The organism is Kribbella sp. VKM Ac-2571 (genome assembly GCF_004362255.1).
Taxonomy (GTDB): Bacteria; Actinomycetota; Actinomycetes; order Propionibacteriales; family Kribbellaceae; genus Kribbella; species Kribbella pratensis.
Genome location: NZ_SNWS01000001.1, coordinates 141,134 through 599,146 on the forward strand (window position 1 = coordinate 141,134; position 458,013 = coordinate 599,146).

At 68.4% G+C, this 458,013-nt stretch carries 424 protein-coding genes, 4 tRNA genes, 1 other RNA gene, 3 pseudogenes and 1 riboswitch (2 of these 433 only partly in view); of the genes and pseudogenes, 225 read left to right on the forward strand and 207 right to left on the reverse strand.

Annotated elements, in window-relative coordinates; all coding sequences use genetic code 11:
• A protein-coding gene (locus EV651_RS00750; protein ID WP_133780876.1) for an SDR family oxidoreductase crosses the window boundary here: on the reverse strand, positions 1-794 show its 5' portion. It extends 58 nt beyond the left edge of the window; only the first 794 of its 852 coding nucleotides appear in the window; its start codon is at positions 792-794; its stop codon lies beyond the left edge, outside the window.
• Positions 795-914: 120 nt separating this feature from the next.
• On the opposite strand from EV651_RS00750, the gene EV651_RS00755 reads away from it, so the two are divergent.
• Positions 915-1,814 carry an AraC family transcriptional regulator gene (locus EV651_RS00755; protein WP_133780878.1) on the forward strand — a complete coding sequence of 300 codons (900 nt, stop codon included), beginning with the start codon at positions 915-917 and terminating at the stop codon, positions 1,812-1,814.
• Here the strand turns inward: EV651_RS00755 and EV651_RS00760 are convergent.
• Entirely contained in the window at positions 1,801-2,841 is a 1,041-nt protein-coding gene (locus EV651_RS00760; RefSeq protein ID WP_238156570.1) for a helix-turn-helix transcriptional regulator, read from the reverse strand. The two genes, EV651_RS00755 and EV651_RS00760, sit on opposite strands and share 14 nt — an antisense overlap.
• Positions 2,842-2,963: 122 nt before the next feature.
• On the opposite strand from EV651_RS00760, the gene EV651_RS00765 reads away from it, so the two are divergent.
• The 4 genes from EV651_RS00765 (at position 2,964) to EV651_RS00780 (ending at position 6,703) form a co-directional block, all read left to right on the forward strand.
• Positions 2,964-3,401: a cupin domain-containing protein gene (locus EV651_RS00765; protein WP_133780880.1), complete on the forward strand. Its 438-nt coding sequence runs from the start codon at positions 2,964-2,966 to the stop codon at positions 3,399-3,401.
• A complete protein-coding gene (locus EV651_RS00770) occupies positions 3,398-3,772 on the forward strand; it encodes a DUF1304 family protein (RefSeq protein ID WP_133780882.1) in 375 nt (124 codons plus the stop codon). Before EV651_RS00765 ends, EV651_RS00770 begins: the two co-directional genes overlap by 4 nt.
• 127 nt (positions 3,773-3,899) lie before the next feature.
• Entirely contained in the window at positions 3,900-5,459 is a 1,560-nt protein-coding gene (locus EV651_RS00775) for an alkaline phosphatase (protein WP_133780884.1), read from the forward strand.
• Positions 5,460-5,461: 2 nt separating this feature from the next.
• Positions 5,462-6,703 (forward strand): hypothetical protein, encoded by a 1,242-nt coding sequence (locus EV651_RS00780; protein ID WP_133780886.1) that lies wholly within the window; start codon positions 5,462-5,464, stop codon positions 6,701-6,703.
• A gap of 1 nt (position 6,704) precedes the next feature.
• Here EV651_RS00780 and EV651_RS00785 read toward each other — a convergent pair whose 3' ends face one another.
• From EV651_RS00785 to EV651_RS43175, 3 genes and pseudogenes are all read right to left on the reverse strand, one after another.
• Positions 6,705-7,307 (reverse strand): anti-sigma factor, encoded by a 603-nt coding sequence (locus tag EV651_RS00785; protein WP_133780888.1) that lies wholly within the window; start codon positions 7,305-7,307, stop codon positions 6,705-6,707.
• On the reverse strand, positions 7,304-7,513 hold the full coding sequence (locus EV651_RS42130) for a sigma factor-like helix-turn-helix DNA-binding protein (RefSeq protein ID WP_238156639.1): 210 nt from the start codon (positions 7,511-7,513) through the stop codon (positions 7,304-7,306). Before EV651_RS42130 ends, EV651_RS00785 begins: the two co-directional genes overlap by 4 nt.
• A 121-nt stretch (positions 7,514-7,634) precedes the next feature.
• Positions 7,635-7,799: pseudogene (locus tag EV651_RS43175) on the reverse strand (sigma factor); the annotation flags it as partial.
• A gap of 87 nt (positions 7,800-7,886) precedes the next feature.
• Here EV651_RS43175 and EV651_RS00795 point away from each other — a divergent pair.
• On the forward strand, positions 7,887-8,378 hold the full coding sequence (locus EV651_RS00795) for a hypothetical protein (protein WP_133780890.1): 492 nt from the start codon (positions 7,887-7,889) through the stop codon (positions 8,376-8,378).
• On the opposite strand, the gene EV651_RS00800 is transcribed toward EV651_RS00795, so the two are convergent.
• The 9 genes from EV651_RS00800 to EV651_RS00840 form a co-directional block, all read right to left on the reverse strand.
• Complete coding sequence (locus EV651_RS00800) at positions 8,372-10,402, reverse strand: beta-galactosidase (RefSeq protein WP_133780892.1); 2,031 nt, start codon at positions 10,400-10,402, stop codon at positions 8,372-8,374. The genes EV651_RS00795 and EV651_RS00800 overlap by 7 nt on opposite strands.
• Before the next feature lie 39 nt (positions 10,403-10,441).
• Positions 10,442-11,293, reverse strand: a complete 852-nt coding sequence (locus tag EV651_RS00805; RefSeq protein WP_133780895.1) for a carbohydrate ABC transporter permease — start codon at positions 11,291-11,293, stop codon at positions 10,442-10,444.
• Entirely contained in the window at positions 11,290-12,231 is a 942-nt protein-coding gene (locus EV651_RS00810; protein ID WP_133780897.1) for a carbohydrate ABC transporter permease, read from the reverse strand. The genes EV651_RS00805 and EV651_RS00810 overlap by 4 nt, the downstream gene beginning before the upstream one ends.
• Positions 12,228-13,610, reverse strand: a complete 1,383-nt coding sequence (locus EV651_RS00815; RefSeq protein WP_202870105.1) for an extracellular solute-binding protein — start codon at positions 13,608-13,610, stop codon at positions 12,228-12,230. Before EV651_RS00815 ends, EV651_RS00810 begins: the two co-directional genes overlap by 4 nt.
• Positions 13,611-13,703: 93 nt before the next feature.
• Positions 13,704-14,759 carry a LacI family DNA-binding transcriptional regulator gene (locus EV651_RS00820; protein ID WP_133780900.1) on the reverse strand — a complete coding sequence of 352 codons (1,056 nt, stop codon included), beginning with the start codon at positions 14,757-14,759 and terminating at the stop codon, positions 13,704-13,706.
• A gap of 98 nt (positions 14,760-14,857) precedes the next feature.
• Positions 14,858-15,391, reverse strand: a complete 534-nt coding sequence (locus EV651_RS00825) for a YbhB/YbcL family Raf kinase inhibitor-like protein (protein WP_133780902.1) — start codon at positions 15,389-15,391, stop codon at positions 14,858-14,860.
• A 20-nt stretch (positions 15,392-15,411) separates the two neighbouring features.
• Positions 15,412-16,695 carry a phosphodiester glycosidase family protein gene (locus EV651_RS00830; protein WP_133780904.1) on the reverse strand — a complete coding sequence of 428 codons (1,284 nt, stop codon included), beginning with the start codon at positions 16,693-16,695 and terminating at the stop codon, positions 15,412-15,414.
• A 76-nt stretch (positions 16,696-16,771) separates the two neighbouring features.
• On the reverse strand, positions 16,772-17,233 hold the full coding sequence (locus tag EV651_RS00835; RefSeq protein ID WP_133780906.1) for a nitroreductase/quinone reductase family protein: 462 nt from the start codon (positions 17,231-17,233) through the stop codon (positions 16,772-16,774).
• Positions 17,230-17,658, reverse strand: coding sequence for a PPOX class F420-dependent oxidoreductase (locus tag EV651_RS00840; RefSeq protein WP_133780908.1), 429 nt, complete (start codon positions 17,656-17,658; stop codon positions 17,230-17,232). Before EV651_RS00840 ends, EV651_RS00835 begins: the two co-directional genes overlap by 4 nt.
• A gap of 72 nt (positions 17,659-17,730) precedes the next feature.
• On the opposite strand from EV651_RS00840, the gene EV651_RS00845 reads away from it, so the two are divergent.
• Both EV651_RS00845 and EV651_RS00850 read left to right on the forward strand, forming a co-directional pair.
• A complete protein-coding gene (locus tag EV651_RS00845; RefSeq protein WP_133780910.1) occupies positions 17,731-18,252 on the forward strand; it encodes a MarR family winged helix-turn-helix transcriptional regulator in 522 nt (173 codons plus the stop codon).
• 68 nt (positions 18,253-18,320) lie between these two features.
• Positions 18,321-19,247, forward strand: a complete 927-nt coding sequence (locus EV651_RS00850; protein ID WP_133780912.1) for an AEC family transporter — start codon at positions 18,321-18,323, stop codon at positions 19,245-19,247.
• A gap of 1 nt (position 19,248) precedes the next feature.
• On the opposite strand, the gene EV651_RS00855 is transcribed toward EV651_RS00850, so the two are convergent.
• Both EV651_RS00855 and valS read right to left on the reverse strand, forming a co-directional pair.
• Complete coding sequence (locus tag EV651_RS00855) at positions 19,249-19,989, reverse strand: hypothetical protein (RefSeq protein ID WP_238156571.1); 741 nt, start codon at positions 19,987-19,989, stop codon at positions 19,249-19,251.
• Between the two features lie 156 nt (positions 19,990-20,145).
• The gene (valS, locus tag EV651_RS00860; protein WP_133780914.1) at positions 20,146-22,686 is read right to left on the reverse strand and encodes a valine--tRNA ligase; all 2,541 of its coding nucleotides are present in this window, start codon (positions 22,684-22,686) and stop codon (positions 20,146-20,148) included.
• A 74-nt stretch (positions 22,687-22,760) separates the two neighbouring features.
• Between valS and EV651_RS00865 the strand changes: the two genes are divergently transcribed.
• The 12 genes from EV651_RS00865 (at position 22,761) to EV651_RS41755 (ending at position 34,875) form a co-directional block, all read left to right on the forward strand.
• A complete protein-coding gene (locus tag EV651_RS00865) occupies positions 22,761-24,119 on the forward strand; it encodes a folylpolyglutamate synthase/dihydrofolate synthase family protein (protein ID WP_133780916.1) in 1,359 nt (452 codons plus the stop codon).
• On the forward strand, positions 24,116-24,451 hold the full coding sequence (locus EV651_RS00870; protein WP_133780919.1) for a DUF4233 domain-containing protein: 336 nt from the start codon (positions 24,116-24,118) through the stop codon (positions 24,449-24,451). The genes EV651_RS00865 and EV651_RS00870 overlap by 4 nt, the downstream gene beginning before the upstream one ends.
• A 38-nt stretch (positions 24,452-24,489) precedes the next feature.
• On the forward strand, positions 24,490-24,900 hold the full coding sequence (gene ndk, locus EV651_RS00875; RefSeq protein ID WP_131343263.1) for a nucleoside-diphosphate kinase: 411 nt from the start codon (positions 24,490-24,492) through the stop codon (positions 24,898-24,900).
• Positions 24,901-24,910: 10 nt separating this feature from the next.
• On the forward strand, positions 24,911-25,306 hold the full coding sequence (locus EV651_RS00880) for an NUDIX hydrolase (RefSeq protein ID WP_133780921.1): 396 nt from the start codon (positions 24,911-24,913) through the stop codon (positions 25,304-25,306).
• A gap of 834 nt (positions 25,307-26,140) precedes the next feature.
• Positions 26,141-27,157, forward strand: a complete 1,017-nt coding sequence (locus EV651_RS00885) for a rod shape-determining protein (protein WP_130383542.1) — start codon at positions 26,141-26,143, stop codon at positions 27,155-27,157.
• 11 nt (positions 27,158-27,168) lie between these two features.
• On the forward strand, positions 27,169-28,128 hold the full coding sequence (gene mreC, locus EV651_RS00890; protein ID WP_133780923.1) for a rod shape-determining protein MreC: 960 nt from the start codon (positions 27,169-27,171) through the stop codon (positions 28,126-28,128).
• A 1-nt stretch (position 28,129) separates the two neighbouring features.
• Positions 28,130-28,663, forward strand: a complete 534-nt coding sequence (gene mreD / locus EV651_RS00895; protein ID WP_133780925.1) for a rod shape-determining protein MreD — start codon at positions 28,130-28,132, stop codon at positions 28,661-28,663.
• Between the two features lie 73 nt (positions 28,664-28,736).
• Positions 28,737-30,791: a penicillin-binding protein 2 gene (gene mrdA / locus EV651_RS00900; protein ID WP_133780927.1), complete on the forward strand. Its 2,055-nt coding sequence runs from the start codon at positions 28,737-28,739 to the stop codon at positions 30,789-30,791.
• Between the two features lies 1 nt (position 30,792).
• Positions 30,793-31,959, forward strand: a complete 1,167-nt coding sequence (gene rodA / locus EV651_RS00905) for a rod shape-determining protein RodA (RefSeq protein ID WP_133780929.1) — start codon at positions 30,793-30,795, stop codon at positions 31,957-31,959.
• Between the two features lie 66 nt (positions 31,960-32,025).
• The gene (locus tag EV651_RS00910; RefSeq protein WP_133780931.1) at positions 32,026-32,754 is read left to right on the forward strand and encodes a hypothetical protein; all 729 of its coding nucleotides are present in this window, start codon (positions 32,026-32,028) and stop codon (positions 32,752-32,754) included.
• 55 nt (positions 32,755-32,809) lie between these two features.
• Positions 32,810-33,253, forward strand: coding sequence for a carboxymuconolactone decarboxylase family protein (locus EV651_RS00915; protein WP_202870106.1), 444 nt, complete (start codon positions 32,810-32,812; stop codon positions 33,251-33,253).
• Entirely contained in the window at positions 33,202-34,875 is a 1,674-nt protein-coding gene (locus EV651_RS41755) for an inositol monophosphatase family protein (RefSeq protein WP_202870107.1), read from the forward strand. Before EV651_RS00915 ends, EV651_RS41755 begins: the two co-directional genes overlap by 52 nt.
• 49 nt (positions 34,876-34,924) lie before the next feature.
• Here the strand turns inward: EV651_RS41755 and EV651_RS00930 are convergent, their stop codons facing one another.
• Positions 34,925-35,335, reverse strand: a complete 411-nt coding sequence (locus EV651_RS00930; RefSeq protein WP_166658455.1) for a DUF2000 domain-containing protein — start codon at positions 35,333-35,335, stop codon at positions 34,925-34,927.
• 79 nt (positions 35,336-35,414) lie between these two features.
• On the opposite strand from EV651_RS00930, the gene EV651_RS00935 reads away from it, so the two are divergent.
• Complete coding sequence (locus EV651_RS00935; RefSeq protein WP_133780935.1) at positions 35,415-35,873, forward strand: Lrp/AsnC family transcriptional regulator; 459 nt, start codon at positions 35,415-35,417, stop codon at positions 35,871-35,873.
• Positions 35,874-35,900: 27 nt separating this feature from the next.
• On the opposite strand, the gene EV651_RS00940 is transcribed toward EV651_RS00935, so the two are convergent.
• Positions 35,901-36,839 carry a TIGR03560 family F420-dependent LLM class oxidoreductase gene (locus tag EV651_RS00940; protein WP_133780937.1) on the reverse strand — a complete coding sequence of 313 codons (939 nt, stop codon included), beginning with the start codon at positions 36,837-36,839 and terminating at the stop codon, positions 35,901-35,903.
• A 57-nt stretch (positions 36,840-36,896) separates the two neighbouring features.
• Between EV651_RS00940 and pcaD the strand changes: the two genes are divergently transcribed.
• Both pcaD and EV651_RS00950 read left to right on the forward strand, forming a co-directional pair.
• Positions 36,897-37,640, forward strand: a complete 744-nt coding sequence (pcaD, locus tag EV651_RS00945; RefSeq protein ID WP_133780939.1) for a 3-oxoadipate enol-lactonase — start codon at positions 36,897-36,899, stop codon at positions 37,638-37,640.
• A gap of 64 nt (positions 37,641-37,704) precedes the next feature.
• Entirely contained in the window at positions 37,705-39,636 is a 1,932-nt protein-coding gene (locus EV651_RS00950; protein WP_133780941.1) for a TIGR03960 family B12-binding radical SAM protein, read from the forward strand.
• A gap of 34 nt (positions 39,637-39,670) precedes the next feature.
• Here the strand turns inward: EV651_RS00950 and EV651_RS00955 are convergent, their stop codons facing one another.
• From EV651_RS00955 to EV651_RS00975, 5 genes are all read right to left on the reverse strand, one after another.
• Positions 39,671-40,039 (reverse strand): hypothetical protein, encoded by a 369-nt coding sequence (locus EV651_RS00955; protein WP_133780943.1) that lies wholly within the window; start codon positions 40,037-40,039, stop codon positions 39,671-39,673.
• A gap of 50 nt (positions 40,040-40,089) precedes the next feature.
• Positions 40,090-41,409 carry an HAD-IA family hydrolase gene (locus EV651_RS00960; protein ID WP_133780945.1) on the reverse strand — a complete coding sequence of 440 codons (1,320 nt, stop codon included), beginning with the start codon at positions 41,407-41,409 and terminating at the stop codon, positions 40,090-40,092.
• Positions 41,410-41,451: 42 nt separating this feature from the next.
• Entirely contained in the window at positions 41,452-42,762 is a 1,311-nt protein-coding gene (locus EV651_RS00965) for a M28 family metallopeptidase (protein WP_166658456.1), read from the reverse strand.
• A gap of 110 nt (positions 42,763-42,872) precedes the next feature.
• Positions 42,873-43,052 carry a hypothetical protein gene (locus tag EV651_RS00970; RefSeq protein ID WP_133780949.1) on the reverse strand — a complete coding sequence of 60 codons (180 nt, stop codon included), beginning with the start codon at positions 43,050-43,052 and terminating at the stop codon, positions 42,873-42,875.
• A gap of 110 nt (positions 43,053-43,162) precedes the next feature.
• On the reverse strand, positions 43,163-45,445 hold the full coding sequence (locus EV651_RS00975; RefSeq protein WP_238156572.1) for a M43 family zinc metalloprotease: 2,283 nt from the start codon (positions 45,443-45,445) through the stop codon (positions 43,163-43,165).
• A gap of 328 nt (positions 45,446-45,773) precedes the next feature.
• On the opposite strand from EV651_RS00975, the gene EV651_RS00980 reads away from it, so the two are divergent.
• Together EV651_RS00980 and EV651_RS00985 are read left to right on the forward strand one after the other, a co-directional pair.
• Positions 45,774-46,355 (forward strand): phosphatase PAP2 family protein, encoded by a 582-nt coding sequence (locus EV651_RS00980; protein ID WP_133780951.1) that lies wholly within the window; start codon positions 45,774-45,776, stop codon positions 46,353-46,355.
• The gene (locus EV651_RS00985; RefSeq protein WP_133780953.1) at positions 46,352-46,957 is read left to right on the forward strand and encodes a DedA family protein; all 606 of its coding nucleotides are present in this window, start codon (positions 46,352-46,354) and stop codon (positions 46,955-46,957) included. The genes EV651_RS00980 and EV651_RS00985 overlap by 4 nt, the downstream gene beginning before the upstream one ends.
• Here EV651_RS00985 and EV651_RS00990 read toward each other — a convergent pair.
• Positions 46,954-47,934, reverse strand: coding sequence for a GNAT family N-acetyltransferase (locus EV651_RS00990; protein ID WP_133780955.1), 981 nt, complete (start codon positions 47,932-47,934; stop codon positions 46,954-46,956). The genes EV651_RS00985 and EV651_RS00990 overlap by 4 nt on opposite strands.
• A gap of 162 nt (positions 47,935-48,096) precedes the next feature.
• Here EV651_RS00990 and EV651_RS42140 point away from each other — a divergent pair, with 162 nt between their 5' ends.
• Positions 48,097-48,405, forward strand: a complete 309-nt coding sequence (locus tag EV651_RS42140; protein ID WP_238156640.1) for an NUDIX domain-containing protein — start codon at positions 48,097-48,099, stop codon at positions 48,403-48,405.
• Positions 48,406-48,622: 217 nt separating this feature from the next.
• On the opposite strand, the gene EV651_RS01000 is transcribed toward EV651_RS42140, so the two are convergent.
• The gene (locus EV651_RS01000) at positions 48,623-49,501 is read right to left on the reverse strand and encodes a prephenate dehydratase (protein WP_133782039.1); all 879 of its coding nucleotides are present in this window, start codon (positions 49,499-49,501) and stop codon (positions 48,623-48,625) included.
• Between the two features lie 189 nt (positions 49,502-49,690).
• Positions 49,691-50,503 carry a 1-acyl-sn-glycerol-3-phosphate acyltransferase gene (locus tag EV651_RS01005; protein ID WP_133780960.1) on the reverse strand — a complete coding sequence of 271 codons (813 nt, stop codon included), beginning with the start codon at positions 50,501-50,503 and terminating at the stop codon, positions 49,691-49,693.
• A gap of 166 nt (positions 50,504-50,669) precedes the next feature.
• Between EV651_RS01005 and EV651_RS01010 the strand changes: the two genes are divergently transcribed.
• From EV651_RS01010 to proB, 9 genes are all read left to right on the forward strand, one after another.
• The gene (locus EV651_RS01010) at positions 50,670-52,910 is read left to right on the forward strand and encodes a M64 family metallopeptidase (protein WP_133780962.1); all 2,241 of its coding nucleotides are present in this window, start codon (positions 50,670-50,672) and stop codon (positions 52,908-52,910) included.
• 101 nt (positions 52,911-53,011) lie between these two features.
• Positions 53,012-53,512 (forward strand): DUF1772 domain-containing protein, encoded by a 501-nt coding sequence (locus EV651_RS01015; protein ID WP_133780964.1) that lies wholly within the window; start codon positions 53,012-53,014, stop codon positions 53,510-53,512.
• A gap of 59 nt (positions 53,513-53,571) precedes the next feature.
• A complete protein-coding gene (locus tag EV651_RS01020; protein WP_133780966.1) occupies positions 53,572-54,447 on the forward strand; it encodes a hypothetical protein in 876 nt (291 codons plus the stop codon).
• A gap of 23 nt (positions 54,448-54,470) precedes the next feature.
• Positions 54,471-55,298 (forward strand): TIGR03936 family radical SAM-associated protein, encoded by an 828-nt coding sequence (locus EV651_RS01025; RefSeq protein ID WP_133780968.1) that lies wholly within the window; start codon positions 54,471-54,473, stop codon positions 55,296-55,298.
• A gap of 155 nt (positions 55,299-55,453) precedes the next feature.
• Positions 55,454-58,876 carry an Rne/Rng family ribonuclease gene (locus EV651_RS01030; protein ID WP_133780970.1) on the forward strand — a complete coding sequence of 1,141 codons (3,423 nt, stop codon included), beginning with the start codon at positions 55,454-55,456 and terminating at the stop codon, positions 58,874-58,876.
• Positions 58,877-59,048: 172 nt separating this feature from the next.
• A complete protein-coding gene (rplU, locus tag EV651_RS01035) occupies positions 59,049-59,366 on the forward strand; it encodes a 50S ribosomal protein L21 (RefSeq protein WP_133780972.1) in 318 nt (105 codons plus the stop codon).
• Between the two features lie 12 nt (positions 59,367-59,378).
• Positions 59,379-59,639: a 50S ribosomal protein L27 gene (gene rpmA / locus EV651_RS01040; RefSeq protein WP_132405181.1), complete on the forward strand. Its 261-nt coding sequence runs from the start codon at positions 59,379-59,381 to the stop codon at positions 59,637-59,639.
• 109 nt (positions 59,640-59,748) lie between these two features.
• A complete protein-coding gene (obgE, locus tag EV651_RS01045; RefSeq protein WP_133780974.1) occupies positions 59,749-61,332 on the forward strand; it encodes a GTPase ObgE in 1,584 nt (527 codons plus the stop codon).
• 3 nt (positions 61,333-61,335) lie between these two features.
• Positions 61,336-62,448, forward strand: coding sequence for a glutamate 5-kinase (gene proB / locus EV651_RS01050; protein WP_133780976.1), 1,113 nt, complete (start codon positions 61,336-61,338; stop codon positions 62,446-62,448).
• On the opposite strand, the gene EV651_RS01055 is transcribed toward proB, so the two are convergent.
• Positions 62,445-62,885, reverse strand: a complete 441-nt coding sequence (locus EV651_RS01055; protein WP_133780978.1) for a hypothetical protein — start codon at positions 62,883-62,885, stop codon at positions 62,445-62,447. The two genes, proB and EV651_RS01055, sit on opposite strands and share 4 nt — an antisense overlap.
• Positions 62,886-63,021: 136 nt before the next feature.
• Between EV651_RS01055 and EV651_RS01060 the strand changes: the two genes are divergently transcribed.
• From EV651_RS01060 to EV651_RS01075, 4 genes are all read left to right on the forward strand, one after another.
• Positions 63,022-63,528 carry a flavodoxin domain-containing protein gene (locus tag EV651_RS01060; RefSeq protein WP_133780980.1) on the forward strand — a complete coding sequence of 169 codons (507 nt, stop codon included), beginning with the start codon at positions 63,022-63,024 and terminating at the stop codon, positions 63,526-63,528.
• A gap of 9 nt (positions 63,529-63,537) precedes the next feature.
• Positions 63,538-63,963, forward strand: coding sequence for a spore germination protein GerW family protein (locus tag EV651_RS01065; protein ID WP_202870108.1), 426 nt, complete (start codon positions 63,538-63,540; stop codon positions 63,961-63,963).
• A complete protein-coding gene (locus tag EV651_RS01070; RefSeq protein ID WP_133780982.1) occupies positions 63,960-64,433 on the forward strand; it encodes an HXXEE domain-containing protein in 474 nt (157 codons plus the stop codon). The genes EV651_RS01065 and EV651_RS01070 overlap by 4 nt, the downstream gene beginning before the upstream one ends.
• A 248-nt stretch (positions 64,434-64,681) precedes the next feature.
• A complete protein-coding gene (locus EV651_RS01075) occupies positions 64,682-66,022 on the forward strand; it encodes a glutamate-5-semialdehyde dehydrogenase (protein ID WP_133780984.1) in 1,341 nt (446 codons plus the stop codon).
• Here EV651_RS01075 and EV651_RS01080 read toward each other — a convergent pair whose 3' ends face one another.
• The gene (locus tag EV651_RS01080; RefSeq protein WP_133780986.1) at positions 66,023-66,394 is read right to left on the reverse strand and encodes a 4'-phosphopantetheinyl transferase superfamily protein; all 372 of its coding nucleotides are present in this window, start codon (positions 66,392-66,394) and stop codon (positions 66,023-66,025) included. It abuts the gene before it with no gap.
• 302 nt (positions 66,395-66,696) lie between these two features.
• On the reverse strand, positions 66,697-67,275 hold the full coding sequence (locus EV651_RS01085) for a PadR family transcriptional regulator (protein WP_202870109.1): 579 nt from the start codon (positions 67,273-67,275) through the stop codon (positions 66,697-66,699).
• 65 nt (positions 67,276-67,340) lie between these two features.
• Here EV651_RS01085 and EV651_RS01090 point away from each other — a divergent pair, with 65 nt between their 5' ends.
• The gene (locus tag EV651_RS01090) at positions 67,341-68,228 is read left to right on the forward strand and encodes an alpha/beta fold hydrolase (RefSeq protein ID WP_133780990.1); all 888 of its coding nucleotides are present in this window, start codon (positions 67,341-67,343) and stop codon (positions 68,226-68,228) included.
• Here EV651_RS01090 and EV651_RS01095 read toward each other — a convergent pair.
• Positions 68,215-69,078, reverse strand: coding sequence for a winged helix-turn-helix transcriptional regulator (locus EV651_RS01095; protein ID WP_133780992.1), 864 nt, complete (start codon positions 69,076-69,078; stop codon positions 68,215-68,217). The two genes, EV651_RS01090 and EV651_RS01095, sit on opposite strands and share 14 nt — an antisense overlap.
• An 87-nt stretch (positions 69,079-69,165) precedes the next feature.
• Between EV651_RS01095 and EV651_RS01100 the strand changes: the two genes are divergently transcribed.
• Positions 69,166-70,365 carry an MFS transporter gene (locus tag EV651_RS01100; RefSeq protein WP_238156573.1) on the forward strand — a complete coding sequence of 400 codons (1,200 nt, stop codon included), beginning with the start codon at positions 69,166-69,168 and terminating at the stop codon, positions 70,363-70,365.
• On the opposite strand, the gene EV651_RS01105 is transcribed toward EV651_RS01100, so the two are convergent.
• Complete coding sequence (locus EV651_RS01105) at positions 70,298-70,747, reverse strand: Lrp/AsnC family transcriptional regulator (protein ID WP_133780994.1); 450 nt, start codon at positions 70,745-70,747, stop codon at positions 70,298-70,300. The genes EV651_RS01100 and EV651_RS01105 overlap by 68 nt on opposite strands.
• A gap of 144 nt (positions 70,748-70,891) precedes the next feature.
• Here EV651_RS01105 and EV651_RS42890 point away from each other — a divergent pair, with 144 nt between their 5' ends.
• The 6 genes from EV651_RS42890 (at position 70,892) to EV651_RS01125 (ending at position 73,544) form a co-directional block, all read left to right on the forward strand.
• Entirely contained in the window at positions 70,892-71,020 is a 129-nt protein-coding gene (locus tag EV651_RS42890) for a hypothetical protein (protein ID WP_255512140.1), read from the forward strand.
• 87 nt (positions 71,021-71,107) lie between these two features.
• Positions 71,108-71,266, forward strand: coding sequence for a hypothetical protein (locus EV651_RS41145; protein WP_165546626.1), 159 nt, complete (start codon positions 71,108-71,110; stop codon positions 71,264-71,266).
• Positions 71,267-71,287: 21 nt separating this feature from the next.
• Complete coding sequence (nadD, locus tag EV651_RS01110) at positions 71,288-71,899, forward strand: nicotinate-nucleotide adenylyltransferase (RefSeq protein WP_133780996.1); 612 nt, start codon at positions 71,288-71,290, stop codon at positions 71,897-71,899.
• Between the two features lie 8 nt (positions 71,900-71,907).
• Positions 71,908-72,294, forward strand: a complete 387-nt coding sequence (gene rsfS, locus EV651_RS01115; RefSeq protein ID WP_131343193.1) for a ribosome silencing factor — start codon at positions 71,908-71,910, stop codon at positions 72,292-72,294.
• On the forward strand, positions 72,291-72,935 hold the full coding sequence (locus tag EV651_RS01120; RefSeq protein ID WP_133780998.1) for a histidine phosphatase family protein: 645 nt from the start codon (positions 72,291-72,293) through the stop codon (positions 72,933-72,935). The genes rsfS and EV651_RS01120 overlap by 4 nt, the downstream gene beginning before the upstream one ends.
• Before the next feature lie 536 nt (positions 72,936-73,471).
• Positions 73,472-73,544: transfer RNA gene (locus EV651_RS01125), tRNA-Ala, on the forward strand.
• A 216-nt stretch (positions 73,545-73,760) separates the two neighbouring features.
• Here EV651_RS01125 and EV651_RS01130 read toward each other — a convergent pair.
• The 5 genes from EV651_RS01130 to EV651_RS01150 all read right to left on the reverse strand — a co-directional run bounded on the left by EV651_RS01130 (position 73,761) and on the right by EV651_RS01150 (position 77,045).
• Entirely contained in the window at positions 73,761-74,135 is a 375-nt protein-coding gene (locus EV651_RS01130; RefSeq protein WP_133781000.1) for a hypothetical protein, read from the reverse strand.
• A gap of 197 nt (positions 74,136-74,332) precedes the next feature.
• Positions 74,333-75,181 (reverse strand): helix-turn-helix transcriptional regulator, encoded by an 849-nt coding sequence (locus EV651_RS01135; RefSeq protein WP_133781002.1) that lies wholly within the window; start codon positions 75,179-75,181, stop codon positions 74,333-74,335.
• Positions 75,162-75,680 carry a DUF6879 family protein gene (locus EV651_RS01140; RefSeq protein WP_133781004.1) on the reverse strand — a complete coding sequence of 173 codons (519 nt, stop codon included), beginning with the start codon at positions 75,678-75,680 and terminating at the stop codon, positions 75,162-75,164. The genes EV651_RS01135 and EV651_RS01140 overlap by 20 nt, the downstream gene beginning before the upstream one ends.
• Before the next feature lie 7 nt (positions 75,681-75,687).
• The gene (locus tag EV651_RS01145; RefSeq protein WP_133781006.1) at positions 75,688-75,894 is read right to left on the reverse strand and encodes a hypothetical protein; all 207 of its coding nucleotides are present in this window, start codon (positions 75,892-75,894) and stop codon (positions 75,688-75,690) included.
• A 245-nt stretch (positions 75,895-76,139) separates the two neighbouring features.
• Positions 76,140-77,045, reverse strand: coding sequence for an aminoglycoside phosphotransferase family protein (locus tag EV651_RS01150; protein WP_133781008.1), 906 nt, complete (start codon positions 77,043-77,045; stop codon positions 76,140-76,142).
• 148 nt (positions 77,046-77,193) lie between these two features.
• Here EV651_RS01150 and EV651_RS01155 point away from each other — a divergent pair, with 148 nt between their 5' ends.
• The 3 genes from EV651_RS01155 (at position 77,194) to EV651_RS01165 (ending at position 80,334) form a co-directional block, all read left to right on the forward strand.
• Positions 77,194-77,781, forward strand: coding sequence for a GNAT family N-acetyltransferase (locus EV651_RS01155; RefSeq protein ID WP_133781010.1), 588 nt, complete (start codon positions 77,194-77,196; stop codon positions 77,779-77,781).
• Between the two features lie 77 nt (positions 77,782-77,858).
• Positions 77,859-78,803, forward strand: a complete 945-nt coding sequence (locus EV651_RS01160) for a cyclase family protein (protein WP_133781012.1) — start codon at positions 77,859-77,861, stop codon at positions 78,801-78,803.
• A gap of 58 nt (positions 78,804-78,861) precedes the next feature.
• A complete protein-coding gene (locus EV651_RS01165; protein ID WP_133781014.1) occupies positions 78,862-80,334 on the forward strand; it encodes a serine hydrolase domain-containing protein in 1,473 nt (490 codons plus the stop codon).
• Between the two features lie 206 nt (positions 80,335-80,540).
• Here EV651_RS01165 and EV651_RS01170 read toward each other — a convergent pair whose 3' ends face one another.
• The 7 genes from EV651_RS01170 to EV651_RS01200 are packed head-to-tail and all read right to left on the reverse strand — an operon-like array spanning position 80,541 to position 85,606.
• The gene (locus EV651_RS01170) at positions 80,541-80,975 is read right to left on the reverse strand and encodes a GNAT family N-acetyltransferase (protein ID WP_133781016.1); all 435 of its coding nucleotides are present in this window, start codon (positions 80,973-80,975) and stop codon (positions 80,541-80,543) included.
• Entirely contained in the window at positions 80,975-81,583 is a 609-nt protein-coding gene (gene vanX / locus EV651_RS01175; protein WP_133781018.1) for a D-Ala-D-Ala dipeptidase VanX, read from the reverse strand. Before vanX ends, EV651_RS01170 begins: the two co-directional genes overlap by 1 nt.
• On the reverse strand, positions 81,580-82,641 hold the full coding sequence (gene vanA / locus EV651_RS01180) for a D-alanine--(R)-lactate ligase (RefSeq protein ID WP_133781020.1): 1,062 nt from the start codon (positions 82,639-82,641) through the stop codon (positions 81,580-81,582). The genes vanX and vanA overlap by 4 nt, the downstream gene beginning before the upstream one ends.
• Positions 82,634-83,629, reverse strand: coding sequence for a D-isomer specific 2-hydroxyacid dehydrogenase family protein (locus EV651_RS01185; RefSeq protein ID WP_202870110.1), 996 nt, complete (start codon positions 83,627-83,629; stop codon positions 82,634-82,636). Before EV651_RS01185 ends, vanA begins: the two co-directional genes overlap by 8 nt.
• Positions 83,630-83,638: 9 nt before the next feature.
• Positions 83,639-83,887, reverse strand: coding sequence for a hypothetical protein (locus EV651_RS01190; RefSeq protein ID WP_133781022.1), 249 nt, complete (start codon positions 83,885-83,887; stop codon positions 83,639-83,641).
• A gap of 1 nt (position 83,888) precedes the next feature.
• The gene (locus EV651_RS01195; protein WP_133781024.1) at positions 83,889-85,019 is read right to left on the reverse strand and encodes a peptidoglycan bridge formation glycyltransferase FemA/FemB family protein; all 1,131 of its coding nucleotides are present in this window, start codon (positions 85,017-85,019) and stop codon (positions 83,889-83,891) included.
• Positions 85,016-85,606, reverse strand: a complete 591-nt coding sequence (locus EV651_RS01200) for a M15 family metallopeptidase (RefSeq protein ID WP_238156575.1) — start codon at positions 85,604-85,606, stop codon at positions 85,016-85,018. Before EV651_RS01200 ends, EV651_RS01195 begins: the two co-directional genes overlap by 4 nt.
• 87 nt (positions 85,607-85,693) lie before the next feature.
• Between EV651_RS01200 and EV651_RS01205 the strand changes: the two genes are divergently transcribed.
• Positions 85,694-86,419, forward strand: coding sequence for a response regulator transcription factor (locus tag EV651_RS01205; protein WP_238156576.1), 726 nt, complete (start codon positions 85,694-85,696; stop codon positions 86,417-86,419).
• Positions 86,412-87,539, forward strand: a complete 1,128-nt coding sequence (locus EV651_RS01210; protein ID WP_133781025.1) for a HAMP domain-containing sensor histidine kinase — start codon at positions 86,412-86,414, stop codon at positions 87,537-87,539. Before EV651_RS01205 ends, EV651_RS01210 begins: the two co-directional genes overlap by 8 nt.
• Here the strand turns inward: EV651_RS01210 and EV651_RS01215 are convergent.
• Positions 87,526-88,173: a dihydrofolate reductase family protein gene (locus EV651_RS01215; RefSeq protein WP_133781027.1), complete on the reverse strand. Its 648-nt coding sequence runs from the start codon at positions 88,171-88,173 to the stop codon at positions 87,526-87,528. The two genes, EV651_RS01210 and EV651_RS01215, sit on opposite strands and share 14 nt — an antisense overlap.
• Before the next feature lie 187 nt (positions 88,174-88,360).
• On the opposite strand from EV651_RS01215, the gene EV651_RS01220 reads away from it, so the two are divergent.
• Positions 88,361-89,695, forward strand: coding sequence for a family 43 glycosylhydrolase (locus EV651_RS01220; RefSeq protein ID WP_133781029.1), 1,335 nt, complete (start codon positions 88,361-88,363; stop codon positions 89,693-89,695).
• 11 nt (positions 89,696-89,706) lie between these two features.
• Positions 89,707-90,876 carry a hypothetical protein gene (locus EV651_RS01225; protein WP_133781031.1) on the forward strand — a complete coding sequence of 390 codons (1,170 nt, stop codon included), beginning with the start codon at positions 89,707-89,709 and terminating at the stop codon, positions 90,874-90,876.
• A 37-nt stretch (positions 90,877-90,913) separates the two neighbouring features.
• Here the strand turns inward: EV651_RS01225 and EV651_RS01230 are convergent, their stop codons facing one another.
• The 6 genes from EV651_RS01230 to EV651_RS01255 all read right to left on the reverse strand — a co-directional run bounded on the left by EV651_RS01230 (position 90,914) and on the right by EV651_RS01255 (position 97,169).
• Positions 90,914-92,401: a sulfatase-like hydrolase/transferase gene (locus EV651_RS01230; protein ID WP_238156577.1), complete on the reverse strand. Its 1,488-nt coding sequence runs from the start codon at positions 92,399-92,401 to the stop codon at positions 90,914-90,916.
• The gene (locus tag EV651_RS01235; RefSeq protein WP_133781033.1) at positions 92,398-93,414 is read right to left on the reverse strand and encodes an aliphatic sulfonate ABC transporter substrate-binding protein; all 1,017 of its coding nucleotides are present in this window, start codon (positions 93,412-93,414) and stop codon (positions 92,398-92,400) included. Before EV651_RS01235 ends, EV651_RS01230 begins: the two co-directional genes overlap by 4 nt.
• Positions 93,415-93,423: 9 nt before the next feature.
• Positions 93,424-94,236 carry an ABC transporter ATP-binding protein gene (locus EV651_RS01240; RefSeq protein WP_238156578.1) on the reverse strand — a complete coding sequence of 271 codons (813 nt, stop codon included), beginning with the start codon at positions 94,234-94,236 and terminating at the stop codon, positions 93,424-93,426.
• Complete coding sequence (locus tag EV651_RS01245; protein ID WP_133781037.1) at positions 94,233-95,051, reverse strand: ABC transporter permease; 819 nt, start codon at positions 95,049-95,051, stop codon at positions 94,233-94,235. The genes EV651_RS01240 and EV651_RS01245 overlap by 4 nt, the downstream gene beginning before the upstream one ends.
• Positions 95,035-96,306 (reverse strand): ROK family transcriptional regulator, encoded by a 1,272-nt coding sequence (locus tag EV651_RS01250; RefSeq protein ID WP_133781039.1) that lies wholly within the window; start codon positions 96,304-96,306, stop codon positions 95,035-95,037. The genes EV651_RS01245 and EV651_RS01250 overlap by 17 nt, the downstream gene beginning before the upstream one ends.
• A 188-nt stretch (positions 96,307-96,494) precedes the next feature.
• Entirely contained in the window at positions 96,495-97,169 is a 675-nt protein-coding gene (locus EV651_RS01255; protein ID WP_133781040.1) for a DUF4097 family beta strand repeat-containing protein, read from the reverse strand.
• Between the two features lie 139 nt (positions 97,170-97,308).
• On the opposite strand from EV651_RS01255, the gene EV651_RS01260 reads away from it, so the two are divergent.
• Both EV651_RS01260 and EV651_RS01265 read left to right on the forward strand, forming a co-directional pair.
• The gene (locus tag EV651_RS01260) at positions 97,309-98,244 is read left to right on the forward strand and encodes an ATP-binding cassette domain-containing protein (RefSeq protein WP_133781042.1); all 936 of its coding nucleotides are present in this window, start codon (positions 97,309-97,311) and stop codon (positions 98,242-98,244) included.
• Complete coding sequence (locus EV651_RS01265) at positions 98,241-98,984, forward strand: ABC transporter permease (RefSeq protein ID WP_133781044.1); 744 nt, start codon at positions 98,241-98,243, stop codon at positions 98,982-98,984. Before EV651_RS01260 ends, EV651_RS01265 begins: the two co-directional genes overlap by 4 nt.
• On the opposite strand, the gene EV651_RS01270 is transcribed toward EV651_RS01265, so the two are convergent.
• The 4 genes from EV651_RS01270 to EV651_RS01285 all read right to left on the reverse strand — a co-directional run bounded on the left by EV651_RS01270 (position 98,968) and on the right by EV651_RS01285 (position 105,498).
• Positions 98,968-102,090 (reverse strand): BTAD domain-containing putative transcriptional regulator, encoded by a 3,123-nt coding sequence (locus EV651_RS01270; RefSeq protein WP_133781047.1) that lies wholly within the window; start codon positions 102,088-102,090, stop codon positions 98,968-98,970. The genes EV651_RS01265 and EV651_RS01270 overlap by 17 nt on opposite strands.
• A gap of 93 nt (positions 102,091-102,183) precedes the next feature.
• Entirely contained in the window at positions 102,184-102,606 is a 423-nt protein-coding gene (locus tag EV651_RS01275; RefSeq protein WP_133781049.1) for an iron chaperone, read from the reverse strand.
• 89 nt (positions 102,607-102,695) lie between these two features.
• A complete protein-coding gene (locus EV651_RS01280; RefSeq protein WP_133781051.1) occupies positions 102,696-103,184 on the reverse strand; it encodes an SRPBCC family protein in 489 nt (162 codons plus the stop codon).
• 4 nt (positions 103,185-103,188) lie between these two features.
• Positions 103,189-105,498 carry a PQQ-dependent sugar dehydrogenase gene (locus tag EV651_RS01285; protein ID WP_202870111.1) on the reverse strand — a complete coding sequence of 770 codons (2,310 nt, stop codon included), beginning with the start codon at positions 105,496-105,498 and terminating at the stop codon, positions 103,189-103,191.
• Positions 105,499-105,621: 123 nt separating this feature from the next.
• Here EV651_RS01285 and EV651_RS01290 point away from each other — a divergent pair, with 123 nt between their 5' ends.
• Positions 105,622-106,131, forward strand: a complete 510-nt coding sequence (locus tag EV651_RS01290) for an NUDIX hydrolase (RefSeq protein WP_133781053.1) — start codon at positions 105,622-105,624, stop codon at positions 106,129-106,131.
• A 93-nt stretch (positions 106,132-106,224) separates the two neighbouring features.
• Here EV651_RS01290 and EV651_RS01295 read toward each other — a convergent pair whose 3' ends face one another.
• From EV651_RS01295 to EV651_RS01315, 5 genes are all read right to left on the reverse strand, one after another.
• On the reverse strand, positions 106,225-107,040 hold the full coding sequence (locus EV651_RS01295) for a MauE/DoxX family redox-associated membrane protein (protein WP_133781056.1): 816 nt from the start codon (positions 107,038-107,040) through the stop codon (positions 106,225-106,227).
• A 1-nt stretch (position 107,041) separates the two neighbouring features.
• On the reverse strand, positions 107,042-107,644 hold the full coding sequence (locus EV651_RS01300) for a cell wall protein (RefSeq protein WP_133781058.1): 603 nt from the start codon (positions 107,642-107,644) through the stop codon (positions 107,042-107,044).
• 12 nt (positions 107,645-107,656) lie between these two features.
• Entirely contained in the window at positions 107,657-107,968 is a 312-nt protein-coding gene (locus EV651_RS01305; RefSeq protein ID WP_238156579.1) for a hypothetical protein, read from the reverse strand.
• Positions 107,969-108,177: 209 nt separating this feature from the next.
• Positions 108,178-109,674: an MFS transporter gene (locus EV651_RS01310; protein WP_238156580.1), complete on the reverse strand. Its 1,497-nt coding sequence runs from the start codon at positions 109,672-109,674 to the stop codon at positions 108,178-108,180.
• Between the two features lie 11 nt (positions 109,675-109,685).
• Complete coding sequence (locus tag EV651_RS01315; protein ID WP_202870112.1) at positions 109,686-110,234, reverse strand: TetR/AcrR family transcriptional regulator; 549 nt, start codon at positions 110,232-110,234, stop codon at positions 109,686-109,688.
• Positions 110,235-110,534: 300 nt separating this feature from the next.
• Here EV651_RS01315 and EV651_RS01320 point away from each other — a divergent pair, with 300 nt between their 5' ends.
• Positions 110,535-111,521, forward strand: coding sequence for a TerC/Alx family metal homeostasis membrane protein (locus EV651_RS01320; protein ID WP_133781066.1), 987 nt, complete (start codon positions 110,535-110,537; stop codon positions 111,519-111,521).
• Between the two features lie 11 nt (positions 111,522-111,532).
• On the opposite strand, the gene EV651_RS01325 is transcribed toward EV651_RS01320, so the two are convergent.
• Positions 111,533-112,774 carry an MFS transporter gene (locus EV651_RS01325; RefSeq protein WP_133781068.1) on the reverse strand — a complete coding sequence of 414 codons (1,242 nt, stop codon included), beginning with the start codon at positions 112,772-112,774 and terminating at the stop codon, positions 111,533-111,535.
• Between the two features lie 302 nt (positions 112,775-113,076).
• Between EV651_RS01325 and EV651_RS01330 the strand changes: the two genes are divergently transcribed.
• From EV651_RS01330 to EV651_RS01355, 6 genes are all read left to right on the forward strand, one after another.
• Positions 113,077-113,961, forward strand: coding sequence for a phosphotransferase enzyme family protein (locus EV651_RS01330; protein ID WP_133781070.1), 885 nt, complete (start codon positions 113,077-113,079; stop codon positions 113,959-113,961).
• 346 nt (positions 113,962-114,307) lie between these two features.
• Positions 114,308-115,306 carry a sugar ABC transporter permease gene (locus EV651_RS01335; protein WP_133781072.1) on the forward strand — a complete coding sequence of 333 codons (999 nt, stop codon included), beginning with the start codon at positions 114,308-114,310 and terminating at the stop codon, positions 115,304-115,306.
• Positions 115,303-116,247 (forward strand): carbohydrate ABC transporter permease, encoded by a 945-nt coding sequence (locus EV651_RS01340; protein ID WP_133781074.1) that lies wholly within the window; start codon positions 115,303-115,305, stop codon positions 116,245-116,247. Before EV651_RS01335 ends, EV651_RS01340 begins: the two co-directional genes overlap by 4 nt.
• 20 nt (positions 116,248-116,267) lie before the next feature.
• Complete coding sequence (locus tag EV651_RS01345) at positions 116,268-117,929, forward strand: extracellular solute-binding protein (protein ID WP_133781076.1); 1,662 nt, start codon at positions 116,268-116,270, stop codon at positions 117,927-117,929.
• On the forward strand, positions 117,930-120,206 hold the full coding sequence (locus tag EV651_RS01350) for a glycoside hydrolase N-terminal domain-containing protein (protein WP_133781078.1): 2,277 nt from the start codon (positions 117,930-117,932) through the stop codon (positions 120,204-120,206).
• Positions 120,207-120,326: 120 nt separating this feature from the next.
• Complete coding sequence (locus tag EV651_RS01355; RefSeq protein WP_133781080.1) at positions 120,327-121,340, forward strand: ABC transporter substrate-binding protein; 1,014 nt, start codon at positions 120,327-120,329, stop codon at positions 121,338-121,340.
• Positions 121,341-121,447: 107 nt separating this feature from the next.
• Here EV651_RS01355 and EV651_RS01360 read toward each other — a convergent pair whose 3' ends face one another.
• The 3 genes from EV651_RS01360 to EV651_RS01370 are packed head-to-tail and all read right to left on the reverse strand — an operon-like array spanning position 121,448 to position 123,050.
• Positions 121,448-121,999, reverse strand: coding sequence for a dihydrofolate reductase family protein (locus EV651_RS01360; protein WP_133781082.1), 552 nt, complete (start codon positions 121,997-121,999; stop codon positions 121,448-121,450).
• Between the two features lie 5 nt (positions 122,000-122,004).
• Positions 122,005-122,427, reverse strand: coding sequence for a carboxymuconolactone decarboxylase family protein (locus EV651_RS01365; RefSeq protein ID WP_133781084.1), 423 nt, complete (start codon positions 122,425-122,427; stop codon positions 122,005-122,007).
• 20 nt (positions 122,428-122,447) lie between these two features.
• The gene (locus tag EV651_RS01370) at positions 122,448-123,050 is read right to left on the reverse strand and encodes a hypothetical protein (protein ID WP_133781086.1); all 603 of its coding nucleotides are present in this window, start codon (positions 123,048-123,050) and stop codon (positions 122,448-122,450) included.
• A 222-nt stretch (positions 123,051-123,272) separates the two neighbouring features.
• Between EV651_RS01370 and EV651_RS01375 the strand changes: the two genes are divergently transcribed.
• Positions 123,273-124,202 (forward strand): endonuclease/exonuclease/phosphatase family protein, encoded by a 930-nt coding sequence (locus tag EV651_RS01375; protein ID WP_370352007.1) that lies wholly within the window; start codon positions 123,273-123,275, stop codon positions 124,200-124,202.
• Here EV651_RS01375 and EV651_RS01380 read toward each other — a convergent pair.
• The 3 genes from EV651_RS01380 to EV651_RS01390 are packed head-to-tail and all read right to left on the reverse strand — an operon-like array spanning position 124,191 to position 126,419.
• Complete coding sequence (locus EV651_RS01380; RefSeq protein ID WP_133781090.1) at positions 124,191-124,832, reverse strand: response regulator transcription factor; 642 nt, start codon at positions 124,830-124,832, stop codon at positions 124,191-124,193. The two genes, EV651_RS01375 and EV651_RS01380, sit on opposite strands and share 12 nt — an antisense overlap.
• Positions 124,825-125,937: a sensor histidine kinase gene (locus EV651_RS01385; RefSeq protein WP_133781092.1), complete on the reverse strand. Its 1,113-nt coding sequence runs from the start codon at positions 125,935-125,937 to the stop codon at positions 124,825-124,827. The genes EV651_RS01380 and EV651_RS01385 overlap by 8 nt, the downstream gene beginning before the upstream one ends.
• Positions 125,934-126,419 (reverse strand): hypothetical protein, encoded by a 486-nt coding sequence (locus EV651_RS01390; protein ID WP_133781094.1) that lies wholly within the window; start codon positions 126,417-126,419, stop codon positions 125,934-125,936. The genes EV651_RS01385 and EV651_RS01390 overlap by 4 nt, the downstream gene beginning before the upstream one ends.
• Before the next feature lie 164 nt (positions 126,420-126,583).
• On the opposite strand from EV651_RS01390, the gene EV651_RS01395 reads away from it, so the two are divergent.
• From EV651_RS01395 to EV651_RS01430, 8 genes are all read left to right on the forward strand, one after another.
• Entirely contained in the window at positions 126,584-128,263 is a 1,680-nt protein-coding gene (locus EV651_RS01395; protein ID WP_133781096.1) for a sodium:solute symporter family protein, read from the forward strand.
• Positions 128,264-128,286: 23 nt separating this feature from the next.
• Positions 128,287-128,550 (forward strand): hypothetical protein, encoded by a 264-nt coding sequence (locus EV651_RS01400; protein WP_133781098.1) that lies wholly within the window; start codon positions 128,287-128,289, stop codon positions 128,548-128,550.
• Between the two features lie 97 nt (positions 128,551-128,647).
• Positions 128,648-129,415 (forward strand): phytanoyl-CoA dioxygenase family protein, encoded by a 768-nt coding sequence (locus tag EV651_RS01405; RefSeq protein WP_133781100.1) that lies wholly within the window; start codon positions 128,648-128,650, stop codon positions 129,413-129,415.
• The gene (locus tag EV651_RS01410; protein WP_133781102.1) at positions 129,412-130,335 is read left to right on the forward strand and encodes an AraC family transcriptional regulator; all 924 of its coding nucleotides are present in this window, start codon (positions 129,412-129,414) and stop codon (positions 130,333-130,335) included. Before EV651_RS01405 ends, EV651_RS01410 begins: the two co-directional genes overlap by 4 nt.
• 213 nt (positions 130,336-130,548) lie before the next feature.
• Complete coding sequence (gene leuS / locus EV651_RS01415; RefSeq protein ID WP_202870113.1) at positions 130,549-133,029, forward strand: leucine--tRNA ligase; 2,481 nt, start codon at positions 130,549-130,551, stop codon at positions 133,027-133,029.
• A gap of 12 nt (positions 133,030-133,041) precedes the next feature.
• Positions 133,042-133,446 carry a YjbQ family protein gene (locus tag EV651_RS01420; RefSeq protein WP_133781104.1) on the forward strand — a complete coding sequence of 135 codons (405 nt, stop codon included), beginning with the start codon at positions 133,042-133,044 and terminating at the stop codon, positions 133,444-133,446.
• Positions 133,447-133,547: 101 nt separating this feature from the next.
• Positions 133,548-133,742, forward strand: coding sequence for a hypothetical protein (locus tag EV651_RS01425; RefSeq protein WP_133781106.1), 195 nt, complete (start codon positions 133,548-133,550; stop codon positions 133,740-133,742).
• A 161-nt stretch (positions 133,743-133,903) separates the two neighbouring features.
• Positions 133,904-136,501, forward strand: a complete 2,598-nt coding sequence (locus EV651_RS01430) for a helix-turn-helix domain-containing protein (RefSeq protein WP_133781108.1) — start codon at positions 133,904-133,906, stop codon at positions 136,499-136,501.
• 627 nt (positions 136,502-137,128) lie between these two features.
• Here the strand turns inward: EV651_RS01430 and EV651_RS01435 are convergent.
• Complete coding sequence (locus tag EV651_RS01435; protein WP_133781110.1) at positions 137,129-137,647, reverse strand: pyridoxamine 5'-phosphate oxidase family protein; 519 nt, start codon at positions 137,645-137,647, stop codon at positions 137,129-137,131.
• 53 nt (positions 137,648-137,700) lie between these two features.
• Here EV651_RS01435 and EV651_RS01440 point away from each other — a divergent pair, with 53 nt between their 5' ends.
• The 3 genes from EV651_RS01440 (at position 137,701) to EV651_RS01455 (ending at position 143,561) form a co-directional block, all read left to right on the forward strand.
• On the forward strand, positions 137,701-138,543 hold the full coding sequence (locus EV651_RS01440) for a DegV family protein (protein ID WP_133781112.1): 843 nt from the start codon (positions 137,701-137,703) through the stop codon (positions 138,541-138,543).
• Between the two features lie 1,495 nt (positions 138,544-140,038).
• The gene (locus EV651_RS01450) at positions 140,039-140,842 is read left to right on the forward strand and encodes a ComEA family DNA-binding protein (RefSeq protein ID WP_133781114.1); all 804 of its coding nucleotides are present in this window, start codon (positions 140,039-140,041) and stop codon (positions 140,840-140,842) included.
• A gap of 325 nt (positions 140,843-141,167) precedes the next feature.
• Complete coding sequence (locus EV651_RS01455) at positions 141,168-143,561, forward strand: ComEC/Rec2 family competence protein (RefSeq protein ID WP_238156581.1); 2,394 nt, start codon at positions 141,168-141,170, stop codon at positions 143,559-143,561.
• Positions 143,562-143,628: 67 nt separating this feature from the next.
• Here the strand turns inward: EV651_RS01455 and EV651_RS01460 are convergent, their stop codons facing one another.
• A complete protein-coding gene (locus EV651_RS01460; RefSeq protein ID WP_238156582.1) occupies positions 143,629-144,234 on the reverse strand; it encodes an isochorismatase family protein in 606 nt (201 codons plus the stop codon).
• Positions 144,235-144,304: 70 nt separating this feature from the next.
• Here EV651_RS01460 and holA point away from each other — a divergent pair, with 70 nt between their 5' ends.
• Positions 144,305-145,303, forward strand: a complete 999-nt coding sequence (holA, locus tag EV651_RS01465) for a DNA polymerase III subunit delta (protein ID WP_133781118.1) — start codon at positions 144,305-144,307, stop codon at positions 145,301-145,303.
• A gap of 346 nt (positions 145,304-145,649) precedes the next feature.
• Here the strand turns inward: holA and rpsT are convergent, their stop codons facing one another.
• Together rpsT and EV651_RS01475 are read right to left on the reverse strand one after the other, a co-directional pair.
• Complete coding sequence (gene rpsT, locus EV651_RS01470; protein WP_133781120.1) at positions 145,650-145,910, reverse strand: 30S ribosomal protein S20; 261 nt, start codon at positions 145,908-145,910, stop codon at positions 145,650-145,652.
• Positions 145,911-146,055: 145 nt separating this feature from the next.
• A complete protein-coding gene (locus EV651_RS01475) occupies positions 146,056-146,619 on the reverse strand; it encodes an SRPBCC family protein (protein WP_133781122.1) in 564 nt (187 codons plus the stop codon).
• A 154-nt stretch (positions 146,620-146,773) separates the two neighbouring features.
• Here EV651_RS01475 and EV651_RS01480 point away from each other — a divergent pair, with 154 nt between their 5' ends.
• Entirely contained in the window at positions 146,774-149,770 is a 2,997-nt protein-coding gene (locus EV651_RS01480; RefSeq protein ID WP_133781124.1) for a S8 family serine peptidase, read from the forward strand.
• 48 nt (positions 149,771-149,818) lie between these two features.
• On the opposite strand, the gene EV651_RS01485 is transcribed toward EV651_RS01480, so the two are convergent.
• From EV651_RS01485 to EV651_RS01495, 3 genes are read right to left on the reverse strand one after another with little or no spacing between them, the layout of a single operon-like run.
• The gene (locus EV651_RS01485) at positions 149,819-150,937 is read right to left on the reverse strand and encodes a hypothetical protein (RefSeq protein WP_133781126.1); all 1,119 of its coding nucleotides are present in this window, start codon (positions 150,935-150,937) and stop codon (positions 149,819-149,821) included.
• Complete coding sequence (locus tag EV651_RS01490; RefSeq protein ID WP_166658459.1) at positions 150,934-151,443, reverse strand: SigE family RNA polymerase sigma factor; 510 nt, start codon at positions 151,441-151,443, stop codon at positions 150,934-150,936. Before EV651_RS01490 ends, EV651_RS01485 begins: the two co-directional genes overlap by 4 nt.
• 33 nt (positions 151,444-151,476) lie before the next feature.
• Positions 151,477-152,391: a phosphotransferase family protein gene (locus EV651_RS01495; RefSeq protein WP_133781130.1), complete on the reverse strand. Its 915-nt coding sequence runs from the start codon at positions 152,389-152,391 to the stop codon at positions 151,477-151,479.
• 114 nt (positions 152,392-152,505) lie between these two features.
• Here EV651_RS01495 and lepA point away from each other — a divergent pair, with 114 nt between their 5' ends.
• The 6 genes from lepA (at position 152,506) to EV651_RS01525 (ending at position 159,249) form a co-directional block, all read left to right on the forward strand.
• The gene (gene lepA / locus EV651_RS01500; RefSeq protein WP_202870114.1) at positions 152,506-154,395 is read left to right on the forward strand and encodes a translation elongation factor 4; all 1,890 of its coding nucleotides are present in this window, start codon (positions 152,506-152,508) and stop codon (positions 154,393-154,395) included.
• Positions 154,396-155,304 (forward strand): aminoglycoside phosphotransferase family protein, encoded by a 909-nt coding sequence (locus EV651_RS01505; protein WP_133781132.1) that lies wholly within the window; start codon positions 154,396-154,398, stop codon positions 155,302-155,304.
• Between the two features lie 72 nt (positions 155,305-155,376).
• Positions 155,377-155,955, forward strand: coding sequence for a TetR/AcrR family transcriptional regulator (locus EV651_RS01510; RefSeq protein WP_202870115.1), 579 nt, complete (start codon positions 155,377-155,379; stop codon positions 155,953-155,955).
• On the forward strand, positions 155,952-157,337 hold the full coding sequence (locus EV651_RS01515) for an MFS transporter (protein WP_133781134.1): 1,386 nt from the start codon (positions 155,952-155,954) through the stop codon (positions 157,335-157,337). The genes EV651_RS01510 and EV651_RS01515 overlap by 4 nt, the downstream gene beginning before the upstream one ends.
• Before the next feature lie 24 nt (positions 157,338-157,361).
• The gene (locus tag EV651_RS01520) at positions 157,362-157,988 is read left to right on the forward strand and encodes an MOSC domain-containing protein (protein ID WP_133781136.1); all 627 of its coding nucleotides are present in this window, start codon (positions 157,362-157,364) and stop codon (positions 157,986-157,988) included.
• A gap of 49 nt (positions 157,989-158,037) precedes the next feature.
• Positions 158,038-159,249: an MFS transporter gene (locus EV651_RS01525; protein ID WP_133781138.1), complete on the forward strand. Its 1,212-nt coding sequence runs from the start codon at positions 158,038-158,040 to the stop codon at positions 159,247-159,249.
• On the opposite strand, the gene EV651_RS01530 is transcribed toward EV651_RS01525, so the two are convergent.
• Genes EV651_RS01530 through kduI form a run of 3 tightly spaced genes read right to left on the reverse strand, consistent with a single transcriptional unit; the run spans position 159,228 to position 161,580 of the window.
• Positions 159,228-159,983, reverse strand: a complete 756-nt coding sequence (locus EV651_RS01530) for an IclR family transcriptional regulator (RefSeq protein ID WP_133781140.1) — start codon at positions 159,981-159,983, stop codon at positions 159,228-159,230. The two genes, EV651_RS01525 and EV651_RS01530, sit on opposite strands and share 22 nt — an antisense overlap.
• A 20-nt stretch (positions 159,984-160,003) precedes the next feature.
• On the reverse strand, positions 160,004-160,759 hold the full coding sequence (locus EV651_RS01535) for an SDR family oxidoreductase (RefSeq protein ID WP_133781142.1): 756 nt from the start codon (positions 160,757-160,759) through the stop codon (positions 160,004-160,006).
• On the reverse strand, positions 160,756-161,580 hold the full coding sequence (gene kduI, locus EV651_RS01540; RefSeq protein WP_238156583.1) for a 5-dehydro-4-deoxy-D-glucuronate isomerase: 825 nt from the start codon (positions 161,578-161,580) through the stop codon (positions 160,756-160,758). Before kduI ends, EV651_RS01535 begins: the two co-directional genes overlap by 4 nt.
• Positions 161,581-161,730: 150 nt before the next feature.
• Here kduI and EV651_RS01545 point away from each other — a divergent pair, with 150 nt between their 5' ends.
• The 3 genes from EV651_RS01545 (at position 161,731) to EV651_RS01555 (ending at position 164,722) form a co-directional block, all read left to right on the forward strand.
• A complete protein-coding gene (locus tag EV651_RS01545) occupies positions 161,731-163,230 on the forward strand; it encodes a sodium:solute symporter family protein (protein ID WP_133781147.1) in 1,500 nt (499 codons plus the stop codon).
• 66 nt (positions 163,231-163,296) lie between these two features.
• Positions 163,297-163,482, forward strand: coding sequence for a tautomerase family protein (locus EV651_RS01550; RefSeq protein WP_133781149.1), 186 nt, complete (start codon positions 163,297-163,299; stop codon positions 163,480-163,482).
• Between the two features lie 214 nt (positions 163,483-163,696).
• On the forward strand, positions 163,697-164,722 hold the full coding sequence (locus EV651_RS01555; protein ID WP_133781151.1) for an aspartate-semialdehyde dehydrogenase: 1,026 nt from the start codon (positions 163,697-163,699) through the stop codon (positions 164,720-164,722).
• Between the two features lie 97 nt (positions 164,723-164,819).
• Here EV651_RS01555 and EV651_RS01560 read toward each other — a convergent pair whose 3' ends face one another.
• Positions 164,820-166,430: a peptide-N4-asparagine amidase gene (locus tag EV651_RS01560; protein ID WP_133781153.1), complete on the reverse strand. Its 1,611-nt coding sequence runs from the start codon at positions 166,428-166,430 to the stop codon at positions 164,820-164,822.
• A gap of 108 nt (positions 166,431-166,538) precedes the next feature.
• On the opposite strand from EV651_RS01560, the gene EV651_RS01565 reads away from it, so the two are divergent.
• Positions 166,539-168,374: a long-chain fatty acid--CoA ligase gene (locus tag EV651_RS01565; protein ID WP_133781155.1), complete on the forward strand. Its 1,836-nt coding sequence runs from the start codon at positions 166,539-166,541 to the stop codon at positions 168,372-168,374.
• Between the two features lie 3 nt (positions 168,375-168,377).
• On the opposite strand, the gene EV651_RS01570 is transcribed toward EV651_RS01565, so the two are convergent.
• Together EV651_RS01570 and EV651_RS01575 are read right to left on the reverse strand one after the other, a co-directional pair.
• A complete protein-coding gene (locus tag EV651_RS01570; RefSeq protein WP_133781157.1) occupies positions 168,378-169,055 on the reverse strand; it encodes an IMP cyclohydrolase in 678 nt (225 codons plus the stop codon).
• A gap of 280 nt (positions 169,056-169,335) precedes the next feature.
• A complete protein-coding gene (locus tag EV651_RS01575; RefSeq protein WP_133781159.1) occupies positions 169,336-170,688 on the reverse strand; it encodes an amidohydrolase family protein in 1,353 nt (450 codons plus the stop codon).
• 120 nt (positions 170,689-170,808) lie between these two features.
• On the opposite strand from EV651_RS01575, the gene EV651_RS01580 reads away from it, so the two are divergent.
• The 7 genes from EV651_RS01580 (at position 170,809) to EV651_RS01610 (ending at position 181,459) form a co-directional block, all read left to right on the forward strand.
• Positions 170,809-171,069 (forward strand): hypothetical protein, encoded by a 261-nt coding sequence (locus EV651_RS01580; protein ID WP_133781161.1) that lies wholly within the window; start codon positions 170,809-170,811, stop codon positions 171,067-171,069.
• 9 nt (positions 171,070-171,078) lie between these two features.
• Complete coding sequence (locus EV651_RS01585; protein WP_133781163.1) at positions 171,079-172,137, forward strand: serine protease; 1,059 nt, start codon at positions 171,079-171,081, stop codon at positions 172,135-172,137.
• Positions 172,134-173,231 carry a hypothetical protein gene (locus EV651_RS01590; protein ID WP_133781165.1) on the forward strand — a complete coding sequence of 366 codons (1,098 nt, stop codon included), beginning with the start codon at positions 172,134-172,136 and terminating at the stop codon, positions 173,229-173,231. Before EV651_RS01585 ends, EV651_RS01590 begins: the two co-directional genes overlap by 4 nt.
• Entirely contained in the window at positions 173,228-175,891 is a 2,664-nt protein-coding gene (locus tag EV651_RS01595) for an AAA family ATPase (protein ID WP_133781167.1), read from the forward strand. The genes EV651_RS01590 and EV651_RS01595 overlap by 4 nt, the downstream gene beginning before the upstream one ends.
• Positions 175,892-176,272: 381 nt before the next feature.
• A complete protein-coding gene (gene hemW / locus EV651_RS01600) occupies positions 176,273-177,538 on the forward strand; it encodes a radical SAM family heme chaperone HemW (RefSeq protein ID WP_133781169.1) in 1,266 nt (421 codons plus the stop codon).
• Between the two features lie 94 nt (positions 177,539-177,632).
• Positions 177,633-180,011 carry a polysaccharide lyase 8 family protein gene (locus EV651_RS01605; protein WP_133781171.1) on the forward strand — a complete coding sequence of 793 codons (2,379 nt, stop codon included), beginning with the start codon at positions 177,633-177,635 and terminating at the stop codon, positions 180,009-180,011.
• Positions 180,012-180,106: 95 nt separating this feature from the next.
• A complete protein-coding gene (locus EV651_RS01610) occupies positions 180,107-181,459 on the forward strand; it encodes a M60 family metallopeptidase (RefSeq protein WP_133781173.1) in 1,353 nt (450 codons plus the stop codon).
• A gap of 82 nt (positions 181,460-181,541) precedes the next feature.
• Here EV651_RS01610 and EV651_RS01615 read toward each other — a convergent pair whose 3' ends face one another.
• From EV651_RS01615 to EV651_RS01630, 4 genes are read right to left on the reverse strand one after another with little or no spacing between them, the layout of a single operon-like run.
• Complete coding sequence (locus EV651_RS01615; RefSeq protein WP_133781175.1) at positions 181,542-182,798, reverse strand: alpha-L-fucosidase; 1,257 nt, start codon at positions 182,796-182,798, stop codon at positions 181,542-181,544.
• Positions 182,795-184,447, reverse strand: coding sequence for an extracellular solute-binding protein (locus EV651_RS01620; RefSeq protein WP_133781177.1), 1,653 nt, complete (start codon positions 184,445-184,447; stop codon positions 182,795-182,797). The genes EV651_RS01615 and EV651_RS01620 overlap by 4 nt, the downstream gene beginning before the upstream one ends.
• A gap of 10 nt (positions 184,448-184,457) precedes the next feature.
• The gene (locus EV651_RS01625) at positions 184,458-185,324 is read right to left on the reverse strand and encodes a carbohydrate ABC transporter permease (protein ID WP_133781179.1); all 867 of its coding nucleotides are present in this window, start codon (positions 185,322-185,324) and stop codon (positions 184,458-184,460) included.
• Positions 185,325-185,359: 35 nt separating this feature from the next.
• Positions 185,360-186,361: a sugar ABC transporter permease gene (locus EV651_RS01630; protein ID WP_238156584.1), complete on the reverse strand. Its 1,002-nt coding sequence runs from the start codon at positions 186,359-186,361 to the stop codon at positions 185,360-185,362.
• A 152-nt stretch (positions 186,362-186,513) separates the two neighbouring features.
• Between EV651_RS01630 and EV651_RS01635 the strand changes: the two genes are divergently transcribed.
• The 5 genes from EV651_RS01635 (at position 186,514) to EV651_RS01655 (ending at position 193,464) form a co-directional block, all read left to right on the forward strand.
• Positions 186,514-187,557: a hydroxyacid dehydrogenase gene (locus tag EV651_RS01635; RefSeq protein WP_238156585.1), complete on the forward strand. Its 1,044-nt coding sequence runs from the start codon at positions 186,514-186,516 to the stop codon at positions 187,555-187,557.
• A gap of 367 nt (positions 187,558-187,924) precedes the next feature.
• Entirely contained in the window at positions 187,925-189,742 is a 1,818-nt protein-coding gene (locus EV651_RS01640) for a DUF2264 domain-containing protein (protein WP_238156643.1), read from the forward strand.
• The gene (locus EV651_RS01645) at positions 189,702-190,802 is read left to right on the forward strand and encodes a LacI family DNA-binding transcriptional regulator (RefSeq protein WP_133781183.1); all 1,101 of its coding nucleotides are present in this window, start codon (positions 189,702-189,704) and stop codon (positions 190,800-190,802) included. Before EV651_RS01640 ends, EV651_RS01645 begins: the two co-directional genes overlap by 41 nt.
• Before the next feature lie 213 nt (positions 190,803-191,015).
• Positions 191,016-192,338 carry an ABC transporter substrate-binding protein gene (locus tag EV651_RS01650; protein WP_133781185.1) on the forward strand — a complete coding sequence of 441 codons (1,323 nt, stop codon included), beginning with the start codon at positions 191,016-191,018 and terminating at the stop codon, positions 192,336-192,338.
• A gap of 106 nt (positions 192,339-192,444) precedes the next feature.
• Entirely contained in the window at positions 192,445-193,464 is a 1,020-nt protein-coding gene (locus tag EV651_RS01655) for a LacI family DNA-binding transcriptional regulator (RefSeq protein ID WP_133781187.1), read from the forward strand.
• 16 nt (positions 193,465-193,480) lie between these two features.
• Here EV651_RS01655 and EV651_RS01660 read toward each other — a convergent pair whose 3' ends face one another.
• From EV651_RS01660 to EV651_RS01670, 3 genes are read right to left on the reverse strand one after another with little or no spacing between them, the layout of a single operon-like run.
• Positions 193,481-193,888 carry a VOC family protein gene (locus EV651_RS01660; protein WP_166658460.1) on the reverse strand — a complete coding sequence of 136 codons (408 nt, stop codon included), beginning with the start codon at positions 193,886-193,888 and terminating at the stop codon, positions 193,481-193,483.
• A gap of 36 nt (positions 193,889-193,924) precedes the next feature.
• The gene (locus tag EV651_RS01665) at positions 193,925-194,791 is read right to left on the reverse strand and encodes a hypothetical protein (RefSeq protein ID WP_133781191.1); all 867 of its coding nucleotides are present in this window, start codon (positions 194,789-194,791) and stop codon (positions 193,925-193,927) included.
• Between the two features lie 3 nt (positions 194,792-194,794).
• Positions 194,795-195,430, reverse strand: a complete 636-nt coding sequence (locus tag EV651_RS01670; protein WP_133781193.1) for a hypothetical protein — start codon at positions 195,428-195,430, stop codon at positions 194,795-194,797.
• 133 nt (positions 195,431-195,563) lie between these two features.
• Between EV651_RS01670 and EV651_RS01675 the strand changes: the two genes are divergently transcribed.
• Entirely contained in the window at positions 195,564-198,131 is a 2,568-nt protein-coding gene (locus tag EV651_RS01675) for a DUF3376 domain-containing protein (protein ID WP_166658461.1), read from the forward strand.
• A 198-nt stretch (positions 198,132-198,329) separates the two neighbouring features.
• Here the strand turns inward: EV651_RS01675 and EV651_RS01680 are convergent, their stop codons facing one another.
• From EV651_RS01680 to EV651_RS01695, 4 genes are all read right to left on the reverse strand, one after another.
• Positions 198,330-199,154, reverse strand: coding sequence for a DUF3097 domain-containing protein (locus EV651_RS01680; protein ID WP_133781197.1), 825 nt, complete (start codon positions 199,152-199,154; stop codon positions 198,330-198,332).
• A gap of 180 nt (positions 199,155-199,334) precedes the next feature.
• Positions 199,335-200,873 carry an NCS1 family nucleobase:cation symporter-1 gene (locus EV651_RS01685; RefSeq protein WP_133781200.1) on the reverse strand — a complete coding sequence of 513 codons (1,539 nt, stop codon included), beginning with the start codon at positions 200,871-200,873 and terminating at the stop codon, positions 199,335-199,337.
• A gap of 91 nt (positions 200,874-200,964) precedes the next feature.
• Positions 200,965-201,735 carry an MBL fold metallo-hydrolase gene (locus tag EV651_RS01690; protein ID WP_133781202.1) on the reverse strand — a complete coding sequence of 257 codons (771 nt, stop codon included), beginning with the start codon at positions 201,733-201,735 and terminating at the stop codon, positions 200,965-200,967.
• Positions 201,736-201,758: 23 nt separating this feature from the next.
• Positions 201,759-202,148, reverse strand: coding sequence for an EF-Tu/IF-2/RF-3 family GTPase (locus EV651_RS01695; RefSeq protein WP_133781203.1), 390 nt, complete (start codon positions 202,146-202,148; stop codon positions 201,759-201,761).
• Between the two features lie 93 nt (positions 202,149-202,241).
• On the opposite strand from EV651_RS01695, the gene EV651_RS01700 reads away from it, so the two are divergent.
• The 5 genes from EV651_RS01700 (at position 202,242) to EV651_RS01720 (ending at position 207,056) form a co-directional block, all read left to right on the forward strand.
• Positions 202,242-202,892: a ThuA domain-containing protein gene (locus tag EV651_RS01700; RefSeq protein ID WP_238156586.1), complete on the forward strand. Its 651-nt coding sequence runs from the start codon at positions 202,242-202,244 to the stop codon at positions 202,890-202,892.
• Positions 202,893-202,900: 8 nt separating this feature from the next.
• On the forward strand, positions 202,901-203,992 hold the full coding sequence (locus EV651_RS01705) for a Gfo/Idh/MocA family protein (protein ID WP_238156587.1): 1,092 nt from the start codon (positions 202,901-202,903) through the stop codon (positions 203,990-203,992).
• A gap of 51 nt (positions 203,993-204,043) precedes the next feature.
• Entirely contained in the window at positions 204,044-205,066 is a 1,023-nt protein-coding gene (gene hrcA / locus EV651_RS01710; RefSeq protein WP_133781207.1) for a heat-inducible transcriptional repressor HrcA, read from the forward strand.
• A 25-nt stretch (positions 205,067-205,091) separates the two neighbouring features.
• A complete protein-coding gene (dnaJ, locus tag EV651_RS01715) occupies positions 205,092-206,234 on the forward strand; it encodes a molecular chaperone DnaJ (protein ID WP_133781209.1) in 1,143 nt (380 codons plus the stop codon).
• Positions 206,235-206,351: 117 nt separating this feature from the next.
• A complete protein-coding gene (locus tag EV651_RS01720) occupies positions 206,352-207,056 on the forward strand; it encodes a 16S rRNA (uracil(1498)-N(3))-methyltransferase (RefSeq protein ID WP_238156588.1) in 705 nt (234 codons plus the stop codon).
• A gap of 3 nt (positions 207,057-207,059) precedes the next feature.
• Here EV651_RS01720 and EV651_RS01725 read toward each other — a convergent pair whose 3' ends face one another.
• Entirely contained in the window at positions 207,060-207,545 is a 486-nt protein-coding gene (locus tag EV651_RS01725) for a nuclear transport factor 2 family protein (RefSeq protein WP_133781213.1), read from the reverse strand.
• 65 nt (positions 207,546-207,610) lie between these two features.
• On the opposite strand from EV651_RS01725, the gene EV651_RS01730 reads away from it, so the two are divergent.
• Positions 207,611-207,940, forward strand: a complete 330-nt coding sequence (locus tag EV651_RS01730; protein WP_133781216.1) for a helix-turn-helix transcriptional regulator — start codon at positions 207,611-207,613, stop codon at positions 207,938-207,940.
• 4 nt (positions 207,941-207,944) lie between these two features.
• Here EV651_RS01730 and EV651_RS01735 read toward each other — a convergent pair whose 3' ends face one another.
• Complete coding sequence (locus EV651_RS01735) at positions 207,945-209,078, reverse strand: Gmad2 immunoglobulin-like domain-containing protein (protein ID WP_133781218.1); 1,134 nt, start codon at positions 209,076-209,078, stop codon at positions 207,945-207,947.
• Positions 209,075-209,584, reverse strand: a complete 510-nt coding sequence (locus EV651_RS01740; RefSeq protein WP_238156589.1) for a SigE family RNA polymerase sigma factor — start codon at positions 209,582-209,584, stop codon at positions 209,075-209,077. Before EV651_RS01740 ends, EV651_RS01735 begins: the two co-directional genes overlap by 4 nt.
• Before the next feature lie 103 nt (positions 209,585-209,687).
• Between EV651_RS01740 and EV651_RS01745 the strand changes: the two genes are divergently transcribed.
• The 7 genes from EV651_RS01745 to EV651_RS01775 all read left to right on the forward strand — a co-directional run bounded on the left by EV651_RS01745 (position 209,688) and on the right by EV651_RS01775 (position 215,468).
• Positions 209,688-210,644 (forward strand): hypothetical protein, encoded by a 957-nt coding sequence (locus tag EV651_RS01745; protein ID WP_133781220.1) that lies wholly within the window; start codon positions 209,688-209,690, stop codon positions 210,642-210,644.
• A 147-nt stretch (positions 210,645-210,791) separates the two neighbouring features.
• Complete coding sequence (locus EV651_RS01750) at positions 210,792-211,718, forward strand: PhoH family protein (RefSeq protein ID WP_166679889.1); 927 nt, start codon at positions 210,792-210,794, stop codon at positions 211,716-211,718.
• Positions 211,715-212,194: an rRNA maturation RNase YbeY gene (gene ybeY / locus EV651_RS01755; protein ID WP_133781224.1), complete on the forward strand. Its 480-nt coding sequence runs from the start codon at positions 211,715-211,717 to the stop codon at positions 212,192-212,194. Before EV651_RS01750 ends, ybeY begins: the two co-directional genes overlap by 4 nt.
• Before the next feature lie 5 nt (positions 212,195-212,199).
• Complete coding sequence (locus tag EV651_RS01760; RefSeq protein WP_133781226.1) at positions 212,200-213,504, forward strand: hemolysin family protein; 1,305 nt, start codon at positions 212,200-212,202, stop codon at positions 213,502-213,504.
• Between the two features lie 50 nt (positions 213,505-213,554).
• Entirely contained in the window at positions 213,555-213,887 is a 333-nt protein-coding gene (locus EV651_RS01765) for a cytidine deaminase (RefSeq protein WP_133781228.1), read from the forward strand.
• Entirely contained in the window at positions 213,871-214,800 is a 930-nt protein-coding gene (era, locus tag EV651_RS01770) for a GTPase Era (RefSeq protein WP_133781230.1), read from the forward strand. Before EV651_RS01765 ends, era begins: the two co-directional genes overlap by 17 nt.
• A complete protein-coding gene (locus EV651_RS01775) occupies positions 214,800-215,468 on the forward strand; it encodes a GNAT family N-acetyltransferase (RefSeq protein ID WP_133781232.1) in 669 nt (222 codons plus the stop codon). The genes era and EV651_RS01775 overlap by 1 nt, the downstream gene beginning before the upstream one ends.
• A 16-nt stretch (positions 215,469-215,484) precedes the next feature.
• Here EV651_RS01775 and EV651_RS01780 read toward each other — a convergent pair whose 3' ends face one another.
• Positions 215,485-216,471: a GNAT family N-acetyltransferase gene (locus tag EV651_RS01780; RefSeq protein WP_238156590.1), complete on the reverse strand. Its 987-nt coding sequence runs from the start codon at positions 216,469-216,471 to the stop codon at positions 215,485-215,487.
• 126 nt (positions 216,472-216,597) lie between these two features.
• On the opposite strand from EV651_RS01780, the gene EV651_RS01785 reads away from it, so the two are divergent.
• Both EV651_RS01785 and katG read left to right on the forward strand, forming a co-directional pair.
• Positions 216,598-217,026, forward strand: a complete 429-nt coding sequence (locus EV651_RS01785; RefSeq protein ID WP_133781234.1) for a Fur family transcriptional regulator — start codon at positions 216,598-216,600, stop codon at positions 217,024-217,026.
• A 28-nt stretch (positions 217,027-217,054) separates the two neighbouring features.
• Entirely contained in the window at positions 217,055-219,262 is a 2,208-nt protein-coding gene (katG, locus tag EV651_RS01790; RefSeq protein WP_133781236.1) for a catalase/peroxidase HPI, read from the forward strand.
• Between the two features lie 50 nt (positions 219,263-219,312).
• On the opposite strand, the gene EV651_RS01795 is transcribed toward katG, so the two are convergent.
• From EV651_RS01795 to EV651_RS01805, 3 genes are all read right to left on the reverse strand, one after another.
• On the reverse strand, positions 219,313-219,732 hold the full coding sequence (locus tag EV651_RS01795; RefSeq protein ID WP_133781238.1) for a PPOX class F420-dependent oxidoreductase: 420 nt from the start codon (positions 219,730-219,732) through the stop codon (positions 219,313-219,315).
• A 127-nt stretch (positions 219,733-219,859) separates the two neighbouring features.
• Positions 219,860-220,270, reverse strand: coding sequence for an alpha/beta fold hydrolase (locus EV651_RS01800; RefSeq protein ID WP_133781240.1), 411 nt, complete (start codon positions 220,268-220,270; stop codon positions 219,860-219,862).
• A gap of 26 nt (positions 220,271-220,296) precedes the next feature.
• Complete coding sequence (locus EV651_RS01805; RefSeq protein WP_133781242.1) at positions 220,297-221,085, reverse strand: hypothetical protein; 789 nt, start codon at positions 221,083-221,085, stop codon at positions 220,297-220,299.
• 113 nt (positions 221,086-221,198) lie between these two features.
• Between EV651_RS01805 and EV651_RS01810 the strand changes: the two genes are divergently transcribed.
• Both EV651_RS01810 and EV651_RS01815 read left to right on the forward strand, forming a co-directional pair.
• Positions 221,199-222,548, forward strand: a complete 1,350-nt coding sequence (locus EV651_RS01810; protein ID WP_133781244.1) for a DUF1800 family protein — start codon at positions 221,199-221,201, stop codon at positions 222,546-222,548.
• 7 nt (positions 222,549-222,555) lie between these two features.
• Entirely contained in the window at positions 222,556-223,806 is a 1,251-nt protein-coding gene (locus tag EV651_RS01815) for a DUF1501 domain-containing protein (protein ID WP_133781246.1), read from the forward strand.
• A gap of 93 nt (positions 223,807-223,899) precedes the next feature.
• Here EV651_RS01815 and EV651_RS01820 read toward each other — a convergent pair whose 3' ends face one another.
• Together EV651_RS01820 and EV651_RS01825 are read right to left on the reverse strand one after the other, a co-directional pair.
• Entirely contained in the window at positions 223,900-225,183 is a 1,284-nt protein-coding gene (locus EV651_RS01820; RefSeq protein WP_133781248.1) for a cell wall metabolism sensor histidine kinase WalK, read from the reverse strand.
• On the reverse strand, positions 225,180-225,842 hold the full coding sequence (locus EV651_RS01825; protein WP_133781250.1) for a response regulator transcription factor: 663 nt from the start codon (positions 225,840-225,842) through the stop codon (positions 225,180-225,182). Before EV651_RS01825 ends, EV651_RS01820 begins: the two co-directional genes overlap by 4 nt.
• Before the next feature lie 333 nt (positions 225,843-226,175).
• On the opposite strand from EV651_RS01825, the gene leuA reads away from it, so the two are divergent.
• The 11 genes from leuA to recO all read left to right on the forward strand — a co-directional run bounded on the left by leuA (position 226,176) and on the right by recO (position 238,555).
• Entirely contained in the window at positions 226,176-227,849 is a 1,674-nt protein-coding gene (gene leuA, locus EV651_RS01830) for a 2-isopropylmalate synthase (RefSeq protein ID WP_202870146.1), read from the forward strand.
• Positions 227,850-228,096: 247 nt separating this feature from the next.
• Positions 228,097-229,197 (forward strand): ABC transporter permease, encoded by a 1,101-nt coding sequence (locus tag EV651_RS01835; protein ID WP_238156591.1) that lies wholly within the window; start codon positions 228,097-228,099, stop codon positions 229,195-229,197.
• A gap of 7 nt (positions 229,198-229,204) precedes the next feature.
• The gene (locus EV651_RS01840; protein ID WP_133781254.1) at positions 229,205-230,101 is read left to right on the forward strand and encodes an ABC transporter permease; all 897 of its coding nucleotides are present in this window, start codon (positions 229,205-229,207) and stop codon (positions 230,099-230,101) included.
• A 5-nt stretch (positions 230,102-230,106) separates the two neighbouring features.
• A complete protein-coding gene (locus EV651_RS01845; RefSeq protein ID WP_133781256.1) occupies positions 230,107-231,204 on the forward strand; it encodes an ABC transporter ATP-binding protein in 1,098 nt (365 codons plus the stop codon).
• A complete protein-coding gene (locus EV651_RS01850) occupies positions 231,201-232,262 on the forward strand; it encodes an ABC transporter ATP-binding protein (RefSeq protein WP_133781258.1) in 1,062 nt (353 codons plus the stop codon). Before EV651_RS01845 ends, EV651_RS01850 begins: the two co-directional genes overlap by 4 nt.
• A complete protein-coding gene (locus EV651_RS01855; protein WP_133781260.1) occupies positions 232,262-232,468 on the forward strand; it encodes a hypothetical protein in 207 nt (68 codons plus the stop codon). Before EV651_RS01850 ends, EV651_RS01855 begins: the two co-directional genes overlap by 1 nt.
• 61 nt (positions 232,469-232,529) lie before the next feature.
• Positions 232,530-234,395: an ABC transporter substrate-binding protein gene (locus tag EV651_RS01860; protein WP_133781262.1), complete on the forward strand. Its 1,866-nt coding sequence runs from the start codon at positions 232,530-232,532 to the stop codon at positions 234,393-234,395.
• A gap of 58 nt (positions 234,396-234,453) precedes the next feature.
• Complete coding sequence (locus EV651_RS01865) at positions 234,454-235,911, forward strand: GNAT family N-acetyltransferase (protein WP_133781264.1); 1,458 nt, start codon at positions 234,454-234,456, stop codon at positions 235,909-235,911.
• Positions 235,912-235,991: 80 nt separating this feature from the next.
• Positions 235,992-236,981, forward strand: coding sequence for an aldo/keto reductase (locus EV651_RS01870; RefSeq protein ID WP_133781266.1), 990 nt, complete (start codon positions 235,992-235,994; stop codon positions 236,979-236,981).
• On the forward strand, positions 236,978-237,799 hold the full coding sequence (locus tag EV651_RS01875) for an SDR family oxidoreductase (protein ID WP_133781268.1): 822 nt from the start codon (positions 236,978-236,980) through the stop codon (positions 237,797-237,799). The genes EV651_RS01870 and EV651_RS01875 overlap by 4 nt, the downstream gene beginning before the upstream one ends.
• Positions 237,800-237,811: 12 nt before the next feature.
• Complete coding sequence (recO, locus tag EV651_RS01880; RefSeq protein ID WP_133781270.1) at positions 237,812-238,555, forward strand: DNA repair protein RecO; 744 nt, start codon at positions 237,812-237,814, stop codon at positions 238,553-238,555.
• A gap of 243 nt (positions 238,556-238,798) precedes the next feature.
• On the opposite strand, the gene EV651_RS01885 is transcribed toward recO, so the two are convergent.
• The 5 genes from EV651_RS01885 to EV651_RS01905 form a co-directional block, all read right to left on the reverse strand.
• The gene (locus EV651_RS01885; RefSeq protein ID WP_133781272.1) at positions 238,799-239,044 is read right to left on the reverse strand and encodes a hypothetical protein; all 246 of its coding nucleotides are present in this window, start codon (positions 239,042-239,044) and stop codon (positions 238,799-238,801) included.
• Positions 239,045-239,107: 63 nt separating this feature from the next.
• Positions 239,108-239,875: a PIN domain-containing protein gene (locus EV651_RS01890; RefSeq protein WP_166658462.1), complete on the reverse strand. Its 768-nt coding sequence runs from the start codon at positions 239,873-239,875 to the stop codon at positions 239,108-239,110.
• 5 nt (positions 239,876-239,880) lie between these two features.
• Positions 239,881-240,282: a hypothetical protein gene (locus EV651_RS01895; RefSeq protein ID WP_133781276.1), complete on the reverse strand. Its 402-nt coding sequence runs from the start codon at positions 240,280-240,282 to the stop codon at positions 239,881-239,883.
• Between the two features lie 92 nt (positions 240,283-240,374).
• Complete coding sequence (locus tag EV651_RS01900) at positions 240,375-241,355, reverse strand: hypothetical protein (RefSeq protein WP_133781278.1); 981 nt, start codon at positions 241,353-241,355, stop codon at positions 240,375-240,377.
• On the reverse strand, positions 241,349-241,960 hold the full coding sequence (locus EV651_RS01905) for a hypothetical protein (RefSeq protein WP_133781280.1): 612 nt from the start codon (positions 241,958-241,960) through the stop codon (positions 241,349-241,351). The genes EV651_RS01900 and EV651_RS01905 overlap by 7 nt, the downstream gene beginning before the upstream one ends.
• A gap of 357 nt (positions 241,961-242,317) precedes the next feature.
• Between EV651_RS01905 and EV651_RS01910 the strand changes: the two genes are divergently transcribed.
• A complete protein-coding gene (locus EV651_RS01910; protein WP_305000109.1) occupies positions 242,318-243,172 on the forward strand; it encodes an isoprenyl transferase in 855 nt (284 codons plus the stop codon).
• A gap of 41 nt (positions 243,173-243,213) precedes the next feature.
• The gene (locus EV651_RS01915) at positions 243,214-243,858 is read left to right on the forward strand and encodes a hypothetical protein (protein WP_133781282.1); all 645 of its coding nucleotides are present in this window, start codon (positions 243,214-243,216) and stop codon (positions 243,856-243,858) included.
• On the opposite strand, the gene EV651_RS01920 is transcribed toward EV651_RS01915, so the two are convergent.
• Genes EV651_RS01920 through EV651_RS01935 form a run of 4 tightly spaced genes read right to left on the reverse strand, consistent with a single transcriptional unit; the run spans position 243,855 to position 247,526 of the window.
• Positions 243,855-244,496 (reverse strand): response regulator transcription factor, encoded by a 642-nt coding sequence (locus EV651_RS01920; RefSeq protein ID WP_133781284.1) that lies wholly within the window; start codon positions 244,494-244,496, stop codon positions 243,855-243,857. The two genes, EV651_RS01915 and EV651_RS01920, sit on opposite strands and share 4 nt — an antisense overlap.
• Complete coding sequence (locus EV651_RS01925) at positions 244,493-245,821, reverse strand: sensor histidine kinase (protein ID WP_238156593.1); 1,329 nt, start codon at positions 245,819-245,821, stop codon at positions 244,493-244,495. The genes EV651_RS01920 and EV651_RS01925 overlap by 4 nt, the downstream gene beginning before the upstream one ends.
• Complete coding sequence (locus tag EV651_RS01930; RefSeq protein WP_133781286.1) at positions 245,821-246,633, reverse strand: ABC transporter permease; 813 nt, start codon at positions 246,631-246,633, stop codon at positions 245,821-245,823. Before EV651_RS01930 ends, EV651_RS01925 begins: the two co-directional genes overlap by 1 nt.
• Entirely contained in the window at positions 246,633-247,526 is an 894-nt protein-coding gene (locus EV651_RS01935) for an ABC transporter ATP-binding protein (protein ID WP_133781288.1), read from the reverse strand. Before EV651_RS01935 ends, EV651_RS01930 begins: the two co-directional genes overlap by 1 nt.
• 262 nt (positions 247,527-247,788) lie before the next feature.
• On the opposite strand from EV651_RS01935, the gene EV651_RS01940 reads away from it, so the two are divergent.
• Positions 247,789-248,883, forward strand: a complete 1,095-nt coding sequence (locus tag EV651_RS01940; RefSeq protein ID WP_133781290.1) for an S-(hydroxymethyl)mycothiol dehydrogenase — start codon at positions 247,789-247,791, stop codon at positions 248,881-248,883.
• Here EV651_RS01940 and EV651_RS01945 read toward each other — a convergent pair.
• Complete coding sequence (locus EV651_RS01945; protein WP_133781292.1) at positions 248,834-250,213, reverse strand: MFS transporter; 1,380 nt, start codon at positions 250,211-250,213, stop codon at positions 248,834-248,836. The two genes, EV651_RS01940 and EV651_RS01945, sit on opposite strands and share 50 nt — an antisense overlap.
• Before the next feature lie 148 nt (positions 250,214-250,361).
• Between EV651_RS01945 and EV651_RS01950 the strand changes: the two genes are divergently transcribed.
• Positions 250,362-251,312 (forward strand): sigma-70 family RNA polymerase sigma factor, encoded by a 951-nt coding sequence (locus EV651_RS01950; RefSeq protein ID WP_133781294.1) that lies wholly within the window; start codon positions 250,362-250,364, stop codon positions 251,310-251,312.
• Here the strand turns inward: EV651_RS01950 and EV651_RS01955 are convergent.
• The 7 genes from EV651_RS01955 to EV651_RS01985 all read right to left on the reverse strand — a co-directional run bounded on the left by EV651_RS01955 (position 251,298) and on the right by EV651_RS01985 (position 256,624).
• Positions 251,298-251,792 (reverse strand): GNAT family N-acetyltransferase, encoded by a 495-nt coding sequence (locus tag EV651_RS01955; protein ID WP_133781296.1) that lies wholly within the window; start codon positions 251,790-251,792, stop codon positions 251,298-251,300. The genes EV651_RS01950 and EV651_RS01955 overlap by 15 nt on opposite strands.
• 84 nt (positions 251,793-251,876) lie before the next feature.
• Positions 251,877-252,851 carry an aldo/keto reductase gene (locus tag EV651_RS01960; protein ID WP_202870118.1) on the reverse strand — a complete coding sequence of 325 codons (975 nt, stop codon included), beginning with the start codon at positions 252,849-252,851 and terminating at the stop codon, positions 251,877-251,879.
• Between the two features lie 71 nt (positions 252,852-252,922).
• Complete coding sequence (locus EV651_RS01965) at positions 252,923-253,402, reverse strand: MerR family transcriptional regulator (protein ID WP_133781300.1); 480 nt, start codon at positions 253,400-253,402, stop codon at positions 252,923-252,925.
• A gap of 50 nt (positions 253,403-253,452) precedes the next feature.
• Complete coding sequence (locus tag EV651_RS01970; RefSeq protein ID WP_238156594.1) at positions 253,453-253,848, reverse strand: Fur family transcriptional regulator; 396 nt, start codon at positions 253,846-253,848, stop codon at positions 253,453-253,455.
• A gap of 75 nt (positions 253,849-253,923) precedes the next feature.
• On the reverse strand, positions 253,924-254,928 hold the full coding sequence (locus EV651_RS01975; protein ID WP_133781304.1) for a metal ABC transporter permease: 1,005 nt from the start codon (positions 254,926-254,928) through the stop codon (positions 253,924-253,926).
• On the reverse strand, positions 254,925-255,680 hold the full coding sequence (locus EV651_RS01980) for a metal ABC transporter ATP-binding protein (protein WP_133781306.1): 756 nt from the start codon (positions 255,678-255,680) through the stop codon (positions 254,925-254,927). Before EV651_RS01980 ends, EV651_RS01975 begins: the two co-directional genes overlap by 4 nt.
• The gene (locus tag EV651_RS01985; protein WP_238156595.1) at positions 255,680-256,624 is read right to left on the reverse strand and encodes a metal ABC transporter substrate-binding protein; all 945 of its coding nucleotides are present in this window, start codon (positions 256,622-256,624) and stop codon (positions 255,680-255,682) included. Before EV651_RS01985 ends, EV651_RS01980 begins: the two co-directional genes overlap by 1 nt.
• A gap of 51 nt (positions 256,625-256,675) precedes the next feature.
• Here EV651_RS01985 and EV651_RS01990 point away from each other — a divergent pair, with 51 nt between their 5' ends.
• Both EV651_RS01990 and eboE read left to right on the forward strand, forming a co-directional pair.
• Positions 256,676-257,959, forward strand: a complete 1,284-nt coding sequence (locus EV651_RS01990; RefSeq protein ID WP_133781310.1) for a YibE/F family protein — start codon at positions 256,676-256,678, stop codon at positions 257,957-257,959.
• A gap of 109 nt (positions 257,960-258,068) precedes the next feature.
• Positions 258,069-259,217, forward strand: a complete 1,149-nt coding sequence (gene eboE, locus EV651_RS01995; RefSeq protein WP_133781312.1) for a metabolite traffic protein EboE — start codon at positions 258,069-258,071, stop codon at positions 259,215-259,217.
• On the opposite strand, the gene EV651_RS02000 is transcribed toward eboE, so the two are convergent.
• Positions 259,176-260,414: an FAD-dependent monooxygenase gene (locus EV651_RS02000; protein ID WP_133781314.1), complete on the reverse strand. Its 1,239-nt coding sequence runs from the start codon at positions 260,412-260,414 to the stop codon at positions 259,176-259,178. The genes eboE and EV651_RS02000 overlap by 42 nt on opposite strands.
• Before the next feature lie 97 nt (positions 260,415-260,511).
• Between EV651_RS02000 and EV651_RS02005 the strand changes: the two genes are divergently transcribed.
• On the forward strand, positions 260,512-261,054 hold the full coding sequence (locus EV651_RS02005) for a TetR/AcrR family transcriptional regulator (protein ID WP_133781316.1): 543 nt from the start codon (positions 260,512-260,514) through the stop codon (positions 261,052-261,054).
• A gap of 14 nt (positions 261,055-261,068) precedes the next feature.
• Here EV651_RS02005 and EV651_RS02010 read toward each other — a convergent pair whose 3' ends face one another.
• The gene (locus tag EV651_RS02010; RefSeq protein WP_370352010.1) at positions 261,069-261,494 is read right to left on the reverse strand and encodes a DUF6703 family protein; all 426 of its coding nucleotides are present in this window, start codon (positions 261,492-261,494) and stop codon (positions 261,069-261,071) included.
• On the opposite strand from EV651_RS02010, the gene EV651_RS02015 reads away from it, so the two are divergent.
• The 4 genes from EV651_RS02015 to dusB all read left to right on the forward strand — a co-directional run bounded on the left by EV651_RS02015 (position 261,402) and on the right by dusB (position 264,975).
• Positions 261,402-261,686 (forward strand): antibiotic biosynthesis monooxygenase, encoded by a 285-nt coding sequence (locus EV651_RS02015; RefSeq protein ID WP_238156596.1) that lies wholly within the window; start codon positions 261,402-261,404, stop codon positions 261,684-261,686. The genes EV651_RS02010 and EV651_RS02015 overlap by 93 nt on opposite strands.
• A gap of 108 nt (positions 261,687-261,794) precedes the next feature.
• Entirely contained in the window at positions 261,795-263,180 is a 1,386-nt protein-coding gene (locus EV651_RS02020; protein WP_133781322.1) for a glycine--tRNA ligase, read from the forward strand.
• 2 nt (positions 263,181-263,182) lie between these two features.
• Positions 263,183-263,851 carry a hypothetical protein gene (locus EV651_RS41150; RefSeq protein ID WP_166658463.1) on the forward strand — a complete coding sequence of 223 codons (669 nt, stop codon included), beginning with the start codon at positions 263,183-263,185 and terminating at the stop codon, positions 263,849-263,851.
• A gap of 2 nt (positions 263,852-263,853) precedes the next feature.
• Entirely contained in the window at positions 263,854-264,975 is a 1,122-nt protein-coding gene (dusB, locus tag EV651_RS02035) for a tRNA dihydrouridine synthase DusB (RefSeq protein WP_133781326.1), read from the forward strand.
• Positions 264,976-265,006: 31 nt separating this feature from the next.
• Here the strand turns inward: dusB and EV651_RS02040 are convergent, their stop codons facing one another.
• Genes EV651_RS02040 through EV651_RS02050 form a run of 3 tightly spaced genes read right to left on the reverse strand, consistent with a single transcriptional unit; the run spans position 265,007 to position 266,807 of the window.
• Positions 265,007-265,501: an ATP-binding protein gene (locus tag EV651_RS02040; RefSeq protein WP_238156597.1), complete on the reverse strand. Its 495-nt coding sequence runs from the start codon at positions 265,499-265,501 to the stop codon at positions 265,007-265,009.
• A 24-nt stretch (positions 265,502-265,525) separates the two neighbouring features.
• A complete protein-coding gene (locus tag EV651_RS02045; RefSeq protein ID WP_133781331.1) occupies positions 265,526-265,909 on the reverse strand; it encodes a PPOX class F420-dependent oxidoreductase in 384 nt (127 codons plus the stop codon).
• Between the two features lie 10 nt (positions 265,910-265,919).
• The gene (locus EV651_RS02050) at positions 265,920-266,807 is read right to left on the reverse strand and encodes an NAD(P)-dependent oxidoreductase (protein ID WP_133781333.1); all 888 of its coding nucleotides are present in this window, start codon (positions 266,805-266,807) and stop codon (positions 265,920-265,922) included.
• 83 nt (positions 266,808-266,890) lie between these two features.
• On the opposite strand from EV651_RS02050, the gene ligD reads away from it, so the two are divergent.
• Complete coding sequence (ligD, locus tag EV651_RS02055; protein ID WP_133781335.1) at positions 266,891-267,868, forward strand: non-homologous end-joining DNA ligase; 978 nt, start codon at positions 266,891-266,893, stop codon at positions 267,866-267,868.
• A gap of 3 nt (positions 267,869-267,871) precedes the next feature.
• Here ligD and EV651_RS02060 read toward each other — a convergent pair whose 3' ends face one another.
• The 3 genes from EV651_RS02060 to mug are packed head-to-tail and all read right to left on the reverse strand — an operon-like array spanning position 267,872 to position 272,248.
• The gene (locus EV651_RS02060) at positions 267,872-271,159 is read right to left on the reverse strand and encodes a hypothetical protein (protein WP_133781337.1); all 3,288 of its coding nucleotides are present in this window, start codon (positions 271,157-271,159) and stop codon (positions 267,872-267,874) included.
• A gap of 55 nt (positions 271,160-271,214) precedes the next feature.
• A complete protein-coding gene (locus tag EV651_RS02065; RefSeq protein ID WP_133781339.1) occupies positions 271,215-271,700 on the reverse strand; it encodes an AAA family ATPase in 486 nt (161 codons plus the stop codon).
• 41 nt (positions 271,701-271,741) lie between these two features.
• Positions 271,742-272,248 carry a G/U mismatch-specific DNA glycosylase gene (gene mug, locus EV651_RS02070; RefSeq protein ID WP_202870120.1) on the reverse strand — a complete coding sequence of 169 codons (507 nt, stop codon included), beginning with the start codon at positions 272,246-272,248 and terminating at the stop codon, positions 271,742-271,744.
• A gap of 76 nt (positions 272,249-272,324) precedes the next feature.
• Between mug and EV651_RS02075 the strand changes: the two genes are divergently transcribed.
• The 7 genes from EV651_RS02075 to EV651_RS02105 all read left to right on the forward strand — a co-directional run bounded on the left by EV651_RS02075 (position 272,325) and on the right by EV651_RS02105 (position 282,097).
• Positions 272,325-273,041, forward strand: a complete 717-nt coding sequence (locus tag EV651_RS02075) for a Clp protease N-terminal domain-containing protein (protein WP_133781341.1) — start codon at positions 272,325-272,327, stop codon at positions 273,039-273,041.
• Between the two features lie 9 nt (positions 273,042-273,050).
• Complete coding sequence (locus tag EV651_RS02080) at positions 273,051-274,328, forward strand: serine hydrolase (protein WP_133781343.1); 1,278 nt, start codon at positions 273,051-273,053, stop codon at positions 274,326-274,328.
• 45 nt (positions 274,329-274,373) lie between these two features.
• Positions 274,374-275,771, forward strand: a complete 1,398-nt coding sequence (locus tag EV651_RS02085; protein WP_133781345.1) for an ATP-binding protein — start codon at positions 274,374-274,376, stop codon at positions 275,769-275,771.
• 120 nt (positions 275,772-275,891) lie between these two features.
• Positions 275,892-277,850, forward strand: a complete 1,959-nt coding sequence (locus EV651_RS02090) for a VWA domain-containing protein (protein ID WP_133781347.1) — start codon at positions 275,892-275,894, stop codon at positions 277,848-277,850.
• A gap of 218 nt (positions 277,851-278,068) precedes the next feature.
• The gene (gene ppdK, locus EV651_RS02095; protein WP_133781349.1) at positions 278,069-280,801 is read left to right on the forward strand and encodes a pyruvate, phosphate dikinase; all 2,733 of its coding nucleotides are present in this window, start codon (positions 278,069-278,071) and stop codon (positions 280,799-280,801) included.
• Between the two features lie 89 nt (positions 280,802-280,890).
• Positions 280,891-281,670: a trans-aconitate 2-methyltransferase gene (locus EV651_RS02100; protein ID WP_133781351.1), complete on the forward strand. Its 780-nt coding sequence runs from the start codon at positions 280,891-280,893 to the stop codon at positions 281,668-281,670.
• 148 nt (positions 281,671-281,818) lie between these two features.
• Positions 281,819-282,097 carry a YciI family protein gene (locus EV651_RS02105; protein WP_133781353.1) on the forward strand — a complete coding sequence of 93 codons (279 nt, stop codon included), beginning with the start codon at positions 281,819-281,821 and terminating at the stop codon, positions 282,095-282,097.
• Here the strand turns inward: EV651_RS02105 and EV651_RS02110 are convergent.
• Genes EV651_RS02110 through EV651_RS02115 form a run of 3 tightly spaced genes read right to left on the reverse strand, consistent with a single transcriptional unit; the run spans position 282,094 to position 284,587 of the window.
• Positions 282,094-283,329: an acyl-CoA thioesterase/bile acid-CoA:amino acid N-acyltransferase family protein gene (locus EV651_RS02110; protein WP_133781355.1), complete on the reverse strand. Its 1,236-nt coding sequence runs from the start codon at positions 283,327-283,329 to the stop codon at positions 282,094-282,096. The two genes, EV651_RS02105 and EV651_RS02110, sit on opposite strands and share 4 nt — an antisense overlap.
• Positions 283,330-283,368: 39 nt before the next feature.
• The gene (locus EV651_RS42150) at positions 283,369-283,521 is read right to left on the reverse strand and encodes a hypothetical protein (RefSeq protein WP_238156598.1); all 153 of its coding nucleotides are present in this window, start codon (positions 283,519-283,521) and stop codon (positions 283,369-283,371) included.
• Positions 283,522-283,534: 13 nt separating this feature from the next.
• Positions 283,535-284,587 carry a hypothetical protein gene (locus EV651_RS02115; RefSeq protein WP_238156599.1) on the reverse strand — a complete coding sequence of 351 codons (1,053 nt, stop codon included), beginning with the start codon at positions 284,585-284,587 and terminating at the stop codon, positions 283,535-283,537.
• 174 nt (positions 284,588-284,761) lie between these two features.
• On the opposite strand from EV651_RS02115, the gene EV651_RS02120 reads away from it, so the two are divergent.
• Entirely contained in the window at positions 284,762-286,288 is a 1,527-nt protein-coding gene (locus EV651_RS02120; protein ID WP_133781357.1) for a UDP-N-acetylglucosamine 1-carboxyvinyltransferase, read from the forward strand.
• Here the strand turns inward: EV651_RS02120 and EV651_RS02125 are convergent.
• The gene (locus EV651_RS02125) at positions 286,253-287,122 is read right to left on the reverse strand and encodes an alpha/beta hydrolase (RefSeq protein WP_133781359.1); all 870 of its coding nucleotides are present in this window, start codon (positions 287,120-287,122) and stop codon (positions 286,253-286,255) included. The genes EV651_RS02120 and EV651_RS02125 overlap by 36 nt on opposite strands.
• Positions 287,123-287,207: 85 nt before the next feature.
• On the opposite strand from EV651_RS02125, the gene EV651_RS02130 reads away from it, so the two are divergent.
• On the forward strand, positions 287,208-287,834 hold the full coding sequence (locus EV651_RS02130) for a TetR/AcrR family transcriptional regulator (RefSeq protein WP_238156600.1): 627 nt from the start codon (positions 287,208-287,210) through the stop codon (positions 287,832-287,834).
• Here the strand turns inward: EV651_RS02130 and EV651_RS02135 are convergent.
• Both EV651_RS02135 and EV651_RS02140 read right to left on the reverse strand, forming a co-directional pair.
• Positions 287,774-289,045: an MFS transporter gene (locus tag EV651_RS02135; RefSeq protein WP_133781363.1), complete on the reverse strand. Its 1,272-nt coding sequence runs from the start codon at positions 289,043-289,045 to the stop codon at positions 287,774-287,776. The genes EV651_RS02130 and EV651_RS02135 overlap by 61 nt on opposite strands.
• The gene (locus tag EV651_RS02140) at positions 289,042-289,584 is read right to left on the reverse strand and encodes a helix-turn-helix domain-containing protein (RefSeq protein ID WP_133781365.1); all 543 of its coding nucleotides are present in this window, start codon (positions 289,582-289,584) and stop codon (positions 289,042-289,044) included. The genes EV651_RS02135 and EV651_RS02140 overlap by 4 nt, the downstream gene beginning before the upstream one ends.
• Before the next feature lie 72 nt (positions 289,585-289,656).
• On the opposite strand from EV651_RS02140, the gene EV651_RS02145 reads away from it, so the two are divergent.
• Complete coding sequence (locus EV651_RS02145) at positions 289,657-290,256, forward strand: dihydrofolate reductase family protein (RefSeq protein WP_133781367.1); 600 nt, start codon at positions 289,657-289,659, stop codon at positions 290,254-290,256.
• A 14-nt stretch (positions 290,257-290,270) separates the two neighbouring features.
• Here the strand turns inward: EV651_RS02145 and EV651_RS02150 are convergent, their stop codons facing one another.
• From EV651_RS02150 to EV651_RS02165, 4 genes are read right to left on the reverse strand one after another with little or no spacing between them, the layout of a single operon-like run.
• A complete protein-coding gene (locus EV651_RS02150; protein ID WP_133781369.1) occupies positions 290,271-291,221 on the reverse strand; it encodes a YihY/virulence factor BrkB family protein in 951 nt (316 codons plus the stop codon).
• The gene (locus EV651_RS02155) at positions 291,221-291,853 is read right to left on the reverse strand and encodes a DUF3618 domain-containing protein (protein WP_133781371.1); all 633 of its coding nucleotides are present in this window, start codon (positions 291,851-291,853) and stop codon (positions 291,221-291,223) included. Before EV651_RS02155 ends, EV651_RS02150 begins: the two co-directional genes overlap by 1 nt.
• Positions 291,829-292,254: a phage holin family protein gene (locus EV651_RS02160; protein WP_133781373.1), complete on the reverse strand. Its 426-nt coding sequence runs from the start codon at positions 292,252-292,254 to the stop codon at positions 291,829-291,831. The genes EV651_RS02155 and EV651_RS02160 overlap by 25 nt, the downstream gene beginning before the upstream one ends.
• A 1-nt stretch (position 292,255) precedes the next feature.
• A complete protein-coding gene (locus EV651_RS02165; RefSeq protein ID WP_133781375.1) occupies positions 292,256-292,942 on the reverse strand; it encodes a CsbD family protein in 687 nt (228 codons plus the stop codon).
• Between the two features lie 301 nt (positions 292,943-293,243).
• On the opposite strand from EV651_RS02165, the gene EV651_RS02170 reads away from it, so the two are divergent.
• Positions 293,244-294,470 (forward strand): deoxyguanosinetriphosphate triphosphohydrolase, encoded by a 1,227-nt coding sequence (locus EV651_RS02170; protein ID WP_133781377.1) that lies wholly within the window; start codon positions 293,244-293,246, stop codon positions 294,468-294,470.
• A gap of 797 nt (positions 294,471-295,267) precedes the next feature.
• On the opposite strand, the gene EV651_RS02175 is transcribed toward EV651_RS02170, so the two are convergent.
• Positions 295,268-297,133, reverse strand: a complete 1,866-nt coding sequence (locus tag EV651_RS02175) for a sialidase family protein (protein WP_133781379.1) — start codon at positions 297,131-297,133, stop codon at positions 295,268-295,270.
• Positions 297,134-297,230: 97 nt separating this feature from the next.
• Here EV651_RS02175 and EV651_RS02180 point away from each other — a divergent pair, with 97 nt between their 5' ends.
• On the forward strand, positions 297,231-298,472 hold the full coding sequence (locus EV651_RS02180; RefSeq protein WP_133781381.1) for an NAD(P)/FAD-dependent oxidoreductase: 1,242 nt from the start codon (positions 297,231-297,233) through the stop codon (positions 298,470-298,472).
• Here EV651_RS02180 and EV651_RS02185 read toward each other — a convergent pair.
• Complete coding sequence (locus EV651_RS02185) at positions 298,469-299,317, reverse strand: PD40 domain-containing protein (RefSeq protein ID WP_133781383.1); 849 nt, start codon at positions 299,315-299,317, stop codon at positions 298,469-298,471. The two genes, EV651_RS02180 and EV651_RS02185, sit on opposite strands and share 4 nt — an antisense overlap.
• A gap of 40 nt (positions 299,318-299,357) precedes the next feature.
• Here EV651_RS02185 and dnaG point away from each other — a divergent pair, with 40 nt between their 5' ends.
• A complete protein-coding gene (gene dnaG, locus EV651_RS02190) occupies positions 299,358-301,265 on the forward strand; it encodes a DNA primase (RefSeq protein WP_133781385.1) in 1,908 nt (635 codons plus the stop codon).
• Between the two features lie 3 nt (positions 301,266-301,268).
• Here the strand turns inward: dnaG and EV651_RS02195 are convergent, their stop codons facing one another.
• A complete protein-coding gene (locus tag EV651_RS02195; RefSeq protein WP_238156601.1) occupies positions 301,269-301,877 on the reverse strand; it encodes a TetR/AcrR family transcriptional regulator in 609 nt (202 codons plus the stop codon).
• Positions 301,878-301,968: 91 nt separating this feature from the next.
• On the opposite strand from EV651_RS02195, the gene EV651_RS02200 reads away from it, so the two are divergent.
• Positions 301,969-303,081: an NAD(P)/FAD-dependent oxidoreductase gene (locus EV651_RS02200; protein ID WP_133781389.1), complete on the forward strand. Its 1,113-nt coding sequence runs from the start codon at positions 301,969-301,971 to the stop codon at positions 303,079-303,081.
• Here EV651_RS02200 and EV651_RS02205 read toward each other — a convergent pair.
• Both EV651_RS02205 and EV651_RS02210 read right to left on the reverse strand, forming a co-directional pair.
• The gene (locus tag EV651_RS02205; RefSeq protein ID WP_133781391.1) at positions 303,065-304,075 is read right to left on the reverse strand and encodes a phosphotransferase; all 1,011 of its coding nucleotides are present in this window, start codon (positions 304,073-304,075) and stop codon (positions 303,065-303,067) included. The two genes, EV651_RS02200 and EV651_RS02205, sit on opposite strands and share 17 nt — an antisense overlap.
• Positions 304,065-304,607: a DUF664 domain-containing protein gene (locus EV651_RS02210; RefSeq protein ID WP_133781393.1), complete on the reverse strand. Its 543-nt coding sequence runs from the start codon at positions 304,605-304,607 to the stop codon at positions 304,065-304,067. The genes EV651_RS02205 and EV651_RS02210 overlap by 11 nt, the downstream gene beginning before the upstream one ends.
• An 82-nt stretch (positions 304,608-304,689) precedes the next feature.
• On the opposite strand from EV651_RS02210, the gene EV651_RS02215 reads away from it, so the two are divergent.
• From EV651_RS02215 to EV651_RS02225, 3 genes are all read left to right on the forward strand, one after another.
• Positions 304,690-305,358: an RNA polymerase sigma factor gene (locus tag EV651_RS02215; protein WP_238156602.1), complete on the forward strand. Its 669-nt coding sequence runs from the start codon at positions 304,690-304,692 to the stop codon at positions 305,356-305,358.
• Entirely contained in the window at positions 305,355-306,464 is a 1,110-nt protein-coding gene (locus EV651_RS02220) for a CU044_5270 family protein (protein WP_133781395.1), read from the forward strand. Before EV651_RS02215 ends, EV651_RS02220 begins: the two co-directional genes overlap by 4 nt.
• A gap of 108 nt (positions 306,465-306,572) precedes the next feature.
• The gene (locus EV651_RS02225) at positions 306,573-306,848 is read left to right on the forward strand and encodes a YggT family protein (protein WP_133781397.1); all 276 of its coding nucleotides are present in this window, start codon (positions 306,573-306,575) and stop codon (positions 306,846-306,848) included.
• 4 nt (positions 306,849-306,852) lie between these two features.
• Here EV651_RS02225 and EV651_RS02230 read toward each other — a convergent pair whose 3' ends face one another.
• The 3 genes from EV651_RS02230 to EV651_RS02240 form a co-directional block, all read right to left on the reverse strand.
• A complete protein-coding gene (locus EV651_RS02230) occupies positions 306,853-307,593 on the reverse strand; it encodes a hypothetical protein (protein WP_133781399.1) in 741 nt (246 codons plus the stop codon).
• Positions 307,594-307,674: 81 nt separating this feature from the next.
• Positions 307,675-308,535, reverse strand: coding sequence for a helix-turn-helix transcriptional regulator (locus tag EV651_RS02235; RefSeq protein ID WP_166658464.1), 861 nt, complete (start codon positions 308,533-308,535; stop codon positions 307,675-307,677).
• Positions 308,536-308,849: 314 nt separating this feature from the next.
• On the reverse strand, positions 308,850-309,791 hold the full coding sequence (locus tag EV651_RS02240; RefSeq protein WP_133781403.1) for an NADP-dependent oxidoreductase: 942 nt from the start codon (positions 309,789-309,791) through the stop codon (positions 308,850-308,852).
• A gap of 96 nt (positions 309,792-309,887) precedes the next feature.
• On the opposite strand from EV651_RS02240, the gene EV651_RS02245 reads away from it, so the two are divergent.
• The 4 genes from EV651_RS02245 to EV651_RS02260 all read left to right on the forward strand — a co-directional run bounded on the left by EV651_RS02245 (position 309,888) and on the right by EV651_RS02260 (position 315,505).
• Positions 309,888-310,466, forward strand: coding sequence for a TetR/AcrR family transcriptional regulator (locus EV651_RS02245; RefSeq protein ID WP_202870151.1), 579 nt, complete (start codon positions 309,888-309,890; stop codon positions 310,464-310,466).
• Positions 310,467-310,878: 412 nt separating this feature from the next.
• Positions 310,879-312,603, forward strand: coding sequence for a S8 family serine peptidase (locus EV651_RS02250; protein ID WP_133781406.1), 1,725 nt, complete (start codon positions 310,879-310,881; stop codon positions 312,601-312,603).
• Positions 312,604-313,388: 785 nt separating this feature from the next.
• Positions 313,389-313,958: a GNAT family N-acetyltransferase gene (locus EV651_RS02255; protein WP_255512143.1), complete on the forward strand. Its 570-nt coding sequence runs from the start codon at positions 313,389-313,391 to the stop codon at positions 313,956-313,958.
• A 776-nt stretch (positions 313,959-314,734) separates the two neighbouring features.
• Positions 314,735-315,505 (forward strand): nuclease-related domain-containing protein, encoded by a 771-nt coding sequence (locus tag EV651_RS02260; protein WP_133781410.1) that lies wholly within the window; start codon positions 314,735-314,737, stop codon positions 315,503-315,505.
• A gap of 170 nt (positions 315,506-315,675) precedes the next feature.
• On the opposite strand, the gene EV651_RS02265 is transcribed toward EV651_RS02260, so the two are convergent.
• Together EV651_RS02265 and EV651_RS02270 are read right to left on the reverse strand one after the other, a co-directional pair.
• Positions 315,676-316,869 (reverse strand): IS481 family transposase, encoded by a 1,194-nt coding sequence (locus EV651_RS02265; RefSeq protein WP_133782082.1) that lies wholly within the window; start codon positions 316,867-316,869, stop codon positions 315,676-315,678.
• Between the two features lie 116 nt (positions 316,870-316,985).
• A tRNA-Ile gene (locus tag EV651_RS02270) sits at positions 316,986-317,059 on the reverse strand.
• A 128-nt stretch (positions 317,060-317,187) separates the two neighbouring features.
• On the opposite strand from EV651_RS02270, the gene EV651_RS41155 reads away from it, so the two are divergent.
• The gene (locus EV651_RS41155; RefSeq protein WP_166658465.1) at positions 317,188-317,325 is read left to right on the forward strand and encodes a hypothetical protein; all 138 of its coding nucleotides are present in this window, start codon (positions 317,188-317,190) and stop codon (positions 317,323-317,325) included.
• A 121-nt stretch (positions 317,326-317,446) separates the two neighbouring features.
• Here EV651_RS41155 and EV651_RS02275 read toward each other — a convergent pair whose 3' ends face one another.
• The 7 genes from EV651_RS02275 to EV651_RS02305 form a co-directional block, all read right to left on the reverse strand.
• Entirely contained in the window at positions 317,447-318,109 is a 663-nt protein-coding gene (locus EV651_RS02275; RefSeq protein ID WP_133781412.1) for a hypothetical protein, read from the reverse strand.
• A gap of 396 nt (positions 318,110-318,505) precedes the next feature.
• A tRNA-Asn gene (locus tag EV651_RS02280) sits at positions 318,506-318,578 on the reverse strand.
• A 94-nt stretch (positions 318,579-318,672) separates the two neighbouring features.
• Entirely contained in the window at positions 318,673-319,212 is a 540-nt protein-coding gene (locus EV651_RS02285) for a hypothetical protein (protein WP_133781414.1), read from the reverse strand.
• 33 nt (positions 319,213-319,245) lie between these two features.
• Positions 319,246-320,130 (reverse strand): RNA polymerase sigma factor RpoD/SigA, encoded by an 885-nt coding sequence (locus EV651_RS02290; RefSeq protein ID WP_133781416.1) that lies wholly within the window; start codon positions 320,128-320,130, stop codon positions 319,246-319,248.
• Between the two features lie 97 nt (positions 320,131-320,227).
• Entirely contained in the window at positions 320,228-320,770 is a 543-nt protein-coding gene (locus tag EV651_RS02295; protein ID WP_133781418.1) for an SRPBCC family protein, read from the reverse strand.
• The gene (locus EV651_RS02300; RefSeq protein WP_133781420.1) at positions 320,763-321,086 is read right to left on the reverse strand and encodes a helix-turn-helix transcriptional regulator; all 324 of its coding nucleotides are present in this window, start codon (positions 321,084-321,086) and stop codon (positions 320,763-320,765) included. The genes EV651_RS02295 and EV651_RS02300 overlap by 8 nt, the downstream gene beginning before the upstream one ends.
• Before the next feature lie 47 nt (positions 321,087-321,133).
• Complete coding sequence (locus EV651_RS02305; RefSeq protein ID WP_166658466.1) at positions 321,134-322,651, reverse strand: amidohydrolase family protein; 1,518 nt, start codon at positions 322,649-322,651, stop codon at positions 321,134-321,136.
• Positions 322,652-322,722: 71 nt separating this feature from the next.
• Here EV651_RS02305 and EV651_RS02310 point away from each other — a divergent pair, with 71 nt between their 5' ends.
• The 3 genes from EV651_RS02310 to EV651_RS02320 are packed head-to-tail and all read left to right on the forward strand — an operon-like array spanning position 322,723 to position 325,529.
• Positions 322,723-323,499, forward strand: a complete 777-nt coding sequence (locus tag EV651_RS02310; RefSeq protein WP_133781424.1) for a uracil-DNA glycosylase family protein — start codon at positions 322,723-322,725, stop codon at positions 323,497-323,499.
• 31 nt (positions 323,500-323,530) lie between these two features.
• Entirely contained in the window at positions 323,531-324,400 is an 870-nt protein-coding gene (locus tag EV651_RS02315) for an exodeoxyribonuclease III (protein ID WP_133781426.1), read from the forward strand.
• Between the two features lies 1 nt (position 324,401).
• Positions 324,402-325,529, forward strand: a complete 1,128-nt coding sequence (locus tag EV651_RS02320; protein WP_133781428.1) for a hypothetical protein — start codon at positions 324,402-324,404, stop codon at positions 325,527-325,529.
• Here the strand turns inward: EV651_RS02320 and EV651_RS02325 are convergent.
• Positions 325,522-326,022: a DUF664 domain-containing protein gene (locus tag EV651_RS02325; protein WP_133781430.1), complete on the reverse strand. Its 501-nt coding sequence runs from the start codon at positions 326,020-326,022 to the stop codon at positions 325,522-325,524. The genes EV651_RS02320 and EV651_RS02325 overlap by 8 nt on opposite strands.
• Before the next feature lie 292 nt (positions 326,023-326,314).
• Here EV651_RS02325 and EV651_RS43180 point away from each other — a divergent pair.
• From EV651_RS43180 to EV651_RS02340, 3 genes and pseudogenes are all read left to right on the forward strand, one after another.
• Positions 326,315-326,527: pseudogene (locus EV651_RS43180) on the forward strand (aldo/keto reductase); the annotation flags it as partial.
• Positions 326,528-326,823: 296 nt separating this feature from the next.
• Positions 326,824-328,344, forward strand: coding sequence for a phospholipase C (locus EV651_RS02335; RefSeq protein ID WP_133781434.1), 1,521 nt, complete (start codon positions 326,824-326,826; stop codon positions 328,342-328,344).
• Between the two features lie 98 nt (positions 328,345-328,442).
• Positions 328,443-329,195, forward strand: coding sequence for a DUF5995 family protein (locus tag EV651_RS02340; protein WP_133781436.1), 753 nt, complete (start codon positions 328,443-328,445; stop codon positions 329,193-329,195).
• Here the strand turns inward: EV651_RS02340 and EV651_RS02345 are convergent.
• Complete coding sequence (locus EV651_RS02345; RefSeq protein ID WP_133781438.1) at positions 329,192-329,896, reverse strand: M50 family metallopeptidase; 705 nt, start codon at positions 329,894-329,896, stop codon at positions 329,192-329,194. The genes EV651_RS02340 and EV651_RS02345 overlap by 4 nt on opposite strands.
• 157 nt (positions 329,897-330,053) lie before the next feature.
• On the opposite strand from EV651_RS02345, the gene EV651_RS02350 reads away from it, so the two are divergent.
• The 3 genes from EV651_RS02350 to EV651_RS02360 all read left to right on the forward strand — a co-directional run bounded on the left by EV651_RS02350 (position 330,054) and on the right by EV651_RS02360 (position 333,797).
• A complete protein-coding gene (locus EV651_RS02350; RefSeq protein ID WP_133781440.1) occupies positions 330,054-332,084 on the forward strand; it encodes a S41 family peptidase in 2,031 nt (676 codons plus the stop codon).
• A gap of 109 nt (positions 332,085-332,193) precedes the next feature.
• A complete protein-coding gene (locus EV651_RS02355; protein WP_133781442.1) occupies positions 332,194-333,408 on the forward strand; it encodes an aconitase X catalytic domain-containing protein in 1,215 nt (404 codons plus the stop codon).
• A complete protein-coding gene (locus EV651_RS02360) occupies positions 333,405-333,797 on the forward strand; it encodes an aconitase X swivel domain-containing protein (RefSeq protein WP_133781444.1) in 393 nt (130 codons plus the stop codon). The genes EV651_RS02355 and EV651_RS02360 overlap by 4 nt, the downstream gene beginning before the upstream one ends.
• Here the strand turns inward: EV651_RS02360 and EV651_RS02365 are convergent.
• Positions 333,762-334,958: an MFS transporter gene (locus EV651_RS02365; protein WP_238156603.1), complete on the reverse strand. Its 1,197-nt coding sequence runs from the start codon at positions 334,956-334,958 to the stop codon at positions 333,762-333,764. The genes EV651_RS02360 and EV651_RS02365 overlap by 36 nt on opposite strands.
• 229 nt (positions 334,959-335,187) lie before the next feature.
• Here EV651_RS02365 and EV651_RS02370 point away from each other — a divergent pair, with 229 nt between their 5' ends.
• Entirely contained in the window at positions 335,188-336,015 is an 828-nt protein-coding gene (locus EV651_RS02370; RefSeq protein WP_202870121.1) for a phosphatase PAP2 family protein, read from the forward strand.
• Between the two features lie 14 nt (positions 336,016-336,029).
• On the opposite strand, the pseudogene EV651_RS02375 reads toward EV651_RS02370, so the two are convergent.
• Positions 336,030-337,970: pseudogene (locus EV651_RS02375) on the reverse strand (bifunctional SulP family inorganic anion transporter/carbonic anhydrase); the annotation flags it as partial.
• Positions 337,971-338,126: 156 nt separating this feature from the next.
• Positions 338,127-339,470, reverse strand: a complete 1,344-nt coding sequence (locus tag EV651_RS02380; RefSeq protein ID WP_133781450.1) for a nuclear transport factor 2 family protein — start codon at positions 339,468-339,470, stop codon at positions 338,127-338,129.
• 103 nt (positions 339,471-339,573) lie between these two features.
• Between EV651_RS02380 and EV651_RS02385 the strand changes: the two genes are divergently transcribed.
• Positions 339,574-339,954 (forward strand): helix-turn-helix domain-containing protein, encoded by a 381-nt coding sequence (locus EV651_RS02385; RefSeq protein WP_133781452.1) that lies wholly within the window; start codon positions 339,574-339,576, stop codon positions 339,952-339,954.
• Positions 339,955-339,962: 8 nt separating this feature from the next.
• The gene (locus EV651_RS02390) at positions 339,963-340,736 is read left to right on the forward strand and encodes an SDR family NAD(P)-dependent oxidoreductase (protein ID WP_133781454.1); all 774 of its coding nucleotides are present in this window, start codon (positions 339,963-339,965) and stop codon (positions 340,734-340,736) included.
• 1 nt (position 340,737) lies between these two features.
• Here the strand turns inward: EV651_RS02390 and EV651_RS02395 are convergent, their stop codons facing one another.
• Entirely contained in the window at positions 340,738-341,505 is a 768-nt protein-coding gene (locus tag EV651_RS02395) for a DUF427 domain-containing protein (RefSeq protein WP_133781456.1), read from the reverse strand.
• Positions 341,506-341,578: 73 nt separating this feature from the next.
• A complete protein-coding gene (locus EV651_RS02400; protein ID WP_133781457.1) occupies positions 341,579-343,618 on the reverse strand; it encodes a fibronectin type III domain-containing protein in 2,040 nt (679 codons plus the stop codon).
• A 206-nt stretch (positions 343,619-343,824) separates the two neighbouring features.
• Here EV651_RS02400 and EV651_RS02405 point away from each other — a divergent pair, with 206 nt between their 5' ends.
• Positions 343,825-345,282 (forward strand): lysyl oxidase family protein, encoded by a 1,458-nt coding sequence (locus EV651_RS02405; RefSeq protein ID WP_133781459.1) that lies wholly within the window; start codon positions 343,825-343,827, stop codon positions 345,280-345,282.
• Positions 345,283-345,377: 95 nt separating this feature from the next.
• Here the strand turns inward: EV651_RS02405 and EV651_RS02410 are convergent, their stop codons facing one another.
• Complete coding sequence (locus tag EV651_RS02410) at positions 345,378-345,674, reverse strand: N,N-dimethylformamidase beta subunit family domain-containing protein (RefSeq protein ID WP_133781461.1); 297 nt, start codon at positions 345,672-345,674, stop codon at positions 345,378-345,380.
• 89 nt (positions 345,675-345,763) lie between these two features.
• Between EV651_RS02410 and EV651_RS02420 the strand changes: the two genes are divergently transcribed.
• The gene (locus EV651_RS02420; RefSeq protein ID WP_166658467.1) at positions 345,764-347,377 is read left to right on the forward strand and encodes a N,N-dimethylformamidase beta subunit family domain-containing protein; all 1,614 of its coding nucleotides are present in this window, start codon (positions 345,764-345,766) and stop codon (positions 347,375-347,377) included.
• A 133-nt stretch (positions 347,378-347,510) separates the two neighbouring features.
• Here the strand turns inward: EV651_RS02420 and EV651_RS02425 are convergent, their stop codons facing one another.
• Positions 347,511-349,040 carry an MFS transporter gene (locus tag EV651_RS02425; protein ID WP_133781465.1) on the reverse strand — a complete coding sequence of 510 codons (1,530 nt, stop codon included), beginning with the start codon at positions 349,038-349,040 and terminating at the stop codon, positions 347,511-347,513.
• Between the two features lie 124 nt (positions 349,041-349,164).
• On the opposite strand from EV651_RS02425, the gene EV651_RS02430 reads away from it, so the two are divergent.
• Complete coding sequence (locus EV651_RS02430; RefSeq protein WP_133781467.1) at positions 349,165-350,037, forward strand: LysR substrate-binding domain-containing protein; 873 nt, start codon at positions 349,165-349,167, stop codon at positions 350,035-350,037.
• 96 nt (positions 350,038-350,133) lie between these two features.
• Here the strand turns inward: EV651_RS02430 and EV651_RS02435 are convergent, their stop codons facing one another.
• Positions 350,134-350,937 carry a UbiA family prenyltransferase gene (locus tag EV651_RS02435; protein ID WP_238156604.1) on the reverse strand — a complete coding sequence of 268 codons (804 nt, stop codon included), beginning with the start codon at positions 350,935-350,937 and terminating at the stop codon, positions 350,134-350,136.
• Positions 350,938-350,955: 18 nt separating this feature from the next.
• Between EV651_RS02435 and EV651_RS02440 the strand changes: the two genes are divergently transcribed.
• The 3 genes from EV651_RS02440 to EV651_RS02450 are packed head-to-tail and all read left to right on the forward strand — an operon-like array spanning position 350,956 to position 353,527.
• Positions 350,956-352,002, forward strand: a complete 1,047-nt coding sequence (locus EV651_RS02440) for a type III polyketide synthase (protein ID WP_133781469.1) — start codon at positions 350,956-350,958, stop codon at positions 352,000-352,002.
• Positions 352,002-352,514 (forward strand): isoprenylcysteine carboxyl methyltransferase family protein, encoded by a 513-nt coding sequence (locus EV651_RS02445; RefSeq protein ID WP_133781471.1) that lies wholly within the window; start codon positions 352,002-352,004, stop codon positions 352,512-352,514. The genes EV651_RS02440 and EV651_RS02445 overlap by 1 nt, the downstream gene beginning before the upstream one ends.
• Complete coding sequence (locus tag EV651_RS02450) at positions 352,511-353,527, forward strand: NAD(P)/FAD-dependent oxidoreductase (RefSeq protein ID WP_133781473.1); 1,017 nt, start codon at positions 352,511-352,513, stop codon at positions 353,525-353,527. Before EV651_RS02445 ends, EV651_RS02450 begins: the two co-directional genes overlap by 4 nt.
• A gap of 245 nt (positions 353,528-353,772) precedes the next feature.
• Here the strand turns inward: EV651_RS02450 and EV651_RS02455 are convergent, their stop codons facing one another.
• Entirely contained in the window at positions 353,773-355,311 is a 1,539-nt protein-coding gene (locus tag EV651_RS02455; protein ID WP_133781475.1) for a CdaR family transcriptional regulator, read from the reverse strand.
• Between the two features lie 102 nt (positions 355,312-355,413).
• Between EV651_RS02455 and EV651_RS02460 the strand changes: the two genes are divergently transcribed.
• Together EV651_RS02460 and EV651_RS02465 are read left to right on the forward strand one after the other, a co-directional pair.
• Positions 355,414-356,679, forward strand: a complete 1,266-nt coding sequence (locus tag EV651_RS02460; protein ID WP_133781477.1) for an FAD-binding oxidoreductase — start codon at positions 355,414-355,416, stop codon at positions 356,677-356,679.
• Between the two features lie 243 nt (positions 356,680-356,922).
• Positions 356,923-357,324, forward strand: coding sequence for a VOC family protein (locus EV651_RS02465; RefSeq protein ID WP_133781479.1), 402 nt, complete (start codon positions 356,923-356,925; stop codon positions 357,322-357,324).
• A 61-nt stretch (positions 357,325-357,385) separates the two neighbouring features.
• On the opposite strand, the gene trxA is transcribed toward EV651_RS02465, so the two are convergent.
• Entirely contained in the window at positions 357,386-357,775 is a 390-nt protein-coding gene (gene trxA, locus EV651_RS02470) for a thioredoxin (RefSeq protein WP_133781481.1), read from the reverse strand.
• Positions 357,776-357,927: 152 nt separating this feature from the next.
• Positions 357,928-358,803 carry an aldo/keto reductase gene (locus EV651_RS02475; protein ID WP_133781483.1) on the reverse strand — a complete coding sequence of 292 codons (876 nt, stop codon included), beginning with the start codon at positions 358,801-358,803 and terminating at the stop codon, positions 357,928-357,930.
• 454 nt (positions 358,804-359,257) lie between these two features.
• Here EV651_RS02475 and EV651_RS02480 point away from each other — a divergent pair, with 454 nt between their 5' ends.
• The 15 genes from EV651_RS02480 (at position 359,258) to EV651_RS02550 (ending at position 377,481) form a co-directional block, all read left to right on the forward strand.
• Entirely contained in the window at positions 359,258-360,535 is a 1,278-nt protein-coding gene (locus EV651_RS02480) for a conjugal transfer protein (protein ID WP_133781485.1), read from the forward strand.
• A 49-nt stretch (positions 360,536-360,584) separates the two neighbouring features.
• Positions 360,585-360,872: a hypothetical protein gene (locus EV651_RS02485; RefSeq protein WP_130380595.1), complete on the forward strand. Its 288-nt coding sequence runs from the start codon at positions 360,585-360,587 to the stop codon at positions 360,870-360,872.
• Positions 360,872-361,435: a hypothetical protein gene (locus EV651_RS02490; protein WP_133781487.1), complete on the forward strand. Its 564-nt coding sequence runs from the start codon at positions 360,872-360,874 to the stop codon at positions 361,433-361,435. Before EV651_RS02485 ends, EV651_RS02490 begins: the two co-directional genes overlap by 1 nt.
• Positions 361,432-364,443, forward strand: a complete 3,012-nt coding sequence (locus EV651_RS02495) for an ATP-binding protein (RefSeq protein ID WP_133781489.1) — start codon at positions 361,432-361,434, stop codon at positions 364,441-364,443. Before EV651_RS02490 ends, EV651_RS02495 begins: the two co-directional genes overlap by 4 nt.
• Positions 364,440-366,437 carry a type IV secretion system protein gene (locus EV651_RS02500; protein ID WP_133781491.1) on the forward strand — a complete coding sequence of 666 codons (1,998 nt, stop codon included), beginning with the start codon at positions 364,440-364,442 and terminating at the stop codon, positions 366,435-366,437. Before EV651_RS02495 ends, EV651_RS02500 begins: the two co-directional genes overlap by 4 nt.
• A gap of 174 nt (positions 366,438-366,611) precedes the next feature.
• Positions 366,612-367,235 carry a hypothetical protein gene (locus EV651_RS02505; RefSeq protein ID WP_133781493.1) on the forward strand — a complete coding sequence of 208 codons (624 nt, stop codon included), beginning with the start codon at positions 366,612-366,614 and terminating at the stop codon, positions 367,233-367,235.
• A 117-nt stretch (positions 367,236-367,352) separates the two neighbouring features.
• Positions 367,353-368,405 carry a hypothetical protein gene (locus EV651_RS02510; protein WP_238156605.1) on the forward strand — a complete coding sequence of 351 codons (1,053 nt, stop codon included), beginning with the start codon at positions 367,353-367,355 and terminating at the stop codon, positions 368,403-368,405.
• Positions 368,406-368,646: 241 nt separating this feature from the next.
• Positions 368,647-369,567 carry a M48 family metalloprotease gene (locus EV651_RS02515; RefSeq protein WP_166658468.1) on the forward strand — a complete coding sequence of 307 codons (921 nt, stop codon included), beginning with the start codon at positions 368,647-368,649 and terminating at the stop codon, positions 369,565-369,567.
• Positions 369,564-371,225, forward strand: a complete 1,662-nt coding sequence (locus EV651_RS02520) for a type IV secretory system conjugative DNA transfer family protein (RefSeq protein WP_133781499.1) — start codon at positions 369,564-369,566, stop codon at positions 371,223-371,225. Before EV651_RS02515 ends, EV651_RS02520 begins: the two co-directional genes overlap by 4 nt.
• Before the next feature lie 421 nt (positions 371,226-371,646).
• Positions 371,647-371,877, forward strand: a complete 231-nt coding sequence (locus EV651_RS02525; protein WP_133781501.1) for a hypothetical protein — start codon at positions 371,647-371,649, stop codon at positions 371,875-371,877.
• 319 nt (positions 371,878-372,196) lie between these two features.
• Entirely contained in the window at positions 372,197-373,615 is a 1,419-nt protein-coding gene (locus EV651_RS02530) for a M36 family metallopeptidase (protein ID WP_202870124.1), read from the forward strand.
• Between the two features lie 38 nt (positions 373,616-373,653).
• The gene (locus EV651_RS02535; RefSeq protein WP_133781505.1) at positions 373,654-374,583 is read left to right on the forward strand and encodes an oxidoreductase; all 930 of its coding nucleotides are present in this window, start codon (positions 373,654-373,656) and stop codon (positions 374,581-374,583) included.
• Positions 374,584-374,642: 59 nt separating this feature from the next.
• On the forward strand, positions 374,643-376,232 hold the full coding sequence (locus EV651_RS02540; RefSeq protein WP_133781507.1) for an alpha/beta fold hydrolase: 1,590 nt from the start codon (positions 374,643-374,645) through the stop codon (positions 376,230-376,232).
• 88 nt (positions 376,233-376,320) lie between these two features.
• Positions 376,321-377,136 (forward strand): aldo/keto reductase, encoded by an 816-nt coding sequence (locus tag EV651_RS02545; RefSeq protein WP_166658469.1) that lies wholly within the window; start codon positions 376,321-376,323, stop codon positions 377,134-377,136.
• A gap of 3 nt (positions 377,137-377,139) precedes the next feature.
• A riboswitch (guanidine-III (ykkC-III) riboswitch) is annotated at positions 377,140-377,208 on the forward strand.
• A gap of 24 nt (positions 377,209-377,232) precedes the next feature.
• Entirely contained in the window at positions 377,233-377,481 is a 249-nt protein-coding gene (locus EV651_RS02550) for a hypothetical protein (RefSeq protein ID WP_133781511.1), read from the forward strand.
• Here EV651_RS02550 and EV651_RS02555 read toward each other — a convergent pair.
• Positions 377,478-378,326, reverse strand: coding sequence for a hypothetical protein (locus tag EV651_RS02555; RefSeq protein WP_133781513.1), 849 nt, complete (start codon positions 378,324-378,326; stop codon positions 377,478-377,480). The genes EV651_RS02550 and EV651_RS02555 overlap by 4 nt on opposite strands.
• 194 nt (positions 378,327-378,520) lie before the next feature.
• On the opposite strand from EV651_RS02555, the gene EV651_RS02560 reads away from it, so the two are divergent.
• The 4 genes from EV651_RS02560 to EV651_RS02575 all read left to right on the forward strand — a co-directional run bounded on the left by EV651_RS02560 (position 378,521) and on the right by EV651_RS02575 (position 382,372).
• Positions 378,521-379,555: a MoxR family ATPase gene (locus EV651_RS02560; RefSeq protein WP_133781515.1), complete on the forward strand. Its 1,035-nt coding sequence runs from the start codon at positions 378,521-378,523 to the stop codon at positions 379,553-379,555.
• Positions 379,556-379,718: 163 nt separating this feature from the next.
• Positions 379,719-380,711 (forward strand): DUF58 domain-containing protein, encoded by a 993-nt coding sequence (locus EV651_RS02565; RefSeq protein WP_238156606.1) that lies wholly within the window; start codon positions 379,719-379,721, stop codon positions 380,709-380,711.
• Positions 380,711-381,664 carry a VWA domain-containing protein gene (locus EV651_RS02570; protein ID WP_133781517.1) on the forward strand — a complete coding sequence of 318 codons (954 nt, stop codon included), beginning with the start codon at positions 380,711-380,713 and terminating at the stop codon, positions 381,662-381,664. Before EV651_RS02565 ends, EV651_RS02570 begins: the two co-directional genes overlap by 1 nt.
• A 210-nt stretch (positions 381,665-381,874) precedes the next feature.
• Entirely contained in the window at positions 381,875-382,372 is a 498-nt protein-coding gene (locus EV651_RS02575; protein ID WP_130380557.1) for a DUF3145 domain-containing protein, read from the forward strand.
• A 218-nt stretch (positions 382,373-382,590) separates the two neighbouring features.
• On the opposite strand, the gene EV651_RS02580 is transcribed toward EV651_RS02575, so the two are convergent.
• From EV651_RS02580 to EV651_RS02605, 6 genes are all read right to left on the reverse strand, one after another.
• On the reverse strand, positions 382,591-384,015 hold the full coding sequence (locus EV651_RS02580) for an acyl-CoA carboxylase subunit beta (protein ID WP_133781519.1): 1,425 nt from the start codon (positions 384,013-384,015) through the stop codon (positions 382,591-382,593).
• A 133-nt stretch (positions 384,016-384,148) separates the two neighbouring features.
• Positions 384,149-385,384 (reverse strand): beta-ketoacyl-ACP synthase II, encoded by a 1,236-nt coding sequence (fabF, locus tag EV651_RS02585; protein WP_133781521.1) that lies wholly within the window; start codon positions 385,382-385,384, stop codon positions 384,149-384,151.
• Between the two features lie 128 nt (positions 385,385-385,512).
• Entirely contained in the window at positions 385,513-385,761 is a 249-nt protein-coding gene (locus EV651_RS02590; protein WP_130380551.1) for an acyl carrier protein, read from the reverse strand.
• Positions 385,762-385,836: 75 nt separating this feature from the next.
• Complete coding sequence (locus tag EV651_RS02595) at positions 385,837-386,826, reverse strand: beta-ketoacyl-ACP synthase III (RefSeq protein WP_133781523.1); 990 nt, start codon at positions 386,824-386,826, stop codon at positions 385,837-385,839.
• The gene (locus EV651_RS02600) at positions 386,823-388,016 is read right to left on the reverse strand and encodes an ACP S-malonyltransferase (protein ID WP_133781525.1); all 1,194 of its coding nucleotides are present in this window, start codon (positions 388,014-388,016) and stop codon (positions 386,823-386,825) included. The genes EV651_RS02595 and EV651_RS02600 overlap by 4 nt, the downstream gene beginning before the upstream one ends.
• Before the next feature lie 79 nt (positions 388,017-388,095).
• Positions 388,096-389,334: a CdaR family transcriptional regulator gene (locus EV651_RS02605; protein WP_133781527.1), complete on the reverse strand. Its 1,239-nt coding sequence runs from the start codon at positions 389,332-389,334 to the stop codon at positions 388,096-388,098.
• Positions 389,335-389,344: 10 nt separating this feature from the next.
• Here EV651_RS02605 and EV651_RS02610 point away from each other — a divergent pair, with 10 nt between their 5' ends.
• Together EV651_RS02610 and EV651_RS02615 are read left to right on the forward strand one after the other, a co-directional pair.
• Complete coding sequence (locus EV651_RS02610; RefSeq protein ID WP_166658470.1) at positions 389,345-390,388, forward strand: PHP domain-containing protein; 1,044 nt, start codon at positions 389,345-389,347, stop codon at positions 390,386-390,388.
• The gene (locus EV651_RS02615; protein WP_133781530.1) at positions 390,385-391,392 is read left to right on the forward strand and encodes a pirin family protein; all 1,008 of its coding nucleotides are present in this window, start codon (positions 390,385-390,387) and stop codon (positions 391,390-391,392) included. The genes EV651_RS02610 and EV651_RS02615 overlap by 4 nt, the downstream gene beginning before the upstream one ends.
• Here EV651_RS02615 and EV651_RS02620 read toward each other — a convergent pair.
• On the reverse strand, positions 391,367-391,891 hold the full coding sequence (locus EV651_RS02620) for a hypothetical protein (RefSeq protein WP_133781533.1): 525 nt from the start codon (positions 391,889-391,891) through the stop codon (positions 391,367-391,369). The two genes, EV651_RS02615 and EV651_RS02620, sit on opposite strands and share 26 nt — an antisense overlap.
• Before the next feature lie 35 nt (positions 391,892-391,926).
• Positions 391,927-392,568: a TetR/AcrR family transcriptional regulator gene (locus EV651_RS42895; protein ID WP_133781535.1), complete on the reverse strand. Its 642-nt coding sequence runs from the start codon at positions 392,566-392,568 to the stop codon at positions 391,927-391,929.
• A 50-nt stretch (positions 392,569-392,618) separates the two neighbouring features.
• Between EV651_RS42895 and EV651_RS02630 the strand changes: the two genes are divergently transcribed.
• Positions 392,619-394,115, forward strand: coding sequence for an FAD-dependent monooxygenase (locus tag EV651_RS02630; protein ID WP_133781537.1), 1,497 nt, complete (start codon positions 392,619-392,621; stop codon positions 394,113-394,115).
• Here EV651_RS02630 and EV651_RS02635 read toward each other — a convergent pair.
• The 9 genes from EV651_RS02635 to EV651_RS02670 all read right to left on the reverse strand — a co-directional run bounded on the left by EV651_RS02635 (position 394,100) and on the right by EV651_RS02670 (position 404,918).
• On the reverse strand, positions 394,100-395,734 hold the full coding sequence (locus EV651_RS02635) for a helix-turn-helix transcriptional regulator (RefSeq protein ID WP_133781539.1): 1,635 nt from the start codon (positions 395,732-395,734) through the stop codon (positions 394,100-394,102). The two genes, EV651_RS02630 and EV651_RS02635, sit on opposite strands and share 16 nt — an antisense overlap.
• 34 nt (positions 395,735-395,768) lie before the next feature.
• Positions 395,769-396,854 (reverse strand): NAD(P)/FAD-dependent oxidoreductase, encoded by a 1,086-nt coding sequence (locus EV651_RS02640; RefSeq protein ID WP_133781540.1) that lies wholly within the window; start codon positions 396,852-396,854, stop codon positions 395,769-395,771.
• Entirely contained in the window at positions 396,851-397,159 is a 309-nt protein-coding gene (locus EV651_RS02645) for a hypothetical protein (protein ID WP_133781542.1), read from the reverse strand. Before EV651_RS02645 ends, EV651_RS02640 begins: the two co-directional genes overlap by 4 nt.
• A gap of 69 nt (positions 397,160-397,228) precedes the next feature.
• The gene (locus tag EV651_RS02650) at positions 397,229-398,719 is read right to left on the reverse strand and encodes a peptide MFS transporter (protein ID WP_133781544.1); all 1,491 of its coding nucleotides are present in this window, start codon (positions 398,717-398,719) and stop codon (positions 397,229-397,231) included.
• Positions 398,720-398,775: 56 nt separating this feature from the next.
• On the reverse strand, positions 398,776-399,780 hold the full coding sequence (locus EV651_RS42160; RefSeq protein ID WP_238156607.1) for an ABC transporter ATP-binding protein: 1,005 nt from the start codon (positions 399,778-399,780) through the stop codon (positions 398,776-398,778).
• Positions 399,770-400,831, reverse strand: coding sequence for an ABC transporter ATP-binding protein (locus tag EV651_RS42165; RefSeq protein ID WP_238156608.1), 1,062 nt, complete (start codon positions 400,829-400,831; stop codon positions 399,770-399,772). Before EV651_RS42165 ends, EV651_RS42160 begins: the two co-directional genes overlap by 11 nt.
• Positions 400,828-401,934, reverse strand: a complete 1,107-nt coding sequence (locus EV651_RS02660) for an ABC transporter permease (RefSeq protein WP_133781546.1) — start codon at positions 401,932-401,934, stop codon at positions 400,828-400,830. The genes EV651_RS42165 and EV651_RS02660 overlap by 4 nt, the downstream gene beginning before the upstream one ends.
• Complete coding sequence (locus EV651_RS02665; protein WP_133781548.1) at positions 401,931-402,926, reverse strand: ABC transporter permease; 996 nt, start codon at positions 402,924-402,926, stop codon at positions 401,931-401,933. Before EV651_RS02665 ends, EV651_RS02660 begins: the two co-directional genes overlap by 4 nt.
• 15 nt (positions 402,927-402,941) lie before the next feature.
• The gene (locus EV651_RS02670; protein ID WP_133781550.1) at positions 402,942-404,918 is read right to left on the reverse strand and encodes an ABC transporter substrate-binding protein; all 1,977 of its coding nucleotides are present in this window, start codon (positions 404,916-404,918) and stop codon (positions 402,942-402,944) included.
• A 157-nt stretch (positions 404,919-405,075) separates the two neighbouring features.
• On the opposite strand from EV651_RS02670, the gene EV651_RS02675 reads away from it, so the two are divergent.
• The 3 genes from EV651_RS02675 to hisD all read left to right on the forward strand — a co-directional run bounded on the left by EV651_RS02675 (position 405,076) and on the right by hisD (position 408,641).
• Positions 405,076-405,876, forward strand: coding sequence for an IclR family transcriptional regulator (locus EV651_RS02675; RefSeq protein WP_133781552.1), 801 nt, complete (start codon positions 405,076-405,078; stop codon positions 405,874-405,876).
• Between the two features lie 89 nt (positions 405,877-405,965).
• The gene (locus tag EV651_RS02680) at positions 405,966-407,363 is read left to right on the forward strand and encodes a hypothetical protein (protein ID WP_133781554.1); all 1,398 of its coding nucleotides are present in this window, start codon (positions 405,966-405,968) and stop codon (positions 407,361-407,363) included.
• A gap of 15 nt (positions 407,364-407,378) precedes the next feature.
• Positions 407,379-408,641, forward strand: a complete 1,263-nt coding sequence (hisD, locus tag EV651_RS02685) for a histidinol dehydrogenase (protein WP_133781556.1) — start codon at positions 407,379-407,381, stop codon at positions 408,639-408,641.
• A gap of 42 nt (positions 408,642-408,683) precedes the next feature.
• On the opposite strand, the gene EV651_RS02690 is transcribed toward hisD, so the two are convergent.
• The 9 genes from EV651_RS02690 to aceE form a co-directional block, all read right to left on the reverse strand.
• Complete coding sequence (locus EV651_RS02690) at positions 408,684-409,643, reverse strand: dihydrodipicolinate synthase family protein (protein ID WP_133781558.1); 960 nt, start codon at positions 409,641-409,643, stop codon at positions 408,684-408,686.
• 1 nt (position 409,644) lies between these two features.
• Complete coding sequence (locus EV651_RS02695; protein ID WP_133781560.1) at positions 409,645-410,430, reverse strand: amidohydrolase family protein; 786 nt, start codon at positions 410,428-410,430, stop codon at positions 409,645-409,647.
• Complete coding sequence (locus tag EV651_RS02700) at positions 410,427-411,302, reverse strand: amidohydrolase family protein (protein WP_133781562.1); 876 nt, start codon at positions 411,300-411,302, stop codon at positions 410,427-410,429. Before EV651_RS02700 ends, EV651_RS02695 begins: the two co-directional genes overlap by 4 nt.
• Complete coding sequence (locus EV651_RS02705) at positions 411,299-412,399, reverse strand: mandelate racemase/muconate lactonizing enzyme family protein (protein ID WP_133781564.1); 1,101 nt, start codon at positions 412,397-412,399, stop codon at positions 411,299-411,301. Before EV651_RS02705 ends, EV651_RS02700 begins: the two co-directional genes overlap by 4 nt.
• On the reverse strand, positions 412,396-413,154 hold the full coding sequence (locus tag EV651_RS02710) for an amidohydrolase family protein (RefSeq protein ID WP_133781566.1): 759 nt from the start codon (positions 413,152-413,154) through the stop codon (positions 412,396-412,398). The genes EV651_RS02705 and EV651_RS02710 overlap by 4 nt, the downstream gene beginning before the upstream one ends.
• Positions 413,151-413,879, reverse strand: a complete 729-nt coding sequence (locus EV651_RS02715) for a creatininase family protein (protein WP_133781568.1) — start codon at positions 413,877-413,879, stop codon at positions 413,151-413,153. The genes EV651_RS02710 and EV651_RS02715 overlap by 4 nt, the downstream gene beginning before the upstream one ends.
• On the reverse strand, positions 413,876-414,835 hold the full coding sequence (locus tag EV651_RS02720; RefSeq protein ID WP_133781570.1) for a Gfo/Idh/MocA family protein: 960 nt from the start codon (positions 414,833-414,835) through the stop codon (positions 413,876-413,878). Before EV651_RS02720 ends, EV651_RS02715 begins: the two co-directional genes overlap by 4 nt.
• Before the next feature lie 78 nt (positions 414,836-414,913).
• Positions 414,914-415,435, reverse strand: a complete 522-nt coding sequence (locus EV651_RS02725) for a GNAT family N-acetyltransferase (RefSeq protein WP_133781572.1) — start codon at positions 415,433-415,435, stop codon at positions 414,914-414,916.
• 99 nt (positions 415,436-415,534) lie between these two features.
• The gene (gene aceE / locus EV651_RS02730; protein ID WP_305000110.1) at positions 415,535-418,264 is read right to left on the reverse strand and encodes a pyruvate dehydrogenase (acetyl-transferring), homodimeric type; all 2,730 of its coding nucleotides are present in this window, start codon (positions 418,262-418,264) and stop codon (positions 415,535-415,537) included.
• 308 nt (positions 418,265-418,572) lie between these two features.
• Here aceE and EV651_RS02735 point away from each other — a divergent pair, with 308 nt between their 5' ends.
• Both EV651_RS02735 and EV651_RS02740 read left to right on the forward strand, forming a co-directional pair.
• On the forward strand, positions 418,573-419,016 hold the full coding sequence (locus EV651_RS02735; RefSeq protein WP_130380525.1) for a DUF3052 domain-containing protein: 444 nt from the start codon (positions 418,573-418,575) through the stop codon (positions 419,014-419,016).
• Positions 419,013-419,483, forward strand: a complete 471-nt coding sequence (locus EV651_RS02740; protein WP_133781576.1) for a peroxiredoxin — start codon at positions 419,013-419,015, stop codon at positions 419,481-419,483. The genes EV651_RS02735 and EV651_RS02740 overlap by 4 nt, the downstream gene beginning before the upstream one ends.
• 26 nt (positions 419,484-419,509) lie before the next feature.
• Here the strand turns inward: EV651_RS02740 and EV651_RS02745 are convergent.
• Positions 419,510-419,586, reverse strand: a tRNA-Val gene (locus tag EV651_RS02745).
• A gap of 219 nt (positions 419,587-419,805) precedes the next feature.
• The gene (locus EV651_RS02750) at positions 419,806-420,918 is read right to left on the reverse strand and encodes a serine hydrolase (RefSeq protein WP_133781578.1); all 1,113 of its coding nucleotides are present in this window, start codon (positions 420,916-420,918) and stop codon (positions 419,806-419,808) included.
• Between the two features lie 444 nt (positions 420,919-421,362).
• Here EV651_RS02750 and EV651_RS02755 point away from each other — a divergent pair, with 444 nt between their 5' ends.
• Positions 421,363-431,061: a non-ribosomal peptide synthetase/type I polyketide synthase gene (locus tag EV651_RS02755; protein WP_133781580.1), complete on the forward strand. Its 9,699-nt coding sequence runs from the start codon at positions 421,363-421,365 to the stop codon at positions 431,059-431,061.
• Positions 431,062-431,507: 446 nt separating this feature from the next.
• On the opposite strand, the gene EV651_RS02760 is transcribed toward EV651_RS02755, so the two are convergent.
• Positions 431,508-432,437 (reverse strand): ROK family protein, encoded by a 930-nt coding sequence (locus EV651_RS02760; RefSeq protein WP_133781582.1) that lies wholly within the window; start codon positions 432,435-432,437, stop codon positions 431,508-431,510.
• Between the two features lie 223 nt (positions 432,438-432,660).
• Between EV651_RS02760 and nagZ the strand changes: the two genes are divergently transcribed.
• Positions 432,661-434,145 carry a beta-N-acetylhexosaminidase gene (gene nagZ, locus EV651_RS02765; RefSeq protein ID WP_133781584.1) on the forward strand — a complete coding sequence of 495 codons (1,485 nt, stop codon included), beginning with the start codon at positions 432,661-432,663 and terminating at the stop codon, positions 434,143-434,145.
• A 99-nt stretch (positions 434,146-434,244) separates the two neighbouring features.
• Here the strand turns inward: nagZ and EV651_RS02770 are convergent, their stop codons facing one another.
• The gene (locus tag EV651_RS02770; RefSeq protein WP_133781586.1) at positions 434,245-435,453 is read right to left on the reverse strand and encodes an ROK family transcriptional regulator; all 1,209 of its coding nucleotides are present in this window, start codon (positions 435,451-435,453) and stop codon (positions 434,245-434,247) included.
• Positions 435,454-435,562: 109 nt separating this feature from the next.
• Here EV651_RS02770 and EV651_RS02775 point away from each other — a divergent pair, with 109 nt between their 5' ends.
• From EV651_RS02775 to EV651_RS02795, 5 genes are all read left to right on the forward strand, one after another.
• Entirely contained in the window at positions 435,563-437,200 is a 1,638-nt protein-coding gene (locus EV651_RS02775) for a glycoside hydrolase family 13 protein (protein ID WP_202870125.1), read from the forward strand.
• 139 nt (positions 437,201-437,339) lie between these two features.
• Positions 437,340-438,467: a Nif3-like dinuclear metal center hexameric protein gene (locus tag EV651_RS02780; protein WP_238156609.1), complete on the forward strand. Its 1,128-nt coding sequence runs from the start codon at positions 437,340-437,342 to the stop codon at positions 438,465-438,467.
• A 16-nt stretch (positions 438,468-438,483) separates the two neighbouring features.
• Positions 438,484-439,242, forward strand: a complete 759-nt coding sequence (locus EV651_RS02785) for a zinc ribbon domain-containing protein (RefSeq protein WP_133781590.1) — start codon at positions 438,484-438,486, stop codon at positions 439,240-439,242.
• Positions 439,200-440,357: a bifunctional RNase H/acid phosphatase gene (locus EV651_RS02790; protein ID WP_238156610.1), complete on the forward strand. Its 1,158-nt coding sequence runs from the start codon at positions 439,200-439,202 to the stop codon at positions 440,355-440,357. The genes EV651_RS02785 and EV651_RS02790 overlap by 43 nt, the downstream gene beginning before the upstream one ends.
• A gap of 176 nt (positions 440,358-440,533) precedes the next feature.
• Positions 440,534-441,970 carry an RNB domain-containing ribonuclease gene (locus EV651_RS02795; protein WP_133781592.1) on the forward strand — a complete coding sequence of 479 codons (1,437 nt, stop codon included), beginning with the start codon at positions 440,534-440,536 and terminating at the stop codon, positions 441,968-441,970.
• 42 nt (positions 441,971-442,012) lie between these two features.
• On the opposite strand, the gene EV651_RS02800 is transcribed toward EV651_RS02795, so the two are convergent.
• Both EV651_RS02800 and EV651_RS02805 read right to left on the reverse strand, forming a co-directional pair.
• Positions 442,013-442,960 (reverse strand): hypothetical protein, encoded by a 948-nt coding sequence (locus EV651_RS02800; protein WP_133781594.1) that lies wholly within the window; start codon positions 442,958-442,960, stop codon positions 442,013-442,015.
• Positions 442,961-443,149: 189 nt separating this feature from the next.
• Positions 443,150-443,707 (reverse strand): TetR/AcrR family transcriptional regulator, encoded by a 558-nt coding sequence (locus tag EV651_RS02805; protein ID WP_133781596.1) that lies wholly within the window; start codon positions 443,705-443,707, stop codon positions 443,150-443,152.
• 52 nt (positions 443,708-443,759) lie between these two features.
• Between EV651_RS02805 and EV651_RS02810 the strand changes: the two genes are divergently transcribed.
• Positions 443,760-444,245 (forward strand): GNAT family N-acetyltransferase, encoded by a 486-nt coding sequence (locus EV651_RS02810; RefSeq protein WP_133781598.1) that lies wholly within the window; start codon positions 443,760-443,762, stop codon positions 444,243-444,245.
• Positions 444,246-444,406: 161 nt separating this feature from the next.
• Here the strand turns inward: EV651_RS02810 and EV651_RS02820 are convergent, their stop codons facing one another.
• Both EV651_RS02820 and EV651_RS02825 read right to left on the reverse strand, forming a co-directional pair.
• Positions 444,407-445,540: an alpha/beta hydrolase gene (locus tag EV651_RS02820; RefSeq protein WP_166658471.1), complete on the reverse strand. Its 1,134-nt coding sequence runs from the start codon at positions 445,538-445,540 to the stop codon at positions 444,407-444,409.
• Positions 445,541-445,689: 149 nt separating this feature from the next.
• Positions 445,690-446,037, reverse strand: a complete 348-nt coding sequence (locus EV651_RS02825) for a hypothetical protein (protein ID WP_133781602.1) — start codon at positions 446,035-446,037, stop codon at positions 445,690-445,692.
• 97 nt (positions 446,038-446,134) lie between these two features.
• Between EV651_RS02825 and EV651_RS02830 the strand changes: the two genes are divergently transcribed.
• Entirely contained in the window at positions 446,135-446,866 is a 732-nt protein-coding gene (locus EV651_RS02830) for a DUF899 domain-containing protein (protein WP_133781604.1), read from the forward strand.
• 9 nt (positions 446,867-446,875) lie between these two features.
• Here the strand turns inward: EV651_RS02830 and rnpB are convergent.
• Together rnpB and EV651_RS02840 are read right to left on the reverse strand one after the other, a co-directional pair.
• Positions 446,876-447,274: RNase P RNA component class A (gene rnpB, locus EV651_RS02835), an RNA gene on the reverse strand.
• A 10-nt stretch (positions 447,275-447,284) separates the two neighbouring features.
• A complete protein-coding gene (locus EV651_RS02840; RefSeq protein ID WP_133781606.1) occupies positions 447,285-447,653 on the reverse strand; it encodes a DUF952 domain-containing protein in 369 nt (122 codons plus the stop codon).
• A gap of 44 nt (positions 447,654-447,697) precedes the next feature.
• On the opposite strand from EV651_RS02840, the gene EV651_RS02845 reads away from it, so the two are divergent.
• Together EV651_RS02845 and EV651_RS02850 are read left to right on the forward strand one after the other, a co-directional pair.
• Positions 447,698-449,194, forward strand: coding sequence for a S10 family peptidase (locus EV651_RS02845; RefSeq protein WP_133781608.1), 1,497 nt, complete (start codon positions 447,698-447,700; stop codon positions 449,192-449,194).
• Positions 449,191-449,646, forward strand: coding sequence for a GNAT family N-acetyltransferase (locus EV651_RS02850; RefSeq protein ID WP_133781611.1), 456 nt, complete (start codon positions 449,191-449,193; stop codon positions 449,644-449,646). The genes EV651_RS02845 and EV651_RS02850 overlap by 4 nt, the downstream gene beginning before the upstream one ends.
• Here the strand turns inward: EV651_RS02850 and EV651_RS02855 are convergent.
• Positions 449,634-450,017 (reverse strand): GNAT family N-acetyltransferase, encoded by a 384-nt coding sequence (locus EV651_RS02855; RefSeq protein ID WP_133781613.1) that lies wholly within the window; start codon positions 450,015-450,017, stop codon positions 449,634-449,636. The two genes, EV651_RS02850 and EV651_RS02855, sit on opposite strands and share 13 nt — an antisense overlap.
• Positions 450,014-450,862: a type I methionyl aminopeptidase gene (gene map, locus EV651_RS02860; RefSeq protein ID WP_133781615.1), complete on the reverse strand. Its 849-nt coding sequence runs from the start codon at positions 450,860-450,862 to the stop codon at positions 450,014-450,016. Before map ends, EV651_RS02855 begins: the two co-directional genes overlap by 4 nt.
• 55 nt (positions 450,863-450,917) lie before the next feature.
• Between map and EV651_RS02865 the strand changes: the two genes are divergently transcribed.
• Positions 450,918-451,106, forward strand: a complete 189-nt coding sequence (locus EV651_RS02865; RefSeq protein WP_133781617.1) for a hypothetical protein — start codon at positions 450,918-450,920, stop codon at positions 451,104-451,106.
• Positions 451,107-451,191: 85 nt separating this feature from the next.
• On the opposite strand, the gene EV651_RS02870 is transcribed toward EV651_RS02865, so the two are convergent.
• Complete coding sequence (locus tag EV651_RS02870; protein ID WP_133781619.1) at positions 451,192-451,782, reverse strand: histone H1-like repetitive region-containing protein; 591 nt, start codon at positions 451,780-451,782, stop codon at positions 451,192-451,194.
• A 295-nt stretch (positions 451,783-452,077) separates the two neighbouring features.
• Between EV651_RS02870 and EV651_RS02875 the strand changes: the two genes are divergently transcribed.
• Positions 452,078-452,824 carry a helical backbone metal receptor gene (locus tag EV651_RS02875; RefSeq protein WP_133781621.1) on the forward strand — a complete coding sequence of 249 codons (747 nt, stop codon included), beginning with the start codon at positions 452,078-452,080 and terminating at the stop codon, positions 452,822-452,824.
• A gap of 63 nt (positions 452,825-452,887) precedes the next feature.
• Positions 452,888-453,064: a hypothetical protein gene (locus EV651_RS41165; protein WP_166658443.1), complete on the forward strand. Its 177-nt coding sequence runs from the start codon at positions 452,888-452,890 to the stop codon at positions 453,062-453,064.
• Position 453,065: 1 nt separating this feature from the next.
• Here the strand turns inward: EV651_RS41165 and EV651_RS02880 are convergent, their stop codons facing one another.
• Positions 453,066-453,575 (reverse strand): NUDIX hydrolase, encoded by a 510-nt coding sequence (locus tag EV651_RS02880; protein ID WP_133781623.1) that lies wholly within the window; start codon positions 453,573-453,575, stop codon positions 453,066-453,068.
• Positions 453,576-453,664: 89 nt separating this feature from the next.
• Between EV651_RS02880 and EV651_RS02885 the strand changes: the two genes are divergently transcribed.
• Positions 453,665-454,564 carry an aldo/keto reductase gene (locus tag EV651_RS02885; RefSeq protein WP_133781625.1) on the forward strand — a complete coding sequence of 300 codons (900 nt, stop codon included), beginning with the start codon at positions 453,665-453,667 and terminating at the stop codon, positions 454,562-454,564.
• On the opposite strand, the gene panB is transcribed toward EV651_RS02885, so the two are convergent.
• Positions 454,561-456,909, reverse strand: a complete 2,349-nt coding sequence (gene panB, locus EV651_RS43185; protein WP_370351939.1) for a 3-methyl-2-oxobutanoate hydroxymethyltransferase — start codon at positions 456,907-456,909, stop codon at positions 454,561-454,563. The two genes, EV651_RS02885 and panB, sit on opposite strands and share 4 nt — an antisense overlap.
• Before the next feature lie 170 nt (positions 456,910-457,079).
• Positions 457,080-458,013 carry the 3' portion of an NAD+ synthase gene (locus EV651_RS02895; protein ID WP_238156612.1) on the reverse strand. 797 nt of this gene lie beyond the right edge of the window, so the window shows 934 of its 1,731 coding nt (coding positions 798-1,731); the start codon falls outside the window, past its right edge; it ends in the stop codon at positions 457,080-457,082.

Consider the following 458,013-nt stretch of genomic DNA (forward strand, 5'->3'; position numbering starts at 1 on the left):
AGGCGGGTGAGGTCGCTGCCGCGGCCGGCGAGGAGGCCGCGCTCGATGGCTTTGTCGACGCCGACGAGTACCGGTACGAACGGTGCCGGGATCCCGGCAGCTGTCAGCACCTGGGTGAGATCCTCGGGGGAGAGGTTGTTGTAGGCAACATCCTGGCCCGACTGCTTGGACAGCTCGGCGGCGTACTCAGCCAGCGTGAATGCCGTGTCGCCGTTCAGCTCGTACGCCTTCTTCTCGTGCCCTTCGCCGGTCAGTACGGCGGCAGCCGCCGCCGCGTAGTCCCGCCGCGCGGCCGACGCGATCCGCCCGTCGCCCGCGCTACCGACGACCCCGTTCGCCAGCTGTACGGCGATCTGGTCCGTGTAGACCTCGCTGTACCAGCCGTTGCGCAGGAACGTGTACGGCAGGCCGGAATCGAGGATCGCCTGCTCGGTGGCGATGTGGTCGGCAGCCAGCTCGAAGTCCGCGTCAGGTCCGCCGAGCACGCTGGTGTACGCGATCCGCGCGACCCCGGCGTTCTTGGCGGCCGTGATGACGGCCTGGTGCTGCTCCAGGCGGTTCGGGTCGAGGCCCGAGATGAGCAGGACCGTGTCACCCGCGCCGAAGGCCTTCGCCAGCGCGTCCGGGTCGTTGTAGTCGGCGACCCGGACCTCGACGCCGCGGTCCGCGATCGGGGCCGCCTTGGCGGCGTTGCGCACGACCGCGACGACCTGATCGGCGGGGACCCGCTGCAGCAGCTCGTCGATGACGAGCGTGCCCAGGTGCCCGGTGGCGGCGGTGACGACGATGCTCATCGATACTCCTTGTCGTTGGATTCTGTCACCGACATTAGGCCAGCCTCGCGAGCGGATCTATGTCCATTGAGCGCATCTTTATGTCCGATCGTCTTGACCGGTGCGCGTATGATGACGTGCATGGATGTGCTCGCCGATGTCGTCTCCGCGATGAGGACCGGTCCGGCCACGTCCGGACGCACCGATGTCCGGGGGCCGTGGGGACTGCGCTTCGTGCACTCCTTCGGCGCCACCTTCCACCTGGTCCTGCAAGGTACGGCGTGGTTGCTGCCGCCGGAGAGCGACCCCATCCCGCTCGGCCCGGGCGACGCGGTGCTGCTGCCGCGCGGCGTCGAGCACGCGATCGCCGACCACCCCGATTCGCCGCTGGTCGACTTCGACCCGTCGGTCGAGGAGCCGCCGCAGGGTCAGGGTGCGCGGTCGTTGCTGCTGTGCGGTACCTACCGGCTGGATCGCGAGCGCCTGCACCCGGTGCTGAGCAGGCTGCCCGACGTGGTCGTCGTACCGGCGAACCCTGGACGCCACCGTTCGTTGCATACGGCAATCAGCATCCTCGGCGAGGAGCTCGACGCGCAGCGGCCCGGCGCGGCCGCCGTCGTACCGGCGCTGGTGGATGCGTTGCTGGTGCTGATCTTGCGGGCCTGGTTCGAGGAGAGTGACTGCCCGGCGGATCGGGGCTGGTCGCGGGCGCTGACCGATCCCGCGGTCGTGCAGTCGCTCGAGCTCCTCCACGAGCGGCCGGGCGCCGCATGGACGGTCGCCGACCTGGCATCGGAGGTCGGGTTGTCGCGGGCTGCCTTCGCGCGGCGGTTCACGGAGGCGGTCGGGGAGCCGCCGCTGACGTACCTGTCCCGTTGGCGGATGACGACCGCGGCGCGGCTGCTGCGGGACTGTGATCGCCCGATCGCCACGGTGGCGAAGGAGATCGGCTACACGTCGGAGTTCGCGTTCGCGAAGGCGTTCAAGCGCGACTTCGGCGTACCGCCGGGGACCTATCGCAAGCAGGTCATCCCGGCCTGAGCGTCGCCACCAGTTCGCCACGGCTCCGGACGCCGACCTTGGCAAACGCCGACTTCAGATGGTCCTGGATCGTGTGCGGCGAGATCGACAACCGGTCGGCGATCGCGGCGGTGGTGTGGCCGGAGATGATCTCCAGACAGATCTCCCGCTCCCGCGTGGTCAGGCCGTAGGCCGCGAGCAGCATGCCGACCAGGTGCTGACCCGAGGCAGGCTCGATCGTCACCACCACCTCGTCCTCGCTGTCACCCAGCAGTCGGCTGCCCTGCATCAGCACCCACTCGCCGGAAGCGGTCTGCACCCGCGCCTGAAATGTCCCAGAGGCTTGGGCGCCCGTGACAATGGCCCGGAGCAGTACGCCGAAGCGTCCCGGCGCGATCTCGTCCAGCTCGTCCTGCCAGGTCCGGGCGGCCGCGGTGATCGCCCGCGGCTCGCCGCTCGGGCCGGTGACGACGATCGACGGGCCGACCCCTCCGCGATACCCGTGTGCGTCGGTGCGTACGGCGACCCGCGTCGCGGCGCCGATGACCGGCGCCACCGACCCCAGGAACTCCATCTCACGCTCACTGAAGTCGGGACCGCTGCGGACGAACCCGGCCGCGCCCCAGCAGTCCCCGTCGACGACGAACGTCGTCCGGACCTCGTGCTCGATCCCGAGCGGCCGCCACACCTCGTTCAGCCGCCGATGACCGACGACCTCGCGGTACGGCAGGTCCGACAAGCGCGCGACCTGGTGTGAGGTCCGGGCCAGTTCGGCGAACGAGTTCGGCACGGTTCCGGCGTACTCCGTCTCCGCCAGCCGCGGCTCGTACTCCGACGGGATGCGGGCCGCGCCGCTCGTCATCGAACTGATCACCAGCGTGCCCGGGTCCATCCCGGCCCAGCAGGTGAGCTCGCTGCCGACGACCTGTCCGACCACCTCGATCGCGGCCGCGTGCAGTTCGGCGACGCCCATCCCCGAGGTCGCCAGTGCCGCGATGTCCCGGCGCGCGGCCCGCGCCCGCCCCTCCCACATGCGCCCCTCCCACATGCGCTCAGTATGCGCCGACGTACCCCGGCCGCCTATCCCCGAAATGTGGGGATTCGGGTGGCTGCGACGAGCCCAGCCGCACGGGATACCTCCGCCGTACGTCGCTTCCTACCGTCGCAGTCATGAACGAAACAGTGCATCTGAGCAATGCGGGCAGCGGTGTCGAGTACGCCGCCCCGGACGCGACCGTGACGGTGAAGATCGGCGCCGAGCACACCGGCGGGCAGTACGAGCTGTTCGAGATCGACGCACCGCGCGCCGACGCCTCGCCGCCGCACAGCGAGTCGTGGAGCAAGGCGTTCTACGTCCTGCAGGGCCGGATCCTCGTCCAGGCAGGGGATCAGGGCTACGACCTCGGACCTGGCGCCTCGATCAGCATTCCGGCCGGCACCGTGAACACGTTCTCGGTGCTGACGCCGTCGGCGAAGTTCCTCGCTGTCAGTCAGACCGGGCGGATGGGCGCCTTCTTCGCGGACCTGGCCGGCGCCGATCCGACGGACTACGCCGCGCTGGGCGAGATCACGAGCCGGCACGGGGTCCAGCTCGGGGCGGAAGCATGAGTACGGCGGCGCAGATCCTCGCGATCGCCATCGCCGTGATGCTGGGGTCGGTCTGGCTGATGGAGTCGTTCTTCTACCGGCATCCGCGGCTGTATCCGCTGTTCCTGCTGGAGCGCCGGGACTTCGACGCGGTCAGGTTGTGGATCGTGAACCTCGGGTTCTACAACTTCACGACCGGTGTCGCGCTGGCGCTCGGGGTCGTCCTGGCCCGGACCGGGCATCTGCCGCAAGGTGAGGCGCTGGTCGCGTTCACCGCGGCGCAGCACGTCTTCCTGGCGCTCGTCCTGCTCGCGACGGAGCGGCGACTCTGGTTGAACACGCTGCTGGAGGGGGTTCCGGCCGCCGTACTGCTGCTGCTCGTTCTGCTGTAGGAAATTTACCAATTCTGCGCCATCATGGGCACGGAGCACCGCACACACTCAAGGTTCCCGAATGGTCACCTGCAGTTCGACCGATCCGGGGGCCTACCGCCCTGAGTACCCGTGAAGGTGAGGCCTCATGAGCCCAATCAGTCGCAGGACCCTTGTTTTCGGCGGACTCGCCGCGGCCGGGGCCGGCGCCCTCCCGGCTATCCCGTCAGCAACAGCCCAGTCGTCCGTGATCACCGCCACCGCCGCCGTCCCGTACCCGTTCCAGCTCGGTATCGCGTCCGGTGAGCCAGACGCCAACAGCGTCGTGCTCTGGACCCGCCTGGCACCCTCGCCGCTGAATGCCGACGGTCAAGGCGGCATGGCGAACGCCGACGTCGCCGTTGACTGGCAGGTGTCGACCACCGACACCTTCAGCACGCTGGTCGCGTACGGCACGGTGACAGCGCAGTACGCTTCCGCCCACTCGGTGCATGTCATCGCGGGCGGCCTCAGCCCGGACTCGGACTACTTCTACCGCTTCCGTGCGCAGGGCCATCTGTCACCCGTCGGCCGCACCCGGACCGCTCCGGCCGTGGGCACCAACGGGCGTGACCTGGTCATGGCCTTCACCTCCTGTGCGCACTACGAGGAGGGCTACTACACGGTCTACCGACGCATGGCCGAGGAGAACCCGGGCCTCATCCTCTTCCTGGGTGACTACATCTACGAGTACGGCGCCACCACCGGCAGGCCTCGTCTGCACGCGGGTGCGAGCGAGATCGTGTCGCTCGCGGACTACCGTCGCCGGTACGCGCAGTACAAGTCGGACCCCGATCTGCAGGCAGCACATGCGGTCGCCCCGTGGCTCGTCGTACCTGACGACCACGAGGTGGAGAACAACTACGCCAACATGGTGCGGGCGGACAGTACGCCGTCTCTCACGACAGCGCAGTGGACCGCTCGGCGGACCGCGGCGTACCAGGCGTACTACGAGAACATGCCGCTGCGGCCGGCCCAGGCGAACAGCGGCAACTCGATCCCGCTCTATCGCCGGCTGCGCTGGGGGAGTCTCGCGACCTTCCACATGCTCGACACACGGCAGTACCGCAACGACCAGGCCTGTGGCGACGGCTGGAAGGTGTGCTCCGACGCTGACCTCGCCAGCCGCAGTCTGCCGGGCAACACCCAGGAGACCTGGCTGCTCGACGGTCTCAACCAGCACTACGGCACGTGGGACATCCTTGGGCAGCAGGTCTTCTTCGCTCGCCGGTTCGACTCGGCCGGTGCGGGGAGCATGGACTCGTGGGACGGCTACCGCGCCTCGCGGGCCCGCATCCAGCAAGGTTGGATCGACCGCGGAACCCGCAACCCGGTCGTCCTGACCGGTGACGTCCATCGCGCGTGGGCCAGCGACCTGAAAGCCGACTACAGCAACGCGAACTCGGCCGTCATCGGGTCCGAGCTGGTGACGAGCTCCGTCACCTCGAGCGGCGACGGCGACGGAGCCACCACGATCCCGAACCTCGCGGAGAACCCGTGGCTGCGGTTCTACCAGAACCGTCGCGGCTACGTCCGGACGACGATCAGCCCGACCCAGTTGCGGGCCGATTTCCGTGCTGTCGCGAAGGTTTCGGAGCACGGCGCCGCGGTGAGTACGGCGAAATCGTTCGTCATCCAAGAGGGTCAACCCGGACTGCAGGCGGTGTGACGATGAAGAAGACGCTTGCTGTTACAGCGATCGCGGCGACGGTGCTGACCTTCACCGCGACCACCGCCGAGGCGCACATTGCTGCTCCCACCTGGGTGACGGCGAACAGTGTCTCCACCGGCGACCAGGACGCGGCCTCCGTTGCGATCAACCGCAACGGGTACGTCGCGGTGGCGTGGGAGGACGACCGCGACACCGACAACGCGACCGACAACGTGCACAGCGAGATCTACCTGCGGCTCTTCCGCAACGGCACCGCGGTGTACGAGACGAAGCTGTCCGCGGGTGGCAGTAGCGGTGTGACGAACTGGCGACACCTGCACCCGGACGTCGGCCTGGACGACAAGGGCAACGCGGTCGTGGTGTGGCAGGACGACCCGGACGGCAACGGGTACTACAACATCCCGTACCGCGTCGTGAACACCGCCGGTACCGTCACAGCGTCCGGCAACTCCAACAGCAGCTCGACCGGCCAGCAGATCAACCCGCGAGTCGCTGTCGACCCGGACGGCGCACCGTCCGGTGCTGCAGTCGCGTTCACCGTGGCGTGGGAAGACATCCAGACCGGTACGCCGGCAACAGTGAAGGCAGCGGGCTTCACCGGACCGACCACACGCGCCTGGGAGGTGACCGCCTCGCAGACCACCGGTCAGCACCACAACCCGGATGTGGCCGTGTCGGCGTCAGGCGACGCGGTCGTCGTGTGGGACGAGGACGGCGACGCCAATGGCGACTACAACATCGGACTGATCCGGCTGGGCCGCACCAACGGTGCAGCCACGCTGTCGCGCCGCGTCGCCAACTCGAGCACCACAGGTCAGCAGACGCATCCAGCTGCGGCAGCCAACTTCAACGGCGACTTCGCGGTCGCCTGGGAGTCGGCCGGTGCCGTCGCGACGCGTGCGTTCAACACCGCGGGCACTGCTCGGTACGCCGACGTACAGGTCGCGGCTGCTGGTGTGGCACCGTCGATTGGCATCGACGACCAGTCGCAGACGGTCGTTGGCTGGACAGTGGCCGGTGCTGATCCGGACGTGTGGGTACGTGGCTTCGGTACCGACGGCACCGACACGGGTCGGCTGTCGGCGCAGCGGCTGAGCTCCGTGGCTACAGGTAGGCAGGAGCAGATGACGGTCGCGGTGTCGCCGTTCGCCGAAGTAGCGGTCGCCTACACCGACGACAACGACGGAAACACGTACGACCAGGTCTACCTAGGCACGGGAATCTCCAACAACAGCTGGTGAGTCAGCGCGTCGTGGGGGACACCGTGCTCAGTACGGTGTCCCCTGCGTCGACGACTTCGAGGTGGTCGATGTCGCGGAGCGGGATCGACGTACTCGCGGGAACCTGTGCGTGGTAGCTGCCGTTAGCTGCCCACCAGCCGGCTGTCTCTACAGTTCCGTCGCGGCCGTGGACGACGAGCATGCAGTGCTCGTACGGCTTCAGGTCGGTCAACCGGAGCTGGATGTCCGTACCCCAGCCACGGCTGACCAGCTTGGCCGTGGTGTCCAGACCGCCAACCCCGTCCGTCGCTGTCCACGTTGCTGACGCCGGCGCGGACAGCAGGCCCCAGCTGGCGACACCAGCCATCGCTGACGCTGCCGCGGCGGCCAGCACCCACTGCGGCCGCCTCTTCTTGCTCAGCTGGAGCGGTGCGGGTTCCGGCTGCTCCACTTCGATGTCCTCGACCGGTACGGCGTGCAGCAGCCCCGGCAGAGGCGCGAACTGGAGCAACGTCTCGCGGCAGGCCGTACAGGTCACGAGGTGCTCCTCGACCGCGCGACGCTCGGATGCCTCCAGCGCACCGAGCACAAAGGCGCCGATCGACATCGTCTCCGGGCACGTCATGAGCCAGTCACCCCTCGTTCCTCCAGTGCGGCGCGCAACGCGTGCAGCGCGTAGTAGCTGCGCGACTTCACCGTTCCCGGGGGTACACCGAGGACGGCGGCCGCCTCGTTGACGGTGAGCCGACGGTAGAACAGCTCGACGATCACCTGCCGGTGGTCCTTGCTGAGTCCCCGCAATACGTCGATCACCTGCCAGACCTGCAGCACGCGATCGATGTCGTCGCCGAGCGCGGGGAACTCGCGGTCCTCGATCGGCCGTCACCCGCGCGCTCTGCCTGCGTCGCCCGGAGATCACCAGGTTGCGCGCAACCGTGAACAGCCAGCGTCCGGCCCGGTCCGGGTCCAGGTCGGCCGCATGCGTCCAGGCGCGCGTCATCGTCTCCTGCACGATGTCCTCGGCGTACTGCCGGTCGCCCACGGAGCGCAGGACGTACCCGAACAGCGGCCGCCGGTACTTGTCGTACAGCGCGCGGATCACCGTGTCGTCATCCACACCCGGGGAATACGCGGTACGGCGGTGAAAGGTTCAACTGAACCGCCGGGCCGGATCTCGCGTATCTGTGGAGGAGAGGAGATCTCGATGAAAACCACAATCTTGTTGCTAGGAGCAACGGTGGCGGCGCTCGGCGCGCTCACCGCCTGCGGTGCCGACGCACAACCTTCCGGTGGTGGCGGTCCCGCGGCGGCCGCTGTCTCGGTGAAGGACGTCAGCGGTGTCGGTCAGACGCTGGTCGACGCTTCCGGGAAGACGCTGTACTTCGCCGACCAGGAGGCCGGCGGCGCGATCAAGTGCACCGGCAACTGCCTGAGCTTCTGGATGCCCGCGACCGGCGACGCGCAGGCGGTGAAGGGCTTGGCGACGATCAAGCGCTCCGACACCGGCGCAGAGCAGCTCACCTTCCAGGGCAAGCCGCTCTACACCTTCAAACTCGACACCGCCGCCGGCGAGGCCAAGGGCAACAACTTCGCCGACGCCTTCTCCGGCGTCGACTTCACCTGGCACGCCGCGACCACCTCGGCCGCGGCCACCCAGGCACCCTCGTCCTCTGGCGGAGGCAACTACGGCTACTGAACCAACAGCACCCGGACGTCCCAAGGCCCGAGGTGGAGCTTGTCCCCGGGCGAGGCGGCGGCCAGTACGTCGTACACCGGGTCTTGCAGGTCGATGCTCACGCTGTCCCAGGACCAGTTGTGCACGAACCGCAGCCGGCGTCCGTCCGTGGTTGTGGCCGACGTGACCGTCACACTGCTCGGTAGGTCCTGCCAAGGGCTTGGCTTGATCCACCGCAGCAGGGCGGCGGCCAACGGCGCGTTGGGAACGGTGCCGACGTACGTGATGCGGCCGTCGCCATGGGCGCGGGTGGTGATCGCCGGCCATCGACCGAAGTGTGGGTGCTCGTAGCTCGCGAGCACGTCGGCGCCCTCCACCTGGAGGCCGTCGACCCACCGGGTCGCGGCCGCGTCGTCACCGAGGTCCAGGGTCGTTGACCGGACCGGCAGCTCCGCGCTGACGTTGCTGTACTCGTCGTACCAGACACCGGCCGCGTCAGCGAGTCCGGCCGGCATTGTCGCCGTACGCGCCCGCGCCTCGTGGTCCGCATAACCAGTCCGCGGACCGACCACCAGATGGCCGCCGGCCGCGGCGTAGGCCAGCAGGCGGCTCAGCAGTTCGTCGTCCGCGAGGTACAGCCCTGGTACGACGAGCACCGGGTGCTCGTCGACCGCACCGGTGAACTGACTGACATGCAGGATGCGCACCTGCAGCCCGGCGTCGAAAGCCCCACGGTAGAAGGGATCGAACAGCCCGTGGTACGACTGGTGGTCCGGGCTGCCGTCCTCGCGCGAGAGCGGCGGGTACTTCTCCATGAGCCACTTGCTCGGCAGCGAGAAGAGCATCGTCACGTCACTGTCCGGCGTGAGACCTGTCACCAGCGACCCGGCGGTCTCCAGTTCCGCACCGAGACGGGCGATCTCGCGATAGGTGCGGCCCGGCAGCCCGTTGTGCGGCAGCACTCCGCCCCAGTAGGTCTCGGCGCCGAAGTGCAGGGTGTGCCAGTGCCAGTACTCGATCATGCTGGCTCCCCGCGAGACGAGCGCCCAGGCGGCCTGGCGCCACTGCCCGTCGTACGCGGGCCGGTTGTCCCACGGAGAGCCGATGGACTGTGCGTTCGTCTCGGTGACGAGGAACGGCCGTTGTTGCGACGAGTACATGCGGTCCGCGCTCTGGTACAGCGCCCACACCCCGTTGGTGGTCCAGGTCTGCGACGTGTGTCCGGTTTGCGGATGGAGCAGACCGTCCTGCATCGCGTAGTACGGATTGCCGGCCGTCACGTCGAGACGTCGTACCAGCTCCTCGTCGTCCGCAGCAGGCCGCCCGTACGAGATGCAGGTGGTGACGAACTGGTCCGGGCGCGCGTACTCGCGGACGATGTCGGCCTGCCACCCGATGAAGTCGGTGGTCTGCTCGGCCTGGAACTGCCGCCACGCGACGTCGTACTGCGGCTGCACGTTGCCGTCCGGCGTCCACAGGTCCGCCCAGTCCGAGAGGCGATGTGACCAGTACACCAGGCCCCACGCGTCGTTGAGCGTCTGTACGTCGCCGTACTTGTGCCGCAGGCTGTCCACGAAGCGCTGGAACACCCCGTGATTGTGGAGCAGCTCGTTCCCCGGCTCGTTGTCGACCTGGAACCCGATCACGGCCGGGTGATCGGCGTACCGCTCCACGATCTTGCGGACCACCCGCTCGGCGTGAAAGCGGAAGCCGGGGTGAGTGAAGTCCACCTCCTGCCGCGCGCCCCACCCGATCCGCTGACCCGTCTTACGCTCCCCGGTGATCTCCGGGTACAGGCGGGCCAGCCACGGCGGGACGGCGTACGTCGGGGTGCCGAGGAGCACCGCGATACCGCGGGAGTGCGCGCCGTCGAGAACGGGCTGCAGCCAGTCCAGGTCGAACCGCCCGTTCTCCGGCTCCCACGTCGACCACACCGACTCGCCCACCCGGATCACCGAGAACCGCGCCTCGGCCATCAGGTCGAGATCGAGCTCGAGCCGGTCGTTCGGTTGATATTCGTGATAGTACGCAGCTCCGAAAAGCACACGTTCGTGCACAGTAGTTTCTCCAAGCTCAGAAGGGAATCAGGCTTTGATGCCGCCGGAGGCCAGCCCCGACTGCCAGTACCGCTGCAGCAGCAGGAACGCGGCGATCAGCGGGATCACCGACAGGAACGAACCGGTGATCACCAGGGACAGCACGGCACCGGTCGTCCCGCCGCCGGCACTGGCCTGCGACGACCACTGCGCGAGGCCCAGCGTGACCGGGTAGAGATCGGGGTTGTTGAGCATGATCAGCGGCAGGAAGTAGTTGTTCCAGGTCGCCACCAGCGTGAACAGCACCACCGTGACGATGCCCGGGGCAAGCATCCGGGCCGCGACCTGGAAGAAGATCCGGAACTCGCCCGCGCCGTCGATCCGGGCGGCCTCGATGATCCCGTCCGGAACCGCGTCCTGGGCGTAGATCCGCATCAGGTACAGGCCGAACGGGCTGACCAGGGACGGCAGGATGATCGCCCACGGCGTGTTCACCAGCCCGGCCTTGCTGAACAGCAGGTACGTCGGGATCGCGAGAGCCGTGGTCGGCACCATGATCGCGCCGAGCACGAGTCCGGACATCGCGGCGTTCCCCCGGAACCGGTACTTGGCGAAGCCGTACCCGGCGAGCGCGCAGAGGAACGCCGCCCCGCCCGCGCTGACCACCGCGTAGAAGACCGTGTTGGCCATCCAGCGGGAGAACACCCAGTCGCCGTTCGTCACGGTCGCGCGGATGTTGGACCACAGCGAGAAGTCGCCGGCGAACCACAGGCCGAAGCTCGAGAACAGGTCGCCCACCGTCTTGGTCGAGGCGACGAACAACCAGAACAACGGCAGCAGGAAGTAGATCAGCAACGCCACCATGAAGATCGTCAGCACGTTGCTGTGTCGTGCCCTCATGAGCGGCTCCTTCGGGTCGTGACCAGCAGGACGGCGTACGACGCGACGACTATGACCGCGCCGAGCAGGAACGAGACTGCCGCGGCGTAGTTCACTTCCTGACCGGTGAAGGCCAGCGTGTACGCGTAGAGGTTCGGTGTGTAGCCGCTGTCGATGACGCTGGGCGCGAGCCGCTGCATCAGCTGCGGCTCGCTGAACAACTGGAAACTGCCGATGACCGAGAAGATCAGGCAGACCAGCAGGGCCGGCCGGAGCGCCGGGATCTTGATGCTCCACGCGGTCCGGATCGCCCCGGCGCCGTCCACCGCGGCGGCCTCGTACAGGTCGTGCGGCACGGCCCGCAGAGCGGCGTACAGGATGATCATGTTGTAGCCGGTGAACTCCCAGGTGACGATGTTCGCGATCGAACCGAGCATCCAGTCGCTGCTGAGGAACTTCGGCGGCGACATGCTCAGCTTGTCGGCCAGTTGGGCGAACGGGCCGAAGTCCTGGCCGTAGAGGTAGCCCCACATCAGGGTGGCGACCACGGCCGGGACGGCGTACGGCAAGAAGATGCCGAGCCGGAAGCTCTTCGCCACCCGGAGCAGACCGCTGTCGATGGCCAGCGCCGCGAACAAGGCGATCGCGAGCATGATCGGCACCTGGATCAGGAAGAACAGCCCGACCCGGCCGACTCCGTGCAGCAGCCGCGGATCGGTCAGCGCCCGGGTGTAGTTGCTGAGCCCGGCGAACACCGTGCCGCCGATCAGCCGCTCCTGGAACAGGCTCAGGTACGCCGCATAGGCCAGTGGCAACACCAGCAGGCCGAGGAAGACCAGCATGAACGGAGCGACGAAGAGGTAACCGGTCCGGGCGCGGCTCACGCCACGCGCTCGCCGGCGAACCTCGGCACGACTCGGCGCCCGCGCGCCGAGCCGATCGGTCGTGTTGACGCTCATTGCCCGACCTTGAAGCCCTGGTTCTTCGCGTACTTCGTGGTTCGGTCCTGCCACTGGTCGAGTGCGGCGCTGGTGTCGCTCTTGTTCGCGAACGACTTACCGACGGTCTCGCCCCAGTCGCTGTAGGCCTGGTCCAGGAACGGCGGCCACTGGAACTTCGTGTCCACGGTGTCGCTGATCCCGGCGAACAGCTTGTTCACCGTCTGGCCGCCGTAGAAGGGCAGCGGGCGGTCGACGAACGACGTGTCCGCCAGCAGGGACTTCGTCACCGGGAAGAGGAACTGCTGGGTCGCGAACATCTTCGTCGACTCGGGATCGGTGTTGATGAACTCGGCGAGCTTCGCCGCCGCGATCGGGTTCTTCGTCCCCTGCACGACCGCGGTCGTCGAGCCGCCCCAGTTGCCGGAGACGTTCTTGCCCGCCTCCCACTGCGGGAGCGGTGCCGCGCGCCACTTGCCGCTGGTCGCCTTCGCACTGCCTTCGAGGAAGACCGGGCCCCACGCGGCGGTGATCCAGGTGGCGTACTTGCCACGGTTCAGCGCCTGGTACCACTGGTCGTTGAAGTCGGCGTCGGTCGAGACCGAGCCGTCCTTGATCAGTCCGCTCCAGTAGTCGGCGACCTTCTTGGACTCCGCGCCGTTCAGATCGACCTTGACCGAGTCGGCACCGGTGTTCTCGAACGGCTTCACGCCGGCCTGCCAGAGCAGGCCGAACCACACGCCGGCCTGGCTCTGCGCGAGGTTCGTCAGGTAGACCTTGGGATCCGCGGCGTGCAACTTGCGGGCCGCCGCGGCGAACTCGTCCCAGGTCTTGGGTACGGCGATGCCGTACTTGTCGAAGATGTCCTTGCGGTAGAGCATCCCCATCGGTCCGCTGTCCTGCGGGACCGCCCAGACCTCGCCTCCTGCGCCGACCACCTGCTGCCAGGTCCACCCGACGAACTTGTCCTTCAGCGCCTCGGCGCCGTACGGGCGCAGGTCCATCAGGCTCTTGGTGAGCGAGAACGTCGGGATGTACTGGAACTCGATCTGAACGGCGTCCGGGAAGCCGGCCTTGGCTTTCAGGGCAGTGCGCAGCTTGGTGTACTGCGGCCCGCCCTGCCCGGCGTTGACCACCTTCACCTTGATCGCGGGGTACTTCTTCTGGAACAGGTCGACTTCCTTCTGGATGTTCGGTACCCAGGTCCAGAACGTGAGGTCGGTGGGCGTGGACATGGCCTTGTCGATGTCGGCCTGGCTGACGGTCTTGGCCGCCGCGGGCTGGCCGCCGGAGCTGTCACCGCCACCGCCGCAGGCGGCCAGGGCGAGACTGCCGCTGAGGACGAGTGCCGCGGCGAGCGCAACGCGGCGCCGCAGGGATGTGCGTTGGGAACGGAACACGTGGAACAACTCCTTGGGATCTGAGCAGACTTCACCCGGGATCGCGGCCTCGGCCGACCGGTGCGGACCGCCCGTCAGGGCGGACGTGTGGGTTCAGCGGTGCCGCTCGGGTGGAGCGGCGGTGGAGTGGCGGATGACCAGCCGGAGCGAGGGTCGCTCCGGCGCGGGGAACCGGCCGCCGGTAGGCGACTCGATCTCCTTGACGAGGCTTTCGATCCCGCGGGCGACGTGGAGGTCGAAGTCCTGCGGGACGGTGGTCAGTGGGGGAGTCAGGAACGCCGCCGTCGGGATGTCGTCGAATCCGACGATGCTGACGTCGTCGGGGACCGATCGGCCGGCCTCAGTGAGCGCGCGCAGGACACCGATGGCCATGTCGTCGTTGGCGACGAAGATCGCGGTGACGTCGTCGTCGGCTGCCAGCTGCTGACCGGCCGCGTAGCCGGAAGCGGGGAGCCAATCACCTTCCAGCACAGGTGGTTCCGGGGCGCCGGCGTCGGCAAGAGCCTCTCGCCAGCCGGCCATCCGTTCCCGGGCGGCCCACCAGCGATGCGGGCCGGCGACGTGCCAGACCGTCCGGTGTCCGAGGCCGAGCAGATGTTCGGTCGCGGCCCGGCCGGCGTCGACGTTGTCGCCGCCGGTGTCCAGGCTCGGCTTCGCGGTGAGGCCCGGGAGCCGTCCGAAGCTGAGCACCGGGATGTCGACGTCGATCGGCCGGGCATCGCCGCCCTCGTCGATCGGTTCGGACAAGATGATGCCGTCCACCCCTTGCACGAGCAGGTGCTCGATCGCGTCGGCGACGGTGTCGCCTTCGAGGGTGTTGACGATGCTGACCGAGTAGCCGGTGGTGCGGAGGGTGCGTTCGATCGCCACCAACTGCGTCGCCGGCCCGAACAGCGCCGTACCGAGGCAGACGACGCCGATCCGTTGGGTGCGGCCGGAGTTCAGCGCTCGCGCGGCATCGTTGCGGCGGTACCCGAGCTCCCGCATCGCGGCCTGGACCCGGAGCCGGACTTCCTCCTTGACGTACGGCTCGCCGTTGATGACCCGGGACACGGTCTTTTGCGACACACCGGCGAGCCGGGCGACGTCCGTACTCCCGGGACGACGGCGCGTCCGACCGTCCTCGAAGCCCGGTTTCGCCACGGTCATGGAGCCTCCAGCTCGACACGTTCTGACTACGCAGTCAGGTTCTGTCTACGTAGTCAGAACGTCAATGACTGGGGTTGTGTGACCTGCATCACACAAGCTCAGCGGGAGTACAGGGCGGTGATCCGGCCGCGAGCGATGGTCTTGGCGTCGATCGCCTTCAGGGCTTCGTCGAGGCCGGCGCCGTCCAGGAGGCCTGTCGCGCCGGACAGCGCGTAGACGGTGAAGCGGTAGTGGTGCGTACCGCTCGGCGGACAGGGGCCGTAGTACCCGGTCTTGCCGGCGGAGTTCTTGGCCTGCTTCACGCCCGGCAACACGCCCCCTTCAGCCAGGGACGCGGCAGCCGCTTCGAGGTCGAGCACGATCCAGTGGGTGAAGGTGCCGTGCGGTGCATCGGGGTCGTCGACGACCAGAGCCAACGCTCCGGAGTTGGCGGGGATGTCCCTCCAGGCCAGCGGTGGCGGAACACCCTCGCCGTCGCAGGTGTACTTGCGTGGGATCATCTCGCCGTCGTGGAATGCCGGACTGGTCACTGTGATGCTCGAGGGTGCGGTCACGGCAGGCTCCTTCCCGGACCCGGCGCCGCTGCAGGCGGCTGCGCTCATCAGCACAGCCACCAACAGCAGCAGTCGCATGCTTTCAACGTACTACCGGATCAGCGGTTGGGGACGAAGACGATCGCGTCGCCGACTGCGCGCTCGGCGCCGCCGGTGTTGCTCGGGTGGTTGACGACGGTGCCGTCGCCGAGTGCCATCGTGGTGGAGCCGCCGCCGTCGAGGTTGATGGCGTCGTACAGGCCGAGCGCCTTGGCGACCGCGGCGGTCTCGTCCATCGTGGTGCCGACGCTCGTGGTCTGGCGGCCGTCGATGGTGGCGAGGACGATCTTGCCGCCCCGCGTGGTGCCGGCGATCGTGCGCGGGTTGCGATCGAAGAAGCTGCCGGTGCCGTCCGGCACGACGATCTCGCCGTTCTTCGTCAGCTGGTAGCGACCGGTCGCGCCGTACAGACCGCTGCGCAGCGGGACCTTTCGGCCGTTCTCGTCCGACACCGCGAGGTCCGTACGCAGGCAGCCCTTTGCCAGCTTCAGGAGCGCGACGGTGTCCTGGCCGGTCGCCTGCAAGGACGTCTGGCTCGGGCTGAGCGCCGTACCGCGCGTGGTCGACGTACGGACGACGCAACCGCGGCGGTCGAGTACGACCTCGACGCCGGCGCCGGCCGGAGTCGCGGCGGCGAACTCGGGTGTGAACCGGACGACGTCACCCGGCGCCGTGCAGGCGGTCTGGTCGGGAAGCGTGGCGCACGCGGCCGGGATCACCGGCGGGTGGTTGAGGAACTCGAGCGGGAGCTCAGTCCCGGTCAAGAGATTGCGGACGGCGCCGGTCCAGCGCAGGTGACCGGTCACCACTTTGTTGCTCTTGGCATCGATTACGAGGTTGGCCTCGGTCGGATCGGCGAGCGGCTCGCTGAGCAGCTTGCCGTCGAAGAGGCCGAGACCGACCGGGTCGCCCGGGTACTGCGGGTTCGCGGTGAAGGTGAAGAACGACGCGTTCACGCCGGCCAGCGCGCCGGACGACTTCACCAGGTCCGAGGTCTTCTCGACCCGGGCCAGGTCAGGGCCGTACGTCGTCTTCAGGCGGCCGTCGGCGGTCCGCGGGTCGATCGTGAGCACGTTGACGACCCAGGGGCCGCGCGGCGTGGTGTTGATCTGGTCGGCCGGCGCCGGGTCGGTGCCACGGACGATCCGGGTCAGCGTCACGCCGCGCGCCAGCGTGCGGTCTGTCCGGGTCTCGACGAGATCGGCGTCCCCGATCGGCAGGCCCTGCAGGATCGTTTGCTGGCGCGCCGGTGCGGCGCCGGCAGTCGACAGTCCAGTCGCCAGTACGCCGAACACCGCGGCCGTGCTGAGGGCAGCCTTGAACACTCGAGCGGAAGTAGTCATGCCGCCTATCCTCCGAGCAGGCGGTGGAATCTTTCTAGACCTCGCTCTGACTTGTCAGCATCTTCCAGGTGACCGTTCAGCGCCACTCGAGAAGCCGGATGACCGGGAGCTCGCGATCGGTCTGTTGCTGGTACTTCGCGAAACCGGGCGCTGCTGCGGTGATGCGCTCCCATGCCTCCGCACGCTCCGCTCCGTGCAACTGCTCGGCGCGGACCTCGATCGCCTCGCCGGCGACCTCGATGCGGACCCGGTCAGGGTTCGCGGCCAGGTTGTAGTACCACGCCGGGTTGCCGGCCGCGCCGGCCGCGGAGGCGACGATCAGCCGGTTGCCGTCCGCGTCCGCGAACCAGGCGACCGGCGTCGCTCGCTCGGTGCCGGACTTCCGCCCGATCGTCCGCAGTACCAACGCGTCGCCGCCCCGGAACTTGCCGCCGCCGCGGCGCCGGATGCGACGGGCGTTGAACCTGTTGAACCAGTGCAGGAGCCGGCCGCCGGGCTGCCGAGCGCCGCGAGAGCCAGGGCGAGTGTCGAAGCTCATCGGCTCGTCACCGCCTCGGACGTGTGGACGGTGCGCGTCGTGATGAGCTTGGTGTCGTGGGTGAACGGGCGGCCCTCGAGGTTGAAGCTCCAGGACACGGTCGGCGTGATCCGCAGGTACGTCGACGTACCGAACTGACCGTCGCGCTCGACGAGCTCCGCCTCGCCGTAGATCCGCAGATAGCGCGGGATCCACGGACGTGTGGACACCAGATCGTCGACGACGAAGGCCACCTTGGTGTTGCCGTCACGGACGTTGCGGTACTTGCGGGTGCGGACCGGGTCGATCCCGCCGATGTAGAGGTGCGTCCCGTCGTACTCAAAACCGACCGGGACGGCGTCCGGCTGACCGTCGCCCGAGACGGTGGCGAGGCGGCCCAGGGGCTGGGACCGCAGATAGGCGATCTCCGCTTCGCTGAAGGACATCGGTTCTCCTCTGATAGTTAATAGCATTTACTGTATGTGTCATTAACTATACATCCCATGTACCGTGGAGAGGTGAGCAAGACGGAAACTTCCCCGGAACGCGCCCGCCCCCGCGGCGGGCGATTCGCTGGGTTCGCCCAGGTCCATGGCGCCGGCGTGGATCCCGCGGAGCTGGATGTCGCCGGCGGACTGGTACAGCTCACCGGGGTGATTCAGGGGCTCTACGCGGGCATCTCCGAGGGGCATGACCTGACGCCGGTGCAGGCGAAGCTGCTGTGCGTCCTGCTCGACGGGCCCAAGGGCATGGCCGAGCTCGCGCAGTGCTTCGGGGTCGAGAAGGCCGCGCTCACCGGTCTGATGGACCGCGCCGAGAAGCGCGGCCTGGCCGAGCGCTCGCCGGTCCCGGGCGATCGGCGCGCCGTTCAGGTGACGCTGACCGACGTCGGCCGTCGCGCCGCGATCGCCTTCCACGCCGAGGTCGGCGAGGCCCTCAATGACCTGATCGGGCATCTCAGCGCTGCCGATCGGGAACAGTTCCGGGCAGTCATGGCCGGCATCATCACGAGGTGCCGCACGTCACCATCCAGCTCCTGAGCACCCACCTGTCGCGGACAGCGGTTACCCCTACGATCGACAGGTGTCCATCCCGCTGAGTAGCTGAGATGTCCGCCGTCGTCGGTGCCTTCGGCGCGTTGGTCGCTGTGGCCGTGCTCGGGTACGTCGTCGGCCTCTTCGGCGTACTGCGGAAGGACGACGAGCTCGTTCTGTCCCGGCTGGCGTTCTTCGTGGCGACTCCGGCGCTGCTGTTCACGACCGTCGCGCGGGCGGATCTGCGGGCGATCTTCTCGGTGGTGCTCGTCACCAACCTGGTGAGCCTGTTCGTGGTGCAGGCGTTGTTCCTGTTGATCGCCGCGGTGATCTGGCGGCGCACGCGGTCCGAGGCGACGATCGGTGTGCTCGCGTCGTCGTACGTGAACGCGGGGAATCTCGGCGTACCGGTGGCGGCGTACGTGCTGGGGGACGGTGCGTTGGTTGCGCCAATCGTGTTGTTCCAGGTGCTGATCATGGCGCCGGTGGCGTTCGCCGTACTGGACGGTGACCGGCAGGGGAGTAGCCGACGGGTGTCGCTGCGGACGATCGTCACGCGGCCGTTCCGCAATCCGTTGACGGTGGCATCGCTGCTCGGGCTGCTGGTGTCGGTGGTCGGCGTACGGCTGCCGGAGCTGGTGATGCGACCGATCGACCTGGTCGCGGCAGCAGCGGTTCCCGTCGCGCTGGTGGCATACGGCCTCAGCCTGAGCGCAGGCACCAAGGATTCGATCATCGTACGGCGGGACGTGGTACTCGCCGTTGCGCTAAAGACGTTCGTGCAACCACTGGCGGCGTACACAATCGCCCGCTGGGCCCTGGACCTCCACGGCACGGCCCTCCTGGCCCCAACCCTCCTGGCCGCCCTACCCACAGCCCAAAACGTCTACGTCTACGCCGTCCATTACCGAGCCAGCCGAACCCTGGCCCGCAGCGCAGTCCTCCTCAGCACCCTGCTCTCAATCCCCGTAATGATCCTCATAGCCGGCCTACTCACCTGACTCAGCGCATGGCTTTGAAGGCTTGTTCGGCTATGGGTTCTACCTGGTCTACTGCTACGCCTTCGTTGGCGGACTGGGCTATGACGGTGAGGGTGTTGGAGCCGCGGTAGCACTGGGTCGGCAGGTTGCCGGCGGCTTCGATGCAGGTGGAGTTGCCGATCTTCTTGACCTTGTCCGCGCTCGCACCGGAGTCCGCGACGACCTTGTCGATGTCGACCCGGCCGCGGAGCGCGATCAGCACGTAGAACCGGTCGCCCTCCAGGCTGCCGTACGCCTCGACCATCACCTTCTTGCCGTCGTTGATCCGGCTCAACGCGTCACGGGTCTGATCGAGCTGTGCCTGGCTGCGGATCTCGGGGTCGGTGATCCGGTCGAGGCCCGCGACGTTGGCGGGCGGGGTGATCGCACGCTCCGCGTTCAGCCGGCTGAGCGGACCGAGGCCCCACACGTACCCGAGCAGTGCCAGCACGATCAGCACCACGACCGCACTACCAACCGTCACCCAAGGCCCACGAACCTTGAACCGCCGCAACAACTTCTTCTTCGGCTCCGCACCCGCCGACCCATCCTTCGCCGCAACAGCCGTCCCCCCGGCCGCCTTCGCCTCGGCTGCCTTCGGTTCGGCTGCCGTCGGCTCGGCGGGCTTCGGGTCGACTGGTGGGACGGGAGCCAGTTCGGTGGTGTCCGCGCCGGCGTCGTCGGTCCGGTTCTCGGGACCTGCCGGGTTGGTGGGGTCGCTCATCGATTGGCTCCTCGGACGTCAGGGTCACGGGGTGCGGCGGTCGGCTCGTCCCGATGGTTCCACATCAGGACAAACCGTAGTCGAACCTTCGAACGCACAAATGCCCGCCTCCCCAGCGGAAGACGGGCACTTGTGCGTGACATCAGATCTCTGCCATCAGAGCGTCGCCACGACCTTCACGTCGTCGGAGTCGTCGGCGTGCCAGACGATCTCGCCGGTGATCCGCCCGGCGGCGCGCAGATCGGGCTCGGCGCGCTCGGCGAGCGCGAGTCGCGCGGCCGGCCCGGTGACCTCGACCTTGGAGACCTCGGTCTTCATCGAGACCTTCTCCTCGGACTTCGCGCCGCGGATGCCCGCAAGCACCTCGGCGACCGCGTCCAGCACCTCAGGCTCCTGCGCCGCGACCGGCAGGTCGCCGTCCGGCGTCGGCCATTGCGAGGTGTGGATCGAACCCTCCTGCCACCACGACCAGACCTCTTCGGTCGCGAACGGCAGGTACGGCGCCAGCAGCCGGAGCTGCACCGACAACGCAACCGCGAGCGCCGCCTTCGCCGAGGCAGCGCCGGCGTCACCCTGACCGCCGTACGCGCGCTCCTTGACCAGCTCGACGTAGTCGTCGCAGAACGTCCAGAAGAACCTCTCGCTGATCTCGAGCGCGCCGGTGTAGTCGTACCGCTCGAAGGCCGCCGTGGCGTCGGTGACGACCGCCCGCAGCCGCTGCAGCATCGCGAGGTCGACCGGCTCGGTGACCGCGGACGGGTCGACCGTGGTCGCCCCGAACCCGAGAACGAACTTCGACGCGTTCAGGACCTTGATCGCGAGCCGGCGCCCGACCTTCATCTGCGACTCGTCGAACGGCGAGTCCAGCCCCGGCCGTGCCATCGCGGCCCGCCAGCGCACCGCGTCCGAGCCGAACTTCTCCAGGATCTCCGACGGGATGATCGCGTTGCCCTTGGACTTCGACATCTTCTTGCGGTCCGGGTCGACGACGAACCCGGAGATCATCGACCGCGCCCACGGCAGCGAGCCGTTCTCGAAGTGCGCCCGGACGACGCGCGAGAACAGCCAGGTGCGGATGATCTCGTGCGCGTGCGTGTTCAGGTCCATCGGGAAGGTACGGCGGAACAAGTCGTCGTCCCGCTCCCACCCGCAAACGATGTGCGGCGTCAGCGACGACGTCGCCCAGGTGTCCATCACGTCGGGGTCGGCCTCGAACCCGCCCGGCTTGCCGCGCTGCGACTCGTCGTACCCGCGCGGCGCCTGCGAGGTCGGGTCGATCGGCAGCTCGGCCTCGGACGGCATCAGCGGGTGCTCGTAGTCCGGCTCGCCGTCGTGGTTCAGCGGGTACCAGACCGGGAACGGGACGCCGAAGTACCGCTGGCGGGAGATCAGCCAGTCGCCGTTCAGGCCCTCGACCCAGTTCAGGTAGCGGTGCCGCATGTGCTCCGGGACCCAGGCGAGCTCGTTGCCGCGCTCGAGGAACTCCTGCTTGAGCCCGGCGTCGCGGCCGCCGTTGGTGATGTACCACTGCCGCGTGGAGACGATCTCGAGCGGCTTGTCGCCGTTCTCGTAGAAGTTCGCCATCCGCTCGGTCTTCTTCGGCTCGCCGTCCAGGTCGCCGGACTCGCGCAGCTTGGTGACCATCAGCTCGCGCGCGCTGAAGACGGTCTTCCCGGCGAGTTCGCCGTACAGCTCCGAACCCTCGAGCCACGCCGGGGTGTCGCGCAGCAGCCGGCCGTCGCGGCCGATGACCGTGCGGACCGGGAGTTGCAGCTCGCGCCACCACTGGATGTCGGTCTGGTCGCCGAAGGTGCAGCACATCGCGATGCCGGCGCCCTTGTCCATCTCGGCGGCCTCGTGCGCCAGGACCGGGACCTCGACGCCGAACAGCGGCGACTTCACCGTCGTACCGAACAGGTGCTTGTAGCGGTCGTCGTCCGGGTGCGCGATCAGCGCGACGCAGGCCGGGATCAGCTCTGGGCGGGTGGTCTCGATGTAGATCGGGCCGTCGGCGCCGTGGAAGGAGATCCGGTGGTAGGCGCCCGGATACGGCCGGGCCTCCATCTCGGCCTGCGCGACCGCGGTCTGGAACGTGACGTCCCAGACCGTCGGCGCCTCGGCCAGGTAGGCCTCGCCGCGCGCGAAGTTGCGCAGGAACGCGCGCTGCGACGTACGCCGGGAGTCCTCGGAGATGGTGGTGTAGAGGTAGGACCAGTCGACGCTCAGGCCGACCTGACGCCACATCGCCTCGAACGCCTGCTCGTCGATGTGCGTGAGCTCACCGCACAGCTCGACGAAGTTCTGCCGGGAGATCGGGATCTGCTTCTTCGGGTCCGGCTTGGCCGGCGGGGTGAAGTCCGGGTCGTACGGCAGCGAGGGGTCGCACTTGACGCCGTAGTAGTTCTGGACCCGGCGCTCGGTGGGCAGGCCGTTGTCGTCCCAGCCGATCGGGTAGAAGACCTTCTTGCCGCGCATGCGCTGGTACCGCGCGACCAGGTCGGTGTGCGTGTAGCTGAAGATGTGCCCGACGTGCAGCGAGCCCGAGACCGTCGGCGGCGGCGTGTCGATGGAGTACACATCGGCACGCTCGGCGGTGCGGTCGAAGGCGTAGGTCTGCTGCTCCTTCCATACGGCAGCCCACTTCTCCTCGAGACCGTCGAGGCTGGGCTTGTCTGGAACACGGGACGTCTGGCTCATGCGCACAATGTTAGTGGTTGTCAAGGGGTGCTCCGACCGCTTTATCCACAGCCCTCTCTAGACTTGGCTTCCTGATGAGCGACCTTTCCTTCGCCGAGGTATCGGCACGGCTCCAGCAGCGCTGGCCGGAGCACAAGATCGAGCCCACCCTGGAGCGCGTGCGGCGGCTGGTCGAGCTGCTCGGCGACCCCCAGAAGGCCTACCCGGTGGTGCACCTGACGGGGACCAACGGCAAGACGTCCACGGCCCGGATGATCGACACCCTGCTGCGCGAGGCCGGGCTGCGTACCGGCCGGTTCACCAGCCCGCACCTGGAGTCGGTCCGGGAGCGGATCACGCTGGACGGCGAACCGATCAGCGAGCAGCGCTTCGTCGAGGCGTACGAGGAGATCGCGCCGTACCTCGACGTCGTCGACGCCGAGCAGGAGCACCCGCTGACCTTCTTCGAGGTGATGACCGGCATGGCGTACGCCGTGTTCGCGGACGCGCCGGTCGACGTCGCGGTGATCGAGGTCGGCCTCGGCGGAAGCTGGGACGCCACCAACGTCGCCGACGGCACGGTGTCGGTGATCACCCCGATCGCGGTCGACCACGCGCACCTGCTGGGTGCGGATCCGGTCACGATCGCGGGCGAGAAGTCCGGCATCATCAAGCCCGGTGGTACGACGGTGATGGCCCAGCAGAGCCTGGAAGTCTTCGAGGTCCTGCTCCGCAAGGCCGCCGAGGTGGGCGCGCAGGTCGCCCGCGAGGGGATCGAGTTCGGCGTCGTCAGCCGCGCGCTCGCGGTCGGCGGCCAGGTCGTCTCGATCAAGGGCCTCGGCGGTGAGTACGAGGACGTGTTCATCCCGCTGCACGGCGAGTACCAGGCACACAACGCGGCCACCGCGATCGCCGCGGTCGAGGCACTGCTCGGCGCCAGCCCGGAGACCGAGGGCCGGGTCACCACCGAACTGCTGCAGGCCGGCTTCGAGCAGGTCACCAGCCCGGGCCGGATGGAGGTCGTCCGGCACAGCCCGACGATCGTCGTCGACGCCGCGCACAACCCGCACGGCGCCGAGGCGACCGCGGCCACGGTCTCGGAGGCGTTCCAGTTCCAGCCGCTGATCGGCGTACTGGGCTGTATGAAGGACAAGGACGTGTACGGCCTGCTCGAGGCGTACGAGCCGATCATGGAAACGGTCGTCTGCACCCGGAACAGCTTCGTCGAGCGGTCGATGCCGGCCGAGGAGCTGGGGCAACTGGCCGCCGAGGTGTTCGGCGAGGAGCGGGTCCTGGTCCGCCCGCACCTGATCGACGCGATCGACGACGCGATCCGGCTCGCCGAGGAGAACGCGGTCGCGCTCGGCAGTGGCGGCGTACTGGTCACCGGCTCGGTCATCACCGCCGGCGAGGCGCGGGCGCTGCTGGTCCGCAAGGGCAAGGGCGAGCAGTGAGGTCGCTCGCGTCGATCGTGCTCGCGTTCGAGTCGGTCGTGCTCGCCCTGGTCACGCCGGTGATGATCTCGGTGGCGGACATCCGCCCCGCGATCGCGGTCCCGGTCTGTCTCGGCCTGGCAGCGCTCGCGATCGTCTCGGCCGGGCTGCTCCGGTTCCCGGCCGGGTACGTCCTCGGTTCGGCGGTCCAGGTCGGCGCGGTCGGACTCGGCTTCGTCGTCTCCGTGATGTTCGTGCTCGGGGTCGCCTTCGCGGCCTTCTGGGTCGCCGCCATCGTGCTCGGCCGCCGCATCGAGGAAGCCAAGAAGGCGCACCAGGCACAGACCGGTTAGGCTCATCCGCCCCGGCTACTTCGAGAGAGAGTTGACAGATGTCGCAGCGCACCCTGGTCCTGCTCAAGCCCGACACGGTCCGCCGTGGTCTCGTCGGTGAGGTGCTGGGCCGGTTCGAGGCCAAAGGGCTCCGGATCGTCGCCATGGACCTGCGCACGATCGACGGCGAACTGGCCGACCAGCACTACGCCGAGCACGTCGACAAGGCCTTCTACCCGCCGCTGCGGGACTTCGTCACCAGCGGCCCGATGGTCGCGCTGGTCCTCGAGGGCGACGAGGCGATCGAGGTGGTGCGCGCCCTGAACGGCGCCACCGACGGCCGCAAGGCCGCCCCCGGCACCATCCGCGGCGACCTCTCGCTCTCCAACCGCGAAAACCTCGTCCACGGCTCCGACTCCGAAGAGTCCGCCACCCGAGAAATCAAAATCTGGTTCCCCGACCTCCCCTGAGACGGCTCCGATGGCTGAACAACCTGTCGCGGCGGCCGTTGTGATCGAGAGCGGGCGGGTACTGCTGGTACGGCGACGTGTGGCTGAGGGCGCCCTGTCCTGGCAGTTTCCCGCAGGAAAGATCGAGCCAGGCGAGTCTCCGGCAACTGCCGCCGTACGCGAAACGCTCGAGGAGACCGGGCTGCGCGTGCTGTACCTCAGCCTGCTGGGCGAGCGAGTGCACCCGGTGACCGGGCGTCACGTGCATTACGTCGAGTGCAGCGTCATTGGCGGTACGGCGGTGGTCGCAAGCCCTCGCGAACTGGATGCCGTCGCGTGGTGCGTCCGGAGCGAGGTCGTTGGGCGCATTCCCGAGGGCATCTACGGTCCGGTCCAGAACCGTCTCGACGAGGTTCTACGCGGCTAACTTGCCTGGACTATTGCGACAATCCGCTGAATCTGCCCACCGGATTCGGCGGGTAATCCGCCCCAGTCCGCGGTTCAGGCTGTGATGGCTGCTTTCGACGGTGGCACCTCTGACTCCTGAGCCCGCCGGGTTGCCCGCTGATTTGGTGGGTTGCCCCTCGGAACTTCGGCTCTCCTGCTCGATTTGTTGGGGGTGATCGGCCCGATCCGGGTCGTGCGACAGGTAATGGTGGGTCGGCACCTGATATTGCTTGTCTCCAGTCACCAGCGCCTGTCCCCACGCCCCACCGCCGGTCCCCAGTCTCCGCCGCGGCCCCGCCCACCGTCGTACCGCCTGGTCACCCCGCCCGCGTCGAGCAGACGACGGGTTATCCCCTCGCGTTGGGGGTTCTCTACTGATAGGCGAGGGGAGAACCCCGCACGCGAAGGGATAACCCCGCCGGTTGTCAGCGGATCGCGTCGAGTCGTGGCGTTTGGCTGGCCACCGGAACGTCGAGTCGTGGATCGAGGCTGCGTTTGTCCGCCGAAATCCACGATTCGAGGAACCTGGGTGCCTGTGGTAAGTCGGTCGAGGGCGCCGCCCTGCATTTGAGGGGGCAACCCGGCCACCCCAGGGGGCCAAAGGCGGCGACGCGAGCCGAATCGTCGCGCGATGGCGTCCGACAGTTGGAGAAGGCTGCCGAATCGCCCTAGTTGCAGGCCGTTGCGGACTGCAAGTGGCTGAGCCGATACGATACGTGCCAGGGCGGGCCGGTCGTGTCGGTCCACGGGCTGTGTGCGGGCGGCGCTTAGCCTGGGTCGGGGTCGATTGGGAGGTGACGCGGTGGCGAACAGCATGCTGGGCCGCGACATGGCGGTCGATCTCGGGACGGCGAACACGCTGGTGTACGTGCGTGGCCGCGGCGTGGTGCTGAACGAGCCGTCCGTGGTGGCGACCCGGACGGACGAGCCGCGCGAGGCGGTCGCGTTCGGGCACGAGGCGAAGAAGATGATCGGCCGTACGCCGGGCAACATCACCGCGATCCGGCCGCTCAAGGACGGTGTGATCGCCGACTTCGACGCCGCCGAGCAGATGCTGCGGTACTTCATCCAGCGCGTGCACCGCCGCCGGTACTTCGCGAAGCCGCGGATCGTGGTGTGCGTCCCGTCCGGGATCACCGCGGTCGAGCAGCGCGCGGTCCGCGACGCCGGGTACATGGCCGGCGCCCGCAAGGTGTACATCATCGAGGAGCCGATGGCCGCCGCGCTCGGCTCGAACCTCGAGGTCCGTGACGCCACCGGCAACATGGTCGTCGACATCGGCGGCGGTACGACGGAGGTCGCGGTCATCTCGTTCGGCGGCATCGTCACCAGCCAGTCGATCCGGGTGGCCGGCGACGCCATCGACAAGGCGATCGTGAACTACTGCAAGAAGGAGTTCTCGCTGCTGCTCGGCGAGGCCACCTCGGAGCAGATCAAGATGACGATCGGGTCGGCGTTCCCGACCACCGACGGCCCGGACAGCGAGATCCGCGGCCGGGACATGATCTCCGGCCTGCCCCGCACGGTGAAGGTCTCCTCGGCGGACATGCGGCAGGCGATCGAGGAGCCGATCACCGCGATCGTCGACGCGGTCAAGGCCACCCTGGACAAGACCCCGCCGGAGCTCGCCGGCGACATCGTCGACCGGGGCATCGTGCTGACCGGCGGCGGCGCGCTGCTGAAGGGCATGGACGAGCGGCTGCGGCACGAGACCGGCATCCCGATCCACGTCGCCGAGAACCCGCTGGACGCGGTCGTCCTGGGCGCCGGCAAGTGCGTCGACAACATCGAGACCCTCAACCGCATCCTGGTCACCGACAACCGGCGCTGAGGTAGCAGGCGATGCTCAAAGACCTCGGTACCCCGACGACCAGGAGCGCGTTCCGGTCGGCGGGGGAGACCCCGCTGCGTTCGGCCGGTACGCCGCGTGACGTGCGCCGCCGCCGTACCGTGCTGGTGCTCGTGATCCTGGCCTGTTTCACGCTGATCGTGCTCGATGCCCGCCGGTCGGCCGGATCGCCGGTCGAGCCGCTGCGGGAGGCCGCGGCCGGCGTTTTCGGCCCGCTGGAGTCCACCGCGACCTCGGCCCGGCAGCCTGTGGACAACCTCCGCGACAGATTCGCGGAAATGGATAGGTTGAAAGCCGAGAACGAAAAACTGAAGAAGGACAACGAGGCCCTGACCCGGGAGCTGACCACCTCCGACTACGCCCGCAACCGGGCGCAGGAGCTGGACAAGCTGCTCAAGGTTGCGCCGGCGTACACGATGACGCCGGCCCGGGTGATCGGGATCGGCAGTGCGCAGACGTTCAGCCACACGGTCACGATCGACGCCGGGACGGCGGACGGCGTGCACACCGACATGACCGTGCTGAACGGGACCGGTCTGGTCGGCCGGGTGGTGCGCACCACCCAGGGGACCGCGACCGTGCTGCTGATCGGCGACCGCAACTCGACCGTGGGCGGCCGGCTGAACGCGTCGATGGCGCTCGGTTTCGTCTCCGGACGCGGCGAGGTGGGCGGCACCCTCGACTACAAGCTGATCGACCCGAAGGCGCGGCCGAAGGTCGGCGACCGGATCGTCACCTGGGGCTCCAGCGGCAACGCGCCGTACGTGCCGGGCGTCCCGATCGGCGTCGTCACCTCGGTGACGGCGAACGAGGGGTCTCTCGGGTCCACCGCGACCGTCAAGCCGTACGTCGATCCGACCCGGATCGACACCGTCGGCGTGGTGACCGGGCCACCTGCCCGGCCGCCGCGCCCTCAGATCACCGGCAGCGCCAATCAAGGGAGGGGGAACTGACGTGATCGCACTACGGATCGGGTTGGCTGCCCTGTTCCTGATGATCGCCGTCACCGTGCAGACGTCCGTGCTGACGAACATCGCGGTCGCCGGCGTGACGTGCGACCTGACGCTGATCGTGGTGATCGCGCTGGCGCTGTCCCGCGGGCCGGAGTGGGGTGCGATCACCGGTTTCGCCGGCGGCTTGCTGTTGGACGTCGTACCGCCCGCCGACCACACCGCCGGACGCTGGGCGTTGTCGCTGGCCATCGCCGGCTACATCGCCGGGCTGATCCGCCGCGAGACCTCCGGCAGCCCGGTCGGACCGCTCGGCGTCGCGCTGACGGTCGTGCTCGGGACGGCGGTCTCGTTCTTCCTCTACAGCGCGACCGGATCGCTGCTGCACGACCCGTCGGTCGACTGGGGCGAGTTCGGCGTCCGCCTCGGCATCGCCGCCGGGTACGACGTCGTCGGCGCGATCGTCGTGATTCCGCTGGTCATGTGGCTCATGGGCCGCGTCAAACCGGCACGTGAACGTAGACGAGTATCGCCATGAGCACTCACCTCTCCCTCCTTTCCCTCATCACCTTCCACTCCCGTCACCACCTCGTCCCGGCGGGATCGTCGTCATGAGCTGGGACGGATTCGAGGCCCCGCTCAAGGCCCGGTTGCGGTTGTTCGTGATCGGGGTGCTGGTCTTCTCGTTGCTGTGCACGCTGTTCGGCCGCCTCTGGTACATGCAGGTGATGTCGGGCGCGGACTACAGCCAGGCGGCGACCGCGCAGCACATCCGGCAGGTGCTCGTCCCGGCCCCGCGCGGCACGATCGTCGACTCGCAGGGCCGGACCCTCGTCGGCAACCGGGTGTCGGTGGTGATCACGGTCGACCGCTCGGTGCTCGCCAAGCTCCCGGAGAGCCAGCAGAACGTCGTCCTGGCCCGTCTCGCGAAGGTGCTCGGGCAGAAGCCGAAGGACCTCAAGGCGCGCACGATGCTGTGCGGTGAGCCGGGCGCGTCCAAACCACCCGCCTGCTGGAACGGCACGCCGTACCAGCCGATCCCGGTCGCGAAGGACGTCAGCGAGCAGGTCGCGATCGAGGTGATGGAGCGCCGCGAGGACTTCCCGGGGATCGCCGCCGACTCGCAGACACTGCGCGCGTACCCCTCGCCGTACAAGGTGAACGCGGCACACATCCTCGGGTACCTGTCGCCGATCACCACCGAAGAGCTCGAGGACATGGACAAGGCCGGGCAGGACTCGGTCCCGCACCGCTCGGACCTGGTCGGCCGGGCGGGCGTCGAGCGGTCGTACGACAAGCTCCTGCGCGGTACGCCGGGCGAGAAGGACGTGATCGTCGACGCGGTCGGGTACACGACCGGTATCAAGAAGCAGACCGCTCCGGTCCCGGGCGCCACGCTGGTGACGACGATCGACGCGCGCATCCAGGCGTCGGTCGAGGCGCAGTTGAAGAACGCGATCATGACGGCGCGGAAGCAGTACGACAAGATCACCAAGAAGAAGTACGTCGCCGACTCCGGCGCCGCGGTCGTGATGGACACCAAGTCCGGCCGGGTCGTGGCGATGGCCAGCTATCCGACGTACGACCCGGGAGTCTGGGTCGGCGGCATCAGCCAGCGCGAGCTGGACGCGCTGTACTCGGCCAAGTCCGGCACGCCGTTGGTGTCCCGCGCGCTGCAGGGACAGTTGGCGCCGGGGTCGACGTTCAAGCCGATCACCACGGCCGCCGCGATGGGCGCCGGGTACAGCCCGAAGACGCGGCTCGATTGCTCGCCGTACTTCGAGGTCGGCAACCGCCGGTTCAAGAACTACGAGTCCGCGTCGTACGGGATGATCGGCTTCGACCAGGCGCTGGCGCTGTCCTGCGACACGTTCTTCTACCGGATCGCGTACGCGCTCTGGCTCAAGGAGGGCGGCAACTCCAGCGACACCGCCACCCGCGACCCGCTGGTCGAGATGGCGCAGAAGTTCGGGCTCGGCAAGCCGACCGGGATCGACCTGCCCGGCGAGGTCAGCGGCCGGATCGCGGACCGCAAGTGGAAGAAGACGTACTACGACTCGCAGAAGGACTACTACTGCAAGATCGCGGCCAACCCGCCCGCCGGGACGTCGGCGTTCCTGAAGCAGTTCGCCCGCGAGTTCTGCGTCGACGGGTACAAATACCGCGCCGGTGACGCGGTGAACTTCGCGATCGGCCAGGGCGACACCACGATCACGCCGCTGCAGCTCGCGACCGTCTACTCGGCCCTGTCGAACGGCGGCACGCTGTACGAGCCGCGGGTCGTGCAGTCCTGGGTCGGCGCGAACGGCAAGCCGCACGAGATCAAGCCGGTCGTGAAGTCCAAGCTCCCGGTCCCGCGGAACACCCTCAAGTACATCGACACCGCGCTGAAGCAGACCACCGTCTCGGGTACTGCGGCCTGGAAGTTCCAGGGCTTCCCGCTCGACAAGATCCCGGTCCGCGCCAAGACCGGGACGGCCGAGGTGTACGGGAAGCAGACCACGTCGTGGCTCGCGTCGTACACCGATCGGTACGCCGTGGTGATGATGATCAGCCAGGCCGGTACCGGTTCGGGCGCCGGCGGTGACGCGGTCCGCAAGATCTACGAGACCCTGTACAACATCAAGCCCGCGCCGCCGCCCGGTCAAGGAAAGCCGGTGCGGTGAGATGGCGTTACTGACCCCGATCCGGACCCGGCCGCGGATGGACCGCCGGTCGACGGTGTGGCACGTCGACTGGATCCTGGTGTTCGGCGTCGTCGCACTGTCGTTCATCGGCGCCCTGCTGATCTGGTCCGCGACCCACAACCGTACTTCGCTGACCGAGGGCAAACCGGACGCGTTCCTGCTGCGGCACGCGCTGAACTTCGCGATCGGCCTGGTGCTGGCGATCGGCGCCGCGATCACCGACCACCGCCGGGTCCGGATCCTCGCGCCGCTGCTGTACGCTGGCTCGGTCGTCGGCCTGATCCTGGTCCTGGTGCCCGGAGTCGGCTCGACGATCAACGGTTCGCGGTCATGGATCCAGTTGCCGTTCATGTCGATCCAGCCGAGCGAGTTCGCCAAGCTCGCGGTGATCGTCGGTATGGCGTTGCTGATCGCGGAGAAGAGCGAGACCGATCGCAACGAGGACGCGCGGACCCTCGACGTCGCGCAGGCGGTCGGGGTCGCCGCCGTACCGGTGATCCTGGTGATGCTGCAGCCGGACCTCGGCACCGTGATGGTGCTCGGGTCGATCGTGTTCGGGATCATCGCGGTGTCCGGCGTACCGAAACGCTGGATGCTGGGGCTGCTCAGCTCCGGCGTACTGGTGGCCGCGATCGCGATCAAGTTGCAGGTGCTGAAGGACTACCAGATCGCCCGCTTCACCGCGTTCGCGAACCCGTCGTCGGACCCGCAGGGCATCGGGTACAACGTGAACCAGGCACGGATCGCGATCGGCAACGGCGGGGTGTTCGGGCAGGGTCTGTTCCACGGCGGCCAGACGCAGAACGCGTTCGTTCCCGAGCAGCACACCGACTTCGTGTTCACGGTCGCGGGCGAGGAGCTCGGGCTGATCGGGGCCGGCGCGATCATCGTGCTGTTCGCCATCATCCTGTTCCGCGGGCTGCGGATCGCAGTCACCGCGCGGGACGCGTTCGGCCGGCTGGTGGCGACCGGGATCGTGTGCTGGTTCGCGTTCCAGGCGTTCGAGAACATCGGGATGACGCTCGGCATCATGCCCGTCACGGGTCTGCCGCTGCCGTTCGTGTCGTACGGCGGTTCCTCGATGTTCGCGTGCTTGCTGGCGGTCGGCCTGCTGCAGAACATCCACCTCCGCTCGCACCGCTACTGACCGCTCGACTGACCCGTCAGGTACGCTGCTCCCTGCTCGGCCCCCGCCCAGAGCCTCGGAAGGCCCATGATCAGGTCAGTTTCGTTTCCGCTCACAGCCGTCCTCATGCTGTCCCTCGCCGCCTGTGGGGGAGGGGACGACAAGCAGGTCGTCGGTCCGCCGCCCAGCACTCCGGCGCCGAGCTCGACCCCTACCCCCACTGCGTCGACACCGGCCGCGCCTGTCACGCGGACGACCGCCGAGCTCACCAAGGCGTTGCTCGAGCTCGCCGATCTGCCGAGCGGCTTCACGGAGGACAAGGAGGAGGCTGACGAGGGCTCCAAGCCGTTCTCCTCGTCGAGCAGCCGGTGCAAGACGCTGGTGAAGTACCTGAACGCCACCAAGGCGCCCGGCTCGAAGGCCAGCGTGACCCGCACGTTCACCGGCGGTCAGGAAGGCCCGTACATCGACTACGGCCTCGACGCGATGGGCACCGCGGACGACGTCACCGACCTCCGCGACGAGTACGCCGAGGCCGTCGACTCCTGCACCAAGCTGACCTTGAAGACCGACGGCGCCGCCAGTACGTCGATGAAGGTCGAGAAGATCACCGCCCCGCAGTACGGCTCGAAGCCCTTCGCGTTCCGCCTCACCGGCACCAGCGGCCCGAAGCGCGGCCTCGAGTACGCTGCCGTCGTCACGGGCGTCGACGACGTGATCATCTCGGTAGGCGTCCTCGCCGGCCAAGGCACCGAACTCGACCCCGCCACCGAGGCGGCTGTCACGAAGGCCCGGCACATCCTGCGGCCCGCGTGACCGGTGTCACACGCGTAGTCGTCACGTGGACGGGCCGAGCCGCCGTCGTGTTGGCATGGACGAGCGGATGAACTTCAGCAAGGTCTCGCCGGCCGGCTTCCGGGCCGTGTTCGGCGTGGAGAAGTACGTGCAGGGCGTGCTCGACCACACGTTGCTGCACCTGATCAAGATCAGGGCGTCGATGCTCAACGGGTGCGCGTTCTGCCTGAACATGCACACGACGGACGCGTTGAAGGACGGCGAGAGCAGCCAGCGCCTGTTCGGTCTCGCGGCCTGGCACGACTCGTCGTTCTACGACGACCGGGAGCGCGCGGCGCTGGCGTTGACCGACGCGGTCACGGTGCTGGAGCGCACCGGCGTACCGGATGACGTGTGGGAGGCGGCGCTGGAGCAGTTCGGCGAGGAGGGGACTGCCGACGTGCTGCTCGCGATTGGCACCATCAACCTGTGGACCCGTCTGAACGTCGCGACCCGGAAGCAGCCGGAACTGGCCGGTTGATCCTGGACGAATACGAGTCGGCGCGCGGCATGCTCGCCGGGCTCGCGTACCGGATGCTGGGCAGTTGGCACGACACCGAGGACGTGCTGCAGGAGGCGTACGTCCGTTGGTCCGCCGCCGACCGCTCCGACGTGGCCGAGCCGCGCCGCTACCTCACGCGGGTGGTGACGCGGCTGTCCGTCGACGTATTGCGAACCCGGCAGGCGCGCCGCGAGAGCTACATCGGCGAATGGCTTCCCGAGCCGGTCCCCGCGGAGGCGCTCGACCTCGAAGAAGTGTCGATGGCACTCCTGCACCTGATGGAACGCCTCACTCCGCCGCAGCGCGCGGTCTACGTGCTGCGGACCGCGTTCACCCTCCCGTACGACGAGATCGCGGAGATTCTCGACCGTACGGCGGACGACTGCCGCCAACTGCACCGCCGGGCGCAGCACGCCCTGGCCGACGACCGGCGACGCTACGAGCCGACCGCCGCCGAACAGCGCCGTCTGCTCCTGGACTTCGTGGCTGCCGCGCGCGACGGTGACCTGCCGCGTCTGGAGTCGATGCTCAGGGACGACGTCATCTCCTGGACCGACGCCAACGGCCGCCGCCGCGCGGCCCGCAAGCCAGTCACCGGCCGGGAGAAGGTCGCCGCCTTCTTCAGCCATATCTACGGGCGTCCTGACGCGACGTTCACCCCGGTCGACCTGATCACCGGACCCGGGCTGAAGGTCGTTGTCCGAGGCAACTATCACCTCCTGACCCTGGACTCCGACGGCACCGCGATCTCGGCAATCCGCGTCATGGCCAACCCGGAGAAGCTTTCCACTGTGTGCGGCGTGTTGGATGACGGCATGAGTTCTGATCTCGAGTTGGCGATCGCGGCGGCTGCGGCCGGGGCGGCTGTGGTGCGGGGCAAGTACGGCACTGTGGTCGCGCGGCATGACAAGTCGGCGACGGATTTCGCGACAGACGCCGATCTTGCGGCCGAGCGGGCAATTCTCGCGTTGATCCAGGGTGGGCGGCCGGGGGATGCGATTCTCGGTGAGGAGTACGGCGCGAGTGGGGACGCTGAGGCCTCGCGGCGCTGGTTGGTCGATCCGTTGTGCGGGACGCTCAACTTTGCTGCCGGTACGCCACTGTTCTCTGTCAACGTGGCGTTGCAGGTCGACGGCAGGACAAGTGTCGCCGCGGTGGCGGACCCTGTCTCTGGTGAGATCTTCTGGACCGACGGCGAGACCGCAGGTGTGCGTCGCGACGGTTCCGATCTGCCGCTGGCGCCGTCCGCGGACTCGCTGCTGGTGGACGTCAACCTGGATCCGATCACGGACGGCGGGTTTCTCGGGTCGCGGCTCCTCGCGGATCCGGCCTTCCGGGCCGCCTTCGGTCAGCGGGTGCTGTCGACGACCTTGGCGGTCGCGTGGGTGGCGGCGGGACGACGTACGGCGTATGTGACCGACGGCAACCTGCGTGACAGCGTTCATTTCACCGCCGGCCTCGCGCTCTGCCGCGCCGCCGGCTGCGTCGTCTCCGATCTGCGTGGGGGGCCGCTCCACTCCGGTCCGGGAGTCATCGCTGCGGCCGATGAGAAGAGCCACGCGATCCTGCTCGGCCTCATCACCCCGCACCTGCCCGAGTAGCTGGAGAAAGGGGGAGCCCTCGCTCAGTGGTGGAGCTGTCGCGGTCGGGTCAGCGGTAGAGGGGGAGGGCTCCGGTGAGGGAGTCGATGGAGGTGCGCCAGCCGTAGAGGGCCAGGCCGAGGTACTGGATGTCCTCGGGCTTGGTGCCGGCGAGCGTTGTGGACATCTGGTCGTAGGTGCGGGCCTGCTGGGCGACCTGGTGCATGTCGTGGATCGTGACCTCGGGGCGCGCTGCGGCCTCGGCGCGGAGGGTGCTGAGGGTGTCGGCGGGGGCGCGGAGGATCGGGATCGGGTACGCGCACATGCCGGTGTGAGGGACGCCGGCGGCGTCGGTGGTGTCGGGTCCGACCGTGTCGTCGTGGTGCCTGCCGACGCCGACCCCGAGCAGGGCGGCGGTGTTGAGGGCGACACCGATGGGGGCTTCGGCCGCGATGACCACGACCATCTTGTTCGTCAGCACAGCGGTCACGCTAACCCGACGGTCGGCCGATCTGGCCGCACTCCGAACATCGTTCGGCGAATCTGCGAAACTGGCCGGCATGGACGAACTTGATACGGCGCTGCTGCGGATGCTGCAGAACGACGCCCGCCGGACCAACCGGGACATGGCGGCCGAGCTCGAGATCGCCCCGTCGACCTGCCTGGAGCGGATCCGCGGGCTGCGCGACCGCGGGGTGATCAGCGGGTACCACGCGGCCGTCGACCTGAAGGCGATCGACCGGTCCACCCAGGCGATCATCTCGATCAAACTCCGGCCGCAGGCGATGGCCGTGGCGACCGCCTTCCAGAAGTACGTGCTGGACCTGCCGCAGACGCTCGACATGTTCATGGTCTCCGGCGGCTCCGACTTCCTCGCCCACGTCGCCGTCAAGGACACCCAGGCACTCCGCGACCTGGTCCTCGCCCTCGCGAAACGCCAGGAGATCGCCGACATCCGCAGCTCGATCGTCTTCGAACACCACCACCGCACAACAGTGATGCCACTACCGGACCACTGACCCGCTCTGTCGCCAGGACACCGCCGGCTACAGGAAGAGCTCGGCGAACTGCCGGAGGCCGTCCACGCTCAGGCTGTTCTCGAAGCCCACCACGAGTTCCTGGACGCCGGCGTCCTCGTACGCCGCGATGCGGTCACGGATCGTCGATTCGGTGCCGATCAGCCCGTACGACGCGAGATCGCCGGGGAACGCGAACTCGGCGCCCGCTGGCACCCGCTCGCGGGCAGCCGCGTCGGAATCGCCCAGGATGTACGACGTGGTCGCGGTCCGCCAGATGTCGTCGTACGGCCGGCCGGCATCGGCACAGTGCTTGCGCAGTACGTCGTACTTGTGCCGGAGGATCGCGGGGGAGTCGATGATGTTCGACGCGTCGGCCCAGCGCGCGACCGTCCGGAGCGTCTTCTGCTCGCCGGCGCCCGCGACCAGGATCGGGATGTGGGGTTGCTGGATGCCCTTCGGCTGGTTGAGTCCTCCGGACGCCCGGTAGTACTTGCCCTCGAAGTCGACCGACTCCTCGGCCCAGAACCGGCGTACCAGCTGGACCGCTTCGTCGAGGCGCCGCAGCCGGTCGCCGGCCGTGCCGAACTCGTACCCGTAGCCGAGGTAGTCGGGCTCGTACCAGCCGGCGCCGATCCCGAAGATGACCCGACCGTTGCTGACGACATCGACCGTCGACGCGATCTTCGCCTGCAGGGCAGGATTGCGGTAGCTGTTGGACGTGACGAGCGGCCCGATCCGGACCCGCTCGGTGGCAGCCGCGACGGCGGTGAGCAGCGTCCAGGCCTCGAACACGGGCGCCTGCGAGGGTGGAATCGGATGTAGGTGGTCCGGGACGTATACGGCGTGGAACCCGAGTTGGTCGGCGGCCTGGGCCACCTCGACGATCTGCCGGAACGCGTCGGCCGGTTCGAGGCCGGAGAGTTCGCCACCGAATCCGGACGGAAGGAACACACTGAAGCTGGTCATACCCGTACAGACCGTGCAGCTCCCGGAAAGGAATCGGTCCGTCCGTAAAGTGGGAACATGCGACTGAACTACGTGGAGACAGGACCGGCCGATGCGCCCGTAGTGCTGCTCGGGTCGTCGCTCGGTGCCGATCAGAGAATGTGGACGCCGCAGGTCGACGTACTGGCGAAGCGGTTCCGGGTGGTGGCGTTCGATCACCGGGGTCACGGCGGGTCGGAGGTGCCCGACGGGCCGTACACGATCGACGACCTGGGCGGCGACGTCGTCGAGCTGCTCGACACGCTCGGAGTCGAGCAGGCGTCGTACGTCGGGATCTCGCTCGGCGGCGCGGTGGGCCTGTGGCTCGCGCAGAACGCCCCGGACCGCTTCCACCGTTTCGCGCTGCTCTGCCCGCCGTCCAACCCGGCCGAGAACGCGCAGATGTGGAGCGAGCGAGCCGCCCAGGTCCGAGCCGAAGGAACGCAGGCGATCACTGACGCCACCCTGGGTCGCTGGTTCCTCCCGGAGTTCAAGGACACCGAGCCCGTACGGCGGATGCTGCTGGACTGCCCCGCCGAGGGCTACGCCGCCTGCTGCGAGGCCCTCAGCACCACCAACCTCCTCCCCGGCCTGTCCACGATCACCGCCCCGGTCCTCCTGATCACGACCGAATCCGACACGTCCGTCCCACCCGAAACCGTCGTACCCCTGGCGACCCAGATCCCCGGCGCCCACCTGGAAATCATCGAAAACGCCGCCCACCTGGTCACCTACTCCCACCCCGAAGCAATCAACCCCCTCCTCCTCGCCCACCTCGGCTGAATGCGGCATCCAGCCATCGCGGCGTTAGGCTGGTAGGCGCTCTGATCGCTGACTGGAAGTGGCTATGACTGTCGAATCGCTGTTCCCGCGCCTGGAGGCGTTGCTGCCGAGTGTGCAGAAGCCGATCCAGTACGTCGGTGGTGAGCTGAACTCGGTCAGCAAGGAGTGGGACGCCGTCAGTGTCCGGTGGGCGCTGATGTACCCGGACGCGTACGAGGTCGGGCTGCCGAACCAAGGCGTGCAGATCCTGTACGAGGTGCTGAACGAGCGCGACCACATCCTGGCCGAGCGGACGTACTCCGTCTGGCCGGACATGGAGAAGGTGATGCGGGACAACGACATCCCGCAGTTCACCCTGGACAGCCACCGGCCGGTGCGCGCGTTCGACGTCTTCGGGCTGTCGTTCTCGACCGAGCTCGGGTACACGAACATGCTGACCGCGCTCGACCTCGCCGGGATCCCGCTGCACGCGGTCGACCGCACGGACGAGGACCCGATCGTGCTGGCCGGCGGGCATGCCGCGTTCAACCCGGAGCCGATCGCGGACTTCATCGACGCCGCGGTGCTCGGTGACGGCGAGGAGATCGTGCTGGCGATCTCCGAGGTGATCCGGGAGTGGAAGGACGAGGGCCGCCCGGGCGGCCGCGACGAGGTGCTCCTCAGGCTGGCGAAGTCCGGCGGTGTGTACATCCCGAAGTTCTTCACCGTCGACTACCTGCCGGACGGCCGGATCCAGCGCGTCGTACCCAACCGCCAAGGCGTTCCGTTCCGTACGGCGAAGCACACGGTCATGGACCTCGACGCGTGGCCGTACCCGAAGAAGCCGCTGGTCCCGCTCGCCGAGACCGTGCACGAGCGGTACTCCGTGGAGATCTTCCGCGGCTGCACCCGGGGCTGCCGCTTCTGCCAGGCGGGCATGATCACCCGGCCGGTGCGCGAGCGCAGCATCACCACGATCGGCGACATGGTCGAGAACGGGCTCAAGCAGTCCGGGTTCGAGGAGGTCGGCCTGCTCAGTCTCTCGAGCGCCGACCACAGCGAGATCGCCGACGTCGCGAAGGGCCTGGGGGACCGGTACGAGGGCAGCAACGTCTCGCTGTCGTTGCCTTCGACAAGGGTCGACGCGTTCAACATCACGCTGGCCAACGAGTTCTCCCGCAACGGCCGGCGCAGCGGTCTGACCTTCGCGCCGGAGGGCGGTTCGGACCGGATGCGCAAGGTGATCAACAAGATGGTCACCGAGGAGGACCTGATCCGCACGGTCGCGGCGGCGTACAGCCACGGCTGGCGGCAGGTGAAGCTGTACTTCATGGTCGGCCTGCCGACCGAGACCGACGAGGACGTGCTGGCGATCGCCGCCCTCGCGAAGCGGGTGATCGAGACCGGCCGCGAGGTGTCCGGCCGGCGCGACATCCGGTGCACGGTGTCGATCGGCGGGTTCGTGCCGAAGCCGCACACACCGTTCCAGTGGGCCGCCCAGCTCGGCGCGGAGGAGACGGACGCGCGGCTGGCGAAGCTCGGCGCGGCCATCCGGTCCGAGAAGGGTTACGCGAAGGCGATCGGTTTCCGGTACCACGACGGCAAGCCCGGCATCATCGAGGGACTGTTGTCCCGCGGCGACCGGCGCGTCGGCCGCGTGATCGAGGCGGTGTGGCGCGACGGCGGCCGCTTCGACGGCTGGAGCGAACACTTCTCGTACGACCGCTGGATCGAGTGCACCGAGAAGGCGCTCGCCGACGAGCCGGTCGACCTCGCCTGGTACACGACGCGGGAGCGCGAGTACGCCGAAGTACTGCCGTGGGACCACCTGGACTCGGGGCTGGACCGCGACTGGCTGTGGGAGGACTGGCAGGACTCGCTCGAGGAGGACGGCGCGATCGAGGTCGAGGACTGCCGCTGGACGCCGTGCTTCGACTGCGGCGTCTGCCCGCAGATGGGCACCGAGATCCAGATCGGCCCGACCGGCAAGAAGCTCCTGCCGCTGTCCGTGGTGTGAGGCCTGCGGCGCGATGCCGCAGGCCCCTCGAACGTCAGTTGCAGTAGTACGCCGGGGTTGGGGTTGTCTCGGTCTGGTCCTGCCAGTGGGCCACGCCGACGTAGTAGCCGCAGCCGGTGCCTTCATCGAACCAGGCACCGCCGCCGGAGTACGCGTACGTCTCCGCGACCGTGGTGAACGGCCCGCTCGCGCTGGCGCCCTTCTGCAGCTCGACGCGCACCTCGGTCACGCTGTTGGAGCAACCCTCCAGGCCCACTGCGACGTACAGCATCGACGCCGAGTACCCGACCGACTTCGCCGTCACCAGATCGCAGGCCGAGGTCGACGCCTGAGCCGGCGCCGCGACCGTCAGCCCTGCCGCAGCCGCCGCAACAGCCGCGACCGTCGTTACGAGTTTCCGCATCTGACCACCCTCCAGTTGGAAACCTACAGAGGGTCAGCAGATTAGGTCACTCAGTTACGAGACGTCGAGACTTTCGGCGCGGCGGAAAGAAGCAAGTCGGTGAGCAAGAGCTCGTCAGCGCTGCCCAGAACCAGGTCGGCCTCGGCCACCGCGTCGGCCGTGACGAACGGATTGGGTACGGCGACGGCGTACATGTCGGCAGCCTGCGCCGCAGCCACGCCATGGGGCGTGTCCTCGACAGCGATCGCCGATGAGCCAGGTACGCCGAGACGCTGCAGGGCCAGCTCGTAGATCGCCGGATCGGGTTTGTGCGTCTGGACCTCGTCGCCGGTGACGATGTGGTCGAAAAGATCGACCGCGCCGACCCGCTCCAGGTGGCCGACCACCCACTTGCGCGGCGAGCTGCTGGCGATCGCCACCCGAAGGCCCAGCTCCCGCGCCGCCGCGATCCAGGCCCGGATCCCTGGCCGGAAGTCGAGCTCGGCGTGCATTCGCTCCCGGTGCGCGACGCGGCGGGCGTGACTCGCCGTCCGGTCGAAGTCGGTGCCGACGGCGGCGGCGAGGATCGCGTACCGGTCCTCGGTGATGTCACCGCCGTGGCCGGGCCAGAAGCCGTCGAGCTCGAGTTCGAGACCGTGGTGCGCCCACTCGGCCCGCCAGCTCTCGACCATCGTGGTCTCGGTGTCCATCAGCAGGCCGTCGAAGTCGAACACGATCGCCTGCACGTCGACCGGCACGAGCCGCGTGGCGAGCCGGTGAATCTGGGCCGCGCTCAACCCCAGCCAGGACAGGTACGCACGTACACCGCCGAGCTCGTCGAGGTGCTCGAGTGAACCGAGGATCGTCTCCGGAAGGGTCCGGGTGAACTCCGGTCCGTCCTGGATCCCTAGGTGCACCTCGCTGATCGCGTAGTCGGCCGCGATCTGTTCCCGCGGTACGCCGGCCAGGTCGAGCAGCACCGCGATGGTCAGGCCGGTGCGGTCCTTGCCCGCCTTGCAGTGCACCACGACCGGCCGATCCGCCGGCGCGTCCGCGATCGCGGCGAAGATCCGGCCGATGTGGGCCGCGTTGCGCGTGAGGCTGTTGCGGTAGACATCGACCAGCCGCGGCTCCGCCTCCGCATCACGCAGCCGCTCGGCCTCCGGGTCGATCCACGGGATCCGCTGGTACGCCGGTGTGCCCTCGAGCGGATGTGGTTGCTTGATCTCCCAGTCGGACCGCAGATCCAGAACGAGTCCCGCGTCGAGCGCCTCGAAAGCGGCCAGGTCCGCGGCGTCGAGCGAATCGCTGCGGACGACGGCCCGCGGCCGGGTCTGGACGCCGTACCGCGTCGGAAGTCCGCCAACGTCACGCGCATTCGGGCTCCACATACCTGACAGCTTAAAGGGTGTCTGAGGACCCTGCGACACCCTTCATACCGTGCCCAGCGCCTCGAAATCGTGCCAAGAACCGTCGAAAGCCTTGTGGAGCAAGGCGGAATCCGTGCCGGCCGCGAAGACGTCGATCCGGCCCGGGCCCCAAGAGACGACCGAGCCGGCGGGGCGTGGGCGGACGGCCGCGGGCTCCAGCCAGCCGGCCAGGGCGGCGATGTTCATCCGCAGGATCTCTGTGGCGAACGACCAGTCGATGAAGTTCAGGGTGTCGTTGGCGGAGTGGATGTGACCGTTCGCGCTGTCCGCGCCCTCGATTGTCAGCACCGCGGGCATCCCGGCGTCGATGAACGGGACATGGTCGCTGGCGAACGGATGGAGCGAGGTCTCCACCTTCAACCCCGTGTACGTCGCGGCAGCAGACGCCAGCGCACTGATCTGAGCTTCCGATACCTGTGCGCCCTCGAGGAGAACGGTCGGTGTTGCGGAGTTCTTGGTCGCGATCATGTCCATGTTGAGTACGGCGCGGACCCGGGACCGCTCGGCCGGCGGCAGCGTTGCGACGTACTGCTTGCTGCCGAACAGGCCCTCCTCCTCGCCGCCGAACAGGATCAGGCGAATGTCGTGTTTCCACAGTCGGATTGCCAACAATCGACCGAGCTCCAGCACCCCGGCCGAGCCGCTGCCGTTGTCGTCGGCTCCCGGTGCCGCTGCGGCCGGGCCGCCCGCCAGGTTGATCGAGTCCAGGTGGGCGGTGACGATCACCAGTCCACGGTCGGATCCGATACCGGCCCGGTCGCCGATCAGGTTCGCCGAGCGGCCGGCGCCGACGGCGACCGGCGTCCGGGACATTTGGTAGCCGAGGGCAACCATCCGGTCGGCGGCGAAGTCCGTCGCCTGCGTGAACGTCGTACTCAGCGAATGCCTGGTCGGCAGGCTCGCCAGCCAGGTCAGGTCGCTCTGGTACGACGTCGTGGACACGTCGGCGACGAGCTGCGCGACGGCCGGGTCGGCGCGCGCCGGTACGACGGGAGGGGTGTCGATGACCGTCGTACCGGCTCGCAGGGGCTCGATCCGCCAGCAGTGGTTGGACCGTCGACGGGGCTTGTCGGCGGCCGAGATCACCAGGTGCCGGCCGTGATCGAGCAGGGGGGAAACGTCGGGGTACTCGTCCTGGAAGCTGCGGCCCACCTGGGTGACGAGCAGCAGTCCGGGAGCGGTTCGGGAGGCCCGGCCGAGGCGTTGGTCAGCCGGGACCCAGAGGAGCGTCCGCTCCCCGAACCGCGCCGCCCGCGCAGCACCACCAGCATCCGAGGTCGGTACCACGAGATACCGCACAGGTCCTGTAGCCATGTCAGTCCTCATCAATGCGAGCCGGACCCTCGACTTTGAGAACCCACCGACCATTTTCGAGCTGCGGAACTGGCTGGTGGCTTCTCAAAGTAGGGCAACCCCGGGTGGTGTCAGCCCTGCCAGGCGATCTCGAGGCGGTCGGGCGTGGCTGCGACGATCCGGCCGCTGCCGGCGGAGGAGCCGCGGAGCAGTTCGCCGGTGGTGTCCCAGCGGCCTGCCGGCCGGGCCTCCGGCGCGTCGCCGCGACCGATCGCGTACTCCACCAGCGTGCCGTCCGCGCGGAACTCCACCCCCCGCCGGCCGCGGGCCGGCGGGAAGGCGTAGTCGTCGCGGCGGTAGACGCTGATCCCGTCGTGGTCCTCCTCGACGGAATGCGTCCAGTGCCCGATCGGTGAGGTGGTCAGAGCCCCACCCCCTGGTGGATCGTGGCGGGCGAGTCGGGCACCGTCACCTTGAAGTCACTGATGACGCCGCCGAGCGGCTCGTAGCCGTTCCAGGCCGAGCCGTCCCACCACTTGTGGTAGAGCTGCTTGTCGGTGCCGGTGACGAACACGTCCAGCCGGTTCGTGTCCCACGAGACCACGCGCGGCTCGTCGGTGCAGATCCCGCCCAGGTACTCGTACCCGGTGAGCGACGGTCCCCACGCGGACCCGTCCCACCACTTGTGGTAGAGCGCCGAGTCCGTTCCGAGCACGAACACGTCGAGCCGGTCCGGACCCCACGAGACGACGGTCGGCGCCGTCGTACACACACCGCCCATGTACTCCCAGTCCGACCACGCCGAGCCGTCGTACCACTTGTGGTACAACGCCGAATCGGTGCCGATGACGAACATGTCCAGCCGGTCGGAGCCCCAGGCGACGACCCGCGGCGGCGAGGCACAGACGCCACCTAGGTACTCGTACCCGTTCCAGGCTGAGCCGTCCCACCATTTGTGGTAGACCGCGTTGTCCGTGCCGAGCACGAACGCGTCCAGCCGATCGGGGCCCCAGGCAACGACTTCCGGTGGGCTCATGCAGATCCCGCCGAGGTACTCGTACCCGTTCCAGGCCGTGCCGTCCCACCATTTGTGGTACAGCGCCCGGTCGGTGCCGAGGACGAACGCGTCGAGCCGGTCCGGTCCCCAGGTCGCCAGCCGCGGCGGGCTCATACAGACGCCGCCGAGGTTCTCGTAGCCGTTCCAGGCCGTGCCGTCCCACCACTTGTGGTACAGCGCGTGATCGGTGCCGAGGACGAACGCGTCCAGCCGGTTCGGCGCCCAGGACGCGACTTCAGGAGCGCTCATACAGATACCACCCTGGTACTCGTAACCTGCGACGGACGGTCCCCAGGCCGATCCGTCCCACCACTTGTGATACATCGCCAGGTCGGTGCCGAGCACGAACGCGTCGAGCCGGTTCGCGCCCCACGCCACGACCGATCCGGCGGGTTCCGGCGTACCGGCGCCGCCGAAGTCCGGCAGGTCCTTGCGCGCCGTGTCCAGACACGCCTGCATCCGCGTCACCTGGTCGGTGGTGAACATGACCATGCCGCGGTCGTCGGTGTAGTCCATGTAGTCGTAGAACAGGTCGCCGTTCGGCCCGTTGCTGCAGGTCACGTGCGGGAACGTCGGTACGCCGAAGTTCGGGCCGGCTGCGTTCGGGGTGTCGGCGCACTCGTCGCTGCCGCTGCAGCCGCTGCCGTCGTCGCCCCAGATGTGGAGCAGGTTCAGGTAGTGGCCGACCTCGTGGGTCGTGGTCCGGCCGAGGTCGAACGGCGCCGTCGCCGTACCGTTCGTGCCGAAGCCGCTGTGCAGGATGACCACGCCGTCGGTGTTCGCCGGGCCGCCCGGGAACTGCGCGTACCCGAGCAGGCCGCCGCCGAGCTGGCACACCCAGATGTTCAGGTAGTGGGCGGTGTCCCACGGGTCGATGCCGCCGGTCGCGGACGACTTCACCTTGTCGTCGGTGCCGAAGCTCGCCGTACTCGTCTGGGTCCGGGTGACGCCGGTCGTCGGGTTTCCGTTCGGGTCCTCGGTGGCCAGGTAGAACTCGACCCGGGTGTCCGCGATCAGGCCGCTGAACACGCCCGGAACGATGCTGGTGTCCGGGTTGGTGGCGCGGTAGTCGCGGTTCAGTACGTCGATCTGGCTGTCGATCTGGGCCTGCGAGATGTTCTGCGCGTTGGTGTTCCAGACGACATGGACGACGCAGGGGATGCGGGCGATCCCGGTGAACCGCTGCTGCGCCGCGACGTAGCTCATCGTCGCGGTCTCGAGCGCCGACCGCGCTGCGGCGTACGCCGGTGAGGTCGACAGCAGTCGCCGGTGCACGTCCATCACGCCGCACTGGCGACGGGTCGGGAAGTCCGTGCGTCCGCCGTCGGTCACGCCGCTCATACCGGCACCACCGGCCTGGCCGCCGCCCGACATCCCGGCACCGCCAGGCGATCCGCCACCTGTCATGCCTGCCCCGCCAGGCGTTCCGCCCCCGCTCATTCCGGCGCCGCCCGGCGATCCGCCACCGCCCATGTCCGCGACCGGCGATCCGCCGCCGCTCATGTTCGTCGTACTGCTGGAAGCCGGCATCCCGTTCACCGCGGGCTGTTCGTTCGTGGCATGCCCGTTCGACTCGCTCGCCGGGACCTCGCCCGGCATCCGGTCATCTCCGTGCTTGTCCGCCCGCCCGTTGGCCTTCCTCGGCATCTCTCCCCCTTCTGCGGGGGCGCACGAGCAGGCCGGCGCACGCCGAACCGAAGAGAGACCACCCCCAGCGCGCACCCCTCGACCGAAGACGGTCCTGCCGTCTTCCCCCACCGAACAGTCGGCCCCCAAGTCGCTGCTCTGGTTTCACGATCCGCTCATCACCGCCCGTGCACAACCCCTCGCGCACCGGCAGTCAAATTCTCCCGATCCGCTGTGACGGTTGACGAATTTCAAGCGTTCGTCGGGGCGACCGCGGCGCTCGTACTCAGGCTGGGCTCAGCGGAGGTGAGTAGCATCAATCGACTGAACTTCAGAAGAAGGACCCGCGATGAATCGGTGGTTGTTCGAGCAGGTCAACGCCTTCGCGCGGGCCACGCCGTGGCTGCACGCGCCGGCGCGGGCGTTCGCGGCGTACGGCGTGGTGCTGTTCGCCGTACTGCTCGTCGCCGGGTGGTGGGTCGCGTGGCGCTCGGGCCGGCTGACGACGGTGGCCGCAGCGATCAGTGCCGGGGGTACGACGCTGTTGGCCGTGGCGGTCAACCAACCGATCGTGCATGCGGTGCACGAGGCCCGCCCGTACGCGTCGCTGCCGGGCATCTTGGTGCTCGCGAACCGCAGTACCGACCCGTCCTTCCCGTCCGACCACGCGACGATGGCAGGTGCGGTCGCGGCCGGGCTGTGGATCGTGAACCGGCGGCTCGGGATCGTCGCGTCGGTCGCCGCGGTGCTGATGGCGGTCACCAGGGTCTACATCGCTGCCCACTACCCGGCCGATGTCGCGGCAGGACTGTTGCTCGGCGCAGTTGTAGCCGTCGGCGCCTGGTTGCTCGTGCGGCGGCCGCTGACCTGGGCCGTGGGTGCGGTCGCCGGGACGAGATTGCGAGCGGTCCTCGTCCGGCAGGTGCCATGAAGGGACTGACCGACTGGCTGCTGGGGCTGCACGGGATCGCCGTGTACGGCATAGTCGGGTTGCTGGTGTTCGCCGAGGACGCGTTGTTCGTCGGGTTCGTGCTGCCGGGAGAGACGGCTGCGGTCCTCGGTGGAGTCACGGCGGCCCTCGGCCATACGTCGCTCCCAGTGGTCCTGGCGGTGGTAATCGGTGCAGCGGTCCTCGGGGACAGTGTCGGTTACGAGGTCGGGCGGTACTTCGGGCCACGCTTGCTGGCTACCCGGGTGCTGAAGCGGCGGGCAGGTCGGCTCGAGTCAGCCCGTCGGCAGCTGGCCGAGCGAGGCGGTACGGCCGTGTTCCTGGGGCGGTTCGTGGCGTTCCTGCGCGCCACCATGCCTGCGCTGGCTGGGATGTCGGGGATGCGCTACCTGAAGTTCCTGGCGTTCAACGCGGCCGGCGGGATCGGGTGGGGGACTGCCGCGGTGCTGATCGGTTACCTCGCCGGCAACTCGTACGCACGCGTGGAGAAGACGTTCGGCCGGCTCGCCGCGTTGGTCGTGGCCGGTGTCGTCGTGATCGCGATCGTCCTGTGGCGGATCCGCACCCGTAGACGCGCAAGTTAGAGCATCCGCTCCCACATCGTGCGTTGGGCGACCGGGCGGAAGCCGAGCTTGGTGTTGACGGCGATCATGGGCGCGTTCTCGGGGGCGTTCCAGGTGTGGAGTACGGCGGGCAGCGGGACGTCGGCCTGGAGGGCGCGGAGGTTGGGGCCTTTCACCGCGATACCGAGACGGTTGCCGCGGTGCGCACGACGTACGTAGGTGTCGTACTGGTTGAGTCGGTCCGGGGTTTCCGGCGTACCGCCCATCTGCGTGTACGCCGCCAGCTCGCCGGACGCGGGGTGTACGGCGGCTGTGGTGTAGGTGAACCGGCCCTGGGCGACGCGGCGGTCCTCGGCGTCACGGACGAGCGCGGGCGTCCAGTGAACCGCCTCGGAGGTGCGATCGCCGGTCGGTACGTCCTCGCTCATCCCACTCAGCAACTCCACGAACTGCTCGAGCCACTCGTCCGGCACGTGCTCCCGCCACTGGACGATCTCGTACCCGTCGACCGGCTGTTCCACCACGTCGGTCATCGGCAGCTCGGCGACCTGATGCAGCTCGGCATGCTTCTTCACGAACCCCCGCGCCGCCGCGAACGCCGTACCCGGGCTTTCTCCGGTCACCGGATCACCGGCGACGTTCGTCCCCGACACGATCCGCCGGCCGTCGGCCCGGGCCCGTTCGATCGCCGCGTCGAGCAGCTTCGTCGCAACCCCGCGCCGCCGGTACGCCGGAGCAACCGCGAGCTCCACGTCCACGGTGTCGGTGTTCCCGACCAACCACCAGTCGAGCCACGCGACCCCGAGCCACGTGTCCCCGTCCACCAGCCCGAGCCCGTCCGCCCGCACCTCCGCATGCTCGCGCGCCATGAACACCCGAGCCTCTTCGAGCCCCATGCCCGCCGGAAACTCCAGCTCTTCCCGCCGTACGTCGAACTTCACCTCATAGAACCGCCGAAACGCGTCCGCATCCCGCCCGTCCACCCGCACGATCTCCATCCCGCGACCCTATGCCGCCCCATCCGCCGCTGCCCGCGAATTACCATCCTCCGATGGGCCCGGCACCGCAGCACCACTTCGGCGTCTACGCCCGAATCCCGAGACGCGAACCGCATCCTCCTGATCCACAAAACCCGCGGCCCCTACACCGGCCTCCTAGACCTGCCTGGAGGCAGTCCCGAACCGGGCGAGTCCTGGCCGGAAACCCTCGAACGCGAACTCCACGAAGAGCTCGGCCTTCACCTGGCGACGGCCGGCCACTTCAAGCCCTTCGCCCTTCACGTGCGGACGACCTCCACCGGCGCGGCCATCAACTTCCACCACCGCGGCGTCTTCCTCGACCTACCTCGCCCACCGACCGCACCGCCCACGCTCGCCTCCCCGGACACGGCCGGGTGGCGGTGGTTCGACCTCCGCACCGACGACAAGACCCACCTGAGCCCCGCCGTACACGCCGTCCTGGCCCTCTGATCCAACTGGGAACAGACGGTGGGGAGTGGGGACAGGCAATTGCCTGTTCCCACAGACCGGGGGGGTGTCTGTGGGGCGTGAGCGCAGCCGGTTGTGGGGGTGGGCCGGGGTGGTGGGGGTGGTGAACAGGCAATAACAGGTGCAACGCCCCGAGAACCTGTGCGACGCCCCGTGATGTGGTGGGAGGGGCGGCGTGGGGGCGGGCGGGGGTGCTGGGTTAGTGGTGCGGGCGGAGGGCTCGGTTGGCGGCGGGTTCGGCTATTTGGGTGCGGAACTCGTTGGCGGGGTAGACGCCGAGGATGCGGACCTCTACCGAGAAGAAGGCGAGTTCCTCGAGCGCCAGCGCTACGTTCGGGTCCTCGGGGTGGCCTTCGATGTCGGCGTAGAACTGGGTGGCGAAGAACATGCCGCCCAGCTGGTACGACTCCAGCTTGGTCATGTTGACGCCGTTCGTCGCGAACCCGCCGAGGGCCTTGTACAGCGCGGCGGAGACGTTCCGCACGCGGTACACGAACGACGTGATGGTCGGACCGGACCCGACCGGCGGAACCTCCGGCTCGCGGGACAGGACCAGGAAGCGGGTCGTGTTGTGGTGCTCGTCCTCGACGTCGGACGCCAGCGTCTCGAGCCCGTACAGCCCGGCCGCGGCCCGCGGGGACAGCGACGCGACGGTCGGATCACCCAGCTCCGACACCTCGCGCGCAGCACCTGCGGTGTCGTCGGCGACGACCGTCGACCACCCGTGCTCACGGATGATCTTCCGGCACTGCCCGAGCGCGTGCACATGGCTGCGGACCGTGCGGATCTGGTCCAGCGACGTACCGGGAACACCCAGCAGCTGGAAGTGGATCGGCAGGAAGTACTCGCCGACGATGTGCAGCCCGGACTCCGGCAGCAGGTGGTGGATGTCCGCGACCCGGCCGGCGATCGAGTTGTCCACCGGGATCATCGCGAGTCCGGCACGTCCGCTGCTGACCGCCTCGAGCGCGTCCTCGAACGTCGTGCAGGGCAACTGCTCGCGGTCCGGGAACATGTCGGTGCACGCCATCGCCGAGTTGGCGCCTGGCTCACCCTGATAAGCGATCGGTCCGTCCACGATCTCCCAGAGTAGACCCACCCGATCTCACCACCCGGATCAGGTGTCCGTCCTAGGAGACGTCTGTGGACCCTGCGCCTACTGCGCGGCACTCGGCGGGCACCTCGCTGCACTGGAGGGAAGGGAACGATGCTCCGCATCGACCCCTTCCCTCCAGCACACCGAGGCACTCCGCCGAGCACCTGCTCGCTACGGCGCAGGGTCCACAGACGTCCCCTTGCGGACCTTCTCCGGCGCCCCGGTGACCGCGCGCCCTTCGAGGGCCTTGGCCTTGGTGGCGTACATGTCGATGTACTCCTGCCCGGACAGCTCCATGATCTTGTACATGATCTCGTCGGTGACCGCCCGCAGGATCAGCCGGTCGCTCTCCATCCCCTCGTACCGGGAGAAGTCCAGCGGTTCACCGAACTTCACCGTCGGCGACGCGAACGACGCGACGATCTTCCCGGGCGGGGCGACCACGTCGGTCCCGATCACGCCGCACGGGATCACCGGCACCTTGGCCTCGAGCGCCAGCCGCGCGACGCCGGTCCGGCCCTTGTACAGCCGCCCGTCGTGCGAGCGGGTGCCTTCCGGGTAGATCCCGAACAGCTCGCCGCGCTCGAGCACCTTCATCCCGGCCCGCATCGCGCCCTCGGACGCCGATCCGCCGGACCGGTCGATCGGCACCTGGCCGGTGCCTTTGAAGAACCCGCGCTGGAACCGGCCCTTGATCCCGGCCCCGGTGAAGTAGTCGGACTTCGCCACGAACGTGACGCGCCGGCGCAGCACCAGCGGCATGAAGATCCAGTCGGAGTACGAGAGGTGGTTGCTGGCGATGATCGCAGGCCCGGTCTCCGGGATGTTCTCGGCGCCGACCACGTTCGGCCGGAAGATCCGCTTCACCGGCGGTCCGACGAGCACGTTCTTCAGCACCCAGTAGATGCCCTTGCCGTCGCCGTCGCCGGCATCCACGACCGCAGGGTCCGGCTCCCGCCGCGGCGACTGTGCCGGTTCCGTCATCGGGTCGTCCTTCCTCAAAGTCACGCAGCCTCACGTTCCCGGAACCCACATGATGCCGCACGATCGCCCGCTTGGCTCGTACGTCGCCACGCGGGAACTCCTCACACTCGGCGGCAGGCCTTCGTAAGCTGCTGACGGCACCGTCGCCCAGGTGGGGGAGAGAACCATGCGCACGAAGCTCGTCACCGCAGTCCTAGCACTGCTAGCCGGCGTTCTGGTAACTCTGCCCGCGAGAGCAGCCGCCCCGGACGCGACCGTCGTACCGATCCAGGTAACCGGTCCGGCGGCGTCGCGGTTCAACCTGGTGGTGATGGGCGACGGCTACACGACGGCCGAGCTGCCGAAGTTCCGCGAGCAGCTCGACAAGCACCTGAACATCCTCTGGAGCATCGAGCCGTTCAAGTCGTACCGGAACTACGTCAACGTGTACGCCGTCGAGATCGCGTCCCCGGAGTCCGGCGTCGACTGCGATCCCGGTCTGACCGACCCGAAGCGCGACACCCCGCTGCAGATGGGCTTCTGGGGAGGCTGCAACCCTGGCAGCGTCCAGCGCCTGCTGACGGTCAGCCAGGCCGCCGCGACGCAGTACGCCGACCTCGTCCCGGGAACGAGGAGCGCCAACCGGCAGATCCTTGCTATCGGCAACAGCGACACGTACGGCGGTGCGGGCGGGACATACGCCACCGCGTCCGGCGGCAACGCGCTGTCCGCCCTGATCACGCCGCACGAACTCGGGCACTCGCTCGGCGGGCTGCAGGACGAGTACGACTACTACGCCCGCGGCGAGCGCGGTGCGCCGTACGTCGGTCCTGAGCCGTCCTCGATCCACCACACGTTGCTCACCGAGCAGCAAATGCTGGAGCAGCACAAGAAGTGGTGGCGCTGGCTGGGGGAGAAGTCCGAGTCCGGCGGGACGATCCGCCGGTACGAGGGCGGCATGTACGCCGGTTCGGGCGTCTGGCGGCCCAGTGCGCACTCGATGATGAAGGCCCTCGGCTACTACTTCGACCAGCCGTCGCGGGAGCGGATGACCCAACGCCTCTCCGCCAAGGCGAACCTGTTCCAGGACAGCACCTCGGCCGGACCGGTCGCCCCTGACCAGGTCGTGTGGCTGCAGACCCTGCACCCGGTCGACCACGAGCTCGACGTCAACTGGTCCCTCGACGGTACGGCGCTGCCGACCGCGAACGCCCGTTCCGTCGACCTGTCCACTCTCGATCTCGTGCCCGGGCCGCACACGCTTTCCGCGACGATCGTCGACCCGACCGACTTCATCCGCGATCCCGCCGTACGGCCGACGGCCACTCGTTCGTGGACCGTCGACCCGTCCCTTCCAGCGGCTGCACAAACGTTTGAGCCGACGTTCATCGGGTCCACGTCGACCGAGCATCCGGTCGGCGCCGACGAGGTCGTGTACGCCGAGACCGCGCAGTCCATCGGCGCGATTGTGTGGAAAGTCGACGGTCGGATTGTCGACAACCCCGGCAACGACCGTGACTTCGATCTCGCCCCGCTGAAGCTGACCGGGCGCCACACCCTGACCGCGCAGACCGGCTCGGAAACACTCAGCTGGGATGTCGACGGCGTACCGCCCGTCGTGACGCCGACGATGTCGAAACCGCTGCTCACAGTGCAGAAACCGAGCGGGCCGGAGTACATCTACAACGACGCGTTCACGATGGGCCTGGCCGCGGCGGACGACAGCGTGGGGTACGTCGTACCGGAGTTCCGCGTCGACGGGGACGGTTGGTACAACTACTACGGCTGGCCGACCGATGCGTCCGCGCCGTTCCGGTTCACCGCCGAGGGGACCGCGATCGACCAGCTCGTGTACGGAAAGCTCGGCGTACCGCGGATCGTTCCGTGGGACGACGTACCGCCCGGGTACGGGCGTCATCAGGTCGAGTACCGCGCCATCGATGCCCCCGGCAACATCGGTGACCCGCGCCGGTTCGCCGTCACACTCCTGCGCCCGCCCCCGGCCTGTACGACGACACTCACCGGGACGTACGACCGCCCGCTATACCTCAGCAAAGGCGTCACGTGCTTGACCAACGCGACCGTCAACGCCGCCGTCATGGTCGCCGCCGGCGCATCCCTTGTCGTCACCGACTCGCGCGTCAACGGCCCTGTCCGTGCCGATCAGGTGGCAGACCTGCACCTGCTGCGCTCCACGATCGGCGGACCGGTGAGCGCGAGCGGCGTCACCCGCAGCCTGGTCGCGGTCGGCAGCACCGTCCAGGGACCGCTATCCGTCACGAACAGTCGCACGGCCGACCCGGTGACGCTCGCCGGGAACACCGTCAACGGTCCGCTCAGCTGCTCGGCCAACACCCCGGCGCCGACCGACCTGCAGGCGCCGAACCACGTCTCCGGGCCACGCTCCGGGCAGTGCGCGAAGCTCTGAGCCGGACGGACATGTAAGTGAGTTTCGCCGACATGTTCCCGGCAATCGGGACCTTCTAACTTTCTCGGTGCGGGGAGTTCCCGCCGTACCGAGGGAGTGAGATGAACGGACTGCGGGTGGCCTCGTTGATGGCGGCCACGATGACGACGGGCCTGGTGGCCGGCGTGTACGGGATCTACGCGAACGCGTTCATGCCCGGCCTCGCCAAGACCGACGACAGGACCTTCGTCGCGGCGTTCACGGCCGTCGACCGGGCGATCGTGAATCCGCTGTTCCTCGGCCTCGGATTCGTCGGCGCACTGCTCTTCACGCTGCTCGCGGGCCTGCTCAGCCTCAAGGAGAAGGCGCTGCCGTGGATCGCGGTCGCGTTCGTGCTGTACCTGGTCTCGATGATCCTGACGGTGGCGGTGAACGTACCGCTGAACGACGCGCTGAAAGCGGCGGGCGATCCGGCCACGATCGACGTCGCGGCGGCCCGCGCGGCGTTCGACGAGTCGAAATGGGTGGCCTTCAACCTGGCCCGGACCCTGCTCGCCCTGGTCTCGTTCGGCCTCCTCGGCTGGGCCCTCTACCTGACCGGAAAGTCGGCCGCCCAGCCCTGAGATTATTCGCAGTATTTCCAGGTACGGTTCGTCGCGAATCGCGACCTGGGGAGGCAGAGGTGGAGGACTCGACGGACTGGTGGGACCATCGGCCGGTCTTCTCGACAACCGACAAGCTGTCCCGCATCACCGGACTCGCCCCTGGCGCGCGACCTGGACACGTGACGACCCGCTTGCTGGTCTCGGTTCTGCTGTGCTTCCTGGGGTGGGGCGCCGTGAGCCTGCTGGGTACGTCGGCGTTGTGCGCGACGACTGAAGCGCCGGCCAGCACCTGTGCCGTCGACATCCCCAGCCACATGTCGGCCGGCTGGTTCATCGCGGCAGCTGTCGTCGTGGGCTACCTGGTCCTCGCCGTCACGACCGACCTGACCGAGAACGCACGCCAACGGCTCGGGCAGCGGCGTGCGGCAGGTCTGCTCCGCTCCGCCCCGCTCCTGGCCGGGATGTCAGTCGGGGCCTTCGTCTCGGCCGCCACCGCGGTCGCGCCCGATCCGTCCGACGTACTCCGGCGTACCGTCCACGGCGAAATCGGCACCGAATCCATCGCCATCTCGGCCGTCGTGGCGGTCGCGACGGGTCTCTGGGCCGTCACCGTGGCGGTTCGGCTGCCGTCGGCCTTGCTGCACGCGCGGCAGCGTCAGCTGACCATCGAACGACTGCGGCGGGACGGGCGCCGGTACGCCGGACAGGTGAAGCTCGGGCGCGTCGTGATCTGGCTCGGGAACGACCCCGAACTGCAGGTCACGATCGCGTACGACTCGCCCGCCGGGCGGCACGAGATTCAGGCGCGGATGCGGACCTCGCCCGACCGGGTACCCGCGGACGGCAGTCAGGTCGTCGTCTTCGACGATCTCCGCGGCGTCGTGCACGTCGAGCTCGATACCGCCGCCGAGCCGGCCTTCGAGCCGGAGGCGCGGTACACCCCGTCGGAGTGAGCTGGTTCTGAGAGACTGTGCGCGTGCCACCAGTTCAAGCGCCGCCGTCGCAGCAGCTCCCCGCGGTCCAGAAGCTGCGGGTGAGGTTCGCCAAGCGCGGACGGCTGCGATTCACCTCACACCGCGACTTCCAGCGGGCGTTCGAGCGCGCCGTACGGCGCGCCGAGCTCCCGGTGGCGTTCTCGCACGGTTTCAGCCCGCACCCGAAGATCTCGTACGCCGGTGCCGCGCCGACCGGGGCCGCCTCCGAGGCGGAGTATCTGGAGATATCGCTCACACACGAGCGGGACGCCGACCAGGTCCGGGCCGCCCTGGACGAGGCGCTGCCGCCCGGGCTGGACGTCCTCGAGGTGGTTGTCGCCGGGCCGGGTGCGCTGGCCGAGCGGCTGGAGGCCAGTGAGTGGCAGATCGGGCTGCCCGGAGCGGATCCGGAGGCGGCCGCCGCGGCGGTGCGGACGTTCCTCGAACAGGACGAAATTCTGGTCGAGCGCATGACCAAACGGGGACTTCGCTCGTTCGACTGTCGGGCTGCTGTTCTCCGACTCACCGTCGCGAGTGAACCGGGGCCGGTTGCGGCGTGTGCGATACTGCAAGTGGTGTTACGGCACGGAACCCCGGCCGTGAGACCCGACGACGTTCTCGCCGGCGTGCTCGAGGTAGCGACGCTCCCGGTGACGGGCCCGGCTCTTTTGACCAGGCTCGCCCAGGGCCCGCTCACCACGGACACCGGCACGGTGGAAGATCCGCTCGCTCGTGACCGCGACGCCAACCAGGCGACCGCGACCGGCCAGGCAGATCCCCGCCAGACGCACACAGCGGAGGGCGACGCCGCCGCTCCCTCTGTGCCCTGAGCGCGGGCGGAGCGGATCCAGCAGGCTTCCGCCGTACCGCGGCCCGTGCACCATCCGAGGGCCCGGTGAGGCGAACCGTGACCGCCTTGCGGCCGCGCCGGACCCGTGACAGGGGTCGCCGGATGCGCCTTAGGGCTTGAGGAGACCCGCACTACATGCTCGACAACGAGCCGACCACCGAAGCAGCCGGCACGGCTGCCCCCGCCCAGTCCGCCGCCACCCGCAAGACCGCGAAGACGGCCGCTGCGAAGAAGACGACCACGACGCGTAAGCGCGCCGCGAAGAAGACCGCTGAGCCGGCCGCTGAGGCTGCTGAGCCGGCCAAGAAGACGGCTGCCAAGGCGACCGCCAAGAAGGCGCCGGCCAAGAAGGCTGCGGCGGCCCCCGCGAAGAAGGCCGCGGCGGCCAAGAAGACCGCCAAGCGGACCACCAAGAAGGCCGCGTCCCAGGACACCTTCCCGGAGCTGTTCGCGCCGCCCGCGGAGACCCCTGCGGAGACCGCCGCCGAGGCCGAGCCGACCGCTCCGGCCAAGAAGACCACCCGCAAACGCACCACCAAGAAGACCGCGGCCACCCCGACGACCGACGCCTCGGCCGCCGACTCCGCGTCTACGGCCTCCGCGCCCGCCGACGCCACCGCGACCACCGGTTCCTCCGCGAACCCCGGGGCCGGCGATCACGCCGGCACTTCCGGTGCCGGGGCTGCTGAGGCGCCGGCCACGAAGCGCAGCTCTCGGCGCCGTACGACGAAGTCCGCCGCGGCAGCGGCCGACTCCGCGGCGTCCGACGCCCCGACCACGGCTCCCGACGCTCAAACGGCGGCTCCCGTGGCTCAGACGGCTCCCGACGCCGCGGCTGCTGCGAACGTCGAGACCCAGGCCGAGGAGCCGAGCGCACGGCGTACCCGCCGCCGGCCGGCTGCTGCGCCGGTGCTGTTCCAGGCGCCGACCGACGTACCGCAGCCCGACGAGCCCGCGACCGCCAAGACCACCCAGCCCAAGGCGTCCCAGGCCAGGTCCGGCCAGTCCAAGACGGCCCAGCCTGCCCAGGCGGAGACTGCCGCAGTGGACGCCGCGGCCGCGGAGCCGGGTGCCGACGAGCAGCCGACCGGCACGCGCCGCCGCCGGAGCCGTCGCGGCCGCGACGCCGAGGCCCGCGACACCGCGGCCGAGGCGACCACCGACGACGCCCCGCAGACCGTGAGCGCCGACCAGGCCGACGGCGAAGCCGACGCGAAGCCTGAGGGCCGCTCCAGCCGCAGGACCCGCACCAGGACCCACGTCGAGACCGCCGCCAACAGCGACGACACCGACGAGACCACCGACGCCGACGCGGAGGCTGCTGACAGCTCCGACGGGCAGGGCGAGGACGGCGAGGAAGGCACCCGCCGTCGTCGCCGCCGCCGTGGCGGTCGCCGTCGCCGCAAGTCCGGCGACGCGGACGGCGCGGACGACAGCGCCGACGAGCAGTCCGACGACGACCAGGACGACGAGTCCGAGCAGGACACCGACGCCCAGGCAGCTGACTCAGACGCCGACGCCGAGGCCGACACGGACGAGGACGGCGAAGCGGGCGGCAGCTCCACCCGCCGTCGCCGTCGCCGTCGCCGCCGCAAGGGCGAGGACAGCGCCGCGTCCCCCGACGACCCGGACGAGACCGTCGTACGGGTCCGTGAGCCGCGCAGCAAGAACAGCGCGAACGAGGTCACCGCGATCGAGGGCTCGACCCGTCTCGAGGCGAAGAAGCAGCGTCGCCGCGAGGGCCGCGCCGCCGGCCGTCGCCGGGCGCCGATCGTCACCGAGGCCGAGTTCCTGGCCCGGCGTGAGTCGGTCGAGCGGACGATGGTGATCCGGTCCCGCGAGGACGTGACCCAGATCGCGGTGACCGAGGACAACGTCCTGGTCGAGCACTACGTGACGACCGCGGAGCAGACCTCGCTGATCGGCAACGTGTACCTCGGCCGCGTGCAGAACGTGCTGCCCAGCATGGAGGCCGCGTTCATCGACATCGGCAAGGGCCGCAACGCGGTGCTGTACGCCGGTGAGGTCGACTGGGCAACCCTTGGTGGCGCCAACGGCCCGCGCAAGATCGAGCAGGTGCTGAAGTCCGGTCAGTCGGTCCTGGTCCAGGTGACCAAGGACCCGATCGGCCACAAGGGCGCCCGCCTCACCAACCAGATCAGCCTGCCCGGCCGGTACGTCGTGTACGTCCCGCGCGGCGGCAACGGCGGCATCAGCCGCAAGCTGCCCGACACCGAGCGGAACCGGCTGAAGACGATCCTCAAGGACATCGTCCCCGACGAGGCCGGCGTCATCGTCCGGACCGCCGCCGAGGGCGCCTCGGAGGAGGAGCTGACCTCCGACGTCAGCCGCCTGCAGACGGCCTGGGAAGAGATCGACAAGCTGTCCAAGAACGGTCAGGCCCCGCAGTTGCTGTACGGCGAGCCCGACCTGCTGATCCGCGTCGTACGGGATCTGTTCACCGAGGACTTCGCCAAGCTGGTCGTCTCCGGCGACCGTGCGTACGACCAGGTCCGGGAGTACGTCGAGGGCGTCGCGCCGCACCTGGTCGAACGGGTCGAGAAGGCCCACAGTGACGTCTTCTCGGACTACCGGATCGACGAGCAGATCAAGAAGGCGCTGGACCGCAAGGTCTGGCTGCCGTCCGGCGGCTCGCTGGTCATCGACCGCACCGAGGCGATGACGGTCGTCGACGTGAACACCGGCAAGTTCACCGGGTCCGGCGGCAACCTCGAGGAGACCGTCACCAAGAACAACCTGGAGGCGGCCGAGGAGATCGTCCGGCAGCTCCGGCTCCGCGACATCGGCGGCATCATCGTCATCGACTTCATCGATATGGTGCTCGAGTCGAACCGGGACCTGGTGCTGCGCCGTCTGGTCGAGTGCCTGGGCCGTGACCGGACCAAGCACCAGGTCGCCGAGGTCACCTCGCTCGGCCTGGTCCAGATGACCCGGAAGCGGATCGGCACCGGCCTGCTCGAGGCGTTCAGCGAGAACTGCGACCACTGCGGTGGCCGCGGGCTGATCCTGCACGACGAGCCCAAGGAGTCCCGTCGCCGCGACGGCCGCAACGGCCAGAACAACGGCCAGCACAACGGCAACGGTCATCAGGAGCAGAAGCCCGCGCAGGCGGAGGAAGGCGGCCGGAAGAGTTCGCGCCGCCGTCGTGGCAAGGGCCGGGGCGACGACGAGCAGGCCACCGAGCCCGAGGCGCCGCAGCACAACCACGACGCCGCCCAGAAGCTGGCCCAGATCGCCGCCGCCTCCGCGAAGGCGGACGAGCACGAGGGCGAGCAAGGCGAGCAGTCGGGCGGTACGCCGGAACCCACCGGCTACCCGGTGTCCGCTGGCGCCGACGAGCACGTGAGCCCCGAGGCCACCGGCTTCCCGGCCCCGGAAACCGCGTCGGCCGCCTCGGATACCGTTGAGGCAACGGACGCCGCGCCGAACGGCGCCCCGAAGAGCACCCGGAGGCGGCGCAGCAGCCGCAGCCGGAGCAAGACCGCTACCGACAGTGAAACGACCGAACCCTCGGAGCTCGTCACCACCGGTAGCTGACGCGATGTGATGTGGGTCCCTCACGGGCCGGGGCAGCCAGTTTGACCCGCTTGTGAGGGGACCCGTAAACTTGAGCGTCGGCGCGCGTTCCCCGCGTGCCATGTTTGTGTGGGCCGCCAGGTCTGTGCAGGCCCCCGTAAGTTTTCCGATCCAGCAGAGAGTGAGATCCACGGTGTACGCGATCGTGCGCAGTGGCGGCACCCAGCAGAAGGTCGCCGTCGGCGATGTCATCGAGATCGACAGCCTGACCGACCAGGTCGGCGACACTGTGTCGCTGCCGGCGGTGCTCGTCGTGGATGGCGACACCGTGACGGCCGACGCTGCGGCGCTCGCCAACGTGGCCGTGTCGGCCGAGGTCCTGGGCCGCACCAAGGGCCCGAAGATCCACATCCTCAAGTACAAGAACAAGACCGGTTACCGTAAGCGCCAGGGGCACCGTCAGCACTACACCCAGGTCAAGGTCACCGCGATCGACGCGAAGAAGAAGTGAGCTGATCAAGACATGGCACACAAAAAGGGAGCAGCGTCGACCCGTAACGGTCGCGACTCCAACGCCCAGCGCCTCGGCGTGAAGCGGTACGGCGGTCAGCTGGTCAACGCCGGCGAGATCATCGTCCGTCAGCGCGGCACCCACTTCCACCCGGGCAACCTGGTCGGCCGTGGCGGCGACGACACGCTGTTCGCGCTGGCCGAGGGCAAGGTGGAGTTCGGCACCCGGCGCGGTCGCCGCGTCGTCAACATCGTCCCGGCCCCGGCGGAGTAACACCGCCACCCGGACGTATCAGCAGCTCTGCAAGGGGCGGGTCGCGGAATACCGCGGACCCGCCCTTTTGCTGTGTCAGTAACACCCAACAGGAAGTAGAGAACCACCGATGGCCATCCCCAGCTTCGTCGACCGCGTCACGGTGCATGTCACCGCGGGCCGCGGCGGAAACGGCTGCGCCTCGGTGCACCGGGAGAAGTTCAAGCCGCTCGGCGGCCCCGACGGCGGGAACGGCGGTGACGGCGGCAGCGTGATCCTGCGCGTCGACCCCGACGTCACGACGCTCGTCGACTACCACCGCTCCAGCCACCGCACCGCCACGAACGGTGCCCAGGGCAAGGGCGACCACCAGGCCGGCGCCAACGGCGGCGACGTGGTCCTCGGCGTCCCGGACGGCACCCTCATCAGCACGGCGAGCGGCGAGGTCCTTGCGGATCTGGTCGGCCCGGGCGCAGAGTTCGTCGCGGCGCAGGGCGGTAAGGGCGGTCTGGGCAACGCGGCGCTGGCGAGCAGTTCGCGGAAGGCACCCGGGTTCGCGCTACTCGGTGAGGAGGGCGAGGAGCGCACGCTCGTCCTGGAGCTGAAGGTCGTCGCCGACGTCGGCCTGGTCGGGTTCCCGAGTGCCGGCAAGTCGTCGCTGGTCGCCGCGATCAGCCGCGCCCGGCCGAAAATCGCCGACTACCCGTTCACCACCCTGATCCCGAACCTCGGCGTGGTCGTTGCCGGTGACACCACGTTCACCGTCGCCGACGTACCCGGTCTGATCGAGGGTGCGAGCGAGGGGCGCGGGCTCGGGCACGACTTCCTGCGGCACGTGGAGCGGTGTGCGGCGCTGGTGCATGTGATCGACTGCGCGACGTACGAGCCGGGCCGTGACCCCTTGAGCGACCTCGACACGATCGAGGGGGAGCTCGCGGCGCACGGCGGGCTCGAGGACCGGCCGCGACTCGTTGCCCTGAACAAGATCGACGTACCGGACGCCCGCGAGATCGCCGAGATGGTGCAGGCCGAGCTGGCGGAGCGCGGGTACCGGGTGTTCCCGATCTCGACCGCTTCGCACGAAGGCCTGGAGGCCTTGAAGTTCGCGATGGCCGAGATCGTCGTACGGCGGCGTGCGGAGCAGGCGAAACCCGACACCATGCGGATCGTGATCCGGCCGCAGGTGCAGGGCGGACCCGAGTTCAAGGTGAAGAAGCTGCCGGACGACGGCGGTTGGCTGGTGCAGGGCCAGAAGCCCGAGCGCTGGGTCAAGCAGACCGACTTCGCGAACGCGGAGGCGACCGGGTACCTCGCCGACCGGCTCAACCGGCTCGGGGTCGAGGAGGAGCTGCTGAAGCTCGGTGCGAACCCGGGCGACGCGGTCGTGATCGGGGACGGACCGAACGCGATCGTGTTCGACTTCGCGCCCGACGTCCAGGCCGGCGCGGAGATCCTCGCCCGGCGCGGTGAGGACCACCGGCTCGAGGAGGATCGTCCCGCGGCGCAGCGGCGGCGGGCGAAGGACAGCGAGTACCACGCCTTCCGGGAGGGCGAGCGGACCGAGGACTGGTCGGAGTACGGCCAGAACTGGGACGCCGACGAGGTCGACCTGTCCCCGGCCGAGGCGAAACGAGCAGCAGACGCTGCGGCGAAGCTGGCGCGCAAAGAGGCGCGCGAGCTGGCGACGCAGGAGCAACTCGACCAGAACGGTTGATCCATGAAACAACGCGCGGAGGCGTTGAACGCCACGCGAATTGTCGTGAAGGTCGGCTCGTCGTCGCTGACCCAGCGCGGCAAGATCGACCTCGAACGGCTCCGGCTGCTCGTCGACGCCATCGCGGCGCGCCGGGTGGAGGGCGCCGAGGTCGTGCTCGTCTCGTCCGGGGCGATCGCTGCCGGGTTGGCTCCGATGGGATTGCGGACCCGGCCGCGTGACCTGGCGACGCAGCAGGCTGCCGCTTCGGTCGGTCAGGGACTGTTGATGGCGCGCTACAGCGATGCCTTCGCGGCGCACGGTTTGCGGGTCGGGCAGGTGCTGCTGACGGTCGACGACGTGACGCGCCGATCGCACTACCGCAATGCCTACCGGACGTTCGCGCGGTTGCTCGAGCTGGGCGTCGTACCGATCGTGAACGAGAACGACACGGTCGCGACCACCGAGATCCGCTTCGGCGACAACGACCGGCTCGCGGCGCTGACCAGTCATCTCGTGCACGCCGACCTGCTGCTCCTGCTCTCCGACGTCGACGGCCTGTACGACGGGGATCCGCGCAAACCCGGTACGTCGATGGTCACCGAGATCCGTGGCGCCGCCGACCTGGAGCCGCTCGCGATCGGGAAGACCGGCTCGTCGAACGTCGGCACGGGTGGCATGCAGACGAAGGTCGAGGCGGCCGCAATCGCCACGGAGGCAGGGATCCCGGTGATCCTGACGTCCGCCGGGCGGGTCGGCGAGGCGCTTCGCGGGGAGCCCGTCGGCACGCTGTTCCACCCGACCGGCCGGCGGCGCAAGACGCGCCTGCTGTGGCTGGCGCACGCTACGTCGGGTCAGGGCATCCTGCGGCTGGACGAAGGAGCAGTCCGTGCGGTCACGCAGCGCCGCGCATCGCTCCTGCCGGCCGGAATCACCGCGGTAGAAGGCACTTTCTCGGCCGGCGACCCGGTCGACCTCGTGTCGCCGACAGGTGTCGTCATCGCCCGCGGACTGGTGAACTACGACGCATCCGAACTCCCCGATTTGCTAGGCCGCTCGACCCGCGACCTCGCCCGCGAACTCGGAGCGGCGTACGAACGCGAGGTAGTCCACCGCGACGACCTGGTGCTGCTCTAACGCCGCGCGCGGCTTCCGTGCGCCACCAGTACGACGAACTGGACGATCATGGCCAGGATCGATCCGAAGAACCCGATACCCAGCATGATCCGCAGCATCAACGCCCAGTCGAACGAGGCGTCGCCGAAGTCGAACGGGAAGACCTGCCAGACGCGGATGATCGCCACCAGGCCGACGCCGGTGATGACCAGGTCACCCAGCGCCTTCAGCTGCGGCGGATCCACGAGCAGATAAACGACGTTCGCGCCGAGTCCCGCGATCAGTGACGCGGTGACCCAGCCGAGGATCTGCTGGGTTTCGGACGTGAGGAACGACAACTGCTGCCAGCCCGGCCAGAAATGGATGGCGTAGAGCGCTGCAGCGTTGAACACGGTGGCGAACACGTAGCCCGTCCGCCTGCTGGCCCGTGAGGGGCGGCGTTCGGTTCGTTTCAGCATGATCCCTCCTCACTACGAGCTTCGCCGGAACGACTGCGGCTGTCCTGCCCCAAAGGTCCTGTTCTGCGGGGGTCCGTGGGCCCTGACGCTTGGCCGTCGTTTCGGTGAGTCTGGGACGGAGGTGTGAGGAGTCGACATGAACGTCTTGGTTGCGTACGGGAGTAAGAACGGGTCGACGGCGGGGATCGCCGACATGATCGTCGCCGCATTGCAGGCCGAAGGGCTGGTGGCGCAGGCTCGTCCGGCTGCCGATGTGAGGTCGGTGGACGAGTACGACGTTGTCGTGCTGGGCGGGGCGCTCTACGCGGGTCGGTGGCATCGTGATGCGCGAGTATTCGCGCGTCGACACATCAAGGCGCTTCTGGGCCGGCCGGTCTGGCTGTTCAGCAGCGGCCCGCTGGACGATTCTGCTGATATCGGCGAGATCCCACCCGTGGCGCAGGTCGCCAAGGTGCTCGAGCGCCTCGGCGCCGTCGAACACGTGACCTTCGGCGGCCGCCTCACCGAGGACGCCGGCGGATTCATCGCCAAGAGCATCGTCCGCAACGGCAAGGGCGGCGACTTCCGTAACCAGGAACGGATCGCCGACTGGGTGCACACCATCGCGGCGCGGCTGCGCGCCGGCACACCCGCTGCGAAGTGAGCGGCCGAGATGCAGGAGGCAGATGACATGGGAAAGCCGGACGGAACGCAGACGGACGTTCTCGAGGTGCTGCGGGGAGTGGTGGACGGTGTCAAGGCCGGGACGGTCTTCGGTGCTCCGGTGAGGCACAAAGGAATCACCGTGCTTCCGGTCGCACGGATCAGGGGTGGTGGAGGTGGTGGCCGTGGTGACAACAGCAACGGCCGCGCGGCCGACGGGTCCGGCGGAGGCCTCGGGCTGTCCGCACGGCCGGTCGGCGTCTACGTGATCGGCGACGACACGGTCACCTGGTCGCCCGCGGTCGACGTCACCAAGGTCATTCTGGGTGGCCAACTGGTCGGAATCGTCGCGCTGCTGACCCTTCGCACCCTGTTCAAGATGATCCGCGACCGCCGCCAGCAGCCTCCGCCGGAAGAACCTACGATGACCGAGTGAAACTCGCCTGGGGTCTGCTCGCCGCATGGATCGCGCACGATCTCGAGGAACTGGCGACGATGCCGTCCTTCTCGCAGCAGCCTGATCTGCCGGCACCGCTCACGAAGGTGCTGCCGATGTCGCGCAGCGAGGCGGCCACGGCCATCGGGCTGACCGGCGTCGCGATCGCGGCCGCCTCCGCCGCGGGTGCGGCCACGGGCGGACGAAGCAAGTTCTTCCAGGCATCGCTGATGGGCTTCGGCCTCCACGCCGGCACCCACCTGGCCCAGTCCGTCGTACTGCGCCGCTACACCCCGGGCCTGGTCACCACACCGCTCGTCGTCATCCCGTTCTCGCTCTGGGCCTGGCACCGGCTGAAGGCAGCTGGAGTCCCGATCGCCCCGACCGATCGCCGCCTCACCATCGCCCTGGCCGCGATCGTCCCGCTCTCCCACGCGATCGCCCGCCTTCCCCGCCTGCGCCGGACCTGAAGCCCATCACAATGCGTGTCCGGCGGCCGCCGCCACGCTCGGTGGTGCGTTCTGCGAGCGATTGTGATGGCCTGGCGATCCGCGGATCCCCACCACTCAGTAACCCGGCCGGACGGGCTACCTGTCGGGACGCCCACGCGTGATCGCGGCGAGGAGCCGGCGTTTGGTGAGTGGCGGGCGTCCGGGCTCGGGGCCGTCTGGTGAGATCGGCGTCCTTCTTCGTGAGCGTGGGGCCATACGATGAGAGGGTGAGCGAGATCATCGAGTTGGCGCGGCGGGCGCGCGTGGCGTCGTACGCGTTGGCGGAGGCGTCCCGGGCGACCAAGGACGCGGCGTTGCACGCGATGGCGGCGGCGCTGCGGGCGAACACCGACGCGATCGTCGCGGCGAACGCGAAGGACGTAGCGGCGGCACGGGATGCCGGTACGCCGGAATCCACGGTCGACCGGCTGGCGCTGGACCCGTCGCGGGTCGACTCGATGGCTGCCGGGCTGGAGCAGCTCGCCGGGCTGACGGACCCGATCGGTGAAGTGGTTCGCGGGTACACGCTGCCCAACGGGCTCGAGCTTCGCCAGGTGCGGGTGCCGTTCGGCGTCGTCGGGATCATCTACGAGGCGCGACCGAACGTGACGGCCGACGCAGCGGGCATCTGCCTGAAGTCCGGGAACGCGGTCCTGTTGCGCGGTTCGTCGTCCGCGGCCGCGTCCAACGAGGCGATCATCGCCGTACTGCGGGACGCCGCCGAGTCGGCCGGGCTACCGGCAGACGTCGTACAGGGCGTGCCGACGGATCGGGCCGCGGTGAAGGAGCTCATGCAGGCGCGCGGTCTGGTCGACGTACTGATCCCGCGCGGGGGCGCCGGGCTGATCCAGACTGTCGTCAGCGAGTCGTCGGTGCCGGTGATCGAGACCGGGGTCGGCAACTGTCACGTGTACATCGACGCGGAGGCGGATCTCGACCTCGGCCTGGAGATCCTGCTCAACTCCAAGACCCAGCGCCCGAGCGTGTGCAACGCCGCCGAGTCCCTGCTGGTGCACGCATCGGTGGCCGACGAGTTCCTGGCCCGTGCGCTGCCTGCGCTCGCCGAAGCCGGCGTCACCGTCCACGGCGATCCCAAGGTAGTTGCGATCAGCAACAACCAACCGACGCCGGACGCGGGCGCGGCCGACGACCGACCCAGCGCAGGTGGAGCGGCTGCTGTCGAGGGTGCGGGTGCGGGTGCCGCGGTGGGTTCGGTGGTGGAGGCGACCGACGAGGACTTCGGGGCGGAGTACAACTCGCTCGATCTGTCGGCGGCCGTCGTCGAATCGCTCGAGGACGCGGTGCAGCACATCCGCCGCTACAGCTCCGGTCACACCGACGCCATCATCACCCGCTCGCAGGCGGCCGCGCGCCGGTTCACGACCGCGGTCGACTCGGCGGCGGTCGTGGTGAACGCCAGCACCCGCTTCACCGACGGCGGCGAGTTCGGCTTCGGCGCCGAGATCGGCATCTCCACCCAGAAACTCCACGCCCGCGGCCCCATGGGCCTGCCCGAAATGACCTCGACCAAGTACGTGGTCACCGGCGAAGGCCAGATCCGCACCTAATCACCCGAGCAGCCGCGTCCCGTCGTCCACCTGTACGACGGGCGCCGCGTTCGAGATGACCGCGAGCGCTGCGCGGTGCTCGCCGCCTACGTCGAGATCCTGCACCTGAACACCATCCGGCACCGCCGCGCGCAGATCCCCGCGTAGTCCTTCACCGGTTGCCTTCACGACCGCCTCTTTCCGCGTCCAGTACGTCGTGAACGCCCGCGCCTTCGCGACCCCGTCGTACCCGCTCAACTCGCGCATCTCCGCGTCCGTCAACGCAACCCGAGCCACCGCATCGACATCCACCCCCGGGTCGACCTTCTCCACATCCAGCCCCACCGGCCGATCGGCCACCGCCATCCCGACCAGATCACCCGAGTGCGTCACCGACAACTCAACCCCCGCAGCCCGCACCTTCCCATGCGGCTTCCCGCACTCCGAGCACGTCCTGTCCAAGACAACCCTTGCTGCAGGCAATGAAAGCCTCTGAGCCAGCACCCGCCGCACCAACGTCACCCCCAGCAGAAACCGCGCCTTGTCCACGTCCCGCAGATAAGCCGCCAACCGCCCCCGCTCAACCTCATCCAAATCCCGCACAAACTCGTCCCGAGCCGCCCCAACCCCCACCCACCAAACCTCAACCTCCACCCCACCACCCCGCCCTCCGGTCCCTGTGCTGCGGGGGGTGCTCACACCGGGCCCGGGGTCCAGGTGAGGGTGCCTGTTCGGAGGTCGTGGAGTACCGAGTCGATCCACTTCGCCTCGGCCACGGCGACCGCGACCTGGTACTCCGTCTCGAGCAGCGCGAACCGGGGGACCGGCCGCCCGTCCACCTCCGACCGAAGCTCCAGCTGCAACTCCGCGATCCGCTTGGTCAACCGCTCGCGCCGCTGACCAAGCAACTCACCCGCGGTCGCCGGCGGCAGCAGCATCACGAACGACAACCCCGCCGGGAACTCCGGGAACTCGTTCCGCGGCGTCGTCAGGATCTCCGCCAACCACTCCCGGCAGATCTCCCGCCCCTCGTCGGTCAGGTGGTAGACCGTCCGCTCCGGATACCGCTCGTCCTGCTCCGTCGCACCGGCCGTGATCAGGCCGGCCTCCTCCAAGCGCACGATCATCCGGTACAGGCTGGTCCGCTGCCCGACGTTGACCACCTGGTCCTTGCCCCATTGCTTGATCAGCCGCTGGATCCCGTACGGATGCAGCGGCCCGTTCTCCAGCAGGCCGAGGATCGCCAGCGCCAGCGTTGAGCGTCGAAAAGTCACCCCTTCACCATAAGGTACAAAGAAACTAGTTGCAATGTAACTAGATACCATGTAACTATCGGTCTATGAGAGCAGCAGAACTGACCCAAGGCACGGTCACCTCCCGCGACGGCACCGAGATCGGCTACTACAAGACCGGCGAGGGCCCAGCCGTCGTCGTCCTGCACGGCAGTATGGAGTCGGCCCGCAGCCACACGCTCTTCGCGGAGGCGCTGGCCGACGAGTTCACCGTCTACCTCCCGGATCGCCGCGGCCGTGGACTCTCCGGCCCGCACAAGCCGGACCACGGCGTCCGCACCGAGATCGAGGATCTGGACGCCGTGCTCACCGCAGCCGGAGCCGAGCGCGCGTTCGGCATCAGTGCCGGGGGAGCCGTCGTCCTGGAAGCCGCCCGCACCCTCCCGACCCTCAAGCAGATCGCGCTCTACGAGCCCGCGATCGTCGTCGACGGTGCGCCGCATCGCGAGTGGCTGGCGCGGTTCGACCAGGAGATCGCCCGCGGCGACGTGGCCGGAGCGATGGTGACGAGCATGTTCGGCTTCGAGATGGCGCCGGCGTTCCTCAAGGTGATGCCGCGCGGCCTCCTGCGCTGGATGACGGAGAAGATGATGGCGAAGGAGGAGCGCCAGGCCGACGCCGGGGCGATCACCATGCGTCAGTTGGCTCCCACGATCCACGCCGAGGGCACGATCGTGGCCGAGCTGGGCGGCACCTTCGACAAGTTCCGCACCGTCGAGGCCGAGGTCCTGCTCCTCGGCGGCAGCAAAGGTCTTCCCGGTCTCGGTCCCGGCCGAGCGACCTTGGAGAAGGTGCTACCGCACTGCCGCCGGATCGAGCTGGACGGCTACGACCACGGCTCGTCCTCGGACCCCGGCGGCGTCAATCCCAACGGCAAGCCCGAGTTCGTACGACGCATCGCTGCCGAGGTGAAGTCCTTCTTCAAGCAGTCGTGAGCGCCCACTCGACGGCATCCGCGATATCGGAGATCGGGTAGCGCACGGCCTGCACCACCCGGTCCGCGCCCACCACCAGCACGACCCGCTTCAACCGCTCGTACCCTCCGGCCCGGAACGTCGGCAACCGCAGCGCTGCCACCAACTCCAGATCGACATCGGACAGCAGTAGGTGCGGGACCTCTTCCGCCCGGGCGAACGCCTGCTGCTCGTCGGTCCGCTGAGTACTCACCCCACGGACCGCGATCCGCTTCGACGCAAAGTCGTCGTACCGACCCGCGAAGAGCCGATTCTCCAATGTGCATCCGGCCGCTCCGGCGATCTCGTCCCATCCGTCCGGTAGTCGAGTTGGCCGTCCGGTCGCCGGGTACCCGAAGAGCACAGTCGCTCGCGCCCCCGCGTCCACCACATCAACCGTCGTGCCAGCGATCGACGGCAAAGCGACGTACGGCACGCGTTGACCCACCAGCTCCTGCAGACGTTGCGCCGGCGGCTCGTCCGCGGTGTTCGTCCCGGTGAGTGACCCGTCACCGAGCAGCCAGCGATCGCCCCAGTCCTGCAGCGCGACGAGGACCGGCAGCAGTGCGCGTCCGCGCGGCGTCAATTCGTAGGCGTAGCGCGTCGGCCGGTGCTGGTACGCCGACCGCTCGACGATCCCGCTCTCCAGCAAGCCGTTCAGCCGCTCGGTCAGCACCTTCCGCGAGATGTGCAACGACCCCGCGAGTTCGTCGAACCGCGCCAGTCCGCGGGCCAGATCGCGGACGATCAGCAGTTCCCAACCGTCGCCGATGACGCCGAGGGACTGCGCGATCGCACAGTCCGGCTCCGGCGAGAAGGTGCTCCGTCGCACGTCCGCCTCCTTGGAATCCCGGTTGCCGGCACAGCCGCCGTTCGAGTAAGTTCCCGACAGAAACTCACTGTACCGGAGGGGGCGGACGTGTACTGGCGTCGGATCGCGGAGCTGCCCACCTGGCTCAAGGCGGTGATGGTCGGCCAGCTCGTCAACGGGGCCGGCGCGCTCGCCTGGGTCTACCTCACGCTCTACCTCGTCGAGGACCGCGGCATGTCGGCGCAGCAGGCCGGGTTCGCCGCGGCGGCGTACGGCGTCGGCCTGGTCGGCGGCAACCTCGGCGGTGGGTGGTTCGGCGACCGGTTCGGTCTGCGTACGGCGGCGCTCGCGAGCCAACTGCTGTGGGCGATCGCGTGCGTCGCGATGCCCTTCACGCCGGGAGCAGCGCTAGCTTTTCTAGCAGCGCTAGCGGGGCTGTTCGGCGGGGCCGGGCGTCCCAATCTGAGCGCCCTCGTCACGACGTCGCTCCCGCCCGAACGCCGTCGCGAGGGCGTCGCGCTGTCCCGTACCGCAGCCAACGCCGGCTTCACCATCGGCCCGCCCCTCGGCGGCCTGCTCGCGGCGTACGACTTCTCGCTGGTCTTCGTCGTCGACGCCGTCACCAGCCTGGTCATGGCCGCGATCGTGTGGCGCTGGGTCCCGAGCGCGCGGCGCACAATCCGAGTGTCGACAATCGGATTGTGGAAGACCGTCCTGAGAGACCGCCCGGTCCTGATGGTGCTGGCGACGATTGTGGTGGTCGACACCGTCTACCGGCAGATCTTCGCCACGATGCCGCTGCTCCTGCGTGATGCGGGTACGCCTGCCGTCGCGTACGGCGTACTGCTCGGGGCGAGCTCGGTCGTCATCGTCCTGTTCGAGGCGCCGATCGCCGTACGCCTGCAGGGTCATCGCGCGACCCGGGTGATCGCAGCCGGCTTCGCGTGCATCGGCCTGGGGCTCGCGATCATCGGCGTCTGGCCGGCGCTGGCGGGTGCCGCGCTCGCGATCGTGGTGATGACGGCGGGGGAGATGCTCTACAAGCCGACCGCCACCGCGCACGTGGCCGATGCGGCGCCGGAGGGGATGGTCGGGCGGTACTCGAGCCTGTACGCCGCCGCCTCGATCAGCGGCATGTTCCTCGCGCCTGCGCTCGGCGGTACGACGTACCAGCACGCACCGCGACTGCTCTACCCGGTCGCCGCAGGCCTGGCGCTGGCTGCGGGCGCCGTACTGCTGCTCACTCGGGTAAAGGCGCGGGACGGCCTTCCCAGCGGGTCGACAGCACAACTGTTGTCCGGGTCCTGACCACGCCGTTCACGCGGCGCAGCGAACCGACGACAGCCTCCAGTTGGGTCACGTCGGCCACCCGAACCTTGACCACGAGCTCCTGGTCGCCGGCGACGAACCAGCAGTCCTCGACCGCGGGGATCTCGCGGACCTGGTCGACGATGTCGTCGGTCTCGACGTCGTCGCGCTGGAACAGCCCGATCAGCGCGCTCGTGCCGAGGCCGACGTGGTCCGGGGCGACCACCGCGCGGTAGCCGAGCAGTACGCCGCGCTCCTCGAGACGTCGTACCCGCTCCTGGACGCTCGGGCCGGACAGTCCGACCACTCGGCCGAGCTCGGCCCAGCTGGAGCGGCCGTTCAGCCGGAGCGCCTCGATCAGCTGCCGATCGATCGCGTCCATGGCGCCTCCTGTTCACCGCGGATTCTAAGGCCGGGAATGCTCTATGCCTTTAATTCGTTTGTGAGAGCGTACCGCTTGCCGTATAATTTGAGGTACCGGGGACAGTTCACCCCGGTTTCGCCGTACCAACCCTGTGAAGGAACCATGATCACCCCCGAAGTTGCCCGTGCCCGTATCGACGAGATGCACCGCGCCGCAGCGCAGGCCCGCCGCGCGCACGCCGTGCCGTCCACCTGGCGCCGGCTGCTGACCCGCAACGCCCGCCACAACTGACCTTCCTATCGCGACCGGTGTCCCGCGGCGAGTGTCCGGGGCCACCGGTCGCTGTCGTTCCGGCGGTCACGAGATAGGCTCTGCCTCATGTTCACGCTCCTGGTGCCGCAGGTCGCGGCTCTCGAAGAGGCCGCGGTCGAGGCTTCGCACATCTCGAAGTGGTGGTACGGCGGGTTCGCGCTCTTCGTCCTCGTCCTGCTGCTGCTCGTCACCGTCATCATGGGCAAGGGCCGGCCGCACAGCTGAGGGGCTTGGTGAAGGGCTGACGTGGCTTTCGTGGAGCGGGTACGACGCATCGGCGTGATGGGCGGCACGTTCGACCCGATCCATCACGGGCACCTGGTCGCGGCCAGCGAGGTGCAGTCGTACTTCGACCTCGACGGGGTGATCTTCGTCCCGACCGGCCAGCCGTGGCAGAAGTCGGACCGCAAGGTCTCGCCGCCCGAGGACCGGTACCTGATGACGGTCATCGCGACCGCGTCGAACCCACGGTTCTCGGTCAGCCGGGTCGACATCGACCGGCCGGGTCCGACGTACACGATCGACACCCTGCGCGACCTGTCCCGGCTGTACCCGGACGCCGAGCTGTTCTTCATCACCGGCGCCGACGCCCTCGCCCAGATTCTGACCTGGCGGGACGTCGACGAGATGTTCAAGCTGGCCCAGTTCGTCGGCTGTACGCGGCCTGGCACCGAAGGCCTCGAACTGCCGCTGGACCGGCTGCCGATGAATCGGATCACCCTGCTCGAGGTACCGGCGCTGGCGATCTCGTCGACCGAGTGCCGTGCCCGGGTAGCCAAGGGCAACCCGACCTGGTACCTGGTGCCGGACGGCATCGTCCAGTACATCGCCAAGCGTGAGCTCTACACCAACCGTTAGGACGTTTTATGCCTGCCAGTGAACGCGCCATCGAGCTGCTGACCGCGGCCGCGGAAGCGGCGCACGACAAGAAGGCCGAGAACGTCCTCGCCTTCGACGTGTCCGAGCAGCTCGCCATCACCGACGCGTTCCTGGTCGCGTCCGCCTCCAACGACCGCCAGGTGCGCGCGATCGTGGACGCGATCGAGGAGAAGCTCCGCGTCGACTTCGACGCCAAGCCGGTCCGCCGGGAGGGCGCCCGCGAAGGCCGCTGGGTGCTGCTCGACTACCTCGAGATCGTCATCCACGTCCAGCACGACGAGGAGCGCTCGTTCTACTCGCTGGAGCGCCTGTGGCGCGACTGCCCGGTCATCCCGCTGCCGTCGCCCGTCCCTGGTTCGGCTTCGGCGGAATGAGCGCGGGCCGACTGATCGTCTGGCGGCACGGCCGGACGGAATGGAACCTGCAAGACAAGATCCAGGGTCAGGCCGACATCCCGCTCGACACGGTCGGCGTAGCCCAGGCACGCGCCGCGGCCGCACGACTGGCGTCCCTCGCTCCGACACGGCTCTTCGCCAGCGACCTGCAACGCGCCGCGTCCACCGCGGGTGAGCTCGCCGCGCTGACCGGCCTGAAGATCGAGTACGACGAGGCACTCCGCGAGATCGACGTCGACGACTGGGCCGGCCTCACCATGTCCGAGCTCGCCGCCGTCAACCCCGAGGCGGCCGCCCGGATCCGCAGCGGCGAACCGCAGCGCCGAGGCTCCAATGGCGAAACCATCGAAGAAGTCGCTGCCCGGTTCGCTGACGCGCTGTCCCGGATCTCCGCGGAGGGAACCTCCGAGGACACCATCGTGATCGCCACCCACGGCCTCGCCGCCCGCGTCGGCATCTGCCTGTTCCTCGGCATCCCGCAGGCCAGCTGGCCCGCCTTCGGAGGCCTCGCCAACTGCAACTGGGTCTCCCTCCTCCCCGGCCGCGCCGGCTGGCGAATCGAAGAATGGAACGCCGGCTCCCTCCCCGAACCAGTAATGAGCGACGACCCCCAAAGGTAAGAAGTACGTGGGGGACGCCCGTCCACAGGACACGCTTCGCGGCGGCTATCTTTTCGCCTTCGGCGGGCGCGCATCCTGCCCCTCGGCGCACCGTCCACGGCGTACGAACTGTGGTTGAGACGCGCAGGATGGACACCGCTTCGCGCGGCTGTGTGAGGCGCCGCCCCGCGCCTCACGCACGGTCCTCGGCGTAGTGGTCGGAGGACGCAGCCGTAACCGCTTCGCGGCGGCTGTCTTCTGGCCGCCTTCGGCGGCGCGCGGACCGGTCCTTGGAGCACTGCCCGTGGCGGATTGGTTGCCCCCGTGGAGTGGTGTGGCAGGGCAACCGGTTGGTGGTGGATCCTGCCTGCTTCGGAGCGCCCGCAGGCCGCGTTGCGACGTACTGTGTGCGGCGGACAAACCCTGCAGATCAGGCTCCCGTCGTACCCGACGACAGGCCGCAAACAGCCTGTTGTCTACCTCACCAGCCCCACGAGGGAACCGATTTTTCTTTGCAGGCACTCATCCGCTAAGCTTTCGGAGTCGCAAGACACCGCGGGGCTTTGGCGCAGTTGGTAGCGCGCTTCCATGGCATGGAAGAGGTCAGGGGTTCGAATCCCCTAAGCTCCACTCCTCAGGGTTTACTTCGCCGGGCGTCTTGGTCTTCGGACCGGGGCGCCCGCTTGCGTTGGCCGTTGGCTGTGGCTGAGCCGTCTGGATGCGGTCGAAGGGCTCATACGACGAGACGAACTCCTGAAAGACCGAGGTCAGCTCGGCGCGGACGGAGTCTCGGCTGATATAGAGAGCCAGCCGTGTTGGAACGGTGAGGCGGCACCGACGCAGGGGTCAAGACTCCGCCTCACCGGGACTGTGGGACATCACGTCATTGATGCAGACGACCTTCGCTCCAGTCGCAGACTCGAAGTACTCTCTGATGTGCGTGGGACCTCCGAGCACCATCAAGTGGAGCATGCTGGGAAGGATGACAACCTCAACCTTGTCCAGCGCGACCGCTTGCAGCAGCCGTTCAAACGCAACGGGCACAGGCCAGGTGTCGACTTCTTCCACGAAGACTGCGGCCAGCTCGTAGCCGACGGCCGCGGCGAAGTACGAGATCCGCTCTCTCGCCTGCTCTAGCTCCTGGTCGTACATGAGCAGATGGCGGCGCATGTAGGCGTAGGCGCACTGTCGCTCATTCTTCGCGCCATCGACGGAAGACATCGTCCGTCCTCCGCCAGAGTGCGAGTAGCCATCTCCGGAGACGTCACGCACTACCGTCCCCTCATGTCCATGAGGATGTCGTGGACCATGATGGCGGCGATGATGAGAGTTGCGATCGCCAGAATGAGCATCTCGGGACTCATGGAGTGAACGTATGGGGCCGTGCCCGACTGCCTCCACAATGTTGCAGATAGTTGCTACCCGAGTTTGTCGAGTGCGGAGAGAACCAGTCCGCGGGCATCTTTGCCGTACAACGCCGGCCGTCGCAGATGCTCGAACATCCGGGCGTAGAGGCCGACCTCTTGGGGACTCGTCACCTCGATGCTGGCTGTCGGCGTCTCCAACGCAACGAGCGCATCATCGAAGATCCAGAAGCTCACCTGCCCGACTACCTGACGGTCAGTACTCATTGGCACGATGCCGACCGAGACGTTCGGCAGGCTCATGACCGACACCAGACGGTCCAGCTGACAGGCCAGCGTGTCGGCGTCTCCGTACCGGGTGTAGAGCACGGCTTCTTCCAGCACTGCTGAGAACGTCTTACCTGGCTCGTACAGAACGCTCTGGCGCATCATGCGAGCTGCCACGGCTTCGTCCATGTCGTTTCGGATGTCGAGGAAACCGAACCAAAACTCAAGCATGGCGCGTGCGTAGGCATCCGTCTGGAAGAGGCCAGGCATCGCGTGGTGCTCGTAGATCCGGAAGCGCTGCGTTCTCTCGTACAAGGGGACTGGAGCAAGCATCATCTGCTTCATGCCTGCACGGGTCTGTCGCTTGAATTCCAGGTACATGGATTCCACAGCCCGTGCCTGAGCGATGAGATCAGCTACGAGGTCGTCAGCCGAGCAGGCAGCACGCCAGGAGCGGATGTCCTGGTCTGTCGGACTCTGTACGCCGTTCTCGATCTTGGAAATACGCGTGAAGTGCCAACCGGTCGCGTCAGCTAGAGCGCGACCGGTCAGCCCTGCGTCTTTCCTGACCTCACGAAGACGCAGACCGAGGGACTCTCGCGCCTTCCTGGCTGCGTCAGGCGGACTTGTACTCACTGTGCGGCACTGACAGCTCCCAGACTTTCTCGAACGCGGCAGAGCACATCTCGACCACGTCAGCGTCGGTCGTCATCGTGTAGGCGGTGTTCAAGCCTGAGCCGGCGTAGTGCAAGAACACCACTCGTTCATCATCGAAGAGGTAGTAGTCGTTGCCTGGGATGCAGATGGTCGAGACTGATCGGCGCGGCATCCAGCGCACATCTTCACCGGCCCTGGCTATAGGAGTAAACACCTCATAAGCCCAGCGCTGGTAGTCGCTCAGCGGCTCCGAGACGATCTTGACCCTTCTCGCCGTTCGGCCGGCGTTGACGTGATCGCGGATCTTCTGGCACCAGTCTTCGAGCCAGTCATAGTCGTCCGGCTCTCCGCGCTTCCACTTCGCCATGTACGGCAGTTCGGTCTCGGTGCCGTAGGCGTCGCGAGTTTCTAGGTGGACCATGCTGCGCCTGAAGCTCCCGGTCAGCTCGGTGAGGTCAGTTTCTGTGATCTCCTGCACGGCTTCCCTACGGCTGGGGGTTGTTGAAGAGGGGGATCATGTAGTCCGGAATCTCCACCAGCGTCTCACCGGCCGGGAGCTTGACCGTCGACAGCGCCTCCGGGTCGTTGACGACGTAGCCCTGGATCACCCACGACCCGCGGTCGGTCTGGTAGAGCGTCGGCGAGTTCTGCGGAGCGGAATTCGGATCCTGGGCAACGAGCGTAAGCTTCACGACTCGAATCCTTCCTGGTCTGTTGCGGACTGATGCAGGTCTCCACCCTCCGGTTGCGTGTCGTTGCCGTCAATGGGTGTTGCGAGATGTTGCGACAGTTGCGCGCATCCCGAACGAGTGTCCCTGTAAGGATCACCTTTGTGAGCGGCTCAAGCGATCGCGGTACCTGCTGCCGACCGACTGCCAGATCCTCGGCTGTAGCAATCGCAGTCGGTGGTCCGCAGTCGCATCTTGCCGGCGACAGCTCACCGGGGAGTTGCGAGGACCTTGGTGACGGCGTGGTGGGCGTAGGTTGCGAGTGCTGGGTTGGAGTTCTTGAAGTAGCGCAACACGATGAGGGCCTGGGAGAGCACGCGGCCGCGTCCGCGGAGCCAGGTTGCGTCGTCCACGGACAGCTTGGTGCGGAACTCGTCGTGGACGCTCGCGGGCAGCAGGTACCACACGGGGAACAGGTCGCACGCCGGATCGCCGACGCCGCACGTCTCGAAGTCGAGTACCGCGGTCAGCCGGCCCTCCGCCGACACGAGCAGGTTGCTCGGCGTCAGGTCCGAGTGCACCCACACCTCGCGCCCGTCGTACGGCGCCACGAGCGACTCCTCCCACGACGCCAGTACTGCGTGAGTGTCGATCAGGCCATCCAGCTCGCTGATCGCCTCCCGCGTCGGGGAGTCCATCGAGTCCATCGGAGCGCGCGTCCGGCGCTCGCCGGGGTACGCCGGTGGCCGGTCCGGCAGATCGATCCGCCGGAACGCGTCGATGAACGCCGCGAGGTCTGTCGCCAGCCCACGCGGATCAACCAGCGCGGCGGGGGAGGGGTGTGTACCGGCGAGCCAACGGTGGACGGACCACTCGCCCGGGTACGCCTCGCTGGGCGAGCCGATCGCCTCGACGGAAGGGATGGCCACTGGCAAGTACGGCGCGAGCGCGGCGAGTTTCGCCTGCTCCCGTCGGACTTCATCGGTGATTGATGGGCGGTGCGGGAGGCGTACGGACAGGTCGGGACCGAGGCGGTAGATCGCGTTCACCAATCCGCTGGAGTCGACCGGCTCCAGCGGCAATGCGGCCCACTGCGGGAACTGCGCGGCCACCAGTTCGCGGACGAGCGGTACGCCGATGGCGGCCTGGCCGGCGTGGATCTTCCGGGAACTCACGAGCCCATCCGATCGATCGGATCCGTCCACTGTCAACCGAGTTCAGATCCGGCCGGGCGGTGGAAAGCGGCGTACCGAGCGACAACGTCGCCGTGGCAGTTTGAGCTTCCGGACGTTGATCGTCCGGAATCGGGCGTACGTTGGCGGTATGTCCGACTTCACGATCAAGGCGCTCACGCCGGAGACGTTCGACGACTTTGCCGCTCTCGTCGAGCGGAACAAGGGCATGTTCGCCAGCTGCTGGTGTACGCATTTCCACCCCGAATGCGCGGAGAAGCGGCAGAGCGCCGAGGGAAACCGGGCGCTGAAGCAACGTCTGGTCGCCGAAGGGATCGCGCACGCGGCGCTGGTCTACGACGGCGATCGAGCCGTCGCCTGGGCGGAGTACGGATCGCCCGAGGAACTGCCCAACATCCACCACCGCAAGGAGTACGTCGCCACTGCCGAGCGACTGCCCGACTACCGGGTCACGTGCATCCTGGTTGAGCGCAGCTTTCGTGGTCACGGCCTCGCGGCGATCGCCCTGCGCGGAGCCGTCGAGTTGATCGCGCGGGCCGGCGGTGGCGTGGTCGAGGGCTATCCGCACGACACCGGCGGGGTCCGGAAGAAGAACTCGTCGTTCCTCTACAACGGCACGCGCACGATGTACGAGCGCGAGGGCTTCACCTACGACCGGCCCAAGGGCCTAGGCAACTGCGTAATGGTCCGCGAGGTCGCCCCGGCCACACGCGACTGAACCGTGCTCCTCCCGGCTGTTGGCCTGTCGATGTAGTTTCATGCCAGTTCGACGGTCTTGGAGGAGTTGATGGTGGGATGACGGCAGGGCGACCCACGCAGGACGACGTACTGGGGTACTTCGACACGTTGTCGAACTGGGGGCGGTGGGGCGATGACGACGAGCGCGGCACTCTGAACCACATCACCGACGAGGTCCGGCTGGCGGCGGCGCGGGCGGTGCGCCACGGCCGGAGTGTGTCGTGCGCCTGGGAGATCGCCGTACCGGAGGAAATGGAGCGGGCGACGAACTCGTGCCCGTGCGCCGTCGACATGCCGGGAGCCGAGCACATGCCGCCCCATTTCCACAAGGACCGGCACTGGGGCTTCTCGAACGAGCGGCTCGGCATCATGTTCCACGGCAACACGATCACCCACCTGGATTCGCCGTGCCACATCTTCTGGGACGGCAAGATGTACAACGGGCGATCGCACTCGCTCGTCGACGCCGAGACCGGATCAGCCTGGGCGACCGTTACGGCGGCGGCGAGCGGAATCGTCACGCGGGGAGTCCTGCTGGACGTTGCAGCAGTCCGCGATGTGCCGTGGCTGGAGCCAGGTGAGGGTGTGTTCCCCGAGGATCTGGAGGAGGCCGAGCGTCGCCAGGGTGTGCGCGTGCAATCCGGCGATGCGGTACTTCTGCGGACCGGCTACGGTCGCGCTCGCCACGAGTCAGGTCCCGCCGGCGGCATCACGCAGGCCGGGTGGCACGCGTCTTGCCTGCCGTGGCTGCGGGAACGGGAGGTCGCGTTGATCGGCGCCGACACACCCCAGGACGTACAGCCGTCCGGGTACGACGTACTGATGCCGGTGCACGCCGTGAGCCTCGTCGCGATGGGCCTGTGGATGCTCGACAACTGCGACCTGGAGGAGTGCGTGGCAACGGCTGCCGAACTCGGCCAGTGGGACTTCCAGTTCGCGGTCGCCCCGGTCCGTTTCGCCGGTACGTCGGGCAGCCCGGTCAACCCGATCGCCACATTCTGATTGCGATCCTCGCGCACATCAGGAGGCCGAGCGTCGCAGGGCGGCGTACTGTCGGAAGATGGACGTGGGGGCGGGCCTTCGGGAGCGTGTGGAATCTGGGTTGTGGCCACTGGTTGAGGGCTTTGTCGGCTCGCACGACGTGGCGGGTCTGGCGGTTGGGGTGGTGCGGGATGAGGAGGTTGTCTCGCGTGGGTTCGGCGTTCGTGACGTCGGGACCCGTACGCCGGTCACGCCCGAGACGATGTTCCACCTGGCTTCGGTGTCGAAGCCCTTCGTCGCGACCGCGATCATGTCGGTGGCGACCGCTCGCGGCGCCGGCGAACCGGTGCTCGATCTCGATGCTCCCATCACCGAATGGGTGCCTGAGTTCACGCTGGCCGACGGTCGGGAAGGGGAGGTTACAGCCCGGTGCCTGTTGAGCCATTCGAGTGGGCTCCCCGACGTCGACGACTACGGCTGGCACGATCCTCAGCTCGGCGACGAAGCGCTCACCGAGTTCGCTCGCAGCATCTCGGACTGGCGGCTGCAGTCGGAGCCGGGCTCGGTCTTCTCCTATTCCAATGCCGGGTTCGCGCTTCTCGGGCTGTTGCTGTCCAGGGTCACGGGCACGACGTTCGAGAACGCCATGCAGCAAACGGTTCTGGGCCCCCTCGGACTGCGGAACAGTACCTTCCTACGCGGCGACGTACCGGCGCACCTGGCTGCGTCACCGCACGTGGGCATGCCGCTGTTGGTGCCCGAGGGCTCGTATCCGTACACCAGGTGCCATGCCCCCAGTTCGACCCTGCACTCCAATCTGGTTGAGATGTGTCGCTGGATGGTGGCTCACTTCGAGCCGGTCGAGGGATCCGACGGGCAGTGGGCGCGGCTGGATCCTGGACTGCTCGAGGTGATGTGGCAGCCGGTGATGTCGATTGATCGCCCACCGTGGATGAATGCGGTGGGACTCAGCTGGTTCGTGGGCAGCTACCGCGGGTATCGAACGGTGAGCCACGGCGGCTCGGACCCCGGGTTCGGGTCGAAGGTGGTGTTGGTGCCTGAGCTGCGGACCGGTGTTGTCGTGCTGGCCAATTCCAACAACATCCCTGCGTCGGACATCGCCGCGGCGGCGCTCGATATTGCCCTCGCCGACGTACCGCTCTCGGCGAGGCCTGATGGGATGACGGATCTCCGCGTCTTCCCGCGCTCGGTCGTCGGACCTGTCGCCAAGGTGCTGACAGCGTCGGGACCGGAAGCCGCCAAGGTGGAGTTCGGCCGGCTGGCCGCGCCCGAGTTCGACCTCGACGACGGAGGGTTTGTGGACGCGACATGGGGAGCGATCGAGCTGCACCGCCCAGGCCTGGTCTGGCCCCTCCTGCGACTGTGGACCGACGTACGCCCGGACTCGTCCGATGCCTGGACGATGACCGGATGCGCCCATCAGTTGGACGGACAGCTCGACCTGGCGAGGACCGCCCTCCGCCGAGCCATCGACCTCAACCCCGACAACGACGACGCCACGAAGATCCTGAGCAAAGTCCCATCGGCCTGACCACTCGAACTGAGCGTCAGGCTGGCGCACGACGCTGGACTAGGTACGTCGCCTACGCCCAACCAAGCTGCAGCAGGACAGGATGTGTCGGGTGGTGGGGTAGTGCACCTGAGCGTGGTGGTGTTGGGTGCGTACGGTGTCTCGGGGTGCTCTACCTGTCGAGAGTGCACATCGTTGGTGTCGGGTCCGTTGGGGTTGGGGTTCGGTCAGTGGGTGGTCAGGTTTTGGAGGAAGCGGGTGGGGGTGACGGTGTAGTTGTGGGATTGGTAGAAGGTGTGGGCTTGGGTTCGGTGGGGTGAGCTGGTTACTTCTATGCGGAGGCAGCCGTGGTGGGTGGCGAAGGACTCCGCGGCTGCGATGAGGCGGGAGCCGATGCCTTGGCGGCGGGCCTGGGCGGAGACGACCAGGGCTACGATGCGGGCCCAGGTGCCTTCGCGTTCGAAGAACGGGCAGGTGTGTACGGCGATGACGCCCAGCACACCGTGGTCGGTGTCGGCGACGTAGACCGCTCCTGCGGGGTCGTCGGTCCAGGTCTGGATACGGGCCGCGGTCGCCGCCGGATCAGATTGCGGATAGCCCAGCTCGGCCAGCAACTCGTTGACGGCGACGGCGTCCGACAGGCGGGCGAGACGGATGTCCATCAGGCGATCGGGAAGTCGAAGTACGTGTCCGGGTACGGCTCGTCCAGCAACGTGTAGTGCCACCACTCGTGGTCGCACCGGCTGAAACCCGCGGCCTCCATGATGGAGCACAGATGCCGGCGATTGAGTGCTTCGAGTGAGGTGACGCCGGTTGCGCCGTGGTGCGAGATCGAGTCCATCAGGTCGTGGTGGCCGCCCATCGGAGCCAGCTCGCCGGTCGCCAGGTCGTACAGCGTGAGGTCGACGGCACTACCGCGGCTGTGGCCGGACTTCGTTGCTACATAGCCCTTTTCGAACATCTCATGACGGTCGATGTTCGGATAGTGCCGCGACTTCGTCCGCCCGTCCTCCGGCTGCCTGGCCCAACGCAGGAAGCTGTCCACGGCACGTTGCGGGCGATAGCCGTCCCACAGCAGCAGACCGAAGCCCCGCGGTTCCGCCTTCTCTCGCGCTCTTTCCAACGCTGCGCACAGAGCTCGAGTGCCGACGATGCGGTTCACCAGGTAGCCGTCGACCGGTTTGCCGGTGAAGTTGTCCCACGTGGCGTACTTCGAGTCCCACCGAATCCCTGACACCACCTCGTCCACAAAGGCGAAGTCAGCGTTCACTGCAGCTTCCCGGTCAGAGTCACCGACACCAGCCGGTCGATCACTTCACTCAGCGGTACGCCGGCGGCCGCCATCATCCTGGGATAGCGGCTGTACGACGTCATACCGGGCAGGGTGTTGACCTCGTTGAGGACTGCCTTCCCGTCCGCAGTGAGGAACATGTCGACACGCGCCAGGCCACCGCACCCCAACGCGCGGTACACGGCCTGCGCGGTCTCCTGGATGAGCGCGCGCGATTCCTCGGAGATGTCGGCGGGTACGACGAACGTCGAGTTCTCGGAGCCGGTCTCGGGGGAGTCCTCCTGGTGGATCTTGAAGAAGCCGTGCGAGAGCGCGATGCGATCGAGCTCGCCGGTCATCAGATCCACCTCGTTCCCGAGGACCGCGCAGCCGACCTCGCTGCCGATGACAGCCTCCTCGATCAGCACCTTCGCGTCGTACTGGCTCGCAGTCTCCAACGCATCGGGCAGTTCCGAACTGCTGGACACCTTGTTGACGCCGAAGGACGACCCCGAACGGGCAGGTTTCACGAAGACGGGATACGGGAGTTCCTCGGGATCGAGGTCGGCCGTGGCGATCCAGAAGTTCGGCGTCGCGATGCCGGCGCTGCGGGCGACGGTGTAGGTCAGGGACTTGTCCATGCACTGCACGGAACTCTGCACATCGCAGCCCACGTAGGGGATTCCGGACAGTTCGAGCAGGCCCTGGATCGCGCCGTCCTCGCCGCGTTTGCCGTGCAGCACCGGAAACACCAGATCGAGGTTGATCGTCTGGTACTGCCCCTGCCGGATCCGCGAACCCAGCCGGTCGGACTCCAGCACCAGCAGTCCCTGCATGCTGCTGTCCGGCGACAGGACCACCGGACGGCAGTTGCCGTTCTCCCAGTCCGGACCTGGGCCGTCGCAGAGCTTCCAGGCGCCGTGCTCCGTGATCCCGATGTAGAACGGCTCGTACTTGTCGAGGTCGAGGTTCTTCGCGATCTCCTGCGCGGACTTGACCGAGATGTGGTGCTCCTCGGAAATACCCCCGAAGAGGACGCCGATCTTCAACCTATCCATGCTGTTCCCTGCTTCCGAAGTTCAGGCAATTGATGATGGAGTTCTCGACCGTGTCGCTCAGCGCGTGGTCGGTGTAGTAGGCGGTGTGCGGGCTGATGATCACGTTCGGCAGTTTCTGCAGCCGCAGCAGCAGGTCGCTCTCGACCGGTTCGTCGCGCCGGTCGGCGTAGAAGATTCCTTCCTCGCCTTCGAGTACGTCGAGTGCGGCGCCGCCGAGCCGCCCGCTCTCGAGGGCGTCGACCAGTGCCTCGGTCTCGAGGAGTGCTCCACGTCCGGTGTTGACGACGAACGCGCCGGGCTTCAGCTGCCCGATCCGCCGGCGATCCAGGAAATGATGGGTTTCCGCGGTAAGCGGCGTGTGCAGCGTGACGATGTCGCTCTGCAGCAAGAGCTCGGCCAGCGGAACACGTGTTCCGGGATCCTTGTCATAGGCAAGCACCCGGCACCCGAACCCACGCAGCCGGTCGATCACCGCCCTGCCGATGCGACCTGTTCCGATGACCCCGACGGTCAGGTCGCGGAGCTCTCGTCCGCGGGTGGCACTCAGCCGATAGTCATGGACGTCGGCGCGCCGGAGGACAGACTTCATGCTGCGCACCGCCATCAGCATGAGCATGAGCGTGTAATCCGCCACGCTGTCGGGGGAGTAGGCGACGTTCTCGACGCGGATGCCGACGCGTTCGGCGTACCGCACGTCGATGTGGTTGTATCCGACGCTTCTGGTGGAGATGTACGTGACGCCGATCCGGCTGAGTGCGAGCAGAGTGGCGTTCGTGACGCGCGTCTTGTGGCCGACGCTGATGCATCGACTGCCGAGGGCCAGTTCGACAAGGTCCTCGGACACTGCCGCTGACGTGATGATCGGAGCGATGCCGAAGCGTGGCGCCAGTTCCCGGAACAAGGCGGCCTCGTCGGGTTCGCAGCCGAAGACCGTGATGCCCGCGACGGTGCGCCGTACCGCGGTAGCAGCCGGTTCGCTGTAGGTCATGCCTCCAAGTCAAGGGGAGGTCGTGTTGCCAGCCTGTATCCGGTTTTCGATATGCCGACGAAATGTCGCCGGCCCGTCCGGCACCGTCCCGTAGATCATGCCGACCTCGGCCACCGACGTACGCCAAGGCTGCGCGCCGGTACGTCGCCGAAACGCCAGAACGCACACCACCAGAACTGCTACCGGCGCGGCGGCGACCGTGAGGAGAGCGACGCCGTTGAAGGTGTCGACCAGGTGGTGCCAGTCCTTGACCATCACGCTATCTTCGCTTGCCTCTCAGGTACTCGCGCCGCCTCATGTAGAGGTCGAAGGCCCGATACATCACCGGCCGCAAGGGCAGATCCCACTCCCCGACGTACCGTACCGCCTGGCCGCCGGTGCCGACCTTGAACTGGATGAGTCCGACGTGCGGGTCGTCGATGTCGAGGGTCGGGGTGATGCCGCGGAGGTCGTAGACATCGCAACCTGCCGCGAGCGCGTCGCGGATCATCGCCCACTGACAGGCGTTCGAGCCGCGCACCTCCCGTTTCTCGGTCGCGGAGGCGCCGTACGAGTACCACGCATACGCCCCGACCCGGACCAGGATCGTGGCGGCGACCAGATCGCCCTGGTGGTGGGCCAGGTAGAGCTTGATCCGCTCAGGGTCCTCCGCGCTCAGCTCAGCGAACATCGTCTCGAAGTACCGCAGCGGCCGCGGCACGAAGTGATCGCGCTCGGCGGTGTGCACATACAAGTCGTGAAACGCCTTCAAATCCGACCCGACCGTGACCTCGACGCCCGCCTTGACCGCCTTCTTGATGTTGCGGCGCCACAGCTGATTCATGCCCCCGAGTACGTCGTCCTCGCTGCGCCCGGCCAGCGGAACCTCGTACTTGAACTGCGGCTGCCCGGCCCCGAACCCGTCCTCCGGGCTCTGCGCCAGCCAGCCCGCGTCCCGCAGCCAACCAGCCACTCGCGCACCGACCGGATCGACGCTCCCGCCAGGCACGTCCGTGAGGCGCTCGATGCCCGGATCCGCGATCCCGGCTTTGACCTGTGCAGCGCTCCAACTGTCCGTGCGGAGCGGTGGAACCAGCCGGATCGCGAACGCGCCCTGTGCCTTCAGGTACGCCGCCAACGGGTCGAGCCACCTGCTGAGATCGCCGGTCCAGCCGATGGACGGCCCTTCGGGCAGATAAGCCAGCGTGTGGCGCTCCAGGCGCGGCACCGGCCGATGCAGCACAAGGCCGGCCCCGACGAGCCGCGGCCCGTCGTACCAGCCGAGAGACTCGCTCCGCCACTCGGTCTTCACGCGGCCCCACGCAGGGGTCTGAAGGAAGCTGACCGACCGCTGGGCCCGGACGAACTCCAGATGTTCCGCCGAGGTGATCGGCGCGACGGTCAGCGTCACCCCTGCATCCTCGGATCGTGCGTCGGGTCGGCGTACCTGGGCGGGCAGCCGCGCGTGACGGCCTCCGGACGCAGTTCGTAGTGCCACGGCTCGTTGTCGTAGATCTGGCACAGCCCATACCTGTAACCATGCTCGGACAACCACGCCGTCGCGTCGGAGCGCCCGATGTCGATCGCCTGCCCCGCCACGTGCGGCGACGTCGTAGGAGTGGCGACCCAGCGGGCCGCTTCCTGCTCGGAGCCGTACTTCGCGACCGCCTCCTGAAGCAGGTGCTGCTGGTACGCCGGCGTACGCCAGCCGCTGTTGACGTAGAACTTGACCCCGTCGTCCGCGGCATCCGTCGCAGCCTTGCGCAGGGCAACGAGCAGAGCGGGATCGAGGTTGGCGACCGCGGGGATGTCGTCGAAGACCGTGACACCGTCAGGTACGGCGCCGTCCGTCTCGCCGAGTGTGGATCCGGCCGAGAAGGACGGGAAGGCGAGCGTCTGGTGGATGAACACGCCGATGATCGCCACGTTCGCGATCAGCAGCGTCGCACGGATGGTCATCTTGGTACGGCGGCCTGCTGCCGGTGCGCTGACGGACATGGGTCCAGTCAAAACAGGCGGGTGTTGTCGGCGCGTATCCGGTTTTGGATATGCGGGCGATATGTCACGCCTCGTACCATCGAGACTGTGCGGGTACTGATCGTGGAGGACGAACCTGAGATGGCGGACGCCATCCGGGCCGGCCTGCGCCTCGAAGCGATCGCCGCCGACGTGGCCGGTGACGGCGACACCGCGCTGGAGCTGCTGAGCATCAACACCTACGACATCGCCGTGCTGGACCGCGACATCCCCGGCCCGTCCGGTGACGAGATCGCCAAGCGGATCGTTGCCTCCGGCAGCGGTATGCCGATCCTGATGTTGACCGCGGCCGACCGGATGGACGACAAGGCGTCCGGATTCGAACTCGGCGCCGACGACTACCTCACGAAGCCGTTCGAACTTCAGGAGCTCGTCCTCCGGCTCCGGGCGCTCGACCGCCGGCGCGCCTACAACCGGCCGCCGGTGTGGGAGATCGCGGGGCTGCGGCTGGACCCGTTCCGCCGCGAGGTCTACCGCGACGGCCGGTACGTCGCTCTCACCCGCAAGCAGTTCGCCGTCCTCGAGGTCCTGGTCGCTGCCGAAGGCGGCGTGGTCAGCGCCGAGGATCTCCTCGCGCGAGCCTGGGACGAGAACGCCGACCCGTTCACGAACGCCGTACGGATCACTGTCTCGGCCCTGCGCAAACGCCTCGGTGAGCCCTGGCTGATCGCCACGGTGCCCGGCGCCGGTTACCGCATCGACACAGCATCCGACCCAGTATCCAACCCAGTATCCGACCCAGCATCCGGCGCTGGAGCTGAAGGTCGTGGATAGGGAGCCGGGGCTGAGCGTTCGGCTCAAACTCACCCTCAGCTATGCGGGCTTCATCATGCTGGCCGGTGTCTTGCTGCTCGCGGTCGTCTGGGTGTTCCTGCTGCGTTACGTACCCGACGTGATCGCCGGCCCGTTCCGGATGCCCGACCGCTCCGACCTGATGCGGGCCTTCATTCCGAAGGCCACCATGATGATGGCGTTCCTGCTGGTCTTCGGTCTCGTCGGGGGGTGGATCCTCGCCGGCAGCATGCTCGCGCCGCTGGGTCGCATCACCCATGCGACCCGCCTGGCCGCGAACGGTTCGCTGTCGCACCGGATCCATCTGGAGGGCCGCACCGACGAGTTCCGCGAGCTGGCCGACGCCTTCGACGTCATGCTCGCCCGGATCGAAGCGCACGACGCCGAGCAGCAGCGGTTCGCGGCGAACGCCTCCCACGAACTGCGCACTCCGCTGGCGATCACGCAGACGCTGCTCGACGTAGCCCGCAAGGATTCGAACCGCGACACCGGCGAACTCGTCGAGCGCCTCCACCTGGTCAACACCCGAGCGATCGACCTCACCGAGGCGCTGCTCCTGCTCAGCCGCGCCAACCAGCGGACCTTCATCCGGGAACCGGTCGACCTGTCCCTCCTGGCGGAAGAGGCCACTGAAACGCTGCTCCCGCTCGCGGAGAAGCGCGGCCTCACCATCGAGACGTCGGGGGAGGTGGCCCCGACCATGGGTTCGAACTCGCTTCTCCTGCAGCTGACGACGAACCTCGTGCACAACGCGATCGTTCACAACCTGCCGGACCAGGGCAGCATCTGGGTCCGGACCGGTGTCGGCCCCCGGACCGTGCGGCTCACCGTCGAGAACACCGGCCAGCAACTCACCGCACACCTGGTGTCCACGCTGGTCGAGCCGTTTCAGCGCGGTGCCGAACGGGCCCGCTCCGACCACGCGGGCGTCGGGCTCGGCCTGGCCATCGTCAACAGCATCGCGCAAGCCCACAACGGAACTCTCACTCTCACTCCGCGCGACGGCGGCGGGCTCCGCGCCATCGTGGAGCTGCCCCTGCGGATTGCCGGGAGGAGCCGGGCGCGACGCGCAGGACCGGAAAGCCGATCTACGCCTTCTTGACCGTGAAAGTCAGGTGGGTGATGCCGCTCGGGCTCGAGACCACCTCGATGTCGTACTTGTCCTCGAGCGCCTCCAGCCCGTCCCACAGCCGTACGCCGCGGCCCAGCAGGATCGGGACCTGGGCGATGTGCGCGTAGTCGACCAGACCTGCGGCGAGGAACTCCCGTACGACGGTGGCTCCGCCGCCGAGCCGGATGTCGCCGCCGTCGGCCGCGGCGCGAGCCTGCTCGAGCGCCTCGCTCGGCGTGGCATCGAGGAAGTGGTACGTCGTCCCACCCTCCATCTCGACCGACGCGCGCGGGCGGTGGGTGAGCACGAACACCGGCGAGTGGAACGGCGGGTTCGGGCCCCACCAGCCCTTCCACTCCGGGTCGTCCTGCCATCCGGGCGGACCGAACTTGCCGGCGCCCATGATCTCGGCGCCGATCCCGGGCTCGTGCCGCTCGGCGAACGCGTTCTCGATACCGACGGTGCCACCGGGCAGGCCGTCCGACGCGTGGAAGAACCGGGTGCCGACCAACCACTCGTGCAGCCGCTCGCCGGCGTGCCCGAACGGCGCCTCGAGGGACTGGCCGTCCCCGGTGGCGAAGCCGTCGAGCGAGATCGCGAGATTGTGAACACGGACTTCGGACATCGGAATGCTCCTCTGTTTCGGCGCCGCCTTCCGGCGCCCTCACGGGAAGGTCGACGCCGGCCTTCCCGTCTTGACATCACCACACCGAAAATCTGCTTTTTGCCGCTGGTTCACCGTCGAAATGAGTCTGATTAGCGTGTGCTCCGGGCGGGGCACAGTGTCCTGCTCGCTCAAGGAGGATGCGCAGATGGAGAGAGCTCACGTCAACAGGAGGACGGTCCTGGGCGGCCTGGCCGGGGCTGTCGGCGCCGCGGCGTTACCCGGCGGAACGGCGTACGGAAGCACCTCCACGGAGGCGAGTCCGCTGCGGCGGTACCCGGCGGCCTGGCCGGAGCTGGAGCCGTACGGCGCGGCTGACACCCGGCTCGACCTGTGGCCGCGTGACGACAACTCCTTCGTTCTGCCGCTCGAGCTACGGCCTCGTGACGAGGAGCTCGGGCGGGTGTGGATGCGTGACACGTACGTCAACTGCGTCACGATCGACGGCCGCCCGCTGTACGTCGCAACAGGTACGACGCGCGTACCGGGGCGGCCCGCGGCAGGCCCGTGGAACGACGGCATCTTCGTCTGGACAGCACCGTCGCTGCACGGTCCGTGGCGGCTCGCCGACACGAGTGGGATCCGGCCCGACGCGGAGCGGGGGAAGGTCTGGTCACCCGAGTTCGTCGGCGAGAACACACCGGGACGTACCGTCGTCGCTCCGTGGCAGGAGTACTGGTACGACGACCAGTTCGGCAAACGCGGAAACGCCTGGGCTCCCGAACTGCACTACTTCCGCGGCACCTGGTACATCGTCGCCTGCATGGGCGACCACTCCCGCAAGGTCGGATCGTTCCTGCTGATCAGCGAGGGCGGCGTCGAGGGTCCGTACCGCGTTGCCCAGGGCAACCTCACCAAACCGTTCGGCGACTCCTTCATCGGCGGTCCGAGCTTCATCCTGCCCGGCGCCTACCATCACATCGACGGCGGCCTGTTCTCCGAGGGCGACGACGCGTGGCTCGTCCTGCACAACAACCTCTACGCGCGATTCCGCGACGACATGGAGGACATCGTCCCCTCGACCAACCTGCTCATGTTCCAGCAGACCCCGTACTCGCCCGAGCCCTACCTCGAGGGTGCGTACGTGCTGAAGTACGGCGGGAAGTACTACCTCATGCACGCCGCGTGGGACCGCGCGTCGACGAACCCGGACGGCAGCGCGCGTAACGCGTACGACCCGCCCGCGCCGGGCCGCGTCCAGTACCAGTACGACCTGATCATGGCGGTCTCGGACCGCTTCGAAGGCCCGTACTCGAAACGCTGGACCGCAGGTGTCGGTGCCGGTCACAACAACGTGTTCGTCGACGCCTCCGGCCACCTGTGGGCGACCTTCTTCCGCAACCCCGCCTTCGGCTACTGGGCCGACCCCACCCGCATCGCCGACGCCGCAGTCCCCGGGGTCGTCCGCATGGAGTGGACAGGCCCAAACACCAACCGCCTCTACGTGCAACGCCGCAACAACGGCCTCACAACCAGCGGCTGAGGAGCCAGACCATGCCACCAACGCGAATCCTCGCCCGAGTTCTCGCCGTCGTCGGTGCGCTGGCCCTGGTGAGCGGCGGCTCCATCACCGGAGCCGCCGCGCCGGCACCCGACGCCTCAACCGAACCGCTTCCGGCGCTCGGCGCCCTAGGGGCCAACTACAACGAGAACCTGGACCAGTTGAACTATCTCGAGCTGCGGACGGCCCGCGCGAGCTGGGTCCGCGGCTTCTACGCGCTGCCCGAGGCCGACGCCGTACCGCCTGAGCAGAGCGAGACTCTGCGGGTCATGCGCGACGCCCACAGCCGCGGCTACAAGACCCTGCTCAGCCTGAAGTTCCCGAAGACCGCGATGTCGTTCCCGCGACCGGGCAGCCCGGAGATGGCCGCCGAACTCGCGCGACTGGACCGGGTGCTGCCACTGGTGTTCGGGACCGTCGACGTCGTGACGATCGGCAACGAGCCGTTCATCGAGAGCCTGCCTGCTGAGCGCGACGAGCGCCTCAACGAGTTCTACGAGACCGTGGCCCGCCATGTCGTCAGCGCCCGGCCGGCGGGAAGCACCACCCATCTGTTCATGGGCGCCCTGAACCGGCTGGATCTGCCGCAGAACCGCACACCTACCGTCGAGCGCTATCTGCGCTTCGTCCGCGAGACGCCCGAGCTCGAGGGCGTCGACCTGCATCCACACGTCGCCGACGAGGCCGCGATCCAGGCCTTCCTCGACTACACGTTGCCCAGGCTCCGGCCGAGCCAGATGTTCCTCGTCACCGAGTTCTCCCTCGTCTGGTACTGGCAGCAGCACCTCACCGACCGCATCCCGGTGGCCTTCGCCCAGCGATACGGCTATTCGCCGGACCGTCAGGTGTGGGAAGTCATCGGAGACGCCATCAAGCATCCGTTCCCCGCAGGCAAATGGAACGACCTGCTGTCCGAGAGCCAATGGTTCGAGTCCAAGAAGCACTTCCTGCGGGACGAGCTGGACCGCTTCCGCGCCACGGGCCGACTGGCCGTCGCGACGTACGGCTTCCGGCAGATCCCGTCGATGACGGCCGGCTGGAGCGCTACCAAGGCACCGTGGCTGTTGAACAGTGTGTTCGCACCGCTGACGGTGCGGTCGCGCGACGACGCGATGTCGACGCCTGGCTATTCCTGGATCGACGACTTCCGCGCCCTGCAGTGAAGAGACCGTGGGCCCTCGAGCTGAGGGCCCACGGCAACTACTTCTGGTACGTCGTTTCGTCGAGGCCGCTCATGGTGGGGTCGTAGGCGACGTCGCCCACGTCGTACATGGACGTCATCCAGTGGTAGAAGTTGTCGCCGCGCTCCCGGAGCACCGTGTACAGCCGCCGCATCATCCGCGACCGTACGCCGGCCTGCTCCGGGTGCTGGTACACGTTGAGCAGTTCGTCCGGATCGAGCTCCAGGTCGTAGAGCTCGTTCACCGAGTCCGGATTCACCACGAGCTTGTACCGGTCCGTGCGCAGCATCCGTTGCGGGTAAGGGAAGTGGTGCCCGTGGAACTCGCACACGATGTCGTCGTCCCACTCGACCTGCTCGCCATTCACCAGCGGCAGCAGACTCCGCGAGTCGACGGCCGCCGTCTGGTCGGCTCCGGCCAGTTCGAGGATCGTGGCGGTGCAGTCGAGCAGGCTGACGAACTCGTTCCGTACGACGCCCTCCGGCTGTCCCGGCACGCGGATCAGGCCGGGCGTGCGGTAGATGTCCTCGTACATCGCCGGCCCCTTGTCGTGCAGCCGGTGCGAGCCGGTGAACTCCCCGTGGTCGCAGGTGAAGAAGACCGAGGTGTCGTCGGCGAGCCCGAACCGGCGCATCGCGTCCAGGACCCGGCCGAGCTGGAAGTCGATCAGCGCGACGTACCCCTGGTAGATCGCGATCAGCTTGCGCGTGGTCTCGATCGGCATGGTGTCGAACGTCCAGTGCGCGCTGTAGTTCTTCTGCACCATCGGCTTGCCCTGGAACGTCTCCGCCACCGATCGTGGCAACTCGACCTCCGCGGGATCGATCAGGTCGAAGTACTCGTCCGGGAGGATGTACGGCAGGTGCGGCCCGAAGAAGTGGAGCGCGAGGAAGAACGGCTTCCCGTCGTCCGCGGCGTACCGCTCCAGCATCTCGATCGCACGGGTGGCGAGGTAGTGCTCGAACGTCGCCTCCACCGGCTGGTGCAGCCGGGCGGCAAGCAAGTTGCCCGGCCCACCGTTGGGCAGTGTGCCGCGGATCCGGTCCGAGATCTCGTACGGCGGTAGGTCGCGCTCCTCGAGGTACGCCAGGTAGTCGGGGTGATCCACCGGGTTGTGCCAGCCGGGCAGATCGGGGCCGTCGAACCCGAAGTCACCGGCCGACTTCTTGGTACCGACATGCCATTTGCCGATCAGCCCGCAGTTGTAGCCCTTGTCCCGCAAAGCCTGCGAGAACGCGAACTGCCCTTCGGCCAGATCTTCGAGGTACCCGACGTTCCGCTCGTAGTTCGCCAGCAACTTGTGCCGGAACGGCGCCTGACCGGTGAGCAAGCTGGCGCGAGCCGGCGTACAGATCGCCGTAGGCGTGTACCAGCGGTCGAACCGGGTCCCGGTACGGGCCAGCTCGTCGAGGTTCGGGGTCGTCCCCAACTGGTTGCCGTAGGCACCGATCGTGTCGACCCGGTGCTGATCGGTCATCAGGAACAGGATGTTCTTCGGCTCGGTCACTTGGCCACCGAGCCGGAACCAGCCGCGGTGAACAGGTCGCCGGTGTAGTAGGTCTCCGGATCGGCCTTCGACTTCAGCTTGCCGGCCTGGACGAAGTAGTCGGCCATCCCGTTCAGCCACTTGCCGATCGTGCCGTCCTTGGTCTTCGCGTCCAGTTCGTCGACCGACAGCACCTTGACGTTGCCCGCGTCGGCCTTGACCTGGTCGACCGGCACGCTGAGCATCTTCGCGGTCAGCTGGATCGACTTGTCCATGTTGGCGGAGCGGTAGGCCATCGCGTCCCGCAGTACGGCGATCGTCTTCTCGGTCTTGTCCTTCTGGCCGGACACCACGTCGTTGCCGGCCACGAACGCGGTCGGGAACGAGACCTGGGACTCGAAGTCGGAGTTCTTGGCGAGCTCCGTCAGGTCCGGGACCTGCTTCTTGATGGTTCCGATGGCGGGGTACCAGAAGCCGGCCGCGTCGATCTTCTTGGACGCGAACGCCGACACGATCGTCGAGGCGTCCATGTTGACGACCTTGACGTCCTTCTTCGTCATCCCGGCCTTCTGCAGCGCGAGGGTGAGGATCATGTCACCGGACGTGCCTTCCGGTACGCCGACGGTCTTGCCGCGGAGCTGGTCGATCGAGGTGGTGCCGGAGCGCGCGATCACCCGGTCGGCGTTGCCGAGGGTGTTGATCGCGACGATCTTCGCCTGCCCGGACGCCGGCAGCCAGAACGCGCCCGGGCCGATGTAGCCGAAGTCGAGGTCGCCGGTGCCGAGGGCCTGGATCTGCAGCGGGCCGTTCGTGAACACCTTGGTGTCGGCCTTGAGGCCGTGCTTCTCCCAGAGCTTCTGATCCTTCGCGATCGCGAGCAGGCTGGTGCCGTTGTAGTCGGCGATGTAGCCGAACTTCACCTGCTGGAGGTCGCCGCTCGCGCTGTCGTCCGAGCCGCCTCCGCAGCCGGACAGGGCGAGCGCCAGGGCGGCGGCGCCGGCGGCCAGGGCCGTCAGTTTGCGTGAGAGTGACATGAGACGTCCTTAGGATCGAGCCGTCGCGGGTGACGGCAGAGAGGTTCCGGAATCGGCCGAGGTGCGGCCGTCCTGGTGGTACACGGAGTGCCAGACGCGGTTGCGCAGTGCGGCGAACTCGGGGCTGAGGCGGAAGTCCTCCGACCGGGGGTACGGCAGGTCGACGTCGATCACGTCGTAGATCCGCCCGGGCCGGGCGGCCATCACGATGACGCGGTTCGCCAGGAAGACCGCCTCGTCGACGTCGTGGGTGATGAACATGACAGTGCGCTGCTCCTGGCTCCAGGTGTCGAGGAGCTGCTCCTGCAGCTTGACCCGGGTCAGGGCGTCCAGTGCCCCGAACGGCTCGTCCATCAGCAGGATCGACGGGTTCACGGCGTACGCGCGGGCGATCGCGCACCGCTGCCGCATACCGCCGGACAGCATCTTGGGCAGCGCGTCGGCGAATTCGCCGAGCCCGACCAGGTCGATGAAGTGCTGGGCCCGTTCGCGTCGCTCGGCCTTGCCTGCGCCTGCGGTCTTGAGGCCGAACTCGACGTTCTTGCGCACGGTCAGCCACGGGAAGAGCGCGTACTGCTGGAAGATCACGCCACGCTCGGGCCCGGGACCTGACACCGGTACGCCGTCCACGAGCGCGCGCCCCGAGGTCGGTTCCTCCAGGCCCGCGAGGATGTTCATCAACGTGCTCTTGCCGCATCCCGACGGCCCCACGACGGTGATGAACTCGTTGTCGGCGATGTCCAGAGACACCTCGTCGAGTGCGGTGAACATGTCCTTGCCCAAGGCAAATGTCTTGGTGACGGACTGGACGGAGATCTTCATCGGCGCTCCTGCCATCCGGTGAGTTTGCGTTCGGCCATCAGCAGGACGCGGTCCATCAGCAGGCCGAGGATCCCGATCGAGATCAGGCCGACGAAGATCGTCGGCAGGTCGTAGTAGAGCTGCGCGTTCTGCATCCGGAAGCCGAGGCCCTGCTGGGCGGCGATCAGCTCGGCGGCGACCAGGGTGGCCCAGGCCGAGCCCAGACCCACCCGCATGCCGACGAGGATGAACGGCGTCGACGCGGGCACCACCACCCGGGCGAAGATGCCGGCGTCCTTGGCGCCGAGCACCCGGGCCGCGTTGATCAGCGTGCGGTCGACGTTGACCACGCCCTGGAACGTCGAGATCACACAGGCCAGGAACGCGGCCAGGAAGATGACGAAGATCTTCGGCGCCTCGCCGATCCCCATCAGCACGATGGCCAGCGGGATGATCGCCAGCGGCGGAACGGTGCGGAAGAACTGGATCCACGGCTCGACCAGTCCGCGGACCACGGCGTACCAGCCCATCAGGAACCCGACGGGAACGGCGGCGGCGCTGCCGAGCGCGAAACCGATCAGGACCCGCGTCAAGCTGGCCAGGACGTCCTTGCCCAGCGTGCCGTTGCCGATCAGGGTGATCGCCTGGGCGACGACCTCGGGAGGCGTGGGTAGTTTGAGTCCGGCGAGAGCCAGCGCCCACCACACCGCGATACCGAGTCCGACCGAGACCGCGTTCAGGAGCAGGGGAAGACCACCGGCCCGGGCGCGCGTTCGTCCTCCGGCGCGGTCGCGCGGCTTGGCGCCGCGGGCGGTCTGGTCACTGATGACGGCCATCGGCCACTCCTCGGGTCTGCCGCGGGCGGATCGCCGTCCGCGAACCGGTGCCGGCCGGCGCCGGTGTCTCTGGGTAGCCCGCCAGGAGCGGCGAGCTGTGGAACACCGCGGCGAGGGCGCCGAGTGCGCCGTCGTCGTCGGCGAGATGCGCTGCCCGTACGCCGGGGGAGGCGGCGCCCGGGAAGAGCTCGTAGGCGACGGTCGCGGCGGCCTGCTGGACGATCACGGGCGCGAGCCGGGTGACCTCCCCGCCGATCACGATCTCGGCGGGGTTCAGCGCCATCGCGACGGCGGCGAGCACGCGGCCGACCGCGGCGGCAGCGTCGCGCAGTACCCGGTCGGCCACCGGGTGCGAACGGGCGACCGCGGCCGCGAGGTCGTCCAGGCTCTCCACCGGGAGCCCGGCGGCCCGGCAGGCGGCCAGGATCGCGGGGACCGAGGCGATGGTCTCGAGGCAGCCGTTCTTGCCGCAGCGACAGAGGTCGCCGTCGGCCCGCACCGTTACGTGGCCCAGTTCGCCGGCCAGCCCGGCGGAACCGGACACGAGCCGGCCGCCGACCACCAGCCCGCCGCCGACTCCGTCGGACAGGCGCACGTAGAGGAGGTGCTCGATCGCCTTCGCACCGAAGATCGCCTCCGCCAGCGCTGCTAGCCGGTTGTTGTTGTCGACGATCACCGGTGCGCCGAACCGCTCGCAGAACGCTTCGTCGACCGAGGCCTCGTGGAAACCGTCGGCCGCGGCGCGGTGGGACGGGTAGTCGCGCACGCCCGGCTTGCCCGAGTACGGCCCCGGGATGCCGATCCCCACACCCTGCAGGGCGCCGTAGTGGACGCCGTACTCGTCGCTGAGCCGCTCCACCAGGCGGAACGCGACGTCGAGCCGGGTCGGCCAGTCGACATGGTCCTCGTACCGGTCGGAGCCCGAGGCCACGATCTCGTGCGAGGCGTCGGCCACGACGACGTGCACGCGGCGATGCCCGAAGTCGACGCCCATGAACTGTCCGGAGGCCGGATCCAGGGCCAGCCGCTCGGCGGGCCGGCCGCTGCCCTCACGGTGCGCCGCGTCGGTGTCGGTCACCACGATGGCGCCCCGCTGCAACAGGCTCCCGGTGATCTCGGACAGGGTGGTACGGGACAGGCCGACTGCACGGGCGATCTGGTTCCGGCTGAGCGCGCCCTGCTCCCGCAGCACCTGGAGGACCCGCTCTTCGTGGGTCCTCCGCACCAGCGCCTGCACTCCTGGATAGGTCTGCACGATGGTGACGCTAGGAACCCGGAATTATTTCGTCAACACTCCGACAAAATTCAACTCGCTTTTCGACGGCCGCGACGCAATTCCCCGCCGGACGCGGACGCCCAGGCCATCACAATTGCTCGACGCCGGGGGAGCGTGCGCTGGGGACGTGCGGTGGCGGCCGATTGTGATGGCCTGGAGATCCCGGCTCACGCGCGGCGGACGGTGATGTTGCCGCCGTGGGTGCGAGCGCGGACGGTGACGGTGCGGGCGGGGTTCTCGATGGACTCCAGGTCGTTGAACACGCGGCCGATCGAGGTGTGGGCGTCCAGCGCGGCCGCGGTGCCCGCCGGGACACCGATCGCGACCTCGCCGGTGGCGGTGTAGAGGTCCAGGGTGCCGGTGCCGAGGGCGCCGACGCGGATGTCGCCGTTCGCCGTCCGCGCGTTGACCTCGGTGCCGGCCGCTTCGACGGTGATGTGGCCGGTGGCGGACTTGGCGCGCAGCGTGCCGGCCACCTTGCCGACCCGGATGTCGCCGTTCGCGGTCTTCAGCTCACACGAGCCGACCTCGCCCTCGACGACGTACTCGCCCTTGGCCGTGTACCCCTGGACATCGGACCCGGTCGGCAGCTCGATCAGCACCTCGACCGCGCCGTACCGCTTGCTGAACAGGGACCGCAGCTTCGGGTGCTTGACCTGCAGCTTCCCGTCGCTGAACTCGATGACCACCTGCTCGGCGGCCTTCACGTCCAGCTCCCAGGTGGGGTCGACGGGCCGGACCTCGACGACGGTGTCGTTCCGGTCGCTCGCCTTGACGGTGATGTCGCCGAAGATGATGTCCACGGCGGCGGAGATCGGTGCGGGGGTGCTGAAAGTAGACATGTGATCGCTCCTTGAGGTTCGGTGCGAACAACTCTGGCCGAGCCTCCTGACAAGGCTCTGTGATCCCGGCAGCCGCGGTCCTGACACCGTGTAGGCGGCGTGTCAGGTGCGTGTCAGGACACCCGCCGAAGGTGTTCCCATGACAACTTCGGCGATCGCGGTCACAGGACTGCGCAAGGCATTCGGCGACAAGACCGTGCTCGACGGGATCGACCTCGACGTCCCCGCGGGTACCGTCTTCTCCCTGCTCGGCCCGAACGGGGCCGGCAAGACGACGACGGTGAACGTGCTGACCACGTTGACCAAGGCGGACAGCGGCACGGTCCGGGTGGCCGGGCACGACGTCGCGACCGACGCCAAGGCGGTCCGGTCCGCGATCGGCGTCACCGGCCAGTTCGCGGCCGTGGACGAGCTGCTGACCGGCCGCGAGAACCTCCAGCTGATGGTCGACCTGAGCCCGGGTGCGGGTAACGAGGTCGTCGGCCGGCTCCTGGAGCGCTTCGACCTGGCGGAGGCGGCCGACAAGGCCGCGGCGACGTACTCCGGTGGTATGCGCCGCAAGCTCGACCTGGCGATGACCCTGGTCGGCGACCCCCGGATCATCTTTCTCGACGAGCCGACGACGGGCCTCGACCCGCGCAGCCGGCGCACCATGTGGACGATCATCCGCGAACTGCTGGCCGACGGCGTGACCATCTTCCTGACCACGCAGTACCTCGACGAGGCCGACCAGCTGGCCGACAGGATCGCGGTACTCGACAAGGGCCGATTGGTTGCCCAAGGCACCCCGGAAGAGCTCAAGCGGCAGATCCCCGGCACCCACGTCCGGTTCCGCTTCGGCTCCGTCGAGGACCTCGACACCGCCGCCCGGATCATGCCCGACTCGACCCGCGACGACGACGCGCTGACGCTGCGGGTCCCCAGCGACGGCGGCACCCAGTCGGTCCGCAAGCTGCTCGACCGGCTCGACGAGTACTCGGTCGACGCCGACGAGTTCTCCGTCAACACCCCTGACCTCGATGACGTATTCCTTGCCCTGACCGGCCACGACACCGCGGAGGTAGTCGCGAAATGAAGAATCCCTCGATCGTGATGCTGCGCCGCAACCTCAAGCACATCGCGCGGAACCCGACCTCGGTCTTCAACGCGGTCCTGATGCCGGTCGTGGTGATGCTGATGTTCGTCTACATGCTCGGCGACGCGTTCAGCGTCGGCGTCCCGTACGTCGACTACGCAACGCCCGGCATGCTCCTGCTGGCGGTCTGCTACGGGCTCGGCGCCGTGGCGACGGCGGTGAACTCCGACATGACCAAGGGCATCATCAACCGCTTCAAGGTGATGGACGTACCGCGGGGCGCGGTCCTGACCGGGCACGTGATCGCCAGCGTGATGACCAACCTGATCGCGATCGCCGCGATCATCGGGGTCGCGTTCGCGCTCGGCTTCAACCCGTCGGCGAGCCTCGTCCAGTGGCTCGGCGTCACCGGTCTCGTCGTCCTGCTCGGGGTCGCGACCGGCTGGCTGACCGTTGCCCTCGGCCTCTTCGCGAAGACCCCGGAGACCGCGGGTCTGGCCTCGGTGCCGCTGGTGATGCTGCCGTTCTTCAGCAGCGCGATCGTGCCGGCCGACAAGATGGGTCCCGGCGTGAAGCAGTTCGCGCAGTACCAGCCGTTCACGCCGATCATCGAGAGCCTGCGCGGCCTGCTGAACGGCGCGCCGGAGACCGGCGACCTGATCGCCGCGTTCGCCTGGTGCCTCGGGATCGCCGTGGTCGGGTACATCTGGGCGACCTCGACGTTCAAGAAGCGAGCGTGACCTCGACGAGCTCTCGCCAGCTCGCCTGCCGGCCCTCTTCCGTCGCCTCGGTGAACTTCGCGTCACCGAGGCGGCGGCGCGTTTCCCGCTCGACCTCGGCGACATCGGGGTTGGACCGGTCCGGCAGTCCCCGTACGACGGCACTCGCGGCAAGCAACCGCGCGGCCTGCTCGTCCTGATCGGTGCGCAAGGCCAGCTCCGCGATGCCGACGAGCATCTGGGCGATCCCGGGGGCGTGCCCGCTTTCGCTCGCTGCCTGGAACGCCGCGCTGCGGTGCTGCCAGGCCTGGTCGAGATCCGCGGCCAGGTAGCCGAGCATGTCCTGGATCGTCACGCGCAGGTTCGGCCGCTCCGCCTCGTGGCCCAGCAGGGTCGTCGCGAGGTCGAGCTGCCGGCGTGCCTCCTCGGCGTCGCCGCTCCAGCGCGCGAGCTCCGCCTTGCACAACGCCAGCTCGACCAGCGCCTCCGGCCAGGCGACGCGTTCTGCCTGGCGCAGCGACTCCGCCATCGCGGTCGCACTCGCCTCCTGGTCGTCCGCGAGCCAGTACAGCTGAGCCTGCCGCGACCGCATCCGTACGACGTCCTCGGTGGCCCCGACCTCGGCGGCGACCGCGATCGCCTGCTCGTAGTACTCGCAGGCGCCGGCGAACTCACCACGTACGGCGACCCGGTCCGCTAGCTCGGTCAGCGCGAACGACATCCCCCAGCGCTCGCCGATCGTCCGGAACTCCTCGACCGCCGTCGCGACCGCACGATCCGCGTCCGGGTCGCCGTCGCCGAGCATCATCCGCATCTTGCCGGTCTGCAAACGCGCAAGCGCCCGTACCCAAGGATCTTCGTCGCTGAGCAGCGGCTCGAACGCGGACACGAACGAGTCCGGTCCGCGCAGCAGCCCTTCCAGCGCGGTCGACATCGTCACGGCGGGGTGCGAGCTCTTGACCCGCTGGCTGATCTCCGCGGCCTTGCGGATCCAGTCCTCCGCGTTGAACTGGTCGCGGCCACGCCCCGAGGTCATGAAGGTGGCGACGAATGCGTACACCACGGCGCGGCTCTCGTCGGGCACCTCGCCCGGCAGGTCCGGGGCAGCCATCAGGAACTCGCTGCCCTCGACCTTGTGCCCGGCGAACCACCAGTACCACCCGGCGGCCGCGGCGAGCCGCATCGCGCCCGCCGCGTCACGGGCTGCCAGTGCGGCGCGCATCGCCGCCGCGATGTTGTCATGTTCGCCTTCGACGATCGCCAGCCATTCGAGCTGCTCGGTGCGCCGCAGGTGCGGGTCGGCGGTCTCGGCCAGCTCGGTGAAGCAGGCGAGATGGGTACGGCGGGTCTGGTCGGTCTCACCCGCCTCCTCGAGACGCTGCTGGGCGTACTCCTTGATCGTGCCGAGCAACCGGTACCGCGGCGCGCCCTCGTCCTTCGTGACCACCAGCGACTTCTCGGTCAGTGCGGTCAGCAGGTCGAGCACCTCCCACGACTCGACCTCCCCACCAGCACAGACCTGCTCGGCCGCTTCCAGGCTCGCGCCGCCCGCGAAGACCGACAGCCTGCGCAGGGCAGCCCGCTCGGCGTCGGACAGCAGCTCCCAGCTCCAGTCGACCACTGCGCGCAGCGTGCGGTGGCGGGGGAGCGCCGTACGACTGCCGCCCGTCAACAAGCGGAAACGGTCGTCGAGACGGTTCGCGAGCTGCTCCAGCGACATCGTCCGCAGCCGGGCAGCGGCCAGCTCGATCGCCAGCGGCATACCGTCCAGGGCACGGCAGATCCGGGCCATCGTCTCGGGGTCCAGGGCGAGGTCCGAGCGGACGGCCCGTGCCCGGTCCTGCAGCAGACGGACGGCCGGTGAAGTGTCGATCTCGCTGTTGTCGGCGGGGAGCGCGAGTGGTGCGACCGGCCACAGTGCTTCGCCGGTGATACCGAGCGGTTCCCGGCTGGTCGCCAGGATCCGCAGCCGGGGGCACTCGCCGAGCACCCGGTGGGCGAAGGTCGCCGCGGACTCGATCACATGCTCGCAGTTGTCCAGGATCAGCAGCATCGCCCGCTCGCGGACGGCGGCGATCACGCGGTCAGTCGGGTCCGCATCCGGTACGTCGCCGAGCAGCGCGTCCCGCAGCGCGAGCGCGCCGAGCGTGGCCTGCGCCACATCACCGTCGGCGCCGATCGCCGCGAGCTCGACCATCCAGGCGCCGTCGGGCACGTCGCCGAGCACGGTCCGCGCGGTCTCGGTCGCGAGCCTGGTCTTACCCGATCCGCCGGGCCCGATCAGCGTCGTCAGGCGGTGCCCGGCGATCAGGTCGCGGACGCCGGCGATGTCGGCGTCCTTGCCGACGTACGTCGTGAGTTCTTCGCGGAGGTTCGTGTTCCGCTTCTCGTCCCGGCGTACCAGCTCGCCGCGGAGGAGGGCGACGTGCAGGGCGGACAGCTCTGGTGAGGGGTCGACGCCGAGCTCGTCGGCGAGGGTCTCGCGGGTGCGCTCGTACACGCGGAGCGCCTCGGTGTCGCGGCCGGAGGCGACCAGGGCGCGCATCAGGGCGGCGACGAGGCGTTCGCGCACCGGGTGGGCGGCGACCAGGTCGGTCAGCTCGGTGACGAGGTCAGCGCCGTGACCGAGGGTGATCTCCGCGTCGTACCGGTCCTCCATCGCGGTCAGGCGGAGCCCGTCCAGCCGGGTCACGGCCGCGTCGAACGCGCCGCTCTCGGTTAGCCCGACGTCCTGCATCGCCGGCCCACGCCACAGCGCGAGCGCCTCACGCAGCAAGCGGACGCCCTGCGGGTCCTGGTCGGTGCGGGCCCGGGTGAGGAGACGTTCGAACCGAACGGCGTCCACCGCGTCGGGATCGATCTGCAGCCGGTAGCCGTCCGTGTGACCCTCGACCGAGCCCTCCGGGAGTACTTTGCGCAGCCGCGACACCAACCGCTGCAAGGCGTTCGCGGCGTCCGTCGGCGGCTGCTCACCCCAGATCCAGTCCACCAACGTGGCCTTGGGAACCACCCGCCCGGCGTCCAGCGCAAGCACAACCAACAGCCCACGCAACCGCGCCCCCGGCACGTCGACAAGCCCCCCATCGCCCGCCCGCACCTCGAACGGCCCCAGCATCCCAATCTGCACCCCGCAGATCTTGCCACCTGGTGCCGCCGCCCATCGCACTCGGTGGCCAGCTGCTCCTGCACCGCCCTGACCTGAGGAGTGAACTCGGGCGGTCTAGCTCAGAGCCTTCTTCACCAGCGCGATGATCTGCTTCTCGACTGCCGGCGTCAGCTTCGTGACGGCGTACGACGTCGGCCACATGTCGCCGTCGTCGAGGTTGGCGGAGTCCTGGAAACCGACGGTGGAGTAGCGGTACTTGAACTTGGCTGCGTCCTGGAAGAAGCAGACGATCTTGCCGTCCTTCGCCCAGCCGGGCATGCCGTACCAGAGCTTCGGCGTCAGTTCCGGCGCGATCTGCGGGATCAGCTCGTTCAGCCGCTCGGCGATCTCGCGGTCGGCGTCCGCCATCGTCGCGATCTTCGCCGCCTGCGCCGCCGCCGGGTCCTCCTTGCTCTTCAGCTCCTTCGCGTGCTGCTTCATCGCGTCCCGCTCAGCCTCGCTGAACCCGTCGTACGACTTCTTCTTCGTGGCGGCCATTGGAGTGTCCTCTCAGGTTGTCGTCTCCGAACACCCCAAACACTAGAAGCCACCGAACCTCTGCGCTTCTTGAAAACTGATCAGATCCGTCAGGCGTGCTCGGCGGTGGACTTGATGTTGGCGAGGGTCGTCAGGATCCCGCGCCGTTGTTTGGCGGGCAGCCGGAGGACGGCGTACATCGCCTTCATAGGCCACGCGCCTTTCGCCGGTGGCAGGACCTCCATGTGATGGGTGAGCCGGGTGCCGTCCAGCTCCGGGGTGACGGTGTAGGACCAGAAGACCCGGCCGCCGTCGCCGCGATTGGCCTCTTTCATCGGCGGGAACGAGACCCAGCCGAAGGCGTGGACCGGATCCCACGTGGTCACCTCGGACGGCGCGTCGAACTTCTGCGGCCCGAACTTCTCGTGCGCGACCCACCGCGCTCCGACGTGCAGCGTGTCATCGAAGTCGATGACTTTGGTGATGCTCTTCGGTCCGGCGTACTCCGGATGCCGCCGGACGTCGGTGACAAGCTCCCAGACGGCGTCCGGCGTGGCGTCGACGTGGACAGTTTCCTCGATGTCTACCAGTGCTTCCATGGTCTCAGCGTTTTCGGTAGGTGGCGGTGTAGGTGGTGTTTACGGCTGGGGCGGTGATCGTGTGGCTCTGGGGGCCTCCGTCTGACCAGGACGTGAAGTTGTAGGTGAACTTGTTGAACTGCTGTGGCGACGGGGCGCTGACCGAGTTCGCCGAGCCGACCACGACGGTGACCGAGAACGGGGTCGAGCGTGGTGCCTCGTTGACGACCATGTTGGTCAGGGTGAGCCCGCCCGGGTTGGTCCGGAACGTCAGTACGACGGTCCGCGGGTCCAGCCGGACCGAAGCCGTCGAGGACAGGCCTGCGGAATCGGTCGCGGTCAACGCCAGCTCGAGCCAGCACGGATATGCGTGGTCCGGGGCCGCGAACGTGCCCGAAGAACCGCTGAAGGTCTGCAACTCGTGCGCGTGGCAGTCGGACGGCGTGATGCAGTGATGCAGGATCAGCTTCCAGCTCAGCGCGGACGCGGGCAGCGACCCGTCCTGTGCGTCGGTCGCGTGGCCGGCGAAGGCGATCTGGTCACCGACCTTCCAGGTCAGGCTCGCTGAGGGCGAGTCGATCACCGCCGTCGGCGCCGTATTGCCGGCCGTGACGGTGACCGACGTCGTGTCCGTCGCCCCCTGGTTGTCCGTCACCCGCAGGCTGGGGTGATAGGTCCCCACCGCGCTGTAGGTGTACGTCGCCGTCGCGCCGGTAGCGTCGCCGAACGTGCCGTCACCGTTGAGGTCCCACGAGTAGCTGAGCGGCCCGCCCTCGGGATCGGAGGACGCGGTGCCGTCGAAGTTGACCGTCAGCGGGACGGCGCCGCTGGACGGGGTCGCCGTGAAGGCCGCGGTCGGCGGCTGGTTGGCGGCGGTGAAGGTGATGCGGTGTACGGCGCCACTCTCCATGTCGACGTAGAACAGGTCGCCGCCCGGACCGATCTTCAGGTCGACCGGATGGCCGGCCGCGCCACCCGTCGAGTCGACGCCGACGAACGACCGGAGCCGGGCCGGATCAGGTAGACCGTTCGTTCCGGGCAGCATCGCCCAGATCTCGTTCCGCGAGTGGTCGGCGAAGAACAGCGCGCCGTTGTACTCGGACGGATACGTCCCACCCTGGTAGAAAGCGATCCCGGTGATCGACGAACCGCCGGTGTGGCAACCGGTGTAGTTCACCACGCAGGCGCTGTGGTTGTAGGTGTAGTACGGCGCGACGACCGAGCCGGGCGTCGAGTACAGCGACGAGCACGACGACAACCCGGCGCCCTGGTACCCGCCCTGGGCCGCCGCTCCCTCGTAGCACGGCCAGCCGAAGTTGCTGGCCGTCGTCGGGGACACCACTCGGTTGATCTCTTCCCACGTGTTCCACCCGACGTCGCCGATCCACAGCTCGTCGGTCCCCGGACGCTGCGTGATCCGGAACGGATTACGTGTGCCGTAGGCAACGATCCGCCGGGCGTTCGGATCCGCCGAGGAGAAGAACGGGTTGCCTGGTACGCCGGCGCCAGTGCTGGGGTCGACGCGCAGGATCGCACCGTCCAGCGATGCCGGACCGCTGGGACGGCGGACGCTCTGACTGCGCAGCGCGCCGCCTTGCGCGTTCGGAGGTGTCAGAGCGGTGCCGACCGACCCCGGAGGATCTCCGCAGGGGTTGGCCTGGTCGCCGGCGTAGCTCGCGCCGTACTGGCCGTAGTCGACGTTGTTGAAGCTGGCGCCGTCGCCGCCACTGACGTAGAGGTATCCGTCGCGCCCGAAGAGCAACGTGCCGACCGAGTGGCTGGGGAACTGCTGGCACCAGTCGTTGATCAGTACCTGCTCGGATCCGGTCATGACGTTGCCGCTGATCTGCAGCCGGGACAGCCGGGCCGACACGAGACAGCCGTCCGTGGTCGGGCCGGGTGGTGTCGGGCAGGCGTCGTTCCACCGCGGGGCGGTTCCGCCGATTGCTGCGTCGTACGCGTAGAGGACGTAGATGTACGGGTCGGCAGGGAAGTTGGGTGGCAGCGCGAGACCTAGGAGGCCGCGGTCCCAGTAGTCGTCGACCCGGAGCGACAGGTCGGCGACGGTGACCGGACTGGTGTCCGTGAGGCTCTGGAAGATCTTGATCACGCCGTTCTTCTGACCGACGACGATCCGCCCGTCCGGCGCGAACTGCAGCACCGTCGGGTTCGTCAGTCCGCTCAGGACGACCGAGTCACGGAACCCGGTGGGCAGTGTCTCCGCCCGGGCCGCGCCTTGACTGAGTACTGCGGCGACCAGGAGCATCGCGGCCGCCATGCCGATCCGTCCGCGCCTGCGCGCGGTCCTGCCGAGACCCCACATCTCGTCCCCCACTTCCCAGCGCCTCAGACCCCTCCGCGCGCTGTCTGTGGTTCAGAATGCGCCGATCCGCGGCAGCCGTCGAGTGGGTAGCTGCCCGCAGCCGACCGAGCTCAACAAGTAGCCGACACTGGAGGCGTGAACCGATTGGACGACCTTGCTGCCGAAGGCGAGCCGGAGAAGGAGTTCAACCCGGGCATCGCCGCCCGCTTCCAGCGCAAGACCGCCGCCGGCGGCGCACTCATCCGCGACCGCGCCGGCCGGATCCTCTTCCTCGAACCCACCTACAAACCCACCCTCGACATCCCCGGCGGCATCGTCGAGGCCGACGAGTCGCCGTACGAGGCGTGCTGCCGCGAGGTGCAGGAGGAGATCGGCCTCGCCCTGGACATCGGCCGCCTACTGGTCGTCGACTGGGTGCCGGCCCACGGCCCGTGGTCGGACTCCCTGGCCTTCATCTTCGACGGCGGCATCCTGGACGACCCCGCCCTCACCCTCGACCCCACCGAAGCCCGAGCTCACCACTACCTCACCCTCGCGGACGCAAGTCCCCGCCTCCGGCCCTCCATGGCCCGCCGCCTGGCCCTCGCCCAGCGAGCTCTAACCACGGGCACCACCACCTACGCCGACTTCGGCCGCCCTGTCTGAGGATCTGCAGGCCATCACAATGCAGCCGCTCCCGCCACGGCGAGCGTGACGGGAGCGGTGGAGGGGCGATTGTGATGGGCTGGCGGTCCGGGCCTACCCGGTGGTGGCGAGCATCGTCGGGCGGTAAAGCGTCAGGCCGTCCTCGTCGACGACGGCGACCCGGATCGCCGAGGGCGCGGAGTCCTGGTGCGGTACGGCGAAGACGGCGGTCGCGCGGCGACCGTCGTACCTGGCGGCGTAGCTCACGAACCGCCATTCCTCGTCGTCCCAGTAGTCGTGGATGTCGGAACGCAGCAACCCGTCGACCGCGCGGTACGCCGGGCTGAGCAGGACTCGTCGCTGTGTCGCGACGAGCGGTGTGGCGTCGGACGCCGTACCTGCGTACGGGTGGCTGAGCCGGATGCGGAACCGCCGCAACGGCAGCAGCCAGTACCGGTCGAGCTCGGCGGACAGCATCGCGAACGCCGCCGCCTCGAAGACCAGCACGGCGAGACCTGCGCCCGCGGACCACCAGCCGGTGTCTGCCGTGGTCGCGAGTGCAGCAGTTGCCAGTAGCAACAAAGCGCGCGCGATCGCCCGGTTGCCAACAGGTTTGGCCGACTTCCCGGCACACCCGCAAGAGGCTTCGGGTACGACGATCTTCGAGTAGATGAGGAATGCGGCGAAGCCGACGGACAGTACGACGGCGGCGAGTGCCTCGATCGCCCACGAAGGTGGTAGGAGAAGGGCGAGGGCGAGCAGGGCTTCGAGGGTGGCCAGGGCTTGGTAGGCGTGTTTGGCGCGCGGCTCGCCCACCAGGCTGGGTAGGGCTGTGCGCTCGGCCTGCTTCGGATCGGCGAACTTGCCGTACGACGACCAGAGCAGGAGCAACCCGATCAACAGCGGCTGAGCAGCCGCCAAGGTACCCATGTCAGTTCGACGTGTAGATCGTCGCGATGTCGATCTCGTTGGTCCCCGGTCGCCAGGCGCCGATCACCTGGGCGTGCCGTCCGACCTTGAGCATCGACAGGTCCGACACCGCGGGCGTGCCGTTGTACACGGCCGCCGTGGTCCCGGACTGCACATGCCCGACGACCTTCTGGCCGTGATGATCGAACTGGACGCCGTTGCGCCCGATCGCCGTGATCGCGACGGTGAGGTTGACGATGTTGACCCAGATCGCCTCGGCGGCCAGGATCCCGTCCGGCAGCAGTACGCCGCGTGCGTACAGGCCGTCGCCGATCCGGGCCTGGTCGATCGTGGTCGGACGCAGCTTCCAGACACTCGTCACGCCGGTCAGCTGGATCCGGTGCATCCGGCCGTCGGATCCCTGTACCTGCAGAAGATCCTGGTTGCGGCCCATGATCAGACCTTCGGCGAAGTTCGGGTCCGGCTGACCCGCGTCGGCGAACTGCTGGTCGGCGGCGAATGCCGTCTCCGGGGCGAGTGAGCCCATCGCGGTGGCGGCGACCAGTCCGGTCGCACCGAGGGCGGCGCGGCTGAGCAGCGAGCGGCGGTCCATCGTGGAAGTCATCTCGGTCTCCTCTCAGGCCACGTCGATCGACACGGGGGACAGGCCGCTGCTCAGGCTGAGGCCGAGCGCGCTGAATGCGGCCGGCGTGAAGTCGATGACCCGGTTCGAGGCGCAGTTCCCGCCGCAGCAGGTGCGCTCGCCGCAGAACAGGTCGGTTTGCGGGCCGCAGTCGGCGATCGACGTGACGATCCGCTTTCCGGTGCACAGACTGGTCGTGGCGTGCCGGAAGCCGCAGGTACGCCGGGACATCCCGGTGATCCCGCAGCTGTCCGGGTGAGTAATGGCGTAGCAGGCGTCCGAGGTGTTCGGCCACGCGTGCTGCATGCTTCCCGAGTTGCACGTCCCGCAGGCGCCGTGCCCGGCGCTTCCACAGGGTCCCCATGCGTTCCCACAACAGAACCACGAGGCTTCGGCGGTAATTCCGGCCATAACAGATTCCTCCAGGTCTAGGGGCGGTAAGACCTACTGGAACTCTTTGTACTCCGATCCGGCGAAATCTCCCAGAGGTAAGCGAAGAAACGGAAACTTTTTGCCTAGTCTTCTTGAGCTGAACTGGTGCTGAGTTGCTGGCCGCGCAGCAGGAACCAGGCGACGAGCGCGGTGATCAGCAGGACGGCAGCGCCGACGCCGGCCGCGATGGAAACGCCGTGGGCAAAGGATTGTCGCGCCGCATCGAGCAACTGAGCCCCCGCCTGCGACGGAAGCTGCGCGGCCGCCTCGACCGCTCCACCCAGCGACTCGTGTGCCGCGGCCGGCGTGCCCGCGGGACCGGTGAAGTCGCGGTAGACCCCGGTGACGATCGATCCGAGCAACGCGATCCCGAGCGCCGCGCCGAGCTCGTACGCCGTTTCGGACACCGCGCTCGCCGCGCCTGCTTCCTCCTTCGGTACGGCGGCCAGGATCACGTCGGCGGTGACCGTGAACGAGAACCCGGCACCTGCCCCGACCACGAGCAACGCCGCACCGAGCAACGGATACCCAGTGTCCTGCTTGATCGTGGTGAGCGCGGCGAGCGCCAGACCGATCGCGGCGAGACCACCGGCCACGACCGCGCGCACCGAGAACCGTCGCGCCACCCGCCCGGCGAGCAGACCGGCGACGATCGCACCGATCGCGGCCGGCATCTCCGCGAGCCCGGCCTCGATCGGCCGCCGCCCCTGCACCAGCTGCAGATACTGCGACAGGAAGAAGATCAGTCCCGAGAGCCCGAGGATCGTGAGCAGATCGGCCAGTACGGCGCTGCTGAAGCCACGACTGCGGAACAACCGCAGGTCCAGCAACGGGATCGGGAGCCGGCGCTGACGACGTACGAACCCGTAGAGGGCGATCGCGCCGACGATCCCCGAGGCCGGCGGGATCCAGTCGAACCCGTGCGCCGCGAACTCCTTGATCGCGTAGACGATGCCGATCATCCCGATCATCGACAACACGACACTCGCCAGGTCCCACGGTCCGGGCTGCGGGTTCCGGGACTCCGGGAGCAGGCGAGCGCCGACGACGACCAGCACCGCCATCACCGGGAGGTTGATCAAGAAGACCGAACCCCACCAGAAGTTCTCCAGCAGTACGCCGCCGACGATCGGGCCGATCGCCATTCCCGCCGACGCCGCGGCGCCCCAGATCCCGATCGCGACACTGCGCTCCCGCGGGTCGTGGAACAGGTTGCGGATCAGGGCGAGCGTGGCCGGCATCAGCGTCGCGCCCGCGACCCCTAGCAGTGCTCGCGCCACGATCATCAGCTCGGCCGAGTTCGCGTACGCGTTCAGCACCGAGATCGCGCCGAACGCCGTCGCGCCGATCAGCAGGATGCGCTTGCGCCCGATCCGGTCGCCGAGGCTGCCCATCGACACGAGCAGCCCGGCGAGCACGAACGAGTACGCGTCGCCGATCCACAGCAGCTGGGTGCCCGACGGCTTCAGGTCCTCGGAGAGGAAGGGTGTCGCGAGGCCGAGCACCGTCGCGTCGACCGCGACGAGCAGAACGGCCAGCACGAGTACGCCGAGCGCCAGCCAGCGCCTCGGCCGGGTCATCGCCTGCTGCTTCATTTCGCTGTCCGGAGTGCGCCACCGAGCAGCAACTCGGTGACGTTCGAACTCAGGTCCTTGGGGGCGACCCGTCCGTCGCAGATGGCCCAGGCCGCGGAGACCAGCAGCCCGTACAGCGCTTCGGTCAGCCACACCGGGCTGAGGTCGATCCGGAACTCGCCCGCTTCCTGACCGCGCCGGAACAGCGCGACCAGACGCGCGTCGAGCCGGGCCCAGCCCGCGTTCTGCTCGTCGCCCTCGAACAGCTGGTTCTCGGAGTACAGGAACGCGAGCTGCCGGGCGACCGGCTCGAGCTCCTGCACCAGGCGCCGTACGGCGTCGGCGGCCGGGCCGTCATCGATCGCTGCTCGCGCGATGGCGGCCTCGCACTCGGCGATGCCGAGCTCCTCGAGCGCCCGGACCAGCGCGTCCCGCCCCGCGAACTGCCGGTTCAGCGTGGCGCGGCTGATCCCCGCGGCCCGCGCCACTTCGTCCATGGTCGCCGAGGACTTCCGCATCAGCAGACTCGCGGCGGCCCGCAGAACGTTCTCCCGATCAACAGCCATGAGACAAGCATACCCCAAATGATACATTGTTGTCTCACTAAAACCTCTGGCCTGAGCCCTGTATGCGGTATACGATCAACCGAGAATGTGGCGGGTGTGACCTGGTGAACGGTGAGATCGATCGGGACCCTATAGACTTGCCATGTTGTGGAGGGGAGTATCCCGCCACGGCAGCGTCGTCATCACGGGAGGCCTGGACGGCCGAACCGGTGCTGCCGGCCCGGAGTCATCCGGGTGGGAGAGACCTCCGGACCACGCCAGCTGTGTGCCGACGTCCGGAGGTTCGTCATGGTTTCTGTCATGCCACCCGTTGTCTGGGTGCTGACAATCGCCGGGTTGCTCGCGATCGTCGCGTTCGACCTGGTCGTGATCGCGCGCCGCAACCACACCGTGACGATCAAGGACGCGACCCGCTGGGTGCTGTTCTACGTCGGCCTGGCCGGACTCTTCGCGCTCGGACTGTTCCTGTTCAGTCCCGGACAGTCGGGCAGTGAGTTCGTCGCCGGCTACATCACCGAGTACAGCCTGAGCGTCGACAACCTGTTCGTGTTCGTGATCATCATGGCCCGGTTCGCCGTGCCGAGCCTGGCGCAGGACAAGGTGCTGTACATCGGCATCGTGGTCTCGATGCTGCTCCGGGCAGTCTTCATCCTGGCCGGCGCGGCGGCGATCTCGGCCGCGAGCTGGGTTTTCTACATCTTCGGCGCGTTCCTGGTCTATACCGCGGTCCGGCTGGCGCTCGAGGGCGAGAACGACGAGTCCGACTTCCAGGAGAACGTCGTGATCCGCGCGATGCGCCGGGTCCTGCCGCTGCAGCACGACTACGACGGCGCCAAACTCGTCACCAAGACCGACGGCCGCCGGATGCTCACCCCGCTGGTGATCGTGATCTCCGCGATCGGCATGGCGAACGTGATCTTCGCGCTCGACTCGATCCCGGCGATCTTCGGGCTCACCCAGGACGCCTACATCGTGCTGACCGCGAACGCGTTCGCGCTGATGGGCCTGCGGCAGCTGTATTTCCTGATCGGCGGCCTGCTGGAGCGGGTCGTGTACCTGAACGTCGGCCTGTCGGTGATCCTCGCGTTCATCGGCGTGAAGCTGATCATCGAGGCGCTGCACGGGTCGCACATCGACGACATCGGCGCGATCCGCCTGCCGCACATCGGCATCCTCACCTCGCTCGGCTTCATCGTCGGCACCCTGTTCGTCACCACGGTCGCCAGCCTGGTCAAGACGTCACGCGACAACCGCCGCGAAGCGGTCCGTATCAACATCGACGAGTGATCCACGGCCGGTCAGGCGGCCTGCTTCTCGGTACTGCGGGCTTGTTTGAGTCGCAGGTACAACGCCGGGATCGGTAGCCAGATCATCGCGGACGCGAGCAGTGCGCCGCGCAACGACGTACGGCCGAAGGCGCCGAGCGGCGGGCCGCCGACGACCTGACCGATCGCGTTCGCCTGCGACACCATCGAGAGCACGGTCGCCCGGGAACGGGAGTCGACGTGCCGGTTCAGCCAGCCGGAGTGGACCGGGATCGAGACGGTGTCGGCGATCTGCCGCAACCAGAGCGCCGCGAGCGCGAGCCAGAAGTTCCCGGCGAACGCGAACAGGAACATGCCGAGGCCGTCCAGCGCGGCGAGCGTCGCGAGGATGCCGGTCGGGTGCGAGGCCTGCAGGCGTTCGGCGGAGAAGCGGTTCAGCAGCAGTGACGCGGCCAATGAGAGAGCGGTGCCGGCCAGCGCCAGGGCGGTGAACCAGAGCGCCGGATCCGACGTACCAAACACGGTCGGGAAGCTGAAGGTCAGGAGCCGCACCGACCACAGCCGGTCGAAGGCCTCGCTGGACAGGCCCGCGACCAGGCTGATGACCACCAGTGTCCGTACGACGGGACGCCGCCGGGCAACCGTCAGACCGTGCTTGAAGGTGTCGGCCATCTGCCGGAAAGTCTCGCGCTCCTCGCGCGGCGTGCGATGGAAGTTCTGCTCACGCATGAACAGTGCGAGCAATGCGCCGAGCAGCATCGTGCCGGCGCCGGAGATCACCATCGGCAGCGGCAGGCTGATCAGTCCGAGACCCCCGGCGGTGACCGTGCCGGCGATCTTCGCGGCCAGCTCGAGCTGTTGTGTGCGGATGAATACGGGTCCGACCCGTTCGGTGCCGATCTCGTCGGTGATCCAGGCCCGGTCGGCACCCGACGTGAAGGTGTAACCGACGCCCCACAGCACCTGCGCGGCGAGGATCGCCAGGAACGCGGGCACCAGACCCTGGAGCAGGAGGCCGGCGCCGATCAGCACGAAGCCGATCACGATCGAGAGCCGGCGGCTGTACAGGTCGGCGACGATGCCGGTGGGGATCTCGAAGAGGAAGCAGGTGAGCTCGAGCGTGGTCCCGACCAGGACCATCTGCAGCGGGTCGAGTCCGGCGTCGCGGACGTAGTACACGAGGTTGAGCGTGAACGACAGCGCGGCCAGGAAGGACCATGCGGCGTTGTAGGCGTAGTACGTCCGGGTGGGGTCGGCAGACCGGTAGGAAAGCATGTCGGGTGGCTCCTGAAAGCGCGTGCGGGCAGGGCGAAGCGCCGACCGGGTGGGTCAAACGCTTGCGTGGCGCACGGACAGCGGCAAGGGCCGCGGTGGTGCGCTTTCAGGAGCGAGTACGCATGCGGACAGAGTAGGGGAGACGCGGCGCGTCTGCCTTCGAATTAGCCGATCCCGGTTGGTGATCAGGAGTACTATCTGTAGTGCCTGGCCCGGCCGTTCCCCCGTGATGGTCGGGTCAGGTTTTTCTCTGGCCTCCGCTCCACGGCGACCCGTCGACGCCGACCTGCCAGGATGCAGGAATGGTCGCGTTGCGTGAAGTCACGGAAGCATTGGGATTCGATCCGGCGCGACTCGAGCCGACCCGGCCCGGTGACGACGACTCAGTCGGCAACGGGAACTGGCACCTCTGGACCAGTGACGGCCAGCACCACATCCTTCGCCGCTACCACCTGCTGAGGACCGAAGAGGACCTCGCTTACGAGACCCAGGTGCTCGATCACCTGACCAGGCGCGGATGGTGTGTCCCCGCGCGTGTTGCCGGTCCGGTCCAGTACGGCGGGCGGCTTTGGGGCGTCACGCGCTTCGTGCCGGGGAAGCCGCACCAGGACGAGACCGCAGCGCAGCAGGCTGAGCGTGGCGAGGTGCTCGCGCGGCTGCACGCGGACCTTGGTGACCTCGCACTCGGCTCGCGGCCCGGGTTCTTCCAGCCCGCGGACCTGGACGCGATGGGGGAGTTCCAGGGCTGGGACCAAGGCGTCGAACTGCTTCGCCGGCAGCGGCCTGATCTTGCCGACAGGGCGGCGCGCGCGATGGACAGCGCCAAGGAACTGGTGCAGGAATACGACCTGCTGGGACTGCCGCGAAGGATCGTGCACGGGGACTTCGCGCGCTGGAACCTGCACTTCGACGACGACGGCCGTCTCGCCGGGGTGATCGACTTCGACCTGTGCCACCTGGACAGCTGTGTCTGGGAACTCGTGATCGCCAGGGCGCAGCGGGAGATGCTGGCCGGCTACCAGCGGGCCGCCGTCGCACCGCTGAGCGAGCATGAGCTCGCTGCGATCGAGCCGTTGCGGGTTGTGTTCCGGGTGTCGATGGTGATGGCCGAGCTCTGGAACGGACGGCAGACCGGCCGTTTCGACGAGGCGATGATCGACCGGCAGCTGGCCGCGGCCAGGTCTTGACATAGGCGGTCGGCGGCAGGTTGACTGCTATATAGTTAACAAGAGAAATAAATTGCGGATCGGTCCGGTGTCGGTGGCTCAGAGCGACCCCGGGTGCGATCGACGTCTGCCCGGATCCGGTGGTCAGCCACCGGATCATTCGGCGTTCCGTGACCTGTGGTTGCTGATGGCAACATCGGAAAACCCTTGCCTGCAAGGGATCTGAGCTCCTCGGTCACCATCCGGCATCGACCCGGGCGACACGTCTTCCGCTGCGGTGGGGTTGTGTGTCATCCTCCGGGATAGCGAAACCCGAGATCCTATCGGATATCGGTTCCACTCCAGCGCGTGAGGGAAAGGATGCGGAGTGAGCGCAACCTTCGAGGTGAAGCCGGCACCCGCGGCACCGGCGCCGCCGGCGGCGGCAACCACCCGGAAACCACCGCGAACGAGTCGCCGGACCCAGGCCCGGCGCAGTTTTCGGCGGCACTGGCAGCTCTACCTGCTGGTCGTCGTACCGCTCGCGTACTTCGTGATCTTCAAGTACGTCCCGATCGCGAACGCGGTGATCGCGTTCAAGAACTACAGCCCGATCAAGGGCCCGTGGGGCAGTGACTGGGTCGGCTTCCGCAACTTCGAACTGTTCTTCCAGAACCCGGTGTTCTGGACCCTGGTGAAGAACACGTTCCTGTTGTCGGTCTACACGGTGCTCGCCAGCTTCCCGATCCCGATCATCCTGGCGATCGCGCTGAACGAGATCCGCAACGGGCGATTCAAGAAGCTCGTGCAGCTGGTCACGTACGCGCCGTACTTCATCTCCACCGTGGTCGTGGTCTCGATGACGATCCTGGTGCTGTCGCCGCGGCTCGGATTCGTCAACGACGCGATCGGGCTGTTCGGCGTACCATCGGTGGACTTCCTCGGCAATCCGGACTACTTCCGGCACATCTACGTCTGGTCCGACGTGTGGCAGACCACCGGGTACTCCGCGGTGATCTACCTGGCCGCGCTGTCCGGGATCGACCCGGCGCTGCACGAGTCGGCGCGGATCGACGGCGCCAGCCGGCTGCAGCGGATCCGGCACGTCGACCTGCCCGGGATCATGCCGACCGCGGTGATCATCCTGGTGCTGGGCGTCGGCAACATCATGTCGATCGGGTTCGAGAAGGCCTTCCTGCTGCAGAACCCGCTGAACACCGCGCAGTCCGAGATCATCGCCACCTACGTCTACAAGACCGGTCTGCTGAACGCGGACTTCAGCATGGCGACGGCCATCGGGCTCTTCAACTCAGGTCTCAACCTGTTCCTGCTGCTCGGCGTGAACTTCGCCGCCAAGCGCATCACCGGAAACGGACTGTGGTCATGAGCATCACGTGGCAAGGCTTTCGGCGTACGGCGGTGAAGCGGTCGGAGCGCACCACGATCGAGGAGACGCGCACCGACAAGATCTTCCTGCTCGGTGTGCGGATCATGCTGTGGATCGCGCTGATCCTGGTCGCTGTTCCGCTGATCTACATCGTCGCGAACTCGTTCAGCAGCCCGTCGGCGGTGAGCGCCGGCCGGGTGCTGCTGTGGCCGATCGAGCCGAGTCTGCGCGCGTACAAGGAGGCCTTCAGCGATCCGCTGATCATGAAGGGCTACCTGAACTCGTTCATCTACGCGATCGGCGGGACCCTGATCAGCGTCACGCTGACGATCGCGATCGCGTACCCGTTGTCCCGCCGGACGTTCTTCGGCCGGAACGTGATCATGAGCGTGCTGATCTTCACCATGCTGTTCTCCGGCGGCCTGATCCCGACGTACCTGGTGGTCCAGGACCTCGGCATGCTGAACACGCGCTGGGCGATGGTGATCCCGAGCGCCATCGGCGTCTGGCAGGTGATCATCGCGCGGACGTTCTTCCGCAGCACGATCCCCGACGAGCTGTACGAGGCGGCCACCATCGACGGAGCGAGCGACCTGCGTTTCCTGTGGTCGATCGTGCTGCCGCTGTCGAAGCCGGTGATCGCGGTGATCGCGCTGATGTACGCGATCTTCCAGTGGAACAGCTACTTCGACGCGCTGATCTATCTCAAGGACCCGGGCCTCTACCCGCTGCAGATCGTGCTGCGGAACGTGCTGATCCTGAACACCCTCACCGGGTCCACCACCACGACGAGTCTTGCCCAGCAGCTCGAACAGCAACAGCTGGCAGGAGTCCTCAAGTACGCGCTCATCGTCATCTCGAGCCTGCCCGTACTGATCATCTACCCGTTCGTCGCCCGCCACTTCACCAAAGGCGTCATGGTCGGCGCGGTCAAAGGCTAAGTACAGAAGGGAACACCGCAATGCGCTCATCCGTGAGCAAGGTCGTCGCGCTGGCAGCCGCCGGCGCGCTCGCCCTGGCAGCCTGCAGCTCGGACAAGTCGTCCAAAGGTGCGGCGAACGAGACGTCGGCGGACGGCAAGGTCGTCATCGACACGTTCACGCCGTCCGACCAGAGCACCAACATGGACACCAACGCGGTGACCAAGATCATCAGCGACAAGTTCAAGATCCAGTTCCGCTGGCAGACCACGACGTACGACGCGGGGCCGGCCAAGGAGAAGCGGCAGATCTCGCTGGCCAGCGGCGACTATCCGGACCTGTTCTTCCTGATCCCGTGGATCGACGCGTTCACCCAGGCGGAGGTCCTGAAGCTCGGCCAGCAGGGTATCGCCGTACCGCTCGAGGACCTGATCAAGGAGAACGCGCCGAACATCCAGAAGGCGCTGGACTCCAACAAGGAGTACAAGGAGATGTCGACCGCGCCCGACGGTCACATCTACGCGCTGCCGCAGTGGGCGGACTGCTTCCACTGCACCTACCCGGACAAGCTGTGGATCAACAGCACCTGGCTGAAGAAGCTCGGCCTGCAGGTGCCGAAGACCACCGACGACCTGCGCAAGGTGCTCGAGGCGTTCAAGACCAAGGACCCGAACGGCAACGGCAAGGCCGACGAGATCCCGATGACGTCCGACCCGCAGGACAGCAGCCTGATCGCGTACCTGATGAACGCGTTCGCCTACGACCCGGTCGGTGCGAACAACGGCGTCCGGTCGCTGATCACGCTCGACGGCGACAAGGTGGTCACGCCGGTGACCTCGGACCAGTGGAAGGAAGGCCTGAAGTACATCCGCGGCCTCTACAAGGACGGTCTGATCGACCAGGCCGCGTTCACCCAGAACGCGCAGGCGCTGCAGGCCCAGGGCAACAACCCGAAGGCCGTCGTACTGGGATCCGTGCCGGTGCTGTGGCCGGGCATCTTCGTCCAACTGGACTCGAAGGACGGACGGGACAAGCAGTACGACGCCGTACCGCCGCTGACCGGCCCTGAGGGCAAGAGCTACACGGGGTACAACCACCCGACGTCGACCGGCTACACGTTCATGCTGACCAACAAGGCCAGCAAGGAGGCCCAGGTCGCGGCGATCAAGATGCTCGACTGGATCTACAGCGACGAGGGCCAGATGATCACCAACATGGGCCCGGAGGGTGTCGGCTGGACCAAGCCCGGCCCTGGTGACATCGCACTCGACGCCAGCACCAAGGCGCTGTACAAGCCGAAGCAGGACGCGCCGAAGAACATCAGCTGGGGCGCGCTCGGTCAGTACAACAACACGCTGGCCTACCGGAACGCGCAGGTCGTGCCGAAGGACATCTACACCGGTGCCGGCCTGGAGCGGCGGCTGTGGGAGGCCACCAAGCTGTACGAGGGCCACGAGGACAAGGCGCAGTGGTTCCCGCAGACCTCGGTCTGGCCGGACCCGAGCCTGAGCGGTGAGCTCGCGACGCTGCAGACCAACCTGAACACCTACGTGAACCAGAACCAGCTGGCCTTCATCACCGGTTCGAAGAACATCGACACCGACTGGGACGCGTACGTGAAGGGTCTCGAGAGCACGGGCATGCCGCGGTACCTGGAGATCAACCAGCAGGCGTACGACAAGTACAAGGCGGGGAGCAAGTAGTTGTCCCACCTGCTGTGGTTCCACGCCCCCGCGTCGGACTGGTTCGAGGCGTTGCCGCTGGGCAACGGGCACCTCGGCGCGAAGGTGTACGGCCGGGTCGCCGACGAGCGGATCGCGCTCAACCTCGACGACGTCTGGTCCGGTGACGGTCCGCGCACGCTGACCGTCCCGGACGGGCCGGCGGTGGCGGCCGACGTACGCCGGTTGTTGCTGGAGGACGGTGATCAGCTGGCGGCCACCGAGCGGACCCGGGCGTTGCAGGGTCCGCTGGTGGAGTCGTACCAGCCGCTCGCCGACCTGGTGATCCGGTCGAGCGGTACGGCGACGCAGTACCGGCGCACGCTCGACCTGAGCACTGGCGTCGTGGGCGTGGACTACACGGTGGACGGCACCCGGTTCCGGCGCGAGACCTTCGTGTCCGCGCCGGACCAGGTGCTGGCGTGGACGATCACGGCCGACCAGCCGGGTGGGATCTCGCTGGATCTGAGCCTGGAAAGTCAGCATCCGATTGCGGTGGAAGTTGCTGACGGCACCTATGGTGTGGTCGGGCGGGCGCCGTCGGACCTGACGATCGAGTACCGGGAGAGCCCGGATCCGATCCGGTACGAGGAAGGGCGCGGGATCGGGTTCGGTGTCGCGCTGCGTGCCTTCGCCGACGGCGGGTCGGTGACGACGTCCGACGCCGGTATCGCGGTGCATGGGGCGACTCGGGTGACCGTCGTACTGGCGGCGGCAAGTACGTTCGCCGGCTGGCAGGTGCCGCCGGGGCGGGATCCCTTGACGGCTTTGAATGCGGCGACTGCGGTGCTGGATTCAGTTGCCGTGGACAAGCTTCGGGCGCGGCACGTCGAGGATCATGTGGCTTTGTACGACCGGGCGTCGTTGGAGCTGGGCCCGGTCGTGAACCTGCCCACCGACGAGCGGGTGCGGGCGGTCGCTGCCGGGGGCAACGATCCGGATCTGGTCGCGCTGGCGTTCAACCTCGGCCGGTACCTGTTGATCGCGTCCTCCCGCCCCGGGACGCAGGCGGCCAACCTGCAAGGCATCTGGAACCAGGACCGGCGGCCGATGTGGGCCAGTGACTGGACCAACAACATCAACACCCAGATGAACTACTGGCTGGCCGACCTGACCGGGTTGAGCGAATGCTTCGACCCGATGACCGACCTGCTCGAAGGTCTGGCCGCGTCGGGTGCGGAGACCGCGAGGATCCTGTACGGCGCACCCGGCTGGGTCTCGCACCACAACGCGGACCTCTGGCGGGCGACCTGGCCCGTCGGCGACGGCGGGGACGATCCGGTCTGGTCGATGTGCGCGACCTGTGGCGTCTGGCTGACGGCGCATCTCATGGAGCACTACCGGTTCTCATTGGACGGGGATTTCCTGCGAGAGCGGGCGTATTCGGTGATCGCGGGTGCCGCCGCGTTCGTACTGGCGATGCTCGTCGAGGACGGTGAGCATCTGCAGTTCATTCCGTCGACCGCGCCGGAGCATCATTTCGTGCTGCCGTCCGGCGAGAAGGCATCGGTCGACCTCACGTCGACGTACGACATCTGGCTGATCCGTGAGTTGTTCGCGAACCTGGCCGAGGCGGAAGGTGTGCTGGGGCTGCAGTCTTCGCTCGCCGCGCGGGCGACTGCTGCTCGGGATCGGTTGCCCGAGATCCGGGTGACACCGGACGGACGCCTGCACGAGTGGCCGACCGACTGGCAACCCTCGGAGCCACAACATCGTCATCAGTCACACCTCTACGGTCTGTATCCGGGCGCGGAAATCGACCCGGGACGTACGCCGGAATGGGCCGCGGCCGCTCGTGCTTCGTTGGAGTTGCGTACTGCGGGTGCGGTGAACGGCGGCTGGACCGCTGCGTGGCTGGTGGCGCTGTGGGCGCGGCTGTTCGAGCCGTCTCGCGCCGTAGCGGTGATCCACGACTACTTGAGCCGACTGGTGTCGGACAACCTGCTGCACCGCGACGGCGACATCTTCCAGATCGACGCCAACTTCGGCCTGACCGGCTGCATCCCCGAACTCCTCCTGCAAAGCCACACCGACGTCATCCGCGTGCTCCCGGCGTTGCCGGCGGAATGGCCGAACGGCTCGTTCCACGGCCTCCGCGCCCGCGGCGGGCTCGTTTTCGACGTGTCGTGGCGCGGCGGGGTGCTGACGCAGGCCGTCGTACGCGCAACCCGCTCTGGCACCCACCACATCGCCCTCACCCCAGAACGAACCGTCACCATCACCCTCGCTGCCGGAGAGCGCCGCGACCTCCTCGCCTAGCGCCCGAAACCGCTCTTTGGGCACGGGTCAACCGTTTCGGACGCCGCGAGATGGTTGGCTCGGGCTCAAGGTGGGCCTGGTTAGGTGAGCCTAAGTTGGGTTGTTGTAGGGTCAGCTGTCGTGAAGAGAGCGATCGGGATCGTCGTGGCAGCCGCCGTACTCGTGCTGGCCGGATGCGGCGGCGGGGACACGAAGAGTGCGGACACCGGCGTCGGTGACAAGGACGTGGCGACCGGCGGGCGGTTGTTCAAGACCGCCGATGCGGAGACCGCGAAACTTGGTTCGGACGCCGCGCCGGGGGCGTTCCCGCGGACCGTGAAGCACGCGTTGGGCGAGACCAAGCTCGAGAAGAAGCCGACGCGGGTCGTGGTGCTGGACAGTGGCGAGCTGGACGACGTGCTGGCACTGGGCATCACCCCGGTCGGGATGGCGACGACGGCGGGACAGAGCGGCGTACCGTCGTACCTCGCCGGCAAGGCGCAGGGCATCAAGACCGTCGGCGGGATCAGCGAGCTGAACCTCGAGGCGATCGCGGCGCTGAAGCCGGACCTGATCCTGGGCAGCAAGCTGCGGGCCAAGGACCTGTACGACAAGCTCAGCGCGATCGCGCCGACGATGTTCAGCATCCGGCCCGGGTTCCCGTGGAAGGAGAACTTCCTGCTGGTTGCGGACTCGGTCGGCGAGGAGGACAAGGCGACCGCGCTGCTGAACGACTACCAGAAGCGCGCCGACGAAGTGAAGTCGAAGGTGGAGGGTACGCCGACGATCTCGCTGGTCCGGTTCCGTCCCGGGCAGATCCGGCTGTACGGCAACCTGTCGTTCATCGGCGTCATCCTGAAGGACATCGGCCTGCCGCGGCCGAAGATCCAGGACGTGCAGGACCTCGCCGTCGAGGTCTCCCAGGAGAACATCGGCCAGGCCGCCGGTGACCGGATCTTCTACTCCAGCTACGGCAAGCCCGACAGCACCGACGAGACGAAGGTTGTCAACGGCAACCTCTGGAAGTCGCTGCCCGCCGTCAAGGCGGGCAAGTCGGCCCGCGTCGACGACGAGGTCTGGTTCCTCGGCCTCGGCCCGCTCGGCGCGATGAACGTCCTCACCGACCTGGAGAAACTCCTCGGACCGAAGGGCTGACAGGTGCTGTGCTGGTTGGTAAGTCTGGCTGAGCATCTGTCCGCGGGTGGAGCATGCTGTGGTGAGTGTGAGTGCTGACAGGGTGCCGTGGTGTTAGTGCTCGAAGGCTAGTTCGTTAGCCCGTAGTGCAGGTGGACGAAGCCGCTGGCGAAGCGGCGCTCGGCTGTGAGTTCCAGATGGGTGGTGAGACCGTCCGGGAGGGCTCGCGTGCCGCCGCCGACGACGACCGGGACGAGGAACAGGTGGATCTCGTCGACCAGGCCGGCCAGGAGGGCCTGGCCGCCGAGGTTCGCGCCGCCGATCGAGATGGCGGTCGGCGAGGACTGTTTGAGCTGGGCCACGCCGTCAGGGTTGAACTCGCGTTCCAGGCGGGTGCGGGCGGTGGTGACCGCCGGCAGGGTGCGCGAGTAGACGATCTTGTCGGCGGCTCGCCAGATCTCGGCGTACTCCCGGCTCACCGGCGCGGGGTCGTCGGCGGTCTCCCAGTACGACATCGTGGCGTACATCCGGCCGCCGTACAGGTAGGTGCCGATCGGACGCTCGAGGTTGTTGATGTAGGCGTGGACCTCCTCGTCCGGGGCGGCCCAGTCGAAGGAGCCGTCGGCGTCGGCGATGTACCCGTCGAGCGAGGCGATGGCTGAGTAGACAAGTGGTGCCATGGAGCTCATCCTTCCGTGACCGGGAGCAGGTTGCGCTCGGCGAAGACCTTCTTGGCGACGGCGATCGCGTTGATCGCGCGCGGGAAGCCGGCGTACCCGGCGGTGTGGATGAAGGTCTCGACGATCTCGGCCGGGGTGAGGCCGACGTTGAGCGAGGTCTTGATGTGCACCTCGAGTTCGGGTTCGCAGCCGCCGAGTGCGGCCAGGATCCCGAGGGTGACGAGCTGGCGTTGCTGGGGAACCAGCGCCGGCCGGGAGTAGAGGTCGCCGAAGCCGAACGCCACGATGTGATGCGCGAGCGCCGGAGCGATGTCCCCGAGGCTGTCCATCACGGCAGGCGCGCCGCCACCGTCGATACCGCTCAGAACCTCCAGCCCACGCTGGTACCGGGCCTGTTCTTCCGCACTGCCGATGTCAGGAGCCGTCATGGGTTGACGGTAACCGGCGATCAGTCCTCGACGCGGCCGCGGTCGGTGACATGGATGTGCGGGGCCCGTTGGGCGATGGCGGTGACCAGGTCGTCGTACGGGAGGGAGCGGGCGAGAATCTCCTGGGTGCCGGGCCACGGGCAGGAAGGGCCCCAGGCCTTGGTGCTGCGGGGGAGTGCGTCCTCGTCGACGAGCATGACGACCAGCCGCGGCTCCCATATCTCCTCACTCTCCTGGCGTTCGAGCCGGCAGACGCCGCGGACCTCTTCCCACGGGATCGTGCGCGGCTGCTCACCGCCGAGGTAGATGCCGGTGTCGTCCACGGTCAGCAGTACGTCGTCGGCGTCCTCTTCGCGACGCTCCTCCAGCGCGGTGATCGCACCGACCATGAGCAGGATCGGCAGCCCGACCGCGAAGATCAGCGGCATACCGCCCCAGCCCAGCCACACCCTCTCGAGCGGTTCCCGGATGGAGGCGCCACGAATCGCCTGCACCACGACGATCGCGAGCGTCAGCGCCACCATCAGGCCGAACACCGCGGTGCCGAGCGCGAGCGCGGTCCTCGTCGTACCGAGGCCGTGGCGCTTGACGACGAACGGCTCGGTGATCTGCGCTGACGGCATAGGGGCATTGTGCGGTGCGGTCAACCGAAGGCACCAGGGGTGTCATGGATTCCTCATCATTCCGGTGCCGGGCGATCGTCCCAACGGATGAAATCGCCGTACCGGACGGTGCACCGACTTTGGTCCGGCCCGGCCGTCCGCAACAATCGCTGCATGCCGGACCGCCAGACAGCAGTCACGACTCGCAAACCGACGCCGCGCACCAGCGCGCGGCGGAGGAAGATGGGTGGCGTGTGGCGACGCGGCCGGGTGATCGCTGTGCTGGCGATCCTGTCGGCGCTGCCGCTGGTCTTCCACCGTCACGTTCCGAACTCGATCGGCAATCTGGGCAGTCTGCTCGACACCTTCCTGCCCTGGGTCGGCCTCGCCGTACCGGTCCTCGCTGTCGCCGCTCTGGTACGGCGGTCCGCGACGGCCGGTGTCGCGCTGCTGGTTCCCGCGCTGGTGTGGGGCCTGATGTTCGGCGACCTCCTCGTCCCGGGCAAGGGCGGCGGGGGAGCGTACGACCTGCGCGTGCTGACGCACAACGTCGACGCCGCCAACCCGGACCCGGAGAAGACCGCGCAGGACCTGATCGCGGCCGACGCCGACGTGATGGCGCTCGAGGAGATCACCTCGTCCGACCTGAAGGTCTACAAGGCCGCGTTCGCCAAGCTGTACCCGTACCAGGTGTCCCGCGACACCGTCGCCCTCTGGTCGAAGTACCCGGTCGTCGAGACCACGTCCGTCGACGTCGGCTTCAAATGGACCCGGGCGCTCCGCGCCGAGGTCAGCACGCCGGAGGGCAAGGTCGCCGTGTACGTCGCCCACCTGGCCTCGGTCCGTGTCGGCACCAGCGGCTTCACGTCGGACCAGCGCAACGACACGATCAAGGCGCTCGGCCGGCAGATCGCCGACGAGAAGCTCGCGGGCGTGGTCGTGATGGGCGACTTCAACGGTACGGCGAACGATCGCAGTCTCGCCCCGCTGACGGCCGGCCTCCGCTCGGCGCAGGGCGCGGCCGGCACCGGCTTCGGGTTCACCTGGCCGGCGAAGTTCCCGATGGCGCGGATCGACCACATCCTGGTGCGCGGCGTCACGCCGACCAAGGCCTGGGTGATGAGCTCGACCGGCAGCGACCACCGCCCGGTCGTGGCCGAGCTACGGATCTGACGCGATTCCCTTGCGATAGGCGTACCGCACCGCCTCGGCGCGGTGCCGGGCGCCGATCTTGGCGAACGTGTTGTTGATGTGCGTTTTCACGGTCGCCTCGCTGATGAACAGCTTCCCGGCGATCTCCGGGTTGCTCAGGCCCTGCGCGATCAACCGCAGTACCTCTGTCTCGCGCGCTGTCAGCCCGTCGGTCGCCTGGTCTGTTGGTGTGAGCCCCGCGATCAAACGCTTCGAGACCTCGGGGTCGAACGTGGACTGGCCGGCGGCCGTCGACCGGAGCGCGGCGCCGATCTCGGCGCGGCCGGCGTCCTTGGTGAGGTAGCCGCGGGCCCCGGCGCGGAGCGCGTTCGCGATCGAGGCGTCGTCGGCGTACGTGGTCAGCACGAGTACGGCGACGTCCGGGAAGTCGGCCGTGATCCGCGCGGTCGCCTGCGTCCCGTCCAGCACCGGCATCCGCAGATCCATCAGCACCACGTCCACGTTGCCCCGGGCAACCAGGTCGACGGCTTCGACACCGTTCGCGGCCGCGCCGGCCACCTCGACGCCGTCGATCAGCCCGAGCAGGGCGACCAGTCCTTCCCGCACGACCTGCTGGTCGTCCGCCACGACCACTCGGATTGCGTCAGTCAATCTCTGCCACCACCAACCAGTCGTCGCCGTCCGCACCTGCCGTCAAGGTCCCACCCACCAGAGCCAGCCGCTCCCGCATCCCGGCGAGCCCGTACCCCTTGCCAGTCGTCACACCCTTGTTCCGAACGGACAGCCGTACGCCGTCGAGCCGCATCTCCACCGTCTGACCAGGTGCATGTTTGGCCGCGTTGGTCAGCGCCTCACGAGCAGCACCGAGCAGTGCGACCGTGACAGCGGAGTCCAGGTTCCTCGGGATACCAGTGACAGTGAGCCGTACGGCGGTTCCGTGGTCTTTCTCGTGCTGTTCCGCGAGCGCAGCGAGTGCTTGAGGGAGCTCTGGCACCTCATCTGCTCGCAGTGCAGCTACAGCGTTCCGCGCCTCCGTCAGCCCCTGTACGGCGAGTCGACGCGAACGACGTACCCGCTCCAACGCACCGGCCGCGTCACCACGCTCCTCCAGCAGCGCCTCGGCTACCTCGAGCTGAACGCTCAGTGCACCCAGCGAGTGCGCCAGTACGTCGTGCAGCTCGCGAGCGATCCGTCCGCGCTCCTCCAACGTGGCTGCGCGGGCGTGCTCGCTCTGCGCCAGCCGGGTCTGCTCCAGTAACTGCTCGGTCTGCCGCGCCTGCACCTCGTACTGGCGTCTGTTCAACCCGAAGGCGGTCAGGGCTGCGGTCCAGAGCAGCTGGGAGAAGTACCAGGTGTCAGGCTGCTCGAACCACCACGCCGACACGGCGTACGCCGCCGCGACACCGATGCCGGCAGCAACGATCGGCCGGTTGCCGCGACGCCCGAAGTCGATCACGGCGATGTCGGTGATCGCGACCAGCACCAGGACCAGGGCGTTCGACTGCGGGTAGCCCGCGATGAGCGCGTTGCTGACCGCGACGGTGGCTAGCAGTGCTAGCGAGACGTACGGGCGAGCCGTCATCAGCACCGAGCCGACCACGAAGAGGACGAAGGTCACACCGAGCACGACCCAGACCCACGCGGCTGCGGGACGCGCGGTGGCCAGAACGGCCACTGCGACACCCGTGGTGAGCACTCGGCCGACCCAGCCGCTCTCTCCGTGCGGACGGGGCGGCAGCAGCGCCTTCAGCTTCACTGGTTGCTGTACTCCTCGGCCATCTGGCTCGCCTTGTTCTGGATGATCAGCGACTGGGTCAACAGGTTCGCACCCATCGAGACCATCAGCGCGCCGCCGCCGGCGACCGTGGCGCCGATCAAGTGGCCGAGTCCCGCGAGTCCGAGCCGGACGACCAGGTAGGCCACCATGATGCCGAGTCCGGGCATCCCGAGCCGGAAGAACACCTTCCCGGCGCGCCGCTCGACCTGCGCGACCCGCCCCGAGCCGACGCCGGCCACGAGTGCGACCGCGGTGCCGACGACGAGCAGTACGACGTCCACGACACCGAGGCCGGTGTGCCCGTCGTACAGCTGGTAGACCCCGACCCCCATCAGGATGAGCGGGCCGCGCCACACGTCGGTGTCGGAGTTCTCCAGCTCGGACCAGGACAGGCGCCGGGCGAGCACGGCCACCACGACGGCGATCACGACGAGTGCGTTGGGCAATGTTCCGAAGCTCATGTCACGGACAGTAGGTCTGCCTGGTCTTACCAGAGGACCGACCACGGGTGGAGATCCGGGTGGAGACCGGTCTCCGTGGAGTCGCCGTCCGCTTGGTTGAAAGTAGGAGTAACGTTCCTGACCGGTAACAACACAAGCTGTCACAGCGGTGATCCGGAGGCCCGATGCTTGCGCAACAATCCATCCTCAGACTGGATGCCACGGCGATCGACTACATCATCATCGCCCTGTACTTCGTCTTCGTGCTCGGTATCGGGTATCTGGCCAGACGCGCAGTCTCGAGCAGCCTGGACTTCTTCCTGTCCGGCCGGTCGCTGCCGGCCTGGGTCACCGGCCTGGCGTTCATCTCGGCCAACCTGGGCGCGATCGAGATCATGGGTATGTCGGCGAACGGCGCGCAGTACGGCATGCCGACCGTGCACTACTTCTGGATCGGCGCGATCCCGGCGATGCTGTTCCTCGGCGTCGTGATGATGCCGTTCTACTACGGCTCGAAGGTCCGCAGCGTGCCGGAGTTCATGCTGCGCCGGTTCGGGAAGCCCGCGCACCTGGTGAACGCGATCAGCTTCGCCCTGGCGCAGGTGCTGATCGCGGGCGTGAACCTGTTCCTGCTGGCGACCATCGTGAACGTGCTGCTCGGCTGGCCGATCTGGGTGTCGGTGATCGTCGCTGCGCTGATCGTGCTCAGCTACATCACGCTCGGCGGGCTGTCGGCGGCGATCTACAACGAGGTGCTGCAGTTCTTCGTGATCGTCGCCGCGCTGCTGCCGCTGACCCTGGTCGGCCTGCACAAGGTCGGCGGCTGGCAGGGCCTGGTCGACAAGGTGACCGCGTCGCCGGGCGGCTCGGAGCAGATGTCGGCCTGGCCCGGCAACGCGCTGAGCGGGTTCAGCAACAGCTTCCTGTCGGTGATCGGCATCGTGTTCGGCCTCGGCTTCGTGCTCTCGTTCGGCTACTGGACGACGAACTTCACCGAGGTCCAGCGCGCGCTCGCCTCGAAGAACATGTCGGCGGCCCGGCGTACTCCGATCATCGGGTCGTTCCCGAAGATGTTCGTGCCGTTCATCGTGATCATTCCCGGCATCATCGCCGCGGTGGTCGTGCCGGAGCTGGCCCAGTTCAAGGCCACCGGCAAGGGTGAGGTCGACTACAACGACGCGCTCCTGCTGCTGATGCGTGACCTGCTGCCGAACGGCATGCTCGGCCTGGCCATCACCGGTCTGCTGGCGTCGTTCATGGCCGGTATGGCGGCCAACCTGAGCTCGTTCAACACGGTCATGTCGTACGACATCATCGAGCGCTACGTCATCAAGGACCGGCCGGACGAGTTCTACCTGCGGACCGGCCGGATCGTCACGGTGGCCGGCACGCTGGTAGCGATCGGGACAGCCGCGATCGCCTCCGGCTACAGCAACCTGATGGACTACCTGCAGCAGCTGTTCTCGTTCTTCAACGCGCCGCTGTTCGCCACGTTCATCCTCGGTATGTTCTGGAAGCGGATGACCGCGGCGGCCGGCTGGATCGGCCTGGTCAGCGGTACGGCGACGGCGATCCTGGTCTTCGTCCTGTCCGAGAACGGCGTCATCAACCTGCCGGGTCAGGGCGCCAGCTTCGTCGGTGCCGGCGCGGCCTTCGTGGTCGACATCCTGATCAGCGTGCTGGTCAGCACGATGACCAGGCCCAAGGAGGAGTCCGAGCTGGTCGGACTGGTGTACTCGCTGACCCCGAAGGAGCAGCGCACCGAGGTGACGGTCCGCGGTGACCACGGCTGGTACCGCAGGCCGGTCCTGCTCGCCGGCATCTCGCTGGCGATGACCGTCGTCCTCAACATCGTCTTTCGCTGAGCTTCGGGGAAGGGAGCACTGTGATGGCAGAAAAGAAGAAGGCCGGCGCCTTCGACATCCGGATCGTGATCGCGAGCCTGGTCGGGATCTACGGCGTGGTGCTCACGATCCTCGGGATCGTCGAGAAGCAGGCCGAGATCGACAAGGCCGCCGGGGTCAACATCAACCTCTGGGGCGGCCTCGGGATGCTGGTGTTCACCGCGCTGTTCGTGCTGTGGGCCCGGTTGCGGCCGATCGCCGTACCGGTCGACGCGCGACCGGCCGACGCGAGACCGACCGACGAGTAGTCATGTCCGTTTGACGAACATCGGCGTCCGGTCGGGTCCTCCCGTCCGGGCGCCGGCGTTCGTAGTCTCGAAGTACCCGATCAGGAGGAACTTCGAGATGACGATCACCTCAAGCGGCGCGGGCCTCTCGACACTGGCCCAGCAGTACGCCGACGACGGCTTCGTGCTGGTGAAAGGCCTGCTCAGCAAGGAAGAAGCGGCGTACTACCGGCAGCGCAGCCATGATCTGCTGGCGCAGCTGAACCGCCACGACGACCCCACCTGGCAGTCCGCGATGGGCCTCGCCGACGGCGCGACCCGGCTGCAGCACCTGCACGACGCGCAGTTCTACGACGCGGAGTTCGCGAAGCTGCTGGTGGACCCGCGGTTCACCGACGTGGCCGCCGCGGTGATGGGCGTGGACAACGTGCAGCTGCACCACACCAAGCTGTTCGTGAAGCCGCCGGAGAACGGTTCGCCGTTCCCGCTGCACCAGGACTACCCGTTCTTCCCGCACACCTACCACCGGGTCGGGGCGGCGATCTTCCACTTCGACGACGCACCGGTCGAGAAGGGCTGTGTGCGGGTCATCCCGGGCAGTCACAAGGAAGGCCCGCGGGAGCACAACCCGGAGGGCTCGTTCCACCTGACCGAGCCGGCTTTCGAGGTCGCGACGCCGCAGCCGGCCGAGGCGGGCGACGTACTGTTCTTCACCTACCTGACCGTGCACGGGTCCGGTGTGAACACGAGTGACGAGGCGCGGACCACCTGGCTGATCCAGTACCGCGACCCGGCGGACCCGCCGACGGTCAAGACCCACGACCACTCGCTCGGTCAGGGTATGATGCTGCGAGGAGTCGACCCGACCGGTAGGAGTGCTGTTTGAGCCTCGCGTCCGTCGCCACGGCAGATCGTTTCGTCGACCTCGCGGGACTGCTGGAGTCCTGCGAGGTCGACGGCTTCCGCGCGGATTTCCTCAGCTGGGGTCACTACCGGCCCGAGTACTGGCGCAACTACTGGCACAGCCACTCGTTCCACGAGGTCTGCCTTGCGTACTCCGGCGAAGGCCGCTTCAACTCCGGCTCCGCGCAGTACGACGTCACACCCGGCTCGGTGTTCCTCGCCCGCCCCGGCGACGTCCACGAAATCGAGTCGTCGCACGTGGCCCCACTGGGAATCGCCTTCTGGGGCTTCACCTTCCGCCCCGCCGGAGTGCCTGGGGCCGGCGGCGCCTCAGGCCCGGCTGATGCGTCCGGGTGGTGGTCCGGCCTGACCCGATCGGACGGTCCGGTGATGTCCGAGCGCGCCGGCACGTTGCCGTCTCTCGTCACAGCACTCGCCGCCGAGGCAGCCGCGCCCGTCGCCGGCTACACGACCGCGCTGGGTGCCCTGGGCGCCACACTGGTTCTGGAGACCGCGCGAGCCTTCGCCCTCGACGACGACCTAGCTGTGGAGCCGGTACGGCGTGACAGAGGACCGCTCGTCGTCGACGCCATGCAGCGTCATCTCCGCGACAACCTGTCCCGCCCCATCACCGTCCGGGATGTAGCAGCCGCCGCGCACCTGTCCGAGCGGCACGCCGAACGCCTCTTCACCCGGCAGACTGGCGCCTCGATCATGTCGACCCTGCGCCGCCTGCGCCTCGAGCTGGCCGCTCAGCTCCTCCTGGACCACACGCTGTCCGTCACCGAGATAGCGAAAGCCTGCGGCTACTCCGACGTACGGCCGTTCTCCACTGCCTTCAAACGCAAGTACGGCCGCACGCCGGGAGACCACCGCCGCGCAGGCGGAACCGAGTTCATGTAACCAGCTCCGGTCCGACGCTCCACGGTGGCCGCAGCACCGGTGCTATCCTGAGTCCATGCGAGTGAGCCTGCTCCTTAGTTAGCCGTACCGGCATCCAGGCGCCGAAGCGCCGGTCAGTACGGCGTCCCCTCCTGTGCGAGGGGCTTTTTTATGTCCAGGGGTGCCTTCTGGCACATTTAGGCTCAACAAACACACGAAGTATGGAGTAGGACCGTGAGCGAGCAGGTGGACGACACCCCCAGCGACCGGGGTGGCTACGACTTCAACGCCATGCAGGCGAAGTGGCGTCCGGTGTGGGAGAAACTGGACCCGTTCAAGGCCAAGGACGACGGCTCGGCCGAGCGTCGCTACGCGCTCACGATGTTCTCCTACCCCTCCGGCGACCTGCACATGGGCCACGCCGAGGTGTTCGCGCTGCACGACGTCCTGGCGCGTTACTGGTTCCAGCAGGGGTACGACGTGTTGAACCCGATCGGCTGGGACTCGTTCGGTCTGCCGGCGGAGAACGCCGCGATCAAGCGCAACGAGCACCCCGCGACGTACACCTACGGCAACATCGAGACGCAGGCCGAGTCGATCCGGCGCTACGCGCTGAGCTTCGACTGGTCGCGCCGGCTGCACACGTCCGACCCGGAGTACTACCGCTGGACGCAGTGGCTGTTCCTGCGGATGTACGAGCGCGGTCTGGCGTACCGCAAGGCCTCGTACGTCAACTGGTGCCCGAACGACCAGACCGTGCTGGCCAACGAGCAGGTCGTCCAGGGACGGTGCGAGCGCTGTGGCTGGGAGGTCACCAAGCGGGAGCTGACCCAGTGGTACTTCAAGACCACTGACTACGCCCAGCGGCTGCTGGACGACATGGAGCTGCTGCAGTGGCCGGAAGAGATCCTGCTGATGCAGCGCAATTGGATCGGCCGCTCCCAGGGCGCCTTCGCGGACTTCCAGGTTGAGGGCCGCGACGAGCCGATCAAGGTGTTCACCACCCGGCCGGACACGCTGTTCGGGGCCACCTTCATGGTCGTCGCGCCGGACGCGAAGCTGGCCGCCGAACTGGTCACGCCGGAGCAGCAGACCGCCTTCGACGAGTACCTGACCAAGGTCAAGGCGACCACCGAGATCGAGCGGCAGAGCACCGAGCGCGAGAAGACCGGTGTCTTCCTGGGCTCGTACGCGATCAACCCGGTGACCGGTCAGCGGATCCCGATCTGGGCGGCCGACTACGTGCTGGCCGACTACGGCACCGGCGCGATCATGGCGGTCCCCGGGCAGGACACGCGGGACTGGGAGTTCGCGGAGAAGTTCGACCTGCCGATCGTCCGCACCGTGCAGCCTCCTGCCGACTTCGACGGGAAGGCCTTCACCGGCGAGGGCGCCGCGATCAACAGTGCCAACGACGAGATCAGCCTGGACGGTCTGGAGATCGCCGAGGCCAAGTCGCGGATCATCGACTGGCTGGAGAGCAAGGGCCTGGGCGAGCGGACGATCAACTACCGCCTGCGCGACTGGCTGCTGAGCCGCCAGCGGTACTGGGGCTGCCCGATCCCGATCATCCACTGCCCGTCCTGCGGTGAGGTCCCGGTTCCCGACGACCAGCTGCCGATGGAACTGCCCGACCTGCGCGGCGCGGACCTGCAGCCGAAGGGCGTGTCGCCGCTGGCGGCGGCCCGCGAGTGGGTCGAGGTCGACTGCCCGAAGTGCGGTGGCAGGGCCGAGCGCGACACCGACACGATGGACACGTTCGTCGACTCGTCCTGGTACTTCCTGCGCTACCTGTCGCCGGAGTACACCGACGGACCGTTCGACCAGGCCGCCGCGGAGCGGTGGATGTCGGTGTACCAGTACGTCGGCGGCAAGGAGCACGCCGTACTGCATCTCCTGTACGCGCGGTTCTTCGTCAAGGCGCTGCACGACATGGGCCTGCTGAACGTCGTGGAGCCGTTCACCCGGCTGCTGAACCAGGGCCAGGTGATCAACCAGGGCAAGTCGATGAGCAAGTCGCTGGGCAACGGCGTGAACCTGGGCGACCAGATCGACGAGTTCGGTGTCGACGCGGTCCGACTGACGATGGTGTTCGCCGGTCCGCCGGCCGACGACATCGACTGGGCCGACATGTCCCCGGGCGGCTCGCTGAAGTTCCTGCAGCGGGCCTGGCGGCTGGCCGGAGCGGTCGAGGCGCCGGTCGGCGCGGATCCCTCGACCGGCGACGTCGAGCTGCGCAAGCTGACGCACCGGACGGTGGCGGACGCGGCCGAGCTGATCGACTCGCACCGGTTCAACGTGATGGTCGCCCGGGTCATGGAGCTGGTGAACGCGACCCGGAAGGCGATCGACTCCGGTCCCGGTGCGGCCGACCCGGCGGTGCGCGAGGCGGTCGAGGCGGTGGCGATCGTGCTGAGCCTGGTCGCGCCGTACACGGCCGAGGAGATGTGGGAGGAACTGGGCCACGAGCCGACCGTCGCCAAGGCCGGCTGGCCGAAGGTCGACTCGGCGCTGCTGGTGCAGGACTCCGTCACCTGCGTGGTGCAGGTCGCCGGCAAGGTGAAGGACCGGCTGGAGGTCGCGCCGGACATCTCCGACGCCGACCTGGAGCAGCTGGCGCTGGCGTCCGAGGCGATCCAGAAGGCGCTGGACGGCCGCGGCACCCGCAAGGTGATCGTGCGGGCGCCCAAGCTGGTCAACATCGTCCCCGCCTGAGTCTGGAGTCTGATGGATTCGGTTCTCCTGGATATTCACACCGGTGCTCGTGAGGTCGTCCTCGACCTCACGAGCCGGTGTGAACAGTTCGTTTCCGGTCGCGGTGACGGCTTGCTGCACGTCTTCGTCCCGCACGCGACCGCTGGTGTCGCGATCCTCGAGACCGGCGCCGGTAGCGACCTCGATCTGCTGGCCGTGCTCGAGGACCTGCTGCCGCGGGACTTCGAGTGGCAGCACCGGCACGGATCGCCCGGACACGGTCGCGACCACGTGCTGCCGGCGCTGATTCCGCCGTACGCGACCGTGCCGGTGCTGAAGGGCCGGCTGACGCTCGGCACCTGGCAATCGATCTGTTTGGTCGACACCAATCGCGACAATCCTGACCGGCGGGTCCGGCTGTCGTTCCTGGCCGGTTAGTGGACTACCTGGTAACAAGTATTTCCGGGATTTTGGTGACTTATCGTGATGTTGCCGATCGCGTTACGTTTGCGAAACACGACTCCGCTTGAATTGTCGCCATGGCTGCCCTTGACACGCTGCGCGACGTCACCGCCGAACTGCTGGTTCGCGCGACCCGTGGCATTTCCGACGGCAGCCTGCTGAATGCCGACTCCGGCCGCGCGGATACCCGCGCCCGGATCGACGACTGGGACGGCGTCCTTTCTCTGTACGCCGCCGACAATGAATCCCGCCCGGTTCGCGCGACTGCTTGAAACGTGCATTTCTGATTTCGCAGGCTTTTCCGGTTCTGTTGCTCCGGTCAGCCAATTGTGTGACCCAGGCCGCATCCCGCTCGCCGGGAAGCCCCGGCAAGAACACGTCCGTCACGCTATGTTGTGACAGGAACGTGAGGCCTTCAGAGGGGTGACGGGCTGTGTCGGACACGGATGGCCGGGCGGACGGTCGGCGGGGTTTCGCCGATCTGTTGCTCGACTTGAGGGTCCAGGCCGGCCTCTCCCAGGAGGAACTGGCCGACCGGGCGGGGCTGAGTGTCCGGTCGATCCGCGAGATGGAGGCCGGCCGGGTCGCGCGCCCGCGCAAGGACTCCGTCCGCCTGCTCGCCTCCGCGCTCGGTCTGCGGCCCGACGACACCGGATACTTCCTCGCCGCCGCGGGGCATGGCTCGGTGCGCCCCGTCGTACGGGCGGTGGCGCCGCCGGTCGTCTCGGTCGCGGACGCCGCACCGACAGGTCTGCGCTGGCGTGGCACCCGCCCGATCCCGGACGGTCTCGTCGGCCGTGAGCAGGACCTGTTCGAGCTCGAGTCGCTGCTGCGCCAGAACCGGCTCGTCACGCTCGTCGGTCCCGGCGGGGTCGGCAAGACCGAGCTGGCGCTCGCTGCGGCCGACCGGTTCTCCGGCGCCGACACGACCGTCGTGGTCGTCGACCTCACCACCGTCCAGCGCGATGCCGCCGTGCCGTCGGCGATCCTGGACGCCTTCGGCACAGCCCCCGGTACGTCGGACCTCGACGACGTACTGTCCGGACGCCGGCCGGGCGACCTGGTCATCGTCGAGGACAACGCCGAACACGTCCTCGACGGTGTCGCGACGGTCGCCAACCGGATGGTCCGCAGCTTCCCGGGCATCGGTGTGCTGGTCACGTCCCGGATCCCGCTCGGCCTGCCCGACGAGGTGGTCCGTCGGGTGCAGGTGCTCGGCGTACCGGCGAACGACGAGGACTTCGAGGCGATCGCGGCGTCGCCGGCGGTCGAGATGTTCTGCCGCCGCGTCGCTCGGGTGCGGCCGGGCTTCGCACTGACCCCTGCGAACGCCTCGACGGTGGCGCGGCTGGTCAGGCGACTGGACGGTCTGCCGCTCGCATTGGAACTCGCGGCCGCGCGGGCCGGGTCGCTGTCGGTGGAGGCGATTCTCGCTGCGCTCGACGACCGGTTCCGGTTGCTGTCCGGGCCGCGACGGTTCGGTGCGCCGCACCAGCGGACGCTGGCCGACACGATCGCGTGGAGCGTCGACGCACTCTCGGACCCGGCACGGCAGCTGCTGTACCGGACCTCGGTGCTCGGTTCGCCGTTCACGCTCGAGGCTGTCGCGGGTGTCTGTACGGGCGCTCCGATCGACGAGAGCGACGTACCGATGCTGCTCGCCGAGCTGGTGGAGAAGTCGCTGCTGCAGCCGGTGCACGAGTTCGAGCAGTTGTACGGCGCGCGGTACAAGTTGCTGGAGACGATCCGGGAGCACGCGTACGCCGGGCTGTCGTCACAGGGCGACGACCTCACCGAGTTCCGCAACCGGGCGGTCGAGTGGTGTACGACGTACGTCTCGGGGCTCGAGGGCGCGTGGTCGTCGCCGGACCGCGATCGGCGGTACCGGGCGGCGCACGCGAACTCGGCGCTGTTCGAGGTGGCGCTGGAGCGCGCGGGTGAGCTGGGGGAGTGGGACGCCGCGGCGCGGATCGTGCTCGGGTTCCGGATCGCGTGGCAGTACCAGGCGAGTGTCGCCGAGAGCGGGATCCGGTGGGCGACGCTGTGCGCCGAGAACGTGTCGGACAAGGAGACGAGCGGGAGACTGCTGGCCATCGCCGGCCGGCTGTCCAGTCTGACCGGTGACATCCGCGGTGCCCGTCGGCACTACGAGGAGGCGCGTACGCGGATCCCCGGTGAGACAGAGATGGGCCTGGTCGCCCGCGGCGGCTGGGTGTCGTCCGGATCGCACTTGCTCGATACACAGAGCCTGGCCGAGATCCCGGCGCTGGTGGCTGACGCTCGCAAGCATGGCGACGTACAGCGGTCTGCCACTGTGCAGGCGACCTGTGGGCTGGCGCTGCTGCGGTGGGGTCGTTTGGTGGAGGCCAAGGAGCTCCTGCTTGCGTGGGAGGCCGCACTGGTCAATCCGGGTGTCTACCCGGACGAGATCGCGTACATGGCGCTCAGCCGCGTCGACCTCGAGCTGGGGAACCTGTCCGGTGCCCGTCACTGGGCACAGCTCGCCCGCGACAGCCAGGCGTCTGACGACCCGGAGCGCACCAAGGTCGCCGGGTGCCTCGCAATGGTGGAGTACCACGACGGCCGGTACGACGAGGCGCGGGCACTGCTCGACCAGGCCGACGCCGACATCCGCGGGCACCGCGGGTACTTCGACTACCTGGTGATGCTCTACCGGTCCCGGCTGGCTCGTGCTGCCGGTGAGGCCGAACAGGCGCGTGTGACGATCCTGGACGCACTGAACCGGCTGTTGCTCGAAGGGCGGGTCGTCTACCTGCTCGAAGTACTGCCGGAAGCTGTGGCGGTGCTACACGCGCTGGGCCGCTCCGAAGCGGGAGACGCCGTGTGCGGCCAGCTGCTGGCGTGGCAGCAGTCGATGGACCCGCCGATGCTGCCGACCGCCTGGGCGGTCCTGCAGGAGTCCTGCGAGAGCGCGTCGGTCGCGGACGGGTGGCCGGAGCCGGACCCGTCGGCCGCCGTACAGCGGCTGGCCAACGACGTACTCGCTGCGCTTTCTGCACCGCTTGTATGACGCGGATCTGCTGAAGCTGCCGGGTAACTGCCGGTTGTTCTGCCTCGTCCTGACATGGCTGCCGGACCAAGAATTACAGCCGTAGGGCAGGTTCCACGAAGCAGAGACCGACACCGAAAACGGCAGCGAAAGGGCGGTGAACCATGAAGAGGCCATGGAGAACCGCTCAACTGCCGCACCCGGCGAAGGCGACGCGGAGGGCCTCCGGTGGCTGGTTGGTGGGGGCGCCGATCGGCGGCCGAGAGCTCCGGAGTGCTGTGGAGTGCGGATCTGTCCTGCCTGTACCGGGCGCGGTGCACCGTCAGGGCACTGCTTCCGGGGCGGGGTCCCAGCACAGGGTCAGGCACACGAGACAGGGGACGAGTGTCGCGATCCGGCTGGTGCGGGTAACCGGTGGGTTTGGTCACCCACCGGCCGGCCGGCCGCTGGGACCTCCCGGGACCTCGACGAGCTCGCGGTCAGGCCGGTTCTCACGGAACCGGATACGGGGAGTAGCTCGCCGAGGCCCCACCAACTTCGGCTGACAACCAGGGGGAGTCAGCAGGACGAGCCGGGCTGGTGACGCACAGGGGACGTCAGGAACCCGGCACAACCAAAGCGAGGTGAAGGCCCCGGGAGGGGTGGCCTTCACCTCGCTGGTGTTTCCAGCACAGCCGACTTGTCGAACGCGTAGCCGACCATCCACGAGGGCTGGAGACGGCAGTAGACGATGTCGTCGCCCCAGCTCGACGGCGAGCTGCCGTAGTGGTTGGTGAGGTGCTCCTCGATCTCGGCGAAGTCCGGGTGATCCGCGGTCAGGAACTCGACGTTCCCGTGGCTGAACACCCCGATCCGCTCGCCGTCGACGTACGAGATGCTCGCTGCTGGGCGCTTCTTCAGGTGCCGCGCCTTCGCCGCGGACGCCGACGTCGTGAACACCCACCGCGCGTGCAGGAAGTGCCCGTCCACAGCGCTGATCCGCGGCTCACCACGCGCGGTCACGGTGGCCAGGTTCAGCGTGCACATCCCGGTCAGAACCTGCACCAGCTCCGCGGCATCCAGCCGCCGCGGCCCCGTGATGATGTTGCGCAGATGCTCCGTAGACCGCTCGTACGCCGCGTCGAGGAGCTCCTGCAGCTGTGTGACTTCGGTCGCTGTCTCCTTCATCTTGTGCAGTTTGGCACTGCGCGAGGACATTAACTGTCCGGTAACCTCGCTGCATGGCAGCCCGCGTGCAGGTCGTCACCGACTCGACGGCCGGTCTGTCCACGCACGAGCTGCTCCGCCACCCGCTGACCGTGGTACCGCTCCAGGTCGTGATCGGCGGGACGTCGTACGACGACGGCGCCACGTCGGCGGACGCGGTCGCGGAGGCACTGAAGACGTTCACACCGGTCTCGACCAGCCGGCCGGCACCGCAGACCTTCGCCGACACGTACGCCGCGTGCGCCGCGGACGGCGCCGAGGCGATCGTCTCGATCCACCTGTCCGGCGACATGTCCGGCACGTTCGAGGCCGCGATGATCGGCGCCAAGGAGTCCCCGATCCCGGTCCACGTGGTCGACTCCCGCTCGCTAGGCATGGGCCTCGGGTTCCCGGTCCTCGCCGCGGCCGCCGCAGCTGCCGCCGGAGAGGACGCCATCGCGGTCGAAGCCGCCGCCCGCGCCCGGATGAAGTCCATCTCGTCGTACTTCTACGTGGACACCCTCGAATACCTCCGCCGCGGCGGCCGCATCGGCGCCGCCCAAGCACTCCTCGGTACGGCGCTGGCGGTCAAGCCGCTGCTCACCATCAGCGGCGGCCGGATCGTCCCCCTCGAGAAGGTCCGCACCTCCAGCCGAGCCATCGCCCGCCTCGCCGACATCGCCGTCCAACGCGCCGGCGACACCCCGGTCCAGATCGCCGTCCACCACCTCGCCAACCTCGAAAAGGCCCAAACCCTCGCCGACAACCTAGCCACCCGCCTCCCCCAAGCCGACGAAATAGTCCTCCGAGAAGTAGGCGCCGTAATAGGAGCCCACGTAGGCCCCGGCCTACTAGCCGTTGTAATAAGCCCCCACTAACCCAACGGCCCCACCTTCCCGCCCCACGCCCCGTACCCGCCCCGCCTACCCACGCGGCGACCCTCCCCGCCTGCGCCCCGTGAAGAGACCCCGGTATTTCCTGTCCACCGCCCCCGCCGGGTGTCCCCAGTCCCGCCAGCCACTCAACCTCCGCCGTCCTCGCCCGGCGGCCGGCCCCTCCCGTGAGCCGCGATCCACCCGCGTGAGCCGCGCCGGGCCCCGCGCCGGGCACCGCGCCGGGCACTGGGAACAGGCTCTGGGGCGTCGAGACAGGCTATTTCCTGTCCACCGCCCCCGCTGGGTGTCCCCAGTCCCGCCAGCCACCCAACCTCCGCCGTCCTCGCCCTGCGGCCGGCCCCCTCCCGTGAGCGGCGATCCGCCGCATGGCGGCTGTGCCGGCCCCGCGCCGGGCACTCGGAACAGGCCCTGGGACGTCGAGACAGGCTATTTCCTGTCCACCGCCCCCGCCGGGTGTCCCCAGTCCCGCCAGCCACTCAACCTCCGCCGTCCTCGCCCGGCGGCCGGCCCCCTCCCGTGAGCGGCGATCCGCCCGCATGGGCCGTGCCACGCCCCGCGCCGGGCACTGGGAACAGGCCCCGGGGCGTCGAGACAGGCTATTTCCTGTCCACGGTCCCTAAAGGGTGTCCCCAGTCCCACGAGCCACCGAACCCGCAGCGACCGGCTGGCGCCTGACGCCCTCGCTTGGCCGGAGATCCTTCGTCCCGGTACGAGCGCGACGTTCTCCACAGGTTTCAACTCGCGCGTCCACGCGGACCGCGGACTCGTACCTTCTTTGGGCGTGAAGGTCTTCCGCCGCACCCCACCCCTCGACCCGGCCGCCCGGGCCCGCGCCCTCGCCCGCCTAACTCCCCGCCCCCCACACCCAACCGCCACCCACCTTCACACCCCGTACGCCGACCACACCCCAGCCGACCAACCCACCGCCGACCAACCCACCGCCGACCAACCCACCGCCGACCAACCCACCGCCGAGCGAACCCCCACCGCCGAGCGAACCCCCACCGCCGAGCGAACCCCCACCGCCGAGCGAACCCCCACCGCCGAGCGAACCCCCACCGGTACGACTCCCGCTGCAACCGAGCAGACCGCTGGCGGTTGGACCCCCACCGCCCGAACCTCCGCCGAGCGAAGCCCCGCCGACCGAAGCCCCGCCGAGCGAACCCCCACCGAGCGGACCCCCACCGGGCGGACCCCAACCGAGCGGACCACCAGCGAGCGGATCCCAATCGAGTGGACCAACACCGGGCGCACCCCCACCGGGCGAACCCCGGCCGAGCCAATCCCAGCCGGGCAGACCTCCACCGCGCAGACCCCCGCCGGGCAGACTTCCGCCGGCCAGGCGGCGGCTCAGCAGACCGCTCGCATTGGCGACCCGGGTAGGGCGCCCATCGCAGCGGATCGCGGCGTACCCCCCAACAGCAGGCAACCGAGCGACAGGAACCGTCGAGACGAATACCCGGAGGAGCGTGATGAGGTGCGAGGCGGATGGACCCCCGAACAACCCCGACCCGATCGACTACGCGACGCCCGCTGGACCCTCACCCCACGCCACATCGCCGTCCTGGCCGTGGTGCTCGCCGTCGGCCTGACCTGGGGCGCCTGGACCTTCCTCCGAGCCCGCCCCGAGGCTCTCCCCGACACCCGCCCAACCACCGCAACCACAGGCTCGGCAGTAAGCCAGCCGGACAACCAACCCGGCCCCGCCTCATCACAAACCCAGCCAGCCGCCAACCAAACCGCCGACCCCAACCAGACACCGGGCGCCAATCAGATACCCGCCGCCAACCAAACCCCGGGCGTCAATCAGACGCCCGGCACCGGAACCTCCTCCGGCCAACCACCCGTCGTGGTCCACGTCGCAGGAAAGGTCCGCCGCCCCGGCCTCATCCGCGCTCCAGCAGGCTCCCGCGTAGCCGACGTACTCACCCTCGCCGGCGGCCCACTACGCGGCGTAGATCTCACCACCCTCAACCTCGCCCGCCAGGTAGTCGACGGCGAACAAATCATCGTCGGCGCAACCACCCAACCCCCACCCCCGAACCAACCGTCGTCAACGGCAGGGCCAAGCCCGTCCTCAGCCCCCAACGCCCCCGTCAACCTCAACACCGCCACCCTCGACCAACTCGACGCCCTCCCCGGAGTAGGCCCCGTCCTAGCCCAACGAATCCTCGACTACCGAACTCAGAACGGCCCCTTCACCACCATCGACCAACTCCAGGAGGTCCCCGGCGTAGGCCCCAAGAAGTTCGACTCCCTAAAACCCCATGTCCGCACCTAACCCCGCCAACCACCCACCCGCGAACCACCCACCCGCGAACCACGCAACCGCGAACCACCCACCCGCCACCCATCCACCCGCATCAACTCCCACACCCCAAGCACCAACATCCGCGCCAGCGGGCACGCCCCAAGCACCAACGTCCGCGCCAACCGGCACGCCAGTCTCCGCGGCTGACCTCGCGCTAACGCCAGCAGCTGTTCGGCCGCCTGTTCCCGCGTCTTCGGATGCCGCTGCGTCGGCAACTGCGGACGGTGGTGAACCCGCCTCCGCGGAGGCGGACGAGGATGAGCGGCTCGATGCGCGGCTGCTCATCCCGGCGGCTGTGGGTTGGCTGACCGCGGCGGTGCTGGTCGGTCAGTCGCCAATAGTCGCCGGGATCGTCGCCGGGTTCGCGTTGACACTCGCCGCGACATTGGCCGTGGCGCTCCGGTTGACGCTCCGGGCGCAGAACCGCGGCGTCAGAACTCCAGTAATCCGGCATGCGAGCCGCTGGGCGCTTCGTTGGGAGGTTGTTGGTTCGTTGGTTGTTGTGGGTGGGCTGGCGATCGCGGCCGGGCTGCACACTGCCGCCCTTCGTGCGGGACCCGTGCAGGAACTCGCGACCCGCTCGGCGGCGGTCACCGTTCGGCTCAAGATCGACGGGGATCCGTCGCTCCGGCAGAGCACCACCAGCCGACGCCCGCCGTACGTCGTGGTCAGGGCGACGATCGAGGAGATCCGCAGTCGCGCCGGCTCGGAGAACGCGATCCGGGAACGGGTGCGTACGCCGGTGCTGGTTGTGGGGACTGCGAAATGGGAGCACGTCAGGTACGGCCAGCACGTCGATGCGAACGGGAGGCTCGAGCAAGTAGAAGGTGGTGCCGAGGTGGCCGCGATGCTCTCCACCAGGTCGCCGCCGCGGACGGTAGACGAGCCGCCGTGGTGGCTGCGTGCGGCTGAGCGGGTCCGGGCGGGCCTTCGGGATGCAGTCGCTGGTGAGCCCGAGGACGTTCGTGGGCTCGTGCCCGCACTCGTCATGGGCGACGTATCGGGTGTGTCGACCGACCTGAACGCAGACTTCCAAACCACGGGCCTGACGCACCTGTCCGCGGTTTCGGGGACGAATCTGACGCTCCTGCTCGCGTTCCTCCTCCCGCTGGCGCGTCTGGTCGGCGTGCGAGCGCGCGGGCTGACCGTGGTCGGGTTGCTGACGGTCGTCGTCTTCATCGTGCTTGCTAGACCGCAGCCAAGCGTCCTGAGGGCGGCCGCGATGGGCCTGATCGCGTTGGCGGCGATGACCAGCGGGGGAGGGCGGCGCCGCGCCGTACGCAGTCTGTCGGTCGCAGTGATCGTCTTGCTGCTACTGGACACGTCGCTCGCGCGTTCGGCCGGGTTCGCGCTGTCGGTGCTCGCGACAGCGGGCATCATCCTGCTCGGACCCGGTTGGCGGGACGCGTTGGCGAGGTGGATGCCTGGTTGGCTGGCCGACGCGATCTCGTGCCCGCTTGCCGCGCAGCTCGCCTGTACGCCGATCGTCGCCTGGCTGTCGGGCGAGGTGTCCCTGGTCGCCGTCGCCGCCAATCTGTTGGCAGGTCCAATGGTCGGCCCGGCCACGATTCTCGGCTTCGTCACGGCCGGAGTCGCCCTGGTGAGCAGTCACTTGGCGCAGGTCGTCGGCTGGGCTGCCGGATGGCCGGCGCGCTGGATCATCCTGGTTGCCCGCGAAGGCGCGGACCTCCCGGGCGCCGCCAACGCGTGGCCGGCGACGGTGGTCGGTGTCGCGGTACTGGCGGTGCTCTGCCTGGCGCTCGTACTGGGTCTGCACCGCATCCTGGCTCGCCCGATTGCGATGATCCTCGCGGTGATCCTGCTCGCGGTCGTCGTACTGCGTCCTGTCGGATCGCTCGGATGGCCGCCCGACGACTGGCTGTTCGTCGTGTGTGATGTCGGACAGGGAGACGGTCTGGTGTTGCGGGCGGGTGATCGTACGGCGGTTGTTGTCGACACCGGGCCGGATCCGGAGCCGATGGATCGGTGTCTGAAGGACCTGGACATCAAGTACATCCCGGTCGTCGTGCTGAGCCACTTCCACGCGGATCATGTCGGTGGGCTGGCCGGCGTACTGAACGATCGGCGGGTGGGTGAGATCGAGGTGACGCCGTACTTCTCGCCGCGGGCCGAGTACGACCGGGTCGTTGAGTTGGCGTCGCGGCACGGGGTGGTTGTGCGTACGGTCGCGTTCCGGGAGCAACGGGTCGTGGGGAAGGTGCGGTGGACGACGCTGTGGCCGGCGAAGGTGCCGGCGTTGCCTGCGCCGGGTACGTCGTCGGCGACGTCCACGGACGAAGGGTCGCCGGAGAACAATGCCAGCATCGCGATGATGGTCGAGCTCGACGGCCTCCGGATCCTGCTCACCGGCGACCTGGAGCCCGAGTCGCAGCGCGCCGTTGTGGCGACGGGAGCCGACCTGCGGGCGGATGTGTTGAAGGTTCCGCACCATGGGTCGGCTCAGCAGGATCCTGGGTTCATTGCTGCTGCGAACGCCCGGTTGGCGCTTATCTCAGCCGGGCGCGACAACGACTACGGCCACCCGGCACCGAGGACCCTGGACCTCCTGTCCCACGACGCGATCCGAACAGCCACCACCAACGTCAGCGGTCCGCTCGTCGTCACCAACACCAACAATCACCTCGCCCTAACCACCCACCCACGCCTACAGGAGGGCGCTGGAAAGTGACGCCCTGACTGCACCACCCATGCCTGGGGGAGGGAGAAGTGATCACCTCCACGTCTGCAGGCAGGGGCTAGAAGGTGACGGCGGAGGTTGGGGTGGTGTTTTCGGATTGGTCGCCCAGGGACCAGGCGGCTACTCGGGAGACGATGTGGGCTGGGATCTGGTCGGCTACGCCGGGGACGGCGGGTACGTCGTACGTGGCGTGGGCGTCGTACGGGAGGACGACTCGGTAGCCGCGGGCGAGTGCGGTCTTTGTGGTCGCGTGTACGCACATCTCCGACATGACGCCGCAGATGGCGAGCGAGCGTACGCCGGCCGACACCAGGATCTCGCCGAGCGGCGTCGTGTCGAAGCCGTCGTCGCGTGGCTTGCGGATCACGTGCTCGCGGGGACCCGGCTTGAGCGGCAGGTACAGCTCCCAGCCGGGCGTTCCGGGCTCGTCGTCAGCGCCGGGTGGGCCATCGTTCTGCAGGTGTACGACGACTGCGTCGGCGACCCGGGCTCGGTCCAGCAGATTGCTTATCCGATCCAGGAGGGCAGCCGCGCCGGGTACTGCGTCGGGACCGGAGACGAACGCGGTCTGCAGATCAACAAGCACCAAGGCATCGACGGGTGAGCACATCGCGCGGGGTGAGGTCATCGCGCCGGCTGAGGTCATGGCGCCGGGTGAGGTCATGGTCGCCATCCTCGCCGGTTTGCTGCGGGGCCGCACCGGGATTGTCCGGAGGGCGTGGGATGCTGACGGGGTGGCTGCTCGTAAAGGTTCTGCGCCGAAGCTCGGTGATGTGCTCCTCGTGACCGGGACCGAGTCGTTCCTGGCGGATCGGGCCGTGCGATCGGCGATCGCGGCGGTGTCGAAGAACGCGGCGGACGCCGGTGACAGCGCGGTGGAGGTCACGGATCTCGAGGCGTCGACGCTGGACGTCGGGGTGTTCGCGGAGCTGACCGGGCCGTCGTTGTTCGCGACCGAGCGGGTGCTGGTGCTGCGCGGGCTGGAGAACCTGCCGAGTGAGATGGTGCCGCATCTGCTCGAGTACGCCGGGTCCCCGTCGGACGACGTACTCGCCGTGCTGGTGCACTCCGGTGGGCAGAAGGGGAAGGGCGTCCTCGACAAGTTGCGGAAGGCATCGGTCACGGAGGTCGTGGCGACGGCGCCGAAGGCGTGGGAGCTTCCGCAGTTCGTGGCGGGGGAGATCCGGTTGCATGGTGGGACGGTCGACGAAGGGGCGGCGTCGGCGTTGGTGGACGCGGTCGGTCATGACCTGCGGGCGCTGGCCGGCGCGTGTTCGCAGTTGGTGTCGGACTCTGGCGGTCAGGCGGTGACGACTGAGCTGATCGGGCAGTACTTCGGTGGGCGGGCTGAGGTCACGAGCTTCGCCGTCGCGGATGCGGCGATCGCGGGTCGGACGGAGCCGGCGTTGGAGCAGCTGCGGTGGGCGTTGGACTGCGGTGTGGCGCCGGTGCTGGTGACGAGTGCGATGGCGGGCGGGTTGCGGGGGCTGGCGAAGTACTCGAGTGCGCCGAGTGGGATGCGGGAGGCGGACCTGGCGCGCGAGGTCGGCGTACCGCCGTGGAAGCTCAAGCAGCTCAAGCAGCAGTCGCGCAGCTGGACTCCGGGTGGTCTCGCGACCGCGATCAAGGCAGTCGCGCAGGCCGACGCGGATGTCAAGGGCGCCTCGGGCGACGCCGGCTACGCCTTGGAACGCATGGTCCTAACCATCACCCGAGCCCACGGCCGCCGCTGACCACCAGCCCCCGGCCGCTGACAAGCCTGTCTATCGCTGCGGCCGGCCCTGGCCAACCGCCCGCCGCCGCTGGCCAACCGCCCGCCGCCGCTGACCAACCGCGGTGGCTGAAGAACCTGCGCAGGGCTGCGGCTGGCGCTGACCAGCTGCCTGCGGCTGCTGACGAACCCTGCCTATCGCTGCGGCCAGCGCTGACCAGCTGCCTGCGGTCGCTGCGAACCTGCCCATCGACTGCGGCCGGGGCTGAACAACCGCCTGAGCTGGTTCTGGGTACGCAAAAACGATCGGCCGGTCGCGCGGACCGGGCCGATCGTTGGCGGGGCGCGTCGGGGACGCGGCCCTGGTGTTAGAGGGAAGCGGCCTTCTTGAAGAGGGCCGACTTGCGGTTCGCCGCCTGGTTGGCGTGGATGACGCCCTTGCTGACGGCCTTGTCGAGCAGCCGACCGGCCTTGCGGGCCGTCTCGGTGGCCGTCTCGGCCTCGCCGGCCTCGACGGCCTCGTGGAAGCGGCGAACAGCCGTCTTGAGGGTCGACTTCACCGACTTGTTGCGAAGTCGCGCAGCCTCGTTCTGGCGGTTGCGCTTGATCTGGGACTTGATGTTCGCCACGAAGAAGAGCCTCGATCAGGAGTATGCGGTCATTACGGAAGGTGGTGCGGCGCACGGCTGAGCACCACCCGTGAACACGCGACGAGCCAGATTACCAACAAGCCGTCCACTCCTCCAAACCCGCTCCAGCCGGGCCGGAGGTGAATCAGGCTCGTGCGGTCGTTTCGGCGGCGGATTTCAGCCGGGTCAGCGTGGTGTGGATGCCATGGGCGTTGCGTGGGGCGCGGTTGCCGAAGACGGGACGGAAGAGGAGCTTGAGGACGGTCGGGCGGTGGTCGGTCCAGGACTCTGTGACCTCGCAGCCGGTCGCGGTCGGGGTGAACTCGTAGTCCCAGCGCGAGATCGGGACCGGGCCGAACGTGATGTCGAAGGTGAACCGGCGGCCGGGCTGCGCGGTCACCACCTTCCCGAACGTGAACCAGCGGACGACGCCGGACCGGTTGTGCCCGACGAACCGCGCACCCGGCGCCGGACCCGCGCGCGCTCCGGCGGACGACTCGCGCGCCAACTCGCCCGCGGACGCCCCCGAGGACCTGCCCGAGAACTCGCCCGAGGATGAGCCCGAGGACGAGCCAGAGGACTTGCCGGAGGACCAGGTGACGCGGGTGCACTCCGGGCTCCACTCGCGCATCCGGGGGAGATCACTGACCAACCGATACAGTGCGTCAGCAGTCGAATGCACTGTGATGGATTCGGTCAGATCCGGCATCGGGTTTTCCCTTGCTGTCGGCCGTCATCTCCTGTGCACAGCGTGACAGTGTCGGCGGCTGACGGCATACTCAGGGCCCCGTGACGCCCGCGCGCCGGGACGTCCGCGAGCCGAAGGCTCCACCATCGCTCCGTCCAAGCCCTGGAGGAACTGCGTGACCCGCAAACGCCCGGCGATCCTCGTCGCCACCGCACTGATCGCCGCCTGCGCCGGCGTACCCGTGCTGGTGAACGCCGCGAGTGCCAGCCAGCCGGCCCCGAGCACGGCCGCCGACCCGGAGGTCAAGCGCTCCGAGACCGGCTCGTACATCGTCCAGCTCGACGACTCCCCGGTCGCCGAGTACGACGGTGACATCGCCGGCCTCGCCGCGACCAAGGTCCTTCCCGGCGGCAAGCTGCTGAAGACCGCGGCGCCTGTCGTCGACTACGTCAAGCACCTCGCCGGCGAACGCGACCAGGTCCTGAACCAGGTCCCGGGCGTCAAGAAGCTCTACGACTACAGCTACACGTACGCCGGATTCTCCGCCGAGATGTCGTACGACGACGCGGTCAAGCTGGCCAAGTCGTCGGGAGTGAAGAGCGTCGAGCCGAGCGAGATCGAGCACGCGGACACCGTCGACACGCCGCGCTTCCTGGGGCTGTCCGGCAAGGGCGGCGCCTGGCAGCAGGCGGGCGGTATCGACAAGGCCGGCGACGGCGTCATCATCGGCATGATCGACTCCGGGTACGTCCCGGAGCGGGCGAGCTTCGCGCCGATGAAGACCACGAAGCAGTCCGACGCGATCATCGCGAAGAAGTGGAAGGGCACCTGCCAGGCCGGCGAGGAGGCGCCCGTCACCTGCAACAACAAGGTGATCGGCGCCCGGTACTTCGACAAGGGCATCGGCACCCGCCCGATCCCGGACGAGTTCAAGTCGCCGCGTGACTACGGCGGCCACGGCACCCACACCGCCAGCACCGCGGCCGGCAACTACGGCGTCGACATGACCGTCATGGGCCGCGACTACGGCAAGGGCTCCGGTATGGCGCCGCACGCCCGCCTCGCGATCTACAAGGCGCTGTGGGCGGTCGACGCGACCGGCGGCGGCAGCGGTACGGACGCCGACATCGTGGCCGCGATCGACGCCGCGGTCTCCGACGGCGTCGACGTCATCAACTACTCGATCTCCGGCAGCGGATCGACGTACGTGAACGCCACGGGTCTCGCGTTCCTGCGGGCGGCCAAGGCGGGCGTGTTCGTCGCGACCAGCGCCGGGAACACCGGTCCGGGCGCGGCGACCGTCGGCAAGACGTACCCCTGGGTCACGACGGTTGCCAACGGCACCCATGACCGCGACATCCAGACCACCGTGACGCTCGGCGACGGCAAGTCCTACACCGGCGCAGGCATCGGTTCCGGTACGCCGCAGACACCGGTGGTCCTGGCCAAGGACGCCGGCCTGCCCAACGCGGACCCGGCCAATCTGCTCCAGTGCCAGGCGGGCACGCTCGACCCGGCGAAGGCGACGGGCAAGATCGTGGTCTGTGATCGCGGGGGGAACGCCCGCGTCGACAAGAGCCTGCAGGTGAAGAACGCGGGCGGTGTCGGCATGATCCTGCTCAACATCACCCCGGGCACGCTGGACGCCGACCTGCACTCGGTCCCGACCGTCCACCTCGACGACAAGGCCGCGCCCGCGGTCAAGGCGTACGTGAGCGGCACTGCGAACCCGACCGCGACCATCGGCCCCGGTACGCCGGTCCGCGTCAATGCGCCGAAGGTGGCAAGCTCCTCCAGCCGCGGCCCGTCCCCGGCCGGCAACGGCGACCTGCTCAAGCCGGACATCATGGCGCCGGGCACGAACGTGCTGGCGGCGACGACCGCGTTCAGCGCGGCCGGTGGCGAGTACGCGTTCATGAGCGGTACGTCGATGTCCACGCCGCACATCGCCGGGATCGCGGCGGTGCTGAAGAGCAAGCACCCGACCTGGTCCCCGATGGCGATCAAGTCGGCGATGATGACGACCGCCACCGACAAGGACACCAGCGGCAAGCCGATCCAGAACGACTCCGGCTCGCCGGCGAACCCGTTCGGGTATGGCGCCGGCCAGGTGCAGCCGAAGCTCGGCATGGACCCGGGCCTGGTCTACGACTCGACGTACACCGACTGGACGAAGTTCGTCTGCGGCTCCGGTCAGGTGCCCAGCACGCACGAGCTGTGCGCGAACGGCAAGATCGACCTCAGCGACCTGAACTACCCGACGATCGCGATCGGCGACCTGGCCGGCAAGCAGACCGTGACCCGGACCGTCACGAACGTCGGCGACGTCCCGGAGGTCTACTTCCCGAAGGTCGAGGGCCTCAAGGGCCTGAAGGTGACCGTGACGCCGCGGATCCTGGTCACGCTCCCGGGCCGCAGCACGACGTACAAGGTCACGATCGAGAACAACGGCGCCCCGCTCGAGCAGTACTCGTTCGGCCGCCTGGTGTGGAAGTCGGTGCGGCACTCGGTCGCGAGCACGCTGGCGATCAAGCCGCTGACGGTGAAGGCGCCGGTCCAGGTCAACGGCACCGGCACCGCCGGTTCGGTGCAGGTCCCGGTCACGGCCGGGTACGCCGGAACGCTCGAGACCTCCGCGGTGGGCCTGAACGCGGCGACGGTCGGCGAGGCCGCGCTGAAGAACCCGGGTGGCGTGTCGTTCCCGACGACCGCGCCGAAGGCCAACGACCACGTCGCGAAGTTCACCGTGAACGTCCCGGCAGGTACGACGTACGCCCGGTTCTCCACGTTCGACGCGGACTATCCGGCCGGCACCGACCTGGACGTGTTCGCGTACAAGGCCGGTACGGCGACCCTGCTCGGCAGCAGCACCGGCGGCTCCGCTGAGGAAGAGGTGAACCTGTCGCAGCCCGCAGGTGGTCAGGTGGACGTGTATGTCGACCTGTACGCCGGAGCGAACGCGCAGCAGGTCAAACTCGACCACTGGGAGCTGCAGAAGGCCGAAGGCAACCTGACCGTCACTCCGGCCAGCCAGCCCGTGACAGTCGCCGGCCAGGCCGCAGTAGCTGCCAGCTGGACCGGACTGACCGCAGGTGCCCGCTACCTCGGCCAGGTTCACTTCACCGACGGAGCCGACGGCTCCGGCTCCACCGTCGTACGCGTCGACAGCTAACGACCACGGGCGGCCCGGAAACATCAGCGGGCCGCCCTCGTCGGACTGTTACGGCTCGTGGATCGTCCAGCCGTCCGCCTTCTCGACCAGCACCTTGCACTCGCCCGACGTGACGTCGCAGCGGAACAGTCGATTGTGGACGATGCCGCCGGCGCCGACCGTCTCGGTGAGCGTCAGCAGTTGGGTGCCGTTCTCGAAGACCGGCAGCGGCAGGGTGTCCACCATCCTGTCCTGCAGCTTGAGCTTGGTCACCTGACCGGTGTTGACGTCGATGGCCTCCGCTCGCGCGCTCTGGATCATGGTCCGGCCGTCGGGGGACAGCACCGGGTACAGGTACTCAGGTCCGTCGTCGCAGTACTCCCGCAGTACCTTGAACCCGTCGTCGCGCAGCGCACCGGCCCTGAGGCACCGTTTCCCGCCGGCCTTGGCCGACACGACGATGGTCCCGGCCGCCGCTGGAATCGCCGCGGCGCCGTCGAAGCCGGGGATGGACACCGGTCGCTGCTGACCGGATGACGGCTGCCAGACGACCAGCCCGGCCTTCCCGCGGTCCATCCACAGGCCGTCCTGGTTCCAGCCGAGGAGGACCGGTTGCCCAGCCGCGGCGGGCAATTGGGTTACCTGCTTCCCGGACCGGATGTCGACGACGATCACCTGGCCGCGGGTGTTGGACAGGTAGTGGTACATCGCCACCTGCTTGCGATCCGGCGACAGGACTTGGTAGCCGGACCGGTCCGGGCCGAGTGTCCGGAAAGCACCGTTCGGCAACAGAATGCCGGGCTGAAACTGGCCCGGCTTGGGCATCCGCGAGCCCAACCAGCCGCCGCCGGCTCGCCCGAAGAAGTAGCCGTCGATCCCCTTCGGAATACGCACCTTCTGCTTTCCGTCGTGGAGCGTGTTCTCTTCGTACGCCGTGTACGGAATCTGGGGCGCAGCTCCGGACACCGGCGGTGCCGGCCGCCGCGCCGGATCGGGCTGATCCCCGGAGGAGCGGGTCAGCAGGGATGCCGCCAGTACGACGACCACGACGATTGCTGCGGCGGCCGCGAGAACCGGCCAATGGCGGCGCCGTTCGGGTGGTTCGAGGCCGGGACCCTGCGCGTTGTCGGAGACGGTGGCGGCCTGGGTGTGCAGGTAGTCGCGAAGACGGGTTTCGGTGTCGGTCATCGGAGTTCCTCGAGGCGTTCGGTCAGGACTGCGAGACCGCGCGACGACGTGGCGCGGGCGGAGGACTCGCTGATCCCGAGAATCTGGGCGATCTCGGCGAAGGGGAGATCGAGGTAGTAGCGCAGGACGAGCACCTCGCGCATCCGCCGTGCCAGTCCCTGGAGCGCCTGCTGAACCTGGGTCCGCTCCTCGCTCAGTACGGCGTCGCTCTCGGCGGAGGCGTTCGGCGCCTGGTGCGGTGGGATGTACAGCCGCGCGACCTTGCGTCGTCGTAGTACGGACCGGCTGCGGTTCACCACCGCCGTACGCAGGTAGCCGAGCGCCGCATCGCGCCCCCGCAACGGCCAGCGCCGGTACAGCTCGGCAAAAGCCTCCTGTACGACGTCCTCCGCCGCCTGCCGGTCGTCGACCATCAGCACCGCCAGCCGGACCAGTCCGGCCCAATGCTGCTGGTAAAGCGCCGACACGGCCGCCTGTGCAGGCGCCGGGCGTTCGATGCCCACCATTTGATTCATCACACCGCTAGAGACGCGCGGCGCTCAGGAACGCTGCGTCCGCTCCCGAACCCAGTCCAGGTGCACCAGAGCGCTCTCGCGCTGCCACGTCCGGACTGTCGGCAGCCCAGGCGGCGCCGGCTGCGCCGCACCCCACCACAACCCGCCACCGATCGCAGCGATGAACCCTGTGATCGCCTCGGCGTCCGCCGAGCCGGGCAGCTCCGGCAGTCTGACCGAGCCGCGCATGTCGGCGTGCAGGATGACCGTGTCCGCCCAGCGCGGCGCGAGCGCCGGGTGCGCCCAGTCGATGAAGACCACGCGGTCGTCGGTCAGGATGATGTTGTCCGCCCGCAGGTCCCAATGCGCCAGCGCCTTGCCCTCGGCCAGCGCACGGAGCCCTGTCCGCGCCAGCTCCGCGAACTCCTCCACCCGGCCTTCTATCCAGGAAGGTACGGCGAGACCGTCCTCCAGCACCTTGTCCCACCGGCTCAGGAACTCCCTGCTCCGCACAGCCGCCACAGGTGCGTCCGGCCACGGTGACGGGTCCAGGGCATCGGTCAGCTCCTCCAGTGCGGCCAGCACCCGGTCGGCGTCGGCCTGCTCCCACGGGTGCGCGGGCAGTCGCCCCTCGATGTCCTCGAAGAGCATCCCGACCCAGTCGCCGTCGTCGTACACGTCATACAGGACCGGTGCCATCGGGACCGTGCCGATCCCCTGCATCGCGGTGATCTCCTGGCGGAACAGCTCCGGCGTCTTCGGGTTGAGCGCCGTACCGACGGTCTTGACGAAGGCCCGGCGGCCCGAGGCCGTCACCAGGCGGGCCGCGACACCGGGGGAGAAGCCGCCCTGCTGGGTGACCGCCGACACCACGACCGAGCCGAGCGAGCGCTCCACCCAGGCCCGCACCGCGGCGGGCAGCTTCTCGAAGGGCAACCGGACCCCAGCAGCATGCGCCATGCGACCACACGGTAGGCGGCCCGGAGGCCGTCCGCCCGTGATTTTCGAATCTGCTGGACCGCCATGGGATGATTGACCGGATATACCCTTCGAGACCAGAACTGGATCCCCTCCGTGCCCGTTGGCCCCACGAAAGTGCCGCAGCCGGGTCGCACCGACCCGTCGCTGATCCGGAACTTCTGCATCATCGCCCATATCGACCACGGCAAGTCGACGCTGGCCGATCGGATGCTGCAGATCACCGGGGTGGTCGACGACCGCTCGATGCGGGCCCAGTACCTGGACCGGATGGACATCGAGCGCGAGCGCGGCATCACGATCAAGTCGCAGGCGGTCCGGCTCCCGTTCGCCCCGAAGCCGGACACCCCGGGTGGCCTGCTGGCCCCGGACGGTACGACGTACATCCTGAACATGATCGACACGCCGGGCCACGTGGACTTCACGTACGAGGTCTCGCGGTCGCTCGAGGCGTGTGAAGGCGCCGTTCTGCTGGTGGACGCCGCGCAGGGGATCGAGGCGCAGACCCTGGCGAACCTGTACCTCGCGCTGAACGCCGACCTGCACATCATCCCGGTGCTGAACAAGATCGACCTGCCGAGCGCACAGCCGGAGAAGTACGCCGCGGAGCTCGCCCACATCATCGGATGCGACCCGTCCGACGTGCTCAAGGTTTCCGCGAAGACCGGTGAGGGCGTCGAGGATCTCCTCAGCGAGATCGTCGCGCAGGTGGAGCCGCCCAAGGGCGTGAAGGACGCGCCGCCGCGGGCGCTGATCTTCGACTCGGTCTACGACACGTACCGCGGCGTGGTCACCTACGTCCGGGTGGTCGACGGCGAGCTGACGCACCGGGACCGGATCAAGATGATGTCGACCGGCGCGGTGCACGAGATGCTCGAGGTCGGCGTGATCTCGCCGGAGCCGATGAAGACGCCGAGTATCGGCGTGGGTGAGGTCGGATACCTGATCACCGGGGTGAAGGACGTCCGTCAGTCCCGGGTCGGTGACACCGTCACGGCCGCCGTCCATGGCGCGACCGATCCGCTCGGCGGCTACAAGCACCCGCAGCCGATGGTGTACTCGGGGCTGTTCCCGATCGACGGCGACGACTACCCGACGCTCCGCGACGCGCTGGAGCGGCTGCAGCTGAACGACGCGGCCCTGCAGTACGAGCCGGAGACGTCGGGGGCGCTCGGGTTCGGGTTCCGGTGCGGCTTCCTCGGGCTGCTGCACATGGAGATCGTCCGCGAGCGGCTCGAGCGCGAGTTCGACCTGGCGCTGATCTCGACCGCGCCGAACGTGGTCTACCGGGTGGAGATGGAGGACGGCAAGGAGTTCGTCGTCACCAACCCGAGCGAGTTCCCCGAGGGCAAGATCGCCGACATCTACGAGCCGGTGGTGAAGGCGACGATCCTGAGTCCCAAGGACTACATCGGCGTGATCATGGAGCTGTGCCAGACCAAGCGGGGCAACCTGGGCGGTATGGAGTACCTGTCCGAGGACCGGGTCGAGCTCCGCTACACCCTGCCGCTGGCCGAGATCGTCTTCGACTTCTTCGACCAGCTGAAGTCCAAGACCAAGGGCTACGCGTCCCTCGACTACGAACCGACCGGCGAGCAGGCGGCGGCGCTGGTCAAGGTCGACATCCTGCTGCAGGGCGAGACGGTCGACGCGTTCTCGGCGATCGTGCACCGCGACAACGCGTACTCGTACGGCGTCGCGCTGGCCGGCAAGCTGAAGGAACTGATCCCCAGGCAGCAGTTCGAGGTGCCGATCCAGGCCGCGATCGGGTCCCGGATCATCGCCCGCGAGTCGATCCGCGCGATGCGCAAGGACGTGCTCGCCAAATGCTACGGCGGTGACATCACCCGGAAGCGCAAGCTGCTCGAGAAGCAGAAGGAAGGCAAGAAGCGGATGAAGATGGTCGGCCGCGTCGAGGTCCCCCAAGAGGCCTTCATCGCCGCCCTCCGTACGTCGGAATCCGCCGAGAAAGCCGGCAAGAAGTAGGTGTCCGTCCAGGTTCCTGACGGCCTGCTCGTTGTCGCGTCGCGCGGGCAGGACTGGGCGGACTGGCTGGATCGGCTGCCGCGGTTGCTGCGGGACCTCCTCGACGAGTGGGAGTTGCGCGTCGACGGTACGGCGGCGTACGGGAACTGCGCGATCGTCGTACCGGTGCTTGCCCAGGGGCAGCGGGCGGTGCTGAAGGTGCAGTTCCCGCACTGGGAGGCGGAGACCGAGCACCTGGCGCTGCGGACCTGGGCCGGCAACGGCGCCGTACGACTGCTGCGCGCAGACCCGCGCCGGTTCGCGCTCCTGCTCGAACGCCTGGAACCGCGGGACCTGACGACGATCGACGCGCTCGACGCGTGCGAGATCGCTGGCGGGACCTACAAGCGACTGCATGTGCCCGCGGGACCGCAGTACCGGACGCTGTCCGGGGAACTGAAGCGCTGGGTGGAGCGGTTCCGGCAGTTGCCCGCGTCGGCGCCGGTGCCGCACCGGTACGTCGAGCAGGCGATCTCGCTGGCCGAGGACTTCATCACCGACCCCGCGACCGACGGCCGGCTGATCCACACCGACCTGCACTACGAGAACATGCTCGCCGCGGACCGTGAACCGTGGCTCGTGATCGACCCGAAACCGCTGTCCGGCGACCCGCACTACGAGGTCGCGCCCCTGATCTGGAACCGCTGGAGTGAGGTGGAGGCCGCCCACGACCTGCGCTTCGCGGTCCGGCAGCGGTTCTGGACCACGATCGACGCGGCCGGCCTCGACGAGGACCGCGCGCGCAACTGGGTGATCGTCCGCCAGATGCTCAACGTCCTCTGGACCCTGGAGTCCACCAGCACCGACGAGTCCCTCCCGCAGGACTGGCTGACTCGCAACATCGCCATCGTCAAAGCCATCCAGGACTGACCCCCGGTCCTCGACGTGAGCTAGGAGACACTGGGTTGAAGTTAGTAGTTACTACCTACTAACTTCGGCGCTATGCCGACACGGATGAGCGGGCAGCAGCGGCGGGAGCAGGTCCTCGGGATCGCCGAGGAGGAGTTCGCCGCCGCGGGGCTGTACGGCGCTTCGACCGAGATGATCGCCCGGCGGGCCGGGATCACGCAGGCGTACGTGTTCCGGTTGTTCGGGACGAAGAAGCTGTTGTTCCTGGAATGCGTGGACGCCGCGTTCGAGCGGATGCGGCTGGCGATGGTCGCGGCCGCGGGTGGGTCGAGCGGGGTCGAGGCGCTGGCGGCGATGGGGCAGGAGTACAACGACATGCTCGCCGACCGCACGACGCTGCTGCTCCAGTTGCAGGGCACGGCCGCCGCGGCAGCGGGTGACGGTGAGGTGCGGGACGCCGTACGGGCGAGCTTCGCGCGGTTGTGGCAATCCGTCGCCGACACCGCGCAACTGGACCCGGTCACGGTGAAGGCGTTCCTTGCCTTCGGCATGCTTCTCAACACGAACGCGGCCCTGGATCTCCCGCAGGTGGACGAACCGTGGTCCCACCAGGCCAGAACCCGCATCAAACCAGGCCTCTTCACCCACATCACCACCGACACCAACCAATGAAGACCAAACAGGTTGTGCGGTCTCCGGCGACGCTCGGGTCGTTCCTGATCTTCGTCGGATTGGTCGGCGCGGTGATCGGGAGTCTCGGCGCCCCGCTGATCACGGCCGTGGCCGAGGCGTACGGCGTTTCGCTCGCCGCCTCGCAGTGGACGTTGACGATCGCGTTGCTGGCGGGGGCTGTGGCGACGCCCGTGCTCGGGCGGCTCGGGTCAGGCCCGCGGCGGCGCACCGTCGTACTGACGATGCTGGCGGTAGAGGTCGTCGGCAGTCTGCTGACCGTGATCCCGTTGCCGTTCGCGTTTCTTCTGGTCGGCCGGGCGTTGCAGGGCTCCGGGATCGGACTGATCGTGCTGATGATGGCCGTCGCGCGGGACCACCTGGACGAGCAGCGGGCCGCGCGGACGATCGCGTTGCTGTCCGTCGCGTCGACCGCGGGGATCGGGATCGGTTACCCGTTGTCCGGGCTGCTCACCGACCTCGCCGGCGTTCGCGCGGCGTACGGACTCGGCCTCGCCATCACCGCAGCCGCCTTCGCCGCGGCCGTTTTCACGCTGCCCCAGGCCCCGGACCGGCCGTCGTCCCGGCTCGACGTCCGCGGCGCGATCCTGCTCGCGATCGCCCTGCCGGCCTTACTGCTCGTCATCGGCGAGACGGTCCTGTGGCGGCACCACGCAGGCCTGGCCGTCGCGATCCTCGTGGCCGCGATCCTGCTCCTGATCGGCTGGACCTTCCTCGAGGTCCGCACCGAGAGTCCGCTGGTCGACATCAAGCTCCTGCGGCACCCCGCGGTGGCCGCCGCCAATCTCGTCATGCTCACCGGCGGCGTCGGCATGTACCTGCTCTTCAGCCTGATCACCCGTTACGTGCAGACCCCGGCGGCGGCCGGCTACGGCTTCGGCCTGAACTCCTTCCAGGCCGGCCTCGTCCTGGTCCCGTTCTCGCTCCTCGGCTTCGTCGCCGGCCGCCTCATTCCTGCTTGGCGGGACCGACTGGGTGCCAGGTTGTTGCTAGCAGCAAGTACGTCGGTGGTCCTCGTCGCGTTCGTACTCTTCGCTGTCGCCCGAACACATCTGGCCGAGCCGATTCTCGCCATCGGCGTCCTCGGCTTCGGCGTCGGCGCGTTCTCCGCCGCGATGCCGGCCGTCATCCTCGCGGTAACGCCGCCTGCCGAGACGGCGAGCGCCATGAGCGTGAACGCGGTCGTCCGGAGCGTCGGTTTCTCCACGGGCAGCGCCCTCGGCGGCCTCATTCTTGCCACTCACACGACCGGTGTCTTCCCCCGCGAGTCCGGGTACGGCGCGGCCGCCTGGATCGGGGCCGCCGCCACCGCGGCTTCCCTGCTGATCATCGCCGTACTCCCGCTTAAACCGGTGGCTCCTTAGCGGTTGCCGGGAGAGGATGCCGGTATGCGGTTGCTGACGGTCAATGTAGTGGAGAAGCTGATCCCGGGTCCGAAGGAGACAGGGTTCACTGCGATCGACAAGCGTCCGCAGTCCGGCCGGGTCCGGGTCGGTGAGCTCGGTCTCGCCGGCGACCGGGTCTGCGACACCAAGAACCACGGCGGTCCGGATCTCGCGCTCTACGCGTACGCCGAGGAGGACGCCAACTGGTGGGCCGCCGAACTCGGCCGTGACATCCCGACCGGTCTGTTCGGCGAGAACCTGCGGACCGAGGGGATCGACCTCAGCGGCGCGCTGCTCGGTGAGGTGTGGCGGATCGGCGACGAGGTCGAGGTGATGGTCCGCGCGCCGCGCATCCCGTGCATCACGTTCCAGCACCGCATGCAGGAGCCGCACTGGGTCAAGCGGTTCCACCAGGCCGGCTGTCCCGGTGCGTACCTGAAGGTGCTCCGCGAAGGCACGATCGCCGCCGGCGACCCGATCCAGATCCTCAGCCGTCCGGACCACGAGGTCACCATCGCGGAGATGTTCGGCCCGCAGGATCCCGCGAAGCTGCGCCGCATGCTCGACTCCGGCGTCGACCTGATGGACGAACTCCGCGACACCGCCCACCGCGTCCTGTCCCGCGGTTGAGAGCGGGCTGCTTGTTGCGACTTGGTCGCAGATAGCTCAGGATGGAGCCGTGCGGAAACTGCTCCCGCCGCCGGGACCGCTGCGCCCGCTGGCTCTGGCGACACTGCTCAGTCGGGTCGGCAACGGCCTACTGATGACCATCAGTGTCCTGTACTTCAATCGCATCATCGGGCTGTCCGTCGCCGAGGTCGGCCTCGGCCTCACCGTCGCCGGACTGTTCGGTCTGCTCGCCGGCATCCCCTTCGGCCACCTTGCCGATCGGCGCGGCCCGCGGACGCTGTTCGTCATCCTCAGCCTGCTGCTGTCCGTGCTGGCGTTGCTCTACCTGGTGATCGGCACCTTCTGGCAGTTCCTCGCCCTCGCCTCCGTCATCGCGATCCTGGACCGCGGGTCCAATGCCGTCCGGTTCGCCCTGATCGCGGGCGTCACCCAGGGATCCGCGGCCCGGGTCAGCGCCCGCGCGTACCTGCGGTCGATGACCAACATCGGCGTCACCGCCGGAGCCGGCCTCGGCGCCGTCGCGTTGTCCTTCGGTACGGCGACGGCGTACCGGCTGATGTTCTGCGTGTACGTCGTCCTGGGCATCATCTCCGCCTTCGTCGTGCTCGCGGTGCCGCGGGTGGAGCCGCGGCCGAAGCCGGCCGACGGCCCGGTGTGGATCGCGTTGCGGGACCGTGGGTATCTCGCGGTCTCCGGTCTCAACGCCGCGATCTCGATCCACTACTCGGTCATCGACGTCGCAATCCCGCTCTGGGTGGTCGACCACACCGACGCGCCGCACTGGGCCGCCGCGTTGCCGCTGATCGTGAACGCCGCCGGCGTCGCCGTACTGCAGGTCCGGGCATCACGCGGCATCGTCGACACGGCCAGCGCGGCGCGGGCGACCAGGACCGCCGGGGTGTTGTTGCTGGCATCAATGGTCTTGTTCGCCACGGCCTCCGTGGGGGATGCGGCGATAGCGATCGCAGTACTGGCCGTCGCCGCGATGGTGCAGACCGCGGGTGAGTTGCTGCAGTCGTCCGGGTCGTTCCTGCTGGGTTTCGATCTGGCCACCGAGCAGGCGCAGGGCCAGTATCAAGGCGTATGGAACACCAGTACCTCGGTCAGTTCGATGCTGGCCCCGACTGTCATGGCGCTGCTGCCACTCGGCCTCGGCGTACCCGGCTGGATCGTCCTGGGTGCGTGGTTCGCCCTGACGGGAGCGCTGTTCGTCCCGGTCGTACGGTGGGCCGCCGCGCGTCAACTGGTGGGTTCGCGGTAGCCGAGAGCGGCGGAGATCTTGCGGGCGGCTTCGATGGCGGCGGGTGCCATCAGGGCGACCTGGGCGATCGACTGCTCCAGCGAGAGCGTGGAGATGCTGACCGCGGCGATCGCGGCGCCGGTGTGGTCGTGGATGACCGCGGCGACGCAGCGGATGCCGGGCTCGTTCTCCTCGTCGTCGAGCGCGTAGCCGCGAGACCTGGTCTGCGCGAGATCGGCCTTCAAGGCGGCCGCCGACGTGTGGGTCAGGGGAGTGCGCGCGGGCAGGCCGGTTCGGGTGATGTGGACGTCGAGCGCCTCGTCGTCCTTCTCCGCGAGCAGCGCCTTGCCGATACCGGTGCAGTGCAGCCAGATCGCCTTGCCGACCCGTGACGGCATCCGGTACGGCTTCGGGCCGTCGAGCCGCGCGACGTAGATCGCCTCGTCGCCGTTCAGCAGTCCGACATGGACCGTGCACCGCGTCTGCGCGACGAGATCCGCGAGCACCGGGCGGGCCACGGTGGCGAGGTCGACGTTCGTCAGCGCGTGACCGGCCAGCCGGAGCGCCTTCGGGCCGGGATGGTACGAGCCGTCGTCGGCCTGCGCGACGAACTCGTGTTCGACGAGCGATGCCATGATCCGGTGCACGGTCGACTTGGCCAGGCCGGTCGCGTTCACCACGTCGGTGAACCGCGAGTGCTCCAGTACGGCGTCCAGCACCATCAACGTCTTGTCGATGGCCGAGGGCGAACTCATGTCGGACATCCTGCCACTCCTCACCGCGCCAGCCAGCCACCGTCGACGGCGAGCACATGCCCGTTGACATAGTCCGCCGCCGCCGACGCGAGGAACACCGCGGCCCCGACGACGTCCTCGGGCTGCCCCCACCGGCCGGCCGGGATGCGCTGCCGGATCGCAGCCTCCCGCTCCGGGTCCGCGCGCAGCTCCGTGGTGTTGTCGGTGCTGATGTACCCGGGCGCGATCGCGTTCACCTGAACCCCGGCCGGTCCCCACTCGTTGGCCAGCGCCCGGGTCAGCCCCGCCACCGCATGCTTGCTCGCCGTATAGGCCGGGACGGTGATCCCGCCCTGGAAGCTCAGCAACGATGCGATCGTGACGATCTTCCCGGTCCGCCGTTCCGCCATCGCGGCCCCGATCGGCCGCGTCACCGCCCACGTGGAGTTGAGGTTGACGTCGATCACGTGCTGCCAGTCCGCGGTCGTGGTCTCGGCGGCCGGCGCCCGGCGGATCGTGCCGGCGTTGTTGACCAGGATGTCGACCTTCCTGTTGTCGACAATCTCAATCGCGGCCTCCTCGACCGCGACCGGGTCGGCGAAGTCCGCGATCACCACCGTCGCGTCGCCACCGCCGTTCCGCTTGATCGCCTCGAGCGTGTCCTCGAGGGCCGCGTCCCGAGCCATCAGGATCAGCTCGGCGCCGGCAGCGGCGTACCCGGCAGCGATCGCCGCACCGATTCCACGCCGCGCTCCGGTGACAAGCGCCGTACGTCCTTCGAGGCTGAAGGACGTCACCGCAGATCCCGTACGTCGACGCCGTCCATGTCGCCGAACGCCTGGTTCTCGCCGGCCATCGCCCAGACGAAGCTGTACGACGACGTGCCGCAGCCGGAATGGATCGACCAACTGGGGGAGATGACTGCCTGACGGTCCGCGACCAGGAGGTGCCGAGTCTCCTCGGGCTCGCCGAGCAGATGCACGATCCGCTCGGACTCCGGGAGCCCGAAGTACAGATAGCACTCGGTACGGCGGTCGTGGGTGTGCGCGGGCATCGTGTTCCAGGTGCTGCCCGCGTGCAGTGTCGTCACGCCGAGGACGACCTGGCAGCTCTGTACGCCGTCGGCGTAGATGAACTGGTCGATCGTCCGCCGGTTCGCGGTCTGCTGATCGCCGAGTTCGAGGCGGTTGCCCTCGCCAGGATCGACCTGCGCGGTCGGGAAGCTCGTGTGGGCCGGCGCGGAGAAGACGTAGAACGCCGACTCGGGTCCCTCGAAGACCACGTCGCGGACGCCGCGTCCGACGTACAGGCAGGCGCCGGTGGTCAGCTCGTACTTCGTTCCGTCGGCGGTGACCGTGCCAGGTTCGCCGACGTTGACGATGCCGGCCTCGCGGCGCTCGAGGAAGAACTCGCTGCGCAGTTCGGGATAGGTGTCGAGGATCAACGGCCCGTTCGTCGGACGAGCGCCGGCGAGGACGATCCGGTCGTGGTGGGTGAGCACCGCGGTGACCGCGCCGGGGACGAAGAGGTCCTCCACCAGGTAGTGGCGGCGCAGCGCGGCCGTGTCGAAGCCGGGCAGTTGCTCGGGATGGGTGGCGTGCCTGATCTGCAGAGTCACGGAACAAGGTTCTACTCGGCAGAACCACATGTCAATCGCGATCGAGCCTTGGAACTGAGGACGGAAATGTTCCAGGTTCCGTCCCTTGACATGCGGTTCTGGTGAATGGAACCTTCCAGTCACTCGCCCAACGCCCCTGGGAGGATCCCGATGACCGCTCTGGACTGGTCGGTCCTGGTCGGCTATTTCGTGTTGATGGTGCTGATCGGAGTCTGGTCGCGCACCAAGATCAAGACGGTCGTGGACTACTTCACGACCGGAGGCCGGATTCCCTGGTGGTTGTCCGGCATCTCGCACCACATGTCGGGTTACAGCGCCGTCATGTTCGTCGCGTTCGCGGCGGTCGCCTACTCGTACGGCATCACCGTCTACGTCTGGTGGGCGATGACGATCGGCGTCGGTGTCGGCATCGGCGCGTTCCTGTTCGCGGCGCGCTGGAACCGGCTGCGGGCCAAACACGGCGTCGTGTCGCCGCTGGAGTACCTCGCGCGCCGCTACAACCTACCGACGCAACAGGCGCTCGCGTACTCCGGTGCCGCGTTGAAGGTCGTCGACATCGCGTCGAAGTGGGTCGCGATCGCCGTCCTCCTGAACGGTTTCACCGGGGTGCCGATCCGGTGGGGCATCCTGCTCACCGGCGTCGTGACGATGCTGTACGCCACGCTCGGCGGGCTGTGGGCCGACGTACTGACCGACTTCGGGCAGTTCGTGATCCAGTTCGGGGCCGGCGTCGCGATGTTCGTCGGGGTGCTCGCGCACCTGGACGGCGTACCGACGCTGTGGAAGATGTGGGACCAGTTGCCGGCCGGGCACGGTGACGCCCTGAACGGGCCGTACACGCCGATCTTCCTGATCGCGTTCCTGTTCATCAAAACCTTCGAGTACAACGGCGGCATGTGGAACCTGGCGCAGCGCTACATGGCCGCGCCGTCGGGATCGGCCGCGAAGAAGTCCGCCCTGCTCTCCTCGGCGCTGTGGCTGGTCTGGCCGTTGATCCTGTTCATCCCGATGTGCGCGGCGCCGCTGCTGGTCCATCCGGGGAAGCCCGAGCAGTCGTACGTCGCCCTCGCGCAACTGCTCCTGCCGACCGGGCTGATCGGCCTGGTGCTGGCCGGGTTCTTCTCGCACACGATGGCGATGGTGGCGTCCGACGCGAACGCGATCTCGTCGGTGATCACGCGGGACCTGGCGCCGGTGCTGGTGCCCCGGGTCCGGCAGTTGGCCGACGGCGCGGCGCTGAAGATGGCGCGGATCGTCACGTTCACGTTCGTCACGGTGAGCATGCTGATCGCGATCGCGACGAACGGCGAAGGCGTCGTACTGAAGATCGTCGTCGACCTGGTCGCCGCGACGATGGGACCGATCGCGATCCCGCTGATGCTCGGGCTGCTGCCGTGGTTCCGGCGCAGCGGGCCGCGGGCGGCGCTGGCCTCGTGGGCGATCGGGCTGATCACCTGGGCGATCGTCAAGTACGGCGTGGGTTCGACCGACACCACGTTGGTCGTGGCGTTGCCGCTGGCAACTTCCTTGGTGGTGTACGTCGGCCTGGGCCTGCTCGCGCCGGAGAATCGTGCGGACGTCGACGAGCTGGTCGACTCGCTGAACACCGACCCCGACGACGTCACCGTCCGCCAGGCGGCCCTGTCCTGAAAGCGCTGTCCCGAATCTGAAACACTGTCCCACGTCACGGAACCGTCCACTCTAGGAGAAGGCCCTATGCCGAACATCACCGTCGAACTCCTCTCCGGCCGCACCCTCGACCAGCGTCGCGAGTTCGTCGCCGCCGTCACCGACTCCGCGATCGCCATCCTCGGCGCCAAGCGCGAGTCCGTCCGCATCGTCTTCACCGAGATCGAGAAGACCGACGTAGCCAACGGCGGCACCCTCGCCTCCGACGCCTGACCCGCACACCGCGCCCCGCGCGACTCAGCGGCCCGCAGGTTGATGCCCTCTCGTGGGTTCACCCATCAGATGCTGGGTTTGCGTCCAGGATCCCGGACGCCAACCCAGCATCTCGGACGCCGACCCACGAGATGCAGGATCTGTGGTCGGGGCGGGAGCACCGGATGGTGAAACGTGCGGGCGGGTTCGGCTCGGACCTATTAGTGTCTGTCGCATGCGAGTAGGTGTGTTCGGTGCTACGGGTCAGGTCGGCGGCGTGATGCGGGAGTTGCTCGTCGAGCGCGACTTCCCGGTGGACGAGGTGCGGTTCTTCGCCTCGGCGCGGTCGGCGGGGAAGAAGTTGGCGTTCGGGGACCGGGAGGTTGTCGTCGAGGACTCGGCGACGGCGGACTTCTCCGGGCTCGAGCTCGCCCTGTTCTCCAACGGGAAGACGGCGTCGAAGGAGCTCGCTCCGAAGGTCGCGGCGGCCGGTGCGGTCGTCGTCGACAACTCGTCCGGCTGGCGGATGGACCCGGACGTGCCGCTCGTGGTGTCCGAGGTGAACCCCGAGGACCTCGGCACGATCCCGAAGGGCATCGTCGCCAACCCGAACTGCACGACCATGGCCGCGATGCCGGTGCTCGCCCCGCTGCACCGCGAAGCCGGGCTGACCCGCCTCGTCGTCTCGACCTACCAGGCCGTCTCCGGTTCCGGCGGCGTCGGCGTGAGCGAACTCGAGCACCAGGCTCGTCAGCTCGTCGAGACCGGCGGCCGGCTCGCCCGCGGCACCGACGGCATCACCCTCCCCGAGCCCAAGGTGTACGCCGGTCCGATCGCCTTCAACGTGCTCCCGCTGGCCGGCTCGATCGTTGCCGACGGCACCGGTGAGACCGACGAGGAGCAGAAGCTCCGCAACGAGAGCCGCAAGATCCTGCACCTCCCGGACCTTCCGGTCGCCGGCACCTGCGTCCGGGTGCCGGTCTTCACCGGCCACTCGCTCACCATCCACGCCGAGTTCGCCGAGCCGATCACCCCGGAGCGCGCCACCGAGATCCTGGGCGCCGCGCCGGGCGTCGCCGTCACGGACCTCCCGACGCCGCTGCTCGCGGCCGGCCAGGACCCGTCGTACGTCGGCCGCATCCGGCAGGACCAGTCCGTCCCGGGCAACCGCGGACTGATCCTGTTCGTCTCGAACGACAACCTCCGCAAGGGCGCCGCCCTGAACGCGGTCCAGATCGCGGAGCTCCTCGCCGCGCGCTGATCGGCGTACCGAAGAACGGGTAGTCCTCAGTCCAACGCGTCCACCTTGCGCGGCGGCTCGCTGCAGCCGCGCCACCCACTACCCGTTCTTCGGTACCTCAGCAGCGGTAGAAGTCCTTCGTATAAACGCCGTTCACCGCGGTCAGGGTGTGGTCGTAGCAGCCGTGCCCGATCTCGCGGAAGCGCACGGTCTGGGTCCCGGTGGCGTGCCGTTGGTCCCGCGGTACGCCGTAGATCCAGGACGCGCGGCCGTCGTACGTCTCGGTGCTGGTCCGCGCCGGGGTGCGGATCGTGTCGTGGATCTTCAGGTCCGTGACGACGTCGTACCCGCCGGGGATCGTTGCGTTGGGCAAGAAGGTGAGTACGCCGTTCTTGCCGTAGTCGAGGTCGGTGCGCTCGACGTGGCCGTTGCTGATCGTCGTCGCGGTGTCGCGCCAGTTCGCATCCAGCGTGTCGCGGGTCTCGCCGGCCTCCCAGGTGTGCTTCGAGACGTTGCTCAGCGTGCGCTGGACGCTCGTGCGGACACGGCCCGCCGAGGTGTCGACGTACCCGCTGATCGTCAGGTTGCGGGACGCGTTCGTGGTGTCGGAGCCGGCCACGTTCGGTGTGCCGCTCACGTCATCGGTCTTCGCCAGCGGGCTGACGGCGTACGACGTGAGGCCGCCGGTCGTCTGCGCTCGGTGTGCGTCGGTCCACACGTGCAGGTTCGGGACCGTGAACCACCCCGACTGGCCGGCCGGTACACCGTCGACGTGCACGCGGAACTCGTGTGGCTTGCCGTCGGTGAGCAGTCCGGCGAACGGCGTGAGGTCGTAGGTCAGAGGCTTGATGTCGAAGGCGCGCGGTGCGGGGGACGGGCGCCACGAGTACGGGTTCGACCAGCCGCCTGTGTAGATGTACGGGTACGGCAACGCGATCCCGGCGAGTTTGCCGTCGATGCTCACGTCGACCTCGCGGTACGGCGATCCGTCGGGGCACGAGTACCCGGTCTCGGCCGGCGCGGAGGTGTCCCAGAACTCCTCGCAGCCGCCCCCTGATCCGGTGACGTAGACCTCACCGAGGAGGCGAGTGGTGTTGCGCGGCAAAGTCGCCGTACCGATCAGGTCGGAGTCCTGACGCGTCTGGTTCTGCAGCGGGAGTACGTCGTCGGCGGTCCGGGCAGCCGGGGTGTGGCGGTCGGTCGTGTAGAAGTCGAGGGTCACGGTGATGTCGAGGACGCCGGTGTACGTGTCGTTGACGACGTTGCCGAGCTCCATCACGACCGGTTGCGACGTCCGCAGGAGCGGGCTGTACGACGTGACGTCCTTCTCCACGTCCCACGCGATACCGTCCGCGCTCGGCTCCGGGGTCGACGTACGGAAGACACCAACCCCGCCGATCGTGATGTGTCCGAGGCGGTCGTACTGGACGCCCTTCACCTCGCCGTGCATCCGCAGCACGACCTTGGACCACGGGCCTTGGCAGCCGGCCGGGGGAGTGTAGGTCGCCTGGTACGGGTCGAAGTTGCGGAACTGGTTCCGGACGATCTGCACCTCGCAGTGCCTGGTGTCCGGTACGGCGACCTTCGGCGCGGGGGTCCGCGGGTCGTCGTAGTCCGACCCGAACTCCGCCGGCGGGGTCACCGCGTGGGCCGGAGCGCCCAGACCGAGGAGTAGCGGAGCGAGGAGTAGAACGGATAGTGAGATGAGAGCCACCGACCGTATGCGCATGTTGCGGAAACGTAATGGAGAAGGTGTACGTGGGCAAGCGAGTGCCATGGTCAGGCACGGTGCCCAGCGATTACCCTCCAGTCACTTGACCCCCTACGGAGGCCAGTTATGACGCCTGTCGCCGATTCCGGCCAGCTCGCCCTTCTCAGCAACCGCAAGGACACCATGGCCCAGATGTTCCTGGACCGGGTGGAGGCGACGCCTGAGCGGGAGGCGTTCCGGTTCCCGCGCGGGGAGCAATGGAAGTCGGTGACCTGGCGGGAGACCGAAGCGCTGACCCGCCGGCGTGCCGCGGGCCTGATCGCGCTGGGGGTGGAGCCGGAGCAGCGGGTCGCGGTCGCGTCGAGCACCCGGATCGAGTGGATCGAGTGCTACCTGGCCGCCGTACTGGCCGCCGCCGCGACCACCACGATCTACCCGTCGACGATCTCGTCGGACGTGGCGTTCATCGTGGCCGATGCCGACGTCCAGGTGGTGTTCGCCGAGGACGCGGGCCAGGTGGACAAGCTTCGCGAGCACCGGAACGAGACGCCGTCGCTGCGCAAGGTCGTCCTGCTGGACGGCACGCCTCTCGAGAGTGACGGTGACTGGGTGATCGGGCTCGGGCAGCTCGACATTCTCGGCGACGAGTACCTGGCTGAGCATCCGTCGATTGTCGACGATCGGATTGCGGCCATCAAACCGGACAACCTGTGCACGTTGATCTACACGTCCGGTACGACGGGACGTCCGAAGGGCGTGCGGCTGCCGCACTCGGTGTGGACGTACGAGGGCGCCGCGGTCGAGGGGATGCGGGTGCTCTCACCGGACGACCTGCAGTTCCTGTGGCTGCCGTTGTCGCACGTGTTCGGCCAGGTGCTCCTCGCCGTACAGTTCCAGCTCGGGTTCGCGACCGCGGTCGACGGACGGATCGACAAGATTGTCGACAATGCGGCGGTAGTACAGCCGACCTTCATGGCCGCGGCGCCGCGGATCTTCGAGAAGGCGCACGCGCGGATCGTGACGATGATCCAGTCCGAGGGCGGGGCGAAGGCCAAGCTGTTCGACTGGGCGTTCGGGGTCGGGGCTCGGGTGTCGGCTCTGCGACAGGCCGGCAAGGAGCCGGGCGGGTTGCTGGGCGCGCAGTACGCGGCAGCCGATCGCCTTGTGCTCTCGAAGATCCGGGCCCGGTTCGGCGGACGGATCCGGTTCTTCGTGTCCGGGTCGGCAGCCCTCGACAAGTCGCTGGCGGAGTGGTTCCACGCGGCCGGGCTGCTGATCCTCGAGGGGTACGGGCTGTCGGAGACCTCGGCGGGATCGACGCTGAACCGGCCGACGCAGTACCGGCTCGGAAGCGTCGGACCGGCGTTCCCCGGGACGCAGTTCAAGATCGCCGAGGACGGCGAGATCCTGATCAAGGGCGACGGCGTGATGAGCGGGTACCACAATCAGCCCGAGCAGACCGCCGAGGTGCTCGACGCCGACGGCTGGTTCCACACCGGTGACATCGGGCACTTCGAGGACGAGTACCTGTTCATCACGGACCGGAAGAAGGACCTGTTCAAGACCTCCGGCGGCAAGTACGTCGCGCCGCAGGTGATCGAGGGCCGCTTCAAGACGATCTGCCCGTACGCGAGTCAGTTCATCGTGCACGGCAACCTGCGCAACTTCGTCTCCGCGCTGGTCACGCTCGACCCCGACGCGATCGAGGGCTGGGCCGCCGCGAACGGCCTGGCCGGCAAGCCGTACGCCGAGATCGTCACGTCGGACGCCGCGCACGCGATGGTCCAGGGGTACGTCGACGAACTCAACGCCGGCCTCAACCGGTGGGAGACCATCAAGAAGTTCACCATCCTCGACCGCGACCTCACCGTCGAGTCCGGCGAGATGACCCCGAGCCTCAAACTCAAACGCAAACACGTCGAAACCCAGTACGCCGACGTACTGGACAAGATGTACGAGTAGCGGTCAGCGGGAGTTGGTGCGGACGTCCGCGAACGTCAGCTGGTCCAGCCGGATCGTCACGATCGCGACGCGCAACGATGGGGTGAGGACGCTCCAGAGCGCGTCGCTGATCGTGGACCAGGCATCCGGAACGGCGACCGTCGTGGGTCGGCCGTGGGTGATGATGTCGTCCGCGGTGCCGTTGTAGGTCGTCGTGGTGAGGGCTGTGCCCGGGGCGATGCGGGCCGCGTACAGCGACGGGTGCTCGGTGAGTTCGGGTGCACCGTCGTTGGCGCGGGCGGAGCCGATCACCACATCCTGCAGTTCCGTGCCGTTGATCGTGGCGCTCGCGGTGATGCGTGGAGTGCGGATCGCCGGGTCGGGTTCGTAGGTGAGCTGTCGCAGGGCGAGCTGGAGATCGGGTTGCTGCTCGCGGGCGGTGGTCAGTTCACCGACCTGGGTGCCGTTGCCGACGATCACCCAGTCGTCTCTGCGGGTCGCCGCGGTGTAGTGGCGCAGGTCGTCGACCGGGCCGCCCGAGGTGTCGCGCACCATGACCTCGCGGTCGTGGACCACGAGTTCGCGAGCCTTCGAGGCGGGAGATCGGCCGGTCAGCCAGTACGTGAAGAACGGCACGCCGTCCACATCCCGCCCGATCGCAAGCCCGCGCCCCGGGTACTCGACCGATTCGACGAGGCTCATCGGGCGAGCTCCACGCGTTCGTTGCCGACCAGAGTCATCGCCATCTCCAACTTGGACCCGGCCGCGTTCTCGTCGTCGGGCGGGATGTTTGCAGGATCAGCCGGTCCATATGGTTGCTGTGCGCAACGGCGTACTCGGCTGCCGGCAGGCACCCGAACGACACGCCCGCACGGCACGATCCGCTCGACCCACCCGCAGCCAATGCTCAATCCCACCAGCGAGAATCGTCCGCAGCCCATCGCCCAACACGGCGGCGAGCATACCTGGGCGCCAGACCGGTTCACGGTGACACAGGTTGCTTTGCTGCGAGCCAGGCAGGTGGAGTTACGCCGTACGCCGCGTAGCGCTCGCGAACTCGTTGGTTGTTCGCGTTGGCGGGATCGTCGAAACCCAGGAAGGTCAGGGCCGCGCTGCCCATGAAGCTGTCCAGCTGGTCCGGGAACTTGGCGAGGTACGCGGCGCGGACCCTGGTCAGGAAATGCTCGAAGTCCAGGTGGCTCGCGACCATGTACCAGTCCGAGCCGAACATGAATCGCTGTCGCATCCCCTGCTGTGCGGTGAAGATCTGGTCCAGGGCCTCGATGGTGTCCTCCAGGTCGTCGAGGTCGTGGTTGCCGATGTCGGCGTACAACCGCGGATGGACGCTGGTGAGCTCGGCGATCCTCCGCGGCCACTCGGGCCGGCCGCTCCAGCCGAAGTGACCGAGGTTCAGCCGGAGATCTCCCCATTCCTGCAACACCGCGGCCCAGCGCTCAGGGCCGGAGAAGTCCATGCACGCAGGCTTCGCGAACTGGGTCGGATTTCCGTGGGCCGTGATCGGGACGTCGTGCTCGGTGCACCAGTCGTAGAGGTTCGCCAGCGCGGCGTCGACGCCCAGGGCCTGCTCCGCGCTCATCCCGGGGACCCCGGACTGCCGGTTGCGCCACGGGAGGAATCCCATCGGCGGATACATCTTGACGCCGACGCAGCCGAACTCGGTCACGGCCTCCTTCACCAGGGCGACCGCGCCGAAGCGGCGCGGGTCGAACCCGACGAACGGCAGGACCTGGGCGCCGAGCTGCCCGAGGATGCCCAGCCGGCTGATCTTCTCCTGGAGTTCCAGCTGCTGCAGGGTGCTGGTCTTCGGACTGTCGTCGAGGCCCTGGAGGTCGACGAGCATCGGCGTGAACAGGTCGACCTCGGGATAGGTCTCGATCAGCGCTCTCGTCAGCGCCAGCCGAGTCTTGCCGAACAGCGCGGCCCAGCTCAGGTAGCGACGGAGGTCGTCGAGGCCATCGTGAAACGACTCGTCCCCTGAGCCCGGCCCACGGCCGTCGGCAGCCTCGGCTCCGGCGGCCGCCGCGAGACCCGGCTGCTCGAGCTCGAGCCTGGCGAGTAGAACCTCGCCGTCCGCGGCCGCTTGGCTCACCGCGGATTCCTCGGCACCTTCGTGTTCCCCGGGCCCCGAATCGATCAGCCGGTCGAGTTCGGCGATCTCTTCCGCTCCGGACGCCATCGCCTGGGTGATGTCGTCCAGCGCCCAGGCAAGCGCTCTGGCCAGCTGGCTGCGTTGCCCGGCCACGGCCTTGACGAACCCCTTGACCGGCAGGTCGTCCCCGTTGAACGTATGGCAGTGAATGTCGACGACCGTCATGGCTCCCCCTCGCCGATCGACCCCTGCCGCCATGATGCTCCGCGAACGCGCAGGACGTAAGGGCGGAGCCGGTGACAGTACGTGACGAGCGTTGCTATCTTTGGGCTTGGGGGTGGGGACATGGGGCTGCCTGAGCACGAGATTCCCGAAACACAGCGGACGAAGCAGGGCGACGAACTGGCGCCCGGGGACATCACGCCAGTGAACCGTCCGGTCTACATGCTGGCGATCGGCGGGCTGCTGCTCGCGCTGATCGTTGGCATGGTCGGATGGCTCGTCCTGGTGCTGAGCGACAAGAGCATGCCGGAAGGACTGGCGGTGCTGCTGGGATCCATCGGCGGCGCACTGGTCGGTGTGCTGGCGACCACGAGCAAGAAGTAGGTCCCGCGCATGGCCGATCATCCGCTCGATCGTTATCCGTTGCCGTTCGGCGATCCCGTCGTACAGAACGTCCTGCGCACGCTGACCTCCGTGTACCGGCGGTACAAGGAGATCGCCGAGGTGGTCGACGACGTCGGTCTCGACGGCGGCGAGATCGACTTCGACGGAGCGGCGCAGTCGATCTGGCGCTCGGTGCTGAAGGAAGCGGCCAGGACCGAGCAGTTGCGTGCGTTGCTCGAGCACGTCGCCAAGGAACAGCCTCGGCTCGCGCCCGCGCTGGCCGACGCGATGGCGGCGAATCCGGTCAGCCCGCCGGCCGAGGAGGAGAACGAGGACGGCGGCCCGCCGTGGAAGGGATTCAGCGGCGACAAGGGCGACGAGCGGCAGATCGTCGAGGGCCAGAACACCTTGCTCGACATCGCGTTCCTCGAGGTCGGTCTCGACCGGGCCCGTTCGATCTGCCTGCTCAAGGTCAGGATCGGCAAGAAGCGGTACGTCGGAACGGGTTTCCGGATCGGTGCGGATCTGATCCTGACCAACCATCACGTCGTGTTCCAGGCGATCGACGGCGTACTGACAGCAGCGTCCGAGATCGAGGCGTGGTTCGGCTGGGAGCTCGATCGCGCCGACGTACCGAAGCAGCCGATCGTCGTGCCCTGCGATGCCGGCTCGGTGATCGCGGCCGTCGATCGGGACTGGGCGGTGCTGAGGGCGACCACGCCGATCCCACCCGAGTTCCCGCCGCTGCCGATCGCCGCCGCGTCGGTCGACCTGGCCGTCGACGACCGGGTCTACATCATCCAGCATCCGGGCGGACGCCCGAAGATGATCGGGATGCACCACAACCTGGTGCGCTCGGTCGACGATTCCGTGGTGCAGTACTGGACGGACACCGAGGGCGGATCGTCGGGCGCGCCGGTGTTCGACGAGGACTGGAACGTGGTCGCGCTGCACCACCGCTGGGTAGAGCGGGAGATCGACGGCAAACCGGAGTACCGGAACCAGGGGCAGCGGATCGATCGCGTCGTCGCTGATCTGGCGGCAGCCGGGGTGCAGGGGGTGTCATGAGCGCGCGGCTGTGGATCGAGGAATCCACGGACGAGAAGGACGAGCAGACCACGGCGTTGGCGATCCTGCTGGCCGAGGTTGTGAAGTACCGGCGTGATGTCGAGAAGGAGCTGGAGACGATCACGCAGATCGATGTGGCGGACATCTATTGGGACGAACAGTTCCAGGCCAGAGCCTTCTGGACCGGGTACGTTCTCGACCTGCGCCGCAAGGGGCTCCTGCGGTACGTCGTCGAGCACATGGCGACCCGGTTCCCGCCGCGGCGCGAAGACTTCGAGTACTACCTGAAGCTCAAGGTGGCCAAGCGGGGAACGGCCTGGTACGAGCCGCCGGACCCGCTCGACGCGATGTTCGTCGGCCCGGGAACGTCGCAGCCGATGATCAACCGCAGCAAGCTGCGCGCCGAGCTGCGGAAGCTGAGCAAGGAGGGCTTCCGGACGCTGAACATCACCGGCGGATCGGCCTCCGGCAAGACGTACTCGTACCAGCTCCTGCAGGTGCTGTCGCGGGCGGAGGGCTTCCCGATGCTGCTCGTCGACGTGGCCGAGTGGGGCACCGAACGGTTCGGCGCGCTCGAGTTGGCGCAGCGGCTGGCCGGTCACTTCAAGTTCGCCATCAGCGCGGAGGTGGTGGCCGACGTACCTGATCCGCATACCCGGGCCCGGCTGCTGATGAACGAGTTGCGGGACAACTTCCCGCCGGTGCGGAACCCGCGCTGGATCGTGATCGACGGACTCGACCGGGCCAATGTCGACCCCGACGCACGCGGCCTGGTCGAGAAGCTGCTGCGCTCCGTCGACGTCAACGCCGAGCTGGGCGAGGTGAAACTCGTGGTCACCGGCTTCGACGGCCTGGTGCCGCCGAAGACCCGCAAGGAGCCGATCAGCCCGATCACGCGCCCGGACGTCCGCCAGCTGTTCGCGGTGGCTGCCGCGCATCTCGGTTATCCGGCGACCGACGCCGAGCTGGACAGCTGGACCGCCCAGGTGTGGGACGGATCCGACCCGGCCGCGGACGAGTTCGCGCTCGCCGGCGAAACGATCTACGGGATCGCCCGGGAGACCATCTGCAGCTTGACCGGACAGAGCGCATGACGAGCCTGCCGGAGCCGCGCACGGCCGGGCGGGCGGTTCGGAGCCGCCGACGTGGCCACCTGATCCAGCCGCCGGGCCGGCGCGATCTGCTGCGGGCCCAGGCCGCCGTCCTGGTCTGGTTCGACGCCGGGTGGCTGACTGTTCCGGGCGACGCCGACGAGGCCGACGCGGCGATCAGCGAGTTCCTGATCGAGGACTGCCGTCGTGTTCGCGGCCCGGACGGCGCACCGCACTGGGCCTTGGTCGATTCGGTACGGCGACGGACACTGCGCGACCTCGGACCGCAAGGTGCCGAGGATGCGCTCCGCCGTACGACGATCAACCCGACGGGGCCCGCGCAGAGCGCCCTGTCCCGAGCGCTCGATCCGAGAACGGCGGCGTACGGCGACCCGCCCACGCTGGAATCGCTGTCCGCCGATCTGCAGGTCGCGCGCTGGCTCAGCGACGCCTTCCCGGCCGCCCGGAACATCGAGGCCATCGAGGCGGCCCTGGCCCGCGAGGAACTGCTCGCGCCGCTGAAGACCTTCGGCGCGCACGGGTTCTACGGCCGTACGGCGGAACTCGGCCTGCTCGAGGAGCACTTGTTCAGCGGCACGCGGCCTCTGGTGATCTCGGGCGTCGGCGGGGTCGGCAAGTCGACGCTGCTGGCGAAGTTCATCACCGAGCGGACGGACGGGCTGTTCGCGTATCTCAACTTCGACCGGGGTGCCCTGGAGGCCGACCGGCCCGCCCAACTGATGTCCGAGATCCTGCGCCAGCTGACGATCCAGCAGCCGGTGCTGGCGGAGCGGCTATGGCCGTTGATCGACGACCTGCGCGAGCAGGAGAACACGGACGAGGAGACGCTCGGCTTCAGCTCGCACGCATCGGCGCCGACGACCAGCACCCACTTGTCGCGGAGTCTGATGGCGAGGGCGGCCAAGCTCATCACGCCGTACGTCCGCGGCGGCCTGCTCGTCGTACTCGACACCTTCGAGGAGGTCCAGCGCCGCCGGATCACCGATCTGTATGTGCTCAAGGACTTTCTGGACCAACTGCTGCGCCTGATCCCGAAGACGAAGGTCGTGATCGCCGGGCGCGCGCTCGACACCGGGCTGGGTGCGGAGCTGAACGCCACGGTGATCCCGCTGACCGAGCTCGACCAGGCGTCGGCGGTGCAGATGATCCTCGACGCGGACGGGGTGGCCGCGTCGGTGGAGCTCGCCGAGCGGACCATCGGACTGGTCGGCCGCAACCCGTTGAGCCTGCGGCTCGCGATCGAGATCCTGCGGGTCAGCCGGGCCGATGATCCGCTGCTCGACCTGGAGTTGCAGGAGGGGCAGATCCAGGGCGTTCTGTACCGGCGGATCCTGATGCACATCGACAACCGGGAGGTACGCAGGATCGCGCATCCCGGACTGGTCGTCCGGGTGGTGACGCCGGACGTCATCCGGCACGTCCTCGCCAAGCCCTGCGGTGTCACCGTGAAGACCGACCGGCACGCGAGCGACCTGTTCCGGCAGCTGGAGCGCGAGGCGACGCTGGTCACAGGCGACGGCCGTTCGTTGCGGCATCGCGCGGACGTCCGGAAGCTGATGCTGCCGAAGCTCCAGCGGGACCAGAAGCCGCAGGTGGCGAAGATCCACCGGGCGGCGTACAAGTACTACTCACGGCTGCCCGGCGCCGCCGCTCGGGCCGAGGAGCTGTACCACCGGCTGATGCTCGGCCAGACCCGCCGTACCCTCGATGCCCACTGGAACAAGGAGGCGCTGCCTTCCCTGCTGGACTCGATCGACGAGCTTCCCGCGCGCGGTCAGCAGTACCTGTGGGCACAGGCCGAGGGGAGGATCAGCCTGCCGGACGAGATCATGCGCGAGGCCGACGACCAGACCTGGGCGGCGGCGACGGCGCCCGTGATCGCCGCCGAGCTGCGAGCCGGGCGGCCTGAGGTCGCGCTGGATCTGGCCCATCAGCGTCGCGGACCGAGAGGCGAGTCATTGCTCCCGTCCGCCGAGGTGGAGGCGCTCGAGGCGTTCCGTGAGTTCGACGAGGCCTTGCGCGTACTACGGGGCGCCCGGGACGCGGCGTTGCGCAAACGGCGGTCGGAGGAAGCAGTCAGCCTGACACTCGACGTACTGCGAGTGCTGGAACGGATGCAGCGATTCCCCGAAGCGGTACACGAGGCCTCCGAACTCCGTGACGCGTTGAAGGCCGGGTACGGCGAATCCGCGTTGGACTATCTGGTCGCGACCACGAGTTATCTCCGGTTGCTGCGACGCAGCGGCCTGCAGGGGAGCCCGGAGTACGCCGAGGTTGTCGCGGACGCGGTGCAGAAAGCCGAGAACCTCACGCTGCGGGAACTGAGCAGCCGGCCCGGCCTGACCCGCGAGCTGCTCGCCGAGATCGGAAACGCCTCCGAGAAACTCCTCCGGTTCGGGATCGAGCAGGTCGGTGTGGCGCGCGGCCAGACCGAGCGGCTCGACTCCGAGCTCGCCAAGGTGGACGCGACGACCGACACGGGTCCGTACGACGACGAGGACGACGAGGAGCCGCTGGTCGAGCCGCGGAGCCGGACCGCGAGCAAGGTCGCGGAGTACCTCAACGAGGTCGGCCCCGACGACGACCTGTCCCACGCTATTTCGGAGAGCTGGCAGGTGGAAACCGACGGGCTTTATTCCTGAGTCGTTGTGAGGGCGGCGTGTTTGCCGGTGGTGAGGGATTGGCCCTGGTCGATCATCTGTTCAACGATGCGGTCCACGGCTTGGGAGAAGGCATCGGAGTTTTCCGGGTCCCAACCACGACCGCGTTCCGGGTGGCACGTCCGACAGGCTGAGCCTCGGTCTCCATGAGCCGAATGTAACGACTCTTCTACCCTCTGCAACCAAAACCCGCAGCGATCCCGTCAAGCGCCACGCTCGTACCCCTCCCGCACCCAGCTTTGAGCACCGATCAACCAGATTTCGCGCGCCGAAGTGGTTGGTGGGGGCTCAAGGGCGGCCGGGGCGGTTGGTCGGGCCCAAGGTGGACGGAGAGGGTGGGGTGGGGGTCCGTACGATGGGGGCGTGCCGTCGACATTGCCTGAGGGGGAGGTTGCGCCTCGGGACGGGGCGTTGCCGGATGCTGCTGTGCGGGAGGCTGCCGGGCGGCCGTTGGGGTTCTACCTGCATGTCCCGTTCTGCGCGTCGCGGTGCGGATACTGCGACTTCAACACCTACACCGCCAAGGAGTTGGGCGGTGGCGGCTCACAGGCGTCGTACGCCGAGACCGCGGCCGACGAGGTCCGGATGGCGCGGCGGGTCCTCGGCGAACTGGACCGCCCGGTCGACACGGTGTTCTTCGGAGGCGGTACGCCGACCCTGCTGCCGGCCGCCGATCTGGGGAAGATGCTCGCCGCGGTGCGGGACGAGTTCGGGCTCGCGCCCGGCGCGGAGGTGACGACCGAGGCGAATCCGGAGTCGGTGGATCCGGCGTACCTCGACGCGCTGCTGGAGGCGGGATTCACCCGGGTGAGTTTCGGGATGCAGAGCGCGTCCTCGCACGTACTGCGGATCCTCGACCGGCAGCACACGCCGGGCCGCGCGTTGCAGGCCGTGAAGGAAGCGACCGCTGCCGGGTTCGAGCACGTGAACCTCGACCTCATCTACGGGACGCCGGGGGAGTCGCTCGACGACTGGCGGGCATCGCTGGAGTCGGCGTTGTCGGCGCAGCCGGATCACGTCAGTGCGTACGCGTTGATCATCGAGGACGGTACGCAGCTCGCGCGGCGGATCCGGCGTGGTGAGCTGCCGATGCCGGACGACGACGACCTGGCCGACAAGTACGTGCTGGCCGACGAGATGCTGTCGGCCCAGGGGCTGCGGTGGTACGAGGTGTCCAACTGGGCCCGCAGTACGGCGGCCCGCTGCCGCCACAACGAGCTGTACTGGCGCGGCGACACCTGGTGGGGGATCGGGCCGGGCGCGCACAGCCATGTCGGCGGAGTGCGCTGGTGGAACGTCAAGCACCCGAGCGCGTACGCCGAGCGAATCAACGCCGGCGAGAGCCCGGCGCACGCGCGAGAGACCCTCGACGAGGAGACCCGGCGCGTCGAGCGGGTGCTGCTCGAGGTGCGGTTGTCCGCGGGGCTGCCGCTCGACGTTCTGGACGAGGCTGGGCGAGCCGCGGTCGATCAGGTGGTCGCCGACGGGCTCGCGGTGATCGCCGCTGAGGGCACTGAGGGCCTTGAGGGCACTGAGGGCGAGCCAGGCGCCGGGGACGGCGAGCGACTCGTGCTGACCGATCGCGGCCGGTTGCTGGCGGATGCGGTGGTCCGGGACCTGCTCCCGTGAAGTGATCAGAACTGATCACAGCTAGCTGTTGACGACTGTTACGAGCAGGCGGCAGGCTTGGCGGTAAGCGTTTACTACCGTTCGAGGAGTCGCGATGCCGCCCTTCATCCGTCGTCGACTGTTGCTTCAGGCCGGCCTTGCAGCCGGTGCGCTCAGCACGCTCGGGTTGCCCACCCGCGCGTTCGCGGAGGACGAGTACGACGTACTCCGCGCACGCTGGGCCGAGCTCAACACCGGAGGGGCGATCGACGCAGCCGATCCGGCGTACGCCGATGCGCTCGCAAACCTGAGTGCGCAGGCCCAGCAATACGCGGACACGATGATCACGTCGGCGGACCGGACGGCGCTCTGGCCGGATCTGCCGCTCAGCTCGACGAGCGGGAACTTCTCGATCAGCTACACGCGCCTGAAGACGATCGCGCTCGCCCGCGCGACCGCGGGCACTGCCCAGACCGAGACCGGCGAGCTGTTGAGCGGCGCGCTCGACTTCCTCAACGCGAACGCCTACAACGAGACGCTCAAAGAGACAGGGAACTGGTGGTTCTGGGAGATCGGCGCGCCGCGGGCACTGCTCGACACCTGCATTCTCGCGTACGACGTCCTGTCCGCTGAACAGCTCACCAAGTACCTGACGGCCGTCGACCGGTTCGTCCCGGACCCGAACCGGCGGACCAACTCGCCCACGCTCCGGGAGACCGGCGCCAACCGGGTCGACAAGGCGCTGATCGTCGCGCTCCGCGGCATCGTCGGAAAGTCGACCATCAAATTGTCGACAGCACGCGACACCCTCGGCGACGTCGCCGAAGCCGGCAAGAACAGCGTCTTCACCTACGTGACGAGCGGCGACGGCTTCTACCGCGACGGCTCCTTCATCCAGCACGGCAACCTCGCGTACGTCGGGACGTACGGCAACGTGGCACTCGGCGGGGTCGCGAACCTGATCGCCCTGCTCGGCGGTTCCACCTGGGAGATCGCCGACCCGAACCGCGCCGTACTCCTGGACGCGGTCGAGGCGAGCTTCGCGCCCTTCGTCGTCGACGGTCTGATGATGGACTGCGTCTCCGGGCGCGCGATCTCCCGCGAGCGCGCCGGCGACCATCGCAACGGCCACGGCACCACATCGACCGTTCTCCTCCTCGCGAGCGGCGTCGCGGAACCGTACGCCTCGCGGTACAAGGCACTCGCCAAGGGCTGGATCACCCGCGACCGCCTCAACGACTACCTCCCGGGCGCGTCGATCCCGGAGATCTCCCGCGCGAAGGTGCTGCTCGCCGACACCGATGTCGTCCCGGCGCCGGCCGTCCCGCGGCACTTCCAGTTCTACAACCAGGACCGTGTCGTGCACCGCCGCCCGGGCTGGACCTTCGCGATCGCGATGTCGTCGAAGCGGATGGCCCGCTATGAGTGGGGCAACGGCGAGAACCTCCGCGGCTGGTACGTCGGCGACGGCATGACGTACCTGTACAACCGCGACCAGTCCCAGTTCAACGACGCGTACTGGCCGACGGTCGACGGGCAACGGATGCCCGGTACGACGGTCAGCACGCAACCCCGTCAACCGGGCGGCTCGGGGAGCGGCACCGGGACTGTCGCGGCGTACGCCGATTGGGTCGGTGGAGCGTCGTACAAGGACGTCGCCGGCGCGGTCGGTATGCACCTGATCGACCACGACAAGACCTTGCAGGCAAGGAAGTCCTGGTTCTGTCTGAGCGACTCGATCGTGGCCCTCGGCGCCGGAATCACCGGTACCGACGGCTACCCGGTCGAGACGATTGTCGACAATCGGAACCTCCACGAGAACGGGACGGCCGCACTGCTGCTCGACGGCAGCGCAGCAACGGACGGGTCCTACGACGACCCGCAATGGGCGCACCTGGAGGGCGTCGCCGGGTACGTGTTCCCCAGTGGCGGCCGACTGAGGATCCAGCGCGAGGACCGAACCGGATCGTGGTCCGAGATCAACATCGGCAACGACACGGCGGGCTCGACGACGCCGTACACCCGCCGCTACGCCAAGCTCATCCTGGAACACGGGATCGAGACCGGGGACTACGCGTACGTCGTGTTGCCCAACGCAACCAGCCGGCAGACGGCCGAGCGCGCCGCTGATCCGGGGATGACCGTTCTTGTCAACAATCCGAATGTCCAAGCGATCCGATCCCACCGCGAGAACCTGGTCATGGCGAACTTCTGGACGGCCGGTGCCGTGTCCGAGGTGGCCGGCGGGCCGCGAGTGGTGGCCAGTGACGGTCCCGCGTCCGTGGTGATCGGCAGCGAAGGCCGGACGACGACTGTCGCCGTCTCCGATCCGAGCCGGACCGCGCAAACCGTCCGGCTGACGATCGACCGTCACGTCGGAGTCGTGGTCGCCAAGGATCCGGCCGTCACGGTTGTTGCCACCGGCAAACAGCTGGTGCTGGACGTCGCTGTCGGTGGTACGAAGGGCGCCACCCACAGCGTGTCGCTCAACTGAGGGTCCTTCAACTGAGTTTCCGCAAGCAACCGGGGCCGGCAAGCCGTGCCGGCCGGGTCGCCGGGTGCTGGCAAGTTCAACCAGGAGGTTGTTCGATGATGCCGCACGCCCGCCCGCAACAGTTCACGGGGCAGCTCACCAGGCGACGTGTTCTTCAAGTAGCCGGAGCCGGCCTGGCTCTTGCCGCCGTACCAGCAGTGGCGAGAGCAGAGACCAGCTACACCTTCACCATCCCCGCGTTGCTGTCGGCGCGCACGACCGAGCTCGACCGCACGCAGAACTCGCTCAGCGCCAGCGAACTCCGCTCGACCGGCTTCTACCTTCCTGCCGCCACCGCGCTCAACGTGGTCGTTCACGCCGGGAGCCTGGCGCCGACGCTCGTGATCGGCGCCCCCGACGCCGACGCGCGCAAGGAGTTCAAGTCACCCCGCGAGTACCCGCTCCAGGTCGGCCGCAACACCGTCACCGACGCCGGCGGTGGCGTCGTCTACCTCAAGCTGATCGGCAACACCGGCCAGGCGAAGGTCACCATCGGCGAGCAGGCGCAGCCGATGCCGTACTTCGTCCTCGGCCGCACCGGCGAGGCCGAGTTCCAGCGCCAACTCGACGAGCGCAGCACGCCGTACGTCGAACTTCTGAGCCCGCACGCGATGATCACCGTCGAGCGTGCGTCAGCTCTGACGTACCGGACCGAGAACCACACCGACCTGCTGTCCACCTACGAGGACATCATCGGGATCGAGGACGCCACCAGCGGGTACGACGGATCCGCGCCGCAGCACGTCCGCCTGGCGCACCGCTACCACTTCGTCGGGTACCCGTCCGCGATCACCGGTGTCGGGGCGTACGCGACCCACGGCCACATGTCGTTCCCGCCGCCGATCCAGGACCGCATGCTGACGGTGGCGGGTCTGCGGACGCGCGGCTGGGGCATCTACCACGAGCTCGGCCACCAGCATCAGCAGATCACCTACAAGCCGAGTTCGCTGACGGAGGTGACGGTCAACATCTACTCGCTCACGGTGAACGCGGTCTTCGCCACGAAGTACGGCCAGCAGCCGCGGCTGCACGCACCGGACGTGAAGACCGGGCTCACCCCGTGGCAGAGCGCTCCGGGCAAGCTGCGGACGCCGGACGTGAACTACGGCACGACGTTCGACCCGTACGAGAAGCTGGTGATGTTCGAGCAGCTCCGGCTGGCGTTCGGCGACAGCTTCTGGCCGGACCTGCACAAGCTCGTCCGGGTGGAGCGCCCGTACGCGAGCGACTACACCGACGAGGTACTGCGGCTGCGCAACCTCGTCGTGCTCTCCAGCCGGACCGCCGGCCACGACCTGAGTGACTTCTTCCGCGCCTGGGGCGTCCCCGTCGACGCCGAGGCAGCCGCCCAGATCACCGCACTGCACCTGACCCCGCCGGCTCTCGATCCGTCAACAATCCGACAGTAGACAAAAGGACGAAGGCACCCACCGGGTCGAGGTGGGTGCCTTCGTCGTACCGGGGGAGCTCTGTCCTAGTCGAGCTCCGGGTTCATTTGAGGAAGAGTTCGATCACGCAGCTGTCTACCTCGGGGGCCCGGTTCGGCAGCTTGAGCGTCAGTGTGTTGTCGGGAAGCCCGGTCAGGTACGTGTGCCCGGGCGCCGACGGGTCGACATCGACCCGCTTGACCTCGGACGCGTCGTGCAGGAACTGCGCGTACTCGACCCGATCGCCCAGCCCCGGCAGGTGCAGATGACCCATCGGCCACGCGAACACATGCAAATAGAGCCGCCGGCCGTTCTGCGTATACCGGCAGTCCGCCGGCGGCACGTACGTACTCGGCCCGCAGCCGCGGATCGAGCGCTCGTGCAGCCGCATCCAGGAACCGATGCCGGACAGTACGTCGAGGGCACGCGGCTCCCATGCACCGCGGCCGTTCGGGCCGACGTTGAGCAGCATGTTGCCGCCCTTCGAGACTGCGTCGACCAGCATCCGGATCAGCAACGCCGGCGACTTCCAGTCGTGGTTGTCGCGGTGGTAACCCCAGCTGCCGTTGAGGGTGTGGCACGCCTCCCACGGCACTTGCGTACCGTTGCCAGCGGCAACCTCGTTCCCCGGCGGCTGGACCTGCTCCGGCGTGGTGAAGTCACCGGAACCGAGCCCGAGCCGGTTGTTCACCAGGATCCCGGGCTGCAGCTCCTTCACCATCGCGAGCAGTTCCTCGGACCGCCACTCGTCCGGACCCTTCGCGTTGAACCCGCGGTCGGCGTACGAGAAGTCGAACCACATCACATCGATCTTGCCGTATCCGGTGAGCACCTCACGGACCTGTCCGTGCAGGTAGTCGGCGTACTTCGAGACGTCACGGTCCGCCGTACGGTCGATGAAATCCACGTCCTTGCGCTGCGGGTGGTAGAGGTCGACCGGGAACTCCGGGTGATGCCAGTCGAGCAACGAGTGGTACAGCCCGATCTTGAAGCCGCGCTCCCGGAATGCGTCGACCATCGGTGCGAGCAGATCCTTGCCCCACGGCGTGTTCGGTGCCGAGTAGTCGGTGAGCTTGGAGTCCCACAGGCAGAACCCGTCGTGGTGCTTGGTGGTGATCACCAGGTAGCGCATGCCCGCGTTCCAGGCGTCGTCCGCCCAACGCACCGGGTCGTACAGGTCCGGCGAGAAGTGGTCGAAGTACGGCTGGTACTCCGCGTCGGTGAGCTGTTCGTACGACTTCACCCACTCGTGCCGCGCCGCGGCCGCGTAGATGCCCCAGTGTACGAACAGCCCGAACCTTGCCTCGGTCAACCAACTCATCGCGGGCTCGCACCGCCGAGCGCCGACTCGAACTCGCTGCGGATCTTGTCGCCGCCGTCCTTGGCCCACTTCTTCAGCGCGGTGTCGAACGCGCTGATCGGCTTCCGCCCGGCGATCACGTCGTTGCGGACATCGGTCAGCGCCTGCCCGATGTCGCCGCCGGACTTGTCATTGGTCGGTGAGATCAGCGACGCGGTCGGGTCCTTGACGACCATGCCGATCAGCTTGGTGAGGTCCTCGTGGGCGCGCTCGACGTACGTCGGGAACTGCGCGTTGTAGAGCGCCTGCGGCGGCGCGGTGATGTACTTCCACGGCACCGTCAGCTCGGCCTCGCCCTTGCTGGTCAGCGTCGGGTTGCCCTTCGCGTCGCGGGTGAAGTCGACGCCTTCGACGCCGTACGTGAGCAGCAGGTTCTCGGTGCTGCCGAACGGCGCCGCGAAGAAGTTCGCCACCGCGAGCAGTTCCTTGGCGCGCGCCTCGTCGGCCTTCTTCATCAGCGTGTAGGCGAACAGGATGTTGTCCGACCAGGTGTTCGCCTTGCCACCCTTGGGTGCCATCGGGACGAACGCCCGCGGGTCGTTCTTCGGGTCCAGGCGCGACATGTCCTTGACGTAACCGGAGTACGCCGGGAACCCGTCGTACACCAGCGCGCCCTTGCCGGCGCGGAACGCGTTCTTCCGGGCGGTGCCGTCGATACCGTCGGACCCCGGCACGGTCACCCCGGCCTTGACCAGCTGGACGGCGAACTCGAGCGCCGCCTTGTACTCCGGCGTCTCGAAGCTGCGGACCAGTTTGCCGCCGTCCTCCTTCCAGCCGTTCGGTACGCCGAACATCTGCTGAACCATCGTGAAGAACGTGTTGCCCTTCGAGTTCACGATCGCCCACTGGCCCTGCTGCGGCCTGGTCAGCTCCTTGCACGCGGCCAGGAAGTCCTCGGCGGTGGCCGGGTACTCGATGCCGGCGGCATCGAAGAGCCGCTTGTTGTAGAAGCCTGCGCCGCCCGTGATGCTGCGCGGGATCGGCAGCCCGTAGATCTTGTCCTGGACCACGCACGCCTGCCAGATCACCTGCGGGATGTTGGCCAGGTTCGGGTAGTCCTTGACCTTGTCACCCGACAGGTACGGCGTGAGGTCCGTGCACTTTGCCGACAAAAAGGCCGGTAGATTGTTGACAAGGCTGGAGTCCGACAACAGGACCAGGTCCGGCAGCTCGTTGGCGGCCAGCACGGTCTGGAACTTCGTCGCCCAGTCACTGTCCGGAACGATGGTCAGATCGAGTGTGCCGCCGAGCTTCTGCTCGACCGCCTGCCAGGCCGCGTTCTTGTCCTTGGCCGGTGGCAGCGGGTCGAAGATGTCGGTCATCACGCTGACCTTGCCGCCCGACAGCGGCGGCGTCTTCACGGTGGTGACCAGGTCCTTCGGATAGGTCCGGTAGCCGGGCGGTACGCCGTCCGCAGTGCCGGCCAGATCCGGCTTCGGTCCCTCGAAGGCGACGTACGTCGGGAGCGTCACGGTGGACGCCCGCGCAGGGCCGGCCGTCGTACTGCCGTTGCTGCAGGCAACCAGCGTCGGAACTCCGGTGGCACTCATCACGGCGACACCTACGGCGCTGCGCAGGAAGCTCCGGCGACTGAGAGATGGGGTGGTCACGGTCTTTCTCCTAACCCTTGATGGCGCCGGTGAGTACGCCCTTGGTGAAGTAGCGCTGCAGGAACGGGTAGACGCAGAGGATGGGCACGAGCGCCACGACGACGACCGCCATTTGCACTGCCTGGATCGACGCCACCGCCTCGCCGGGCGACTCGGTTCCGCCGCCGACCGGTTGGCCCTGCAGGACGTAGAGGCGCAGGACGAGCGGCAACGGCCACTTGCCGGTGTCGCTGAGGTAGAGCAGTGCGTTGAAGAACGCGTTCCAGTGGCCGACGGCGTAGAACAGCGCGACGACCGCGAGGACCGCCTTCGACAGCGGCAGCACGATCCGGATCAGGATCGCGAGGTCGCCGGCGCCGTCGATCCGCGCGCTGTCGAGCAGCTCGGCCGGGATGTTCTGGAAGAAGTTGCGCAGTACCAGGAAGTTGAACGCACTGACCAGGCCCGGGACGATCAGCGACGCGTACGAGTCGTAGAGCCCGAGCGCCTTGATCAGCAGGAAGTTCGGGATGATGCCGGCCCCGAACAACATTGTGAACAATACTGCTGTCAACACGAACCGCCCGCCGACGATCGGCCGGCTGAGTCCGTACGCGAGCGCGATCGTGACGACCAGGTTCAGCGCCGTACCGATGATCGTGATGCCCGCGCTGACCAGCAGCGCATGACTCACCACACCACCGGCGAAGATGGTCTTGTACGCCGCCAGCGTCGGCTCGCTCGGGAACAACGCGATGATGCCGCCGCGCCTCGTGATCTCGGATTCGCCGGCCAGGCTGGTCGCGACGATGTTGACGAACGGATAGAGCACCAGCAGGCAGACGATCGCGATCACCACGCCCTTGATCGCCAGCCCGGCCTTGGTCGGGGCCTCCATCCAAGGCGGTCGGTTGGAGGGGCGCTGCGAGGCCTTCATCGCGAGTAGATCCCTTCGTGGCCGAAGCGGTGGGCGAGTTTGTTGGCGCCGAGGATCAGGACCAGGCCGATGACGCCCTTGACCAGGCCGACGGCGGCGGCCGGACCCCACTGGCCGTCGAGGACGCCGTGGAAGTAGACGTAGGTGTCGAGTACTTCGGCCGCGTCGGCGCCGACGGCGTCGCGCTGCAGCAGGATCTGCTCGAAGCCGACCGAGAGAATGCTGCCCAGGTTGAGGATCAGCAGCAGCAATGTGACCGGCACGATGCCCGGCAGTGTCACGTGCCACAGCCGCCGCCACCGGTCGGCGCCGTCGATCGCGGCGGCCTCGTAGTGCTCGGTGTCGATGTTCAGCAGCGCGGCGAGGTAGATGATCGTGCCCCAGCCGGCGTCCTTCCAGATCAGCTGCAGTGTCACCAGCCAGGGGAAGAAGCCGGAGCTGGTCATCAGGTCGACCCGCGGCAGGCCGAGCTCGCCGAGTAGCTGGGGGAGCAGGCCGGTGCCGCCGATGAGCTGCTGGCTGATCGAGATCAGGATCACCCACCCGATGAAGTGCGGCAGGTACACGACGCTCTGCACGAACCGCTTGATCTTCGGGCTGATGATGCTGTTCAGCAGCAGGGCCAGGCCGATCGGCGCGGGGAAGAACAGGACCAGTTGCAGTACGGCGAACTTCAGCGTGTTCAGCAGTGCGCGGTAGAAGTCCGGCTCGGCGAACACGGTGAAGTTGCCCAGGCCGACCCACGGGCTGTCCTTGAAGCCGAGGTACGGCTGGTAGTCCTGGAAGACGATCACGTTCCCCAGCAGCGGCACGTAGTGGAACACCACGAAGAACAGGAAGCCGGGAAGGACCAGCAGCAGCATCACCCGGTCGCGGCGCAACCTGGCACGCAGGCTCGGTCCGCCCTGCGCCCGACGTGCCGCCCGACGGGCCGCCTGGCGCGCGGCGCGGTCCCGGCCGTCCGGCGCGCGGCCGGCGGATCGGCTGACGCGGTGCATGTGGCGCCTCCTGGTAGTAAGCGTTTGCTGCCTTGGGTGGCAGTAACGATGAAACGTTCACCGCCTTGCTGTCAAGCGCTCAGGGAGGTTGTCTTGACCTTCAGCGGATCTCGCGCCTACGGTTTCCAGTAACCGTTTACTAGGAGTGATCCGTGCCGAATCCTGAACCCGACCGGGGCAGCAGTCCGCGGTTGCGCACGCTCGTGGCGATGCCCGCGGACACCTGGTCGGAGGTCTTCACCCCCGCGACCCGCGACCGCCTGGCCACCGTCGCCGAGGTCCTCGGGGTGCGGGGTGGGGTGCCGCGGTTGGTGACATCGTTTGCGGATGTGGCGGACGAGTTGGCTGCGGCTGAGGTTTTGCTGACTGGGTGGGGGTGCCCGCGGATCACGGTCGAGGTGCTGGAGGCGGCGCCAAAGTTGCGGGCGATTGTGCACGCGGCGGGGACGATCAAGACGTTCGTCGATCCGGTCGTCTTCGAGCGCGGCGTGGAGGTTTCGTCGGCGGCCGCGGCGAACGCGGTCCCGGTCGCCGAGTTCACGCTCGCGGCGATCGTGCTGGCCGGCAAGCGCGCGTTCCGGCATCGCGACTGGTTCCGGACCTCCGGGATGAAACGTCCGTTGCCAGGGGCACCGATTCTCGGCACGCTCGGTACGACGGTCGGCGTGCTCGGAGCGTCGCGGATCGGACGGCTGGTACTGGAACGGCTGCGTGGGCTCGATGTCGACGTACTGGTGAACGATCCGTATCTGAGCCCGGCTGAAGCTGCGGAGTTCGGGGCCCGGTGGTGTGAGTTGCCGGAGCTGTTCGCGGCGAGCGACATCGTGAGTGTCCACGCTCCGTTGCTGCCGGAGACCGCGGGGCTGGTCTCGGCGGAGTTGCTGGCGGCGATGCCGGACGGCGGGGTGCTGATCAACACCGCGCGGGGCGGGCTGGTCGATCATGTCGCGCTCGAGCGTGAGTGCGTTTCCGGGCGTCTGGACGCGATCCTCGACGTCACTGCGCCTGAGCCACTGCCACTCGATTCGCCGATGCTCCAACTCCCGAACGTCTTCATCACCCCGCACCTGGCCGGTGCCATGGGCAACGAGTCCACGAGACTCGGCGAGGCCGCCGTCACCGAGATAGAACGCCTGGCCGCCGGAAAACCGCTCGCCCACGGGATAGCACGCGACGACCTAGGACGAATCGCATGAACCGACTCGGGTCGTTCTCCCGCCGGGCACGACAAGCGAATGTGTGCAGATGGACAGGAGGTGTCAGGCCGTCGGGTAGTGCACCTGAGCGTGATCGTCTCCGCGCGTACAGTGTCTCGCCGGTGCACTACCTGTCCAGCTGCACACCTTCCACGCAATCACCACACCACCTCACCCCACCAACCACGCGAGGCTCGACCTGCTCCCCGCTGACGGGTTATGTCTCGGCTGGCCTGCTACAACCTGCCATCGCGTACACACCCCGCCAGCCGCCAGCACCACATGCACGGATCACTCAAGCGGGGCGGAGTTGTCTTCGTGTGATGGCAGGGGGTGGGATCGCGTGAAGTTGCCGGGGTCGGACCGGGTGTTGTCTTCGTGGACTGGGTATACGCGGGGGACCTGGTTGGCGGTTGCCGATCGGTTGCTGGAGTCGTTGGTGCCGTGGTTTTCGGGGAGTGGGGCGCAGGTTCGGTTGCCGGGGCGGGGGAGTTGGTCGGGGGCGGATTGTGACGGGCTGGAAGGGTTTGCGCGGTCGTTCCTGCTGGCTGCGTTTCGGATTGCCGCGGACGGCGGGGACGATCGGCTGGTCGAGCGGTATACGAGCGGGCTGGTGGCGGGGGCCGCGGGTGAGTGGCCGCGGTTGACGCCGTGTTCGCAGCAGATGGTGGAGGCGGCGGCAATCGCGGCCGGCCTGCACGAGTCGCGGGCGTGGTTGTGGGACAAGCTCGACGTACGCGATCAGCAGGTGGTCGTCGACTGGCTGGGCGGGTTCGTCGGCTCACGGACGTGGGACAACAACTGGAGGTTGTTCCAGGTCGTCGGAGAGCAGTTCCTCGCATCGGTCGGAGCGCCGTACTCGCAGGACGACATCGACGCGGGCCTCCAGCGGATCGAGGACTGGTACGTCGGCGACGGTTGGTACTCGGACGGTCCGGGGCAGAACTTCGACCACTACATCGGCTGGGCGATGCACCTGTATCCGGGCTTGTGGACGCGGATGGCCGGACCGTCCGCGGACGATCGCCTGACCGTCTACCGCCAACGCCTGCACCGCTTTCTCGAGGACGCCGTACACCTCACCGGCTCCGACGGCGCACCGATCCACTTCGGTCGTTCACTCTGCTATCGCGTGGCCACTGCCGCGCCGTACTGGATGGGCGCGCTCCTTGACGCGACGCCGTTGACGCCCGGCCAGACCCGCCGGCTGTGCTCGGGCACCTTGCGCCACTTCGTCGACAACGGCGTCCCCGACGAGCGGGGACTTCTGTCGCTCGGTTGGCATCACCACTTCCTCCCGACCACGCAGCCGTACTCCGGACCCGCGTCGCCGTACTGGGCCTCCAAGGGCTTCCTCGGCCTCCTGCTTCCGGCCGACCACGACGTCTGGACCGCCCGCGAGTCCGCCCTGCCCCTCGACGAACACGACCAGGTACGGGCGATGCCCGCGCCCGGGTTCCTCGTGCAGGCAACCAAACACGACGGCATCGTCCGCCTCCTCAACCACGGCAGCGACCACGGAGCCGAGGGCGACGCCCACTACAACCGCCTCGCCTACTCGAGCCGAACCGGCCCCGAACTCACCGGCGAGCACCTCGACAACCACATCACCCTCAACGACAGCCTCCGCACGCAGATCCACCGCATCGGCGTGGCAGAAGCATCGGCCGCCTCGTGGTGGCAGGCAGATGCTGCGCGGATCGAGGTGGCGAGCGTCGTGCACGGGCGGATCGAGGTGCGGTGTGTGCTGATCGACGGACCAGCGGGTCTGGTGCGCCACGGGGGATACGCCGTGGCGGGCGAGGAAGAACCGGGCGTCAGTGTGCGGGGGACATGGGCGCAGGCGACGCGGGTCGACAGGCTGACGTCAGTGGTGGTCGGGTTGCATGGATACGAGCGTGCCGCCGTACAGCGTGGGCTCGACGCGAACGCGTTCGGTCCGCATTCGGCGACGCCGTACCTGGAGGCTCAGCACGAGGGGAAAGATCCGCTGGTGCTGGTGTCCGCGGTGGTACTGTCCGGCGACACGGTCTGGCCGCGGCAACTGGCCGAGAGCATCGACGTGACGGTGCACGGGCTGCACGTCACGGTCCGGTTCGCCGACGGTACGACGGCCGACGTACAGCTGGGTGAGGAGGTGGGTGATGGCGACGGAACCGCCCCGATCGAGGGCGCGCCGGCGTGACCCCGAGTCCGCCCGGACCATCCGGGACGTGGCTGCCCGCGCGGGCGTCTCCACCGCGACCGTCTCGCGTGTTGTCAACGGCAACTATCCGGTCGCGGCCTCGACCCGGGCCGCCGTCGAACGCGCGATGCGGGACCTCGGGTACGTCGCGAACGCGCACGCCCGCGCGCTCGCGGGGTCCACCACCCGCGTGGTCGGCATCGTGGTCAGCGAGATCGTCGATCCGTTCTTCGCCTACATCGCCCGCGGCGTCCAGTCCGAGGCGCTCGCCTCCGGCCGCCTCTGCCTGGTCTGCTCGACCCAGGGCGGTGAGTCCGCCGAGCTGCGGTTTGTCGACCTCCTGCTCGAACAGCGCGCCGACGCCGTGATCCTGGTCGGCGGCGCGGTCGAGGACAAGGAGTACTTCGCCGCGGTCGGGCAACGCGCCCGTCAGTTGGCGAACAACGGTTCGAGTCTGGTCCTCTGCGGCCGGCCGGGGCTGGAGGAGGGCGTGCCGGCGTACGCCGTCGAGTACGACAACACCGGCGGCGCGGCGGCGATCACCGATCATCTGCTCAGCGCCGGCCACACGAAGATCCTCTATCTGGGTGGGCCGACGACACTGTCCACGACGACCGCCAGGCTCCGCGGCTTCCGGCAGGCGTTCGCCGCGCGCAAGCTCGAACACGACCCGAACCTGGTCCGCACCGGCGCGTTCGGGCGGCAGTGGGGGTACCAGCAGACACTCCGGGCCCTCGACGACGGGCTCGACTTCACCGCGATCTTCGCCGCCAACGACATTGTCGCCGCGGGCGTGTACGCCGCCCTGCGCGAGCGCGGCCTGCGCATCCCGGACGACGTGTCGGTGGCCGGGTACGACGACGTACCGGTGGCTACCGAGCTGCAGCCGGCGTTGACAACTGTCCGGGTACCGCTGGAGGAACTCGGACGGGCCGCCGTACGGGCCGGGCTCGCGGGTCAGGAGCCGAGCGCGGATCCGTTCGCCCATCAGCAGCCGATGACCACGCTCGGCACCGTCGTCGTGGTCCGCGACTCCGTCGGACCGCCGCGGTCGTCGTGATCACTCACAGCGAACTCCCCGCCTCGGGGGCACTGGGTGATCGCGAAGATTCGCAGTGTGACCAGCGATGACACTATGTCCGGACCTGTCCGGCCTGGTGTCTCAGTGTGACTATGCGATGCTTGACATATCCACTGCGGACGCTTGAGACTCAGCTCACTTTCGCGATCCGAGAGCGCTCTCAACCCCCGTCCGAGTTTCAGGGAGCTTCGCATGCGGCCCAGTGCCCGCTATCGCCCCGTAGCCGGTGTCCTGGCCTGCGCCGCGATCCTCACCGCCGCAGCCTGCGGCGGCGGTTCCGGCACCCCCGAGTCCGGAGGCGCCGAGTCCGACGGGCCGAAGGTCGAGCTGACCATCGCCACCTTCAACGAGTTCGGGTACGCCGACCTGTACGCCGAGTACGAGGCCGAGCACCCGAACATCACGATCGTGGAGCGGCACGCCAAGACCGTCGACGACCACGTCAAGAACCTGGACGCGAACCTCGCCCGCGGCGCCGGCCTGGCCGACATCGAGGCGATGGAGGTCAGCTGGATCTACAAGTACCTGGCCAAGGACGACAAGTTCGTCGACCTGCGCAAGTACGGCGCTGACGACCTGCGGGACCGCTGGCTGGACTGGAAGGTGGCCGGCGCGACGACGCCGGACGGGAAGATCATCGGCTACGGCACCGACATCGGCCCGGAGGCGATCTGCTACCGCCGGGACCTGTTCGCGAAGGCCGGGCTGCCGACCGACCGGGCCAAGGTGGCCGAGCTGTTCCAGGACTGGCCGTCGTACTTCGCCACCGGGCGGAAGTTCAAGCAACGGGTGCCGGGCTCGGCCTGGTACGACTCCGCGGTGCTGACCTGGGAAGCCATGCGCAACCAGCTGATCGAGGCGTACTACTCGAACCAGGACCGCTTCCTCGGCGCTGAGAACCCGCGGCTGAAGAACGCCTGGGACCAGGTGGTCGCCGGAAGCAAGGACGGCCTGTCCGCGCGGCTGCCGGCTTGGAGCGACGCGTGGAACGCGGCGTTCCGCAGCGACAAGTTCGCGACCATGGCGTGCCCGGGCTGGCTGCTCGGCGTGATCCAGGACAACGCGGGCGCCTACGGCAAGGGTAAGTGGGACGTCGCCGACGTGTTCCCCGGCGGCGGTGGCAACTGGGGCGGGTCGTACCTGACCGTGCCGGCGCAGTCGGTGCACCCCGAGGAGGCCGCCAAGCTGGCCGCCTGGCTGACAGCGCCGGAGCAGCAGGTGAAGGTGTTCAAGAAGATCGGCTCGTTCCCGTCCACACTCGACGCGTACAACGACCCGCAGGTGAAGTCGCAGGTCAACGCGTACTTCAACAACGCGCCGGTCGGGCAGATCTTCGTCAACCGGGCCCGGAACGTGATCATCAAGCAGCACAAAGGCCCCCGCGACGGCGAGATCAACCAGATCTTCAGCGCGGCGCTGTCCCGCGTCGACGACGGCAAGCAGCCGCCGGACGTTGCCTGGAACCAGGCCCTCGCCCAGGCGGAGAAGGTCGCCGACACCCGCGTCGGCAATTAGGTCCTGTCGGCCAACACGCCACGTCCACCGGCCAACGTCCGACGCGCGGTCGGCCGGGGAGGTATTACGGTGTGAACGCGGGCCAATCGAGAACTGAGGAGGGCCGATGAACGAGTCTGGTTCTCCGACCTTGGAGCAGGTCGCGGCGCTCGCCGGGGTGTCGCGGGCAACGGTCTCGCGAGTGGTGAACGGATCGCCGAAGGTGCTGCCGGACACGGTCGCCGCGGTCGAGCAGGCGATCCTGCAGCTCGGCTACGTGCCGAACCGGGCGGCCCGCGCGCTCGTGACGCGGCGGACCGACTCGATCGCGATCGTCGTACCGGAGCCGGACAGCCGGGTGTTCTCCGACCCGTTCTTCGCCGGCATGCTCAGCGGCGTCAGCCGGACGCTCGCGCCGACGTCGTCCCAGCTCGTGCTGCTGATCGAGCCCGCCCCCGAACCGACCGGGGTCGACGACCAGCGGCTGCTGCGCTACCTGCGCGGCGGGCACGTGGACGGCGCGATCATCATCAGCCACCACGGCCGCGACAACGTGCTGCAGGAGCTGGCGCAGTTGCCGCTGCCGATCGTGTTCAGCGCGCGGCCGCTCGGGGTCGACGTACCGGTGGCGAGTGTGGACGTGGACAACGTTGCCGGCGCCCGGACCGGGGTCGAGCACCTGCTGTCGATCGGACGCCGCAAGATCGGGACCGTCACCGGGCCGCTCGACATGACCGCCGGCATCGACCGCCTGACCGGCTACCAGGAAGTGATGAAGGAAGCCGGTCTGCCCGCGATCATCGCGTACGGCGACTTCACCGCGGACGGTGGTGAGCAGGCGACACTGCGCCTCCTCGACGAGCACCCTGACCTGGACGGCCTGTTCGTTGCGTCCGACCTGATGGCGACCGCGGCTCTTCGTGTCCTGTCCCAGCACGGACGCCGGGTCCCCGCGGATGTGGCCGTGGTCGGCTTCGACGACTCGGTCCTCGCCACCACGACCACCCCGAAGCTCACCACGGTCCGCCAGCCCGTGGAACAGCTGGGCGCCCGCCTCGCCCAGATCCTCCTGGCAAAGATCGCGGGCGCCGACCTCACCGCCCCCGAGATCTACGACACCGAACTGATCATCCGCGACAGCGCCTGAGCCTAGGGCCGGCTGACTACGGCTCCGGGGCGACGCCCGTCACCTGGCCGTGTTGGTCTGTGGTGTAGCGGCCCGCGCTGAGGTCGACCAGCACGAGTCGGTTGCCGAACGGGTCGGACACCGTCGCGACGTGGCCCACCGGGATGTCGGTGGGGCCGCTGAGCAGCTGACCACCGGCTGCCGTGATCGCGTCGATCGCCTGGTCCACCGAGTGCACCAACCAGTTCGGCTCGGATGGCAAACGTGTCGAAAGCACGATCTCGGTCGCCGACTCCGGGCAGCGGAGGCCGGCCTGTCCGAGGTCGTCGTTGCGCCACAGCAGGTCATGTCCCAGTCCGTCCCGATAGAACTCGAGGCCTGCGTCCAAATCGGGAACCGCGAGGACGACCGCATCAACGCTGCGAAGTGGGGCTTGAGCGCTCATGGGCGACATCCTCGGTCGAGGCTCCGACATTTCCGGCTAGGGCGGGTCGTTCTCGAACTGGAACTGGACGCGGATCGAGTCGTTCAGCGGGATGACGACCGTGGTGCCGGAGGCGGACCACTTCTGCGGCACCAGGAACAGCCGGTTCTCGCCCACCACCAGCAGACGGAGTCCCCGGTAGCGGTAGTGGAAGGTCTGGCCCGCGCTGGACTGGAGCGCGGTCTCCTCGATGCCGGGGGAGCGAAGGGCGAGCCGCTCCTTGGTGTCGAGGATGACGACCGGGAAGCGGCTGAGGTCGCGGGCGTCGGCCTTGGCCAGGCCGCGGCCGATGTACTGGGCGGTGGTCGCCGCTGCCCAGAAGATGCAGGCGACCGCGACGACGGCGAGCAGGGCGAGGAGGATCCCTTGCCGATCGAGCCCCGGGTCGACCTTGCGGCGAAGATACGTGAGGTAGGCCAGGACTGCGGCGGACAGGCCGATCACGGCGGGGACGACGAACGCGTAGTACGCCAGCTGTCCGATGAACGGGTACGCGAGCAGGGCCGCCACGCCCAGGACGAGGACCGCGACGGTGATGCGTACGGCCCGGCGTACGGCACCGGCAGTCGGATGGATCGCCTTGTGCAGAACGAGAGCGGCGACCGCGAGCAGCGCGATCAGCAGCAGGGGGACCGAGAGTGGTTGTGGACTGCGCATGACGTAGTCCTGCGTACTCAAGCCGATCGTGTCGACGTCGATCCCGAAGTACTCGTACTGTGAGCGCGCCGAGACGTAGCCGAAGTAGAACAGCAGCGCACTGAGCAAGGTCACCGGCGTGATGATCCCCGCGGCGAAGCTGATCCACCGCTCGGCCTGCGACCGCTCGGCCTGCGACCGCTCGGCCTGCGACCGCTCGTCCGCCATCGCTCAGCCGTCCGACGGCGTCTCAGCGGGCGTCTCGGCGGGAGTCTCGGGGGTCTCGGGCGGCGTCTCGCTCGGTTGCGGGCCGCCGAGTGCGCGCGAGTCGAAGCCGATCTGGCTGACGCCACCGCGCTTGAGCGCTTCACAGTCTTCCGCGGTTGCGCACGTCGCGTCCGCGGTGATGATCAAGGTGGCGTGGTGTCCTTCGGCGTTCGTCACCTGCCGGACTCCGGCGAAGCAGGCCGGTGTGTCGCCGGAGCGGACCTGGTGCCCGGTGCACTCCGGGCTCTGGCCGCCACAGCCGGACTGGTCGATCTCGAAGTACTTGTCGTCCTGGCTCAGAGTGGGTGCGCGGTAAGTCACCGTGGCGCCTTGCGGAAGCTCCAGCCCGGTCAGGCTGACGCCGACGCATTGCTTGGCCTGGTCGTCCGGCTGGTTCGCCTCGGCTCCCGGACCGATCGGGAGCGTTGCGATCTCGACCGCCGGCTTGTTCTGCCGCGGCTGCGTCGTCTCGGCGCCCGTCGGCTCCGGGGCCGGCTCGCTGGTGCTGTCGGAGGTCGTGGTCTCGTCCGGTGGCGACGTACCTCCGCCACCTGACGTGTCGGAGCATCCCGCCGCCAGCAACGCGACTACGGAAACCATCACAGCCCAGGCGCGCATCATGACCACCCCCACGAACAGAATGACCCTGCGTGCAGAACGCCACAACACTTTGTTCACTCTCCGCTGCGACAAGAGCTACAACCGTGATATCTCTGAGGAAAAGGGGGGATGCATGACCGACCACGAGATTCGGATTGCGTTGGTGCTGAACGGGGGTGTCAGCCTGGCGGTCTGGATGGGTGGGGTGACGCACGAGCTGGATCTGATCCGGCGTGCGTCCGGTGGCGACGACGCGCCCGGTCCGCAGCCGTACGACGCGGTGCTCGCGGATCGCTGGCGGGAGTTGTGCCGGCGCGGCGAGGAACGGCGCCGGGTGGTGGTCGACGTGATCGCGGGGACGAGCGCCGGCGGTCTGAACGGTTCGCTGCTGGCGACCGCGATCGCGAACGGCTCGACCCTCGACCCCGATGGCGACAACGGTCCGTGGCTGCGCCAGAAGTGGATCGGTCTCGGGTCGCTCGGGGTCGGCAAACTGGTGCCGTCCGCGGGAGCGAAGTCGACCTCGGTGCTCGACGGCAAGTACTTCCTGCGGCAGCTCGAGGATCTGCTCAAGGGCGTCGCCGACGCGGGCGAGAGCAAGGCGGAGGAGCCGGTGACGTTGTTCGTCACCGCCTCCGGGTTGGGTGTGCAGCAGTTCGAGGCGAAGGACGCCGCGGGCCAGGCGTTCGTCGTACCGGATCATCGGTACTTGTACGGCTTCACGAGTGAGGACGCTCCGACGTACGACGGTGCGCAGCGGAAGTTCACCGTCGAAGAGAAGAACGGGCTGAAGGACACCGACCTGCTCGCGCGGGCGGCCCGTGCGTCCGCGTCGTTCCCGGCCGCGTTCGGTCCGGTGCTGGAGACGCCGGAGCTGGCCGCGCAACCGCCGCGGATCCAGCCCGGCCCGGCCGAAACCGGATCCTGGCTCGTCGACGGCGGCGTCCTCGACAACGCCCCGTTCGGCCCGGTGCTCGACGTCGTCGCCCGGCGTCCGGTCAACGGCAAGGCGACCCGCTACGTGCTGTACGTCGTACCGTCGGCGGGGATCGGACGCGCGTCGACCGCGTTGCCCGGGGCGAAGGAGCCGAGTTGGCGGGTCGCGGCGATGTCCGCGGTGCAGTTCCCGCGCGAGGTGGACTTCCGCTCCGACGTCGAGCAGCTGGAACGCCTGCTCCTGGAGGCGGACGCGTCCTGGTCCGACAGTCAGCGCCTCTTCGACCGTTGCCTGAAGCAACCAGAGGAGCGGGGGCGGCTGAAGGCGGCGGCCGAGGCGCTGCAACCGGCGTACTCGCGGGGACGTGCGGCCGGTGGCGTGTGGGAGGCCGTCACGATCGCGAGTCACGACCAGTCGACCGTGCTGGACGCCGCGACCGCGCTCTCGGAGTCGGAGATCGACGAGATCCTCACCACCGAGCACCCGTGGGTCCCGGGTCCGGACGGCTCCACGGCGGCCCTCCGCGACGATGCCGACGGCAACCCGAGCTGGTTGTGGGGGACCGGCGCTGCCGAGCGGATCGTCCGGCTGATCCTGCGTTCGTTGCGCAATCGCATCAGCGCGGCGCCGCAGGACGAGCGCGCCGATCTGGACAAGCTGCTGACCGCGGCGAGCGACTGCCTGATGAAGGTGCAGGCGGTTCGCGACGCACTCGACGTACAACTGGCTGTCGCGGATCTCGATCTCCGTCCGGCGGGTGGCGCGGAAGCCGTCGCGGTCGGGCTGAACGACATCTTCGAGCAGTTGCAGATCCAGCGTGCGCTCGGTGACGCGTTCGCCACCCTGATCGCGGTCATCGGCTGGGAGCTCGTCGACACGGCGCTCGAGGTCGAGATCGTTTCCCGCTGTACGTCGGCACGCACGCCGCAGCAACGCAGCGCCCCGTTCCAGTTCCTTCGCCTCGGACCGGACATCCCGCTCGCGGTGCTCGACGAGTTGCAGGAAGGGTCGATCGCGAACCAGCTGAACGACCGCATCCTGTACGGCAGCCAGGTGGGTCACTTCGGCGCCTTCGGTGCGGCCGACTGGCGGCGGTGGGACTGGCTGATGGGCCGGTTGCACTGCGTCGCGCACCTCGGCGCGATGCTCGGTGCGGACGCGGACTGGATCCGCGAGACCCAGCGTCAGGTCCTGCAGGCTGAAGGCTGGCAGCTCGACGCGGTCGCCGAGCGGATCGAACGGCTGGCCAAGGACTTCCCGGTCGACGCCGGCATCGGCGCGCTGGTGACGATGCGGGACGAGCTGAACGCGTCACCCGAAGGCCGTGCGATCACCAAGGGGATCGCGGACCGAATGGTCGACGTCTCCGGTGGTCTCGGCCCACAGGTCGGCAGCTGGGTGAAGGCGGCCGCGGGCCGCAAGCATCAGCCCGGTTCGTGGCTGCTGCGGACCGCGCGCTGGTTCACCGAACCCGCCCGCCAGACCGCGTGGGACCGGATGGTGCGCGGCGCCAAGCTGAGTCCCGCGCAGCGGCCGACGATCTTCGAGCCATGGTTGCCTGCGGCAACGGCTGTCGTCGGCGTCGTACTGCTGGTGCTGTCCGGTCTCGTCGACGCCGTACGGATCCCGGCCGCGGTGCTGGCCGGCGCGGTGCTTGCACTGAGCGCGGTGCTCGGCGTGATCACCTGGTACGTACGTCGCGCGCGCCGCCGGATCCGCGCGTGGATCGAGAAGCGGATGCCCGAGATCGGCGGGACCTCCTAACTCAGATCCGCGAAATTGCCGGGGTTATCCGTTGTCGTTGCGGGTTCTCTGCTCGTACACCGCCTGAGTCAGGGGCTGCTGATCTCGGCGCTCCCGACCTGACCAGCTCGCGGGGCGTGCCCCGCGCGCTCGGGGGTTTGAACAGGTTATTGCGTGTCTAGGCCCACCACTTCCTGTTCAACGGCTCCCCAGATTGGGCTAGTCCAGGGTTACGAAGTCGATGAGTTCTTCGACGCGGCCGAGCAGGGCCGGGTCGAGGTCCGCGAAGCTGTTCACCTTGGACAGGATGTGCTTCCAGGCGGCGGCGACGTCGGCCTGATCGGTGGCCGGCCAGCCGAACGCCTGCAGCACGCCCTTCTTCCAGTCCTGCCCGTGCGGGATCCGCGGCCACGCCTTGATGCCGACCGACGACGGCTTGACCGCCTCCCAGATGTCGATGAACGGGTGGCCCACGACGTGCACGTACCGGTTCGACACCTGCGCGGCGATCTTCGACTCCTTCGACCCCTCGACCAGGTGGTCGACGAGTACGCCGAGCCGCCGGCCGGGACCGGGCTGGAACCGGTTGACGATCTCGACCAGGTCGTCGACGCCTTCGAGGTACTCGACCACGACGCCCTCGATCCGCAGGTCGTCGCCCCACACCTTCTCGACCAGCTCCGCGTCGTGCCGGCCCTCGACATAGATCCGGCTGGCCCGCGCCACCTTCGCGCGAACGTTGTCGACGGCCACCGATCCCGACGCGGTCCGGGTCTTCTTCGCCGGACCGGCCTTCTTCGGCGGCTTCAGGCTGACCGGTTTGCCGTCGATCCAGAACCCCGGACCGAGCGGGTACGTGCGGATCTTGCCGTGCCGGTCCTCCAGGTCGACGACGCCGTGCTCCCAGCGCACGATCGCCCCGACGAACCCCGAACTCGGCTCCTCGACAACCATGCCTTTCGCGATCTCGACCTCAACCGTCCGCCCGTTCTTGGGCTTCCGCCAGTCACCCGCAAGCACATCATTCCCATACCTGTCAGCCACCCGCCCAACGCTATGTCCCCACCACCCCCTTCCCGCTCAACCACACACCCATTTCCCACCACCTCAGCTCACAGGAACCCGACCTGGAGACAGGAAGTCGGCCCAGCACACCCGAAATAACCTGTCCAACGCCCCCGCGCTGGTGTCTCAGCCCCCACCAGTGGCGAACCGGAGAACCCTCTAATAGGTAGGAGCCGCGTGTGTGGCGGTCGACTGGCGGGTTGGGCTGGTGAGTGTGAGAACGAAGTACGCGACGAAGCCGACCACGAGACCGACGGCCCAGGAGTAGTCGTACAGCGGCTTGAGGAACGGGATCAGGCCGTCCTGGGGGAACGGGCCGGCGCCCGGGTTCGAGTACGCGCCGCCGACGGCGAGCAGTGCGCCGAGCAGGGTGGCGACGACGCCGCGCCAGTTCCAGCCGGCGGCGTACCAGTAGCGGCCGCCGGGGCGGTAGAGGTCGGCGAGGTTCAGGTTCGTCCGGTCGATCGCCCAGTAGCCCGCGATCAGTACGCCGGCCACCGACGCGAGCAGACCGCCGTAGAACGACAGCCACACGAAGATGTAGATCGACGGGTCCGAGATCAGCCGCCACGGCTGGATCAGGATGCCGATCACACCGGTCAGCAGACCCGCGGTCCGGAAGTTCAGCCACCGCGGCAGCGCGTTCGCGAAGTCGTACGACGGACTCACGACGTTGGCCGCGACGTTGCAGGACATCGTCGCGAGGATCGCCATCACCAGGCCGATCGTGACGACCACCGGGTTCTCGAACCGGCGAGTGAGCTCGACCGGGTCCCAGATCGCCGAGCCGTACAGCACGACCGTGCCGGACGTGGTGATGATCGAGACCAGCGCGATGAACGACATCGTGGTCGGCAGCCCGATGATCTGTCCCCAGACCTGCGCGCGCTGCCCCTTACCGAACCGGGTGAAGTCCGGCATGTTCAACGACAGGGTCGCCCAGAACGCGATCATGCCCATCAGCGACGGCGCGAAGATCTTCCAGAAGTCGGCGTCCCAGCCGAGTTTCGACGGCTGTTCCAGGATCGGGCCGAAGCCACCGGCCTTGACCAGGATCGCGACCATCAGCACGAGGAACGCCACCGTGACCAGCGGGGCCGCCCAGTTCTCGAACCGGCGCAGCCCTTCGATCCCGCGGAAGATCAGCACCATCTGCAGCACCCAGAAGAACGCGAAGCTCAGCCACATCGTCCACGGATGCCCGCCGATCGCGGACGCCTCGGCCCAGCCCTTGCCGAACAGTTCGCCGACGATCACGTAGATCGCCTGCCCGCCGATCCAGGTCTGGATCCCGAACCAGCCGCAGGCGATGAAGGCCCGCAGCAACGCCGGGAAGTTCGCGCCGCGGACGCCGTAGAACGCCCGCGCGAAGACCGGGAACGGGATGCCGTACTTCGTTCCCGCGTGGCTGTTCAGCAGCAGCGGGACGAGCACGATCAAGTTCCCCAGAGTGATCGTGAAGAACGCCTGCAGCCAGTTCATCCCGATCGCGACCAGGCCGGACGCGAGCAGGTAGCTGGGGATGTTGTGCGCCATCCCCATCCACAGCGCGGCGTAGTTGTACGTCGTCCAGGTGCGCTCGGGCAACCGCGTCGGCGCCAGCTCCGCGTTGGCGTACCGGCTGTCCGCCAGCGCATCAGGATCGGCTAGTTCGACGCGTCCGTCGGGGTGAACGGTTTGCTGGGTCAGTACAGCCATGAGTCCCACCCCATCCGGTCGGGCGATGTCCGTTCCGAACAAGTTGCGGGACGGGATGACGTCGTGTCAACGGACAATTACCCGAAAGGGGTTATCCCGGGCCGAGGAGCGGGAGGCTCGGGCGTTGCGGCGTACCGAGAGCTTGGTAGCCGCGGCGGATCGCGTCCTGGAGTTTGTCGACCGGCCACGGCCAGTCCTCGGTGTGCTCGAGCGCCTTGTCCAGAGGAGTGCCGGCGTGGTGCAGGGTCGAGATCGTGTTCGCGACCCTGCCCAGCTCGATCGCCTGGTCGGTGGCGAACTCGACGTCGACGACCGCGCCGTGGCCCGGCACGATCTTCGCGTCCGGGGTCATCATGCCGATCGCGCTCTGGATCGTGTCCGGCCATTCCAGCGGGAACGAGTCCTCGCCGTACGACGGCGGCGCCGACTCCTCGATCAGGTCGCCGAGGAAGAACACGTTCACGTCCGGTACGCCGACCACGGTGTCACCGGAGGTGTGCCCGTTGCCGACGTACAGCAGCTCGACGCGGCGGTCGCCGAGGTCGATGACCTTCGCGACCGCGAACGTCGTACCGGCGAGCTTCTCCTCGGCGGCGGCGTTCTCGTGCAGGTAGACCGTCGCGTCGGTGAAGACGCTGTTGCCGGCCACGTGGTCGAAGTGCGCGTGGGTGTTGACGACCCATTTGACCGGTGCGTCGGTGAGCTCGCGGATGTGCTCGCGCAGCTGCTCGGCCTCCTCGGGGGTGGCGCGCGTGTCGATCACCAGCGCGCCGTCGGCTCCGACGACGAGGCCGACGTTCAGGTCCCATTCGTCGTACCGGCGGACCCAGGTGCGATCGCCGATCTCGGCCCAAGCGCTCATGAGCTCGAGATTACTTGCCTCGATCACTTGCTCAGTACGTCGCCCCTGGCCACCTGGTGCTTCGCGAGGCCGCGGAGCAGCAGCCCGACGTTGTCGCCGGCCCTCGCGGTCTGCAGGGTCTTGCGGAACATCTCGACGCCGGTCACCTCGACCTGCAGGATCGGCTGCCCGGCCCGGCTCAGCAGCACCTGCTCGCCGACCGTCACCGTCCCGGCCTGCACCCGCCCGGTCACCACGGTGCCGCGACCGCTGATCGAGAACACATCCTCGACCGTCATCCCGAACGACCCCACCGGCAGGTTGTCCTGCGGCCGCGGCGGCCCGGGAAAACTGTTCGGCCGCGCATGCCCCCGCGCGAGCATCTCCTGCGGATCCATCGGATTGCTGCCCCGCCTCCAGAACTTCCAGCCCATCCTTCGAGAGTAGTAGTTGGCAAGCCCTCTCCTCGCGTCTTAAGGTCGCAAGTGTTCCGATCGGAACTCCGAAACTTTCGAAGGGTGGTCGGTGTGACGACACGACGTGCTGTGGTGGTGCTGGGTGGCTGGGAAGGGCACTCGCCGGTCGAGGCGACCGAGCTGTTCATCCCGTACCTGAAGGAGAACGGCTTCGAGGTGACGGTCTCCGACAGCACCGCGGCGTACCTCGAGCTGGACGGCGTCGATCTCGTGCTGCAGTGCGTGACGATGAGCGAGATCGAGGACGACCACTTCAAGGGCCTGGAGGCGGCGATCCGGCGCGGCACCGGGTTCGCCGGCTGGCACGGCGGGATCGCGGACTCGTTCCGCAAGAACGTGGACTACAGCTTCATCACCGGCGGGCAGTTCATCTCGCACCCGCACGGGTTCACCGACTACCGCGTCGAGGTGGTGCCCGAGCAGGCCGATCACCCGATCGTCGAGGGCATCACGCACTTCGACGTGCACACCGAGCAGTACTACATCCACTACGACCCGACGAACACCGTCCTTGCGACGACGACGTTCGAGTCGCACCCGGACTACCCGTGGATCGAGGGCGCCGTGATGCCGGCCGTGTGGACCCGCACCTGGGGCGCGGGCAAGGTCTTCGTCTGCACGGTCGGCCACAAGCTCGACGACCTGGAGAAGCCCGAGGTCCGCACGATCATCGAACGGGGGCTGCTGTGGGCGAGCAAGTGAGTGGGCCGGTGACACGCGTCGGCATCGTCGGCACCGGGGTCATCTCCGGCACGTACCTGGACCACCTCGGCAAACTCCCGGGCGTCGACGTCGTCGCGGTCGCCGACCTGGACCTGGCTCGTGCTCAAACGATTGCCGACAAGAACCCGGCGATCCGCGCGGTCTCGCCGGAGGACCTGTACGCCGCTGACGACATCGAGATTGTCGTCAATCTGACGATCCCGGCCGCCCATGCCGCTGTGCACCAGGCCGCGCTGGCAGCCGGAAAACACGTGTACGGCGAGAAGCCGTTGGCCATGGACCGCACCGAAGCGGAGCCGCTGCTGAAGTACGCCGCCGCCAACGATCTCCGGATCGGCTGCGCACCGGACACCGTGCTCGGCACCGGCACCCAGACGGCTCGTGCGGTGATCGACCGCGGTGACATCGGCACCCCGCACGCGGCGACCGCGTTCATGGTGACGCCCGGCCACGAGTTGTGGCACCCCGCGCCCGAGTTCTACTACCAGCCGGGCGGCGGACCGGTCCTCGACATGGGCCCGTACTACGTGACCAGCCTGGTCACGCTGCTCGGCCCGGTCGTCCGAGTCACCGCCCGCGCGGGCCAGTCGAAACAGCAGCGCAAGATCCACACCGGCCCGCGGGCCGGGACCGTGTTCGACGTGGAGGTGCCGACGCACGTCACCGGCGTGCTGGAGCACGAGTCGGGCGCGCTGACGACCGTGCTGATGTCGTTCGACGTGTGGGCCGGGCGGCTGCCGCGGATCGAGGTCCACGGAACCGAGGGCAGCCTGTCCGTGCCGGACCCGAACGGGTTCGACGGGGCCGTCGAGCTCGTGACTCCGGAGCAGCGCGAGTGGACCGAGGTATCGGTCGCCGGTGGGTACGCCGGAGCCGGGCGCGGGGTCGGTGTCGCGGACATGGCGCGGGCGTTGCGAACGGGCGAGCCGCACCGCGCCAGCGGGGAGCTGGCGTACCACGTGCTGGACGTACTCGAGTCGTTCATCGACTCCGCCGTGCAGGACCAGCCGCTGAACGTGAGCAGCGCTGTGGCGCGTCCCGCGCCCGTTCCGTTGGGAGCCTCGCCCGAGACCGCCTAGACTGGCACTCCGAACGATTGAGTGCCAAGACAGTCGGAGAGGGTGGTGCGCGTGCTCGACGAACGCAAGCTGGATGTGCTCCGCGCCATCGTCGAGGACTACGTGGCCACTCATGAGCCGGTCGGCTCGAAGACCTTGGTCGACCGGCACAACCTCGGCGTCTCCCCGGCCACCGTGCGTAACGACATGGCTGCGCTGGAGGAGGAGGGGTACATCACCCAGCCGCACACCAGCGCCGGCCGGATCCCGACCGACGCGGGCTACCGGCTGTTCGTCGACAAGCTGAGCACGGTCAAGACGCTGTCGACCGCCGAGAAGAAGGCGATCACGTCGTTCCTGGCCGGAGCGGTCGACCTGGACGACGTCGTCCGCCGTACCGTCCGGCTGCTCGCCCAGATCACCCGCCAGGTCGCCGTCGTGCAGTACCCGTCGCTGAACCGGTCGAGCGTCCGGCACATCGAGGTCGTCACGATGAGCCCCCGGCGGTTGCTGCTGGTGCTGATCACCAGCAACGGCCGGGTCGAGCAGCGGCTCGTCGAGCACCCGCACGACGTCGACGAGCAACTGATCGCGGACCTGCGGTCCCGGTTGAACACTGCGCTCGCCGGACAGCGGCTGACCGACGCGACGACGTCCCTGGCCGGTGTGCCGGAGCAGTTCGCGCCGGCCGACCGGTCACTGGTCGCGGCGATCGTCACCACCTTGCTGGAGGCGTTCACCGACGAGGTCGGCGAGCAGCGGATCGCCGTCGGCGGCGCGGCCAACCTGACCCGGTACGGCGACGACTTCGAGCGGAACGTGAAGCCGGTGCTGGAGGCCCTGGAGGAGCACGTCATCCTCCTCAAGCTGCTCGGTGAGGCGACCAACCCGCAGACGCTGACCGTTCGCATCGGTCACGAGAACCCGTTCGAGGAGCTGGCCACCACCTCAGTGGTCGCGACCGGGTACGGGTCGCAGTCCGAGGCGCTGGCCACGCTCGGCATCGTCGGCCCGACCCACATGGACTACCCGAGCACAATGGGTGCAGTGCGCGCCGTCGCCCGCTACGTCAGCCAGATCCTGGCCGACTCCTAACGAATACAACCCCCTGGTCTGGAGTATGAGCACCGATTACTACGCCGTCCTAGGTGTCAGCCGTGACGCTTCAGCGGACGAGATCAAGAAGGCGTACCGCAAGCTGGCACGCCAGTACCACCCGGACGTGAACGACTCCGAGGACGCGCACCAGAAGTTCCAGGAGATCGGGCGCGCGTTCCAGGTGCTCAGCGACCCGCAGAAGCGGCAGATGCACGACCTCGGCGGCGACCCGTTCGCCACCGCGGCCGGCGGACCGGGCGGCGCCGGCTTCGGCCAGGCGTTCACGTTCACCGACATCATGGACGCGTTCTTCGGCCAGACCGGCGGGGCCACCCGCGGGCCGCGGCCGCGGACCCGGCGCGGTCAGGACGCGCTGATCCCGCTGCGGATCGACCTGGCCGAGGCGGCGTTCGGCACGACGCGCGAGCTCAAGGTCGACACCGCCGTACTGTGCCCGACCTGTAGCGGCTCCGGCGCGGCGGCCGGGTCCGAGCCGGTCACCTGCGAGATCTGCCACGGGCGTGGCGAGGTCACGCACACGCAGCGGTCGTTCCTCGGCGAGGTGCGGACGATGCGGCCGTGCCCGAACTGCCGCGGCTACGGCACCACGATCCCGAGCCCGTGCGTCGAGTGCTCCGGCGACGGGCGCGTGCGCTCCCGCCGTACCGTCACCGTGAAGATCCCCGGCGGCGTCGACACCGGCACGCGGGTGCAGCTGTCCGGTCAGGGCGAGATCGGCCCCGGCGGTGGCCCGGCCGGTGACCTGTACGTCGAGATCGAGGTCGAGCCGCACGACATCTTCACCCGTAACGGCGACGACCTGCATTGCACGGTGACGCTGCCGATGACGGCGGCGGCGCTCGGAACGACGATCGACCTGCCGACGCTCGAGGGCGAGACGACACCGCTGGAGATCCGTCCCGGCACGCAGTCCGGTACGGCGATGACGTTGTCCGCACGCGGCGTACCGCGGCTGCGGCACGCCGGTCGTGGCGACCTCATCGTGCAGATCATCGTCGAGACGCCGACCAAGATCGACGACGCCCAGGCCGAGCTCCTCAGGCAGCTCGCGGCGGTCCGCGACGAGGAACGCCCGCAGGGCCAGGTCCAGGCCACCCACAAGAGCGTCTTCGGCCGCCTCCGCGACGCCTTCGGCACCCACTAGATGACACCGCAACACCCCGGGGACGCCTCACCTCCCCACCGCGTCTCAGCGGCGCTGGGACGTGTCGCCTCCCGCCGCTTCTCAACGGGCGGGAGGTGTTCGTAAGTGGGGGTCGCCGTGTTCTTTCACTCTGACCTCGACGAGGACGAGCTGGTGCTCGACGGAGCCGAGGGGCGGCATGCAGCCGTCGTACGGCGGATCGGGCCGGGGGAGCGCGTTCGGCTGACGGACGGGCGGGGGTCCTGGGCCGAAGGGGCCGTGGTTGCCGCGTCGAAGGCTGGGGTGACCGTGGCGGTGGACGAGCGGGGAGCCGTCGTTGCCGCCGATCCCCGCGTGGTTGTGGTGCAGGCAGTGCCGAAGGGCGAACGCGCCGAGTTGGCGGTGGAGATGCTGACCGAGGTCGGCGTCGACGTGATCGTGCCGTGGAACGCGGAGCGCAGTCAGTTCCGCGCGAACCCGGAACGGGTCGAGAAGACGCTCGCGAAGTGGCGGGCATGGGCGTTCGAAGCGAGCAAGCAGTCACGGCGGACCTGGTTCGCCGAGGTCGCCCCGATCGCCACCACGGCCGAGGTCGCCGAGTTGCTGGCAGGCGCGGCGCTCCCCGTCGTACTGCACGAAGAAGCCACCACCCCACTGGCGTCCCTCGAACCCCCCACCACCGGCGACATCGTCCTAGTCATCGGCCCCGAAGGCGGCATCGCCCCCACGGAGCTGAAGTCCTTCGCCACCGAGCCCGTCCGCCTAGGCGACACCGTCCTCCGCACCTCAACCGCCGGCGTCGCCGCAGCCGCCGCCCTCCTGGTCCCCACCCGCTGGGCCTGAGCCCTAACTGCGGATGGCGGACTGGTATCTCGCCAGTGCGTCGGCGTCGTCGATGCTGCCGTGGTGGTGGATCTGCTGCCACGTGCCGGCGTACCTGAAGATCCGTGTCGTGCGGATCCGCAGCGGCTGCTCACCGAGCTCCGGATGCCGGTATGTGCCGACCTCCCGCCCCGCGAACACGACCGAATCGCCGAGCCAGTACGTCGCAGCGTCGCCGAACGTCACCTGCACGTTCAAAGTCCCCGCAAACACTCGCGCGTACAGATCCCGCACCGCCTCCCGCGACCGCAGGATCCCGCCGATCGGGTTGTTCAGCTGCACCAGCTCGTCATCCGCCCACCCGGCGACCAGCGTCTCCAGGTCCTTGCTGTTCAAGGCGTAGTAGAACGTCTCGAGCGCCGCAAGCGCCCCGTCGCGCCCGGGCAGCCGCGCCTCCGCCACCCGCGCCTGTGCACCCGGCCCGAATCCGTAGTCGACCAGCTCGATCATTCGCAGCACCTCGCTAAGCTGTTAGACAGGAACCGAACACAACTGTACGACAAGGATCGAACACCATGTCCGTCGAGTCAGCTCGCGCACGTACGCTCAGCCATGTCGACCCGGCCGAGGTGCCGTTGCAGGCTGCGCTGGATGCGCTGGCGGACCCGGTGCGGCGCTCGATCCTGCGCGACCTGGCCGTCCACGACGACTGGACCCGCGCCTGCGGCACGTTCGACCTCCCGGTGAAGAAGGCCACCGCCAGCCACCACTTCGCCGTACTCCGCGCCGCCGGCCTGATCGAACAACGCGACGAAGGCGCCCGCCGCCTCAACCGCCTCCGCCGCGAAGAGTTCAACAGCGCTTTCCCCGGCCTCCTCGCGGCCACCATCGACCGCGAGGACTGACGAGCTACCTCACGACGATCGACTTGGAGTCGGTCGAGGTGATCGTTCCGTCGCCTGCGGAGATCTCGAAGACCTCGAGGGTGTAGGTGCCCGGGGGGAGCTTGGTCACGCTGAAGGCGAACGGCGCGAACTTATAGGCCTCGCTCGTGTTGGCGGCGCCCTGTGCGACTACCGCTCGAGTCTTGACCGAGACGATGCGCCAGTTCACCTGGGCTTCGAAGACGGACGCGATGCCGGTCACCTTCACGGGAGTTGTGACGACGGTGTTGTCGTCCGGCGCGGTGACCCAGATGAACGCCTGCACCTCAGTGGCTTGTGCTCGGCTCATAGGTTGGCTGGTGTCGACCTGGCCGAACAGTTTGCCGGCGGCCCGACCCTGCTCGGTCACCTGGACTCGCGTGCCTCCAGCGTCCCCCAGAGCACCCTGCACCGTGTACACGAGTTGTTGGGTCGCGACCTTGGCGAGGTCGGCGTCGAGGTTGGTCTTCGGGAGTTGCTTGAAGTCGACTGTGACGATGCCGTTCGAGCGGGTGACGGTGTTCAGGGCTGCGCCACGCCAGACCGAGTAGTAGTCGGGGTCGCTCGGTTGCTTGGTGGTCATGATGCGGACCGCCTGCTCGGCCGGGCGGCCGCTGACCTTGGCCCAGGTGCGGTACAGGCGAGCGGCCGACTCCTTCTGCGCACCGACCTGCTGGCCGAGCCAGTAGACCGGGACGACAGTGCTCTTGACCGCTGGCTCCGGTACGCCGCTTTCCGTCGGACCCGCGGTCTTCGCGGACGGCGAGGTGGGCGGGGGCTGGGTCGGAGCTTGTGACGGCTCAGGGGTGACGCTCGCCACTGATGGGACCCGCGTCTCGGGTGCACCGGTTGCGGTGGTGGTGGAGCCGGCTACTGCGTCCCCGTCGTCGGCGACGTTGTCGGGGCCGTTGAGCATGGTGAAGGCGCCGATCGCGGCGGCCGTACCGGCGGCGGCGAGGCCGGCGGTCAGGAGCCAGGGGCGTCGCGCGGCGGAACGCTGGGCGTGCGCGCGGGCGCGGATCTCCGGCAGCGCGTCGGACGGCTCGATCCGGTCCGCCTCCTCGTGCAGGGACCGCCGCATCAGCTCGTCGAACGGGTCGTTCGGGTTGTTGTCGTTCATGCGTTCTGCTCCAGGAGCTGGCGCAGCGACTTGCTCGCGCGCGCGGCGTGGCTCTTCACGGATCCCCGGCTGATGCCCATCGTGTCCGCGATCTCGGCCTCCGACAGGTCACCGTAGTAGCGCAGGACCATCACTGTGCGTTGCTTCTCCGGGAGGGTCCGCATCGCCTCGATCACCCTGTCGGTCTCCTCGGTCCGCAGTACTGCCTGCTCCGCGCTCGGCTCGTCGGGAAGGGTCCGAGGGGTGTGCTTGTCCACCACAACCAGGTGGCGCTGGCGGGAGCGGCAGCGGTTCACCACAGCGGTCCGCAGGTACGCGAGCGCCTTGTGCGGGTCGCGCAGCCGGTTCCAGCGCGCGTGCATCGCGACGAACGCGTCCTGCACGATCTCTTCCGCCGTACCGGTGTCACGCAGCAGCAGGGCGCCGAGGCGGACCAGCGAGGTGTAGTGCGCGGTGTAGACAGCCGTCAGCGCCTCGTCGGCATCCCACGAGGACTCATGTGTCACGCACTCTTCGTACACCACGGCCGGTTGTGCCACGACACGAAGACGCGAAGACCGCCTTCCAGGTTGACAACGCTATGGCCCGAACGGCTGGCAGTCTGAAGAGATGAAGCAGCGCGGCGACGGCCAGTGGTCGGGGCACCGTGACATCACGTACGACGCTGTCGCACGGCTGTACGAGCAGCTGGCGGGACCGGACGGGACCATCCGCGGTCTGCGACAGGACGAGTACGCCGCCGCGCTGGACAAGGCCCAGGCGCATCAGGACCGCCCGCTCGGCGCGGGCGTGATCGAGAACTACGGCGGATCCGGCAAGTCCGTCCCGTACGCCGGCCCAGGCCCGACCGCGCATTCGGCGTACGTGAATCCGAACGCGCAACGCGAGCACTTCATGGCGGACCCGTACCGCAAGGGCTGGGACAACCTGCAGAGCAACACCGAATACATCTACGACGAGCTCGCGCAGGCGTCGGCTGCGGAGCGATCTGGCGAGTTCAAGCATCTCGGTGCCGCTGCGCATGCCCTGCAGGACAGCTACTCCGGTGCGCACGCCTGGCGCGCGGACTCGGTGTACGACGGTGACTCGACGGCGCCGGTGCTGTCGCTGCACGTGTTCACGCCGGTACACGCGGTGGGAATCGACGACGGGAAGAACACCCACTCCGACGAGTTCGACACGCCGCCGGCCACCTCGGGCTCGACGCGCGCGGCGATCGAGGCGACGTACCGGATGCTGCGCAGCTATGAGCTCAATCGCAACCTCGCCCCGGAGGAGGCGGACCCGGCCCGGCGCAACGACATGGCCCCGATGCTGCGCCCGGCGCCGTCCGGTGTCTCTGTGAACCTGCACCCCGGCCGGGAGTGGACCCTCGAGCGGAACCGCCGGCTCGCGCTCGAGCACGGCGTGCTCCAGGCCGGCCCGGAGGCGGACGAGATCGCCCGCCTCGCCGGTGTCCTGACCCCGCACGCCGCCGCCGGTGAGACCCCGGCGAAACCGCCGGAGGGGCGCCCGGGAAGCGTGTCCCGGCGAATTCCGAGTGAGGGTGTCGGACGAGGCGGCTAGCATGGGTGGACCACTTCATCGGCATCAGGAGGGAACAGGCTGTCCAGGCCACGCAGTATCGAACCGGAGGCGCGCCCGAACGGCACGGTTCCAGCAGTCGCCGGCACGCAGGCGTCGCACAAGATCGTCGTGCCGAACAGTATCGACATGGTGGCCCTGCTCGGAGCCCGGGACGAGTTCCTCCGCATCGTCGAGAAGGAGTTCGCCGCCGACATCATGGTCCGCGGCAACGAGATCACGCTGAACGGCGAGCCGGCCGAGCTGGCCCTGGCCGAGCGGCTGATCGACGAGCTGATCGCCGTGATCCGCACCGGGCACGGGCTGACCGCCGACTCGGTCGAGCGCAGTATCGCGATGATCAAGCAGGCCACGGCCGAGAGTCCGGCCGACGTGCTGACACAGAACATCCTGTCCAGCCGCGGCCGCACGATCCGGCCGAAGACGCTGAACCAGAAGCGGTACGTCGACGCCATCGACAAGAACACGATCGTGTTCGGGATCGGCCCTGCCGGTACCGGAAAGACCTACCTGGCGGTTGCCAAGGCGGTCCAGGCGCTGCAGGCCAAGGAGGTCAACCGGATCATCCTGACCCGGCCGGCCGTCGAGGCCGGTGAGCGGCTCGGGTTCCTGCCCGGCACCCTGTCGGAGAAGATCGACCCGTACCTGCGCCCGCTGTACGATGCGCTGCACGACATGCTCGACCCGGAGTCCATCCCGCGGCTGATGACCGCCGGCACGATCGAGATCGCGCCGCTGGCCTACATGCGCGGCCGGACGCTGAACGACGCCTACATCATCCTGGACGAGGCGCAGAACACCTCGCCGGAGCAGATGAAGATGTTCCTCACCCGGCTCGGGTTCGGCTCCAAGATGGTCGTCACCGGCGACGTCACCCAGGTCGACCTGCCGAACGGGACCCACTCCGGGCTGCGGGTCGTGCAGGACATCCTCGAAGGCGTCCAGGACCTGACGTTCTGCCGGCTCACCTCGCACGACGTGGTCCGGCACAAGCTGGTCGGCCGGATCGTCTCGGCGTACGAAAACTATGAAGGTAGTGCTGACAACCACCGATGAACGTCGAGGTCAACAACGAGTCCGGGGTCGAGATCGACGCACACGGACTGATGCGGCTCAGCCGGTTCGTGCTGTCGTCGCTGCGGCTGCACCCGGAGTGTGAACTGTCGATCAAGCTGGTCGACGAGGACACCATGGCGCGATATCACGTCGAGTTCCTGGACCTGCCGGGTCCGACCGACGTGATGTCGTGGCCGATGGACGAGCTGCGGCCGGGTTCCGACGGCGACGCCGACGAGGACCTGCCGCTCGGGCACCTCGGCGACATCGCGCTGTGCCCGACGGTCGCCGCCGCGCAGGGCGCGAAGGCCGGCCACGGCACGTGGGCCGAACTCGAGCTGCTGACGGTGCACGGCATCCTGCACCTGCTCGGGTACGACCATGCCGAACCCGCCGAGAAAGCGGAGATGTGGGACGTCCAGGGCCGCCTGCTGGAAGCATGGCGAGCCCCTGGAAACCGGCTAGAGGGTGTCTGACCGCGATGACTTCCCACGACCTTGTTCTTCTGGTTGTGGCCGTGGTGCTCGTTCTGCTGGCCGGGCTGCTTGCCGGGGCCGAGGCGGCGCTGTCGTCGTACTCGAAGGTGCGGGCGAACGAGCAGGTCGAGCTGGGCAACCTGCGGGCGGTCCGGCTGCGTGACCTGCTGTCCGACGCCCCGCGGTACCTGAACTCGCTGCTCCTGCTCCGGCTGATCTGCGAGATCACCGCGATCGTGCTGGTCACCCAGGCGCTGTCCGGCGTCCTCGAGGTGACCTGGCAGCACGTGCTGATCACGGCCGTGGTGATGGTGCTGATCTCGTACGTGATCATCGGGGTCGCGCCGCGGACGCTCGGCCGCCAGCACTCGGACCGGTTCGCGATCATGTCGGCCGGCCCGGTGATGGCGCTGACCCGGATCCTCGGGCCGCTGCCGAAGTTCCTGATCCTGATCGGCAACGCGCTGACCCCGGGCAAGGGGTTCGCCGAGGGCCCGTTCGCGACCGAGGCCGAGCTGCGGGCGCTGGTCGACTACGCGGAGAAGTCCGCGGTGATCGAGTCCGGCGAGCGGCAGATGATCCACTCGGTGTTCGAACTCGGCGACACCATCGTCCGCGAGGTGATGGTCCCGCGCACGGACATGGTCTACATCGAGCGGCACAAGAAGCTCCGCCAGCTCACGTCGCTGGCGCTGCGCTCCGGGTACTCGCGGATCCCGGTGATCGGCGAGTCGCTCGACGACATCGTCGGCGTCGTCTACCTCAAGGACGTGATGCGCCGGGTGTACGACAACGCCCAGGCCGAGTCGACCGAGCGGGTCGAGTCGGTGATGCGGCGGTGCATGTACATCCCGGACTCCAAACCGGTCGACGAGCTGCTCCGGGAGATGCAGGCGGCCCGGATGCACGTCGCGATCGTCGTCGACGAGTACGGCGGAACGGCCGGCCTGGTCACCATCGAGGACATCCTGGAAGAGATCGTCGGCGAGATCACCGACGAGTACGACGAGGACCCGGACTCGGTGCAGCAACTGTCCGACGGCGCGTACCGGGTGTCGAGCCGGTTGCCGATCGACGAGCTGGGCGAGCTGTTCGGCGTACCCCTGGACGACGACGACGTCGACACCGTCGGCGGCCTGATGGCCAAACTGCTCGGCAAGGTGCCGATCCCCGGCGCCGAGGTGGGGATCGAAGGTCTGTCGCTGACCGCGGAGCGGCCGTCCGGCCGCCGCAACCAGGTCGGTACGGTTCTCGTACGGCGCGAGGAGCCGACTCCTGCCCCGCAGGACCAGAACCACCAACACGCCTGACCTAGGACCCACCCCACCCCGCCTCCTTCCTTGAACTTTTGGAGCTTTTCTTGTCAGACCTTTCGGCGGAGGACGCCAAACTCGTCACGCTCGCCCGCGCTGCCCGTGCACGGACGCGGGCCGCTGAAGGAGCCGCCGTACGGGACTCCGACGGGCGGACGTACTCCGCCTGCACGGTCGCGCTCGACACGGTCGAGCTGACCGCGCTGCAGCTGGCGGTGGCGATGGCGCTCGCGTCCGGGGTGAAAGGTCTCGAGGCGGCCGCCGTGGTCACCGAGTCCGAATCCGCCGATGTGGGCGTCGTCCGGCACTTCGCCGGCGCCAACATTCCCGTAGTACTTGCCCTTGGCACTGGAGAGGTCCGCGATGTCGTCCACACCTGAGAACTTCAAAGCGGGTTTCGCCTGCTTCGTCGGCCGGCCGAACGCGGGCAAGTCCACCCTCACCAACGCCCTGGTGGGCAAGAAGATCGTCATCACGTCGTCGAAGCCGCAGACCACGCGGCACGCTGTCCGCGGGATCGTGCACCGGCCCGATGCGCAGCTGATCCTGGTGGACACACCCGGTCTGCACAAGCCGCGCACGCTGCTCGGTGAGCGGCTGAACGATCTGGTGAAGACCACCTGGGCCGAGGTAGACGTGATCGCGGTCTGTCTGCCGGCCAGCGACAAGATCGGCCCGGGCGACCGTTTCCTGGCGGCCGAGGCGGCGAAGGTCGCGAAGACGCCGAAGGTCGCGCTCGCCACCAAGGCCGACCTTGTCGAACCCGAGCGGATGGTCGAGCATCTGGCCGACATCCAGGCGCTCGGCGAGTCGTCCGGCATCGAGTGGGCGTCGATCGTACCGGTGTCCGCGACGTCCGGGTACCAGGTCGATCTGGTCGCCGACGAGCTCGTCAAGCTGCTGCCTTCCGGTTTTCCGCTCTATCCGGACGGTGACATCACCGACGAGCCCGAGGAGACGCTGGTCGCGGAGCTGATCCGCGAAGCGGCGCTCGAGGGTGTCCGGGACGAGCTTCCGCACTCGATCGCGGTCACGATCGACGAGATGGGGCTGCGCGAGGACCGGCCGGAGGACAAGCCGCTACTGGACGTGTACGCGAACATCTTCCTGGAGCGGGAAAGCCAGAAGGGCATCGTGATCGGCCACAAGGGTGCCCGGCTGCGCGAGGTCGGCGCGGCGGCCCGGCGGCAGATCGAGGCCCTGCTCGGTACGCCGGTGTACCTCGACCTGCACGTCAAGATCGCGAAAAACTGGCAGACAGACGCGAAGAACCTGCGCAAACTGGGGTTCTGATGAACCTGCGCAATCCCGTGTACGCCGCTCTGACCGGCGTGCACGCCCCGTTCGCCGAGAGCCGCGGCAACGTCCGGCGTTATCCGCCCGCGATGGCGCCGTTCCTCGCGCTGCCCGACGTACCGACCGAGCAGGACTGGGCCGACGCGGCCGCCCTGCTCGGGTCCGGTACGACCGGTGCGCTGATGCGCCCGGCCCTGGCGGTGCCGGACAGCTTCAAGGTGGAGCTGGAGATCGATCTGCTCCAGTTCCACGCGCCCGAATCGCTGCCGGCCGCTGACCCGGAGGCGGTCGTCCTCGGCGTCGACGACGTACCCGAGATGCTTTCGCTCGTCGCGCTCACCGACCCCGGCCCGTTCCGGAGCCGCACGATCGAGCTCGGCACGTTCATCGGCGTACGCCGTGACGGCGAGCTGATCGCGATGGCCGGTACGCGGTTCGCGCTTCCTGGCTACACAGAGATCAGCGCAGTCTGCACGCATCCGTCGTACCAGGGCCAAGGCCTCGCCAGCCGGCTGATCCGCGCGGTCGCCGCGCACATCACCGCGGCCGGCCAGGCCCCGTTCCTCCACACCGGCGGCGGCAACACCAACGCGATCCGCCTCTACAACTCCCTCGGCTTCACCCTCACCAACGAGATGAAGGTGACGGTCGTCGAGGCCGTCTAGCTCAGCTCGGGGACGGCTAGACCGACTTCTGGTAGATCAGGAACCGGGAGACGATCTTGTAGTTGAGCTGCTCGTTGATGCCGATCATGTGGTTGTTGGACTCGGCGTTCCAGGTGTCGATCTGGGTCAGCGCCGGCTCCTCGTCGCGCAACCAGAGCAGCATCGCGGACTTGAGCAGCGCTCCGAGCCGGTGACCGCGATGGTCGCGGGACACCGCGGTGTCGTGCTGCTCGCCGAGGTGCGGGCGCTCCCGCTCGACCGCGATGACCGTGTGGCCGGCCAGGTCGCCGGTGTCCTTCCGACGGGCGACCACCCGGTAGATCGTGCGGTCGCTCTTCGCCTGGGCCTCCTCGTACGCCCGGATCCGCTCCGGGCTGTACACGTCGTCGTCGACGTCGAGGTCGTCCCTCGGCGCGTCGTTGATCGACTCGGTCACCGCGACCATGCCGTCCAGCATGTCGTCAGGCAGCGACCCCGTGAACCTCACCAGCTCGTACGCCGACGACGCCGCCACCGCCTCGTCGTACAGCCGCTGGACGACGCCCCAGTCCAGCCCGGACAGGTCCTGTCGCCGGTTGACCTCGATCGCCTTCTGCTCGAACGCGTGCCGCTGGGCGAACGCCTCCGCCTTCGGCAGGTCGAGTCCGCCGAAGCCGACCACGTTCCGGCCGAGTTCACGGGTCAGGTTCTCGCCGTACCCGACCAGCGCCGACCCGATGCCGCGGCCGCGGTGATCGGGATGGACCTTGACGTCGAGCCAGGTCTGGTTGGTGTTGTCGTACTCCGGCACGTTGACCGTGAGCAGCCCGACCGGCGTCCCGTCCTCGCGGGCCAGGAAGGCCTGCGGCGGTTCCAGGTCCCAGCCGTAGCGCAGCATGTTCGCGAAACTCCGCGGCGTGTGCTGCACCATCTCGGGACAGTCCAGCTTCCAGCCGGCCGAGTCCACAGCGACGGCCTCGGCGCATCCGACCTCGTCGTCGGCTGACAGTTTGGTGATCTCCACGCCTCAGGGTCCACCGAGACCCCCGGTTACCGCGACTGGTTTATCCCCGGAGGATCTCGTCCGGCGCGGCACACCGTAATCCGGGCACTCTTGACTGATTCCAGACTGCGGAGAAGACTCGCGAACGTGGCCATCGAGTCCGAACTCGAGCAGGTGCTACGGACGGCCGCGCTCCGGGTCACCCGTCCCCGGATGGCGGTACTGCGAGCCGTGCACCAGCATCCGCATGCCGACACCGACGGGATCATCCGGGCCACCCGGGACGAGTTGCCCGACGTGTCCCATCAAGCGGTGTACGACGTACTCCGCGCACTGGCCGACGCCGGCCTGGTCCGGCGGATCCAGCCGGCCGGTTCGGTGGCCCGCTACGAGGCGCGGGTGGGGGACAACCACCACCACCTGGTCTGCCGGTCCTGCGGCGCCATCGTCGACGTCGACTGTGCGGTCGGGCACGCGCCCTGCCTCACCGCGTCCGACGACCGGGGTTTCGTCGTCGACGAGGCCGAGGTCGTGTACTGGGGCCTGTGCCCGACCTGTGCCGCCGGCACTTCCTGACATCAGCAATCGCACCGAGAGGTTGAGCATGTCCGACACACCCGGCGTTACCCAGCACGGCAGTGAGAGCGAGAACCCTGCCATCGACTCCCCGGAGCCGACTGTCAGCCGGCCGCGCAGCAACCGGGACTGGTGGCCGAACCAGCTGGACCTGACGATCCTGCACCCGCACGCGGCGAAGTCGAATCCGATGGCGGAGGACTTCGACTACGCCGAGGAGTTCAGCAAGCTCGACGTCGACGAGCTCAAGCGCGATCTCGCCGAGGTGATGCGGACGTCGCAGGACTGGTGGCCCGCGGACTTCGGGCACTACGGACCGCTGTTCATCCGGATGAGCTGGCACGCGGCCGGCACGTACCGGATCGAGGACGGCCGCGGCGGCGCGGGCGACGGGGCGCAGCGGTTCGCGCCGCTGAACAGCTGGCCCGACAACGCGAACCTGGACAAGGCCCGCCGGCTGCTCTGGCCGGTGAAGCAGAAGTACGGCCGGAAGGTCTCGTGGGCCGACCTGCTCGTCCTGGCCGGCAACGTGGCCCTCGAGGACATGGGGTTCAAGACCTTCGGCTTCGGGTTCGGACGGGAGGACGTCTGGGAGCCGGAAGAGATCTACTGGGGTCCGGAGGACACCTGGCTCGGCGACGAGCGGTACAGCGGCGACCGCGAGCTGGGTGGCCCGCTCGGTGCGGTCCAGATGGGCCTGATCTACGTCAACCCGGAAGGCCCGAACGGCAACCCGGACCCGCTGGCCGCGGCCCGCGACATCCGCGAGACGTTCGGCCGGATGGCGATGAACGACGAGGAGACCGTCGCGCTGATCGCCGGCGGCCACACGTTCGGCAAGACTCACGGCGCCGGACCCGCGGAGAGCGTCGGTCCGGAGCCCGAGGCGGCGCCGCTCGAGGCCCAAGGGCTCGGCTGGGCGAGCAGCTACGGGACCGGCAAGGCCGGCGACGCGATCACCAGCGGGCTCGAGGTGACCTGGACGAGTACGCCGACCCGGTGGGGCAACGGCTTCTTCGAGAACCTGTTCGGCCACGAATGGGAGCTGACGCAGAGCCCGGCCGGCGCCAAGCAGTGGGTCGCCAAGGACGCCGGCGAGTCGGTGCCGGACGCGCACGACGCGTCGAAGAAGCACCGTCCGACCATGCTGACGACCGACCTCGCGCTGCGGTTCGACCCGGTCTACGGCCCGATCTCGCGACGCTTCTTCGAGAACCCCGACGAGTTCGCACTCGCGTTCGCGAAGGCCTGGTACAAGTTGCTGCACCGTGACATGGGTCCGGTCTCGCGCTTCCTCGGTCCATGGGTCCCGTCGCCGCAGCTGTGGCAGGACCCGGTCCCGGCGGTCGACCACGAGCTGATCGACGACGCTGACATCGCGGCGCTCAAGGAGAAGGTCCTCGGTTCCGGATTGTCGGTGCGGCAGTTGGTGTCCACGGCGTGGGCGTCCGCGGCCGGCTTCCGCGGGACCGACAAACGCGGCGGCGCGAACGGCGCGCGGATCCGGCTCGAGCCGCAGCGCAGCTGGGAGTGCAACGAGCCGGCCGAGCTGGCGAAGGTCCTGGAGACCCTGGAGCGGATCCAGCAGGACTTCAACGCGTCGCAGCCGGGTGGCAAGCGCGTGTCGCTCGCCGACCTGATCGTGCTCGGGGGCAACGCGGCGGTCGAGCGGGCGGCGAAGAACGCCGGTCAGGACGTCACCGTTCCGTTCCACCCCGGCCGGACCGACGCGACGCAGGAGCAGACCGACGTCGAGTCGTTCGGCGTCCTCGAGCCGCGGGCCGACGGGTTCCGGAACTACCTGCGGGCCGGGGAGAAGTTGTCGCCGGAGACGCTGCTGCTGGACCGCGCGTACATGCTGACGCTCACGAGTCCGGAGATGACCGTTCTGGTCGGCGGCCTCCGGGCGCTCGGTGCGAACGTCGGCAACGCGAAGCACGGCGTCTTCACCGACAGGACTGACACCCTGTCGACCGACTTCTTCGTCAATCTGCTGGCACCGGGATCCGAGTGGCGGGCGTCGGAGTCCGACGAGAACCTGTTCGAGATCCGGGATGCCGCGACCGGCGAGCTGAAGTGGACCGCGACGGCGGCCGACCTGATCTTCGGGTCGAACTCGCAGCTGCGCTCGCTGTCCGAGGTCTACGCGAGCGCCGATGCCCAGGAGAAGTTCGTCAAGGACTTCGTCGCCGCCTGGACCAAGGTCATGGAGCTCGACCGCTTCGATCTGCGCTGAAGTGCCGCGTTCCGGGCCCGCTCCTCAGGGGGCGGGCCCGGAACGTTTGTTCAGGACGGTGCCGGCATGCCGTAGGCGTGGTCGACGGTCATCGAGAACATCAGCCGCTTGTCCTGGACCATCACCGCGCGGTACTCGTCCCAGTCCGGGTGTTCGCCGGACGCAGTCCGGTAGTAGTCGACGAGATCCTCGACCACCGCGTCGTACGGCTCGGCGGCGACCGGGCTGAGCTCGGCCTTGCCTTCCAGGACGAGGTACGAGCGGCCGTTCGGGCCGTTGACGTACAGGCTGGCGCGCGGGTCGCGGCGCAGGTTCTTGGTCTTGGCGCGGCCATCGGTGAGCGAGATCCGGACGCGTTCGCCGTCGAACACATAGGTGATGTTGGACAGCTGCGGCCGGCCGTCCCGCTTGATCGTGACCAGCACGCCGAGCCCGTGTGTCCCGATCCGGTCGAGGAGAGTTTCCGTCATGCCGCAAGCTTAGGAATTCAAGCGCTCTTGAAGGCAAGGAACGTCCGGACCATGGCCAGCCAGAGTTCGGGTGCGTGGGTGTGGATACGGTGACCGGCCTCGATCGTGCTGATGGTTGCCGAGGGCATCAGGGCGGGTCGCACCTGCGCCTCGTGAGCCAACCGGCCGCTAGCAGTGCTAGCGCGGGCATCGCGCGCGTGGTTGGTGCGGTGTCTGCGGTGTCTGCGGTGTCTGCGGCGTCCCGTGGCGGGACCGGGAGTTCCTCCAGGACCAGGCTGTCGACACGATCGGGATCCGCCATCGCGACAGCACTCGCCACGAACGCTCCGAGCGAATTGCCGACAATCGTCCGGTGGTCCAGGCCGTCGAGTTCACCCAGTACCTGGTCGCGGAAGTCGTCGAGCCGGTACGGGCGGCGTCGCGGGGCGTTGTGCCGTGGCCCAGCAACGTCGGACGATGCACCCGGTACCCCAACGCCTCGAACTCGGGTACGAAGCGGTCCCACGTCGACGGTCCACTCGTACCTGCGTGCAAACACACCAGATCTCTCATTGAACGCTCCCCTCAAACACTCACCAGAAGTACGCCGGCCACCACAACGACCAGTCCCGCGACGCGCGGCCGCTCGCGGAGAACGACTGCGCCGAGTAGTGCGCCCAGGACGACGTTCAGCGTCCGGCCGACCGCCACCGTGCCGACCGACGCGAACGACAACGCCAGGAGCACCAACCCGTAACTGGCCGGCATCAACACCGCGATCGGTACGGCGGTCCGCCAGTGCCGGGCCGCGCCGCGGACGTCGCGGACGATTGTCGACAACACGACGATCTGCGCCACGTTCGCAACGGCCAGGTACGAGAGCACGTCGACCTGCAACGAGTCGACCGCAAACGCATCCCACAACGTGTAGGCCGCCGTACATCCCGCCACCGCCATCGCCACCGCCAGCCCGAGCGCCACGCTGCGCCGCTGTGAACGTGGTGGATCCAGGATGAGTACGCCGGTCAGCACCAAGGCGGCGCCGACGTACACCTGCGGATGTGGCGGCACTGCGGCGATCGTCACCAGCGCCGGCGCGGTGCCCCGGCTGATCGGGTACACAGTCGAGAACTCCCCGAGCGCGTAGGCCTTCTGCAGCGTGACGGCGTACGTCGTGTGTAGCGCCATGCTCACCACGCCGGCCCACCAGACCGTCGTGAGAGGGCCGCGAACGAGCAGGACGATCGAGACGGGCAGTGTCAGCAGGCCGCAGAGCCAGACGAACGCCGGACCGCCTGGGCCAGTGCGTTTGAGTAGCAGGTTCCAGGCCGCGTGGCAGGCGGCGGAAGCCGTCAGCAGGCCGAGGGCGATCACGTAGACAGTGTCTACATGAGGTTGATAGACGCTGTCTACTCGAACCTGTGGATCCGCTGAAGAAGGCCGCCGGATCCTGGCCCGGCAGGCGTGCGCCGGACACGATCGGGAGCATGACCGGGATCAGTGAGAGAGCCGTCGTGCGGCGGCTGAACGATCGCCTGAGCTTCGGCTCGGCGCCGGGCGACCTGGAGGCCGGTGTCGACGCGACGGTACGGCGCCTGCTCGGTCCGGGCGCGGATGCGGCCGCGGCGGCGATCGCCGTACCGACCGGCCTCGAACCGCCGGCGAACCCGAACAAGCAGGACAAGCAGGACAAGCAGGACAAGCAGGACAAGCAGGACAAGCAGGACAAGCAGGACAAGCAGGACAAGGACGCGAAGAAGGCTGCTAATCGGCAGCGGGCTGCGCAGGAACGGAAACTGACGCTGTGGTGGCTCGATCGGATGGTTGTGAGCCGGACCGCGGGGGAGCGGCTGACCTGGTTCTGGCACGGGCACTTCGCGACCAGCAACCAGAAGGTCCGCAACGCGGCCTGGATGCTGGCGCAGAACCAGACCCAGCGCCGGCTCGCCCTCGGCCGGTTCGGCGACCTCGCGCAGGCGATGATTGTCGACAATGCCACGATCCGCTGGCTGGATGGTCAACGAAACCGCAAGGGCTCGCCGAACGAGAACCTGGCCCGCGAGTTCATGGAGCTGTTCACGCTGGGCATCGGCCACTACCAGGAAGCCGATGTGGCACAGGGCGCGCGCTGCCTGACCGGGTGGGTGCTGCGGGAAGACGGCGCGACGTTCCAGCGCCGGCGGTTCGACTCCGGGACGAAGACGGTGCTCGGCAGGACCGGCGATTTCGACGCGAAGGATTTCGCGGCGCTCGCGTTGGCGCAGCCCGCGTCGGCCGCGTTCGTGATCGGGCGGTTGTGGTTCCGGTTGGTGTCGGCGACGCCACCCGATGCGGCCACGGTCGCCCGGCTGAGTACGGCGTACGGCAGCAGCCGGGATGTGCGGTCGTTGCTGACGGCAATGGTTGGTGAGGCGGGGTTCCGTGATCCGTCGGCCAGTCTGGTGAAGCAGCCGGTGGAGTGGGCGGTCGGGTTGCTGCGGGCGCTCCGCGTCCGGCCGGGGAAGCTGGCCGAGAAGGAGCAGACCAAGTTGCTCGCCGGGCTGCGGGGAATGGGCCAGTTGCCGTACCGCCCGCCGAGTGTCGGCGGCTGGCCGGCCGGTGCGAGCTGGCTGACCACGTCGGCCGGTGTGACGCGGCTGCAGCTCGCGCAGCAGTTGGCGAAGAAGGCCGACCTGTCGATTGTCGACAACGCAACCGATCGAGTGAGCGCGGTCGGCGCGCTGCTCGGTGTCGACAGTTGGTCGCAGCGGACCCGGTCGGCGCTGGCCGGTGTGAAGGATCCAGTGCAGCTGACCGCGGTGGCGGCGTGCGCACCTGAGTACGTCGTGAGCGGATAGGAGAATTGTGGACAATCTGACGAGACGGCGGTTCCTGGCACTCAGCGGGGTGACCGGGGCAGGTGCGCTGGCGGCCGGGGCGACTCAAGTGAACTGGTCCGACCTGATGGCCGCGGCCGTCGACGATCCGCTGCCGAGTGATCAGGCGGTGCTGGTCGTGATCACGTTGTACGGCGGCAACGACGGACTCAACACGGTCGTCCCGGCGGCGGACCCGGCGTACCAGAAGGCTCGGCCGGACCTGGCGTACGCGGGCGACGACGTGCTCGACCTCGGCGACGGACTCGGACTGAACCCGGGGATGAAGGGCCTGAAGGGGTTGTGGGACAGCAAGCGGCTCGCGATCGTGCGCGGCGTCGGCTATCCGGAGCCCGATCGCAGTCACTTCCGGTCGATGGCGATCTGGCAGACGGCGTCGCCGAAGTCACCGGTACCGACCGGGTGGCTCGGCCGCTGGCTGGACGCGACCGGAGCGGACCCGCTGCGGGCGGTCTCCGTCGAGCCGACCCTGCCGCCGTTGCTCGCCGGCGAGACCACGGCCGCGGCATCACTGCCGTTGCGCGGGTTGGCGTTGCCTGGTGGTGCGTTGGGTACGGCGTACGCGGCGCTGGGCAAACCGAGTCCGGGCGAGGGGCATTGGCAGGCGCGAGCGGCCAAGTCGGTGCAGGATCTGCAGAACGCGACGCAGGTGCTGGGGAAGGCGGTTCGGGGCGGTCATGAGCAGGAAGACGAAGACGACGAGGAGCGCACGAAGGGTGCGTCCGCGGGCGGCGCTTCGCAGCTCGGCGCGCAACTCGAACTGATCGCCGGGCTGATCGAGGCGGGAGTGCCGACGCGGGCGTACTCCGCGTCGCTCGGCGGCTTCGACACGCATGCGGACGAACGCGGCACCCAGCAGCGGTTGCTGACCGAGCTCGACGGGGCGCTGACGCCGTTCGTGCAGCGGCTACAGCGGACCGACCGTGGGAAGAACGCGGTCGTCCTCGTGTACTCGGAGTTCGGCCGCCGGGTGCAGGCGAACGGCAGCGACGGCACCGACCACGGCACGGCCGGCCCGGTCTTCGTCCTCGGCGAGAAGGTGACCGGCGGCTTCTACGGCGAACAGCCCAGCCTGACCGACCTGTCGAACGGCGACCTGAAGTCCACCACCGACTTCCGTGACGTCTACGCCACAGTCCTCCAGCACGTCCTGGGCGCAGACCCAGCCCGAATCCTCGCCAACCACACCACCACCATCAACAACCTCCTCCGAGCCTGAAGCGGACTTTGTGCACCAGATCCGTACGGCGGAACGCGCGACGTACGGATCTGGTGCACAAAGTGGCCTTTGAAGGTGGGCGGGGATGGCGGATCAGGTGGTGGTGGGTGGGAGGTGGAGGTGGAAGGCGGCGCCTTGGTGGCCGTCGGGGCGGTCGGTGACGGTCAGGTCGCCGCCGTGGGCTCGGGCTACGCCGCGGGCGATCGCGAGGCCCAGGCCGGCGCCTTTGCTGTGGGGGCCGTGGACGAGGCGGGCGAAGATGCGGTCGCGGGCGGGCGGCGGTACGCCGGGACCGTCGTCCTCGACGCGTACGCCGGTGGGAGCAACTGTGATGCGCAGCGTATGGGCGCCGGCCTGGCGGGCATTGTCGACGAGATTGGTGAGGACTTGGGTGAGTCGGTCGGCGTCGGCGGTGACGGTCGCCGAGCCGACGATCTCGACGCGAACATCGGGTGCGACCAAGCGAAGGCGAGCCGCCTGAGCCTCGGCGAGGTCGCGGAGGTCCACAGGCGCCAGATGTAGCTGGAGCCCGGCGTCGATGCGGCTGAGTTCGAGCAGGTCGGAGACGAGCGTGCCGGCGCGACGGGACTCGCGGACCAACAACAGCTCGAGTTCCTCACGTTGCGCGGCCGACGCCTCCGGACCTAGCTGGATCAGGGTTTCGGCAGCGGTTTGAAGACCGGCGACCGGAGTGCGCAGTTCGTGGGCGGCATCGGCGACGAACTCTCGCATCCGGTCTTCCGATCGCCGCGCCGCACCCTCAGCGCCTTCGAGAGCATCGAGCATTTCGTCGAAGGCGGTTGCGGTGCGGCCGAGTTCGGTGTCCGCGCGCGACGGTTGCAACCGTCCGCCCCGCCGTCCCGCCGCGATCGACCGCGCCAACCCGGTCATCGCGTCCAACGGCGCCAACGCGAACCGCATCCCGATCACCAACGCGAGCGCGGTGATCAGGATCGCGAGCCCGCCGGAGATCAGCAGAACGTTCCGCAGTCGGGCGCTCGCGTCGGCCAGCAATCCGGTGTCGGCGGACAGCAACAGCGTCGCGCCCTTGGTCTGCTGGCCGGCCTGCAGCGTTGCCTTCACCTGCCGGACGGTCTCACCCGGATCGATCGGCGGTGCACCGAACTGCCGCCCGTTGCGCAGGATCAGCGTCACCCGGACCCCGTCCGCGTCCACCCGCCGTACCAAGTTGCCTGGCGCAACGTTCTGCCGAGCGAGCTGCTGCGCCAGTTGCGCCCGGCCGGTGAGCAGCGAGTCGAGACTGCGCTCGGCTTGCGCGTCGAACACCGCCTTCACCGTCAGCCCGGTGATCGGCAGCACCACCAGCAGTACGGCGATAGCAGTCAACGTCACGCGCACCCGCAGCGACAGGTTCATGATCGCAACACGTACCCCGAGCCGCGGACCGTGTGCAGCAGGCGCGGGCCGTGTGCCTCCAGTTTGCGGCGGAGACCGCTGACGTAGACCTCGACCAGGTTGTCCGCGTAGTCGTCGTACCCCCAGACCGCGGTCAGCAGCTGCGTCTTGCCGACCACCTTCCCGTCCCGTCCGGCCAGGAACGCGAGCAGCTTGAACTCGGTCGCCGTCAGTTCGATCGCTGTCCCGGCCCGCCGTACCGCTCGCGCCTCGACGTCCACCTCGAGATCGCCCACCGTCAGCACCGTCCGCAGCCGTCCCATCCGGCGCAGCACCGCCTCCACCCGGGCGATCAGCTCGGCCAGGACGAACGGCTTGACCACGTAGTCGTCCGCGCCGGCCCGCAACCCGTGCAGACGGTCCCCGACAGCATCGCGGGCGGTCAAGAGGATCACACCGGCGTTCGACGTCTCGCGGGCGAGCGTCAGCAGTTCGAACCCGTCCCGCCCGGGCAGCATCACATCCAGCAGCACCAGATCCGGCCGGTACGTCGCCAGCTCCCGTTCGAACCCGTCACCGTCAGGCTGCGTCCGTACGTCGTACCCCGCCTCCGTCAGCGCGATCCCGACGGCGGTCCGGATCGGTTCCGCGTCCTCCACCACGAGTACTCGCGCCGTCATCCGCCCATCCTCGCACCGGCGCCGAACCATCACGCGAGCCCGCGACGCGGATCCTCAGCACATCCTCAGCGAGCGCCCCGTAACTCTCCGTGTCTCGCCGGTCGAGACCCCTGGTTCGACGGGCCGGGGGAGTTGTGCATAGACTCATCGGCATCATGCGGCACCAGCTTCTCCTCCTTCGCTGCCGCGGCGAGGCCTGTTAAGGCCGGTTCCCTCGCCGCGGAGTTTTGTCGTACGCCGGTCGTCCAAGCGACCCTGTGCAGTAGACAGCTTCTCGAGGAGAACCCCGTGGCACCGAAGAACCAGCCCAAGCCTGTTCAGCAGCCGTCCGGTATGCCGACCCACCGCTACCGCGCGTTCCCGCCGATCGACCTGCCCGACCGCACCTGGCCGGCCAAGTCCGTCGACCACACCCCGCGCTGGCTGTCCACCGACCTCCGCGACGGCAACCAGGCGCTGGTCGAGCCGATGTCGCCGGCCCGCAAGCGGCGGATGTTCGACCTGCTGGTGAAGATGGGCTACAAGGAGATCGAGGTCGGTTTCCCGAGCGCCAGCCAGTACGACTTCGACTTCGTCCGGAGCCTGATCGAGGACGACGTCATCCCGGACGACGTGACGATCTCGGTGCTGACCCAGGCGCGCGAGGAGCTGATCGAGCGCACCGTGCAGTCGCTGCAAGGCTCGCCGAAGGCCACCATCCACCTCTACAACGCGACCGCGCCGCTGTTCCGCCGGGTGGTGTTCAACGTCGACAAGGCCGAGTGCCGCACGATCGCCGTCCGCGGCACCGAGACCGTGATGAAGTACGCCGACGAGATCCTGGGCGACTGCGAGTTCGGGTACCAGTACAGCCCGGAGATCTTCACCGGCACCGAGCTGGAGTTCGCGCTCGAGGTGTGCGAGGCGGTCAGTGACGTCTGGCAGCCCGCCGAGGGCCGCGAGATCATCCTGAACCTGCCGGCCACCGTCGAGATGTGCACCCCGAACGTGTACGCCGACCAGATCGAGTGGTTCGGCCGCAACCTGACCCGGCGTGCGCACAGCACGATCAGCCTGCACCCGCACAACGACCGCGGTACGGCGGTGGCCGCCACCGAGCTGGCGCTGATGGCCGGCGCGGACCGCGTCGAGGGCTGCCTGTTCGGTCACGGTGAGCGGACCGGCAACGTCGACCTGGTGACGCTGGGGATGAACCTGTTCAGCCAGGGCATCGACCCGCAGATCGACTTCTCCGACATCGACGAGATCCGCCGTACGGTCGAGTACTGCACACAGATGCGCGTTCCCGAGCGTCAGCCGTACGCCGGCGACCTGGTCTACACCGCCTTCTCGGGCTCGCACCAGGACGCGATCAAGAAGGGCCTGGAGGCGCTGGACAAGCAGGCCGCGGCCGAGGGCAAGCCGGTCGGCGAGATCGCCTGGGAGGCGCCGTACCTGCCGATCGACCCGAAGGACGTCGGCCGCAGCTACGAGGCCGTGATCCGGGTGAACTCGCAGTCCGGCAAGGGCGGCGTCGCGTACATCATGAAGTCCGAGCACCGGCTCGACCTGCCGCGCCGGCTGCAGATCGAGTTCAGCCGGGTGATCCAGCAGCACACCGACAACGAGGGCGGCGAGGTCGGCCCGCAGCAGATGTGGGACATCTTCGCCGCCGAGTACCTGGCGCCGGGGCCGCTGTCGCTGCTCAGCGTCAACTCGACGTCCGGTGAGGGCCAGGGCGACCAGCTCCGGGTTCAGGTCTATGCCAACGGTGTGCCGCACGAGCTGGTTGGCGAGGGCAACGGTCCGGTGTCGGCCTTCGTGGACGCGATCAAGCCGCTGAAGTACGACGTACGGGTGCTGGACTACCACGAGCACGCGCTTTCCGCGGGCGGTGACGCACTGGCCGCGGCGTACGTCGAATGCGAGGTCGGCGAGGACGTGTTCTGGGGTGTCGGCCGGGACGCCAACATTCTCACCGCGTCGTTGAAGGCCGTGGTGTCCGCTGTCAACCGCGCCACGCGCTGAACGTAGTCGAACCAACACCGCGAATCGCCCGTCTCCGTGTCGGAGGCGGGCGATTCCTGCACGCGCCGGTACCGTTGCGTCACGGTCCGCGACGTTGTCTCAACGTTGCCTCAAGTCGTTGACTCGGTGACCGAGGTTGCGCAGACTGTCGTCACTATGCGCAGACTCTTGCAAGACAGCGTTACTAATTCGTGCTGTTGAGGGTCTGCGCCACCGGCTTTCCCTGGTAGTCGCGTGGAGGTGAGCAGTGAGTGGTGCGGTCGACACGTCCGCGGCGAAGCTGATCGAAGGACCGGTCGTCGAACCGAGACCCTCGGCTGCTCGGCGTTTTGTCAACGCCTGGCTGGTCCGAAGACTCTTCAAGGCGGTCCTGACGGTCTTCATCGTCACCACCGGCACGTTCTTCCTGGTCAGATTGTTGCCCGGTAACCCGGTCGACACCTATATCCAGACGCAGATCGCGCAGACCGGTATCTCGTACGAGGCGGCCGCCGCACAGGCGAAGAACCTCTTCTCGCTCGACCCGAACGCCCCGGTGCTGTCGCAGTACGGGACCTACATGGTCAACCTGCTGCACGGCGACTTCGGCAACTCGGTGCTGTCGCCCGGCACCACGGTCGCGGAGGTGATCAAGACCTACCTGCCGTGGACGCTGTTCTCGGTCGGCGTCGCGACGGTCTTCAGCTTCATCGTCGGCATCGTGGCGGGCATGATCATGGCCTACCGCCGGGAGAGCTGGATCGACCATCTGCTGACGTCGATCGGCTCGCTGCTGCACGCGATCCCGAACTACATCCTGGCGATTCTGATCGTGGTCTTCCTCGGGGTGAAGCTGCAGCTGTTCAACCTGACCGAGGCCCGCGGCTCGTACACCCCCGGGGTGGAGCCGTCGTTCAGCCTGAGCTTCCTGAACGACATCTTCTACCACGCGTTCCTGCCGATCCTCGCCTACGCGCTGACGACGGTCGGCTCCTGGGCGCTGGTGATGAAGTCGTCCACGGTGGAGACCCTCGGCGAGGACTACGTGACGGTCGCCCGGGCGCGCGGTCTGTCGGACAACCGGATCCGGTCCGGGTACGTCGGACGCAACGCCGTACTGCCCCTGTTCAGCCAGCTCGCGGTGTCGCTCGGGTTCGTGGTCGGCGGCTCGATCTTCGTGGAGAAGATCTTCGGCTACCAGGGCATCGGCTTCAGCCTCTTCAACGCGGTCAACGGCCGCGACTACCCGGTGCTGCAGGGGATCTTCCTGGTCGTCACGATCTCGGTGGTAGCGGCCAACCTGCTCGCGGACGTCCTCTACAGCCGCCTGGATCCGCGGATCCGGGTCGGCGGCACGGGCAAGGGGTGACGATCAGATGACCGAGGCAACAATCCCCGTCTCGTCGGTCGGGACCACCGGCGTTTCCCGGTTCGCGGGCATCCTGAGCTCGCTGCGCCGCAGCCCGGCGGGCTTCATCGGCTTCGTGATCGTCGCCCTGCTGGTGCTGATCACCGCGATCGTGCCGTTCTTCCTGCCCGACGTGGCACCGAACGTCAAGGAGATCCTGCTCCCCGCCGGCTCGCCCGGGCACCTGCTCGGCACCGACAACGAGGGCAAGGACGTCCTGATCCAGATGATCGGCGGCGGCCGGACGGTGATCTTCGTCGGCTTCTTCGCCGCGGCGATCTCGACCGCGCTGGCGATCGTGCTCGGGTCGCTGGCGGCGTACCTCGGCGGCTGGGTCGACACGGTCGTGGTCACGCTGGCCGACGTCTTCCTGACCGTCCCGCAGATCGTCCTGCTCGCCGTCATGGGCGCGTTCTTCAAGCTCGACTCGCCGATCCTGCTCGCGCTGCTGGTCGGCGGCCTGTCCTGGCCGGTGCTGACCCGGGCGGTACGCGCCCAGGTGTTCTCGCTGAAGGAACGCGAGTTCGTCGAGGCCGCCCGGTTGCTCGACCTCGGAACGATCAGGGTGGTGTTCGTCGAGATCCTGCCGAACATGGCCAGCTTCATCCTGATGAACTTCATGATCGGCGTGACGAATGCGATCTACCAGCTGGTCGGCCTCTACCTGCTCGGGCTCGCGCCGCTGAGCGGGGCGAACTGGGGCATCATGCTCAACCGCGCCTGGATCGCCGGCGCCATCTTCAACGACGCGAGTCTGGCCTGGATCCTCAGCCCGATCCTCGCGATCGTCCTGCTGCTCCTCGGACTGGTGATGATGACGAGATCCCTCGAAGAGATCCTCAACCCGCGGCTCCGGGACCGGTGACCCCGATGGCGACTACTCCCAGCAAATCCAGCGCAGTCAGCGACCGCGCGCTGCGCGGCGGCGAAGGCAAGCCGCTGCTGTCCATCCGCGACTTCAAGGTCGAGTACCGGACCGGTTCCGGTACGACGGTGCAGGCGGTCCGCGGCATCGACCTCGACCTGTTCCCGGGCGAGAGCCTGGCGCTCGTCGGCGAGAGCGGCTGCGGCAAGACGACGTTCGGGCTCGGCCTGCTGCGGTTGCTGCCGCGGCTCGGGCACGCCAGCGGCAAGGTGACCTTCAACCGCGGCGACGGTACCGAGATCGACGTCCTCGGCCTGGACGGCCGGGACCTGCGCCAGTTCCGCTGGCGGGACGCGGCAATGGTGTTCCAGGGCGCGATGAACGCGTTCAACCCGGTGCTCAAGATCCGCGCGCACATGCACGACACGATGCGGGCGCACACCAAGGCCACCAAGCAGGAGATCGAGGACCGGGCCGGCGAGCTGCTCCGCCTCGTCCGACTGGAGCCTTCGCGGGTGATGGACAGCTATCCGCACGAGTTGTCCGGCGGTATGCGGCAGCGCGTGCTGATCGCGATGAGCCTGCTGCTCGAACCCGAGGTACTGATCCTCGACGAGCCGACCACCGCGCTCGACATCCTCACCCAGCGGTCCGTCGTCGACGTTCTGCACGAGGTGCGCGAGCGGCTCGGGTTCTCGATGATCTTCATCTCCCACGACCTGTCGCTGGCCGCCGAACTCGCGGACCGGGTCGCCACGATGTACGCCGGTCGCATCATCGAGACCGGCGGCGTCCGGGACATGTTCTACAAGCCGCGCCACCCGTACACGCTCGGGCTGATCAAGGCCGTGCCGCCGATCGTCGGCGACCTGCCGGACATGGAGTCGATCCCGGGCGGGCCGCCGAGCCTGGCCGCGCTGCCGAAGGGCTGCACGTTCAGTCCGCGCTGTAAGTACGCGACCGAGGAGTGCAAGGAGGCCGACCCGCCGCTGTTCCCGATCACCGACGAGCCGGGCGACTACCACGAGGCCGCCTGCATCCACTGGAAGGACGTGCACCTCGAACGCAGGGTGCCGAGCGAAGACTTGGGGACCGCATCATGAGCGCGCAGGAGTTGTCCCCCCAGGACACAGTCGGTACGCCGTTGATGACACTCGACGGAGTCAGCCAGGTGTTCGACACCAAGGCCGGCCCGATCCGCGCGGTCGACAAGATCGACCTGTCGATCAACCCCGGTGAGGTGCTCTGCCTGGTCGGCGAGAGCGGCTCCGGGAAGACCACGGCGGCCCGGATGGCTGCGGGCCTCGCCCGGCCCACCAGTGGCCAGGTGGCCTTCGACGGCACCGACATCTGGTCGCTGAAGCGCAACGACTTCACCACCTTCCGGCGCAGCGTGCAGTACGTCCACCAGGACCCGTACGCCTCGCTCAACCCGACGCGGACGATCCTGCAGACGATCACCGCCCCGCTGCTCAAGCACGGAGTGGTGAAGAGCAAGAAGGCAGCCGCCGAGAGAGCGACAGAGCTGCTCGCCAAGGTCGATCTGACCCCGCCCGAGAACTACCTGTCGAAGTACCCGCACCAGCTGTCCGGCGGTCAGCGGCAGCGGGTCGCCGTCGCCCGGGCGCTGACGCTGGACCCGAAGCTGATCATCGCCGACGAGTCGACGTCGATGCTGGACGTGTCGATCCGGATCAGCGTGCTCGCGATGCTCGGCCGGCTGCGCGACGACCTCGGCGTCGGGTTCCTGTTCATCACCCACGACCTGGCGATCGCGAAGTACTTCGGCTGGCGCGGCAAGACCGCGGTGATGTACCTCGGCCGGATCGTCGAGTTCGGGCCGACGCCGAAGATCATCAACGCCCCGACGCACCCGTACACCCGGGCGCTGATCGACGCGATCCCCGAGCCGGACCCGGACCTGACCAAGACCAAGGGCCGCGAAACCCTGCGCAGCCTGGAGATTCCGAGCCTGGCGCACCTGCCGTCCGGATGCTCGTTCCACCCGCGCTGCCCGCTGTTCGAGGACGGGCTGTGCGACGGGGCGGTCCCCGAGCTGGTCACGATCCGATCCGGCCAGTCCGCCGCGTGCCACGTGGTCGCGCGCGACGGCGTACCGGCTGTCGGCGAAGGGGGACGGCCGGATGAGCCGGGGGCCTGATGCCGTCCCAGATCGGCCGAGTGGCGCTCAGCTGGGCAGCGTTCCTGGTGCTGGCCAGCGGAGTCCTGCTGCTCACCCTGACGCCGGGCACCCCGGAGTTCGTCGTCACCTTGTTCACCTTGTGTTTGGGCCTGCTACTGGGCCTGGTGGTCGTCGTCGGGGTGGTCATCGCCCGGCGCCGGGAAAAACGCGAGGGCGGTAGTTAGTCCCACCAGTAAGTAGTAACTGACCCACATAGGTGTGTGGTCAGTCCAGAAAGGACGAAGGATGAGTCCCACCGGCACCAACGATTCCGGCACCAACGGGAAGGGCGCGAGCGCCCTGACCAACGCGATTTCCCGCCGGCACGTGCTCCAGATCTTCGGTATCGCCGGTGTCGGCGTGGCCGGCATCGGGTCTGTGACGGCGTGTTCGCCGAGCAAGCCGAACGCCAGCGGGGGTGACAGCGGCAAGTCCGGCAACAAGGAGTTCCACGGGGCGTACCCGTACCAGTTGCCGCCCAAGGGCCACTTCAACCTGGCTGCCGGTGTCACCGACGGCATCCAGGCCAGCAACAGCCCGTACTTCGACCTCGTCTACCCGAGCGCCGGCATGTACTACTGGGCCGACAAGAAGTGGGAATGGATGATGGCCGAGTCCGGCACGCTGGACGAGGCGACCAAGACCTACACCCTCAAGCTGCGCTCCGGGCTGAAATGGAGCGACGACAAGCCGGTGACCGCCAAGGACGTCGTGGCGACGTTCAACCTGCGCTGGTTGTTGCGCCAGCAGGACTGGACGTTCCTGTCCGACGTCAGCGCCAAGGACGACACCACGGTGGTGTTCACGATCGGTACGCCGTCCACCGTGCTGGAGCGCTACATCCTCCGCGCCGGGATCCTGCCGGACTCGGTCTACGGTGAGTGGGCGACCAAGGCCGAGGCCCTGCGGAAGGCCAAGACCAGCCTGGACAGCGCCGAGGGCAAGAAGCTGAACGGCGACTTCCAGAAGTTCCGCCCGGAGAACCCGCCCGTCTCGGGCCCGTTCAACTTCGACGTGAAGAGCATGACCAACGCGCAGATGTCGCTGGTCAAGAACGACAAGGGCCTGTTCGCCGACAAGATCGGCTTCACCAAGGTCGTGCTGTACAACGGTGAGACCTCGGACATCTCCCCGGTCGTGCTGAACAAGGACGTCGACTACGCCACCCACGGTTTCGCGGTGGCCACCGAGAAGACCCTGAAGGCCAGCGGTTTCCGGATCCTCCGGCCGCCGGTGTACTCCGGCCCGGCGCTGGTGTTCAACTACACCGCCCACCCGGAGCTGGCCGACGCCCGGGTGCGGCAGGCGATCGCCTACGTCCTGGACCGCAACGAGAACGGAACCGTCGCGCTCGGCGACTCGGGCAAGCCCTGCAAGTTCATGGCCGGCTTCTCCGACATCCTCGTGCCCGACTGGGTCTCGGACGCCGACCAGAAGAAGCTGCAGGCCTACGAGAAGGACGAGGCCAAGGCCACCTCGCTGCTGACCGCGGCCGGGTGGAAGAAGAACGGCGGCAAGTGGACGCTGCCGAACGGCAAGCCGGCCGCCTACGACATCAAGTTCCCGACCGAGTTCGCCGACTGGAACCCGGCCGCCACCAACGCGGCCGACCAGCTGAACAAGTTCGGCTTCAACATCACCAAGCGGGGTATCACCTTCACCCAGCTGAACCCGGACGTCCTGGCCGGCAAGTTCGACATCGCCATCCAGGGCTGGGGCGCGTCGAGCCACCCGCACCCGTACTTCGCGTTCGTCCAGGACCTGTACACGTTCAACTACGTGATCGCGGCGAACTCCGGCGGCAAGGGCATGAACTTCCCGCTGAAGCAGACCACCTCGGCCGGTCCGATCGACCTCCAGCAGGTCGTGGACAAGTCGGCGCAGGGCCTGAACGTGGACGAGCAGAAGAAGAACATCACCACCGCGGCGATGGCGTTCAACGAACTGCTGCCGATCATCCCGCTGTGGGAGCGCTACGGTAACAACCCCGCGCTCGAGGGCACCCGGGTGGCGAAGTTCCCGGCCGACGACGACCCGATCCTGAAGAACGCGCCGTACGCGGACAACTTCGTGATCATGTACATGTACCAGGGCAAGGTCGCGCCGGTCTAGAACTGCGTCTGTTTTAAAGATTGGCGTCCTGACCCGATTGTTTGGTTGGGTCGGCCGGGTGATCAGCATTCGCGAGATCGACCCGGCCGACCTGGCCCTGTTCGACGAGTGGTACGACGCCTTCCGGGCCGGCGCGGTCGCCGGCCGGGAGGCGGCGCTGGTGACCGGGCGCGAGGCGCTCGGGTACTCGCTGCGCAACCCGGGTCCGCTCAAGCAACGGATCGCGGTCGGCGCGTTCGAGGACGACCGGGTGCTCGGCGGGATGCTGTTCGAGTACCGGCTGACCGACAACCTCGACACGGTGGAGGTCGAGGTCGACGTACCGCCGGCGCATCGCCGGCGGGGGATCGGTACGGCGCTGTGGCAGTGGGCCACGACCCGATCGGCGCAACTCGGGAGGACGATCGTCCAGATCGAGCTCGGCGTACCGTCGAGTCCGTGGCCGGGTGCGGCGTTCGCGGAACGGCTCGGGTTCCAGGTGGAGCACGTCGAGGAGCATCTCGTCGTACCGCTGCCGTACGACGACCTGCGGCTGGAGGAGCTGCGTTCTGCTGCGGGCCGGCTCGACGGGTACCGGCTGACGTCGTGGGCGGGGCTGTGCCCGCCGGAACATCAGCAGGCGTACGCCGACCTGCACACCGCGATGGATCTCGACGTACCGACCGGTGGCATGACGCGCGAGGTCGTGCCGTGGACCGTCGAGAAGCTCGAGGCGAGCGAGGCGCGGATCGACCGGAACTATCTCGCCCTCGTGACGATGGCGCACACTCTCGCCGATGAGCCGGCCGGTTACACACTGATCTATCTGCCGCGGGCCGACGCCGAGAACGCCCAGCAGGACGACACGCTGGTGCTGCGGGAGCATCGCGGGCACAACCTCGGCACGTTCTTGAAGCTCGCCAACCTCGAGCAACTGGCGAAACACCGTACGACGCAACGCTTCCTGCACACGTGGACGGCGCTGACCAACGCCCCGATGCGCAAGGTCAACACCCGCTTCGGCTTCCGCGCGGTCGAGGAGCACCGCGAGCTGGAACTCCGCCTGCCCAGCCTGCGCCCGGCAGCGCGCGGTGTGATCCTCGATCCGGACGACCGGATCCTGCTGGTTCGCTTCGAGTTTGCCGATGGGCCGCTGTGGGCGACACCCGGCGGCGGCCTGGAGGCGGGCGAAACCGTGGTCGAGGGTCTGCGGCGCGAACTGGTCGAGGAGGTCGGCCTGCGGGCCTTCGCCGACCCGCAGCACCTCTGGCACCAGGAAGTAGTTGCCGACGGCCACGCAACCGGGTACGACGGCGTCCTCAACGACTACTTCCTGATCCGCACGGACCACTTCACTCCGGCCGGCTCATTGACCGCCGAGGAGCTCCGCGCCGAGAACGTCCACGAAATGCGGTGGTGGACGCTCGCCGAGCTGGAGGCCCACCAAGGACGGTTCGCCCCGCGGGAGCTGCCCGTGCTGCTCCGCCGCCTGCTGGAGTCGGGGCCGCCGAGCACCCCAGTCCAACTGGACCTGTGACTCGACCGGCAGCTCGCTCGGCACCTTTAACAGCAGGGGTGTCTTTCGAGCTGGCGAAGGTACGGCGGTAGGTTCGGGGTATGCGTGAATCCCAGCTCGGTGACCTGACCGTTTCCGCCCTCGGCCTCGGCTGCATGGGGATGTCCCAGTCGTACGGCGTACGCGCCGACGACTCCGAGTCCATCGCGACGCTGCACGCCGCCATCGACGCGGGCTGCACGTTCATCGACACCGCCGACGTGTACGGCGACGGCGAGAACGAGAAGCTCGTCGGCCGTGCGCTGGCCGGCCGCCGCGACCAGGTGGTGCTCGCGACGAAGTTCGGCTTCAAGCGTCCCGCATCGGCCTCGGCGCTGCCGACCGTGGTGGACGGCTCGCCTGCCTACGCGCGCGAGGCCCTCGATGCGTCGCTGCGCCGCCTCGGCGTGGACCACGTCGACCTCTGGTACCTGCACCGCCGCGACCCGCAGGTGCCGATCGAGGAGACGGTCGGCGCGATGGCCTCGATGGTGGAGGCCGGCAAGGTGCGGTACCTCGGGCTGTCCGAGGTGAACGGCGAGACGGTGCGCGCGGCCCACGCCGTACACCCGATCTCCGCCGTCCAGAGCGAGTGGTCGCTGTGGACGCGGGACCCGGAGACCGTCGTCCTGCCGACGTTGCGTGAGCTCGGGATCGGGTTCGTGCCGTTCAGCCCGCTCGGGCGCGGATTCCTCACCGGGCAGATCAAGTCGGAGGCTGACTTCCCCGAGGACGACATGCGGCGCGGGCTGCCGCGGTTCCAGGGCGAGAACTTCCAGCGGAACCTGGACCTGGTCGCGCAGGTGCAGTCGCTGGCTGCCTCGAAGGGCGTGACGCCGGGGCAGCTGGCACTCGCCTGGTTGCTTGCGCAGGGCAATGACGTGGCGCCGATCCCGGGGACGAAGCGGCGGACCTATCTCGCGGAGAACCTCGGCGCCCTGGACGTCACGTTGTCGGCTTCTGAGCTGGCGGCGCTCGACGAGGCGTTCCCGCCCGACGCGGTGGCCGGGCAGCGGTACACCCAGGGCGGGATGGACCTGGTGGGCAAGTGATCGGCGTCACCGGTTCGACCGGACAGCTCGGGTCGCGGATCGTCGCACAGTTGACCGGCGTACCGCTGCGGTTGATCGTGCGGGATCCGGCGCGGGCTCCGTCGGTGCCGGGGGCCTCGGTCGCGCAGGCGGCGTACGGCGAACACGCGGCGTTGCTGTCCGCGTTCGACGGGGTCGACGTACTGATGTTGCTGAGTGCATCGGAGTCGGCGGATCGGGTGGCGTTGCACAAGGCAACGGTCGACGCGGCGGTGGCGGCGGGTGTGCAGCGGATCGTGTACACGTCGTTCGTCGGGGCGGCGCCGGGGGCGACGTTCACGTTCGCGCGGGACCACTGGCACACCGAGGAGCACATCCGGTCGACCGGTGTCGACTTCACGTTCCTGCGGGACAACATGTACCTCGACTTCATCCCGGGGTTCGTGGGTTCGGACGGCGTGATCCGCGGGCCGGCGGGGGACGGGCGGGTCGCCGCGGTCGCGCGGGACGACGTGGCCGCGGTGGCCGCACGGGTGCTCACGGAGTCCGGTCACAACGGCGCCACCTACGACCTGACCGGACCGTCCGCGTTCACACTGGCCGAGGCGGCGGCGGTGTTGACCGCGGCCTGGGGCCGCAAGGTGCGGTACGAGGCCGAGACGCTCGACGAGGCCTACCGGTCCCGCGAGTCGTACGGCGCCCCTCCGTGGGAGGTCGCCGGGTGGGTCACGTCGTACGCGGCCATCGCCAGCGGCGAGCTGGGCAACGTCTCGACCGCTGTCGCCGACATCACCGGGCGTCAGCCGATCGGCCTCGAGGAGTATGTCGGTCGCGGGTGAGACACTGACGTCGTGCCGCTCTACCGGGATCAGGCGATCGTGCTGCGCACCCAGAAACTGGGTGAGGCGGACCGGATCGCCACGCTGCTGACCCGCGCCAACGGCAAGGTCCGCGCGGTCGCCAAGGGCGTCCGCCGTACGTCGTCACGCTTCGGCGCCCGGCTCGAGCCGTTCAGCCACGTCGACCTGCAGCTCGCCACCGGCCGCACCCTCGACGTCGTCACCCAGGCCGAGTCGATCTCGGCGTACGGCGAGGGCATCGTCAACGACTACGCCCGCTACACCGCCGGCACCGTCCTCCTGGAGACCGCCGACCGCCTCGTCGTCGAGGAGAAGGAACCCGCCACCCAGCAGCACCTGCTCCTGGCCGGCGCCCTGCGCGTCCTCTCCACCGGCGAACGCGAACCGGCCCTGGTCCTCGACTCGTTCCTGCTCCGCTCACTCGCGATCTCCGGCTACGCCCCGTCCTTCGACGACTGCGCCCGCTGCGGCGAACCCGGCCCCCACCGCGCCTTCAACCCCGCCGCCGGCGGCATGGTCTGCACCACCTGCCGCCCACCCGCCTCAGCCATGCCGTCCCTCGCCACCGTCACCCACCTGGCCGCCCTCCTCACCGGAGACTGGCCCACCGCCCTCCAAGCCGACCCCCGAACCCGCCGAGAATCCACCGGCCTGATAGCCGCCTTCTTCACCTACCACCAAGAAAACCAACTCCGCTCCCTACCCCACCTGGACCTAACATCCGGAGCAAGCTGACTCACTTGTCCTGCTCGGTGCCTTTCGCCTTCTCAGCGCCTCTCGAGCTATCGCTCTTCCGCGCCTCCGGAGCGGTCGACGCGTCTTCGGCGTACCGGGCCCAGCCACGCCCTCGAACGCCGCGTACTGCGCGGATCCTCGCTGGTTCGCCGTCAATACCGGAGAAGTCCCACGCTCCTCGGGCGGCACCACGGTGTTGAGCTCTGAGCAAACCGCCGAAGCTCCTGCCCCTCAGCCATCGTGTCAATCAACGCCGCCATCGTCTTCGGCTCCCGCCGAACGCATCGCCTCGAGGACATGCTGGATCGCCCGATAGACCAGCGGCGGAATGTCGTCCCGCTGTCCATCAGGCCCGATCACCGCCGGACCGTCAGGCGCGGTGCTCCGGTCGTCCTCGTCCAGCAGGTAGATCCGCGAGTCCATCTCAGGCCGAAACAGGCGCAAAATACTAGTCGCCCACATCCCGCACGACGCCAGATCTTCGGCCATTGTGGACAACGAGCGAGGAACCCAATACCGCCTGCTTTCGAACTGGCCGCAGGAGCAAGCTGGTTACATGTCCTGTTCGGCGCCCTTCGCCCGCTCGGCCGACTTCGAATCGCCTGTCTTCCGCGCCTCGGGAGCCGCAGCCGGAGCCTGAGGCTTGCCAGGCCCCGCCACGCCCTCGAACGCGGCGTACTGCGCGGATCCTCGCTGGTTCGCTGTCAATACCGGAGACGTCCCACGCTGCTCGGGCGGCACCACGGTGTTGAGCTTCTGAGCAAACCCCCGAAGCTCCTGCCCCTCAGCCATCGTGTCGATCAACGCCGCCATCGTCTTCGGTTCCCGCCGGCTCCGGTCCAGCATCTTCTGCAGGCCTTGCTGAACTCGCTGCGGGTCCTCGTCGAGCTTGCGGTTGAGGAACTGGTTGAGACCCTCGACCCGCATCGCATTCGGCCCGGTCGACGGTGGATTGAAATCCTTGAGGTTGTCGGTGACCAGCACCTGCGACCCGCTGTGGACGGCTCCCGCCAGAACGTGCTTGTCCTTCGGATCCGCCTGCATCTGATCCTGCAGCTCCTGCGGCGGAGCCTCGGTCATCGCATCCTCGAAGGCGCCGTTCATCATCCCGATCCGCCGGTCGATCGCCTTCTCCGACAATCCAGGCGGCCTGTTGCGGCGCATCTCGTCGATCACGTGCTGAGTCCAGCGGGGCTCGAAGACATCATTGTCGGCCAACGACAGGAGAACGTCGGTGGTCTGCTGCCCACGAATCACGTTCGCGTCGAGGAATGCCCGCTCGGGCACCCCGGAGTTGGGCGAATACGCCGACTCGGTCACGCGGCCTATTCCTCCTCGTCGTCCGCGAGCATCTCGTCGAGAATCGCTCTCCTGCGTTCGCGGCGCGCGTTGTCCCAGTTGATGACGTCAGCGAGGTGAACCCAATCGACGTACTCGGAGGACCGGAACGGAATGTCACCTCGGGCGACGTGTTTGCGGAGTACGTCGCGCCCGACGGCGATCGCATCGGCTGCCTCGTCGACCGGCAACTCGGTGCGAAGCGGTACGACCTTCACCGCCTGTCCGGCCCGCATTGCCTCGAGCACATGCTGCACTGACCGGTACACCGCCGGCGGAATCTCTTCTCGCGTACCATCCGGCCCGATCACCGCAGGCCCACCAGGCACGATCCGCCGATCGTCCTCGTCCAGCAGATAGATCCGCGCATCAGTCGTCGGCCCAGCCATACCCAAATCCTAACCGCCGCGTGGGTCCCAGCTCCGTACTCTGCGTAACCCCATGGACAACGGCAGCATCGCCGTACGGCGGTCTCGCGCCGTCAGCACCCTGAATCGGCAACCGTCGCCTCGCCACCATCTGGATCGACGAGCACCGGTACTGCCTCGCCAATACGCAGTTGGGTCGCGGCTTGTTGAGTCATAGCGATCTGGCCGGTGTCGCCAAGGGTGCTCTGCCAGGTGATGTCCCACTGCGCGACGGCGGTGACCGGGTATTTGCAGTTCGGGAGCTTGCGGGAGGTCTTGATGTATCGGTGCCCGCAGGTAGGGGAGGCCTTCACGCCCATCGATTGGTCGTACGGCGTCCCCGGCCCTTCACACCGAACCGTCTTACCGTCGCCCATCGACCAGTTGATCGCCTTGACCTGAGCGGTCACCGTCACAGCCAAGCCCGGCACGCTCGCACTTCGAACGATCGGCCCCCACGTGTTCTCCGTCTTCGTCACCCACAACCAAACCGGCATATTCACCAAACCGATCTGGCCAGGTCCCGGTGCTGTCTTGATCAGCGGCGGCGCAAGGCGCATCTCCCCAATTGCCTCGTAGACCAGCGTCACCGGGTCGACCACGACTGTGTCGGGCCGACCGGGCAACCAGATCCATCGCGTCACGAACCGGATCCCCTGCTCGCGAACACAGGTCCAGATAGCGCCGTCAGTGTGGCCTTCCCATGAGGGGTCGCTCTTCGGCGGCTGTGGATCGAGCCTCCCTAGATAGCACTGATGGCTGTTCGACCAATTGCCGAGGTGCGACGTACAGGAGCGTGCCGCACCGCCGTCCATGCAGACCGTTTCCGGCGTCCTTATGGTCGACTTGGCGGGCTTCTCGCCTGGCTTCGTTGTTGTTTCCGTATCCTCAGCAACCGACCGCAGCACCCAGGTGCAGTAGTGATAAGCGTCACAGACGGGGACGTAGTCGCCGTCGGGTTTGGGCGGCATCGGGTTTGCCCATGCATGCACCGCAAGTCCCGCTGAGATCAGCGCGAGATTCGTTAACGCAAGAGTGATGACGCGCCTCAGCATGAACCTAGGTCCGTTTCATCAATCAAGAACCACATCTTCTTGGACTGGCCGGTTAACGCGGTGTAGACCACTTGGGCTTGTACCTTGTGTCGCTTCCCGGATCCGGGGCCGACAGGTACGGGCTTGCGCGTTGCCTGGTAGCGCAGGGAGATCTTCGAACTGTCCAGGCAGGCATTCAGACGCACCTCCGGCTGCTCGGCCCTGAGCGTGACCGATGCCACGGAGACTCCCTCCACGCTGGCTTTTCCGTCCGCGTACCAGCCGCGGTCCAGATTGAACTGCACGTTCGTCAGCACCTCGACGAGCCACTTGCCTCCGGTGCCGGCCTGCAGCAGCTTTTCTCTGGACGCGGCAGGCGGATTGTTGAGCGCCGTGTCAATGGCAGCTCGCGCCGCGACGTAGCGCGATTTGGCGGCGGTGATCGCTGCCTGCTCCTCCGTGGTCCACGCCGGGGTGGAGGGTGCCGTTGGCGTCGGGGTCGGGGTGGGGGTCGTTGAGGTGGGGGTTGTGTTTGGCCGGCCGGCTTCGGGGGAGCCGTTGCAGGCGGTCAGCAGGGTGAGGGTGCTGAGCGTGGCGACGGCGGCGAGTAGCGGTCGGCGGGGCATGGGGTGGGGCTCCGTTCTTGTGTGCTGTTGGTGTAAGGGTGGCATACGGAGGGTGTTCGGCGGGTTGGGTTGTCCACAGGTTGCAGGTTGTTGCAAGGACGGTGGGTGAGCGGGCGGGCTGGGTGGTTGAGGAGGGCGGCTTTGTGCATCTAGTCCGTAGGGCGCGGGGCCGGGGATGCGGATTCGGTGCACAAAACGGTCCGGCGAAGGCATGAGTGGGGACGCAGCGGCGGGTCTGGTGGGGAGGGACGGGCGTGTGAGCAGCTGAGCGGCGTACGGCAGTAGGTCGCGGGGTGCCGCAGTGGGTGGTGGGGGCGTGAGGTGGGGGTGGAGGAGAGGGGTGGGAGACTGCGGGGTATGCCTATTGGTCGTCGTCGGGGTCGGGGGGTTGTTGGGCGGGGGGAGCAGAAGGTGGTGGTGGCGCCTGAGCCGCATCCTTCGGGGGCTCGGGTGCCGGTGGTGCCGAAGGAGTTGGTGCCGCGGCATGTGGCGATTGTGATGGACGGGAACGGGCGGTGGGCCAAGCAGCGGGGGCTGGCGCGGACCGAGGGGCACAAGGCCGGTGAGGCTTCGTTGCTGGACGTGATCAAGGGCGGTATCGAGATCGGGGTGAAGTACATCTCGGCGTACGCGTTCTCGACCGAGAACTGGGCCCGGTCGCCCGAAGAGGTGCGGTTCCTGATGGGGTTCAACCGTGAGGTGATCCATCGGCGGCGCGACGAGCTGGACGCGATGGGGGTCCGGGTGGTGTGGTCGGGGCGGCGGCCGCGGTTGTGGAAGAGCGTGATCGACGAGCTGGAGTACGCGCAGGAGCGGACCAAGGACAACGACACCATCACCTTGCAGTTCTGCGTGAACTACGGCGGTCAGGCGGAGATCGCCGACGCGATGCGGTCGATCGCGCACGAGGTTGCCGCCGGCAAGCTCAAGCCGGACCGGATCACCGAGAAGACGATCGCCCGGCATCTCTACGCGCCCGACATCCCCGAGGTCGACCTGTTCGTGCGGTCGTCCGGGGAGCAGCGGACGAGCAACTTCCTGGTCTGGCAGCTGGCGTACGCCGAGATGGTGTTCCTGGACACGCTCTGGCCGGACTTCGACCGTCGTGACCTGTGGCGGGCGATCGAGATCTACGCGCAGCGCGATCGGCGGTACGGCGGCGCGATCCCGAACGAGGTCGCCGACGGAGAATTGCGGGCACAGGGCAACTGATCCGGGAACCGGGCACGGGCTCGGTCGCGTCTACGCTGGTTGTGACAGTCAACGGGAGTGGAAGCGCGCCGGAGGAGACCCCGCGGCAGCCGAAGCTCCAGGAACCGTGGCAGGACCTGGCCAGGCTGCGCGACGACCTGCGCGGCAGCGGCGAGCAGCTCAAGAACGCCATGGAGCACGCCGACGCGCTCGACCGCATGACGGAGTACGACGGGCCGAAGGGCCAGCTGGCAAACGTTCGCGGCGTCAAGGCGATCGTCGACAAGGCCGAGGAGGGTGTCGCGGAGGCCGTGGCGCGGATCGAGGCGGCGCGGACGATCGTGTCCCGATTCGAGCAGGACCCACCCGCGATCCGGAGCGGACAGCTCGCGGACGAGATCACGTCGACGAGTAACAAGCTGGGAAGGGAGCTCTCGGGCGCGCAGGACAGAGTGCGCGAGGTACGCGGTCCAGTCGGATCCAGGAAAGCCGATGTCGCGAAGGCGACCGATCAGGCGATCGGCGCGGCTGACGCGGCCAGGGATGCGGCCACGGCCGCGCAGAAGGCGGCTGAGGATCTGGCGAAGAACGTGCAGGCAGGTACGACGCCCAGGCCCGCGTCGGCCCAGCACACGGAGAGCAGCTTCCAGCACGACCTGCGCCACAGGCTGGATGGGAAGGCCCAGAGCAGCAGCGTCGAGCGCTAGCGCCCGGGGGAGGGGAGTAGGCCGCGTTCGATCGCGACGGTGACGGCTCGGGTGCGGTCGTCGACGTCGAGTTTGGCGAAGAGGCGCTGGAGATGGGTCTTGACCGTGGCCTCGCCGATGAACAGTTCGCGTCCGATCTCCGCGTTGCTGAGACCGCGGGCAACGGCGGCCAGCACCTCGAGCTCGCGCGGCGAGGGGTGCGCGGCGGCGGGTGCGGCCGGCGTACGAAGACGTGACATCAGCCGCGCCGCGACCGGCGGGGCGAGCACCGTCTCACCGCGGGCGGCGGCCCGGATCCCGTTCAGCAGGTCGGCATGCGGCGTGTCCTTCAGCAGATATCCCGCAGCGCCGGCCTCGACCGCGTGCAGGATCTCCGTGTCGGTGTCGTACGTCGTCAGCACCAGTACCCGCGTCGACGCGTACCCGGACACGATCGCCCCGGTAGCAGCGACCCCGTCCATCCGGGGCATCCGCAGATCCATCAGTACGACGTCCGGCCTGGTCGACTCCACCAGCGCGAGCGCCTCGGCTCCGTCGCCGGCCTCGCCGACCACCTCGATGTCGTCGGTCACCGACAGCATCCCGCTCAGCCCTGAGCGCACCACCGGGTGATCGTCGACCACCAGAACCCGAATCACACATCCTCCTGTACGGCCGGAATCAGGACCTGGACCCGGGTACCTCGGCCGGGCGTACTTTCCACTTCGACGGTGCCGCCGGACTCCTCGACCCGGCCGCGCATCGCGTTGAGCCCGAAGCCGCCCGACACCGAACCCGGCGTGAATCCGGTCCCGTCGTCGCGGATCTCGATCCACACCCGACCGTCCGACAACCCCAGCGTGATCAGCACCTGCGTGGCCGCCGCATGCTTACGTACGTTGGCCAACGCCTCCTGAGCCGACCGGAGCAACACCACCTGCTGTACCTGCGGCAACGCCGCCACCTCGTCGTCCGGCAGGTCCAGCGACACCTGTACGTCGACACCGGTCTCGGCCGCGAACCGCTCCGCCTGCCGACGCAGTACCTCGGTCAATGTTGCCTCCGACAACGCAACCGGGGTGAACGCGGCAACCAACGCACGCGCCTCGGCCAGGTTCTCCCGCGCAGTGTCCTCGATTGCCGCGAGCCGGGCTGCTGCGCCGTCAGCTCCGCCCCGGGAAAGTTCGACGGCGGCGGCCTGCGCGAGCATCACGATCGAAGTCATCCCCTGCGCGAGCGTGTCGTGGATCTCCCGCGCCATCCGCTCCCGCTCGGCCATCACCCCGGCGCTGTGGTGCGCCTCGGCGAGCTCGTCGCGCGCCGACTCGAGCTGCTCGATCAGCTCGGCACGCTGCTGGCTCTGGGTGATCACCTTCTCGATCCAGATCCCGAACAGCAGACTGACCACGAGACTGACCAGCATCCACGGCAGGATCTGCCAGAACGGCTCCCAGCCCCACCCGGCGCTCCACAACTGCGCCGTACCGACGCCGAGCACCAGCAGCAGACTGAGCCCGATCCCTTCGCGAATGTCCTCGCACAGCAGCCAGATCTGCGCCGACGCGATGAACATCAGGAACACCGACTGCGGATAGATCCCGATCAGCACCATCAGGCAGGCGATCAGCACCAGCCGATAGGCGTACGACGGGAGCGCCCGCCGGGACCGGATCGCGTGCAGCCCGATCAACTGGTACGCCGCCCCGAGAACAACAACTGTGCCGGCGAACAGCGCCTGCCGTACCGCCCCGAGGTTCCCCAGGAACGACAGCGCCAGCGTCATCCCGAGCAGCACCCAGAACACGACGTGCCAACCGATCAGCGTCCGTGTCCACACGGGCTGTCCGGCGCCACCGCGAGAGCTCTGCACGGACCCCATCTTCCTCCACACCAGGATCCACACCCGAGGACCGGTCCACGCCGGTGACACCTCGGTACGACGCCGCTCCGGAAAGGAGGACGCCGTACCGGTGAGCTGGTCCATCAGCCCGCGTCCCGGCGGGTCCAGCGGAACACCCGCTGGGCGAGGAACAGGCCGACGATCAGCCAGGCGGTGAGCACGATCGCGCCGGTGCCGAGCTGCCAGGAACCGCCCGGCTCGTTCACCTGGAACCCGTCCGGCAGGAACACCGACCGCATCCCCTGGGCGAGCCACTTGAGCGGGAAGACCGAGGCGACGTCACGCATCCAGGCAGGCAGGCTGCTGTAGACGAAGTACACACCGGACATGAACTGCAGCAGCAGCACGATCGGCGTGATCACCGCGGACGCGGCCTTGCCGGACTTCGGTACGACGCTGAACGCGATCCCCAGCACCGACCCGGACGCCGCGCCGAGGATGAAGATCCAGGCGAAGTCCAGCCACTTCGACGGCTCGCTCGGAATGTCCACCCCGAGCACCAGCCCGGCGATCACCAGCAGCAGCGCGAACTGGGCGACCGAGGTGACCAGGACCTGGCCGATCTTGCCGATGAAGTACGCCTGCGGGGGCATCGGCGTACCGCGCAGCCGCTTGAGCAGGCCCTCGTCGCGCTCGAGCGCGATGCTGATCGCGAGCGACTGGAAGCTGCTCAGGAAGATGCCGGAGGCGATCATCCCGGGGGTGAAGTAAGTCGCGGCGTTGACGCCGTTGAAGTCGGTGTTGCCGAAGACGGCGGAGAAGATGCCGAGGAAGATGATCGGGAAGAAGAAGGTGAAGATCAGCGCCTCCTTCTCACGGAAGAACTCGCGGACCTCGAGCTTGGTCCGCGCCAGGCCCACCGAAAGGGTGGACGGCAGAGGCTTGGTGTCGGCCATCAGAGTGCTCCAGCTTCGATCGAGACAGCGGCGTCGGCGGAGGCGGCGTTGGCCTTGCCGATCAGCTCCAGGTAGATGTCTTCCAGGCTCGGGCGGCGGACCTCGAGCTCGGGTACTTCGCCGTCGAAGCGCTGCATCAGCGCCGCGACCTCGGCGGTCGGCCGGTCGGTGCGCAGCTCGTGCGGGCCGTCGGCGTCGCTCCAGGAGACCCGTGCCGTCCGGGCGCCACGTCCGCCGAGCGTTTCCGGCGTACCGATCTCGATCATCCGGCCGTCGGCGATCACCCCGACCCGGTCGGCGAGGTGCTCGGCCTCGTCCAGGTAGTGGGTGGTCAGCAGGATCGTCGTACCGTTGGTCCGCAGGTTCTCGATCAGGGTCCAGAACTGCCGGCGCGCCTCGGGGTCGAACCCGGTCGTTGGCTCGTCCAGGAACAGCAGTTCCGGGTTGCCGATCACGCCGAGCGCCACATCGAGCCGGCGGCGCTGACCGCCGGACAGCTTGCGCGGTCGGGTCTTGCGCTTCTCCTCGAGCCCGACGGCGGCGATCACCTCCTCCGGGTCGCGTGGGTTCGGGTAGTAGCCGGCGTAGTGGCTGACCAGCTCGAGGACGGTCGACTCGGCCTCGTCGCGTGAGGTCTGCAGCACGATCCCGAGCCGGCTGCGCCACCGGCGGTCGCCGTTCGCCGGGTCCGTGCCCAGCACGCTGACCTCTCCCTCGTCGGCCCGGCGATACCCCTCCAGGATCTCCGTGGTCGTCGTCTTGCCGGCTCCGTTCGGGCCGAGCAGGGCGAACACCTCGCCCCGGTGGATGTCCAGATCGACACCGTCGACCGCGACCTTGTCCGGGTACCGCTTGACGAGGCCGCGCACCCTCACTGCGTTGTCGTTCTCCATGCCTCAACTCTCGCGGCCCACCACCGTCCTCCGGGAGCACCGCCCGACGGACTCCCTGTCCCCCGACCGGTGGACAGAGGTGTACGCCGACACGCCCGCCCGCATCTGATGGGTCTACGTCCCAGATGCAGGGTTTGCGTCCCGGATCTCGAGCGCAAACCCTGCATCTCGGACGCCAACCCACCAAATGCGGGGGAAGGGGGAGGGCGGCGTACACGCCCGGGGGCTGACGGAAGCAGGCCAGGGCGGTTAGGTTCGGGGAATGGCTCAGACGGTGCGTGGTGTGGTGGCGGCGGGCAAGGGTGCGCCGGTGTCGATCGAGGAGATCACTGTCCCGGATCCAGGTCCCGGCGAAGCGGTCGTGAAGGTGCAGGCGTGCGGCGTCTGCCACACGGATCTGCACTACCGCGAGGGCGGGATCAACGACGACTTTCCCTTTCTTTTAGGGCATGAGGCCGCGGGGATCGTGGAGTCGGTCGGCGACGGCGTGACCGACGTACAGCCGGGTGACTTCGTCGTACTGAACTGGCGGGCCGTCTGCGGGAACTGCCGCGCCTGCCTGCGCGGTCGCCCCTGGTACTGCTTCAACACGCACAACGCCCAGCAGAAGATGACCCTGAAAGACGGCACCGAGCTGAGCCCCGCGCTCGGCATCGGAGCGTTCGCGGAGAAGACCCTGGTCGCGGCCGGGCAGTGCACGAAGGTCGACCCCGCCGCCAAGCCCGAGGTTGCGGGCCTGCTCGGCTGCGGCGTGATGGCAGGCCTCGGCGCCGCGCTCAACACGGGCAACGTCGGCCGCGGGGACACCGTCGCCGTGATCGGCTCGGGCGGTGTCGGTACGGCGGCTGTGGTCGGAGCACGTCTCGCGGGAGCGGCGAAGGTGATCGCGATCGACCTCGACGAGCGCAAACTCACCACCGCGCAAGAGCTCGGCGCGACGCACACGATCAACTCGAAGGGGCTCGACCACGAGGGGGTCGTCGCGGCAGTGCAGGAGCTGACCGGCGGGTTCGGCGCCGATGTGGTGATCGACGCCGTCGGTCGTCCCGAGACCTGGAAGCAGGCGTTCTACGCGCGCGACCTGGCCGGCACCGTGGTGCTGGTCGGCGTACCGACGCCGGACATGCGCCTCGACATGCCCCTCCTGGACTTCTTCGGCCGCGGCGGCTCGCTGAAGTCCAGCTGGTACGGCGACTGCCTCCCGTCTCGCGACTTCCCGATGCTGATCGACCTCCACCTCCAAGGCCGCCTGCCCTTGGACCGTTTCGTGTCCGAGACGATCGCGCTCGAGGACGTCGAGGACGCGTTCACGAAGATGCACCACGGCGACGTCCTGCGGTCGGTCGTCCTGTTCTAGCGAGGAACCCGGCGGCGAGGATGCCGATCGCCGCCGCCAGGGCGATCGCCCGGCTCGTGGCCGGGAACGAGTGCGTCGACAGGTACAGGGTTCCGAAGACCGTGACGCCGCCGACCTGGCTCAGCTGCATGGCGGTGGTGAGGATGCCGCTCGCGTCGGCCGCGCGCGGCAGCGGGACGTGCGCCAGGGACTGGGTGACGAGCGGGCTTGCGGACAGACCCATGCCGGCTCCGGCCAGGAGCAGCGCAGGCCACTGGAACGACCCGATGCCCGCGTAGCCGAGGGTGCAGAGCGCGAGTCCGACCGGTACGACGAGGTGGTGCAGCCGACTCGGGACCAGGCGCCAGAAATAGCCGACCAGACCGAAGGTGACGGCGAACGGGAGCCAGGTCAGCCCGGCCCGCATGGCTGATTCACCGAGCTCGCTCTGCAGATGAAGGGTGAAGGCGAACAGGAACCCACCCATCGCCAGCAGCATGCACACCATCGTCAGAAGACCGGCCGGCAACCCGCGGGCGCGCAGGACCTCGAGGTTGAGCAGCGGGTCGGCCGTACGGCGCTCGAACCGGACGAACACCGCCGCGACAACCACGCCCGCGGCGATGCAGCCGAAGGTCCACAGCGGCCACCCGAGCTCGTGCCCGACCACCGCGGGCAGCACCATCAGCAGTACGGCGCAGGTCGACAACGCCAGCCCGGTCACGTCGAGACGACGCGTTGCGGTGGGCCGGTCCGCCGGGATCGACCGCGGCACCAGGATCGCCAGGCAGATGCCGACCGGGACGTTGACCAGGAACACCGGGCGCCAGCCGGAGCCGAGAAGGTTCGCGCCGACCAAAAGGCCGCCTGCGATCAGCCCGGCGATCTGGCCGGCGGACAGCGTCACGCCGTACGCCGACAGCGCCTTGGCGCGGGCCGGTCCGGCGAAATGGGCCTGGATGAGGCTCATGATCTGCGGCACCATGATCGCCGCGGCGGCGCCCTGGACGAACCGGAAGAGCACCAGCGGAAGGACCGCGGGCGCGAGCCCGCAGGCGAGCGACGCGAGCGTGAAGAGGATCGCTCCGGTCAGGTACATCCGGCGGCGGCCGAAGAGGTCGCCGAGCCGGGCGCCGGTGATCAGCGTCATCGCGTACGCCACCAGGTAGCCGCCGACCACCAGTTGCAGCCAGGCGCCGGAGGCGTGGAAGCCGGAGCCGATGGCAGGCATCGCGACGTTCACGATGGACGTGTCGAGCAGCGCCATGAACTGGCCGAGCAGCAGAACGGCGAGCATCAGTCCGCGCCGGGTGCCGGCATCCACAGCGCGATCGGTCGTTACAGCAGTCATCAGGTTCTCCTCGTCCGCACAGGACGTTGGTGACGGGACGTGGGTGTATACCTGGCGCGTCGGCCGGATTCATCGGCGGCGGACCGATGATTTTCCGGCGGTTGCGCAGTACGTACTCCCGCAACCGGACTGTGGGAGGCTGACCTCGATGGACCGTGACGACTTCGACCGGAGGGCCGAGCCGTACCGGCACGAGCTGCTGGTGCACTGCTATCGCATGCTCGGATCGATTCACGACGCGGAAGACCTGGTGCAGGAGACCCTGCTGCGGGCGTGGCGGGCGTCCGACACGTACGACGAGCAGCGGGCCTCGCTGCGGACGTGGCTGTACCGGATCGCCACGAACGCCTGCCTGACCGCGCTCAAAGGCAGAGGCCGCCGCGCGCTCCCCTCGGGGCTGGTGAGTGCGACCGAGGACGCCCAGGCACCGATCGAGCTGTCGACGGACGTGCCATGGCTGCAGCCGTTCCCGACCGATCCCGCGGCGGCCATGGTCGTGCAGGGGAGCCTGCGGCTGGCCCTGATCGCCGCCATGCAGTACCTGCCCGCCCGGCAGCGCGCGGTCCTGGTACTGCGAGACGTTCTCGACTGGCCGGTCGCGGACATCGCCGCCGCGCTGGAGACGACGTCCGCGAGCGTGAACAGCGCGCTGCAGCGGGCCCGGGCCAAGCTCGCCGAGATGGACATCACCGAGGACGACGTCGACGAGCCCTCCGACAAAGAGGTCAAGTCCGTCATCGAGGACTACATGCGGGCGTTCGAGGCCGCCGACGTCGACGGCCTGACCCGGCTGCTCACCGACCAGGTCGTCCTCGAGATGCCGCCGGCCCCGCTCTGGTACGTCGGCCGCGATGCGTACGGCGAGTTCATGGCCCGCGTGTACGCGATGCGCGGCCCGGCCTGGCGAATGGTGCCGACGGTCGCCAACGACCAGCCGGCCATCGGCGCCTACGTGCGCGGGGACGACGGTCGTTTCCACGCGCACAGCCTGCAGGTGTTCACCGTCGCCAAGGCCGGCATCACGCACAACGTGGTCTTCTTCGGCCAGGACCTCTTCGCGTACTTCGGCCTGCCGTCAGACCTTTCAGACCTTGAATGAGATCCACAGATCGGGGGTCGCGTCCGGCTTGCCGGCGACCGGACGGGCCTCCTGGGTCCACACGTCGCCGGAGACCTCGGTCGCGACCCGCTGCCAGAACCTGACCGCCTTCTCGTTGTTCGCCTGGAACGCGACGTCGCACGGACCGGGGTGATGCGACAGCACTTCCTGGACCGCGCGCAGCCCGAGCCCGCTGCGACGTACCGGACGCACCATGAAGAACGCGTTCAGCACGTGCACCGGCTGCTGCAGCGCCCGCATGAAGCAGAAGCCGACCGGGTTCTCGCCGAGTGCGATCAGGTACCCGGCCCATTCCGGATCGCCGGTGAGGACGTTCTCCAGCCATTCGGTGCGGAAGCTGCCGTCGGGACGCGGGAGCTGGCCCTGGAACTCGGACATGTCGTGGCGGAACATCAGCCAGAGCCGCTCCATCACCGGCCGGTCGGACGGCTGGACACGGCGCACCACGAGATCAGACATGGGTCTCCTCAGAAACTTGTTCTAGAACGCAGAAAAGCCTCCCGCCGGAGAGTCCGGTACGGAAGGCTTACTGCGGTCAGCTTATCAGTCCTGTGGAGCGGTCTGCCCGGCGACCCAGCTCATGTCCGGGTAGCGGTTGCCGACCGGCGTGAGCTTCGACAGCGCCTCGACGTCGGCGGCGGCCAGTGCGACGTCGAGCGCCCCGAAGTTCTCCTCCAGGTACTTGCGCCGCTTCGTCCCCGGGATCGGCGCGACATCGTTGCCCTGCGCAAGCACCCAGGCGAGTGCGACCTGCCCGGGTGTCGCGTCGTACCGTGCGGCCACCGCGCGGATCTCTTCGACCAGCGCGAGGTTCGCCTCCAGGTTGTCGCCGGTGAAGCGGGGGAGGGTACGGCGGAAGTCGTCGGCCGGGAGCTCCCTGGGCAGGGCGCCGGTGAGCATGCCGCGTCCGAGCGGCGAGTACGGCACGATCCCGATGCCGAGCTCGCGGCAGGCCGGAAGCACCGACTCCTCGATGTCCCGGCTGAACAGTGACCACTCGCTCTGCACAGCGGTGATCGGATGTACGGCGTGCGCCCGCCGGATCGTCTCCGCCGACGCCTCGGACAGCCCGAGGTACCGCACCTTCCCGGCCTCCACCAGCGACGCCATCGCCCCGACGGTCTCCTCGACAGGTACGCCGGGATCCATCCGGTGCTGGTAGTAGAGGTCGACGTGGTCGACGCCGAGCCGCTGGAGCGACGCGTCGATCGCGGACCGGACGTACTCCGGCGAACCGTTCACTCTGCGCACCGCCGGGTCCCGCGGGTCGCCGGTGATGCCGAACTTGGTCGCGAGGAACACCTCGTCGCGCCGGTCGGCGATGGTGCTGCCGACAAGCTCCTCGTTGGCGCCGAACCCGTACATGTCGGCGGTGTCGAGGAACGTGATGCCGAGGTCGAGCGCCCGGTGCAGCGTCGCGGCCGACTCGTTGTCGTCGGCTGCGCCGTACGCGAAGCTCATCCCCATACAGCCGAGTCCGAGCCGGCTGACTTCGGCGCCTTGGCTACCCAGTTTCATGATTTCTCCCATCAGAAGGCATGGCTCCGCCGGCCGAACGTGCGCAACGGTCGGCTGAGCTGAACGGTTGGTTACGGGGCGGCGGTGCCGCCGTACACGGTGATCTTGTAGTCGGTCACCGCGAGGGCGAGCTGCAGATCGCGCAGCTGCCGCTGGATCCGGTCACGGTGCTCCTGCATCAGGGCGAGCCGCTGGGGTGCGGTGTGGTCGCCCTCGAGCACCAGCTCCAGGTAGTGGCTGATCGTGCCGATCGGCATGCCGGAGGCACGCAGCCTGCTGATGAACACGATCCGCGCCATCGCCCGCCGGTCGTAGCTGCGGTACCCGGTGGTGTCCCGCCGTACGTCGACCAAGCCGATGCGCTCGTAGTACCGCAGGGTGTGCGCGGTCAGGCCGGTGAGCTCGGACGCCTCGGCGATCGACAGCTGTTCGGGCAGATCGTCCGGCAGCTCGAGCAGGCACAGCAGGTCCGGATCGATCGGCTCCAGCTCCGGGTGGTGTGCCGCGATGGCAGCCCGGCGGTCCGTGGCGAGCAGTTCGGTCGCGTTCATGTCTACGACCGTATGCCTTGGAGCGCGCTCAAAGGCAAAGGTGACCTACGTCACTCGACCTTCTGGCATTCGGCGCAGGTGCCGAAGATTTCCAGGGTGTGGCTGATGTCCGCGTAGCCGTGCTCGGCCGCGACCTTGTCGGCCCAGCGCTCGACGGCGGGGCCCTCGACCTCGACGGTCCGGCCGCAGCTGCGGCAGACCAGGTGGTGGTGGTGACCCTTCGAGCAGCGCCGGTACGCCGTTTCGCCGTCGGCGGTGCGCAGTACGTCGACCTCGCGGGAGTCCGCGAGCGCCTGCAGGGTCCGGTAGACGGTGGTCAGACCGACGGCCTCACCGGCGGACCGGAGCTCCTGGTGGATCTCCTGGGCTGTCCGGAAGTCGTCGATCTTGTCGAGCGCGAGCGCGACCGCCGCGCGTTGACGGGTCGAGCGTGTTCCGATAGCCACCGTTCCTCCTGACATCTCTCTACCGCCCTCCAGTCTCTCAGAACCCAGCAACCCAGTGCTCGTCCCAGTGCTGCATCAGTGCTCGTCCCAGTGATCCCCGTGCGCCGCGTGCAGGTGACCGTCGTGTACGTAGTCGACATGGTCCCCGTGCTCGACCTTCTTGTGGCCACAGACCGGGTTGTGCGCGTGCGGGTGCCCGGCACTCACCACATGCGGCTCCGGCGCCGGTACGCCGACCTCTGGCTCCTCATCCGCCAGCGGACGTGCCCGACCGGCCCGCCGACGCAACAGCGTCCCGACTGTCGCAGCCACCACGAACCCGGCCAGCGCCAGTACGACGATGGTCGCACCCGGTGCCACGTTCGCGTTGTACGACGTGACGATGCCGGCCAGACACGCCAGCACACCGATGACACACGCGGTGATGAACGTACTGCGGAACGATCGAGTCACCTGCTGCGCTGTCGCCACCGGGACGACCATGAGCGCACTGACCAGAAGCAGTCCCACCGTGCGCATCGCGACCGTCACAGTGACCGCAGCCATCACAGCGATCACCAGGTTGAGCAGCTGGACCCGGAGTCCCGTCGTACGGGCGAACTCCTCGTCTTGGCACACCGCGAACAGCTGCGGGCCCAGACCGATCGCTACGACCAGTACGGCGACAGCGAGGCCGACGACGACGTACAAATCGCTCTGGGAGACCGTGGTGAGTGAACCGAACAGGTACGTGTTCAGCGTGGCTGCGCCTTGACCTGCGAGGCCGATGAGCAGCACGCCGCCTGCGATACCGCCGTAGAACAGGAGGGCGAGCGCCACGTCGCCAGTGGCCTTGCCGCGGGCGCGGACCAGCTCGATGGCGGTCGCGCCGGCGATCGAGACAATGATGGCGGTCAGCACCGGAGCGCTACCGGTGAGCAGACCGAGCGCCACACCGGTGATCGCGATGTGGCCGATCCCGTCACCCATCAACGACAGCCGCCGCTGGACCAGGTACGTCCCGATCGCGGGCGCCGACAGCCCTGTGAGCAGCCCTGCGATGAGGGCCCGCTGCATGAACTCGAGTTGGAACATCGTCATGAGGTCAGCCACCCGGGGTCGTCGTCGGTGTGGGAGTGGTGGACGTGGGCGTGGGTCTGGGAGGCGTGCGGCGGCCCGTCGTACACGATGCGGCCGCGGCGCATCACGACCGAGCGGTCGATCAGGGCGTCCATCGGGCCGAGGTCGTGGCTCACCATCACCACGGTCGTGCCGCGGGCGACCCGCTCCCGGATCGCGTCGGCGAAGATCTGCTGGCTGGCCAGGTCGACGCCGGCCGTCGGCTCGTCGAGGATCAGCAGTTCGGGGTCGGACACCAGGGCCCGCGCGATCAGCACCCGCTGCTGCTGCCCGCCGGACAGCTCGGCGACCGCATCCTTCCGCCGGTCGGCCATGTCGACGACCTCGAGCGCGTCCTCTATCGCCTGCTTGCCGGCGGCACCGAGCGGGGCGAACATCCGCCGCTTCGAGAGCAGACCGGACGACACCACCTCGTACACGGTCGCCGGTACGCCGCCGGCCGCGGTGATGCGCTGCGGCACGTACCCGATCCGCCGCCATTCGCGGAACCGCGGGACCGGCGTCCCGAACAACCTGACCTCGCCACGTGCCGCCGGGAGCAGCCCGACGACGGTCTTGATCAGCGTGGACTTGCCGGAGCCGTTGGTGCCGAGCACGGCAACCACCTCACCCTGGCGGATCCGCAGGTCGATACCCCGAAGCACCAGCCGGCCGCCCAGATCGACGGACAGATCGTCGACCTGGACGGCCCTGGCGGAGTCGTTCTCGGACATCAGGAGCAGCCGTTCGCCTTCTGGAGCTCTTGCAGGTTCTCCTGCATCAAGGTCAGGTACGTTTCCTTGGAGTTCGCGTCCGACAGGCCCTCGATCGGGCTCAGTACGGCGGTCTTGACGCCGACGTCCTTCGCGATCGTCTCGGCCACCTTCGGACTGACCAGCTCCTCGTAGAAGATGGTCGTCACGTGCTGGGCCTTCACGATGTCCTGGACCTCCTTGATGCGGGCCGGTGCCGGCTCCGCGTCCGGCGTGAACCCGGCGATCCCGACCATCGTCAGACCGTATCGCTTGGCGAGGTACGCGAACGCCTCGTGGCTGGTCACGAACGTCTTCAGCTTGCACGTCGCCAGACCGGTCTTGTACGCCGTGTCGAGCTTGCCGATCTGGTCGAGCAGCGCCTTCGCCCGCTCCTGGTACCCGGCGGCGTTGGCGCTGTCGAGGCTCACGAGCTTGTCCTCGACCGCCTTGACGACCGCGGCGTATCGCACCGGGTCGAGCCAGAAGTGCGGGTCGAGGGCACCGTCCTTGTGGGCGGCCTTCTCGGCACCGTCCTCGTGCTCCTCGAAGTTCGCGCCGGTCGCCTCCAGCTGGGCGGCCGGGGTGATGTCGAATCCGGCGTCCTTCGCGTTCTGCTCGACGGCCTCGTCGACGGCCGGCTGCAGCTCCTTCTCGAAGACGACCAGCTTCGCCTCCGCGATCTCGCCGACCTGCTTTGGGGTCAGCTCGAGGTCGTGCGGTTCGACACCGGGCGCTGTCAGCGTGGTCACGTCCACCGCATCGCCCCCCACTGTGCGGGCGATGAACTCGAGCGGGTAGAACGAAGCGACGACGTCGAGCTTGCCGCCGCCGTTGCCACTGTTGTCAGAGCCACCGCACCCGGCCAGGGTGAGAGCGGCCAGGGCAGTGGCGCCGGCAAGGACAGCTCGAAGACCAGATCTCATGACAATCATTTTCATTTAATTGGAACTGATTGTCAAAACAGGGAGTTCACGATGGCCAGCCGCAACGTCGGGCGACGACGTGCCGACCACAAGGGCAACCGCCGACGGACACTCGATATTCCGCAGGGCCACGGTCATGGGCACGGGCACGGTCACGGCGACCACGTGGTCGACACCTCGGTGGTGAACTCCGACGCGGTCGTCGCCCGCCGCGTCCGGATCGTCGTCGCCGCGATCCTGATCCCGCTGATCACCGCGGCCGTGGTGCTGATGATCGCGCTCTGGCCGGGCGGGGGAGTGAAGGTCGACTCGTACCAGACCAGCACTGCCCGCGGCGAGGTCACCGCGATCAAGGCGTGCCCGGACCCGAAGGACAAGTGCGAGCTGGCCACGGTCAAGTTGAGGAACGGTCCGGACAAGGGGAAGGCGGTGCCGGTCGAGGTGCCGAGCGCCGGCCAGACCGCGTTCGCGATCAAGGCCGGTCAGTCGGTGATGCTCGGCATCCAGGACGGCGCGCCGCTCGATCAGCGCTACCAGTACGTCGACCACGACCGGTCGAAACCGCTGCTGATCCTCGCGGTGATCTTCGCGATCGCTGTTGTCGCGCTGTCCCGGTGGCGGGGGTTCGCGGCCCTGATCGCGCTGGCGGTGACCGCCGTGATGCTCACCCAGTTCATCCTGCCGGCGATCCTGAAGGGCTCGAATCCGCTGGTGGTCGCCGTCGTCGGCGGTGCCGTGATCATGACGATCGCGGTGTTCCTCACGCACGGGATCAACGCGGAGTCGTCGATCGCGCTGGCCGGGACGATCGCCGCGCTCGGGCTGACCGTGCTGCTCGGCTGGTTCTTCGCCAAGTTCTCGCAGTTGAGCGGGCTGGCCGCCGAGGGTGCGTCCGCGGCCAAGTCGTTCGCGCCCAACCTCGACCTGACGGGTCTGCTGGTGGCAGGCATGGTGATCGGCGCGTTGGGGGTCCTCGACGACGTCACGGTCACGCAGGCGGCCGCCGTGTGGGAGTTGTCCGCCGCCAACCCCGCGGCGAGCCGGCGTGAACTGATGTCCGCAGGCCTGCGGATCGGCCGGACCCACGTCGCTTCGGTGGTCAACACGCTGGTTCTCGCGTACGCCGGTGCCGCGATGCCGGTGCTGATCGTGTTCGCGATCCAGGACCTGCCCACGCTGTCCGTGCTCTCCACCGAGTCGGTCGCGATGGAGGTCGTCCGCGGCCTGATCGGCAGCCTCGGGATCATCGCCGCCGTCCCGCTCACCACCGCGCTGGCCGCGATGGCAGTCGCGGACCGCTCCCGCGAACTGGTCGCCGACGCCGAACGGCTCTGACCGAAAATCAGCCCTTCCGCCCGAGCGCTCCAGCTTCTACAGTGCGAATTAGGTCACGGAGAGTCCGTCAACGACTACCTTCGGCGATCTAACGGGGTGAGGAGCGCGGATGAGGTTCTGTCATCGGGACGGGTCGACCGTTCATCTGGGGTACTGCGCGACGGTGCATCCGGCCGCGGAGCTCGACGAGTTGATCGCCGGTCTCGACACCTGTGCGGGCGCGGTCCGCTCGGCACTCGGCGTACCTGTGCTCGGCGTCGGCCTGTGGTTTCCGCATCTGCTCGCCGATCGTCTCGCGAACTCGCCGGCCGCGCTCAGCAAGCTCCGCCGGGCGTTGCAGCGCAACCGGCTCGAGGTCGTGACGCTGAACGGCACACCGCACGCGCTGTTCGCCGACAAGGTCGTCGGTACGAAGCTGTACTGCCCCGACTGGACCGACCCCGAGCGACTCCGCTACACCTTCGACCTGATCGACGTGCTGGCCGAACTACTCCCCACCGACGTCGCGTACGGATCGATCTCGACCGTGCCGCTCGGCTGGCGGGTGCCCTGGTCGAAGGAGCGGAACCGTGCCGCGCGCGAGGCGATCGATCGCGTCGAACAGCACCTGGCCCGGACCGAGGCCAGGACCGGCCGCAGGATCCGGATCGCCGTCGAGACCGAGCCGGGCTGCGTCCTCGAGATGATCGGCCAGGCCGCCGCCTGGCTGGACCGCTACTCCAGCCCGTACGGCGGTACGTCGCGTATCGGGCTGGGACTCGACACCTGTCATCTCGCTGTGCAGTTCGAGGACCCGGCCGAGTCGTTCGAACTGCTGTGGCGAGCAGGTGTGGATGTCGTCAAGGCGCAGCTGTCCCTGGCGCCGACGCTCGTGGACCCCGGGGACGCGTCCGGTCGGTACGTACTCGGTCAGCTCGGTACACCGAAGTACCTACGCCAGGTGCGTGAGTGGGGCGGACCTGGGGTCGACGACGTGGCACAGGCCTACGAACTGTCCGGTCACGCCGCCTGGCGGATGCACGCCCACCTGGCGGCCCATACTGCGCCACCAGCTCCGTTGAGCGCGACAACCGGCGTACTGGACGACTGTCTGACCAGACTCGTCGGTGGCGGGCATCCGCTCACGCATCACCTGGAATCAGAGGTGTACGTGTGGCCGCGTGCGGCCAGAACCCAGCAGGCGTTGGCGAAACGGATCGCCAAGGAGCTGACGTGGCTACGCGACCGCCTGACCGCCCTTGGATTGGATGAGGTCTGAGTAGTCGGGGAGTGGTACTGCTGTCAGTGCCTTGCCGGCGGCGTTTCGCGACCAGATGAGCCGCTGCACGGGGATCGGCAGCTTGGATACGGCGGCAGCCGCGAACGGCATCAGTTCGAGAGCGGCACGTCCACCGGGAATGATCCCGCGCATCGTGGTCGGTCCGATCGCCCGGGTGAGCTCGACATGTCGCCGTACGGCGTTCTCGTAGTTCTTCAGGCCGGACGGCGGATCGCTGCGGGCCGCGGCCAGCTCACCGGCGAGGATGTACGCCGTCACCATCGCGAGACTGGTGCCGCCGCCGACGGCCGGGCCCGGGCAGAAGCCCGCGTCGCCGACAAGGGCGACGCGGCCCCGCTGCCAGCTGTCGAGCGTGATCTGCGTGATCGAGTCGAAGTAGAAGTCGTCGGCCGTGTCCAGGTGCTCCAAGAGTTGCGGCACCTTCCAGCCGTAGTCGCCGAACTCCTTCACCAGCAAGGCCTTCTGCTGTTCCTTGTCCCGGTAGTCGTACCGCAGCTCCTCCCGCTTCCGGAACAAGAACGTCGCGCGCTCCTGACCGGTCTGGTAGACGCCGTACGCGCCGCACAGCTTGTCGACGCTCAGGTGACCCAGCATCCGGTCGCCGAGACCGAGCACCGGCGGCATCGAGTACACCGCGAGGTAGCCGCCGAGTGGCCGGCGCATCGACTCCTCGGGGCCGAAGGCGAGTCGCCGGACGTTCGAGTGCAGGCCGTCCGCGCCGATCACCAGGTCGAAGCGGCGTTCCCGGCCGGAGTCGAAGGCGACGTCGACCCCGGCGCCGTCGTCGTGCAGGGTCGCGATCGAGTCGCCGAACAGGTACTCGGCGGTGTCGCGGGTCGCGGCGTACAGGATCTTGGTGAGCTCGCCGCGGAGGATCTCCACGTGATCGCTCGAGATGCCGGCGTACAGGCGGGTGAGGTCGATGTTCACGGGTCGCCGGTCGAACCGCTCGATCGTCATCGTGTCGAGCCGGGTGCGGGACGCCTCGATCGCGTCGAGCCGTCCCATCCGGCGGGCGACCTCGGCGGCCGGGCCGAACAGGTCGACGGCGTGGCCGCCGAGGCCGTGCCGTCCGGCCGATGTGCGTTCGACGAGCGTCGGCTCGAAGCCGTAGCGGTGCAGCCAGTGGGCGAGGACCGGGCCGGCCACGCTCGCACCCGAGATCAGGACCTTCATGACGCCTCCCGACGTTTGCTTACTTATCGGAAGGTAAGTAACCGGTCAGAGGGTTGTCAATGGCTTACTTACCGGAAGGTCAGCTAATCTTCCGGGTATGCCGAGACAACGGACCGGTGACACCCGGGCGCGGATCCAGCAGGCCGCGCTGGAGCTGTTCGCCGAGCGCGGGATGCAGCAGACCAGCCTGCGCGACATCGCCGACCGCCTCGGAGTCACCAAGCCCGCGCTGTACTACCACTTCGCGTCCCGCGAGGACCTGCTGAACAGCCTGGTCGAGCCGATGATCGCCGAGTTCGAGGCGTACGCCGCGGCGCAACAGGCGGCCGCCCCGATCCCGCCGCGGGAACTGCTCGGCTCGTACTTCGACCTCGCCTACCGGCACCGCGCGCTGATCCAGCTCGCGATCCGCGACCTCTCGGTGCTGCACGAACTGAAACTGGCCGACCGCTTCATCGAGTGGCGCGGCACGCTCACGACGCTCCTGATCGGCACCAGCCCGTCGCTGTCCGACGTGGTCCGGTGCATGGTCGCGCTCGGCGGACTGTCCGACTGCGCGGTGATGATCGACCACGAGCCCGTCGCCGAACTCCGTGAGGCCGCGGTCGAAGCGGCGTACGACAGTCTCGGCCGCCCCTGAGCAGCCGGTTCTGATCAGCGGGTGGCGATCCGCGAGACCGCGAACAGCAGGATGACGAGGATCGAGAAGATCCGCAGGAACCGCGGCCCGGTCGTCGGCAGCGCCGGCCACGACAGGAACGCCAGCCAGCCGAGCAGCAGCGCCAGCAGGACCAACGCCGGCACCCCCACGGGCACCGGAGCGAACACTCCGACCAACGCCAGCAGGAGCGTGATCCCCGGCAGGGTCAGCTTCGGCGCGGCGTGCAGCTTCGCGACGTACGGGTAACTGACCTTCGTGATCCGCTGCCGCAACGGACTGCTCGGGGTGCTCATGCCGCCATTGTTCCAGGTCCTATGGTTGAGCCCGTGTTCGTCGTGATCAGGTTTCGGGTGGGGGAGAGTGCGCAGGCCGCGTTCGCGGAGCGGATGCGGGGTGCGGTCGAGGTGCTGGGGCGGCAGAAGGGGTTCGTTTCCGCGCGCGTGGGGCGGAACGTGGACGACCCGGAGTTGCTGGCGCTGACGCTGGAGTTCGAGAACATCGGCAGTTACCGGCGGGCGCTGTCGCCGTACGAGGTGAAACTGGCCGCCGTGCCGCTGTTGTCGGAGGCTCTCGACGAGCCGACGGCGTACGAGGATTTAGAGGGTGTCTGAGATGACATCCCGGTGGCACGGATTCGATCCGCGACGCCCGGGACCGATAGCCTGGACTCTTCCGTAGATTCGCCAGCATCCGTTCTGTGCCCGTTCTGGAGTCGAAAAGTGCCCGTGGAAACCGTCGATGCCGTCGTCAGCCTCAGTAAGCGGAGAGGCTTCGTCTATCCGTGCGGCGAGATCTACGGCGGTACCAAGTCGGCCTGGGACTACGGACCGCTCGGCGTCGAGCTGAAGAACAACGTCCGCACCCAGTGGTGGCGGACGATGGTGACCGGTCGCGACGACATCGTCGGCCTGGACTCCTCGGTGATCCTGCCGACCAAGGTGTGGGAGGCCTCCGGTCACCTGTCCGAGTTCGTCGACCCGCTGACCGAGTGCCAGTCCTGCCACAAGCGGTTCCGTGACGACCACCTCCGCGAGGACTTCGCGCGCCGGAAGAACAAGGACGCCGACGACGTCAAGCTCGCCGAGATCGCCTGCCCGAACTGCGGTAACAAGGGCACCTTCACCGAGCCGCGGATGTTCAACGGCCTGCTGAAGACGTACCTCGGCCCGGTCGAGTCCGAGGAGGGCCTGCACTATCTGCGCCCGGAGACCGCGCAGGGCATCTTCATCAACTTCGCGAACGTGATGGGCACCGCCCGGAAGAAGCCGCCGTTCGGCATCGCCCAGGTCGGCAAGAGCTTCCGCAACGAGATCACCCCGGGCAACTTCATCTTCCGGACCCGCGAGTTCGAGCAGATGGAGATGGAGTTCTTCGTCGAGCCGGGCTCCGACGAGGACTGGCACGAGTACTGGCTGAAGGCGCGCTGGGAGTGGTACGTCGGTCTCGGTCTGAACCCGGACAACATGCGGTTCTACGAGCACCCGAAGGAGAAGCTGAGCCACTACTCGAAGCGCACCGTCGACATCGAGTACCGGTTCAACTTCGGCGGCAAGGAGTTCGACGAGCTCGAGGGCATCGCGAACCGCACCGACTTCGACCTGTCCACGCACTCCAAGCACTCCGGCGCCGACCTGTCGTACTTCGACCAGGAGAAGGGCGAGCGCTGGACGCCGTACGTCATCGAGCCCGCGGCCGGCCTGACCCGCAACGTGCTCGCGTTCCTGCTCGACGCGTACACCGAGGACGAGGCGCCGAACGCGAAGGGCGGTGTCGACAAGCGGACGGTAATGCGTTTCGACCCGCGGCTCGCTCCGGTCAAGGCGGCCGTGCTGCCGCTGTCCCGCAACGCCGACCTGTCGCCGAAGGCCCGCGACCTGGCCGGCGAGCTGCGGAAGAACTGGAACGTCGACTTCGACGACGCCGGTGCGATCGGCCGCCGGTACCGCCGCCAGGACGAGATCGGCACGCCGTACTGCATCACCGTCGACTTCGACACCCTCGAGGACCACGCGGTGACGATTCGCGAGCGGGACTCGATGAAGCAGGAGCGGGTCGCCCTCACCGAGGTCACCGGCTACCTCGCCCAGCACCTGGTGGGTTGCTGACGATGAAGCTGTCAGGGGTGCCGGCCGTCGTGGGGCTTTCCGCGCTGGCGGTGCTCGTGCTGTCGTCCTGCTCGGACAGCAAGCCGGAGGCCGGTACGTCGCCCTCGACGCCTGCCTCCAGTACGCCGCCGCCGTCGAGCGCGCCGATCCCGACCGCGTCGACGCCGACGCTGACCGCGCTGCCGACCCCGTCGAAGCCGTGGCCGACGCCGACGGTCACCGGCGCGCCGGAGAGCGACGCGCCGCTCGCCGAGCGGATCACGTTCGCGATCGCGAAGCAGGTGCAGATCGCGGCCGGCAAGGCGGCGACCACGACCGTGAAGTGCCCGGGCATCGACAAGGTCGAGACCGCCGGCAAGCACGAGCTGACCTGCACCGTGACGTACGCCGGGAAGCCGTACACCGGCACGCTGACGGTCGACGCCAAGCAGTACTCGGCGTCGTACAGGTTCACCTCGGAGTCGGTCGCGATCGTCAAGCCGAAGGTGGTCGACGCCGTACTGCGGACCGTCGCCGACGCCGCGAAGGTGACCTGCACGATGGACGACGTTGCCGTGGTCAAGCATTCCGGCGCGCCGATCGCGTGCGACGTGACGACGACCGCGAACGCCGTACAGCCCTACAAAGCACAGGTTTCCGGTAACGGACAGGTGCTGGTGGCGAAGGCCTGATCATGCTTCAACTGGGCAACCTCACGATCGAGACGCCGGTGGTGCTGGCGCCGATGGCCGGTATCACCAACGCGGCGTACCGGCGACTGTGCGCCGAGCAGGGCGCCGGGCTGTACGTGTGCGAGATGATCACCTCGCGGGGCATCGTCGAGGGTGATCAGAAGTCGCTCGACATGCTCACGTTCGACGCGCGGGAGACGGTTCGGTCGGTGCAGTTGTACGGCGTCGATCCGACGTACATCGGGCGCGCGGTGCAGATCCTCTGCGATCAGTACGGCGTTGCGCACATCGACCTGAACTTCGGGTGCCCGGTGCCGAAGGTGACGCGCAAGGGCGGTGGCGCCGCGCTGCCGTGGAAGCGCAATCTGCTCGGCGCGATCCTGCGGTCCGCGGTGCGGGCCGCGACGCCGTACGGCGTACCGGTGACGATGAAGACCCGGATCGGGATCGACGCCGGTCATCAGACGTACCTCGACGCCGGGCGGATCGCCGAGGAGTCCGGTGCGGCGGCGATCGGGTTGCACGGGCGGACGGCGTCGCAGGCGTACTCCGGTCAGGCGGACTGGTCCACGATCGCTGCCCTCGTGGAGCACGTGAACATCCCGGTGCTGGGCAACGGCGACATCTGGGAAGCCGCCGACGCGTTGCGGATGGTCGCCGAGACGGGCTGCGACGGCGTCATCGTCGGGCGCGGGTGCCTCGGCCGGCCGTGGCTGTTCCGCGATCTCGCGGTCGCGTTCGCCGGGGGCGAGGCGCTGAACCTGCCGACGCTCGGCGAGGTAGCCGACGTGATGCGGCGGCACGGCGAGCTGCTCGCGGAGCTGATGGGGGAGCAGCGCGGCCTGCGCGACTTCCGCAAACACGTCCCGTGGTACCTGAAGGGCTTCCCGGCCGGCGGCGAACTCCGCGCCGCCCTCGGCATGGTCGACTCACTCGCCCGCCTGGACGAACTCCTCGCTGAACTCGACCGCACCATCCCCTTCCCGGTCGCCGAACTAGGCGCCCCCCGAGGCCGCCAAGGCAGCCCCCGAGACCACATCGTCCTCCCCCAAGGCTGGCTCGACGACACAGACGGCCTGACCGCCGACCTGGCCGACGCCGAAATAGGAGTCTCCGGCGGCTGATTCGCCGGCTGATGCCGACCGCTGGCGGGGCTCAGAACGCCAAGTGCTGCAGGTCGTCGGCAGAGGTGACTCGTACGGCGTGCTCGTCAGCCTCCGGTGGTTCGAAGTCGGCGAGATGCTGCTCCAGCACCGCGTCCGTAACGTCCTGCCGCCGCGGATCGAGCCGGTTCTCGGCGCGTCGCCTGCGGACCGTCGCGTGGTCCACATCGACGTACACCAAGGTGAACCCCACGTCCTCCGCGGCCGCCAGTGCCCGCCACCCGTCGCGGAGAAACCGAGGCGAACTCGTGTCGTCGACGACGACCGACCTCCCCGAGCCCAGCAGTTCGCGAACCTCGGCGTGCGCCACGTCGTGAGTCCGCATCCACTCCTCGACCGGAATCCCGTTCCCGCCCCACAAGCCACGCCGTTCGTTGATCTCGTCAAGGCTCACGACGCACGCCGGCAACCGCTCCGCAAGCACGCGCGCCACCGTGCTCTTCCCCGAGAACGACGTCCCGCACAACAGAACCAGCCTGTCCGCCACCCGCACATCCAAGCACGCGGATGGTCAACTCATGCCGACCTTCTGGTGCTCGGGCTCCACGACGAGGACAACTCGTTCCTGATCACGGGGGTACTTGAGGTCGATGTACTTCGCCACCAGCCGGTCGATGATGTCCCACGCTTCGTCGCCTTCCAGCCAGTCGACAACGCGACCGCGGACGACGACGGGTTCGAACGGGTTGTCGGCCGGCACGATCGACAACGCGAGGCGGGGGTCCCGGCGCAGGTTGCGGGCCTTCCGCATCCCCGGACCGGTGAAGAAGACGATCTGCTCACCGCGCGTCCCGGCGTACACCGGGGTGCTGTGCGGTGAGCCGTCGGGCAGGACGGTCGCGAGGTGAGCGTACGACGCGGCGTCGAGGACGCTGCGCACTCTCGGATCGAGCATGTGTACTCCTTCAGCGAGGGTTCTCGGAGCGCCAGGCGATGTAGTGGGCGACTGCTTCGGCGGCGTTGAACTCGGGTGTGAAGCCGGTGTCCGCGGTGAGGCGGCTGATGTCCAGGTGCGGGGTCACTTGCCCTCCGGGCACCGTTCCGACGCCCAAGGCGTCGGCGAATTCGCGCTGCATCGTGGGGCGTCCGCTGGAGACGTTGTAGATGGTGTGGTTCAGCGTCTCCGCTGTCGTCAGCAGCGCGATCGCGCGTCCCGCGTCCGGCGCGTAGCACGAGTCGCCGCCCTCCTCGGCGAGCAACGGAGCCGGCTGTTCGCCTCGCTGGAGGGCGCTGACGTACGGCGGGATGAAGTTGAACACCGACTCCGGGTCCATCAGCGGCCCCCACGTCGACCCGATCCGGAGGATGACCGGTTGTACGCCGGAACCCCGCAAGGCGTGGGTGGTGAGCGGTTCGACCGCCTTCTTGAACGCGATGATCAGGTGCGGCAGGTCCGCGTCCGGAAGCGCGAGCTCTTCGTGCCATGGGTTTTCGTCCTGGCCGATGTACACACCGATGCTGCTCGCGACCGCGAACCGGCGTACGCCCCAGGCCCGGGCCGCGTCGAGCGCGTTCAGCAGCCCGGTGGTGTCGGTGCGGAAGTACGCGACCGGATCGTCGCCCGGGATGGTGCCGGCGAGGTGCACGATGTCGCTGACGTCGTACCGCTCCCCGAGCGCGAGGAACGCGTCCCGGTCGGTGACGTCGAGCTGTTCCACGGTGACCTTGCCGTCGAGGAACGACGGGAGATCGGTACGCCGGTACGACGTGACGACGACCTCCTGTCCGAGGTCGAGAAGAGCGCGGGCGGTGTGGGCGCCGATCATTCCGAGCCCGCCGGTGACGAGAATCATGCCCACGAGGCTACGAGCCGCACATGCCGGAGTCTTGAACAAATCCAGCACGATCGCTGCAAGCGCGGGTCTAAGCTCGGGGGATGGCGAGCAAGCCGGATGAGACGCGGGACGGCGTTGACCTGACCAACCTGGACCAGCCGTTGTTCGACGGGGCTGACGCGCGGAAGCGGGATCTGGTCGACTACCTGGACGCGGTGCACGAGCGGATCGTGCCGGAGCTGCGGGAGCGGCCGTTGTCGGTCGTGCGGATCCGGCCGGGCCAACCGAAGTTCATGCAGAAGAACGTCCCGAAGTATACGCCGGACTGGGTGAAGACCGTGCAGGTCTGGGCGGAGGCGTCGAAACGCCAGGTGTCGTACGCGTTGTGCGACGACCGCAAAACGCTGCTGTGGTTCGCGAACCAGCGCGCGGTGGAGTACCACCCGACGTTGATGCGCGCCGACCGCTGGGACCGCGTCACACACCTCGTGCTCGACCTCGACCCGCCGGAGGGCGAGACCTTCTCGATGGCGGTGCAGGCGGCGCTGCTCGTGCGGCAGGCGCTCACCGACTGCGGGTTGTCCGGTGCGGTCAAGACGAGCGGCGCGAAGGGTGTGCACGTGATCGTGCCGATTGTCGACACGGTGACGATCGAGGACGCCGCGGCCGCCACGCGGGCGATCGCTGCGCGGGCCGAGAAGATCGATCCGTCGGTCGCGACCACGGCGTACATCAAGGAGGACCGGCACGGGAAGGTCTTCGTCGACTCCACGCGTTCCGGCGGTGCGACGGTCGTCGCGGCGTACAGCCCACGCGTCAGACCTGGTACGACGGTGTCGTTCCCGGTCGGCTGGGATGACCTGGAGAGCGTGACGCCGCGTGACTTCACTGTTCGCACCGCCCCGGCGCTCCTCGGCGATCGCGATCCGTGGGCCGAGCAATTGCCCGCACCGCAGGCGATCCCGGAGGACGTCCTCCTCGAAGGCCGGGCCATCCCGGTCGCCCGTGTCGCGGCCATGCACGAAGGCAAACGCCGCAAACGCGCCCGCGAAGCCGAGGAACACAAGCGCGCCGACTAGGTCCTACTCGGTAGCGGTTGTCAGGTCGAGAGCCCGGCGACGGACGGCTGTCGACGTGTGGTTGCGGAGGGCAACCAACAGCTCGCGCCACTCGGCGGGCCACCCTGCCTGAGGACCGGCGGCGCCCACGAGGACGTGAGCCAGCAACCCGGATGCCAAGTTAGGGGAGTGGACCAGCGAATCGGCAACCGGCAGCAGCTCCGCGGGCGTCCAGGTCGACTCCGTCGCGGACAGCCGGGCGGCGACGAGGTCGGCGGCCCGCAACGCGGCCAACGGATCATCACCGACCAGATCGCGAAGCTGATCGACCGACTGCGAATGCACCAGAAGCTGCAACCGGAGCTCCAAGAAGTCGGAGCCAACCAGCTCGTCGGCAACCACGCGCAGGTGCCGGCGGTCCTCCGCCGACCGGCGGCTGAACTGCGCCGACAGCTGACTCACCAGATACGTGAGCCGCTGCCGAGCCGGACGATCCCGATCCGGCAACGCGTTCGGCAGCGCAGGATTCGCCTCCGACCGCACCAGCAGCCGAGCGACGTCAACGACGTCATCCAGCCCCGCCGGCGCATCCGTCGCGACGAACGAGACGAGCGCAGTGATCGCGTCCCGCCACACCCGACCGCGCAGCGACAGCCGAGTGATGAAGTCCGCGCAGACCCGAGTAGCAGCCGGGTTGTACCGCGCCCAGCCCCGCAACGCGAGCAGTGCCGACCCAACAACCTCCGGCTCGCTACGAGTCGTCACAGCGATCAACAGGTCGGCGTACCTCGCCCGGTACCCCACGGGTACGTCGTACGCACGCCGTACCGTCAACGCCGTCGCAGTAGCCGGAGAGTCGTGCACTGCCTGCTCCAGCACCGCCCACGCAGCAGGGTCGTACAGCAGGTACTGCGACACGGTCCGTGCAATAGCGGCCCGCACATCCCGATGCGCACCAGCCCACGCCTCCGTCAGTACGGCGCTAGCTCCTGGAGCCCGTAGCTCACCAAGGAGCCGCACCGCCTCCTTCCGCGACGTGACCTTCACGCGGTCACCAGTCAGCACCGGCTGCAGCAGCCCCGGCAGCAGACTGGGCCGGACGAACCGCGCTGCCCGGCTAGCCGCGTACACAGCGACCCGTGCCCGATCGTCACCCGCATGCGCGAGTAGCAACGGCATGGCAAGGTCAGGTCGCTCTGTCCACGCCAAAGCCGCCAGCGCGGCCTCTTGCAGCAGTACGTCGGAACTCCCGAGGAACTCGTCCAACGCAGCCCTGCCGGCAACCGGCACGCGTCCAAGCGTCCTGACCGCCAAAGCCCGGTACCAGGTGTGCATCCGGTCGTCACGGGCAGCTTGGACGAGCAGATCGGCGTACCGAGCCTGCTGTCGCGGCAGCCAGCGACGAAGGGCGTAGCCGGGCACCTGCCAGGACGTGCTGCTGCGATCGAAACGGCGAATCCGATCCGCTGCGGCGAGCACCGGGTCGAGCAGGTCGGTGTAGTGCTCGGTGACCAGCCACCACACCGGATGCCAGCGGGCCATGGTGACGTCTCGCTCGACGATCTGACGCAGGCGGTCGTACCGGCTTCGGCGCGGTTCCAGCCAGTACCTGCAGGCCTGGTCGGACGTGTACTCCTGGTCCGACCAGACCGCCTGCTCGAGCACACTCTCGAGGTGATCCGACGACCAGTCGCGGCGGCCAATAGCCGCGGCCACTGTGAACGCCAGCGAGAATTCGTCGCGCTTGGCCGCGGCACCGATCGCGGGCCGGAGCGCCTCGTACACCTCGCCTTCCCGTCCACGCGGCAGCCTCTCGACCAACGGATCCAGGTCGATCCGGCCACGGTTCTCCGACAGCCGCGCGTACGCCTGCAAACCCCAGTCCAGCAGGATGGCCTGGTTGTCCAAAGCGCCCTGTACGACGGCATTCTCAGCCAATTGCGTCAAGGCGTGCCGCGTTGCCCACGACGCGTCCCGTGCCGCCAATGCATCGGTAAGCAGCGTGTCCAGCGAGTCGGTCAGTGCATCGCTCAGCAGGGTCGGCGGCAAGTCCGCGACAGCCTGTACGGCGTTGACCCGCACGGTGTCCTGGTCGTTGCGAATCCGCCCGGCCGCCCACGTGACAGCCTGCACGACCTGCTCTGGCCGCCTCGCGTACCCGGCCGACCGGATGACACCCTGGTAGACCGAGCTGCGCACCGCGGCGTCTGGGTCGCTCACATCCGGTTCGAGGAGTGCGAAGGCCTCGTCGAACGGGAGGTGAGCAGCGATGCTGCGCCTCCACCACCCGTCTTCACTGATCGCAGATAGCGTCAGCATCCGACGTGTCTGCTCCGCACGCACAGCATGCGGCAGCACCTGGAGAAGCTCCGAACTGAGCTGCGCCTGCCCGAGATCGACGTACCGCGTCACCGCCGCGAAGATCACCGCACGTCGCGTCGGCGCCAGTGCGTCGAGGAAGCTGGCAAGGTGCGGCCACAGGATCCGTCCGAGGGTGACCAGCTCGTCGTCGGAGTACCTGTGCAGGCGACGCCGAAATGCCGGAGTAAGCGCCCGCGTCACCACACCGCGCCGGTCAGGCGCCAGCAGCAGCTCAAGCACAGCTGCCGGGTCCCGGTCCATGAGCGGACCGATGATGTCGAGCACTGCGTTCGGGAGGTCGTGGGCAGGCACCGCCTGCTTGATCAGCTCCAGTACCGCGTCCGGTGCGTGCTCTAGCGACGCGGTGACGCCGTGGCCGACGCTCTGCCACCACTCATCATTGGCAGGCAGCGTCTGGCGAGCAAACGCCAGTACCTCGTCCGGATGATGCTTCGCGAGCTGACGCCAGCCGCCAGGCGTCACGCAGTACGCCAGCTCGGGCAGGAGCCGCGCCACGGTGGCGTGATCGGTAGCGTCGAGCAGCCCGGTCGCCGCTACGTCACCCCAGCGCGCCCGGTGCTCGTCGATCAGCCGTACGGCGAGATGCTCGCGGCGCTGCCGACGTACCAAGGCCACCAGCTTCGAGCGCAGTGTCGCGGGCGCGTCGTCGTACACGATCCGCAAGTCGTCGTCCGCGACCGGCACCCCGCGACCGACCGCCGCGAGCGCCCGTGACTGCACGGCCGGATCCGGGTCCCGAAGCATCCGGCTGACGTAGGGCGCCTCGCGGGTGACCTCGGCGATCTGGAGCCCGAGGACGCGCTCGAACGCGGTACCTCGACCCAACTCGTCGAGGAGGCCCACCAGCTGAGGCGCGTGGTCAGCGAGCAGGCGTACACGCTGTCCGTACGAGAGTCCGTCGATCGATCGCAGCAGCTCGGGCAGACGCATGCGCCCATCCTGCCCAATGAGTGGTGTCAGCTCTCGAGTCAGGCGTACGCCGCCCTCAACGAATAGCGTCCAAGATCGCGTCGACGACTTCGTCGAGCGGGCGCGCGGTGTCGATGACCGTCCCCTGGGGCACGTATTCCTGGGTGGCGTGCAGGCGGAGGATGAATGCCCGCTGTTCGTCGTTCCCGCCCCAGTCGTCGGCCTCGCGATTGCGCAGCCTCCGCTCGAGGGTTTCGGTGTCCACGTCCAGCACGATGACCTTGTCGAACACGTCCAGGAACTTGCTGAAGTTCCTCGAACCGCCACAGAAGAAGGCGATCTCCTCGGTCGTGCTCGCGGCGATCTCCCGGACCTTGGCGACGTCCCAGATGTGGTTGTGGTAGCCGTGGACCTCGTCGCGTTCCCCGGTGTCCGGATCGCCCGGATAGGCGAGTTCGTTGTCGCCGTCAACGGCTGTGTAGCCGCGTCTCCGGAGCTCGCGGCACACCGAACTCTTACCGGTGCCGGAACCGCCCTCGACCAGGTAATTGCGTTTTGCCATGGACTTCAGCGTAGTCAGAAGCTCCGTCGAAGGAACGCGAATTATGTGCCGGCAGCCAGCCGGAGCTCGGCGAACGCCGCGGCGAGTTTCGGCAACGTGTAGTGGGCATTCAGGCCGCTCGGGTTCGGCAGGATCCAGACCCGGGTGGCGCCGATCATCCGATCCTGCTTGCCCACTGCCGCCGTACGTTCCCCGAAGGCGTCCCGGTACGCCGTGACGCCGAGCACCGCCAACCACTCGGGCTGGATGTCGAGCACCTTCTTCACCAGGTTCTCGCCACCCGCCACGAACTCCGCGCGCGTCAACTCCGCGGCCTTCGCCGAGGGCCGGTCGACGACGTTGGTGATCCCGAGCCGATACGTCAGCAACTCCTGCTGCTCGGCCGGCCGCAGCTGGCGAGGGGTGAAGCCGCTCAGGTGCAACGCCGGCCAGAACCGGTTCCCCGGCCGCGCGAAATGATGCCCGGTCGCCGCCGACATCAGCCCCGGATTGATCCCACAGAACAACACCCGCAACCCATCACCGACAACATCCGGTATCCCCTCCACGACCCAAACCCTAGACCGGATCACCAGCGTCAACCCAGGGTTGACGATCGGGGGTCGTCAACCTAGGGTTGACGATATGACTCCTGGACCTGATCTGCAGGAACTGATCAACACGATCAAGGCCGACGCCGGTAGTGACGACGAGCTGGAGCAGCTCGGGACCGCGGCGGCGACGATCAACGAGCTGACCGCCACCAGTGACGCCGCGCTCGGCTTCTTCGTCGACCGGGCCCGCGGCGCGGGGAAGTCCTGGGTGGAGATCAGCACCGTGCTCGGCGTCAGCAAACAAGCCGCCCACAAACGCTTCGCCGACTCCTGGACCGCCCGCCCGGCATTCGAGCGCTACACGCAGCGGGCCCGCGCCGTCGTCCAAGCGGCCGGCGCCATCGCCCGCGAACGCAACCACGACTTCGTCGGCACCGAGCACCTGCTGCTCGCGATGTACAAGGAGCCCGACGCCATCGCGGCCAAGGTCCTCGTCCGGCACGGCATCACCGAGGACTCGGTCCGCACGGCGGTCGATGTCCGGAGCCCGGCGGGCGAGTCGAGCAACCAGCCGAAGAGCCTCGATGTCGAGAACCCGCCGTACACGCGCCGCGCGGCACACGTTCTCCAAGGAGCGGTCGGCGAGGCGGTGACGCTGGGCCACAACTACGTCGGCACCGAGCATCTGCTGCTCGCGTTCTACCGGGACCAGGCCGGCATCGCCACGAAGATCCTGCTCGAGCAGGGCTTGGAGGAGTCGGCCGCCTGGACCGATATCCGTGCCGCCCTCGAAGGGTTCACGAAGTAGGTTGGGCGCATGGCCGACTGGGCTGCGCGGTTGAACGAATTGGCGGTGGCGGCCGACGTCACCGGTGCGGTGCTCGGGATCTGGCACGACGGCGAGACGACAATCGCGCCGTACGGCGTCCTGAACGCCACGACCGGCGTCGGGACCACCGCCGACTCGCTCTTCCAGATCGGCTCGATCAGCAAGGCGTGGACCGCGTCGATGATCGTCCAGCTCACCGCCGAGGAGCGGTTCGGACTGGACGACCCGATCGTGAAGTTGTTGCCCGAGGCCCCTGTCGACCCGCGGATCACGGTCCGTCACCTGCTGACCCATACCAGTGGCATCGACGGCGACCTGTTCACCGACACCGGCCGCGGCGACGACTGCCTGCAGCGGTACGTCGCTCTGCTCGCGGACGTGGACCAGCTGTTCGAGCCCGGTACGGCGTACTCGTACTGCAACGCCGGATTCGTGCTGCTCGGCCGGTTGATCGAGGTCTTCGACGGCCGGGTCTGGGACGAGTCGCTCAAGGCCCGCCTGGTCGAGCCGCTCGGCCTGACCCACACCGTCACCCTGCCGGAGGAGGCGATCCTGGAACGCGCCGCGGTCGGTCATCTGGCGACGGACGGTTCGCGGGTGAAGACGTGGCAGCTCCCGCGCAGCATCGGGCCCGCCGGGACGATCAGTGCGAGCGCCGGCGACCTGCTCGAGTTCGCCCGGATGCACCTGACCGACGAGCGGTACGCCGCCATGCAGGAGCCGCAGGTCCCGTTCGCGGCCGGCATCGGCGGCTTCGTCGACCTCGGCCTGACCTGGCGCATCTACGACTGGGGCGGCCGTCGGCTGTTCGGTCACGACGGGTCGACGATCTCCCAGCTCGCCTTCCTCCGGATCGATCCGCAGGCGCGGCTTGTGATGTGCCTGCTGACCAACTCCGGCAACGGCACCCGCCTCTTCGAACCGCTCGCCTCCGAGGTGTTCACGGAGTACGCCGGGGTCGCGCATCCGCCCGCGCCGGAGCCGATCGACGTACCGGTCGACGACCGTCACGCCGGAATCTACGAGCGCGCCAGCGTCCGGCTGGACGTCGCGAAGCGTGACGACGAGCTGGTCATGGTCTCGTCCGCGACGGGCGACCGGCTGCTGTTCGCGGAAGATCCGGTGCACGAGTACGAGTTGCGCCCGACGGAACCGGCCGACGGCAACCATTTCGTCACCCGCGAGTCGCCGGCGCACCCGTGGGTGCCGGTCACGTTCACCCCGACGTACGTGTTCACCTCCGGACGTGTCACGCCCAGGCGGTGAGATATTCGAGGTGCGCTTTGGGAGGAGCGAGCTAACGTCTCACACGTGACTAGTGCACCTGCTGAACTCCCTCGTAAAGCCGGTGACCTCCGGGCCGCCGGGTATCTTCCTCGGTCGATCAAGGCCGAGATCCGTGACAACCTGCTGAAACAGCTCCGGGCAGGGCGTGATCCCTGGCCCGGCATCGTCGGCTTCGGCCGCACGGTGATTCCCCAACTCGAACGCGCCCTGATCGCCGGGCACGACGTCGTACTGCTCGGTGAGCGCGGTCAGGGCAAGACGCGCCTGCTGCGGACCCTGGTCGGTCTGCTCGACGAATGGACCCCCGTGATCGACGGCGCGGAGCTGCCCGAGCATCCGCTCGACCCGATCACGCCCGCCTCCCGCCGCCGCGCCGCCGAACTCGGCGACGACCTGCCCGTCGCCTGGCTGCACCGCGACCTGCGGTACGCCGAGAAGCTCGCGACCCCCGACACCTCGGTCGGCGACCTGATCGGTGACGTGGACCCGGTGAAGGTTGCCGAGGGCCGCAGTCTCGGCGACCCGGAGACCATCCACTTCGGACTGGTCCCGCGAGCGCACCGGGGCATCGTCGCGATCAACGAGCTGCCCGACCTCGCCGAACGTATCCAGGTCGCGCTACTGAACGTAATGGAGGAGCGCGACATCCAGGTCCGCGGGTACACGCTCCGGCTGCCGCTCGACGTGTTGCTGGTGGCAACGGCCAACCCCGAGGACTACACCAACCGTGGCCGGATCATCACGCCGCTGAAGGACCGCTTCGGCGCCGAGGTCCGGACCCATTACCCGCTCGACATCGACGCCGAGGTGGACGTGATCCGGCAGGAGGCCGAGTTCACCGCCGAGGTCGGCGAACCGCTGCTGGAGGTGCTGGCCCGGTTCGTCCGGCACCTGCGCGAGTCGACGTCGATCGACCAGCGGTCCGGGGTGTCCGCCCGGTTCGCGGTCGCCGCGGCCGAGACGATCGCCGCTGCCGCGCTGCGCCGTTCGGCGATCACGGGCGAGGAGCCCGCGGTGGCCCGCCCGGTGGATCTCGAGGCAGTTCCCGCCGTACTGCGGGGCAAGCTCGAGTTCGAGCCGGGTGAGGAGGGGCGTGAGATCGAACTGCTCGAGTACCTCCTGCGCCGGTCCGTGGCCGACACCGCACGCGAACGGTTCGCCGGTCTCGATCTCACCCCGCTCGCGCACGCTGTTGCCGACGGCAACCTTGTGACGACGGGTGAGCGAGTGCCCGGCAAGGACGTGCTGGCCGCGCTGCCGGAGCTGCCCGTCCTGCACGACGTCGCCGCGCGCGCCGGCGTCGAGCCGGACGACTCGTCGGGACGCATCGCCGCCGCGATCGAACTCGCCCTGGAGATGCTCTACCTCTCGAAACGCGTCGCCAAGGACGCCGACAACGACACGACCATCTACGGGGCCTGAAATGAATGCACTGATGCCGCGACTCCGTCGCGGCGGGTCATGGGGCTGTAACTCCCGTCCTTCCCTCGTCGCTCCGGTCGCTTCGCTCCCTGCGCTCCTCAGTCCAGGACGGGAGGCCCCATGACCGCTTCAATTCCGGAAGGCTGGTCGTACGGGCCGTGGCACGACGGGCCGGATCCTCTGAAGGCCCCGGCGGATCTGCGGGATGCGCTGGACGAGATCGGCCGGGACGTGATGAACGGGTCGTCGCCGCGGTCCGCGCTGGAGGAACTGCTCCGGCGCGGCACCCGGAACACCCAGGGCCTGGACGACCTGAGCCGCCGGTTGTGGGAGCGCCGCCGCGAGATCGAGCGGCGGCACAACCTCGACGGCACGCTGCGTGACGTCCAGCGGCTGCTGAACGAGGCCCTGGAAGCGGAGCGGCGCGAGCTGTTCCCGAATCCGTCCGACGACGCGCGGTTCAAGGAGGCGGAACTCGACGCACTTCCCTCCGGTACGGCGGCCGCCGTACGGGAGCTGGCGAACTACCAGTGGGAGTCGTCGGAGGCCCGGGAGAAGTACGAGCAGATCCGTGAGCTGCTCGGGCGGGAGCTGCTCGGTTCGCGGTTCGAGGGCATGAAGGAGGCGCTGCAGCAGACCACGCCCGAGGACATCGAGGCGATCAACGAGATGCTGGCCGACCTCAACGCGTTGCTCGCGGCCCACGCGCAGGGCCGGCCCGAGGTGCCGGAACTCTTCGAGGAGTTCATGGCCAACCACGGCGAGTTCTTCCCGGAGAATCCGCGGAACGTCGACGAGCTGATCGACGTACTCGCGCAGCGGGCGGCCGCCGCGCAACGGATGCTGAACTCGATGACTCCCGAACAGCGCGCCGAGCTGGCGGAGCTTTCGCAGCAGGCCTTCGGCAGTCCGCAACTCGCGCAGCAGTTGGCGCAGCTGGACGCTCAGCTGCAGTCGCTGCGGCCGGGGGAGGACTGGTACGGGTCGGAGCAGATGCGTGGTGACGATCCGCTCGGTCTCGCCGAGGGCGCGCAGGCGATGTCCGACCTCGCGGAACTGGATGCGTTGGCGGAGCAACTGGCGCAGTCGTATCCAGGCGCGCGGCTCGAGGACATCGATCTCGACGCGCTCACCCGTCAGCTCGGTGACGAGGCGACGGTCGACGCGCGGCGGCTGAGTGAGCTGGAGCGGCAGTTGCGTGATCAGGGTCTGATCGAGCGGGCGCCGGACGGTTCGCTGCGGTTGTCACCGAAGGCGTTGCGTCAGCTCGGTCAGACGGCGTTGGCCGACGTACTGCGGACCGCTCGGGGATCGGGTGAACGGGACGCGGCCAACGCTGGCGCGGCCGGTGAGCTGAGTGGATCGTCGCGTCCGTGGGAGTTCGGGGACACCCAGCCGTGGGACGTGCCGCGGACGGTGCGGAACGCCGTACTGCGTACTGCTTCTCGATCCGGGTCGGTCAAGCTTGATGTGGCGGACGTGGAGATCGCGGAGACCGAGCATCGGGCCCGGGCCGCGGTGGCGTTGCTGGTCGACACGTCGTGGTCCATGGTGCAGGAGGGGCGCTGGCTGCCGATGAAGCGGACGGCGCTCGCACTGCACCAGCTCATCTCCACGCGGTACCGCAACGACGCGTTGCAGCTGATCACGTTCGGCCGGTACGCCGGGGTTGTCGAGCTGCCCCAGCTGATCGGGTTGGAGGGCACCTGGGAGCAGGGCACGAACGCGCACCACGCGCTGCTCCTCGCCGGTCGTCATCTGCGGCGGCATCCGGACGCACAACCCGTCGTACTGATGGTGACGGACGGGGAACCGACCGCCCACCTCGAGCCCGACGGCACGGCCGAGTTCTCGTACCCTCCCGAGGCGGCCACCCTCCGCAAGACGATCTTCGAAGTCGACCGCCTGGCCAAGCTCGGCGCCTCGCTGACCGTCTTCCGCCTGGGCGACGACCCGCGCCTGAACGCCTTCGTCGACCTACTGGCGCGCCGCAGCGGCGGCCGCGTCCTCGCCCCCGACGCCGACGGCCTCGGCGCGGCTGTCGTAGGCGACTACCTCCGCACCCGCCGCAAGCTGTAAAAGTAGTCCAAGAAGCAGGGTGTACCCGTAGAAAAGGCGGGCTACACCCTGCTTCTGCGTTTCCATGACGAATCGGTCGAATGTCTCGCGTTGTCAACGTGGGAAGGGTTTTCCGGCCTTCGACCTGTGGGGAGGGTCACGTCGGCATCGTGAGACCAGTGTTCAACTGGACTGGTTTTTGGGCTTACTCTGAAAGCACGCCCCCGCCGCCGGAGTCGATGGGCCAGCGGGCTATCTTCCCGCGCCGCAAACACCCGCCTGCAACCCAGGGAGTGACCGTGCCGAAACTCGTCTACGACTTTGCCGAAGGCAACAAGTCCATGAAACAGCTGCTCGGCGGCAAGGGAGCGAACCTGGCCGAGATGACCAATCTCGGCCTGCCGGTTCCGCCCGGATTCACCATCACCGCCGACGCCTGCCGCGTGTACCTGGAGACCGGCGCGGTACCGGCCGAGCTCGCCGACGAGATCGACCACCACGTCCACCTGCTCGAGCGCAAGATGGGCAAGAAGCTCGGCCAGGCGGACGACCCGCTGCTGGTCTCGGTCCGCTCCGGTGCCGCCGTCTCGATGCCCGGCATGATGGAAACGGTCCTGAACGTCGGCCTCAACGACGACTCGGTGAACGGGCTCGCGCACCAGTCGGGCAACCCGCGGTTCGCCTGGGACGCGTACCGCCGGCTGATCCAGATGTTCGGCAAGACCGTGCTCGGCATGGACGGCGACGTGTTCGAGGACGCGATCGAGGCCGCCAAGCAGGCGAAGGGGACGCGCAACGACCTGGATCTGGACGCGGACGACCTGAAGGCTCTCGTCGAGACCTTCAAGCAGGCCGTCCACGACCACACCGGCCGCGAGTTCCCGCAGGACCCGCGGACCCAGATGGACCTCGCGACCGAGGCCGTCTTCCGCTCCTGGAACTCGGACCGCGCGATCCTCTACCGCCGCCAGGAGCGCATCCCCACCGACCTCGGCACGGCGGTGAACATCTGCTCGATGGTGTTCGGCAACCTCGGCATGGACTCCGGCACCGGCGTCGCGTTCACCCGCGACCCGTCGAGCGGCCAGCCCGGCGTGTACGGCGACTACCTGCAGAACGCCCAGGGCGAGGATGTCGTCGCGGGCATCCGCAACACCGTCCCGCTCGCGGACCTCGAGCAGATCGACAAGGCGTCGTACGACGACCTGATGGAGATCATGGCCACGCTCGAAGGTCACTACCGCGACCTGTGCGACATCGAGTTCACCGTCGAGCGCGGCAAGCTGTGGATGCTGCAGACCCGCGTCGGCAAGCGGACCGCGGCGGCGGCGTTCCGGATCGCGACCAGCCTGGTCGACGAGGGCGTGATCGACACCGACGAGGCGCTCCGGCGGGTGAAGGGTGCGCAGCTCGCGCAGCTGATGTTCCCGCGGTTCGACGCGGATGCCGCGACGGACCTGATCACGAAGGCGATCGGTGCGTCGCCGGGTGCGGCCTCGGGCAAGGTCGTGTTCACGTCGGCGGCCGCGGTCGAGGCGGCGGAGCGCGGCGAGAAGGTCATCCTGGTCCGGCGCGAGACCAACCCCGACGACCTGCACGGCATGATCGCGGCGCAGGGCATCCTGACCAGCCGCGGCGGCAAGACCTCGCACGCGGCCGTGGTCGCGCGCGGCATGGGCAAGACCTGTGTCTGCGGCGCCGAGGAGCTCGACGTGAACGTCGCCCAGGGCACCATCAAGGTGGACGGGACGGTGCTCGAAGCCGGCGAGCTGATCTCGATCGACGGCACCACGGGTGAGGTGTTCCGCGGCGAGGTCCCGGTCGTGCCGTCCCCGGTCGTGCAGTACTTCGAGGGCACGCTCGCCCCGGACGCGGGCGACGACCTGGTCGCGTCGGTGCACCGGTTGATCACGCACGCGGACGACGTACGGCGGCTCGGCGTACGGACCAATGCGGACACCGCGGACGACGCTGCGCGGGCGCGACGGTTCGGGGCGTCCGGGATCGGGCTGTGCCGGACCGAGCACATGTTCCTGGGGGAGCGGCGCGAATCCGTCGAGCGGCTGATCCTCGCGGACAACGATGCGGATCGCGAGAACGCGCTGGCCGAGCTGGAACCCTTGCAGCGCGGGGATTTCCTGGAGCTCCTGGACGCGATGGACGGGCTGCCGGTGACGATCCGGTTGATCGACCCGCCGCTGCACGAGTTCCTGCCGTCGATGGAGGAGTTGGCGGTGAAGGTCGCGGTGGCGCGCGAACGCGGCGAGGAGTCGGAGCACGATGTGAAGCTGCTCGCGGCGGTCGAACGGCTGCACGAGGAGAACCCGATGCTCGGCCTGCGAGGGGTCAGGCTCGGGCTGGTGGTCCCCGGTCTGTTCGCGATGCAGGTCCGGGCGATCGCGGCGGCGACCGCCGAGTTGCGGGCCCAGGGCAAGGATCCGCGACCGGAGATCATGATCCCGCTGGTCGGCGCCGTACAGGAGCTGCACCTTGCGCGTGACGAAGTGGAACGCGTGCTCGCCGACTACGCCGACTACGCCGACGATGCCGCCGGCGCCGAGATCCCGATCGGCACGATGATCGAGCTGCCGCGGGCCGCGGTGATCGCGGACCAGATCGCGGAGGCGGCCGACTTCTTCTCGTTCGGCACCAACGACCTGACCCAGACGACGTGGGGCTTCAGCCGCGACGACGTCGAGGGCGCGTTCTTCTCGCGGTACCTGGAGAAGGGCATCTTCGCGGTGTCGCCGTTCGAGTCGATCGACCGGGAGGGCGTCGGGGCGCTGGTGCGTACCGGCGTGGACCGCGGGCGGGCGACCAAGCCGGACCTCAAGCTCGGCATCTGCGGCGAGCACGGCGGCGACCCCGACAGCATCCACTTCTTCCACGAGGTCGGCCTCGACTACGTCTCCTGCTCCCCGTTCCGCATCCCGGTCGCCCGCCTGGAGGCCGGCCGCGCAGCCCTCGACTGACTCCGATCCCAACTTTGAGAAGCCACCGACCACGAATCGGCCCACGAAATGATCGGTGGCTTCTCAAAGTAGGCGGTTAGCGTGGGGGTGTGAGCCGCGAGCATTTGCGTACGACGTTCGGAGAAGACGCGGAGTTGTACGACCGCGTTCGGCCGGCTTATCCGCGCGAGCTCTTCGAGGAGCTCGCGCGGATGGTCGGAGACCGGCCGAAGGTGCTGGAGATCGGGCCCGGGACCGGCCAGGCAACTGCTGCCATGGTGCAGCGTGGCTGGTCGGTCACTGCGGTTGAGCTGAGTCCCGAGCTCGGCGGCGTCTTGCAGCGGAAGCTTCCCGAGGTCGAGGTGATCGTCGCGGACTTCGACACCTGGGAGCTGCCGTCGGCGGAGTTCGACCTGGTGATCTCGGCGACCGCGTTCCACTGGCTCGATCCGGCGACGCGCGTGCAGCGGTGTGTGGACATGCTGCGGCCGGGCGGGGCGCTGGCGGTCGTGTCGACGCATCATGTCGCGGGCGGCTCCGAGCAGTTCTTCGTCGACGTGCAGTCCTGCTACGACCGGTTCACCGACGATCCGGCGAAGGGCGGTCTGCCGGCCGCCGACGACGTACCGGTGGATCCCGCGGGGCTCGGGGAGACCGAGCTTTTCGGGTCCGTGGAGTTTCGCAGCTATGTCTGGGACGCGGTCTATTCGACGGCCGAGTACCTCGAACTTCTGTCGTCGTACTCGGGTCATCGGGCCTTGACAACGGACCGGCGTGACGGACTGTACGGCTGTATCAGCGCTCTCATGGACGCGGCCGGGGGCTCGATCACGAAGCGTTATCTCAACCAACTTTCTGTAGGAATTTCCCTTAACCAAACCCTTGCGTAGGGACCCGTCAGCTGGTCAGAATGTCCGGGCGGGAAGGGAGATCACTCGTCGACTTTCGGGTCTGACCTGAACCAGCCGCTGTGGCGGCTCGTGACTCCCTTTCCCGCACCAAATCCCTTGTTTCCAAGGCCATTGGTAGAGTTGCGCCATGGCCCAATATGTCGTGCAGTTGCGCTTCGACGTCGACCGGACCGATCGCCGGATGGAGGTCCGCCCGGCACACCGCGAGTACCTCGCCGCCCTGAAGGCCGACGGCAAGCTCGTCGCCGCCGGACCGTTCACCGACCAGACCGGCGCGCTGCTGGTGTACGACGTCGCCGACGAGGCCGAGCTCCGCGACATCCTCGCCAAGGACCCGTACACCCCGGCCGACGTCTACGAGATCGCCACCCTCGCCGAATGGCAGCCGCTCTTCCCGTTCAGCTAGCGCTGGAGCGAGGCGAGAAGAGCCAGGGTCTTCGCCCAGCCCTGGCGCATGGCCGACTCGTTGCTGGGGCGGGTCCCGCCGAACTTGTACGGGCCGACGATCGGATGGTTGATCGTCGTGCCGCGCGGCAGGTACGGCGCTCCGCCGACGCCATGGCCGGCGCCGGGGAGGATCACGGCCTCGTGCGGGAACTTGTCGTGGGCATCGTCGAGCTCCAGCATGATCAGCTCCGCAGCCTGTTGCGAGTCCCACGCCGCGTCGGCGGACCCCGCCACCGCGAGTACCGGTCCGTCCACGCCGTCGACCGGGATCGGTCCGGGGCCTACCGGCCGCCCCTGGTAGGTCCACGCACTCGCGCCTGGATGAGGGAATGATGGCGTGGCCGACGCGCCCGGCGCGAACAGCACGGCTCCATGGACGAGGGCCGGGAAGTGGTCGGCCAGCAGCAGCGCGGCCTCGGTGCCGAACGACGCGCTCATGACGACGACGCGCGCCGGATCGACTCCGGGTTGTTGGCCGAGCCAACGAGCCGCCGTCGCGAAGTACTCGATCGGGACGTTGCGCAGTTCCGTCGGCACGCCCTCCGCGTGGAAGTACGCCACCGCGAGTACCGGGTAGCCGTGCGAAGCCAGCAGGGACGGGATCGAGAGGGCCGGCAGGCCGCCTTCAGAGCCGCCGAAGAACAGTACGGCGGGATGCTTGGCGCCATCCGTCTTCGGCGCGACGTACATGCCGGTGAGCTTGTCCTTGGCCATCGTGAGCGGCCTGACCGTCACACCGGACGACATCCACTGCCGAGTGAGCGTCGTACTCGCCAACTGCTTCCCGTCGCGGCTGACCGAGATCTCGAGGTGCTCGACCGGGCGCCCGTTCTCGACCGGCGGGACGTACGACTGCTCGTCCGGATCTCCCTCCGGTGGGTTCATCGACCAGAACAAGCCCATGCCGTCGACGTCGTGGTAGCTCCCGCTCGCGGGCTTCGCCGTGTCGAGATCCACCGTGCCGTGGTCGTCGGCGGTGACCGTCACCTGGCTGTGCCACTTCTTGCCGTCCCGGTCGACGGCCTCCGCGGCGACGTCCACCGGCTTTCCCGCCGGTGCGCCGGCTACCTTCAGATGGACCTGCTGGTCGGCGAGCGTCACCGCCTGGTCGACGGTCAACGCCGCGTGTTCCGACGTACATCCGGCCGCGAGTAAGCACACGACCGCAGACACCCCCAGAACCCGGTTCACCGTTCCAGAGTGGCACTCCCCGGAGTCACTGCGCGGGTGTCAGGCGTCGGCGCCTTCCAGGTTGAGGTGGTCGACGTACGCCCAGAGCCAGACCAGGGGAGCGAGGACCAGTTCGGGCTCGTTGTCCTCGTCGGCGATGAACAGCATCGACGCCTCGCCGTTGGTGAGGTCCTCGATGACCGCCTCGCACATCTCGAGCGCGACCTCAAACGGCAGCAGCCGCGGGCCGTTCTCCCAGCGCGGCTCGGGCAGCGGGAGGACCGGCGCCTCGTCTGTCCCGTCCAGCTCGACCGAGACCTTCTGCAGCTCCTCGTACAGGTCGAACGAGATCAGCCCCGCGAGCGGCCGTCCGTCCAGGCCGACCAGGTACGGGTCGTCGGCGCCGTCGCGGAACGCGTCCCGGATGTCCGGCAGCGCCGCCCTCAGATCGGATGCTTCGAGGTACGGCGCCTCGTCCGGCTCCTCGGCTTCCGCTTCGACCAGCCCGCTGCGCATCTGGGTCGAACTGGTGCAGCAGCCCGTTCAGCTCGTCGTACGCCCCACCGCCCGGCGCCTTCTGTGCCCGCGCTTCCAGGTCACGCAGGTGCTCGACCAGCTCGTCCTCGAAATGCAGCTCGTAGCGCGGGAGGCCCGGCTCGCGGCCGGCGTTGATCTGCGCGACCAGCTGCGTCGACACCGGACCGATCCGCTCGGCGAGCACCTCCAGAGGCGTGGTCGGTTTCTCCTCGTCGTCGTGCGCGCAGGAGTCGTCCTCGCCCTTGCCGTCGCCTTCCATCGCGAGCAGCACCTGGAACGCCTGGAAGGACAGCAGCGCGGCGGTCGCCATAGTGCCGTCGCCGATCAGCATCAGCGGGTTGCCGCCGGCCTCGGTACGGCGTACATGGTCGGGCATCAGCGTTGCGGCCTGCTCGACGTTCACCTGACTGGCCAGCGAGGACAGGCCGTGGTCCGTGTCCACGCCGAGCAGCTCGACCAGCCGCTCGGAGCTCATGTCGAAGTTGGAGCGCAGGTAGTACCGCAGCCAGCCGGCGTCGACCGGGTTGCCGAGCAGGTCCGCGATCCGGGAGCGGAAGTCGGCCAGGTCGGCGATCGCCAGCACCACGAGCACCGGCTGGTCGCCGTCGCCGATCACCAGCGGCCGGGTGTCCCCGTTCTGGAAGCCGTCGATGACCTGGTGCAGGCTGTCGGCGGCCGCCTCGAGCGGCCACGACTCCGCCTCGAACTCGCTGACCACCGCGGCGGAGGTGTCCTCGGGCATCTACTGGTTCCTCTCCGGGTGGCGGCGGGAGTTGGAGTAACTCTAGGCGGCGGTTGTATCAACAGACCGTGCGGGGCCCGTTGAGGGTGGGTACAGGAATCGATGTGACGTTGGATACGCTGACATCGGCGGGTCGGTGCCGACGTATCTCATATGTGAGATAAGGTCTCGCGCATGACCGATGACTACCTGAGCCGGATCGGAAACCTCATCCGGGACGCCCGTAAGCATCGCGGCTGGACGCAGACGCAGCTCGCGGAAGTACTGAACACCAGCCAGAGTGCGGTGAACAGGATCGAGAAGGGTCATCAGAACCTCACCCTCGAGATGCTCGCCCGGATCGGCGAGGCACTCGACTCCGAAATTGTCTCTCTCGGCGGCGGCCCGGTCCACCTCCGAGTCGCCGGCGGCCGGCAGTTGTCCGGCGCCATCGACGTGAAGTCGAGCAAGAACGCCGGCGTCGCGCTGCTCTGCGCATCGCTGCTGAACAAGGGCCGGACGACGCTGCGCAAGGTCGCTCGCATCGAAGAGGTCAACCGTCTCCTCGAGGTGCTGAACTCGATCGGCGTCCGGACCACCTGGCTCAACGACGCCGGCGACCTGGAGATCGTTCCGCCGACGCACCTCGACCTGAGCGCGATGGATGCCGAGGCGGCCCGTCGTACCCGCTCGATCATCATGTTTCTCGGCCCGCTGCTGCACCGCGAGGACGCGTTCGAACTGCCGTACGCCGGTGGCTGCGACCTCGGCACCCGCACCGTCGAGCCGCACCTGACCGCGTTGCGCCCGTTCGGTCTCGAGGTGAAGGCGACCGGCGGGCAGTACCACGCCCTGGTGAACCGGGCGATCACTCCGGGCAAGCCGATCGTGCTGACCGAGCGCGGCGACACCGTGACCGAGAACGCGATCATGGCCGCCGCCCGGTACGACGGTGTGACGGTGATCCGCAACGCCAGCCCGAACTACATGGTCCAGGACCTGTGCTTCTACCTGGACCTGCTCGGCGTGAAGATCGACGGTATCGGCACCACGACGCTGACCGTGCACGGCAAGGCCGACATCGACGTGGACGTCGACTATGCGCCGTCGGAGGACCCGATCGAGGCGATGAGCCTGCTCACCGCGGCGATCGTCACGAAGTCCGAGATCACCATCCGGCGCGCGCCGGTGGAGTTCCTGGAGATCGAGCTCGCGCTGCTGGAGGAGATGGGGCTCGACTACGACCGCAGTACGGAGTACCTCGCCGAGAACGGCCGTACCCGGCTCGTCGACCTCACCACCCGGCCGTCGAAGCTGCACGCGCCGATCGACAAGATCCACCCGATGCCGTTCCCGGGCCTGAACATCGACAACCTGCCGTTCTTCGCAGTGATCGCGGCGACCGCCACCGGGCAGACCCTGATCCACGACTGGGTCTACGAGAACCGCGCGATCTACCTGACCGACCTGAACAAGCTCGGCGGCCGGGTCAAGCTGCTCGACCCGCACCGGGTGATGGTCGAGGGCCCGACGCACTTCTCCGGCGCCGAAATCATGTGCCCGCCGGCACTCCGCCCGGCCGTCGTCACGCTGATCGCGATGATGGCCGCGAAGGGTACGTCGGTCCTGCGCAGCGTGTACGTGATCAACCGCGGCTACGAGGACCTGGCCACCCGGCTGAACTCGCTAGGCGCTCAGATCGAGACCTTCCGCGACATCTGAGTGGACCTCTGAGTCCTGGTCTGAGTCCTGGAGAAAGGCGACCGCCTCGGCGATCACGGCGGGATCCGAGAGGATCTTGCGGTGGCCGAGGCCGGTCGTCGGCAGGAAGTGCGCGCGGTCGCCGTAGTTGCGTAGCAGCACCTGGGCCTGCGCCGGGTCGACGACCTCGTCCTCGTCGTTGTGGACCACCAGCAGTTCGAGCTTCCCGGTCGTGACCGAGAACCGCGTCCAGATCTGGTCGTCGCCGTCGAAGTACCCGTGCTCGATCCGTCGCCGCAGCTGCTGGTTGATCTTCGGCCCCAGGCCGAGCTGGGCGCAGAACGTGTCGGCCAGGTACCCGAAGTCCGCGACGCCGCTGATCATCACCAGCCGCTTCGCCTCGACGCCTTCGCGGACGGCATATAGCGCGAACGGTACGCCGAGGGAATGCGCGATCACGCCCTCGAACGGGCCGTGGCGTTCCTCGAGCCCGCGAATGATCTGCTGGTGGCCGAGGATCGAGACGACGTCGCCGTCCGAGTCGCCGTGCGCGGGAGCGTCGTACGACACGGGGCTGTAGCCGAGCTCGAGCAGGCGCGTGATGAAGCCGGCGTACCGCGAGGCGCGAGACCGCCAGCCGTGAACGAGGAGCACCGGCCGGTTGCCGTCGCCCCAGCTGTAGGTCTTCACATTGTCGACAATCTGCACCCGCGCGGCGTCGTGGACCGCCTGCTCGTCCGGGCGGACCCGGCCGCGGGCGAGCGGCCGCCGCCACAGGTTGAACGCGAGCCGCCCGCCGAGTCGCGGTGACAACACTCCGATTGTCTGCAATCCGACACTGACCAGCTTCTGCATGACATCCCCTCCGGCAAACTATACGAACGGTCGTATTATTAGTTTCGCACAGGCTAGCAGTCAACGGCACTTAGGATCGGGAGTCGTGGAGAAGGTCGACGGACGGTTGGCGCGGGGTGACCAGACCCGCCGCGCCGTACTGCGTCGCGCGGTCGACATCGCGTCGGTCGACGGTCTCGAAGGGCTGTCGATCGGGCGGCTCGCGAACGAGCTCGGGATCAGCAAGAGCGGACTCTTCGCACACTTCGGCTCCAAGGAGGAGCTGCAGTTGGCGACCGTCCGGGCAGCGCGCCGGATCTACGCCGACAATGTCGTGATTCCGGCCTACGAGGTGGAGCCCGGTCTCGGGCGGGTGTGGGCGCTGAGCCGGTACTGGCTGGACTACTCGCGGAGCCGGGTGTTCCCGGGCGGCTGCTTCTTCCAGAAGGTCTCGCACGAGTTCTCCGCGCGCGGCGGCGCTGTGCACGAGTACCTCGCGTCCGTCCATCACGAGTGGATGGACCTGATCGAAACCGCGGTCGCCGAGGCCGTCGAGCGAGGCGAGCTCGCGGCCGATCCGGCGCAGCTCGCGTTCGACCTGAACGCGTACTACGAGGCCGCGAACCTCGCCTCGATCCTGCACAACGACGAGACGGGATACGAGCGCGCCCGTCAGGCAGTGCGGATCCGGCTGGAGTCGGCAGTCGTTCCGGGTACGCCGGTGCCTTGGTGAGTCGGTAGGTCTCGGCGCCCGCGGATCGGTGACGCGAGCAGGACCAGACCGGCGAGGGGTACGCCGGCTGTCGTGATCCACAGGGCCGGGGTGAGGCCGAGGGTCTGGCCGAGTGTTCCGCCGAGCAGGGCGCCGAGCGGGATGGTGCCGTAGTTGACGAAGGCGTTCGTCGCGGTCAGCCGGCCGAACAGGTCAGGTGGACAGTAGGACTGCAGGAACGTCGCCTTCACGACATTTCCGCCGACCACGCCGAGGCTCACGCCGAACGCGCCGACCAGATAGAACCACGGGCTCACGCCGCCCAACGGGATCAGCAATGCCAGGGTCGGTAGGCCGAGCTCGCACAGGAGCAGCGCACGCGCCGTACCGAACCGCATCATCTTCCGGCCGACGAGGGCGCCGAGCACACCGCCGCTGGAGGCCGCCGCGATCAGTGTGCCGACCGTGCCCGCGGTCAGCCCGGCCTCGCGGACCAGGAACACGACGACGATCGCCTGATAGCCCATCAAGGCGAGATTCGAGACCGCGCCGAAGATCGTCAACGTGCGCAGCCAGACGTCGCGCGCGACCAGCCTGATGCCCTCCCGGATCGCACCGGCCTGCCGAGGCGCGTTCGTACGGCGTTCCCGGAAGCGGATCGCGGCCAGACAACCGAGGGCGACCAGGAAGCTGGCCGCGTCGACGAACAGTGCGTTGGCCGCGCCGGCGAACTGCACCAGGAGCCCGCCGCAGCCGAGCCCCGCGATCTGCGCGGCCGACGCGCTCCCGTGCAGTTTCGCATTGCCCTCAGCGTGATCGGACGGATCCAGAAGCGTCGGGAGATAAGCGGTGTACGCCGTCTGGAACACGACCGACGCGGCTCCGACGAGCCCTGCGATGACGAGGAGGAACTCGATCGTCAGCAGGTCACCGGCCAGTGGGACCAACGCCGCCAGTGGAACCAGGGCGAGCAAGAGGCCGGAGAGGGCCGAGGAAACGAGCAGGAGCGGACGTCGACGTACCCGATCGATCCAGGCGCCGGTGGGCAGGCCGATCAGGAGCCACGGCCCCCAGGCCGCCGCGGTCAGCAGGCCGACTTCGAAGGTTGTCGCGTCGAGCATCGAAATCGCGACCAGCGGCAGCGCCACCGACGAGACCGCGCTGCCGAAACGATTGATCGTCTCGCCGATCCAGAACAGGCGGAAGTCGCGGTGCGTTCGCAGCAGGCTCATGAGCGGCGCGGGAACGACTGCAGCTGGACGATGACGCGCTCCGACCCATCCGCCGGTTCGGCGCCGGTGTAGCGGTCGATGACGGCGCCAATCTCCTCGTTGAGCTTGTGCAACTGCTCTGGAGTCAGGCGCAGGTCGCGCCAGTCCGAGAGGCCGGCGGCGTGCTGCCAGTCGGCCGGCCAGTCTTCGTCGACGTAGGCCCGGACGCGGTTGTAGTAGCGCTCCACGAGATCGCGCAGGTAAACGTCGAGTGCGCGCCGTGTCTCCGGGTCGTCGAGGAACTCGGCCGGGTCGAGGACGGTCTGACCGTGGGGGAGGCGCCACCAGCGCTCGCGCTTCGTGCCGCGGTCGGGGTCCTCCTCGAGGTACCCGTGCTCGGCGAGCAGCCGCAGGTGCCAGCTGATCGTGCCGGTGTTCTCGCCGAGCCGCGTCGCCAACGTGCTCGAGGTCGCCGGTCCGTCGAGCTCGATCGCCTCCAGGATGCGCATCCGGAGCGGGTGGGCCAGTCCGCGCAGACTTCGGGCATCGATCCGTCGCATAAATGCAGAGTAGTCTCTGCAGAGGAGTCTCTGCAATCAGTATTTGTCGGTGGTCGTCCCTACGTTGGGGGCATGCGGCCTCATGTGGTGGCTCAGCTGGCGGTTTCGCTGGACGGGGTGACGTCGGGATTCGACGTCGACCTCGCACGGTTCTATGCGCTGGCGTCGCTGTGGCAGGAGGACGTGACGCTGATCGACGCCGGCACGATCCTCGCCCAGGAGAACGCCGTACTCGCGGCTCCTCGGCGCGGTCCGCGGGCCGAGGGTCCATTGCTCGCAGTAGTGGACGAGCGGGCGCGGGTCCGGAGCTGGGACTCGTTACGGGAGCTGGGCTACTGGTCCGGCGTCCTGGCGTTGTACGCCGACCAGACGCCGGAGCGCCCGCCGGACGCGACGACCCGTGAGTTGATCACGGGCTACGACCAGGTAGATCTTGTCGAAGTGCTCGAGGTCCTGGGGCGCCGCGGCGTACAGACCGTCCGCGTCGACTCGCACGCAGTGCTCCGCACCTGTCTGGGCCTCGACCTGGTCGATGAGCTGGCCCTCCTCGTCCATCCGGTGCTGATCGGAGGCGAGCCGTGGTACGACGTCCATTGCCTCAACCTGCGGCACGCGGGCACCGAGGTGTTCAAGGACGGAGTGGTCTGGATCCGCTATTGCGTCGCCACTTGACCGAACCGGGTCTGCTACTGGGGGACGGAGTCGGCCTTGACCGCGTTTCGCCGTCCGATGGGCCGCGGCTCCCCCTTGGTGGTGTCGCGCGCCGTCTGTTGCTCGGCCTCCGCGTTGATCTCGGCTCCGAGCAATACGGCGTACGCGGTCAGCCACAACCACAACATCAGGACCACCACGGCGGCGAGACTGCCGTAGGTCTTGGCGTAGTTGCCGAACGTCTCGACATAGATCGAGAAACCGATCGAAGCGATCAGCCAGACAACGGTCGCGACGACGGCGCCCGTGGACACCCAGCGGATACGCGGCGCATCGCGATCAGGCCCCAGCCGGTAGGTGACGGCAAGCGCCACGGTGACCAGTACGACGGCAAGGACCAGCCTCGCCGCCTCCAACAGGATGCGGACCGGTGTTGCGACCTCGTTCCCGATCGCCGCGCCCGCTGCGAGCAGTGCGATCGCGAGCAGGACGAAGACGATCGCGCCCAGCGTCATCCCGAGCGCCAGGAGCTTCCGGCGGACGAACCCGCGCGTCTCCTCCTCGTCGTACGCGAGGTTCACCGCCGTGAGCAGGTAGCCCACCCCGCCCGAGGCACTCCACAACGCGGCGATCACGGCGATCGCAACGCCGATGCCCAACCCTTGCCGCGGCGCCGACGTCAGAGCGTCTAGCTGCTGGAGCAGCAGATCGCGCCCTGACGCCGGCATCGATGCGGCCAGATCCTTGACCTGATCGCGGATCTGAGCCGGATCGACCACCAGCCCGTAGGCAAGCACCGCGGCGACGAGGGCCGGAAACAGCGAGAGGAACGAGAAGAACGCGACGCCGGCGGCGAGCAGTGGAACCTGGTCGGCCTTGGCCTCGGCCCAGGCTCGCCGGATCACCTGCCACCAGCCGGTTGCTGGGATCTCGGTCGGCTTCTCCGCATCCACTCCCGGAACCGCCGGTCGTCTTTCGTCCATCATCAGCTCGAGGCACCTGCCTGCCGGACGTTGGACGCCGAGTCCTTCGTCCCGTCGACGACCTGCTGAGCCGCTGATCGGCCCTCGTCGGCCACCTCCGTTGCCGCCTCGGATGCGGACTGCTTGACGTTCTCCACGGCCTGCTGGGCCGGCTCCTGGAGATTCTCCTTCACCTCTTGGGCCATCTCCGCAGCTTGTTCCTTCACCGGACCGGCGGCCTCCATCGCCTTGTCCTTGGTGGCCTCCGCCATCTCGCGTTCCCGCGTCGACACAGGCATCGCGGCGGCCGCGATCCACCCCGCCGCGAAGGCGACCATTCCGGCGGCCAGCGGCGTACCGCGGGTCCGCTCCCGAGCCACGTCCGGTGTCGAGCTGACCGCCGTACCGACCTTGCTGCCGACGTCCTGCACTGTCGACGCTGCCGAACCGGCGGTGTCGCTCACGGAACCGCCCACCGATCCCGCAGAGCCCATCACGCGTTCCTTCAGCCGGTGGACGCCGCCGCGCGCCCGCTCGACCCGCCGGCCCACGACGCGACCGGGACTGACCTTCTCTGTCAGAGCGTCGACATCACGGCCCACGTTGCGCCGGGTTTGCTCGATGTTCCGCTTCAGCTCTTCCGGGTCTTCAGCCATTTCGCGTCCTCCTTGAGTGATTCGACCGTCTGGTCGGGTTTCGGGTTGACCTCCTGGAGCTCCTTGCGTCCCGTCATCGCCAGTACGGCGGCGGCGATCGCCCAGATGGCGGCGACGACGAGTGCTGCCCAGATGAGATCCATTGCCTCGTCGAGAGCCCACATCACCGTCAAGGAGAGGAAGAGGGCCGCCAGCCAGCCGGCAACGGCCGCACCCCCGAGCATGCCCGCGCCCTTGCCTGCCTTCTTCGCCTCCGTCTGGAGTTCGGCCTTGGCGAGCGCCAGCTCCTGGCGCGTCAGTTGTCCCAGGTCGGTGGTGAGCTGGGAGACCAGCTCACCGACCGACTCGTCCATCGACAGCCGATGTGGACCACTCCCGGCCGGCGTACCTTCGATGGTCATCTCACCGCTCCGATCCGGGCTCGAACCTGGGCGTGACCGGTGCACCCGGATCCGGGTCCGGCGCTACCGGCGTGGGCGTCGGAGGCGGCGCCGAGACCGGCGGGACCGGGGGTGCGCTCAGCGGCGCCGAGGACGGTGGGACGAAATAGTCGTCGGCAGCCGCGCCCCCGGCCGATTGCTCCGTCCGACCGCTCCCGCTCAGCGATCCGTTGCTGCTCGACGTACTGCTGCCGCCTGATGTGCCTTCTGACGCCAGGGCGCGGGTGAGGCGGCCGGCGACGACGCCGGCGGCCGCGGCGACCAGCAGGAACGTGCCGGGCTTGCGCCGCGCGAATCCGCGAACCTCGTCCAGCAGGTCGCCGGGCTCGTGCTGCTCCAGGAAGTCCGCGGTCCGATCCGTGAAGTCGGCGCCATGCCGTGCCAGCTGAGCCCCCGTGCTGGAACCGTGTTCCGCCATCCCGCGCAACTCTTCGCCCATCGAACGAAGCGCGTCGGCGGCCTTGTCCTTCTGCTGACTCGCCTGCCCCACCAGTTCTTGCCGCGTCTGACCGGCCAGCCGCCGGGCCTCTTGACGAACGTCCGACGTCACGTCCGACGTTTTCTCCTTGACGGTCCCCGCAACGTCGCGAGCGGCCTCGGCCGAGGTCTCCTTCAGCTGCCCGGCCTCGTTCCGGGCTGTCTCCGTCACACCCTCTGCAGGCGGACTCTGTGCGTTCATCCGATGATTCGTCGTGTGCGTCATGCGACGGCTCCTTCCTGGAGCATTGATGACGTCGCGAGGCCCGCGTCAGATCCGCCGTACGAGAAGGACGGCAAGGGATCGAGAGGGTGGCCTGTCCAGGCGGAAGAGTGCAGCACCTCTGCCTCGCAACAAAAGGACTTGGCGAAATGGCACTCTTCCGTACCACCGCGAAACTGCTAGCCCGGTACCCGACGCCAAACGCATCGAAGCGCGGTTTTGTCGGTGGTCGCCGCTACGGTGAGCGGTGATGAGGAAGCAGCATGAAGGGTACGACGAGCACGACGCCGAGCGGTGGGTCGCCGAGCCGGTCAAGCGGCCGGGGCGGACCGCGTTCGCCCGTGATCGCGCGCGCGTGCTGCACAGTGCGGCGTTGCGTCGGCTGGCGGCCAAGACGCAGGTCGTGACGGCCGGCAGCGACGACTTCGTGCGGAACCGGTTGACGCACAGCCTCGAGGTCGCGCAGATCGGCCGCGAACTGGCGGCGACACTCGGCTGCGATCCGGACATCGTGGACGCGGCCTGCCTGGCGCACGACCTCGGGCATCCGCCGTTCGGGCACAACGGCGAGCGCGCGCTCGACCAGGTCGCCGCGGAGGTCGGCGGCTTCGAGGGGAACGCGCAGACGCTACGGCTGCTGACGCGGCTGGAGTCGAAGACGTTCGACGCCGACGGACGCAGCGTCGGTCTCAACCTGAGCCGGGCGACCCTCGACGCCGCGACGAAGTACCCGTGGCCTCGCCGGCCGGACGAGCGCAAGTTCGGGGTGTACGACGACGACCTCGCGGTCTTCACCTGGTTGCGCCAGGGTGTGGGGGAGCGGCGCTGCCTGGAGGCGCAGGTGATGGACTTCGCCGACGACGTGGCGTACTCCGTGCACGATGTCGAGGACGGGATCGTCGCGCATCACATCGATCTCGCCGCGGTCGACGCCGAGCCGGCGCCGTACTGGGAGACGGTCCGGCAGATGTACTTGCCGGAGGCAACCGATGCTGAGCTGGACGAGGGCTGGGCGCGGCTGAAGGCGCTGCACTACTGGCCGCGCGCCGCGTTCGACGACAGCAGGCGAGCTTTGGGCGCACTGAAGGACGTCACCAGCCAGCTCATCGGCCGGTTCGCGACCGCCGCCGAGCAGACGACGCACGCCGTGTTCGGCCGGTCCCGGCTGATCCGGTACGAGGCCGATCTGGTGGTGCCGGACGGTATTCGCACCGAGATCGGGCTGTTGAAGGGCGTCGGCATGTTCCACGTCCTCAACTCACCCGAACGCCAGGCCCGCCGGGCCACCCAGCGCGAGCTTCTCACCGAACTCGTGGAAGCCCTGTGGAAAACGGCCCCGCGGCACCTGGACGTCCCGTTCCGGTCCGACTTCGCGGAGGCGACCGACGACGCCGCCCGCCTCCGTGTCATCGTCGACCAGGTCGCCTCCCTCACCGACCCCTCAGCCCTCGCCTGGCACCACCAGTTCACCCACTGACGAAGCTGCGAACCACTCGCCGCAGGGCGTGCTGCCCGAACCGGCGCCGGTGAACAGGAAATAGCGGCTCTCCTGTCTGATGTGTGGGTGAACTGCGGGGCCGTGAGACAGGGTCCGGTGGGCTCGCACCTGATATTGCCTGTCCGCAGCACCCGGAAGATGTCTCTTCCCCCAGGAACCGGCTGACCGCGCTCACGGATGCCGCGGTCCGCCGCAAAACAGCAAGGTCGACAGGACATGTACGTCTACTACCCGCCCCCCGCACCGGGCGGCCGTCCGGATCGCTGGACAGTGGACATATATGTCCTGTCGACCTTGCACACAATCCTCAGCGCCCGGGGTGACTGGGGACGCTGACTGGTCACTTTAGGTGGGTAGCAGTCCCCAGTCCCCAAACCTGCCCCGCCCTCGGCCACACTCCAACACACGAGGGGATATCCAGTCCTGCGCACCGACGACCGCCACCAATTGACTCCCAACTCAACCCAACCGGCCCCACACATCCGTCACAAGAGCCGAAATAGAGGTCTCCACACACCACTTCCTGTCGCCACGCACCACGAACGCCCACCACGAACCTCCGCCAATGACCTGCCGCGGGGTCGGTCGATGGTGTGCAAGCTCGACAGGTAGAGCACCAGCGAGACACCGTACGCACGACCACAATCACGCTCAGGTGTACTACCCAGCCGCCCGACATGTCCTGTCGAGAATGCACACCTCAACCTTCCAAACACCAGTCACAAAACCGGCTGACCGTGAGATGGTCACGGCCCGGACGGGTAGGGGGTCGTGGTTCAGCGGATGGTGGTGAACGGCAGGTCGAGGCCTAGCCGGTTCGTGATCGGTCTGTTGGTCTCGCGGATCTGCTGGAGTTCGGTGTCCGTGAGTGCCCGGCGGTAGACGCGGACTTCGTCGAGCGCGCCCTGGAAGCGGTTGACGCCGTCCACGCGCTGGCCGACGTGAATGCCCTGCACGCCGAACTCCTTGCCCGCCGTGACCGATCCGGCCGGCGCCGTCGCCGAGCCGACCTCGGCACCGTCGACCACCAACCGCAACTTCCCGCCGACCCGTTGCAGTACGACGTGATGCCACTGGTCGTCGTTGTACGCCGACGCCGACTGGACCGTCACGTTGAAACGGTCGACCGAGAGCAGCGCGCGGATCCGTTTGCTCTCCGGCTCCGCCCGCAACCACACCTGCGGCGTACTGCCGGAGCCGGTCCGGTACGCCCACAGGATCGCGTGTGTCCCGGTCGTCGCGCCGTACCTGATCCACGCCATCATCGTGAAGTCGTCGGCACCCAGATCGATCGACCGGTCGAACGGCACCTCCACGTAATCGTCCACCCCGTCCAGCGCGAGCCCGTTCCCGAACTTGCCTGCGGCAACAGTCGCTCCACCGCGCACGTACGCCGGGTTGCGAGCGGGGCCGACGTCAGGCGTCAGCGGGCCGGGCGCGGGCGGACCGGGGATGCCCGGCGGCGTCCCGTTCGGCGTCGAGAGATACGCCTCGTTGAACCGCGCCCAGCGGATCGACTCGTACGGGTTCGCGACACCGGCCTCGTACAGCAACCCGGCCTCGTCACCATCCAGCCGGACCATGTCGGAGTACGCCGACGGACCCCAGTAGAAGACCTTCCCCTGCTGCCACGTGCCGAACGATCGCGCCTCGTCGTACGACGACCGCACGGTCATCACCTCGCGTGCGGCCGGGTGCGCCGGCGCCGAGAACAGGATCCGGTTCCGGCGATCGCCCTCGTTGCGCGCGCTGAACCGCAGTAGCGAGCCCTGCACATCGGGCATCACCAACTTCGGGAGCGTCCGGAACGGTGCGTCGAAGCTGTCCCCGCCGTCGCTGCTGATCGCGTACGCGCGGTTGCCCGGATCGGTGCCGCGTTCGCGGGCCAGCGCGTAGATCCTGCCGTCGGTCAGCTCGACCACAGTGACCTCCTGCGCGATCACTGAACCGTCGTCCCGTGAGGTCGTCGCGCCGATGTGCCAGGTCTCGCCCGCGTCGTCGGAGTACAGCAAATGGGTGCCGTAAACATGCGGCCCAACCCCGTCGTACGTCTCGAAGCTCGCGCCGACGATCAGCCGGCCGGCGTGCGGGCCGTGTTCGAGCTGGATGCCGTGCATCGGGCCGGTCGCGTACCAGAAGTTCCAGCTCGGCAGCTTCGCGTCGGTCAGCTCGCGGGGCGCGGTCCAGGTCGCGCCGAAGTCGTCGCTGGTCTGGACGTACGGGTCGCGATCGCAGCCGTTCGTGCACGGCTGCGGGCCGTTGTGCGTCGTGACGAGCACGATCCGCCCGGTCTTCCGGTCCACGATCGGAACCGGGTTGCCGTGCGTACTGCCGTTGCCGTCCGACACCACCTGCAACGGGCCCCAGGTCTTGCCGCCGTCGGTCGAGCGGCGCAGCACGATGTCGATGTCGCCGTCGTCACCGCAGTCCGCGACCCGCCCTTCGGCGAACGCGAGTACGTCGCCGTTCGTCGCGTGCACGACGGCCGGGATCCGGAAGCACGAGTAGCCCTCGGTCTTCTGCTGGAACAGCACGCTGTCGTCCACGAAAGGGGCTGTGCCGGCGCGGGCGGGCGGTGCGGTGAGGGTTGTGAACACCAGTAGGGCGGCGGCCGCGAGACGGCCTGGTGCGAGTACGCGCATGGCTCTCCAGAGAGGACATAGGACGTATGATGTCCTGCGATAACGTAGTCAACGAGGCGGTCGGCGACAAGAGGTCGCGGAGGACTATCGTTCTGTCATGGCTGATGCAGAGCAGATCGTGATCGTCGGTGCGAGTCTCGCGGGAGCGACCGCTGCCGAGGCCCTTCGGAAGGACGGCTGGAGCGGTGGCATCGTCCTGATCGGCAGTGAGCAGTCATTGCCGTACGAGCGACCTCCCTTGTCGAAGGGTGTCCTGCTCGGCAAGGACGAGACCGCGTCCGCGCAGCTGCACGACCAGCAGTGGTACGACGACAACAACATCGACCTGCGCCTCGGGGCCACGGTCACCGCGCTCGATCCGGCCGCGCACACGGTCACGCTCGACGACGGCTCGCAGGTGCCCTACACGAAGCTTTTGATCGCGACGGGCAGCCGCGTCCGCAAGCTCGACGTACCGGGCGCGGATCTGCCGGGCGTGCACTACCTGCGGACGGCCGAGGAGGCGCAGGCGCTGACCGATGCGTACGCCGCGAAGCCGCGCGTGGTCGTGGTGGGCGCCGGATGGATCGGGCTCGAGGCGGCGTCGGCTGCTCGCGAGCGTGGGTGCGAGGTGACGGTCGTCGAGCCGCAGTCCACCGCGCTGGCCGGCGTACTCGGTGAAGAGGTCGGTGAGCTGTTCGCCGAGTTCCACCGGCAGCACGGGGTGCAGTTCCGGTTCGGGACCGGGGTGGAGGGATTCGAGGGGACTTCCCAGGTCACCGGGGTCCGGGTTAGCGGGGGTGAGGTGATTCCGGCGGATCTGGTAGTGGTCGGGGTCGGTGTGCAGCCGAACACCGAGCTGGCCGAGGCGGCCGGCATCGAGGTTGCGACACGGGACAACGGGTCGGGCATCGTCGCCGGTGCGGACCTGCAGACCTCGGTCGCGGACGTGTACGCCGCCGGCGACGTGGTTCGCTGGGACCATCCGCTGTTCGGGCGGTTCGTCCGCGTCGAGCACTGGCAGAACGCGAAGGACACCGGCGCCTCGGCCGCGAAGGCGATGCTCGGGCAGGACGTGTCGCACGACGCGATCCCGTTCTTCTTCACCGACCAGTTCGACCTCGGGATGGAGTACGCCGGAGACGTCCCGCGCGGAACGTCGTACCAGGTCGTCCTGCGCGGCGACCCGAAGTCCGGCGCCTACGTGGCGTTCTGGCTCGACGACGACCACCACGTCCTGGCCGGAATGCACGTCAACACCTGGGGCGCCATCGACGCGGTCCAGAACCTCATCCGCTCCGGCAAGGAGGTCGACCCGGCGCGCCTGGCCGACACCTCGGTGGACCTCGCCGACGTCTAGAGCGGATACGTGACGTAGGCGAACGACGCGCTGTTCGGCGACCAGCTCGGGACGTTCATCGTGCCCTGGCCGCCGAACAGGCTCGTCAGTTCGCGGACCTCGCCGTCTTTGGTCAGGAGGCGCAGGCGGACGTCGTCGATGTCGGCCGGATGTCCTTCGGTGCCGGGCGGGAAGCTGACGTAGACGATGCATGATCCGTCCGGAGCGGGATGCGGAAACCAGTTCACCCGCTCGTCGTCGGTGAGCTGCTCGACGTGCCGGTCGGCGACCCGGATCCGGAACAGCTGTGCCTGCCCGGCGCGCTCGGAGTTGAAGTAGATCCACTCGCCGTCGGGGCCGTACTCCGATCCGTCGTCGGCGAACTCGTCGTCCGTCACCTGGAGATCGGCGCCGCCCGCGGCCGGGATCGTCCACACATTGGTGATCCGCCGGTCACCGACCCACTCCAGCCCGATGTACGCGAGCGTCGTACCGTCCGGCGAGACGCCGTGCAGGTAGTGGTGGAAGCCCGGGCCGCGATCGTTCGTCACCCGGCGGCCGGATCCGCCTTCGATCGGTACGGCGTAGATGTGGCCGTCGGCCGCCGATACGTAGACGGTCCGCCCGTCCGGACCCACCACGTGATCGTTGTTGATCGCCGGTACGCCGCCGAGTCCGATCTCCTCGAGAGCGTCCGTCACCCGGAACAGCAGCCCGTTGCCGTTGACAACCAGAGTGCCGTCGGGGAGCCAGTTCGGGGCCTCGAACAGGACCTCGTCCGAGCCGAACACCAGCCGGTGGGTGTTGGCCGCGACGTCGACGACGTACAGCTCGGACCGCTGACCTGGGCGAAGGGAACGTGGCATACCCGCAAACCTACGTGATCCGCCCGGCTAGACTCGCGGGGTGGCAGGCCGGATCAAGGAAGAGGACATCGCGCTGGTGCGCGAGCGCGCCCGGATCGACGACATCGTCGGCTCGTACGTGACCTTGAAGAACGCCGGCGGGGGCAACCTGAAGGGCCTCTGCCCGTTCCACGACGAGAAGTCGCCGTCGTTCAACGTCACCCCGTCCCGCGGCTTCTTCTACTGCTTCGGCTGCCAAGAGGGCGGCGACGTCATCGACTTCATCCAGAAGGTCGACCAGATCACCTTCTCGGAGGCGGTCGAGACGCTGGCCTCGAAGGTCGGCATCCAGCTGCGGTACGAGGACTCCGGAGCGCCGGTGCAGCGCGGCCCAGGCAACCAGCGGCCGCGGCTCGTGGAGGCGCACAAGGTCGCGGCCGAGTTCTACGTCGACCAGCTGTTCGGCGCGGCTGAGGCGTCGATCGGACGGCAGTTCCTGGACAAGCGCGGCTTCGACAAGGACGCCGCCGTGCACTTCGGGGTCGGGTTCTCGCCACGCGGCGGCGAGGCGCTGATCAGCCACCTCCGCGGTCGCGGCTTCACGAACGCCGAGCTGGTCGCGTCCGGCCTGGCCGCCGACGGGCAGCGCGGGCTTTACGACCGATTCCGCGGCCGGCTGATGTGGCCGATCCGGGACGCGTCGTCGGACGTGATCGGGTTCGGCGCGCGCCGGCTGTTCGACGACGACCGGATCGAAGCGAAGTACCTGAACACCCCCGAGACACCGATCTACAAGAAGTCCAAGGTCCTGTACGGCGTGGACCTCGCCCGGCGGGAGATCGCGAAGGGCCGGCAGGCCGTGGTCGTCGAGGGCTACACCGACGTGATGGCCTGTCATCTCGCGGGCGTGCAGACCGCGGTCGCCACCTGCGGTACGTCGTTCGGCGACGACCACGCGCGCGTGCTGCGGCAGCTGTTGCTCGACCACGACCAGTTCCGCGGCGAGGTGATCTTCACCTTCGACGGCGACGCGGCCGGTCAGCGCGCGGCGGTCAAGGCGTTCGAAGGCGACCAAGCATTCGCCGCGCAGACGTACGTCGCGGTCGAGCCGGACGGGCTGGACCCGTGCGACCTGCGGCTGCAGAAGGGCGACGCCGCGGTCCGGGAGCTGATCGGGCGGCGCGTCCCGCTGTACCGGTTCGTGCTGGGGAACGTGCTGTCGAAGTACGACCTGGACCGGGCCGACACCCGGATCGACGCGTTGCGGGACGCGGCGCGGCTGGTGATCAGCATCCGTGACCGGTCGAAGGTGGACGCATTCACCCGCGAGCTCGCCGGGCACCTCGGGATGGACGAGGACCAGGTCCGGTCCGAGGTCTACAGGGCCGCCTCCAGGCAGCCTTCGACCTCGGGGCAGGTGCGCATCCAGGCGTCTCCGCAGGCGACTGGGGCGACCGAGCCCGTCCGGCCGCGGGTGGACATCCCGTCGCCGCGGGACCAGCGGTTCGTGATCGAGTGGGACGTGCTGAAGGTCGCGATGCAGCATCCGGCGCTGGTCGGGGTCGCGTTCGACGAGCTCGACGACCACGACTTCACGCATCCGTGGCTGGGCGCGATCCGGGCCGCGATGGCGAAGATCGGCGGGCCGGCCGCCGCGCCACCCGGTGAGGCCTGGGTGGTCGCCGTACGCGATGCCGTCGGGAACGATCCGGCGGCCGCGGTGGTCGGTGCGCTGGCCGTGGATCCGCTGCGGCTGGGGCGGGAGCCCGACGAGCCGTATGCGCTCGCGTTGCTGGCGCGGCTGCAGGAGCTCACGTGTGCGCGCCGCATCCAGGACCTGAAGTCGAAGCTGCAACGGACGAACCCCATCGAGCGTGCGGACGAGTACAACCGGATGTTCGGCGAACTCATCGCGCTCGAGGCCTACAAGTCCGAACTCCGCAACCGCGCCATCTCCGGGGCGATCTAGGCCCTAGCTCTCGTTCTTCTTGAGGTGTGAGACGAGCTTCGCCGTCTGGTCGGCGTACTCGGCGGCGAACTCCTCGCTGCCGGCATCCAGTCCCAGTGCCTGGGCGATCTGCGGGAACACCACCGGCGCGGCCGCGAGGCCGAACAGCGCGAGTGCGGCGTGCCGCGGGTCCAGGTCGGGCGCGAGCTCACCGTCGTCCTGCCGGCGCTTGAAGTCCTCGACCATCGCCCGGAAGCGGGCGCGCTGACCCTCCCGATCCAGGTTGCTGGTGTCCCGCTCGACGGCCTCGCGGACGAGCAGTCGGAGAAGGTCCGGTTGTGCGATCGCGGCACTCGCATACGCCCCGACCACCTCGCCGAGGGACTCCGCGTCCCCTGCGAGCGCCGGCTCGCCGGCCCGCCAACGGTCGGCGACCGCACGGTACAGACCCTCCTTGCCACCGAAGTAGTACGAGATCAGTTGCTTGTTGACGCCTGCCCGAGCGGCGATCTCGCTCACCCGCGCCCCGCTGAACCCGTGCGCGCCGAACTCGACCACCGCCGCGTCCAGCAACTGCTGCTTGCTGCGCTCGGGGTCGCGTTGCCGCTGCTCGGGATCCGGTGATCTCCGCACGAAAGTCATCCTAGCGGACTTCCATCCGGCGTGCTAACTTAATCAACCAGACGGATGACAAAGTTTTCCGAGCGGGTGATTGGAGTCGGAGATGAAGGTTGCGATCATGGGTGCCGGGATCGGTGGACTGGCGCTGGCGCAGGGGTTGCTCGAGGCGGGAGTGGACGTCGCGGTGTTCGAGCGCGATCCCTCACCGCAGTACCGCAAGCAGGGTTACCGGATCCACATCAGCCCGGTCGGCGAGGAGGCGCTGGCCGAGATGCTGCCGGACGCCGTGCGGCGTCGGGTGATCGCCACGGCGACGCAGCCCGGTGACCTGGTGGCGGGCTTCGACGCCCAGCTGAATCAGCAGTTCGAGCAGGTGTATCCGGTGGCCGGGCCAGACGCGGTGACCTCGGTGGATCGGTATGCGTTCCGTCGCGCGTTGATGACCGGGCTCGACGGCGTGCTGCAGTTCGGCAAGCAGTTCGCGTCGTACGTCGAGACGCCCGACGGGGTCGAGATCGCCTTCGCGGACGGGACTTCCGCGGTCGCCGACGTGCTGGTCGGCGCGGACGGTGTCGGTTCGCGGGTGCGTGGTCAGCTGGTCCCGGAGCTCGATGTGCTGGACATCGGGGTGCGCTGCATCTACGGGAAGGTGCCGTTGACTCCGGTCGTTCGGGAGGTGGCGCCGGAAGCCTTCCTGCGCGGGTTCTGCTTCGCGAGCGACGGATCCGGTCTCGGTGCGGCGTTCGCGCCGGTGGTCTTCCGCGAGCCGCCGGCGGAGTACGGCGACTATCTGATGGCGGTGCTGACCGGGACGAACGCGGTGCTCGGTGCGTCGGACGAGGAACTGTTCGCGATGAGCCCGGCCGAGCTGTGGGCCATCGTGGAGCGGTCCGTGGCCGATTGGCATCCGACGGTTCGCGAGCTGGTCGACGCGGGGGAGCCCGGCGCGGCGTTCCCGATCACGCTGCGGACCTGCATCACCGTCCCGTCGTGGTCCTCGTTGCGCGTGACGCTGCTCGGCGACGCCGTACACCCGATGACCCCAGCCGCGGGCGCCGGTGCCAACACTGCCCTCTGGGATGCCGCGCGACTGACCCGTGCACTGACGTCGGACAAGGATCTCGTGACGTACCAGCAGGAGGTGATCGCCAACTCCCAGCCCATCGTGACCGAGTCCCTGCACAACGCCGAGCGCATGTTCAAGGTCTCGGTCTGAGTCGCTCCCGCAACCTTTCCTGTACGTCGGGGAGCCGCTCGAGCATCACGAGCGCGCTCTCGTGACGCGCCCGACCGTAGAACTCGAGAGCGGGGTTCACGGCAGCGGGATCGTCGAGCGGTTCGGCGAGCGGGTAGGTCGACGCGAGCGTGTAGGCGCACCCTGCAGCGACCGACGAGACAAGGTCGTCGACGTGCGCCGCGGGATGTTCGTCGCGGTACGCGAGCAGTAGTTCGGGGAGCCCGTCGATCCAGCCGTCGCCGAGCATCACGGTGCGTGGGTCGCAGCCGATCCGGGCGATCTCCCACGCGGTGAAGCGCGGGCTCGGCGGCTGGAAGTCGAGCACGGCGGCGACCTCGTCGCCGCACAGCATCAGATTCGGAGAGGCGAGATCACCATGAACGATCTGCACCGTCAGGTCCGGCAGTTCCGCGAGGATCGCGCCGGCCCGATCGAGCAGCCCTCGGCGCTCCTTGGCGGCCTCCCAGGCCCACTGCTCGAACGGGTTGAGGCGCGCGCGGCTCGCATATCCGTCGATCACCCGGTCGAAGGATCCCACCGCCTTGCTGACGTCCCGTACGCCGACAGCCGGTTGACTCGTCGGCGCCGCCGCCGGATGCTCGGCCAGCCGCCGATGCAGTCGGCCCAGCACGGTACCGATCGACTGCCAGCGAGCACCGGTGATTCCGCCCTCGGCCGTCTCGCCGTCAATGAACTCCCACAACGACATCGGTACCCGTGCGCAGATCAGGTCGCCGTCGAGAGTCCGCCGTACTGCCGGCACCGGACCTGCACCTTGACGGGCGAACTCGGTCAGTTCGATCGCCGCGCGTTCGCGCTCGAGGTCGCCTCGGTAGAGCTTGGCGAACCATCGCCGGCCGTTCTCGTCGATTACGCGGTAGTTGATCGTGTTCGTGCCGGCTGGAATCCGGTGCAGTTCGGCCGCGTGGACGCCGTACGAATCCCGCAGGGCGTCCGCGAGGTCAGTCAGGATCGTTTCCCGTCACGCCGTCGACGGCCTCGCGCAGGACATCGGCATGACCGGTGTGTTTGAGGTACTCCTCGAGCAGGTCGATCGCGATGCGCCGACGGTTCGAGGTCCAGGCCGGGTCCGGGTCCGGGTCCTCGACCAAGATGTCCAGGCCGCCGTCCGCGCTCAGTTGTTGCCAGGCGGCGCGGGAGCGCGCTGCAGCGGCGTACCAGAGCGCGTAAAGCTCGTCAGGGTCGTCGGTGACCGCGGATTCCCAACCCCAGCGGTCGTTCTCGACCCAACTGCGGGTGTCCCACGGCGGGCCGAGAGGCTGTCCGGCTGCCCGCGCGGTGAAGCCGTCCTCCACGAACGCCAGGTGCTTGATCAGCCCCGCCAGCGTCATCGTCGACGGTGGATGCGTCTGCCGAAGTTGCTCGCCGGTGAGCCCGCCGGTCTTCCACGCGAACTGCTGGCGAACCCGGTCCAAGGCGAACTGCAGCGTCTCCACCTCGTTGCCGCGCGGGCAGCGGTCGAGCGGCAGATCCTTCCAATCCATGACCACTCCTTGGTCGACGCTCATCGTGAGGCAGCCCAGCATGCCGCACGCGACGGACCAAGGCGCGTGCCAGACTCCTGCGATGGGGCGGGAACCGAAGGCGGCTGTGCGGGCAGTAACAGGTATGCAAACAGGGACGCAGCCTGCCGCCTCCGTGGATCCGCCCGGTCGTCCGGAGCCGCCGACCGATGCCGAGCTGATCAGCGGAGCGACCCGGGAGGAGTTCGCCCTGCTGTTCGACCGGCACGCGGTGAAGATCCACCGGTACGCCGCCCGCCGGCTCGGCACCGCCGAGGCCGACGACCTCCTCAGCCAAACCTTCCTGATCGCCTACGAACGCCGCCACCACTACACCCCCGATCCCGGCACTGGAGGGCTCGATGGGGCATTGCCTTGGCTGTACGGCATCGCGACGAACCTGATCCACCGACGACGCCGCTCCGAAGTACGCCAGTACCGCGCGTACGCACGCTCCGAACCCGCCGGACGTCAGACCCACGAAGATCCGCTGGCCGGCGAGGTCGCGTCCCGCGTGGACGCCGAGGCCGCCCAGCCGACCCTCGCTCGCGCCCTGGCCGGTCTCCGCCAAGCGGAACGCGACGTACTGCTCCTGTACGCCTGGGAAGACCTCGGGTACGCCGAGATCGCCGCCGCACTGAACATCCCGATCGGCACCGTCCGCTCTCGCCTCCACCGAGCCCGCAAATCCGTCCGCGCCACCCTCGGCCCATCCTTCGAGGAGCAACCATGACCGACCTCGACCTGCTCAAACGCTTCCGCGAAGACACCCCCGCCCCCACTCCTGAAGCCCTCGCCGCCGCCCGCGAACAACTCCTGACTCCACCTCCGCGCCTCGCGACGACCAGCCCGGAAGTTGTCCGCGGCTCGGCACGCGAGCGGACGCGCTCCTTCGTAGGGCGTCCGCGGGTGCTTCTGGCCGGAGCAATGGCACTCGCTCTCGCAGGTGGCTTCCTGGTCGCGGACGTTGTGACACGGGACGGCGCGTCACCGGCAGGGACCGTCGCCAACGCCAGCACGTTCCTCGCGGATGCCGCGACGGCGAGCAACGCCGATCCGGACGACCCGATCCCACCGGGGCAATTCCTGCAGATCAGCTACCGCACGGCCAGGTTGACGCCACTCGGAGACAACCCGAGCCTGCGTGCCACGCAGTACGGCGAAAAGACGACCTGGATCGCGTCCGACCACAAACCGCCGTACGTCAGCACGTCGAGCTTCATGACCCGCGTCGAGTTCGCGAGCCCCGAAGCACGCGAACTCGCTCGGACCAAGGCGCCGTACCTCTTTCACCCGATGAAGCCCAGCGTCTCGCTCAACTCCTGCCCGACGGTCGGAACCGAAACCGGCATTGTCATCCGCGGTCCCAAGCCGTGCGAGCCGAGCTGGGAGAACACGACGTACGAGTTCCTCGCTGCTCAACCACGCGACCCCGACCTACTGCTCGCCGCGCTCCGCAAGAACCCTCCGGTGCCGGCGCCCGACTTCGTGGCCTGGCGGCGCATCGGATCCGTGCTGAGCACCGGCCTCGTACCGGCCGATCTGCGGGCCGCCCTGTATGAGGCCGCCCGCAAGATCCCCGGGATCAAGCTCCTCGACGAGGTCGTCACCGTCGACGGACGCCGGGCCCGGGTGATCGGCCGCGACGGCGACGGCTACCGCGACGACCTGCTGATCGCCGAGACCGGCGGTCAGTTCCTCGGCCGCCGAACCGTCGTCACAAAGGACGGCCCACCCGACATCAACGGCGCCCCCGAACCCTCCCTGCAACGCGGCGACATCCTGTACTCCGCAATCGCCACAACCCGCATCACGTCGACTCCGCCGCCCAGCAAGTAGGCCGGCGTCTGATAGTCCGCTAAGAAGATGGCCAGAGGGACATTCCTCCGTGGTCTGCACCGTTGATACTGACAAGACGGTCAGCGCGCGATCACGGAGGAATTACCCATGAGCCTCATCGGAGCCCTGGTCGGGTACGTCCTGACCGCATTCATCCTGGTGCTGCTCGCCCGGATGGTCCTGGACTGGACAGGCGTCCTGGCAAACGGCCCCCAATGGGCAAGCCGAGCCCGCGCCCTGACCCACGCGTGGACGGAGCCGGCCATCAGCCGTGTACGACGAGTCCTGCCACCGGTCCGCCTCGGCGGCCTGTCACTGGACCTGGCCTTCACAGCAGTCTTCATCGCCGCACTGATCCTGCGCTCAATCGCCTTCAGCCTGTAGAGGTTTACCGGCCCGGCGGCAGTTCTTTGATGAGGTCTTGCCAACCATCGAGTGCAGCGTAGACCTGCGGCCCTGCCTTGTAAGCGATCCAGACGCACGAGATGGTCTTCATCACCTTCTTCAGAAGCCCGGAGCTGCGCGCCTCAGGAGCGTTGTAAAGCGAGATGTTGATCTGACCGAGCAGCCGCTCCGTGGCTTGCCTGACAGCTCCCGGCCCGCCTATGCGGACATGGTCCATAGCCCAGATGATGTCGTGCAGCCGCGCGTTCATCGCCGACCGCAGGTCGCGAGGCAGCGAGTCCTCGCGCACAAGGGCATCGAGAAGCTCACGCACTGCCGCTTTGAGTTCAGCTACTTCCTCAGCGTCCGGAAGAGCGCCCTCGGGAGCACAGGTGGACAGGTACGCCGAGAGCCCGCCGAGGACCGCCAGTGCGTTCGGGTCCACGGCGCCCGGGCCGGGACTAGGAGTCTGCCGCGGATGGTGCTCACTCATGATCGGCACCGCCCACTGCCGTCCGAAGGCCTCGAAGAGCGCGAGCTGTTCGGCCGCTCCGCACTGGACGACGAGGCGATGAATCTCGGGGATCAGTGCGGCGACCTCGGCAAGGGCTACCGGCACCTGCCCTTCGGACACACCGAGAACCGTCGCCCAGGTCGCGTGCATCGTCGAGTCGATGTGCGCGGCGGCGCGGTAGTCGGTCAGGAGAGTGTGCAACCGGCCTGCGGGATTGTTCGCGTCGCCCATGGCGTTCTTGGTTCCTCTGCGGGTGTTCGTGTTACTGGTTCTGTCGTGCACGGTGGCTCGCCACCGACTGCGAAGGTGGTGCTACCAACCTGGGCCGAAGTGCACCCGCCTTGTGGGCACGGCCTCCAGTTGCGAGTGCGGCGCTGTGCCGCTGCGGCCGTCGAGCACGCCGTCGTCGAGCCACGACTCGCCGACGGTGGCCTGATGCGGTCCCTGATGGAATCTGGGCAGCTTGCAGTGTTGTCCGAGCGAGGGGTTGTTGGCTGCGCAAGCCGCGGGTCGTTCGGGCGCGGGCGGTCGTCGCAGTGGCGAGATCCGGGAAAGGCATTGAATCAGTGCCAGTTGCTCCGCCTGCGTTGCGCCGAGCGCGACCGCGAGTCGGTGGAGCCGCGCAGCGGTCGGCTTTCGTTGGCCGGCGTACCAGCCGTGCAACGTCGATCTCGAGACGCCGCTGAGTTCTTCCAGTCGTCGGAGAGATCGGTATCCCTGTCGCCGGCTGAGTGCGGTGAGCACTCGTCCTAGCTGCTCGAGGGTGACCACTTGCTGGATCTGCAGCAGCGTCGCATCGGGCTGCCGGATTGCTGTCGTCCGGGCTTCCCACTCTTGCTGGATCTCTACCCACGTGCGCCGGCCGGGCTCGTGCGCGCTGCTGGGCCGCGGCCATGATTGGGTGGCGCTGGCGGTCTTCCACAGTCTCAGCCAGCAGTTGAGCTGATCGCCGCCGACGCCGCAGGCGTTGAGGATCGCTCGCACCAGCTTCCAGTTCGGGAACCGGGTGCCTTTGAGGGACCGGGCGATGTGCGGATGCGAGTAGTTGCTGGCCTCGGCGATCTCGCGAACGGTCTTTCCGGCCCGTTTGCGCACGGATCTCAGCAGGTACGCGAACTCATGCCGGTAGTACTCGACCTGCCACTCGTCCGAACCGAACTCGGGGTCTGTCACGGGCCATCCTCCGGCGCATCTGCAAATGCACGTGCATATGCACGACGTTGGCCTAGACCATACTCGCTCGGCCCACGCGAAATCCAGGCCATGCCCCAGCTGGCACCAGCTGGTGCATTCAACCCGACCAAAGCCCTCTGATCTGCGAAAACGCACAATAAATCGTCCCGCAGGCGTCCGACTCACCCTCGGTCACGCTGACGCCTACCGCACCGCGATCAATGGGCGAGACGTCTGTCCTGCATGCCCAGCGCCCACGACATTCCTCGACCGCCAAGGACAGCGCCCAACCGAGGTTGTGTTCCCCGATCTCTCTAGAGGTCGATGACGACCTTTCCCTGTACGTGCCGCTCCGCCTGAAGTTCGACCGCGGTGCGAATCTGTTCGACCGGAAAGCTGGCCGCGATCGGCACCCGCAGGTGGCCCGCCGCTACCAGGCCGGCGATCTCCGCGAGGGCGCCCGGGGCTGTGTTGGCGCCGTTCGCCGGTGTGATGCCGTCGATCTGGGCGGCGATGGTCGTGATGCGCTCGTCGGGTACGCCGAGTTCGCGTGCCGCCAGCGCCGTGTCCGTCCCGTGCAAATCCATGGCCGCGGTGACGCCGGCGGGAGCCAGCGCACGGACCCGGTCGACCAGACCATCGCCATAGGCGATCGGCTCGGCCCCGAGCGCGCGCAGCGCATCGGCCGACTTTGCCGATCCCGTCCCAATCACCCGTGCGCCTGCGAGGCGCGCAAGCTGTACGGCGAACACGCCTACCCCGCCTCCCGCGCCGCCGATGAGCACCGTGTCACCCGGGCCCGGGTTGACCACCGCCAGAGCTGCGGCCGCCGTACGGCCCGCAATGGTCAGCGTGGCAGCGGTGCGGTCGTCGACGCCGTCGGGGGTATGGTGCGCCTCGCCGCCAACCACGATGGTCCCCGCCTGGTCCACGACGATGTGGTCGGCGACCGCGCGCGACATGGCACCGCCGAACACCCGGTCACCGGCGACGAACTCGCTCACGCCCTCACCGACCTCGTCCACCACCCCGGCATAGTCGGTGCCGAATCCGCACGGCAGGCTTAAGCCGAACCGCGCAGCGGTGTCCGCATCAGAAGTCATGAACCAGTCCATCGGGTTCAGGCCGGCCGCGGTGACCCGCACACGGATCTGTCCCGGACCGGGCTGCGGCACCGGCACCTCGCGGACGCTCAAGGCATCCGGTCCGCCGAACGACTCGAACTGGACGGCCCTGCCCGTGGTCGGTTCTTTCATGCTCGCCTGTCTCCTATAGCGGCTCGTTAAACGAACTATGCTCCGTTTCAGTAGACCCAAGCTAGCATAACCGGAGCGTGATCCGTTTTGACCGCAATGGAGAGCCGCAAACCCCGGGCGGACGCGACCCGCAACCGCCGGCAGTTGCTGGAGGTGGCGACCCGCATGTTCGCTTCGGCCGAGGCCGAGCCGTCGATGCGCGCGATCGCGAACGAAGCCGGGGTCGGCATCGCCACTCTCTACCGGCACTTCCCCACCCGCGAGTCGCTGGTCGACGCGGTCTACCAGGACCAGGTCTCGCGGCTCACCGGCGGTGCCCGCGAGCTCCTCGCAGAGCTCGAGCCGCCCGCAGCCCTGCGGCGCTGGATGGACTTGTTCGGGGAGTGGATCGCGACCAAGAACGGCATGCTCGACACCCTGCTCGCGATGGTCGAATCGGGCGAGATCGCCCATGCCCACACCCGGACCGAGCTGCTCGGAGCCATCGACGACATCCTCGAAGCCGGCCGCACGACCGGCGAACTCCGCGCCGACCTCCCCGCCGAAGACATCGCCGCAGCCCTCATCGGCATCTTCACCGTGGCCGGCTCGCCCGCAAACGAAGCAATGGCAGCCCGCCTCCTCAACCTCCTGATGGACGGCCTCCGCCCCACCACCCCCGGCCACGACGCCTGACGGCGATGGCGGCGCTGCAAATGCCTGAAATGTCCCTCCAAATCAGGGCAGGAGCGTCGCACGATCATTGGCCACCGACTCGCGCGACATTCTGCCTTCTCCGAGTCACGGGCGGGCTTGGAGCGCTCGCAGCTCACGCTCGATGTGCCACGATCTGCGGCTGTAGGCAGCATCTGCGGGCGGTTTGAGGCCGTCTGTTGGGTGGTATGAGGGCAGGTGGGGGTGTGGGGCGCTGTGATGGCGTCGGGGGTTGTTCCGGCTGTTGGCCGGGACGAGGGGAATGGTGAGCAGGTTTTCGATGGTCCAGTTCAACTGGCCGTGCCCCGGCTCCGGGTATGTCGCGCTCGCGCAGTTCCGACGATCAGTCAGCAAGGTTCGCTCGCTGTAGTTGGATATCCGAGGGAGGGGTCCAATGTTCAAGTACGTCACGCGCGCAGCTGTCGTGGCAGGGAGCGTCGCCGGGCTGCTGTGGGTCGCAGCCAGTCCCGGCACGGCCACCAGCGGCCAAGAGCGGCAGTTTGTCGTCCTCTACGCCCAGGGCGGCTCCACTGAAGCCGCGCATGCCGCGATCGCCGCCGCCGGCGGCACGGTGCTCAGTGAGAACGCGGCGATCGGAGTCGCCACCGTCACCACCAAGAGCGGGGGTTTCCAGGCTGCCGTCGGCGCCTCGTCGGCGATCGCGGGCGTGGCGCGAAGCACGGTCATCGGCCGGGCACCTGACGACGGCTCGGCCGTCGGGAAGGCGAGCTTGAAGCTCGACGCCGCACAGGCCGACCTTCAGGGTGCAAGTGCAGGCAGTGGGAACGTTACGGAGGCGAAGAAGCAAGAGCCGCTGGCCGGGCTGCAGTGGGACATGCAGCAAATCGGCGCCACCGCCGACGGCTCCCAGCGCTACGAGCAGGGCACCGGCGTACAGGTCGGCATCATCGACACCGGCGTCGACGGCACCCATCCCGACATCGCCCACAACTTCGACAAGGCGCTGAGCCGCAACTTCACGACAGACATCCCGGTCGACGCGAACGGCGCGACGGTCGACGGACCGTGCGAGCACCCGAGCTGCGTCGACCCTGCCGACGAGGACGACAACGGTCACGGTACGCACGTCGCGTCCGAAATCGCGTCGCCGATCAACAAGCTCGGGATCGCAGGAATAGCGCCCAAGGCAACGATCGTCAATCTGCGGGCCGGACAGGATTCGGGCTTTTTCTTCCTGCAGCCGACGGTCGATGCCCTGACCTACGCGGGCGATCACGGCATCGACGTCGTGAACATGAGCTTCTACGTCGATCCGTGGCTGTTCAACTGCCCCGACAATCCGGCTGATTCGCCGGAGGCCCAGGCCGAGCAGCGAACTGTCGTGACGGCGATGCAGCGGGCACTCGACTACGCCTATGACCATGGCGTCACGCTGGTCGCGGCGGCGGGCAACGGCGCGAGCGACTACACCAAGACGATCGTCGACAGCTCGAGCCCGGACTTCGCCGACGAGCCCGGTGAAGCGCCGTACGAGCGGACAATTCCGGCCTCGTGTACGTCGATGCCGTCAGAGGGCAACCACGTACTCGCGGTGACCAGCACCGGCATCTCCAAGCGCAAGGCCTACTACTCGGACTTCGGCAACGGCTACGCCGATCTGTCCGCACCTGGCGGGGACGTGTACGACACCGCCGACAACAAGCGCGACATCACGAAGGCCGTGCTCGCCGCGTACCCGAAGCACCTCGCCGAGGAGCGCGGTCAACTCAATCCCGACGGGACGCCGAACACGCTTAGCGTCGTCGAGAGCTGCGACAAGCAAATCTGCGGGTACTACCAGTACCTGCAGGGCACGTCGATGGCATCACCGCACGCGGCCGGCGTCGCTGCGCTGGCGGTCAGTCGACTGGGCGTTCCGGACAGCGTCAACGGTGGCAAGAAGGCTTCGCCGGCCGCCGTAGAGCAGGCACTGCGCGGTACGGCGACCGACACGCCGTGCCCGACGCCCGCGATGTTCACCTACACCCGCCAGGTCCGGCAACCCGACGGGTCCTTCCTGACCGTGACCTCCACCCAGACCTGCGAAGGCTCGCCAACGAACAACGGCTTCTTCGGCGACGGCATCATCGACGCAACAAAGGTCGCCCGAGGCCACTAACAAACCCGCCCGGCGCCGGACCCAAGGTCCCGGCGCCGGCTCCTGCAGCAAGTACCTTCCGTCGGCAACCAGCCACACGGAAGCACTGCGATAGCGCAGGTCACGACAGATATGCCCGTGACCCGCAGTGATGTCCTGTAGGGCGGGCGGACTCGAACCCGCGGCCCAGGGATCATAAGAGCCACGCCACTTGCCACCTGCCAAACTTCAGGCTCCGGGGGTTCGGGATCGAGCACCTCTAGCTGACTGATCCACTCTGCTTGACGCGATTTCATGTCACGAGTCATGTCAGGCGATCGCAGCTCGGGCTGGACTAGGCCGTCCGTGCTCGGCTGCCGTATCGGGCTCTTGTGGATCAAGGGCGCGCCTTCGGCGCGCCCCCCGCGCGGGGTGGGCGAGCCCACGCGGCCTGCCGGCCGAACCTCGCCCGCCCCGCGCGGAGACGGACCTGACACATCCCTGATCGCAGACCCATCCGGCACAGTCCGAGTGCTGGCGTCTGACCGCCGGTTGGCCCGTCCCCCTGGCCGCTCGGTCCGGCCACCACGACAGACGTCAAGAGCGCTCCGCGTCCCTACGGGATCGGCAAGCCGACTCTTGACATGCGCCGAGCTGGCCTAGGTCTGCAGCTATCCGGGGGACGGGGCAGGAGTGGGCAAGCGTTGCCGGTCAGCGAGAGCCCTAAGATCCCGGTCATGACGGTCCACGTGCAGGGGGCAAACCGGCGCAACGGAGCCGATGGACGTGCGTGAAGCGGATGCCGACATTCCGGTCGTGTCGCTGGCGTGGTCACTCTCCGACCTTGGTCGAGAGATGATGCCAGGTTCATGGCGAAAGCATTCGCTGATCCGGCGATCCGACGCTACAACGGGGCCCACGACCGACTCGGACGACCGGCTCCGCCGCTCTCGATCGAGGACGCTGAAGCGATCATCGACGAGTTCGCGGCGAGCTGGCGGGCGTTCGGCGCGGGGGAACCACCGTCTGGTGTTGCATTCGCGATCACGGAGGCAGCCTCTGGTGGCCTGGTCGGCTGCTGCGGCGTCGATGACTGGTCGAAGGGAGACGTAGCGCAGTTCGGCTACTGGATCGGGCCGAGCGCGCGAGGGCGCGGGTATGCGACTCGGGCGGTGGTTCTGCTCACACGGTGGTTGTTCGAGCTCGGCGCAGCTCGCGCCTTCCTGACGGTCGAGGCGGACAATGAAGCGTCAGCTGCGGTGGCCCGCCGAGCAGGGTTCGTGCACGAGGGAACGATGCGCGCACACAGCGTGTGGCAGGGCGAGCGCATCGACGTGATGTGGTTCGCGGCGGTGCCGCACGAATGGATGATGCGCGAGCAGGCTGAACCGACGTGATGTGCGACGCGTTCGTAGCCGGTCTGTCGAGTCCTTCGGCGAGGGCAACGAGTCGGTGACGTACGCCATGGCCCCGAAGGCAATACCTGACCCCAGCCTGACCCCGACGGCCTGAACAGGCGAGCGACGATGAACACCTGGTCGACGACCTCCGAGCGCAGACAGGAGCGTCGCGATCAGAGTTGCCTGCCTCTACGGATCAGACGGCAAGTACGCACCCGATGAGCGATTAGCGATTACGAGGGGGCATCCGAGGCCAAGTGAGGTCACTCGGCGGGCACTGATCCAGGCCCACGGCCAGGCGGTCAGCGTGCGCGTGACCGGTCTTCCAAGCTGGCTACTAGTCGAGCGGCGAGCGCGGCCTCCGGCACACCGTCGGAGGTCAGGTACTCGAGCCCTGCGGCCCAGGGACCAGCCCGACGGCCGCTGGTGCCGCCGCCGACTTCAGTCTCCGGCATTTCGAATCCCGGCCCGTTCTGACCGCTCTGTCAAGGCTCTGACTGCTGTCGCCCCGACATCCCTAAGAGGGCGACGAAGGCAACCTCGATACACGTTCCAGGGAACCCGGTGTCGGCAGAACGGATGACATTTGTCGGGCGATCACCCGCTGTCGAGACCGGCCATTTCCGAAGCACACTGTCTCTGCGACAGCGCCACCGGTGGCGGAAGTGAGCCGGTCGACAAGCGCTTGGACGAGAGGAGACTGTCCGCATGTGCGCCACCGGGAAGCAGCCGACGGTGGGTGGGCGCGAGCGCGTCAGCATCCGAGTCCGGTGATGGAGCCTTACAGGCCGACGCCCTGGCGCAGGCCGCGGCGTCTACGTCGGCGCCGGTCCTACGCGCGCCGCAGACTCCGCGTGCAGCTCACCGGGTTCTTACGAACCAACTGGTGGCCGATCCTGGCCTTTGCCGGCCTGTGCGCGATCGCGACGATCCCGGTCACGTTGGTCCTGCGCGGCTACCTGCTCGGCGTTGCGCACGGCGCGGTGGCGATCTTCTTCGTCGCCGCCGTGCGACACCTCTTCCTCGTCTACACCGGCTCGACCCGAGAGCTGTCCGGCGCATATGGGGAAGACAACACCCGCGACGTCCTACGGCAAGCCAAACGGAGGCGGCACATCTGGAACTCGATCGACAACCTCGAGATTCAGAGCGGCGACGTCGACCACCTCGTCATTGCACCAGCCGGCATCTACGCCATCGACAGCAAGTGGCACGCCACGGACCTCACCGACGCCGCCCTCGAGCGCGACGTTGCAACCGCTCGCGCCGCAGCACGCCGGGCGAACCTGATCCTGCGCTCCATTCATCTCCAGGCCCCCGAAGCGCAGCCGATCGTGGTGGTCTGGGGCCGCGGGCAACGCCACCTACCCGAGGCAGGATCTGTTGTCGGCGGCGTACTGATCCTCAGAGGATCAGCCCTACGTGGCTGGCTGTCGCAGCGCCCCGCCGGTGCGATCAGCCAGGAACACGCCACGGACGCAGTCACCAAGCTACGACTGTTCAAGGCCCGCGTAGATCCCAGTCGACCACCGCGAGCCAAGTAGGCAGAGCCAGCCAGGGACGGACGCGACCGCGAGCTGAGTATGGCCTGCGGGTGGTCGCAGGTCACGGCCGAGTGGGGCCGTGACCTGCGGTGATGCACGGTAGGGCTGTTTGGCTCCGGGTGATCGTTGACGTGGTGGCTTCGGTTGTTGGTTGACACGTTGGTTTGAGATTAGTGCTGGTTTCTGGGGATGGATGCGTGTTTCTTCCTGATGTCTCCTTGGGTGCTGCGGGGGACGGTTTTGAGGAGTTGGCGGCCGTCCCAGATGTGGAGGAGCTGGTTGGTGACGTGGACGTCGACGTTGTGGCCGGCGGCTGCCTTGCCGAGGCAGATCTGTTGCCAGGACACGGAGATGACGCCGTTGGATCCTGCGCGGCGGGCGATCCAGTCGTCGCCGGTGCGGTCCTCGATCGAGCTCGCCGCGGTGGGTTGCCGGGCGGGGTCGGTGCGGCGCTGGAAGCGTTCTGCGGGTGGGATCATGGCGATGCCTTGGTGGGGTCGGTGCTGGTTATAGCCGCTCACCCAGGCGTCGAGTTCGGCCTGCGCCGCGGCTAGGTCGGGGAAGATCCGGTCGGTGCGGAACTCCGCGCGCAGGGTGCGGTGGAACCGTTCGACCTTGCCGGTCGTGGTGGGCGAGCGGGGTTCGGTGAGCCGGTGGATGATGCCGTTCTCGCGGCAGATCCGGTCGAACAGCACCTCCACGGGCGGGTGGTTGAACCGGCCGGTGAACACCTTGCCGTTGTCGGTCAGGATCTCCTCCGGTACGCCGTAGGTCCGCATCGCCAGCGCGAGCCCGTCACAGACCCTGGGCGCGGTCTCACGGATCATCAGGTACGCGCAGACGCAGTACCGGGAGTGGTCGTCGATCCCGGTCAGCGCCTTCGCGCGGCGCCCGTCGGCCAGCTCGAACCCACCGACGACGTCCATCTGCCACAGTTCCATCGGCTCAGCCCGTTCCCAGCGTCGCCAGTGCTCGTCACGGCGTCGTCTGGCGGCCGGGTCGATCATCCCGGCCCGGACCAGCGCCCGGTAGATCCCCGACCGCGACGGCACCAACTCCTCGGCGAGCGCCTGATCGTGCTGCAAGTCGTACAGGATCCGGCGCGGGCCCCAGCCAGGATGCACCCGGCGCAGCTCCAAGATCCTGGCCTCGACGACCCCGCCGAGCTGATGCGGACACGACGCCGGCCGCCGCGACCGCGGCGCCAACCCGGCCAGGCCCTCGTCTTCATAGCGCCGCAGCCAGGCATGCATCGACTGACGCGACACGCCCCACTGCTCGGCCACCTCGCTCACCGACCGTCCATCGGACAGCACCGCGAGTACCGCCTGGTACTTCTGCTCCTGCACGCTCAACTCCTGCAACATGAGTCGAGTGTCAAGAAACAACCGAAGCCACCGTCAAGCATCTACCGGAGCCGCGTAAAGCAAGAGCCCGAGCCAACCTGTCAAGGATGACCCGGACTCATACAGATGCACGGTAGGGCGGGCGGGACTCGAACCCGCGGCCCAGGGATTATGAGTCCCCTGCTCTAACCAGCTGAGCTACCGCCCCGTGTGCGGGAGATCGTATCTGGTGGGTGGGGGTGGGGTGCGAAACCAGGGGTCGGTCAGGGGTTTGACTGAGGGGGTGGTTACCGCGGACCGGGCATGATGGAGGCAGGTCCGGACGAAGGGAAACCGATGGGCTGGTTCATATTCTTGGTGATCGTGGTGGGCGCGATCGCGGCGTACAAGTACCGCGTGCCGTTGCTCGCGAAGATAACCGGTCAGCCTCAGCAGCGTATCCAGCGAGCGATCGACCGGAAGAAGGGGAAGTAGACACGTCCTCCTGAAGCATGAAGAGACCCTGACCGCGCGATGCGGTCAGGGTCTCCTTGACGAGCCGGTGGCTGGTCCTTGCCGATCTGGTGGCCGACCTTGTGGTCGAGCTAGTGGTCGGTCAGCCGACCAGGACCGCTACGACGGATGCGGAGGCTGCGATCTCGCCGCTTCCGGCGGAGCCGGCGTCGTCGTTGTAGCCGAAGGCGAAGACCTCGACCGTGGTCGCCTTGTCGACCTTCACGACCTTGACCGTCGAGCCGGTCAGTTCACGGTCCTTTGCGGGGGAGATCTCGGCGCCGAGGATGGTGCCGTAGTCCTCGCCGAACGCTGTGTCAGAGGCGCCGACGCGGAGGGCGAGCTGCGGCCGGGTGCCTGCTGCGCCGGCGGTGGTGCGGGCGAAGAACGCGGTCGAGTTCAGCAGCCAAGTGCCGGGCTCGAGCTTGAACTCGCCCACCTTGGTCTTGTTGGTCTTGAACGACCCGCCGATCTTGTCGATCGTCACGGCCTTGAAGTCGGCTGAGACGCCGGCCTTGCCGTACATGTCCGTGTTCTTGAGGAATGCTGCGCGATCGCCCGGCACGAGCTTGCTGGCCGGGATGCTGTTGTCGACGACCTGCGACGCCGCGACCGAGCGCGGGCAGAGCGGGTACGACAGGGTTTTGCAGTCCGGTCGTACGGCGCCGTTCGCCGCGACCGTGACACCGACCAGCACGCCGGCCCCCAGTACGGCGGCCACCAGCAGTCGGCCACCTTTGGTGTTGAAAACCTTCTTGATGTTCACAGGGTTCCTTCCCCTCCATCCCCGAGGCCCCCTCGGGATACTGGAAGGAAGCTAGCCCAGTTTACGGTCTAGGCCAATAGGTACGCCGAAATATATTCGTGGCGAATCAAAAGCGCGCGACGGTGAGATAGGTGCCGGAGGCCTTGTCCTCGGCAACTTCTACGGTGCTCGACCAGGAGATGGCGGCGAGCGCCGATTCCCCTTTATGTAGGCGGATCCGGGTAGCCGTTGACGGTGATCGGGGTGCCTGATGCGGGCCGGGTTGGCGGGGGAGGACGAGCCCGCCGATCAACCACACCTACCCCCAGCGATGCATTCCCCGAACCTACCTGGCCCGTGGTTGAAGTCCGGGAAATGCAGAAGCCGGGCTCCTGGGGAGGCCCGGCTGGTGTGTTGCTCCCGCGACTGGACTCGAACCAGTAACCTGCCGGTTAACAGCCGGCTGCTCTGCCAATTGAGCTACGCGGGATCGTGGTGGTGCTCGAGCCCTCGATCCCCGAGGACCTGAGTAGGTTAGCAGGCGGGCGGCGAACTACAAAAACGGGATTCGGGCCGCTGCCGGGTCAGATTCCGAACTCGTCGCGGACCTGCCGGAGGGCAGCCTCGGCTGCGTCCACTACGCCGGGCTGGGTGGGCTCCAATCCCTTGTCCAGAACGAAGTTCCAGGTGACGGGCGCGTCGGTGGCGGCCGGGTTGCGGCGGCCGACAATGCGTACGCCGCGCTTGCCGGACAGCGGGACGTGACGCTGTACGACGATGCTCGCGTCGACGCGCTCGCGGAGGAGCTGACCGAAGCGGCCCGGGTCCTCGACCTTGAGCTCCGTGGCGCGCAGCGGGGTGCCGAAGTCGGTGGTCTCGTAGACGTGCAGGACCGATGCCTCGGAGTCCCAGTTGGCGCGCTCGATCTTCTCCCAGCCGACCCGGCGGTCGGCGTCGGCGGCGTCCGACGGGAGGTAGACGGCGGCGCGGGTGCCGGCGATCCAGCGGCCGTTCGTCAGCTCGACGGCGGCCAGGACGTCCTCCTTGCTCCCCGTCGACTTACGGGCGGCGGCCGACACGGCCTCGCCCAGCTCGCGCGGCCAGGGATTACGCAGAAGTCTCACACCCACATCATCCCAGCCGCCCCAAGAAGGCGATCAGGCGACGTAGTCGCGGAGTTGGGGGAGGGCTCGGCGGCGGAGTTGGCGCAGGGCTTCTCGTTCCAGGGCGCGGACCTTTGCCGTGTTCAGTCCCAGTTGCGTGGCGATCTCCTCAGCAGTGGATGGGATATGGCCGTGCAGCCCGTACCGGCGGTGGAGCACGGACTGGTGCAGGTCGTCGAGAAACTGGAGGTGATGGGCGAGGTCCCGGCGCAGCGCGGCCCTCAGGACGATCGGGTCGTCGTCGATCACCGGGTCGGTGTCGTCGACGTCGAGCGTCTCGGGTTGCATCCGCCACGCCTGCGCCCGCTCGATCCGCGCGATGCTCAGCCCGGTCGCCCGCGCGAGTTCCGGCGTACTGGGCTCGCGCCCCAGCTCCTGGGTCAGGTCGTGGCGTGCCGACGCCACCCGGGACGCGTCGGCGTACGCCTGGGCCGGCATCCGGACCAGGCGCGACCGGTCCGAGATCGCCCGCCCGATCGACTGCCGGATCCACCAGATCGCGTACGTCGAGAACCGGTGGCCAAGCCGGTGGTCGAACCGCTCGACCGCCCGCATCAGCCCGATGTTGCCCTCCTGGATCAGGTCGAGCAGCGAGATGCCCTTCCCGCCGTATCGCCGGGCGAGGGACACCACCAGGCGCAGGTTGCCCTCGATCATCCGCTGCCACGAGTGCCGCCCGAGCGCGACCACCTTCTGCAGGTCGCGCGGATCGTGCCGCCCCGGATCGCCGGCCAGGCGCTCCGCGGCCAGCAGGCCGGCCTCGATCCAGTACGAGTGCTCGTTCACCTCCTCCAAGGTCAGTAGTTCGTGCTGCCCGATGTCACGCAGGTACGCCACCAGCGCGGTGATGTCCGCCGGTTCACAGTCGAGATCTCCCATTCCGGACCCTTCGCCGCCAATCTCCTTGCCAAAGAGAGTGCCGCGATTCGACCCGTGCGGGACCGGTGACTTCGAGTATGTGGATAACTACATCGAGTCAGATCCAGGCGGGGTACGACGGCGCCAGCGCGGCGTACCGGTCCGACCAATCGGGGATCTCGGCGTCATTGAGCCACGCCTCGAGCCGGTCGAAGAAGGCGTGCGTGCCGGGGATGAAGCCGCGGGCGTTCTGCTCGGACAGGCCGGTGTGGGTGAAGGTGAGCAAGGTCCCGTCGCCGTCCGGGCGGAGTTCGTACCGCACGACGCTGTCCTCGACGATGCGCTGGCGCCACTCGTGCTCGAGGACGTGCGGCGGGTCCCAGACGAGGATCCGGCCGGTCAGCCGCTTGGCGTCCGGCGCCGCCGGGGGATCGGTCGGGATCATCTCGATGCTGCCGCCGGTGCGCCCGTCGATCACGGTCTCGCCGAACCAGGCCTTGCGTTCGAGGGGGTCGGTGAGCGCGGCCCACACCCGCTCGACCGGGTACGGAAGATGTCGCCGGAAGGTCATGGTGGCGCGATCGCCGTCGATGGCGAGCTCACCCAAGGGGGCCAAGCGGTCAGAGGCCAAGCGGTCAGGGCCGGTCAAGCGGTCAGTCATGCGGGTGCTCCTCGGGGTTGTCGGCCAGATGCTGCTCGAGGGCGTCGAGGTGCAGCGGCCAGTACTTGCGGTACCGGCTGATCCAGTTCTCGATCTCGATCAGCCGGTCGGCGCGCAGCACGTAGATCCGCTTCTGGCCTTCCGGCCGTACGTCGACCAGCCCGACCTCGCGCAGGATCCGCAAGTGCCGCGACACCGCCGGCTGCGTCAGTCGGTGCAGATGTTCGACCAGCTCACCGGCCGGTCGCTCCCGCTCCGCGAGCAGATCGAGTACTTCCCGCCGGCTCGGCTCCGCGATCGCCTCGAACACGTCCATGCCGAGAAGTATTACAACAAACGTATATAAAGTTCAAGTGATATATCTCAGGCGTACGCCCGGAGGCCGCTGAGGAGGCCGTTGTGGAACGGGTTCGCGTCGACCGTGTCGAACCAGGCGGTGCCGGTGGTCAAGGGCTCAAGCGGCGGGATGGTGACAGGGTCGGGGGAGGGGGTGGCAGGTCCGCCGCGGAGGATCTCGTCCTCGACCTCGGGGGCGGGCATGTCCGGCAACAACACGAACGAGTCGGCGAAACCGTTCCCGGCAACACCGTCCCCGACAAGACCCGCGAAGGTGGCAGCTGCGCGAGCGGACGCCCCAGCCGGATCACTGCGGATCTTCTCCAGGTCCGCGACCACGGTCTTCCAGGTGACCGCCGGGTCGCCGTAGTCGATCGCACGCGACAGCCGGCCGACCTTGATCGGCGTCGCCGCCGGTGCGAGCGGCGTCATGAGCGACGGGAGTCCGTAGCGGGCTCGACCACCGACGACGACCAGCCGGATATCGGCCTCGGTCGCCTCGATCACACTGCGGTACGTACCTGCCGCAGAACGCCGTACGACGACCAGGTCCGCGAGTGCGCCGCGCTCGAGCCGGCCGATCGGACGCGGCCAGACGCCCGACAACGCCTCACCGGGATTCGAGGTCACCATCCGGACCAGTTCTTCGTCGGTGAAGACCGATTGCGTCTTGTTCCACAGATCGGCAACCTTCAACTCCCACAGGACATTCCGCGTCCCCGACGGCGCCCAGTCGGACCCGAGGCACAACCGCACTCCGGCCGCGTGGGCGGCTTTCACATCGGCCGTTGCCCCGTACAACCAGAAGTTCGAGAACGGTGACCAGACCAGAGTGGAATTCCCCGCCTTCAGTGCCGCGAAATCATCGGCATTCAAGGCGCCACCGTGAATCGCGACCAACTGCGGTTTCACCACACCGACGTCGGCCAGCAGCCGGAACTCGGAGCGCAGCTTCGGATCCGACCCCTCCGCCGAATGCGCGATGAATCCACGCCCGGCCTGCACAGCGGCGGCGTACGGCGCGAGCGCTGCCGCGTTGTCGGCGACGAGGGTGCTGACCCGGATGAAATCGTCGTGCGTCCCGAGTTTCTCCGAGTCGATGTTGCGGATCAGGTCGTTGTCCGGCGGTACGGCGCCGCGCGGGTTGCCCTGGATCGACGTCGTACCGCCGACGATCGCCCGCGTCTCGACGTACCGGAGCAGCGCTCGCCCCGCGGTGGCGCCGAGCAGGCGGGCCGGCTGGCTGATCTGGCTGCTGTACGTCGGCGCGCGGCCCCACTGATTGTGCGAGGTCCACGGAACCGTGCGCGAAGGCTCCGTCCACAAGGGCAGGCTGTTGTACATCAAATGGTTGTGCAAATCGATCAGACCCGGGCAGATCAACCCGCCCGCGGCGATTCGCGGCGCGTTGTCGAATCCCGCCGGGACCGGATCTACCGGCGTGACCGCCGCAATCAAGCCGTCGTCACCGACGTACACCGCGCCGCCGGACAGAACTTCCCCGCCCGATCGCATCGTCATCACGGTTCCACGCAGTACAAACATGGCCCACCCTCCCGTAGAATCCCCGTTGCCGCCCCTGGTCATGAGCGTATCGCCGAGGGGGAGGTAGTTCGATGGGTGATTTCGATCCCGGTCCGCCGGTCATGGTGGCGCGGCACTTCGCGAAAGTTCCCAGTTACGCGGATTTCCGGGAATTGTTCTGGTACGACTGGGGCCCGGTCTTCTACCGGGGACGGCTCAATCGCAAGGCTCGGCTGCTCGCTATCGCATCGGACCCGGGCCCGACCGAACGCATCGCGGGCCGCACGCTGGTCGGCGACGCCGGTCAGCGCGTGCAGGGCTTCCTGGGCAAGCTCGGCCTGACTCGCAGTTACGCACTGGTCAACGCCTACGCCTACGCGCTCAGACCGTCTCGCGCACAGCAAGCGGCCCCACTGCTCTCCCGGCCTGACCAGCTCGCCTGGCGCAACACGTTGCTCGACCTGATCACCGGCCCCGAGTTGCAGGCGATCGTCGCGTTCGGCACCCAGGCGCGCTCAGCCGTTCAACTGTGGACCGACAGGCCGAACGTACCGCTGTTCGAGGTACCGCACCCGTCGAGCCGCAGCCCGAAGGTGCTGATCGACAGCTGGCGGAACGCGATCACCGAGCTGCGAGCGATCGTGACGCCGGATCCGGACGGCGACAACACGGTCCCCAACTACGGCGTGAAGTTCGCCGAGTCCGACTATGCGCCGATCCCGCCGCGGGACCTGCCGTTCGGCGTACCGCCGTGGCTGGGGAACGACGCCTGGGGACGCAAGGACAAACCGCGGCACAACAACAGTGTCGAACGTCCCGGCACCGACCTGTTGAACACTCTTGTCTGGCGGGCACCGAAGCTCGGCTGAAATGGTCCGTGGCTGGCGCTACCTTGGTCGGATGCGAGTCGCCACGTGGAATGTGAACTCGGTCAAGCAGCGGATGCCGCGGCTGCTGGACTGGCTGGACGAGCGGCAGCCGGACGTCGTGTGCCTGCAGGAGACGAAGCTCGCGGACGACGCGTTCACTGCACTCCTGGGCGAAGAGCTGACCGCCCGCGGCTACGAGACCGGCCTGTACGGCGCCCCGCAGTGGAACGGTGTCGCCCTGCTGTCGAAGGTCGGACTCGATGACGTGGTGATCGGTGTGGAGGGCGCGCCGGGCTTCCCGGACCCGGAGCCGCGCGCGATCGCGGCGACCTGCGGCGGCATCCGTGTCCACTCGCTCTACGTGCCGAACGGCCGCGTCCCGGACTCCGATCACTACCGCTACAAACTCGCGTGGCTCGCCGCGCTCACAGAGGTCGTCGCCGACGGACCGGCCGATCAGATCGTCTGCGGGGACATGAACATCGCCCCGACCGACGCCGACGTCTTCGACCCCGCGGCGTACGTCGGTCAGACGCATGTGACCCCGCCCGAGCGGCAGGCGCTCGCGGAACTGATGGCCGCGAAGGACCTGCACGACGTCGTCCGCGACCGCTGGCCGGACAAGCGCATCTTCAGCTACTGGGACTACCGCGCCGGCATGTTCCATCAGGACCTCGGCATGCGGATCGATCTGATGCTGGCCACCGAACCGGTCGCCGGGCGGGTCAAGGCCGCGTGGATCGACCGTAAGGCGCGGAAGGGCACCGGCCCGAGTGACCATGCCCCGGTGATCATCGATCTCGACACCGCACCGGATGGCGACATCGGTCCGGTCGTGCCACCGCCGTCCGCGCCGCGGACCGGTCGGAAGAAGACCACCAAGCTTCCGCAGAGCCGCTGACATGCGGCGCCTCGCTGCGGTCGCGGTCCTGGTGCTCGCGACCCTCACCGCCTGCAGTGACCACAAGGCCGACGACAAGCCGCAAACGCTCGACAACTGGACCAAGGTCGACGTCAGCCCGGCCGAGCCGGTCACGCTGACCGCCCACGACAAGCAGTTGCTTGTCGGTCTGCGGCACCGCGGCGCCAAGGTCGTCCCGGAACTCCAACTCCTCGACAGCACGGGCAAGCGCACGCCGATCACGGTGAAGCCCAACCCGGCCAGCCCGTACGCGTTCGAGGCGATCTGGTACTCGATCGCGTACGACGGCAAGCAGCTCCTCGCGCTCGGTGGAGCCTCCGGCGGCGCGCACTCCAACACCCGCTGGACGGTCTGGACCGGCACTCCGCAAACCGGACTCGTCGAGAAGCCGCAGAACTTCTTCACGTTCGGCGGCCAGGACGCGGGCGACCTGTACAGCGCCGTCATCACCCCGAGCGGCTGCGCGCTTCTCGGCTCCTGGGGCGGCGTGCAGACGGGCAACGACGCGATGGTCTGGCTGCCGCAGAGCGACGGCAAATGGGTCAGACAGGACCCGACGAAGACCGCGTTGCAAAGTACGCCGTCCCTCCTGGTCGGGCCGGGCTTCGGTACGACGCTCGGCGAGAGCATCGTCCTCGTCGGATCGCAGGTCCGGCTCGCGCCCGGCACCGTTGCACAGGAGGCGGCTGTCTGGCGATCGACCAAGCTCAACCAGGGCTGGACCCGGATCGTGCTGCCCGATCCCGGCGGCCGTAGTCAGGCCAAGACCGCGACCTGCGCGAAGGACTGCGTGATCTCCGGCTATGTCGACGGGCAGCTCGCGATCTGGCAGCTCGACGCCTCAGGGACCGCGAAGCGGCTCCAGGGCGTGCCGTCGATCCCGGTGGGGGACAAGGACAAGCTGCCGCCGCCGATCGTCGACGGCGACAAGGTCGTCCAGGTCGTTGCCCAGGACAACAAGGTGAAGGTGCTCACCGGGCGGGACGGCCAGTGGACCGTCCAGGACGCGATAGGGCCGGAGGGCAAGGTGACCGACGCCGTACTGATGCCGGATCGCAAGCTCTACCTGATCGCCGGCACCTCGCTCTGGCAGACCACGCTCAGCTGAGCAGGCCCTTCACGTACGCCGCCTGGCCGGAGTGCTGCGCGCAGTCGTCGATGACGCTGATCAACCGCACTCCGAGCGTGACCGGCGGGTTCCATCGACGGTCGACGATCCGGTCGAGGTCCTCGTCGGTCAGGGTGCGCAGGAACTCCGCGGTCCGGGCATGTACGGCGTCGTAGTACCCGAGCAGTTGATCCGCCGAGAGCTTCACGAGCCCGACCTGGTCGGACGTGTGCGCATACCCGGTGTCGGCCTCGTCGAGCGGCAGTCCGAGCCGCTCGAACCACCCGTCGGCGGTGTAGACCTGCTCGTACCCGCCGGCGTCCGCCAGGTGGTCGTCCTGGACCCGGGTCAGGTGCCAGACCAGCCAGGCGATCGAGTTCGCCGTGTCACTCGGCCGCGTCGCGAGTGTCTTGTCGTCGAGCCCGGTGACGACGTCGTGCAGGACCTCCTGGACCCTGCTGTGGGCGTCGAGGAGCAGTTCATTCGTCTTCATACCTGCCACCGTAGTCTTCGCTACAGACAGTTCAACGAGAGGGAGAACCGTGGAATATCGCACTCTCGGCGCGAGCGGCGCCGTTGTCTCGACCGCGGGCGTGTCTGACCTCTCCACGCCTACTGCGGGGTGCTCGGCACGGCACCTCGCCGCACGGGAGCAAAGGCCACGATGAAACCACATCGAGGCCTTCACTCCCGCACGCCGATGCACCGCACCGAGCACCTCCTCGCGACGGCGTGGAGAGGTCAGACACGCCCGCGCGCTCGGCACCATGACGTTCGGCAACGAGACCGACGAGACCGAGCCGACCGGGGACGGGCCGAACGACGTCGGTACGTCGCGTCGGCACCTCCGCAAGGCGTTGGAGGCGTCGCTGCAAAGACTCGGAGTGGACCACATCGACCTGTACCAGCTGCACGCGTGGGACCCGGTCACGCCGCTCGAGGAGACGCTCAGCTTCCTCGAGGACGCCGTACGCGCCGGCAAGATCTCGTACGGCGGGCTGTTTGCACCTGACCCCGGAGGAGACCGCGAAACTCGACGAGGCCAGCGACCCGGGCGCGGCCGACTACCCGTACGGCGGACCAGGCATGGCCCAACGCGGGCGACCGATCGCCGGAGGACGTTCCTGAGAGAATCCTCAGGTAGCTGAGGGATTCTGAGAGGAAAACACCCGGCGTTCAGCACGAGTTCGTCTTTCGGGGTTTCGTCGGGCCGGGGCGCTGGCGGAGGCTTGGGGAGCCGACGAGCCACCATCGGGGTGGCTCGTGGCTCGCACAGCCTGAAGGAGAGTCAGCAGTGTTCGTTCGCAGCAGGCGCAGGCTAGCCCTGGCCGCCGGACTCGGGGCGACCCTGGTCGCCGCGGCCACCGTCCCGGCCGTTGCTCTGGGCCACAATCAAGGCGCACCCACGACCACCCCGATCGAGCACCTGGTGGTGATCTTCCAGGAGAACGTGTCGTTCGACCACTACTTCGCGACGTACCCCAACGCCGCGAACGCGGCCGGCGAGCCGGCGTTCGCGGCCGCCGCGGGCACGCCGGGAGTCAACGGCCTGAACACCCCGCTCGCGGCGCCGAACAACCCCAACTCGACCCAGCCGTTCCGGCTCGGCCGGGACCAGGCGCAGACCTGCGACCAGGACCACAACTACGCCGACGAGCAGAAGGCTGTCGACGCCGGCCTGATGGACAAGGTCGTCGAGACGGTCGGGCGCGGCGCCGGCACCTGCGCCGACTACGGCCACGGCAAGGGCCTGGTGATGGGGTACTACGACGGGAACACCGTCACCGGTCTGTGGAACTACGCCCAGCATTTCGCGATGAGCGACAACTCCTACGGCACGACGTACGGTCCGTCGTCTCCCGGCGCGATCAACCTGGTGTCGGGTCAGACGCACGGCTTCAGCGCGGACGGCGACGCCGTACCGGCCGCCACCGGGACGATGATCGGGGATCCGCAGCCGGCCGGCGACAAGTGCAACACCCGCGACAGTTCGACCGTGACCGATCCGAAGAACAAGAACGTCGGCGACCTGCTGAACGCGAAGGGCGTCAGCTGGGGCTGGTTCCAGGGTGGATTCGCTGACTGTACGGCGAAGCACACGGACGTCGGCGGGGTCAGCAGTGCCGACTACATCCCGCATCACGAGCCGTTCCAGTACTACAAGAGCACGCAGAACCTGCAGCACACGCCGCCGGCGTCGGTCGACGAGATCGGTCACAACGGTCCGGCGAACCACCAGTACGACCTGAAGGACTTCTGGGCATCCGTCGACAACGGGAGCATGCCGGCGGTGAGTTACCTGAAGGCAGCGGCGTACCAGGACGGTCACGCCGGCTACTCGACCCCGTTGGACGAGCAGCACTTCGTGGTCGACGCGATCAACCGGCTGCAGAAGACGAAGGACTGGAAGAACACTGCGGTCGTGATCGCGTACGACGACAGTGACGGCTGGTACGACCACCAGGTCGGCCCGGTGGTGAACCAGTCCAACGACCCGGCGCACGACGCACTGACCGGCACGAACTGCGGGACGAACCCGGCCCGGATCGCCGGCGGTTATCTCGACCGCTGCGGGTACGGTCCGCGGCTCCCGCTGCTCGTCGTCTCGCCCTACGCGAAGCGGAACTTCGTCGACCACACCACGACCGATCAGACCTCGATCCTGAAGTTCGTCGAGGACAACTGGAAGACCGGCCCGATCGGCAACTACTCCTTCGACGAGAAGGCCGGTTCGCTGAACACCTTGTTCGACTTCCACCACAAGAACAAGGCGCTGTACCTGGACCCGGTCTCCGGTCAGCCGGTGGAGCACTAAAATTCAACAGCGACGCGGAGAGCGGCGTACGACGCACCAAGCGCACGCCGCTCCTCCGCGAGCAGTGTGGGCATGATCCCTCCCCCTGAGGAGAGCCGATGACCGATGGCAGTCCGATCGGGGACGTGGTGGCGCGGATGCGGCAGCGAGCCGATGAGCTGCCGCCGGAGCTTGCGCGCCGGCGGTTCTTCCTGGAGACGTATCTGCGCACCACGCAGGCCGTGGGACGGGCGATCGACCAGGGCCGGTTCGAGGATCCGGAATGGGTCGAGGTCTGGGACGTGAAGTTCGCCGAGCTGTATCTGCGCGCCCACGACGCGGATCTCGTGACACGGGCGGCGGAGGGCAGTGGCGTGCCTCGGCCGTGGCGCCTGGCGTTCGATGCTTCGCCGGAACTGCCGGCGTTGGCGCACGTGCTGCTCGGTATCAACGCGCACGTGAACTACGACCTGCCGCAGGCGCTGCTCGCGGTCATCAGCGACGACGACTTCCTGGATCCGCAGCTGATGGACAAACGCCGGCGCGACCACGAACGGATCGACAGTGTGCTCGCGGAACGTGTCGCGGCAGAGGACGGCGAACTCGCCGCGACCGGCGCGCGCAGCCTGATCGATCGCGTTCTCACACCACTCAACCGGCTGGCGTCACGACGCTTCCTGCGCGAGTCCCGGCAGAAGGTCTGGCACAACACTGTCGAGCTGCAGCAGGCACGCGTACAAGGCAGCTATGAGAAGCGGCTGGGTGAGCTAGAGGTGCTGAGCGCGGCGAAGGTGGCGGATCTGCTCAGACCAGGACAAGTGCTGCTGCGCCTCGCAGTGACCGGCTTCGGCGTCACCCTGCCACCTCCCTAGCTCGGGAGCACGCCAGACCAGAGCACGCCCAACGCAAGGCAAGCAAGCGTGACCAGACCGAACACGCCGACCCACATCAACGCCGGTACGCCGGTGAGGCGCCGGAGCTGATCCGCGTCGGAGCTGCGCCCCTGGCCGTGCCGCCGCGAGCGCTGCAACTCCAGCACGGCACGTGGTGCGGCCAGCAGCAGGAACCACGTGAGCAGGTGCGCGAAGGTGGACTGCACCGAGGGAGAGCCCCACCATGTCACGCTGAACACGACGGCGCCGAACACCAGCACCGACCACAGCCCGAACAGGTTGCGGATCTGCAGCAGCAAAATCACCAGCGCCGCGAGCAGTCCCCACAGCAGCGCAACGGCGTACCCGCGGCTGAGGACGAACGCGGCAGCCAGGCCGAACAGAGCGGGACCGGGGTAGCCGGCCAGCAGTACGGCGATCATCCCGCCGCCGGTCGGCTTGCCACGGGACACCGTGACGCCGGAGGTGTCCGAGTGCAGCCGGATCCCGGACAGCTTGCGGCCGACCAGCGCGGCGATCAGTCCGTGCGCGCCCTCGTGCGCGATCGTCACGACCTGCCGCGTGTGCTTCCAGATCGGGCGCCAGGCGATCAGCAGCAGCGCGGCCACGCCCGTACCGATGACCAATTGGAGCGACGGCTCCGGCTGAACCGACGTGATGTTGTCCCAGAACTCCTTCACCCGCCCATCCTTGCAGTCAGGTGGTCAACCACTGCGGAAGGGGATGTGCAGGGTGACTCGGGGTGGTACGGCGTGACGGGCCGTTGACATCGGCTGGGGCGCGGATCACGGTGGAGGCATCGCGGCCCGGGGAGGGGCCCGCCGTATTGGGGGGACGATGTCGCAACCACGCACGACCAAACGCCAAGCCAGCAAGACACCAGCCAAGAAGACAGCAGCCAAGAAGACAGCAGCCAAGAAGACAGCAGCCAAGAAGACCGCGCGGCGGCCCGCGGTGCGGGGAACGGTTGGGACGGATGCAGGGGCGGCTGTCCCGTTGGCGGACTTCCTTGATGCGGCCGGCACGTTGACGCTCGAGCAGCGGAAACTTCTGGTGGATCAGGCGCTTCTGCTGCTCAGTGAGAACTACGTGCACCTGCCGTTGAAGGTCGCGATGCACGCCGTCAACCCGTTGCAACGGCTGCGCGTGATGCGCGCTCGGATGGAGCGTCAGACGGCCGACACGATGCAGGCCGAGTGGCTGTTCCATCGCGAGATGTCGAGCATCTTCCACTCGGTCCGCGACCTGCACACCAACTACCTGCTGCCGGTGCCGTTCGCCGGGAAGATCGCGTTCCTGCCGTTCATGATCGAGAAGGCCCGCGACGCGGACGGTTCCGAGCACTATTTGATCACCCGCACAATCAGCGGCTACCAGGCCCCGCAGTTCGGCCCCGGCGCCGAGGTGACGCATTGGAACGGTACGCCGATCGCTCGCGCGGTCGCGCTCAACGGCGCCGTCTTCGCCGGGAGCAACGAAGCTGCCAACCTGGCCCGCGGCCTGGAGTCGCTGACCCTGCGCCCGCTGGTCATCCAGGCCCCGCCGGACGAGGACTGGGTGACTCTGACGTACGTCGGCCTCGACGGCTCGGAGCAGGAATTGCGCGAGCAGTGGAAGGTCACCGCGAACCTCCCGCCGATGACGGACCTCGACGCGATCAGCGAGGCCTCGGCGTTGATGGGTCTCGACCTCGACTCGGACGAGAAGTCGCGCGCGAAGAAGGCGCTGTACGTCCGTGACGTCGTCGAACTGGAACGCGGGCAGAGCTCGGCCGAGCTGGCTGCCCCGGCCGCGGTCACCGGGGCGGATCTGCCGACCACGATGCCCGGGGTGTTCCGGGCCCGTGAGGTCGTGACGCCGTCCGGGACGTTCGGGCACCTGCGGATCTTCACGTTCAGCGTGCAGGATCCGGTCGCGTTCCGCGACGAGTTCGTCCGGCTGGCCGCGGCGCTGCCGCAGAACGGCCTGATCGTGGACGTCCGGGACAACGGCGGCGGACACATCTACGCGGGCGAGTTCACGCTGCAGACGATGACCCCGCGGCGGGTCGCGCCGGAGCCGGTGCAATTCATCAGTTCTCCGCTCAACCTGCGGATCTGCCGCCGGCACAAGGACAATCCAGCCGGGATCGATCTCGGCCCGTGGTTCGACTCGCTGGACCTGGCGATCGAGACCGGGGCGCAGTACTCGGCGGCGAAACCGATCACGCCCGAGGATGGTGCGAACGACATCGGCCAGACGTACCACGGACCCGTCGTCCTGATCACCGACGCCCGGGTCTACTCGGCGACCGACATCTTCGCGGCCGGGTTCGCCGACCACGAGATCGGCACGATCCTCGGCGTCGACGACAACACCGGCGCGGGCGGCGCGAACGTCTGGACACACGGTCTGCTCGCGACCCTGCTGAACGAGCCGCCGCCGCCCGACGAGACCTCGCCGTACGTCGCGTTGCCGAACGGCGCGAACCTGCGGGTCGCGATCCGGCGCACCCTGCGGGTCGGGAAGCTCGCCGGTACGCCGGTCGAGGACCTCGGCGTCAAGCCGCAGGAGACCCACCGGATGACCAGGGCCGACCTGCTCGAGGGCAACGTCGACCTGCTGAACAAGGCCGGCGAACTGCTCGCCGCGCTCCCGGTCCGCCGGCTCGACCTGAAGACCTCCTTCAGCGGTACGACGCTCACCGTCGCGATAGATGCCCTAGGCATCGACCGCGTCGACCTCTACGTCGAAGGCCGCCCGATCAGCTCCGAGGACTACACCGCCCCGGTGAGCATCGACATCCTGGACGTGACTCCCGGTCAACTCCTCCGCGCGGACGGGTACGACGCGGGCGAGCTTGTCGCGTCCCGGCGGCAGGTCGTCTAGAAGAGCGGACCGCCACCACTCACCAACCGCGCCCCGGCCGCTTGTTCGAGGGTGACGCTCGCCGCGTCGGGCGGATTGGTGAGTGGTGCAGGTCCGCTAAGTTCAACTCATGCCGACTCTGCACCTGACCGCCGACGAAGAGGCGATGCTCGGCGGTCGGGACGGCGAGGGTGTGGCGCTGGCGATGCGGGTGATCGTCGGGCAGGCGCGGATCTCGGACGCGCCGCGGCTGGTCGAGATCACGTCGGCGCACGTCGACTCGTGCCTGTACCACGGTCAGGTCAGCCTGGACTTCGCGCACCGCCTCGTCGACCTGGGCGCCCGGGTGCGCGTGCCGACGACGCTCAACGTGGGCTCGACGGACCTCATCCATCCAGACCTCGTCCGGGATCACGAGCTCGCGGCGGCGGGACGGGAGCTGATGGCGGCGTACGTCGAACTCGGTTGTACGCCGACGTTCACCTGCGCGCCGTACCAGCTTCCGAATCGCCCCGCGCTCGGTGAGCACATCGCGTGGGCGGAGTCGAACGCGATCGTGTTCGCGAACTCGGTGCTCGGTGCGCGCACGGATCGGTACGGCGACTTCCTCGACGTGTGTGCGGCGATCGCCGGACGAGCGCCGTACGCCGGACTGCAGACTCCCGAGGCACGGCGGGGAACTGTGGTGTTCGACTGCCGCCCATTGGGCGAGTTCACCGACCTGACGTATTCGCTGCTCGGTCATCACATCGGATCGGTGGTCGGTGCCGAAATCCCTGTACTGCTAGGGATTCCGGCCGACGTAGCAGAGGACGACCTGAAGGCACTCGGCGCGGCCGCCGCATCGGCCGGAGGAGTTGCGCTGTTCCATGTGGTCGGTGTGACGCCGGAGGCGCCAACTGAGGTCGACGGTCTGCCTGTGCGAGTGGTTGACCTCGAGACACTGCAGCGCGTCCGGCGCAAGTTGTCGGCGGTGGCGTCAGAGCTGGACGCAGTGAGCATCGGTACGCCGCACGCGTCGTACGCCGAGTGTGTCCAGCTGTCCGAGCTGGTGGTGGGACCGCCTTTGAGGTTGCCGTTCTACCTGTCGACCGCTCGCGCCACCCGCGAGCGCCTGGCCGAGAACGGCGTACTGCAGGTGTTGGAGGCCGCCGGGGTCACGGTTGTCGTGGACACCTGTACGTATGTGACGGCGATCCTGTCGCCCACCTGGAAGTACGTGATGACGAACTCGGGCAAGTGGGCGCACTATGCACCCGGCAACATCAACGTCTCCGCCATCCTCGGCTCGCTCACCGAATGCGTCGCTTCCGCCCGCGCCGGCCACGTGGTCCTCGACGCATGATCATCCACGGCCGAAGCCTGCACCCCGGCACCGCGACAGGTACGCCGATCCGCCTCACCGCGCCGCTGTCCTTCTGGGGCGGCACCGACACCGAGGGCCGCATCGTCGACGCGCATCACCCGCAGTGCGGCGCCGTCCTCACCGGCCGCATCCTCCTGATGGAATCCGGCCGCGGCTCCAGCTCCGCCTCCAGCGTCCTCGCCGAACAGATCCGCGCCCGCACCGCGCCCGCCGCGATCATCCTGTCCCGCCCCGACCCGATCATCCCGCTCGGCGCCCTCATCGCCGCCGAGTTGTACAACCTGAACCTCCCGGTCGTCGTCGCGTCGTACGACGCCATCCCCGCCGACGCCCTAGTGCAGGTCACCGACGGCACGATCACCTGGTGACCGGCGCATCAGTACGGCGGTTGCCGCGAACAGGACCGCGCACGCGGTGAGCGCGAGCGGGAGCGTGGTGAGCCGGGCGATCGCGGAGACGGTGACACCGCAGACGATCTCGCCCAGGTACTCCAGTTGCGCGAGGAACGAGTGCGTGGTCGCGCGGATGTCGGCACTCGTACGGGCGTTGACCCAGATCGTGCTGATCACCCGGGTGAGCGGCGTGACGATCCCGTTCAGCAGTACGACGGCGATCGCGCCGAGGACCGGATCGCGCGCGAACGCGAGGAGCAGCATCGCGAGCACTCCGACGAGGGCGGCCAGTGCGTAATCGGTCGCGGCGTGCGCGCCGTTGATCCGGTGCGTGACGAGTCTGAGTACGACGGCGCCGACAACCAGAGCGGTGACGCCGAGGGCGGTGAACCAGACGATCGGGTCCGGCGCGCTCGGCAGGCCCAGGTCGAGAAGTTGCTTCTGGGTAAGGCGTCCGGCGGCATCCGAGGCGCCGTTCACGAGGAACGTCGCGGCGAAGATCAGCAGGATCGCGCGACTTCGTCGTACCAGCGTGACGCCGCGTCGGAACGTGCTCCAGGACGCCGACCAGCGCGCGGTCCGCGTCGGGACGAAGTTGTGCTCGGTGAAGCGGAACGCGACATACAGCCCGAGGGCCGCCATCGCGGCGCCGGCGATCACGATCGTCAGGTCCCGCCGGGTCGTCCAGGCGAGGAGTCCGAGGAGAACGAGACCGGTCGCCGCACCGGTCAGCTGTGCGCGGGCGGCCCGCGCGAGGACCACGTTGATCTCCGACGGCCGATCCAGCTCGTCGGTGATCAGCGCGACGTCGGATCCGCTCGCGAAGGTCCACGAGATGCCCCACAGGACCTGCGTGGCGAGCAGCGCGGGGAACGACTCGAACAGTCCGGTCGCGAGCATCGCCGTACCCATCAGCACCTGCGAGATCACCAAGGACGACTTGCGGCTGATCGTGTCGGCGATGACCCCGGCAGGTACTTCGAAGACGAGCGCGAACGCACTCTGCACGGACCCGATCAGCACGAGCTCGGCGGGGGAGAGTCCGGCGTCGACCACCAGATAGACGCTGGTGACCAGCCACCACCCGTTGTGCAGGACCGCTCGCAGCCACGTCCACCGGATGAAGACCGTCACCATGCGAGCACTCTTCCGAGGACGGCAGCTCGCGTCGACCGATTTAGCCGTGGCCTTCATCCTGCCGATGTGAGTTGGTTCATATTGTTCGCAACTATCAGCATGTTGCGATAATTTGAAAGAGTGCCAAGGATCACACAGGAAAACGAATGACCGTTCTTGATCTGAGGGCGGATCGCGGCGGAGGCTGGAATTTCAGAGAACGAGCGTTCGGTTTGATGTGGGGGTCGGCATGGCGCAGGTGACTCTGGAGCGGGTAGGGCAGCCGAGTCTGCCGGAGCTGGGGCGGCATCGCGGTGGGATCTGGCGGATCGTCAAGGAGATCGCACTGCTCGCCGCCCTGTTCGGGGTCTACAACCTCGGCCGCTTCCTGTCCGCGGAGCATGCGGGATCGGCATTCAAGCACGCCGACGAGCTGATCCGCTGGGAGGCCTGGCTCGGGCTGCCGAGCGAGGCGACGATCCAGCACCAGGCGCTGAAGATCGACGGCCTCGCCCAGCTCGCCAACGTGTTCTACGCGAGCGTGCACTTCCCGCTGACCGCGGTGGTGCTGCTCTGGTTGCTGATCCGCCGCCCGGCCGAGTACGCGAAGGCGCGCTGGGCACTCGCCTCACTGACTGGGCTCGCGTTGATCGGGCACATGTTCTTCCCGCTCGCCCCGCCCCGGATGATGCCGGGCTGGATCGATACGGGCGTGCTGCTCGGACAGTCGGTCTACGGACCGAGCACGCACTCCGGGGTCGCGAACCAGTTCGCCGCGATGCCCAGCCTGCATGTCGGCTGGGCGTTCATGGTCGCGGTCTTCCTGATCCGGGCGACCCGGTCACGGTGGCGCTGGCTGTGGATCGCACATCCGCTGCTCACCTTCACGGTTGTCGTGGTCACCGCGAACCACTACTGGCTGGATGGGTTAGTGGCGATCGCACTCGCCGTACCGCTGCTCCTGATCTTCAACAACTCCTCGTCGCCGCGGACCAGGAACGGCGCGCGATCCACGACCGAGCGCGCTGTCGCCGCACCGATGTCGAACCACAACCCGATCAGCTCGAGCCGGCCCTGATCCTCGGCCGCGCGGACGCACGGGAAACTCCGCAGATTCTCCAGCTGTACGGCGACGTTCGCGACGGACAGCTTGTCGGCCGGCGACAACTGCATGCCGGTCGCCGGGTCCACGATGTCCGGGAGCGCGACCGCTCGCCGTACTGACGGCTCCAGGTGCCGTAGCCAGTTCTGCAGTCCTGATCCTTCGGGTACGTCGGCTGCGAGCGCGGCGGCCGCGGCGCCGCAGGAGGAATGACCGCAGACCACGATCGACTTCACCCCGAGGACGTCGACCGCGTACTCGATCGCGGCGTCGACGGAGTTGCTGTTCGATCCCTTGGGCGGCACGAGGTTCCCGATGTTGCGCACGCAGAACTGGTCGCCCGGTCCGCTGGTGGTGATCATCGTCGGCACGATCCGCGAGTCCGCACACGTGATGAACAGGTGTGCCGGTTGTTGCCCTTCGGCCGCGAGTTTCGCCAGTAACGCCCGAATGGGTACGTCGCCCAACTGCTCTGCGGACCCGGCGCGGTACACCTCGACCGAGCCGCCGCGCGCGCTGTGCCCGCGCCGCCAGTCCTCGATCGCCTCGGATGCCGCGTGGTCCAGATGATCCACTGTCAGATCGACCCGAACCGTCGCACCCTGCGGGATCGACCGCAGCGTCCGCACCAGCGACGCAACTCCGAGGAAGACCAGCGAACCACGGATCCGTACCGTCCACACGCCATCGGCTTCGGTCGCCGTCACGGTTGCCCGCGCGAGCCGGTAGAGCACGCGCGCGAGCGCCAGCACGAGACCGAGCAGCACGCCTTCGGCCAGTCCCAGTACGCCGACGCCGACCGCGGTCACGACGTACACGAGTAATTCGTCGTGCCGGCGCAGTGTGCGGATGTGGGCGAGCTGCACCAGGCGCAGGCCGGTGACGAGCAGTACGCCGGCGAGCGCGGCCATCGGGATCAGTTCGAGCATCGACCCCGCTGCGAGCACGAACGCTGCGATCCACACGCCGTGCAGGATCGCCGACGCGCGGGTGCGGGCGCCGGCGGCGACGTTCGTCGACGAGCGCACGATCACGCCGGTGACGGGCATCCCGCCGAGCGCACCGGACACCGCGTTCGCGGCGCCCTGGCCGATCAGTTCTCGATCGAGATTGCTCCGCCGACCGCGATGAAGCTTGTCGACGGCAACGGCCGACAGCAACGACTCGACACTGGCGACGAGGGCAACCGTCAGTACGGCGGTGGCGATCTCGAGCGGTGGGCCCTCGGGCATCACCGGGAAGATCAGACTCTGCAGCGGGCTGTCCGGCAGGTCGACCCGGGTCACGTCGGGCATGGTGACCGCGGCCAATGCGGTGACCGCCACGACCGCGACCAACGGTGCCGGAATCACCTTTACTTTGGGGATTCGCGGCCAGGCGAGGACGATTGCGACGGTGAGTACGCCGGCCACGACCGAGTGACCGTGGTGCGCGATCAGCTGTGCGGGGAGGGCGGTGATGTTGGAGATCAACGAGCTCTGGGCTTTGCCGCCGAGCACCACGTGCAGCTGCTGGACTGCGATCGTGATGCCGATCCCGGCGAGCATGCCGTGCACTACGGCGGGGGAGAGCGACAGTGCCAGTCGCCCGATCCGGGTGGCGCCCAGCAGGATCTGTAGCAGGCCTGCCGCACAGGTGATTGCGGCGGTCGCGGCCCAGCCGAACTGGGTGACGAGTCCGGCGACGACAACGGTGAGGCCGGCGGCCGGGCCGCTGACCTGGAGCGTGGAGCCGCCGAGCGCGCCGGCGACGACACCGCCGACCACGGCGGCCACCAGGCCCGCGATCAGCGGCGCGCCGGACGCGGCGGCGATTCCTAGGGAAAGTGGTATTGCGATCAGGAAGACCACCAGCGAGGCCGGTAGGTCATGGTGCAGAACGGTCTTCCAGGACAGACGGTCGCTGGGGGGAGAGTGGGAAGGGGTCGGCACGGGTCCTCCGGCGTCGGTGCTCAGGATTGCTCGGGCATCAGGCGTCGAAACAAAGAGTGTCGATCTGGTTACCCATCGTACTGACCCGATCAAGCCCAGAACAGCGACAATTCGAATTCGTTGCCTCCGGCCCGCGGCCCGGAAACTGACGATTGCTCAGGGCATCGACCCGTCGCTGGCGAACAGGACTTGGCGGGCGTGGTCGGTGTCGAGGTACTCGCGGACGGCGACGATCACGCCGTCCCGAACGGTGAAGACCCCTCCACAACGGTTGTCGTAGGCCTCGCCGTTTCGGGCCGTTGCCTGCGCCCTCCACTCGGCGAACACCTGCTCGCCGTCGGCGATGACGTTGACCAGCGTGATCGTGACCGGCGCACCCGGCGCGAACAGGTTGCCCGCCGCCGCGCCGAGGAACTCGTCGACCACCATGTCCCGGCCCTTCCAGTCACCGGACAGCGGCAGGTCGCCCGGATAGGTCCACACCACGTCCGGCGCGAAACTCGCCCGGATCGTCGGCAGGTCACCCGCCGCCACCGCCTCGACGTACCGGGTCACGACTGTCCTGGGATCCATGGGTGTTGCCTCCTCGTGCGACGTGGGTGTCAAGGTGAGTACGGCGTTGCCACGGATGCGACGGTGCCGCAGGTCGTCGAGGACGGCATCGGTCCGGGACCAGTCCTCGACGCGACCGAGCTCGGGGTGGAGCCGCCCGGACCCGACCAGCCGAACCAGCGTCGCCAGGTCTTCGTCGTCGCGGCCGCGAACGTAGTGGAAGTGCCGGACGCGCGCGGCTTCTGGCCCGGTGAAGAAGTCGAAGAAGTCGAGCGTCACCGGTTGCCGGCTGGCCTCGCCGAACCAGATGAGATCACCGCCCGGCATCAGCTTCGACAACGCGAGCGGCAGGCTCTCACCACCGACGGACTCGAGCACCAGATCGAACGGTCCGCGTGCGTCCGAGACGTCGTACACCAGACTCTCTGCGCCGAGTTCCAACAGCCGCTCGCCGCGGGCAGGGGATGAGACGACGGCCGTGACCGATGCACCGGCGCCGGCCGCGAGCTCGGTGACGTAGTGCCCGACGCCGCCGGCGGCGCCGGTCAGCAGGATCCGCCGGCCGATCACACTGCCCGCCGTACGCAACAGGCGCAGCGCTGTCAGCCCGGCGAGCGGAAGCGCGGCGGCCTGCTCGAACGAGATGCTGCCCGGCAGTACGGCGACCTGCGTGGCCGGTGCGGTCACGTGCTCCGCCCAGCCCGAGTGCGGTAGATGCGCGACCACGCGGGTGCCGACCGCTGGACCGGTGGGGCCGGCCTCGATCACGCGGCCGGCGATGTCCTTGCCCGGTCGCCAGCCGGCCTGCGGCGCCTCCAGTTGGAAGGTCTCACCGCGGTTGATCGAGAAGGCGGCCACCTCGATCACCATCTCGCCCGCGCCCGGCCGGACCTCGTCGACCTCGGCGATCCCGACCTTGCCGGTGTCCACCGGAACCACTGCTCTCATTGCTGCTCCACTCCTTCACCTAAACTCGACCCCGGACGACATGGACGCTACGAACAGGTCGCGGCGGGCGGAAGACAGCACTAATTACTGCTATGGGCACCTAATGGATACCGACCAGGTCAGAAGCAGGTGGGACGCCACGAAAGGCGCCTGCCCGACGCGTCAGGTGCTCGGCCGGATCGGCGACACCTGGACGATGCTGGTGATCAGCACGCTCGAGAAGGGCGGCACGCTGCGATCCGGCCAGCTCAAGTCGATCATCGAGGGCATCACCCAGAAGATGCTCACCCAGACCCTGCGCAACCTCGAGCGGGACGGCGTCGTACGGCGTGATGTTCTTCCTACTGTGCCGGTGACGGTCAGCTATACGCTGACCCCGCTCGGCCTGAGCCTGGCCGCTGCCGTCGCGACGATGCGGACCTGGGCGTACGACCACATGGACGAGATCGCCGCCGCACGCGACGAGTACGACGCCAATCGCTGAGGAGTCACGTGGAGCTGGAACTGTCCGGGAAGACCGCGGTGGTCACCGGTGCGAGCAAAGGGATCGGGCTGGCGTGCGTCGAGGCGCTCGCACGTGAGGGTGCGGTGGTAGTCGGCATCTCGCGGGACGCCGGCAACCTGGCGAAGGCGCAGGAGGAGCTCGCCGCCAGAGGCTTGAGCTTCCAGGCGGAAGCGGTCGATCTGACCGACGCCGACGCGACGCGGGCCGCTTTCGAGCGGATCGGCGTACCGGACATCCTGATCAACTGCGCGGGCGCGGCCCGCCGGACCCCTGTCGACGATCTGGACAGTACGGCGCTGCACGCCGCGATGGACGCGAAGTACTTCACGTACATGCACGCGACCGAGGCCGTCATCCGCGGGATGGCGGAACGCGGCAGCGGCGCGGTCGTGAACATCGTCGGCCAGGGCGGACGTGCCGCCAACCCGCTGCACATCGGCGGCGGTGCGGCCAACGCGGCGCTGATGCTGGCGTCGGCCGGCTATGCGAAGGCGTACGCGGGTCAGGGCGTCCGGGTGAACGTGATCAACCCCGGTATGACGCGCACCTCCCGGGTCGACGAGGGGCTGGAAGCCGCAGTACGGGCGACCGGCAAACCGAAGGACGAGTTGCTCCAGGAGATGGTCCGCGAGATCCCGATGGGCCGCGCCGGCGAGCCGCAGGAGGTCGCCGACGTCGCGATCTTCCTCGCCTCGCCCCGCGCCAGCTACGTCACCGCCTCGATCATCACCATGGACGGCGCGACCACCGCGGTCATCTGATTCACGGCTTGTTCACGTTGCCGTCGGTCGGTCGCTGTGTCGGGTTCGAGAACGGGGTGATCGGGCGCTCCTGCGGTACGTCGTCAATGGTGATGTCGACGTTCTCGTTGAAGAACGCGATGTGGCCGGCGACCGGGAGCAGGGGCGCCGTCGGGAAGTCGTAGGACCAGGCGACGTCCGGGACCGAGGGGACCGACCAGTACGCCGACGTACGGCCTTTGTACGGGCATGCGGTGACGGTGTCGGACGGGGTGAGGTGCTCCAGCTGGACGGAGGTTTTCGGGAAGTAGTAGCGCGGCGGCAGCCCGGTCTCGAAGACGATGACGGTCGCGGTGGAGTCGGCGAGAAGTTGGCCGGCGGCGCTGACCGTGATGTGGCGGGTGGACTTGATCGCGTCGACGCGGGAGTACGGGTTGCGCGGGTGTACGAAGACCTCCTCGTCCTCCTCGAACCACCTGTCCAGCGCGTCCCACTGGAACCGCACACGGTCCTTCGCGACGCCGTCGTCGTACACCCACGCCTTGCCGGTGCCCGCGGTGTGCACTCGCGCGACACCGTGCGCGAACTCCTTGGTCTCGCCGGTGTCCGTCAGCAGTCCGTCGGCGACGTCCGCGAGCGGGACGTAGTACTGCGGGTACGGCGGGAACTCCCAGAGGTAGATCGCGTCCGTCGTGTCGAGGACGACGCGGTCGTCGAGCATCGCGCGGATCCGCCGCGGGACCGGGGCAGTTCCACCGGGCGGGACCAGGGGTTCGGGGTAGGCGCTCATGGTTCCAGTAAAGCGCGGGGCCGGCCCTGGTGGTGCCGGCCCCGCAGTCTTCTCGACCGGATCGCCGGCTGGATCAGACGGTGATCCAGTCGATGTCGGCGATGTAGCCGCTCGGGTTGCTGACCTTGATCGAGTTCGATCCGGCGGTCAGCTTCATCGGGAGATAGGTGACCTGCGGCGTACCCCAGTCGTTGTCGCCGAGGCCGTGGTAGTTCACCCAGTAACTGGCCGAGTATCCGTTGGAACCGTTGACCGTCAGCATGCTCTGCCGGCTGCTGTCCCCGTCCGTGTAGGCGATCTTCACCAGATACGTGCCCGTCGCCGGCACGGTGATGTCGTTGAGCGTCACCGTCGACGAGTAACCGATGTTGCCGATCTTCGAGCCGCCCGAGCAGAGCGTGCATCCGGAGACACTCGCGTCGCCGGTCAGTGTGCTCGTCGGCGCCTCGGCCTCGTAGCGCACCGGCCCGCCGGACTTCGAGGTGTACATGGTGATTCCGGCGCTCGCGTCCGACGTACGGCCGGACTTCACGCCCTTCACCGTGAAGGTGTACTGCGTCTGGGGCTGCAGCCCGCCCACCACGCTGCTCGGTGTCGTGCTCGTCGCAACCTGCTTGCCGTTGGCAAACACCTGGTACGACGTCGCGCCCGCACTCGGCCGCCAGTTCAGGGAAACCGACGTACGGCTGACGTCCGTCGCGGTCAGGTCGGCCGGGATGCTCACCGGCACGTACTGGTCAGGCGTGATCTTGTACAGCTTCGACCCGTGCGCGGGCAGTTGGGCGCTGACCGAGCCGGAGACGTTGCGGGTGTTCTGGTTCGCCCAGATGTCGCGGACCGTGGCCTTCCTGCCGATGCCGAGCTCGTCGAAGTTGCCGGTCACCGTGGCAGGGGCGTCGGCCAGGTTGAACAGTGCGACCGTCGTACTGCCGTCCGCGTTCTGTGCGTACCAGACCTGCTGCAGCTGGTCCTGGTTCAGCGGACGCGCCGGGTTGCCGGACTGGTTGATCGCGATGACCTCGCGGTTCGTCAGCAGCTTCAGGCCGTACGCGTCCAGCTTGGTGAGGTCGTCGCCCGCGAACAGCGGCGCGGAATTGATCGCCCAGAACGTCATGTAGGACTGGCGTTCCACGTCCGTCAGGCCGTCCATCGCACCGACGCCGACGTTGATCGCGTCCAGATTGTTCCAGTGCCCCGGCCCGGCGTCGTCGATCCACTGCGCGACGTCCCACCAACGTTGCTTCACCGAGCTGTCCCACTTGACGATCGTGTCGCAGTAGCACTCGACGTCGGTGTCGATCCGCCAGCCGTTCGAGTTCTGCTTCCACACGTCGGCGTACCGGTGGCTGAGCGACCACGACAGCGTGTACATCATCGGCCGGCCGGCGTTCTGCACCGCGCGCCACCAGGCCTCGACGTCCTCGGTGTTGTTGTGGTTCGGGTCGTCCGGCGCACCCTTCCAGGAGCCGGGGCCGACGCCGTCCATCTTGATGAAGTCGACGCCCCAGTTGGCGAAGAGCCGCGCTATCGAGTCGGCGTACTTCTGCGCGCACGGACTCGCGTAGTTGATCTTGTACGCCGCGTCCCAGCCGTTGGTCTTGCGCAGGTCCGGGTACACGATGTCGCGCGTGAAGCACCCGGGCGCGTCGTAGATCGGGGTGTTGCCGTCGCGGTAGACATCCGTGCCGAGCCCTACGACGGTGTAGATGCCGAACTTCAGACCGAGCTTGTGGATGTCGTCGCCGACCGCCTTCATGCCGCGCGGGAACCGCTTCAGGTTGGCGACCGGGCGGCCGTACTCGTCACCGCCGTCCTGCCAGCCGGCGTCGACGTTGATGTACTCGTAGCCGTACGGCTTGAGCTTCGCGGCCAGGGCGTTCGCCTGGGTGAGGATGTTCTTCTCGCTGATGAAGCTGCCGGGGCCGTCGGGATTGACGCCCGGATAGTTCGTCGACTGCAGACTCCAGCTGCTCCAGCCCATGTACGGCTTGGCAGCGATCTGCGGATAGGCGGGTTTCTGGTCTTGGACTGCATCGGCTGGGGCGGTCACGGCTGCTGTCGACACCAGGGCGAGGGCAGCCAGGACGAGCGTCGTACGGCGTCTCAAGGACATGAAAACGTCCTCCGGGGGAGGAGTGAGCGGACGTCGTCGAGCCTAGGTCGGCTTAATTTACGCAGTCAAGTATTGAGGTCCTGTTACTTCGTGTGACAGGACTGCCATGGAACCTTGATCAACTTCGCTCCGCGGCCGGGTCGTCGTACCAGCAACGGGCCGGCTCGTGAGGATGCCGGCTGAAGGCAGGAGGGGGTTCCGTCATCGTGAACACAAGGAAACTCGGCCGGACGGCGGTCGCCGCGGCCGGGGCGGCCGGTCTGGTCGCACTCGCAGCGGCCGGGGCGTCGGCGGCGTCATCGGCCGCTCCGCCGCCGGTGAAGTTGGTTGCCGGAGGCACCGAGGTGACGCTGGAGAGCGTCGAGGACTACGGCGTCGACCTGGATCTCGGTACGCACCTGGTGGCCGGCAACGCGCCGATCGAGGTCCGCGCCACGCGGGCGTCGTACAGCTCGCCGGTGGTCGCGACGCAGTACGTCCACGGCAAGCCGGTCCGCAAGTTGCCGAAAGGGCTCGTCACGGACTTCTCCGGACTGGGGAAGTTCCTGCACATCACGCTGACCGACGCCGCGGGCAAGAAGGTGCTCGACAGGGACCAGGCGGTCTGCCTGAACGGCGACGGGTCGCGGACCCGTCCGGATGCGCCGGCAACCTCGCCGTACCCGGACGGCTGTACGGCGAATCCGTTCACCCAGGGCGCGGTCTGGGGACTGCAGACCGGGTGGTCGGCGCGGACGTACGGCGACGGGCAGCCGGTGCGGCTTGCCGTCGGCAAGTACAAGGCGACGGTGACCGTGAACAAGGCGTACCGGGACTTCTTCAAGATCCCCGCGAAGGATTCGTCGGTGAAGTTGAACGTCACGGTGCGGAAGTCCGACGTCTCCGGGGCTGCGAAGGTGCGCTCGGGTTCGGCGGCGCCGAAGCCTAACGCGGCGCGTCCGGTCGGTAAGGCGAGCGTGCCGAAGGGCCCGAAGCCGGACCTGCGGCCAGTGCCTGCGTGGGGCATCGTGGCCGCGCCGGGCGACGAAGGTACGCCGGACGCGAACAAGGACTTCCTGCAGTTCTCGGCGACCGTGTGGAATGCAGGCCCGTCGCCGCTGGTGCTCGACGGGTTCCGGCGACAGGGCAAGGACCTGATGGACGCGTACCAGTACTTCTACAACGCGCAGGGCAAGCAGGTCGGGTACCAGACCACCGGGACGCTGGAGTGGGACGGCCGGGACGGCCACAACCACTGGCACTTCACCGACTTCGCCCGCTACAGCCTGCTGAACGCCAAGCAGACCGAGGTGGTGCGCAGCCAGAAGGAGGCGTTCTGCCTGGCCGCGACGGACTCCATCGACTACACGGTGAAGAACGCGAACTGGCACCCGGACAACACCGACCTGCACACCGCGTGCGGCGACCACGGCTCGCTGTCGGTGCGTGAGGTCCTCGACGTCGGCTCCGGCGACACCTACGAGCAGACACTGCCGGGTCAGTCCTTCGACATCACGAACCTGGCGAACGGCACGTACTACGTCCAGGTCACTGCCAACCCGGAGAACCGCCTGTTCGAGTCCAGCACGAAGAACAACGTCGCCCTCCGCAAGGTGATCCTCGGCGGCACCAAGCACCACCGCACCGTCAAGGTGCCCCCGGTCGGCGTCATCAAATCTCCCTGATGCCGCCCAGCCGGCCCGCCCGCCGGCACTCGCGCCCCCGGCCCGATCCAGCCGGGGGCGCGAGCCCTTCTCAGTTTGTTCCAAGCAGACCCCACCTATCTGTCGAACACTCCAGCCCCGGACGGCGCACTGCAGTAGGACGCATCGGAGTACGTGCGGCGCGTCGGCCCGCACGTCGTCGGCGAGTGCGCCACCACCTGCAGGTTCGCCGGAGTCCCTGGGGTCGGGTAGGCGCGGTCGGCCTCGTCGCCGATCAGTCCGGGGTACGACGTACCCGCCCGCGCGCCGGCGGCGGTAATGTTCGGGCGGACGGTGACGTTGAAGGTGTTCCGTTCGCTCAAGGACCGTTGGGTCGCGCGCATCCGGCGCGCGGCGACTTCGCGCAGCTCCATGAGTCGCCGTTGACAACCAGCGGCACCGGCGGTCCGGTCGGCGAGCTGCTCAGACCGGCCGACCTGCGTTCCAAGGCGTAAAGGGGATCATGAGTCACTTACGTCGGGGATTGGTGGCCGGCCTGACGGTGCTGACGGCGCTGGTGCTGGCACCCGGCTGCAGGTCGACTGCGCCTCCGGCGCCGACGTCCGGTGCGAGCCCGACCGCGACATCATCGTCCGCCACGTCCGGCCCGTCCGCCACGCCCGGCCCGTCCGCCACGCCCGGCCCGGCCCGCGCGTCCGGTGCGAGCGTCGCGGCGGAGAACGCGAAGCACGGGACGACGGCCTGGCGGATCGACACCCGACGGATCGCAGGGCCGCTCGAGCTCGCCGGGTACGCCGATCACGTCAGTGTCCGCAGCGGGCAGTCGTTCCGCCTGTTCGTGACGTCGACCGCAGGCGCTTTCACCGTACGATCCTTCCGCATCGGCTGGTACGGCGGGACCGGCGGGCGGCTGGTGTGGACGTCGGCGAGCGTTCCGGGTCGCGCGCAACCCGCACCTACCGTACGGCCGTCCGACCATCTCGTCACCACCACGTGGCAGCCCTCGATGACCGTACCGACGACGGGCTGGCCGGCCGGTGCGTATCTGTTGCTGCTGACCGCGGCGAACGGCAAGCAGAAGTACGTCCCGATCACGGTCCGCTCCGATTCGACGCGGGGCGCGGTTGTGGTCGTCAACGCCGTGAACACGTACGAGGCCTACAACCAGTGGGGTGGCTACTCGCTCTACAGCGGTCCCGACAACTCGTTCGCCTCGCGCGCGCATCGGGTCAGCTTCGACCGGCCGTACGAGGGCAACGGCGCGAAGACACTCGTGCAGTCCGAGTTGCCGTTGATCCAGTTGGCCGAGCAGAGCGGCGTACGGCTCGCGTATCTGACCAGCGTCGACCTGGCCACCGACCCGAGCGCACTGGCGAGCGCGCGGGGGATGGTGTCGCTCGGGCATGACGAGTACTGGACCGTCGCGATGCGCGCCGCCGTCACCAAAGCCCGGGACGCCGGGACGAACCTCGCGTTCCTGGGCGCGAACGCCGTGTACTGGCGAGTGCGGTACGAGGACGGCGGCCGGGTGCTGGTCGGGTACAAGGACGCGACCCTCGATCCGCTGCGGAACCGTCCGGACACCACCGCGAAGTGGCGGAGCAAGCCGGACCCGCGCCCGGAGAACTCACTGACCGGCATGCTCTACGAATGCTTCCCGGCGGTCGGGTCGTTCACCGTCCGCGATCCGAGCTTCTTCCTGTACGCCGGGACCGGTGCGGCCAAGGGATCGACGTACCCAGGTCTCACAGCCACCGAGGTCGACCGCGCCTACCCGATCACGGGAACGCCACCGAACCTCCAGGTAGTGGCGCATTCCCCGGTGTCCTGCGGCCCGTCGATCCACACGTTCTCGGACGCCACCTACTACACGGCGCCGTCGGGCGCCGGCGTCTTCGACATCGGCTCGATGAACTGGGTCCCTTCCCTGCACGGCCCGAACTCCAAACACGCCCTGACCACCCGAGAGGTCACCTTCGCCCGCACCGTGACCCTGAACCTCATTCGCGCCATGTCCACCGGTCCCCTGGCGCGCACGCACCCCGCACAGGGAGACCTGCGAACGCTCGGCGCCTCGGCGTCCATGTCCACCGGCTCCGGCGGATCCGTCGGCTGACGCACGGCCCGCCGCGCTGGGGCGCTGGGCCGTGCGCCAACCACGCGCCAGGACGAGAAGTGGTTGGTGAAAGCCCAAAGAGCCCGGGCAGGGCCGAGGTGTGGAAGGCAGCCGCTCGGCCCTGCCGCGGGAGTCAGTGGTGTTGTGGGCGGCGGGCGGCGCGCGCCGGGCGAACGTGGGAGTCCAACCGGGCATGCTGCCTGCGGCCGAGGACGAACGGACGCGACGTGCGGCTGCGGATCGGGGTGCTCTTCGGGGCCGACAGCTGGATCTCGGCCGGCTGGAGGTTCACGCGAATCGGGACCTGGTGCCACGGGGAGCGGGTCCGGACCAGTACGAGCCGGAGTTGGCCGTCGCGCCGCAGTCGTAGGCCGATCGCGACCGTCGCCACCGCGGGGACCAGACCTGCGAGCATCAGCGCCGAGCGGGCGCCGAAGTGCTGGGCCAGGAACCCGACCAGCGGCCCGCCGATCGCGCCGCCCCCGATGAAGACCAGGTTGTAGATCCCGGACACCCGGCCGCGCAGGCCGTCCGGCGTGGTCAGCTGGACCATCGACTGGGCCGCGGTCAGGAACATCAGCGTCGCCATTCCCATCGACGCCAGCACCGGGATGAACGTCCACAGCGAGGGCTGGATCGCGGCCAGTACTTCGGTGATCGTGAGCAGGCACGCGATACCGATCAGGTTCCGCAGGCGGGTCGGCCGGACGCGGCGGGCCGAGAGCAGGGCGCCTGCCAGGGCCCCGAACGCGACGACCGAGTTCAGTACGCCGTACCCCGAAGCGCCGGTGTGGAAGACCCGGTCGGCGAAGGCGGTCAGCGTCACCGGCAGGCTGATGCAGAACATCCCGTAGATGCCGACCAGCGCGATCGCCCAGCGCACGGCCGGCTCGTGGAACGCGTACCGGACGCCGTCGCGCAGCCCGTCGCGGATCCGCATCCCGGCGCTCGCCTTGCGGGCCGCGTGGAACCCAGGCATCTCGCTCTCGCGCATCCGCAGCAGCGCGCTGATCGACGCGAAGAACGTCAGCCCGTTGAGCGCGAACGCCCAGCCCGCGCCGATCGTGCCGAGCAGCACACCGCCGAGCGCGGGGCCGATCAGGCTGCCGAGCTGGAACGTCGACGACACCATGCTGATCGCGTTCCGGACCGTGTCGCGCGGGACGAGTTCGGTGACGAACGACTGCCGGGTCGGGTTGTCGACCGCGGTCGCGAGACCGAGGACGAAGGCCATCGTGTAGACGTGCCAGACCTGGACCTGACCGGTGAAGGCGGTCAGCGCCAGGACGCCGGCGCAGGTGCCCATCGTGATCTGCGTGACCAGCAGGATCTTCCGCTTCGGGAACCGGTCCGCGATCACCCCGCCGAACAGACCGAGCACGAGGGTGGGGAGGAACTGCAGCGCGGTCGTGATGCCGACCGCGGTGGCGCTGCCGGTGAGCGTGAGCACCAGCCAGTCCTGGGCGATGCGCTGGATCCAGCCGCCGGTCGAGCTGACCAGCAGTCCGCTGACCAGGAGGCGGAAGTTGCGGACCCGCAGTGCGCTGAAGGTGTCCTTGAAGCCGGGCCGGCGCGCTTGCGTCTCCCGGAGCTTGGCGGAGTCGGTGGTGCGGTGGAGATGGAAGTCGGTGGACGGGACAGTACCGGTGGCCCGGGAGGTCAAGAGCAATCCCTACACGAGTGGACTTGTCAGGGGAGGACATCACCATCCTCAGCGTTGGGTGCTGGATTCCTCCAGCGAATTACTCCTATTAGTCTTATTGCGTCACGTTATGGGAAGGATATCGATGTACGACCCCGACCAACTGCGGACGTTCCTCGCCGTCGCCCAGTCGCTCAGCTTTACCCAGGCGGCCGAGCGGCTGGGCATCCGGCAGCCGACGGTGAGTCAACATGTCCGCAAACTCGAGACGGCCGTCGGACGGCCGCTGTTCGTCCGTGACACGCGCACTGTCACGCTGACCGCGGACGGCGAGGCGATGGCCGGGTTCGCCCGGACCATCCTGGCCGCCCACGAGGAGGCCGCCGGGTACTTCACCGGCTCGGAGCTGCGCGGCCGGCTGCGGTTCGGCGTGACCGACGACCTGGCGCTCACGCCGCTGCCGAAGATCCTGCGCGACTTCCGCCAGCTGTACCCGCGGATCGACCTGGAACTGACCGTTGCCCAGAGCCCAAATCTGCTCCGCCGGGTCGAGTCCGGCCACCTGGACCTGGCCTACGTCAAGCACGGCGCCGGCGGCGGCTACGAGCCGAACGGCCGGCTGGTACGACGGGACCCGATGGTCTGGGCCGGGATCGCCGGGACCCGGATCGCGCCCGACGTGCCGGTCCCGCTGGTCGCGTACCAGGCGCCGTCGCTGAGCCGGTCGCTCGGCGTGCAGTCGCTCGAGCAGGCCGGTCGCACCTGCCGGATCACGTGCATCGTCCGCGGCGTCAACGGCGTACTCGCCGCCGTCCGCGCCGGCCTCGGGATCGCGATCTTCGCCCGCTCCCTGATGCCCGCCGACCTGGTCGAGCCACCCCCGAGCGCCGGCCTGCCCGAACTCCCCTCCATCGACCTGGTCCTGATCACCAACCCCCGCGCCGCGAAAGAACCCGCCGAAGCCCTCACCGCCGCCATCCTCGGCAGCAACGCCCCACTGAAGCCGGACGCGGCTTAGGGGCGGATCTCCACGCCATCACAATTGCCCGCGGCGGACGGCCCCGAGCGTGGCGCGCGACCCGCGGCGCCGATTGTGATGGCCCGGAGATCCGGCCTACGTCAGCGCGTCGCCGCGGAGGACGAGGGAGATGATGCTGACCGCGGCGATGGCGATCGTGACAAGGAAGGGGGCGTTGCGCCACAGGAGGATCGTGGTCAGGAGGGCGGCGACGACTGCGAGGGCGGTCCAGCCGATGATGCCGATCGCTCCGGACGGCGCGATGACCAGGAGACCGGTTGCGGTCGCCAACGGCAGCGGTGCGACGAGGCGGGCGTAGCGGCCGAGGCGTTGCGGCCAGCCGCGGACGCCGGTGGCCAGGTCGTCGGCGAGGTCGGGTACGACGTTTGCCAGATGGGCACCGATCCCCAGGAGGGCACCCGCCGCCGTCGCCCACCACGGAGCCCAGACCTGCGCGGTGCCGAGTGTCACGAACGAGGGCAGTCCGCCGAACGCGACGGCGTACGGGAGCCAGGAGATCACGGTCGACTTGAGGCCCAGGTTGTACGCCCAGGCGCAGGCGACGAACAGCAGGTGCATCAACCCGGACGCGAAACCGTTGGCGAGGGAGACGGGAACCGTGACGACCAGCATCACGCCCGCGGCGATCGCGAGCGTCCGGCGACTCACCAGTCCACGCACCACTGGCTTGTCCCGGCGGTTCACAATGGTGTCGCGGGCGGCATCTATCGCGTCATTGCTCCAGCCGATCGAGAGGTGGCCGGTGAGGATCGTTGCTGCGACGAGGAGACACCCGGCCGGACTTCGCCCGGCCGACCACGCGACAGCCGTGACCAGAGCGGTCACGGCGACAGTAGGCCCGGGGTGGCAGGCGAGAGCCAGACCTTTCACGGTCTTCACCGACGTAACGATGCCACGATGACGCGGATCGCAGCGGTCCGGCCCGCGCTCCCGCCGTACCGGTATCCGCAGTCCGAGCTCACGGCCGCGTTCGAGTCGATCTGTCTCCCGGACGGCCGCGGTACGGCGTTGCTCCGCCGGCTGCACGCGAACGCGGGAGTCTCGTACCGGCAGCTCGCGCTACCGCTGGAGCGGTACGCCGTACTCAAGGACTTCGGCGAGGCGAACGACGCGTGGATCGCGGCGGCCGTCGACCTCGGAGCCGAGGCGGTCGCGGGCGCGGTGAAGGACGCGGGGCTGACGCTCGACGATGTCGACGTACTGATGTTCACAACGGTGACCGGGGTCGCGGCGCCGTCGATCGATGCGCGGGTCGCGATGCGGCTCGGGATGCGGGAGGACGTGAAGCGGCTGCCGCTGTTCGGGCTGGGGTGTGTCGGGGGAGCGGCGGGGATCGCGCGGCTGCACGACTACCTGAAGGCGTGGCCGAAGCATGTCGCCGTACTGCTGTCGGTGGAGTTGTGTTCGTTGACGTTGCAGCGGGACGACTCGTCGTTGCCGAACCTGGTGGGCGGCGCGTTGTTCGGGGACGGCGCGGCGGCTGTGGTGCTGACAGGGTCGGAACATCCGGCGGCGTCGGGACCGTCCGTGGTGGCGACGCGTTCGCGGCTCTACCCGGACTCGGAGCGGGTGATGGGGTGGGATGTCGGGTCGGGCGGGTTCCGGATCGTGCTCGGGGCCGACGTACCCGAGGTGGTGCGTCAGTACCTGGGTGACGACGTCCGCGGGTTCCTCGGGGAGCATGGGCTGACTGTTCCGGACATCGGGACGTGGGTGAGTCATCCGGGCGGGCCGAAGGTGCTGGAGGCGGTGGCGGAGACGTTGTCGTTGCGGCCGGGCGCGCTGGAGCTGACGTGGAAATCGCTCGATGCGGTCGGCAACCTGTCGTCATCTTCGGTGCTGCACGTGCTCGGTGACACCATGAGGCTGGATCCTGCAGGTCCTGGGTTGTTGCTGGCGATGGGTCCTGGTTTCTGTTCCGAGCTCGTGCTGATGGAGTGGTGATGTACGGCTGGTATCTGGGGTTGGTGCTGCTCGTCGCTGCTGAGCGGGTGGCCGAGCTGGTCGTGTCGCTGCGCAACGCGAAGTGGAGTTTCGCGCAGGGCGGCGTGGAGTCAGGGCGGGGCCATTACCCGTTCATGGTCGCGCTGCACACGTTGTTGCTGGCGGCGTGCATGGTGGAGGCGTTGCACCGGCCGTTCGTTCCGTGGCTCGGGTGGACGATGTTCGTGGTCGTGCTGCTCGCGCAGGGGCTGCGCTGGTGGTGCATCACGGTGCTCGGCCATCAGTGGAACACGCGGGTGATCGTCGTACCGGGTCTCCGGCTGGTTGCACGTGGCCCCTACCGCTGGATCCGGCACCCGAACTATGTGGCGGTTGTGGCGGAGGGGATCGCCTTGCCGCTGGTGCACACGGCGTGGGTGACTGCGGTCGTGTTCACGTTGCTGAACATTCCGCTGCTGGCCGTCCGCATCCGCGCCGAGGAGGCCGCGTTGAAGTCCGCGCTGGTGACGTGATCGATCTTCTGGTGGCCGGCTGCGGTCCAGCGGGTGCTGCCACGGCGATCCGGGCAGCGTTGGCGGGCCTGTCTGTCGTGGTCGTCGAGCCGCGCTCGGCGCCGATCGACAAGGCGTGCGGTGAAGGCATCGCCCACAGTGCCGTGTTCTACCTGGAGCGGTTGGGCGTGGAACTTTCCGGTCGTCCGTTCCACGGCATTCGCTATCTCGACGGACGACACAGCGTCGACGCCCGTTTCACCGCCGGTCCGGGCCTCGGAGTACGCCGTACGACGCTGCACGCCGCGCTGATGTCCCGGCTAGCAGCGCTAGATATCCCGGTCCTTCGCGCCCGGGTCGGCCCCATCACCCAGAACACCACCTCCATCACCGCCGCCGGCGTAACCGCCCGCTACCTAGCCGCCGCCGACGGCCTCCACTCACCCATCCGCCGCCAGTTGGGTTTGTGTGGTGAGAATTCCGGTGAGGTACGTCGCGGACTCCGCCAGCACTTCGCGGTCTCGCCCTGGACCGATCTCGTCGAGGTCTACTGGTCTCGTCTGGGGGAGGCCTACGTGACTCCGATCGCCGACGATCTCGTCGGCGTCGCCGTCCTCACCTCCGCGCGCGGCACCTTCGACTCACACCTCGACGCGTTCCCTCTGCTCAAGCGCCGGTTGCATGGTGCGGTTGCGGCGAGTGCCGTGATGGGGGCGGGTCCGCTCCGCCAACGCGTCAGCGCCCGGACCGCCGGCCGGGTCCTACTCGTCGGCGACGCTGCCGGGTACGTCGACGCGCTGACCGGCGAAGGGATCGCGGTCGCGTTGCGCACGTCCGCCGAACTGGTCGACTGCGTCCGCGCCGACCGCCCGCAGGACTACGAGGCAGCTTGGCGCCGCGTCTCCTGGGAATGCCGCCTGCTCACCGCATCGTTGCTGTGGGCCCGCAATCGACCAGTCCTCGCACCGCGGATCGTTCCCGCCGCGGCCGCGCTCCCGGGTGTCTACCGCACCATCGTGAACCGGTTGTCCTAGGCAAGGTTTCTGGCAACGTCGTACGGCAACGTCGTAGGGCCCGGCGATCGCTCAGACAATCGCCGGGCCCCACAGGTGGCCCGAGCTTCCTGGTGAAAAGCTCGGACCGGCAGCCTTTCCGGCCCCCTGGTGAAGGGTCGGACCTGCTGACAAGGAAGACTCTGTCAGGCGGATGTTGCCCAACAGTTGCCGGAATGTGAAGCCTTGTTACAGAGGGCTGTGGCGTAGATCTCAGTGGCCGATTTTCAGTGCTCAGTACGGACGGCGGCGATCTGCAGCTGCAACGCCAGCCGTTCGCGCGGGTCCGACAGATCGAGGTCGGAGAGCTCCCCGATCCGTTTCATCCGGTGCCGCAACGTGTTGGTGTGCAGGTGCAGCTCCCGCGCCGCACGCTGTGGCTGCCCCGGAAAGTTAAGCCAGGCCTGCAACGTTTCCACGTACCCCGTGTCGTGCTCGATGTCGTGCCGCAGCAACGTCGCGAGCGGACCATCCATCTTGGTGGTATCAAGCGACGTGACTGCCCGATGCACCGTCAGCAAGTGCCACGCCTCTTCGACCCGCAACGCCGGCCCTGGCGCGACACCCCGCCGTACCAGACCTAGCAGCTCGACCGCCTCGGCGCGTGAGCTCGGCAGATCGGCTGGACCTCGCGCGGGACCACCGGCAGCGGCGTACGTACCCGCCGACTGTTCGAGAACGAGTTTCTGCAACCAAGTCCATGACCCTGGTCCGTCAGTGTCGGTAACAACAGCCAGCACTGTCCCGTCGAGGTCGGCCAGCTGCGGCTCGCTCCAACCGTGCCGGCGACCGGTCGACTCCCACAGGTCGAGTTGCTGCGGTACGTCGTACCCCTCGGGCGACCCGAGGGCCACAACCCGCCACGGCTGCCGCGGGAGTCGTACGTCGACCGGATTGTCCGGGGAGAACTGCCGCAGGATCGTCCGCAGCCGGTCGATCGCACTCCGCCGCGCCACGTCGGCCTGAGCCCGCAGCCGCAACAGGTGCAAGGCGAGGACAGAGGCGGCGTTGCTGAGCTCCGCCGTGACCGCGTCACTCACCGGACCGTCGACGACGGCCCAGATGGACCCCAGCCACTCACCACCAGCCCGGACGGGTACGACGAGACGCGGGCGGATGCCGTTCGGTCCGTCTGGCACCAGGAACGGCTCGCTGGATCGCGCTAGTCGTCGAAAGATGCCCCGGGCCCGGAAGTGTGCGATCACCTCGGGTGGCACCCGGCGTCCGACGATGGTCGATACACGGGTGGGGTCAGTGAAGTCCTGGCCGGAGGAGTACGCCAGCACCCTGGACTGGTTGTCCTCGATCGTCACAGGGGCGTCGACGATCGCAGCGGCGGCGTCAGCCAGTGCGAACAGCTCCTGGTGCACACCGGCGTCGCCAGCGGCGGGGGAGTCCGGTGCAGCCGCTCGGTCGAGTACACCGCGGAGCAGCCAGACCACATGCGCCCACGTCACGCTCGGCTGCAGTGCAACGAGGGTCATGGCGTCCCGTTCGGCTGCCGCCACCACGGTCGGCTGGTGCGCTAGCGCCGTACGGAGAACCACCCCTGAGGCGTTGCCGGCCGCGCAGCGCTCCACGAGCTCCACGGCGTCCTCTGCGTCGCGTAGACCGAGTCCGAGGACCAGGTCGCCCGGCTGACCCGTCGCAGGTTCCTGCGGGTCGGCCAGGAAGACGTCCCGGACCTCACGGTCGCCTTTGCCTGGGACTACGACCTCGAACAGCGCGGGACCGACGGCGACGATCAGGTCGGACGAAGAGATCATGCGCCCATTGTGCGGGTTATTGTGCGATGAGCACAGTCATTCGCCCGGGCAATGGTGTGATCGCACCATGACAGGCGCTGGCGGCGGCCCCACCATCGATACATGACCACAGCTGGTTCCACGTATCTGGTTCCCGATCGCGTCGCCGTCGTTGGCGCCGGGATGGTCGGCCTCGCCACCGCCTGGTTCCTCCAGGAGGCCGGCGTCGAGGTGACCGTGCTCGACCGTGAGGGCGTCGCCGCCGGCGCGTCCTGGGGCAACGCCGGCTGGCTGACCCCCGGCCTGGCCACCCCGCTCCCGGAACCAGCGGTCCTCAAGTACGGCGTCCGTGCGGTGCTGAGCCCTGCCTCACCGGTGTACGTTCCACCGACCGCGAGCCCGCGGCTCCTGAAGTTCCTCACCCGCTTCGCTCGCAACAGCACCGCCGGACGCTGGAAGACCGCCATGGACGCGCTGGTCCCGATCAACCGGCAGGCCCTGCCCGCGTTCGACTTCCTGGCCAAGGCCGGGGTCGAGGCACAGACCTACGAGGCCAAGTCGTTCCTGGCCGCCTACCGGACCGTCGAGGAGCGCAAGGTGCTGCTCGAGGAGATCGAGCAGATCCACGCCGCCGGCCAGGGCATCGAGTTCGAGGCGATCAGCGGTGACGACGCCCGCGAGATCGAGCCGTCGCTGTCCGACGAGATCGGTGCGGCGATCCGGCTGCACGGGCAGCGGTTCATCAACCCGGGCGAGTACGTCCAGCTGCTCGCCGACTCGGTGGTCGCCCGCGGCGGGCAGATCATCAGCGGCGTGGTCGTGAAGGACATCGTCGACGAGATCCGCGGTGTCCGGCTCGTCACCGGTGACGGCGAGACCGATCCGTTCGACGCCGTCGTGATGGCGACCGGTGCGTGGCTGGGTGACCTGGCGCGGCAGTTCGGCGTCAAGACCGTCGTACAGGCCGGTCGCGGGTACAGCTTCAGCGTGCCCATGGCGCACGTACCCGCCGGCCCGGTGTACTTCCCGGCGCAGCGGATCGCCTGCACGCCGCTGGGCGACCGGCTCCGGGTCGCCGGGATGATGGAGTTCCGCAAGCCCGAGGCGAAGCTCGACCCGCGCTGCATCGACGCGATCGTCGAGGCCGCCCGGCCGCTGCTGCGGGACGCCGACCTGGACGCCAGGACCTTCGAGTGGGTCGGGCCGCGGCCCTGCACCCCGGACGGCCTGCCGATCATCGGCGCGACCGCGTCGCCACGGGTGTTCGCCGCCGGCGGGCACGGTATGTGGGGCATCACGCTCGGCCCGATCACCGGCCAGTTGCTGGCCGAGACCATCACCACCGGCCGCACTCCGGCGGAACTGCGTCCCTTCAACCCACTCCGCTGACTCTCGGCAGGAGGGACCCCAACGACGTGGTCCCTCCCTCCCGCTGACCGTCTCTTCGAGCAGCCCCTTCGGTGACCCTCCTCGGGCAGTACCTCACCTGCCCGCACCTCCTCAGGCCACCACGTTGCCGCTCCGGTCAGCCCTGAGAGCGGGCCCTGGCGTCTTTCTCCTGCCCAGGGCCCGCTCTTTTCTGTCGGTGGGCTGTGCGATTGTGCTCCCTCAGACTTCTGGGAGGGGTATGCCATGGTGCTGCGCTGGTACACGGTCGTCATCGACTGCCACGACGTACGCAAGCAAGCGGCCTGGTGGGCCGAGGCATTCGGATGGAAGACGATCATCGAGACCGATGACGAATGCGTGAACGTGCCCGGCTGGGTCGAGCCGGACAGCATCAAGGACCTGCCGTGGGAGCGGATCGGCCCCGGGATGGTGTTCGTCCCCGTGCCCGAGGGCAAGACGGTGAAGAACCGCCTGCACCTCGACTTCGCCCCGCACACCAGCCAGGACCGCGACGCCGAAATCGCCCGCCTGGAAGCCCTCGGCGCTCAGAGAGTGAACGTCGGCCAACCCGAGGGCCTCGGCTGGACAGTCCTGGCCGACCCAGAAGGCAACGAATTCTGCGTCCTCAGCTCCCGCGACTACTGAGCCCGGACAAAGCGAATCCGGGGACTCGACGGGAGTCCCCGGATTCGTTGAACTGTTCGGATCAGTGGGTGTGCGGCTCGGCGCCGTGTTCGGCTTCGTGGGCGGCGATCTGGGCCTTGACCTCGTCCATGTCGACCGCGCGCAGCTGGCCGATCAGGTCCTCCAGGCTCGCGGCCGGGAGCGCACCCGCCTGGGAGTACAGAACGACGCCGTCGCGGACTGCCATCAGCGTCGGGATGGACCGGATCTGGAAGGCCTGCGCGAGCTCGCCCTGCGCCTCGGTGTCGACCTTGCCGAAGGTGATGTCACCGTGCTGCTCGGACGACTTCTCGAACACCGGCCCGAACATCTTGCACGGGCCACACCACTCGGCCCAGAAATCCACCAGGACGAGGCCGTCGCTACCGACCACGTCGTTGAAGTTCTCCTGGGTCAGCTCGACCGTTGCCACTACGACCTCCGAAAGTAGATGAGTACGTGTCTGTCAACAACGATCGGCGGCCGAATTGTTCCCGCATCCCCGGCCCGGTACGCCGGCCGTTCTCGTACGCCGTACGACTGACCGGAATGCGGAGTCTCGTATGTGACCTGGGCCACGTTGTCTCAGATGGGCATGTCCACGAAGGGTGACGCGTAGTCCTGCACCTCGTCGAGGATCGAGGCGGCGGCCTCCGGGGTGAGGTCGGCGCGCTCGCGCTCCGCGACGATCATCTGCCGCAGCAGCCGGGTCTCACCCGCGGTAGCGAGCCCGGTGATCTCGGGATGCCCGTTCAGCAGCCACGCGGTCGCGGCCGTGATGTAGCGCTGATCGTCGAACGGCCGGTACCAGGTGTCGTACGTCTTCTGCTCGCCTTCGGCCCAGTTCCGCCGGGCGATCATCTTGATCGTCATCAGCGCCGCGTCCGACGCTTTGACGGCCTCCACGAGGGCCGCGTAGTCATCGGCGTACTGCGGATCCGTCGACAGCTTGTAGTTCAGCGGCGTGAGCACACTGTCGAAGTCGAACCGGCGCAGCCCCTCGGTGTGCACCGACGGCGCCTGCGCGGTGTGGCCGGTGATGCCGATCGCGCGGACCATGCCCTCGTCCTTGGCCCGGATCGCCGCTTCCAGCGATCCGCCCTTGCCGGTCACGAGATCGAGGTTCTCCAGGTCGCACACGGCGTGCATCTGGATCAGGTCGACGTGGTCGGTCTGCAACCGCTCCAGCGACCGGTTGATCTCGCTCCAGGCCTCCTCGAACGTCCGGCGGCCGGTCTTGGTGGCGAGGAAGATCCGGTCCCGGATCTCCGGCATCCGCGGTCCGAGCCGGAGCTCGGCGTCGCCGTAGTCGGCGGCCACGTCGAAGTGGTTCAGGCCCGCGTCGAGCGCTTCCTGGATCGACGCGTCGGCGCGGTCCTGGTCGACGCCGCCGAGCGATGCGGCGCCGTAGATCAGCACCGAGCTCTGGTGGCCGAGTCTGCCCAGTCGGCGAGTTTCCATCCTGGTCCTCCAGGGGTAGCAGGGATCACTCCGACCTTATGCCCGGAAGCGCTCTCGGCAAGCGGTTGTACACAGCCGATTTTGACCCCTTCGCCACGGGAGAGTTTTCCACAGGCGGTCCGGCTCATCGGTTACTATGAGTGATCGCTTGATGCGTTCCTTACCATGTTGTTCGCACGGATTTTCGAACCTGTCCGCGGCGTGTGGCATGGTGTGCGCTGCCCGCCCGACCCGAGCGGGCATGAGAGAGGAGCTATGACGACGGTACCGAAGGTGTCACGCTTGGCCGTTAGAAGTGACGGCGAGGGTGACACTGCCCGCGAGTGGGGTAACAGTATGGCAGCGGAGAGCGATGAACTATCCGGATCCTGGGTTCAGGTCTCCCGGAGTGCGGTCGCTTGCCGTATTCTCCCGGCTACTGTCCGCGTAACTGCTGTCTGAGGGGCGGGTAGGGATGAGTTGGTGGCGAACGTTGCTGAATCTGCCGCCAAAAGGTGAGCACTGGTCGGACCAGCGCAGGACAGATCAGCGCCGGAAGAAGGCGGGCAAAGGACGCCCGCAAAGCACCGCGCCGGAGTGGTGGGCCCACCCCGGCGGGCCGGTGTCACCTACCCCTCGCCAGGCGCAGGGTGTAGCCGCGCAGTACGCCGCTCCCCACGGTCAGCCTCCGCAGAACCCGGCGCCGCCGCCCGGTGGCGTGATGGCACCGCCGCGTCGTCCTGGTGCGCGCCCTCCGGAGGCACCGCCGCAGGGCCCGGCGCCTCGTACTCCCGAACGCCTGAAACAGCGTTCGCCCCACGGCGCCCACGCGGCGCCCGGGCCGGTCCGCGAGGTGCTGGAGCCCGGGCAGACGCCGTGGTCGACCGAACCGGAGTCCTCTTTCTCCACGTGGGCCCGGCGGTTCTTCCGCGGCCTCGTGGTCGTCGTACTGCTGCTGGCCGCGATCAGTGGCATCCGTTCCTGGATCGCACCCAACAAGACGCCGGAGACGGTGGTCAGCGGGCAGAGCAGCTTTCCGTCCGCGGAGGCGAGTGCGGTCGCGACGCGGTACGCCATGTCGTACCTGACCTGGGACGAGAGCAACCCCAACGCCCGTCCGGCGCAGATCGGCCTGGACCTCGCCGCCGGCCTGGACAGCGCCGCCGGCTGGAACGGCCGCGGCAAGCAGACCGCCGACGTCGCGTACCCGGGCGAGGTGACGGCCGACTCCAACGGCATCACGGCCGTCGTGGACGTCCGGGTCCGCGTGTACACGTTCACCAAGCGGGGCAGCAGCTGGGCCGCCGGCCCGATCGCCTGGCAGCGCATCTCGGTCCCGGTCGCGCGGACCGCGTCGCGGGTCGTGGTCAGCGGGCCGCCGACGTTCGTCCCGGACGAGCGGGCGCCGCTGCCGAGCAACATGCCGGAGGCAGGCAAGCCGGACGACGACCTGACCGCCGCGACCGAGACGGATGCGGAGGCGTTCTTCGCGGCGTATGCCGAGTCCGACAAGAAAGTGTCCGCGGTGACCGCACCCGGTTCGACCATCCGCAGCCTGAACGGTGCGGTGAAGTTCAGTGAACTCAAGGACTGGCAGGTGTACGCGGGCAACGACGACGAGCGGCGGGCGACCGCGGCCGTCACCTGGGACGGGGTGGGTGACACCACTCTGAGCCAGACCTACACGCTCACGCTGAGGCGTACTGTCGCCACGGACGGAGCACAGCGATGGCAAGTGGCTGCCGTCGGATGAATCCAGCTACTGGCCATCGGATGACCGAGGCAACAAGGGAGACACCGCAATGACGACTCACGAACTGGCTGCGAGCGTGCTTCAGCTTGCCGTGCCCATGGCCGACCCCAATGTGCCGACGGGCGCGGACTTCAAGGACTGGGTCCTGGTCATCGCGGGGAACATCTTCATCGCGATCCTCGTGTTGCGGGCCATCGGCCACTACTTCAAGCGCGAGTGGGGCGAGCTGTTCGGCCACATCGCGGCCGGGGTGCTGGTCGGCGGGCTGATCTACGCCAACAACCAGACCATCAACGTGCTCAAGGGCTTCTGGGGATTGCTGTCCGGAGGTAATTGATGCGAGTCGGCCGCACCCTGACCCACCACTTCGAGATCGAGACCCGGCAGTACGACCTGCTCGGGATCGACCTCGGAGAAGGCGCCCGGCGCCGGATGATCATCTTCGGAGCGGTGATCATCGTGCTCTGGATCGCGTTGCTGTTCCCGTTCATCGGCGTACCGAAGAAACCCACGGTCAGCCTGTACGTCGTGCCGCCGTTCGTGATCACCGCGTTCGGCTGGCGCCCCGGCAGGTTCCACGAGCGTCGCCGGCGGGTGACCGAGTGGGCGCTCACCGTCCGGTACGCGTTGCGGGCGCACCGCCCGATCATCGGCCTGGGCGCGCGCGCCGCCGACAAGACGGAGTACCTGCCCTGGCGGGAGCGTTTCTCGACCCGGAAGGTGGCCGACCTGGCCAAGGCCCGGGTCACGCCGGAGTGGGAACGTGAGGTCGTGGTGGAGGTCGACCCGATGGTCCGCGCGGGCGCGGACATCACCGTCAACCAGCGGGCACGCCTGCTGGGCTCGGATTACGTACAACGGGTGAGTCGCAGGACGTCGTCAGGGAAGGGCCGCGGATGAAGATCGCTGACAAGCTCCTGAACCTGGTGGGGGTCGGCCGCGAGCGCGGCTTGCCGCCACCTCGTCTTGTGGCCATCGCCGACGGCCTGCTGGTGACCGAGCGCAGCGCCGAGGCGTGGTTCCTGATCTCGGTGGCGAACACCGACCTGGCCACCGAGGCCGAGCAGGACGCGGCCCTGGACGCGGCGGTCAGCGCGGCGGCGACGATCCTCGGTGACCGGCTCAGCCATCTGAAGGTGGTCTGGGGCCGTTCGACCGGCCAGGACTACATGGACTCTGTGGCCGGCCACTACCGCCTCGGCGACCACGAGGCGTGGGCGCAGACCCGGGCCGACCGGATCGACGAGATGCGGATGCCGGAGCGGTACGTCGCACTCGGCGTACACCTGTCCGACCGCGACCCGCGGGCAACCGCGCAGGTCCGCGGCTCGATCAGCGATGCCCTCGGTACGACGTCGTGGCGGGTGAGCGCGCGCGAGCTCGCGCACCTGGACGAGCGGGTGCGCAAGCTCGCCCGTCAGCTCGGCTCGACCGTGTGGCGGGCCCACACTGCGCCGGCTGAGGTGATTTCCTGGTTGATCAGCCGCGAGATGCACCGCGGTGCGGTCGCGGCGCCGCGACGCGGTCTGATCACGGGTGCCTCGCTGGCGCGGCTGACGTCCGGTCGCGTGGTGCCGTACACGGACCATCTGCGGATCTACGACACGCGTGGCCAGATCGCGGCGTACACGACTGTCCTCGCGATGACGGACTTCCCCGAAGAGCTCGAGACACCGGGCGCGGGGGAGTGGTTGCGGACGCTGTCGGAGATCAAGGCGATCGACGACGACGGCGACGAGATCGACGTCACCGTCGAGGCCTCCGTCCGGTTCCGCGTACTGACGAAGAAGACCGCGCGCCATCTGGTCGACGAGACCCGGAAGAGCGCGAAGGAGCAGCGCCGCTCGGCCGCGAAGGGTACGGCGGAGGAGACGGCCGACGAGATCGTCGAGACCGAGCGCGTCATGCGTGAGGTCAAGCGCGACATCAACCGCAGCGGTCTGACGCTGGTCGAGGACCACCCTCGGTTGCTGGTCAGCGCGGACACGCGTGAGGACCTCGAGGCGTACGTCGACGCGGTCATCGCGCACTACGCGGACCGGGGCATCACCGTTGCCGCCGGGGCGGACGAGCAGCGCGACCTGTGGCTGGAGTCCTTGCCGGGTGACCAGTTGCGTGTGCCCGACCTCGGGCACGTGCGTGAGTCGACCGCGTTCTTCGGGTCCTGGTTCTGGGGCGGCGCGTCGATCGGTGACGCCACTGGGCCGGCCATCGGCTATCTGACCGGCTCTACGCCCGGTCTGGTGCGTTTCGATGCCGCAGCTGGTTCTGCACTGGGTGACGCGACCACGACGCTGTTCCTCGGCCGGTCTGGTCGAGGGAAGACGACTGCCGCGATGCTGGGCGGTCTGGACTCCGCGTTCGCCGGTGCGTGGGTGCCGCTGCTGGACCTGAAGGGCGACGCTGCCGGCGTGTCCGCGGTCGCGGCGGAATACGGCGTACCGACTGCTGTCATTGAGATCACGGCGCAGTTCTCCGGTGCTGCAGACCTGCTGCGGGTGCTGCCTGTTGATGACGCACTGCTGCAAGCCCCCTCGCAGCTGATGCTCTTGCTGCCACCACACCTGCGCGGTGCGGCTGAGGCGCCAGTCATGGCTGCCACCCGTGCTGAGATTCAGTCACCTGATCCGTCGTCGTGGGGTGTGATCCAGCGGCTGTGTGCCTCCGATTCGGAGACTGTGCGGACCGTCGGCTTCGCGCTGCGCGACCTGGTCGAGACAGGCCTCGGCTCCGTCGTCGCCGGCCCCCCATCGGGCCTCTCCTCCCTGACCACGAACCCAGGCCTCTGGGTCGTCCAGATGCCCGGTCTGACGCTGCCGTCCCCCGAGTCGGCCCCCGAGTCCTGGTCCCCGATCGAACGCGTCGGCATGGCTTGCCTCCGCGGCTGCCTGGCCTGGATGGTCCGTACGACGGGACGTCGCGAGTTTCGCGGCCGCTCCAAGGTCGTCATCGTCCCTGAGGTCCACCTGCTGACGAAGACCCCCGACGGCGCCTCCTTCCTGGACTACATCGCCCGTGTCGGCCGCGCCCTGGGCGCCTCCCTGGTCCTCGACACCCAGGACCCGGCCTCGATCCTGAAACTCCCCGGCCTCGTCGAGCAGATCACCACTCTGTTCGCCTTCAGCCTCCGCTCCCGCGAACAGGTCGACTCGTTGCTGGAGCTCCTGGGCCGCCCGCAAACCCCGCCGTACCAAACCCTGGTCCGCGGCATCAACACCGCCGCCAACGGCAAATCCATCCGCCACGGCCACTGCATCATGCGAGACCGCTGGGACGAAGTAGCCACAGTCCAGATCGACATCCCCAGCCAACGGGTAGCAGCCCTGCTCCGCACCACCCCCGAATCCGAACACGCGACCGCCGCGGCTCCCGCGATTCCGGCGTACGAACCCGAAGACCCCTTCGCAGACGACGAAGAGTTCCTCGAGCCGGCACCTGCTGCCCAACTCCAGGACCACGTGACCGCGCCTGCCCGACCGCCGACTCCTGGTCCCTCAGCTGCAGCGCCGGTCCAGGTCAACCAGCCGCTCCCCACACCACCCGCGGCCGCGACCCACCCAGCGAACGCCACGGCTCCTCAGCCTGCGGGGCCTGAGCCCACTGAACCGCCGCGCCAGCCCGCGCCCCCAGAACCCGCGGCAGAGGCGGCCCCGCAACAAGCGTCCTCTCAGCCGTCCCAACCGGTCCCCCCAGCGGTCGCCCAACAAAACGGCCACCCGCCAATCCCCAACGGCCAGGACGCCCCCGATGACCACCGTCGCGCCCTCCGCCACGACTCACCCATCGGCCCCGACGAGGTCTACGACCAAGAAGCAGACGAGGCCGCCTACAACGAGGCGATGTACCCCGCCTACGACCCCACTGAACAACCCACCAAGCCCTCCAGCGGCAAGGAGCACGTCGCATGAGATGGCAGCGCCGAACCCGAACGGCTCTAACCGTCCTCGCCATCTCCCTCATCATCACCTCCCAGGTCGCCCTCGCCGCCGACCCCAAGCAGCCGACGACGCCGACGGGCTTCGCGGACCTGCTGCCGACACCCGACTTGACGCACGGCGACACCAAAACACTCTTCGAGCAGTACTCGCCGATGGCATTCAACCTTGACTTCGAGGGCAGCCTGCGGGACCCATTGCGGCCGATCTTCAACTCCTTCGCCAATTTGCTGATGATGTTCGTCGTCGCGGCCACACGCGCTGGGATCTCCGTCGGATGGTGGCTGTTTTCGTTCACCGACATTCGCCCCTTGATGAACGCGACTTCGGGCGCGATTGGTGGCGTCAGTGGACAGTTGACCGCTTGGTTGTTGCCGTCAGCGCTCGCTTTCGGAGCCATCGCAGCGTACGTACATCGCCGTTCGACGGGGACCTCTTTCGGACAGCTTGTGTGGGTGTTTGCGGCTGGTCTCCTCGCGATCAGTCTCGCGTTCGGCGCCGCAACGTGGCTCAAGGGAATCGACGGCGCAAGGCAGGTTGGCGCCCAAACAGTGATGGGTGCGTCGGATCAAGTTCTTGGCCAGACCCTCAAGACCCCGATCGAGATGCCGGAACCGGCGTTCCCCGGAAATTCACGCGACACAATGCTTCGGAAGTCCGGAGACTCCGCGTGGCGAGGGTTCGCCGCAACACCGTGGTGCATCGCCGAGTTCGGATCGATTGACGCGTGCAAGCGGTACGGAAAGGGCCTGCTGGACGTAGGGGTCGACTCCGACAAGCGCATGGACTACATCAACAACGTTGTAGCCAAGGGCGAAGGAAGCGGCGATGCTCCAACGGTCAAGTGGGCGAAGGGTGAGAATGCCTTTGGGCGCGTTGGGGTGCTGCTCGTTGCGGGGGTCGCGGCAGCGATCTATGCGTACCTGATCATCGGCCTCGCCGTTACGGCACTCATGGCGTTCGTCGGCTGTCTAGTGCTCCTGGTGGTCGGCGTCATCTTCGCATGCTTGTTCATCGTTCCCGGGCGCTCACGGCAATGGGGCATGAACTGGCTAGAGTCGCTCCTTGGACTGATCCTTCAATCGGTGGCGGCGATGCTTGTATTCGGCATCGCGCTCTCGATGCTGACGGCCGTCTTCACGATGAGTAGCACTCTCGGGTGGCTCCCGGTGACCTGTCTGGCGTTGGTTGTTCTTGTCGCGGCTTATCGGCTCCGACGCCTGCTGGAGAGTCTGACATCGTCCATGCGCCCAGGGCTTGGCAGCATGGTGATGGGATCGTATGCACGGCGTGGGGCAGTTCAAGCCGTCCGGCGTGTGGTCACGGCGCTTCGTAGCCGGGGATCCGCGCCGACGCCCACAGAACGTCCGAAAGACGGGCGTCGACAACCAGGGGACACGAGTCCGGGGGAGCGCGTCGAGACCAACCGAAACTACCGGACCATGCCGCCCCTGGGTCGACGCAGCCCTCACGGCGGTGACGAAGAGCAGGGCGCTACTTCCAGTGGCCGTCGCGCGCCGATCGGTCACGCGTCTGGCGGGACAAGCGGTCAGGGACCCGCTGGTGGTGGCGTGCCTGTTTCGGGGCGGCCGGGCTCGGTGTCGGTTCCCGGCTCGCACGGACGGTCGGGGCCGATTCGTCAGGACGACGTACCGCGCCGCCGGACGAAGGGGACGATATATCAAGTTGGCTCAGTCGAGCCCAGCAAGATCAGCAAGAAGGCTGGTTCAAGCTCGGCCTCGGTTACTGGAAGCTCGGGACGCCATGCGAAACCATCGGCGACTGCAGCCCAGTTGCGTAATGGAGGCTACGAACCACGCCGCACACATGTTTACTCGGCAAGCCTGCGCGAAGGTCCGCCAAAGCGCTCGCGGGTGGCGCGTAGGCAGCCTGCTCTTAATTCGAGGGCCTACCGGGAGTACTCGGCGGTCCGTAGTGCTCCAAAACGTCCATCCGGAGGACGGTGAGGCGCCGTGCCGGCAGCTCGAGATCACGGTCAGGAATCAACTGACGGCAACAGCACACACCCGGATGAGACATCCGAGCGGAGGTCTCGCCGCCAGCGCCGTTCGGAGGATGCCGCCCGCCAGCGCGCGGAGCTGCGTGACCGCAGGCGGAGCGAGCCGGCGAGTCCGCTTGGAGTGATCGCTGTCGTGGTTCTGCTGGCCGTTATCGTCTTGGGCGTTGGCGGCGGGCTCCCGCGGCTCCTCGGTCAGAAGTCGGAGGATCAGGATCCGGTCGGTCTGCTCACACCGGGCGCCAGTTCGGTGAGCGAGTCGGGTACGTCGCAACCGTCGGTGTCCGAGATCACGGGCTCAGCGGCCGAACCATTGACGACCCCTCCGCCACAGACAGAACGGCCGGGCGTGGCCGCGACCACAGCGGCTGACACCACGGCGCGCAGCTGGGCGAATTTGTTCTACAAGCGCACGCCAGCAACCGAGACCTATGAGCAACTCGTCGACCGGGCTAGCCAGTTCACGACGCCCGAACTTGCCACGAGCTTCGCGAGTGCAGGTGACGCGACGTACGACGCTCTGCGGAATTCTGGAGGCACATCGAAGGTTCTGTCGGTTGCGGTGGCCGCGCCGAGGCCAGATACAGCACCGACAGATACTCCAACCAGGATCACCCGGCTCGTCACAGTCAAGGTACAGACGACTGGCAAGGATGCCGGAATCTTCGATGTGCCCTTGCTTGTGACCTTGTTTCGCGAAGGTGATCGTTGGTTGGTCGGGTCGATCGACGGCGGGACGGGGCCATGACGGCACCCTTGGACGGCTTGAATGTTTAGCGGCCGTGATCTCGCTCAGGCCGCTGGCCTTGCTGGCGCCAAGAGCATCGCCCCGAAGATCGCGGGCATGGGTGCGATCTTGACCCTTATGGCTGTCGTCGTGCTTGCACCCTTCGGCGCGACCGGCGACCAGGTCAATGCCGCTTGCCCGCCGAATGCCCCGGGGGCGGGCCAAGATCCCGAGGCGAAAGGGCCACTGCGGGCCAGTCAGGTCGCCTACGCAAGAATCATCGACCGGGTTGCCGTACAACGTGGCTTGCCGGGACAGGCGACACTGATCGCGCTGATGACGGCCCTGGTCGAATCGGATCTGCAGAATCTGAGTTATGGCGATGCGGATTCGGTTGGTCTGTTCCAGCAACGGCCAGGTGCCGGATGGGGAACGCCCGCGCAAATCATGGATCCGAGTTATGCAGCGGGTGCCTTCTTCGGCGGTTCAGCGCCGCCGAGCCCACCGGGGCTCGTCGACATCAATGGATGGCCGTCGATGAATCTTGGTGATGCGGCACAAGCCGTGCAGGTGTCGGCTTTTCCGGATCGCTACGCGCTTCGTGAGCAGCAGGCGAGGCAGATCGCTGGGCTTGCCGGTATCGACCTCAATCGCGCAGGTGATCCGTACGCCGGTCGCACCGGCGGCGCCCCAGGCGGGGGAGGCAGCACCGAGACTCCGGGCCAAGCAGGCGATGTGTGTGATGGCGGTCTGGTTGACGGAAAGCCGATTGCTGGTCACTGGCCGCCGGAGGAACAGACTGTTCCAGACCCGACGGGTACGGGGGGCATGGTGACTCCGCGGACCGCATCTTGGGTCGCGGCCGCGCGAGGTGCCCTACAGAACCCGAGCATGTCTTGCTGGGATGCGCATGCGTGGAACCCGACAAGTGACCACCCCAAGGGCAAGGCCTGCGACGTCTTTGTCGGCGGCGATGGTCGCAAAGTACCGGCAGCACGGGCAAAGGGGGACCGCTACGCAAACTGGACCGTTCAGACGGCTGCGCAGACTGGCGTGCGGTATGTCATCTGGTACGGGAAGATTTGGAGTGCCCGGACGGGGCAGTGGCGTGTGTACAACGGCGGGGGAGTCTACGATCCGTCGAGTGCGACCGGTGGACACTTTGACCATGTGCATGTCTCGATGTATTGAGCTTCTCGTGACAGAGGACGAATTGGCCGATGAAGGCGGGACGAGGTGGAGGGTTTGTCGACTGTGAGTCGTCGGACGGTGCGGGAAGTCGTGGATGAACGCATCTGACGCATCAGACGGACAAGACGATCGGCCTGGTTCGTTCTCGGCCGACAGTTGGCAGCCAACTCCTCGTAGTCAAGGCGACCGAGGAGCGCCAGACGCGCCGGACACTGCACCTGGGTCCTTCAGTCCAACCGACGTGCCTGCCCTACCTGCGCCACCGCCGCAGCAGGGCGTCCGGATCTCGGTTCCGTCCGCGGCCGAATTGTTGCTTGGGATTCCGTGGGCGCTGTGGAGTTTTGGCGTTGTGTCGTCAGTTGCTTCCTGGTTCTCGTCGGGCTGGGTCAGCCTCATGATTGTCGTGCTCTGGATTCTGTCGGGCCTCGTGGTCATTTGGCCTGCGACCGAGGACTATATCGCGAGGTACCTGTACCGATTACGCCGGCCGACACTGATGGAGCAACAGAAGCTCGATATCTCGTGGCGGGCGGTTTGCGCACGTGCCGAGGTCGATCCCGGCTATTACAGGCTCTGGGTCGAAGAATCTGACACCATCAATGGTTCGGCAGTGGCGGGTCGCTCGGTCTCCGTCACGCGTTGGGCACTGAACAACTTGCCGCCCAGGCAGCTGCAAGCGGTACTTGCACACGAGCTCGGGCATCATCGCGGTGGTCACCCGTGGGCCGGGTTGCTCGTGTTTTGGTACGCGCTGCCGGGCCGCTTGCTCGTTTCGTTCATCCAGGCATTGTTTCGTATCGGCGGCCGTGTCCCCGCTCTCGGCTGTCTGATCGTAGGCTTCTTCGCCCTATCCCTTGGCGGACTGATTCTCAATTCGCTCATCTTTGGACGCTGGGGGTGGGCCGAGTACGCGATCCTGCCGATCTTGGTTCCGATTCCCTTGGCCTGGTTCAGCCGTCGAGCAGAGCTGATGGCTGATCGTGTGTCAGCTGAGTTGGGCTACGCGCGAGATACGATTGCTTTCCTGTACGACCTTCAATCCCAGGGGCATGACGTCGCTCGACGCGCTGCGGGCTGGCGTGGCGCGTTGTACGCCACGCACCCATCACTTGCGGATCGAATCCGAACCCTCGAGCGCTATACACAGGGAACGCGATCATGAACGGACGCCGCGAACGCTTCGAATCATTCAAGCGGAAACTGGCTGCCATAGCCGGAGCCGAGGTCGCGAGCGATCGGACTGCCGACGTTTCACCGGGCGTTGCGGAGCCGACGACACAGCCGTGGGATTCCATCCGTGCATCACACTCCGAACTCGCCGACCATCTGGACGAACTCGCGGCTGGTGCCGATTTCGGTGATGTGGATCGAGCGAGGATCGCCCACGGCATTGCGCGTGCGCGGCATGACCCGGCCGAGCTGGAGCGTCTCGCCGACGCGGTCGCGCGGGAGCACGGCGCTGCGCTGGTTCACCCGTCCCAACAGCGCAATCTGCCGCAGCCTCGGTTCGCAGTACACAATCTGCTCGCTGGGCAGGTAAGACTGGGGGAAGTTGTACCCGATCACCGGAGCGACTACGGGGTTGTCGGCGATTTTGGCCTGGACCTGGACGTCCTCCGAACCTCGCTGCTCGTCATCGGCCCTCCCGGCTCGGGTAAGACTCGCGGTATCGCGATCCCGATCGTCGAACACCTGTCGCTCGCGGCGCTGACTGGTAAGGCCAGCATGGTCGTAGTTGATCCCAAATCGACTGACTTCGCATATGCCGGATGGTTCGACGTCACGATTGACCCTCTTAATCCAACCTGTGGATTCAGCTTGTTCGGTGGATCGAGGACCGCCGACGTGGCGGCGGATCGCCTAGCGTCCGCGCTGCTCCCACCACGGGTCACCGACGACAAGGCGTACTTTATCGACGCTTCGAAGAACGCGCTGTACGCCTGCTTGGAGCCTTTCTACACGGCCTACGAGCGATGGCCGACGGTTCCGGAGCTGCTCGGCTTGCTTCGCGCGGATCAAAGTGCGATCGACGGCGTCAAGTCGCGGCTCAAGGGTCCCGGTGCGAAGGATCTGAAGGCGCTACTGGATACTCGTCGGACGCAGATCCAGCGGACCGCGGACCCAGCGGCAAGTCTTGTCGAGCGGTTCGCTCTTCTCGACCGGCCGTCGCTTCGTAAGTTGCTCGACCATCCCGGGCCGACATTCCAAATGCGTGATCTGAACAGGCCCGTCAGGGTCCGCGTCTCGCTCCCAGAAGCTGAATACCCTGACGCATCCCGGATTCTCGCTCGGCTCGTTGTGTCTCAGTTCGTGCAGATCACGTCATCTTCGGAGGCCGACCGGTCGATCTTCAAAGGTCTCGTCATTGACGAGGCGGGTCGATTCGTCGACGACTACGTCGCGCGCGGCGTTCAGAAGTTGCGTTCCAACAACGCAGGCTTGGTTCTGCTGACGCAGACGATGACTGACTTCCCGCCTGACGTGCGTGCCACAGTGTTCGGATCCACTGGTTGCAAGGCGGTGTTCGGCGGGATCGATCCTGCGGACGCCGACGTCTTCTCTCGATGGTTCGGCGACCAATACGTGACTGAGACGACAATCAACAGAAGCGCAACCTCAGGTGTTCGCTATGACCAGTACGGATCGGCGGACGGTCGGACAGAGAGTCAAACGGCGGGCTATAGTGCCCGCCGCATCGAGCGAGCCCGTTGGTCTGTTTCCGACATCATCACCGGAGTTCCGCCTGGGCACGCACTGATCTCACTCGCGCGATCGAATGGTGCGCGAGTAGGCCCGGTGCTCGTCAACCTGCGTGGTTGAAGCGGGCATGACACCCGCGGCCCTGGATGCGATACGGCGCCACGACATCATCGACCGTACCGACGTGCCCGCCGGCCATGCGTTGGTCTCGCTCGCCCGATCGAACGGCGTTCGCGTCGGCCCTGTCCTGGTTAATCTGCGAGCGTAGAGCAGACCGCGGCGCACGGAGTCGAGTCCAAAGATGCGCCGCGGTCTCATCAGCATCAACGGTGTTAGCGCACCTCCGCCGACGCTTCACCATATCGGATGTCGCGACAGGCGGCTATCGGCGCAAGGCTGTTAGCCCAGGATGCAGGCTTGCTAGCCTGTATGAAAAGACAGAGGTACCACACGGTGCTTTCGTTCACTTGTGATCGATTCGCCGGGTGGTTGTTAGCGCAACTCTGGGCGAATTCGTCACCTGAAACCAGGAGTCGAGTCCATGGTTGCTACTAACGCCCGTCGTGCGCGCACTTCTTTCCAGAAGAAAGTTGAGCGTTGGAATGCCAATGTGGTTGCGTTGACCTCGTTGATGGGGAGTCTGATTGGTCTGCTTCGGCGGGTCGCTCAGGTTGTCCTGATCGTGGTTGCCGTGGTTGCGGTGTTCTCTCCGGGGCTTTTGCCGCTCGTGGCTGCGATGTCTGCTCTGCTGCTGCAGATTCGGCGTTCGTAAGTGCGGGGCATGACAGCTCGACCCATGTGGTCGGGCTGTTGTGCTTTAGGAGTCCAGGCGTTGCTCCAGGGAGTTGCTGATGGGTCCGTGGGCGGGGGCTGGGTTGTGGGCGGTGGGTGAGGGCACGGTGGGGAGGCTCGGGGTAGGAGGGTTTCCCTTGTGGGGTGGGGGGCGGTGACTTTCTGCTTCCCAGGGGGTGCTGTGCGCAACTAGGGTTTGACGGATCGTAGTGGTTGCGTTACGGAAGCTGGATGTGGGAGGGAAACGGATGAGGAAACGCCGTCAGGCGCTTGTGGCTGTTACTGCAGGGTTGGCCACTGTGTCGCTTGGGTTGTCGTTTACCAGTGCCGCGGGGGCCGCGCCGGAAGCGGCGCCGGGCAATCCGAACGGGCTGAAGTTGGTCAAGAGCAAGACGTCGTTGCTTGGCAAGCATTATTGGTACCAGCAGACCTTCAAGGGGCTGCCGGTGATCAATGGGTACTACGCCAAGCACGTGGCCAAGGATGGCGCGGTGCAGATCGCGGACGGCCGGGACGCCGTACCGGCGAACCTGGATGTCAGTGCGGCGGTCGCGCCGGCGTCCGCTACGCAGACCGCCAACGCAGCGGTCACCGCGCGCGCGAACCGTGCCCGGATCGCCGGGCCGAACAAGAACGTCGTACCGCAGCCGGGGGCGACCAGCGGGGCCGCGCAGCTCGCGGTGATCGGCGGGCCGAACGCGCGCCTGGTCTGGAACGTCACCAGTCGCTCGGCCGAGGGCGTTACCCGCTCGCTCGTCGACGCGGACAGCGGCGCCGTCGTCGAGTCGAAGGTGATCAGCGACAACGTCGACGGCCGCGGCTCGGTGTTCGACCCGAACCCGGTGGTCAGCGAGCAGAACGAGAAGCTGACCGACCAGAACGACAAGAACCAGGACGCGTTGTTCCTGGCGCAGAAGAACGTGATCCTGCGCAACCTGGACGGGTCCGGCAAGCTCATCGGCACGTACGTCAACATCGCCGAGGCCAAGGGCGGCCTGGCCCAGAGCAAGACCAACACGTTCGTCTACCAGCGCGCGAACGACAAGTTCGAGCAGGTGATGGTGTATTACCACATCAACCAGACGCAGGAGTACATCCACCAACTCGGGTTCACCGAGGTCAACAACGAGTCGCAGGACTTCTCGGTCGACACGTACGCGGGGGACAACTCGTTCTACGACCCGTCGACGGACATGATCACGGTCGGCGAGGGCGGTGTCGACGACGCCGAGGACGCCGAGGTGATCTGGCACGAATACGGGCACGCGATCCAGGACGACGTCGTGCCGGGCTTCGGTGAGTCGGAGGAGGCCGGCGCGATCGGCGAGGGCTTCGGCGACTACTGGGCCGTGACGATGTCGGTCCCGGTGAGCAAGGGCTTCGAGCTGCCGTGCGTGATGGACTGGGACGCCACGTCGTACACGACCGACGAGCCGCACTGCCTGCGCCGGACCGACACCGGTAAGACCATCGACGACAAGACCGGTGAGGTCCACGACGACGGCGAGATCTGGTCGAACGCGCTGTGGGACATCCACCAGGCGCTCGGCCGGACGAAGGCGAACAAGCTGATCCTCGAGTCGACGTTCTTCTACGACCCCGACACGTCGTTCGCCGCCGCGGCCCAGGACACCGTCCAGGCTGCCCGGCTGCTCTACGGAAAGCCGGCCGCCGCCCAGGTCACGAAGGCCTTCCAGGACCGCAAGATCCTCCCGTAGCAAGCAGCAGGTCGTGCGCCCACCACTACTGTGGGCGCATGACCTGGAGTACGGCGGACATTCCGGACCTGACTGGGCGGCTGGCGCTCGTGACGGGTGCCACGAGTGGACTCGGGTACGAGACCGCGCTCGAGCTGCTCCGGCATGGTGCGGACGTGCTGGTCGCTGCGCGGAATCCGGAGAAGGCGGCGCAGGCGGCGGCAACCCTGACACAGAAGGCCGGACGAGCGCCGGCGGTCCTCGAGTTGGACCTGGCTGATCTGGCGAGTGTCCAGCGGGCGGCCGAGGAGGTCGTCAAGTCGTACGACAGGCTGGATCTGCTGATCAACAACGCCGGCGTGATGGCGCCGCCGTACCGGCAGACGCTCGACGGGTTCGAGTTGCAGCTCGGCACCAATCATCTGGGTCACTTCGCGCTGACCGGTCGACTGCTTCCGTTGCTGGTCAAGGGCAGCCGGGTGGTCACGGTCAGCTCGTTCATGCACAAGACTGTGCGCGGTATCAGCGAGGACGACCTGCGGCGACCGGCGAGCAGCTACCGGAAGTGGGAGGCGTACGGGAAGTCGAAGCTCGCCAACCTGCTCTTCATGCTGGAACTCGATCGTCGCGCCCGCGCCGCCGGAGCCGATCTGCTGAGCGTCGCGGCGCATCCGGGGTATGCGGCGACACACTTGCAGGCAGCCGGTCCCGAGCTCGCCGGGCGCGCCCTGCAGGCGCGATTGTGGGGCGCCGGGACGCGCTTGGTCGCACAGTCCGCGGCGGCCGGCGCCTGGTCGAGTCTGTACGCCGCGACGTACCCGGATCTGCGTCCTGGCTCGTTGGTCGGCCCGAGCTTCTTCGAGTACCGCGGTACGCCGAAGGTCGTGCTGCCGTCCCGCACCGCACAGAACCCTGCGCTGGCGGCGCGTCTGTGGGCATGGTCGGTGGAGGCGACCGGGGTCGATCCGGCACTCACCGTGCCGAAGTAGTGACAGAGCGGCAACTTTCTGGTTACCCTCCGGTAATTCCAGTTGCCGGAGGTCTCCCTGTGCGCAAACTTGCCGCCGCCCTCGCAGTTGCCCTGACCCTGATCGCCACGACCCTGATCGCGATCGGTCCGCGTGCGGACGCGAGTCAGGCAGCGGCAGGGTTCAGTACGTCGTACCAGCGCATCCCCGGCGCCGACGGGATCGAGATCGGCGCCGTCGTACTGACGCCGACCGGGCAGGGCGACGGACCGTTCCCGCTCGTGGTGATGCCGTCGAGTTGGGGTGTGCCGAACGTCGAGTACGTCGGTCAGTGCGCGAAGCTGGCCACCGCCGGGTTCCAGGTGATCTCGTACTCGAGCCGCGGCTTCTGGGACACCGGCGGCGGCATCGACATCGCCGGTCCGCCGACCGTCGCCGATGTCAGCAAGGTGATCGACTGGGCGGCCGAGCACACGTCGGCGGACACCAGCCGGGTCGCCGCGGTCGGGATCTCGTACGGCGCCGGTACGTCGCTGCTCGCCGCGGCGCAGGACCCGCGGATCAAGGCGGTCGGTGCGCTGAGCGGCTGGGCGGATCTGATCCGGTCCCTGGATCCGAACGACACCGTCGCGCTGCAGGCGGTCGCCGGTCTGCTTGCCCTGGGCAACGTCACCGGCCGGCCCGGGCCGGAGATGGCGTCCCTGCAGACGAAGTTCGTCGCGGGTGACTTCGACGGTGCGATCGCGGAGGCGAAGCAACTGTCGCCGGTTCGCTCGGCGGCGACGATGGTAGACCAAATCAACGCCCGGAAACCGGCGGTCTTCCTCGCGAACGCGTTCGAGGATTCCATCTTCCCGCCGACGCAGTACACGGACTTCTTCACCGCGCTGACCGGTCCCAAGCGGCTCCTGCTGGCGCACGGTGATCACGCCACGCCGGAGGCGAGCGGGGCGATTGGTCTACCAAATGAGACGTGGGACGAGCTAGCCGGCTGGTTGCGGCATTACCTCACGGGTGCGGACAACGGCGCCGACACGGAGGCGCCGGTGCAGCTCAAGTCGCAGCGCGGCGTGTGGCGTGGGTATGCCAACTGGGCAGCGGTCGGCCAGGAGCGTACGTCGTACCTCACGAAGGCCGGCGCTTTGCAAGGGAACGAGTCGACCGGGTGGAGCCGGGCGATCGGGGCCGGTATACCAACTGTTGCCGACAGTGGTGTCGCGCTCGTATCGGGTGCTCTGCAAGGGCTGCTGTCGATCCCGACCGGGGTTGCGACGCCGCTCGTGGACAGAACGTTCGCGGGCGTTTGGTCCGGACCGGCGTTCGATCGTGCGGCCGTGGTCAACGGGTCGCCGAAGATGCATCTCACCGTGAAACCGTCGGCGGCGAGTACGTCGCTGTTCGCCTACCTGTACGACGTCGACGCGCTCGGCGTCGGCTCGTTGATCTCGCACAAGCCGTACACGCTGCGCGGGGCAACGCCGGGCAAGGCGATCCCGCTCGACGTCCTGCTCGAGGCGACGAGCTGGGAGGTGCCTGCCGGGCATCATCTCGTGCTCGTGGTCGACACGGTCGATCCGCGGTACCTCGGGCGCAGCGTGATCGGGTCGACGGTGACGTTCAGTTCGCCGGCGGGCGATCCGTCGTGGGTCAGCGTTCCACTGGCGGCGTGAACCTCAGCCGCCGGGGCGCTGGTTCGAGATGCGCGAAAGCCGCCGAGCCCCGATCCTGGTAGGTAACCGACCAGCGGAGGTGAGTGCGATGGCCGCACCGAGCCAGGTGCTCGCACCCCGCTCCGCGGGCCGGTTCCGCCCGCCACGGTTCGGGCTCGGCGGCTCACATCTCGGCGCCCCAGAAGCCGACCCGGGAAACGAGACCGCGGCCGAAAGAGCAGTCGCGACCATCGACGCGGCGTACCAGGCCGGCATCAGGTTCTTCGACACGTCTCCGGCGTACGGCGATTCCGAGCGACGACTCGGTACGGCGCTGCAGCGGCGGCCGCGTGGTGAGTTCCTGGTGTCGACGAAGGTGGTCGGCGCCGACCCGGAGGACTCGGTCCGGGCGAGCAGCGAGCGACTCGGTCTGGCCGTCGATCTGGTGTTCGCGCAGGACGACGACGCGGCGTACCCGGTGCTCGATCGGCTGCGGCGCGACGGCGTCATCAAGGCATACGGAGCGGTGTCGGACGATTGGCGCCGGCTCGACCGGCTGGTGCGGGACTTCGAACTGGACTGCGTGCTGCTCACCGGGCAGTACGAGATCCTCGATCAGTCGGCGCGGCCGCTGCTGGATCGGTGCCTGGCGCGCGGCGTCTCCGCGGTCGTGTCCGGCGTACTGACGCCACAAGTGCTGCACATGGAGACCGTCCAGGCACGCCGGCTGTCGGCGGTCTGCGAGCGGTACGGCGTCTCACTGCCGCAGGCAGCGCTCGCCTTTCCCAGCAGGCATTCCGCGGTCACGTCGGTCCTGATCGCGGCGTCGTCACCAGCGGAGATCCGGGCCGACGCGGCGCTCGTCCGGCAGCCGGTTCCGGAGCGGCTGTGGAAGGATCCGGAGCTGCTGCGCTTGCTATCCTGACACCAGGAGTTCGTGTTCCAGCGGGCTCCCCGGACGAGCGGCGCCGTACCCGGTCGGAGAAGACGACGCCTTGCCCCTCAGGGAGGGGGTCGTCTCATGCATGCGATCGATCTCGTCGAAATCGTTGGCGCGCTCACCATTCTGGTGGCGTTCGCCGCCGCCCAGGCCGGCAAGCTGCAGCAGCGCACGATCACGTACCAGCTCCTGAACCTGATCGGATCGGGGGTGCTGGCAACGATCGCCGCTGTGCAGCTGTCGTGGGGCTTCCTGCTGCTGGAGGGCAGCTGGGCGGTGATCAGCCTGCTCGGTCTACGGAGCCTGCTGAGGCACAAGCAACCGAACTAGAACTTGTCGCCCGGGTTCGTCGCCGTACCGGGCGAACCCGTCGGCGCCACCGTCGGGATACCGGTGCTCGGTGTGCCCGTCGTGGGGCTGGCCGTCGGCGGCGTCGCGGACCCCGTCCCGGTCCCCGGCGGCGGTGTGGTGGGCGTGACGGTGACCGTCGTGGTCCCGGTCGGCGTCGGGATGACGGGCTCCGGCTCCAGAGGCGCGGCGTGCCGGAACAGCAGCCACGCCAGGAACACCGCGAGCGCCATGATCACGGCCATCGTCAGCAGTGCGAACGCCAACGCCCACCGCGACGCCGGGCGCAGCGCGTTCGGCCACGGCAGCGGCCAGATCCGGAACAGGCCGGGGCGCCGCCGGTTCTCCCAGTAGTGGCGGAAATCCGGCCCGCGGAGCTTCCCGGGCTGCGGGATCCGGTCCATCAACACCGCGGACAGAACATCTTCGCCGCGGCGTTCGGCGATCAGCCGCTCGTCGGACGCCGCGCTGGACCCGTCGTCGGTCCGGATCGGCCCGATCGCGACCCAGAGCGCGAGATCGTCGTCGTCGGAGTCGTTGTGCGCGAGTACGGCGTCCTCGGGGAGTTCGTCGACGGCGTTCACGAACCGCTCGCGGGCGGCGGCGTCGTCGGCCGAACCCTCGGTCATCATCGCGACGATCGCGTCCCGGCCGTCCTCGGAGCTGGCGGTGTACAGATAACCGGCCGCGTTGGCGCCGAGGCGGCCGCGGAGCCAGAACTCGCCGACCCGCGGCGGGTCCTCCGGCTGCAGCGGGAGGGCGTCCGGAATCTCCAGCGCAGGCCGGTCTTCCGGCTGCACCTTCGGCTGGGATTCGGTCGCAGTCATCACCCCCAATCCCACCACATCCCCGGTAGCACTGTCGCGACAGCCGTCAGGGTGCCCGGGATTTGGGGTGGCGGGGGAGGATGGGACGGGGCTCCGGGAGCGCTGGCCCCGGTGATCTGATGGAATGGCTGGTGTTGCCAGTGGGGAATGACGGTGTTTGACATGGCTCGCGCGCGGGCCCCGGAAGGACAGGCATGACCGAAACCACGGTGCCGGCAGGAACGGTGGCCCAGCAGTCCCGGCTGATCGGCGAGGCCCTTGGCGAGGTCAAGCGGGTGATCGTCGGCCAGGAGCACATGGTCGAGACCTTGATGGTGTCGCTGCTGGCCAAGGGTCACTGCCTGCTCGAGGGTGTTCCGGGCGTCGCCAAGACGCTGGCCGTCCGGACCTTCGCCAGCGTGGTCGGCGGCACGTTCGCCCGGATCCAGTTCACCCCGGACCTGGTCCCGTCCGACATCGTCGGCACCCGGATCTACCGGCAGACCCGCGAGACCTTCGACATCGAGCTCGGCCCGACGTTCGTGAACTTCGTGCTGGCCGACGAGGTCAACCGCGCGCCGGCCAAGGTGCAGTCCGCGATGCTGGAGCTGATGGCCGAGCGGCAGGTGTCGATCGGCGGCCAGACGTTCCCGATGCCGAAGCCGTTCATCGTGATCGCGACCCAGAACCCGATCGAGTCCGAGGGCGTGTACCCGCTGCCCGAGGCGCAGCGCGACCGGTTCCTGGTGAAGATCGACGTACCGCATCCGCGCGGGCACGAGGAGTTCGAGATCCTCCGCCGGATGAGCGTCGACCCGCCGGAGCCGCGGCAGGTGCTCAAGCCGGAGACGATCCTCGAGCTGCAGCGGACCGCGGAGCAGGTCTTCGTGCACAACCTCGTCGCGGAGTACGCCGTCCGCCTGGTGATGGCGACCCGGACGCCGACCGACTTCCACTTGCCCGACCTGGAGCCGATCATCGAGCTCGGCGTGAGCCCGCGCGCAACCCTCGGTCTGATCGCGGCCGGCCGGGCGCTGGCGCTGATCCACGGCCGGGACTACCTGCTGCCGAGCGATGTCCAGACCGTCGCACTCGACGTGATGGGGCACCGGCTCGGCCTGACCTTCGACGCGGTCGCGGACAACATCGACCCGCGCGCGGTGATCGAGCGGATCCTGGCCACCGTCCCGCCGCCGCAGCCGGTCTGGCGCGACGGCACCGACGGCTCCGGCCGCCCGGAGTTTGTCTAGTGCTCCGGGCCCGGGAGTGCTTGGCGCTTGCGACGCCCAGGCACGCACCTCACGGCACTAGCCGAGCATCCACGATGCTCCGCATCGAGGACGCTCGTCTAGCACCGCGATCCACGCACCTGAACGCCGCAATCACTCAAGCCCACCCAGGCCCGGAGCACTAATGCCCAACCGTCCAGATCCGCGGGTTGCGATGACGATCTCGCAGCTCGCCCCCGAGCGTGCGTTGCGGCGGCTGGAGCTGACCGTCGTACGGCGGCTCGAGGGCTACCTGCACGGGGAACACCTCGGCCTGCTCCCGGGGCCCGGCACCGAGCTCGCCGAGGCGCGGGAGTACCAGGTCGGCGACGACGTACGGCGGATGGACTGGGCAGTCACCGCGCGCACTACGGTTCCGCACGTCCGCGACCTGATCGCGGATCGTGAGCTGGAGACCTGGGCGCTGGTGGACCTGTCCGGCTCGATGGACTTCGGTACGTCGACACTAGAGAAGCGAGAGCTCGCCGTCGCGGCCGTCGCGACGGTCGGATTCCTGACCCACCGGCTGGGCGACCGGTTCGGTGGGCTGATGCTGCGGGACTCGGCGCTGCGTCGCTGGCCCGCGCGGTCCGGGCGGCTCGCGCTCTACGGCCTGCTGCGCGCGCTGCTGGCCGAGCAGTTCAACGGCGACGAGGAGGCGCACCGCAGCGATTTGGCCGCGGCGCTCGAGTCGATGGCGCGGACGCAGCGTAAGCGTGGGCTGCGGGTGATCGTCTCCGACTTCCTCACCCCGCACGACGGCGAAGTGGCCAGCCAGATCGAGCCGTCCTGGGAGCGCGCGATGCGCAAGCTGACCGCGCAGCACCAGGTGCTGGCGGTCGAGATCGTCGACCCGCGCGAGCTGGAGCTGCCGAACATCGGCGTCGTCACGATCGGTGACCCGGAGACCGGTGAGGTCCGCGAGATCGACACCCGGCGGCGCAAGGTCCGGGAGGCTTTCGGGACCGCCGCGCTCGCGCAGCGGGAACGAACGCGGGCCGCCCTGCGTAGGGTAGGTGCGGGGCACTTGGTGCTACGGACCGACCGTGACTGGGTCGCGGACACCGTGCGGTTCGTGCTCGCGTACCGGCATGTCGCGGCCCGTCTGCACCAACCGCCGAAGGGAGTGGCTCGCTGATGGAGTTCCTGTCTCCGGCCAGACTGTGGTTCCTGCTGCTCATCCCGCTGATCCTCGCGGGATACATCTTTCTCCAGCACCGCCGCTCGCAGTACGCGCTGCGCTTCACCAACATCGCACTGCTCGACCGGGTCGCGCCGCGCCGTCCGCAGTGGCGGCGGCACCTGGCCGTCGGGCTGGCGTTGCTGGCCGCGCTGACCTGTGTCCTGGCGTTCGCGCAGCCGAAGGCCAAGGTCAAGGTGCCGCGCGAGCGGGCCACGATCGTGGTGGCGATCGACGTCTCGCTGTCGATGATGGCCACCGACATCGACCCGAACCGGCTCGAGGCCGCGAAGAAGTCGGCCAAGAACTTCGTCAACCAGCTGCCGGGCAAGTTCAACGTGGCCCTGGTGAACTTCGCCGGTACGGCGTCGATCATCGTGCCGCCGACCACCGATCGGGCGACCGTGCTGCGCTCGATCGACGGGCTCGAGCTGGCCGAGTCGACCGCGACCGGTGAGGGCATCTACACCTCGCTGCAGGCGCTCACCCAGGTCCCGCCGGACCCCGAGCACCCCACCGAGCCGGCTCCGGCGCGGATCGTGCTGCTGTCCGACGGGAAGCGGACCGTCGGACGGACCGCCCAGGAGGGCGCGCAGGCGGCCAAGGCGAAGAGCACTCCGGTGTACACGATCTGCTTCGGCACCGACTCGGGGTTCATCGAGATGGACGGCATCCGGCAGCGGGTCCCACCGGACCGCGCCGAGCTGCGCTCGGTCGCCGAGATCAGCGGCGGCAAGGCGTACACCGCGGAGTCGGCCGGTGAGCTCGAGGACGTCTACAAGGACATCGGCTCGTCGGTCGGGTACGACGAGGTCGACAAGGAGATCACCGCCCGGTACGCCGGGATCGCGATGCTCTTCACCCTCGCCGCCGCCGGCGCCTGCATCGCCCTCGCCACCCGCTTTCCCTAGCAAGGTCCGCCGCGGGCCGGCTGAGATCGCGACACGACGGTGATGTAGTTGACACGGCGAGGTGGCTGGTGTTGGAGGGGGCTGTGGTGCAAGATGGACCAGAGTTCCGCGGGGCATCTCGTGATGCCTTGAGGGATCAGTAACACCAGGACCGACAGGCAAGTGATCGAGAACGCTGGGGAAGGCGCCCCTCGAGCACAGGAGGTCCCGGTGGCGACAACTCGTGGCGTTTTGTACGTCCACACGGTGCCGTCAGCGTTGTGCCCGCATGTCGAGTGGGCAGCGGGCGGCATCCTCGGCGTGCCCGTGAAACTGGATTGGACCCCGCAGCCGGCGGCCCAGGGCCAGTACCGGGCCGAACTGTCGTGGCAGGCTGAGGCCGGGACCGCGGCGAAGCTGGCGTCCGCGCTGCGCGGATGGCAGAAGCTCCGGTTCGAGGTGACCGAGGAGCCGAGCAACGGCGTCGAAGGCGAGCGGTACTCCTTCACCCCGGCGCTCGGGGTCTTCCACGCGACCACCGGCGTCCACGGCGACATCATGGTGCCTGAGGAGCGGTTGAAGGCGGCCATGCTGAAGGCGGCGAGCGGTGAGGCCGACCTGACCGAGGAGGTCGAGCGGCTGCTCGGCCGCCCGTGGGACGACGAGCTCGAGCCCTTCCGCTACGCCGGCGACGGTGCCCCGGTGCGCTGGCTCCACCAGGTCGTCTGAGGACTTGCTGAGAACTTCAGAAGAAACCGGTGAACCAGAGGACTTCGCCGAACTTTTGGGTGAGACTGGGCATCAGACGTTCTACAAGGGTGGGAGGGGCCGTGGCCGCTGGGCCACCGGGTGTCGGGACACCCCCGGTGGTTGTGAACAACAGCGGCCGCACCACGTGAAGGGCACGGATCTCCGGATCCGTGCCCTTCAAGCCGTTTCCGGGGCATCTACAGCGGGATGTTTCCGTGGTGGCCGCGGATCGGGCCGTCAGCCTCGGCCTTGGCCAGGGCGGTCGCGAGGGCCGAGCGGGTGCGGGTCGGTTCGACGACCTCGTCGACGACGCCGATCTCGATGGCCCGGTCGATGCCGCCGGCAATCTTCTCGTGCTCCGCGGCCAGCTCGGCCTCGACCTGGGGCCGAAGCTCCGGGTCCACGTCGGCGAGCTTGCGGCGGTGCAGGACCCGGATGGCCGCCACCGCGCCCATCACGGCGACCTCGGCGCGCGGCCACGCGAAGACCCGGGTGGCGCCCAGCGAGCGCGCGTTCATCGCGATGTACGCCCCGCCGTACGTCTTCCGTGTCACCAGCGTCACCCGCGGTACGACGGCCTCCGCGAACGCGTGCAGCAGCTTCGCGCCCCGTCGTACGACGCCGTCCCACTCCTGACCGACACCGGGCAGATACCCGGGTACGTCGACCAGCACGACGAGCGGTACGCCGAACGCGTCGCACATCCGGACGAACCGGGACGCCTTCTCCGCGGACAGTGCGTCCAGGCACCCACCGAGCCGCAGCGGGTTGTTCGCGATCACGCCGATCGTGCGGCCGCCGAGGCGTCCGAGTGTGGTGACGATGTTCGGAGCCCATCGCTGGTGCAGTTCCACCGAGGAGTCCTCGTCGAGCACCCCTCCGACCAGCGGGTGGACGTCGTACGCGCGTTTCGCCGACTCGGGCAGGAACCCGGACAGATCGGTGTCCGGGATCGCGGTCGACATCGTGCCCTGGTTGGCGAGCAGGTCGGTCAGCCGGCGCGCCTGCTCCAGCGCCGCCGCCTCGCTGTCGGTGGTGATGTGGACGACGCCGGACCGCCGTCCGTGCGGCTCGGGGCCGCCGAGGCGGAGCATGTCGACGTCCTCACCGGTGACCGAGCGGACCACGTCCGGGCCGGTCACGAAGATCCGGCCCTCCGGACCGAGGATGACGACATCGGTCAGCGCCGGGCCGTACGCCGCTCCGCCCGCCGCCGGGCCCAGGACGACGGAGATCTGCGGGATCTTCCCGGAGGCCTGCGTCATCGCGTAGAAGATCTTGCCGACGGCGTGCAGGCTGAGCACGCCCTCTGCCAGCCGCGCGCCGCCGGAGTGCCACAGGCCGATGATCGGCACCTGCTCCGCGCGGGCGACCTCGTAGGCCTTGACCACCACGTCGCAGCCGATGTCGCCCATCGCGCCACCCATCACGGTGGCGTCGGAACAGAACGCCACGACCTTCGCCCCGGCAATCCGCCCGCGGGCCGCGATCATCCCCGACAGGTCATCGGGGGTGATCAGCTCCAGACTGCCCGGATCGAGCAGGTTCGTCAGCCGGTTCACAGGGTTGCGTGGGTCCAGCTCACGGGGCAGTTTGGCGGGTTTTGCCGGGGCGCTGGTCATGGGGCCTCCCGGCCTGGACTGAGGAGCGGAGGGAGCGAAGCGACCGGAGCGACGAGGGAAGGCCGGGAGTCACAGCCCCATGACCCGCCGCGACGGAGTCGCGGCATCAATACGGTCATGTTGCCTCCAGGGACTACAGCGTTTTGAAGGCGATGGCGGCGTTGTGGCCGCCGAAGCCGAAGGAGTTGTTCAGGGCCGCGATGTCCCCGTCGGGCAGCTTGCGCTGCTCGGTCGCGACGTCCAGGTCGATCTCGTCGTCGAGCTTGTCCACGTTGATGGTCGGCGGCGAGACCCGGTTCTTCAGGGCGAGCACGGTCGCGACCGACTCGACCGCACCGGCGCCGCCGAGCAGGTGACCGATCATCGACTTCGGCGCGGTAGCGACCGCGTGGTCGGCCTCCTTGCCGAGCGCCTGCCGGATCGCGAGCGACTCGGCGATGTCGCCCTGCGGCGTCGAGGTGGCGTGCGCGTTGATGTGGAAGATGTCGGCCGGGGTCAGGTCGCCCTCGGACAGCGCCCGCAGCATCGCCCGCCGCGCACCGGAACCGGTCGGGTCGGGCTGCGCGATGTCGTGGCCGTCGGCGGAGATCCCCGCACCGGCGAGCTCGGCGTAGATCTTCGCGCCGCGCGCCTTCGCGTGCTCGTACGACTCCAGGATCAGGATCCCGGCGCCCTCTCCGAGCAGGAACCCGTCGCGGTCGACGTCCCACGGACGCGACGCCTTCTCCGGGTCGTCGTTGCGCTTGCTGAGCGCCTGCATCATCCCGAACGCGGCCAGCGGCAGCGCCATGATCGCGCCCTCGGCGCCACCGGCGACCACCACGTCCGCACGGCCGAGCCGGATCTGGTCGAGTCCGAGCCAGATTGCCTCGTTGCCGGACGCACAGGCCGACACCGGGGTGTGGACGCCGGCCTTCGCGCCGAGCTCGAGGCTGACGTAGGCCGCCGACGAGTTCGGCATCAGCATCGGGATCGCCAGGGGCGAGACCCGGCGCGGGTTCTGCTGCAGGGCGTCGTAGTTCGACAGGGTGGTGTGCAGGCCGCCGATCCCGGAGGCGACCGCGACGCCGAGCCGCTCCTTGTCGAGCCCGGAGTCCTCCAGGCCGGAGTCGGCCCAGGCCTCACGGGCGGCGACGAGCGCGAGTTGCGCCGTACGGTCGAGACGGCGGGCCTTGACGCGCTCGATGACCTCGGTCGGCTCGACCGCGACCGGTGCGGCGATCTGCACCGCCAGGTTCTGCACCCACTCGTCGGTCAGCCGCCGTGCGCCGGAGCGACCCGCCAGCAATCCTTCCCAGGTGCTGGTCACATCGCCGCCGAGCGGAGTCGTGGCTCCGAGTCCGGTGATGACGACTCGGGTCTTCGACATGGTTACCTCATCCTTCACATGAGCGTTCTGCGGTTGGGAGCGAGGGGTGGTACTGCGTGGTGCTCATCAGACTGCCTTGCGAAGAAGGGGCCCGATGAGCACCCGGGCCAGCGCGGGTGACGGTGACGTCAGCCGTTCTGGGCGCGCTCGATGAACGCGACCGCGTCGCCGACGGTCTTCAGGTTCTTGACCTCGTCGTCGGGGATCTTCACGTCGAACTTCTCCTCGGCGGCCACCACGACCTCCACCATGGAGAGCGAGTCGACGTCGAGGTCGTCGGTGAAGGACTTGTCCAGCTGGACGTCCTCGACCGGGATGCCGGCGATCTCGTTCACGATCTCGGCGAGGCTGGAACGGATCTCTTCGGTGCTGGCCATCTCTTGGTTTCCCTTTCGGATTTCTGCTGACTTACTGCCGGAGCAGCCACCTGAGCTACCCCGGACAACTATGGACTACGGGAGCCTGATCACCTGGGCGGCGTACACCAGCCCGGCTCCGAAGCCGATGATCAGGGCGAGGTCGCCGCTCTTGGCCTCGCCGGCCTCGCGCATCGCCGTGATCGCGAGCGGGATCGACGCGGCCGAGGTGTTGCCCTGGCGCTCGATGTCGCGGGCGATCTTCACGTGCTCGGGCAGCTTCAGCGTGCGGCGCATCGCGTCGGTGATCCGCATGTTCGCCTGGTGCGGCACGAACAGGTCGAGCTGCTCCGCCTTCACACCGGCCACGTCCAGCGCCTGCTGCGCGGCCTTGGCCATCTCGAACGACGCCCAGCGGAACACCGGGTTGCCGTCCATTGTCAGGTGCGGCCAGTTGTGGTTGCCGTGCACCTCCTGCCAGGACTCCTTCTGGCTGATCACCTGGTGCTGCGTGCCGTCCGAGCCCCACACGACCGGGCCGATCCCCGGTTCGTCGGTGGGCCCCACGATCGCGGCGCCGGCGCCGTCGGCGAAGATGAACGCCGTACCGCGGTCGGTCCGGTCGGTGATGTCGCTGAGTCGCTCGACCCCGATCGCCAGCACGTACTTCGCGCTGCCGCCGCGGACCAGGTCGTTGCCCATCGCGACGCCGTAGCAGAAGCCCGCACAGGCCGCGGAGATGTCGAACGCCGCCGCGGTCGGGGCGCCGACCTCGACCGCGATCCGGGTTGCGATCGCCGGGGTCTGGTACAGGTGCGTGACGGTCGCGACGATCACGCAGCCGATCTCGGCCGGGTCGACACCGGAGTCGGCGATCGCTTCCTTGGCCGCGTTCACCGACATCATCAGGACGGTCTCGTCCTCGCTCGCCCAGCGCCGCTCCTTGATCCCGGAGCGGGTCTGGATCCACTCGTCGCTGGAGTCGATCTGCTCGAGGATCTCGGAGTTCGGCACCGCCCGCCGCGGCCGGTACGACCCGATCCCGAGAATCCCGGCGTACTGCGCGCCTGTCGATGCGGTGATCATGCGGCGCCTCCGGCGGGGTGCAGACGGACCAAGGGCTGGCCGGGGGAGACCGGGTCACCTTCCTCGACGAGCCACTCGACGACGATGCCGCCGTGCGGTGCGGTCACGTCGACCTCGTCCCGCAGGCTCGCCACCTTCGCGACGACCTCACCGGCCTCGACGGTCGCACCGGTCTCCCGGAGTACGTCGACCTTGCGGGTGAAGGTGCCCTTGATCGGGGCGACCAGCAGGCGCCAGGTCGGGGAGGCGTCGATCTCGGACGGGCTGCCGTGCTTCTCGACGAACGCGCGGGCGTCGTCGAGCTGGTCCGGGGTCTTCAGCGCGAACGTCTCGACGCCCTTCAGAGCGCGCCGAGCGATGCCGGTCAGGGTGCCCGCCGGTGGCAGCTCCAGGATGCCGGTCACCTCGAGGTCGGACATCGTCTGCATGCACAGGTCCCAGCGGACCGGGGCGTTCACCTGGGTGACGAGGCGCTGCAGGACGTCGCGGCCGTCGTGGACGACGTGGCCGTCGCGGTTCGAGATCAGGCGGGTCCGCGGGTCGTGGGTGCTGATCGCGGTCGCGTACTTCGCCAGCGTCTGGACGGCCGGCTCCATGTGCCGGGTGTGGAACGCACCGGCCACGGACAGCGGGATCAGCCGGGCCTTCGCGGGCGGATCGGCGGCCAGCGCGGCCAGCTCCTCGACGGTGCCTGCGGCAACGATCTGGCCGGGCCCGTTGTCGTTGGCCGGCGTCAGGCCGTGCTCGGCGAGCTTGGCGAGGATCTCCTCGCGGTCGCCGCCCAGCACCGCGGTCATCGAGGTCGGCGTCAGCGCGGCCGCCGCGGCCATCGCCTTGCCGCGCTCGCGGACCAGGACCATCGCCTGCTCGGCGGTCAGCACACCGGTGCCGGCCGCGGCGGCGAGCTCACCGACGCTGTGACCGGCGACCGCGCCGACCTTCGCGAAGGCGTCGGCCGGGTGCGGGAAGACCGCCAGCGCGGCCAGCATGCTGGAGGCGACCAGCAGCGGCTGCGCGATCGCGGTGTCCCGGATCGTGTCCGCGTCGGCTTCGGTTCCGTAGTGGGCGAGGTCGAGGCCGGCGACCGCGGAGAGCCAGTTCAGCCGGCTCTCGAACACGGGATCCGTCAGCCACGGCTCGAGGAATCCTGGGGTCTGGGCACCCTGACCGGGTGCGACGATGACGAGCACGTGCCCCACTCTCCCTTACACCTGCCGGTCGTGAGCGCAAAGGCGAGCACGAATTCTCCCGGGCGGGTTTGTGGAGATCCTACAAAACCGTGCCGCCGGGCTCCGGATTGAGCAGGCGACCCAAGGTCAGTGCGACACGCAACGTGAAACTGTCGCGGGGATTCAGCGGGTTGTACCCCGTGATGTCCGCCACACGCTTCAGCCGGTACCGGACGGTATTGGCGTGGATGAACATCGCCCGGGCCGTCGCCTCGATCGATCCGCCGGAGTCCAGGTACGCCGAGACCGTGTCGAGGAGCACGCCGTCCCCCACGGTGAGCGGGGCGTAGACCTCGTTCGCGAGCTGCCGGCGGGCGTGACCGTCTCCGGAGAGTGACCGTTCCGGGAGCAGTTCGTCGGCCGGCACCGGCCGCGGGGCGCCCGGCCAGGCCGCGGCGGCGCGGAGCCCGGCGACGGCGGCTCGTGCCGAGGTCACGGCCGACATCAGGTCCTTCACGACCGGTCCCACCACGATCGGACCGGGTCCGAACCAGGGCGCGAGTTTTTGTACGATCTCCACAGGTTTGCTCGTACCGCCGAGTACCACCACCAGGCGGTCGCCCTGGATCGCGCACAGAGCGTCAGCACCCGCCTCGCGGGCCGCGTGCCGGACCAGGTCCGCGACGTTCGAGCCGGCGTTGGGGGTTTCGGCCGGTTCGGCGGCGGGAGCCCGGCCGACCACCACGGCCACCTCGGCGGCTCCCGTCGTACCGGCGGCTCCGGTCCAGCCGAGGGCGGAGGCGCGGGAGCGGACCGACTCGTCGGCCTCGCCGCGGATGACGGAGTCGACGAGAAGGGCTTCCAGGCGGGCGTCCCAGGCGCCGCGCATCTCGGCGGCCTGCGCGTAGACGGTGGCGGCGGCGAACGCGACCTCGCGGGCGTACCGCTGGATGGCCTCGTGGACGATCGGCACGTCGGCGGGTGGGAGCAGGGTGCCGATGGTGTTCTCGATGGTCTCGATCGTGGTCCGCACCAGGTCGACGGTCTGGTGCAGCGAGATCACCCGGGTGAACTCGCGCGGCGCGGAGCCGAAGATCCGGGTCGGCATCGAGGAGTGTGCCTCGGGGTCGCGGAACCACTCGACGAACGCCGAGATCCCGGACTGCGCGACCAGCCCGATCCACGACCGGTCCTGCGCGGACAACTTCCCGAACCACGGAAGCTTGTCCTCCATCGCTGCCATCGCGGCGGTGGCGAGCGCGCCGGTCGCTGCCTGCAACCGCTCCGCCCGCACCAGATGCGCACCCTTCGCCACGAACCGACCATAGACCGCTGCCATGATGGGATGCATGACGGACAACGCGGGCGTGGCGGAGGCCGTAGCGGCCCTGCGGGCGATCGGGTACTACCTCGAGCGTGACCGCCAGCCGACGCATCGGGTGAAGGCGTACCGGCGGGCGGCCGACACGATCGCCGCGTTGCCGGCCGCCGAGGTGCGGGCGCGCCGCCGCGCGGGGACCTTGACCGAGCTGCCGGGGATCGGGCCGAAGACCGAGGCCGTGATCATCGAGGCGATGGACGGCAAGACCCCGGCGTACCTGGTCAAGCTGGAGGGTGACGCGGGCGAGCTGACCGGCGCGGGCAAGGACCTCCGCGCCGACCTGAAGGCCGACCTGCATCTGCACTCGGAGTGGTCCGACGGCGGCAGCCCGATCGAGGAGATGGCGCGTACGGCGCACCGCCTGGGCCACTCGTACATCGCGCTCACCGACCACTCGCCGCGGCTGACCGTCGCCAACGGCCTGTCGCGGGAACGGCGGCTGCAGCAGCTCGAGGTCGTTGCCGAGCTCAACAAGAAGCTGCAGGACGAGCTCGACGGCTTCACGATTCTGAACGGTATCGAGGTCGACATCCTCGACGACGGCTCGCTGGACTGCGACTCGGAGATCCTGGCGCGGCTCGACGTCGTCGTCGCGAGCGTGCACTCCAAGCTGCGGATGGCCTCCGAGCCGATGACCGAGCGGATGGTCCGCGCGATCGCCAACCCGCACGTGGACGTCCTCGGTCACTGCACCGGCCGGCTGATCACGGGCGGTCGCGGGACGCGTCCGGAGTCGGAGTTCGACGCCGAGGTGGTGTTCGAGGCGTGCCGTCAGTTCGGTACGGCGGTCGAGATCAACTCCCGTCCCGAACGGCTCGACCCGCCGAAGCGGCTGCTCTCGATGGCGGTCGAGATGGACTGCGTGTTCTCGATCGACACCGACGCGCACGCGCCCGGCCAGCTCGACTGGCAGGTCTACGGCTGCGAACGCGCCGAGGACTGCGGTGTGATGCCGGACAGCGTCATCAACACCTGGGACCAGCAGAAACTCCTGGAATGGACGGCGTCATGAGTGATCTGGAGAAGGACCCGGCTGAGGTTGTCGGCACGGGGGACTGTGAGGGGCCTGCGCTGGAGATGCTCGAGGCGCGCGACGTCGTGCTGGGGCGGACCACGAAGGTACGCCGGCTGCTGCCGAACAAGAACCGCCGGATGGTCGGCGCCTGGTGCTTCGTGGACCACTACGGACCGGAGGACCTGGCGCAGCGCGTCGACTCGTACGACGTACCGGGGGAGCGTGGCATGCAGGTCCCGCCGCATCCGCACACGAGCCTGCAGACGGTGAGCTGGCTGTTCGAGGGCGAGATCGAGCACCGCGACAGCGTCGGATCGCACGCGCTCGTCCGCCCGGGTGAGCTGAACATCATGACCGCCGGCAACGGCATCGCCCACTCCGAGGTCTCGACCCCGGACGCCCCGCCGAGGCTGCACGGCGCCCAGCTGTGGGTCGCCCTCCCGGACGACGTCCGTACGACGACCGCACCCGCCTTCAACGCGTACGCCGACCTGCCGCGACTCGAACTCGACGGCGCGCAGGTGACCGTGATGATCGGGACCGTCGCCGGTGTCACCTCGCCCGCCCCGGCGTACACGCCGCTGGTCGGCGCCGACGTCACGATCGAGCCGGGCCGCACCATCTCGCTCCCGCTGGCATCGTCCAACGAGTACGCCGTCCTCGTGGTCGACGGATCGCTGACCGTCGGGGAATTGAACCCGGGCTTCGGCGAGATGACCTACCTCGGCGCCGGCCGCGACGCGATCGAGCTCGTTGCCTCGAGCAATGGTGTGCGGTTCCTCCTGCTCGGCGGTGAACCGTTCGAGGAGGAGCTGGTGATGTGGTGGAACTTCATCGGCCGCTCGCACGAGGACATCGTCGCCGCCCGGGACGCCTGGCAGGCCGCTATCGATGCTGGGGGCAACGACAGGTTCAGCATGGTTCCGGGGTACGACGGCGATCCGTTGCCTGCTCCGCCGCTGCCCGGGACAACGCTCAAACCGCGACCGCGGTCGCGCTGACCCGGCGCCGGTAGTACGCCCAGGTGACGACCAGCAGTGCGGGACCCCAGAGGTTGAGCGGCGCGTAGCAGGCCATCATCAGTACTTTCCAGCCCGTGCCCGAGAACGGGATGAAGTGGTCGGTGAACGCGTCGCGGAACCCGAAGGTCCAGATCGCGATCAGGGACAGCGATCCCAGGACGGCGGGCACGATCGCGGCGTACGGATGGACACGCCGGCCGCCGACGAACGGGATCCAGCGCGGCGCGACCTCGCCCCAGCGGCTGACCAGGCCCAGGGCGGTCAGCGCGACCAGTTCGGAGAAGATCGACAGCGAGACGACGTACGCCTTGGCGCCGACGCCGCCGAGGTGGGCGGGGTTGCCGTTGTCGTCCAGCATGCCCATCGATGAACCGAACACCAGGCCCAGCCGCCAGAGCCCGGACGGCAGGGTCAGGAACGGGATCGCGTGGGCGAGGACGTAGGCCCAGCGGGGGACGGGGCGCTCTGTTGTGCTCACGTTCCGAGCATCCGGCCTACCACCCCGGTGCCGCCTCACCCGTCGGAGTGAACCTGCTCCCTCCGAGGACCGATCCCTTGCTCGAGTACGTCGAACGCCCGGTCGATGACGGCCACCTGATCGCGGCGGACCTGCTCGACATCGTCGCCGGCCATGATCCGGCCGACGGGGGTCCGGAAGATCGTGATGATGGTCGCAGTCAGCAGGTTCGCGACCAGGCGTGCGGAGAACTCGTCGCCGGTCTCTTCGGCCAGTACGCCGGCCAGCATGTCGCCGATCTCGTGTTCCTGCTCGACCATGCGGGCCATCAGGGCGGGGCTGGACTGCAGCACGCTCCAGAACCCGTGCACACCCGCGATCGCGCCGGACAGCGGATGCCCCGCGGCGAGCAACTCGTGGTGATAGCGGCGCATCGCGGTGGTCACCGGTTCGCCGGCGGGCCGGTCGCGGACGACGGCCTCTAGTTCACGGAGCCGGTCGAGGTGCCGGTCCAGGTACAGGTCCTCTTTGCGTGGGAAGTAGTTGAAGACCGTCATCTTGGACACACCGGCCGCCTCGGCGATCTCGGCGACCGTCACCGCGTCGAACCCGCGGGTCACGAACAGGCCGGTGGCCACGTCCGCGATCATCCGCCGGGTCGCCTGCTTCTTGCGTTCCCGCAGTCCTTGCTCCGCCATGATCAGAATTGTACTGGACCAAATTTTATACTCGGTCTAAGATTCCCGGCATGGACAACAAGGACGTGGTGATCGCCGGCGGCGGGCCGGTCGGACTGATGCTGGCCTGCGAGCTCGCGCTGGCCGGAGTCGACGTACTGGTCGTCGAGCGGCTGCAAGAGATCGACCCGACGATCAAGGCCGGCTCGATCAACGTGCCGACCGCCGAGGCGCTGTACCGGCGCGGAATGCTGCCGGCGCTGCAGGAGCACCAGCGCCTGGCGTACGAGCAGATGAAGGCGTTCCGGGGCGGGAAGGCGCCGAGCGGCCCGCCGCCGGCCGGGCACTTCGCCGGGATCATGGTCAGCTCCGCCGGGGTGGACTTCGCGGATCCGGACTTCCGCGATGCCGGTCCCGCGGTGTCGGTGGTCGCAGTCGGGCAGCAGGCGATCGAGTCCGTCCTGGGCGCACGGGCCGCCGAGCTCGGCGTCGAGATCCGGCGCGGGGTGGAGGTCACCGGCTTCGACGCCGACGACGAGGGTGTGACGGTCCACTTGAGCGCCGGCTCGGTGCGGGCGGGCTGGTTGGTCGGCGCCGATGGCGGCCGCAGTCTGGTACGCAAGCTGGCTGGGTTCGACTTCCCCGGTACCGAGCCGGCGATCACTGGCCGGCAGGCGATCGTGGAACTCGAAGGCGCCGAGAGCCTGCGCCGCAGCTGGAACTACACCGAGACCGGTCTCTACGCCCATGGGCCGGTCCCAGGCCGCGTGCTGACCGTCGAGTTCGACGGCCCGCCGGAGGACCGCGACGCACCGATCACCGCCGACGAGATCCAGGGCAGCCTGCGGCGGGTCACCGGCGTCGACGTCACGGTCACCCGGCTGCTGTCGGCGACGAGGTTCACAGACAACGCGCGGCAGGCCACGACGTACCGCCTCGGACGCGTGCTGCTCGCCGGGGACGCGGCACACGTGCACTCACCGTTCGGCGGTCAGGGCCTGAACCTCGGGATCGGTGATGCGGTCAACCTCGGCTGGAAGCTGGCTGCGACGATCCAAGGCACCGCGCCCACCGGTCTCCTCGACACCTACACGACAGAGCGGCACCCGATCGGCGAGTGGGTCCTTGACTGGACGCGCGCCCAGATCGCCTTGATGCGCACGGATTTCCGGACCTCGGCGTTGCGCAGTGTGGTCAAGGACTTGCTCGAGACGTCGGGCGGTACGACGTACCTCGCGAAGAAGTTGTCCGGTGTTCTGCATCGCTACCCGATCGAGGGCACGCACGAGTTGGTCGGCGCGGGTGCGCCTGACTTCAAGTTCGCGGACGGTACGCGGCTGGGGGAGCACCTCTTCGACGGCAAGGCGCTGCTGCTGGACCTGTCCGATTCGGCGCAACTGCGCGATCTCGCATCCGGGCGGGTCCGCGTGCTCACGACGAAGTACGACGGCGATCTCACCGGCGTGCTGATCCGGCCGGACGGGTACGTCGCCTGGGCCGCCGCGGACGGCACCGCGACGGGACTCGACGAAGCGTTGTCGACCTGGGTGCCTCAGAGCAGCTCGTGATCCCGGGCGTACGCCGCGGCCGCGGTCCGGGACGGTACGTCGAGCTTCGCGAAGATGTTGGTGAGGTGCCGGGCGACGGTCTTGTCGCTCAGCACCAGCCGCTCCGCGATCTCGGCGTTGCTGTTGCCAGCAGCAACCAAGCGCAGGACCTCAAGTTCGCGCCCGGTGAGGCCGCCGGCGCTCTCGGTGTGCAGCAGCCGCTCGACTTCCTGCCGCGCGGGCACGACGCCGAGTTCGGCGAAGCTGTGGCAGGCGGCCTTCAGCTCGGTGGTCGCCGAGTCCTCGTCCCCGAGCAACCGGAACGACCGTCCGACCAGTACCTTCGCCCGCGCCACCTCGTACGGGGCCTGCAACTCGTTCCACAGCTGGCCGGCAACCCTTGCCTGACGCAACGAACGATCCGGGTCACGGCCTTGCAGCGCGACCAGCGCCAGACAGTACGCCGCCGACGCCCGTAGCCCCGCGCAGCCGAAGCTGTCGGCGATTGCCGACAACTCCTCGGCCGCGGACGAGGCCTCGTCCACGGCCTCGCCGGCGAGCAGGACCTCGACCGCGCCCGCGAGCAGCCGCGAACGATGCACCGGATCACCGGTCTCCGCGAGCAGACGCCGTACAGCGGCAACCGCGGCCGCGGTCCGGCCACGGGCCAGCAGGAGCAGGGCCCGGCCCGGCTGCGGTTCGTGCCCGTACCCGGCCGCTTCGTCGTACGCCGCCTGCGCCGCCGACAGGTCGCCGCAGATCCGCAGTACGTCGCCCCGCTCGGTCAATGCGAGACCGGCAGCGATCTGGGATCCCGCGGCCGCATACCGGCGGCAGGCGGCGTCGAACTCCGCCAGCGCCTCCGGGTACGCCGCGTGCAGGCGCAGGATCTGACCGCGATGGACCGCGCACTGCCCGGTGAACGGCACCAGGTCCGGCTGACTGTCGCACCAGCGTGTCAGCGCCGTCGTCCACGCGGACGCACGAGCGAAGTCCAGTACCTCCTGGCAGGCCTCGATCATCGCGCAGTACACGTTGCCCGCGAAGATCGGCGAGAGCTCGCCGGCCGCGACGGCGACCATCGCCTCGTCCAGCAGGGTCAGGCCCTCCGGCACCCGGCCGGAGTACATCAGCAGCCGGCCTTTGCACACCAGGCTCTGGGCGAGCAGGTCGGGATCGGAGTGCCGGCGGGCGATGCCGATCATGTCCTCACTCACCGCCAGCGCACCCGGGAAGTCGCCGCTGTCCAGGCACTGGAAGAAGTCGTGGACGCGGAGGTAGCCGCGTTCCAGTACGTCGTCCGGCTGGTCCGCGAGCAGGCGGTGGGCGCGTGCGGCCCAGCCGCTGCCGACCGCCACCTCGCCCCGGACGTTGAGGACGAGGGCCAGCCAGAAGGCGAACCGCACGGCGCCCAGCACGTCGCCGGCGTCGATGCGCAGCCGGTAGCCGCGCTGCAGTGCGCGGATGCAGCCGTCCGTATCACCGAGCAGGAACGCCGCCGTGGCCAGCGTCATCAGGTCTTCCGGGCCGAGGGCGGACCCCGGCTCACCGTCCGCCGTCATGAGCCGGCCGTACGCGGCCGCCCAGTCGCGGCGCTCGAACGCCGTCCTGGCCCGCTGCAGATCGTCGACAATCCCCATCACATGCCCCCACTCGCGAGCATGCGCCTGTCGATCACGCGGCGGCAAGACTCCGGTCCGCCCGGGACCGGGCAGCGATGTGTTTGGCGACGTACCCCGCGTCCCGCCCGACGCCGGGCAGCACCATCGAGCTGAAGGAGTACTGGAAGGACAGACCGCAGAAGAACAGGCCCGGCGCGTCCGCGACCACGCCGCGGTACTCGCATGGCCAGCCGTCGGGCCCGATCACCGGTGCCTTGATCCAGTCGAAGACCTGCTGGAAGCCGGTCGCCCAGACGACGTTGGCCACGTCGACTACGCGGCCGTCCGCGAGGAGGGGCCGCCCGTTCCGGACGCCGGTCACCCGGTCGTGCACGCGCTCGACGCCGCGCTCGAGCAGGTCCGCGCGCTTCACCCGGATCATCGGGCCGCCGTGGAACCGGATCTCCTCCATCGCCGACTTGCCGATCGGCGACCGGCGCGTCACCAGATGCCGTCCGACGAACAGGAACACCGGCCAGAAGATCGCCTGACCGCGTGCGCCGGGACGGAACGGCATCTGTCCGGGATCGCGACCGCACAGGACGGTGTCGTGGGTCTGCGCGACCTCGTACGCGACATCGGTGCCGGAGTGCGACGCGCCGACCACGAGCACCGGCCCGTCCTTGAGCTGCGCCGGCCGCCGGTACTCCGACGAGTGCAGTTGCCGGATCGCGGGATCCAGGTCGACGGCGAAGTCCGGGAGGTACGGCGTACGCCCGAAGGTACCGGTCGCGACGACGACGTTGTCGGTCGCGATCCGCTCCGTGCCGGTGACCACGATCCATCGGCCGTCGAGGCGCTCGAGTCGGTCGACCCGCGTGTTGTGCCGGATCGGCAGGTCGAAACGGGTCGCGTACGAGGCGAGGTAGTCGGCGACCTCGTCCTTGGCGGGGTAGTTCCACGGATCGCCCGGGAACGGCAGCCCGGGCAGGCCGTCGTACTTGGCAGGGGAGTAGAGCCGCAGGCTGTCCCACTGCGCCCGCCACTGGTCGCCGACCCGGGCGTTGCCGTCCAGGATCGTGAACGGCTCCCCGAGCCGTTGCAGGTGATAGCCGGTGGCGAGTCCGGCCTGTCCGGCGCCGATGATGACGGTGTTCATGTCAGAACCTCCCTGACCTCGCGCCGGTGGCTGTGGAACTGATTGTGGAAGCGCAGCCACCACAGCAACATCAGCGCGGACGTCACGACGTAGAAGCCGTGCAGGAACCAGATCGGTCCTGGCGGCAGGTGCACCACGTAGATGCAGTGGACGGCGTTGCCGACGTTGGCCAGCACCAGGTTGGCCGGGCTGTACGACGCGAGGTCGCGGGTCCGGATCGCCCGGACCACCATCGGCAGGGCGCTCGACGCGAAGAGGATGGTGGATATCGTCCCCGCGAGAAGAGCAACGCTTGCGCCAGTCATGTCACTGACGCTAGGTGTCCCGGGCGGCCGCCCGCGTCGGACGGAATGCGCAACTCGCGTACGACGCGACTACGACGTTTCTCGTATGTCGGCGCTGTCTCGTACGTTGGTGTGTCGCCGGATCCAGGGTGCCAGCGCGAAGACGACGATCGCGACCAGGATCGTGACGACCGCGAGGCCACCGAAGTACGCCGTGTCCGACGCGTCCTCGGTCGCCTGCACGAGCTGGGCGGTGATCGCCTGACCGGCTGCCGGGGCGAGGAACCACAGCGCCATCATCTGGCTGAGGAAGGCCCGCGGCGCGAGGACCGTCGTCGCGGCCAGGCCTACGGGGGAGAGGAACAGTTCGCCGAGTGTCTGGATCACGTACACGGCCACCAGCCACAGGGGCGACGCGAGGTGGTCGCCGGCAACCGACGAGGCGAGCGCCATCACCGCGAACGACATACCGGCCAGCAGCAGCCCGGTCGCGAACTTCTGCCCGATCGACGGCCCGCGGTCGCCGAGCCGGATCCAGATCACCGCGAACACCGGCGCCAGCACAACGATCGAGAACGGGTTGACGGACTGGAAGAACTCCGGCGAGATCTCGATCCCGAAGAGGTCGAGCTGCGTCCGGCTCGCCGCGAACGTCGTCAGCGTCGTCGCGGCCTGCTCGAACAGCATGAAGAACAGCATCGCCGCGACGAACAACGGGATGTACGCGCGGACCCGCTGCCGTTCGACCGGTGTGACGAGCGGGCTCCGCAGCAGCATCACGAAGTACGCGATCGGCGCCAGGAAACACACGTACGAGATCGCGTCCACCACCGGCCGCGGGCCGACGCCGCCGGACCGCCAGGCCGACCAGGCGAACACCACCGCGAGCAGCGCGAGGACCGCGGCCGAGACCTTGATCATCGTCGGCCGGTCGGCTGCGGTCAGCGGGTTCGGCGGGGTGTCGCCGCGACCGTGCAGGGTGCGCCGGCCGAGCAGGTAGGCGACCAGCGCCAGCGTCATGCCGACCGCGGCCGCCGCGAACGCGACGTGGAACCCGAACTCGCGGCGCAGGAACCCGACCACGAACGGCGCCGAGAACGACCCGATGTTGATCCCCATGTAGAAGATCGAGAACGCCGAGTCCCGCCGTGTGTCGCCTTGCTCGTAGAGCGCGCCGACCATCGTGGACACGTTCGGCTTCAGCAGTCCGGTGCCGAGGGCAACCAACGCGATCCCGGCGTACGCCGGTCCGGTCGACGGCAAGGCGAGACACAGGTGGCCCGCGACGATCACGGTACCGCCGTACAGGACGGTGCGACGGGCGCCGAACACGCGGTCCGCGAACCAGCCGCCGAGCACCGACAGCAGGTAGACCGAGGCGCCGTAGATCGACACCACCGCCTGCCCGAGCGACTCACCGAGGCCGAGCCCGTGCGCCTGGTCGGTCAGGTACAGGAGCAGGATCGCGCGCATCCCGTAGTAGCTGAACCGCTCCCACAGCTCCGTGGTGAACAGCGTCATCAACCCACGAGGATGACCGAAAAAGGTCTTCTCCTCGCCGGCTTGTTGCGGTGCGGACACGATCGACTACTCTCAGTGAGGCAACCACTACCGCTTCCGACCGTAGCAACCCGGAGTCAGGCCGTCGTGTACACCCCGTCCAGCTCGAGTTCATCGGTTCGATGACAGCGCGGCACGGTGTCCGGCTCCACCTCGGCGCACAGGTCCACGGCGTACGGACAGCGCGGCTGGAAACGGCATCCGCCGAAGTCCTGGTCCGGCGTCGCCACCTCGCCGGCGGGCAGTACGTCGTCCCGCCGGCGCAACCGCGGATCCGGCCGTGGGATCGAGCGGAGGAGTGCCTCGGTATAGGGGTGCCGGGGTCGCTCGAACAGGTCCTCGGTCTCCGCCTCCTCGACGATCCGCCCGAGGTACATCACCGCCACCCGGTCGCAGAGGTGCTGGACCACCGACAGGTCGTGCGAGATGAACACATAGGTCAGGCCCAGCTCGTCCCGGAGATCCTCGAGCAGGTTGAGGATCTGGCTCCGGACGGACACGTCGAGCGCGCTCACCGCCTCGTCCGCGACCACCAGCCGCGGCTGCGTCACCAGCGCCCGCGCGATCCCGATCCGCTGCCGCTCACCGCCGGAGAACGCGTGCGGGTAGCGCCGCATCAGCTCCGGCCGCAGACCGCAGCGTCGCAAGGCCTCGGCGACCCGGTCCCGCACCTCGCCGCCGCTCGCCAGATTGTTGACAATCAGCGGTTCTGCAACGATCTGCTGGACGGTCATCCGCGGGTTGAGCGACGAGTTCGGATCCTGGAAGACGGTCCGGATCTCGGTGCGCAGCGGACGCAGCTGCCGCCGGGACAGCCCGGCCAGATCGACCTCGGCGCCGTCCGCACGCCGGTACACAAGCCGCCCCGCGGTCGGCTTGTGCGCGCGCAGGATGCATCGCCCGAGCGTCGTCTTGCCACAGCCGGATTCACCGACCAGTCCGAGCGTCTCACCCCGCCGTACGACGAGATCGACCTCGTCGACCGCCCGTACGGTGGTCCGGTTCCGGCGCCCGAACAGCCCGGCGCCGCTGGTGAACCGCATCGTCAGGTCCTCGATCCGCAGGATCTCCTCAGCCGGCATCGGCGACCACCTCCTCGGGGCGCAGGTCGTGCCCGTCGCGGATGCTCTCGGCGGTCGGGTAGTGCACGCACCGAACCTCCCTCAGACCGTCACTCACGAGCGCGGGGTTCTCGGCGTCGCACTGACCGGGTACGACGTGGTCGCAGCGCGTCCGGTACGGGCAGCCGCTCGGCCGCTGCTGCGGATGCGGGACCTGTCCGCGGATTGTCGGCAATCGACGCCGCGCCCGCCGCTCGATCCGCGGCACGGACCGCAGCAGCGCGCGTGTGTACGGGTGCCGCAGGTCGTGGAACAGCGAGTCCACGTCGCACTCCTCGACCACGTTGCCCAGGTACATCACCGCGACCCGGTCCGCGAGCTCGGCGACCACGCCGAGGTCGTGGGTGATGAACAGGATCGCCATCCCGCGTTCCTCCTGCAGCGTGCGCAGCAGCCGCAGGATCTGGGCCTGCGTGGTGACGTCGAGCGCGGTCGTCGGCTCGTCCGCGACCAGTAGTTGCGGCCGGCAAGCAAGTGCCATCGCGATCATCGCACGCTGCCGCATACCGCCGGACAGCTGGAACGAGTAGGCGTCGATCCGCCGCTCCGGTTGCGGTATGCCGACGCCGCGCAGCTCGGCGATCGCGCGCTCGCGGGCCTCGGCCTTGCCGAGTTGCTCGTGCAGCCGCAGCACCTCGATCAGCTGCTGCCCGATCGTGTGCACCGGGCTGAGCGCGGCCATCGGCTCCTGGAACACCATCCCGATCTCCTTGCCGCGGATCCGGCGCAGCTCCGGTCCGCCGGGATCGAGCGCTGCCAGGTCGACGACGCCGTCGCCGGAGCGGAACCTGATGCTGCCGGCAACGATCCGGCCGGGCGGGTCGACCAGCCGCAGGATCGAACGCGCGGTGACACTCTTGCCGCAGCCGGACTCGCCGACGATGCACACCGTCCGGCCCGGCTCGATCCGCAGGCTCACGTCGTCGACGGCCCGGACCAGCCCGTCGGCGGTGTCGAAGTGCGTGCTGAGCTTCTCGATCTCCAGCAGCGGCTCGATAGGAGGCCTCCTCATGACTCGTAGGGGTCGGCGGCGTCCCGCAGGCCGTCGCCGACGAAGTTAAGGGCCATCACCGCGATCACCACCGCGGCGCCGGAGGCCAGCAGCCACGGCGCCGTGGTCAGCACCCGGATGCTCTGCGCCCCGCTGAGCAGCACTCCCCAGCTCACCACCGGCGGCTGCAGCCCGAGGCCCAGAAAAGACAGCGCGGTCTCACCGAGGATCATCCCGGGGACGGCGAGGGTCAGCGACGCGATGATGTGGCTGGTGAACGCCGGCAGCATGTGCCGGCCGACCACGCGGTGCCAGCTCGCGCCGTCCAGTTCCGCGGCCAGCACGAAGTCCTCGCCGCGGATCTGCAGGAACCGGCTGCGGATCACCCGCGCCAGGCCGGTCCAGCCGATCAGCGAGAGGATCAGCGTGATCGCGAAGTACGTCTTCAACGGGCTCCAGCCCGGCGGTACGGCGGCGGCGAGCCCGAGCCAGAGCGGCAAGGTAGGGACCGACATGAAGAACTCGATCACGCGTTGCACGATCCCGTCGGTCAGACCGCCGAAGTAGCCGGAGACACCGCCGAGCAGCAGGCCGAGGACGAGCGCCGCGAGGACGCCGATCAGGCCGACCGACATCGAGATCCGGGTGCCGTATACGATCCGCGAGAGGTTGTCGCGGCCCTGGTCGTCGGTGCCGAGCAGGTGGAACGGCGCGCCCGGCTGACTCGGTCCGACGAGATGCCGGTCGGACGGGACGATCCCCCACAGCTTGTAGTGATCACCTTTGGCGAACAGGCGTACGGCGTACCGCTGGGACTTGTCGGTGGTGTAGTCGCGGAGCAGTGTCTCGGGGTTCGGCGTGCCCTTGTAACCGTTCACGAATACGTGCGGGCCGGACGTGAACGAGATCTTGAGCAGTTGCGGTGGTGCGTAGGCGCGGTCGGCGGCGTACGTGTCCTGGGCCTGCGGGGCGAGGAACTCGCAGAACGCCGCGGTGAGGTAGATCAGGGCGACGACCCAGAGCGAGACGACCGCGAGCTTGTTGCGCTTGAAGCGCCGCCAGATCAGGGTCCGCTGGGAAGCCAGCGCGAGGGCGGGCTCAGCCTCGATCTCGACGGCGGTCATCGGGTGTACCCGATCCGGACGCGGGCGTCGACGGCGGCGAGCAGCAGGTCGGAGATCAGCGTGCCGATCACGGTCAGCACGCACGCGATCAGGATGATGCCTCCGGCAAGGTACATGTCCTGGCTCTTCAGCGCGTTGAGCAGCAGCGGCCCGGTCGTCTCCAGGCCGAGAACGCTGGCGACCAGCACCTCACCGTCGAACAGCGCCGGAATCGTCCAGCCGATCGTGGCGATGAACGGGTTCAGCGCGACCCGGGTCGGGTAGCGCATCAGCAGTTTGCGCTCGTCCAGCCCGCGGGCCCGGGCGGCTGTGACATAGGGCTTGTGCAGCTCGTCGAGCAGGTTGGCCCGCAGGACACGGATCGTTCCCGCGATGCCGCCGGACGCCAGCACGAGCACCGGCAACCACAGGTGATTGAGTACGTCGAGCAGCTTGCCGAGGTTCCACACCGCGCCCTCGAACTCCGGCGACATGATCCCCGACAGCGTCTGCCCGAACAGCTTGAACTCCAGGTACACGACGGTCAGCGCGATCAGGAAGCCGGGTACGGCGAGACCGAGGAACGTCAGCGCGGTGATGACGTAGTCGAGTTTCGAGTAGCGCCGGGCGGCGGAGTAGATCCCCGCCGCCAGTGCCACCGTCCACCCGATCAGCCAGGTCGCGAGGCCGAGGCCTATGGTCAGCGGGAGCCGCTCGGCCAGCAGTGTGGAGACGGGCTTGTTGTACTGGAACGACTGACCGAAATCGCCGTGCAGGACGATGTTCGACATCCACCGCAGGTACTGCTCGAACGGCGACTTGTCGAGCGCGTACTGCTGCCGCAGCGCCGCGAGCTGGTCGCTGCCGACCGTCTGGCCCTGCTGCTGCAGCTTGGCGACGACCGTGGTGAGGAAGTCGCCGGGCGGCAGCTGGATGATCAGGAACGACACCAGCGAGATCAGCAGGACGGTGGGAAGCATCGCCAGCAGGCGACGGAACAGGTAGCCGGCCAAGGGGATCCCTTCGGGTCAGGAGTGCTTCTCCGGGGAGTCGAAGTACATCTGCTCCGGCGACGAGGCGTTCTCGTAGTGGGTGCGGTAGCTGGCGATCGCGTCCGGACGGACGTTGCGCAGGTCGCCGGCCGAGATCAGCGGCTGGAACGGCGTACCGACGGTGCCGATGATCCACACGTTCTGGTCGTGCAGCCGCAGGATCTGGTGCCCGAGCTCCATCCGTCGCGCGTCGTCGGCGGTGATCACCAATTCGTCGTACAGCGTCTGCAGCTTGCGGATGTCGCCGGTCGGTTCCAGCGCGAACTTGTCCTTGTGGTTGCCGTACCAGTTGCCGTACTTCGGAGCCCAGTACGTCAGGCCGTTCGTCGGGATGTACCAGAGCGAGTCGATGTCCCACAAGACGGTGGCCGGCGGGTATGCGACCAGGTCGTAGTCGCCGTGCGGGATCTCCTCGTACCAGAGCTCCGGCGTCATCGGCTTGGCGACCAGGTCGATGCCGACCGCCTTCCAGTACCGCTTCGCGTACTCCAGGACGCTGATCGCGTCGATGCCGACGCCGACCTCGAAGCAGCGGCCGACGAGTTGCAGCTTCTTGCCGTCCGGCCGCAGCCGCATGCCGTCCGGCCCGCGCCTGGTCAGGCCCGCGGCGTCGAGACGCTTGTTCGCCTCGTCCGCGTCGTACTCGATGAAGCGCTGCCCCATGCCCTTCTCCCAGTACTCGTCCTCGGGCTGGGCGCACGGGTGCCGGACGAAGCCCTGGCCGGCGAACAGCGCGTCGTTCATCTCCTTGCGGTTGATCGCGTGCGAGAGACCGGCGCGGAAGTCGATCTTCTGGAACAGCTCGCGCAGTACCGGATCCGGGTGGCTCTGGTTCAGGTTGATCGACGTGTTGGGCTCGGCGACCCAGCGGTTCACCTTGTAGCCCTTGGATTCCTGGTTCTTGATCAGCAGCGGGAGTTGCTCGGCCTGGATGTCGGTGACCTGCAGGTCGAGCTGGCCGTTCGCGGCGCGCAGCCCGAGTGTCTCGGACGGCATCACGGTGTACTGCTGGCTGTCGATGTAGGGCAGCTGTCGGCCTTGCTCGTCGACCTTCCAGTAGTACGGGTTGCGTTCCAGACGCGCTGTCACGCCCGAGCCCTGGAGCGGCGCGAGCAGCTTCCACGGGCCGAGGATCGGTACGTCGGCGTTCTTCCAGATGTCGCGCCGGGCCTTGAAGAAGTCGGCCCACGTCGGCGCCGGGTTCTTCTTCATCGCGGCCTGCAGTTGCGCCGGCGTCGCGAAGTCCTTGTGGAACTGCTTGAGATAGTGCGCCGGAAGCAACAGCGCCGTCGACGAGCCGAAACCGGTCAGCCCCATGAAGCACAGGTACTTCAGCAGCAGACCGTGCGGTACTGCGAACTCCATCCGCAACGTGTGGTCGTCGACCTTCACGAACTTGCCGGGTTTCCCGCCCGGGCTCAGCCAGCCGGGGAAGACCGGGTTCAGCTCCTTGTTCAGGAACTCCTTCTCGTAGGCGAACATCAGGTCGTCGGTGGTGAACGGCTGCCCGTCCGACCACTTCAGGCCCTCGCGCAGGTGGAAGACGTAGACCTTGCCGTCGTCCTGGACCTCCCACTTCTCGGCCAGGCCGGGGCCGACCTTCGCGGGCGTCGTCGGCGTCCACTCGAGCAGGCCGGCGAACTCGACGTACTGGTTCTGGGTGGCGTTCCGGTCGATCTGGCCGCGCCGCAGCACACCGCCGTACTTGCCCGGGCCCTGGATCGGCTTGACCACCATCGGGTTCTTGGGCAGCCGCTGGTCCAGCGAGGGGAGCTTGCCGTCCTTGACCAGCTTGGTCAGGACCGGTGACTCCTTGGCGCCGGCGTCGGTCGCGGCCGAACCGGTCGTCTTCTTGGCGTCGGTGGAGAAGAACGAGCATCCCGCGACGGCGGTCGCGGACAGCGAGAGACCGGAGACCCGGAGGAACGTCCGGCGGCTCAGGGGATCGGACATGGCGGCTACCTCCACGCGGACGAAGTCCGCCGATCAGCACTCTTTCCGGGACAGTGACACGAAATGTTGCATACTTCAAGATCTGAGATGAATCTTCGTGATCTCGTATATACAGCCACTCGAAGACAGCTTCCGGCGCGGGCGCTAGACTCCGACCATGGTGAGTGAGACAGCCGGTGACCGGTCGCCGTCGCCGGCGGTCGCGCGAGCGCTGACGATCCTCGAGACATTGGTCGAGTCCGACGAGGAGCTCACGCTCACGGCGCTGGCCAAGAAGGCGAAGATCCCGCTCGCCACCTGTGCCTCGATCGTCTACACGCTCGAGCAGCGCGACTACGCCACCCGCCGGGTGGTCGGCCGCAGCCATTTCTGGCGGCCGACGCTGCGGCTGTACGGCCTGGCCACGCAGCTGATCCGCAAGGTGGACCTGTCGTCGGTCGCGTCCCGCGAGATGCGCGAACTGGCCGACCGGCTCGGTATGCCGGTGCACATCGGCGTCCTGACCGGTTCCTCGGTGGTGTACGTCGCGAAGGCGGCGCTGCCCGGGTTCATCCAGTTCGACACCTATCCGGGCAAGGTCGCGCATTTCAACCTCACCGCACTCGGCCGGGCGATCGCGGCGTACCTGCCGGAAAGTGAGCTGAAGCCGCTGCTCGCGCGGCTGGAGCCTGGCTACGGGCCGAAGGCGAAGCCTGTCGACGAGGAGACCTTCCGCGCCGAGCTCTCGAAGGTGCACAAACAGGGCTACGCGGTCGAGGACCAGGAGGAGCAGGCCGACATCGCCTGCGTCGCGGCCCCGTTCTTCGCCGCGGGCGGCCACGTCGCCGGGGCGGTCGGCGTCACGTCCTTCGCCCGCGACCTGACCCGCGACAAGCGCAAGCAGGCCCAGGCCGGCCTGATCCAGCTCGGCACGACCATCTCCGAGCGCCTCGGCGCCACCGAACCGCCGACCGCCTGAACCCTTGCCGGGCTCCGCCGGCGGTCTTAGGCTTTTCTGAGATAGCGGAACTGTTTTCGAAATCTCGAAAATTCTGAGGAGTGGTTCCGATGACCACGCACGGTCCGTATCCCCAGCCCGCCGGCGGTATCAAGGCCACCCTCACCGGCGGCAACACGGTCGGCGCCTACCTCCGCGAGCGCGAGCCGCGCGCGGACGGCTACCGGCACCTCGACACCCCGGCGCTGATCCGCAGGCTCACGGAGCTCGGGGCCAACACCTACCTGTTCTGCATCTGGGACTCCGCGACCGACTTCGACGACCTGCGCGCGGAGTTCCTGCCCGCCGCCGCGGCCGCCGGCATCGACGTGATCCCGTACATCGTGCCGCCGAGCGAGACCTCCGACCACGGCCGCGCCTCCCGGCCCTACCGGCTGGATTACGTCGCCTGGGCGAAGGCGTTCGCCGAGCTCGCGGTCAAGTACCCGAACTTCCGCGCCTGGGCGATCGACGACTTCGAGGTCGGCGAGAACGCCAGGTTGTTCACCCCGGAGTACATGCGTGAGTTCGTCGACGCCGGGGCCGCGATCAGCCCGGAGCTGCGGTTCTACACCTGCGCCTACTTCGGCAAGGCCACCGACGCGGAGTTCCTGGACAAGTACGGTCCGTTCGTCGACGGGATCATCTACCCGTTCCTGGACGGGCACCACGAGAACACGACGGTCGCGGACTCGCTCGGCGCCTGCCTGGACGAGATCCTCACCTACACCGAGCCGCGAGGGCTCGACCTGATCCCGCTGATCTACACCGGCCGCTTCCTGGACGCGCCGCTGCCGCCGACGGCGGACTACTGTACGGCGGCCCTCACCACGTCGGCGGAGTACGTCGCGGCCGGCAAGATCCCCGGAGTGATCTCGTACGGCACCCAGCTGGACGGTGCGCCGACGCCGACCTCCGACAACAAGGCGATGTACGGCAACGGCCGGCTCGCACTGGTCGCGCCCCGGTCGCAGGTCGCGGCGGGGTCGACCGCCACCGCCTCGCAACGCGTCACCGTCGATCCGCGATCCGCCCGGTACGTCGTCTCGTTCTGGTACCACCGCTGGCTCCTGGCGCCCGGTGTCGAGTCCGGGACCTACCAGCTGGAGATGCTGATCGACGACACGGTCGTCTGGACGATGGACCTGCACGAGCAGCGCTGGCCGGTGTGGACCAACGGCGACGGGATGGAAGGCCCTGTCGACGTCACCGCACATGTTGCCGGACGCAACGAGGTGGACCTGACGTTCCGGCTACGGGCGCTGCGGGACGCGTCCTGGCGCTACCTCGATGTCGGCGTGGACCACATCGAGACGATCGGCCTCGCCGTCCGCAACGCCGGGTTCGAGGAGGACGGTGACTGGACGCTGGAGAGCACCGGTTCGTTGTTGTCCGTTCTCGACCATTACGTACCCGACCAGCCGGCCCGGATCTTCTCGGCCATCTCGCGCTGTTACACACGCACCTAGGAGAGAGGCGATGCCATGGCCGAGCACCTGAAAACCGGGTGGCCGCAGCGGGTCGAGCGGCAGCAGGAGGTGATGGACACCGTCAGCCGGATCCTCTCCGAGGTGGAGCGGGACGGGCTGCCAGCGATCCGGCGGTGGTCGCGGCAACTGGACGGCTGGGATCCGGAGTCGTTCGTCGTCTCGGCGGATCGGATCAAGGTTGCCGCCGAGACCGTCGACGAGGAGCTGGCGGCGCATCTGGAGTTCGCCCGTTCCCAGGTGGAGCGGTTCGCCCGGGCGCAGCGCGAGACGCTGACCGACCTCGAGGTCGAGACGCTGCCGGGGGTCGTGCTGGGGCACCGGCACGTCCCGGTCGCCAAGGTCGGTTCGTACTCGCCCGGTGGCCGTTACCCCCTGATCGCGTCGTCGATCATGACCGTCACGGTGCCGAAGGTGGCCGGGGTCGACACCGTCGTGGCCGTCGCGCCGCCGCGGGACGGCCACGGCATCTACGGCCCGCAGCTCTACACGATGAACCTGGCCGGCGCGGACGTGATCGTCTGTCTCGGCGGCGTCCAGGCCTTCGCGGCGATGGCCTTCGGGATCGAGGACGTGGCGCCGGTCGACCTGGTGGTCGGCGCCGGGAACGCGTACGTCGCCGAGGCCAAACGGCAGCTGTTCGGTACGGTCGGGATCGACCTGCTGGCCGGTCCGACCGAGGTCGCGGTGATCGCGGACGAGTCGGCCGACCCGCGCCTGGTCGCGGCCGACCTGCTTGGCCAGGCCGAGCACGGCTTCAACAGTCCCGCCCTTCTCGTCACCACGTCCCGATCCTTCGGTACGGCGGTGATCTCGGAAGTCAACCGTTGGCTGGCCGGGGACTGGCCGACCGTCGAGGTCGCCGGCGGCGCCTGGCGAGAGCACGGGACCGTCGTGGTCTGCGAGTCGCGCGAAGAGGCCGTACAGGTCTCGGATGCCTACGCGCCGGAGCATCTGGAGGTGCAGACCGCCGACGACGACTGGTACGCCGCCAACCTGCGCAACTACGGCTCGTTGTTCATCGGGCCGCAGGCAACGGTCGCCTTCTCGGACAAGTCGATCGGGACCAACCATGTGCTGCCGACCGGCCGCGCCGGCCGGTACACCGGTGGTCTGTGGGTCGGGAAGTTCCTGAAGACCGTCACCTACCAGCGGCTGACCGCTGCCGGCGCCCGGTCGATCGCTCCGTCGACGGCCGCGATCGCCGACGCCGAGCTGATGTTCGGCCACGCACTCACCGCGCGCCTGCGGATGGATTGAATCCGAAGGGTGCCCCACGGTCAGGTGGGGCACCCTTCGCCGTCAGCCCAGGTGCGGCAGCAGGTCCGCGAACTCGACCAGCAGCCGGTCCACCATCCTGATCTCCTCGCTGTCCAGTTGGTGCGCGGGCTCGCGGCAGTACGCGCTGGCGAACAGGCCGCGGCGGACCGAGATCAGCTTCTCGGCCGCGATGATCCGCTCGGTGTCGAGCATCCAGTAGGAGATGTACGGCAACAACCGGCGGTGCAGGTCGATCCCGGCCTCCTCCTCGCCACCGGTGAGGCGGCGCCAGATCTCGACGTACACCTCGGTCATCGAGCAGCCGGGCTGGGTGCCGACCGCGCCGCGGCGGACGGCGTCGGGGAGCTGAACGCCGGCGTACCCCTCGACCGCGGCCAGGGCCGGGGTGCCGGCGGCCAGTTCGGCGATGAGCGGTCCGGGCGGACTGGATTCGACCTTCACCAGGCGAAGATTCGGATGATCGACGGTGATCGCCCGCAGCAGGTCGGCGTCCAGACTCGTCCCGGTCTCACTCGGCGCGTACTGCAGCACCATCGGCACCGGGTCGATCGCGGTCAGTACGGCGCGGACGTGCTGGGCCAGCGACCCCCGCGACGGTGACAGGAAGTGCGGCGGCAGCAGGTTGATCAGGTCGGCGCCTGCCTCGACCGAAGCCCGGGCCCGCCGTTCTGCCAGCTGGGTGGCGTGGTCCTGGACCGCGATCACTGCGGCGACGTCGTCGCGGTCGCGGGTATGCCCGAGCAGGATCTCGGTCAGCTGCCGGCGTTCGTCCTCGGACAACTTGTGGAACTCCGAGGCGAAGCCGGGGAACATCACGCTGGTCACGCCGGTCGACAGCACGTACGACACGACCCGGTCGAAGCCGGCATGGTCGACGTCGCCGTCGGCGGTGAACGGAACCTCGAGCACGGGCGAGACCCCGCGCACCAGCAGGGACGCGTCGTCCGTGGGCCGCTCGGCCCCGATCTCGGTGGTGGCCATGTCATCCTCCCTGGGGAGTCACCTGATGGATCCCCTGATCAGTCACCGTCGGCGTGGAGTTGAGCAGCCGGGCGAGGTTGCCGCCGAACACGGCGGACTTCTGCTCGGGGTCGACCGGCCAGTCGCGGATCCGGTCCACCTCGGCGAGCGGCACCGTGTACGGCGAGTCGGTCGAGAACACCAGCCGTTCCGCCCCGATCCCCGGCTCGGCCAGGAACCCGCTCAGAACCGTGTCCCACGGCGCGTACGACGTGTCGCCGTACAGGTTCGGCGCGTACAGCAGGGCCGGGATCGCGTCGATCCAGAAGTCGGTCGCTCCGCTCTTGCCCATCAGCACGGGCAGTTCGGGCCGGCGCCGGGCCAGGCTCGCGAGTGGCAGCGGGAGCGCGTTGGCCGGCGTACCGGTCCGGACGTAGGCGAACCAGCCGGAGTCCGCGGCGAAGTCGAGCAGCGGGTCGAGGAGGCCGTCGAGTAGATCGAAGCCCTGCAGGACGGAGTCGACCGCGAGGGCGACGGCGCCGGCGTCGCGGGCCCGGTCGAGCTCGTCGAGCGCCGCAGGCCCTCGCCACGGGTTCGCCACGGCGTACGCGAGCAGGCGACCGCCGGACGCCGCTGCCGCCGCGGTGGTGGCCGAGTTGCCCTCGCGGTTGTCGTAGGCGATACAGCGTTCGGACGGCGCGACCAACGCCTGATCGATGCCGAGGGCATCCATCGTGGCGAGCAGGCCGGCCGGCGTCAGACTGACCTCGCGGCCGTCGCCGATCCGGCAGTGCGCGTCGATGATCATGCGGGCACCTCCAGCCCGAGGGCGCCGAGCGCGTCGGCGTGCACGATGCCGTCGATGACCTCGTCCGGGACGCGCGGGAACTTGGTCCCGTCGAGCATGTCGTTGACGGTGTAGAGGCCGGCGATCGCCTCGCCGGTGTTGGCGATCGGGAAGTCCGAGCCGAGCAGCAGCTTGCCGGTCGCACCCCACTCGACCGCGTTGATGAGCGATTGGTACAGCACCCAGGGCCGCAGGTACGTCGACGACACATCGGCGTACACGTGCGGGTGCTTGCGAATCGTCACGACCGTCTCCCGGCTCCACGGGTGGCCCATGTGCGCCATCACGATCCGGAGCTCGGGATACCGCAGGGCGATCTCGTCGGTGACGAGCGGATAGGTGTAGCGCAGCGGCGCGTGCCGCATCGGCGAGGCGCCGGAGTGGAACAGGATCGGCAGGCCGTGCCGCTCGCAGTACGCGTAGAACGCGAACGCGGGCTCGCTGAGCGGATCGAAGTTCTGGTAGTTCGGGCCGAGTTTGACACCGACCAGACCGAGCTCGCGGCTGCGGTCGGCCTCCTCGAACGCGCCGGGCAGCGTCGGGTTCACCGACATGAAGCCGATCCGCTTCGCCGGGTTGTCCCGCACGAACTCGGCGGTCGCGTCGTTGCAGCGCTCCGGCGGATACGGCAGGCCGGTGAGTTCGAGAGGATTGTCGACAGCAATATTGAAGACAATCGACACGTCGGCGGCGGCCATCGCCTCGTCGTAGTCGGCCCACGAGTTCGTGGTCACCACCGGCCGGTCGTTGCGCCAGTTGTCGTACACCCGGCGCTCGTTCTCCGGCACCGCCTCCCGGTGGGTCGGGGTGTGTGCGTGGACGTCGACGATCATCGGAACTCCTGCAGCAGGTCGTCTCGCAAGGTCACTCCCAGCCCTGGCTCGCCACTCAGCCTGACCCGACGCCCGTCGCTGTCCAGCGGCTTCGCCAGCACGTCCTCGGTGTAGTAATGGGCGCCGATGATGTCGCTCGGGTGCGCCGACAGCCGGGGGAGGGCCGCAGCGACGTGTAACTGGGCAGCGGCGCCGATCCCCAGCTCCCCGTTCGATCCGATCAGGACGTCGAGCCCGTGTGCGGCGGCGACCTGAGCCATCCGTACGGCGCGGCCGGGTCCACCGCTCTTGCCGACGTACAGGCTGACCACGTCCGCGGCCTGTGCCTCGACCACGTCGACCAGATCGTGCAGACCGAACACCGACTCGTCGGCGATCACCGGCAGCCCCAGACGCCTCAGTTCCCGGGAACCCTGTAGATCTCGAGGCTCTAGCGGCTGCTCGACGAAGGCAACGCGGAAGCCGGCGAGCTCGGGGATCGCGCGCGTCGCGTCGGCGCGGGACCAGCCACCGTTCGCATCGGTGCCGAGGAACGCGTCCCCGGCCAGCTCACGCGCTCTCCGCACCCGGTGAAGGTCACCTTCGACGCCCAGCCCGACCTTCACCTTGAACGCGCCGAAGCCGGCGGCGGTTGCGGCGGTCCAGGCGCGCTCGAGTTCCTCGTCGTCGCCGGACAGCGAGAGCTTGATCGGGATCTCGGTGCGATACGGGCCGCCCAGCGCGACTGCCAGCGGTACGTCGAGCGTCCGCGCGAATGCGTCCCACAGGGCGATCGAGACGCCGGCCTTGGTGAACGGATTGCCCTGCAACACCTTGTCCATCAGGACTTCGAGCGCGCCGACCGGCGTCAGAGGCCGGCCGATCAACGCGGGGGACAGCACCGTCCGGATGAAATGGTCCGCCGAGGTGCCGTCCTCGCCGGACCAGATCGGCGTCGCGCTGACCTCGCCGTACCCCTCGATGCCGTCGCTGGTGATGACGCGGACCAGCAGGAAGTCGGAGCGGTCGTGTGGGCCGCGGGCTCCGCGGACCAGCAGGTCGGGCGCGGCCTGGAGACTGACCGGCGCGGTCTGGATCGCCGCGATGGTGGCCGTCACGCGGGCTCCAGCAGCCGGCGTGGATTGTCGACGAGCATCGCCCGGCGTTGCGCATCGGTGATGCCCCAGCCGTCGATCTCCTTCACCCGGGCGACCGCGTAGTCCTGGCTGGCCTTGTCGGACAGGCCGGCGTCGGTTCCGAAGATCACCTTGTGGGCCGGGGCTTCGGCCAGGATCCGGCGAGCGGCGTACGGCGGGGTGCCGCAGATGCAGAGGTAGACGTTCTCGGTCTCCTGCGTCATCACGAGTGCCTCGCGCCACAGATCGTGCAGACCGCCGTGCCCGAGGATCACCCGGAGCCTCGGGTGCCGCCGGGCCAGCGCGGCGATCTGGCCCGCGGTCGAGTACGGCGGGGTGCCGTCGTGGCTGAGCAGGACACCGCCCACCGAGGTGATCACCTCGCAGATCGGGTCCAGGGAGCGCTCGTGCATGCTGAAGCCCTGCAACCACGGGTGCAGCTTCAGGCCGCGCAGGCCGAGTTCGCCGACCATCCGCTCCGCCTCGGCGACTGCGGTCTTGCGCCGGACCGCGACCGTGCCGAAACCGGTCATCCGCTCGGGGTACTTGCGGACGAACTCGGACAGCCGGTCGTTCGACTCCGGCGTCGGGTCGAACAGCCCGTCGTGACTGAGCACGACAGCGTGCTCGATCCCGGTCGAGTCCATGAACGCGACGAACTCGTCGGCTCCGAACGCGGCGCCGCCGAGCCAGGTCGCCGTCTCCCACGCCGGAGTGTGGGTATGGAAGTCGATCACAGCACCTCCGCCAGCTCGAGAAGACGGTCGCCGAGTGCGGCCGCCACCTGGTCGAACCACTTCCTGCCGGTCGCCGGATCGGCCAGTTCCGGACGGTCCGTGTACCCGTCGATCCGCTGCCAGCTCTCCGCCGTGTGCAGTGCCACGTCGTCGACCGCGTCCCCGGTCGGTGGATCGGGACGTTCCTTGCGCTCGGCAACGAAGCTCTCGTTCTGTGCCAGCATCAGCGCGGTCTCGAAGGCACCGGCATGACCCGGCACGGGTACGTCGCAATCGCGGGCGAGGCGCCAGTAGTCGACATGCGCCACGTTGACGTCGTACCTGGTCGAGGCTGCTGCGGCCGCTGCGTGACAGACGCCGACGTTGCCGCCGTGACCGTTGACGAGAACGAGACGCCGGCCGCCGTCCGCGTGCAGCGAGCGTGCCAGGTCGAGCAGGACGGCGAGCAACGTCTCGGGCGAGAGCGACAGGGTCCCGCCGAAGGGCAGGTGATGATCCGACGCCCCGAACGGTACGGGCGGCACGAGCACGAGGGGTCGCGGGGATCGTTCGTGTACGAGCGTCGCGGCGTGTTCGGAGACGGATTGCGCGAGGATCCAGTCGGTCCCGGTGGCCAGATGCGGACCGTGCTGCTCGGTCGCGCCGACCGGCAGCACGACGATTGCCTCAGGCAACAGCTGGGCGAGCTCGGTCCGGTTCGCGTGATGCCAGGACAGCAGTGTCATGTGGCCCTCCCGGCGACGAGTTGGGCGGTACGGAGCGCGGCGATGCCGTCGTCGAGGGACGGTTCGCCGGCCTTGCGGGTGCTGTCGTACAGCTCGACGAACCGTTGCACCTGGAGGTCGAAGCACCGCGTCGTACGATCGCCGGGGAAGCGAAGCTCACGGTCGCCGTCGGCGGTGCTGAGGCGCAGGTCGAACGTGAAGCCGTCGAGCGTCGCGAGGCCGCGGTCGCCGAGGAACGTGAGCTCGCACCGGGGGAGTGCGGTGGTGAACCAGCCGAACTCGACCAGTGCCTGGTGGCCGTTCGGATAGGTCAGGCGGGCGCCGATCAGGTTGGGTGCCGGGAGCTCGGGACGGGTCGTGCTGGACCACGCGTCCTGCACGCGCTGCGGCTGTCCGCCGAGCAAGTGGCTGAGCCAGTCGAACAGATGCGCGCCTTCGTGGACGACGGGGGTTCCGTGTTCGAGCGTGGCGGTGATGCGCTCGGTGTGCTCGTGGTCCTCGGGGCGGTGGGCCTCGTCGTAGATGTGGGCGCGGACGAGGACCGGCGTACCGAGGGTGCCGGCGGCGATCCACGTCCTCAGTTGCCGGACCGCCGGGTCGTGGCGGTAGGTGAGACCGACCTGGATCCGGCGGCGCTGCTCGTCGTCCAGCTGGTCGTAGATCCGCGCCGCCTCGACGGAGGTCGCGATCGGTTTCTCCGCGAGGACGAACAGCCCGGCCCGCGCGGAGCGGACGGCAAGCTCGGGTGTCACCCACGGCGGCGTGGCGAGCACCACGCCGTCCACCGCGTGCGGGTCGAGTTCGGCGCGAGCCGGAATCCCCTGTCCGGCGGCGATTTCGCGGCGCCCGGGATCCGGGTCGACGAGCTGCACCACGTCGACGTCCGGGCGCCGCAGGAGCGCGGGCAGATGCGCGGCCAGCCCGATCTCCCCGAGCCCCACGAGCGCCACCCGCATCCTCGCTCCTTCAGAATACTGGAATTAGTTTCTGCTATCCGAAGCTTAAGAGCTCACCGGAACTCGTGCAATGGTTCGTCAGAGGGTGATCCAGTAGCGGCGGGCGCGGCCCAGCCAGGTGTCGCGGATGTCCTCGAGTACGCCGCCGTTGCGCTCGATCGTCCGTGCGGACGCGACGTTGGCGTCGTCGCAGGTGACCAGCACGCGGTCCATCCCGCGCTTCCGGGCACGGTCGAGCACCGCGCCGAGTGCCCAGGTCGCCAGCCCGCGACCACGGGCAGACGGGCGTACGCCGTACCCGATATGTCCGCCGGCCTCGAGGAGCTTCTCGTTGAGCGCGTGCCGGAGGGTGATCGCGCCCAGGTAGGTGCCGCCGTCAACGATCCACCAGTACGTCGCAGGCACCCGCTCCGGCGTGACCGGGATGCTGTCGTCGCTCTGCGCGCGCAACCGCTGGGTCCACTCGGCGAAGGCCTCGACCGTGCTCAGCTCGTCGGCCTCCCACAACCCGGCCCCGTCCTGGTGGGTGTCCCCCCATTCGCTCGCCGACTCCATCCAGGAGTCGCGCAGTTCGACGGTCGGCTCGATCAACTCAGGCATGTGCCGAGGGTAGGGCCGATTCGCCGTGCGGCCCCAGCGAATATGCAGGCGGGCCGCCCGCCCCGGGTGGGGTGAGCGGCCCGTTGGCGGGGGTCGGCGTCAGGCGCCGGCGCCCTCCTGCTTGACGCCGGCGACCGCGGTCGGGTCGTCGATGCGGTACTTGCGGGCCGCCTCGGCGGCGACCTCCGGCTTCACGTCACCGCGCTTGGCGAGGATCTCCAGTGCGGCGACCACGATCGACTCGGCGTCCACCTGGAAGTGGCGCCGGGCCGCGGCCCGGGTGTCGGCCAGACCCCAGCCGTCGGTCCCGAGCGACGTGTAGTCGTTCGGCACCCAGCGGGAGATCTGGTCCTGCACCGCGCGCATGAAGTCGCTGACGGCCACCACAGGACCCTTGGTGTCCTTCAGTTGCTCGGTCACGAACGGCACCTGCTCCGGCTCGTCCGGGTGCAGCAGGTTGTGCTGCTCGGCGGCGACGGCGTCCCGGCGCAGTTCGTTCCACGAGGTCACCGACCAGATGTCCGCGGCCACGGAGTACTCGTCGGCGAGGATCTGCTGGGCCTTCCGCACCCACGGCAGCGCGACACCGGACCCGAGCAGCTGGACCCGCGGTACGTCGTCACCCTCGGCGGTCTGGTACTCGTCGAAGCGGTACATGCCCTTGAGCAGCCCCGCGACGTCGAGGTTCTCCGGCTCGGCCGGCTGGGGGACGGGCTCGTTGTACACGGTGAGGTAGTAGAAGACGTCCTCGCCGAACGGCTTGTCCTTGTCCAGGCCGTAGCCGTACATCCGGCGCAGGCCGTCCTTCACGATGTACGCGACCTCGTAGGCGAAGCCCGGGTCGTAGTGCACCGCTGCCGGGTTGGTGGAGGCGAGCAGCGGCGAGTGACCGTCCGCGTGCTGCAGTCCCTCGCCGGTCAGCGTCGTACGGCCGGCCGTCGCGCCGACCAGGAAACCCCGGCCGAGCTGGTCGCCCAACGCCCAGAGCGAGTCACCGGTCCGCTGGAACCCGAACATCGAGTAGAAGATGTAGAACGGGATCATCGGCTCGCCGTGCGTCGCGTACGCCGTACCCGCCGCGATCATCGAGCCCATCGCGCCGGCCTCGCTGATGCCCTCGTGCAGCAGCTGGCCCTGCTCGGACTCCTTGTAGGACAGCAGCAGGTTGCGGTCGACGGCCTCGTACTGCTGCCCGTGCGGCGAGTAGATCTTGGCCGTCGGGAACATCGAGTCCATGCCGAACGTGCGGTACTCGTCCGGGGCGATCGGGACGATCCGGTCGCCGATCTCCGGGTCCTTCATCAGGTCGCGGAACAGCCGGACCAGCGCCATCGTGGTCGCGACCGGCGAGTTGCTGCCCTTGGCCAGCGGCTTGTAGACGTCGTCACCAGGCAGCTTGAGCGAGGTCTTCGGGGCCACCCGCCGCTGCGGCAGCGAGCCGCCGAGCTGCTTGCGTCGCTCCATCATGTACTGGAACTCCGGCGAGTCGGTGCCGGGGTGGAAGTACGGCGGGTTGTAGGCGTCCTCGAGCGCGGAGTCGTCGATCGGCAGGTACAGCCGGTCCCGGAACGCCTTGAGGTCGTCCGAGGTCAGCTTCTTCATCTGGTGGGTCGCGTTGCGGCCCTCCAGCGCCTCGATCGTCCAGCCCTTGATCGTCTGGGCCAGGATCACGGTCGGCTGCCCGACGTGCTCGGTCGCGCTCTTGAACGCGGCGTACACCTTGCGGTAGTCGTGACCGCCGCGGGGAAGCTTGCGCAGATCCTCGTCGGACAGGTTGCTGACCATCTGCTGGAGCCGCTGGTCGCCGCCGAAGAAGTTGTTCCGGATGTACTCGCCGGACTCGACCGAGTAGGTCTGGAACTGGCCGTCCGGCGTGGTGTTCATCTTGTTCACCAGCGCGCCGTCGTGGTCCTGGGCGAGCAGGTTGTCCCACTCGCGGCCCCAGATCACCTTGATCACGTTCCAGCCGGCGCCGCGGAAGAACGCCTCCAGCTCCTGGATGACCTTGCCGTTGCCGCGGACCGGCCCGTCCAGCTGCTGCAGGTTGCAGTTGATCACGAAGGTGAGGTTGTCGAGCTCCTCGCGCGCGGCCAGGCCGATCGCGCCGAGCGACTCCGGCTCACCCATCTCGCCGTCACCGAGGAACGCCCAGACGTGCTGCTGGCTGGTGTCCTTGATGCCGCGGTGGTGCAGGTACCGGTTGAAGCGCGCCTGGTAGATCGAGTTCAGCGCGGCCAGACCCATCGAGACGGTCGGGAACTCCCAGAAGTCCGGCATCAACCGCGGGTGCGGGTACGACGACAGCCCGTTGTGCGGGCCGCGCGACACCTCCTGGCGGAACCCGTCCAGCTGGTCGGTGGACAGCCGGCCCTCCAGGAACGCCCGCGCGTACATACCCGGCGAGGCGTGTCCCTGGATGAAGATCTGGTCGCCGCCGCCGGGATGGTCCTTGCCGCGGAAGAAGTGGTTGAAACCGACCTCGTACAGGCTGGCGGCCGACTGGTAGGTGGCGATGTGACCGCCGACCTCCAGGCCCTTGCGGTTGGCCTTGCTCACCATCACCGCGGCGTTCCACCGGATGAAGGCCCGGATCCGCCGCTCGATGTGCTCGTCGCCGGGGAACCAGGGCTCACGCTCGGGCGGGATCGAGTTGATGTAGTCGGTGCTCCGCAGTGCGGGCACGCCGACCTGTCGCTCCCGGGCGCGCTCGATCAGCTTGAGCATCAGGTAGCGCGCTCGCGCCTTGCCCCGTTCGTCCAGGACCGCGTCGAGCGATTCGACCCACTCCCGTGTCTCGTCGGGGTCGATGTCGGGGAGCTGGGTGGGCATCCCCTCGGTGATGATGGCTGGTGGTTCGTGTCCGGAAGCCACGTTGTCCTGCCGTTCTCTCTGGTTGTCTTCACTGCAATCCTGTCACCTGTTCGGTATGCGTTCTACTTCGCCTTCCCTTCCGGCCCGATTCCGGGCGGCCGGGCCGGATCTCAGCGGACACGCCTCGCACCCGCCACGCGCATACCGGACACGTCACGGAACCCTGGTGCATACTTGCGCGACGCGGTACGTCACGATGGACTATCGCTGAGCAGCAGGCTACTGACACCTACCCCCGGGTAAGCGGGGACCACGGAGGAGGACACGTGAGCGCGACCGCGGACCACGCGGACGGCAAGAGCGGAGTGCCGAACATGGCCTCCCGGCTCGGCCTGGAGGCCGGCTGGGTCGTCCAGGAGATCGGGTACGACGATGACTGCGACGACGAGTTCCGCGACGCGATCCGGGAGATCACCGGCGAAGCCTTCGTCGACGAGGACACCGACGAAGTCGTCGACGTGGTCCTGCTCTGGTTCCGTGAGGACGACGGCGACCTGGTCGACGCGTTCTTCGACATCCTGACCGACCTCAAGGCCGGTGGAGTGGTCTGGCTGCTGACCCCGAAGGTCGGCCGCGACGGCTACGTCGAGACCAGCGACATCACGGAGGCCGCGCCGGTCGCGGGCCTGGCGACGACCAGCACCCTGAGCGTGACCGACGACTGGTCCGCCACCAAGCTGGTGGTCCCGAAGTCCGGCCGCCGGGGGTGAGCCTCCCGGCTGTCGGCAGCCGGGCACCCGACTTCGAAACCCAGAACCAGTACGGCGAACCGGTCCGGCTGAGCGACTACGCCGGCCAGCGGGACGTCGTACTGGTCTTCTATCCGTATGCCTTCAGCCAGGTCTGCACCAGTGAACTGGCCGCGCTACGAGACCGCCCGTCGTTGCTGGCCGCCGCGGAGTTCCTGGCGATCTCCTGTGACCCGATGTTCACTCTCCGCGCCTACGCCGACGCCCACACCCTGAACTTCGGCCTGCTGACCGACTTCTGGCCCCACGGCGCGATCGCCACCGCGTACGGCGCCTTCGCCGCCGACCGCGGCTGCGCCCTGCGCGCCACCTTCGTCATCGACCGCACCGGCATCATCCGCTGGTCCGTCCTCAACCCGATCCCGGAGCCCCGCGACCCGGACGAGTACGCCGAGGCCCTGGCAAGTCTCACGTCGAACCGGCGGTAGGCGCCGGGGCAGGGCGTGGTGTGGAGTGGTGGGCTGTGAGGGACTCGAACCCCCGACCCCCTCGGTGTAAACGAGGTGCTCTAACCAACTGAGCTAACAGCCCATGTCCACGGCAAACGAAGCCCGGCCAACGAAGGGCCGGGGCAGTTGCGCTCCTGTGGAGCAAGCGGACCGACCCTATCATCTCACCCGGGCTGCCGCCGCGCCGTGGGCAGCACCTCGATGACGCCCCCGCTGAGCCACCCCCACGCGACGGATCCGGGTTGGGGAGGGTTTCTTACCCGGATCGGGCAGAAACCCTCCCCAACCCACCCCGCAGCGTCTACAGGGGAGCGCTGGTGTTGTCGAAGACAGCCTTCACGAGGCGCTCGAGGGCGGGCGGGAAGATCTGGAGCAGGTCTACCTCGGCGTCTCCCATGGTGATGGCGGCGGTGAGGGTCCGGGTGCCGTCGGCCGAGCTGTACATGAGGGCGCCGTAGCCGCCTGGGGCGCTGCCGTTGTGGTGGTAGATGGTCTCGGTGCCGGTGTCCTGGGCGAACAGGCCCAGCCCGTAGTTGAGCGGTCCGCTCTTCGGTTGCGGCGTACGCATCTGAGCCAGCAGCTCGGAGGGCACCAGTTTGCCGCTCTGCAGCGCGGACATGAACTTGTGCAGGTCGCGCGTGGTCGAGAGCATGCTGCCGGCGGCGAAGAGCAGCGACGGGTTCTGCTCGGTGACGTCGACGACCTTCCACTCGTCGCCGTCCTGGTAGCGGAGATATCCGTGCGAGTGCGGGCCGGGGATGTCCGTCCGGTCGCCCGGCTCCACGGTGCCGGTCAGCCCGAGCGGCTCGACGATCCGGGTCTGCAGCTCCTCGACGAACGTACGGCCGGTGACCGCTTCGATCAGCAGCGCGGCGACCGTGTAGTTGGTGTTCGAGTAGCTCCACTCGGCGCCCGGCTCGAACCGCGCCGGCTTGGCCAGTGCGAACTCGACCAGCTCGTCCGGGGTGTAGCCCTGCAGCCGGTTCTCGGCCCACTCCTTGCCGGTCGCCGGGACCCCTGCGACGACGGTGCCGTCGGGGTAGTACTCGCCGGTGTAGTTGAACAGGCCGCTGGTGTGGTCGAGCAGCATCCGCACCGTGATCCGCGGGTCCAGCTCGAACCGCGGCAGATGTCCGGCAACCGCGCCGTCCAGCTCGAGCTTGCCCTCGGCCACCAGTTGCAGCACCACGGTCGAGACGAACGTCTTGGTGACGCTGCCGACCCGGAACTGGCCGTCCACCGGGGGCTCCTCGGTGCTGCCGAGCTCGCGGATCCCAGCCGTGCCGACCCACTCGCCGTGCTCGTCGTGCACCCGCAGTTCGAGACCGCCGAACCCCGCGTCGACGAACTCCTGGGCGGCCTTCTGCAGCTCCGGGCGGTCGGTGCTCTCCACGGAAGGGGACTGGATCGACATGGTGGTACTCCTCGTTCGAGTGATGTTTTGTACGACGTCACTCACGATCGCCGGGCGTCCTGACACGAGACCGCCACGACGCTGACGCGGTGCGGGTGACCGGCTTTCGTACGGGCCGTATCGGAAGCGACGGTCACTCGTTGGAACCATGTCGGTGGTCGCGCAATTCTTAACCATCGGCTGCTGAGAACGGACTCCTCCAGGGCGGGTCGCGGCTGGTAGGGTTCACGGCTGTCGGTCGGCGCGATGACGCACCGGGTGTGCCCGGTCACGACATCGTTCCGGCAGGCGGAGAACGGGGCTGCTGTCGGTGTGAAGTGAGGCGGGTCTGCCCAGAACCCGCCCCGTCCAGTTGGGGAGGCACGTGTCCGTGGGTCGCCAACCGGCCGAGCGCCCCGTCGTACCCGAGCCGTCCTCTGGGTCTCAGCTGGTGGTGGCATCGGCGTGAGAAGTGGTGCGGACCGGCCGGCGATCTCCACCGGGCCGGCGTTGATGATTCCCGCCGGGTATCCCCGCGATCTGCCGAGCGCACTGCTCCGCGCGGCCCGCGACTTCGGCGGCGCCGGGGTCGTCGAGATCGGGCCGGACGGCCGCGAGACCAAGCTCGACTTCCCGACGCTGCTCGAGCTGGCCGCCCGGATCCTGGCCGGCCTGCGTGCGAACGGCGTACGGGCCGGAGACCCCGCCGTCGTGCACTGCACCGAGCCGGTCGGCTTCTTCGCCGCGTTCTGGGCCTGCACCCTCGGCGGCATCCGCCCGCTGCTGGTCGCGCCGAACCCGGGCGGCGACCGCACCGAGGAAGGCCGCGAACGGCTCCGCCGGATCACCGACCTGCTCGGCTGGACCGTCCTGATCGGCCGCCCGTCCGACCTGCCGAACGACCTCGGCCTCCCGGTCCTCGACCCGGACGCGATGGCCGGGCACGAGCCGACCTCCGACTTCCACCGCCCGGCCGCGGACGACGTCGCCGTACTGATGCTGTCCTCGGGCTCCACCGGTACGCCGAAGATTGTGCAGCTCACGCACCGCGGACTGGTCGAGTTCGCCGCGGGTACGCCGGCGATGCTGCCGATCCGGCCGGGGCAGACGACGCTGAACTGGCTGCCGCTGGACCGCAGCGGCGCCTTCCTGCTGTATCACCTGCTGCCCGTGTTCACCGGCTGCACGAACGTCCATGTGAACACCGACTGGGTGCTGGCCAACCCGCTGCGCTGGCTCGATCTGATGGAGCAGCACCGGGTCAACCACTCCTGGTCGCCGAACTTCGGGTACCGGCTCGCGACCGCCGCGGTGGCCGGCGAACCGGACCGGCATTGGGACCTCTCCGCGCTGCGCAGCCTGGTCAGCGGCGGTGAGCAGATCACCGTGCCGGTGATGTCGGAGTTCCTGCGGGTGACGAACCGGTTCGGGGTGGTGCCGGAGACGTTCGTGGCCGCGTGGGGGATGACGGAGACGGTCACCGGCATCACGTTCGCGCGGCCCGGTCTGACGCCGAACGTGCACCGCGTGCGGATCCCACCGACCGGCGTCGTCGAGTGGGTCGACCAGCGGCCGTCGTCCGGGAAGGTCGCGGTGGCGCGCCCGGGCAAGCCGCGGACCGAGGCACCGGGTGTGCTTTCGCTGGTCTCGGTGGGAGCGCCTGCCCCCGGTACGACGGTGCGCATCGTGGCCCCGAACGGCGCCGTACTGCCGGAAGGCCGGATCGGTCAGCTGCAGGTCGCGTCGGCCCGGGTGACGCCCGGGTACCTCGGGAACCTCGAGGCAGACCGCATCGCGTTCCCGGTCGGGAACTGGCCGGCCCGCAAGTGGCTCGCGACCGGCGACCAGGGCTTCATCACCGGCGGCCAGGTCGTCATCACCGGCCGGGACAGCGAACGCATCATCATGTCCGGCAAGCTCTACTACGCGCACGACATCGAGTCCGTCGCGGCGACCGTCGTCGGGGCCGAGCAGGGCCTGGTGGCCGCCTGCGGCATCGCCGACGAGGAAACCGGCACCGACCGCCTGGTCGTCTTCTACGCTCTCACCGCCGACTCCGTACCCGGCATGGACCAGGCGATCCGCAGCCTGATCCAGGCCCGCCTCGGCCTGTCGGCCCAGGTCGTCGGCGTCCCGCGCCGCGACTTCCCGACCACCCCCGGCGGCAAGATCCTCCGTCCGCTGCTCAAGCAACGGTGGATCGACGGCACGCTGCTCGAACCGCCCACCACCCACGTAGAACCAGCCGGCGCTACTCCGGCGTCCGGCCCTACCGGCCAGGGTCCCTCGAGCACCCCGGAGTCCACCCCGTTCGCCGACGAAGACGCCGCAGAACGCACCACCGAACTCCCGGTAGTCCGCCTGGCCTGGAAACGCGAACTCCAGCAATCCATCCCCACCCCACCCCAACGCCCCACCCTGGGCACCCCACCACCCCCAGCCCTTCCATCTCCCACCCCCACCGCACCGCCACCCGCCCCCACCCGCACGCCGCCGGAAGCTGAGCCCACCCGCACCGCGTCGGAAGCCGAGGCCACCCGTACGCCGTCGGAAGGCGAGTCCACCCGCACCGCGTCGGAAGCCGAGTCCACCCCCACGGCGTCGGAAGGCGAGCCGACCCCCACCGCGTCGGAAGAGCCCACCGGCACCGCGCCGGATCGCGAGCCCACTCGCACCGCGTCGGCGGCCGAGGTGCGCACCGCACTGGCACCAGCGGAAGGGCCTGCCGGGGCGGCATCCACGCCGAGCGCCTCCGCCACGGGACCTGCGCTTGGCCCCACGGCCCCGCCTCCGCCGACGCTCTACACGCCGCCCGCGACCGTCGCGGCATCAGACGTCGAGCAGGAACCCGCCAACGAGCAGTCCGACACCGCCGAGCAGCCGCACGATGCTGCGCCCGAGACCACCGAGGTACAGCACGAAGTCCAGTCCTCGGCTGCAGACGAGAACTCGGCCGAGTCGGAGCAGACAAGCGGGGCGTCTGAGGCTGAGCCGTCGTACGACGCTGCGGCTGTCGGCACCGACATACCGGACGAGGACCAGACTCCGTCCGGGGATGAGGACTCCGCCGAGCAGGAGCAGGCGAGCGGGCGGGCTGAGGCTGAGCCGTCGTACGACGCTGCGGCTGCCGGCACCGACGTACCGGACGAGGACCAGAGCCCGTCCGACGACGAGTCAGCCGACCGCGAGCCGAACGACACCGCGAACGAGCTGGACACGACGGATCCTACGGACACGGCCGATGCCGTCGACATGACGGAGCCGGCGGAGGCGACGGCTGCGGACGCGAGCGACGCAGTGGATGCCGCGGACGCGATGGACGCGGCAGAGGTCGCGAACACGACCGATGCGACGGATGCTACGGACGCGACGAATGCGGTCGATGCGGCTGATGGGGCGGATGCGCTTGAGTCGGTGGGGGAGTCCGCTCATTCGGGTTCTGGGGATGTGGTTGCTGAGGGCACCGACAGTGGTGAGGATGCGGCGTTCGAGGGTGGGGTTGTTGAGGGTACGTCGGCTGACAGGTCCGACGAACTGGCGACGGGTGCGGTTGCGGCGTACCCGGATGACGCACCGCAGGAGGCTCAGGCGGGATCAGACGCCGAGCTGAGCGACGAGAGCGCCGACGTCGAAGAGGACGAGGCGGATGCCGACGGTGCATCCGACGAAGCTGCCGACGACGCCGCGTCCGACGAGGCCGCGTCCGAGGTGGAGACCGAGGCTGATGGTTCGGCGTCCGCGCCGGCGTTCGCCTCCGAGGCTGCGGACACTCACGAGGAGACGATCGACTCCGAGGCAGAGGCAGCGGAGTCCGCCGACTCAACCTCCGCAGACATGGAGGAGGCCGACGAGCTCGCAGACGACGCGGACACGGACGACGTGGACACAAAGGGCGCGGCCGAGGCCGACGCGGACACGGACGACGTGGATGCTGACGACGCGGAGTCGGAGGGCGTGGACGCGAAGGACGCGGCCGAGGTTGAGGCGGATGCTGAGGGCGCGGATGTCGAGGACGCGGTTGGTGAGGACGCGGATGTTGCGGATGCGGGTGACGTAGGTGCCGACGACGCGGGTGACGAGGCCGAGGCCGGCGAAGGGTTTGCGGGCGAGGTCGGTGGGGATGAGGCACGTGCGGGTGAAGGGCGTGTCTATGAAGTCTTTGCGGATGGGGTAGTCAGCGAGGTTGGTGCTGGCGATGTCGTGGGCGATGAGTCTGGCGCGGCTGCGCATGAAGGTGCGTTGGATGCCGAGCCCGGTGAGGAGCAGGCGGCTGCTGAGCAAGCGGTTGAGGGGCAGGTTGCCGGCGAGCTCGACGTTCAGGAGCAGGCGGTCGGGGAGCGGGCTGCCGCGGGGCTTGTTGTGGTGGATGTGGATGCGGTTGAGGCCGCGGGAGATGTGGCGGCTGGCGTCGTACCGGAGGACGCGCAGGGCGGTGTTGCCGCCGAGAGTGGTGCTGCTGGTGTGCGGGTTGGGGTTGTTGAGCCGGTTGCGGTTGTCGGGCTGGCTGGGCGGTTCCCGGGAGCTGAAGGGGTGGAGCAGTTCTGGGAGAACCTTGTCGGGGGTGTGGAGAGCCTCCGGCGGGAGTCGGGGGACGGGGTTGTCGCGGTCAGTGGCGTGCTGGAGCACGTCGAGTCGTTCGACGCGAAGTTCTTCGGGTTGAGCGATCGTGAAGCCGAGTTGATGGATCCGGCGCAGCGGTTGTTCCTCGAGGTGTGTCATCAGGCGTTGGAGCACGGCGGGTACGCCGGTACGACGAACCGCGTCGGCGTGTTCGCGGGCTCCGGCATGAACTTGTACAACCGCCAGCACCAGTCCCGCGACTCGATCGCCACCCGCGTCGCGTACCGTCTCGGCCTGACCGGCCCCGCGATCGGCGTGCAGTCGGCCTCGTCGTCGTCCCTCGTCGCGGTGCATCTCGCCTGCCAGGCGCTCAGATCCGGCGACGCGGACCTCGCCCTGGCCGGCGCCGCCGCCGTACAGGTGCCGCAGGCAACGACCTACCACCCGACGCCGGACTCGATCCTCTCGCCGACCGGTCAGATCCGCGCGTTCGCCGCCGACGCCGACGGCACGGTCGGCGGGAACGGTGTCGCCGCCGTACTCCTGAAGCGTCTCGACCAGGCCCTGACCGACGGCGACACGGTGTACGCCGTGATTCGCGGTACGGCGGTCAGCAACGAGGACGCGCCGGCCGGGAACCAGACCGAGCTGATCGAGCGCGCACTCGACCGCGCCGGGTTCGACGCCGACTCGCTCAGCTACGTCGAGGCGCACGGGATCGGCAGCCCGGCCGCGGACGCCGCCGAGGTGAAGGCGTTGACGACCGCGCTCCGCCGGCACACCGACAAGGTCGGGTTCTGCACGCTCGGATCGGTGAAGCCGAACATCGGTCACCTGGACAGCGCCGCGGGCATGGCCGGCCTGATCAAGACGATCCTGATGCTGCAGCACCGGATGCTGGTGCCGACCATCAACGTGACCGAGCCGAGCCCGGACCTCGCCCTCGACGGCAGCCCGTTCGTGATCGGCACCGACACCCGCGAGTGGACCGTGCCGTTGCAGTCCGGCGGTACGACGCTGCGCGCCGGCGTCAGCGCACTGGACCCGAGCGGCACCAACGCCCACGTGATCCTCGAGGAAGCGCCCCGCCAGATCCGCCGCGGCGACGACGGTCCCGTCGTACTGCCGCTGTCCGCGCCCGACCCCGACGCTCTCGCCGACCTCGTCGAGCTGTACCGCACCGACCTGGGCCACGGCACCGGACACCGCCTCATCGACCTCGCCGGGACGGCGGCGCTCGGCCGCCCGGCGCACCGGCACCGGATCGCGGTCGCCGGCGGAACGGAGGTCGAACTCGTCACCGCACTCGGCTCCGCCCAGCCGACCGAGGTGCCGCGCGGCGGACCCGGCCCGCTCGGCTACGCGTTCACCGGCCAAGGTGCCGCCCGTCGCGGCATGGCTGCCGGCCTGGCCGCACGCTTCCCCGTGTTCCGCTCGGTCCTCGACGAGTGCGACCGCGTCTACCACGAGGAGACCGGCGGCAGCCTGCTCGAACTGCTCCTGACCCCGGCCGGTACGGCGGAAGGCGTCTGGCCGACCGAGACCGCACAGCCCGCGCTGTTCGCGTTCGAGCTCGCACTGGCCCGCCTCTGGCAGTCGTTCGGCGTCCAGCCCGCGCTGGTGGTCGGACACAGCGTCGGCGAGTACGCCGCTCTGTGCGTCGCGGGCGCCCTCTCCCTGGCGGACGGCGTACGCCTCACCGCGAAGCGTGGCGAGCTCATGCAGCGCGGCACGGTCCCCGGCGCGATGGTCGCTGTCCGCGCCGACGCCGACCGGGTCCGCGAGATCGCCCGGACCGCCGGCGTTGAGGTTGCTGCAGGCAACGGTCCGCAGTCGTTCGTGCTGACCGGATCCGAGGTGATCGTCGGTCAGCTCGCCGCGCAACTCGATCAGCTGCAGGTCGCCTGGCAACGGCTGGACGTCGACCGCGCGTTCCACAGCTCGTTGGTGGACCCAATACTGGCCGACTTCGCGGAGATCGTCCGCGAGATCACGCTGAAGCCGCTGCGGACGCCGATGGTGTCGAGCTGGTCGGGTGATCTGCTCGAGTCCGGGACCGTGCTCGACAGCGACTACCTGGTCGGCCAGTTGCGGCAGCCCGTGCTGTTCGGCGACGCGGTCGAGGCCGTGACGGCGGCCGGCTGCCGCCGGTTCCTGGAGCTCGGGCCGGACGCCGTACTGAGTCCCGCCGGTCGCCGGATCGCGCCGAACAGCACGTGGATCCCGGCGCAGCGACTCGGCCAGGACCCGGTGCTCGCCACGATGAACGGCCTGGCCGAGTTGTACGAGCAAGGCACTGAGATCGCGTGGGCGAAGGTCTACGCGGACAGCGGTCGCGTCCCGTTGCCGACGTACCCGTTCCGCCGGGTGCACCACCCGGTCGACCCGTCGGTGACGGTGCTGGCCGGCCCCGGTACGGCGGTTGCCGGGGACAACAATGCGCCGCGGCTGAACGCGTTCGAGCGGGTCGCGCGGGCCCAGACCGTGGTGTTCGAGCCGCCGTCGAGCGCCGCGGTGAAGCGGATCCCGCTGGACCCGCCGGAGCCGGTGGCAACCGAGCCGGCCGAGCCGGCCGAGCCGGCCGAGGAGTCCTCGCCGTTCGCTCTACCGGCCGAGATCCATGAGATCGACGCGGACTACCTGGCGCAAGCAGGGTCTCTGTCGGGCGACGAGATGTCCGCGGAGCGGTACCGCGAGTCGCTGGCCGTCGTCCTCGACCTGACCTGCGAGGTGCACAACCTCGACCCGTACGACCTCACGGTGGACCACACCTTCGCCGAGCTCGGGGCGACGCCGGCGTCGATGGCGCCGGTGATCGACGAGCTGAGGAGCCGGTTCGAGGCCGAGTTGGCGCCGGACGACCTGTTCCTGACCTACACCACGCCGCACAAGCTCGCGACCGCGGTCGCGGTGCAGACGGCCGAGCCGGTCGAACCTGTCGGGCTACAGAGCGAGGCCCCACTCGAGCAGGTTGCCGAGAAGGAAGAGCCGGTCCGGGATGCGCGGCAGGCGTTGGCCGTGCTCGGGTCGGGACTCGCGGAGCTGGCGGCGAAGGTCGACGAGGCTGCGGCCGCTACCAGCGAGGCAGATCTGCCCGGGAGCGGTATGGCGGCCTTGATGTCGCAGCAGCTCCGGGTCGCCGGGCAGTTGGTCGACGGCGTCACCAAGCTCATGCGCGAACAGCTCGCTCTCCTCGGTGAGCCGGCCGCGCAAACGAATGAGCAGACAGAAGTCAAGCAGGTAACAGAAGAAGAGCAGACCGTCCCAGTCAACGAGCTGCGCCCCGACGACGAGCCGGCCGCGGAGTTCCGCCGTACGACGCTGTCGCCGGCCGAAGAGCAACGCCGCGACTTCATCTACTGGACGCAGGTCCTGGCCGGCGCCGAACCGTTGGTGCTCCCCGCAGATCGCGCCCGCGCAGCCGGTGACGACGCCGTCGCGTCGGTGCAGCGCGAGCTGGACAAGGAACTCGGCGACGCCGTGCACGCCTACAGCCGCGACCGCAAGCTCAGCCCCGTCATGACGATGCTCGCCGCCGTCGCCACGGTGCTTGGCCGGTTCGCCGCGCAGGACGACGTGACCATCGGCTCGGCACTGCTCGGCCCGAAGGAGATCCGCCCGCTCCCGCTGCGGATCGACCTGTCCGGCGAACCTGATCTCGGTGAGCTGACGGAGCGGATCCGCGACATCACCGCGGGCGCCCTCGCCCACGCCGGCACCGACCTCGCGATCCTCCAACGCGATCCGCTGTTCCAGATCCTCGTCGAGTTCGAGGACGAGTTCGAGGACGAGTTGGCGGACGAGTTGGCTGACCACGGCGCCGACGACCTGCCGCGGAGCGTCGACCTGCGGTTCCGGCTGACCCAGCACGACAGCGGCATCACCTGTACGGCGGACTACCGCGCCGGCCTGTTCGAAGAGCCGACGATCGCGCGCTTGCTCGACTACCTGGCCGAAGTGTTGCGTAGGGCAACGACCCGTCCGGATCTCCGCCTGCCCGAGCTGGTCCTCCCGATCGAGTCCGACCTCGAGGCGCTGCGTGAACTCGAATCCGACGCCGACACGAGCGGGCCGATCGGCCGGGTACGCCGGGACGCGGTGGTCGCCGGTGAACTCAGCGGACTGCACACCCTGTTCGAGCAGCAGGTGGCGCGGACGCCGGACGCGATCGCGCTGATCCAGGACAGCCGCGAGCTGACGTACGCCGACCTCGACCGCCGCTCGAACGCGGTCGCCTGGCAGCTCGTCGACCTCGGCGTGAAGCCGGGCCAACTGGTCGCCGTCCGAGTCGCCCGCGGTACCGAGATGGTCGTCGCCGTGCTCGCGGTCCTCAAGGCCGGTGCGGCGTACCTGCCGCTGGATCCCGGCGTACCGGAGTCCCGCTGGGCCTTCATGGTCCAGGACGCGGCGGCGGTCGCGCTGGTCGGTGACGACGCGGCGCTGGCCGATCGCCTCGGTCTGCGGCTCGTCCCGGTCGGGAGCGGCGACGGCGACACGCGGGCGCGGCAGGCGCCGCCGGTCCGCGCCGCTGCCGATGACGTGGCGTACTGCATCTACACGTCCGGCTCGAGCGGCAACCCGAAGGGTGTCGTGGTCCCGCACCGCGGCCCAGTGAACCTGGTCCGGCACTACCTGCGGACGCGGCGGTCGCTGCGGACGCTGCAGTGGACGTCGTTCGGCTTCGACGTCCATGTGCAGGAGATGTTCACGACGCTGGCGTCGGGCGCGGCGCTGGTGCTGATCGGCGAGGACGACCGGTACGACCCGGACGCGGTGGTGGCGGCGCTGCGTGACCACGGCGTGCAGCGGTTGTTCATGGCGTTCAGCCCGCTGACCGCGTTGCTGGCGACGATGCGGCGGCTGCCCGAGCTGCCCGAGTTGCGGGAGATCGTCGCGGGCGGTGAGGCGATGGTGCTGACCCACAAGGTGCGGGACTTCCTCGACGCGCACCCGGAGTGCCGGCTGTTCAACGAGTACGGTCCGGCCGAGGCGTCGATCGTGACCACGATCCACGAGGTCGACCCGGCCGAGGACCGGCCCTCGATCGGGCGCCCGATCGACGGTGTCGTCGTACGCCTCCTGGATGCCGCGCTGCGGCCCGTGCCGGTCGGTGCGGTCGGGGAGATCCACCTCGGCGGCGCGGCCGTTGCCCAGGGCTACATCGGACGGCCGGAGGAGACCGAGCACGCGTTCGTCGCGGACCCCGGACACCCGGGCGCGCGGCTGTACCGCAGCCGCGACCTCGGCCGCTGGCGCGCCGACGGCACCCTGGAGTACCTCGGCCGCGCGGACGACCAGGTCAAGATCCGCGGCCACCGGGTCGAGCCCGGCGAGACCGAGCATGTGCTGGCGGACCAGCCCGGCGTCGTCGACGCGGTCGTGGTGGCCTGCTCGGACCCGGGCGGTGACACCTGCCTGATCGGGTACGTCGTGCTCGAGGACAGCGATCCCGCCGTACTGGCACGGCTGATGCTCGACCTGGGGAAGGAACTGCCGATCTATCTGGTGCCGGCGGACCTGATCCCGATCGAAGAGCTGCCGCTGGACGACAACGGCCGGCTGGATCGCTCCCGGCTCCCTGAGCCGGAGTGGCTGAAACCCTAGCGAGGTCTGGGCCAGGGCCCCCGCTCTGCAACGAGAACGGTGGGCCAGTCGGTGGCAGCCCTCCCGAACAGCCACCGTCCGCCGTACACGCTGCAGAACCCGCGTTCGATCTCATCCCTCCACGAGATCGATCGCGTTCGGGTCGGACGCTGCCGCCGGCAGACTGGTTCCCGACCCTGCAGGCCACACGATGGCGGCGGGAGAGTGCCCTCACCCGCCGCTCACGTGCTCCGGTCGACCAACCCCCCGATCTCCCGGTATACGCCCGGTCTGAGCCCCCCTCGACCGGTCGTGGATGACGGTGCCCCCACCCCATCCATCCGTTGCATCGCGTGACGTAGGTCCGTCGTTACACGGATCGCGAAGATTCGTAAAAATTGCGCAAAGATGCGCGGGATAAGCCTTACCCGCCGCGCAAAAGTGTGCGCGGCAAGGGCCAATGCGGATCAGGCCAGTGCAGCCCAGGCCTGATGGGCGGCGCCGAGCAGGCCCGCATTGTCCAGTTGAGCGGGCACCACCGTGAGTTCCGTGACGAACGGCAGTTGCGCCAGCCGCTTCACCCAGGCCTGCACCGGGTCGAACAGCACCGGTCCGGCCTTCGCGACCCCGCCGCCGATCACGACCGCGGTCAGGTCGACGGTCACGGCCGTCGCGACGATCCCCGCGGCCAGCGCCTGTGCCCCGTCGTCGAACGCGGCCAGCGCGAGCTCGTCCCCGGCCGCGGCGTCGGCGGCCAGTACTTCGGCATCCACGTCCTCGCCTGTCCGCCAGCCGCTCCGCTGCGCGCGGGCGACCATCCTGGGGCCGCTCGCGTACGCCTCGACACAGCCGAACGACCCGCACACGCAGGCCTCGCCGTCCTGGTCGATCACCATGTGGCCGATGTGGGCCGCGTTGCCGGACTGGCCGATCAGCGGTCGGCCGTCGACGACGAGGCCGCCCCCGACGCCGGTCGAGACGACGATCCCGAGCAGGGTGTGCGCGCCGCGACCCGCACCGCTCCAGAACTCACCGAGCGCGAAGCAGTGCCCGTCCAATCCGAGGGCCACCGGAATGTCGCCGGTCAGCGCCCGGACCCGGTCGACGATCGGGAAGTTGCGCCAGCCGGCGATGTTCACCGGGGAAACCAGGCCGTGCTGCTGGTCGACCGGGCCGGCAGAGCCGATGCCCACGGCCAGCGGGGTGGCGTCGCCGCGAACGCGCTCGATCAGCTCTCCGAGTGCGGCGAACACCTGGTCGGCGTCGCCCGACGGGGTGCGGATCCGGTCGCCGGTGAGAATCGTGCCGTCCGCAGACACCAGAGCGGCGGCCATCTTCGTGCCGCCGATGTCGATTCCCAGCACGGTCTCCCGCGCCTTCGCTGTGTCGTCGCTCATCGTCCCCCCGGTCAGGGCGGTCAGGTCGAGAGACAACGTTATCTGTAGTCGGCCCGAACAGACAGAGGTGATTCGAGGTAATCACGGAAAACCCGCAGGAAGGAGGCAGGTTCTTGCCATGTCCGCTCCTGACAACGATGCCCCTCCAGGCGTTCGAAGCCGCTGATTATCAGCTGTCGGTGATAGCTGGCGCGCAGCGGTGGGGCTGCGAGAGGGTGGGGGGATGAGTGATCAACTGGATCGTGACGCGGCCGGCTCGCTGGTCGTCGGTTTCACCGGGACCACGGCTCCCGACGACCTTCGGCGGGCGGTGGCGGGCGGACTCGGGGCGGTCATCCTGTTCACCCGTAACGTGGCGGACGCCGAGCAGGTAGCGGCGCTGACGGCCGCCTTGCGGGCCGAGCGGCCGGACCTGATCGTGGCGATCGACCACGAGGGCGGCGAGTTCAGCCACCTCGCGCCGGCGAACCCGTGGCCGCTCGCGTCGCCGCGCCTGCTGGGCGACCTGGACGACGTCGACCTGACCCGCGCCTCCGCCCGGGACGCGGCTGCGACCCTGGGCTCGCTCGGCATCGACCTGATGCTGGCCCCGTCGGTCGACGTGAACAGCAACCCTGCGAACCCGATCATCTCCACCCGCTCCTTCGGCCGGACCGCGGACGTCGTCTCGCGACACGGCGTCGCGTTCGTCGAGGGCGTCCACGACGCCGGGATCGCCGCCTGCCCGAAGCACTTCCCGGGCCACGGCGACGTCTCGGTCGACTCACACACCGATCTGCCGCGCGTCGACCGTTCGATCGAGGAGGTCGCGGACGTCGAGCTCGCGCCGTTCCGGGCGACCATCGCCGCCGGCGCCGACGTCGTGATGAGCGCGCACATCGTCTTCTCGGCGTACGACGACCAGCCGGCCACGCTCTCGCACCGGGTGCTGACCGGGTTGTTGCGCGAGGAGCTCGGCTTCACCGGCGTCATCACCACCGACGCGCTCGAGATGCAGGCGATCACCAAGACCCGCTCGATCGAGGACGCGGCGGTCGCCTCGATCAGCGCCGGCGCGGACCTTGCGATGATCGCTGTCGGTACGGCGGACCCGCAGGCCCTCACCGCCCGCGTGATCGACGCCGTCCGCGCCGGCACCCTCCCGGCCGAGCGGGTCGCCGACGCAGCCGGCCGGGTCCGGGCACTCGCCGGCTCGCTCGGGCAGCGCACCCGGCAGCCAGGTCTCGACGGCGCTCCGATCCGCGAGGTCGCCGCGCGCGTGGTCGCCGGGCAGACGTTCCCGGCGTTCGGTGCAACGCCGTACGTCATCGATCTGACGCAGGGCCTGCACCCGGCCTGGAACCCCTACTTCTCCGGGCTACCGGAGGTCTTCACCCGGGTCGCTCCCGGCGCCGATGGCGTCGTACTCCGGGGCGAGCACCACCTCACCGACACCGGCGAGCCGCAGGACGACGCGATCGCCAAGGCGGCCAAGGCCGCGCAGGGTCGCCCGCTGGTGATCGCCGTCCAGGACGCCGGCCGTACGCCGTGGATGCGCGAGGCCCTCAACCACCTCGTCCAGGGCCACCCGGACAACGTCTTCGTACTCTGCACCGGCATCCCCGAGGACCAGGCGCTCGTCCCACAAGGCGTGCCGTCCGCCACCACCTCCGGCCGCAACGTCATCGTCCTGGAAGCCATCGCCCGCCAACTGACCCGCGAGCGGTAATCGCCGGATCTCCAGGCCATCACAATCACCCGCGGCAGGTCGCCTCGAGCGGGACGACGTCAGCCGGCAGGCGATTGTGATGGCCTGGCGGATCGGGCCTCACACCTGGCGGCAGCTGAGTTCCAGGTCGAGGGCGTGTTCTTCCACGTAGTTGAGGGCGTGGCGGACCGCGCCGACTGACACGATCGTGTCGCCGAGGGAGGAGACCGCGACGCGTGGGGGAGTGCTCGTGTAGCGGGCCAGGTGGGCCTCGAGGTCGGGGAGCAGAGCGGCGGCCGCCTCGGCGACAGCTCCGCCCAGGACCACCAGTTCGGGGTTGAAGAGAGTGCCGAGCGTCGCGACCACCCGCGCGGTCCGGGCGGCGATGTCCTGAAGGATGCCCTGGGCAACCTTGTCGCCGTCGGCGGCGGCGCGGAACACCTGCTCGGCGGTCACCTCTCCGTCGGTCGCGAGGTCCCGCAACGACGTGTGCACGGCCCCGTCCGCGACTGCCGCCGTACCGTTCTCGCGGGCGATCCGGGCGATTCCGTGGGTGTCGCCGACTCCCTCGATCAGCTTGAGGAACACCATCTCGCCGGCGCCGCCGCGACTGCCGTGCAGCAACCGGCCGGAGTCCATCAGCCCCGACCCGAACCGTTCGCCGGCGAGCAGTACGACGAGATCGTCGACGTTGCGCGCCTCACCTCGCCAGTGCTCCCCGAGGGTCGCGAGGTTGGCGTCGTTCTCCAGCAGGACCGGCCACCCGTGCAACTCGGTCAGCCGCTGCGCGAGCCCGGCGTCGAAGCGGCGCCAGAACTCGTCGTCGACCAGGATGTTCCCGTCCCGGTCGACGGGGGCCGCGACCCCGGCGCCCGCGGCGAGGACCTGTGCGTCCGACACCCCCGCGGAGGCGAGCGCCTCGACGACGGTCTCGTGAACGATCTCGGTCCGCTCGCTCGGCGTCTTCACGCCGGCGGCCGACCGCCCGGCCTTGGCCACGGTCTCGCCGCGCAGGTCGGAGACCAGGACCGTCGTCTTGGCCGCGCCGATGTCGATGCCGAGCACGTACCCCGCGTGGCTGTTGAACTCGAACCGCCGCGACGGCCGCCCGACGGACGTCCGGCCGGGGTCGAGCTCGACCACCCAGCCCATCGAGATCAGGTCGTTGCAGACCGCGTGCACGGTCGCGCGGGTGAGACCCGTGGCCTCGATCAGGCCGGTTCCTGTCATCACCCGGGCGCGGGTGAGCACGCCCAGTACCTTGCCCGCGTTCACCCGGCGCAACATCGTCGGCGTGGCCGTGGGCGGCGTTGTCGGTGGTTTCGCCATGAAAGCCCCTTGACCTCGTCGTCGTACCGACCGCAGAATACATGCAGATTCTAAATTTAGAGCCTATATATAAACGCTGGGTTACCAGCAGATTCCGAGTGAGGCGATCGTGACGAGTCCGCAGACAACCGATCCCGACTGGTGGCGGCAGGCTGTCGTCTACCAGATCTACCCGCGCAGCTTCGCTGACGCGAACGGCGACGGTGTCGGTGACCTGCCCGGCATCATCAGTCGTGTCCCGTACCTGGTGGCGCTGGGCATCGACGCGGTCTGGCTGAGCCCGTTCTACCCGTCCGCGCTGGCCGACGGCGGGTACGACGTCGACGACTACCGCAACGTCGACCCGCGGCTCGGGACCCTGGAGGACTTCGACGAGCTGGTCGCCGCGCTGCACGCGGAGAACATCAAGCTGATCGTCGACATCGTCCCGAACCACACGTCGAACCAGCACGAGTGGTTCGTCGAGGCGCTCGAGGCCGCGAAGGGTCACCCTGCCCGCGACCGGTACATCTTCCGCGACGGCCCGGACGGCGCACCCGACCAGCCGCCGTCGGACTGGGACTCGGTGTTCGGCGGCTCCGCCTGGGCGCAGACCGACGACGGCCAGTGGTACCTGCACATGTTCGCGGCCGAGCAGCCGGACCTGAACTGGCAGCACCCCGAGGTACGGGCGGACTTCCTGGACACCCTGAAGTTCTGGTCGGACCGTGGCGTCGACGGTTTCCGCGTCGATGTCGCGCACGCGCTCGTGAAGGACCTGTCCGAGCCGTTCCCGTCGAAGACCACGCTGCCGCGGCAGTCCGAGTCGAACGGTCAGCACCCGCTCTGGGACCAGGACGGCGTCCACGAGATCTACAAGGACTGGCGCAAGCTGCTGAACACCTACGACCCGCCGCGGTCGGCGGTCGCCGAGGCGTTCGTGCCGGCCGCCCGCCGTGCGCGGTACGCGAGTGCCGACGGGCTCGGGCAGGCGTTCAACTTCGACCTGCTGCAGGCCGACTTCGAGTACGAGAAGTTCCGCAAGGTGATCGAGGAGAACCTCGCGCTCGCCGAGGAGAACGGCTCGTCCTCGACGTGGGTGTTCTCGAACCACGACGTCGTCCGGCACGCCACCCGGTACGGCCTGCCGAAGAACCCGAAGGGCGGCTGGCAGGACGGCAAGGACTGGCTGCTGAGCAACGGCACCGAGCCGACGGTCGACGTCGAGCTGGGTCTGCGCCGTGCTCGGGCCGCGACCCTGCTGATGCTGGCGTTGCCGGGCTCGGCGTACCTGTACCAGGGTGAGGAGCTCGGTCTGCAGGAGGTCGGCGAGCTGCCGGCGGCGAACCTGCAGGACCCGGCGTACTTCCGCTCCAAGGGTGCCGAGAAGGGCCGTGACGGCTGCCGCGTGCCGCTGCCGTGGACCGTCGGCGGCCTGTCGTTCGGCTTCGGCTCGGGCGGTTCGCACCTGCTGCAGCCGAAGTGGTTCGGTGCGTACTCCGTCGAAGCGCAGGAGAACGACGCGGAGTCGACGCTGAGCCTGTACCGCAAGGCTCTCGCCGTACGGCGTGGGCTGCGCACCGGCAGCTCGCTCACCTGGATCGACGGCTCCGACGAGGTCCTGCACTTCGTCCGCTCGGGCGGCTGGCAGAGCGTCACGAACTTCGGCGCGGCCCCGGTCGAACTGCCCGACGCGGCTGTCGTGCTGTCCAGCGGCCCGCTCGAGGGTGAGAAGCTGCCCAGCGCGACGACCGCCTGGCTGATCTAGCACCCCAGATCCGCTCCGGCCGAGCCGTCTCGTGACGGCACTCCCCCCTGTGGCCGGGGCGTTGATGGACGTGGCGGGGGCAGCGGGCGGTTGCCCCCGTCACGATCCGTCCCGACTGCGGGAATGTCAGGATAAGCGCGTGACGACGCTTGCGGACGTGATCGCGGTTCTCGATCGGCTCTACGACCCGTCCTGGGCGGAATCCTGGGACGCGGTCGGTCTCGTGACCGGCGACCCGGAGCAGGAGGTACGGCGGATCCTGTTCGCCGTCGACCCGATGCGGGGCGTGATCGACGAGGCGATCGACGGCGGGTTCGACCTGCTCGTCACGCATCACCCGTTGTTGCTGCGCGGCGTGAACAGTGTGGCCGCGACGACGCCGAAGGGCCGCGTGATCCACGACCTGATCCGCGCGGGTGTCGCGCTGCACGTCTGTCACACCAACGCCGACAACGCGAACCCCGGGGTCAGCGACGCGCTCGCCGCCGCGATCGGGTTGCGGGACACCCGGCCGCTGAAGGCGATGCCGGCCGAGCCGATGGACAAGGTCGTCGTGTTCGTCCCGGTCGCGGAGACGCAGGCGATGCTCGACGCGCTGGCGAAGGCCGGCGCGGGACAAATCGGCGACTACGAGCGTGCTGCCTGGAGCGGCACCGGCGAAGGGACCTTCCGCCCGCTCGCCGGCGCGAACCCGACGATCGGGAGCGTCGGGGACATCGAGGTCGTCGCGGAGAACCGGATCGAGATGCTGCTGCCCCGCCGCAAGCGCCGCGCGGTCGTCGAGGCGCTGGTCGCGGCGCATTCGTACGAGGAACCGGCGTACGACATCTATGAGGTGGCCGCGTTGCCGAGTGAGCGGGGCGGCGGGCGGGTCGGCGTACTCGCGGAGCCGCTGCCGCTGGCCGCTTTCGGACAGCTTGTCGCGGAGAGCCTGCCGCAGACCGAGCACGGCGTCCGCGTGTCCGGGGATCTGGACCGGACGATCGAGACCGTCGCGGTGGTCGGGGGAGCGGGGGACTCGGAGTTCGACCGCGTGCGCGCGGCCGCCGTGGACGCCTATCTGACCGCCGACCTGCGGCACCATCCCGCCACCGAGGCCCGTGCGTACGGCGACCCGGCGCTGGTCGACGTCGCGCACTGGGCCAGCGAGTGGCCGTGGCTGGTCGACGCAGACCGCCTCCTGCGCGAAGGACTGGCGGCCCAAGGCAGTACCGTGGACACTCACATCTCGACGCTCTGCACGGACGCATGGACCCTGCGAATCTGAGCACGCCGCCACTTATTTGAAGGAGCCGACTCTGAACGCCGAGCCCGCCGTCCAACGCCGGTTGCTGGACCTGCAGGATCTCGACCTGCAGCTGGATCAGGTCGCGCACAAGCGCGCGTCGTTGCCCGAGCACCAGGCGCTCAAGGAGCTGACCGCGGAGAAGTCCGTGGTCGACCGCGAACTGGTCACCGCCGACACCGAGGTCAGCGACCTGCAGCGGGAGCAGAAGAAGGCCGACAGCGACGTCGAGCAGGTCCGGCAGCGCAAGGCCCGCAACCAGCAGCGGATCGACTCCGGTCAGGTCACCTCGCCGCGCGACCTGGAGAACCTGCAGCACGAGATCGGTTCGCTCGACCGCCGGATCTCCGACCTGGAGGACGCCGAGCTCGAGGTGATGGAGAAGCTCGAGGCCGCGGAGGCGGTGCAGACCGACCTGCGCACCCGGGCCGAGGCGTTCGCCGGTCGGCAGGCCGAGTTGGAGACCACGCGCGACGCCGCGCTCAAGGAGCTCGACGAGCAGCGCGCCGAGCTCGGTGACAAGCGCTCCACGGTCGCGGCCGAGCTGCCGGAGCACCTGCTCGCGCAGTACCAGCGGCTGCGGGAGCGCAACGGCGGGATCGGCGCCGCGCCGCTCGTCGGCAAGCGTTGCATGGGTTGCCGGATGGAGCTCGCACCCTCCGACCTGAACGCGATCAAGGCCGCCGCGCCGGACGCCGTACTGCGCTGTGAAGAGTGCGGACGGATCTTGGTGCGGACGTCGGAGAGCGCGGTATGACGTACGACCACGTCATTGTCGAGGCCGATGGTGGATCGCGCGGGAACCCTGGGCCGGCGGCGTACGGCGCTCTGGTGCGCGACCCGGTGACGCGGAAGGTGATCGCGCAGCAGGGAGGGACGCTCGGGATCACGACGAACAACGTCGCGGAGTACTCCGGTCTGATCGCGGGGCTCGAGCTCGCCGCGGAGTACGCGCCGGGTGCCTCGATCGAGGTGCGGATGGACTCCAAGCTGGTCATCGAGCAGATGGCCGGCCGCTGGAAGATCAAGCACCCGGACCTGCAGCCGCTCGCGATCAAGGCGCAGGGGCTGGCGCCGTTCGGGACCGAGTGGACCTGGGTGCCGCGGGCGCAGAACTCGGCCGCCGACGCGCTCGCGAACAACGCGCTCGACGGCGTCGACATCCCCTTGACGCCTGCCGTCGCCGGATCAGCGCCGGTGGCGGCGAAGGACCCGTCGGACCTCGCGAAGGCGTTGCAGGGCTGGGGTCCGCAGACCGAACCGCCGACGCAGCTGATCTTCCTGCGGCACGGCGAGACGCCGCACACCGTCGAGAAGCGGTTCTCCGGATCCGGTGGTGACAATCCCGGGCTGAGCGACACCGGGCGCGCGCAGGCGGTGGCGGCCGCTGACTACCTGTCGCGGATCGGCGGGGTCGACGCGCTGGTCGTGTCGCCGATGCGCCGTACCCAGGAGACCGCGACAGCGGTCGCCGCCAAGCTCGGACTCGACCCGGTCGTGGACGAGAACTGGCGGGAGGTCGCGTTCGGCGACTGGGACGGGCATACGTTCGCGGAGATCCAGCAGAAGTGGCCGGACGCGATGAACGCCTGGCTGGAGTCGACCGCGGTCGCCCCGCCCGGTGGTGAATCGTTCGACACGTGCGCCCGGCGGGCCCGATACGCGCGTGACAGTCTGCTCGCGCGGTACCCGGGCAAGACGGTCGTCGTGGTCACCCACGTGACGCCGATCAAGCTGATGGTCCGGTCGGTGCTCCAGGCCCCGATGTCCGCGCTGTTCCGGATGGAGCTGCGGCCGGCAACGCTCACCGAGATCCACTGGTACGCCGACGGCCTCGCGTCCCTACGCTCCTTCAACGTGCAGCCATCGTGAGGGCATGAGTCCCGCTCCCACGCCTACTGCGGGGCGCTCGGCACGGCACCTCGCCGCACGGGTGCAAAGGCCACGATGCTCCGCATCGAGACCTTCGCCCCCGCACGCCGATGCACCGCACCGAGCACCTCCTCGCGACGGCGTGGGAGCGGGACTCATGCCCTAGTCTGACCCCTATGCCGCTGCAGAGGGTTCGATTCGCCGAGGCCGTTCCGGAGGTCTTCCGGGCGTCGTTGCAGGAGATCCGCCGGGAGCAGGAGGTGCCCGCGGAGTTCCCGCCCGAGGTGACGGCCGCGGCTCTGGAGGCAGCACAGCACGCTCGGCTTCCGGAGCTCGATCGGACCGACCTCGAGTTCGTGACGATCGATCCGCCGGACTCGATGGACCTCGACCAGGCGCTGCACATCGAGCGGACCGGTGACGGGTTCACCGTGTACTACGCGATCGCCGACGTGGCCGCGTTCGTGCAGGCCGGCGATCCGATCGACGCCGAGGCGCGGCGCCGCGGCGAGACGCTCTACGCGCCGGACAAGCGGACCCCGCTGCACCCGCCGGAGCTGTCCGAGGGTGCGGCGTCGCTGCTGCCCGACCAGGTGCGTCCCGCGCTGCTGTGGACGATCACCGTGGACGCGGGCGGCGAGAGTACGGGCGTCACGTGCGAACGGGCCCTGGTGAAGTCGCGCGCGAAGCTCAACTACGCCGGCGTACAGAAGGATCTGGACGCTGGTACGGCGTCTGAGTCGTTGCACCTGTTGCGTGAGGTCGGCAAGCTCCGCGAGCAGCGCGAACTGGAACGCGGCGGCGTCAACCTTCCGATCCCGGACCAGGAGGTCGTCACCTCCAACCACGGCTGGGGTCTGGAGTTCCGCGCGCCGCTGCCGGTCGAGGGCTGGAACGCGCAGATCTCGCTGCTCACCGGGACGGCGGCCGCGCAGCTGATGACGAAGGGCAAGATCGGCATCCTGCGCACGCTGCCCGAGTCGCACGACGACCTGCGGCGCAAGCTCGGCAACACCGCCAAGGCGCTCGGGATCGTCTGGTCCGACGAGGCGACGTACGCCGAGTTCATCCACGGGCTCGACCCGAAGGTGCCGGCGCACGCGGCGATGCTCGCGGCGTGCACTGTGCTGTTCCGCGGCGCCGGGTACACGGCGTTCGACGGCCAGGTGCCGGAGCAGTCGCAGCATGCCGCGATGAAGGCGGCGTACGCGCATGTCACCGCGCCGCTGCGGCGGCTGGTGGACCGCTGGGCAGGGGAGATCTGCGTCGCGCTGTCGGCCGGCGTCGAGGTACCGGCCTGGGTGCGCGACTCGATGGACGAGATCCCGAAGATCATGGACGACGCGGACCGGCGGGCGCACGCGTACGAGCGGTCGATCGTCGGCATGGTCGAGGCGGGTCTGGTCGCGGATCAGGTCGGCTCCGAGTTCGACGGCGTGATCACCGACGTGGACGACAAGGAGAACACCCGCGGCATCGTCACGCTGACCAAGTTCGCGATCGAGGGCCGCGTCACCGGCACGGCGCTCCCGCTCGGTCAGAAGGTTCGGGTAAAGCTCGTCGAAGCGGACATCGCCAAACGCACAGTCGCCTTCGAACTGGTTCAAAACTGACGACACCAGGTTCGGTGCGGCTGGCGTTTGGCGAACCCACGGCTAGCTGACGGAGACTCCGGCAGCTTCGAAGTCGTAGGTCTTGCCACCGAACTTCAGTGCGTCGACCGCGCCGGAGAACGCGTAGTCCCGGCCCTTGCTGAGCGTCGCCGTGAGCACCTTGGCGTCATCGCCACCGTCGCCCAGGTAGGCGAGCATCTCCGTCCAGGTGCACCGGGCACCGTTGATCGAGCACGCCGTTCCGTTGAAGGCGGTACCGGTCAGGCCCCAGTGCTTGTCCGCGTCGGTGCTGGCGTTGAAGGCCGTCCACGCGTTGGCGGTGCCGTTGGCCGGTAGGTACACCAGCGACGAGTAGTTCGACGCCACCGCGGCCACATTCGGGTCGATCTCGAAGATGATGCTCGGCATGTTGTTGCCTAGGGCATTGTTCTCGCCGGTCGTGTAGACCGAGAAGCCGACGGTGCCGAGATCCTTCACGTTCTGACCGGCGAAGTCCACCTCGTTGCCGAAGGCCACCTTGTCGGTCGCGGACGCGGTGTGCAGGTTGAGGGCGCCGTCACCGAGCGGCGACTGGGTGGAGGTCGTGGCGAGTTCGGCGTCGGCCGCGCCGATCACGTTGCGGTGCACGGTGCCCCAGTGCTTCAGATAGGCCGGGCCTGCCTTGTTCAGCTTGGTCTGGACCGCCGGGGCGAGGTCGACCTCTGCCACCACACCGTCCTTCAGCTTGGCCGACGTGTCGACCCCGTTCGCCGGAACCGCGAGCAACTGGGCGACGAACGCCTTCTGCAGGTCGCTCTGGCCGAGGCTGTAGTTGACCACCTGGCTCTCGGCCACGGAGTTGCGGACCAGCGGATAAGTGATGGCCGTAGCAGTCTGGCCGGTGACGCCGGCATCGGCCGCGCCACCACCGAGCACTGAGAAGCCGACAGCTGTGACAGCCAGCGTGAATGCGGATCCTGCCGCCGCGAGGCGGTTCTTCGTGTTGGACATGATTCCCCTTGCTTCCACCCCGAACGGACGGAATTGCGGTGCCGCCAGGAGTCGAACCCGGCCCATCCCCGCACACCGAGACGGTCTAGACCGTCTACTCTGCGTCACCGTATAGGGCATCGAACGTAATGGGAACAGCCAGGCCGTCGCAACGGTCCCTCCTTTGCCCACCGACAGGCTTGAACCTGTTCACCGCCTCGCCAGGTAGTCCTCGACCGCGGCGGTCGTTCGCTCCAGGTCGCCGGTTGCGAGCAGGTCGAGCAGGGCGCCGCGGAGCATCGCCAGTACGGCGGTACGTCGTGCCTCCGTCTGCTCGGGATCGCTCGTCTTGAGTAGCTCGAGCCAGTCGTCGACGGTCGAGCGGGCGAAGTCCGTCCACGGGCCGTCCGGCGCGACGAGCGAGCGTCCGTACGCCTCGACCCAGAACGTCATCAGCGGTCGGCGTTCGGGGGCCGCGAGCCAGGTCCACAGTTCGCGGGCGATCACGGTCAGGCCGGGCGGCTCGTCGTACCGCTGCTCGGTCTGGCGGAGGAGTTCGAGCTGGTCGGCGCGGCCGCGGGCGAGCAGGGCGCGGATCAGGCCGTCCTTGCTGCCGAACAGGAACAGCAGCACCCGCGGGCTCGAGCCGATCGCGGTCGCCAGCGGTCGCAGCGACAGGTCGGCGAGCCCGTGGGTGAGCGAGTACGCGTACGCACGCTCGAGCAGTTCTTGCTCGCGCGCGGAAGGGGCTTCCTTGGTTGTCGGCACAGGGGCTAGTATTGCTTACTGAAACAGTCGTGTCAGTAGAGCGGGTGGGTAGATGACGAAACTGATCAGGAAGCTGGGGCAGCCTGGAGACCTCGGCTGGGTCGTGCAGTCGCATGCGGAGATCTATGCGGCGGAGTACGGCTGGGGCCCGGCGTACGAGACGCTGATCGCGCAGATCGTGTCGGCGTACGCGTCCGACCACGACGACGAGCGCGAGGCCGCGTGGATCGCCGAGGTGGACGGCGAGCGGGCCGGAAGCATCTTCTGCGTGCGCGGGCCGGACGAGACGACCGCTCAGTTGCGGCTGCTGCTCGTGACGCCGGCTGCTCGCGGACTCCGGCTCGGCGCCGAGTTGGTCGACACATGTCTGAGGTTCGCCCGCTCGGCCGGCTACAAGCGGATGGTGCTGTGGACGAACGATCCGCTGGTCGCGGCGCGGCACATCTATCTGTCGCGCGGGTTCCGCCTCACCGGTTCCGAGGTTCACGAGCTGTGGGGCGACAACCTCGTCGGTCAGACGTACGAGCTGGACCTCTAGGGGGTGTCTGATGGTTCCCCGCCTACTGCGGGGCACTCGGCACGGCACCTCGCCGCACGGGTGCAAAGGCCACGATGCTCCGCATCGAGACCTTCGCCCCCGCACGCCGATGCACCGCACCGAGCACCTCCTCGCGACGGCGCGGAACCATCAGACACCCCCTAGGACTTGCAGACCGGTGCGCCGGGCGCGGCGGTCTTGTAGATCGCGTGGGAGAGGAACGTGTTGAGGTACCCGTTCGTGATGGTCAGCGCGTGCCGCGGGTCGGCCTTGCCGAGCGGCAGGAATCTGCGCAGCGGGTACGCCAGGTAGTAGACGCCGTAGTCGGTGAAGTTGAAGTGCCGCGTGCCGGGGACCGTGGCGCACCAGGCCGTACCGGTGCTTGCCTTCAGCAACGAGAGCGCGCGGTTCCGGTCCTGCCCGTCCTTCGCGTCCGGGCCGCAGACGCTGGTGATACAGGAGTCGTCGGCGCCGAGCAGCATGATCGGCGCCTTCACTCCCTTCGTCACGACGTCACCGAACTGCATCCCGTCGAGGTCGACCGCGGCCGCGCAGCGTGCGTCCAGCCGGCAGGCCTCGAGCGAGGCCGCGCCGCCGAACGAGTGACCGACGTACGACGCCCCGACCGCGGTCTCGACCGAGTTCGGGAGCTCCTTGGCGACCATGCCGGCCGCGAACCGCGCATCGGCGGCCCAGACGCCGACGAGATGATCGCCGACCTGCATCGCGCCCTCGGTGCTCTCGCCGAGGTTCGGCGGGTTCGCGTCCGGTTTGCTCTCGACGGTCTGCCCGCCGAGCACGGTGAGGTTCGCGCTGTACGTCGGGGTGACGCCGGCGACCAGGTACCCGTGACTGGCGAGGTCCTCCGCGAGCGCGGCGTACATCGGAGCCGACAGGCCCATCCCGGGCATGAGTACGACGACCGGGAACCGACCGGGTGCGACGGCGACGCGATCGAGGGCACGGTCCTGGAGAGTGTCGAACGGTCCTTGGAAAACGGAGATCGGGGCCTTCAGGTGGAGCCCGCTCCAGTCATCCGGCGCGTACTGCACGTGGCGGCCGGTGGTGTCCTTGGCGACCGGGTACCAGAGCCAGACGGCGAGCCGGCGAGGGCCGTTCGAGTACGGGTCACGGCGGGGCGTGTCGGTCCACTCGTACGTCCGCCGCCCGACCTGAAAACTCCCGGTCGTCTCCGGCAACGCCACCGGCTCCGACCGCTGCACCAGCACCCACCCGACATACCCAGCCCCACCGACAAGCACGAGCAGGAGCAGAAACACAACCCCAGTCCGCACGCGCCTCCGCATACCCCCACTTTCTCACCCCGCCCGTCCAACACCCCGCCACACCACTCTCGAGTCGTAAGAATCGCCCCCAATTCCCCACCGAATCCCACGACTCGAGAAACCCCCCACCAACCATTCCGCACGACTCGGCGGGAGGATCAGGTTGGGAGACCGTGGCGGCCCGCGACAGCGAACACCATTGTGCTGCCGGTGCGGGAGGTTGTGTGCGCGACCGGGGGTAAGACGTAGCCGCCTCCCAGCATGACCGTGTCGCCGAGCTCGGCGATTGTGCGGCCGTCGGGGTCGAGCACCGCGAACGAGACGCCGCGTGGGGCGACTGAGCATCCCGGCGGCCAGGCCACCTCGATCGGCTGGTCGGCTTTCAGGACGACGATGCAGTTGGTGGCGCCATCCACCGCGAGGGTTCCTCCGAGTCGCGCCGCCATGTTGCGCGCCGGGCGTTCCTGAACGGTTAGGTACGGCGTGCGGATGGAGTCGTCGGCCACGATCTCGATCGTACGGCGGTTGTTGGCCAGGCGATGTCGAGGTGGGGGAGGTGGTTTCGACGTTTCGGGTGTTCTGTTGGTTGGCGAAGGAGTTGGGATGAGTTTGCCGGATGTGGTGTCGCGGGATGAGTGGGTGGCGGCTCGGCGGGAGCTGTTGGCTGCCGAGAAGGCGTTCACGAGGGAGCGGGATGCGCTGAATACGCGGCGCCGTGAGCTGCCGATGGTGCTGGTTGAGAAGGAGTACACGTTCACCGGGGCCGACGGTTCGGCGGGGCTGCTGGAGTTGTTCGAGGGGCGGGACCAGTTGGTGGTGTACCACTTCATGTTCCAGCCGGAGTGGGACGCCGGGTGCCCGAACTGCACCGGGTTCGTCGACGAGATCGGGTCCGTACGGTTTCTCAACGCGGCGAACACCACGTTCGCGCTGGTCTCGCGGGCGCCGTACGAGAAGCTCGCCGCGTATCGGGAGGCGCGTGGATGGGAGCACCCGTGGTACTCGTCGTACGGGAGCGACTTCAACTACGACTACCACGTCACGCTCGACGAGTCCGTCGTACCGTTCGAGTACAACTACCGCTCCAAAGCCGAGTGGGACGTGCTGCCGAACAACGAGCACACCCAGACGCAACAGCCCTTCGACCTCCACGGCCTGAGCTGCTTCCTCCGCGTCGACGAGCAGGTCTACCACACCTACTCGACGTACGGCCGCGGCCCCGACGCGATGACCTTCACCGTCACAGCCCTGGACCTCACCGCCCTCGGCCGCCAAGAACCCTGGGAAAAACCCACCGGCCGCACCACGAAGAACCACAACGACCACTGCCACTGAGCCGGGAGGGGAACGGGTCGGTCTGTAAGCCGGATTCTGTGACGGCGATCATCCATCTACGGTGGCCGTTACCGGGCACCTCTAGCGGCCTACCCGCGAGCTCGGGCGGGCCGCCCTCGGACGCTCGCGCGGGTGGTGGTTTCCCACCGCCCTTCTTGGCCTTGCTCCACGTGGGGTTTACCTAGCCTCCACAGTCACCTGCGGAGCTGGTGGTCTCTTACACCACCGTTTCACCCTCACCCGCACTCCGGCGAACCACGGGGTTCGTCGGAGCCGCTGGCGGTCTGTTCTCTGTGGCACTGTCCCGCGGGTTACCCCGGGTGGGCGTTACCCACCACGCTGCCCTGTGGAGTCCGGACTTTCCTCGGCGTCCTCTGCAAAGGACGACGCGATCGCCCGACCGACCCGTTCCGTACGATCAGGATACGGCCTCGGCGGTCACCTCGGGCCACAGGCCGTCCGGACCCCGGCGGTACGGGCGTACGTCGACCACCGCGTCCAGGTTCAGCGGCCCGTAGATGTGCGGGAAACTCATCCCGGTCCCGTCCAGGTCCTCGTCACAGAGCGCGGACACCAGCCGGGCGGTGTCGATCACCAGCAGGCACAGCGGCTCGTCCACGTCGTCGTACGCGAAGTTCGCGACCATCGCGACCTGCTCGGGGCGGGATGCGTGGATGAACGTCGCGCCGTCGTCGAGGCTCTTGCCGCGCGTCGACCACCGGTAGCTCCCGGCCTCGCGGGCGGCCTCCCACTGCTCCACGAACGCGATGTGCAAAATCGTCGCCATGAACCCAACGCTAGTGGCTGCAGCCGTGGATTAAGGTGCTCGACATGGCCAACGACGACCACAGCGAGACCGAGACCGAGACCAAGCCGGAGACCAAGCCCGCGAAGCCGGTCGACGACCTGGTGACGACGCAGCACACGCTGACGGTCGACGGCCAGGAGTTGCGGTACACGGCGACCACCGGACGGATCGTGCTCCGCGAGGAGGTCGTCACCGACGGGAAGTTCGACGGGCTGAAGCCGAAGGCCGAGGTGTTCATCACGGCGTACACGCTGGACGACGCTGATGGCACCGGCGCCCAGGACCGTCCGGTGACGTTCGCGTTCAACGGCGGGCCGGGGTCGTCGAGCATCTGGCTGCACCTCGGTCTGCTCGGTCCGCGCCGCGTGGTCTCGGGTGATGTGGGTGAGCTCGCGCCTCCGCCGTACTCGATCGTCGACAACGCGGAGACGTTGCTGAAGTACAGCGACGTGGTGTTCATCGACCCGGTGTCGACCGGGTTCTCGCGGGCCGCGGAGGGGGAGAAGCCGGGGGACTACCACGGGTTCACGCGTGACCTGGAGTCAGTCGGTGAGGTGATCCGGCTGTGGACGTCGCGGAACGGGCGCTGGATGTCGCCGAAGTTCCTGGCCGGCGAGTCCTACGGTACGACGCGTGCCGCGGGGCTGGCCGCGCATCTGCAGCAGCGGTACGGGATGTACCTCAACGGCGTCATCCTGATCTCGGTGGTGCTGGAGTTCGGGACGCTCGACTTCACGCCGGGCAACGACCTGGCGTACACGTTGTTCCTTCCGTCGTACGCCGCGATTGCGCACTATCACGGTCTCGTTCCGGATCAGTCGCTGGAGGAGGTGCTCGCGGACGCGGAACGGTTCGCGGCCGGCCGGTACCCGAATGCACTTGCCCAGGGCAACCGAATCCCCGCGGACTACCGCGCCGAGGTGGTCACGCGGCTGGCCTCGCTGACCGGGTTGAGCGAGGACTACATCGATCGAGTGAACCTGCGGATCGAGCACACGCGGTTCTTCGGCGAGCTGCTGCGTTCCCGCCGCCAAACGGTCGGACGTCTCGACGGTCGCTTCACCGGATGGAACCCGGACTACGGCTTGGAGGCTCCGGACCGCGACCCGTCGATGAACGCGATCACCGGGCCGTACTCCGCGGCGCTCAACCACTACGTGCGCGTCGAGCTCGGCTACGAGAACGACCTGCCGTACGAGGTCATCAACATGGACGCCGCGAAGAACTGGTCGTTCAAGGAGTTCGAGGGCCAGCACATCTCGGTCGCGGAGAAGCTCGCCGAGGCGATGCGCGTCAACCCGCACCTGAAGGTGCACGTCGCCTCCGGCCACTACGACGGCGCGACGCCGTACTTCGCCACCGAGCACACGCTCGCCCGCCTCCAGATCCCCGCCGAACTGACCGCCAACATCGAAACGAAGTACTACCCAGCCGGCCACATGATGTACATCCACGACCAGTCCCGAATCCAACAGTCCACCGACCTCGCCACCTTCATCACCACCGCATCCAACCGATGATCCTCATCCGCCGCGCAGACGCAGTAGAGACGCCGGCCGTCCCAGGCGTCGTACTGCGTCCACCGGCGGTCGAGGACGCACTCCCACTCGGCAAGCTGTACTTCGAGGCGTACGACGCGGGCGTCGCCGCAGCGACGGAACGCGAAGCACTCGAGGACATCGAGCTCACGTTCGCGGGGGAGTACGGCGTACTCGCGCCGAATCTCAGCCGCCTCGCCTGGCACGGCGATCAACTGGTCGGCGCGCTGCTCGTCGTGGAGCGCGCACCCTGGCCGGACACCCCGGACTGCCCGTTCGTCATCGAGCTGTTCACGGCTCGATCACATCGTCGTCGAGGGATCGCCAAGCTTCTACTCAGCGAATGCGCAGACGTCACGGTCGCACTACGCGCCGACGACAAGAACACGCCCGCGGTGACGCTCTACCAGTCGCTCGGCTTTCAGGAAGGGTAGATGCGGAAGCCGTTGAACGTGCGGTGTTCGAAGGACTGGTAGAAGGCTTTGGCGGTGTCGGTGACGAGATCGATGCGTTGGGCGCCGGTCAGCGGTGTGGCGTACTCGAGCAACGCCCGCCCGATGCCCTTGCGGCGGTAGGCGCGGTGGACGGCCATCTGGGAGAGGTGGGCCTGGATGTGGCCGTCGCTTTGCAGGTAGGCGAAGCCGATGACCTGCTCACCGTCGAGTGCGACGACGGTCGTCACCCCCGGAGCGGTGAAGACCGCGTGCGCTCGGGCCGGGTCGGCGGGGAGGCTTGGCCAGTTTTCGGATTCGCAGATTGCGAGGATGCCCGGGAGGTGGGTCTCCTGGTACTGCGTGATGGTCACGGCAGGGTTAGTACTTCGGCGCCGGTGTCGGTGACTACCAGCGTGTGCTCGAACTGCGCCGTACGCGACTTGTCCTTCGTGGTGGCGGTCCAGCCGTCGTCCCACAGGTCGTACCCGTACGTGCCGAGCGTCAGCATCGGCTCGATCGTGAACGTCATGCCGGGCTCGATCACGTCGTCGAAACGCTCGTCGTCGTAGTGCGGGATGATCAGGCCGGAGTGGAACGACGTCGAGATGCCGTGGCCGGTGAAGTCGCGCACCACGCCGTACCCGAAGCGCTTCGCGTACGACTCGATCACGCGGCCGATGATGCTCACCTGACGGCCGGGCTTGACTGCCTTGATGCCGCGGTTGAGTGCCTCGAGAGTGCGCTCGACGAGCAGCCTGCTCTCTTCGTCGACGTCACCGACCAGGAAGGTCGCGTTGGTGTCGCCGTGGACGCCGTCCAGGTACGCCGTGATGTCGACGTTGACGATGTCGCCGTTCTCGAGCGGACGGTCGTCGGGGATGCCGTGGCAGATCACCTCGTTCACCGACGTGCACAGCGACTTCGGGTAGCCGCGGTAGCCGAGCGTCGACGGGTAGGCGCCGCGCTCCACCAGGTACTCGTGGCCGACCCTGTCGAGCTCGTCCGTGGTCACGCCCGGCTTCGCCGCGGCACCGACGGCCTGCAACGCCTGCGCGGCCAGCTTGCTCGCGACGCGCATCTTCTCGACCAGCTCGGGGGACGTCACATACGACCCGTTGTACGGCGTCGGCGCCGGCTTGCCGACGTACTCCGGACGCGGAATGGATGCGGGTACGTCGCGGCGCGGCGAAATGACGCCAGAGGTAAGGACAGACATGGTGAGATCATTCTAGAGAGAGCTGCAAGAAGACTCCCCGGAGGTGGTCATCCAGATGAGTGACGATCACAGCAACGAGTGGTACTACAACACCAAGACCGGCAAGGTCGAGCCGTACCAGGGCGCGAAGTCGGGCGACCGGCTCGGGCCGTACAGCTCGCCCGAAGAGGCCGCCCGCGCCCTGGAGAAGGCCCAGGAACGCAACGAGGCCTGGGAGAACGACCCGAAGTGGGACGACGACTGAGGTCGGGCTCCGACGACGTGCCGAGGGGCACCACTTCATGATGAACACGATGAAGTGGTGCCCCTCGGCTGTTACTGACGTCGGGTCAGCGGGCGACCCGCTTGGCGGCGGTCTTGCGGGCCGGAGCCTTGCGCGCCGGCGCCTTCTTCGCAGCGGTCTTCTTCACCGCGGACTTCTTCGCCGCGGTCCGGGCCGGCGCCTTCTTCGCGGCGACGCGCTTCGCGGGTGCCTTCTTCGCGGCGACCTTGCGGGCCGGCGCCTTCTTGGCGGCGACCTTCCTGGCCGGAGCCTTCTTGGCGACGGTCTTCTTCGCGGCCGTCGTCTTCTTGGCCGTCGTCTTCTTCGCCGCCGTTGTCTTCTTCGCGGCGGTCGTCTTCTTCGCAGCGGCCGTCGTGCGCTTCGCCGGCGCCTTCTTCGCGACGGTCTTCTTGGCCGTGACCTTCTTCGCCGGGGCCTTCTTGGCGGTGGTCTTCTTGGCCGGCGCCTTCTTCGCCACCGTCTTCTTGGCGGCGGTCTTCTTGGCCGCACTCACCTTCTTCGTCGCTGTCTTCTTTGCTGCGCTGACCTTGCGCGCGGTGGTCGTCTTCGCGGCGCTGGCCTTCTTCGCGACAGTCTTCTTGGCGGGAGAAGCCTTTTTGGCTGTCGCCTTCCCTGCGGCTGCCTTCTTGGCTGGCACTCTGCCTCCTTGGTGCGGCTGAGGAAAACCACGGTGGATTCCTCGTCGTCATGATGATGACAACACTTGTGCGCTACGTAAAGCACCGGAAACGTCCGCAGGTTAAGGAGAACTGGCGGCGTACCGGCAGCCAAATGCCGGAAATCCTTGTGCAGAAGGGATTCCGCCGCGCACCGAGCATGCCGGATAGGCTGAATAAATTCTTGGCGACACGCGCACAATCTGGCCCGCAAACGCCCGGATCGACGAGTGTTGTCCTCGGCAACGTCCTGCGAACGTGAGGTGCGACGAGCAGATGAAGAGTGCGTACGACGACCTGCGCAACGTCGTCGAACTACCCGACGAGGTGCGTCGTGTGGTGAGCATCGTGCCGTCGTTGACGGAGTCGATCGCGGTCACACATCCGGCCGAAATCGTTGGTGCGACCGACTGGTGCACGCATCCCGCGGACCTCGACGTCGTACGTCTTCGCGGTACCAAGAATCCCGACCTCGATCGCATCCGTGAACTCGCACCGGACGTCGTCGTCGCGAACGCCGAGGAGAATCGCGCAGCCGATCTCGACGCGTTGCGCACGAGTGGAATCGCGGTCTGGGTGACCGCACCGACGACGGTGCCCGAATCACTCGACTCGCTCGGCCGCCTGCTGTCCGCGGTCATCGGCGGCGAACCGCAGTGGTTGCAGGATGCGCGCGAGGTGTGGAGGACGCCGTACGCCGGAATGCGCCGGCGGGCCGTGATACCGATCTGGCGACGGCCGTGGATGGCGCTCGGCCGGGACACCTTCGCGGGTGATCTGTTGTCGAGGATCGGCATCGACAACGTGCTCGGAGAATCGAGTGAACGTTATCCGCGGATCGACCTGGACGCGTTACCGGACTTCGACGTCGTCGTACTGCCGGACGAGCCTTATCCGTTTTCACCCGACGACGGCCCGGAAGCGTTCGCGAAACCCGCCCGCTGCGTATCCGGGCGGCACCTGACCTGGTACGGACCGTCACTCGTCGAAGCACGCCATCTGCTCAGCGAACAGCTGGCGTGACGTCCGCCACGATCACCGCGTGACCCCTGGACGAGTTAGGCATGCCTCACCTACGCTCCCTGCGTGCCGTCGATGACCGCGAAGAAGAAGTGCTGCAAGGACAAGCCGAGGTGCAAGAAGTGCCCGGTCGTCCTGCTGCGCCTGTCCAAGGCAGGCTGCGCCGAGCGGCTCGATCGCGTGCACTACGAGGTGGACAAGAAGATCCCGAAGAAGGTCCTCAAGCAGGCCCGCAAGCGCTGACTCAGGACGCGCGGCGCAGTGTGATCACGTCCGCCGCTCGCCGGAGCATTCCGGGGATCGTGGCGTGCGCGGCCTGACCGGTCGCCTCGAGGTCGTCGCCGTACCACCAGCCGTGGGCGCTGATGGTCTGCAGCTCGAGCTCCTCCTGGTTCGCGAACGTCACCTCGACGCGGTCCACCGCGACCGCGAAGAACGTCTGGTGCTGGACGATCCGGCACCCGCCCCACTCGAACTCGATCGTGTTCGTCGCGACCGGTGTGCCGAGTGCGTCGATCGGCAGCACGATGCCGACCTCCTCGCGCAGTTCGCGGCGGGCCGCTTCCGCGACCGTCTCACCGGATTCGACGCCGCCGCCGATCGTGAACCAGTACGGCGTCTGCGGCTTCAGCGGATCCCAGCCGTGCAGCAGCAGCACCTTGCCGTCCGGACGCACCGGCAGCACGCGGGCCGTCGTACGGTGTCGTACAGAGGGCCGGGCCGTTCCTGGTGGTGGCAACTGGGATTCGCTCACACCACAAAACGCTAAAGGACAGTGCCTGTTCCGCGTCGGGTGCTGCGGCGCGTCTCACATGGTTGCTGTGGACACCTACGATCGGAAGCATGGCAAGCATCGGTCTCGGACTGGCAGCGCTCGGGCGTCCCGGGTACATCAATCTCGGGCACGACGAGGACCTGCCGCCGCGACGTACTGTCGAGGATCTGCGGGTGCGGACGCACGAACTCCTGGAGCAGGCCTGGCAGGCAGGAGTTCGGTACTTCGACGCCGCCCGTTCGTACGGTCTTGCCGAGCAGTTCCTCGGAGAGTGGATCACACCAGAACGCCGGACCGCGATGACCGTCGGATCGAAATGGGGTTACACGTACGTCGCCGACTGGCGGCATGACGTGGAGACGCACGAGGTGAAGGACCACAGCCTCGCGACCTTCGAACACCAATGGCCGGAGACCCTTGAAGCGCTCGGCGGACCGCCGGACTTCTACCTCGTACACAGTCTGACGTCCGACAGTCCCGCGCTCGACGACAAGCGCTTGCTGGATCGGCTGCGCGAACTCGCGGACTCCGGCGTCCGCGTCGGGCTCTCCACCAGCGGTCCACGACAGGCCGAGACTCTGCGCAAGGCGTTGTCCTCCGGTACGCCGTTGTCCGCCGTGCAAGCCACCTGGAACGTCCTGGAGACGTCGGTCGGCCCAGCACTCGCGGAGGCACACGACGCCGGCTGGTTCGTCGTCGTCAAGGAGGCTGTCGCCAACGGCCGCCTCACGTCCCGCGCGGGCGAGACGCCGTTCAACGAGTTCGCCCGCCAGCACGGCGTCGCACCTGACGCGTTGGCTGTCGGCGCGGCCGTCGCTCAGCCGTGGGCCGACGTGGTCCTCAGCGGAGCAACCACGACGGCCCAACTGGCCAGCAACCTCGCTTACCGCACCGAAGGCCCGCTCACCGAGTTCGCGCAACAACCCGAGGAGTACTGGACCGAACGGTCATCCCTGCCGTGGATCTAGAAGGTGTGTTCGTCTCCCGGGAAGGCGCCTGAGGCGACCTCTGACGCATACGTCGTGGCGGCGTTGGTGAGGATGCCGCGGAGGTCGGCGTACTGCTTGACGAAGCGGGGCATGGTGCCGGAGCGGAGGCCGGCCATGTCCTGCCACACCAGCACCTGGGCGTCGGTGTCGCGGCCGGCGCCGATGCCGATCGTCGGGATCGGGATGCGCTTGGTGATCTCCGCGGCGACATCGCCCGGGACCATTTCCAGCACCACCGAGAACGCACCGGCCTCGGCGAGCGCCACGGCGTCGTCGATCAGACCGGCTGCCTGATCGCCCCGGCCCTGGACGCGGTACCCGCCGATGCTGTGCTCGCTCTGCGGCGTGAAACCGATATGCGCCATCACCGGGATACCGGACTGCGTGAGCTTCTCGACCATCGGTACGACGGTCCGCCCGCCTTCGAGCTTCACCGCGTGGACGCCGGCTTCCTTCATGAACCGCACTGCCGTGTGGAACGCCTGCTCCGGCGACGCCTGGTACGAACCGAACGGCAGGTCCGCCACGACTAGCGAATGCTCGACCGCACCGGCCACCGCACGCGCCAACGGGATGAGCTCGTCGACCGTCACCCGCAGCGTCGTGTCGTAGCCGAACACGTTGTTCGCGGCGGAGTCACCGACGAGCAGCACCGGGATGCCGGCCTGGTCGAAGATCTCGGCGGTGTACTGGTCGTACGCCGTCAGCATCGCCCACTTCTCACCACGGCTCTTGAAGTCCCGCAGGTGATGAATCCGGTACCGCCGCGGCCTCTTCACCCCGTCACCAGCCGCCGCGCCCCCACCGGACTGCTTGCCTGCACCTCCGCCGTACGGCGAAACCTCCGCCTCACCACCCCGCGTAACACTCGCCACCACGGGCGAACCGGCTGCTGACGCACTACTCGCTGAACCACCTGCTCCGTTCCCCGCGGACACTTTGCCGGCGGCTGCACCTGTTGAGACCGCACTGCCCTGGGTGGGTTGGGCGCGGCGGCCGGCTCGGTGTGAGGTGGCTTGTTCGGGTGAGACCTGGCTGGGGGCGTCCTGCTGGACGTCCGCTCGCCGGCGGGCGCCGAGCGGGCGTGCCGCGCCAGGTACGTGCGGTTGCTCGCCGGCCGGCGTACCAGCAGGTTCGTCGTTGCTCTCGTACTCGGCACTCGGGTCCGACAGATACCCGCTGCGGACACCAGGAGCAGCTTCCTGCGACTGCCGAGTCTCTTCACCACCCTGTCGCCGCTCAGCCTCCGCGCGCTGCCGGGCCTCTTCGCGTCGCCGAGCTGCTTCGCGTTGCTCAGCGTCCTGACGCCTCAGAGCTTCCAGGCGGCGTTCAGCGTCCTCGCGGCGCTGGGTGTCGTCCAGTTGACGGGGCGGCTCATGCCGGACCGCTTCTTCTTGGCGGCGAGCGTCGTCGGCCTCGGGTGACCGGAGCTCAGCTGGGCGCGGCTCGGCTGGGCGGGGCGGCTCAGGTGCTCGGGGCGGCTCGGGGACGCGGTCGTGGCCCCACACCGGTTCTGGGCCCGGACCTGGCTCGTAACGGCGGGGTGGTTCCTGGCCGCGGCCGGGCTCCTGGGCCCGGGGCGCGTCGGGAGGTTGGAGACGCTGCGGAGGCCGCGGCGGCTGCTGCGAACCCAACCCGTTGCTCAGACCGTTGCTCGAGCCGTGACCACCGAGCCCGTTGCTCGAGCCGTGGCTCAGCCCGTTGCTGGTGCCGTTGTTCGCGGCCGGCGGCTGTGGGGGAAACGGGCTGGGTTGTGGTGCGGGACTGCTCCAGTTCGTGCTGCCGTTGGACGCCTGCGGCGGGCGTTGCGGCGTACCACTTCCACCCGGAGCCTGAGGCGTCGACGACGGAGGCACCGGCGGCTGAGCCGGCCGTGGCTGTGCCGCACCTGACCCACCGCTAGTCCCAGACCCGGGCCCGAACGGACTAGGCCGCCCCTGCGGCGGTGCCTGCGGAGGCTGCTGCGGCCGGAACGGGTTCTGCTCCTGCTGCTCCCGCCCGTACGACTCCTCCCGCGACTCCCCGTAGTACTCCCGCCGGTCTGACTGCTCCACTCGCGGTGGCTGCTGCGACGGAGGTGGCGCACTGGGCAGGTACGGCGGTTTCGGGACGTACGGCTGCTGCGGGACCGGCCCGCGCTCGTACGTCCGCGGCGCGTTCGGCAGTGACGGTGACGGGTCGAGACCGCGGTCCCGCCAGGTGTCGTTGTCGTAGTCCGAGCGGCGGTGTTCCTCGGTTGCCCGGTTCGCCGGTCCGGTCCCGTACGGCGAGGGCGACTCCTCGTCGTCACCCTGGGTACCGGCCGACAGGAAGTTGTCAACCATGCCGTCATCGTCCCATCGATGCGGAGGGTGAGCGCCACCGCCTGTGGGTGAGCGATCGCTCACATCGTCCTTGGGCAGACCGGAGCGGTCGTGGGTCTCCTCGGTGGAGTCCCACGACCGGTCCTGGGTCCAGGGGTCGGGCTGGGATGGGCGGTACCGCCAGGAGTCGCTCAGTGCTCGGCCGCCTTTCGTGCGTCCTCACGCCATGCATTGGTGATCGGCAGCCGGCGGTCCCGCCCGAAGGCCTTGTGCGTGATCTTCGGGCCCGGCGGGTACTGCCGGCGCTTGTACTCGGCCCGGTCGACGAGCCGGATAACCTTGGTGACCAGTTCGGTGTCGAACCCGGCGGCGACCAGTTCCGCACTGCCACGGTCCTGCTCGACGTAGTCGTCGAGCATGTCGTCGAGCAGGTCGTAGGCCGGCAGCGAGTCGCTGTCCATCTGGCCGGGGCTGAGCTCGGCCGACGGCGGTTTGGCGATCGAGTTCGCCGGGATGGGCGGCTGCTGGCCGCGAGCCTTCGCATCCTCGTTCCGCCACTTCGCGAGCCGCCAGACGACTGTCTTCGGGACGTCCTTCAGCGGTGCGTACCCGCCGACCGCGTCACCGTAGATCGTCGAGTAGCCGACGGACAGTTCCGACTTGTTGCCGCAGGCAAGCACCAGGTGGCCGTCGGCGTTCGACAGTCCCATCCAGATCACTGCGCGGACCCGGGCCTGCAGGTTCTCCTCGGCGAGCCCGGTCAGGCCGAGCGTGTCCAGGAACGGCTGCACCATCGGCTGGATCGGTACGACGCGGTAGTTCAGGCCGGTGCGCGCCGCGAGGTCGGCGGCGTCGTCCTTGGAGTGGTCGCTGGAGTACACGCTCGGGTTCGAGATCCCGAACACGTGCTCGGCGCCGATCGCGTCGCAGGCGATCGCGGCGACCAGCGAGGAGTCGATACCGCCGGACAGCCCGAGCAGCACCGACTTGAAGCCGTTCTTCTGCACGTAGTCGCGCAGGCCGGTGACGATCGCGCCGTACATCTCGGCCTCGTCGGACAGCCGCGGCGCGATGTTCGCCGGGATCGCCTCGTACGGCGCGAGCTCGTCCTCGTGGATAACGGTG

Bases quoted from the DNA above. Each gene is read 5' to 3' on its own strand.
- EV651_RS02845 (WP_133781608.1), top strand. From the start codon at position 447,698: ATGGCCAACGACGACCACAGCGAGACCGAGACCGAGACCAAGCCGGAG.
- EV651_RS02610 (WP_166658470.1), top strand. From the start codon at position 389,345: ATGACGGACAACGCGGGCGTGGCGGAGGCCGTAGCGGCCCTGCGGGCG.
- EV651_RS02365 (WP_238156603.1), bottom strand. From the start codon at position 334,958: ATGGTGACGGTCTTCATCCGGTGGACGTGGCTGCGAGCGGTCCTGCAC.
- EV651_RS01405 (WP_133781100.1), top strand. From the start codon at position 128,648: ATGACGATCACCTCAAGCGGCGCGGGCCTCTCGACACTGGCCCAGCAG.
- EV651_RS01120 (WP_133780998.1), top strand. From the start codon at position 72,291: ATGAGCGCGGGCCGACTGATCGTCTGGCGGCACGGCCGGACGGAATGG.
- EV651_RS01615 (WP_133781175.1), bottom strand. From the start codon at position 182,798: ATGAGTTGGTTGACCGAGGCAAGGTTCGGGCTGTTCGTACACTGGGGC.
- EV651_RS00990 (WP_133780955.1), bottom strand. From the start codon at position 47,934: ATGGAGATCGTGCGGGTGGACGGGCGGGATGCGGACGCGTTTCGGCGG.
- EV651_RS02140 (WP_133781365.1), bottom strand. From the start codon at position 289,584: ATGCGACGGATCGATGCCCGAAGTCTGCGCGGACTGGCCCACCCGCTC.
- EV651_RS02000 (WP_133781314.1), bottom strand. From the start codon at position 260,414: ATGAAGGTCCTGATCTCGGGTGCGAGCGTGGCCGGCCCGGTCCTCGCC.
- EV651_RS02725 (WP_133781572.1), bottom strand. From the start codon at position 415,435: ATGCCTGAGTTGATCGAGCCGACCGTCGAACTGCGCGACTCCTGGATG.
- EV651_RS00935 (WP_133780935.1), top strand. From the start codon at position 35,415: ATGGACGAACTTGATACGGCGCTGCTGCGGATGCTGCAGAACGACGCC.
- EV651_RS02050 (WP_133781333.1), bottom strand. From the start codon at position 266,807: ATGATTCTCGTCACCGGCGGGCTCGGAATGATCGGCGCCCACACCGCC.
- EV651_RS02080 (WP_133781343.1), top strand. From the start codon at position 273,051: ATGGCCGACTGGGCTGCGCGGTTGAACGAATTGGCGGTGGCGGCCGAC.
- EV651_RS02720 (WP_133781570.1), bottom strand. From the start codon at position 414,835: ATGCGGGTGGCGCTCGTGGGGCTCGGGGAGATCGGGCTGGCCGCGCAT.
- ppdK (WP_133781349.1), top strand. From the start codon at position 278,069: ATGGGCCAGCGGGCTATCTTCCCGCGCCGCAAACACCCGCCTGCAACC.
- EV651_RS02550 (WP_133781511.1), top strand. From the start codon at position 377,233: ATGCATGCGATCGATCTCGTCGAAATCGTTGGCGCGCTCACCATTCTG.
- EV651_RS02410 (WP_133781461.1), bottom strand. From the start codon at position 345,674: ATGGAGCTGCGCGAAGTCGCCGCGCGCCGGATGCGCGCGACCCAACGG.
- EV651_RS02630 (WP_133781537.1), top strand. From the start codon at position 392,619: ATGGACAACAAGGACGTGGTGATCGCCGGCGGCGGGCCGGTCGGACTG.
- EV651_RS02395 (WP_133781456.1), bottom strand. From the start codon at position 341,505: ATGAGCGCCTACCCCGAACCCCTGGTCCCGCCCGGTGGAACTGCCCCG.
- EV651_RS01660 (WP_166658460.1), bottom strand. From the start codon at position 193,888: ATGAGCGCTCAAGCCCCACTTCGCAGCGTTGATGCGGTCGTCCTCGCG.
- EV651_RS02060 (WP_133781337.1), bottom strand. From the start codon at position 271,159: ATGCGTCTGCCCGAGCTGCTGCGATCGATCGACGGACTCTCGTACGGA.
- EV651_RS01860 (WP_133781262.1), top strand. From the start codon at position 232,530: ATGAGTCCCACCGGCACCAACGATTCCGGCACCAACGGGAAGGGCGCG.
- EV651_RS02260 (WP_133781410.1), top strand. From the start codon at position 314,735: ATGGAGCCTTACAGGCCGACGCCCTGGCGCAGGCCGCGGCGTCTACGT.
- EV651_RS01375 (WP_370352007.1), top strand. From the start codon at position 123,273: ATGGGTGGCGTGTGGCGACGCGGCCGGGTGATCGCTGTGCTGGCGATC.
- EV651_RS01295 (WP_133781056.1), bottom strand. From the start codon at position 107,040: ATGGGTACCTTGGCGGCTGCTCAGCCGCTGTTGATCGGGTTGCTCCTG.
- EV651_RS02120 (WP_133781357.1), top strand. From the start codon at position 284,762: ATGACCGATGACTACCTGAGCCGGATCGGAAACCTCATCCGGGACGCC.
- EV651_RS02595 (WP_133781523.1), bottom strand. From the start codon at position 386,826: ATGATCACCGCATCGACAGGCGCGCAGTACGCCGGGATTCTCGGGATC.
- EV651_RS01725 (WP_133781213.1), bottom strand. From the start codon at position 207,545: ATGATCGAGCTGGTCGACTACGGATTCGGGCCGGGTGCACAGGCGCGG.
- EV651_RS01855 (WP_133781260.1), top strand. From the start codon at position 232,262: ATGCCGTCCCAGATCGGCCGAGTGGCGCTCAGCTGGGCAGCGTTCCTG.
- EV651_RS02065 (WP_133781339.1), bottom strand. From the start codon at position 271,700: ATGGCAAAACGCAATTACCTGGTCGAGGGCGGTTCCGGCACCGGTAAG.
- EV651_RS01130 (WP_133781000.1), bottom strand. From the start codon at position 74,135: ATGTCTTCCGTCGATGGCGCGAAGAATGAGCGACAGTGCGCCTACGCC.
- EV651_RS02885 (WP_133781625.1), top strand. From the start codon at position 453,665: ATGGCAAGCATCGGTCTCGGACTGGCAGCGCTCGGGCGTCCCGGGTAC.
- EV651_RS01390 (WP_133781094.1), bottom strand. From the start codon at position 126,419: ATGAGCTTCGGAACATTGCCCAACGCACTCGTCGTGATCGCCGTCGTG.
- EV651_RS00975 (WP_238156572.1), bottom strand. From the start codon at position 45,445: ATGCCGAGGAAGGCCAACGGGCGGGCGGACAAGCACGGAGATGACCGG.
- EV651_RS00955 (WP_133780943.1), bottom strand. From the start codon at position 40,039: ATGCGGAAACTCGTAACGACGGTCGCGGCTGTTGCGGCGGCTGCGGCA.
- EV651_RS01570 (WP_133781157.1), bottom strand. From the start codon at position 169,055: ATGAGCCTCGTCGAATCGGTCGAGTACCCGGGGCGCGGGCTTGCGATC.
- EV651_RS00755 (WP_133780878.1), top strand. From the start codon at position 915: ATGGATGTGCTCGCCGATGTCGTCTCCGCGATGAGGACCGGTCCGGCC.
- EV651_RS02795 (WP_133781592.1), top strand. From the start codon at position 440,534: ATGCCGCTGCAGAGGGTTCGATTCGCCGAGGCCGTTCCGGAGGTCTTC.
- EV651_RS01690 (WP_133781202.1), bottom strand. From the start codon at position 201,735: ATGAGCGCTTGGGCCGAGATCGGCGATCGCACCTGGGTCCGCCGGTAC.
- EV651_RS00830 (WP_133780904.1), bottom strand. From the start codon at position 16,695: ATGACTACTTCCGCTCGAGTGTTCAAGGCTGCCCTCAGCACGGCCGCG.
- proB (WP_133780976.1), top strand. From the start codon at position 61,336: ATGAAACAACGCGCGGAGGCGTTGAACGCCACGCGAATTGTCGTGAAG.
- EV651_RS00985 (WP_133780953.1), top strand. From the start codon at position 46,352: ATGAAGGGACTGACCGACTGGCTGCTGGGGCTGCACGGGATCGCCGTG.
- EV651_RS00865 (WP_133780916.1), top strand. From the start codon at position 22,761: ATGAGCGACCTTTCCTTCGCCGAGGTATCGGCACGGCTCCAGCAGCGC.
- EV651_RS01550 (WP_133781149.1), top strand. From the start codon at position 163,297: ATGCCGAACATCACCGTCGAACTCCTCTCCGGCCGCACCCTCGACCAG.
- EV651_RS01990 (WP_133781310.1), top strand. From the start codon at position 256,676: ATGGCCAGCCGCAACGTCGGGCGACGACGTGCCGACCACAAGGGCAAC.
- EV651_RS01530 (WP_133781140.1), bottom strand. From the start codon at position 159,983: ATGAGTTCGCCCTCGGCCATCGACAAGACGTTGATGGTGCTGGACGCC.
- EV651_RS02350 (WP_133781440.1), top strand. From the start codon at position 330,054: ATGTCGCAACCACGCACGACCAAACGCCAAGCCAGCAAGACACCAGCC.
- EV651_RS02210 (WP_133781393.1), bottom strand. From the start codon at position 304,607: ATGGATTGGAAGGATCTGCCGCTCGACCGCTGCCCGCGCGGCAACGAG.
- EV651_RS01610 (WP_133781173.1), top strand. From the start codon at position 180,107: ATGATGCCGCACGCCCGCCCGCAACAGTTCACGGGGCAGCTCACCAGG.
- EV651_RS01315 (WP_202870112.1), bottom strand. From the start codon at position 110,234: ATGGCTGTTGATCGGGAGAACGTTCTGCGGGCCGCCGCGAGTCTGCTG.
- EV651_RS02715 (WP_133781568.1), bottom strand. From the start codon at position 413,879: ATGACACTGCTGTCCTGGCATCACGCGAACCGGACCGAGCTCGCCCAG.
- rpmA (WP_132405181.1), top strand. From the start codon at position 59,379: ATGGCACACAAAAAGGGAGCAGCGTCGACCCGTAACGGTCGCGACTCC.
- EV651_RS01985 (WP_238156595.1), bottom strand. From the start codon at position 256,624: ATGAGATCTGGTCTTCGAGCTGTCCTTGCCGGCGCCACTGCCCTGGCC.
- EV651_RS02320 (WP_133781428.1), top strand. From the start codon at position 324,402: ATGCGGCGCCTCGCTGCGGTCGCGGTCCTGGTGCTCGCGACCCTCACC.
- EV651_RS00760 (WP_238156570.1), bottom strand. From the start codon at position 2,841: ATGTGGGAGGGGCGCATGTGGGAGGGGCGGGCGCGGGCCGCGCGCCGG.
- EV651_RS00810 (WP_133780897.1), bottom strand. From the start codon at position 12,231: ATGAGCGTCAACACGACCGATCGGCTCGGCGCGCGGGCGCCGAGTCGT.
- EV651_RS01545 (WP_133781147.1), top strand. From the start codon at position 161,731: ATGACCGCTCTGGACTGGTCGGTCCTGGTCGGCTATTTCGTGTTGATG.
- EV651_RS01900 (WP_133781278.1), bottom strand. From the start codon at position 241,355: ATGCTGAGGCGCGTCATCACTCTTGCGTTAACGAATCTCGCGCTGATC.
- EV651_RS42895 (WP_133781535.1), bottom strand. From the start codon at position 392,568: ATGGCGGAGCAAGGACTGCGGGAACGCAAGAAGCAGGCGACCCGGCGG.
- EV651_RS01460 (WP_238156582.1), bottom strand. From the start codon at position 144,234: ATGACCTCACCCGGCGCCATGACCTCAGCCGGCGCGATGACCTCACCC.
- EV651_RS02380 (WP_133781450.1), bottom strand. From the start codon at position 339,470: ATGAGAGCAGTGGTTCCGGTGGACACCGGCAAGGTCGGGATCGCCGAG.
- EV651_RS02315 (WP_133781426.1), top strand. From the start codon at position 323,531: ATGCGAGTCGCCACGTGGAATGTGAACTCGGTCAAGCAGCGGATGCCG.
- EV651_RS02105 (WP_133781353.1), top strand. From the start codon at position 281,819: ATGGCCCAATATGTCGTGCAGTTGCGCTTCGACGTCGACCGGACCGAT.
- EV651_RS01030 (WP_133780970.1), top strand. From the start codon at position 55,454: ATGCTCGACAACGAGCCGACCACCGAAGCAGCCGGCACGGCTGCCCCC.
- EV651_RS02480 (WP_133781485.1), top strand. From the start codon at position 359,258: ATGAGTTGGTGGCGAACGTTGCTGAATCTGCCGCCAAAAGGTGAGCAC.
- EV651_RS01425 (WP_133781106.1), top strand. From the start codon at position 133,548: ATGGCTGCCCTTGACACGCTGCGCGACGTCACCGCCGAACTGCTGGTT.
- dusB (WP_133781326.1), top strand. From the start codon at position 263,854: ATGCTTCAACTGGGCAACCTCACGATCGAGACGCCGGTGGTGCTGGCG.
- EV651_RS00960 (WP_133780945.1), bottom strand. From the start codon at position 41,409: ATGTGGAGCCCGAATGCGCGTGACGTTGGCGGACTTCCGACGCGGTAC.
- EV651_RS01685 (WP_133781200.1), bottom strand. From the start codon at position 200,873: ATGGCTGTACTGACCCAGCAAACCGTTCACCCCGACGGACGCGTCGAA.
- EV651_RS01870 (WP_133781266.1), top strand. From the start codon at position 235,992: ATGCGTGAATCCCAGCTCGGTGACCTGACCGTTTCCGCCCTCGGCCTC.
- EV651_RS02220 (WP_133781395.1), top strand. From the start codon at position 305,355: ATGACCGACCTCGACCTGCTCAAACGCTTCCGCGAAGACACCCCCGCC.
- EV651_RS02225 (WP_133781397.1), top strand. From the start codon at position 306,573: ATGAGCCTCATCGGAGCCCTGGTCGGGTACGTCCTGACCGCATTCATC.
- hisD (WP_133781556.1), top strand. From the start codon at position 407,379: ATGGCCGAGCACCTGAAAACCGGGTGGCCGCAGCGGGTCGAGCGGCAG.
- EV651_RS00850 (WP_133780912.1), top strand. From the start codon at position 18,321: ATGTCCGCCGTCGTCGGTGCCTTCGGCGCGTTGGTCGCTGTGGCCGTG.
- EV651_RS02875 (WP_133781621.1), top strand. From the start codon at position 452,078: ATGAAGAGTGCGTACGACGACCTGCGCAACGTCGTCGAACTACCCGAC.
- EV651_RS02830 (WP_133781604.1), top strand. From the start codon at position 446,135: ATGAGTTTGCCGGATGTGGTGTCGCGGGATGAGTGGGTGGCGGCTCGG.
- valS (WP_133780914.1), bottom strand. From the start codon at position 22,686: ATGAGCCAGACGTCCCGTGTTCCAGACAAGCCCAGCCTCGACGGTCTC.
- EV651_RS00880 (WP_133780921.1), top strand. From the start codon at position 24,911: ATGGCTGAACAACCTGTCGCGGCGGCCGTTGTGATCGAGAGCGGGCGG.
- EV651_RS02485 (WP_130380595.1), top strand. From the start codon at position 360,585: ATGACGACTCACGAACTGGCTGCGAGCGTGCTTCAGCTTGCCGTGCCC.
- EV651_RS02170 (WP_133781377.1), top strand. From the start codon at position 293,244: ATGAGGAAGCAGCATGAAGGGTACGACGAGCACGACGCCGAGCGGTGG.
- EV651_RS01760 (WP_133781226.1), top strand. From the start codon at position 212,200: ATGACTTCCCACGACCTTGTTCTTCTGGTTGTGGCCGTGGTGCTCGTT.
- EV651_RS01650 (WP_133781185.1), top strand. From the start codon at position 191,016: ATGCGGCCCAGTGCCCGCTATCGCCCCGTAGCCGGTGTCCTGGCCTGC.
- EV651_RS02520 (WP_133781499.1), top strand. From the start codon at position 369,564: ATGAACGGACGCCGCGAACGCTTCGAATCATTCAAGCGGAAACTGGCT.
- EV651_RS00765 (WP_133780880.1), top strand. From the start codon at position 2,964: ATGAACGAAACAGTGCATCTGAGCAATGCGGGCAGCGGTGTCGAGTAC.
- EV651_RS01905 (WP_133781280.1), bottom strand. From the start codon at position 241,960: ATGCCCCGCCGACCGCTACTCGCCGCCGTCGCCACGCTCAGCACCCTC.
- EV651_RS02495 (WP_133781489.1), top strand. From the start codon at position 361,432: ATGAAGATCGCTGACAAGCTCCTGAACCTGGTGGGGGTCGGCCGCGAG.
- EV651_RS01520 (WP_133781136.1), top strand. From the start codon at position 157,362: ATGCGGTTGCTGACGGTCAATGTAGTGGAGAAGCTGATCCCGGGTCCG.
- EV651_RS02695 (WP_133781560.1), bottom strand. From the start codon at position 410,430: ATGATCATCGACGCGCACTGCCGGATCGGCGACGGCCGCGAGGTCAGT.
- EV651_RS02810 (WP_133781598.1), top strand. From the start codon at position 443,760: ATGACGAAACTGATCAGGAAGCTGGGGCAGCCTGGAGACCTCGGCTGG.
- EV651_RS02180 (WP_133781381.1), top strand. From the start codon at position 297,231: ATGGCTGATGCAGAGCAGATCGTGATCGTCGGTGCGAGTCTCGCGGGA.
- EV651_RS02290 (WP_133781416.1), bottom strand. From the start codon at position 320,130: ATGGGAGATCTCGACTGTGAACCGGCGGACATCACCGCGCTGGTGGCG.
- EV651_RS01010 (WP_133780962.1), top strand. From the start codon at position 50,670: ATGCGCACGAAGCTCGTCACCGCAGTCCTAGCACTGCTAGCCGGCGTT.
- EV651_RS02570 (WP_133781517.1), top strand. From the start codon at position 380,711: ATGGAGTTCCTGTCTCCGGCCAGACTGTGGTTCCTGCTGCTCATCCCG.
- nagZ (WP_133781584.1), top strand. From the start codon at position 432,661: ATGAGTGATCAACTGGATCGTGACGCGGCCGGCTCGCTGGTCGTCGGT.
- pcaD (WP_133780939.1), top strand. From the start codon at position 36,897: ATGCGACTGAACTACGTGGAGACAGGACCGGCCGATGCGCCCGTAGTG.
- EV651_RS02460 (WP_133781477.1), top strand. From the start codon at position 355,414: ATGACCACAGCTGGTTCCACGTATCTGGTTCCCGATCGCGTCGCCGTC.
- EV651_RS02230 (WP_133781399.1), bottom strand. From the start codon at position 307,593: ATGGGCGACGCGAACAATCCCGCAGGCCGGTTGCACACTCTCCTGACC.
- EV651_RS01950 (WP_133781294.1), top strand. From the start codon at position 250,362: ATGGACCGTGACGACTTCGACCGGAGGGCCGAGCCGTACCGGCACGAG.
- EV651_RS01775 (WP_133781232.1), top strand. From the start codon at position 214,800: ATGAACCTGCGCAATCCCGTGTACGCCGCTCTGACCGGCGTGCACGCC.
- EV651_RS02690 (WP_133781558.1), bottom strand. From the start codon at position 409,643: ATGGCCACCACCGAGATCGGGGCCGAGCGGCCCACGGACGACGCGTCC.
- EV651_RS00775 (WP_133780884.1), top strand. From the start codon at position 3,900: ATGAGCCCAATCAGTCGCAGGACCCTTGTTTTCGGCGGACTCGCCGCG.
- EV651_RS01735 (WP_133781218.1), bottom strand. From the start codon at position 209,078: ATGAACGACAACAACCCGAACGACCCGTTCGACGAGCTGATGCGGCGG.
- EV651_RS02680 (WP_133781554.1), top strand. From the start codon at position 405,966: ATGACCACGCACGGTCCGTATCCCCAGCCCGCCGGCGGTATCAAGGCC.
- EV651_RS02160 (WP_133781373.1), bottom strand. From the start codon at position 292,254: ATGACCATCGAAGGTACGCCGGCCGGGAGTGGTCCACATCGGCTGTCG.
- vanA (WP_133781020.1), bottom strand. From the start codon at position 82,641: ATGGATAGGTTGAAGATCGGCGTCCTCTTCGGGGGTATTTCCGAGGAG.
- EV651_RS01555 (WP_133781151.1), top strand. From the start codon at position 163,697: ATGCGAGTAGGTGTGTTCGGTGCTACGGGTCAGGTCGGCGGCGTGATG.
- EV651_RS02325 (WP_133781430.1), bottom strand. From the start codon at position 326,022: ATGAAGACGAATGAACTGCTCCTCGACGCCCACAGCAGGGTCCAGGAG.
- EV651_RS02175 (WP_133781379.1), bottom strand. From the start codon at position 297,133: ATGCGCGTACTCGCACCAGGCCGTCTCGCGGCCGCCGCCCTACTGGTG.
- EV651_RS02355 (WP_133781442.1), top strand. From the start codon at position 332,194: ATGCCGACTCTGCACCTGACCGCCGACGAAGAGGCGATGCTCGGCGGT.
- EV651_RS02045 (WP_133781331.1), bottom strand. From the start codon at position 265,909: ATGCTCGATCCGAGAGTGCGCAGCGTCCTCGACGCCGCGTCGTACGCT.
- EV651_RS01105 (WP_133780994.1), bottom strand. From the start codon at position 70,747: ATGGACGCGATCGATCGGCAGCTGATCGAGGCGCTCCGGCTGAACGGC.
- EV651_RS00915 (WP_202870106.1), top strand. From the start codon at position 32,810: ATGGACGAGCGGATGAACTTCAGCAAGGTCTCGCCGGCCGGCTTCCGG.
- obgE (WP_133780974.1), top strand. From the start codon at position 59,749: ATGGCCATCCCCAGCTTCGTCGACCGCGTCACGGTGCATGTCACCGCG.
- EV651_RS01510 (WP_202870115.1), top strand. From the start codon at position 155,377: ATGCCGACACGGATGAGCGGGCAGCAGCGGCGGGAGCAGGTCCTCGGG.
- EV651_RS01965 (WP_133781300.1), bottom strand. From the start codon at position 253,402: ATGAACGCGACCGAACTGCTCGCCACGGACCGCCGGGCTGCCATCGCG.
- EV651_RS00770 (WP_133780882.1), top strand. From the start codon at position 3,398: ATGAGTACGGCGGCGCAGATCCTCGCGATCGCCATCGCCGTGATGCTG.
- EV651_RS01420 (WP_133781104.1), top strand. From the start codon at position 133,042: ATGGATTCGGTTCTCCTGGATATTCACACCGGTGCTCGTGAGGTCGTC.
- EV651_RS01655 (WP_133781187.1), top strand. From the start codon at position 192,445: ATGAACGAGTCTGGTTCTCCGACCTTGGAGCAGGTCGCGGCGCTCGCC.
- EV651_RS01575 (WP_133781159.1), bottom strand. From the start codon at position 170,688: ATGACGGTCGTCGACATTCACTGCCATACGTTCAACGGGGACGACCTG.
- EV651_RS02500 (WP_133781491.1), top strand. From the start codon at position 364,440: ATGAGATGGCAGCGCCGAACCCGAACGGCTCTAACCGTCCTCGCCATC.
- EV651_RS02445 (WP_133781471.1), top strand. From the start codon at position 352,002: ATGTACGGCTGGTATCTGGGGTTGGTGCTGCTCGTCGCTGCTGAGCGG.
- EV651_RS01400 (WP_133781098.1), top strand. From the start codon at position 128,287: ATGGCAGAAAAGAAGAAGGCCGGCGCCTTCGACATCCGGATCGTGATC.
- EV651_RS02750 (WP_133781578.1), bottom strand. From the start codon at position 420,918: ATGTCGATCCAGTCCCCTTCCGTGGAGAGCACCGACCGCCCGGAGCTG.
- EV651_RS01645 (WP_133781183.1), top strand. From the start codon at position 189,702: ATGGCGACGGAACCGCCCCGATCGAGGGCGCGCCGGCGTGACCCCGAG.
- EV651_RS02605 (WP_133781527.1), bottom strand. From the start codon at position 389,334: ATGGCAGCGGTCTATGGTCGGTTCGTGGCGAAGGGTGCGCATCTGGTG.
- EV651_RS01585 (WP_133781163.1), top strand. From the start codon at position 171,079: ATGGCCGATCATCCGCTCGATCGTTATCCGTTGCCGTTCGGCGATCCC.
- EV651_RS01670 (WP_133781193.1), bottom strand. From the start codon at position 195,430: ATGGTTTCCGTAGTCGCGTTGCTGGCGGCGGGATGCTCCGACACGTCA.
- EV651_RS02645 (WP_133781542.1), bottom strand. From the start codon at position 397,159: ATGACTGGCGCAAGCGTTGCTCTTCTCGCGGGGACGATATCCACCATC.
- EV651_RS02615 (WP_133781530.1), top strand. From the start codon at position 390,385: ATGAGTGATCTGGAGAAGGACCCGGCTGAGGTTGTCGGCACGGGGGAC.
- EV651_RS41145 (WP_165546626.1), top strand. From the start codon at position 71,108: ATGTTCACGCTCCTGGTGCCGCAGGTCGCGGCTCTCGAAGAGGCCGCG.
- EV651_RS01495 (WP_133781130.1), bottom strand. From the start codon at position 152,391: ATGGCGCATGCTGCTGGGGTCCGGTTGCCCTTCGAGAAGCTGCCCGCC.
- ndk (WP_131343263.1), top strand. From the start codon at position 24,490: ATGTCGCAGCGCACCCTGGTCCTGCTCAAGCCCGACACGGTCCGCCGT.
- EV651_RS01945 (WP_133781292.1), bottom strand. From the start codon at position 250,213: ATGACTGCTGTAACGACCGATCGCGCTGTGGATGCCGGCACCCGGCGC.
- EV651_RS02640 (WP_133781540.1), bottom strand. From the start codon at position 396,854: ATGAACACCGTCATCATCGGCGCCGGACAGGCCGGACTCGCCACCGGC.
- EV651_RS01695 (WP_133781203.1), bottom strand. From the start codon at position 202,148: ATGGGCTGGAAGTTCTGGAGGCGGGGCAGCAATCCGATGGATCCGCAG.
- EV651_RS01560 (WP_133781153.1), bottom strand. From the start codon at position 166,430: ATGCGCATACGGTCGGTGGCTCTCATCTCACTATCCGTTCTACTCCTC.
- EV651_RS01955 (WP_133781296.1), bottom strand. From the start codon at position 251,792: ATGTCTGATCTCGTGGTGCGCCGTGTCCAGCCGTCCGACCGGCCGGTG.
- EV651_RS02215 (WP_238156602.1), top strand. From the start codon at position 304,690: ATGGGGCGGGAACCGAAGGCGGCTGTGCGGGCAGTAACAGGTATGCAA.
- EV651_RS00785 (WP_133780888.1), bottom strand. From the start codon at position 7,307: ATGACGTGCCCGGAGACGATGTCGATCGGCGCCTTTGTGCTCGGTGCG.
- dnaJ (WP_133781209.1), top strand. From the start codon at position 205,092: ATGAGCACCGATTACTACGCCGTCCTAGGTGTCAGCCGTGACGCTTCA.
- EV651_RS01185 (WP_202870110.1), bottom strand. From the start codon at position 83,629: ATGACCTACAGCGAACCGGCTGCTACCGCGGTACGGCGCACCGTCGCG.
- EV651_RS00980 (WP_133780951.1), top strand. From the start codon at position 45,774: ATGAATCGGTGGTTGTTCGAGCAGGTCAACGCCTTCGCGCGGGCCACG.
- EV651_RS02800 (WP_133781594.1), bottom strand. From the start codon at position 442,960: ATGTCCAACACGAAGAACCGCCTCGCGGCGGCAGGATCCGCATTCACG.
- EV651_RS00940 (WP_133780937.1), bottom strand. From the start codon at position 36,839: ATGACCAGCTTCAGTGTGTTCCTTCCGTCCGGATTCGGTGGCGAACTC.
- EV651_RS01245 (WP_133781037.1), bottom strand. From the start codon at position 95,051: ATGGCCGTCATCAGTGACCAGACCGCCCGCGGCGCCAAGCCGCGCGAC.
- EV651_RS01440 (WP_133781112.1), top strand. From the start codon at position 137,701: ATGGCAGCCCGCGTGCAGGTCGTCACCGACTCGACGGCCGGTCTGTCC.
- mrdA (WP_133780927.1), top strand. From the start codon at position 28,737: ATGAGCTGGGACGGATTCGAGGCCCCGCTCAAGGCCCGGTTGCGGTTG.
- EV651_RS02510 (WP_238156605.1), top strand. From the start codon at position 367,353: ATGGCTGTCGTCGTGCTTGCACCCTTCGGCGCGACCGGCGACCAGGTC.
- EV651_RS01160 (WP_133781012.1), top strand. From the start codon at position 77,859: ATGACGGCAGGGCGACCCACGCAGGACGACGTACTGGGGTACTTCGAC.
- EV651_RS02565 (WP_238156606.1), top strand. From the start codon at position 379,719: ATGCCCAACCGTCCAGATCCGCGGGTTGCGATGACGATCTCGCAGCTC.
- EV651_RS01155 (WP_133781010.1), top strand. From the start codon at position 77,194: ATGTCCGACTTCACGATCAAGGCGCTCACGCCGGAGACGTTCGACGAC.
- EV651_RS02115 (WP_238156599.1), bottom strand. From the start codon at position 284,587: ATGCCCGAGGACACCTCCGCCGCGGTGGTCAGCGAGTTCGAGGCGGAG.
- EV651_RS01960 (WP_202870118.1), bottom strand. From the start codon at position 252,851: ATGAAACTGGGTAGCCAAGGCGCCGAAGTCAGCCGGCTCGGACTCGGC.
- EV651_RS01200 (WP_238156575.1), bottom strand. From the start codon at position 85,606: ATGTCCGTCAGCGCACCGGCAGCAGGCCGCCGTACCAAGATGACCATC.
- EV651_RS01930 (WP_133781286.1), bottom strand. From the start codon at position 246,633: ATGGCCGACACCAAGCCTCTGCCGTCCACCCTTTCGGTGGGCCTGGCG.
- panB (WP_370351939.1), bottom strand. From the start codon at position 456,909: ATGGTTGACAACTTCCTGTCGGCCGGTACCCAGGGTGACGACGAGGAG.
- EV651_RS01625 (WP_133781179.1), bottom strand. From the start codon at position 185,324: ATGGAGGCCCCGACCAAGGCCGGGCTGGCGATCAAGGGCGTGGTGATC.
- EV651_RS02240 (WP_133781403.1), bottom strand. From the start codon at position 309,791: ATGAAAGAACCGACCACGGGCAGGGCCGTCCAGTTCGAGTCGTTCGGC.
- EV651_RS01345 (WP_133781076.1), top strand. From the start codon at position 116,268: ATGCGCTCATCCGTGAGCAAGGTCGTCGCGCTGGCAGCCGCCGGCGCG.
- EV651_RS01260 (WP_133781042.1), top strand. From the start codon at position 97,309: ATGACAACTTCGGCGATCGCGGTCACAGGACTGCGCAAGGCATTCGGC.
- EV651_RS01730 (WP_133781216.1), top strand. From the start codon at position 207,611: ATGTCCGTCGAGTCAGCTCGCGCACGTACGCTCAGCCATGTCGACCCG.
- EV651_RS02430 (WP_133781467.1), top strand. From the start codon at position 349,165: ATGTACGACCCCGACCAACTGCGGACGTTCCTCGCCGTCGCCCAGTCG.
- EV651_RS01360 (WP_133781082.1), bottom strand. From the start codon at position 121,999: ATGGCACCACTTGTCTACTCAGCCATCGCCTCGCTCGACGGGTACATC.
- EV651_RS01850 (WP_133781258.1), top strand. From the start codon at position 231,201: ATGAGCGCGCAGGAGTTGTCCCCCCAGGACACAGTCGGTACGCCGTTG.
- EV651_RS01330 (WP_133781070.1), top strand. From the start codon at position 113,077: ATGGTCGCGTTGCGTGAAGTCACGGAAGCATTGGGATTCGATCCGGCG.
- EV651_RS02770 (WP_133781586.1), bottom strand. From the start codon at position 435,453: ATGGCGAAACCACCGACAACGCCGCCCACGGCCACGCCGACGATGTTG.
- EV651_RS01005 (WP_133780960.1), bottom strand. From the start codon at position 50,503: ATGACGGAACCGGCACAGTCGCCGCGGCGGGAGCCGGACCCTGCGGTC.
- EV651_RS02360 (WP_133781444.1), top strand. From the start codon at position 333,405: ATGATCATCCACGGCCGAAGCCTGCACCCCGGCACCGCGACAGGTACG.
- EV651_RS01980 (WP_133781306.1), bottom strand. From the start codon at position 255,680: ATGTCCGAGAACGACTCCGCCAGGGCCGTCCAGGTCGACGATCTGTCC.
- EV651_RS01275 (WP_133781049.1), bottom strand. From the start codon at position 102,606: ATGGCCGCCACGAAGAAGAAGTCGTACGACGGGTTCAGCGAGGCTGAG.
- EV651_RS41150 (WP_166658463.1), top strand. From the start codon at position 263,183: ATGAAGCTGTCAGGGGTGCCGGCCGTCGTGGGGCTTTCCGCGCTGGCG.
- EV651_RS02545 (WP_166658469.1), top strand. From the start codon at position 376,321: ATGGCCGCACCGAGCCAGGTGCTCGCACCCCGCTCCGCGGGCCGGTTC.
- EV651_RS01215 (WP_133781027.1), bottom strand. From the start codon at position 88,173: ATGTCCGAAGTCCGTGTTCACAATCTCGCGATCTCGCTCGACGGCTTC.
- EV651_RS00805 (WP_133780895.1), bottom strand. From the start codon at position 11,293: ATGAGGGCACGACACAGCAACGTGCTGACGATCTTCATGGTGGCGTTG.
- EV651_RS02135 (WP_133781363.1), bottom strand. From the start codon at position 289,045: ATGAGCCTGCTGCGAACGCACCGCGACTTCCGCCTGTTCTGGATCGGC.
- EV651_RS01940 (WP_133781290.1), top strand. From the start codon at position 247,789: ATGGCTCAGACGGTGCGTGGTGTGGTGGCGGCGGGCAAGGGTGCGCCG.
- EV651_RS01280 (WP_133781051.1), bottom strand. From the start codon at position 103,184: ATGGAAGCACTGGTAGACATCGAGGAAACTGTCCACGTCGACGCCACG.
- EV651_RS01750 (WP_166679889.1), top strand. From the start codon at position 210,792: ATGGTGGCCCTGCTCGGAGCCCGGGACGAGTTCCTCCGCATCGTCGAG.
- EV651_RS02700 (WP_133781562.1), bottom strand. From the start codon at position 411,302: ATGATCGTCGACGTCCACGCACACACCCCGACCCACCGGGAGGCGGTG.
- EV651_RS42160 (WP_238156607.1), bottom strand. From the start codon at position 399,780: ATGCCGGCTGAGGAGATCCTGCGGATCGAGGACCTGACGATGCGGTTC.
- EV651_RS02300 (WP_133781420.1), bottom strand. From the start codon at position 321,086: ATGGACGTGTTCGAGGCGATCGCGGAGCCGAGCCGGCGGGAAGTACTC.
- EV651_RS00885 (WP_130383542.1), top strand. From the start codon at position 26,141: ATGCTGGGCCGCGACATGGCGGTCGATCTCGGGACGGCGAACACGCTG.
- EV651_RS02245 (WP_202870151.1), top strand. From the start codon at position 309,888: ATGGAGAGCCGCAAACCCCGGGCGGACGCGACCCGCAACCGCCGGCAG.
- EV651_RS01675 (WP_166658461.1), top strand. From the start codon at position 195,564: ATGACCGACCACGAGATTCGGATTGCGTTGGTGCTGAACGGGGGTGTC.
- EV651_RS02760 (WP_133781582.1), bottom strand. From the start codon at position 432,437: ATGAGCGACGACACAGCGAAGGCGCGGGAGACCGTGCTGGGAATCGAC.
- EV651_RS01305 (WP_238156579.1), bottom strand. From the start codon at position 107,968: ATGCAGCACGCGTGGCCGAACACCTCGGACGCCTGCTACGCCATTACT.
- ybeY (WP_133781224.1), top strand. From the start codon at position 211,715: ATGAACGTCGAGGTCAACAACGAGTCCGGGGTCGAGATCGACGCACAC.
- EV651_RS02310 (WP_133781424.1), top strand. From the start codon at position 322,723: ATGGGTGATTTCGATCCCGGTCCGCCGGTCATGGTGGCGCGGCACTTC.
- EV651_RS02660 (WP_133781546.1), bottom strand. From the start codon at position 401,934: ATGACCGCCGTCGAGATCGAGGCTGAGCCCGCCCTCGCGCTGGCTTCC.
- EV651_RS01845 (WP_133781256.1), top strand. From the start codon at position 230,107: ATGGCGACTACTCCCAGCAAATCCAGCGCAGTCAGCGACCGCGCGCTG.
- EV651_RS01435 (WP_133781110.1), bottom strand. From the start codon at position 137,647: ATGAAGGAGACAGCGACCGAAGTCACACAGCTGCAGGAGCTCCTCGAC.
- EV651_RS00840 (WP_133780908.1), bottom strand. From the start codon at position 17,658: ATGTCCTTCAGCGAAGCGGAGATCGCCTATCTGCGGTCCCAGCCCCTG.
- EV651_RS01220 (WP_133781029.1), top strand. From the start codon at position 88,361: ATGGAGAGAGCTCACGTCAACAGGAGGACGGTCCTGGGCGGCCTGGCC.
- EV651_RS41155 (WP_166658465.1), top strand. From the start codon at position 317,188: ATGGGCTGGTTCATATTCTTGGTGATCGTGGTGGGCGCGATCGCGGCG.
- EV651_RS02295 (WP_133781418.1), bottom strand. From the start codon at position 320,770: ATGACTGACCGCTTGACCGGCCCTGACCGCTTGGCCTCTGACCGCTTG.
- map (WP_133781615.1), bottom strand. From the start codon at position 450,862: ATGTCTGTCCTTACCTCTGGCGTCATTTCGCCGCGCCGCGACGTACCC.
- EV651_RS02075 (WP_133781341.1), top strand. From the start codon at position 272,325: ATGACTCCTGGACCTGATCTGCAGGAACTGATCAACACGATCAAGGCC.
- mreC (WP_133780923.1), top strand. From the start codon at position 27,169: ATGCTCAAAGACCTCGGTACCCCGACGACCAGGAGCGCGTTCCGGTCG.
- EV651_RS02385 (WP_133781452.1), top strand. From the start codon at position 339,574: ATGGATACCGACCAGGTCAGAAGCAGGTGGGACGCCACGAAAGGCGCC.
- EV651_RS01065 (WP_202870108.1), top strand. From the start codon at position 63,538: ATGCAGGAGGCAGATGACATGGGAAAGCCGGACGGAACGCAGACGGAC.
- EV651_RS02525 (WP_133781501.1), top strand. From the start codon at position 371,647: ATGGTTGCTACTAACGCCCGTCGTGCGCGCACTTCTTTCCAGAAGAAA.
- EV651_RS02305 (WP_166658466.1), bottom strand. From the start codon at position 322,651: ATGTTTGTACTGCGTGGAACCGTGATGACGATGCGATCGGGCGGGGAA.
- EV651_RS42165 (WP_238156608.1), bottom strand. From the start codon at position 400,831: ATGAGGAGGCCTCCTATCGAGCCGCTGCTGGAGATCGAGAAGCTCAGC.
- EV651_RS01170 (WP_133781016.1), bottom strand. From the start codon at position 80,975: ATGGACATCCGTCTCGCCCGCCTGTCGGACGCCGTCGCCGTCAACGAG.
- EV651_RS01580 (WP_133781161.1), top strand. From the start codon at position 170,809: ATGGGGCTGCCTGAGCACGAGATTCCCGAAACACAGCGGACGAAGCAG.
- EV651_RS01255 (WP_133781040.1), bottom strand. From the start codon at position 97,169: ATGTCTACTTTCAGCACCCCCGCACCGATCTCCGCCGCCGTGGACATC.
- EV651_RS01165 (WP_133781014.1), top strand. From the start codon at position 78,862: ATGGACGTGGGGGCGGGCCTTCGGGAGCGTGTGGAATCTGGGTTGTGG.
- EV651_RS02370 (WP_202870121.1), top strand. From the start codon at position 335,188: ATGGCGCAGGTGACTCTGGAGCGGGTAGGGCAGCCGAGTCTGCCGGAG.
- EV651_RS01015 (WP_133780964.1), top strand. From the start codon at position 53,012: ATGAACGGACTGCGGGTGGCCTCGTTGATGGCGGCCACGATGACGACG.
- EV651_RS01895 (WP_133781276.1), bottom strand. From the start codon at position 240,282: ATGGCTGGGCCGACGACTGATGCGCGGATCTATCTGCTGGACGAGGAC.
- EV651_RS00950 (WP_133780941.1), top strand. From the start codon at position 37,705: ATGACTGTCGAATCGCTGTTCCCGCGCCTGGAGGCGTTGCTGCCGAGT.
- EV651_RS00820 (WP_133780900.1), bottom strand. From the start codon at position 14,759: ATGACCGTGGCGAAACCGGGCTTCGAGGACGGTCGGACGCGCCGTCGT.
- EV651_RS00855 (WP_238156571.1), bottom strand. From the start codon at position 19,989: ATGAGCGACCCCACCAACCCGGCAGGTCCCGAGAACCGGACCGACGAC.
- EV651_RS02200 (WP_133781389.1), top strand. From the start codon at position 301,969: ATGAAGGTTGCGATCATGGGTGCCGGGATCGGTGGACTGGCGCTGGCG.
- EV651_RS01565 (WP_133781155.1), top strand. From the start codon at position 166,539: ATGACGCCTGTCGCCGATTCCGGCCAGCTCGCCCTTCTCAGCAACCGC.
- EV651_RS01485 (WP_133781126.1), bottom strand. From the start codon at position 150,937: ATGACCGACACCGAAACCCGTCTTCGCGACTACCTGCACACCCAGGCC.
- EV651_RS01240 (WP_238156578.1), bottom strand. From the start codon at position 94,236: ATGAAGATCTCCGTCCAGTCCGTCACCAAGACATTTGCCTTGGGCAAG.
- EV651_RS01840 (WP_133781254.1), top strand. From the start codon at position 229,205: ATGACCGAGGCAACAATCCCCGTCTCGTCGGTCGGGACCACCGGCGTT.
- EV651_RS02590 (WP_130380551.1), bottom strand. From the start codon at position 385,761: ATGGCCAGCACCGAAGAGATCCGTTCCAGCCTCGCCGAGATCGTGAAC.
- EV651_RS01975 (WP_133781304.1), bottom strand. From the start codon at position 254,928: ATGACGATGTTCCAACTCGAGTTCATGCAGCGGGCCCTCATCGCAGGG.
- leuA (WP_202870146.1), top strand. From the start codon at position 226,176: ATGCCGACCCACCGCTACCGCGCGTTCCCGCCGATCGACCTGCCCGAC.
- EV651_RS02340 (WP_133781436.1), top strand. From the start codon at position 328,443: ATGACCGATGGCAGTCCGATCGGGGACGTGGTGGCGCGGATGCGGCAG.
- EV651_RS01595 (WP_133781167.1), top strand. From the start codon at position 173,228: ATGACGAGCCTGCCGGAGCCGCGCACGGCCGGGCGGGCGGTTCGGAGC.
- EV651_RS02865 (WP_133781617.1), top strand. From the start codon at position 450,918: ATGAGTGACGATCACAGCAACGAGTGGTACTACAACACCAAGACCGGC.
- EV651_RS01925 (WP_238156593.1), bottom strand. From the start codon at position 245,821: ATGGACCAGCTCACCGGTACGGCGTCCTCCTTTCCGGAGCGGCGTCGT.
- EV651_RS02090 (WP_133781347.1), top strand. From the start codon at position 275,892: ATGACCGCTTCAATTCCGGAAGGCTGGTCGTACGGGCCGTGGCACGAC.
- EV651_RS00965 (WP_166658456.1), bottom strand. From the start codon at position 42,762: ATGGCTACAGGACCTGTGCGGTATCTCGTGGTACCGACCTCGGATGCT.
- EV651_RS02455 (WP_133781475.1), bottom strand. From the start codon at position 355,311: ATGATCTCTTCGTCCGACCTGATCGTCGCCGTCGGTCCCGCGCTGTTC.
- EV651_RS01630 (WP_238156584.1), bottom strand. From the start codon at position 186,361: ATGCACCGCGTCAGCCGATCCGCCGGCCGCGCGCCGGACGGCCGGGAC.
- EV651_RS02155 (WP_133781371.1), bottom strand. From the start codon at position 291,853: ATGGCTGAAGACCCGGAAGAGCTGAAGCGGAACATCGAGCAAACCCGG.
- fabF (WP_133781521.1), bottom strand. From the start codon at position 385,384: ATGTCGAAGACCCGAGTCGTCATCACCGGACTCGGAGCCACGACTCCG.
- EV651_RS01395 (WP_133781096.1), top strand. From the start codon at position 126,584: ATGCTTGCGCAACAATCCATCCTCAGACTGGATGCCACGGCGATCGAC.
- EV651_RS01490 (WP_166658459.1), bottom strand. From the start codon at position 151,443: ATGGTGGGCATCGAACGCCCGGCGCCTGCACAGGCGGCCGTGTCGGCG.
- EV651_RS02250 (WP_133781406.1), top strand. From the start codon at position 310,879: ATGTTCAAGTACGTCACGCGCGCAGCTGTCGTGGCAGGGAGCGTCGCC.
- EV651_RS02420 (WP_166658467.1), top strand. From the start codon at position 345,764: ATGAGTCACTTACGTCGGGGATTGGTGGCCGGCCTGACGGTGCTGACG.
- EV651_RS00780 (WP_133780886.1), top strand. From the start codon at position 5,462: ATGAAGAAGACGCTTGCTGTTACAGCGATCGCGGCGACGGTGCTGACC.
- EV651_RS01475 (WP_133781122.1), bottom strand. From the start codon at position 146,619: ATGCCGGATCTGACCGAATCCATCACAGTGCATTCGACTGCTGACGCA.
- EV651_RS01745 (WP_133781220.1), top strand. From the start codon at position 209,688: ATGAAGCAGCGCGGCGACGGCCAGTGGTCGGGGCACCGTGACATCACG.
- era (WP_133781230.1), top strand. From the start codon at position 213,871: ATGTCGTCCACACCTGAGAACTTCAAAGCGGGTTTCGCCTGCTTCGTC.
- EV651_RS01665 (WP_133781191.1), bottom strand. From the start codon at position 194,791: ATGGCGGACGAGCGGTCGCAGGCCGAGCGGTCGCAGGCCGAGCGGTCG.
- EV651_RS02150 (WP_133781369.1), bottom strand. From the start codon at position 291,221: ATGATGGACGAAAGACGACCGGCGGTTCCGGGAGTGGATGCGGAGAAG.
- EV651_RS01795 (WP_133781238.1), bottom strand. From the start codon at position 219,732: ATGACGGAAACTCTCCTCGACCGGATCGGGACACACGGGCTCGGCGTG.
- EV651_RS01820 (WP_133781248.1), bottom strand. From the start codon at position 225,183: ATGAACCTGTCGCTGCGGGTGCGCGTGACGTTGACTGCTATCGCCGTA.
- EV651_RS01810 (WP_133781244.1), top strand. From the start codon at position 221,199: ATGACCGGGATCAGTGAGAGAGCCGTCGTGCGGCGGCTGAACGATCGC.
- EV651_RS02185 (WP_133781383.1), bottom strand. From the start codon at position 299,317: ATGCCACGTTCCCTTCGCCCAGGTCAGCGGTCCGAGCTGTACGTCGTC.
- EV651_RS02670 (WP_133781550.1), bottom strand. From the start codon at position 404,918: ATGTCCGATCCCCTGAGCCGCCGGACGTTCCTCCGGGTCTCCGGTCTC.
- eboE (WP_133781312.1), top strand. From the start codon at position 258,069: ATGAGGTTCTGTCATCGGGACGGGTCGACCGTTCATCTGGGGTACTGC.
- EV651_RS42890 (WP_255512140.1), top strand. From the start codon at position 70,892: ATGATCACCCCCGAAGTTGCCCGTGCCCGTATCGACGAGATGCACCGC.
- EV651_RS01090 (WP_133780990.1), top strand. From the start codon at position 67,341: ATGAGAGCAGCAGAACTGACCCAAGGCACGGTCACCTCCCGCGACGGC.
- EV651_RS00825 (WP_133780902.1), bottom strand. From the start codon at position 15,391: ATGCGACTGCTGCTGTTGGTGGCTGTGCTGATGAGCGCAGCCGCCTGC.
- rsfS (WP_131343193.1), top strand. From the start codon at position 71,908: ATGCCTGCCAGTGAACGCGCCATCGAGCTGCTGACCGCGGCCGCGGAA.
- EV651_RS01370 (WP_133781086.1), bottom strand. From the start codon at position 123,050: ATGCCGTCAGCGCAGATCACCGAGCCGTTCGTCGTCAAGCGCCACGGC.
- EV651_RS02440 (WP_133781469.1), top strand. From the start codon at position 350,956: ATGACGCGGATCGCAGCGGTCCGGCCCGCGCTCCCGCCGTACCGGTAT.
- EV651_RS01365 (WP_133781084.1), bottom strand. From the start codon at position 122,427: ATGACGGCTCCTGACATCGGCAGTGCGGAAGAACAGGCCCGGTACCAG.
- EV651_RS01320 (WP_133781066.1), top strand. From the start codon at position 110,535: ATGCCACCCGTTGTCTGGGTGCTGACAATCGCCGGGTTGCTCGCGATC.
- EV651_RS01225 (WP_133781031.1), top strand. From the start codon at position 89,707: ATGCCACCAACGCGAATCCTCGCCCGAGTTCTCGCCGTCGTCGGTGCG.
- EV651_RS01055 (WP_133780978.1), bottom strand. From the start codon at position 62,885: ATGCTGAAACGAACCGAACGCCGCCCCTCACGGGCCAGCAGGCGGACG.
- EV651_RS01885 (WP_133781272.1), bottom strand. From the start codon at position 239,044: ATGGCCGAAGATCTGGCGTCGTGCGGGATGTGGGCGACTAGTATTTTG.
- EV651_RS01300 (WP_133781058.1), bottom strand. From the start codon at position 107,644: ATGACTTCCACGATGGACCGCCGCTCGCTGCTCAGCCGCGCCGCCCTC.
- EV651_RS01265 (WP_133781044.1), top strand. From the start codon at position 98,241: ATGAAGAATCCCTCGATCGTGATGCTGCGCCGCAACCTCAAGCACATC.
- EV651_RS02490 (WP_133781487.1), top strand. From the start codon at position 360,872: ATGCGAGTCGGCCGCACCCTGACCCACCACTTCGAGATCGAGACCCGG.
- ligD (WP_133781335.1), top strand. From the start codon at position 266,891: ATGGCGAGCAAGCCGGATGAGACGCGGGACGGCGTTGACCTGACCAAC.
- EV651_RS02840 (WP_133781606.1), bottom strand. From the start codon at position 447,653: ATGGCGACGATTTTGCACATCGCGTTCGTGGAGCAGTGGGAGGCCGCC.
- EV651_RS01590 (WP_133781165.1), top strand. From the start codon at position 172,134: ATGAGCGCGCGGCTGTGGATCGAGGAATCCACGGACGAGAAGGACGAG.
- EV651_RS01515 (WP_133781134.1), top strand. From the start codon at position 155,952: ATGAAGACCAAACAGGTTGTGCGGTCTCCGGCGACGCTCGGGTCGTTC.
- katG (WP_133781236.1), top strand. From the start codon at position 217,055: ATGTCCGACACACCCGGCGTTACCCAGCACGGCAGTGAGAGCGAGAAC.
- EV651_RS01825 (WP_133781250.1), bottom strand. From the start codon at position 225,842: ATGACGGCGCGAGTACTCGTGGTGGAGGACGCGGAACCGATCCGGACC.
- EV651_RS01935 (WP_133781288.1), bottom strand. From the start codon at position 247,526: ATGGAGAACGACAACGCAGTGAGGGTGCGCGGCCTCGTCAAGCGGTAC.
- EV651_RS02475 (WP_133781483.1), bottom strand. From the start codon at position 358,803: ATGGAAACTCGCCGACTGGGCAGACTCGGCCACCAGAGCTCGGTGCTG.
- EV651_RS02555 (WP_133781513.1), bottom strand. From the start codon at position 378,326: ATGACTGCGACCGAATCCCAGCCGAAGGTGCAGCCGGAAGACCGGCCT.
- EV651_RS00795 (WP_133780890.1), top strand. From the start codon at position 7,887: ATGAAAACCACAATCTTGTTGCTAGGAGCAACGGTGGCGGCGCTCGGC.
- EV651_RS02465 (WP_133781479.1), top strand. From the start codon at position 356,923: ATGGTGCTGCGCTGGTACACGGTCGTCATCGACTGCCACGACGTACGC.
- rodA (WP_133780929.1), top strand. From the start codon at position 30,793: ATGGCGTTACTGACCCCGATCCGGACCCGGCCGCGGATGGACCGCCGG.
- EV651_RS02005 (WP_133781316.1), top strand. From the start codon at position 260,512: ATGCCGAGACAACGGACCGGTGACACCCGGGCGCGGATCCAGCAGGCC.
- EV651_RS02560 (WP_133781515.1), top strand. From the start codon at position 378,521: ATGACCGAAACCACGGTGCCGGCAGGAACGGTGGCCCAGCAGTCCCGG.
- EV651_RS02145 (WP_133781367.1), top strand. From the start codon at position 289,657: ATGCGGCCTCATGTGGTGGCTCAGCTGGCGGTTTCGCTGGACGGGGTG.
- EV651_RS01325 (WP_133781068.1), bottom strand. From the start codon at position 112,774: ATGCTTTCCTACCGGTCTGCCGACCCCACCCGGACGTACTACGCCTAC.
- EV651_RS01310 (WP_238156580.1), bottom strand. From the start codon at position 109,674: ATGACCCGGCCGAGGCGCTGGCTGGCGCTCGGCGTACTCGTGCTGGCC.
- EV651_RS01235 (WP_133781033.1), bottom strand. From the start codon at position 93,414: ATGTCACTCTCACGCAAACTGACGGCCCTGGCCGCCGGCGCCGCCGCC.
- EV651_RS42150 (WP_238156598.1), bottom strand. From the start codon at position 283,521: ATGTGCGAGGCGGTCATCGAGGACCTCACCAACGGCGAGGCGTCGATG.
- EV651_RS02125 (WP_133781359.1), bottom strand. From the start codon at position 287,122: ATGCAGAAGCTGGTCAGTGTCGGATTGCAGACAATCGGAGTGTTGTCA.
- EV651_RS00910 (WP_133780931.1), top strand. From the start codon at position 32,026: ATGATCAGGTCAGTTTCGTTTCCGCTCACAGCCGTCCTCATGCTGTCC.
- EV651_RS00835 (WP_133780906.1), bottom strand. From the start codon at position 17,233: ATGAGCTTCGACACTCGCCCTGGCTCTCGCGGCGCTCGGCAGCCCGGC.
- EV651_RS02635 (WP_133781539.1), bottom strand. From the start codon at position 395,734: ATGGGGATTGTCGACGATCTGCAGCGGGCCAGGACGGCGTTCGAGCGC.
- EV651_RS02675 (WP_133781552.1), top strand. From the start codon at position 405,076: ATGGTGAGTGAGACAGCCGGTGACCGGTCGCCGTCGCCGGCGGTCGCG.
- EV651_RS01910 (WP_305000109.1), top strand. From the start codon at position 242,318: ATGCCTATTGGTCGTCGTCGGGGTCGGGGGGTTGTTGGGCGGGGGGAG.
- EV651_RS01060 (WP_133780980.1), top strand. From the start codon at position 63,022: ATGAACGTCTTGGTTGCGTACGGGAGTAAGAACGGGTCGACGGCGGGG.
- EV651_RS02535 (WP_133781505.1), top strand. From the start codon at position 373,654: ATGACCTGGAGTACGGCGGACATTCCGGACCTGACTGGGCGGCTGGCG.
- EV651_RS02400 (WP_133781457.1), bottom strand. From the start codon at position 343,618: ATGTCCTTGAGACGCCGTACGACGCTCGTCCTGGCTGCCCTCGCCCTG.
- aceE (WP_305000110.1), bottom strand. From the start codon at position 418,264: ATGCCCACCCAGCTCCCCGACATCGACCCCGACGAGACACGGGAGTGG.
- EV651_RS02850 (WP_133781611.1), top strand. From the start codon at position 449,191: ATGATCCTCATCCGCCGCGCAGACGCAGTAGAGACGCCGGCCGTCCCA.
- EV651_RS01605 (WP_133781171.1), top strand. From the start codon at position 177,633: ATGCCGCCCTTCATCCGTCGTCGACTGTTGCTTCAGGCCGGCCTTGCA.
- EV651_RS01340 (WP_133781074.1), top strand. From the start codon at position 115,303: ATGAGCATCACGTGGCAAGGCTTTCGGCGTACGGCGGTGAAGCGGTCG.
- EV651_RS02580 (WP_133781519.1), bottom strand. From the start codon at position 384,015: ATGACCAGCGCCCCGGCAAAACCCGCCAAACTGCCCCGTGAGCTGGAC.